General features: G+C 50.0%; 408 protein-coding genes, 8 tRNA genes, 7 pseudogenes and 1 riboswitch (2 of these 424 cut by a window edge). Of the genes and pseudogenes, 144 read left to right on the top strand and 279 right to left on the bottom strand.

Annotated features, from left to right (window positions below; all coding sequences use genetic code 11):
• On the bottom strand, positions 1-54 hold the 5' portion of the coding sequence (locus LC084_RS08000; RefSeq protein ID WP_226571177.1) for a YebG family protein. It extends 234 nt beyond the left edge of the window; the window shows 54 of its 288 coding nt (coding positions 1-54); it begins with the start codon at positions 52-54; the stop codon falls past the left edge of the window.
• 126 nt (positions 55-180) lie between these two features.
• Between LC084_RS08000 and purT the strand changes: the two genes are divergently transcribed.
• Entirely contained in the window at positions 181-1,359 is a 1,179-nt protein-coding gene (gene purT, locus LC084_RS08005; protein ID WP_226570642.1) for a formate-dependent phosphoribosylglycinamide formyltransferase, read from the top strand.
• A gap of 85 nt (positions 1,360-1,444) precedes the next feature.
• On the opposite strand, the gene LC084_RS08010 is transcribed toward purT, so the two are convergent.
• From LC084_RS08010 to zwf, 3 genes are all read right to left on the bottom strand, one after another.
• Positions 1,445-2,086 (bottom strand): bifunctional 4-hydroxy-2-oxoglutarate aldolase/2-dehydro-3-deoxy-phosphogluconate aldolase, encoded by a 642-nt coding sequence (locus tag LC084_RS08010; RefSeq protein ID WP_226570643.1) that lies wholly within the window; start codon positions 2,084-2,086, stop codon positions 1,445-1,447.
• Between the two features lie 56 nt (positions 2,087-2,142).
• Positions 2,143-3,954: a phosphogluconate dehydratase gene (gene edd / locus LC084_RS08015; protein WP_226570644.1), complete on the bottom strand. Its 1,812-nt coding sequence runs from the start codon at positions 3,952-3,954 to the stop codon at positions 2,143-2,145.
• 235 nt (positions 3,955-4,189) lie between these two features.
• Positions 4,190-5,665, bottom strand: a complete 1,476-nt coding sequence (gene zwf / locus LC084_RS08020) for a glucose-6-phosphate dehydrogenase (protein WP_226570645.1) — start codon at positions 5,663-5,665, stop codon at positions 4,190-4,192.
• A gap of 368 nt (positions 5,666-6,033) precedes the next feature.
• Here zwf and LC084_RS08025 point away from each other — a divergent pair, with 368 nt between their 5' ends.
• Together LC084_RS08025 and pyk are read left to right on the top strand one after the other, a co-directional pair.
• Entirely contained in the window at positions 6,034-6,903 is an 870-nt protein-coding gene (locus LC084_RS08025; RefSeq protein WP_226570646.1) for a MurR/RpiR family transcriptional regulator, read from the top strand.
• 124 nt (positions 6,904-7,027) lie between these two features.
• Positions 7,028-8,470 (top strand): pyruvate kinase, encoded by a 1,443-nt coding sequence (gene pyk / locus LC084_RS08030; RefSeq protein ID WP_226570647.1) that lies wholly within the window; start codon positions 7,028-7,030, stop codon positions 8,468-8,470.
• Positions 8,471-8,577: 107 nt separating this feature from the next.
• Here the strand turns inward: pyk and lpxM are convergent, their stop codons facing one another.
• From lpxM to znuA, 3 genes are all read right to left on the bottom strand, one after another.
• Positions 8,578-9,555, bottom strand: a complete 978-nt coding sequence (lpxM, locus tag LC084_RS08035) for a lauroyl-Kdo(2)-lipid IV(A) myristoyltransferase (RefSeq protein WP_226570648.1) — start codon at positions 9,553-9,555, stop codon at positions 8,578-8,580.
• A gap of 109 nt (positions 9,556-9,664) precedes the next feature.
• Entirely contained in the window at positions 9,665-11,008 is a 1,344-nt protein-coding gene (gene mepM, locus LC084_RS08040) for a murein DD-endopeptidase MepM (RefSeq protein ID WP_226570649.1), read from the bottom strand.
• Positions 11,009-11,023: 15 nt separating this feature from the next.
• A complete protein-coding gene (gene znuA / locus LC084_RS08045; RefSeq protein ID WP_226571178.1) occupies positions 11,024-11,980 on the bottom strand; it encodes a zinc ABC transporter substrate-binding protein ZnuA in 957 nt (318 codons plus the stop codon).
• 76 nt (positions 11,981-12,056) lie between these two features.
• On the opposite strand from znuA, the gene znuC reads away from it, so the two are divergent.
• Together znuC and znuB are read left to right on the top strand one after the other, a co-directional pair.
• Positions 12,057-12,809, top strand: a complete 753-nt coding sequence (gene znuC, locus LC084_RS08050; protein ID WP_226570650.1) for a zinc ABC transporter ATP-binding protein ZnuC — start codon at positions 12,057-12,059, stop codon at positions 12,807-12,809.
• On the top strand, positions 12,809-13,594 hold the full coding sequence (gene znuB / locus LC084_RS08055; RefSeq protein WP_226570651.1) for a zinc ABC transporter permease subunit ZnuB: 786 nt from the start codon (positions 12,809-12,811) through the stop codon (positions 13,592-13,594). The genes znuC and znuB overlap by 1 nt, the downstream gene beginning before the upstream one ends.
• 101 nt (positions 13,595-13,695) lie before the next feature.
• Here the strand turns inward: znuB and ruvB are convergent, their stop codons facing one another.
• The 6 genes from ruvB to aspS all read right to left on the bottom strand — a co-directional run bounded on the left by ruvB (position 13,696) and on the right by aspS (position 18,950).
• Positions 13,696-14,706 carry a Holliday junction branch migration DNA helicase RuvB gene (gene ruvB, locus LC084_RS08060; RefSeq protein ID WP_226570652.1) on the bottom strand — a complete coding sequence of 337 codons (1,011 nt, stop codon included), beginning with the start codon at positions 14,704-14,706 and terminating at the stop codon, positions 13,696-13,698.
• 8 nt (positions 14,707-14,714) lie between these two features.
• Positions 14,715-15,326: a Holliday junction branch migration protein RuvA gene (ruvA, locus tag LC084_RS08065; protein WP_226570653.1), complete on the bottom strand. Its 612-nt coding sequence runs from the start codon at positions 15,324-15,326 to the stop codon at positions 14,715-14,717.
• A gap of 78 nt (positions 15,327-15,404) precedes the next feature.
• Entirely contained in the window at positions 15,405-15,926 is a 522-nt protein-coding gene (gene ruvC, locus LC084_RS08070) for a crossover junction endodeoxyribonuclease RuvC (protein ID WP_226570654.1), read from the bottom strand.
• A gap of 36 nt (positions 15,927-15,962) precedes the next feature.
• Entirely contained in the window at positions 15,963-16,703 is a 741-nt protein-coding gene (locus LC084_RS08075; RefSeq protein ID WP_226570655.1) for a YebC/PmpR family DNA-binding transcriptional regulator, read from the bottom strand.
• A gap of 23 nt (positions 16,704-16,726) precedes the next feature.
• Positions 16,727-17,170 (bottom strand): dihydroneopterin triphosphate diphosphatase, encoded by a 444-nt coding sequence (gene nudB, locus LC084_RS08080; RefSeq protein ID WP_226570656.1) that lies wholly within the window; start codon positions 17,168-17,170, stop codon positions 16,727-16,729.
• 1 nt (position 17,171) lies between these two features.
• On the bottom strand, positions 17,172-18,950 hold the full coding sequence (gene aspS / locus LC084_RS08085) for an aspartate--tRNA ligase (protein ID WP_226570657.1): 1,779 nt from the start codon (positions 18,948-18,950) through the stop codon (positions 17,172-17,174).
• Between the two features lie 318 nt (positions 18,951-19,268).
• Here aspS and LC084_RS08090 point away from each other — a divergent pair.
• Positions 19,269-19,763 (top strand): annotated as a pseudogene (locus LC084_RS08090) (DUF72 domain-containing protein); the annotation flags it as partial.
• Positions 19,764-20,094: 331 nt separating this feature from the next.
• Here LC084_RS08090 and LC084_RS08095 read toward each other — a convergent pair.
• The 12 genes from LC084_RS08095 to LC084_RS08150 form a co-directional block, all read right to left on the bottom strand.
• Positions 20,095-20,856, bottom strand: coding sequence for a phage baseplate protein (locus tag LC084_RS08095; protein ID WP_226570658.1), 762 nt, complete (start codon positions 20,854-20,856; stop codon positions 20,095-20,097).
• 2 nt (positions 20,857-20,858) lie between these two features.
• Positions 20,859-22,982: a hypothetical protein gene (locus LC084_RS08100; RefSeq protein WP_226570659.1), complete on the bottom strand. Its 2,124-nt coding sequence runs from the start codon at positions 22,980-22,982 to the stop codon at positions 20,859-20,861.
• Positions 22,983-23,067: 85 nt separating this feature from the next.
• The gene (locus LC084_RS08105; RefSeq protein WP_226570660.1) at positions 23,068-23,622 is read right to left on the bottom strand and encodes a hypothetical protein; all 555 of its coding nucleotides are present in this window, start codon (positions 23,620-23,622) and stop codon (positions 23,068-23,070) included.
• Positions 23,623-23,654: 32 nt separating this feature from the next.
• Complete coding sequence (locus tag LC084_RS08110; protein WP_226570661.1) at positions 23,655-23,951, bottom strand: hypothetical protein; 297 nt, start codon at positions 23,949-23,951, stop codon at positions 23,655-23,657.
• Entirely contained in the window at positions 23,951-24,298 is a 348-nt protein-coding gene (locus LC084_RS08115) for a hypothetical protein (RefSeq protein ID WP_226570662.1), read from the bottom strand. Before LC084_RS08115 ends, LC084_RS08110 begins: the two co-directional genes overlap by 1 nt.
• A gap of 34 nt (positions 24,299-24,332) precedes the next feature.
• Positions 24,333-24,671 carry a hypothetical protein gene (locus LC084_RS08120; protein WP_226570663.1) on the bottom strand — a complete coding sequence of 113 codons (339 nt, stop codon included), beginning with the start codon at positions 24,669-24,671 and terminating at the stop codon, positions 24,333-24,335.
• Positions 24,661-24,963 (bottom strand): hypothetical protein, encoded by a 303-nt coding sequence (locus LC084_RS08125; protein WP_226570664.1) that lies wholly within the window; start codon positions 24,961-24,963, stop codon positions 24,661-24,663. The genes LC084_RS08120 and LC084_RS08125 overlap by 11 nt, the downstream gene beginning before the upstream one ends.
• A 712-nt stretch (positions 24,964-25,675) precedes the next feature.
• Positions 25,676-26,224: a recombinase family protein gene (locus LC084_RS08130; RefSeq protein WP_226570665.1), complete on the bottom strand. Its 549-nt coding sequence runs from the start codon at positions 26,222-26,224 to the stop codon at positions 25,676-25,678.
• Positions 26,225-26,692: 468 nt separating this feature from the next.
• Positions 26,693-26,968, bottom strand: coding sequence for a hypothetical protein (locus LC084_RS08135; protein WP_226570666.1), 276 nt, complete (start codon positions 26,966-26,968; stop codon positions 26,693-26,695).
• A gap of 222 nt (positions 26,969-27,190) precedes the next feature.
• Positions 27,191-27,484 carry a hypothetical protein gene (locus LC084_RS08140; protein ID WP_226570667.1) on the bottom strand — a complete coding sequence of 98 codons (294 nt, stop codon included), beginning with the start codon at positions 27,482-27,484 and terminating at the stop codon, positions 27,191-27,193.
• Between the two features lie 28 nt (positions 27,485-27,512).
• Positions 27,513-28,520 (bottom strand): DUF2116 family Zn-ribbon domain-containing protein, encoded by a 1,008-nt coding sequence (locus tag LC084_RS08145; protein WP_226570668.1) that lies wholly within the window; start codon positions 28,518-28,520, stop codon positions 27,513-27,515.
• Positions 28,521-29,487: 967 nt separating this feature from the next.
• Complete coding sequence (locus tag LC084_RS08150) at positions 29,488-31,131, bottom strand: recombinase family protein (protein WP_226570669.1); 1,644 nt, start codon at positions 31,129-31,131, stop codon at positions 29,488-29,490.
• Between the two features lie 71 nt (positions 31,132-31,202).
• Here LC084_RS08150 and LC084_RS08155 point away from each other — a divergent pair, with 71 nt between their 5' ends.
• The 4 genes from LC084_RS08155 to cmoB all read left to right on the top strand — a co-directional run bounded on the left by LC084_RS08155 (position 31,203) and on the right by cmoB (position 33,753).
• Positions 31,203-31,529, top strand: coding sequence for a DUF72 domain-containing protein (locus LC084_RS08155; protein ID WP_226570670.1), 327 nt, complete (start codon positions 31,203-31,205; stop codon positions 31,527-31,529).
• Between the two features lie 77 nt (positions 31,530-31,606).
• A complete protein-coding gene (locus tag LC084_RS08160; RefSeq protein ID WP_226570671.1) occupies positions 31,607-32,002 on the top strand; it encodes an MAPEG family protein in 396 nt (131 codons plus the stop codon).
• A gap of 39 nt (positions 32,003-32,041) precedes the next feature.
• On the top strand, positions 32,042-32,785 hold the full coding sequence (cmoA, locus tag LC084_RS08165) for a carboxy-S-adenosyl-L-methionine synthase CmoA (RefSeq protein ID WP_226570672.1): 744 nt from the start codon (positions 32,042-32,044) through the stop codon (positions 32,783-32,785).
• Entirely contained in the window at positions 32,782-33,753 is a 972-nt protein-coding gene (cmoB, locus tag LC084_RS08170; protein ID WP_226570673.1) for a tRNA 5-methoxyuridine(34)/uridine 5-oxyacetic acid(34) synthase CmoB, read from the top strand. Before cmoA ends, cmoB begins: the two co-directional genes overlap by 4 nt.
• A gap of 79 nt (positions 33,754-33,832) precedes the next feature.
• Here the strand turns inward: cmoB and mqo are convergent, their stop codons facing one another.
• Positions 33,833-35,470, bottom strand: coding sequence for a malate dehydrogenase (quinone) (gene mqo, locus LC084_RS08175; RefSeq protein ID WP_226570674.1), 1,638 nt, complete (start codon positions 35,468-35,470; stop codon positions 33,833-33,835).
• A 631-nt stretch (positions 35,471-36,101) separates the two neighbouring features.
• Positions 36,102-36,842 carry a copper homeostasis protein CutC gene (gene cutC, locus LC084_RS08180; protein WP_226570675.1) on the bottom strand — a complete coding sequence of 247 codons (741 nt, stop codon included), beginning with the start codon at positions 36,840-36,842 and terminating at the stop codon, positions 36,102-36,104.
• An 80-nt stretch (positions 36,843-36,922) separates the two neighbouring features.
• Here cutC and LC084_RS08185 point away from each other — a divergent pair, with 80 nt between their 5' ends.
• Positions 36,923-38,062, top strand: coding sequence for a MalY/PatB family protein (locus tag LC084_RS08185; RefSeq protein ID WP_226570676.1), 1,140 nt, complete (start codon positions 36,923-36,925; stop codon positions 38,060-38,062).
• Here LC084_RS08185 and LC084_RS08190 read toward each other — a convergent pair.
• On the bottom strand, positions 38,049-38,624 hold the full coding sequence (locus LC084_RS08190; protein ID WP_226570677.1) for a VOC family protein: 576 nt from the start codon (positions 38,622-38,624) through the stop codon (positions 38,049-38,051). The genes LC084_RS08185 and LC084_RS08190 overlap by 14 nt on opposite strands.
• A gap of 220 nt (positions 38,625-38,844) precedes the next feature.
• On the opposite strand from LC084_RS08190, the gene argS reads away from it, so the two are divergent.
• The gene (gene argS / locus LC084_RS08195; RefSeq protein WP_226570678.1) at positions 38,845-40,575 is read left to right on the top strand and encodes an arginine--tRNA ligase; all 1,731 of its coding nucleotides are present in this window, start codon (positions 38,845-38,847) and stop codon (positions 40,573-40,575) included.
• A 112-nt stretch (positions 40,576-40,687) separates the two neighbouring features.
• Here the strand turns inward: argS and bglB are convergent, their stop codons facing one another.
• The 10 genes from bglB to LC084_RS08245 all read right to left on the bottom strand — a co-directional run bounded on the left by bglB (position 40,688) and on the right by LC084_RS08245 (position 52,234).
• Entirely contained in the window at positions 40,688-41,827 is a 1,140-nt protein-coding gene (gene bglB, locus LC084_RS08200; protein WP_226570679.1) for a beta-galactosidase BglB, read from the bottom strand.
• A 252-nt stretch (positions 41,828-42,079) separates the two neighbouring features.
• Positions 42,080-42,481: a flagellar protein FlhE gene (gene flhE / locus LC084_RS08205; RefSeq protein ID WP_226570680.1), complete on the bottom strand. Its 402-nt coding sequence runs from the start codon at positions 42,479-42,481 to the stop codon at positions 42,080-42,082.
• Positions 42,481-44,559, bottom strand: coding sequence for a flagellar biosynthesis protein FlhA (flhA, locus tag LC084_RS08210; RefSeq protein ID WP_226570681.1), 2,079 nt, complete (start codon positions 44,557-44,559; stop codon positions 42,481-42,483). Before flhA ends, flhE begins: the two co-directional genes overlap by 1 nt.
• A complete protein-coding gene (flhB, locus tag LC084_RS08215) occupies positions 44,552-45,703 on the bottom strand; it encodes a flagellar biosynthesis protein FlhB (protein ID WP_226570682.1) in 1,152 nt (383 codons plus the stop codon). The genes flhA and flhB overlap by 8 nt, the downstream gene beginning before the upstream one ends.
• A 219-nt stretch (positions 45,704-45,922) precedes the next feature.
• Positions 45,923-46,555 carry a protein phosphatase CheZ gene (gene cheZ, locus LC084_RS08220; RefSeq protein WP_226570683.1) on the bottom strand — a complete coding sequence of 211 codons (633 nt, stop codon included), beginning with the start codon at positions 46,553-46,555 and terminating at the stop codon, positions 45,923-45,925.
• A 7-nt stretch (positions 46,556-46,562) separates the two neighbouring features.
• Positions 46,563-46,952, bottom strand: a complete 390-nt coding sequence (gene cheY, locus LC084_RS08225) for a chemotaxis response regulator CheY (protein ID WP_064594221.1) — start codon at positions 46,950-46,952, stop codon at positions 46,563-46,565.
• Between the two features lie 18 nt (positions 46,953-46,970).
• A complete protein-coding gene (locus LC084_RS08230; protein WP_226570684.1) occupies positions 46,971-48,023 on the bottom strand; it encodes a protein-glutamate methylesterase/protein-glutamine glutaminase in 1,053 nt (350 codons plus the stop codon).
• Positions 48,020-48,886 (bottom strand): protein-glutamate O-methyltransferase CheR, encoded by an 867-nt coding sequence (gene cheR, locus LC084_RS08235; RefSeq protein ID WP_226570685.1) that lies wholly within the window; start codon positions 48,884-48,886, stop codon positions 48,020-48,022. Before cheR ends, LC084_RS08230 begins: the two co-directional genes overlap by 4 nt.
• A gap of 20 nt (positions 48,887-48,906) precedes the next feature.
• Positions 48,907-50,508, bottom strand: coding sequence for a methyl-accepting chemotaxis protein (locus LC084_RS08240; protein WP_226570686.1), 1,602 nt, complete (start codon positions 50,506-50,508; stop codon positions 48,907-48,909).
• Between the two features lie 52 nt (positions 50,509-50,560).
• Entirely contained in the window at positions 50,561-52,234 is a 1,674-nt protein-coding gene (locus LC084_RS08245) for a methyl-accepting chemotaxis protein (RefSeq protein ID WP_226570687.1), read from the bottom strand.
• Between the two features lie 325 nt (positions 52,235-52,559).
• Between LC084_RS08245 and LC084_RS08250 the strand changes: the two genes are divergently transcribed.
• Positions 52,560-53,837, top strand: coding sequence for a dicarboxylate/amino acid:cation symporter (locus LC084_RS08250; protein WP_226570688.1), 1,278 nt, complete (start codon positions 52,560-52,562; stop codon positions 53,835-53,837).
• A 193-nt stretch (positions 53,838-54,030) separates the two neighbouring features.
• Here the strand turns inward: LC084_RS08250 and cheW are convergent, their stop codons facing one another.
• The 12 genes from cheW to LC084_RS08310 all read right to left on the bottom strand — a co-directional run bounded on the left by cheW (position 54,031) and on the right by LC084_RS08310 (position 68,223).
• Positions 54,031-54,534 (bottom strand): chemotaxis protein CheW, encoded by a 504-nt coding sequence (gene cheW, locus LC084_RS08255; RefSeq protein ID WP_226570689.1) that lies wholly within the window; start codon positions 54,532-54,534, stop codon positions 54,031-54,033.
• Positions 54,535-54,563: 29 nt separating this feature from the next.
• The gene (cheA, locus tag LC084_RS08260) at positions 54,564-56,591 is read right to left on the bottom strand and encodes a chemotaxis protein CheA (RefSeq protein WP_226571179.1); all 2,028 of its coding nucleotides are present in this window, start codon (positions 56,589-56,591) and stop codon (positions 54,564-54,566) included.
• Positions 56,592-56,601: 10 nt separating this feature from the next.
• A complete protein-coding gene (motB, locus tag LC084_RS08265) occupies positions 56,602-57,726 on the bottom strand; it encodes a flagellar motor protein MotB (RefSeq protein ID WP_404808340.1) in 1,125 nt (374 codons plus the stop codon).
• Positions 57,723-58,610, bottom strand: coding sequence for a flagellar motor stator protein MotA (motA, locus tag LC084_RS08270; protein ID WP_226570690.1), 888 nt, complete (start codon positions 58,608-58,610; stop codon positions 57,723-57,725). Before motA ends, motB begins: the two co-directional genes overlap by 4 nt.
• Before the next feature lie 116 nt (positions 58,611-58,726).
• On the bottom strand, positions 58,727-59,311 hold the full coding sequence (gene flhC, locus LC084_RS08275; protein ID WP_226571180.1) for a flagellar transcriptional regulator FlhC: 585 nt from the start codon (positions 59,309-59,311) through the stop codon (positions 58,727-58,729).
• Positions 59,308-59,655, bottom strand: coding sequence for a flagellar transcriptional regulator FlhD (flhD, locus tag LC084_RS08280; RefSeq protein ID WP_226570691.1), 348 nt, complete (start codon positions 59,653-59,655; stop codon positions 59,308-59,310). The genes flhC and flhD overlap by 4 nt, the downstream gene beginning before the upstream one ends.
• Positions 59,656-60,658: 1,003 nt before the next feature.
• Positions 60,659-62,083: an alpha,alpha-trehalose-phosphate synthase gene (gene otsA / locus LC084_RS08285; protein WP_226570692.1), complete on the bottom strand. Its 1,425-nt coding sequence runs from the start codon at positions 62,081-62,083 to the stop codon at positions 60,659-60,661.
• On the bottom strand, positions 62,058-62,861 hold the full coding sequence (otsB, locus tag LC084_RS08290; RefSeq protein ID WP_226570693.1) for a trehalose-phosphatase: 804 nt from the start codon (positions 62,859-62,861) through the stop codon (positions 62,058-62,060). Before otsB ends, otsA begins: the two co-directional genes overlap by 26 nt.
• A gap of 210 nt (positions 62,862-63,071) precedes the next feature.
• Positions 63,072-64,337: an SLC5/6 family protein gene (locus tag LC084_RS08295; protein WP_226570694.1), complete on the bottom strand. Its 1,266-nt coding sequence runs from the start codon at positions 64,335-64,337 to the stop codon at positions 63,072-63,074.
• Positions 64,338-64,660: 323 nt separating this feature from the next.
• On the bottom strand, positions 64,661-65,641 hold the full coding sequence (gene araH / locus LC084_RS08300; RefSeq protein WP_226570695.1) for an L-arabinose ABC transporter permease AraH: 981 nt from the start codon (positions 65,639-65,641) through the stop codon (positions 64,661-64,663).
• 15 nt (positions 65,642-65,656) lie between these two features.
• Positions 65,657-67,171: an L-arabinose ABC transporter ATP-binding protein AraG gene (gene araG, locus LC084_RS08305; RefSeq protein WP_226570696.1), complete on the bottom strand. Its 1,515-nt coding sequence runs from the start codon at positions 67,169-67,171 to the stop codon at positions 65,657-65,659.
• 62 nt (positions 67,172-67,233) lie between these two features.
• Complete coding sequence (locus tag LC084_RS08310; RefSeq protein WP_226570697.1) at positions 67,234-68,223, bottom strand: arabinose ABC transporter substrate-binding protein; 990 nt, start codon at positions 68,221-68,223, stop codon at positions 67,234-67,236.
• Positions 68,224-69,259: 1,036 nt separating this feature from the next.
• Between LC084_RS08310 and LC084_RS08315 the strand changes: the two genes are divergently transcribed.
• Entirely contained in the window at positions 69,260-69,757 is a 498-nt protein-coding gene (locus tag LC084_RS08315; protein ID WP_226570698.1) for a non-heme ferritin-like protein, read from the top strand.
• A 109-nt stretch (positions 69,758-69,866) separates the two neighbouring features.
• On the opposite strand, the gene LC084_RS08320 is transcribed toward LC084_RS08315, so the two are convergent.
• Positions 69,867-70,115, bottom strand: coding sequence for a DUF2766 family protein (locus LC084_RS08320; protein ID WP_226570699.1), 249 nt, complete (start codon positions 70,113-70,115; stop codon positions 69,867-69,869).
• Between the two features lie 329 nt (positions 70,116-70,444).
• Here LC084_RS08320 and LC084_RS08325 point away from each other — a divergent pair, with 329 nt between their 5' ends.
• Positions 70,445-72,034, top strand: a complete 1,590-nt coding sequence (locus LC084_RS08325; protein ID WP_226570700.1) for an MFS transporter — start codon at positions 70,445-70,447, stop codon at positions 72,032-72,034.
• A 61-nt stretch (positions 72,035-72,095) separates the two neighbouring features.
• Here the strand turns inward: LC084_RS08325 and azuC are convergent, their stop codons facing one another.
• Together azuC and LC084_RS08335 are read right to left on the bottom strand one after the other, a co-directional pair.
• Positions 72,096-72,179 (bottom strand): stress response protein AzuC, encoded by an 84-nt coding sequence (gene azuC, locus LC084_RS08330; RefSeq protein WP_226571181.1) that lies wholly within the window; start codon positions 72,177-72,179, stop codon positions 72,096-72,098.
• Positions 72,180-72,705: 526 nt separating this feature from the next.
• The gene (locus LC084_RS08335) at positions 72,706-73,341 is read right to left on the bottom strand and encodes an RpiB/LacA/LacB family sugar-phosphate isomerase (RefSeq protein ID WP_226570701.1); all 636 of its coding nucleotides are present in this window, start codon (positions 73,339-73,341) and stop codon (positions 72,706-72,708) included.
• 380 nt (positions 73,342-73,721) lie between these two features.
• Here LC084_RS08335 and yecR point away from each other — a divergent pair, with 380 nt between their 5' ends.
• The 3 genes from yecR to LC084_RS08350 all read left to right on the top strand — a co-directional run bounded on the left by yecR (position 73,722) and on the right by LC084_RS08350 (position 77,857).
• Complete coding sequence (gene yecR / locus LC084_RS08340) at positions 73,722-74,054, top strand: YecR family lipoprotein (RefSeq protein ID WP_226570702.1); 333 nt, start codon at positions 73,722-73,724, stop codon at positions 74,052-74,054.
• Between the two features lie 267 nt (positions 74,055-74,321).
• Positions 74,322-76,256: a putative bifunctional diguanylate cyclase/phosphodiesterase gene (locus LC084_RS08345; protein WP_226570703.1), complete on the top strand. Its 1,935-nt coding sequence runs from the start codon at positions 74,322-74,324 to the stop codon at positions 76,254-76,256.
• Between the two features lie 140 nt (positions 76,257-76,396).
• Positions 76,397-77,857, top strand: coding sequence for a TrkH family potassium uptake protein (locus LC084_RS08350; protein ID WP_226570704.1), 1,461 nt, complete (start codon positions 76,397-76,399; stop codon positions 77,855-77,857).
• A gap of 14 nt (positions 77,858-77,871) precedes the next feature.
• Here the strand turns inward: LC084_RS08350 and LC084_RS08355 are convergent, their stop codons facing one another.
• Both LC084_RS08355 and LC084_RS08360 read right to left on the bottom strand, forming a co-directional pair.
• Complete coding sequence (locus LC084_RS08355) at positions 77,872-79,335, bottom strand: sensor histidine kinase (protein WP_226570705.1); 1,464 nt, start codon at positions 79,333-79,335, stop codon at positions 77,872-77,874.
• A complete protein-coding gene (locus LC084_RS08360) occupies positions 79,332-80,054 on the bottom strand; it encodes a response regulator transcription factor (protein ID WP_226570706.1) in 723 nt (240 codons plus the stop codon). The genes LC084_RS08355 and LC084_RS08360 overlap by 4 nt, the downstream gene beginning before the upstream one ends.
• 290 nt (positions 80,055-80,344) lie before the next feature.
• Here LC084_RS08360 and ftnA point away from each other — a divergent pair, with 290 nt between their 5' ends.
• Positions 80,345-80,842, top strand: coding sequence for a non-heme ferritin (ftnA, locus tag LC084_RS08365; RefSeq protein ID WP_226570707.1), 498 nt, complete (start codon positions 80,345-80,347; stop codon positions 80,840-80,842).
• Positions 80,843-80,927: 85 nt separating this feature from the next.
• Here ftnA and LC084_RS08370 read toward each other — a convergent pair whose 3' ends face one another.
• The 3 genes from LC084_RS08370 to yqfB form a co-directional block, all read right to left on the bottom strand.
• Positions 80,928-81,167: a YecH family metal-binding protein gene (locus tag LC084_RS08370; protein ID WP_226570708.1), complete on the bottom strand. Its 240-nt coding sequence runs from the start codon at positions 81,165-81,167 to the stop codon at positions 80,928-80,930.
• Between the two features lie 580 nt (positions 81,168-81,747).
• Positions 81,748-82,623: a dihydrodipicolinate synthase family protein gene (locus LC084_RS08375; protein ID WP_226570709.1), complete on the bottom strand. Its 876-nt coding sequence runs from the start codon at positions 82,621-82,623 to the stop codon at positions 81,748-81,750.
• Positions 82,624-82,641: 18 nt separating this feature from the next.
• Positions 82,642-82,959: a N(4)-acetylcytidine aminohydrolase gene (gene yqfB / locus LC084_RS08380; protein ID WP_226570710.1), complete on the bottom strand. Its 318-nt coding sequence runs from the start codon at positions 82,957-82,959 to the stop codon at positions 82,642-82,644.
• Positions 82,960-83,353: 394 nt separating this feature from the next.
• On the opposite strand from yqfB, the gene LC084_RS08385 reads away from it, so the two are divergent.
• Positions 83,354-84,511, top strand: coding sequence for an iron-containing alcohol dehydrogenase (locus LC084_RS08385; RefSeq protein WP_226570711.1), 1,158 nt, complete (start codon positions 83,354-83,356; stop codon positions 84,509-84,511).
• Between the two features lie 257 nt (positions 84,512-84,768).
• On the opposite strand, the gene LC084_RS08390 is transcribed toward LC084_RS08385, so the two are convergent.
• From LC084_RS08390 to uvrY, 6 genes are all read right to left on the bottom strand, one after another.
• Positions 84,769-84,855, bottom strand: a tRNA-Leu gene (locus LC084_RS08390).
• An 8-nt stretch (positions 84,856-84,863) separates the two neighbouring features.
• Positions 84,864-84,937: transfer RNA gene (locus tag LC084_RS08395), tRNA-Cys, on the bottom strand.
• 48 nt (positions 84,938-84,985) lie between these two features.
• A tRNA-Gly gene (locus LC084_RS08400) sits at positions 84,986-85,061 on the bottom strand.
• Positions 85,062-85,208: 147 nt separating this feature from the next.
• The gene (gene pgsA, locus LC084_RS08405; protein WP_036111882.1) at positions 85,209-85,757 is read right to left on the bottom strand and encodes a CDP-diacylglycerol--glycerol-3-phosphate 3-phosphatidyltransferase; all 549 of its coding nucleotides are present in this window, start codon (positions 85,755-85,757) and stop codon (positions 85,209-85,211) included.
• A 56-nt stretch (positions 85,758-85,813) separates the two neighbouring features.
• Positions 85,814-87,646, bottom strand: a complete 1,833-nt coding sequence (uvrC, locus tag LC084_RS08410) for an excinuclease ABC subunit UvrC (protein WP_226570712.1) — start codon at positions 87,644-87,646, stop codon at positions 85,814-85,816.
• Entirely contained in the window at positions 87,643-88,299 is a 657-nt protein-coding gene (uvrY, locus tag LC084_RS08415; protein ID WP_226570713.1) for a UvrY/SirA/GacA family response regulator transcription factor, read from the bottom strand. The genes uvrC and uvrY overlap by 4 nt, the downstream gene beginning before the upstream one ends.
• 549 nt (positions 88,300-88,848) lie before the next feature.
• Between uvrY and LC084_RS08420 the strand changes: the two genes are divergently transcribed.
• A complete protein-coding gene (locus LC084_RS08420) occupies positions 88,849-89,073 on the top strand; it encodes a DUF2594 family protein (protein WP_226570714.1) in 225 nt (74 codons plus the stop codon).
• Positions 89,074-89,161: 88 nt separating this feature from the next.
• On the opposite strand, the gene sdiA is transcribed toward LC084_RS08420, so the two are convergent.
• The 9 genes from sdiA to LC084_RS08465 all read right to left on the bottom strand — a co-directional run bounded on the left by sdiA (position 89,162) and on the right by LC084_RS08465 (position 100,164).
• Complete coding sequence (gene sdiA / locus LC084_RS08425) at positions 89,162-89,884, bottom strand: transcriptional regulator SdiA (protein WP_226570715.1); 723 nt, start codon at positions 89,882-89,884, stop codon at positions 89,162-89,164.
• A gap of 554 nt (positions 89,885-90,438) precedes the next feature.
• Positions 90,439-91,191, bottom strand: a complete 753-nt coding sequence (gene tcyN / locus LC084_RS08430; protein WP_226570716.1) for an L-cystine ABC transporter ATP-binding protein TcyN — start codon at positions 91,189-91,191, stop codon at positions 90,439-90,441.
• Positions 91,188-91,856, bottom strand: coding sequence for a cystine ABC transporter permease (gene tcyL, locus LC084_RS08435; RefSeq protein ID WP_226570717.1), 669 nt, complete (start codon positions 91,854-91,856; stop codon positions 91,188-91,190). Before tcyL ends, tcyN begins: the two co-directional genes overlap by 4 nt.
• A gap of 24 nt (positions 91,857-91,880) precedes the next feature.
• Positions 91,881-92,867: a D-cysteine desulfhydrase gene (gene dcyD / locus LC084_RS08440; RefSeq protein ID WP_226571182.1), complete on the bottom strand. Its 987-nt coding sequence runs from the start codon at positions 92,865-92,867 to the stop codon at positions 91,881-91,883.
• Between the two features lie 155 nt (positions 92,868-93,022).
• The gene (gene tcyJ / locus LC084_RS08445) at positions 93,023-93,823 is read right to left on the bottom strand and encodes a cystine ABC transporter substrate-binding protein (protein ID WP_226570718.1); all 801 of its coding nucleotides are present in this window, start codon (positions 93,821-93,823) and stop codon (positions 93,023-93,025) included.
• Between the two features lie 89 nt (positions 93,824-93,912).
• A complete protein-coding gene (gene fliZ / locus LC084_RS08450) occupies positions 93,913-94,464 on the bottom strand; it encodes a flagella biosynthesis regulatory protein FliZ (protein WP_226570719.1) in 552 nt (183 codons plus the stop codon).
• Between the two features lie 64 nt (positions 94,465-94,528).
• Positions 94,529-95,248: an RNA polymerase sigma factor FliA gene (locus tag LC084_RS08455; protein ID WP_226570720.1), complete on the bottom strand. Its 720-nt coding sequence runs from the start codon at positions 95,246-95,248 to the stop codon at positions 94,529-94,531.
• 503 nt (positions 95,249-95,751) lie between these two features.
• Entirely contained in the window at positions 95,752-99,120 is a 3,369-nt protein-coding gene (locus tag LC084_RS08460; RefSeq protein WP_226570721.1) for an O-linked N-acetylglucosamine transferase family protein, read from the bottom strand.
• Between the two features lie 153 nt (positions 99,121-99,273).
• Entirely contained in the window at positions 99,274-100,164 is an 891-nt protein-coding gene (locus LC084_RS08465) for a flagellin N-terminal helical domain-containing protein (RefSeq protein ID WP_264193419.1), read from the bottom strand.
• 407 nt (positions 100,165-100,571) lie between these two features.
• Between LC084_RS08465 and fliD the strand changes: the two genes are divergently transcribed.
• From fliD to fliT, 3 genes are read left to right on the top strand one after another with little or no spacing between them, the layout of a single operon-like run.
• Positions 100,572-102,008 carry a flagellar filament capping protein FliD gene (gene fliD, locus LC084_RS08470; RefSeq protein ID WP_226570722.1) on the top strand — a complete coding sequence of 479 codons (1,437 nt, stop codon included), beginning with the start codon at positions 100,572-100,574 and terminating at the stop codon, positions 102,006-102,008.
• Between the two features lie 31 nt (positions 102,009-102,039).
• On the top strand, positions 102,040-102,450 hold the full coding sequence (fliS, locus tag LC084_RS08475; RefSeq protein WP_226570723.1) for a flagellar export chaperone FliS: 411 nt from the start codon (positions 102,040-102,042) through the stop codon (positions 102,448-102,450).
• The gene (gene fliT, locus LC084_RS08480; RefSeq protein ID WP_226570724.1) at positions 102,450-102,812 is read left to right on the top strand and encodes a flagella biosynthesis regulatory protein FliT; all 363 of its coding nucleotides are present in this window, start codon (positions 102,450-102,452) and stop codon (positions 102,810-102,812) included. The genes fliS and fliT overlap by 1 nt, the downstream gene beginning before the upstream one ends.
• A gap of 70 nt (positions 102,813-102,882) precedes the next feature.
• Here fliT and yedD read toward each other — a convergent pair whose 3' ends face one another.
• The 13 genes from yedD to fliE form a co-directional block, all read right to left on the bottom strand.
• Positions 102,883-103,311, bottom strand: coding sequence for a lipoprotein YedD (gene yedD, locus LC084_RS08485; protein WP_404808341.1), 429 nt, complete (start codon positions 103,309-103,311; stop codon positions 102,883-102,885).
• A gap of 88 nt (positions 103,312-103,399) precedes the next feature.
• Complete coding sequence (locus tag LC084_RS08490) at positions 103,400-103,972, bottom strand: cytochrome b/b6 domain-containing protein (RefSeq protein ID WP_226570725.1); 573 nt, start codon at positions 103,970-103,972, stop codon at positions 103,400-103,402.
• A 96-nt stretch (positions 103,973-104,068) separates the two neighbouring features.
• Positions 104,069-105,079, bottom strand: a complete 1,011-nt coding sequence (locus LC084_RS08495) for an HAD family hydrolase (protein WP_226570726.1) — start codon at positions 105,077-105,079, stop codon at positions 104,069-104,071.
• Positions 105,076-106,098 (bottom strand): oxygen tolerance domain protein, encoded by a 1,023-nt coding sequence (locus LC084_RS08500; RefSeq protein ID WP_226570727.1) that lies wholly within the window; start codon positions 106,096-106,098, stop codon positions 105,076-105,078. The genes LC084_RS08495 and LC084_RS08500 overlap by 4 nt, the downstream gene beginning before the upstream one ends.
• Positions 106,095-107,633 (bottom strand): vWA domain-containing protein, encoded by a 1,539-nt coding sequence (locus LC084_RS08505; protein WP_226570728.1) that lies wholly within the window; start codon positions 107,631-107,633, stop codon positions 106,095-106,097. Before LC084_RS08505 ends, LC084_RS08500 begins: the two co-directional genes overlap by 4 nt.
• Positions 107,630-108,610 carry a VWA domain-containing protein gene (locus LC084_RS08510; protein ID WP_226570729.1) on the bottom strand — a complete coding sequence of 327 codons (981 nt, stop codon included), beginning with the start codon at positions 108,608-108,610 and terminating at the stop codon, positions 107,630-107,632. Before LC084_RS08510 ends, LC084_RS08505 begins: the two co-directional genes overlap by 4 nt.
• Entirely contained in the window at positions 108,603-109,043 is a 441-nt protein-coding gene (locus LC084_RS08515; RefSeq protein ID WP_226570730.1) for a DUF4381 family protein, read from the bottom strand. Before LC084_RS08515 ends, LC084_RS08510 begins: the two co-directional genes overlap by 8 nt.
• The gene (locus LC084_RS08520) at positions 109,044-109,949 is read right to left on the bottom strand and encodes a DUF58 domain-containing protein (protein ID WP_226570731.1); all 906 of its coding nucleotides are present in this window, start codon (positions 109,947-109,949) and stop codon (positions 109,044-109,046) included.
• Positions 109,949-110,941 (bottom strand): AAA family ATPase, encoded by a 993-nt coding sequence (locus LC084_RS08525; protein ID WP_226570732.1) that lies wholly within the window; start codon positions 110,939-110,941, stop codon positions 109,949-109,951. Before LC084_RS08525 ends, LC084_RS08520 begins: the two co-directional genes overlap by 1 nt.
• Complete coding sequence (locus tag LC084_RS08530; RefSeq protein ID WP_226570733.1) at positions 110,938-112,233, bottom strand: anaerobic sulfatase maturase; 1,296 nt, start codon at positions 112,231-112,233, stop codon at positions 110,938-110,940. The genes LC084_RS08525 and LC084_RS08530 overlap by 4 nt, the downstream gene beginning before the upstream one ends.
• Before the next feature lie 50 nt (positions 112,234-112,283).
• Complete coding sequence (locus tag LC084_RS08535; RefSeq protein WP_226570734.1) at positions 112,284-113,864, bottom strand: arylsulfatase; 1,581 nt, start codon at positions 113,862-113,864, stop codon at positions 112,284-112,286.
• An 86-nt stretch (positions 113,865-113,950) separates the two neighbouring features.
• Positions 113,951-115,168, bottom strand: a complete 1,218-nt coding sequence (locus tag LC084_RS08540) for an OmpP1/FadL family transporter (RefSeq protein WP_226570735.1) — start codon at positions 115,166-115,168, stop codon at positions 113,951-113,953.
• A gap of 368 nt (positions 115,169-115,536) precedes the next feature.
• Positions 115,537-115,857: a flagellar hook-basal body complex protein FliE gene (fliE, locus tag LC084_RS08545; RefSeq protein ID WP_226570736.1), complete on the bottom strand. Its 321-nt coding sequence runs from the start codon at positions 115,855-115,857 to the stop codon at positions 115,537-115,539.
• A gap of 228 nt (positions 115,858-116,085) precedes the next feature.
• Between fliE and fliF the strand changes: the two genes are divergently transcribed.
• The 14 genes from fliF (at position 116,086) to rcsA (ending at position 128,089) form a co-directional block, all read left to right on the top strand.
• Complete coding sequence (gene fliF / locus LC084_RS08550) at positions 116,086-117,810, top strand: flagellar basal-body MS-ring/collar protein FliF (protein ID WP_226570737.1); 1,725 nt, start codon at positions 116,086-116,088, stop codon at positions 117,808-117,810.
• Positions 117,807-118,802: a flagellar motor switch protein FliG gene (fliG, locus tag LC084_RS08555; protein ID WP_226570738.1), complete on the top strand. Its 996-nt coding sequence runs from the start codon at positions 117,807-117,809 to the stop codon at positions 118,800-118,802. The genes fliF and fliG overlap by 4 nt, the downstream gene beginning before the upstream one ends.
• Complete coding sequence (gene fliH / locus LC084_RS08560; protein WP_226570739.1) at positions 118,795-119,523, top strand: flagellar assembly protein FliH; 729 nt, start codon at positions 118,795-118,797, stop codon at positions 119,521-119,523. Before fliG ends, fliH begins: the two co-directional genes overlap by 8 nt.
• Complete coding sequence (gene fliI / locus LC084_RS08565) at positions 119,523-120,893, top strand: flagellar protein export ATPase FliI (protein ID WP_226570740.1); 1,371 nt, start codon at positions 119,523-119,525, stop codon at positions 120,891-120,893. The genes fliH and fliI overlap by 1 nt, the downstream gene beginning before the upstream one ends.
• Positions 120,894-120,913: 20 nt before the next feature.
• Positions 120,914-121,357 (top strand): flagellar export protein FliJ, encoded by a 444-nt coding sequence (gene fliJ / locus LC084_RS08570; RefSeq protein ID WP_226570741.1) that lies wholly within the window; start codon positions 120,914-120,916, stop codon positions 121,355-121,357.
• Complete coding sequence (locus LC084_RS08575; RefSeq protein WP_226570742.1) at positions 121,354-122,652, top strand: flagellar hook-length control protein FliK; 1,299 nt, start codon at positions 121,354-121,356, stop codon at positions 122,650-122,652. The genes fliJ and LC084_RS08575 overlap by 4 nt, the downstream gene beginning before the upstream one ends.
• Before the next feature lie 102 nt (positions 122,653-122,754).
• Positions 122,755-123,231: a flagellar basal body-associated protein FliL gene (gene fliL / locus LC084_RS08580; protein ID WP_226570743.1), complete on the top strand. Its 477-nt coding sequence runs from the start codon at positions 122,755-122,757 to the stop codon at positions 123,229-123,231.
• 4 nt (positions 123,232-123,235) lie between these two features.
• Positions 123,236-124,237 carry a flagellar motor switch protein FliM gene (gene fliM, locus LC084_RS08585; protein WP_226570744.1) on the top strand — a complete coding sequence of 334 codons (1,002 nt, stop codon included), beginning with the start codon at positions 123,236-123,238 and terminating at the stop codon, positions 124,235-124,237.
• Positions 124,234-124,704, top strand: a complete 471-nt coding sequence (gene fliN / locus LC084_RS08590; RefSeq protein WP_036102240.1) for a flagellar motor switch protein FliN — start codon at positions 124,234-124,236, stop codon at positions 124,702-124,704. Before fliM ends, fliN begins: the two co-directional genes overlap by 4 nt.
• A complete protein-coding gene (gene fliO / locus LC084_RS08595) occupies positions 124,704-125,105 on the top strand; it encodes a flagellar biosynthetic protein FliO (protein ID WP_226570745.1) in 402 nt (133 codons plus the stop codon). The genes fliN and fliO overlap by 1 nt, the downstream gene beginning before the upstream one ends.
• Positions 125,105-125,842: a flagellar type III secretion system pore protein FliP gene (fliP, locus tag LC084_RS08600; protein WP_036102236.1), complete on the top strand. Its 738-nt coding sequence runs from the start codon at positions 125,105-125,107 to the stop codon at positions 125,840-125,842. Before fliO ends, fliP begins: the two co-directional genes overlap by 1 nt.
• A gap of 14 nt (positions 125,843-125,856) precedes the next feature.
• Positions 125,857-126,126 carry a flagellar biosynthesis protein FliQ gene (fliQ, locus tag LC084_RS08605; RefSeq protein ID WP_226570746.1) on the top strand — a complete coding sequence of 90 codons (270 nt, stop codon included), beginning with the start codon at positions 125,857-125,859 and terminating at the stop codon, positions 126,124-126,126.
• A gap of 9 nt (positions 126,127-126,135) precedes the next feature.
• Positions 126,136-126,933 carry a flagellar biosynthetic protein FliR gene (gene fliR / locus LC084_RS08610; protein ID WP_226570747.1) on the top strand — a complete coding sequence of 266 codons (798 nt, stop codon included), beginning with the start codon at positions 126,136-126,138 and terminating at the stop codon, positions 126,931-126,933.
• A gap of 529 nt (positions 126,934-127,462) precedes the next feature.
• Complete coding sequence (gene rcsA, locus LC084_RS08615) at positions 127,463-128,089, top strand: transcriptional regulator RcsA (RefSeq protein WP_226570748.1); 627 nt, start codon at positions 127,463-127,465, stop codon at positions 128,087-128,089.
• A 244-nt stretch (positions 128,090-128,333) separates the two neighbouring features.
• Here the strand turns inward: rcsA and dsrB are convergent, their stop codons facing one another.
• Positions 128,334-128,522 (bottom strand): protein DsrB, encoded by a 189-nt coding sequence (gene dsrB, locus LC084_RS08620; protein ID WP_226570749.1) that lies wholly within the window; start codon positions 128,520-128,522, stop codon positions 128,334-128,336.
• 114 nt (positions 128,523-128,636) lie between these two features.
• Between dsrB and LC084_RS08625 the strand changes: the two genes are divergently transcribed.
• The 3 genes from LC084_RS08625 to LC084_RS08635 all read left to right on the top strand — a co-directional run bounded on the left by LC084_RS08625 (position 128,637) and on the right by LC084_RS08635 (position 131,243).
• Positions 128,637-128,852 carry a DUF2525 domain-containing protein gene (locus LC084_RS08625; RefSeq protein ID WP_226570750.1) on the top strand — a complete coding sequence of 72 codons (216 nt, stop codon included), beginning with the start codon at positions 128,637-128,639 and terminating at the stop codon, positions 128,850-128,852.
• Between the two features lie 347 nt (positions 128,853-129,199).
• Positions 129,200-130,012, top strand: a complete 813-nt coding sequence (locus LC084_RS08630) for a mannosyl-3-phosphoglycerate phosphatase-related protein (RefSeq protein WP_226570751.1) — start codon at positions 129,200-129,202, stop codon at positions 130,010-130,012.
• A gap of 10 nt (positions 130,013-130,022) precedes the next feature.
• Positions 130,023-131,243 carry a glycosyltransferase family protein gene (locus LC084_RS08635; RefSeq protein WP_226570752.1) on the top strand — a complete coding sequence of 407 codons (1,221 nt, stop codon included), beginning with the start codon at positions 130,023-130,025 and terminating at the stop codon, positions 131,241-131,243.
• Here LC084_RS08635 and dgcQ read toward each other — a convergent pair.
• The 3 genes from dgcQ to LC084_RS08650 form a co-directional block, all read right to left on the bottom strand.
• Positions 131,240-132,901, bottom strand: coding sequence for a cellulose biosynthesis regulator diguanylate cyclase DgcQ (dgcQ, locus tag LC084_RS08640; protein WP_226570753.1), 1,662 nt, complete (start codon positions 132,899-132,901; stop codon positions 131,240-131,242). The genes LC084_RS08635 and dgcQ overlap by 4 nt on opposite strands.
• Positions 132,902-133,309: 408 nt before the next feature.
• Positions 133,310-133,474, bottom strand: a complete 165-nt coding sequence (locus LC084_RS08645; protein ID WP_064594376.1) for a YodC family protein — start codon at positions 133,472-133,474, stop codon at positions 133,310-133,312.
• 92 nt (positions 133,475-133,566) lie between these two features.
• Complete coding sequence (locus LC084_RS08650; RefSeq protein ID WP_226570754.1) at positions 133,567-134,472, bottom strand: DUF808 family protein; 906 nt, start codon at positions 134,470-134,472, stop codon at positions 133,567-133,569.
• A 238-nt stretch (positions 134,473-134,710) separates the two neighbouring features.
• Here LC084_RS08650 and yedA point away from each other — a divergent pair, with 238 nt between their 5' ends.
• The gene (yedA, locus tag LC084_RS08655) at positions 134,711-135,622 is read left to right on the top strand and encodes a drug/metabolite exporter YedA (RefSeq protein WP_226570755.1); all 912 of its coding nucleotides are present in this window, start codon (positions 134,711-134,713) and stop codon (positions 135,620-135,622) included.
• 10 nt (positions 135,623-135,632) lie between these two features.
• Here the strand turns inward: yedA and LC084_RS08660 are convergent, their stop codons facing one another.
• Positions 135,633-136,118 (bottom strand): very short patch repair endonuclease, encoded by a 486-nt coding sequence (locus LC084_RS08660; protein ID WP_226570756.1) that lies wholly within the window; start codon positions 136,116-136,118, stop codon positions 135,633-135,635.
• Positions 136,119-136,219: 101 nt separating this feature from the next.
• Between LC084_RS08660 and dcm the strand changes: the two genes are divergently transcribed.
• Positions 136,220-137,602: a DNA (cytosine-5-)-methyltransferase gene (gene dcm, locus LC084_RS08665; protein ID WP_226570757.1), complete on the top strand. Its 1,383-nt coding sequence runs from the start codon at positions 136,220-136,222 to the stop codon at positions 137,600-137,602.
• A 227-nt stretch (positions 137,603-137,829) separates the two neighbouring features.
• On the opposite strand, the gene fdoI is transcribed toward dcm, so the two are convergent.
• The 5 genes from fdoI to drpB all read right to left on the bottom strand — a co-directional run bounded on the left by fdoI (position 137,830) and on the right by drpB (position 143,733).
• On the bottom strand, positions 137,830-138,462 hold the full coding sequence (gene fdoI / locus LC084_RS08670) for a formate dehydrogenase cytochrome b556 subunit (protein ID WP_226570758.1): 633 nt from the start codon (positions 138,460-138,462) through the stop codon (positions 137,830-137,832).
• Positions 138,462-139,385 (bottom strand): formate dehydrogenase subunit beta, encoded by a 924-nt coding sequence (gene fdxH, locus LC084_RS08675; RefSeq protein WP_226570759.1) that lies wholly within the window; start codon positions 139,383-139,385, stop codon positions 138,462-138,464. The genes fdoI and fdxH overlap by 1 nt, the downstream gene beginning before the upstream one ends.
• A gap of 15 nt (positions 139,386-139,400) precedes the next feature.
• Entirely contained in the window at positions 139,401-142,451 is a 3,051-nt protein-coding gene (gene fdnG, locus LC084_RS08680) for a formate dehydrogenase-N subunit alpha (RefSeq protein ID WP_226570760.1), read from the bottom strand.
• A gap of 273 nt (positions 142,452-142,724) precedes the next feature.
• On the bottom strand, positions 142,725-143,414 hold the full coding sequence (locus LC084_RS08685; RefSeq protein WP_226570761.1) for a phosphohydrolase: 690 nt from the start codon (positions 143,412-143,414) through the stop codon (positions 142,725-142,727).
• A 64-nt stretch (positions 143,415-143,478) separates the two neighbouring features.
• Positions 143,479-143,733, bottom strand: coding sequence for a cell division protein DrpB (drpB, locus tag LC084_RS08690; RefSeq protein WP_226570762.1), 255 nt, complete (start codon positions 143,731-143,733; stop codon positions 143,479-143,481).
• 677 nt (positions 143,734-144,410) lie between these two features.
• Between drpB and LC084_RS08695 the strand changes: the two genes are divergently transcribed.
• Entirely contained in the window at positions 144,411-144,869 is a 459-nt protein-coding gene (locus LC084_RS08695; RefSeq protein WP_226570763.1) for an SgcJ/EcaC family oxidoreductase, read from the top strand.
• Between the two features lie 832 nt (positions 144,870-145,701).
• Here the strand turns inward: LC084_RS08695 and LC084_RS08700 are convergent.
• Positions 145,702-145,791, bottom strand: a tRNA-Ser gene (locus LC084_RS08700).
• A 94-nt stretch (positions 145,792-145,885) separates the two neighbouring features.
• Here LC084_RS08700 and mtfA point away from each other — a divergent pair.
• The 4 genes from mtfA (at position 145,886) to LC084_RS08720 (ending at position 149,146) form a co-directional block, all read left to right on the top strand.
• The gene (mtfA, locus tag LC084_RS08705; RefSeq protein WP_226570764.1) at positions 145,886-146,671 is read left to right on the top strand and encodes a DgsA anti-repressor MtfA; all 786 of its coding nucleotides are present in this window, start codon (positions 145,886-145,888) and stop codon (positions 146,669-146,671) included.
• Between the two features lie 100 nt (positions 146,672-146,771).
• Positions 146,772-146,847 (top strand) — tRNA-Asn (locus tag LC084_RS08710).
• Between the two features lie 247 nt (positions 146,848-147,094).
• Entirely contained in the window at positions 147,095-148,087 is a 993-nt protein-coding gene (locus LC084_RS08715; protein WP_226570765.1) for a DUF1852 domain-containing protein, read from the top strand.
• Between the two features lie 27 nt (positions 148,088-148,114).
• Positions 148,115-149,146, top strand: a complete 1,032-nt coding sequence (locus tag LC084_RS08720; RefSeq protein WP_226570766.1) for a methionine synthase — start codon at positions 148,115-148,117, stop codon at positions 149,144-149,146.
• 238 nt (positions 149,147-149,384) lie between these two features.
• On the opposite strand, the gene gss is transcribed toward LC084_RS08720, so the two are convergent.
• Positions 149,385-151,262 (bottom strand): bifunctional glutathionylspermidine amidase/synthase, encoded by a 1,878-nt coding sequence (gene gss, locus LC084_RS08725; RefSeq protein WP_226570767.1) that lies wholly within the window; start codon positions 151,260-151,262, stop codon positions 149,385-149,387.
• 377 nt (positions 151,263-151,639) lie between these two features.
• Between gss and LC084_RS08730 the strand changes: the two genes are divergently transcribed.
• On the top strand, positions 151,640-152,425 hold the full coding sequence (locus LC084_RS08730) for an acetoin reductase (RefSeq protein ID WP_226570768.1): 786 nt from the start codon (positions 151,640-151,642) through the stop codon (positions 152,423-152,425).
• Positions 152,426-152,623: 198 nt separating this feature from the next.
• On the opposite strand, the gene LC084_RS08735 is transcribed toward LC084_RS08730, so the two are convergent.
• Entirely contained in the window at positions 152,624-153,601 is a 978-nt protein-coding gene (locus tag LC084_RS08735) for a chemotaxis protein (RefSeq protein ID WP_226570769.1), read from the bottom strand.
• Between the two features lie 347 nt (positions 153,602-153,948).
• Positions 153,949-154,866 carry a nitrogen assimilation transcriptional regulator NAC gene (gene nac / locus LC084_RS08740; protein WP_226570770.1) on the bottom strand — a complete coding sequence of 306 codons (918 nt, stop codon included), beginning with the start codon at positions 154,864-154,866 and terminating at the stop codon, positions 153,949-153,951.
• A 332-nt stretch (positions 154,867-155,198) separates the two neighbouring features.
• Here nac and LC084_RS08745 point away from each other — a divergent pair.
• Positions 155,199-155,274 (top strand) — tRNA-Asn (locus LC084_RS08745).
• Between the two features lie 61 nt (positions 155,275-155,335).
• Here the strand turns inward: LC084_RS08745 and LC084_RS08750 are convergent.
• From LC084_RS08750 to LC084_RS08770, 5 genes are all read right to left on the bottom strand, one after another.
• On the bottom strand, positions 155,336-155,668 hold the full coding sequence (locus LC084_RS08750; RefSeq protein WP_226570771.1) for a type II toxin-antitoxin system PemK/MazF family toxin: 333 nt from the start codon (positions 155,666-155,668) through the stop codon (positions 155,336-155,338).
• On the bottom strand, positions 155,669-155,926 hold the full coding sequence (locus LC084_RS08755) for an AbrB/MazE/SpoVT family DNA-binding domain-containing protein (RefSeq protein WP_226570772.1): 258 nt from the start codon (positions 155,924-155,926) through the stop codon (positions 155,669-155,671).
• A 213-nt stretch (positions 155,927-156,139) separates the two neighbouring features.
• On the bottom strand, positions 156,140-156,442 hold the full coding sequence (locus tag LC084_RS08760; protein ID WP_226570773.1) for a helix-turn-helix domain-containing protein: 303 nt from the start codon (positions 156,440-156,442) through the stop codon (positions 156,140-156,142).
• A gap of 4 nt (positions 156,443-156,446) precedes the next feature.
• Positions 156,447-156,800, bottom strand: a complete 354-nt coding sequence (locus tag LC084_RS08765; RefSeq protein ID WP_226570774.1) for a type II toxin-antitoxin system RelE/ParE family toxin — start codon at positions 156,798-156,800, stop codon at positions 156,447-156,449.
• A gap of 215 nt (positions 156,801-157,015) precedes the next feature.
• On the bottom strand, positions 157,016-158,617 hold the full coding sequence (locus LC084_RS08770; RefSeq protein ID WP_226570775.1) for an MFS transporter: 1,602 nt from the start codon (positions 158,615-158,617) through the stop codon (positions 157,016-157,018).
• A gap of 395 nt (positions 158,618-159,012) precedes the next feature.
• Between LC084_RS08770 and LC084_RS08775 the strand changes: the two genes are divergently transcribed.
• Genes LC084_RS08775 through LC084_RS08785 form a run of 3 tightly spaced genes read left to right on the top strand, consistent with a single transcriptional unit; the run spans position 159,013 to position 161,288 of the window.
• Positions 159,013-159,948, top strand: coding sequence for a nucleoside recognition domain-containing protein (locus LC084_RS08775; protein ID WP_226570776.1), 936 nt, complete (start codon positions 159,013-159,015; stop codon positions 159,946-159,948).
• 58 nt (positions 159,949-160,006) lie between these two features.
• Positions 160,007-160,771: a 4'-phosphopantetheinyl transferase family protein gene (locus tag LC084_RS08780; protein WP_226570777.1), complete on the top strand. Its 765-nt coding sequence runs from the start codon at positions 160,007-160,009 to the stop codon at positions 160,769-160,771.
• Between the two features lie 28 nt (positions 160,772-160,799).
• On the top strand, positions 160,800-161,288 hold the full coding sequence (locus LC084_RS08785) for a methylated-DNA--[protein]-cysteine S-methyltransferase (protein WP_226570778.1): 489 nt from the start codon (positions 160,800-160,802) through the stop codon (positions 161,286-161,288).
• Between the two features lie 7 nt (positions 161,289-161,295).
• Here the strand turns inward: LC084_RS08785 and LC084_RS08790 are convergent, their stop codons facing one another.
• Positions 161,296-162,150, bottom strand: a complete 855-nt coding sequence (locus LC084_RS08790) for a D-amino-acid transaminase (protein WP_226570779.1) — start codon at positions 162,148-162,150, stop codon at positions 161,296-161,298.
• Between the two features lie 228 nt (positions 162,151-162,378).
• On the opposite strand from LC084_RS08790, the gene LC084_RS08795 reads away from it, so the two are divergent.
• The 3 genes from LC084_RS08795 to LC084_RS08805 all read left to right on the top strand — a co-directional run bounded on the left by LC084_RS08795 (position 162,379) and on the right by LC084_RS08805 (position 165,852).
• Positions 162,379-163,839: an AMP nucleosidase gene (locus LC084_RS08795; protein ID WP_226570780.1), complete on the top strand. Its 1,461-nt coding sequence runs from the start codon at positions 162,379-162,381 to the stop codon at positions 163,837-163,839.
• Between the two features lie 34 nt (positions 163,840-163,873).
• Positions 163,874-165,652, top strand: a complete 1,779-nt coding sequence (locus LC084_RS08800; protein ID WP_226570781.1) for an aminopeptidase P family protein — start codon at positions 163,874-163,876, stop codon at positions 165,650-165,652.
• A gap of 124 nt (positions 165,653-165,776) precedes the next feature.
• Positions 165,777-165,852 (top strand) — tRNA-Asn (locus LC084_RS08805).
• Positions 165,853-165,895: 43 nt separating this feature from the next.
• On the opposite strand, the gene LC084_RS08810 is transcribed toward LC084_RS08805, so the two are convergent.
• Positions 165,896-166,114, bottom strand: coding sequence for a flavin reductase family protein (locus tag LC084_RS08810; protein ID WP_404808342.1), 219 nt, complete (start codon positions 166,112-166,114; stop codon positions 165,896-165,898).
• Positions 166,095-166,211 (bottom strand): annotated as a pseudogene (locus LC084_RS23345) (flavin reductase family protein); the annotation flags it as partial. The pseudogene LC084_RS23345 and the gene LC084_RS08810, both read right to left, overlap by 20 nt.
• A 106-nt stretch (positions 166,212-166,317) precedes the next feature.
• Between LC084_RS23345 and LC084_RS23350 the strand changes: the two are divergent.
• From LC084_RS23350 to LC084_RS08825, 3 genes are all read left to right on the top strand, one after another.
• Complete coding sequence (locus LC084_RS23350) at positions 166,318-166,407, top strand: hypothetical protein (RefSeq protein ID WP_226571185.1); 90 nt, start codon at positions 166,318-166,320, stop codon at positions 166,405-166,407.
• A 332-nt stretch (positions 166,408-166,739) separates the two neighbouring features.
• Positions 166,740-167,996: an ATP-grasp domain-containing protein gene (locus LC084_RS08820; RefSeq protein WP_226570782.1), complete on the top strand. Its 1,257-nt coding sequence runs from the start codon at positions 166,740-166,742 to the stop codon at positions 167,994-167,996.
• 14 nt (positions 167,997-168,010) lie between these two features.
• Positions 168,011-169,111, top strand: a complete 1,101-nt coding sequence (locus LC084_RS08825; RefSeq protein WP_226570783.1) for a phosphoserine transaminase — start codon at positions 168,011-168,013, stop codon at positions 169,109-169,111.
• A gap of 343 nt (positions 169,112-169,454) precedes the next feature.
• On the opposite strand, the gene LC084_RS08830 is transcribed toward LC084_RS08825, so the two are convergent.
• From LC084_RS08830 to LC084_RS08845, 4 genes are all read right to left on the bottom strand, one after another.
• A complete protein-coding gene (locus LC084_RS08830; protein WP_226570784.1) occupies positions 169,455-170,738 on the bottom strand; it encodes an esterase family protein in 1,284 nt (427 codons plus the stop codon).
• Between the two features lie 69 nt (positions 170,739-170,807).
• Positions 170,808-174,488 carry a salmochelin/enterobactin export ABC transporter IroC gene (gene iroC / locus LC084_RS08835; protein ID WP_226570785.1) on the bottom strand — a complete coding sequence of 1,227 codons (3,681 nt, stop codon included), beginning with the start codon at positions 174,486-174,488 and terminating at the stop codon, positions 170,808-170,810.
• Positions 174,489-174,600: 112 nt separating this feature from the next.
• A complete protein-coding gene (locus LC084_RS08840) occupies positions 174,601-175,716 on the bottom strand; it encodes a glycosyltransferase (RefSeq protein ID WP_226570786.1) in 1,116 nt (371 codons plus the stop codon).
• Between the two features lie 617 nt (positions 175,717-176,333).
• Positions 176,334-178,571, bottom strand: a complete 2,238-nt coding sequence (locus LC084_RS08845; protein ID WP_404808343.1) for a TonB-dependent siderophore receptor — start codon at positions 178,569-178,571, stop codon at positions 176,334-176,336.
• An 806-nt stretch (positions 178,572-179,377) separates the two neighbouring features.
• Here LC084_RS08845 and LC084_RS08850 point away from each other — a divergent pair.
• The gene (locus LC084_RS08850) at positions 179,378-179,893 is read left to right on the top strand and encodes an Ail/Lom family outer membrane beta-barrel protein (RefSeq protein WP_226570788.1); all 516 of its coding nucleotides are present in this window, start codon (positions 179,378-179,380) and stop codon (positions 179,891-179,893) included.
• Positions 179,894-180,172: 279 nt separating this feature from the next.
• Here LC084_RS08850 and LC084_RS08855 read toward each other — a convergent pair whose 3' ends face one another.
• A complete protein-coding gene (locus LC084_RS08855) occupies positions 180,173-180,643 on the bottom strand; it encodes a GNAT family N-acetyltransferase (protein ID WP_226570789.1) in 471 nt (156 codons plus the stop codon).
• Positions 180,644-181,183: 540 nt separating this feature from the next.
• Between LC084_RS08855 and fabV the strand changes: the two genes are divergently transcribed.
• Complete coding sequence (fabV, locus tag LC084_RS08860) at positions 181,184-182,377, top strand: enoyl-ACP reductase FabV (RefSeq protein ID WP_226570790.1); 1,194 nt, start codon at positions 181,184-181,186, stop codon at positions 182,375-182,377.
• A gap of 92 nt (positions 182,378-182,469) precedes the next feature.
• On the opposite strand, the gene LC084_RS08865 is transcribed toward fabV, so the two are convergent.
• Positions 182,470-183,345: a hypothetical protein gene (locus LC084_RS08865; RefSeq protein ID WP_226570791.1), complete on the bottom strand. Its 876-nt coding sequence runs from the start codon at positions 183,343-183,345 to the stop codon at positions 182,470-182,472.
• Positions 183,346-183,758: 413 nt separating this feature from the next.
• On the opposite strand from LC084_RS08865, the gene LC084_RS08870 reads away from it, so the two are divergent.
• A complete protein-coding gene (locus tag LC084_RS08870) occupies positions 183,759-184,895 on the top strand; it encodes an alpha-hydroxy acid oxidase (RefSeq protein WP_226570792.1) in 1,137 nt (378 codons plus the stop codon).
• On the opposite strand, the gene LC084_RS08875 is transcribed toward LC084_RS08870, so the two are convergent.
• From LC084_RS08875 to LC084_RS08905, 7 genes are all read right to left on the bottom strand, one after another.
• Positions 184,888-185,652, bottom strand: a complete 765-nt coding sequence (locus LC084_RS08875) for an SDR family NAD(P)-dependent oxidoreductase (RefSeq protein WP_226570793.1) — start codon at positions 185,650-185,652, stop codon at positions 184,888-184,890. The genes LC084_RS08870 and LC084_RS08875 overlap by 8 nt on opposite strands.
• Positions 185,649-186,614 carry a zinc-dependent alcohol dehydrogenase gene (locus LC084_RS08880; RefSeq protein WP_226570794.1) on the bottom strand — a complete coding sequence of 322 codons (966 nt, stop codon included), beginning with the start codon at positions 186,612-186,614 and terminating at the stop codon, positions 185,649-185,651. Before LC084_RS08880 ends, LC084_RS08875 begins: the two co-directional genes overlap by 4 nt.
• Before the next feature lies 1 nt (position 186,615).
• Positions 186,616-187,911: a hypothetical protein gene (locus LC084_RS08885; RefSeq protein WP_226570795.1), complete on the bottom strand. Its 1,296-nt coding sequence runs from the start codon at positions 187,909-187,911 to the stop codon at positions 186,616-186,618.
• Complete coding sequence (gene hisD / locus LC084_RS08890) at positions 187,904-189,232, bottom strand: histidinol dehydrogenase (protein WP_226570796.1); 1,329 nt, start codon at positions 189,230-189,232, stop codon at positions 187,904-187,906. Before hisD ends, LC084_RS08885 begins: the two co-directional genes overlap by 8 nt.
• A gap of 20 nt (positions 189,233-189,252) precedes the next feature.
• Positions 189,253-190,014, bottom strand: coding sequence for an ABC transporter ATP-binding protein (locus LC084_RS08895; protein WP_226570797.1), 762 nt, complete (start codon positions 190,012-190,014; stop codon positions 189,253-189,255).
• Positions 190,014-190,859 carry an ABC transporter permease gene (locus tag LC084_RS08900; protein WP_226570798.1) on the bottom strand — a complete coding sequence of 282 codons (846 nt, stop codon included), beginning with the start codon at positions 190,857-190,859 and terminating at the stop codon, positions 190,014-190,016. Before LC084_RS08900 ends, LC084_RS08895 begins: the two co-directional genes overlap by 1 nt.
• 74 nt (positions 190,860-190,933) lie before the next feature.
• Positions 190,934-191,920 carry an ABC transporter substrate-binding protein gene (locus LC084_RS08905; protein ID WP_226570799.1) on the bottom strand — a complete coding sequence of 329 codons (987 nt, stop codon included), beginning with the start codon at positions 191,918-191,920 and terminating at the stop codon, positions 190,934-190,936.
• A gap of 628 nt (positions 191,921-192,548) precedes the next feature.
• Here LC084_RS08905 and LC084_RS08910 point away from each other — a divergent pair.
• Both LC084_RS08910 and LC084_RS08915 read left to right on the top strand, forming a co-directional pair.
• Positions 192,549-193,595 (top strand): NAD(P)-dependent alcohol dehydrogenase, encoded by a 1,047-nt coding sequence (locus LC084_RS08910; RefSeq protein ID WP_226570800.1) that lies wholly within the window; start codon positions 192,549-192,551, stop codon positions 193,593-193,595.
• Positions 193,596-193,796: 201 nt separating this feature from the next.
• Positions 193,797-193,934: pseudogene (locus tag LC084_RS08915) on the top strand (hypothetical protein).
• 333 nt (positions 193,935-194,267) lie between these two features.
• Here the strand turns inward: LC084_RS08915 and LC084_RS08920 are convergent.
• From LC084_RS08920 to LC084_RS08930, 3 genes and pseudogenes are all read right to left on the bottom strand, one after another.
• The gene (locus tag LC084_RS08920) at positions 194,268-194,537 is read right to left on the bottom strand and encodes a hypothetical protein (protein ID WP_226570801.1); all 270 of its coding nucleotides are present in this window, start codon (positions 194,535-194,537) and stop codon (positions 194,268-194,270) included.
• Between the two features lie 14 nt (positions 194,538-194,551).
• Positions 194,552-195,094 (bottom strand): hypothetical protein, encoded by a 543-nt coding sequence (locus LC084_RS08925; RefSeq protein WP_226570802.1) that lies wholly within the window; start codon positions 195,092-195,094, stop codon positions 194,552-194,554.
• A 192-nt stretch (positions 195,095-195,286) separates the two neighbouring features.
• Positions 195,287-195,359: pseudogene (locus LC084_RS08930) on the bottom strand (hypothetical protein); the annotation flags it as partial.
• 51 nt (positions 195,360-195,410) lie between these two features.
• Between LC084_RS08930 and relB the strand changes: the two are divergent.
• Positions 195,411-195,650 carry a type II toxin-antitoxin system antitoxin RelB gene (gene relB / locus LC084_RS08935; RefSeq protein WP_000534857.1) on the top strand — a complete coding sequence of 80 codons (240 nt, stop codon included), beginning with the start codon at positions 195,411-195,413 and terminating at the stop codon, positions 195,648-195,650.
• The gene (locus LC084_RS08940; protein ID WP_226570803.1) at positions 195,650-195,937 is read left to right on the top strand and encodes a type II toxin-antitoxin system RelE family toxin; all 288 of its coding nucleotides are present in this window, start codon (positions 195,650-195,652) and stop codon (positions 195,935-195,937) included. The genes relB and LC084_RS08940 overlap by 1 nt, the downstream gene beginning before the upstream one ends.
• 171 nt (positions 195,938-196,108) lie before the next feature.
• Here LC084_RS08940 and LC084_RS08945 read toward each other — a convergent pair whose 3' ends face one another.
• The 3 genes from LC084_RS08945 to uxuA form a co-directional block, all read right to left on the bottom strand.
• Positions 196,109-196,819: a GntR family transcriptional regulator gene (locus LC084_RS08945; protein WP_226570804.1), complete on the bottom strand. Its 711-nt coding sequence runs from the start codon at positions 196,817-196,819 to the stop codon at positions 196,109-196,111.
• 203 nt (positions 196,820-197,022) lie between these two features.
• Positions 197,023-197,283 carry an ATP-binding cassette domain-containing protein gene (locus tag LC084_RS08950; protein WP_226571186.1) on the bottom strand — a complete coding sequence of 87 codons (261 nt, stop codon included), beginning with the start codon at positions 197,281-197,283 and terminating at the stop codon, positions 197,023-197,025.
• Positions 197,284-197,466: 183 nt separating this feature from the next.
• Entirely contained in the window at positions 197,467-198,534 is a 1,068-nt protein-coding gene (gene uxuA, locus LC084_RS08955) for a mannonate dehydratase (protein ID WP_226570805.1), read from the bottom strand.
• Between the two features lie 334 nt (positions 198,535-198,868).
• On the opposite strand from uxuA, the gene LC084_RS08960 reads away from it, so the two are divergent.
• Positions 198,869-199,888, top strand: a complete 1,020-nt coding sequence (locus LC084_RS08960) for a Zn-dependent oxidoreductase (protein WP_226570806.1) — start codon at positions 198,869-198,871, stop codon at positions 199,886-199,888.
• A 74-nt stretch (positions 199,889-199,962) separates the two neighbouring features.
• The gene (locus LC084_RS08965) at positions 199,963-201,249 is read left to right on the top strand and encodes an MFS transporter (RefSeq protein ID WP_226570807.1); all 1,287 of its coding nucleotides are present in this window, start codon (positions 199,963-199,965) and stop codon (positions 201,247-201,249) included.
• 158 nt (positions 201,250-201,407) lie between these two features.
• On the opposite strand, the gene LC084_RS08970 is transcribed toward LC084_RS08965, so the two are convergent.
• Entirely contained in the window at positions 201,408-201,665 is a 258-nt protein-coding gene (locus LC084_RS08970) for a helix-turn-helix domain-containing protein (protein ID WP_226570808.1), read from the bottom strand.
• A gap of 341 nt (positions 201,666-202,006) precedes the next feature.
• Between LC084_RS08970 and LC084_RS08975 the strand changes: the two genes are divergently transcribed.
• Complete coding sequence (locus tag LC084_RS08975; RefSeq protein WP_226570809.1) at positions 202,007-202,477, top strand: DUF6597 domain-containing transcriptional factor; 471 nt, start codon at positions 202,007-202,009, stop codon at positions 202,475-202,477.
• Between the two features lie 169 nt (positions 202,478-202,646).
• Here LC084_RS08975 and LC084_RS08980 read toward each other — a convergent pair whose 3' ends face one another.
• Positions 202,647-203,006 carry a hypothetical protein gene (locus tag LC084_RS08980; RefSeq protein ID WP_226570810.1) on the bottom strand — a complete coding sequence of 120 codons (360 nt, stop codon included), beginning with the start codon at positions 203,004-203,006 and terminating at the stop codon, positions 202,647-202,649.
• Positions 203,007-203,252: 246 nt separating this feature from the next.
• Positions 203,253-203,555 carry an NAD(P)/FAD-dependent oxidoreductase gene (locus LC084_RS08985; protein ID WP_226570811.1) on the bottom strand — a complete coding sequence of 101 codons (303 nt, stop codon included), beginning with the start codon at positions 203,553-203,555 and terminating at the stop codon, positions 203,253-203,255.
• 509 nt (positions 203,556-204,064) lie between these two features.
• On the opposite strand from LC084_RS08985, the gene LC084_RS08990 reads away from it, so the two are divergent.
• The 3 genes from LC084_RS08990 to LC084_RS09000 all read left to right on the top strand — a co-directional run bounded on the left by LC084_RS08990 (position 204,065) and on the right by LC084_RS09000 (position 206,934).
• The gene (locus LC084_RS08990; protein ID WP_226570812.1) at positions 204,065-205,702 is read left to right on the top strand and encodes a mechanosensitive ion channel family protein; all 1,638 of its coding nucleotides are present in this window, start codon (positions 204,065-204,067) and stop codon (positions 205,700-205,702) included.
• 238 nt (positions 205,703-205,940) lie between these two features.
• Entirely contained in the window at positions 205,941-206,216 is a 276-nt protein-coding gene (gene yahO / locus LC084_RS08995; RefSeq protein ID WP_226571187.1) for a DUF1471 family periplasmic protein YahO, read from the top strand.
• Positions 206,217-206,538: 322 nt separating this feature from the next.
• Positions 206,539-206,934 carry a DUF6515 family protein gene (locus tag LC084_RS09000; RefSeq protein WP_226570813.1) on the top strand — a complete coding sequence of 132 codons (396 nt, stop codon included), beginning with the start codon at positions 206,539-206,541 and terminating at the stop codon, positions 206,932-206,934.
• A gap of 21 nt (positions 206,935-206,955) precedes the next feature.
• On the opposite strand, the gene LC084_RS09005 is transcribed toward LC084_RS09000, so the two are convergent.
• On the bottom strand, positions 206,956-207,606 hold the full coding sequence (locus tag LC084_RS09005) for a GntR family transcriptional regulator (protein ID WP_226570814.1): 651 nt from the start codon (positions 207,604-207,606) through the stop codon (positions 206,956-206,958).
• A gap of 340 nt (positions 207,607-207,946) precedes the next feature.
• On the opposite strand from LC084_RS09005, the gene LC084_RS09010 reads away from it, so the two are divergent.
• The 6 genes from LC084_RS09010 to ompC all read left to right on the top strand — a co-directional run bounded on the left by LC084_RS09010 (position 207,947) and on the right by ompC (position 215,926).
• Positions 207,947-209,191, top strand: a complete 1,245-nt coding sequence (locus LC084_RS09010; RefSeq protein ID WP_226570815.1) for an NRAMP family divalent metal transporter — start codon at positions 207,947-207,949, stop codon at positions 209,189-209,191.
• An 8-nt stretch (positions 209,192-209,199) separates the two neighbouring features.
• Positions 209,200-209,973 (top strand): LamB/YcsF family protein, encoded by a 774-nt coding sequence (locus tag LC084_RS09015; protein ID WP_226570816.1) that lies wholly within the window; start codon positions 209,200-209,202, stop codon positions 209,971-209,973.
• Positions 209,970-210,776, top strand: a complete 807-nt coding sequence (locus LC084_RS09020) for a putative hydro-lyase (protein ID WP_226570817.1) — start codon at positions 209,970-209,972, stop codon at positions 210,774-210,776. The genes LC084_RS09015 and LC084_RS09020 overlap by 4 nt, the downstream gene beginning before the upstream one ends.
• A 12-nt stretch (positions 210,777-210,788) precedes the next feature.
• A complete protein-coding gene (gene pxpB / locus LC084_RS09025) occupies positions 210,789-212,375 on the top strand; it encodes a 5-oxoprolinase subunit PxpB (RefSeq protein WP_226570818.1) in 1,587 nt (528 codons plus the stop codon).
• On the top strand, positions 212,372-214,117 hold the full coding sequence (locus LC084_RS09030) for an acetyl/propionyl/methylcrotonyl-CoA carboxylase subunit alpha (RefSeq protein WP_226570819.1): 1,746 nt from the start codon (positions 212,372-212,374) through the stop codon (positions 214,115-214,117). Before pxpB ends, LC084_RS09030 begins: the two co-directional genes overlap by 4 nt.
• A gap of 687 nt (positions 214,118-214,804) precedes the next feature.
• Positions 214,805-215,926, top strand: a complete 1,122-nt coding sequence (ompC, locus tag LC084_RS09035; protein WP_226570820.1) for a porin OmpC — start codon at positions 214,805-214,807, stop codon at positions 215,924-215,926.
• Positions 215,927-216,526: 600 nt separating this feature from the next.
• Here ompC and LC084_RS09040 read toward each other — a convergent pair.
• The 3 genes from LC084_RS09040 to LC084_RS09050 all read right to left on the bottom strand — a co-directional run bounded on the left by LC084_RS09040 (position 216,527) and on the right by LC084_RS09050 (position 224,391).
• Complete coding sequence (locus tag LC084_RS09040) at positions 216,527-221,512, bottom strand: autotransporter outer membrane beta-barrel domain-containing protein (protein WP_226570821.1); 4,986 nt, start codon at positions 221,510-221,512, stop codon at positions 216,527-216,529.
• 455 nt (positions 221,513-221,967) lie between these two features.
• Positions 221,968-222,312, bottom strand: coding sequence for a helix-turn-helix domain-containing protein (locus tag LC084_RS09045; protein ID WP_226570822.1), 345 nt, complete (start codon positions 222,310-222,312; stop codon positions 221,968-221,970).
• A gap of 810 nt (positions 222,313-223,122) precedes the next feature.
• A complete protein-coding gene (locus LC084_RS09050) occupies positions 223,123-224,391 on the bottom strand; it encodes an MFS transporter (protein WP_226570823.1) in 1,269 nt (422 codons plus the stop codon).
• A 435-nt stretch (positions 224,392-224,826) separates the two neighbouring features.
• Here LC084_RS09050 and panE point away from each other — a divergent pair, with 435 nt between their 5' ends.
• From panE to LC084_RS09065, 3 genes are all read left to right on the top strand, one after another.
• A complete protein-coding gene (panE, locus tag LC084_RS09055; protein WP_226570824.1) occupies positions 224,827-225,744 on the top strand; it encodes a 2-dehydropantoate 2-reductase in 918 nt (305 codons plus the stop codon).
• Positions 225,745-225,854: 110 nt separating this feature from the next.
• Complete coding sequence (locus LC084_RS09060) at positions 225,855-226,547, top strand: heavy metal response regulator transcription factor (RefSeq protein ID WP_226570825.1); 693 nt, start codon at positions 225,855-225,857, stop codon at positions 226,545-226,547.
• On the top strand, positions 226,544-228,001 hold the full coding sequence (locus LC084_RS09065; RefSeq protein WP_226570826.1) for a heavy metal sensor histidine kinase: 1,458 nt from the start codon (positions 226,544-226,546) through the stop codon (positions 227,999-228,001). The genes LC084_RS09060 and LC084_RS09065 overlap by 4 nt, the downstream gene beginning before the upstream one ends.
• Before the next feature lie 294 nt (positions 228,002-228,295).
• Here the strand turns inward: LC084_RS09065 and LC084_RS09070 are convergent, their stop codons facing one another.
• From LC084_RS09070 to LC084_RS09080, 3 genes are all read right to left on the bottom strand, one after another.
• Positions 228,296-228,550 (bottom strand): YdgH/BhsA/McbA-like domain containing protein, encoded by a 255-nt coding sequence (locus LC084_RS09070; protein ID WP_036112283.1) that lies wholly within the window; start codon positions 228,548-228,550, stop codon positions 228,296-228,298.
• Between the two features lie 135 nt (positions 228,551-228,685).
• On the bottom strand, positions 228,686-229,033 hold the full coding sequence (locus LC084_RS09075) for a helix-turn-helix domain-containing protein (protein WP_226570827.1): 348 nt from the start codon (positions 229,031-229,033) through the stop codon (positions 228,686-228,688).
• Positions 229,034-229,266: 233 nt separating this feature from the next.
• Positions 229,267-230,004, bottom strand: coding sequence for a class I SAM-dependent methyltransferase (locus LC084_RS09080; RefSeq protein WP_226570828.1), 738 nt, complete (start codon positions 230,002-230,004; stop codon positions 229,267-229,269).
• A 154-nt stretch (positions 230,005-230,158) separates the two neighbouring features.
• Here LC084_RS09080 and LC084_RS09085 point away from each other — a divergent pair, with 154 nt between their 5' ends.
• A complete protein-coding gene (locus LC084_RS09085) occupies positions 230,159-230,332 on the top strand; it encodes a hypothetical protein (RefSeq protein ID WP_226570829.1) in 174 nt (57 codons plus the stop codon).
• A 53-nt stretch (positions 230,333-230,385) separates the two neighbouring features.
• On the opposite strand, the gene LC084_RS09090 is transcribed toward LC084_RS09085, so the two are convergent.
• Entirely contained in the window at positions 230,386-231,537 is a 1,152-nt protein-coding gene (locus tag LC084_RS09090) for a Gfo/Idh/MocA family protein (RefSeq protein WP_226570830.1), read from the bottom strand.
• Positions 231,538-231,887: 350 nt separating this feature from the next.
• On the opposite strand from LC084_RS09090, the gene LC084_RS09095 reads away from it, so the two are divergent.
• Positions 231,888-232,754, top strand: coding sequence for a BadF/BadG/BcrA/BcrD ATPase family protein (locus LC084_RS09095; protein WP_226570831.1), 867 nt, complete (start codon positions 231,888-231,890; stop codon positions 232,752-232,754).
• A gap of 81 nt (positions 232,755-232,835) precedes the next feature.
• Positions 232,836-233,948 carry an ROK family transcriptional regulator gene (locus LC084_RS09100; RefSeq protein WP_226571188.1) on the top strand — a complete coding sequence of 371 codons (1,113 nt, stop codon included), beginning with the start codon at positions 232,836-232,838 and terminating at the stop codon, positions 233,946-233,948.
• Positions 233,949-234,098: 150 nt separating this feature from the next.
• Here the strand turns inward: LC084_RS09100 and LC084_RS09105 are convergent, their stop codons facing one another.
• The gene (locus LC084_RS09105) at positions 234,099-235,184 is read right to left on the bottom strand and encodes an ABC transporter ATP-binding protein (RefSeq protein WP_226570832.1); all 1,086 of its coding nucleotides are present in this window, start codon (positions 235,182-235,184) and stop codon (positions 234,099-234,101) included.
• An 11-nt stretch (positions 235,185-235,195) separates the two neighbouring features.
• Complete coding sequence (locus LC084_RS09110) at positions 235,196-235,801, bottom strand: GNAT family N-acetyltransferase (protein ID WP_226570833.1); 606 nt, start codon at positions 235,799-235,801, stop codon at positions 235,196-235,198.
• A 559-nt stretch (positions 235,802-236,360) separates the two neighbouring features.
• Here LC084_RS09110 and LC084_RS09115 point away from each other — a divergent pair.
• The 6 genes from LC084_RS09115 (at position 236,361) to LC084_RS09140 (ending at position 244,077) form a co-directional block, all read left to right on the top strand.
• Complete coding sequence (locus LC084_RS09115) at positions 236,361-237,692, top strand: extracellular solute-binding protein (RefSeq protein ID WP_226570834.1); 1,332 nt, start codon at positions 236,361-236,363, stop codon at positions 237,690-237,692.
• 25 nt (positions 237,693-237,717) lie between these two features.
• A complete protein-coding gene (locus LC084_RS09120) occupies positions 237,718-238,593 on the top strand; it encodes a carbohydrate ABC transporter permease (RefSeq protein ID WP_226570835.1) in 876 nt (291 codons plus the stop codon).
• Positions 238,590-239,408 (top strand): carbohydrate ABC transporter permease, encoded by an 819-nt coding sequence (locus LC084_RS09125; protein ID WP_226570836.1) that lies wholly within the window; start codon positions 238,590-238,592, stop codon positions 239,406-239,408. Before LC084_RS09120 ends, LC084_RS09125 begins: the two co-directional genes overlap by 4 nt.
• Positions 239,409-239,414: 6 nt before the next feature.
• A complete protein-coding gene (locus LC084_RS09130) occupies positions 239,415-240,734 on the top strand; it encodes a glycoside hydrolase family 28 protein (RefSeq protein WP_404808359.1) in 1,320 nt (439 codons plus the stop codon).
• 116 nt (positions 240,735-240,850) lie between these two features.
• A complete protein-coding gene (locus tag LC084_RS09135) occupies positions 240,851-241,813 on the top strand; it encodes a helix-turn-helix transcriptional regulator (protein ID WP_226570838.1) in 963 nt (320 codons plus the stop codon).
• A gap of 116 nt (positions 241,814-241,929) precedes the next feature.
• Positions 241,930-244,077, top strand: a complete 2,148-nt coding sequence (locus LC084_RS09140; protein ID WP_226570839.1) for a TonB-dependent siderophore receptor — start codon at positions 241,930-241,932, stop codon at positions 244,075-244,077.
• An 82-nt stretch (positions 244,078-244,159) separates the two neighbouring features.
• On the opposite strand, the gene LC084_RS09145 is transcribed toward LC084_RS09140, so the two are convergent.
• The 3 genes from LC084_RS09145 to LC084_RS09155 all read right to left on the bottom strand — a co-directional run bounded on the left by LC084_RS09145 (position 244,160) and on the right by LC084_RS09155 (position 247,133).
• On the bottom strand, positions 244,160-245,011 hold the full coding sequence (locus LC084_RS09145; protein ID WP_226570840.1) for a 5'-nucleotidase, lipoprotein e(P4) family: 852 nt from the start codon (positions 245,009-245,011) through the stop codon (positions 244,160-244,162).
• A gap of 227 nt (positions 245,012-245,238) precedes the next feature.
• Positions 245,239-245,643 (bottom strand): DUF1090 domain-containing protein, encoded by a 405-nt coding sequence (locus LC084_RS09150; protein ID WP_226570841.1) that lies wholly within the window; start codon positions 245,641-245,643, stop codon positions 245,239-245,241.
• A gap of 50 nt (positions 245,644-245,693) precedes the next feature.
• Complete coding sequence (locus tag LC084_RS09155; RefSeq protein ID WP_226571189.1) at positions 245,694-247,133, bottom strand: EmmdR/YeeO family multidrug/toxin efflux MATE transporter; 1,440 nt, start codon at positions 247,131-247,133, stop codon at positions 245,694-245,696.
• Between the two features lie 208 nt (positions 247,134-247,341).
• On the opposite strand from LC084_RS09155, the gene LC084_RS09160 reads away from it, so the two are divergent.
• Positions 247,342-247,417: transfer RNA gene (locus tag LC084_RS09160), tRNA-Asn, on the top strand.
• Positions 247,418-247,657: 240 nt separating this feature from the next.
• The gene (locus LC084_RS09165; protein ID WP_226570842.1) at positions 247,658-248,068 is read left to right on the top strand and encodes an ASCH domain-containing protein; all 411 of its coding nucleotides are present in this window, start codon (positions 247,658-247,660) and stop codon (positions 248,066-248,068) included.
• Positions 248,069-248,121: 53 nt separating this feature from the next.
• Here the strand turns inward: LC084_RS09165 and LC084_RS09170 are convergent, their stop codons facing one another.
• Together LC084_RS09170 and LC084_RS09175 are read right to left on the bottom strand one after the other, a co-directional pair.
• The gene (locus LC084_RS09170) at positions 248,122-248,436 is read right to left on the bottom strand and encodes an ArsR/SmtB family transcription factor (protein WP_226570843.1); all 315 of its coding nucleotides are present in this window, start codon (positions 248,434-248,436) and stop codon (positions 248,122-248,124) included.
• 15 nt (positions 248,437-248,451) lie between these two features.
• Complete coding sequence (locus tag LC084_RS09175) at positions 248,452-249,570, bottom strand: alkene reductase (RefSeq protein ID WP_226570844.1); 1,119 nt, start codon at positions 249,568-249,570, stop codon at positions 248,452-248,454.
• Between the two features lie 492 nt (positions 249,571-250,062).
• On the opposite strand from LC084_RS09175, the gene LC084_RS09180 reads away from it, so the two are divergent.
• Positions 250,063-251,238, top strand: coding sequence for a YbfB/YjiJ family MFS transporter (locus LC084_RS09180; protein WP_226571190.1), 1,176 nt, complete (start codon positions 250,063-250,065; stop codon positions 251,236-251,238).
• A gap of 178 nt (positions 251,239-251,416) precedes the next feature.
• Here the strand turns inward: LC084_RS09180 and LC084_RS09185 are convergent, their stop codons facing one another.
• The 5 genes from LC084_RS09185 to galB form a co-directional block, all read right to left on the bottom strand.
• Complete coding sequence (locus LC084_RS09185; protein WP_226570845.1) at positions 251,417-252,304, bottom strand: LysR family transcriptional regulator; 888 nt, start codon at positions 252,302-252,304, stop codon at positions 251,417-251,419.
• A gap of 305 nt (positions 252,305-252,609) precedes the next feature.
• Positions 252,610-253,479 carry an NAD(P)-dependent oxidoreductase gene (locus LC084_RS09190; protein WP_226570846.1) on the bottom strand — a complete coding sequence of 290 codons (870 nt, stop codon included), beginning with the start codon at positions 253,477-253,479 and terminating at the stop codon, positions 252,610-252,612.
• Between the two features lie 13 nt (positions 253,480-253,492).
• Positions 253,493-254,575 (bottom strand): 4-oxalomesaconate tautomerase, encoded by a 1,083-nt coding sequence (locus tag LC084_RS09195; RefSeq protein WP_226570847.1) that lies wholly within the window; start codon positions 254,573-254,575, stop codon positions 253,493-253,495.
• A gap of 2 nt (positions 254,576-254,577) precedes the next feature.
• A complete protein-coding gene (locus LC084_RS09200) occupies positions 254,578-255,294 on the bottom strand; it encodes a 4-carboxy-4-hydroxy-2-oxoadipate aldolase/oxaloacetate decarboxylase (protein WP_226570848.1) in 717 nt (238 codons plus the stop codon).
• Positions 255,294-256,028 (bottom strand): 4-oxalmesaconate hydratase, encoded by a 735-nt coding sequence (galB, locus tag LC084_RS09205; RefSeq protein ID WP_226570849.1) that lies wholly within the window; start codon positions 256,026-256,028, stop codon positions 255,294-255,296. The genes LC084_RS09200 and galB overlap by 1 nt, the downstream gene beginning before the upstream one ends.
• Before the next feature lie 129 nt (positions 256,029-256,157).
• On the opposite strand from galB, the gene LC084_RS09210 reads away from it, so the two are divergent.
• The 3 genes from LC084_RS09210 (at position 256,158) to LC084_RS09220 (ending at position 260,288) form a co-directional block, all read left to right on the top strand.
• Positions 256,158-257,381 (top strand): LysR substrate-binding domain-containing protein, encoded by a 1,224-nt coding sequence (locus LC084_RS09210; protein WP_226570850.1) that lies wholly within the window; start codon positions 256,158-256,160, stop codon positions 257,379-257,381.
• 247 nt (positions 257,382-257,628) lie between these two features.
• Positions 257,629-259,008, top strand: a complete 1,380-nt coding sequence (locus LC084_RS09215; RefSeq protein ID WP_226570851.1) for an MFS transporter — start codon at positions 257,629-257,631, stop codon at positions 259,006-259,008.
• 14 nt (positions 259,009-259,022) lie between these two features.
• The gene (locus LC084_RS09220) at positions 259,023-260,288 is read left to right on the top strand and encodes a gallate dioxygenase (RefSeq protein WP_226570852.1); all 1,266 of its coding nucleotides are present in this window, start codon (positions 259,023-259,025) and stop codon (positions 260,286-260,288) included.
• A gap of 254 nt (positions 260,289-260,542) precedes the next feature.
• On the opposite strand, the gene LC084_RS09225 is transcribed toward LC084_RS09220, so the two are convergent.
• From LC084_RS09225 to LC084_RS09250, 6 genes are all read right to left on the bottom strand, one after another.
• On the bottom strand, positions 260,543-261,130 hold the full coding sequence (locus LC084_RS09225) for a hypothetical protein (RefSeq protein ID WP_226570853.1): 588 nt from the start codon (positions 261,128-261,130) through the stop codon (positions 260,543-260,545).
• A gap of 72 nt (positions 261,131-261,202) precedes the next feature.
• Positions 261,203-262,222 carry a 4-hydroxy-2-oxovalerate aldolase gene (dmpG, locus tag LC084_RS09230; RefSeq protein WP_226571191.1) on the bottom strand — a complete coding sequence of 340 codons (1,020 nt, stop codon included), beginning with the start codon at positions 262,220-262,222 and terminating at the stop codon, positions 261,203-261,205.
• A gap of 8 nt (positions 262,223-262,230) precedes the next feature.
• Positions 262,231-263,193: an acetaldehyde dehydrogenase (acetylating) gene (locus LC084_RS09235; RefSeq protein WP_226570854.1), complete on the bottom strand. Its 963-nt coding sequence runs from the start codon at positions 263,191-263,193 to the stop codon at positions 262,231-262,233.
• Positions 263,194-263,206: 13 nt separating this feature from the next.
• Entirely contained in the window at positions 263,207-263,980 is a 774-nt protein-coding gene (locus LC084_RS09240) for a 2-keto-4-pentenoate hydratase (protein ID WP_226570855.1), read from the bottom strand.
• Complete coding sequence (locus LC084_RS09245; protein WP_226570856.1) at positions 263,977-264,786, bottom strand: 2-keto-4-pentenoate hydratase; 810 nt, start codon at positions 264,784-264,786, stop codon at positions 263,977-263,979. Before LC084_RS09245 ends, LC084_RS09240 begins: the two co-directional genes overlap by 4 nt.
• A complete protein-coding gene (locus tag LC084_RS09250) occupies positions 264,783-264,995 on the bottom strand; it encodes a tautomerase family protein (RefSeq protein WP_226570857.1) in 213 nt (70 codons plus the stop codon). Before LC084_RS09250 ends, LC084_RS09245 begins: the two co-directional genes overlap by 4 nt.
• Before the next feature lie 272 nt (positions 264,996-265,267).
• Between LC084_RS09250 and LC084_RS09255 the strand changes: the two genes are divergently transcribed.
• Positions 265,268-266,164, top strand: coding sequence for a LysR family transcriptional regulator (locus LC084_RS09255; protein WP_226570858.1), 897 nt, complete (start codon positions 265,268-265,270; stop codon positions 266,162-266,164).
• A gap of 456 nt (positions 266,165-266,620) precedes the next feature.
• Here the strand turns inward: LC084_RS09255 and ompL are convergent, their stop codons facing one another.
• The 8 genes from ompL to yihU all read right to left on the bottom strand — a co-directional run bounded on the left by ompL (position 266,621) and on the right by yihU (position 276,273).
• Positions 266,621-267,313, bottom strand: coding sequence for a porin OmpL (ompL, locus tag LC084_RS09260; RefSeq protein WP_226571192.1), 693 nt, complete (start codon positions 267,311-267,313; stop codon positions 266,621-266,623).
• 66 nt (positions 267,314-267,379) lie between these two features.
• Complete coding sequence (locus LC084_RS09265) at positions 267,380-268,801, bottom strand: MFS transporter (protein ID WP_226570859.1); 1,422 nt, start codon at positions 268,799-268,801, stop codon at positions 267,380-267,382.
• A gap of 41 nt (positions 268,802-268,842) precedes the next feature.
• Positions 268,843-270,225, bottom strand: coding sequence for an MFS transporter (locus LC084_RS09270; protein WP_226570860.1), 1,383 nt, complete (start codon positions 270,223-270,225; stop codon positions 268,843-268,845).
• 45 nt (positions 270,226-270,270) lie between these two features.
• On the bottom strand, positions 270,271-272,307 hold the full coding sequence (locus LC084_RS09275) for an alpha-glucosidase (protein ID WP_226570861.1): 2,037 nt from the start codon (positions 272,305-272,307) through the stop codon (positions 270,271-270,273).
• Between the two features lie 46 nt (positions 272,308-272,353).
• Positions 272,354-273,196, bottom strand: coding sequence for an aldose-1-epimerase (locus LC084_RS09280; RefSeq protein WP_226570862.1), 843 nt, complete (start codon positions 273,194-273,196; stop codon positions 272,354-272,356).
• Positions 273,197-273,213: 17 nt separating this feature from the next.
• Complete coding sequence (gene yihS, locus LC084_RS09285; protein WP_226570863.1) at positions 273,214-274,455, bottom strand: sulfoquinovose isomerase; 1,242 nt, start codon at positions 274,453-274,455, stop codon at positions 273,214-273,216.
• Between the two features lie 14 nt (positions 274,456-274,469).
• Positions 274,470-275,348, bottom strand: coding sequence for a sulfofructosephosphate aldolase (gene yihT, locus LC084_RS09290; RefSeq protein ID WP_226570864.1), 879 nt, complete (start codon positions 275,346-275,348; stop codon positions 274,470-274,472).
• A 28-nt stretch (positions 275,349-275,376) separates the two neighbouring features.
• Complete coding sequence (gene yihU / locus LC084_RS09295) at positions 275,377-276,273, bottom strand: sulfolactaldehyde 3-reductase (RefSeq protein ID WP_226571193.1); 897 nt, start codon at positions 276,271-276,273, stop codon at positions 275,377-275,379.
• A gap of 166 nt (positions 276,274-276,439) precedes the next feature.
• Here yihU and LC084_RS09300 point away from each other — a divergent pair, with 166 nt between their 5' ends.
• Entirely contained in the window at positions 276,440-277,336 is an 897-nt protein-coding gene (locus LC084_RS09300; protein WP_226570865.1) for a sugar kinase, read from the top strand.
• A 33-nt stretch (positions 277,337-277,369) separates the two neighbouring features.
• The gene (locus LC084_RS09305; protein ID WP_226570866.1) at positions 277,370-278,173 is read left to right on the top strand and encodes a DeoR/GlpR family DNA-binding transcription regulator; all 804 of its coding nucleotides are present in this window, start codon (positions 277,370-277,372) and stop codon (positions 278,171-278,173) included.
• Between the two features lie 53 nt (positions 278,174-278,226).
• Here LC084_RS09305 and LC084_RS09310 read toward each other — a convergent pair whose 3' ends face one another.
• The 14 genes and pseudogenes from LC084_RS09310 to LC084_RS09375 all read right to left on the bottom strand — a co-directional run bounded on the left by LC084_RS09310 (position 278,227) and on the right by LC084_RS09375 (position 297,062).
• On the bottom strand, positions 278,227-279,264 hold the full coding sequence (locus tag LC084_RS09310; protein ID WP_226570867.1) for a hypothetical protein: 1,038 nt from the start codon (positions 279,262-279,264) through the stop codon (positions 278,227-278,229).
• Between the two features lie 177 nt (positions 279,265-279,441).
• Positions 279,442-280,557: a zinc-dependent alcohol dehydrogenase gene (locus tag LC084_RS09315; RefSeq protein WP_226570868.1), complete on the bottom strand. Its 1,116-nt coding sequence runs from the start codon at positions 280,555-280,557 to the stop codon at positions 279,442-279,444.
• A gap of 106 nt (positions 280,558-280,663) precedes the next feature.
• Positions 280,664-282,013, bottom strand: a complete 1,350-nt coding sequence (locus LC084_RS09320) for a GntP family permease (protein ID WP_226570869.1) — start codon at positions 282,011-282,013, stop codon at positions 280,664-280,666.
• 46 nt (positions 282,014-282,059) lie between these two features.
• Positions 282,060-284,021 carry a YjhG/YagF family D-xylonate dehydratase gene (locus tag LC084_RS09325; protein WP_226570870.1) on the bottom strand — a complete coding sequence of 654 codons (1,962 nt, stop codon included), beginning with the start codon at positions 284,019-284,021 and terminating at the stop codon, positions 282,060-282,062.
• 9 nt (positions 284,022-284,030) lie between these two features.
• Entirely contained in the window at positions 284,031-284,939 is a 909-nt protein-coding gene (locus LC084_RS09330) for a dihydrodipicolinate synthase family protein (RefSeq protein ID WP_226570871.1), read from the bottom strand.
• The gene (locus LC084_RS09335; RefSeq protein WP_226570872.1) at positions 284,923-285,729 is read right to left on the bottom strand and encodes an IclR family transcriptional regulator; all 807 of its coding nucleotides are present in this window, start codon (positions 285,727-285,729) and stop codon (positions 284,923-284,925) included. Before LC084_RS09335 ends, LC084_RS09330 begins: the two co-directional genes overlap by 17 nt.
• A 234-nt stretch (positions 285,730-285,963) precedes the next feature.
• Positions 285,964-286,956 carry an alpha/beta hydrolase gene (locus LC084_RS09340; protein ID WP_319004401.1) on the bottom strand — a complete coding sequence of 331 codons (993 nt, stop codon included), beginning with the start codon at positions 286,954-286,956 and terminating at the stop codon, positions 285,964-285,966.
• A 511-nt stretch (positions 286,957-287,467) separates the two neighbouring features.
• A complete protein-coding gene (locus LC084_RS09345) occupies positions 287,468-287,992 on the bottom strand; it encodes a DUF4303 domain-containing protein (RefSeq protein ID WP_226570873.1) in 525 nt (174 codons plus the stop codon).
• Between the two features lie 15 nt (positions 287,993-288,007).
• A complete protein-coding gene (locus tag LC084_RS09350; protein ID WP_226570874.1) occupies positions 288,008-292,573 on the bottom strand; it encodes an RHS repeat-associated core domain-containing protein in 4,566 nt (1,521 codons plus the stop codon).
• 2 nt (positions 292,574-292,575) lie between these two features.
• Positions 292,576-292,995: a DcrB-related protein gene (locus tag LC084_RS09355; protein WP_226570875.1), complete on the bottom strand. Its 420-nt coding sequence runs from the start codon at positions 292,993-292,995 to the stop codon at positions 292,576-292,578.
• Entirely contained in the window at positions 292,992-294,917 is a 1,926-nt protein-coding gene (locus LC084_RS09360) for a type VI secretion system Vgr family protein (RefSeq protein ID WP_226570876.1), read from the bottom strand. The genes LC084_RS09355 and LC084_RS09360 overlap by 4 nt, the downstream gene beginning before the upstream one ends.
• A gap of 382 nt (positions 294,918-295,299) precedes the next feature.
• Complete coding sequence (locus tag LC084_RS09365; RefSeq protein WP_226570877.1) at positions 295,300-296,595, bottom strand: DUF1254 domain-containing protein; 1,296 nt, start codon at positions 296,593-296,595, stop codon at positions 295,300-295,302.
• 130 nt (positions 296,596-296,725) lie between these two features.
• Positions 296,726-296,800, bottom strand: a pseudogene (locus LC084_RS09370) (glutathione peroxidase); the annotation flags it as partial.
• A gap of 10 nt (positions 296,801-296,810) precedes the next feature.
• The gene (locus LC084_RS09375) at positions 296,811-297,062 is read right to left on the bottom strand and encodes a LysR substrate-binding domain-containing protein (protein WP_226570878.1); all 252 of its coding nucleotides are present in this window, start codon (positions 297,060-297,062) and stop codon (positions 296,811-296,813) included.
• A 309-nt stretch (positions 297,063-297,371) separates the two neighbouring features.
• Here LC084_RS09375 and LC084_RS09380 point away from each other — a divergent pair, with 309 nt between their 5' ends.
• Together LC084_RS09380 and LC084_RS09385 are read left to right on the top strand one after the other, a co-directional pair.
• Positions 297,372-298,712, top strand: coding sequence for an MFS transporter (locus LC084_RS09380; protein ID WP_404808360.1), 1,341 nt, complete (start codon positions 297,372-297,374; stop codon positions 298,710-298,712).
• Positions 298,709-299,752, top strand: coding sequence for a cyclase family protein (locus LC084_RS09385; protein WP_226570880.1), 1,044 nt, complete (start codon positions 298,709-298,711; stop codon positions 299,750-299,752). Before LC084_RS09380 ends, LC084_RS09385 begins: the two co-directional genes overlap by 4 nt.
• 351 nt (positions 299,753-300,103) lie before the next feature.
• Here the strand turns inward: LC084_RS09385 and LC084_RS09390 are convergent.
• Positions 300,104-300,307: pseudogene (locus LC084_RS09390) on the bottom strand (transcriptional regulator); the annotation flags it as partial.
• Positions 300,308-300,386: 79 nt separating this feature from the next.
• Positions 300,387-301,286, bottom strand: a complete 900-nt coding sequence (locus tag LC084_RS09395; RefSeq protein WP_226570881.1) for a LysR substrate-binding domain-containing protein — start codon at positions 301,284-301,286, stop codon at positions 300,387-300,389.
• Between the two features lie 165 nt (positions 301,287-301,451).
• On the opposite strand from LC084_RS09395, the gene LC084_RS09400 reads away from it, so the two are divergent.
• The 4 genes from LC084_RS09400 (at position 301,452) to LC084_RS09415 (ending at position 304,658) form a co-directional block, all read left to right on the top strand.
• Positions 301,452-301,985, top strand: coding sequence for a sugar ABC transporter (locus LC084_RS09400; RefSeq protein WP_226570882.1), 534 nt, complete (start codon positions 301,452-301,454; stop codon positions 301,983-301,985).
• 4 nt (positions 301,986-301,989) lie between these two features.
• Positions 301,990-302,316: a hypothetical protein gene (locus LC084_RS09405; protein ID WP_226571195.1), complete on the top strand. Its 327-nt coding sequence runs from the start codon at positions 301,990-301,992 to the stop codon at positions 302,314-302,316.
• Between the two features lie 13 nt (positions 302,317-302,329).
• On the top strand, positions 302,330-303,169 hold the full coding sequence (locus tag LC084_RS09410) for an MBL fold metallo-hydrolase (RefSeq protein WP_226570883.1): 840 nt from the start codon (positions 302,330-302,332) through the stop codon (positions 303,167-303,169).
• A gap of 241 nt (positions 303,170-303,410) precedes the next feature.
• The gene (locus LC084_RS09415; protein ID WP_226570884.1) at positions 303,411-304,658 is read left to right on the top strand and encodes an MFS transporter; all 1,248 of its coding nucleotides are present in this window, start codon (positions 303,411-303,413) and stop codon (positions 304,656-304,658) included.
• A gap of 148 nt (positions 304,659-304,806) precedes the next feature.
• On the opposite strand, the gene LC084_RS09420 is transcribed toward LC084_RS09415, so the two are convergent.
• Complete coding sequence (locus tag LC084_RS09420; protein ID WP_226570885.1) at positions 304,807-305,247, bottom strand: GNAT family N-acetyltransferase; 441 nt, start codon at positions 305,245-305,247, stop codon at positions 304,807-304,809.
• Between the two features lie 325 nt (positions 305,248-305,572).
• Between LC084_RS09420 and LC084_RS09425 the strand changes: the two genes are divergently transcribed.
• Positions 305,573-306,364 (top strand): MBL fold metallo-hydrolase, encoded by a 792-nt coding sequence (locus tag LC084_RS09425; RefSeq protein ID WP_226571196.1) that lies wholly within the window; start codon positions 305,573-305,575, stop codon positions 306,362-306,364.
• Positions 306,365-306,392: 28 nt separating this feature from the next.
• Here the strand turns inward: LC084_RS09425 and LC084_RS09430 are convergent, their stop codons facing one another.
• Positions 306,393-306,905 (bottom strand): DUF523 domain-containing protein, encoded by a 513-nt coding sequence (locus tag LC084_RS09430; protein WP_226571197.1) that lies wholly within the window; start codon positions 306,903-306,905, stop codon positions 306,393-306,395.
• A 254-nt stretch (positions 306,906-307,159) separates the two neighbouring features.
• Here LC084_RS09430 and LC084_RS09435 point away from each other — a divergent pair, with 254 nt between their 5' ends.
• Positions 307,160-307,564, top strand: coding sequence for a tautomerase family protein (locus tag LC084_RS09435; RefSeq protein ID WP_226570886.1), 405 nt, complete (start codon positions 307,160-307,162; stop codon positions 307,562-307,564).
• Between the two features lie 68 nt (positions 307,565-307,632).
• Here LC084_RS09435 and LC084_RS09440 read toward each other — a convergent pair whose 3' ends face one another.
• The gene (locus tag LC084_RS09440) at positions 307,633-308,526 is read right to left on the bottom strand and encodes an NAD(P)-dependent oxidoreductase (protein ID WP_226570887.1); all 894 of its coding nucleotides are present in this window, start codon (positions 308,524-308,526) and stop codon (positions 307,633-307,635) included.
• A 64-nt stretch (positions 308,527-308,590) separates the two neighbouring features.
• Entirely contained in the window at positions 308,591-309,142 is a 552-nt protein-coding gene (locus LC084_RS09445; RefSeq protein WP_226570888.1) for a Crp/Fnr family transcriptional regulator, read from the bottom strand.
• Between the two features lie 189 nt (positions 309,143-309,331).
• On the opposite strand from LC084_RS09445, the gene LC084_RS09450 reads away from it, so the two are divergent.
• Together LC084_RS09450 and LC084_RS09455 are read left to right on the top strand one after the other, a co-directional pair.
• Entirely contained in the window at positions 309,332-309,934 is a 603-nt protein-coding gene (locus LC084_RS09450) for a TetR/AcrR family transcriptional regulator (protein WP_226570889.1), read from the top strand.
• A gap of 52 nt (positions 309,935-309,986) precedes the next feature.
• Positions 309,987-310,904: an alpha/beta fold hydrolase gene (locus LC084_RS09455; RefSeq protein WP_226570890.1), complete on the top strand. Its 918-nt coding sequence runs from the start codon at positions 309,987-309,989 to the stop codon at positions 310,902-310,904.
• Positions 310,905-311,063: 159 nt separating this feature from the next.
• Here LC084_RS09455 and LC084_RS09460 read toward each other — a convergent pair whose 3' ends face one another.
• Positions 311,064-312,092, bottom strand: a complete 1,029-nt coding sequence (locus LC084_RS09460) for a GGDEF domain-containing protein (RefSeq protein ID WP_226570891.1) — start codon at positions 312,090-312,092, stop codon at positions 311,064-311,066.
• Between the two features lie 258 nt (positions 312,093-312,350).
• Between LC084_RS09460 and LC084_RS09465 the strand changes: the two genes are divergently transcribed.
• Positions 312,351-313,280, top strand: a complete 930-nt coding sequence (locus LC084_RS09465) for a LysR family transcriptional regulator (RefSeq protein ID WP_226570892.1) — start codon at positions 312,351-312,353, stop codon at positions 313,278-313,280.
• A 24-nt stretch (positions 313,281-313,304) separates the two neighbouring features.
• On the opposite strand, the gene LC084_RS09470 is transcribed toward LC084_RS09465, so the two are convergent.
• Both LC084_RS09470 and LC084_RS09475 read right to left on the bottom strand, forming a co-directional pair.
• The gene (locus LC084_RS09470) at positions 313,305-313,820 is read right to left on the bottom strand and encodes an SRPBCC family protein (RefSeq protein ID WP_226570893.1); all 516 of its coding nucleotides are present in this window, start codon (positions 313,818-313,820) and stop codon (positions 313,305-313,307) included.
• A 240-nt stretch (positions 313,821-314,060) separates the two neighbouring features.
• Entirely contained in the window at positions 314,061-314,498 is a 438-nt protein-coding gene (locus LC084_RS09475) for a hypothetical protein (protein WP_226570894.1), read from the bottom strand.
• A gap of 637 nt (positions 314,499-315,135) precedes the next feature.
• On the opposite strand from LC084_RS09475, the gene LC084_RS09480 reads away from it, so the two are divergent.
• On the top strand, positions 315,136-315,591 hold the full coding sequence (locus tag LC084_RS09480; protein WP_226570895.1) for a GNAT family N-acetyltransferase: 456 nt from the start codon (positions 315,136-315,138) through the stop codon (positions 315,589-315,591).
• A gap of 113 nt (positions 315,592-315,704) precedes the next feature.
• Here the strand turns inward: LC084_RS09480 and LC084_RS09485 are convergent, their stop codons facing one another.
• The 6 genes from LC084_RS09485 to LC084_RS09510 all read right to left on the bottom strand — a co-directional run bounded on the left by LC084_RS09485 (position 315,705) and on the right by LC084_RS09510 (position 321,379).
• Positions 315,705-317,015 carry a purine-cytosine permease family protein gene (locus LC084_RS09485; RefSeq protein ID WP_226570896.1) on the bottom strand — a complete coding sequence of 437 codons (1,311 nt, stop codon included), beginning with the start codon at positions 317,013-317,015 and terminating at the stop codon, positions 315,705-315,707.
• A 64-nt stretch (positions 317,016-317,079) separates the two neighbouring features.
• Positions 317,080-318,060, bottom strand: coding sequence for a 5-oxoprolinase subunit C family protein (locus LC084_RS09490; RefSeq protein ID WP_226570897.1), 981 nt, complete (start codon positions 318,058-318,060; stop codon positions 317,080-317,082).
• A complete protein-coding gene (locus tag LC084_RS09495) occupies positions 318,050-318,931 on the bottom strand; it encodes a 5-oxoprolinase subunit B family protein (protein ID WP_226570898.1) in 882 nt (293 codons plus the stop codon). Before LC084_RS09495 ends, LC084_RS09490 begins: the two co-directional genes overlap by 11 nt.
• Complete coding sequence (locus LC084_RS09500; RefSeq protein ID WP_226570899.1) at positions 318,921-320,321, bottom strand: acetyl-CoA carboxylase biotin carboxylase subunit; 1,401 nt, start codon at positions 320,319-320,321, stop codon at positions 318,921-318,923. Before LC084_RS09500 ends, LC084_RS09495 begins: the two co-directional genes overlap by 11 nt.
• A 16-nt stretch (positions 320,322-320,337) precedes the next feature.
• Complete coding sequence (locus tag LC084_RS09505) at positions 320,338-320,589, bottom strand: acetyl-CoA carboxylase (RefSeq protein ID WP_226570900.1); 252 nt, start codon at positions 320,587-320,589, stop codon at positions 320,338-320,340.
• A 19-nt stretch (positions 320,590-320,608) separates the two neighbouring features.
• A complete protein-coding gene (locus LC084_RS09510; protein WP_226570901.1) occupies positions 320,609-321,379 on the bottom strand; it encodes a 5-oxoprolinase subunit PxpA in 771 nt (256 codons plus the stop codon).
• A 161-nt stretch (positions 321,380-321,540) separates the two neighbouring features.
• Between LC084_RS09510 and LC084_RS09515 the strand changes: the two genes are divergently transcribed.
• A complete protein-coding gene (locus LC084_RS09515; RefSeq protein WP_226571198.1) occupies positions 321,541-322,458 on the top strand; it encodes a LysR family transcriptional regulator in 918 nt (305 codons plus the stop codon).
• Between the two features lie 26 nt (positions 322,459-322,484).
• On the opposite strand, the gene LC084_RS09520 is transcribed toward LC084_RS09515, so the two are convergent.
• Positions 322,485-322,889, bottom strand: a complete 405-nt coding sequence (locus LC084_RS09520) for an ACT domain-containing protein (protein WP_226570902.1) — start codon at positions 322,887-322,889, stop codon at positions 322,485-322,487.
• 260 nt (positions 322,890-323,149) lie between these two features.
• On the opposite strand from LC084_RS09520, the gene LC084_RS09525 reads away from it, so the two are divergent.
• Positions 323,150-324,508 carry an 8-oxoguanine deaminase gene (locus LC084_RS09525; protein ID WP_226570903.1) on the top strand — a complete coding sequence of 453 codons (1,359 nt, stop codon included), beginning with the start codon at positions 323,150-323,152 and terminating at the stop codon, positions 324,506-324,508.
• Positions 324,509-324,564: 56 nt separating this feature from the next.
• Here LC084_RS09525 and LC084_RS09530 read toward each other — a convergent pair whose 3' ends face one another.
• Positions 324,565-326,115 (bottom strand): EAL domain-containing protein, encoded by a 1,551-nt coding sequence (locus LC084_RS09530; RefSeq protein WP_226570904.1) that lies wholly within the window; start codon positions 326,113-326,115, stop codon positions 324,565-324,567.
• Between the two features lie 578 nt (positions 326,116-326,693).
• Here LC084_RS09530 and shiA point away from each other — a divergent pair.
• Positions 326,694-328,016, top strand: coding sequence for a shikimate transporter (shiA, locus tag LC084_RS09535; RefSeq protein WP_226570905.1), 1,323 nt, complete (start codon positions 326,694-326,696; stop codon positions 328,014-328,016).
• 8 nt (positions 328,017-328,024) lie between these two features.
• Positions 328,025-328,468, top strand: a complete 444-nt coding sequence (locus tag LC084_RS09540; RefSeq protein WP_226570906.1) for a hypothetical protein — start codon at positions 328,025-328,027, stop codon at positions 328,466-328,468.
• Between the two features lie 283 nt (positions 328,469-328,751).
• On the opposite strand, the gene LC084_RS09545 is transcribed toward LC084_RS09540, so the two are convergent.
• The 3 genes from LC084_RS09545 to fusA form a co-directional block, all read right to left on the bottom strand.
• Positions 328,752-329,051, bottom strand: coding sequence for a helix-turn-helix domain-containing protein (locus tag LC084_RS09545; RefSeq protein WP_226570907.1), 300 nt, complete (start codon positions 329,049-329,051; stop codon positions 328,752-328,754).
• 2 nt (positions 329,052-329,053) lie between these two features.
• Entirely contained in the window at positions 329,054-329,404 is a 351-nt protein-coding gene (locus LC084_RS09550; RefSeq protein WP_226570908.1) for a type II toxin-antitoxin system RelE/ParE family toxin, read from the bottom strand.
• Between the two features lie 502 nt (positions 329,405-329,906).
• Positions 329,907-332,009: an elongation factor G gene (gene fusA / locus LC084_RS09555; RefSeq protein ID WP_226570909.1), complete on the bottom strand. Its 2,103-nt coding sequence runs from the start codon at positions 332,007-332,009 to the stop codon at positions 329,907-329,909.
• Between the two features lie 221 nt (positions 332,010-332,230).
• On the opposite strand from fusA, the gene LC084_RS09560 reads away from it, so the two are divergent.
• Complete coding sequence (locus tag LC084_RS09560; protein WP_036113737.1) at positions 332,231-332,524, top strand: ArsR/SmtB family transcription factor; 294 nt, start codon at positions 332,231-332,233, stop codon at positions 332,522-332,524.
• Here LC084_RS09560 and fetB read toward each other — a convergent pair.
• The 11 genes from fetB to hutI form a co-directional block, all read right to left on the bottom strand.
• Positions 332,517-333,308, bottom strand: coding sequence for an iron efflux ABC transporter permease subunit FetB (gene fetB / locus LC084_RS09565; protein WP_226570910.1), 792 nt, complete (start codon positions 333,306-333,308; stop codon positions 332,517-332,519). The genes LC084_RS09560 and fetB overlap by 8 nt on opposite strands.
• Entirely contained in the window at positions 333,295-333,981 is a 687-nt protein-coding gene (fetA, locus tag LC084_RS09570) for an iron efflux ABC transporter ATP-binding subunit FetA (RefSeq protein ID WP_226570911.1), read from the bottom strand. The genes fetB and fetA overlap by 14 nt, the downstream gene beginning before the upstream one ends.
• Before the next feature lie 87 nt (positions 333,982-334,068).
• Entirely contained in the window at positions 334,069-335,052 is a 984-nt protein-coding gene (locus tag LC084_RS09575) for a Bug family tripartite tricarboxylate transporter substrate binding protein (RefSeq protein ID WP_226570912.1), read from the bottom strand.
• Positions 335,053-335,075: 23 nt separating this feature from the next.
• Complete coding sequence (locus tag LC084_RS09580; protein WP_226570913.1) at positions 335,076-336,056, bottom strand: Bug family tripartite tricarboxylate transporter substrate binding protein; 981 nt, start codon at positions 336,054-336,056, stop codon at positions 335,076-335,078.
• 19 nt (positions 336,057-336,075) lie between these two features.
• Positions 336,076-338,145: an HlyD family efflux transporter periplasmic adaptor subunit gene (locus LC084_RS09585; protein ID WP_226570914.1), complete on the bottom strand. Its 2,070-nt coding sequence runs from the start codon at positions 338,143-338,145 to the stop codon at positions 336,076-336,078.
• A 2-nt stretch (positions 338,146-338,147) separates the two neighbouring features.
• A complete protein-coding gene (locus tag LC084_RS09590; RefSeq protein ID WP_226570915.1) occupies positions 338,148-339,578 on the bottom strand; it encodes an efflux RND transporter periplasmic adaptor subunit in 1,431 nt (476 codons plus the stop codon).
• Positions 339,571-340,338, bottom strand: a complete 768-nt coding sequence (locus LC084_RS09595) for an efflux RND transporter periplasmic adaptor subunit (protein WP_226570916.1) — start codon at positions 340,336-340,338, stop codon at positions 339,571-339,573. The genes LC084_RS09590 and LC084_RS09595 overlap by 8 nt, the downstream gene beginning before the upstream one ends.
• Positions 340,335-341,861, bottom strand: coding sequence for a TolC family protein (locus tag LC084_RS09600; protein WP_226570917.1), 1,527 nt, complete (start codon positions 341,859-341,861; stop codon positions 340,335-340,337). The genes LC084_RS09595 and LC084_RS09600 overlap by 4 nt, the downstream gene beginning before the upstream one ends.
• Before the next feature lie 9 nt (positions 341,862-341,870).
• Positions 341,871-353,174, bottom strand: a complete 11,304-nt coding sequence (locus LC084_RS09605; protein WP_226570918.1) for a cadherin-like domain-containing protein — start codon at positions 353,172-353,174, stop codon at positions 341,871-341,873.
• Between the two features lie 527 nt (positions 353,175-353,701).
• Positions 353,702-354,511 (bottom strand): N-formylglutamate deformylase, encoded by an 810-nt coding sequence (gene hutG / locus LC084_RS09610; RefSeq protein ID WP_226570919.1) that lies wholly within the window; start codon positions 354,509-354,511, stop codon positions 353,702-353,704.
• On the bottom strand, positions 354,508-355,716 hold the full coding sequence (gene hutI / locus LC084_RS09615; RefSeq protein ID WP_226570920.1) for an imidazolonepropionase: 1,209 nt from the start codon (positions 355,714-355,716) through the stop codon (positions 354,508-354,510). The genes hutG and hutI overlap by 4 nt, the downstream gene beginning before the upstream one ends.
• 260 nt (positions 355,717-355,976) lie before the next feature.
• Here hutI and LC084_RS09620 point away from each other — a divergent pair, with 260 nt between their 5' ends.
• Positions 355,977-357,329, top strand: coding sequence for a formimidoylglutamate deiminase (locus LC084_RS09620; RefSeq protein ID WP_226570921.1), 1,353 nt, complete (start codon positions 355,977-355,979; stop codon positions 357,327-357,329).
• Entirely contained in the window at positions 357,326-357,862 is a 537-nt protein-coding gene (locus tag LC084_RS09625) for a HutD/Ves family protein (RefSeq protein WP_226570922.1), read from the top strand. Before LC084_RS09620 ends, LC084_RS09625 begins: the two co-directional genes overlap by 4 nt.
• Here the strand turns inward: LC084_RS09625 and hutC are convergent.
• Complete coding sequence (gene hutC / locus LC084_RS09630; protein ID WP_226570923.1) at positions 357,859-358,614, bottom strand: histidine utilization repressor; 756 nt, start codon at positions 358,612-358,614, stop codon at positions 357,859-357,861. The genes LC084_RS09625 and hutC overlap by 4 nt on opposite strands.
• 313 nt (positions 358,615-358,927) lie before the next feature.
• Here hutC and hutU point away from each other — a divergent pair, with 313 nt between their 5' ends.
• Positions 358,928-360,622, top strand: coding sequence for a urocanate hydratase (gene hutU / locus LC084_RS09635; protein ID WP_226570924.1), 1,695 nt, complete (start codon positions 358,928-358,930; stop codon positions 360,620-360,622).
• Between the two features lie 47 nt (positions 360,623-360,669).
• On the opposite strand, the gene cobT is transcribed toward hutU, so the two are convergent.
• The 24 genes from cobT to LC084_RS09755 all read right to left on the bottom strand — a co-directional run bounded on the left by cobT (position 360,670) and on the right by LC084_RS09755 (position 380,884).
• Entirely contained in the window at positions 360,670-361,728 is a 1,059-nt protein-coding gene (gene cobT / locus LC084_RS09640) for a nicotinate-nucleotide--dimethylbenzimidazole phosphoribosyltransferase (RefSeq protein WP_226570925.1), read from the bottom strand.
• A gap of 34 nt (positions 361,729-361,762) precedes the next feature.
• Entirely contained in the window at positions 361,763-362,503 is a 741-nt protein-coding gene (cobS, locus tag LC084_RS09645) for an adenosylcobinamide-GDP ribazoletransferase (RefSeq protein ID WP_226570926.1), read from the bottom strand.
• On the bottom strand, positions 362,500-363,048 hold the full coding sequence (gene cobU, locus LC084_RS09650) for a bifunctional adenosylcobinamide kinase/adenosylcobinamide-phosphate guanylyltransferase (RefSeq protein WP_226571199.1): 549 nt from the start codon (positions 363,046-363,048) through the stop codon (positions 362,500-362,502). Before cobU ends, cobS begins: the two co-directional genes overlap by 4 nt.
• Positions 363,042-364,568 carry a cobyric acid synthase gene (locus LC084_RS09655; RefSeq protein WP_226570927.1) on the bottom strand — a complete coding sequence of 509 codons (1,527 nt, stop codon included), beginning with the start codon at positions 364,566-364,568 and terminating at the stop codon, positions 363,042-363,044. Before LC084_RS09655 ends, cobU begins: the two co-directional genes overlap by 7 nt.
• Entirely contained in the window at positions 364,565-365,410 is an 846-nt protein-coding gene (locus LC084_RS09660) for an ATP-binding cassette domain-containing protein (protein WP_226570928.1), read from the bottom strand. The genes LC084_RS09655 and LC084_RS09660 overlap by 4 nt, the downstream gene beginning before the upstream one ends.
• An 8-nt stretch (positions 365,411-365,418) precedes the next feature.
• Positions 365,419-366,096 carry an energy-coupling factor ABC transporter transmembrane protein gene (locus LC084_RS09665; protein ID WP_226571200.1) on the bottom strand — a complete coding sequence of 226 codons (678 nt, stop codon included), beginning with the start codon at positions 366,094-366,096 and terminating at the stop codon, positions 365,419-365,421.
• Complete coding sequence (locus LC084_RS09670; protein ID WP_226570929.1) at positions 366,083-366,364, bottom strand: energy-coupling factor ABC transporter substrate-binding protein; 282 nt, start codon at positions 366,362-366,364, stop codon at positions 366,083-366,085. The genes LC084_RS09665 and LC084_RS09670 overlap by 14 nt, the downstream gene beginning before the upstream one ends.
• The gene (gene cbiM, locus LC084_RS09675; RefSeq protein ID WP_226570930.1) at positions 366,361-367,098 is read right to left on the bottom strand and encodes a cobalt ECF transporter S component CbiM; all 738 of its coding nucleotides are present in this window, start codon (positions 367,096-367,098) and stop codon (positions 366,361-366,363) included. The genes LC084_RS09670 and cbiM overlap by 4 nt, the downstream gene beginning before the upstream one ends.
• Positions 367,083-367,814, bottom strand: coding sequence for a cobalt-factor II C(20)-methyltransferase (locus LC084_RS09680; RefSeq protein ID WP_226570931.1), 732 nt, complete (start codon positions 367,812-367,814; stop codon positions 367,083-367,085). Before LC084_RS09680 ends, cbiM begins: the two co-directional genes overlap by 16 nt.
• The gene (gene cbiK, locus LC084_RS09685; protein ID WP_226570932.1) at positions 367,811-368,608 is read right to left on the bottom strand and encodes a sirohydrochlorin cobaltochelatase; all 798 of its coding nucleotides are present in this window, start codon (positions 368,606-368,608) and stop codon (positions 367,811-367,813) included. Before cbiK ends, LC084_RS09680 begins: the two co-directional genes overlap by 4 nt.
• Positions 368,605-369,426: a cobalt-precorrin-6A reductase gene (locus tag LC084_RS09690; RefSeq protein WP_226570933.1), complete on the bottom strand. Its 822-nt coding sequence runs from the start codon at positions 369,424-369,426 to the stop codon at positions 368,605-368,607. The genes cbiK and LC084_RS09690 overlap by 4 nt, the downstream gene beginning before the upstream one ends.
• Positions 369,423-370,148, bottom strand: a complete 726-nt coding sequence (locus LC084_RS09695) for a precorrin-3B C(17)-methyltransferase (protein WP_226570934.1) — start codon at positions 370,146-370,148, stop codon at positions 369,423-369,425. Before LC084_RS09695 ends, LC084_RS09690 begins: the two co-directional genes overlap by 4 nt.
• The gene (gene cbiG / locus LC084_RS09700; protein WP_226570935.1) at positions 370,148-371,203 is read right to left on the bottom strand and encodes a cobalt-precorrin 5A hydrolase; all 1,056 of its coding nucleotides are present in this window, start codon (positions 371,201-371,203) and stop codon (positions 370,148-370,150) included. The genes LC084_RS09695 and cbiG overlap by 1 nt, the downstream gene beginning before the upstream one ends.
• The gene (locus LC084_RS09705; protein ID WP_226570936.1) at positions 371,184-371,951 is read right to left on the bottom strand and encodes a cobalt-precorrin-4 methyltransferase; all 768 of its coding nucleotides are present in this window, start codon (positions 371,949-371,951) and stop codon (positions 371,184-371,186) included. Before LC084_RS09705 ends, cbiG begins: the two co-directional genes overlap by 20 nt.
• Positions 371,944-372,513 (bottom strand): decarboxylating cobalt-precorrin-6B (C(15))-methyltransferase, encoded by a 570-nt coding sequence (locus tag LC084_RS09710; protein ID WP_226570937.1) that lies wholly within the window; start codon positions 372,511-372,513, stop codon positions 371,944-371,946. Before LC084_RS09710 ends, LC084_RS09705 begins: the two co-directional genes overlap by 8 nt.
• Positions 372,506-373,108 (bottom strand): cobalt-precorrin-7 (C(5))-methyltransferase, encoded by a 603-nt coding sequence (locus LC084_RS09715; RefSeq protein ID WP_226570938.1) that lies wholly within the window; start codon positions 373,106-373,108, stop codon positions 372,506-372,508. Before LC084_RS09715 ends, LC084_RS09710 begins: the two co-directional genes overlap by 8 nt.
• A complete protein-coding gene (gene cbiD / locus LC084_RS09720; RefSeq protein ID WP_226570939.1) occupies positions 373,105-374,241 on the bottom strand; it encodes a cobalt-precorrin-5B (C(1))-methyltransferase CbiD in 1,137 nt (378 codons plus the stop codon). The genes LC084_RS09715 and cbiD overlap by 4 nt, the downstream gene beginning before the upstream one ends.
• The gene (locus tag LC084_RS09725; protein WP_226570940.1) at positions 374,234-374,869 is read right to left on the bottom strand and encodes a cobalt-precorrin-8 methylmutase; all 636 of its coding nucleotides are present in this window, start codon (positions 374,867-374,869) and stop codon (positions 374,234-374,236) included. The genes cbiD and LC084_RS09725 overlap by 8 nt, the downstream gene beginning before the upstream one ends.
• A 31-nt stretch (positions 374,870-374,900) precedes the next feature.
• On the bottom strand, positions 374,901-375,872 hold the full coding sequence (cbiB, locus tag LC084_RS09730) for an adenosylcobinamide-phosphate synthase CbiB (RefSeq protein WP_226571201.1): 972 nt from the start codon (positions 375,870-375,872) through the stop codon (positions 374,901-374,903).
• On the bottom strand, positions 375,872-377,254 hold the full coding sequence (locus tag LC084_RS09735; RefSeq protein ID WP_226570941.1) for a cobyrinate a,c-diamide synthase: 1,383 nt from the start codon (positions 377,252-377,254) through the stop codon (positions 375,872-375,874). The genes cbiB and LC084_RS09735 overlap by 1 nt, the downstream gene beginning before the upstream one ends.
• Before the next feature lie 92 nt (positions 377,255-377,346).
• A riboswitch (cobalamin riboswitch) is annotated at positions 377,347-377,518 on the bottom strand.
• A gap of 48 nt (positions 377,519-377,566) precedes the next feature.
• Positions 377,567-377,818 (bottom strand): hypothetical protein, encoded by a 252-nt coding sequence (locus LC084_RS09740; RefSeq protein ID WP_226570942.1) that lies wholly within the window; start codon positions 377,816-377,818, stop codon positions 377,567-377,569.
• A 263-nt stretch (positions 377,819-378,081) separates the two neighbouring features.
• Entirely contained in the window at positions 378,082-378,984 is a 903-nt protein-coding gene (gene pocR, locus LC084_RS09745; protein ID WP_226570943.1) for a transcriptional regulator PocR, read from the bottom strand.
• 263 nt (positions 378,985-379,247) lie between these two features.
• A complete protein-coding gene (locus LC084_RS09750) occupies positions 379,248-379,460 on the bottom strand; it encodes a hypothetical protein (protein WP_226570944.1) in 213 nt (70 codons plus the stop codon).
• 611 nt (positions 379,461-380,071) lie between these two features.
• A complete protein-coding gene (locus tag LC084_RS09755) occupies positions 380,072-380,884 on the bottom strand; it encodes an MIP/aquaporin family protein (protein WP_226570945.1) in 813 nt (270 codons plus the stop codon).
• A gap of 613 nt (positions 380,885-381,497) precedes the next feature.
• Here LC084_RS09755 and pduA point away from each other — a divergent pair.
• The 23 genes and pseudogenes from pduA to yjjJ all read left to right on the top strand — a co-directional run bounded on the left by pduA (position 381,498) and on the right by yjjJ (position 400,710).
• On the top strand, positions 381,498-381,785 hold the full coding sequence (gene pduA / locus LC084_RS09760; protein ID WP_036115207.1) for a propanediol utilization microcompartment protein PduA: 288 nt from the start codon (positions 381,498-381,500) through the stop codon (positions 381,783-381,785).
• Positions 381,782-382,594: a propanediol utilization microcompartment protein PduB gene (gene pduB / locus LC084_RS09765; RefSeq protein ID WP_226570946.1), complete on the top strand. Its 813-nt coding sequence runs from the start codon at positions 381,782-381,784 to the stop codon at positions 382,592-382,594. The genes pduA and pduB overlap by 4 nt, the downstream gene beginning before the upstream one ends.
• Before the next feature lie 17 nt (positions 382,595-382,611).
• Positions 382,612-384,276 (top strand): propanediol dehydratase large subunit PduC, encoded by a 1,665-nt coding sequence (gene pduC, locus LC084_RS09770; protein WP_226570947.1) that lies wholly within the window; start codon positions 382,612-382,614, stop codon positions 384,274-384,276.
• A gap of 10 nt (positions 384,277-384,286) precedes the next feature.
• Positions 384,287-384,967 (top strand): propanediol/glycerol family dehydratase medium subunit, encoded by a 681-nt coding sequence (locus LC084_RS09775; protein ID WP_226570948.1) that lies wholly within the window; start codon positions 384,287-384,289, stop codon positions 384,965-384,967.
• An 11-nt stretch (positions 384,968-384,978) separates the two neighbouring features.
• Positions 384,979-385,509, top strand: coding sequence for a propanediol dehydratase small subunit PduE (gene pduE / locus LC084_RS09780; protein WP_226570949.1), 531 nt, complete (start codon positions 384,979-384,981; stop codon positions 385,507-385,509).
• A 17-nt stretch (positions 385,510-385,526) separates the two neighbouring features.
• Positions 385,527-387,353, top strand: a complete 1,827-nt coding sequence (locus LC084_RS09785) for a diol dehydratase reactivase subunit alpha (RefSeq protein WP_226570950.1) — start codon at positions 385,527-385,529, stop codon at positions 387,351-387,353.
• A complete protein-coding gene (locus LC084_RS09790; protein ID WP_226570951.1) occupies positions 387,350-387,691 on the top strand; it encodes a glycerol dehydratase reactivase beta/small subunit family protein in 342 nt (113 codons plus the stop codon). The genes LC084_RS09785 and LC084_RS09790 overlap by 4 nt, the downstream gene beginning before the upstream one ends.
• 30 nt (positions 387,692-387,721) lie before the next feature.
• Positions 387,722-387,997 (top strand): propanediol utilization microcompartment protein PduJ, encoded by a 276-nt coding sequence (pduJ, locus tag LC084_RS09795; protein ID WP_036115188.1) that lies wholly within the window; start codon positions 387,722-387,724, stop codon positions 387,995-387,997.
• Between the two features lie 23 nt (positions 387,998-388,020).
• Positions 388,021-388,317: pseudogene (locus tag LC084_RS23415) on the top strand (BMC domain-containing protein); the annotation flags it as partial.
• Positions 388,318-388,619: 302 nt separating this feature from the next.
• Positions 388,620-389,249: a phosphate propanoyltransferase gene (locus LC084_RS09805; RefSeq protein WP_226570953.1), complete on the top strand. Its 630-nt coding sequence runs from the start codon at positions 388,620-388,622 to the stop codon at positions 389,247-389,249.
• Positions 389,246-389,806, top strand: a complete 561-nt coding sequence (gene pduM / locus LC084_RS09810) for a PduM family microcompartment protein (protein ID WP_226570954.1) — start codon at positions 389,246-389,248, stop codon at positions 389,804-389,806. The genes LC084_RS09805 and pduM overlap by 4 nt, the downstream gene beginning before the upstream one ends.
• Positions 389,807-389,809: 3 nt before the next feature.
• Complete coding sequence (locus tag LC084_RS09815) at positions 389,810-390,085, top strand: EutN/CcmL family microcompartment protein (protein WP_226570955.1); 276 nt, start codon at positions 389,810-389,812, stop codon at positions 390,083-390,085.
• Between the two features lie 20 nt (positions 390,086-390,105).
• Positions 390,106-391,155, top strand: a complete 1,050-nt coding sequence (locus LC084_RS09820) for a cob(I)yrinic acid a,c-diamide adenosyltransferase (RefSeq protein ID WP_226570956.1) — start codon at positions 390,106-390,108, stop codon at positions 391,153-391,155.
• A 20-nt stretch (positions 391,156-391,175) separates the two neighbouring features.
• The gene (locus LC084_RS09825) at positions 391,176-392,567 is read left to right on the top strand and encodes an aldehyde dehydrogenase family protein (RefSeq protein WP_226570957.1); all 1,392 of its coding nucleotides are present in this window, start codon (positions 391,176-391,178) and stop codon (positions 392,565-392,567) included.
• A 14-nt stretch (positions 392,568-392,581) separates the two neighbouring features.
• Entirely contained in the window at positions 392,582-393,694 is a 1,113-nt protein-coding gene (locus LC084_RS09830) for a 1-propanol dehydrogenase PduQ (protein WP_226570958.1), read from the top strand.
• Entirely contained in the window at positions 393,691-395,064 is a 1,374-nt protein-coding gene (locus LC084_RS09835) for a 4Fe-4S dicluster domain-containing protein (RefSeq protein WP_226570959.1), read from the top strand. Before LC084_RS09830 ends, LC084_RS09835 begins: the two co-directional genes overlap by 4 nt.
• A gap of 3 nt (positions 395,065-395,067) precedes the next feature.
• Complete coding sequence (locus tag LC084_RS09840) at positions 395,068-395,625, top strand: BMC domain-containing protein (RefSeq protein WP_226570960.1); 558 nt, start codon at positions 395,068-395,070, stop codon at positions 395,623-395,625.
• A complete protein-coding gene (gene pduU / locus LC084_RS09845; RefSeq protein ID WP_226570961.1) occupies positions 395,625-395,981 on the top strand; it encodes a propanediol utilization microcompartment protein PduU in 357 nt (118 codons plus the stop codon). The genes LC084_RS09840 and pduU overlap by 1 nt, the downstream gene beginning before the upstream one ends.
• 2 nt (positions 395,982-395,983) lie before the next feature.
• Entirely contained in the window at positions 395,984-396,418 is a 435-nt protein-coding gene (locus LC084_RS09850) for a EutP/PduV family microcompartment system protein (RefSeq protein WP_226570962.1), read from the top strand.
• A 3-nt stretch (positions 396,419-396,421) separates the two neighbouring features.
• Complete coding sequence (locus LC084_RS09855; protein ID WP_226570963.1) at positions 396,422-397,642, top strand: acetate/propionate family kinase; 1,221 nt, start codon at positions 396,422-396,424, stop codon at positions 397,640-397,642.
• Positions 397,639-398,391 (top strand): uroporphyrinogen-III C-methyltransferase, encoded by a 753-nt coding sequence (cobA, locus tag LC084_RS09860; protein ID WP_226570964.1) that lies wholly within the window; start codon positions 397,639-397,641, stop codon positions 398,389-398,391. The genes LC084_RS09855 and cobA overlap by 4 nt, the downstream gene beginning before the upstream one ends.
• A gap of 41 nt (positions 398,392-398,432) precedes the next feature.
• Entirely contained in the window at positions 398,433-399,296 is an 864-nt protein-coding gene (locus LC084_RS09865; protein ID WP_226571202.1) for a GHMP family kinase ATP-binding protein, read from the top strand.
• Between the two features lie 109 nt (positions 399,297-399,405).
• Positions 399,406-400,710: a type II toxin-antitoxin system HipA family toxin YjjJ gene (gene yjjJ, locus LC084_RS09870; RefSeq protein ID WP_226570965.1), complete on the top strand. Its 1,305-nt coding sequence runs from the start codon at positions 399,406-399,408 to the stop codon at positions 400,708-400,710.
• A gap of 175 nt (positions 400,711-400,885) precedes the next feature.
• Here yjjJ and LC084_RS09875 read toward each other — a convergent pair whose 3' ends face one another.
• The 41 genes from LC084_RS09875 to LC084_RS10075 all read right to left on the bottom strand — a co-directional run bounded on the left by LC084_RS09875 (position 400,886) and on the right by LC084_RS10075 (position 451,324).
• Positions 400,886-401,758 (bottom strand): NAD(P)-dependent oxidoreductase, encoded by an 873-nt coding sequence (locus LC084_RS09875; protein WP_226570966.1) that lies wholly within the window; start codon positions 401,756-401,758, stop codon positions 400,886-400,888.
• 536 nt (positions 401,759-402,294) lie between these two features.
• Complete coding sequence (locus LC084_RS09880; protein ID WP_226570967.1) at positions 402,295-403,041, bottom strand: alpha/beta fold hydrolase; 747 nt, start codon at positions 403,039-403,041, stop codon at positions 402,295-402,297.
• 7 nt (positions 403,042-403,048) lie between these two features.
• Complete coding sequence (locus tag LC084_RS09885; RefSeq protein WP_226570968.1) at positions 403,049-404,215, bottom strand: acyltransferase family protein; 1,167 nt, start codon at positions 404,213-404,215, stop codon at positions 403,049-403,051.
• A gap of 178 nt (positions 404,216-404,393) precedes the next feature.
• Positions 404,394-405,956: a glycosyltransferase family protein gene (locus LC084_RS09890; RefSeq protein ID WP_226570969.1), complete on the bottom strand. Its 1,563-nt coding sequence runs from the start codon at positions 405,954-405,956 to the stop codon at positions 404,394-404,396.
• Between the two features lie 65 nt (positions 405,957-406,021).
• Positions 406,022-407,497, bottom strand: a complete 1,476-nt coding sequence (locus tag LC084_RS09895; RefSeq protein ID WP_226570970.1) for a glucosyltransferase domain-containing protein — start codon at positions 407,495-407,497, stop codon at positions 406,022-406,024.
• A 1-nt stretch (position 407,498) separates the two neighbouring features.
• Positions 407,499-408,413: a glycosyltransferase family 2 protein gene (locus LC084_RS09900; RefSeq protein WP_226570971.1), complete on the bottom strand. Its 915-nt coding sequence runs from the start codon at positions 408,411-408,413 to the stop codon at positions 407,499-407,501.
• A gap of 2 nt (positions 408,414-408,415) precedes the next feature.
• The gene (locus LC084_RS09905) at positions 408,416-408,772 is read right to left on the bottom strand and encodes a GtrA family protein (RefSeq protein WP_226570972.1); all 357 of its coding nucleotides are present in this window, start codon (positions 408,770-408,772) and stop codon (positions 408,416-408,418) included.
• 511 nt (positions 408,773-409,283) lie between these two features.
• The gene (locus LC084_RS09910; protein WP_226570973.1) at positions 409,284-411,125 is read right to left on the bottom strand and encodes an acyltransferase family protein; all 1,842 of its coding nucleotides are present in this window, start codon (positions 411,123-411,125) and stop codon (positions 409,284-409,286) included.
• Positions 411,126-411,346: 221 nt separating this feature from the next.
• Positions 411,347-412,330, bottom strand: coding sequence for an LPS O-antigen chain length determinant protein WzzB (gene wzzB / locus LC084_RS09915; RefSeq protein ID WP_226570974.1), 984 nt, complete (start codon positions 412,328-412,330; stop codon positions 411,347-411,349).
• 207 nt (positions 412,331-412,537) lie between these two features.
• Positions 412,538-413,947 carry an NADP-dependent phosphogluconate dehydrogenase gene (gndA, locus tag LC084_RS09920; RefSeq protein ID WP_036115118.1) on the bottom strand — a complete coding sequence of 470 codons (1,410 nt, stop codon included), beginning with the start codon at positions 413,945-413,947 and terminating at the stop codon, positions 412,538-412,540.
• A gap of 122 nt (positions 413,948-414,069) precedes the next feature.
• Positions 414,070-415,236, bottom strand: a complete 1,167-nt coding sequence (locus tag LC084_RS09925) for a nucleotide sugar dehydrogenase (protein ID WP_226570975.1) — start codon at positions 415,234-415,236, stop codon at positions 414,070-414,072.
• A gap of 16 nt (positions 415,237-415,252) precedes the next feature.
• Complete coding sequence (gene wbaP, locus LC084_RS09930; protein WP_226570976.1) at positions 415,253-416,689, bottom strand: undecaprenyl-phosphate galactose phosphotransferase WbaP; 1,437 nt, start codon at positions 416,687-416,689, stop codon at positions 415,253-415,255.
• 44 nt (positions 416,690-416,733) lie between these two features.
• A complete protein-coding gene (locus tag LC084_RS09935) occupies positions 416,734-417,915 on the bottom strand; it encodes a glycosyltransferase family 4 protein (protein ID WP_226570977.1) in 1,182 nt (393 codons plus the stop codon).
• A complete protein-coding gene (locus LC084_RS09940) occupies positions 417,893-419,092 on the bottom strand; it encodes a glycosyltransferase (RefSeq protein ID WP_226570978.1) in 1,200 nt (399 codons plus the stop codon). Before LC084_RS09940 ends, LC084_RS09935 begins: the two co-directional genes overlap by 23 nt.
• An 11-nt stretch (positions 419,093-419,103) precedes the next feature.
• A complete protein-coding gene (gene murJ / locus LC084_RS09945) occupies positions 419,104-420,597 on the bottom strand; it encodes a murein biosynthesis integral membrane protein MurJ (RefSeq protein WP_226570979.1) in 1,494 nt (497 codons plus the stop codon).
• Positions 420,594-421,763 carry a glycosyltransferase gene (locus LC084_RS09950; RefSeq protein WP_226570980.1) on the bottom strand — a complete coding sequence of 390 codons (1,170 nt, stop codon included), beginning with the start codon at positions 421,761-421,763 and terminating at the stop codon, positions 420,594-420,596. The genes murJ and LC084_RS09950 overlap by 4 nt, the downstream gene beginning before the upstream one ends.
• Positions 421,764-421,776: 13 nt before the next feature.
• Positions 421,777-422,910, bottom strand: coding sequence for a glycosyltransferase (locus tag LC084_RS09955; protein ID WP_226570981.1), 1,134 nt, complete (start codon positions 422,908-422,910; stop codon positions 421,777-421,779).
• Entirely contained in the window at positions 422,907-424,226 is a 1,320-nt protein-coding gene (locus LC084_RS09960) for an O-antigen ligase family protein (RefSeq protein ID WP_226570982.1), read from the bottom strand. Before LC084_RS09960 ends, LC084_RS09955 begins: the two co-directional genes overlap by 4 nt.
• Positions 424,227-424,262: 36 nt before the next feature.
• Complete coding sequence (locus tag LC084_RS09965) at positions 424,263-425,654, bottom strand: phosphohexomutase domain-containing protein (protein WP_226570983.1); 1,392 nt, start codon at positions 425,652-425,654, stop codon at positions 424,263-424,265.
• On the bottom strand, positions 425,655-427,052 hold the full coding sequence (locus LC084_RS09970; RefSeq protein WP_226570984.1) for a mannose-1-phosphate guanylyltransferase/mannose-6-phosphate isomerase: 1,398 nt from the start codon (positions 427,050-427,052) through the stop codon (positions 425,655-425,657). It abuts the gene before it with no gap.
• A 274-nt stretch (positions 427,053-427,326) separates the two neighbouring features.
• Complete coding sequence (gene galF / locus LC084_RS09975) at positions 427,327-428,226, bottom strand: UTP--glucose-1-phosphate uridylyltransferase GalF (RefSeq protein ID WP_036115325.1); 900 nt, start codon at positions 428,224-428,226, stop codon at positions 427,327-427,329.
• Positions 428,227-428,420: 194 nt separating this feature from the next.
• A complete protein-coding gene (wcaM, locus tag LC084_RS09980) occupies positions 428,421-429,824 on the bottom strand; it encodes a colanic acid biosynthesis protein WcaM (protein WP_226570985.1) in 1,404 nt (467 codons plus the stop codon).
• Between the two features lie 17 nt (positions 429,825-429,841).
• A complete protein-coding gene (wcaL, locus tag LC084_RS09985; protein ID WP_226570986.1) occupies positions 429,842-431,062 on the bottom strand; it encodes a colanic acid biosynthesis glycosyltransferase WcaL in 1,221 nt (406 codons plus the stop codon).
• A gap of 3 nt (positions 431,063-431,065) precedes the next feature.
• Positions 431,066-432,346, bottom strand: a complete 1,281-nt coding sequence (gene wcaK / locus LC084_RS09990; RefSeq protein WP_226570987.1) for a colanic acid biosynthesis pyruvyl transferase WcaK — start codon at positions 432,344-432,346, stop codon at positions 431,066-431,068.
• Positions 432,347-432,469: 123 nt separating this feature from the next.
• Positions 432,470-433,948, bottom strand: a complete 1,479-nt coding sequence (locus LC084_RS09995) for an MOP flippase family protein (protein ID WP_226570988.1) — start codon at positions 433,946-433,948, stop codon at positions 432,470-432,472.
• Positions 433,948-435,342 (bottom strand): undecaprenyl-phosphate glucose phosphotransferase, encoded by a 1,395-nt coding sequence (gene wcaJ, locus LC084_RS10000; RefSeq protein WP_226570989.1) that lies wholly within the window; start codon positions 435,340-435,342, stop codon positions 433,948-433,950. Before wcaJ ends, LC084_RS09995 begins: the two co-directional genes overlap by 1 nt.
• Positions 435,343-435,503: 161 nt before the next feature.
• Entirely contained in the window at positions 435,504-436,874 is a 1,371-nt protein-coding gene (gene cpsG, locus LC084_RS10005) for a colanic acid biosynthesis phosphomannomutase CpsG (RefSeq protein WP_226570990.1), read from the bottom strand.
• A gap of 74 nt (positions 436,875-436,948) precedes the next feature.
• A complete protein-coding gene (cpsB, locus tag LC084_RS10010) occupies positions 436,949-438,394 on the bottom strand; it encodes a mannose-1-phosphate guanyltransferase (protein WP_226570991.1) in 1,446 nt (481 codons plus the stop codon).
• Between the two features lie 3 nt (positions 438,395-438,397).
• Positions 438,398-439,624, bottom strand: a complete 1,227-nt coding sequence (gene wcaI / locus LC084_RS10015) for a colanic acid biosynthesis fucosyltransferase WcaI (RefSeq protein WP_226570992.1) — start codon at positions 439,622-439,624, stop codon at positions 438,398-438,400.
• Positions 439,621-440,100, bottom strand: a complete 480-nt coding sequence (locus LC084_RS10020; protein WP_226570993.1) for a GDP-mannose mannosyl hydrolase — start codon at positions 440,098-440,100, stop codon at positions 439,621-439,623. The genes wcaI and LC084_RS10020 overlap by 4 nt, the downstream gene beginning before the upstream one ends.
• Positions 440,101-440,102: 2 nt before the next feature.
• Complete coding sequence (gene fcl, locus LC084_RS10025) at positions 440,103-441,068, bottom strand: GDP-L-fucose synthase (RefSeq protein ID WP_226570994.1); 966 nt, start codon at positions 441,066-441,068, stop codon at positions 440,103-440,105.
• Between the two features lie 2 nt (positions 441,069-441,070).
• Entirely contained in the window at positions 441,071-442,192 is a 1,122-nt protein-coding gene (gene gmd / locus LC084_RS10030; protein WP_036115066.1) for a GDP-mannose 4,6-dehydratase, read from the bottom strand.
• Positions 442,193-442,236: 44 nt separating this feature from the next.
• Positions 442,237-442,812 carry a colanic acid biosynthesis acetyltransferase WcaF gene (gene wcaF, locus LC084_RS10035; RefSeq protein ID WP_226570995.1) on the bottom strand — a complete coding sequence of 192 codons (576 nt, stop codon included), beginning with the start codon at positions 442,810-442,812 and terminating at the stop codon, positions 442,237-442,239.
• A 128-nt stretch (positions 442,813-442,940) separates the two neighbouring features.
• Positions 442,941-443,693, bottom strand: coding sequence for a colanic acid biosynthesis glycosyltransferase WcaE (gene wcaE / locus LC084_RS10040; protein ID WP_226570996.1), 753 nt, complete (start codon positions 443,691-443,693; stop codon positions 442,941-442,943).
• Between the two features lie 11 nt (positions 443,694-443,704).
• On the bottom strand, positions 443,705-444,925 hold the full coding sequence (gene wcaD / locus LC084_RS10045; RefSeq protein WP_226570997.1) for a colanic acid polymerase WcaD: 1,221 nt from the start codon (positions 444,923-444,925) through the stop codon (positions 443,705-443,707).
• Positions 444,900-446,114, bottom strand: a complete 1,215-nt coding sequence (locus LC084_RS10050; protein WP_226570998.1) for a glycosyltransferase — start codon at positions 446,112-446,114, stop codon at positions 444,900-444,902. The genes wcaD and LC084_RS10050 overlap by 26 nt, the downstream gene beginning before the upstream one ends.
• Positions 446,111-446,599, bottom strand: coding sequence for a colanic acid biosynthesis acetyltransferase WcaB (gene wcaB, locus LC084_RS10055; RefSeq protein WP_226571203.1), 489 nt, complete (start codon positions 446,597-446,599; stop codon positions 446,111-446,113). Before wcaB ends, LC084_RS10050 begins: the two co-directional genes overlap by 4 nt.
• A gap of 3 nt (positions 446,600-446,602) precedes the next feature.
• Positions 446,603-447,448: a colanic acid biosynthesis glycosyltransferase WcaA gene (wcaA, locus tag LC084_RS10060; RefSeq protein WP_226570999.1), complete on the bottom strand. Its 846-nt coding sequence runs from the start codon at positions 447,446-447,448 to the stop codon at positions 446,603-446,605.
• 97 nt (positions 447,449-447,545) lie between these two features.
• Positions 447,546-449,738: a tyrosine-protein kinase Wzc gene (gene wzc, locus LC084_RS10065; protein ID WP_226571000.1), complete on the bottom strand. Its 2,193-nt coding sequence runs from the start codon at positions 449,736-449,738 to the stop codon at positions 447,546-447,548.
• Between the two features lie 2 nt (positions 449,739-449,740).
• Positions 449,741-450,184, bottom strand: a complete 444-nt coding sequence (gene wzb, locus LC084_RS10070) for a low molecular weight protein-tyrosine-phosphatase Wzb (protein WP_226571001.1) — start codon at positions 450,182-450,184, stop codon at positions 449,741-449,743.
• A 6-nt stretch (positions 450,185-450,190) separates the two neighbouring features.
• Positions 450,191-451,324 (bottom strand): polysaccharide export protein, encoded by a 1,134-nt coding sequence (locus LC084_RS10075; protein ID WP_226571002.1) that lies wholly within the window; start codon positions 451,322-451,324, stop codon positions 450,191-450,193.
• 706 nt (positions 451,325-452,030) lie between these two features.
• Here LC084_RS10075 and LC084_RS10080 point away from each other — a divergent pair.
• Positions 452,031-453,608 carry a TerC family protein gene (locus tag LC084_RS10080; RefSeq protein WP_226571003.1) on the top strand — a complete coding sequence of 526 codons (1,578 nt, stop codon included), beginning with the start codon at positions 452,031-452,033 and terminating at the stop codon, positions 453,606-453,608.
• 118 nt (positions 453,609-453,726) lie between these two features.
• On the opposite strand, the gene asmA is transcribed toward LC084_RS10080, so the two are convergent.
• The 3 genes from asmA to udk all read right to left on the bottom strand — a co-directional run bounded on the left by asmA (position 453,727) and on the right by udk (position 457,088).
• Complete coding sequence (asmA, locus tag LC084_RS10085; protein WP_226571004.1) at positions 453,727-455,592, bottom strand: outer membrane assembly protein AsmA; 1,866 nt, start codon at positions 455,590-455,592, stop codon at positions 453,727-453,729.
• A gap of 43 nt (positions 455,593-455,635) precedes the next feature.
• Positions 455,636-456,217 carry a dCTP deaminase gene (gene dcd / locus LC084_RS10090; protein ID WP_226571005.1) on the bottom strand — a complete coding sequence of 194 codons (582 nt, stop codon included), beginning with the start codon at positions 456,215-456,217 and terminating at the stop codon, positions 455,636-455,638.
• 229 nt (positions 456,218-456,446) lie between these two features.
• A complete protein-coding gene (gene udk / locus LC084_RS10095; protein WP_036115019.1) occupies positions 456,447-457,088 on the bottom strand; it encodes a uridine kinase in 642 nt (213 codons plus the stop codon).
• 324 nt (positions 457,089-457,412) lie between these two features.
• Here udk and LC084_RS10100 point away from each other — a divergent pair, with 324 nt between their 5' ends.
• Entirely contained in the window at positions 457,413-460,745 is a 3,333-nt protein-coding gene (locus tag LC084_RS10100) for a diguanylate cyclase (RefSeq protein WP_226571006.1), read from the top strand.
• Between the two features lie 18 nt (positions 460,746-460,763).
• Here the strand turns inward: LC084_RS10100 and alkA are convergent, their stop codons facing one another.
• Positions 460,764-461,373, bottom strand: the 3' portion of a protein-coding gene (gene alkA / locus LC084_RS10105) for a DNA-3-methyladenine glycosylase 2 (RefSeq protein WP_319004402.1). Its footprint extends 275 nt past the window's final position; 610 of the gene's 885 nt are visible here — the last part of the coding sequence; its start codon lies off the right edge, out of view; the stop codon is at positions 460,764-460,766.

Here is a 461,373-nt window from a genome sequence, read left to right on the forward strand (position 1 = left end):
AGACATTTTTTCCTCACCGTCTCTCACGACAACATATTTAACTACGACTGCCATCATGCTGCTCCAATTACTGTGTTTATATCCAGCATACGTGAAAGCGGGGTAAAAATGCAAACCCGCTGCCAACGCAAACGTTTTCGTATATACTGCCGCTGTTTTTTTCACATCAGGTACTGCGATATGGCTATTTTAGGAACTGCGCTGCGTCCGGCAGCAACACGCGTAATGCTTCTTGGCGCTGGCGAACTGGGTAAAGAAGTGGCGATTGAATGCCAACGGTTAGGGTTGGAAGTAATAGCAGTCGATCGTTATGCTGATGCGCCTGCCATGCACGTTGCTCATCGTAGCCATGTAATTAATATGCTTGACCCAGTGGCTCTGAAAAAACTGGTCGTAGAAGAAAAGCCCGATTACATCGTACCGGAAATTGAAGCAATCGCTACGGAAATGCTGGTTGAACTGGAAAACCAGGGGCAAAAGGTTGTTCCCTGTGCCAAAGCCACTCGTCTGACAATGAACCGTGAAGGTATCCGCAGGCTCGCAGCAGAAGAGCTTGGCTTGCCCACCTCCACATATCGTTTTGCCGATACTCAAGCCGATTTTGTCGCCGCCTCGAGCGAAATTGGCTTCCCTTGCATCATTAAACCGGTAATGAGTTCTTCTGGCAAAGGGCAGAGTTTTGTCCGTGATGCCAGCCAATTAGACAATGCCTGGCATTATGCTCAGGAAGGTGGCCGCGCAGGGGCTGGCAAAGTGATCATTGAAGGTGTGGTCAAATTTAATTTCGAAATTACCCTACTGACGGTAAGCGCGTCTGATGGTGTTCACTTCTGCGCGCCTGTTGGCCACCGCCAGGAAGATGGCGATTACCGCGAATCATGGCAACCACAGGCTATGAGCGAACTGGCTTTAACCCGCGCACAGGCAATTGCAGAGAAAGTTGTTCTGGCTCTGGGTGGTTATGGTTTGTTTGGCGTAGAACTGTTCGTTTGTGGCGATGATGTCGTATTTAGTGAGGTGTCTCCTCGCCCACATGATACGGGTATGGTCACAATGATCTCTCAGGATTTATCAGAATTTGCACTACATGTCCGTGCTTTCCTGGGGCTGCCTGTTGGGAATATTCGCCAGTACGGCCCTTGTGCTTCAGCCGTTATTCTGCCGAATCTGACCAGCCAAAATGTACGTTTTAGTGGTGTTGAGAACGCGCTCAGTGCGGGTGTTCAAATCCGTTTGTTTGGTAAACCTGAAATTAATGGCTCTCGCCGTATGGGGGTTGCACTGGCTGCGGGGGAAACCATTGAAGATGCCGTTACCCGAGCAAAATCCGCAGCAGGCAAAGTAACGGTTAACGGCTAATGTTTTATAGCTGACACGATAACGACTAAAACGGCGCCCGAAGGCGCCGTTTTTATATAAATAAGGAATTCAGAGTAACCTGGCCTTATGATTTTGCACCTTCAACAGCTTCACGCGCCAGGCGAGTAATACGGTCGTAATCACCAGCTTCCAGAGCATCAGCCGGAACCAACCAGGAACCACCAATGCACAGTACACTTTTCAGTGCCAGGTAATCACGGTAGTTCGCTGGAGAGATACCACCAGTTGGGCAGAAACGCACCTGAGAGAACGGGCCTGCAATGGCGGATAAAGCTTTGGTGCCACCGTTAGCTTCTGCCGGGAAAAATTTGAATTCACGTAAACCGTAATCCATACCCAGCATCAGTTCAGAAACAGAGCTGATCCCAGGGATAAGTGGAATGGTGCCTTCGGTTGCTGCTTTCAGCAGGGAGTCGGTCAGGCCCGGGCTGATAGCAAACTGTGCGCCAGCTTCGGTAACTTCTGCCAGTTGTTGTGGATTCAGAACGGTACCAGCCCCAACGATAGCATCCGGCACTTCTTTTGCAATCAGACGGATAGCATCAATAGCACAAGCAGTACGCAAGGTAACTTCCAATACACGCACACCACCAGCTACCAGTGCTTTTGCCATCGGTACTGCATGCTCAAGTTTATTGACAACAATAACCGGCACTACAGGACCTGTTTTCAGGATCTGTTCCGCACTTGTTTTCCAGTTTTTCATCAGAAAATGTCTCCCGACAACGTTTAGTCAGCGTTACGGCGCAAATGCGCCTAGTGTTAGAATGAAATACAGGTTGCGCCCTGTTCCGCACCGGATAAGTTTTCACGCAATGCGCCAAATAACTCACGGCCTGTCCCCACACGCTGAGCGCTGAGGTCCGGGTGGAACGGTTCACGTTCTTGTAGTTCCGCGTCACTAACCAGTAAGGTCAACTCACCAGTTTTTCCGTTTACGCGGATCATGTCGCCATTTCGGACTTTAGCCAAAAGGCCACCATCATAAGCCTCTGGAGTCACGTGAATTGCAGAAGGTACTTTACCTGAGGCTCCGGACAAACGGCCATCCGTTACCAGTGCAATTTTGAAACGACGGTCCAATAATACACCAAGTGGCGGCATGAGTTTATGTAATTCTGGCATCCCATTCGCTTTTGGTCCTTGATGACGGACAACGACAACGCAATCTTTATCCAGTAACCCCGCTTCAAACGCAGGAACAACATCGTGCTGGCTTTCAAATACTACGGCAGGAGCTTCAATAATTTGAAGCTCCTCGGGCACCGCTGAGGTTTTCATTACTGCGCGTCCAAGGTTACCGCTCAGTACTTTGGTACCACCATGGTGGGAGAATGGCTTGTCGATGGAAGCGATAATATCCTCATCCAGTGATGTGGTTGCCCCATCACGCCAGTCAAGCTTGCCTGCATTCAACCAGGGTTCCATGGTGTAATGTTGCAGACCAAATCCCGCAACGGTATTCACGTCTTCATGCAACAAGCCGCCTTTGAGTAATTCACGCATCAGAACAGGAACACCACCAGCAGCCTGAAAGTGGTTGATATCTGCCGGGCCATTTGGGTAAAGGCGCGCCAGCAGCGGCACAACAGAAGAAATTTCTGAGAAGTCATCCCAGTTAATGATAATGCCTGCGGCACGAGCCATAGCAACAAGGTGCATAGTGTGGTTCGTAGAGCCACCAGTGGCCAATAACGCAACAATGCCATTAACAACAACTTTTTCATCAATCATTTTGCCAAGTGGCATCCATTCACTGCCGTTACCGGTCAGCCGTGTTACCTGGCGTGCGGCAGCACTGGTAAGCTCTTTACGCAGAGGCGCATCAGGATGAACAAAAGAAGACCCGGGTAATTGCATGCCCATAAACTCAATCACCATTTGGTTGGTGTTCGCGGTACCATAAAATGTGCAAGTACCTGGTGCATGGTAGGATGCGGCTTCTGACTCCAGTAATGCCGCCCGGTCAACTTTCCCTTCTGCATATAATTGGCGAATGCGCACTTTCTCTTTATTGGCCAGTCCACTCGCCATTGGGCCCGACGGTACAAATACAGATGGCAGATGTCCGAAAGAAAGCGCAGCCATAGCCAATCCGGGGACAATTTTGTCGCACACGCCAAGGAACAGCGCGCCATCAAACATATTATGAGATAAACCAACCGCTGCAGACATGGCAATAACTTCGCGGCTTAGCAAAGAGAGTTCCATTCCATCCTGGCCTTGTGTCACGCCATCACACATTGCCGGAACACCACCTGCGACCTGGCCAACAGCACCTACGGAGTGTAATGCTTCACGAAGTATCTGTGGGTAAGTTTCATAAGGTTGATGCGCAGACAACATGTCGTTATAGGCGGTAATAATGCCAATGTTGTTACGCAGCATATTCTTCAAAGAGGTTTTATCTTCTGCCTGGCAGGCTGCAAACCCATGGGCCAGGTTACCGCACGCCAACTCTGCGCGGTGTACCGTTTTACTTTTTGCTTGTTCAATCCGGGCAAGATAAGCCTCGCGAGTTTCACGAGAGCGTTCAATAATTCGATTTGTTACGCGTAACAATACAGAGTTCATAAAAGGTCCTCATAGTTCTGTCTGCCAACGGCAGTTTTTTCGGGCATATCAGTGTGCCTTGAAATGGCCTTTATTGCTGATATGCCGTACTCCAGGGGCAAAATCGCTTCAGCTAGTGTAAATAAAAAAGCCCCGCTGGTGAATCCAGTCGGGGCTTTAATTTTAAAAAATTACCAGCTTTCTGTGTTAGATCATGTTACCGGTAAAGTTACAACCAGCTATTCCCTGTCAGAACTTACTCAAACTCATTCCAGGAACGCCCATCACGGGTGATCATGGCAACGGAGGCCACTGGCCCCCAAGTTCCGGCCTGGTAGGGTTTTGGCGCTTCATTATCTGCAGCCCAAGCTTCTGTAATGGAATCCACCCATTTCCATGCTTCTTCAACTTCATCACGGCGCACAAACAGCGCCTGAATCCCACGCATAGTTTCCAGCAACAAACGCTCATAAGCATCTGCCAGGTGGGTTTCATTAAAGGTTTCTGAGTAGCTCAGATCCAGTTTAGTGGTCTGCAGGTTGTGCTTATGATCAAGGCCTGGCACTTTGTTCAGAATCTGAATATCAACACCTTCATCTGGTTGCAGGCGAATTGTCAGCTTGTTCTGAGGTAACTCCTGCCAGGATTCTTTGAACAGGTTGAGTTCCGGATTCTTGAAATAAACGACAACTTCTGAGCATTTTGTCGGTAAGCGTTTCCCTGTGCGCAGGTAGAATGGAACCCCAGCCCAGCGCCAGTTATCGATATCAACACGGATAGAGACAAACGTTTCGGTATCACTGCTTTTGTTCGCCCCTTCTTCTTCCAGGTAACCCGGTACTTTTTTGCCTTGCGCAAACCCAGAGGTATATTGCCCACGCACTGTTTTTTCGCGCACGTTTGAGCGGTCTATCCGACGCAGAGATTTTAGTACCTGGACTTTGGCATCACGTATGCTGTCCGCCGTCAGGTCAGACGGGGGAGACATGGCAATCATGCACAAAATTTGTAATAGATGGTTTTGAATCATATCGCGCATCTGGCCAGCTTTATCAAAGTAGCCCCAGCGCCCTTCAATTCCTACTTCTTCTGCAACCGTGATTTCAACGTGGTCAATAGTCCGGTTATCCCAGTTATTGACAAACAGTGAGTTGGCAAAACGCAATGCCAGCAGATTCAGTACCGTTTCTTTCCCAAGATAGTGGTCAATACGGTAGACCTGGCATTCTTCAAAATATTTTCCAACCTGGTTGTTAATCTCTTGAGAGGTTTCCAGAGACGTACCCAGTGGTTTTTCCATCACAACACGTGCTGGTTTGGCATTCAGTTTAGCTTCACCCAAACCTTTGCAAATGGCTCCGAAGGTGCTGGGTGGCATAGCGAAGTAGTTAATAGTTGTGCGGTTTTTCTGATCAAGAACTTTACCCAACCGGGAAAACGCTTTGGTTTCATTGACATCAAGGTTGCAGAATTCAAGCCGGGCGCTGAGTTTATCCCACAACGCTTCGTTGATTTTCTCTTTCATGAAGGTTTCAAGCGCTTCACGAATGACCTTGGTGTATTCTGCTTTGTCCCAATCAGCACGCCCTACACCAATAATGCGCGTGTCGTCATGTAACTGGCCCGCTTTCTCCAGTTGATACAGGGAAGGCAACAGTTTCCGGCGCGCCAGGTCCCCTTTCGCACCGAAAATAACCAGGTCGCACGCCTGAGCTGTTTGCGTTACCGCCATCTTTGTCTCCTCATAATGTCTGGCCTGATACTCAGCCAGGCCCTTATCTGTAATTTTCTTTCACACTAATGTACTGTGTTTACATCTTTAACAACACTGTACGAATGCCAAAAGGCATTTTATTGGCTAAGTTTTAAAGAATTGCCAGTTTTAGTCCTCATCTGACATTTTTCCCGTGGCAAACAAGACGCGATAAAGCAGATTTTGATGTTATGAAAACAAGACTCTGATCATGTTATGAAAAAAAACAACAACATCCTGCCACAGGTTGTATCCAATATCTGCCGCAAAAGCGTATATTCATCACAAAATTGACACGGTATCACCAGATGGCGAAATCATCCTTATCAATGAGTGTGCTGTAATCTATGAACATGCTGGACAAAATTCAGTCTCAACTGGAACATCTTAGCAAGTCGGAACGCAAAGTTGCCGACGTGATCCTCGCTTCGCCTTCTGGAGCCATGCACTCTAGCATTGCCACACTCGCCAATGAGGCGGGAGTAAGCGAACCGACTGTAAATCGCTTCTGTCGCCGCCTGGAAACCCGTGGTTTTCCCGACTTCAAACTGCACCTTGCACAGAGTCTTGCCAGTGGCACACCTTATGTAAACCGTAATGTCGATGAGGACGATACGGTTGAAGGGTACACAGCAAAAATATTTGAGTCTGCCATGGCAAACCTGGACCATGTACGCCAGCAACTCGATATGCAGGCACTCAACCGCGCCGTTGACCTTCTCACTCAGGCAAAACGTATTGCTTTTTTTGGCCTGGGTTCATCTGCGGCTGTTGCGCACGATGCAATGAATAAGTTTTTCCGTTTTAATGTGCCAGTCATCTATTCCGACGATATTGTCGTACAGCGCATGAGTTGCATGAATTGTAGCGAAAATGATGTTGTCGTGCTGATTTCTCACACTGGCCGTACTAAAAATTTGGTTGAGCTTGCGCAACTCGCTCGTGAAAACGATGCCATTGTATTATCGATAACAACCAGCGGATCCCCTTTATCATGGGAATCAACACTTGCAATTCTATTAGATGTTCCCGAGGATACCGATATTTACATGCCAATGGTGTCACGGCTTGCGCAACTTACTGTGATTGATGTACTGGCAACCGGTTTCATTTTACGTCGTGGTGCAAAATTCAGGGATAACTTGAAGAGAGTCAAAGAAGCCTTGAAAGAATCGAGGTTTGATAAAGGTTTGATGGTACCCGGTGATCAGCATTGAAATTTATAACTAAAGCTTCTTCAGTCAGTTCGTTTGGTTAATGTTATCTTTTCATTTCCAGGCGTACAGAAATACCGGGTTTTATTCACGCAACACCAAGTTGTTTCAGTCAACGGAGTAATAAATGTCCAGACGGCTACGTAGAACCAAAATTGTCACCACGTTAGGCCCAGCAACTGATCGCGATAATAACCTTGAGAAAGTTATCGCTGCAGGTGCTAACGTTGTGCGCATGAACTTCTCCCATGGCTCCGCAGAAGATCACCAGATGCGTGCAGATAAAGTGCGCGAAATTGCTGCCAAGCTGGGGCGTCATGTGGCTATTCTCGGCGACCTTCAGGGCCCCAAAATTCGTGTATCCACCTTCAAAGAAGGCAAAGTATTTCTAAACATCGGCGAAAAGTTCCTGCTTGATGCTAACCTGGGTAAAGGTGAAGGCGACAAAGAACAAGTTGGTATTGACTACAAAGGGTTACCGGCTGACGTTGTTCCCGGCGATATCCTGTTACTTGACGATGGCCGTGTTCAGTTAAAAGTGCTGGAAGTTCAGGGGATGAAAGTGTTTACCGAAGTGACTGTCGGTGGCCCCCTATCTAACAACAAAGGTATTAACAAACTCGGTGGTGGGTTATCTGCCGAGGCACTGACTGAGAAAGACAAAGCTGACATTATTACTGCCGCTAAAATTGGCGTTGATTATCTGGCGGTGTCATTTCCTCGTTGTGGTGAAGACCTCAATTATGCTCGTCGCCTGGCACGTGACGCAGGCTGTGAAGCGAAGATTTGCGCTAAAGTTGAACGTGCAGAAGCGGTAGCAACAGAAGAAGCAATGGATGACATCATTATGGCGTCCGACGTGGTGATGGTTGCGCGTGGTGATCTGGGTGTTGAAATTGGTGATCCGGAGCTGGTAGGTATTCAGAAAACCCTGATTCGCCGTGCCCGCAAGCTCAACCGCGCAGTGATAACTGCCACACAGATGATGGAATCGATGATAACTAACCCGATGCCAACTCGTGCGGAAGTCATGGACGTGGCTAACGCAGTGCTTGATGGTACCGATGCCGTTATGCTGTCAGCGGAAACTGCTGCTGGTCAGTACCCAGCAGAAACTGTTGCGGCTATGGCTCGCGTGTGTGTCGGCGCAGAAAAAATCCCCAGCATTAATGTTTCCAAACACCGCCTTGATGTTCAGTTTGAAAATGTTGAAGAAGCCATTGCAATGTCTGCCATGTATGCAGCAAACCATCTTAGAGGTGTGACCGCTATCATTACGATGACAGAATCAGGCCGGACTGCACTGATGACCTCACGTATCAGCTCTGGTTTGCCCATTTTCGCCATGTCTCGCCATGAGCGTACTTTAAACCTTACCGCACTTTACCGTGGTGTCACCCCGGTGCATTTTGACAGCGAGCTTGATGGTGTATCTGCTGCAAACGATGCAGTAAACCTGTTGCGGGATAAAGGCTACCTGATGTCAGGTGACCTGGTTATCGTCACTCAGGGTGATGTAATGAGTACCGTCGGCACAACGAATACTACGCGGATTCTGACTGTCGAATAATTTCTTGATTACTCGTTAACAAACACAAGGGGCCTGTTGGCCCCTTTAATTTTTCTGGCAAAGAATTGCTTGTGGCTTCCCCTAATGCTAAAAACCGATATGCATGATCACTTGCCCCGCGGGAACAACTCTTTACGCCGGTAGGGTTCTGTTTCACCGGGTTTGCGTGTTTTCAGCAGTTTTAATATCCATGTGTATTGCTCAGGGTTTGGTCCAACTAATTTTTCCACCTCGTTATTCATGCGCCGCGCAATTGTGATGTCATCGGCCTCACGCAAGTCATCCATTGGTGGACGCAGGTAAATATCCAGCTTGTGGGTTTGTGCGTTATAAACTGGGAACATAGGGACTACTCGCGCACGGCATACCTTCATCAAACGCCCGATTGCGGGTAATGTTGCTTTATAGGTACCAAAGAAGTCCACAAATTCACTTTGTTCAGGCCCGTGATCTTCATCAGGTAGGTAATACCCCCAATAGCCCTGGCGCACTGAACTGATAAAAGGTTTTATGCCGTCATTACGCGCATGCAAGCGCCCACCGAAATGGCGCCTGACAGTGTTCCAGGCATAATCAAATACCGGGTTACCCTGATTATGAAACATTGCAGCCATGTCATTGCCTTGTGCGGCAAGCACCATCGCAGGAATATCTACAGCCCACCCATGAGGCACCAGAAAAATAACATTTTCCTTGTTAGCGCGTAATTCATCCAGAATTTCTGCATGGTGCCACTTGACACGTTTTTTCACATGTTCCGGGCCACGCAGTGCTAATTCAGCCATTAGGACCATCGACTGTGGTGCAGTAGCAAACATTCGGTCAATAATCGTTTCACGCTCTGTTTCTGGCATATCTGGAAAGCAGTAGAACAAATTGATGCGTGCGCGGCGGCGCGCACCACCCGCGAGTTTTCCGGCTTTGGTTCCTATGAGCCCCAAGAAAGGGTCACGCAGCCTGGGCGGTATCAGCGCCAAAACAGCAAATGCCCCCACCCCCAACCATGCTCCCCAATAGCGCGGGTGCAGAAATGTACGGTTAAATTCAGGGATATACTCACTATTCGTTTTTTTGCTCATTTCCATGCCGTTATCAGCCAGTCCTCAATATTACTTATATTTTAGCGGGCTAAATCTACCAGATAAAAGAAAAGCCGGCACTTTTTAAGTGCCGGCTTACTGATGGGTAAACAACTTAATCGAGGATTAATTGCGGTTTTACTTCACGAACCTGCGCCAAATAAGCCCTGCGTTCTGAACCTGTAAGCCCTTCGGTACGTGGTAGTTTTGCAGTCAGCGGGTTAACAGCCTGCTGGTTAATCCAAACTTCGAAATGTAAGTGAGGCCCGGTGGAACGCCCTGTATTACCAGAAAGTGCAATACGCTCACCGCGCTTCACTTTGTCGCCGGGTTTCACCAGCAGTTTTTTCAGGTGCATATAACGCGTTGTATATGTGCGGCCATGGCGAATAGCAATGTAGTTGCCTGCTGCACCATCATGTTTAGCAACAATCACTTCGCCATCCCCCACAGATAACACTGGTGTTCCCTGCGGCATTGCGAAATCCACACCACGGTGTGGAGCTATTCGCCCGGTTACTGGATTCAAACGACGGGGGTTAAAGTTTGATGATACCCGGAACTGGCGGCTGGTTGGAAACCTTAAGAACCCTTTGGCCAGACCATTACCATTCTGGTCATAGAATTTCCCATCATCTGCACGGATAGCGAAGTAATCTTTACCACCGGTTTTCAAACGCACACCTAATAAATGGCTTTGGGCGCGTTTCCCATCCAACTGTTCACGTGAGATTAAAGCTGAGAATTCATCTCCTGCTTTCAATTTACGGAAGTCCATTTGCCACTGAAGCGCTTTCACCACATCGTTAACTTCATTACCGCTAAGGCCTGCAGCCCTTGCGCTGGCAACAAAACTCCCGGTAACTTTTCCTTTGATAACCCGGTTAACCCATTCGCCTTGCTGTACTTCAACATTGCGCTTGAAACCGTTATCCGTGCGGTCATAGACACGTGTTTCGCGCCGCGAAACGTCCCATGACAATTGCTGTAGGTTGCCATCGGGGGTAAGTGTCCAGGAAAGTTGCTGACCAATTTTGAGGTTGCCGAGGTCCTTATCGGTACGGGTTAGCTGGCTGATTTCTCCCATATCAATACCATATTGATTAAGGATACTACTCAGCGTATCACCCGTAGAAACGACATAGTCCTGAACACCATTAGTTGATGCTGTATCATCACTACCATCCTGTGTGGATGTATCTTCAGGTGGTAAGGCAACATCCATATCATCTTGCGATGTTTGATCAATCGGCTCGCTGGCCTCAGGCATCAGGGTATGAGCGGGCTTATCAGTGTGGAGATCCAATGCCTTAACAACAGGCGTTGCATCAGGATGGTAAACATAGGGCCGCCACACGGCGACCGACAAAGTGAGTACTGTCAAGGACCCCAGCAAAACTCGATGGGGTCTGGGCAAGCTGTTAAACGCCATAGCGACAGAGCGGGCTATCTGTTGCACGTACAAAAATCCTCGTTAATCTCCTTTCAGGCAGCTCGTGTACTGATGAGACAAATGGGTTAAAAACTGCATATAGCTGTCTTTACCCAATGCGATACCACTTCCTAACGGGTCCAGGGTCCCAATGCGCACCCCCGTACCACGGGCAACGGCCTCGACAACGGCTGGTCTGAATTGTGGCTCAGCAAAAACACATGTCGCTTTTTGCTCAACCAACGTTGTTCTAATGTTATGTAAACGCTGTGCACCCGGTTGAATTTCAGGGTTTACGGTAAAGTGCCCGAGAGATGTCAGACCGTATTGTTTTTCAAAATAGCCATAGGCATCGTGAAAAACAAAATACCCTTTAGTTTTCAACGGTGACAGCTCGTCTGCAATCTGCTTATCCGTGCGGGCTAATTCTGCCTCAAATTGCTGCAGGTTTGCGTCTAGTTTGGCTTTATTATTCGGCATAAGTTCCACTAATTTATCGTGAATTGCAACCGCTGCCAGTTTTGATATCTCAGGTGAAAGCCAGATGTGCATGTTATATTCACCATGATGGTGATCATCATCACTATTTTTGTCATGATGCGCCCCTTCTTCATGCCCATGCTCATGGTCATGATCGTCGTCGTCATCACCTTTCATGAGTAACGGTTTCACTGCTGCCAGAGTGGATAATGCAATGTTTTTATCACCCGCCTGTTGGGCGACAGGCTTCTGCATAAAAGCCTCCATATCGGGGCCAACCCATATTACTAAATCGCTGTTTTTTAATTTAATTATATCACCGGGTTTCAATGCGTAGTCGTGCGCAGATGCCCCGTCAGGGAGTAAGACATCAGTTTTTGTTACGCCATCAGCAATGGCTGACGCGATAAAGCCCAATGGTTTAATTGAGGTGACAATGTCAGCCTTAGCCATTACAGTAGAGCCTGCCCAAAGCGCCACTGTAAAGCTTGCGCAAAGAAGTGTCTTTTTATGTAACATAATGCGATTATCCATCATAAATTCAGCGAAGTTTGTGATATTATAACATTCGTTAACTTCTGCAACGTTTAAATCCATGAACAATCTTGTCTCACTGGAAAATGTGTCGGTGTCTTTTGGCCAACGGCGTGTTTTATCAGATATTTCATTTTCTCTTCAGCCTGGTAGAATCCTCACATTATTGGGGCCAAACGGTGCCGGCAAATCAACACTGGTGCGTGTTGTATTAGGCCTGGTAGCCCCAGATGAAGGGAAAATCAACCGCGACCGCGGATTACGCATTGGCTATGTGCCACAAAAACTCCAGCTTGATGCCACGCTTCCTCTCACAGTAAGCCGTTTCTTGCGTTTACGCCCCGGTGTAAAAAAAGCAGACTTGCTCCCTGCCCTTAAGCGGGTTAATGCAGCTCACCTGCTTGAAGCGCCAATGCAAAAATTGTCCGGCGGGGAAAACCAGCGTGTTCTGCTGGCAAGAGCGCTGATGAATTCTCCCCAGTTGTTGGTACTTGATGAACCCACCCAGGGCGTAGATGTCAATGGGCAACTGGCGCTCTATAATCTGATTGATCAGTTACGTAAAGAGCTGGATTGTGCTGTTTTGATGGTCTCCCATGACCTCCATTTGGTTATGGCAAAAACAGACGATGTACTGTGTCTGAACCATCATATCTGTTGCTCCGGTACGCCAGAAAGTGTGTCAACGCACCCTGAATTTAAAGCTATGTTTGGCCCGACAGGTGCTGAACAACTTGCTGTATATCGCCACCATCATAATCACCGACATGATTTACGCGGTCGCATTGTTTTACGCAAAGGGAATGGCGCTTAATGATAGATATTCTTTTACCCGGTTGGATTGCGGGCATATTGCTGGCATGTGCTGCCGGGCCACTTGGTTCCTTTGTTGTCTGGCGCAGGATGTCTTATTTCGGCGACACACTGGCCCACGCATCTTTACTTGGGGTGGCGTTTGGGTTATTGCTCAATGTCAGCCCATTCTACGCAGTCATTGCCGTTACACTGGTTCTTGCAGCTGGTTTGGTCTGGCTGGAAAAACGCCAGCATCTGGCAGTTGATACACTACTGGGTATCCTCGCTCACAGTGCGCTGTCGTTAGGCCTGGTGGTGGTCAGCCTGATGGCAAATGTCCGGGTCGATTTAATGGCCTACCTGTTTGGTGATTTATTGGCGGTTACCCCAACAGATTTAGTGACAATTGCCCTTGGCGTGTGTGTCGTTATTGGGCTACTCTGCTGGCAGTGGCGCAACTTACTGGCAATGACCATAAGCCCCGATTTGGCATTTGTCGACGGTGTGCGAATACAGCGGGTAAAACTGATGCTAATGCTGGTTACCGCACTGACAATTGGTGTATCCATGAAATTCGTCGGTGCCTTAATCATCACATCTCTGTTAATAATTCCAGCAGCGACTGGCCGCCGTTTTGCACGTACACCAGAGCAAATGGCTGGGTATGCCGTACTGGTGGGCATTCTGGCTGTTACAGGCGGGCTGGCGTTCTCAGCTTTTTATGACACACCGGCAGGGCCTTCTGTTGTGTTATGTGCAGCCACGCTGTTCATGCTAAGTATGATGAAAAAAACGGTTGTCTGAACCCGTAATCAGTTAACAATGAGCCCCTGCCATGTATTACCCTGGCAGGGGCTCATTTTTTCTAACCATTACACATGGAACTTGCACACACTCACGAACAATCAGGCATTATCTGGCGGCGTAATACCAAAATGCTGCCAGGCGCGATTTGTTGCCATACGCCCACGCGGTGTACGCTGAATAAACCCTTGCTGAATCAAATAAGGTTCAAGCACGTCCTCAATCGTTTCGCGCTCTTCACCAATCGCTGCGGCCAGGTTATCCAGCCCGACCGGGCCACCCATAAATTTGTCGATAATCGCCAGCAGTAATTTACGGTCCATATAGTCAAAACCCTGGACATCGACATTCAACATATCCAAAGCCTGGCTGGCAACATCAGCGCTAATCACCCCATTATGACGCACTTCCGCGTAATCTCTGACCCGGCGCAATAACCGGTTGGCGATGCGGGGTGTTCCACGCGCCCGGCGAGCCAGTTCCAGTGCTGCATCCGCTGCCATATCCAGCCCCATAAACCCGGCACTGCGAGCGACAATATGTTGCAGATCATTTACCTGATAAAACTCCAGGCGCTGCACTATCCCAAAACGGTCACGTAATGGCGAAGTCAGGGAACCGGCCCGCGTGGTTGCCCCCACCAGCGTAAAGGGTGGTAAATCAATCTTGATTGAACGCGCGGCTGGCCCCTCACCTATCATGATATCGAGCTGGTAGTCTTCCATAGCAGGATACAGAACTTCTTCCACCACCGGAGAAAGGCGGTGAATTTCATCAATAAACAATACATCATTAGGTTCAAGATTGGTGAGCATTGCCGCCAGGTCACCCGCTTTTTCAAGTACAGGCCCGGAAGTGGTACGTAAATTCACGCCCATCTCATTTGCCACAATATTTGCAAGTGTGGTTTTCCCAAGACCTGGCGGGCCGAAAATGAGCAGATGGTCGAGCGCATCACCACGTAAACGAGCCGCTTCAATAAATATTTCCATCTGCTTACGGACTTCAGGCTGCCCAACATATTCCTGTAACATTTTAGGGCGAATAGCCCTGTCGATGTTATCTTCCGGGCCCTGGTTGTCTGGGGAAACCAGACGGTCGGCTTCAATCATTGTTTACCTCACAGCACTGCGCGCAATGCTTCACGAATCAGTGTTTCACTGTTTGCACCTGATGCTGCCACTTTCGATACCATACGGCTAGCTTCTTGAGGCTTATAACCCAGTGCGACCAGTGCAGCGACTGCTTCTGCTTCCGCGTCATCCACTGCGGCACTCGCAGGCGCACTCAGAACCAAATCAGCCGCGGGTGTAAACAGATCACCGTGCATTCCTTTAAAGCGGTCTTTCATTTCAACGACCAGGCGTTCTGCTGTTTTTTTACCAATACCCGGAAGCTTCACTAGTGAAGCAGGCTCTTCCCGTTCAACAGCATTCACAAACTGCTGTGCCGACATCCCCGATAAAATAGCCAGCGCCAGTTTGGGCCCCACACCATTTACTTTGATTAACTCACGAAACAGTGTGCGCTCCTGCTTATTATTGAACCCGAACAACAGTTGCGCATCTTCTCTTACCACAAAGTGCGTAAACACCACCGCTTCTTTACCTACTTCGGGCAGCTCATAGAAACAAGTCATCGGCATGTGGATTTCGTAACCCACACCACCTGTCTCAAGCAATACCTGAGGTGGTTGCTTTTCCAGCACAATCCCTCTGAGTCGGCCTATCACACTTTGCTCCTGATATTTATTGGACGGAAAAAACTGTACCTATAATATAAAAAAGGCTGGATAAATATCCAGCCAAATTTATCGTAACCTGCCTCTGGCCAGGTTAAGGCGTGCGGACCCGGCCTGAACAGCATTTTGGCTGATGTGGCAATGCGTGATGGCGATAGCCAGAGCATCGGCCGCATCCGCCTGCGGGTTAGAAGGAAGGTTGAGCAACCTGCGCACCATGTGTTGGACCTGCGCTTTCTCAGCACTACCAATCCCTGTTACCGTTTGTTTGACTTGCCTTGCGGCATATTCAAACACAGGTAAATCATGGTTAACAGCAGCAACAATAGCCACACCACGAGCCTGCCCCAGTTTTAAAGCTGAATCGGCGTTTTTAGCCATGAAAACTTGCTCAATGGCGAAATAATCCGGTGCAAACTGAGTAATGATTTCGCTGACCCCGGCATAAATCAACTTCAACCGTGACGGGAGGTCAGTTACCTGGGTACGAATACATCCACTGCCCAGGTAGCTTAGTTTCCGCCCCGTCTGCCGTATTACACCGTAGCCGGTAATTCGAGAGCCTGGATCAATACCCAGAATAATGGACATCTCCCGCCTCCGGCATATGGCGCGTTGGTGCAATAATCAAAGGGTCGCCGCGACTTCGTCGGAGATCTCACCGTTATGGTAGACTTCCTGTACATCATCGCAGTCTTCCAGCATATCGATAAGGCGCAGCAATTTCGGTGCTGTATCTGCATCCATATCTGCTTTGGTTGACGGGATCATGGATACTTCCGCTGCATCTGCTTTCAGGCCCGCCGCTTCCAGCGCGTCACGTACAGCGCCCATTTCCTCCCAGGCGGTGTAAACATCGACAGCACCGTCATCGTACGCCACAACATCTTCAGCACCCGCTTCTAACGCGGCTTCCATAATGGTGTCTTCATCACCCGCGTCAAAAGAGATAACCCCTTTTTTACTGAACAGGTAGGCAACAGAACCATCAGTACCCAGATTACCACCGGTTTTAGTGAAAGCATGACGCACCTCGGCAACCGTACGGTTACGGTTATCACTCAGGCATTCAACCATCACAGCCGTACCACCAGGGCCGTAACCTTCATAAATGATGGTTTCCATGTTTGCGTCATCATCGCCACCCACACCACGCTGAATCGCACGGTTCAGTGTGTCGCGCGTCATGTTGTTTGCCAATGCTTTATCAATAGCAGCACGCAAACGCGGGTTAGACCCCGGATCGCCGCCACCCAAACGGGCAGCCGTAACCAGCTCGCGAATAATTTTGGTAAAAATTTTACCGCGTTTGGCATCCTGTGCCGCTTTGCGGTGCTTCGTGTTGGCCCATTTACTATGACCTGCCATAACTTTCTCCAAAAACGCCTTATTCAGGCGGCATCGATTACAAACTCTTCAATCGCTTGCCGGTTACTCCACGACTTAGTGAGTACCGCTGCATCTGCCGCACTTACCCATTTCCAGTCCAGATGTTCTGAAATCACAACAGACCGTTCATGAGGAAGCGCGAGGCAGAACCAGGACTCTACATTGCGCACAATACCCGGGGCATAGCGATGACGTAAATGTGTAAATATTTCAAACTCCACACGCCGCTGGCAGTCGATCAAGGCCAGATGCTCACTAACAACATCAATGGCGACCTCTTCCTTTACTTCGCGAAGTGCGGCATCCACGGCGCTTTCCCCCTCTTCCAGGCTGCCAGTCACAGACTGCCAGAATGTGGGGTCATCACGCCGTTGTAACATTAACACCCGGCCAGTGTCCTGGGCATAGATCACCACCAGGATAGAGACAGGCCGTTTAAATGCCATGTTACTTATTCTCCTGCACGTTTTTTTTCACCACTTGCAAGCTTAACTCTTCCAGTGCGGTCGGGTTAGCGAAGCTTGGCGCCTCAGTCATCAGGCAAGCTGCAGCTGTGGTTTTCGGGAACGCGATAACATCACGAATATTTTCTGTACCCGTCAGCAACATGGTCAGGCGATCCAGGCCAAATGCCAGGCCGGCATGCGGAGGCGTACCAAATTTCAGGGCATCCAACAGGAAGCCAAATTTTTCGCGCTGTTCATGCTCATTAATGCCCAAAATGCCGAATACAGTCTGTTGCATTTCCCCATTATGAATACGCACAGAACCGCCACCCACTTCGTAGCCGTTAATAACCATATCGTAGGCATTAGCAATCGCAGTTTCCGGAGCGGCTTTCAGCTCAGTCGGAGACATATCACGCGGTGAAGTAAACGGGTGATGCATAGCAGCCAGACCACCTTCGCCGTCTTCTTCAAACATGGGGAAGTCGATAACCCATAGCGGGGCCCAGGCTTTGTCATCGGTAATTTGCAGGTCTTTACCTACTTTAAGACGCAGTGCGCCCATGGCATCAGATACTGTCCGGGCTTTATCTGCGCCGAAGAAAATCATATCGCCATCCTGTGCACCGGTACGGGCCAGAATTGATTCAATAATTTCTGCCGTTAAGAATTTGGCAACCGGGCTGTTGATACCCTCAAGGCCAGCATCACGCTGGTTAACTTTAATATAGGCCAGGCCTTTAGCACCGTAGATCTCAACAAATTTGCCGTATTCATCAATTTGTTTACGAGTGAGGTGTGCGCCACCAGGAACACGCAATGCTGCAACGCGGCCTTTGGCATCATTTGCTGGGCCTGCGAACACTTTGAATTCAACAGATTTTACCAGGTCCGCAACATCAACCAGTTCCATTGGGTTACGTAAATCTGGCTTATCAGAGCCATAGCGCTTGTCGGCTTCAGCAAAAGTCATCACCGGGAAGTCACCCAGGTCAACCCCTTTGATGTCCAGCCATAACTGACGGATCATCGCTTCCATTATTTCCCGCACTTGCTCTGCAGACAGGAAGGATGTTTCGACATCGATTTGGGTAAATTCGGGCTGGCGATCGGCACGCAAGTCTTCGTCGCGGAAACATTTTACGATTTGATAGTAGCGATCGAAACCAGACATCATCAGAAGCTGTTTGAACAACTGAGGTGACTGCGGCAATGCGTAAAACTTGCCTTTATGAACACGGCTGGGTACCAGGTAATCTCGCGCCCCTTCTGGGGTGGCTTTGGTCAGCATGGGGGTTTCGATATCCAAAAACCCATGCTCATCCATAAACCGGCGCACAAAACTGGTGATTTTAGCGCGGGTTTTCAAGCGCTGAGCCATTTCCGGGCGACGTAAATCCAGATAGCGGTATTTCAGACGTGCTTCTTCAGTATTGACCTGATTGGAGTCCAGCGGAAGCGGTTCTGAGCGGTTGATGATATTCAGGTCCGTGGCGAACACTTCTACTTCGCCAGTTGCCATATCACGGTTTACGTTCTTTTCATCACGCGCACGAACAACACCCGTTACCTGAATGCAGAACTCATTACGCAGTTCAGCCGCGGCACTAAAAGCCTGCTGGCGATCCGGGTCGAAGAAAACCTGCACGATGCCTTCACGGTCGCGCATATCAATAAAAATAAGACTACCGAGATCACGACGGCGATTAACCCAACCACACAGTGTTACCTGCTGCCCAACATGGGACAGATTGAGCTGCCCACAATAATGTGTACGCATGAGATATCCCTTAACTTCGCTGCGCCGATACCGCTTTTCAATTAGAGAAAAACGCCCCGCAGCGTTGGCTGAAAGCCACAACTGGATGAAAAAAGGCGGCTATTATACTGGAAATTCCGCCTGCCGATAAGCCCATCGCACCCTGGCTGATTGTTTGCTGTGCACGAGCTTACGTATACAGGCAATATTTAACAAAAATAACGTGCCGGGTAACAGCATTAACACTCAAGATGTCATTCTTTGTAACTTTTGCCACAACCCGGTACCCTGTATAAATATGCATGTCCGTTTGCCAGATTAAGCAGGTGTTAAACAGTTATGCTGTATATTGGTTTGCCCCAGTGGTCACATCCTAAGTGGCGGCAATGGGGTATTACATCACTGGAAGAGTATGCGCGCTATTTCAACTGTGTTGAAGGCAACACCACGCTGTATGCTGTTCCTTCTGCAGAAACAGTCATGCGCTGGCGGGCAATGAGCCACGATGATTTTCGTTTCTGTTTTAAGTTCCCTGCAACCATTAGCCACCAGGCAGCATTGCGCGATTGTGCAAGTTTGACACAAGCGTTTTTACAGCGGATGGACCCACTTGCAGAGCGGGTCGCGCAATACTGGCTGCAACTCCCTGCCGCGTTTTCTCCCCAGGATTTACCCGCACTATGGGCGTTTCTTGGCACCTTACCGCAAGGCTTCAACTGGGGTGTTGAAGTTCGCCACCCGGCATTTTTCGAAAAAGGTGAGGCCGAACGGCTGCTAAACCAGGGGCTGCATGCACGCGGCATAAACCGGGTAATTCTGAAGAGACCTTTCTATTGATACACTCATAGGAGGGATTTTGGAGGTAGGAGTTTCGCTTCAGAGAAGCTCAAGGTATTACTTATTTCTATCCTTCCATACACGGTAAATAGCTGCACATATGCCACTAATAAGGCACATGAGCTGTTCTCTCACACCAGGCATGTAGTAATCATTAATCTTCATTGGTTGCCCTATTGCTGGTGGCTTTAGAGATGCTTCTCAGGAGGTCACTGGTCACCATTCCAAGATAGTATCCACCGCAAAATGTGGACAAACAAAGGAACACTGGGGAGTGTGATAAAAGGAATAAATGAATATGTTCGAACATTATATTTTACCTGTTGAGTTACTTAATTTTATTGGCGTTACCGCCCATTGATGTGTAGACACTTTTTGCTAAACGTTCAGAGGCTTGGCTATAGATAATTTTCCCACCTGATACGTTAGCTGACAGATTACATCTAGCCATTGCTGTCTTAGCCTGTGTGAGCTTGTCACCTGTGAAACCTTCGTAATCGTTAGCGGCTATTGCAGCAAAATATGAGCATGCACTATTACTTACTGTTGCAGAGGTTGTGGCTGTACCCACACTTTTCTGTTGAGTAACTGCACCATCCTTGGTTGTTGATACAGAGCCTGAAGAGTTAACACTTGCAGTTGTCTGTCCAATCTGAACAACAAAATCAGCATTCTGGAAGGTGAGAGACACTTTTAGGCCATTCGAAATACTGGCGTCTTTGTTAGCTTCAAACGTTGTGCAGACTGTATTCTGAAGGCTTATTCCATCGTCACATAGGACAGTAAGAATCTGTCTCTGTTTACGCCAAGTCTGGAGAGTATTTATAAAGTCCTCTACAACAGTAGTGTCAAGTGTTGTTATCAGAGTACCTAAATAGTCAACAACGACAACACCATTTATAGTAATCTGGTCAGGGACTTCCTGAACATTATCAGTTATTGTCTGTCCAGACTGTACTGGTTGAGTTGTTACCTGCATGGTGCTGGTATATTTCATATCAGTTGTTGCTGAGAGTGAGAGAATCACCGACATATCATCCTTGATATGAAAGAATATTTTGTCTGCTGATGATGCTTGTAGTAGTGACATTGTTATTTACCTTGCTGGCTAGGATGCCATCCTGCGTTATCACCTTGAGATTCCCATGATGAACGTCCGAAGTTACTGTTATTCATAATTATGTTTTCAAACTGATTCTGAGCTTCAAACTGTAATGGGATAGTGAATTTTTGAATCTGACCATCAATATCCAGGTTCAGTGGTATGGTCACCTCACCAGAAATTTTAGGGATAATGTTTACCTGTTTATTTTCAGGTGGAATGGTGATTGTTCTTGTTAACCAATCAGGTAGCTTTCCAGCATCTTTAAGTGATTCGAAAAGGTTTGGTCTGTTCTGATTCTCCTGAACATGCTTCATGAAACCGGGCATATCACTTTGAATATCATTGAGTCTGCTGTGGAGCATCCATCCCAGAATTGCTGTAGGGAGTAGGTTTATTTTGCTGAGTAGGCCTCCTGCTGCACCTTCGGCAACCTCTGCACCTGCTGTAGCTGCACCTTTAGGGATTGGTTTTCTTATCAGTTTGCCACCTGCACCTATTGCTAAGTCCTTGGCAATCTGTAGACCTTTCATTGCTGCTACTGCTTCTGCAAATCCCAGAACTGCATCACCTATCTCTTTGAATGCTTTCTGGACGGGGTCAGGTAATGTGGAGAAGAACTGTTCCCATTTGATTTCAAGGAGTGAAATTGCGCCATTTGCATTCAGCACCAAAGTGCTAATACCATCAATCGTCTGGGAGATACGGTTCATGGCGTCACCCAGAACCATACCGAACACCTGAGCATCATCACCGGAGATGTTAAGGAATGTTGAGAGGCTGTTCAGTAGTGACTGGAACCCTTTATCAAACCCTCTGAAGAATTTTTCTTGGTTATCCTGTACGGCATTGTGGAATCTACCCTGTGCTGCTAATACGTTCTGTTGAGCTTTGATTGCTGCGCCAGATTCACTGTTCAGCTTTTCCATGGCCTGAACCATAAGCTGGGTAAATTGTGCCCCAGACATTGATAAGGCTTTTTGTTTCAGAGCCCTGACATCGTCAACATGCATCACCTGTTCGAGTTGCTTGATTAGAGCTGGGCTGGCATTCACTACTTGGAGCCAGTCTTGCCCCATAAGGTGGGCTGAACCTGCAATCTGTTGCATAGCATAATTCAAGCGGCCTAGTGCATCATTTGTCATACCTGTCTGGTGGGCAAATACACTTTCAGTTTCTAATAGCTTTGGAATATCACTGTTTGAGAATATTTTCTCTGGCATGGTCATTCTAAGCTGTGCTGCTTGCTGCTGTGCCTGAGTTTTATCCACACCATATTTGTTAGCATAGGTGTTCACTTGCTGAGTTATTTCAGGTGCTTGCTTAGCGTAGGCAGTTTCTAGCATTACTTTTGCCTGTTGACGTTCTGCACCCACCTTTACAGCGTCTGAAAAGTATTGGATAGCCTGACTTGCAGCATATAATCCAGTGACGAGTTTACCAAACCCTGAGATGGGACTGTTTACACTATCACCAAGTTGCTGGGCTTTTTGTCTGGCGAATGCTTCAGCTCTACCCATCTGACTGAATTCATAAGAAAGTTTTTGGACATTTCTTCTGAACTGAGCAACATCTGTACCAGCATTATTGAACAATGATGTTAAACGTTTTGTATATTCCTGTGCTCGTTCAGGTGTACGAATCTGCATGTTACCGAAGAAGGCTGATTGCTGTGCTCTGGTGTAGATATCATTAATTCTTGTAGCTGGTGGAATGGAGGGGCGTCCAACTTTAGGTGGAGTGCTGGTCACTGGAAGAGCAGAGAAGCCTTTAAACTTAAGAGCATTTTGCAGATTGCGTTGAATAATCTGTCCAGCTCTTGCACTTTGCTGTTCGAGTTCTGAGAATGTACTTGCACCGTTGGCTTTCATATTGAATGCTCGAGCCATTTCCTTTTGGATATGGTTAGCCGCAGTGGTGGCCTGTCTTTCAATACGTGCAAACATATTGCCTGTTTTCTCTGCGCCAGAGAGTCTGTTAAATGCTTGGTTGAATCTCTTTTCAATTCTTTCAGCGGCATTATTTACTTTCTTTTCAACGTTTGTGAGACCGCTGAGAATCTTTTCTGAGAAACCAAGTTCTACGACAAACTCATCAACCTTATACTTTGCCATTATTTATAATTCCTAATACTAAAAAGCCCCCATCTGTGTATATGTCACAGTGGAGGCCTTATTAATTGTTTATTTACTATTGTGATTAACTCATCAGAGCATCAATCTGGGCTTTGAAGCCACCCTTGAGGGAATTATAAGATTTCATCACATGAGTCTTTAATTCTTTAATCTGTTCGAGACGTGCTGTGTAGTGATTAGCGTCACGTTGATATTCACGATTGAGTTCACGTTCGGCAATTTCTGATGCTTTTTCCATTAGCTCGACATGTGTCAGTTTAGTATGGATGATTAAAACTTTAATTCCAAGTGTTCCTTGGTCAATTAGTTTGATATCAAGGATTCTGTCACCTGAGGCTGAGAGATTATTAATATGTTCTGTTTGAGTAAGCTTACTGCATTCTAGTAGGTGTACACCGGGAATACGTGTTGCATTATTCGCCAGAATGTCTCTTGCTTTCTCTGTGATAGTGATTTCAGAAACTGGGAGAGGCTCTTTTAGCTTATCCAGCTTAAGCATCGCTTCACTAATCACACGGTAGCCTACTTCTTCAATACGTTGCTGTTGAATTGTTGGGCTGGTGGTTTGAGGGTAATTATTTAGGGCTGCTTCAAATAATTGGATATATTCGTTGTTCATTCAATGTTCTTCTTCTCTGTGTAGGGTATTTACTAATTCAGTGTGATAGCTGCTTGTACATTTTGGGTATTCATCATGAAGGTATCATTTGCCATCATCATTAATGTTTCGCTGTAACGTTGCTTTGCTTGGTTGAAAATTATTGCTGTGCATTCGAAGATATCTTCAACAGGACAGAGATTATTGTCACACAAGACCTGTCCGATGCGGTCGATAAGGATGCTGGGGTTGTCGTACATCTCACGATAGACAGCTTCTAAACTTGCATGAGCGATATCAACGGTTAAGTCACCATCACTGTTTACGAATACTTGGATTTCATCACGCATTAGAAAGCCCTCTGTGAGTTCAGTGCTACGTGTCTTGCTGCTTCCTGTTCAAGGGCACGTTTCAGCGCTTCAGACTGCTGAGTGCTCATCACGGTAGATTGTTGCTGGTGGGAGTAGCTCACTGTGTTATCAACCTTACGTGATTCTTTCTTCTTCTGGGACTTGTTCTGTTGAGCATTGAACCAACCATCATTGAAGCCCACGGTATAATCATTTTTAGATTTCTGGTCAGTGGCTTGTTTATATAATGATGCAGGGTCTTTAGGTTTCTTATCACCAGATTCAAATGCTTTAACTCCAGCTTTAAATCCGCGTAGCTCGTGTATTGATTGGGTTTGGTTTGACATTATTTATTCTCTTCTCTGTGCTTGTATTAATTGATTAATATTCAGGGTAATTCACTACTGTGATTTTAAGAGTTGCCAGTTTGTTTACTTCAGATTCTATAAAGCCTAAATTCTTGATTTGAGCATTACGGTAGATGATTGTGTTTTCTTGCTGACCTAAGAATGTTAATCCGGTCACGCTATCCACACCATCAAGGGCAATACCTACAATATCTTCTACAGTGGTTGTTTTCGTTCCTGTTGAGTCAACAAGGTCGCCGGGTAATGTTCCAGCAACGCAAGGGACGGATTTACGAGACCAGCGGTCAGGTGTTGACTCTTCATATAAGATGAAGTCACATAATTGATGGCGTGTGCCAAGGTTATAATTCATTCAATTTCTCTTTAATATTTTTAAGCTGAGACATTAACTGTGGCTGCTGGTGGGATAAAATACTGGTCACAATGTCATCAATGATTTGTTTGACATCTGAACCATATATTTCAGGCTGGGATGTTAATTTGCCACGGATAATTTCAGAGTAGTAGCTAATCTGTTGAGCAACCTGCTGCAGTTGATGCTGTAGCTGTAATTTTTGCTGGTATTTGTTAACCTCTTCGTCACGTTGCTCTTGTGATTTCTCAAGATTGGTGAGTGACTGGTTAACCATTTCGGAGATGTTCATTTGGGACACCTGCTTAGAATAGGAAAGGGCATATTGCAGCCCTTTATTTAATTGCTCTCGACAGGAGAGACTGACACTGACAAGGAGTAAGTATGATGAGTTACCGAGAATCCCCCTTGAGCTTCTTAGCGAAACTCTTTGACAGTGAGTTGACTCTCTCATGGTGATATCTGAGAAGAAGTGGACAGATAATCACACAATCAATCACTGTGGAAATTCTCACCTACGGAGATATGTAGGATTTGTGCTACAGAGAAGAACAGTAACAAGGAGATTTTCGGTAAACCATATTTGATAAAAAGGGGAAGCTATACAGGACAGGAAAATCATAAAGAACTCTGTATAGCCCCAAAGCTTTTGGAGGTAACTATGTGATTTATTATTCTTAGAGACTGAAGGGAAAGAAGTAACCTTTATTTCTCTTCATGTATTAATATTAACAACTTTTGTGTTATTTGTCAAGATATTTGTTACACTATTTTAACATTTCATTAACTTTATTTTTACAATTTTTCTCATAAAAACATAGCGCTGCGCTGGTCACAAGTTGCTGGTGGTGTGGAAAAATATCTGTAGGTGAGACTGTGAAAAGTTGGTCAGACTGTATATGTGCTTAACGTGCCAGAAAGCTTAGGTACATTGCACTGTCAAAATCCTAAAATATGATTATAAATCAATACATTGTGTGATAAGAGGGCTTTGCAGCCCCCTGTCACTGGAGTGTTTTCTTGATTCTGAATACTGTAGCCCTGCCACAGTCACACAGTTTAGCTATTTCATCAGGAGAGTATTTGTTCATCTCAAGGTATTTTGTGACCTTACTGTGGAGTTCTTTGTTAGGTTGTTTACCTTTATATCTGCCCTGCTCTTTCGCAATAGCTATACCTTCATCACGACGAGAAGCGATGATACCGCGTTCAAACTCTGCTACTGCGCCCATCATTGTGAGGATAAGTCTTGAGGCTGGTGTGTTATCAAAGCTCATAGAGTTATCCAGAAACTTAACAGTAACACCCTTAGCTATGAGTGAATCCACCACTTCAAGTAAGTCCTTAGTATTCCTCGCAAGCCTGTCAATGCTTTTACAGATAAGCTGGTCACCTGGTTGAAGGAATTCTATAAGCTTCTGTAGCTCTGGTCTGTTTAAGTCTTTACCGGAGACCTTCTCTAATTTGACCACATCACAGACAGGTGTGAGTTCTGCTAGCTGTCTGTCCAGATTCTGGTCTTTACTGGAAACCCTTGCATAACCGTAAATCATATTGATTCCCTCATGTCTCATTTAGATGATGCTAAGGATACAATATCATTTAGATGGTTTCAACGAGTAAATGATACTTAAAGAGAGGGTAAGTGGTCTGTATCGGTGGGGTAGACTCAAAAGATACTGTTAAGGGTTATGTTTAACTCTCGCCTCTTCGTGCCATGAAAGAGGCTTGGTCCAATGTTAAAAAGGTCTGTTAGTTACACTGTTAATGACATGGTCAAAGAGTTTCGCTTCAGGGAAGCTCAAAGGAGAATCCGCAGATTCTATAAAGAGGATTTACAGAGGTATTTTGCAGAAAATGGTTACACTTTGAAAGTGACGAACCCAGTAATGACAAGGGTTGTAGAGGGATTTTATAGATAATCTGCGGAGATAGATATAGGGGGTTGTTGAGGTAATCACATAGAGTTTCGCTAAGAAGCTCAAGGTAAAGGAAAACCCACACATGGTGGGTTAATGGTTCTATACAGATTTCAGTTTAGCAGTATTGGTAAATGATGCTGTGACAGCGGGTTGTGAAGGTTTGGTCACGGTAGCTTTTGGTGATTTCTCAACCTTGGGCTGTTTGACACCCATCACTAATCTCTGGGCAGCCCATTTTGAGTTACTGAGGCTATAGAGTTGTTCAATCTCTTTCTCGTCTAGCTTAAAGACTGTTTTGAGTCTATGAGTTTGTCTCAACAGAACAGCCATCATGAAATTCTGAGCCTGTTGCTCAGGGGTTAATTTGACTCTCATTTGTAAACCTTTGAAATGTAGGGTATATAAATATTTGTTATTAAAATGTGGATGTGAGTAATCTTAGCGTTATAACAAGGGTCTATACAGATTCTTGGGACACTCTGCAAACCCTTGGGAGAGTAGGCTTGAGCATGTTTTTACAGGGTCATTTTAGGGGTATTTTAAGGGTGATTTTGACAAATAGCTAAAAATCACTGGTAAACAGGCTGCAAACCCGCGTCACGCCTGAGTTTTATGCTTCACATAGTAGTTGTTGATATGGACAACTTGACGATAAGAGATGTCTAGCTTCTTCGCTATATAAGTCATTTTACAACCACTTTTGAGTAGGCTTATTACCTCATTAATCACAGTCTGAGGGTGTCTTTGGATAGGTAAGCCTAAGCATTTACGAATAGCAATCTGTTCAGTTGCTGTTAAATGACAGGCTTTTGCAGCCTGTGCAGGTGTCATTGTTCCATTGGTCACATGGTTAATGAATGTAGTGATATTAGCTGGGATGGTGATGTTCATTATTGTGTGTTTCTCTTTTAGTTATAATTTAAAGTGGAAGGTCAAACTGGTTGTAGTCGATGCTCAGGTATTCATCTCTGTGTTGAATCCAGTAAACGGCTTCAGGGTCATATTTATTTTCGAGAATCATCCAGTAAATGTTATATGCTTTTTTGATATCATGAGTGACCAGAGCGCTCAGAAGCTCTTCAGTGTCGCCTTCATAGCTGCGTAAAGCATCTGGGAGTTCACCATATACTGTGGATACAAACTCTGATTCATAATCCAGGAGCTGGTGAATCTCAAGAGGCTCATGCCCAAGGCTAATCTGGCGCTGTATCTCGTGTTCTAAGACCTGTTCAATAGTCAGTGTATGGAAACTGCCAGTGAAGGGCTTAAGAGCCGCTATACCGTGCTTGGTGAGTATCTCATTGAAGCCTTCTAGCTTCATACGGTCACATGAGCTGTAAGCTGATTTGTAACCTTTCTTCTTTAGCATGAGCCATTTGTTATAGCGTACTGGTAATGCAAGGTCACCTGAGCGAATAAGTTTTTTAATCTGTGTTTTGAACAGGGCTGTAAATACGTCATCAAATTTTCTGTCACTCAGGTCATAGCGTGAACTGTTCCAAGTTCTGTCTGATACTTTTACACCTAGCCCTGAGAGTGTTTTATCACTGAATTGCTGGTTGAGGTGTTTAGGCCATATACCGAGGTTATGAGGGTGGAGTGAACCGTGTTTTGATGCGGGAATGTAATGAGAGATTTCCAGAGGCTCACTACAGGAGTAATTCATTTTACGCCATGTGTTGTAGAAACTGTTCAGCTCAAGTAAATCAACATCATGGATAATAGCCAGTGTACCAGCACGTTTAACATTATCACGGATGAAACGGTAGAAGCCTGTGCACTTGAATGTGGAGATATCTACTGTCTTGGCTTTATTGAGTTTTGAGAGTTTGTTTCTGCATACCTGGGAGCAAGTCTTAGCTCTTCCCGTAATGACTTTGCCACATACAGGGCAAACATGTGCGTGTTTATCATTAGTATTTTTCATTCATAAAATTAGCTCGTTCAGAATCTAACAGATATTGGGGATATATGCTGTTAGGTATGGATTAAGGAGTTTGAGTGATGTTGCTAAGAGATGGATTAAAGGAGAGTGACAGTTATCTGAGAAGCCTACTAATGAAGTAGGTTTGCTCACCTTATCCCCATAAGGATTTTTGAAGGCTCTTGAGCTAGGCATGAATGAAACCATTAGAGAGACTTCTCAAATAACTGTCAGGTTTAACCCTATAAGAACAGTATTACATGTTTTTAGAAAGTTGTCAACAATTTGTTAATGTAATGTTAAAATAATGTATACCTCTCGCCTCTTTCATGGCACGAAGAGGCTTGTCCAATGTTGAGGGTGACACTGTTAATTGCACTGTCTAGAGATATCCGCATAAGGCTATACAGAATCTAAATAGATAACTGGGAATATTGGATTTTAAGGGTAATTACCCAAAAATGGTTACACTTTGAAGAGGAAAAGTGAGGGTAAGTTATTGATGTGTAGAGGAATGTTTAGAGGAAGGTATAGATATCTGCGGAGATAGATATAGGGAGTTGTTGAGAGGGTTTGCTTAGTGTAGTTGGAGAGGGATTTACAGAGAGATACTAAGAGTGCTGAAAAACACCCACTTTTGAAGATATGAGGAATTTGTAAGTATATGAATGTGAAAAGGAATTCAGAGTTAGCGTAACATAATTTTAAGAATAGCTCAGGGTCTGTACAGATATCTGTTAAGAATACTCTGAGTGAGAGAAGATAATGTTTAGAGTCTGTTAAGATTTAGGGTCTCATAATGTCAAGAATTGTCAAGCATAGTGATAAGACTGTTTAGTTATAAAAGAATCACTGTTTATGTGATAAATGACATATAGGCCTAGGAGATTCGCTAAGAAGCTCATGGAGCTCATGTAATGCATTCTAAGCCATTTTGAGTGTGAGTAAGGTGATTGTGTAGGTGATATGTTTATAAGGGCTCTGGGGGCTTCCTGTTGGCTTCATGAGCTATAGCCTCTTGTACCCATTCAGGTGCTGTGTGAATAGGTGCAGGTATACTTGTTTCATTATCACTAAAGGTGAATTCTTTGTCTTCCAGTAGAGAAACAATATCAGAGAAGCGAGCACCGTCTATCACATGTGACAGTGGGTAATTGTTTAGTTTGATACCATTGTGAAGAGTTATGTCACAAGTGGCTTTTGCAGTGTTCAGCATGATGCTTTTTATCACACGCTTGATGATGATTTGTGCCTCTACCCTGTCCTTTTTAACAGTCATATCAAGATGTTGTATTGTTTCAAGATGAGTAGATGATTCACGCTGGTGGTGATTAGCAATTTCACCTTGTACTGAGGCTATCTGTTTATTCAGTTCTTTGAGTCTTACTGCTGAGGATTCTATATCACCTGAGAGTTCAGCTAATTTGAGCAGGTTCTCTTTACGTTTGGTGAGTTCTGTGAGTTCTGTTTGTAGATGACCTGTCACTGTGTCTGTGGGGGACTGGAGGTTAAGCCTGTTGGTATTGTACAGAAGCCCCTGTATCAGTGCTGTGTCTGTTTTGAGTCTGCTCAGACCTTTTGTGTGACATCTGCCTGCTTTAACCATTGAGCATCTGTAGTTACCGTGACGCTTTGCTGATGCACCGCTAAGAATCATCACATGGTGGCATTCTGAACAGCGTATGATTCCCTTGAAGAGATTTGTTAAGAGTGGTTTATCAGATGATGGTTTACGTCCTGTGCCACCCTGCTTCAGTTGCTGTACAGCGTAGAATTCCTGCTCTGTGATGATAGCTGGGTAATAATTTGGGATTTCCTGTACGCCCTTTACAGCCATTGATTTAGACGGGATTTTGTAGCCTATCACTGAGCGATTACTGAGAAGCTCTGTCACTGATGTCTGTGAGAAGCCACCTTTTACAGATTTGTACTGGTTTACTGTAGAAAAACCTTCAATGTTCATCTGTTTAGCTATTCTTGCATGTGCCATACCTTCAAGACGGAGTTGAAATATTCTTCTTACAGCTCTGACATGTTCAGGGATGAGTTCAAAGTGTGACCTGTCCTCTGAGACTCTCAGCCACGCTACACAGCGTTTTGACATTATCTTACCTGTCTGTTCAGCTTTGAGACGTTTCTCTGCCCAGACTGAGCGTAGGCGCTTAGATTTGATTTCTGATTCTTCGTGTGCACGTTCCATCACAAGTAAAGCTTTTATCATGCTCAGTGAGTCTTTGAGAGAGGCTTTTGTGTACCATGAGTTATCCGTGAGTGTGACAACCTCTACACCTGCTCTAAGAATCTTTCTGAGCTGTTCACCAGCAATGTCTATATCCTGTCTTGAGACACGGTCTAGTGATTCTACAAGTAATACTGAGCCTTCTTGTATATAGCCCTTTTCAACTGCTGAGAGGAATTCTGAGAAAGCACCTTTAGTAGCATTTGCCCCAGAGTAACCAGATATACCTAAATCCTGGAAGCATAGTTGCTCGTCAAGATGGTATTCAGGGTTATTCTTTAACCATTGAGCTATAAGCTTTGACTGTCTTTTGGTGCTGTCACCTGATGATTGTTGCTGTGATGAGAAGCGAATGTATGAGATTGCGGTAGGCATATCTGAAACCCTGATGAGTAGTGTTTCAGTGAGTGTATCATAAGAGAGGTGTAATCCTGGATAGCCGGCCAGTGCATTCAGCCACAGCCTCAACACCCGCAATGGTGGAAGCGCAGCGCAAAAAACCACGGCTTCCGGTTCATGCGGTGCTAACCGGAACAATGCCTGTCGTGCGGTTTATCGCAAGCGACAATATGCACCAAAGCGCCGGGTTATTTGATAACTGGCTGAACCGCCTTTCTGGCTGGTCTATGGATAATAACCCGTTCTTGTTCCTGCATACTCCGGACATTGGCGAGGTACATAAAATTGTCACCACGTTATTACCGGTGCTGCAACGCCTGGCCCCCGATTTCACACCGCCACCAAACCAGCCGGAACAGTCCACCTTGTTTTGATACCCTGGCGACAGACCCGGCTGTTCAGGCTATTATTGTTTCAGCTCACGTAAGGTTCTGCAAAAAATGGAGTTTATATGGTCAGTGCACTGTATGCAGTTCTTGGCGCGATATTGTTACTTAAACTGTCTGTTGATGTAGTCAGAATTCGCGTGCAGTACCATGTCGCCTATGGCGATGGTGGTTTTTCAGAGCTCCAAAGCGCCATTCGCGTACACGGTAATGCCGTGGAGTACATTCCTGTCGGGCTTATCTTGTTACTGTTTTTCGAAATGAACGGTGCCGCTTACTGGATGGTGCATGTGTGCGGCAGTATTTTGCTTGTTGGGCGTATAATGCATTACTACGGCTACCGGCACCGGCTTTTTCCCTGGCGCCGGGCAGGTATGGCCTGTACCTGGCTATCATTAGTGTTGATGGTTCTGGGTAATTTGTGGTTTATGCCATGGGAGTTGGTTTTCTCGCTCCGTTAACGCACAATACGGCACTTTGTAATTCTCGGACTCCTTGTTATGTCTAACCGCGACATGCTGTTCTCTGCGCCTATCGCCAGCCTGGGTGACTGGACCTTTGATGAACGGGTTGCTGAAGTTTTCCCGGATATGATCCAACGCTCGGTACCGGGCTACTCCAACATCATCTCTATGATAGGCATGCTGGCCGGGCGTTTCGTCACGCCCGCAAGCCATGTTTACGATTTAGGTTGCTCTTTGGGTGCGGCCACACTTTCAGCCCGGCGCAATATTAATCATGAAGGATGCCGGATTATTGCAGTCGATAACTCAGCGCCAATGGTTGAACGTTGCCGCCGTCATCTGGACGCGTTCCGTGCAGCCACGCCTGTTGATGTATTAGAAGCCGACATTCGTGATGTACCGATTGAGAATGCTTCACTGGTGATCCTTAATTTCACCTTGCAGTTTCTCGCACCGGATGACCGACTGGCACTGCTCAGCAAAATTTACCAGGGCCTGAACCCAGGTGGCGCGCTGGTGTTATCGGAAAAGTTCAGCTTTCCGGATCAGCAAATGGGTGAACTGCTGTTCGATATGCATCTGGATTTTAAACGCGCCAATGGTTACAGCGAACTGGAAATAAGCCAAAAGCGCAGCATGCTGGAAAATGTCATGCTGACTGATACCATCGACACCCACAAAGCGCGCTTACAAGCTGCCGGGTTCACACATTGTGAACTCTGGTTCCAGTGCTTTAATTTTGGTTCACTGGTTGCCATTAAATCAGGAGAATCAGCGTGACAAATTTTGGGCAGTTCTATAGCCAGATTGCCACTGGTCCGCTGGCGCATTGGTTGGAAACATTACCCGCACAAATTGCCGAATGGCAGCGCGAAGGGCAACATGGCCAGCTTAAACACTGGCAAAATGCCGTCTCTTTCCTGCCTGAATACCAGCCTGACCATGTTGACTTAGTTCACAGCGTGAGTACCCGCAGCACAACACCACTTAGCGAGGGGCAAATAACCGGATTAACCCACCTGCTCCAGCAGCTCATGCCCTGGCGCAAGGGCCCGTATGATTTTTATGGCGTTCATATTGACACTGAGTGGCGTTCTGACTGGAAGTGGGACCGTGTTGCTCCGCATATTTCGCCACTGGCAGACCGCCTGGTGCTCGATGTAGGTTGTGGCAGCGGTTACCATATGTGGCGCATGGTGGGCGCAGGAGCAAAACTTGCTGTGGGTATTGACCCTACTCAGCTATTCCTGTGCCAATTTGAAGCCGTGCGCAAATTGCTGGGTAATGACCAACGAGCACATCTACTCCCTTTAGGAATTGAGCAATTACCGGCACTTGAAGCTTTCGACACCGTGTTCTCAATGGGAGTGCTGTATCACCGCCGTTCACCGCTTGACCACCTGTGGCAACTAAAAAACCAACTGGTAAGTGGTGGAGAACTGGTTCTGGAAACACTGGTCATTGAAGGTAATGAACACGATGTTCTGGTTCCGGGCGCGCGTTATGCGCAAATGCGCAATGTCTACTTTATCCCTTCTGCCCTGGCACTGAAAAACTGGCTCGAAAAATGCGGTTTTGTCGATGTGCGTATTGTTGACCATAACTATACATCTGTGGAAGAACAGCGGCGTACAGACTGGATGAAAACAGAGTCTTTAGCTGATTTCCTCGACCCGCAAAATCCTCACCTGACCTGCGAAGGTTATCCAGCACCATTGCGCGCAGTGTTAATTGCACGCAAGCCCTGAAGACGTTTTCGAAACAATAAAAAACGCGCCCGGTTGATATCCGTAGCGCGTTTTTTTTCAACGCCAGTCAAATGGCCTTTTAGATAGCGATATCGGCCACCAGCTCATCTTCAACCAGTTCACCTTCCGGTGAAGGCACAGTCTGGTTAACCGGCGTGGTATTGTGCACCAATTCAAGCACATCACTGGTGTAATCCAGAATGTGCTCTGCCATTGCGCTGTCTTCGTCCAGTTGGTGGCCCAAAGAAGGCAACATAGCTTTCAATTTTACCTGCCAGTCTGCACTCAGCATTTTGTCGGCAAACAGGCTGCGCATAACATCAAGCATGATAGGCGCAGAAGTTGAAGCCCCCGGAGAAGCACCCAGCAAAGCAGCGACAGTACCTTGTTTGTCACTAACCACTTCTGTCCCAAGGCGCAACACACCGCCTTTTTGCGGATCCCGTTCAATAACCTGAACGCGCTGCCCGGCTTGCCATAACCGCCAGTCTTCTTTCTGCGCCTGCGGGTAGTATTCACGCAGCGCGGCCAGGCGGTCTTTGTCAGACTGAACCACCTGCCCGACCAGGTATTTCACTAGGTTGAAGTTATCCAAACCCACATGCACCATTGGCATCAAGTTGGATGGCCTGGTTGATGAAGGTAAATCCCAGAGTGAGCCATTTTTCAAAAAACGCGTGGAGAAAGTGGCAAACGGGCCAAACAACAAGACTCTTTTGCCATCCAGCACACGCGTATCTATATGCGGAACAGACATGGGCGGTGCGCCTACAGAGGCTTTCCCATATACCTTCGCCAAGTGTTTATTTACCACTTCAGGTTTGTCGCACACTAAAAATTGCCCACCTACCGGGAAACCTGCATAGGCTTTTGCTTCCGGAATACCTGATTTTTGCAGCAATTTAAGCGCAGCACCACCGGCACCAATGAATACCGATTTTGTTTTTACCTTATGCTGGGTTTTGGTGGCTTTATCGAACAAAGTAACCGACCAGGTATTATCCGGGTTACGGTATAAATCCCGTACTTCGGTGCCCAGGCGCAAATGGAAGTTGGCTTTTTTCTTCAGTGCAGCCACCAGTTGGCGGGTGATTTCACCAAAGTTGACATCAGTGCCACCTTCAGTCCAGGTCGCAGCGACAGGTTGAGCCACATCGCGCCCTTCCATTACTAAAGGAGCCCAGGCCTTAATTTGGTCGTGATTTTCTGAATAGGACATACCGCGGAACAGGACACGGTCCTTCAGTGCCGCATAGCGGGCACGGAGGAAATTAACGTTATCCTGCCCCCAAACAAAACTGACGTGAGGAACGCTACGGATAAATGAACGTGGATTTTGCAACACACCTTGCCGAACCTGCCAGGCCCAGAACTGGCGTGAAATCTGAAATGCTTCGTTGATATCAATAGCTTTTTTAGTGCTAACTGCACCATTTTTATCAACAGGAGTGTAGTTCAGCTCCATCAGCGCGGAATGCCCGGTACCCGCATTATTCCAGCCATTGGAGCTTTCCTGAGCCACATTATCCAGGCGCTCAACCATTGTGATCGACCAGTCAGGCTCCAGTTCCTGTAAATAGGTGCCCAGAGTAGCGCTCATAATGCCGCCACCAATAAGCAAAACATCTATTTCCTGCATTTTAGTTGCAGTGGCAGAGGAAGCCATTCCGTTGTTCCCTGTCCCCAGCACATACTGCCCGGCAGCGATTTTTTTCATAACTTCATAGCCTTATAACTTTATTATCGCACGTGAAAGCGTTTTCAGAGATTCGGTATGCCATCGAGAGTGATGATGCGCAGGGTTTTATAGAGGTTAAACGTTTCACGTATCATCACCAATGCTGATACGTTAACACCAGGAAATGAAAATTTAAATAATTTTTAAATTATAAAGTTTTTTGTTTTATTAATGTTTCTTAATTGTAAAGTTGAGCATTTCTGTAAAAACAGACTACTGCATAGTTTTAAATCAATCATTTCCGAGCAATCGACAATAGCATTACCTTATCATTCCGCGCAAGACTCCTTACCTGCTTAGGTTTTCATTACTATTTCGGTCGATTAACAACCATCACTTTTTATCACGAGAGAAATCTGTGAGTGGAACCGCATTCATTATTGCCGCATGATTATGCAGCAATAAAAATAGTTACATAACAATGAGCTGTGTGAACCAAAGGCTACAGGTATGTTTGGACACAAACCTGAAAAAATCATTCGCATCTATAAATTTTGGTTATTTATAAGCCAGGAAGAAATTTTTGCATAAAAAAAGCCCCGACAAGATATCGGGGCCTGGTACATGCAAACATCATATTGGGCGACATGATGTGCGGCAAAAATCAGTTTTACGCGTAGCCGGACAGAATTTCTTTCATTGACGCCACCGCGGAAGCACTTACGCGGTAACGACGAAACTCATCTGCATCAGGGTCTGCTGACATGGATACTCCCTGATGCTGGTAACGCATAACCGATGGCACATATTCTCCAGCTGAGCTGTGTACCTCCTGGATACCGTGTTCAACAAACAGCCGGACATTGGACGGGCGCACTCCCGCCCCAGCCATAATAATTGGAGTTCCGGGTATACCAATAAGTTCCCCGAGTAATGCAATTCCTTTCTCTGCGCTGGCAGCCTGCCCGGATGTCAGCACTCGGGCAACACCAAGCTCACCCAACTGACTCAAGGTTTGCCGAGGGAACTGGCACACATCAAAGGCACGGTGAAAAGTAACAGCCATATTCCCTGCGGCTGCCATAATACGATGCATTCTCGGCATATCCACTTGCCCGTCCTGCGTCAATACGCCGGTTACAACGCCTGGGAACCCAGCGTCACGAATCTGGCAAATATCATCGAGCATGATGTCAAAGGAGTGTGCGTCATAGCAAAAATCGCCACCACGCGGGCGAACAATAGGGTGAACAGGCAATGTCACCAGCCTGCGAGCAGCACGCAGCAGGCCAGCGGAGGGAGTTAAACCACCTTCGGCCGGCGCGGAACATAACTCAATTCGGTCAGCGCCAGACTGCTGCGCAACCATCGCACAATCCAGGCTATAACAACAGATCTCCAGTAACGCCATTGACATTCTCCTTTTTACTCTTAACCTGGTAGGTGTCCGTTTCGACATTAGTCTGATTTATCTTTCCAAGCAGGGCAATCATGACATTCAATTTCGATGAACATACCAACCGCTATCACAGCGACAGCGTTAAATGGAACCACTGGCCGCCATCTGTACTGCCAATGTGGGTAGCGGATACCGATTTTCGCTCCCCTCCTTGTGTAATTGAGGCACTTCAGGCTCGTGTTGCACAAGGTGTGTTTGGGTACGGAAAACATCCAGATGGTCTTGCAGAGGCCGTTGTCAACTGGCTGGCTAACCGTTACGACTGGCATATTGAACCCGAGTGGCTGGTATTTATACCCGGTGTCGCTACTGGGCTGAATCTTGCCGTGCGCGCTTATTGTGGCCCGGACCAAGGGACTATTGCGCCAGATCCAATCTACCCACCGTTTCGCAAAGCGGCACGTTTAGCGGGCCATACTCAGCTAAATGCACCGTTATACCTGCAAAATAACCGTTGGGTGATGAACCTTTCAGAAATTGAGCCACAACTACTGGGTAATGAGCGTTTACTGATGCTATGCAACCCACAGAACCCCGGAGGAACAGTCTATCGCCGTGACGAATTGCTTGAACAACTCGCCTTTGCACAACGCAATAACTTAATTGTTTGCTCTGACGAGATTCATTGCGATTTGTTGTTGGACGAGCAAGTACGCCATATCCCATTCGCCAGCCTGAGCGATGATGCTGCACAGCGCACAATCACATTGATGGCACCGTCCAAAACCTGGAACATCGCCGGGCTGGGCGCTTCTTTCGCTATTATCGCCAACCCGGTATTACGCCAACGATTTGTTGCCACTCGGGCAGGTATTGTACCGGATGTGGATATTTTGGCCGTTACCGCTGCGGAAGCAGCACTGCGTGATGGGGGACCGTGGCTGGAGGCGCAGTTGCAAGTTCTGCGTGAGAACCGGGACAAACTTTGCTCTGCCATAAACGCCCTTCCCGGCTTATCAGTTATTCCACCTGAAGGCACCTACCTCGCCTGGGTAGACTGTTCCGGGTTACCTGTTGATAACCCAGCAAAATTTTTCCTGGACGCAGGGTTAGGTTTTTCACCGGGGCGTGATTTTGGTGACAGCCGATTTGTGCGCATTAATTTTGGCTGCACCAGGCAAACCCTGAGCGAAGCCATTCTGCGCCTGCAACATGCGATTAGCGCGTTGTAGTACCCTGTTCACTATTAATGATGGCATCCAGTGGCCAGGGGTGAAACTTAATGGTCACTGTGCCATCGGTGACAGCGAGCGTGGGGTTAGGCAAGCGCTCGCCATCACCTTTGGGGGAGCTGGTTTTAATGCTGATACCCGGCATTGCCAGCCCTGAGTCCGACAGCAGCGCCACCGCCCGGGCATTTAATGTTGCCGGGTCGCCGGGAAGCACAATTTCAATATGTTCCCAGCCTTCGTGGGGGTAACGTTTCTCACCAGGCCACGGCAATTCAATTAATGTGAAAGACCAGCCTCCCGCTTCTACGGGTTGCTTCAAGCGAAACAGGCAGACTGGCCGCCCATTAATCAGCTTTTCCGAAATCAATTCCCCGCAACACAAAAACCCCGTTTTCCAGCGCTCAGCTGTTGTATTCTGATGGCAGCGCAGAGAGATATGGTCTGCCTCCAGGTTACCAAGAGACAGGCCTAACGTACCCGCCAGCTGAGCCAGCCGCTGTTCAAAACGCGGTAAATCGTCTTTAATATCTGCAAGTTCTTTAATGCTCTGCCAGTCGCTCATCGCCCACTCCTGTAAAAAAACGCTACTCTACCGATTTCCTCTGCATGCGCCAACGCCACAGAGGCGTATTTTTATACGAACAATGCAACCCCCGGCCGTCACACCATGTAATGGCTGCCAGCTTACTGACGCATTCCGACAAATGCAGTATAATCGCGCCCTTATTTCTGTATGTACACGCTTCCTTTCAGGGAATAGCACAGCTTAAAAAGGTATTCAGGTGAATATTCAGGCACTTCTTTCAGATAAAGTCAGTCAGGCACTGATCGCAGCAGGCGCAAGCACAGATTGTGAACCGCAGGTTCGCCAGTCAGCCAAAGTTCAGTTCGGTGATTATCAGGCAAACGGTGTAATGGCTCAGGCCAAAAAACTGGGAATGCCGCCCCGCCAGTTAGCTGAGAAAGTGATCGAAAACCTGGATTTAACCGGAATTGCCAGCAAAGTTGAAATTGCCGGGCCGGGCTTTATTAATATATTTCTGGACCCAGCATTTCTGGCGTCGCAGGTTGAGCAGGCTGTCATCTCTGAACGTGCGGGTGTCAGTGCCATTGAAACGCCGGAAACCATCGTCATCGACTATTCTGCGCCTAACGTGGCTAAAGAAATGCACGTGGGTCACCTGCGTTCAACCATTATCGGTGATGCAGCCGCTCGCACTCTGAGCTTCCTTGGGCACAAAGTTATTCGTGCCAACCACGTTGGCGATTGGGGTACCCAGTTCGGGATGCTGATTGCATTTCTGGAAAAACAGCAGCAAGAAAACGCGGGTGATATGGCGCTGGCAGATCTGGAAGGGTTCTACCGCGAAGCCAAAAAACATTATGACGAAGATGAAGCCTTCGCTGAACGTGCGCGTGGCTATGTTGTTAAATTACAAGGCGGAGATGAATACTGCCGGGCGATGTGGCGCAAGCTGGTCGATATCACAATGACCCAGAACCAAATCACCTATGACCGCCTGAATGTAACATTAACCCGTGACGACGTGATGGGTGAAAGCCTGTACAACGCCATGCTGCCGGGTATTGTCGCTGATCTGAAAGCCAAAGGCCTTGCTGTTGAAAGTGAAGGCGCCACTGTTGTGTTCCTTGATGAGTTCAAGAACAAGGAAGGCGAACCGATGGGCGTTATCATTCAGAAGAAAGATGGCGGCTATCTGTACACCACCACAGACATTGCTTGTGCCAAATACCGCTATGAAACACTGCATGCTGACCGCGTGCTCTACTACATCGATTCCCGCCAACACCAGCATCTGATGCAAGCATGGACTATTGTACGCAAAGCCGGTTATGTACCGGAATCGGTGCCTCTGGAACACCATATGTTCGGGATGATGCTGGGCAAAGATGGTAAACCATTTAAAACCCGTGCCGGTGGTACGGTAAAACTGGCGGACCTGCTGGATGAAGCACTGGAGCGCGCCCGTAAACTGGTCAGCGAGAAAAACCCGGACATGTCAGCCGATGAGCTGAACGCCCTGGCAAATGCTGTGGGGATTGGCGCGGTAAAATATGCTGACCTGTCAAAAAACCGCACTACAGATTACGTTTTTGACTGGGACAACATGCTCGCGTTTGAAGGCAATACCGCACCTTATATGCAGTATGCTTACACTCGTGTGCTTTCGGTCTTCCGTAAAGCCGGTATCGATGAGCAGTCTATTGCCTCACCGGTTGTTATTGGTAACGAACGTGAATCCGCGCTGGCAGCACGCCTGTTACAGCTTGAAGAAACGCTTTCCGTTGTCGTGCGCGACGGTACACCACATGTTATGTGCGCCTACTTGTATGATGTCGCCGGGTTGTTCTCAGCATTTTATGAGCACTGCCCGATTCTTAGCGCAGAGCAACCAGTACGTGACAGCCGGTTGAAACTGGCACATCTGACAGCCAAAGTTCTCAAAATTGGCCTGGATACTCTGGGCATTGAGACAGTTGAACGTATGTAACACCTGCACGTTCTCGCAGGCTAAAACAATGAGCGGGGCTTTTTTGCCCCGCTCATTGTTTATAAAACCGCTGGCTATATTGCTACCTGTTTACGCCGTTATCTTCCCGATATTAAAAATAACGCCGAAGATACTCAGTCAGGCACAAAATTGCCATGGCCTGGCCATAAGGCATCGAAGTAAGGGGAATTTCACGGTAAAAATCCAGGTTACTGCCCATCCCGGTACCAAATGAAACCTGTAACAATTCACCTTCTGGCGAAATATTTTCGACAATTGCTTTAACCGCACGCTCGGCAACTGGCAAGTATTCTGTGCTCAAATAACGTTTACGCACACCTTTTAAAATGCCATATGCAAATCCTGCCGATGCTGAGGCCTCCAGATACGAGTCAGGGTCATCCAATAATGTGTGCCATAAACCGGATTCATGCTGGCAACAAGCCAGTGCACTTACCTGGCTTTCCAGCACCTGAATAAGCCAGCGGCGAACCGGGTCATGCTCTGGTAAATCGAGCAATTCAAGGAAATCTGGAATGACAATCGTCAGCCAGCTATTGCCACGTGCCCACCTGGCCTGGGCAAAATTATGATTACCTTCAAAACTCCAGCCATGAAACCACAAGCCGGTAGTTTTATCCTGTAAATACTGGGTATGGACCATAAACTGGTAAACCGCCTCATTCACCCATTCAGGCTTGCCGAGCAACTGGCCAATCTTCGCTAATGGCAGTACCGTCATCATCAGTGTGTCGTCCCACATTTGCTGATGATTTTCTTCTGCCAAAGTAATATGTTGCATGCCGCCTTGCTGAGTTCTGGGCATTTCATGCATCGCCCATTCTCCCCATGTTTCCAACCAGGGTAATAACCGGCTGTCACCAGTTTCTTCGTAGCGTAATGCAAGTGTGAGAAACGGTGACATCGTATTGACGTTCTTGGTTGTCGCGCCTTCACGGAAACGGTCAGCAAACCAGGTATCGATAATATCGCGCATCCGGGTATCACCCGTCTGTTGGTAATACTGCCATATGCCATACAAGCCTACGCCGTGGGTCCATTCCCACCCTGCCCACCCTTTCGTATCAATCACACGCCCATCATCAAGCCGCAATAAAAACTCACCACTCTCATCGCGGATATTGACCAGGTTATCTGTCACTTTGTTGATAATCTTGCACAATTCAGCACGGTCAATAAACCGCTCCGGCTGGCGTAATAAGGGGCTGTGTTTTACAGGGTAGACTTTCATAAACGACCTCAGATGTGTGAATTCCATATCAACCTGTGCCGGGAAAACCGGCACCCGGTTACTGAAGGTAACGCTACCGAATAAACCCCGTCCCTACCTTGCGTTTTTTGCCAGCAAAGTTAATCCCATGACAATGAGGGAAAGAGTGGCGTCACCTCCATCACTGTTTTTATAAAATTGCGTTTCTTTTTATTCAAACCGAAATGTTATAAATGAGATGTAGCCACAATAAACAGCGAAGATAATGGAGAATCAGCGGTAGTTGACTATCACCTGGTTAGCACGAACACGCATAACCGGGTAAAGAACACCCCGGCCATAAACACCCCAAACAAAATGAAAAGGTTGATTTGCGGGCTGACCCGCGAAAGCGCGCGTAACACCTTGCTGGCCGTCAACAATAACGCATTGGGTCTGTGTACACAGCTTAACTTCCAGCCGGTCCGGTGGGATTGAAAACAGACTATAGCGCCAATAAACCTGCGTGATAATACCGCTGACTTTTTGCGGTGGCAGTAAGGGTTTTGACGAAGCGACAACACCCCGGTGGCTTAATGCCGCCCCCGTCGCCTCCGCCTGCCAACTGCCTTCTCCCGCCGCCTGAACCAGCAGCGGGAAACACACCAGTGCGATAACAGCATGACGCACAGACATTATTTGCCACCAATAGTTGCAGTCATACGAATCTGGCGGTTATCTGACAGCTCCAGGTTGGACAGCACAACCAGGTCTGGTAAGCTGCGGCGCAGAAAACGCGCCAGCAATGGCCGTAAAGCATGGTTCACCAGCAATACCGGGGGTGCGCCAAGCATTTCCTGGCGTTGCAGAGCTTCACTGGATTGCTCGAGTAATCTGTCAGCCAGCCCCGGCTCCAGGCCCCCGCCACCTTGCAGTGCCTGGAGTAACAACCGTTCAAGCCCGGCATCAAGGCCAATTACATTCACTTCACCGGTACCTGGGAACCACTGTTGAGTAATCGCCCGGCCTAATGCGACACGCAATACTGTTGTCAGCTCTGCAGGGTCAGTTTGGATAGGTGCATGCTCGGCCAGCGTTTCCAGGATAGTGCGCATATCGCGAATGGGGACTTTTTCCGCCAGCAGGTTTTGCAATACTTTGTGCAACGTTGTCAGCGTGACAACCCCCGGCACCAGGTCTTCTGTCAGCTTCGGCATCTCCTGGTTAACCCGGTCCAGCAGTTGTTGGGCTTCCTGGCGACCAAACAGCTCTGTTGCGTAGAGGTTTATCAAGTGATTCAGGTGCGTAGCAACGACAGTGCTGGCTTCGACTACAGTGAAGCCCTGAATTTGCGCCTGCTCTTTGAGTGCGCTTTCAATCCAGACAGCTTCCAGGCCAAAAGCCGGGTCAATCGTTTTCTCTCCAGGTAAATTCCCCGCGGCGGTACCAGGGTTAATCGCCAGCCAGCGCCCCGGATAAGCATCGCCATTGCCAATTTCGACACCTTTCAACAAAATACGATAACGGGCCGGAGGGAGATCCATGTTATCCCGGATATGTACTACCGGTGGTAAAAAGCCGATTTCTTGGGCGAATTTCTTACGGATACTACGAATACGCCCCAGCAATTCACCATCCTGCTGCGAATCTACCATGGGAATCAGGCGGTATCCCACTTCCATCCCCAGAGTATCTTCCAGTTGCACATCACGCCAGGAGGCTTCCACCGCCTGGGGGTTTTCTGGGATAACAACAGGCTGTGGTGCCTGGGGTTCAGCCATTTGGCGTCCGCGCATCCACCAGGCCAGCGTGAGTAATGCTACGGTAAATAACAGGAATACAAAGTTAGGCATCCCAGGAACCATCCCCAGCAACCCAAGGACCCCGGCACACAACAACATCACACGCGGGTTGGCGAACAGTTGAGTTACCATCTGTTCGCCAACATCTTGTTCGGTACTTACACGGGTAACAATAACACCCGCGGCAGTAGAAATAACCAGTGAAGGGATCTGTGCGACCAGGCCATCACCAATGGTCAGCAACGTATAACTTTCAGCTGCATTGCCAACCGGCATGCCGTGCTGAACAACCCCAACTAACAACCCACCAATAATGTTGATAGCCATGATAAGCAGGCCAGCAACCGCATCACCGCGCACAAATTTACTGGCACCATCCATTGAACCGTAAAAATCAGCTTCCTGAGTGACTTCAGAACGGCGGCGTTTAGCTTCATCCTCACCAATTAACCCGGCATTAAGGTCAGCATCAATCGCCATTTGTTTACCCGGCATACCGTCCAGAACAAAGCGTGCACCCACTTCCGCAATACGTCCCGCACCTTTGGTTATAACCATGAAGTTGATGATAACCAGGATGATGAACACAACGATGCCAATCGCGAAGTTACCGCCAACCAGGAAGTGCCCGAATGCTTCAACGACTTTACCTGCCGCCGCCGCGCCGGTGTGCCCTTCCATCAAAATGATACGGGTTGATGCCACGTTCAGCGCCAGGCGCAACAATGTGGTGAAGAGCAAAATGGTGGGAAATGCGGCGAATTCCAGTGTCCGCTGGGTAAACATGGCTACCAGCAACACCATCACAGACAGCGCAATATTAAAAGTAAACAGTAAATCCAGTACAAACGCAGGTAACGGCAGTACCATCATGGACAAAATCAGCATGATAAGGACTGGTCCGGCGAGGACTTGCCATTGCCCGGCTTTCATATTTGCTGGCAGACGCAGCATTGCGACCAAATTAGCCATCAGTGTCGTTCTCGTTCAAAAAGTCCAGTGACGCTGGCACAGGGAGGTTATCAGGTTTTTTCGGCGCGACACCACCAGCCAAACGCCAGCGGCGAAGCTGCCATACCCAGGCCAGCACTTCTGCCACTGCGGCATAGAGTTGGCCTGGAATTTGTTGCCCTATTTCGGCATGGCGATACAACGCACGTGCCAGTGGTGGTGCTTCCAGCACCGGAATACGGTTTTCTGCGCCAATTTCACGAATACGCAATGCAACCAGCCCCGCACCTTTAGCCAGCACCCTGGGCGCACTCATCGTTGCTTCGTTATATTGTAGAGCGACAGAGTAGTGAGTCGGGTTAGTGACGATAACGTCGGCTTTTGGTACATCCGCCATCATGCGACGCCGGGCCATCGCCCGCTGTTGCTGGCGAATGCGGTTTTTAACATGCGGGTCGCCTTCCTGCTGTTTAAATTCATCCCGGATATCCTGGCGGGTCATTCGTAACTTTTTGAAGTAGCTGTACAGTTGGAAGAAAATATCGAATCCAACCATAGGGATCAGCCCGAGAATAACCAACAAGCAACAGGTTGCGACCATATTCAAGGCGGTCGCCATTGCATTAACGGGTGATTCGCTGATTAAGTGGAGCATATCCGGCCAGTTGTGCCACAGGTAAGCCCCAGTGACGATGGCAACACAACTCACTTTTAGCATCGCTTTCGTCAGTTCTGACAGCGCCTGCATCGAAAACATTCGCCCAAAACCGCTTATCGGGTTGAGCTTGTTCAATTTAAACTCGAGAGATTTGCCACTAAAGACCAGCCCACCGAGGAACATGGGTGCAGCAATTGCCACCACAATCAGGCCACCAATCAACGGCAGAATTGCCCACATTGCCGTTTCCAAAAGCCGCCCAACCTGGCGCACCAATGCTGCCGGGTCATTAATCATACGGTGGTCAAAGCGCAGCCCGTCAGAAAGCATTCCAGCCAACTGATGCGCCAAAGGCACACCGCCAAGCCAGATGATACTTATACCGGCAAGCACCATCAGCACCGAGGTCAGTTCACGGGAACGGGGAATTTGCCCCTCTTCGCGCGCTTTCTGGAGTCGGTGGGGTGTGGGGGCCTCTGTTTTTTCCTGGTCGCTATCTTCAGCCACAGGGAAACCTCTATGAACATAATGACCATTGCATCATGACAGAGGCACGCGCAGCTAATCCTGTAAGTAGCGCGTTAAAATAGGGTTTGTTTTGACGATTCAGGCATGTGGATTCACTGTTGCAAGCTTATACTCAGCAGGTGGGCAGGGAAATAATGCCCGGCGCAGGCCGGGCTAGTGTGGCCAGAAAGTCTCCCTGTTACCAGAGAGACCGGTCTGTTAAAAACCAAGGCTGTCCAGCAAATCGTCCACCTGGTCCTGGCTGGCGACCACACCGGCTGCTGTTGCATCCATTTGTGGCCCATTGAGCAAACCCTCATTTTCACGCTTCTGACGGGCAGCAGGTTCTGGCATGTTTTCCAGCAATACCATCAGTAACTGGCGTTCAATCTCCTGCACCACATCCATCATGCGCTTAATCACCTGCCCCGTTAGGTCCTGGAAGTCCTGGGCCATCATGATTTCAAGTAATTGCGCATTGGTGAACCCGGTATGCTCAGGCACATCAGCCAAAAACTTACGGGTATCGGTAACCAGCTCTTTCGCATCACCCAGTTCAATAGGATTTTCGAACCACTCATCCCAGCGTTTGGTCAAATCTTTGGCGTCAGACTCCATCTGCATTTGATGGGGCTGCGACGCTTCAACACAGTTTAATGCGCGTTCTGCTGCCTGAGCCGTCATGGTGACAACATAGTCGAGGCGGTCACGTGCATCAGGAATAGCTTCTGCAGCCTCTGCAATGGCTTGATCCAGCCCCAGTTCTCGCAGGCTGTCACGCAACATACGTGTCAGGCTGCCTATCCGGGAGATGATGTCCGATGCTTGTTGGTCATTTGAAGATGTCATCATCTCCTCCTTACATACCCAGTTTTTCGAAGATCTTGCTCAGTTTTTCTTCCAGTGTGGCCGCTGTAAATGGCTTCACAACGTAACCACTTGCCCCTGCCTGGGCCGCAGCAATAATATTTTCCTTTTTCGCTTCTGCCGTTACCATCAATACGGGCATGTTTGCCATCCCCGCATCAGCACGGATAGTTTTCAGCAACTCCAGTCCATCCATATTTGGCATATTCCAGTCGGAGATAACAAAGCCAAAGCCCCCCGTCTGCAGTTTATTCAGTGCATCTACGCCGTCTTCAGCTTCTTCAACGTTGTTAAAGCCAAGCTCTTTCAGCAAGTTGCGCACAATTCGACGCATGGTGGAAAAGTCATCCACGACAAGAAATTTAAGATCTTTATCGGCCATAAACTCTGAACTCCTCAATTAAATGCGTATTGCCTGTCCGGCACTGATTTTTGCCAGCATCTGCTGGCTGATTTGGCTTAAATCGACCACTTCGCTGACACCACCCATATTGATGGCCTCACGCGGCATGCCGAACACCACACAACTTGCTTCATTTTGTGCAATGGTCCAGGCTCCGGCCTGGTTCATTGCCAGCATCCCTGCCGCACCATCATTTCCCATGCCTGTCAGGATAACTCCCACAGCATTACGTCCAGCAAATTTCGCTACGGAGTGGAACAAGACATCCACTGCCGGGCGATGACGGTTCACAGGCGGGCCGTCATGAAGTCGAATTTGGTAGTTAGCACCACTTCGGGCAAGTTCCATATGTTTATCACCCGGAGCAATATAAGCATGTCCCGGTAGCACACGTTCACCGTCTTCAGCCTCTTTAACACTAATCTGGCAAATTTTATTAAGGCGTTCAGCAAATGAACGGGTAAATCCCGGTGGCATATGCTGCGTAATTAATATTGCCGGGCTGGTTAATGGCAATGGTTGCAACACATGACGAATAGCCTCTGTACCACCTGTTGATGCACCAATCACCAGCAATTTTTCTGAACTGAGTAACGGCCCAGATTTCAGAGCGGCCGGCGGTGTTGCAGCAGACGAACGTGCAGTCAGTTTTGCCCGCGCCGCAGTGCGAATTTTGTCGGCAATCATTTCGCTGTATGCCAACATACCTTCACGAATCCCCAACTGAGGCTTCGTGACAAAATCCACGGCACCCAGTTCTAGCGCACGCAGGGTTACTTCAGATCCACGGCTGGTCAGAGATGAAACCATCACCACTGGCATTGGCCGTAACCGCATTAACTTTTCCAGAAAATCAAGGCCGTCCATTCGCGGCATTTCCACGTCCAGCGTCAACACATCCGGGTCGAATTTCTTTATCAGGTCCCGGGCAACCAGAGGATCGGGGGCTGTGGCAACCATTTCCATATCGCTATGACGGTTGATTATCTCTGTCATGATTTGGCGCATCAGCGCAGAATCATCTACTGACAGTACTTTGATTTTCGTCATATTTTATCCTTACTTAGCCCATATACAGTCTGACCACGCAGCCAGAACTCACGGCTGATGTTACTAAAGTTCTCAGAATGTCCGGCAAACAACAGTCCCTGTGGTTTTAACAGTGGTACAAAACGCCCCAGGATCTCCTGCTGTGTATTTTTATCAAAATAAATCATCACATTACGGCAGAATATGGCATCAAATGGACCCGGAACCTGGTATTGCTTATCCAGCAGGTTCACAACATTAAACTCAATGTAATTCGCCAGTTCCTGGCGCACCCGGACCAGCCCCTGGTGTGGCCCGGTACCACGCATGAAATAGCGCTGTAACTGCTGTGGCGATAATGTCTTAAGCTCATCCAGCCGGTAGATTCCTTTACGCGCTTTTTGCAGCACTTCGGTATCTATATCACTGGCAAACACTTTCCAGCGGCCAGGGGTCTGGCCCAGTGCGTCCGCCAGCGTAATGGCAATGGAATAAGGTTCTTCACCTGTTGATGCGGCAGCACACCAAATCCGGTATTCACCAGTACGCTTCTTGGCATGGTCCGTCAGTATCGGGAAGTGGTGCCCTTCACGGAAAAAGGCCGTCAGGTTCGTGGTGAGCGAGTTAATAAACGCCTGCCATTCGGAGGTATTCTGATCCGCCTCAAGCATCCCCAGATACCGACCGAAGTCGTCAAGCCCCAGATCACGCAGACGCCGCACAAGGCGGTTATAAACCATGTCACGTTTGTGCTCTGCCAGCACGATACCTGCCCGCTGATAAATAAGCTGGCATATACGACGAAAATGCGCATCTGACAACGTCAAGCGTTGAGCCATCTGTATCAAGGGCGATGGTTGCCCCTTCGGCACAGGTGAGGTCATAGGGCCTTCTTCTATTATTATCAGGGTGAAACCGGCACCACAGTAAGTGCTAAGGTTCCTGACGGTTGCTCCGGTTCTGCATCCGCCAGTTGGAACACAGCCATCAGCGTATCCAGATTTTCCGCCTGCTGGCCAAGACTGCGGGTCAACATTGCGGAACTCTGCACTAACGCGGCGTTTTGCTGTGTCACGTTATCCATTTCGGTGACTGCCTGCGCCACCTGTTCAATACCACGCCGTTGTTCATCGGATGCAGAAGCGATTTCCCCCATGATGTCGTTCACCTGTTGAACCGAGTGAACAATATCAGTCATAGTGCCTGCTGCTGTATCCACCAAAGTGGAGCCGTACTGTACTCGCGCCACTGATTCTTCTATTAAAAGCTTAATCTCTTTTGCAGCCTGAGCACTGCGTTGTGCCAGGTTACGAACTTCACCCGCCACAACCGCGAAGCCTCGACCTTGCTCACCCGCTCTTGCTGCTTCAACTGCGGCATTTAATGCCAAAATGTTGGTCTGAAATGCAATGCCGTCAATCACACTGGTGATATCACCTATCTTCTGAGAGCTTTCGGCAATATCCTGCATCGTTTGGGCAACATGCGTTGCCTGGCCACCACCAAGGCGAGCGGTTTCTGCTGCCTTATTCGCCAACCCGGAAGCCTGCCGGGCATTGTCAGCGTTTTGCCCAACCGTCGCTGTCAGTTGTTCCATGCTCGCGGCCGTTTGAGCCAGCGCAGAAGCTTGTTGCTCGGTACGGGACGACAAATCATTATTCCCTGCCGCCATATTCTCAATAGCACCGCGCATGTCCCGGCTACCGGAAACCACCTGGTTCATGGTTATGCGCAACGCTTTCCTCATTGCATCCAGGCTATAAAAAATCTGCCCAATCTCGTTTCGGCTCGAAGTCGAAATGTCCTCACACAACTTGCCGTTGGCGATGGCATCGAAATGCCCTCGTAACACAATCAGCGGTGACACTAACTGGCTGCGTAACCAGTACAAAGCACCGACAACCAACAACACCGCTAACAAAGTCACCACACCAAACACCAATGCAGACAAGTGATAACTCTTTAATCCTGCGGCCTGAGTAGCTGAAAGATTTTTGTTAATCTCCTGCTGCCAGGCCATAAATTGTTTATCAAATGCCCCCTGGGCATCTGTGACCGGTGCAGTCAAAAAATCCGACAACTGGTTGTTCTCAAGCCAGGTAGCCTGGTGCGCCAGCGCATCACGCCATGTGATATAGCTCGTTTTAGTCTGCTTTGTCAGACTGGCTATATCGCCTGTGGACTTAACAGCCAGAAATCTGGCAAATACGGTGTCAGCTTTTTTTAATTGCTCCCGAGCTGACACCATCAAGCCTTTTATATCTTCCGGCGGGTAACTCAACGCCGTCAGCGTGCCTGCTTTACCTAACTCTGAACTGGCCTGCAGTAATGCTGACCGGGTTTGCGCAAGGGAGTCGCGCTGCCGGTTGTTATTTTCAACCGTAGTAAAATTCTGGTAATCCCCACGAAACGCCCAAAATGACAAACCATTACTACCAATCTGCAACACGCCACAGAGAATCAAAATCAAAAAAAACGTGGTCGATATACGAATATTACTTAACATTCACTCTCCCTTATCCGGCGAAAAGCGCCGGTATTAAACGCTAATTAATCAATCAAAAAGTTTCCCAGTTTTCATTGCTGACGTTATGTTCTTGCTTTTGTGGTAATAATGCCGCTGCCGTGCTGGCGACTGCTGCCGACGTGCTGGCCACACTTTTATTCGTGAGTGTTGTGGCTGCAAGGCGAAATGCCGCAACCGCCTGGGCCAACACACTCGCTTGTTCTTCAAGCGCACCTGCAGCCGCAGCCGATTCCTGCACCAGTGACGCATTCTGTTGCGTCACCCGGTCCATCTCAGATACAGCGAGAGCAACCTGATCGATACCACGGCTTTGCTCATCCGATGCCGAGGCTATTTCACCCATAATGTCGGTTACACGGGTTACTGCGCTGACAATTTCGCCCATAGTTTCACCTGCGCTTTCAACCAATACCGAGCCGGTATCAACACGGGAAACGGAATCATCAATCAGGGACTTAATTTCTTTAGCCGCCTGAGCACTACGTTGCGCCAGGTTACGAACCTCACCGGCAACCACTGCAAAACCACGGCCCTGCTCACCTGCCCGCGCGGCTTCAACTGCCGCATTCAACGCCAGAATATTTGTCTGGAACGCAATACCATCAATCACGCCGGTAATATCAGCAATCTTGCGTGAGCTGGTTGAAATGTCCTGCATGGTAGAAACCACGCTTGCCACTACCTTGCCGCCCTTTTGCGCAGTTTCTGACGCATTGAGGGCCAGATGAGATGCCTGGCGCGCATTTTCGGCGTTCTGTTTTACTGTTGCAGTCAGCTCTTCCATACTTGCAGCTGTCTGTTCAAGTGCTGAAGCCTGCTGTTCTGTGCGGGAAGACAAATCAGTGTTTCCGGCAGCAATTTCAGAGGTGCCAGCATGAATAGCATCAGACCCCTGGCGTACTGTGGTTACCGTACCAATCAGTTCCGTTTGCATATGCCGTACAGTATCGGCCAGCTGCGTTATCTCATTACGCCCATCCACAATGATTTGTGTAGTCAGATTCCCCTGAGCAATTTCGCGAATATGTTCAATTACCCGGCTCAGCGGCTGTAACAAAATTCTGCGCATGCCTAACCACACCATTACAGTGACTGCAACCAACAACACTGCCAGAGCGACCATTTGCCATTTTGCGAAGAAGTAGTTCGACTGCCCCTGCTCCCATGCGCTCTGATACAAGCGGTCATTCTCATCAATATAGTGGCGAAATGCTTTTTCCATCGCATTCTGGAATCCCTGGGTGGGTTGGGCAAAATAGGCTTCCATATGTCCATTTTGTAAATCATCCACCAATTCGGCCAGCGCCTGATGGTACTGGTGATATGTCTTATCCACGCCCGCAACCGCGTCATCCACATCGGGTGCGATACTGCCCACATTTTTAAATGCTGCGTAGTGCGCCTCCACTTGGGTTAGCGACTGCCTGGCACTTTCCAGCAACGCGTTTTTCGCACCGCTTTGTTGGTTATTGGGGTCCATCATCATGCGCGCAGACGAACGGCTCAGGTTGATGCGCGTTTGTAGCATCAACACCCATGCCTGGTTGAGTTCAGATTGCTGCTGGCGTAATGCCCGATAAGTTGCAAAATCATCCTGGTTATTTTTTAAAGCAGAAAAGAAAAAGCCACCGGAGATGAACTGCAAACAGGCAAATACGCCCAGAACAGCCATCAGCAAAGTGACAATACGCATCCGGTTAAACATAAAACACATACCCTTTTACATTCTTGTTAAGGGAGTTATCGGCAATGGCGACGGGAACTTTACGTTAGGGAACAGGGAAAAATGCGCTATCCATTTGTGCGAAAAAGGGCTTTGTGAACTTTTCTTAGCCTGGAGAACGCCCGGCCCAAAGCCAGCCATATCGAGAATTTTCTCCCTCACGCTTACAAAAAGAACAAAACGTAAAAATTTGTTGTATAAGTAAGCCTTATACTTCAAGTTATATCACTGAAGCAGCATGATTGATTATAAAAACACCAAGATATCAGCATGTTGTATTATTGTTAATTATGATGGGGTTAATTTCGTGGCAAGTAGTAACAAACTGACAATGTATATTGTCCTGTTTATGATTGCGGGCATTCTGTGTGGTGCGGCAGTTCATGAATACGCTTCAAAAGACAGCATCACCGCCTGGGCAACTAATATCACTCTGTTCACCGATATTTTTCTGCGCTTGATAAAAATGGTGATCGCACCACTGGTGTTCAGCACACTGACCGTTGGCATTATGCGTATGGGGGAAACCTCAACCATCAGCCGGGTGGGCAGCAAAGCAATGGTGTGGTTTATCTCCTCTTCCGTGTTATCCATTCTTGTCGGGTTGCTCGTAGTCACACTGGAACATCCTGGCCGTGGCCTTAACCTGACGGTACCTGCCGGCTCAGTAGAAACAGGCCTTGCAGTCAGTGGCATGAGCCTGAAAAACTTTATAGCTCACTCCATTCCTACCAGTATTGCCGATGCCATGTCCCATAACGAGATCCTACAAATTGTTGTGTTCTCGATGTTTTTTGGTATTGCCGGGGCATCATTGGGAGAGAAATTTAATGCACCTCTGGTTGCCGCGCTGGATGTGGTTTCGCACATCATGCTGAAAGTCACCGGCTATGTAATGCTGGTTGCCCCTCTGGCTATTTTTGCTGCTATTTCCAGTGTGGTAGCCACTCAGGGCCTTGGCATCCTGCTGAACTATGCATCTTTTATTGGCGGGTATTATGTTGCTATTTTGCTGACTTGCCTGGTGTTACTAAGCGTCGGTTATATGGTGCTGAAAAAATCCACCTTTACACTTCTGAGTATGCTGAAAGACCCGGTTCTGGTCGCTTTCACCACCAGCAGTTCCGAAGCAGCCTATCCCAAAACCCTTGATGTACTGACTCGCTTTGGTTGCTCACGCAGCATCGCTTCATTTGTTCTGCCTATTGGTTATTCATTTAACCTCGTCGGTTCTATGGTGTACTGCTCGTTCGCATCTATGTTTATTGCTCAGGCCTATAATATTCACCTCTCTTTTTCAGAAATTGTGGTTCTGATGCTAACCCTGATGCTGGCCTCAAAAGGGATTGCCGGTGTACCCCGTTCTGCGCTGGTTGTACTGGCGGCAACTATCCCCAGCTTTAATATTCCGGTCGCCGGTATTTTGCTGTTAATGGGGATTGATCATTTCCTTGATATGGGGCGCTCCGCCATCAACGTATTAGGGAATGGGATTGCGACTGCAATGCTTTCTAAAAACGAAGGTGAGCTGGATGCAGTGCCTGCCAGTACACCCGTCGAACAGGAAACACAGGTTGAAGCCTGATAACAAAACCTTATGACACAGGGCCGCATTGCGGCCCTTAACGGTTAGTGTTACACAGAATCTTGCTTTACCTGCACCACACATCAGCGCCCTGAAATCTGCAACCAGAACGTTGAACCTATGCAGTTATAAATAAAAACCCCCCGGGCTTTAAGCGCGGAGGGCTTTATGGACAACCTTACTCAGGGCGTTATCAGGCAACCCGCGCGGCAGCGTTATCCAGCAGCGCCATTTCTTCGCTGTTAAGCAGTTTTTCGATATTCACCAGAATCAGCATACGCTCGCCTACTGCGCCCAGCCCGGTGAGATATTCGGTTGATAAAGTCACCGCGAATTCAGGTGCCGGGCGAATTTGGTCTGATGTCAGTGACAGCACATCAGAAACACCATCCACCACAATACCTACCACGCGTTGCCCCAGTGTCAGAACAATAACAACGGTGTTTTCGTTGTAAACAACGTCGGATTTGGCAAATTTAATCCTCAGGTCAACGATAGGGACAATCACACCGCGCAGGTTGGTTACCCCTTTAATGAACGGTGGTGTATTCGCGATACGGGTCACCTGGTCATAACCACGGATTTCCTGCACCTTCAGAATATCAATGCCGTACTCTTCATCACCTAAAGTGAAGACCAGGAATTCCTGCCCCGAAGGTTCGCCATCCAGGTTTGTGACATTATTAATTTCGGCCATGTTGGTACCTTTCTCTAAGCCAGTGGAAATCAGGCGGCAGTTTGCGCCACACGTTGTTCACGGTTTAAACCTTGCAGCGCTGATACATCGACAATCAACGCTACGCTGCCATCGCCAAGAATTGTGGCTGCGGAAATTCCAGGAACCTTACGGTAATTACTTTCAAGGTTTTTCACCACAACCTGGTGCTGACCAATCAGTTGATCTACCAACAAGGCATAACGGCGACCACCACTTTGCAGGATGACAACAATGCCTTCTGTTGCTTCCATTTTTGCGCCATTAACTTCAAAAATTTTCCACAATTCAACCAGCGGTAAATATTCACCACGTACTTCCAGTACCCGCTCACCACCGGCAAGTGGGTAAAGGTCTTCTTCTCTCGGCTGGAGGGACTCCATCACCGCATTCAGCGGCAGAATAAAGACCTCACCACTCACCTTAACGGACATACCATCGAGAATAGCCAGTGTCAGTGGCAGCAAAATGCGAATTGTTGTGCCTGAACCCTGTTTTGACGCAATCTCAACATGACCACCCATTTCCTGGATATTCCGTTTCACTACGTCCATCCCCACACCACGCCCAGACACATCAGTGACCTGCTCAGCAGTGGAGAATCCGGGGGCAAAGATAAGCATGCCCACTTCTTCATCACTCATATTATCGTTAACAGGTAATCCGGAAGAAGCGGCCTTAGCCAGGATACGTTCACGGTTAAGACCCGCGCCATCATCAGTGACTTCAATGCAGATATTGCCTCCCTGATGTTCAGCAGATAACAGCAAGTTACCCATTACTGGTTTCCCGGCAGCCACGCGTTTGTCCGGTGACTCAATACCGTGGTCAAGACTGTTACGCACCAGGTGCGTTAATGGGTCGATAATACGTTCAATCAGGCTCTTATCGAGCTCAGTAGAGCTACCAGAAAGTGTCAGCTCCACTTGCTTACCAAGCTTGCCCGCCAAGTCACGAACCAGACGTGGGAAGCGGCTAAACACATATTCCATCGGCATCATACGGATGGACATGACTGATTCCTGCAAGTCGCGCGCATTACGTTGTAACTGGCTCATGCTGGTTATCAAATCACCATGAATAACGGGATCAAGTTCGTTCGAGCGCTGCGCCAACATTGATTGTGTGATAACCAGTTCACCCACAAGGTTGATGAGCTGGTCCACTTTTTCTACCGCCACACGAATACTGCTGTTCTCACCGCGTGCGGCAGGTTTTGCACCAGAATCCGCTTTTGCCGGTGCGCGAGCTGCCGGGGCTTTCGGCGCTTCTACCGGTTTAGCAACTGGCGCAGCAGGTGCTGGTGCTGGTGCCGGCTCCGACACAGCAGTGTCTTGTACATCGGCTGTATCTGAGCCAGAAGAAGCTTCCACTTTAATCTGGTCTGTATCAATGACAAAACAGAGCACGGCGACGATGTCATCTTCACTGGCCGTAGTATCAAGAACCACATTCAGGACATCACCTTGCTGTTCACTGTGAACTACCGTTCCCAGATTGCCCAGCTCTTCAAGCAACAACTCATGTTCTTTTTCTTTCAGTTTACTCAGAACAATGTGAAGGCCTGCAGGTTTAGTGTGTGCGGCTGGCGCACTCTCACTCTGCGGCTCAGAAGCGGGTTCGGCCTGGCTCACGGCTGGAGCTGACTGACCTTTGGCTTCCAGCGCTAACTGGCGTAATGCCTGGCAGATATATTCGAACGCAGCGGCATCAGGCTCCTGAGAACTTTTATAAGCGTCAAGCTGTTCCTGCATAATATCTTTGGTTTCCAAAAACAGGTTGATGATATCGGTGGAGAGTTGCATCTCTCCACGTCTCGCGTCGTCCAGCAGGTTTTCCATTAAGTGGGTCGTTTCCTGCAGGATTTTGAAGCCAAATGTTCCCGCCCCCCCTTTAATAGAATGCGCTGCCCTGAATATGGCATTGAGTTGTTCGGAATCTGGTTCCTCCGGCGACAACCCCAATAAATGCTGCTCCATATCCGCCAGTAACTCATCGGCTTCATCGAAGAATGTTTGATAAAAATCGCTGATATCCATACTCACGCTATCACCTCGTACCTGATTGTGGTGGTATTGAGTTCGCTGCAGGAACCGCTGTTGTTGGGCCAGTTGGCGCCGGAGCCTCTGCCGGTATCGGGGCTTGCCCCGAAGCCACAGGTTGCGTTGCCGCTCCTTGTGGCGAAGTGTTCCCCTGCATGCCTGGTGGCGTTACAGGTGTTGCTTCACCCGGTGTTGTTGGCGCAGCATTTTGCGATGCCGGGCCAGCCTCTGGCGTTGCCTGTTCCTGTGGCGGCGTTTCCTGCTCTTTCAGAACACTTACTGGCGCACTCTGGCTCTCAGCGTTCTCATGAAGAATCGACTGTTCAGTCTGCTTATTAAGAACTAACAGGCTGATTCGACGATTCATTGCATCCCCCGCGGTACTGCCAGGCAAACGCATTGTTGCGGCCATCCCCACCACACGTAAAACCTTACCTTCGTCCAGACCCCCTACAACCAATTCACGCCGTGATGCATTGGCGCGGTCGGCAGAAAGCTCCCAGTTACTGTATCCCCGTTCACCCTGAGCATACGGAATATCATCGGTGTGCCCGGAAATACTGATTTTGTTCGGGATTGAATTCAGAATTGGAGCAATGCCACGTAGAATGTCACGCATGTAAGGCTCCACTTCTGCACTACCCCGTTTAAACATCGGCCGGTTCTGGCTGTCGATAATCTGAATTCGTAATCCTTCCTGCACGAGGTCAATCTTCAGATGTGGGCGCATCGCCTTCAGTTTTGGGTCAGCATCAATCAGCTGGTCCAAATCGCCTTTCAGTTTCAAAAGACGGCTGCGTTCCATCTTCTTTTTCAGTTCGTCGATGTTTGGTTCTTTTTTTACTTCACCCTGTTTTTGGGTGATGTCATCACCACCGCCCGGAATTGGGCTGGAGCTGTCAGCAATACGTTGACCGCCCGTAATTGCCTGTGCCAGTGGTGTTCTAAAATATTCGGCAATTTGTGTTAGTTCTTTAGGGCTGGATATTGATATCAGCCACATAACCAGAAAAAATGCCATCATGGCGGTCATGAAGTCGGCGTAAGCAATCTTCCAGGAGCCGTGAGAACCTTCATGACCTTTATGTTTTCGTTTTTTAACGATAACAATGGGATGCTTATCATGCTTCATGCGTCTTCAGTCGCTTTTTGTTGGTTAGGTGAACGCACTGCACGCATATGTTCATCCAGTTCAACAAAGGATGGCCGCTCAGTGGAATAGAGTGTTTTACGCCCAAATTCCACCGCAATAGGCGGCGCGTAGCCATTGAGGCTGGATAACAATGTCACTTTTACGCATTGCAGCATTTTTGTTGTTTCCGCACTGCGCTGGCGCAACACACTCGCTAGTGGCGAGATAAATCCATATGCCAGCAAAATCCCAAGAAACGTACCTACCATTGCGTGAGCTATCAAAGCCCCAAGTTCCGCTGCAGGCCGGTCAGCTGAGGCCAGAGCATGCACCACCCCCATGACCGCTGCGACGATACCAAACGCTGGGAAAGAGTCGCCCATTGCAGCAATACTGCCTGCCGGAACTTCGCTTTCTTGCTCATGCGTTTCGATTTCCTCATCCATCAATGCTTCAATTTCAAAGGTATTCATGTTGCCGCTGATAATCAGCCGGAGGTAATCGACAATGAAATCTAACATGACGTGATCGGCGAGAATCCGCGGATAACTGGCAAAAATTTCGCTCTCTTTAGGGCTTTCAATATCGCGCTCCAGCGAAAACATGCCTTGCTGGCGCGATTTCGCCATCAGCCGGTACAACAGTGCCAGCAAATCCATATACATGCTTTTGGTGTATTTAGAACGACTGAACAGGAGCGGCAGTGCCTTTAGAGTGCCTTTAATTGCTTTGCCGTTGTTGCCGACAATGAATGCGCCGACCCCCGCCCCACCGATGATGATAAACTCAGAGGGCTGGTACAGTGCGCCGAGGTGCCCACCCGTCATGGCGTATCCCCCAAAGACGGTTGCAAGCACAACAATATAACCGAGTATAATTAGCACGACATCACCTTTCCGCTGTGTTAAAAGTCAAGGATAACAGTAGGTTGCTCTGTATTCAGGGTAAAAAAAAGCAGCGGCACTTTCGTGTCCGCTGCTGGATTTATGAGCCTGTTCCGCTACACAGCCTGTCCGATCTGTTCATCCAGCAGTTGTGGAATAATATCGGCAGCATTTTCAGAAAGTTTACGCCTTTTTACTGCTCTGGAAGGCGGTTGGCAAAGGCTGCACACAAAGCTGCCCACTGGCTGATGCGCATGGGTAATAAACTTACCTTTGCAGCAATTACAATGGGATAGCTCCAGCATACCGCTTTCAACAAACCGAACTAAAGTCCACGCTCGGGTTAATGCAAGTAATGGGCCATTGTCATCCTGAGGACATTGCTCCAGGTACAAACGATAAGCCTTAATCACTGCATCCACACCGTTGCATAATCCCGTTTTCAGCAAATACTGCCATGCGTTACAAAACATAGACGCATGAATGTTTTGCTCCCAGGTCATAAACCAGTCGGTGGAGAAAGGAAGCATCCCTTTGGGAGGGGGGCTACCACGCAACTCTTTGTACAACTTGATAAGGCGGCCCCGGCTCAGGCTCGTTTCACTTTCCAGCATTTGAAGGCGCGCGCCGAGCGTAATAAGCTCCATAGCCAACTGAATTTCACGCGCTTCCTGGACAATACTTTTATCACCCATAATCAGGCCCTTTTTTTACGGGCTCCGTCTTCACCGGAGGCCTCACTCAGTAAACGGCTCGAAAGCAAAATCCCCGTATGGACTTGTTGTAAGTCATCCACACGTGAGTCCTGGGTAAGACGCGTAATTGTGTTGTGATCGCTGAAGCGGAACTGGCACACAACCTGGTTGGTTTCAGCCAGTTTGACCATTTGCGGTAATGTCAGCTCTCCCAGTGTCTGGGCCATTTCCTCGGTTACACCGAGACGGAACATTGCAGAGGCTTTGTCCTGGGCTATCAAACGCTGAGCAAGCAGCAGATAGGATAAGTTGATATCGTAGATATGTTTCAGCAACTCGGATGTATGCATTTTTCCCATCCCGAATAACCAATTATTATGTTATGCGGTAAATCCGCACCCCGTGATGTCGCCGGGTAAACCCCGGAAAAATAAAAAAAATATAAAAGGCTAAAATGCATTTATTGAATCAGGTTCTGACACCGCATTCCCAGGTTTGAAACACCTGCCTTGCAGATTGCGGTTCAGCCATCTCAGTTCGCTCCGAAAAGAACTAAGAATTTTCCTAATCCAAGGAAACTGTACTCGCCAGAGTCCAATCGCACAATCTGGCTTGAGGCTACTTTTGAAAAAAATGTGACGCACATCACATTTTTTATCTTAATCTTTACAATAAATCAATCAGCATCACTTTTATATTGCTTAATAAATGAGCAAATATTTTTTTCACCTCACGCAGTTCTACAAATACCCATTCACAGTTTTGTGTCATGCTTCATAAAAAATTAATTAAACAAACACCTACAATTAATGCTTAGCATGCATATTTTTTCGCATAAAATCAAAGTCAAATAAAATAAATAATCAATATAATCAATTCATTGCAAAGAAAATCATAAAACTATTCGCAAAAGAAATGCATTCTCATTTATCTATTACGAGAAGGAATGTAACCGTTTAATACCGTTTTTTTGTAAATCTTTTTATGCAGAGAAACAAAAGTAATCCCATAAGAAACGTTAATGTTTACACAATAAATTCACTTTTTGCGTTGCTTGCGCAACTGAAAATTCGAATTGAAAAATGTTATCAGCCAGGCTTTCAGACGTAACCGTTTGCGTACAACACCCAATAAAACAACCTGCAGCCGGGCAGAACCACAGAGAAATGCGCCAGCAGTAGCCGCAGGAGCATTAACATATCGTTTTTCTATAACCCATAAGCTCTGACGCCCAAAAGGGGAAAACCAGTGAAATGTGGTAAGAAGAATTCACTCAGGAAAAATATTTAATGCGGGGAATATGTACCCAATAGTGTAGCAACGTGAAACAGCCATCCCTGGCTGCGTGGTAAATTAGCTAAGACGTTGAATCGCCATGGATGCAGGGGTTACATCCATTTGAGCGCTACGCGTCTTTACTTGCTTTAAATCTCGAATAAAGGCCTCCTGCCAGGCGTTAATATCCTGATGACGTAATACCGCCATCATTTCACTGTGCCGGGCAATTCGCTCCTCTTTGGGCATAATTAGTGCCCGGTGTAACGCGTTGGCAACATCATCGCGGTCATAAGGGTTAACCAAAACAGCGGCGGAGAGTTCATTAGCCGCACCAGCAAATTGTGACAAAACTAATACACCAGGGTCGCGTGGGTCCTGAGCAGCCACATACTCCTTGGCAACAAGGTTCATGCCGTCACGCAACGGTGTGACCAGGCCAACATTGGTGTGACGAAATACTTTGAGTAGCACTTTGCGGTCGAAATGTTGGTTAAGATAATAGAGCGGCGTCCAGCCAAGTTGACCAAATTTCCCATTGATTCGGCCCGCTTCTGTTTCCAGTTGATGGCGAATATCCTGGTAAGCCTGTACATCGCCACGAGATGTTGGCGCTATTTGCGTATAGCGAATTTTGCCAATATGTTCCGGGTATTTTTCTAATAAGGTTTCAAACGCAAGGAAGCGTTCTGGCAGCCCTTTAGAATAATCCAGACGCTCCACAGAAAAGATATTCTGTACCCTACCCAATTCAGCTTTAAGCTGTGCCAGCTTCGCGGGTAACGCTCCTTTGGCCTGTTCAACCACATCTTCTGTTTCTATGCCTATCGGGTAGACATGGGTCTGGAATGATTTGCCATCTGCCATGTGGTGTCCATCCATATAGGTTGTCACCTGGGTTTGTAAACCAAGGCTGTCAATAAATGCCTGTCGGTCTCCTTCTGTCTGGAACCCCAGCAAGTCATAATCTGTCATTTGTTCCAGCAATGTTTTACATGGCGGCAGCGCCGTAAATATTTCAGGCGTTGGGAAAGGGATATGCAAGAAGAAACCAATACGGTTATTGACCCCTAACCGACGCAGTTCGCTTGCCAGGGGAAGCAGATGGTAATCATGGATCCAGATAATATCACCACGTTGAATAAGTGGTGCCAGTTGCTTTGCCATAGCAGCATTCACACGCAGGTAACCTTCCCAGGCTTCACGGGTAAAATCAACTAAATCCAGCCGGTAGTGAAAAGCAGGCCAGAGTACCCCGTTAGAAAACTGGCAGTAATATTGTTCATAATCTTCTTCGCTAAGATTGAAGGTTGCCCATTGAATGTTGCCCTGGCTAATCTTCTTTAGCGGGTCATCAATCTCCCCTGTTTCACCGCTCCAGCCAAACCATACCCCACCTGAATTTTTCAATGCCCCAAGGATACCGACAGCAAGACCACCTGCGCCATTTTTCGTCCCGTTGGGCAAAGCGACCCTGTTAGAGACTACGACCAAACGACTCATAATCAGCCCTCCTCGAAGTTATTGCTCGTTGTTGTTCAAAATAAGCGACCTGGCCTGATAACCACGCCCAAACAGCGGGAACATCTTCTAACCGCCAGCGTGCACAGGTTGCTTCCTGACCAACTTTAATGCTGACACCATGATACTGATTGACTGCATCAAACCCGGCTTCATCCGTTAAATCGTCACCCAAAAAAACCGGGATCCGCCCTGAAAAAGGTGGTTCAGCCATAAACTGGTGAATGGCCTCTCCTTTGTTAACACCACCTGGTTTAATTTCAACCACACATTTCCCTTGTTGCAATGTCAAATCAGGATACTGCCCGGCGATTTTTCGTGCGCAATCCTCTACCAGGGTTGCACTGCCTGGTGCATGCCGGTAGTGCAGCGCGAAAGCCATTGGTTTTTCCTCAATTTGCACACCTTCAATATTCCCCAACACGGCCTGCAGCTGCTGGCGTATCGTGTCCATCTGTTTTTTGGGAAGAGAAAGTGTGAATTGTTGGCCATTGATATCACGACGTTCCGCACCGTGAACCCCTGCGAGCGGGTATTGTTCGGGTTGAATAAACTTGTCCAGCTCGTTGATTGAGCGCCCTGAAATCAATGCCAGTGCACCATGGCTTAGCTCAGCCAGTTTGCATATATGGTGCTGCACGTTATCCGGAAGAGAAACTTGATTGGGATGAGGTTTCAGTTTAGCCAGCGTGCCATCGAAATCGAAGAAAAATGCATACTGGCCGGTCAGTAATGGCGGTTTATTTAATGCAGCTTCCACCCTCTGCCCTCCTTTTAGCTGTTAGTACCTTTTATATTCCTGGCTGCGATTCATGCTTTTGAAACACACCCGCAGACTGGATTATTATTGGTATGAAATTTATGCGTATTTATCACCTTTATAAATGATTAACCATGTAAGTATAGCCAGCATTATGAGAAATGCCACCGAGTAAGCTGCCGCACCCCTCGATGGCAGTGATAACCTAAGTCAGATAAAACCCGCAACCAGAGCGGAAATTGCAATACATCCCATCAGCAGAACAAACAGGTGGCTTTTCCCCTGGCGCCAGCGAGACATGGCAGGAACGGTGTAGAGAGCATAGACAGGCATAATAAATAAGATTGCGGCTATAACAGGCCCACCCAGTGACTCAATAATACCTAAAATCCCTGGATTCAGCGTTGCCACCAACCATACAGAGCCAAAGAAAAATAGCACAATCCCACGCCTGGCCGCTGTTTGATTTATCCTCACACCTCGCAGTTGAGCCAGTTTAACAATAACCCCATGCAACCCTTCGCGCGCACCCAAATAATGCCCAAAAAACGAGCTGGAAATGGCCAGAATAGCAACCAAAGGACCAAAGAATGAAATCAATGGATTATCAAACTTATTGGCCAGGTAACTCAGCATAGATATGTTTTGCGCTTTAGCTGCTGCCAGGTCATCGGGCGTTACGCTCAGTACGCAACTGAAGACAAATAACATGACAAATAACAGCAAAATACCTGATGTATTACGCAATATACGGCTGGCCTGTTCATCTGAGGTGTCTGGATATACCTTCCCCACAGCCTGCGAAAAAGATGAAATAGCAGGTGAATGATTAAATGCGAACACCAGCACCGGGATTGTCAGCCACAACGTCACTGAGAAATCCTGTAGTGCGGGCACCTCTTTAATAGCAGCCAGGTTCCAGTGCGGGATCAGATACAGCGAAAGGAATATAAGAATGGCAACCAACGGGTAAACAAGCCATGTGGTAATGCGCAGCATACGCTGCTCATCAAGTAGCATCACCGACATCAGCAGCCCGACTAACACAAATGACAGCAATGCTCTGGGTAATGAAGCCATACCTAGCTGGTTCACAATGAGCGAATCAACGGTGTTAGTGATACCTACTCCATAAATAAGCAAAATCGGATAAATAGCAAAGAAATAGAGCACTGTAATTAAAATACCGGCGCGTTGACCAAAGTGAGCTTCGACTACTTGCGTAATATCAAGGCCTTTCGTCTCAGAAGATAAGACAAACCGGGCGAGCCCACGGTGGGCAAGCCAGGTCATGGGCCCCACCAGCAATGCAATCACAACTAACGGCCAGAAACCTCCCATACCGGCATTGATAGGGAGAAACAGTACGCCAGCCCCAACAGCGGTACCAAAAAGACTTAACGTCCAGGTGCGGGAAAACTGGTGTTGAGGGGGTTCTACTGAGGGGGGTGACTGATATTCCAGTTCCTGTGTCATTGAAATATATCTCCATATAAAAAATTACATGTGGGAATTTATTTCAATAATTAGAATTTAAACGTGATAATTAACCAAATTTAGAGCAATAGGGCGTCATATCACCTATAAAAAATGCCAGCTGTTGAGCTGGCGTTGAGTCTGATGACAAACCTCATGCCCGCACAGAACCAAAGGGTGCCACCCAATAAAAAACCCGGAAAATCAATTCATTGATTTTCGCCCGCTGACTAAAAAGAAGGAAAAACCACGCTTTTTCCTTCTTTTTCATCAACCTGAACGCCAACTGTTGAGCTGGCGTTCATCCTCGCAATGAGTGCTACTCAGGCTGTGCGTTGAGCTTTCTGTTTGTAACGGTCAAAAATAACCGCAGCAAGCAGGATCAAACCTCGTACCACATACTGTGCAAATGGGGAGATATTCAACAGGTTCATGGCATTTTCCACTGTACCCAGGATCAACACCCCCGCCACCACAAATGAAATTTTACCAATCCCACCTTTTAGTGAAACCCCACCAAGGACACAGGCCGAAATAACAATTAATTCATAACCAATTGAGGTCATTGGCTGCCCGCTGGTCATGCGTGATGCCAGAATGATACCTGCCGCCGCCGAAACCAGGCCGGACAATACAAAGATAATAATCTTGGTACGCACCACAGGGACACCAGCAAGACGAGCGGCATCTTCGTTGCCACCAATAGCCAGCGTGTTGCGCCCGAAAGTGGTTTTGTTTAATAAAAAACCGAACAACACAAAACAGGCAATCGTTATCCAGATAGGTGCCGGGATCCCCAGCCAGTTCGCGTAACCCAGTTCGAAGAACCGCTCATCTTCAATCCCAACGGCTTTACCATCAGAAATAATATAGGCAAGTCCACGAACAATTTGCATGGTGGCAAGCGTGGTGATCAAGGCATTGATCTTCAGCCTGGCAATAACAAAACCATTCACGAAGCCACTGGCAGCGCCCAGTAACAACCCGGCAAAAACCCCTATCCACAGGCTTTCTGTCAGGTTAATCACCACAGCGGTGGTTACCCCGGCACAGGCAATAACCGAAGCAACGGATAAGTCAAAATCACCTGAAGCCAGGCAAAACAGCATACCGCAGGCCACCATACCGGACATCGATACAGCGAGCCCAAGGCCTTTCATATTGATAAAAGAGGCAAAATTAGGCACAAAGATAGCACATGCCAGAAACAGCACGGCAAACACCACCAGCATTCCATACTGGTCCCAAATACGGGAAACTGAAAACCCGGTGCGACCGGATCCTGATGTAGTTAATGAAGACATAAACAAACTCCTCAATTAGGCAACGGCCTGGCTGGCTTTCGGCATAGCAAGGCTCAGCGCCTGCTTTTCCGTCGCCTCATCATGTGTTAACTCACCCGCAATCTCGCCTTCACACATCACGATAATGCGGTCTGCAACGCCCAGAACTTCAGGCAGGTCACTCGATGCAAACAATACCGCCACTCCCTGAGAAGCCAGGGTATAGATAACGTTGTAGATTTCATGTTTTGCGCCAACATCAATCCCGCGGGTGGGTTCATCAAGCAGGATCACTTTCATCTCTTCAGACAACCAGCGGCCGAGGATGGCCTTTTGCTGATTCCCGCCAGAAAGATTCATGATCAGTTGATCAGCACCAGGGGTTTTAATATTGAGCGCGCGAATATGGTGACCTGCGTTTTCACTTTCCCAGAGTTTATTGATAAGGCAGCCAATACTGATATGCTTGCGCCGTGCACTGATATTGATGTTCTCCTGCACCGAATGCACAGCGATAATGCCGTCTGCTTTGCGGTCTTCAGGGCACAACATCATGCCTGCTTTTATAGCATCTGAAGGCTCACGAATCGTGACCGGGTTGCCGTCAATCAACACTTCCCCGCCAGTAATTCGTGTACCACCAAACAGCCCTTTCATCAGTTCGCTGCGCCCCGCGCCTACCAGGCCAAACAAACCAACGATTTCGCCACTTTTCACCGTTAAATCGACCGGTTTGCGTACCCCCGGCGCTTTAACATTATTCAGAGCCAGGCGAACCTCACCATAAGGCCTTGGTTTCCAGCCATAGATATCGCCAATATCACGGCCAACCATCGCCTGTACCAGTGCGTCATGGTCGACCTTCTCCATATCATCGAAGGTGCAGACATACCGCCCATCTTTAAACACAGTGATGGCGTCACTCAGGGCAAAAATCTCTTCCATGCGGTGGGAAACATACAAAATGACCCGGCCTTCTTCACGCAGCTCACGAATGACCCGAAACAGGTTTTCGATTTCGCGTGCAGACAATGAACTGGTAGGTTCATCAAAAGCAATAACCCGGGCATTGCGAGCCAGCGCTTTAGCGATTTCCACCATTTGCCACTGGCCTATCGATAAATATTTCAACGGCGTTTCAGGGTCGATATCCAGACCGAGATGTTCCAGTTGTAAACGTGCTTCGTAGTTAAGCAGCGACCGGTTTACAAAGCCGCCTTTGTGCGGAATCTGGCCAAGGTAAATATTCTCAGCCACACTCATTTCCGGCACTAAATGGAGTTCCTGGTATATGATGGCGACACCGGCATCTAGTGCGGCGACCGTATTGGCAAAGGAAACTTCCTGGCCTTTTAAGGTAATAGAGCCCGTTGTTGGCGCATAATTACCACTCAAGATTTTTAATAATGTGGATTTACCTGCGCCGTTCTCCCCCATCAGCGCGTGCACCTGGCCGCTGTAGCAGTCAAAGCTGATATCCTGCAGCGCTTTCACGCCCGGAAATGTTTTTCCAATACCACGGAACGAGAGATACGGTGTTTGTTGTTGCATATAGCCTCCAAACCTTCCCCGGTAAACGGGCGTGCAGCACGCCCGTTATCTACCTGGAACAATTACTTGCCACCCAGGCCTTTTTTAGCCAGTTCTTCTTTGAAGTTGTCACGCGTAATCAACACAACATCGGTGACTTCGGTAAATTTCGGTGGTTCAACACCTTTGGTAACCCAGTTGTAAAGCATTTCGCTGGATTTATAACCGTGCACATCCGGGCTCGGTAACAGGGAGCCATAGAAGCCCGTTGCTTCCGCTTTCGACAGTTCGTTAACTGCGTCAACCCCGTTAATACCGATGCCAATGACATCATTTGCTTTGAAACCCTGGCCTTCAGTTGCACGCACACCACCCAATACGGTGTTGTCGTTCATCCCAACAATCAGCCAGTGTTTCACTTCCGGGTGTTGTACTAACAATGAGTTACCAGCATCAAAGGCACCAGGAATATCGTTAGATTTGGTTGGTACCTGGTAAATTTGTTTGGCCGGGAAACCGGCTGCTTTCAGCGCATCCATTGAACCACTGGTTCTGCGGCGAGCGGTATCCAGCTCATTTGCGGTGATAGCCATCACCCCAGTTTTACTGACATCCCAGCCACGTTTTTGCATCTCCTTGTACAACTCCTGGCCCTGGCGCTCACCAATTTTTGTCGCTGCCATCATAACCAGTGGAACTGTATCCATTGGTTTACCTTTGGCATTAACAAATTGGTCATCCACGGCGATAACTTTCATCCCGTAGCCACGGGCTTTTGCAACGATGGCAGAGCCCAGTTTGGGATCAGGGGTGCAAATAACAAAACCTTTCGCGCCATTTGCCGCCAGGCTGTCAATCGCATTCAATGTTTTTTCACCATCAGGTACGGCAATTTTAATAACATCAAAACCAAGGTCCTTGCCCGCCTTGTCGGCAAAACGCCACTCAGTCTGGAACCAGGGTTCTTCGGGCTGTTTCACCAAAAAACCGAGTTTCAGATTTTCCGCCATAGCGGATTGTGACATAACCGCAGCAAGGCCAATTGCCGCCAGCGCTTTAGTAAATTTGTGCATGGTAAACTCCAGCATTTATTTTCTTGTGTGCAGGGTAGTGAACAGAAAATGTTCTTTTTTTCAAACGTTAACAGCGTGCCGGGTTTTTTATGCCCAAAAGGCCGAGAACGCAAAATAGTTTTAGCGGGAAATTAAAAATCCATAGGAGAGCAAAATCACACGGCTGAATTTTAGTAATTCTGTACATAGATTCAGCAATTAAAGGCATAAAAAAGTGCTAATATGTATGATGAATCAGACGTTACTAAGCAGAAAAATCCATATGACCAGCAACGAAATCCTTGTAACACTAACGCTAATCCCAGGAAGAATCTTTCATCAGCATCAGATGAACCTGAACCACAATTGATGACAAAAAAACCATCACAGGAGAAAGAACGCTCTCACAGTGGCGTTAATATAAACCCGGCATTAAGATAGCAATGATGCATTTCAAACCATTTTTAATTCGCGATATCCATAGCCAGATTCAGGATTGTATTTCATATAGTGAAAAACTATCTCTTAGTTGTACATTCATAGCGAATAAAAATGTTAGCCGTAGTAAATTATTTTTAAATAAAATGAAACATGCCCCACATCAAATAAAAAATTTAATTACCAACACAACAAAATTGAGTTATTCATAAGCATAAATACTCGTTAAATCAACGCACTAAGAAATATATACATAGCACACTAACCGTGCTCATTTATTAGCCAGCAAATAGTCTACTTAATGAATTAAGTAAGTAAGCGTAAAAATCCCCGTTAAGAGTATCCTTATTTTTATAGTAGTTGTATGCTAAAAAGAGTTATACAAGGAATAGCAACTGGTATTGATTGCACAATGGTGCGGCGAACGGTGTCGTTCATAGCAATGTTGTTCATAACGATGCTGATCAAAACAGTGTTGTTAAAACAATGTTGTTAAAACAATGGCGTTCAAAAAAAATCCAGTAAGAAATAGATTCTGGCTGATTATTAATCTGCTGCGTTTATTCAGTTTCTTCGTGAATTAAAAAATCACAGGTATCAGGAAAATAAGGATATTGTTATGGTCGTAATAGATATTGTTTCGAAGCTAAATGTACAAATGAACCGTGAGTTTTACTCGTCTAATCTGTATCTGCAATTGAGTGCATGGTGCGTTGAGCACAACCTGCACGACACGGCACATTTTCTGCGTACTCAGGCTCAAGGTACAGTAACACTGATGATGCGTTTTTTTGATCACTTGAAAAAAATGGGGGAGAACCCGGTAGTGCAACCCATAGAAGGTGGGTTAACAACAGGATGCAGTTCACTGCCTCTGTTGTTTGAAAAAATGTTGAGTGACTACCATTTTCGAGCCGAAAGCCTAAACCAACTTCAAGATGAAGCAACCAGTATCAATGATTTATCTACCCTTTTATTCTTGCAGCAAATTGAAGAAGTGCAACGCAAGGATGAAGCCTTGTTAATGAAAATGTTAGAGATGGTTCGCGAAGCAGATGCATCAGGAATGTGCCTCAGGCAAACCGACCATATTCTGGCAAAGGCGGTAATGGCCTGAACTACCTGCAGCAACGTATTTAGCCACCCGCCACAAACAACCTGTGTTATCTAACAGCCCTCAACCCCGGCAACTGCGCCGGGGTGGTTATTCTCCCGACCACAGCCTGTTAGTGGGCATCGTTTTGGTGGGAAAACTTCAGTTCAATCAACGCCACCGCTTTTTGTACCGCACGCAACGTCACCGGGTCAGCAGATGGGTGGCCAGCAAAATCAATTGAACGCAATTGTGTGGCCATTTTCTCGCGTACTTCAACTGGTGCGATAACATCAATCACATCCAGTATTTGTTTGATGACTAACTGGCACGCGACCACATCAGAAACCAGTTCATCTTCCTGGCTAAACGATCCGGACATTGTTTTTTCCTCTTAAAAAACCTCATGGTACCTGGATACGCAGCAAAACGGTAGTTCAGAGCAGGAAAACCTTGTAAAGACGCGGCTCCGGTATGCATTTTCATGAAACAGATCTCTGAAAAGCGGGAGCAATATCCATATTGTTTATTCCCTAAATAGCTAAAGACAACCTCGCACAAATATATTGGAAATAAAAAAATTCTGCGTGCATCTCAAAATCATCATTTCTTTACGTAAAAAATGACCTTTAGTGACCACCTTCACGTTTCAATACAAATATTCAAATTATAAGAACCGCAATACCTAAAAATATGAAACAGAGGTTCAAAATGATTTCTGGTAATACTTCTCCCCTCAATACTGCGGGGCAGCGGCAGATCAGTTTACGGCACCAACTGGCTTACGGTGGGGGAAACTTACTCGGTAGTGGCGCACTGGCAATAAGCGGTGCATGGTTACTTTATTTCTACACAACATTTTGTGGGCTAACCCTTATTCAGGCTGCATTTATCTTTTCTGTTGCCAGCATTATTGATGCTATCAGTAACCCGTTAATGGGGTATTTAACCGATAATTTTTCACAGACAAAATTAGGTAAACGCTTTGGTCGCCGCCGTTTCTTCTTAATGCTCGGGGCACCATTAATGATGTTTTACCCACTTCTCTGGGTAGATGGATTCGGCTTTTGGTATTACCTTGTCACTTATGTCACCTTTGAGCTTATCTACACCTCTGTCATGGTGCCTTATGAAACGCTGGCAACCGAAATGACGGACAGTTTCACATTGCGTTCAAAATTGACCGGGTACAAAGCCATTTTCGGTAAACTGGCGAACTTTCTGGCCGCATTCATTCCTGGCCAATACATACTCATTTTTGGCAAAGACTCTGCCCAACCCTTTTTCCTGACTGGCCTGACTTACGGGGTTATTTTGTTTGTTGCCATTGGTTGCCTGTATACCAGCACCTGGGAAAAAAGTAGCCACACACAACAAGACAACACAAACACCAAACCGCGTACAGTAACCGGTACACTGTTGTCACTGGCAAAGGATATGTCTTCAACGTTTCATTTGCGTGTTTTCCGTAAACACCTTGGCATGTATCTGTGTGGGTTTGGTGCTGAGTGGCTGTTCGCATCAATATTCACCTACTTCGTGATTTTTGTATTGCAACATGATCCTGCAATGGTCGCCGGGCTCAATAGCCTGAACTCCATTCTGCAGCTCTTCTCAACCGCCATTTTTATTGGTGTGTGCGTTAAATTTGGTTTCAGCCGCCCATACATGATGGCACTGAGCGTAGTTATGGTTGCCGTGCTGTTTTATACCGCATTGTGGTTCTTCCACTTACCGGTGCATAGTGCAACTATCCTGATGTTCGCCATTACGGTGCTGTTTGGGCTGGGTACCGGCGGCGTTTATTACATTCCATGGACGGTTTACACCTTTCTGGCCGATGTCGATGAGGTTTTCACAGGCCGCCGCCGCGAAGGAATTTATGCAGGTGCAATGACATTTGCAGGTAAGATTCTGCGTTCCGTAATTGTGTTCGTGATGGGCGCTATCCTGAGCTTCTACGGATTCCAGTCCAAAGCCCATACTCAGCCAGAAAGCGCAGTGACCGCCATCGCTGTCGTGTTTTGCGTAGGTGTAATTATTCTGGCCCTTGCTGCGATTGTATTCAGCAGCCAGATGAAACTTAACCGGCGGACACATCTGGTAGTATTAGAAGAAGTTAGCCGTGTTAAAGCTGGCGGGAAACTAGAGGATATTAGCCCTGAAGCGCGGAAAACCATTGAAGAGCTTGTTGGTCACCCTTATGAAACCTGCTGGGGCAACAGCAAACTTTTCAGTAAAGCCAGACCTGATTCAGAAGGTGCTACAGCCGTAACGGCGGTTGCCTCGCAACGCCAATAACGTTGCCTGTTGAACACTGGATATAAAAAAACCTGCTTCATGGTGGAGCAGGTTTTTTTTATCAAAACATTGAGCCCGGCGGGACGTCTTTAAATGTTTTGCAGTAGTTTTCAAACATGCTTTTCAAAATGCGACGCAGTTTCATGGTCAAACCTCATGTATGTTATGCAGGTGTTGCTCAACTGAGGTATATAATATGACCTTCATCACAAAAATCAACCAATTTGTGAGCTGTATCGCAAAAAAAATTTGGTATCTTTAAAATTTTGTTAATAAGAAAGGCCTTGTAACACTCCCCCTCATCTCTCATACATTTTACCCGGCTCTGCATAATGACGTACTGTAAGGCATGACAAATACCCCAATAAAACCAGCAGTTACGGTGGATTTTGGTATCCGTTTGTACATAAGAACTCACTGTTTTTCCCCCTGATAAGTTTTCCCGGGATCCCGTACAAGGAGGAGAATTTAATGAAAGGGATGATTAGCCATCACAATACGCGCTAAGGAAGTGAGCCGGGCCCGTTCAACTAACAACAGTCTGGTGAGGGTAAACCAGCAACATGCTGAGGTGTATCGAACCCTGAACCATAGAGCAATCTTACCAGCAGGCCAGCATGATGAAAAAAAGGCCAGCATGCGCTGGCCTGTGGAAATGATTGTTTTGTTGATTAGCCAAGAACTTCGCGAACAAACGCTTCAATTTCTTTATCCTGGCAGTGTTCGAAGAAACACTTCTGGAAACGTTCACCAGACACAGCCGTTTTAACCAGTTCACGGTCAACCGCACGCAAACCTTCCAGGTAATCTTTAACCAAAGCCCCTTTCACCTGGTTCAGAATGCCAGCATTACGTACTTGCGGCTCTTTACGCTCTGGCGGGTAACCTTCCCCGTTACGGCCAGTGAACGCCTTTTCAAAGATAAAGCGCACATTCAGCTCGGCACCCCAACCAAAACCTTTAGCAAAAGGTAAAGAGAGCGCATTACCATTGTTGATCTGAGCAAACAGGAAGGCATCTGCCGGGTCAATACAGTAACCGCAAACAACACCCGGGTGGATATTAAGTGACATCAACGCGCCCTGGCCTGTGCCACAACCCGTTACAACGAAATCCACAGCTTTAGAATTCAGCAGCAGGCTTGCCATAATACCTAAGTGAATGTAGGTCAGGTGGTGGTCCTGCTCATCGCTCATACCCACGTTGAAAACTGACAGGCCTTTTTCATCTGCAACCGCGTTCAGCTCTTTAAGGACAACGGCATTCTTGCTTGCCTGACTGTTTTCCATCATCAGTGCAACTTTCATTCTATTCTCTCCTGAATCGTAGCGTGGTTTACCCACCAGATTTGCGACTTGATGTACTAACAATACTACCACGCGAACATACTTTCAAATTTAATGAAAACTTGTTTTAAAAATTACAGTCTGGTTCACAGTTTACTTTTGAACTCTCGCATGCGCTGTTGTTTGCTCAACGTTCAATGCCCGTTATTTGGCATAAAAATGTATTGTCTGCTGTAACACTGTTATGGGGAAACAAACGAAACAACCAGGAATCTGTGCACTGTTTCAGCCCCCCAAACTTCACTAATTATGTAACAGCAACCGCCTTTCTCCCTTTATTCTGCCGATTGCTCTTGCTGTATATCTCCTACAATCACATTTATTTGTCGCAGGCATTCAGTATGAGAAGAATAGTTATTGCGGTTTTATGCGCTTTAGTAGCGAGTTGCACAATTACTAAAACACCAGAATTTGTTGGTGGTGACCGCACCAGTGGTGTAGTGCGCCTTGCCTATGACTTGCCACCATTACAAAACGCCAGGGTAGACCAGTACATGGCACAGAATAATGCCAACCGTGCCTGCCAGGCCTGGGGGTACGCCACGGCTCAGTCATTTGGCGACCCCATTACCACTTGTACCACAACCAGTGCATCAGAGTGCCTGAACGAGCAAGTGACCACTTCCTGGTTGTGCCAGGGGCAATTGATTCATAGTAGTACAGCGGGCTATTAATTAAGGCTTTCGATACGGGCAATACGGTGTGGCTAAGGCAACACAATTTTGTTGTTTTAGCCATACTTTAAGCAGCATACCTCCATGCTTCACCTGTGGGGATAGTACTGCTTCAAGTCTCTTTTTTTTGTTCATTATTGTGCACCCTGCAGGCAGGTTTTTCGCACGAACTTCTATACTTGAACCTGTCCAGGGATGTCGTTTTCAGGTCAACTGACATTACAAATATCATTATGTTACAAGCCAAGTTATGGCCCGGATAACGACATGAATGAAGATAATGAACGCCAGAAACTCTACTTACGTGAAGGGAATATACTACTTTATGGCAATGCTTTTAACGGCCTTGCTATCAGTGGGTTAGCAGCAATCACGCTGTCACTAAGCTTTCTCACACCGGAAAACCGTGCAGGTAAAATCACCTGGCTTGCCATAATGCTGGTTATTCTGGTTTTGCGCTGTACAGATATTTTTATCTGGCGGCGCCTTTCCAGTGTGGAGCAGGGTAAAGGCCGCTACCACCGGCGATTCAGTATTGGGGCATTAATCACTGCAGCCGTTTGGTCTGCTTACAGCTTGTTTTTCTACCCTTCTTTTAGCCCGGAAGAGTTCACTTGCGTGGTGGTTATTTTATCCGCCATGGCTGCTGGAGCCACCTGTATCTTGTCCGGACACCCATTACTGGCGTCCCTGTATTCCTGCATAATGTTACTCCCCTGCTCTTTTATTCTTTTACTACTTTCAGAAAGTTACAAAGTCCATTTGGGTATCCTTGGTATTTTCTTCACGCTGGCGATGGTGTTTTCATCACTCACTGTATCCCGCTATATTCGCAACGCTATTTTCCTGAAGTACAAAAACCTCACCATGCTGGAGCATATGGAAGATCTGGTACGGCAGCGCACTCAGGATTTATACAAACTCTCAAGGATGGACCCACTGACTGGCTTGTATAACCGCTCCACTTTTTTGGAACAGGCAAACCAGTTAACCGACCAGTTCCACCAGCAGCATATCAATGGCTACAGTGTTTTTTTTATCGAACTGGATAGTTTTAAACACATTAACGATACACTTGGGCACACTTATGGCGACGCGCTCCTGCGTAAATTCAGTGCAAGATTGCGCGAATTTTCTGATGACAACACCTGGTTTTGCCGTTGGGGCGGAAATGAATTTATCTTTGCCACCGCACTCACAGACCCGGGTGAATTATATTGGGTAGCAGATGCCATGCTGGTGCGTTTTGGTATGCCTTATCGCATCGATGAACAACAAGTGTCCCCCCGTTCAACCATTGGCATCGCAATCTGCCCTGAACATGGCGATAACTTGAATAAACTGATTCAACTGGCGGACATTGCGATGTATGCGCAAAAAGACCAGGTTCATGAACGTATCGCTTTTTATAACAAGGAACTGGAGCACAGCCTGCTGCGCCGTACTATGCTACTTGAAGCGTTACGTTCAGCTCTGGCAGCCAGGGCATTTAGCCTGGTTCTTCAACCTATTGTCAGTGCAAGCAGCCAGCGGATTGCTGGTTTTGAGGTTCTGTTACGCTGGCAACACAATGGCGAAAATATTTCACCGGTAGAATTCATTCCACTCGCAGAACAAAGTGGTCTGATTGTCCCTATCGGCTATTGGGTACTGGAAAATGCCTGCAAAATACTGACCGAAATGCCACACACAACAGCGACTCTCTCGGTCAATGTTTCCGTTATCCAAATGCAGGACACACAATTTGTCGATACCGTGGCCCAGGTGTTGCGTGAACATAAAATCCCTCCCGGACGCCTTCACCTGGAGGTAACTGAGACCTTCTTTCACCAGGAACAGTACGGTGTAAAAGAAACGATCAGCCGGTTGCGATTGTTGGGCGTAAAAATTTCTATTGATGATTTTGGGACGGGTTACTCAAGCCTTTCCGTCATTCAAAATCTGAATATTGATTATGTAAAAATTGACCGCGCCTTTGTTGCCAATATCTTCGATAAGGGGCAGTCGATTATTTCGGCAGTGATGACCATTGCCCAGGGGCTTCATTTTCAGGTGGTGGCTGAAGGAGTGGAAACACCGGAACAGGCAGCTCAACTGGCCAAATTCGGTATTCATTTTATGCAAGGCTATTACTTCAGCAAACCACTTCCTCCGGAACAAGCACTGGCATTATTACCCCAAAAAAGACTGGATAGTGCCTGACAGATATTGTTGATTTGGTGAGCAGACGCGCTGCAAGGGCATGTTGAGGAGCAGATTTGTGTTATATTTCACATTCTTTATTGTCAGCGTTATTGGCTTTACTTCCCGAATGACGCGCTGTTTTATGGCATGACGCAGCTATGCAAATCTCATCACGCACTAAAATTGTCATTCATTTATGTGGGTTTCTGGTCCTTCTTTATAGTCTTTCAATGATCCCTCCCATGCTACTGGCCCTGATTGATAAAGACCGTAGCCTGTTTGCTTTTTTGACTACCTTTGCCTGTTTTTCAGTGCTTGGCGGTTTTTGTTGGGTGACCACTCGCCAGGAAAATGTGCAACTCAAAACACAAGATGGGTTCATTATTATCGTTCTGTTTTGGTTGCTTTTTTCGCTTATCAGCGCCATGCCCTTATGGCTTAACGACAGTCTGCATATCAGCCTTGCTGATGCACTATTCGAAGGCGTTTCAGGCATTACAACCACCGGGGCATCGATATTCAATAATGTCAGCCTGCTCCCCCGCTCAATTCTCTATTATCGCGCTCAACTGAATTTTATTGGTGGTTTAGGCGTTATCGTACTTGCCGTAGCTGTACTGCCTTTACTGGGTATTGGGGGTATGAAACTGTACCAATCGGAAATGCCGGGGCCATTTAAAGAAGAGCGGCTGACACCAAGGCTTGCAGATACATCACGTAACTTATGGTTTACCTATTTACTGCTTGGGCTTGCATGTACCGTGGCATTTATGCTGGCAGGGATGCCCTGGTTTGACGCGCTGTGTCATGGGTTATCGACTGTCTCGCTGGGCGGGTTCTCCACCCGGACAGAAAGCATTGGCTTCTTTGACAGCCAGGCTATCGAAATGGTGGCAGGCGTGTTCTCGCTGTTGTCAGGGGTTAATTTCACTCTCTATTTTGTTGCTATTATTCGCCGCAGTATAAAGCCTTTTCGCCGCAACCCGGAGTTGCGATTTTACTTTATTGTCGCAGGCATTCTGGTGGCTATCGTTGCACTTGAAGTTTGGCGCGCGGGAATGTATTCACCAACAGAATCACTGGTACATGCGTTTTTCCTCACCAGCTCAATGCTAACCGATAACGGCCTGGCGACCGGCGATTATGCGCACTGGCCTACACATACCATTGTGTTGCTTCTCAGTGCCAGCTTTTTTGGCGGGTGTGTGGGGTCTACTTGTGGTGGGCTAAAAATGATGCGCCTGCTGATTTTATTGCGCCAGAGCCGCCACGAAGTGCATCAATTAGCACATCCGCGCGCCCTTATCAGCATTAAAGTGGGCAAAACGGTGATGAGTGACAGAGTCGTCCGTTCTGTCGGGAGTTTCTTTTTCCTGTATGCGGCTTGCACCGGGTTATTTATTTGGCTGTTGAATTTAATGGGGTATGACCTGCTCACTTCATTTGCGACCGTCGCCGCCTGTATCAATAACATGGGGTTGGGCTTTGGTGCCACAGCCTCCGGGTTTGGCGGCCTTTCTGAAAGCGCAAAATACTTAATGTGCGCTGCAATGCTGCTTGGCCGCCTTGAAATTTACCCGGTACTGATTTTGTTTTCACGTACCTTCTGGCGCAGTTAATGCGCCACTGAACCTCACGCCACCAGAGGGAGCGTAAAACGGAAACAGGCTCCCTGCTGGGAAACCAGTTCAATCCGGCTGCCATGTAACTGCAAAATTTGGTGCACCACCATTAACCCCAGCCCGCCCCGGGACAGGCTTTCTCCTTTTAGCAGTGCCGGGCGGGTGAACAAGTGGTTGCGTTTTTCTTGCGGTATGCCAGGCCCATTATCAGCAACCTCAAGAATCATTTCCCCCGCTTCCTGCCAGGCTCTGACAGAAATGGTTGTCCCCTCTGGTGTATGGCGGATCGCGTTATCCAACAAGTTCGTCAGCACACGTTCAATCATACCCATGTCCGCACTGACTGCGGGCAAACCTGTCAGCGGTTCAACCTGCAAACGCTGGTTACGTGTTTGCGCGGCCAGCGCCATTTTTTGCATTACATCCTGTACCAGGTCCTCAAGAGAGAACGGTGTTTTATCTGGCGTAATCACACCATACTCAAGGCGCGCCAACTCAAACAGCGATTGTGCCATCTGGCTCACTTTACGGCTTTCTGCCAGCGCTATTTCCAGATACTGGCGTTTGTCTTCATCAGACAGGTTTTCACTCAGCAACAGAATGGATTCAATATAGCCATGTATAGCCGTTAGCGGTGTGCGTAAATCATGAGAGACAGTAGCCAAAAATGCCCGGCGCTCCTGGGTTTCCTGAGCAAGTTCAGCCCACTGGCTGGCAATTTTCGCCTCCATCAAGGTAACCCCTTGCGACAGGCTAACCAACTCCTGGGCCATGCAGCAGGTATCAGGCTCTGGCTCAGTTGAAGCCTGTGGTTGCGCAAGGCTGATTTGCTTCACCCTGCGTTCCAGAAGCTTCACCGGCCTGGCGATCCAATGGAATGTTGCCCCACCAAGAATCAGCAACATGATGAGCAGTAATACCAGAGAAGCCACAACCATAACGCCAATATTATGCTGCCAGGCCATGGCATGCAGCGCGCTATACTGCTCACCTTGCAAAATGACGTACACATAGCCACGCACCTTACCCTGGGTAATAAAGGGAGCGGCGCTGAAGACTTTCTGCCCATGCAATTGGCGCGGATCGTCACCATACACCGGGAATGAGTCACCATGTAAAAACGCCATTACCGGTTCAACTGACACTTTCTGCCGTTTAAGGTGGCCGGGCGGAGCCGCATCATTAATAATCATGCCCTGAGGATCAATCAGATATAGTTCAACATTTGGGTTAACAGCCATCAGGTTATTAAATAGCGCTCTGGTTTGTTCCCCCGCCATCCCTTCATCTGCCAGACGAGGGTACTGGCGAACCAGGTGTTGAGCCAGGCCCGCGGAAAGCTGTTGGACAACAGCGTTTCCATAGTTGCGTGTCAGAGAAACCTGAATACCTGCCAGCAATGCGCCGCCAGACAACAATAACAAAAGAAATAACGCACCCAGTCTGCGCGATAACGTGCCAAATACCCGAGTCACTCACGCCCCTCACTGCCTGGTGGCAAAAACTTATATCCCTGCCCCCACACGGTCACAATAAACTGCGGCCGGGATGAGTCAGTCTCTAATTTAATACGCAGGCGGTTAATATGCGTGTTCACTGTATGTTCATAGCCTTCATGTTGGTAACCCCATACCTGTATTAATAAATCCAGCCTGGAAAAAATTTCCCCTGGGTGGCGGGCGAAAAAATAGAGTAGATCAAATTCACGTGGAGTCAGTTCAAGCTCTTGCTGGTTCAGAGTGGCATGCCGGCTAAGTGGATCAATAGAAAGTCCTGCAAAATGCAGCACGCCAGCGTCACGTTTAAGCGTATCACTCATGGCTTGCTGGCGGCGGAACAGTGCATTGAGGCGGGCCAATAACTCTGGGGCAGAAAATGGCTTAGTAACATAATCGTCTGCCCCAAGGTTCAACCCCTGGATGCGCTCACTTTCGCCGGTACGGGCGCTGACAATAATAATGGGCATATAGCGGGCCTGAGTACGTGCATGGCGGCAAATTTCCAGGCCATTCACTTCAGGGAGCATCAAATCAAGAATCAGCGCATCCCAACCACCACGACTAAGCAGTTGCATACCACGAGCGCCCTCAGTGGCGAGTGTTGTTTCATGGCCTGCATTGCGTAAATGCAACTGTAATAAACGAGCAATGTGTGGGTCATCTTCGATCACTAATATGCGCCGGGTCTCGCCCATGAGGCCTCCTGTTTATTGGTACTCCCCCGAGTTTACACAAATCAGCAGCACAGATTTATCACATTTTATTTAACTTTATACCTGCCAGACCGCGCCATTCGTAACCCGAGGCTAAATAATATTTGCGTCATTATTAAATAATAAATGCATCTTATTCTCTTTTCGTTTTATGAGTAATTATCAATACCAAGAAATAAGATTAAATACTGTAATTACAATTGCATACAACTATTTAACTATTTATATTAGTTTGCTGAAAACATATTACCAGGTACGCAGGAGATCAAAAAATGTTAAAAGAAGAGATGGTTAGCCACCTGAATGACCAGATGAATCTGGAACTTTATTCTTCCTTGCTTTACCAGCAAATGAGCGCCTGGTGCAGCTACCACAGCTTTGAAGGTGCAGCCGCTTTTCTGCGCCGGCATGCTCAGGAAGAAATGAGTCATATGCAACGCCTGTTTGACTATTTGACTGATACTGGAAATTTACCGACACTTGCGGCTATCCCGGCTCTGTCGGCAGATTATGCCTCGTTAGATACGCTGTTTACAGCCACCTATGAGCACGAACAATTAATTAGCAGCAAAATTAACGAGCTGGTGCATGTAGCAATGACCATGCAGGATTATCCAACATTCAATTTTCTGCAATGGTATGTTGCCGAGCAACACGAAGAAGAGAAATTATTTAAATCTGTTATTGATAAACTGCGCCTTGTTGGCAATAGCGGTGAAGGGCTGTACTTCGTAGATAAAGAACTGGCAACTTTAGATACCCAGGCTTGATTAATAACCATAGTACGATGCCCGCGCGCTTATGGCTGCGGGCATCGTACTCATCATGGGCAGGCAACTGGCTTGTGGTAAATAGTTAATGGTTGCAAATTTTGTCCTGGCTCGTAGTGAACCCCTGCCCATCATCAATAAACTTTCCTTTCTGTGCCAGAAAAGCGACCAGGGCTTCAGCATCAAGGCCTTGTTCTGAGCAGGTATGGTATTGGGTATTCTCACCGAACCTGGCTTTAACTGCGGACACCAGTGCCGCTGTAGTCCAGGGCGTTTTCGCCTCCAGCATCATCTTCAGCACTTCATGACCATGAACAGATTCCATCCAAGACTCCTCGCTAAAAAGGGAAACCTTACGCAATAACGTTGTTATTTATGTTGCGCCAGGACAAAGATTGTACAGTTTAGGGAGATTCTCAACGTTGAATAGCAATTTCAGGCGGTATTAGCGTACGTGGTAAGAATAGTATTGGTTAAAATTTTTAATCAAAAAAAAACTGGTAGCTCGACATCGAAACTACCAGCCAATTATAAGCAGACATCTTGAATAGGTTCTTCCTTAAGTCGAACTCTTTATACAGCTTTGCCACAGTACGGTTCAACAAAATATTTCCATCTTTATACCAAAATAATTACATTAAAGTTTTTTATCAATAAAAAACAATAGATTACATATTAAAAATAATATAGGTAGTAGTAAGTAATCAATAAGGAGTATTTTAAGCCTCACTAATATATTATTTATCACCACAAGCAGAACTTTATTTAGCAGGAAATCAGTACCTGTAAAATATTTAATCTGCAAGTAATCACACCCGATATCATTTTGAGTGTTATTTGATTAATTCACGTAAATTATTCAGGTCACCGAGATGCCCTGGCAACCTGAGTAGCGGGAAGAAGTTCTACAACTGAAGCCTTACCATCACATCATGGATTTCAGTGAACACACTCTCTGCTACTGGCAAGAGTGGGCGCGGCAGACCATCACAAGGCGTAATTCCAGCCAGTTGCGCCATCGCTGCCACCACACGCAGGCTGCCATGCTGTTGGAACAACTGCCAGACAGGTGCAAGTTGCTCATTTATTTCCCCTGTTCCCCGCTCAGCACTACGTAGCAATGCCTGGCAAATCTCAGGATACAAACCAGCAAGTACGGAATACCAAATATCAAAACCACCGGATATTGCAGCCCAGGCAAAAGCATCACCACTCACTCCCAAAGAAACCGTTTCAGGTAACTTATCCCGCCAATGCTGTGCCAAACCAGCGGCTTCACGCGGCTCTGTTGCTGCTCCCGGAAATTTCACAGAAGCAATATTGGGCAGTCTGCAAATCTGGGTAATCAAGGCCTCACTAAAATCAAAATGAGTGGTGCGTGGGTTAATGTATACACAAACGGGGATGGATGACGCCTGGCTAATCGCTTCATACAATTTAAATACTTCACCATCGGACAAAGGTTGGTATGACAACGGCGCAAGTAAAACAGACGCAGCCCCTGCTTTCTGGGCATCATCAAGATGGCGTAACACATCGCGCTGGCGGTTAGATCCTACCCCAACCATAACCGGGATCCCAGGAGCCCCCTCAACAGCCAGTTTTACCAATAGAGCACGCTCCTCATGATTAAGGTATGCATAACTTCCGGTCGAACCCGCCACACAAATACCATCAATTTTCGCTTCGGCAAGCCGGCCAATAATCTGTGTAAAAGCCTCTAAATGAAGCTGGTGTTCATCAAGCGGTGTTAAAGGAAATGCGTACAGACCCGACAGCATAGTCACCTCCATAGAAGGTTAGTATTTATCAAGACGGCGAAAAGTAATCACATACAGTTGCTGCTCACCAGGATATATCTGACTGATAACAGACTGCAGTTCTGCCAAAGACATATTTTCCTGCCGGGCATGGGTGGTTGTTAAGTCGCAAGGAGCAACAGGCACAACAGAAATAACCTCAATGGCACAAAAAATATCATTATTATCTTCATAACCCACTCGCAAATGCTCACCGGGGCAAAAATGTGATTCCATTTTATTGCGAATAGTAATTGTTTTCTTATCGCTCAATATATCGGCGGCGAAGCGACGATAAAAAGTTATATCTGGTTTCATACTTTTCTTATCCATCAAATGGGCACTCACAATTCTGTATATCCCTGCGAATTTATCCGTAATTACACTATGTTACGCCTTTTTTTCCGTTAACGACGTGCAAATTATGTAAATAACAATGCCTCACATTGTTAAAATAACCATTATTTTTGTGAGGGTGTTCACGGTTATCCGCGCTAAATCCTTTTACATTGCGTGGGCATGTTCAGCCAGCGTTGCTGCTATAACGCAAATATCCTCATTTAAAACAATGAGCTGTATAGCTATTGCTACATGTAGCAATAGACTCTCCTCTTTTTTGCAGCAGCATCCAGTTTGTGATTTTTGTTAACAATGGAAGGTACGCTGTCTGTGCACCTCGTTATTACTCTCATTAATGAACAGGGGAAGTCTAATGTCGACATATTATTTTCTGCCCACTCGTAATGTATTTGGTGAAGACAGTGTCCAGGAAGCCGGGGTTTTGGCAAAAACACTAAATGTTAAAAAAATTCTTATTGTTACCGATGCTTTTTTAGCAAAAAGCGGGATGGCAGATAAAGTAGCAAGCATCTACCAGGAAGCCGGAATAGATGTGCATATTTTTGGCGGAGCAGAGCCTAACCCCACGGATAAAAATGTAGAAGCAGGCATCAGTTGCTACCGTGAACATGGATGTAATGGCATTGTCTCTCTTGGCGGTGGTTCTTCTCACGATTGCGCAAAAGGTATTGGGTTACTTGCCGCGAATGGTGGCAATATTCACGACTACGAAGGGGTTGATAAGTCCAAAAACGAGATGATCCCGCTGATGGCAATTAATACCACCGCAGGTACCGCTTCTGAAATTACACGTTTTTGTATTATCACTGATACAACACGCAAAGTGAAAATGGCCATCGTTGACTGGCGTGTGACCCCTCAAATTTCCATTAATGATCCGGTACTGATGGTTGGTATGCCACCCTCACTCACTGCTGCAACCGGGATGGATGCACTTACCCATGCCATTGAAGCTTATGTTTCAACCATGGCCAATCCATTGACAGATGCCGCTGCATTAAAAGCCATCACCATGATCACGCAGTACCTGCCGAAAGCCGTAGCCAATGGTGAATATATGAAAGCCAGAGATAATATGGCCTACGCACAATACCTGGCAGGTATCGCATTCAATAACGCATCGCTTGGGTACGTGCATGCCATGGCCCACCAACTTGGCGGTTTTTATAACCTGCCCCACGGTGTATGCAATGCCATCCTGCTGCCTTATGTTGAGTCGTTCAATTTGATCAGTAACCTGAACCGGTTCCGTGATATCGCTGAAGCGATGGGGGAATGCGTGGAAGGCCTTTCTACAGATGAAGCGGCAGACAAAGCCATTAGAGCCATTCGCCGCCTGAGTAAACAAGTTGGTATCCCCGAATCGCTTAAGAGCCTGGGTGTTAAACCTGAAGATTTCGCTATTATGGCCGAGAACGCGAAGAAAGATGTATGCCAGTTAACCAACCCGCGTAAGGCAACTAAAGAACAAGTGATTGAACTTTACCGCCAAGCTTATGAAGGTGAATAACGGATATTTACCGCAAGCCAATTAATTACCCATAACGACCGCAAAGACCTGGTGCCTGGCATCAGGTCTTTTTTATTGCTTTAACCCCTTACCTGCACAAAATTAAGCAATAAGCACAGGCGCATGCAGAGCAAATGGGAACGATACTCGCCGCCACCAGCGTTACCTGCCAGGGCACAATTTTCAGATACAAAAAAACCACCCGTAGGTGGTTTTAACGACACTGCTTTTCATTGATTTTATTCTAGATTTCCCCATGGTACCCGGAGCGGGACTTGAACCCGCACAGCGCGAACGCCGAGGGATTTTAAATCCCTTGTGTCTACCGATTCCACCATCCGGGCAGGGAAATTGGAGGCGCGTTCCGGAGTCGAACCGGACTAGACGGATTTGCAATCCGCTACATAACCGCTTTGTTAACGCGCCAAATTTTTGCCTTTATAGCTGATAACCGCTTTCGCCATTATCGATAACTGGAGCGGGAAACGAGACTCGAACTCGCGACCCCGACCTTGGCAAGGTCGTGCTCTACCAACTGAGCTATTCCCGCATATCGAAATAAGTTAATCTTTTGATTTTCTTACTAACCGGCTAACCGTGCCGCCGTTCGATGCGTTGCATTCTACTTACCTCACGCACTGAGTCAACGAAATTTTCTCATCTCCCTGATCGTTTGCTGAATTTTGCGCCGAATAGATCACGGTTCGAGCAAATCACCACGTGCAGCGTCCAAATACTGGAACATTGACCAAAAAGTCAGGATGGTTGCAATGAACAACAGCCCAATACCGGTGTATTCAATCCAAACATTTGGCCGCCAGAGCATACCGATCAGAGCCAACATTTGTGCCGTGGTTTTGACTTTACCCACCCAGGACACGGCGACACTACTGCGCTTACCAATCTCCGCCATCCATTCACGTAAAGCAGAAATAATAATTTCTCTGGCTATCATTGTTGCCGCTGGCAGAGTCACCCACCAACAGTGGTAATACTCCGCCACCAACACCAAAGCCGTCGCCACCATGACTTTATCGGCAACCGGGTCAAGGAATGCGCCAAAACGTGTACTTTGGTTCCAACGGCGGGCAAGGAAGCCGTCGAACCAGTCAGTCACTGCTGCCAGGCAAAAAATGAAAGCACACAAAAATGGCGCCCACTGAAACGGCAGGTAGAACGCCAAAACAAAAAACGGAATCAGGATGACACGAAACAGCGTCAATAATGTTGGTATATTAAATCGCATAGCGTCGCTAACTATTTGTCGTGAGTGAGAATTTGCTCTATGTTGCTACAGAGACCCTAATGTTTCAATGCATAGAAAATCTTTTCTGCCAGTGCGTCTGAAATTCCTGGCACTTTCGCAATCTCCTCGGCGGACGCATTACGCAAAGGCTGTAACCCACCCATAAATTTCAGCAACATCTGCCGCCGTTTTGGGCCGATTCCTTCGATGGACTCAAGGCTACTGGTACTTTTCACTTTTGCCCGCTTTTTCCTGTGCCCACTAATAGCGTGGTCATGTGATTCATCGCGAATATGCTGAATCACATGCAGTGCAGGTGAATCAGGTGGTAATGAAAAACCTTCACCTTCTGGTTCAAAAAACAGCGTTTCTAAACCTGCTTTTCGATCACTGCCTTTGGCCACCCCTAACAACAAAGGATGCGTTTTATCCCAGGTGACATCAAGTTCAGCAAAAACCGTTTTTGCCTGGCGCAACTGCCCTTTCCCACCATCAATAAAAATCACATCCGGAATTTTGCTGTCATCAATTGCTTTACCGTAGCGGCGGCGCAATACCTGATTCATGGCGGCATAATCATCGCCTGGCGTAATACCGGTAATATTGTAACGCCGATAATCAGCACGTAATGGCCCATTTGTATCAAAAACCACGCAAGATGCGACCGTTTGTTCGCCCATTGTGTGGCTGATATCAAAACACTCCATGCGTTTAATTTTCGGTAACTTCAATACCTCAGCCAGCGCGCTCAAGCGTTGATGAATGGTAGACTGCTGTGACAATTTAGTCACTAACGCTGTTGCTGCATTGGTCCGGGCCAATTTCAGGTAACGAGCACGGTCACCACGCGGGCGTGTTTGCACATGTATTTTCCGCCCAGCCAGTTCCGATAACGAATCACTTAGTAACCCCGGTTCGGCCAAATTGAAATCCAGCAGTATTTCCCCCGGTAAGGTACGTGACTGGCTTCCTTGCAAATAAAACTGACCAACAAACGTTTCAACAACTTCACTTAGTTCGGTACCACCCGGCACTTTTGGAAAATAACTACGGCTACCTAACACTTTCCCCTGGCGAATAAACAACACGTGGACACATGCCATACCAGCATCAAATGCCACGCCTATCACATCCAAATCATCACCAGTGTTGGAAACAAATTGCTTTTCAGTGACTCGCCTTACAGCCTGAATTTGGTCTCTTAACCGTGCCGCTTCTTCAAATTCCAGCGACTGGCTGGCAGCTTCCATACGCGCAACCAGCATACGAATAACCTGGTCATCTTTGCCAGACAAAAATAACCGCACATACTCAACCTGCTGGGCGTAATCTTCATCGCTGACAATACCTTTTACACAAGGCCCAAGGCAGCGGCCAATCTGGTATTGCAGGCAAGGACGCGAACGGTTGCGATAGACATTATTTTCACACTGGCGAACAGGAAACACTTTTTGCAATAACGCCAGTGTCTCACGCACAGCATAGCCATTCGGGAAAGGTCCGAAATATTCCCCTTTAGCATGCTTCGCACCACGATGCATCGCAAGCCTTGGGTGGCTATCACCGCTCAGAAAGATAAAAGGATAGGATTTATCATCACGCAGCAGCACATTGTAACGTGGCTGATAAAGCTTAATGTAGTTGTGTTCAAGAAGAAGGGCTTCTGTTTCCGTATGTGTAACGGTGACATCAATTTGGGCAATTTGCGCCACCAGCGCTTCAGTTTTACGGCTGGAAACCTTAGTACGAAAATAGCTTGATAACCGCTTTTTCAGGTCCTTGGCTTTCCCGACATAAATGACAGTGGCCTGGTCATCATACATCCTGTAGACACCAGGTTTGCTGGTCACGGTCTTTAAAAAGGCTTTTGCGTCGAAATTTTCACTCACTGACTTGCCAAAGGCTCCGTATTACAAAGGCCATGACGAATCGCCAGATGGGTTAACTCGACATCGCCGCTAATATTAAGCTTGCTGAACATCCTGTAGCGGTAGCTGTTCACTGTTTTTGGGCTGAGGTTGAGTTGCTCTGATATCTCGTTCACCTTTTGCCCGCGCGTTATCATTAACATGATTTGTAATTCCCGCTCAGACAACGAAGCAAAAGGCGATTCTGTTTTCTCCGGCTCTATTTGGCTCAAAGCCATCTGTTGTGCAATGTCAGAAGCTATATAGCGCTGGCCCGAATGCACAAGGCGAATGGCGTTCACAACTTCTTGTGGGGCAGCACCTTTGCTCAAATAGCCCGAAGCGCCCGCTTGCATAACTTTTGCAGGAAGCGGATTCTCAGTGTGGATCGTTAACATGATGACTTTAACTTCAGGTGTGGCGCGCACAATTTTGCGAGTGGCTTCAAGTCCACCAATGCCAGGCATGTTCATGTCCATCAGGACAACATCCACAGGGTTAGCCCGGCAGAACTTGACAGCATCCTCACCACAGGCTGCTTCACCTGCGATACGAATGCCTTTAACATCTTCCAGAATGCGTCGTATCCCTGCGCGCACCAGTTCATGGTCATCAACAAGAAACACGTTGATCAAGGGAGTATCTCCAGAAAAGGGATAACGCTTCATGCCCTTCACAATTCGAGTTGTACGTCCTGACAGCTCACAGGCTATCGCCCTCTGCAACTCGATTTATTCCGGGTATATACATCATTTACTGCTTCATAGTACCGGGTTTTACATCAACTTTAAATTGTTAAAAGAGACAACATCAGATTTTTATGACGATTGTGAAATTTTATCATGAGATAAAAGATAAAAATGCAACATACAGGTGAAAACCAACACAATTATGTAAGCCCGTGTACCTGACAACAGATTTAGCCCAACAAAGCCAGACTTACCTGTTCATTATTTGACAACGCCAATTATTTCGCCGCACTGAGTTAACCTGCATCATGAGCACTGCCTCTAACGTTCAATTATTCAGCGTAACGAAAGAAACTTTCGCCGTTTATTGTATTAAACACTTTGTATTACAGTTTTCTATACAGAAGGAATATAACTCGCTTAAGCTATGCTATAATGCGCGCCTTTCGTCACATATTGTGATTGATACATTGTATCATTTTAATGAGGTATCCAATGAGCCAACCTGATTTGTCCACCAATGAAAATCTCCAGGAAATTGCACTGGAAATCACTTGCCTTAAAGCGATGGTTACCCAAATGCTGAAAGCTCTGGGGCAGGCCGATGCTGGCCGTGTGATTATTAAAATGGAAAAACAGATTGCAGAAATGGAAGATCAAGCTCAGGCAGCGGTGTTCACCAATACCGTTAAGCAGATTAAACAGGCTTACCGCCAGTAGTCATCTGCAATAACAGAAAAGGCCGGTGGATATTGAAATATCTAACCGGCTTTTTTGATTCTGTCTGCACGCAGAACAACGTTATCTTTCAGATAAGCCCTGTAGCGGCTGCATAGCAAGCTATTTGGGTTTTATTCGGAGCATTAAACTTCTTTTGCATATTCTTTTGGTGAAAGTTCACCGTATTCTCAGAAATAGATAAAATCATGGCAATTTCTGCCGAGGTTTTACCTTCTGCTGTCCAAAGTAAAATTTCCCGTTCACGCTTACTTAACTTGTATTCAACAGACTGCATTGCCTGTTCATCAAGACGATTAAGGGTAACCATGCTCAATTCAGTAAGGAACTGAAGGTGTAGCGATATTTCATCATCGCTCAAAGCCTGTTTACGCTTACACTCCGCAGATACAGACAAAAAGCCAATGGCCCGGCTCGGTGCTATAAGGCACTGTGTTACACCGAATTTAAGACCATGAGCTTGTGCGGAAGCCCAAAAATCGGGGACATCTTTAAACAACGACTCATTCCACGGCAGGTAGCCAAGATTATAGTTTTCTGGCCTTAACACCGGGTCTATATCAAAGTAATTATTCGAAATATATTCATTCTGCCATTCCTGACTATAAGTTGAATAAACTGTTAACTTAGGTCTGGTAAAAGGAACCGGATAGCGTATACACAAAGCGAAACAATCATAGCCTATCAATTGTGTCTCTTCAGTTAACAAATCCCAAAGTTCCTGAATTTGTTGCACTGAATTAAACCGAGACTTCACTTCGCATCGCCAAGTAAAGAAGTTGGTATTTACCATTATTTTTCTGTATCTCCCAATCTGGCACCTGAACCGACATGGATAAAATACCATACAAATAGGAAAACCCTAGTGTAAAAGGCAATTTTCTCAGGAAAAATCTTATTGATTATTGGTTGATTGTGCTAGCAGCTTGTATTGACAGCATTTATGATAATCACGCTAATAATTACTATAATCGACAATATAAAATCACTTAAGAATTACCTTACTAATACTTAATCATTATTCCTGCGATCACAGACTATTTGCCTTAGGGAAAGTGCAGCCCAAAAGGCGCAGCAAAAATAACGCCACTACAGTGGATTATGGGCTTTGCTGTGGGGCTGGTACGGATTAAAGAGAAGAGGTAAGAAGGCAGAACAGGCCCCCCACAGGGTGCCTCAGATTGATGAAAAAGAAGGAAAAAGCGTGGTTTTTCCTTCTTTTTAGTTAGCAGCCGAAAATCAATAAATTGATTTTCCTGGTTTTTTATTGGGTGACATCCTCTCGTTCTGTGCGGACATGAGGTTTGTCATCAGGCTCAGGCACCCCTCAGGGTGCCTGAAAAAGGATTAATTAACTAAAAATTTCTCCAAAAACTGACGCGTTCTGGGGTGTTCTGGATTGGAAAACAGTTGATGAGCAGGCCCCTGCTCCACAATATTTCCCTGGTCCATGAAAATCGCTCTGTCGGCAACATCACGGGCAAACGACATCTCATGGGTAACGATCACCATAGTGCGTTTTTCTTCCGCCAGTGCCCGAATCGTGGTGAGCACTTCGCCCACTAACTCAGGGTCCAGTGCCGAAGTGGGTTCGTCAAACAAAATTACCTCAGGTTGCATGGCGAGTGCACGGGCAATGGCAACACGTTGCTGTTGCCCACCACTGAGCCGCTTAGGGTATTGGTTCTCTTTGCCAGTCAACCCCACTTTAGCCAACAACTCACGAGCAACTGCAATTGACGATTCCCGTGACTCACCCTTAACAATGACAGGGCCTTCAATAATATTCTCAAGCACAGTGCGGTGAGGAAACAAATTAAAGTTCTGGAATACAAAACCAACATGCTGGCGCAACTGGCGGATTTTTCCCCGCTGACGGCTAATGCCAACCTGAGCATCAATCAAAATATCACCCACTTTGATTGTGCCACTGTCCGGTGTTTCCAATAAGTTGATACTGCGCAGTAAGGTTGTCTTCCCGGAACCACTTGGTCCGATAATCGCCACAACCTCACCTGGCCGAACATCAAAATCGATGCCATGCAGTACAGTTTGCCCATGAAAGGTTTTAACCAGCTGTTTAACTTCAATGGCACTCATTTGGGATCTCGCTCCTGGCGGTTTAACTGGTTTTCAAAATAGTTCTGCAATGCAGACAATACCGTGGCCATAACCCAATAGATAACAGACGCCGCAAGGTACATTGTAAACACTTCCAGGGTGCGAGACGTAATCAACTGCGCCTGGCGAAACAGCTCCGGTACCTGAATGGTGGCAGCAAGAGAGGTGTCCTTCACCAGGCTGATAAAACTGTTGCTCAAAGGTGGCAGAGCAACTCGTGCAGCCTGGGGCAAAATAGCGCGGCGCATTGTTTGCCAGCGCGACATCCCAATACTGGCTGCTGCTTCCCACTGCCCTTTATCAATAGAGCCAATAGCGGCACGCAGCGTTTCTGCTGCATAGGCTGCTGTATTGAGCGACAGACCAATCATGGCAGAAGGCACCGGGTCAAGCTCGATACCAAACTGCGGCAGGCCGTAATAAATCATAAATAGCTGGGCAATCAACGGTGTTCCACGGAAAATGGAAATATAAGCACGGGCCAGCCAGGACACAGGCCAAACTGGTGACATTCTCATTAGTGCCAGCAAAAACCCCAACACCAGGCCAAAAAACATGCCCCCGATACTGAGCTGAAGTGTGAATACCGCGCCTTTTAGTAAATAAGGCAGGGATTCAAGTATTAACTGCATACTTTCTTGCATTATTATCGTTTACCCTGAAAAACGTTATACATGAGGATGATAGGCAAATAGTGCCGGAGCACCACCCGTATGAATAAACAACACCGGGCCTTCATCTTTAAAGCGTTTCTGGCTGATACCATCTATTAACCCGGCCATTGCTTTGCCGGTGTATACCGGGTCGAGCAAAATGCCTTCCAGTTCAGCAACCAATTTTACTGCATCATTGCCCGCCTGGTTTGGCATACCATATTCTGGAGCAAAATAGTCATCCCACAACAAAATGTCATCGCTGACATCGGCATCCAGTAACGCAGCCACTTCTTTTTGTAGTTTAACGACTTTAGGCTTTTGCTGCTCAACTGTGCGCGAAACCGTAACGCCTATCAATTCTGTACCGGGCATCGCCAGTTCCAGCCCAACAGCAAGCCCGGCATGGGTGCCCGCGCTACCAGAGGCAACAACAACGGAAGAAATACGTGCGGCTTCATCGCACTGCCCTGCTATTTCCAGCGCACTTTCTACATAACCCAAAGCACCCAGCGCATTCGAACCGCCAACCGGCACCACATAAGGCCTAAACCCTTGTGCTTCCAGGCGTTCAGCAATCTCCGCCAGTTGCGCATCAGGCGCATCCAGCGCGGCACACATTTCTACCTGCACATTAAAGAGATCCAGCAACAGCCGGTTACCGTTTGTCAGGTAGTTTTCAGCCTGAGTACCAATCGGGTTTTCCAGCAACGCGACACAATGTAACCCAAGTTTTGCGGCAACAGCGGCGGTCTGGCGTACATGGTTGGACTGAATGGCACCGGCAGTCACTAAAGTGTCTGCGCCTTCACGCAAGGCTTCAGCCGCCAGAAACTCCAGTTTACGCAGTTTATTACCACCCATTGCTAATGGCGTGGTGTCATCGCGTTTGATAAAAATTTCCCGTCCCAGGTGGTCAGATAAACGAGGTAAATATTCCAGCGCTGTTGGCGCTCCAATCAGTTCAAGGCGGGGAAAGCGGGTAAGATTTTGCAGGGACAAATTTTGCAGGGACATAGAGCCTCCGGGTTACCGGTAAAAGAGTCAGGCTATTGATTATGCTACAGGGCAACGCTGACAGACAGTTTCACAGCCAGAAACAATAAAAAAAGGTGCCACAGGCACCTTCCAGTGTTAATTCGCGCAGAACGCCAGGTTTACTTCGTTACGTCTGCACCAAACCATTTTTCTGACAGCGCTGGCAGGCTGCCATCTTTTTCCATATCAGCAATGGCGCTGTTAATGGCCTTGAGCAAATCATCATTGCCTTTGCGCAGAGCCACACCCGCTTCCTGACGTGAGAACGGCTGACCGGTAACGGCCAGGGTATCGTGAGTTTTCTTCACCAAATCCAGTGCTGCCAGACGGTCAACCAGAATGGCATCAATACGCCCAACACGCAGATCCTGGTATTTAGTCGGGTCATCATCATAAGTACGGATATCAACACCAGGCACATTTTCACGCAACCACTGTTCGTAGTTAGTGCCCAGGCCTACACCCACCCTTTTACCTTTAAGATCTGCCGCAGTTTTAATTTCACCGGCATTCGCTTTTTTCACCAGTGCCTGAATACCTGAAATGGTATAAGGCGTGGAAAAATCATATTTTTTCTCACGCTCTGGTGAAATCGTAACCTGATTAATCACGACATCAATACGTTTGGCATCCAGCGATGCCAGCATACCATCCCACTTAGTTGGTTTCAGATCTGCTTTTACGCCAAGGTGTTGTGCCAGCGCTTTAGCAAAATCAACTTCGAAACCAGCAAGCTTGCCATCTGCATCCTGGAAACTAAATGGAGGGTAAGTGCCTTCCAGCCCGACACGCAGTGTGCCGCGCTCTTTAATGGTATTGAGCAGGTTTTCAGCGGCAAAAGTTTTTACACTCATACCGGCCACCAGCGCAACCGCCATCATTCCCATTAAAGCCTGTCGGCCAAAGGTTGCTAATTTCATTATTAATCTCTTCCCAATGTGTAAATTGTGGTGCAGTTTAATGTCTGATTCAGATAAATCAAACACGGTCTGCTACAACTTATGCTTTTTTAGTATATAGCGGAAGTCGATTTATTTTCTGGCGGGTTATCCGGCAGTTGGTTTTTCTGTCGCAAATATTGCGCGTACTTACGTAAGGCAATTCGGTAGTTGTTGGGGCTGGTCGCAGGTAGCCACTGCTCAAGTGCTTCATCTGGCGTAAGATCACCAGCGAGCTCTTTAGGTACTTCTTTCTCTGCCAGGTAAGTTGCCAGGCGGCGCAAACGCACAACATATTCGCGAATAGTGCCATGGCTCATATCGGTTTGTTCGAACAGGTATTGTTTGAAGCCAATAATATCGAACCAGTCATTATGTTCGTTACAATGCAGGTCACTGCAAAAACGGCATAATGCAATCCAGTCTTGTTTGATGCTTTGCCATGTGGCTTCATCAATCAACGTATCCAGTTGAGCGATGGCGGTTTTATTGACAATTTCATCACGCCTGACCAGTGTAATCCTGTCCAACAACTTGCCACAGTGAGCACAGTGGGTCTGCGAGTGTTTGAAATCTTTAAGATAGCGGCTTAGCGGCCGTCTTTTGGGCTGGTGCACCGTCATGATAACTCCCTGGTATTAAGGTCTATGGGGCGGCTCTACCAGGATCATGACGGTGTGTCAGAATCTATAACTTACCCAGCTTAGTGCGTAATCGCTTAATCGCCTGACTGTGCAACTGACTAACCCGTGATTCACCAACTTCCAGTACAGCACCAATCTCTTTGAGGTTGAGCTCTTCCTGGTAGTACAGCGTCAACACCAGTTGTTCACGTTCCGGGAGTGATTCAATGGCCTCAGCCACACGCTCCCGCAAATCGCTGTTCAACAGTTGTTGCAGCGGGTTCTCTTGCTGGTGATCGTCGGTCACCAACTCGATGCTATCGCCATGCTCTTCACGCCACTCATCATATGAAAAGAGTTGGCTGTTATTTGTGTCGAGCAGCATCTGACGATACTCTTCGAGCGAAATACTCAGGCGTTCTGCAACTTCAATTTCCGTTGCATTGCGCCCCAGTTCCTGCTCCAGTTGCCCAATCGCCTGCGCGACTTCTCGTGCATTGCGCCGAACACTACGTGGGACCCAGTCCCGGCTGCGTAGTTCATCCAGCATAGCGCCACGAATACGTTGCACTGCGTAAGTGGTAAAAGCCGTTCCTTGCAGGGCGTCATAGCGTTCAACCGCACTCAACAACCCGATGCCGCCCGCCTGCAGCAAATCATCCAGTTCAACGCTCGCTGGCAATCGCACCTGGAGGCGCAATGCTTCGTGGCGCACCAGAGGTACATATCGCTGCCACAGCGAGTGTTTATCCATTACACCATCAGCGGTATAGAGTGAATTCACGATAAACAGCCCTGCGTTAATGAGTTATCGGCACCATTATCTGATTCTGGAGGGCATTTAATCCGATGAATAGTGGGATAAATGGGGGTTTATTTGCAGCTATATGATGTAAAAAACGAAAATAGAGAAAATTTTCAGTGAGTTACTGCGCCACTAAAGGCAATTTTGTTTAAAAAATGTTACGCAGGCCCCAAAATTGGCGTGTTTCCATCCAGTTATTCGGCATGATTACTCTCTGTACCCAATACGCGCCAAAAACGCAGACAGCACTGACTGGCCGCCAGATCACTGTTCCTTTTTTATAGCCCCGGTCACCGAATATCGGCGTTATTCGCATATCTCGCTGCATAAAGCACAACGCACAACGCAGCACTTATGTAAGCGGTACCCGAATTAGACGAACACAGCGCCATACTGCTTGCCAGACACTCGGTTACCAACAACGAACAAAGCCCTGCATTGCAGGGCCTTTGACTAAGCGACTGACTCATCACCCATAACTGTTATGAGGGAATGTATTTATACTTATCAATAAGCTGATTCAGTGAATCCATGTCCAGCCCTTTCTTGATTGTGAACACACCAGCGCTATCAATCTGTTTGACTACATCAAGGTAATTCAACACGATGTGATAATCAGGGCGGTTCCAGAAATCATGAATGAAAATATATGTCGTGTCTGCCGCATGCTTATGCTTCAGAGTGTGCTTAATCGTATTCAGAGTACAGGCAACACGGAAACGGCCATCAACCAGAATCAAATCAAACGGCTGGTCATGATGTAAAATTGCCTCGCTATAATCTGGGAATTTCGCACGATTTTTGTTATCTACCGGGTAGCCCCACTCTTTGGTTGGGCCGATATCGACAAAATCGACTTTGCACAACTCCCCTGTTTCCGATTTCAGCGTATCCACCCAGCGTTTATCGCTTTCAACACCAAAAACCTCGATGTTGTTGCGGACAGCCAGTTTCGTTGAGCCACCACTGCCAAATTCAAAGTAACGCGTAGATTGCTTGATAAAGTCTTCAAACAACCGGGCCTCATCTTCGGACATGCGTGGCATCTCAGGAATGATACTTGCTGGTTTTATCGGTTTAACCGGCTGAGGAATATGTACCGGGCTTGCTGCATCCATAGCAGATACCTGTGCCGCAGTTGTCTGCAATACTATGGATTGGTACTCATTAGCCCTTTCTTCTGAGCTCATCCTGATAAGTTGGCAAGAAACATCTTTCATTTCGTATGCTATATGCATCACAAAAGCCAGTTTCTCTCGACGAGAATTATCCAGTTGTACGCGTTTATCATACGTAGGTAAAAAGATAGCGTTGCATGCCGACAAACGGGATGACGGAAGCGCATTTTTTACATCACCCTGGTTGGTGCTGCCATAGGTGAAATTTTTAAATGCGTGAAAGACAAACCCGCAATCTGCTAATTGTTGCGCTATTTCGCCAAAGGATAATTGCCCTTCGTGAGTTGGAGAGAAGGAAACTTTGACATCAATCACCAGGCAGCCAGAAAGAATTTCACGGCCATGTTCAAAGACAGGTTGCAAATTAAAGGTATTATCTAAAATCAACCAGTCCAAAGAGTCCAGCCCATGAATAGCATCCAGCCTGGAGCTGGGAACGGTTATCTCGGTAACCACCCCACCCTGGTCATGGCTATTTTCCAGTGGTTTTAAATCACTGCTTAACATAGGGTCAAGGCATAAGTAGAACGGTACATTTGAGCCATCCCCCAACGCATGTAACTTAATATGCTGAATATTTCTACGGCGCAGTGGAAGGTGTTTTTCTTCAACAAGTCCAACCGGGTCCATAATAATGTTATACGTTGCATCAATCGCAGAGAGCGATTTGACACTCCCGGTAACAGTCAACCTGCCACCATAATCCAGCATGGAGACTTTCCCTGCTAAATTAAACTGGAATTCCGCTTTAACCTCAGCTTTGCTTCTCGTCACTTTAGTGGCAGGATGCTCCAGCTGTATACCCGAAGATTCTCCTGCAAATTGTGGTAAAGCAGAATCGCTTAATGTCAGGGCCGCTGGGCTAAGGCCATCACAATGACGTTGCCAAATAGCACGCATTGCATCTGAAAAATGTTGAGCAAAGTATTTACCATCGCATACAGGCGACGACATCAGGATATTGCGTAAGTTTTCCCGAATAACGGAGAGACTGTCTAAATCTGATGCCAGTTCCACACAAATACGCACATAGTTTTGCCAGTCTTCCGCAACCAACTCAGGCATGCCCGCATGCACCAAATGCGTAGCCGAATGGCGGCCAGCAAACGTAGGTCCAGGCATCGTCACGGCCGGTACGCCCATTGCCATGGCTTCACAGGTAGTCAAACCACCAGAATAGGGCCAGGGGTCCAGCGCGATATCCACATCGTGATAGGAGCGTAATAACTCTTCGTGGGGGGAAGAGCCTTCAATACGTAAACGTTCACGGGCAATACCCCAGGCTTCCATCTTGCTGTAAACATTTTCTTTAAGTGATGGGTACTTAAAGTTAAAACTTTTCAAAAACAGATGGGAATCCGGGATTAGCGTCAGGATTACCGCCCATTTTTCGAGAATCTCATCATTAATTTTTGAAGCATTATTAAAGCAGCCGAATGTAATAAAGCCATTTGTTTTGGCTGGGAGTGAGTTTAATTCGGGCAAATAAAACGGGGGGTCGTAACAAATATAGTCCCCGGGAAGCCGGATAAGTTTTTCTGTATACAGCTCATCAATCCCAGGAGGAGTCTGTACGGCATCACTCAACAAGTAATCGATTGTATCTAAACCGGTACTACTGATTAACCCCCCCACCCATTTTACTTGTACAGGCGCGGGAGCCAGCTGCATCGTTTGCATACGGCTATTTGAATTATAACCGCACAGGTCAAATAAGATGTCTATCTCATCTTCGCGAATAATCTCTGCAAGTGCGACCGGGCTTATGTGTTCAATTACCTGCCACTTGCCACACAGTTGCTGAATACGATGCGTTACATGGTCTTCTTTGTTGTTTGTACTGTAGGCATAAAATTCCATATGCGCTTCTGGTACATGTGATAAACCCACAGTAATCATGTTCCCCACTGGGTGAGAACGAAAACCATCAGAAATCATACCAATCCGCAGGCGCTTGCTTTTGGTTTTATCTGCAGCACTTATGCGCACCACCGGATTATCAGGCTTAAACTTTTCCTGCCACTCTTTGCACATGGCCAGTATATCTTGCGCACTCCGTGCAGGATTGTAGTGTGAACCTACAATCATATTGAAAAAGGCTGTAGGGTTTTCAACCACATGCTGGCAGGATTCCCGGTAATACGTGTCCATTTCATCAAAACGGCTCAGGTCCTGCATAATCATGCCCAGGTTATTCCAATACAACCAATAATCAGGGAGTTCCTTAACCAGGGCTTTAAATATAACTTCGGCTTCTTCGAATTTCTTTTGTTTCTGGAGGATAGTGCCATACAAAGCACGAAGTGGTCTGGATTCTGTATTACCAATACCATTAATTGCTCGGGTAATAAAACTCTCAGCTTCATCAAATCTGTCATTGCGATACAGCAGGTCGCTCTTCGCATACAGTGCTTCAACATATCCCGGCATCAATGTTAGTGCAGTATCAATACTTTTTTCAGCCTGATAAATATTCCCAAGCCGTTGATTCGCACGGCAAGAAATCACCCAAAGCAGCGGGTTTTCCGGATCTTTTGACAATAGAGCATCAACGATTTCATTACTTTCTGCGGGGCTCGTTTTTAATAAATCCACGGCCAACCGTATGCGATCATTAATGTTGCCTGACTTTTTTGTATCACCCTGAGAAATTGCAGCATTTGATTTTTTCATAGAGCCCGCTTAATACAAAGTAATAGATAACATAACTGAATGGTTTGCTGACCCTTTTCAGATCCCTGCCGCAAGTATAAAATTGACAAAAAAAAATAACGGGTAAAATACCCGTTATTTTTTATGCTATTTTGCCAGATTAAGTCAGGCTGATTACTGCAGTAAGGACAGTACCGTCTGCGGAACCTGGTTAGCTTTAGTCAGCACTGAGGTACCAGCCTGTTGCAGAATCTGCGCACGGCTCATGTTAGATACCTCGGTCGCGTAATCAGCATCTTCGATACGGCTACGCGCTGCAGTGATGTTGGTCACGGTGCTGGTCAGGTTGTTAACTGTTGATTCGAAGCGGTTCTGAGAAGCACCCAGGCTACTACGCAGGGAGTCAACATCAGAGATTGCTTTATCAATTTCAGCCAGCAAGCTGGTGGTTACAGTTGCAACAGTCGCGGTGCTACCTGTCGCTGCAGTGTAAGTTGCCAGGATACCGATTGAAGATGCACCAGTTGAACCTTCAGTGATACCAGACAGGCCTGCTGTAGTAAACAGAGTCGTGGAATCCATTTTCTTCAGGGAGATGCCGATAACTTCGTCGTCATTCGCGCCAACCTGAATGTTCAGAGTTTGGTCAGTAGACAGTACTTTCACGCCGTTGAAGCTGGTCTGTGCTGCTACACGGTTGATTTCTTTAACACGGTCCACGATTTCGTTGTTGATTGAAACCAGGTCATCACCAGAGTTAGTACCGTTGTTCGCCTGAACGGTCAGTTCACGGATACGTTGTAAGTTGGTGTTGATTTCGTTCAGCGCGCCTTCAGTCGTCTGAGCAACAGAAATACCGTCGTTAGCATTTCGTGCAGCCTGGGTCAGACCTTTAACCTGAGAGGTCATGCGGTTTGCAATTGCCTGACCAGCAGCATCGTCTTTTGCGCTGTTGATACGCAGGCCAGAAGACAGACGCTCGATTGCGGTGCTCAGCGAAGCCTGAGATTTGTTCAGGTTATTCTGAGTAGTCAGGGACAACAAGTTTGTATTGATGACTGCCATAATTTGTTTTCCTTCATGAAATTGGGTCTAGGTTCGGTGCCTAACACTCGCGGCGTCTCTCACCGTCATCAAGGGTATCGGCGAGCTTTTTGGCAACTTTAGAAAATTCAATAAAAAAAATGCAAATTGCTGTTTTTTAAGTAATTATTTAAACAAAATTGAATAAACCATCTTTTCCCTATCACAAATTGATATTTGCCAGTTACCGAACACTTATTACGTAAGTTAAATTTATTTCTTCTTTAATTTATATACGGTCACAATGTTGCTGTGCAAAAAGCACAATCAGAATATTAGCCACCATCCTTAGCGTCTTTTCATGTGATCATTTTTACTCAGCCACTGTAAACTTTTATTGTTTGTTGCCGATATGAGTCAGGACGACCACTGTTTAAAGGAAGATACATATGGCTACTATCAGTAATTTGGGGGTTGGTTCTGGCCTGGACCTGTCAACCCTGTATGACAATCTGCAAACAGCAGAAGAAACCAAGCTGACCACAATTACCGATCAGCAGACAAAGTATCAGTCACAGTTAAGTGCTTATGGCAAAATCCAGAGCGCGTTAACGACGTTACAAACGGCAACGACTGCACTGGCGACATCCACTACCTGGAACTCAACGTCAGTAAGTAGTACGAATACAGCGTTCAGTGCGACAACCACCAGTGAAGCAACTGTGGGGAGTTACACGCTTAACGTACAGCAGTTGGCAAAAGCACAAGTTCTAATGAGTGGGGCTTTTACCAGCAACAGTACGCAGTTGGGTGAAACAACAGGCACAACACGTACTCTGACAATTAGCCAGGCAGATACTGATACGCCGCTAACAGTAACATTGTCAGATTCAGATACATCGTTGCAGGGCATTGCAAACGCAATCAATAACGCGAATGGCAACGTTACAGCAACGATAGTAAAAGCAAGCGATTCTGATTACCGGTTAATGTTGACGTCGAAATCCACCGGTGCAGACTCGGCCATGACCGTTACAGTAACCGGTGATGATACGCTCCAGGCTGCTATTGGCTATGACTCATCAACCAGTACAGGTGCGTTAACCCAACAGACTGCAGCGCAGGATGCGATTGTGTCAGTCAACGGAATCAGCGTACAGCGCGATACAAATACAATTGATGATGCATTACCTGGCGTGACTTTAACATTAAGCGCTGTCAGTACATCCGATGAAACACTGACTATTTCACGAGCGACGGATGATAACAAAACAGCAATTACAACCTGGGTTAATGCCTACAACAGTTTGCAGACAACTCTGGCAAGCGTAACCAAGTATGTTGCTGTCGATGCTAACTCAGACAGCCAGTCCACTGATAATGGTGCGCTGGTTGGTGATTCAAATGTACGTTTTATTAAGTCGCAGTTAAGCGGCCTGCTCAGCACATCGCAGGATGGAACCTATGCCATCATGGCGCAGTTAGGTATAACTCAGGACCCGACCAGCGGAAAACTGGTTATCGATGACGATAAACTGACAGAAGCGCTTAGCGACAACCCTGATGCAGTCTCCAGCTATTTTATTGGCGATGGTGAAACTACAGGGTTTGCAACACAGCTCGATACTAAGTTGACTAACATGCTCAGTACGTCAACCGGTAGTGAAGGTATGATTCAGACGGCTCAGGACGGTATTAATGCCATCCTTGACTCCCTGAGCGATCGCTACGACGCCATGCAGGCCAGTATTGATGCAACAATGGAACGTTACAAAACCCAGTTTACAGCACTGGATACATTAATGAGCCAGTTGTCAGCGACATCAAGTTACCTGACTTCATTGTTCTCAAGCAGCTCATCAACGTCATCCAGTTCAAGTTCATGATGAAGCACCTGTAAGGCTATAAAGGTGAAATATGTACAATCGCAGTGGTGTTAAAGCCTATCAGCAAGTCGGGCTTGAAAGTGCCGTTATGAGTGCAAGCCCGCACCAACTGATTGTCTTGCTTTTCGATGGCGCACTGAGTGCCCTAATTAAGGCTAAGTTTTTTATTAGCCAGGGTGAAATCGAGAAGAAAGGAGCCGCACTCTCTCACTGTATCAATATCATTGATAGTGGCCTTAAAGCGGGCCTTGATTTAGAGGATGCCGACGAGCTTACCCTGAACCTGGCTTCACTTTATGACTATATGACGCGCCGTCTGTTGCATGCCAATTTGCATAACGATGTAGCTGCTATTGAAGAGGTTGAGCGTTTGCTGACCAATATTGCCGATGCATGGAAGCAAGTAAAACCATCCTATCAACCACTTCAGGGTGCCAGCTAATGAACACCACCAACTCATCTCTTTCTCTCTGGCATGCATTGCATGCCCTGAGCAAATCCATGCTCGACCTCGCCCATGAAGGAAAATGGGATGAGTTGATTGAACATGAAATTAAATATGTTCAATTGGTTGAAAGTATTGCTAAAAACCCGGTTCCGCCAGAGCAGATTCGCCTGGTGGAAGAAGCGAGGGATTTACTACGTGAAATTCTTTCAAACGAAGCCATGTTAAAGCAATTACTGCAAAGCCGAATGGGTGAACTGCGCAAATTAATTAGCCAGACAGGTAAACAAAAATCACTGGCCACAACGTACGGAAAGTTGTCACACAACATATTGATTCCAACAAACTTTAATCAGTGAGCGTGGAACCTGCATCCGGAACCTGACCAGAAAGTCTCCGCGCCTTCTGGTCAGACTAAGACCACATTATTCAGTTCGGTTGCACCACACTAAACTGTTCATATTTCGCCATTGCGGCCTGGCACTCCACTGTCGGTTGCGCAACACGTTTAAGCGTCATGCCCGCGTAGTCCAGCGTTTCGCCATCCAGTTCAACAGAATAAACATCCCGTTTCTGTGTCACATTATACAAAGAGTCACCACGCTGCATCAGCTTACCCGGCACAGCGATTACTCGCTGCCACTGGCGGCAATCCAGTGTATCGCCATCTTTGGTGACCACCAGGCTCGCTATCGCTTCCGGGCTGACCATTTTAGATTGCGGCCCTGCAGACTGCCAGTAACCCGCCAACCACTGGGGAGCAGGTGCTTTAACCACCTTTGCGTAATCATCAACCTGAACGCAACCGGCCAGCAAAAGTGCAGCGATAGCGGGTAACAGTGTGATTTTTTTCATCATATTTCCCACAAAAAAGAGAGTGTGTGTATTCTGGCACTAACCCGCTACAGATGCCAGCCTCCTGCTATACAGCGCTGTTGCCACCACGCTATTCACGCTTTACTGGCAAAAACTGGCGCAGGGCAAAATGCAGTAACCCCATAGCGCCGTGAGCAAAAATATAGACTTCAATCAGGCCGGTCAGAAATTTATGCCAGTGAATAACATTGAAGCCAACAACATACCCCATCAAATATAAAGCGACGCCAATAGCACCAGACAAAGCCACTAACAATAGTGCTCCCACACCTAAACCCTGAACGGTAGCGGCGATCCCTCCCGCAGAAGCCTCAGGCAGGCGAAAGTGTGCCAGAGTGCGTAAATCCTTCACTATTCCTGAAAAATCCCCCAGCAGCCAGGCATAGTAATAACGAAAACCGCGCAGAACCAGGACATAGAACAGTAATGCGAAACCCAGTATCACCAGTAGCGAACCGGCAATAATATGCAACCAGGTACATAAGAACACCAATAACCCGGCACTGACATCGCTGATAGCTTCCACTTCTGTCGCATTGCTATTAATAATTTGCCCAATGACCAGCACCGCTATCAGAATATGCACCACCCGTAAAAGCCGGGGCTGGGTTTCACCAAGGTAATGCCAGAATGTCCGTAACATTGTCGTGCCTCATAACGCTTCGATTGTGCGTTAAGAGTGGCGCAATAAACTTAAAAAAAACTTAGCACTCAATAAAAATAGCCTGCTACAACGGGTTTAGTTCGCCGGGTGGTAACTGCACTGCGCCGGGTCGAATACCTGATTCCAGTCACTCTTCATATTCACCACCACCCAGCCATAATGAGGTGCCAGGCTCAGCCCGTTAATTAATTTGCCGCTGGCGCTCGGGTGCGCGTCATAAGCGTATTCCCGTTGTGCGTCTGTATGGTGAATCAGCACACCCAGTGGTTTTACCTGTTTATTCGCCGAAGTGTACTGCAGCATGGGCACATCACCATCGCTGTTACCAAAGGCGGCCACCGGGCGGTGCCCCATAAACAGGTGAATGGAGACCGGTTTTTGGGCTTCGTCGTTATAAAACGCGCCTTTCATGGTTTTCTCTAATTGTGTGCCGTCATCGGTCAGGCGAAACTCGGTTAACGAGAATGACCCCACCACCTGCTCAGGGGGAATACCGTACATCTCCCCCGCTACCCGGCGCATAAAATCAATCCCGCCACCGGATATAATCCAGGTTTTAAAGCCCTTCTCACGCAGGTAATCCAGCAACTGGCGCATCGGTAAATACCCCAGCTTGTTGTACGGGCAGCCAAACCGCGGGTGGCGGTGGGAAGCCAGCCAGGCATCAACCCGCCGGTCAAACTCTTCCACCGGCATATTGCTGTGAGTGAGGGTAAGCAGTGTCATCAGCCCCTGCTGCCCGGCTTTTGCCAGGGCTGCCATATCGTGTTTCTGCGCGGCAATCACCACCGGGTTATCCTGCCATTCGGGGTGAGAGGGTGCCAGGCGGTTAACTTCATCCACTGCAAACTGTAACTGGAATGTCAGGGGGGCTTCCGGCCACAACGTGCCGTCATTGTCGAACACCACATAACGCTGGTTGACTGGGATAAAATCCGGGCCATCCTGCTGTGTACTTTGCGCCACCCAGCTAAGGATTTGCGCTTTGGCGGGCGATGCGTTCCAGGCGGATAGCGGCTCGTTTTCAGCACTCCATGCCATGAACGGGAGCAACACAACAGCCAGCGGTAATAAACGTATTTTCATTTTATTCTCCTGTGAGAAGGAATTTTATCCGGCAGAGGCACTTCGCCCCAGAAACCATGCCAGCGGTAACCCAATGTTTTACCCAAACGAATAAGTCGCAACCGCCCTTTCCAGGCGGCCAACACCCCGGCCATAATCACCGCCAGCCAAATGACCAGCGTTCCCCAGGGGAGTGGCGTACCCGCCCGAAGAGCCGTTTCAGCCCCGGCGGCCCGTGCGGGGGCAAAATCCCATGTTTTCCCCGGCAAACGGGCTTCCTGCCAGCGCTGCGTGGCGGTGTCCCACCAGCGCAGTACCACATCTGGCGCTGAAAGGCTCCCCGCCTGTTGCGGCTGGTAGCGCAGCCTCTCAACATATTCAATACCGGTTACGTCACCACGCCCCTGGGTAAGTACCCGGCTTTGTGGGGCCAGCCGTTGCGTGTCTGTACCGGCTAGCGCAAATAACAGCGGCGGTACCTGTGCCGGAATAATCCCCTGTGCGCGCAGTGTGACCTGGCGTTCAACCACATCACCCACATGCAGTTCACCGTCTTCAGTTGCCCGGTAAAGTTGCCAGTGTTGCTGCAAAGCCAGGTGTGATGCGGGCAGGAAGCGGTCCGGTTGCTCCACACCAGCGGGCCAGTGAACGGGTTGTGTCAGTGCAGGCAGGGTGGCTGTCGTCGGACCTTCCTGTACTGAAGGCTGAGTAATACTGATGGCAGGCAGCACCAGGTTGCCACCGTCAAAGGCCACCACCTGGCGGGACATGCGCACACCGCTCCAGGTGGTGTTCCCGCGTCGTCGGCTCAACAACTGGTTAGGCGGAGCATCTGTCAGCAACATGCCATTTTCTATTGGCATGGCCGATGGCCATTGTGGCGGTGGGTTAAACCAGCCGTCTGTCCACCAGGTCACCACCACCCGGGCCGGTTGCCCGGGCACCAGTTGGTCTGGAGCCACCAGTTCACGGGTAATTTCAGTGGCTGCCTGAGCACAACCGGCCAGGCACAACAGTAACCAGAAAAGTGCTTTTTTCATTGCGCCTCCTCTGGTGCCGCGTGATAGAGGTTTTCCAGCAGGCCTGCCGGGGAAATATCCAGCCTGTCATACCACTGGCTGAGCTGTGGGGCCGCAACAGTTGTGGGTTGACTCAGTTGCTGCTCCACGCCCTGCTCTTTGTCCAGATCATGTTTTATCGCATCCGGGTCAAAGTTTTGGTCACCGTCCTGCTCCGCCTGGCGGTCGCGTTCCTGTTTACGTAACTGCAGCACAATCGCGGCAATTTTCGCCCGGTTTGCCAGCGCCAGGTGCCAGCCGGGCCGCAGGCTCAATGCTTCGTCATAGCGGTTAAGTGCCTGCTGCCACTGTTTCAGTTGTGCGCAGGTGTTGCCCTGCCACACCAGCATATCCGGGCCGGGAGGCGCTTCACGAAATGCAGACAGCGCCGCGTTGTAGTCCTGCGCCATATAGAGTGCAATGCCCCGGCGCAGCGGGTCCTGGTAGTGCTGAGCGGCACTGGCATAATCACCGTGGTTAAACGCCATCTGGCCCTGCATGTCCGGGCTTACCCAGGCATCCAGCCAGCCACTGGCCGATGCCTGAGGGCTGAACCCACTAAAAGAAACTGACACCAGCACGGCGAGAAACCACTGTCGCCTGCCGGCAAGCAACACCAGTAAAAACGGGATAACCAGCCAGTAACCGCTGTTCAGCCAGTGCATATCGCTGCGGCTGTTCTGCTGCTGTGTCACGCTGTGTTGTACCTGGCGCACCACCGCATTCACATCGTCATTGTCGTGGCTGACAAGCGTTACGGGTATTCCGGCAGATTTCAGTTGGGTGAAACGCGCCACATTAAGGCGGGTTGTGCCCGTATCAGCCGCGAATGCTTCCGGTAACCGGCCACCGGCTGCCGTGCCAGGTACCCAGACCTGCAACGGTAACTCCCCTTCATGTTCACTCAACCACCGGGCATCCTGTGCAGTGAGGTTGTCCGCCACCAGTATCAGGCTGTGTGGCACTGTACTGTTGCGCGGAAAGCTGTTGTTTGCCAGTTGAACAGCGGCCTGTAACCCGCTGCCGTCGCCCTCCGGTAATTGTTCTGGGGTTTGGGCATTCAGAAATAAATTAAAAAAGGCCGGGTCATCGGTAAGCGGCACGGTGAGAAAGGCGCGGGAGCGGTACACCACCAGCCCGGTGCGGCTGCCGGGCAGTGCCTCAACCAGTTGTTGCAGTTTGCGCTGCATCTGCTGGTGGCGGCTGGGGGGAATATCCTGTGCCAGCATAGCGCTGTCCTGTTGCAGGATAACCATTACATTTGACTGCAGGCTCAGGCCGGACGGCTGCGCTTTCTGCCATGATGGCCCGGCCAGTGCCAGCATACCCAGCGCCCAGGCTACTGCAAGCCAGCCGTTTCGCCGCGACCGCTCACCGGTGACCAGCACACGGGCAAACGCGGGCGACATAATGCGGTACCAGGCACTGCTGCCAGCCCGCCCTGCCCACAGCAACAGCGGGCATAGCAGTAACCCGGCCAGCCACCAGGGCGACAGAAAGTGGAACGTGCCGGTCATAACCGCCTCCCCGCCATGGCGAATCCGGCCAGGCTGAACAGCAGCAACACAACCAGCGCACTACCCAGTGGCCAGGGGAACAGCGCCTGGCGCCAGGCATAGCCCTGGGTTTCCACCCGCGCCGGGGTCATGGCATCAATGGTCTGCCACACCTGAGCCAGGCGTGAAGCCGAGCTGCCTGCCTGCCAGAACTGGCCCCCGGTTTGCTGCGCAATGGTCTGTAACAGCGCCGTATCCACTTTATCCGGGCCGGTTGCCTGCGTATCGCCAAAGGCAATGGTGTGTACTTCCACATGGTGAGATACCGCCAGTTGTACCGCCATATCCGGCGCCAGCCGGGAAGCCGTGTCGTTACCGTCGGTTAATAAAATCGCCATCCGGCTGGCTCTGGCATCCACTCCGGTGTCCAGTAATTTCACGGCTACCGCCAGGGCATCGCCCACGGCGGTCTGTTGCCCGGCCATTCCTGCAGACAACTGGGTCACCCTTGCCAGCAACGCCTGCTTATCTTCACTGAGTGGCGCAAAGGGCCAGGCCTGCCCGGCGAAGATAACCAGCCCCATGCGGTCGGTTTTACGCCGGGTAATAAATTCCTGCACGGTGTGCTGTACTGCCTGCAAACGGGTTTGCCCACCAGCCCCGTCACGGGTGTCCATTGAGCCTGAAACATCCAGCACCAGAACAATGTTGCGCAGCGGTTTAATGATTTGTTGGGGAGGCAACAGGTATTCCGGGCGGGCCAGCGCACAAACAGCCAACAACCAGGCAAGCCAGAACCCGGCAACCTTCCAGCGCCGGGGGGCTCGTGGCGCGTCAGACAGTTGCAGTTCTGCCACCAGTTGCGGCAAAAAAGGAACACGCACCTGTGCTCCGGCATTGGGTGTTTTTCTGGCAAGCAGCCCGGTGAGAAATGGCAGAGGTAACAATAACCACGCCCAGGGCCAGGCAAAACTCAGACGGGAAAGGAGTTCAGACATCCGGTGTCTCCTTCAGCCATTGCGCTATCTGCCCCCGGATACGCGCATTGACAGGCTCTGGTAACCGGTTGTCTGGCTGGCAGTATCTTTCTGCCAGCGCTGTTACCAGGTCCGCATCAAGGGGCACCTGTGCCAGCACCTCCTCCACGCTCTGCAGGCGGCTGACTTCCGCGCGCGGATGGTGTACCAACAAAATACGCCGGACCACCTCCAGCCAGTCATCTGCATTATTCAGGTTGCGCGCCAGGGCTGATGCTTCACGGCGCCAGCGGTTGCGCCGCCAGCGGGCAACGCGGAACAGCCCCCAGACACCGGCTACCAGCGCCAGGCAAACAGCCAGCCAGTACCAGCCATCCGGCAACGGTAACCAGGAAACAGGTTGTGGCAACGCAGGCAACGCCAGCTCTGGTACGGTAAAGCCTTTATCCAGCATTTACACCCCCGGCCTGAGTTGGGGCAATAACGGCTCGCTCACCACCAACTGGTTAACCCGGCACCCCGTGCGCGCCAGCCGATTTTCCAGGGTCGCCAGGCGCCTGCTGGTCTGTTCGCGAATGCGTTGCTGCAAGGCAGGCGTTAGCGAAACCGTGGCACGCACCTGTTGGTAATACGCACCCAGTTCCCCACTGGCGGGCAAACGCAGGTGCAAATCATCCAGCAAAATAAAGGCGCTGACACTGCCACGGCGGCATAACCTTGCCAGCAGGGTTTCACAGGCAGGGTCCAGGTCATGAAAATCACTGATAAACGCCAGCCAGGTACCGGGCGGCATCATTTTATCCAGCCGGATCAGTACAGATAACAGCGTGACTGGCCCGGTGGTTCCGGACTGGTAACGCGCCGGCAGTGCAGCATTAAAGCTTTCCAGTGAAGCCAGCAGTGGGGGCAGACTGGCTGCCGGGCTGCGGCACGGAACCGGATGTAGATGGTCATCGCCAAAAACCAGGCTGCCCAGCCTGTCGCCATCGTGCCAGGCCCGCCAGGCCAGCAGCGCCGCGATTTGCGCAGCCGCAACAGATTTCATTTGCCCGCGGGTGGCGAAAAACATATCCAGCCGCTGGTCAGTACACACCAGCACCGGGCGTTCGCGCTCTTCGTTGTACAGCCGCACCCAGGGGGTCCGCAGCCGGGCAGTCGCCTGCCAGTCTATCAGGCGTACATCATCACCGGGCTGGTAACGGCGCAGGCTGTCGAAGTTAAGCCCACGCCCGGTCTGCCGGGCCACCCGCTCCCCGGCCTGCGCACCGGGAGGCAGCTGAGCCGGGGGGTTACGCAATTGCCGTGCCGCGGTTGCCAGCGACATTAACTGTTCACGGGTGACTGTGATTTCACCAGGCATCAGGCCACCACCGCATCCAGCAGCATCTGTACCGCATCATCGGCCGTAATGTTGTCGGCACTGGCCTGGTAACTGAGCAGCAGCCGGTGGCGCAGTACCGCCGGTGCCACGGTATGAATATCTTCCGGTAACACGGCATCGCGGCCAGACAACCAGGCCTGAGCACGGGCACAACGGTCCAGCGCCAGGGTGCCACGCGGGCTGACGCCCAGGGCCAGGTAGCTGGCGAATGCCTCACTGACCGCCGATGGCGTGCGGGTCATTGCTACCAGGTTGACTATGTATTCCTCCATGGCCGGTGCCACATACAGGCTGGCGATATCCCGCCAGCATGTGTTGATATCCGCCTGGCTCAGCACCACGTCAGGTTCGTTACTGGTCTGTGGCTTTTCACCCTGGTAGCGGGCCTGCTGTTCCTGGCGCACCAGTTGCATCACGCGCTGTTCATGCTCTTTACTGGGGTAACCCACCTGCACTTTCATCAAAAAGCGGTCGAGTTGGGCTTCCGGCAATGGCCAGGTCCCTTCCTGGTCGATGGGGTTTTGAGTTGCCATGACCATAAACACGCCGGGCAGCGGCCAGGTTTTCCCGGCCACCGTCACATGGCGCTCTTCCATGGCTTCCAGCAGGGCCGACTGCACCCTGGCGGAAGCCCGGTTGATTTCATCTGCCAGAATGATGTTGCCAAACACGGGGCCAGGCCGGAAGCGGAACTGGTCTTCCTCTCTGGTGGCCTGCTGCTGGTAAATTTCACTGCCGGTAATGTCTGAAGGCAGTAAATCCGGGGTGAACTGAATGCGGCGAAACTCCCCTTCAACATGTTCTGCCAGCGCCCGCACTGCGCGGGTTTTTGCCAGCCCCGGCAGCCCTTCGAGCAACACATGCCCATCGCACAGCAGGGCAATAACCAGCATCCGTACCAGATTCTCCTGCCCCAGAACCTGCCGGTTCATGGCAGCTTCCAGTGCCAGCATTTTTTCACGCAGCGTCATAACACCTTCTCCTGATCCGGGTGTTTCAGCAGCACGGCAATCCCGGCCAGAATGGGGGCCGAATAGTCAAAAAAGGCTTTGATGCCCGGGCAGAGGTAATTCAACCCGGCTTCACCATCTTTGGTGCGTACCAGGCGGTTTTTGGGGCACTCTCCCCAGCACAGTTTCAGGTGTGGGCAGCGTTTACAGTCGCCTGGCAGGGTATCGCGCTTGCCAAACCCGAAGGCTTTCTGGCGCTCTGAAATCGCCATATGAGCAAGGCGTGCATCCGCCAGGTTACCCAGCCGGTATTCCGGGTAAACGTAGTGGTCACAGGAAAAAATATCGCCATTTTTTTCAATAGCCAGCCCCTTCCCGCAGAACTCTGCAGTCACGCAGATTTGTGCTGGCATGCCCATGGTCTGGGCCACGGCCGTTTCAAACAGGTTAACCTGCACCCGCCCAAGGTCGTTATTCACCCACTCTTCGAAAACAGCAATCAGAAAGCGCCCCCACTCTTCTGGGTCTACTGACCAGTCGGTGACAATGGAATCCAGATCGCCAGGTTTTGCCCGCCGGGTACCGGTCACCGGAATGGAACCGTCTGGCCAAAACTGCGGTGCCGTTTGCTGAAATTCACGGGCTTCCACACAGGGGTTGAACTGGATATAAGTGACACCCAGTTCACGGGTCAGGAAGCGGTATACCTCCAGCGGGAAACGGGCATTGGTGTTATTGACGGTGACCAGGGCGTTAAAGGGCACCTGGTGGCGTTTCAGGGCTGCCACACCTTCCATCACGCGGGCAAAGGTGGGCTTACCGCTACGGGTGACCCGGTGGCGGTCATGGAGTTGTTCCGGGCCGTCTATCGATAACCCCACCAGAAAATGGTGCGCTTTCAGCCAGGCTGCCCACTCATCATTAAGCAACAGGCCGTTGGTTTGCAGGTCATTCTCAATACGCTGGCCGGGTTTCTGGTATTTTTTCTGGAAAGCCACCACTTTGTCGAACCAGGCAAGCCCCATCAGGGTGGGTTCGCCCCCCTGCCAGGAAAACACCACCTGGTCGCCATCCTGGCTGTCGATATACTGGCGGATAAAATTTTCCAGAACCTCGTCGGACATATCTTCGCGCCGGTTCTGGTGCAGCAGGTGCTCTTTGTGCAGGTAGAAACAGTAGGTGCAGTCGATATTGCAGCGTGAGCCGGTGGGTTTGGCCATCACATGGAAGCGCCGCTGGTACGCCGGGCCTTTGCCCTGATATTTTTCAGCTGAGGGTAAAGCGGTAACGGGCAGCGTGGTGCTGTGCTTCATAAAACCTCCGTTAACCGGGCAGTTCCCCTGCCCGGTTGTGGGTAACCCAATCAGTTCCTGACTGACATCCCTTCATCCAGCAATGTCTGGACATCGCCCACGGTGAAAGAGCCCGGTTTCTGGCGGGGTGGGAACTCTTTGAAGCTTGCCAGCATACTGGCGACATATTTCTGTGCGCCGCCCAGCAGGAAGGCACGGTTGTAGAACCAGGCGTTGTAATCCATGCCAGAATCGCCGCGTTCCAGCGGGTCCACTTCCAGGTCGAACAGCATCGGGGTGCGCAGGCGGGTGAACGGGTAACGCCACACATCAATGCCGGAGTGTTCCTGAATCATGAAGTGCGCTTTCCAGCGGCCATAACGCATGGCCAGCAGGTCGCCGTCATCACTCCAATAGAAGAACTCTTTACGCTGGTCTGGCCCTTTCCCGGTCAGGAAGTCGAGCTGGTTATAGCCGTCCAGGTGCACCTTGTAGGTGATAGTCGGCGTTTTATAGCCTTTGAGCAGTTGCTGTTTGATATCCGGGTCACCCGCCGCCGCTATCAGCGTAGGGAACCAGTCGTTGCTGGCGAAAATATCGTTGATGACGGTGCCCGGTTTAATATGCCCCGGCCATTTGATCATGGCAGGCACCCGGAAACCGCCTTCCCAGCCGGTATTTTTTTCACCACGGAACGGGGTCATCCCGGCATCAGGCCAGGTGGCAATCATGGGCCCGTTATCGGTGGTGTAGATAACAATGGTGTTATCTTCAATGCCGAGATCTTTAATCTTCTGCAGCACTTCACCGATCATTTTGTCATGCTCGACCATCCCGTCGGCATAGGTGCCCAGGCCGGTGACACCCTGGCTGTCCGGTTTCAGGTGGGTGTGGTTATGCATCCTGGTGGTGTTGAACCAGGCAAAGAATGGTTTCCCGGCTTTCACCTGGCGCGACATAAAGTCGTTGTTGGCGGCAAGGAACTCCTGGTCCACAGTTTCCATACGTTTCACGGTCAGCGGGCCGGTGTCTTCCACCTTGCCGTCGGCCGTGCTTTTCAGTACACCACGCGGGCCGAACTGTTTACGGAACTCAGGGTCTTTCGGGTAGTCCGGGTTTTCCGGCTCTTCTTCTGCATTCAGGTGATACAGGTTGCCGACAAACTCATCAAACCCGTGAGCGGTGGGCAGGAACTCATCCCGGTCGCCCAGGTGGTTTTTACCGAACTGGCCGGTGGCGTAGCCCAGTTGTTTCAAGACATTGGCAATGGTCGGGTCTTCTTTCTGGATCCCCTGTGGCGCGCCCGGCATCCCGACTTTACTCAGCCCGGTACGAAACGGCATCTGGCCGGTAATAAAAGCCGAGCGCCCGGCTGTGGAACTTTGTTCTGCATAGTAAGAGGTAAATTTCGCCCCCTCGGCAGCGATGCTGTCAATGTTCGGGGTTTGGTAGCCCATCATCCCCTGGTTATAGGTACTGAGGTTCCAGTAGCCAATGTCATCACCAAAAATAACGACAATGTTTGGCTTAGCCGGATTTTGCTCAGGCGCGGTTGGTGAAGTGCTTGCCGGGGCGGCATACACCGTGCTGGCACAACATACGACAGATAACGTGGCAGCTAACAGCGATTTACAAAACGGAATTTTTGTCATTTCTGTGCTCCGATTATCGTGATCACATCAGGTCCTTGAACTATTTTGGGGTTACGACCAGTTACACCATCTGCTGTTCCTCTTGATTAGAATGTTTGGGTAAAGTTCATACTGAAAAAATAGAGTGCCGGGTTGTGATAACCCCCTTTAACTAATGGCGAAGATACGCTGGATGACTGAACATCTGCATACTCGAAAGCGGCACCGATTTGCTGGGTATTCGATAATTGATATTGCGCGCCAACACCAAAACGCCAGGTATTGCCAGAAGGCATAGTGAGGGAGGTATCGCTCTGGGAACGGTAGAAGCTGCTGTCATAAGCAACCCCGGTGTTCAGGTGCCAGTCGGGAGTTGGGCGGAACTGGAGCCCGAGCGCGGTATGCCAGGTATCCCGTAAGCGCGAATTGCCTTCAACCGCATTGCTGGCAACATAGATTTGGCTGTTGCTGTAAGCACTCCAGTCCTGCCAGCCCAAATCGCCCATCACTGACCAGCGTGGGTTGATGTCGTAAACAGCACTCAGCATCAGTTGTGCGGGTGTGCTCACATCTGCCGAAATGGGCAGGACATAAGTGGTATTACTGAGTTGTGCGATACGCACCTGGTTGTTGATATTAAAGTGGTAGTCAGTTTTGCTGGTGTAAGTGAGCCCCACGCGGGTTTGTGGGGTCAGGTCGAACAAGATCCCGAGCCGGTAATTCAGCGCCCAGTCATGGTCAGTTTGTTTACGGTCTTCACCTGAAGCATCCCGTGTCAGGGAGAGAAAACCATAATTGATTCCGACGCCAGCCCCCACAGAGACCCGGTCGCTCAATTTCCAGCCCACCGCCGGGCTTAAGGTCATCGCCAGTAAGGTGCTTTTCTTGAGGAGTGCATCCCCCGCCCAGTTACCAAAATCCAGACCCAGGCCATAATTGCCGTACAGGCCTAAACCTGCAGAAACCCGGTCATTAATTTGCTGGCGCCAGAACACGCTGGAAGCGGGAAACCAGCCGATGGTATTCCCTGGGCTTTTCCCCTGTAACAACGCATCATTATCGAGCTGGTAGTTGGTATCACCATATAAAGCCTGAATACCGCCTGTCAGCATATTGCCAGATAAGCGTGTCAGCCCGGCAGGGTTGGTAACCAGCGTGGAAGCATCACCAGCCCGGGCTGCCTGCCCGGCACCAGCTAATCCTAAATCTTCCGTTGCCATCTCATACAGATAAAGGCCACTGGCATAAGACGCGCCAGTAAACATCAGGCCAAGAAGCACAGCACCTTGTCTGACCATATATTGCCCGTTTATCACATTTTTCATTTAATTACAGACCATTGCGGCCTGCATGACTGAATCCAATTCCCGGCCAAAACCCGCCCTCGCCCTGATTTCCGGGCGTAAAAAATCGGTGTTGCAAGTATTGCCACACAGTTACGTTGCCTTACGGCAAAACAGATTTATTAAATAAAATTAAGATTTAGTAATAAGTAATAAATGTAGATAAGCACGTAGTTTTAGCAAGTGTATTTCACAGGAATTGTACAGTTGGAAGGGAAATTTCGTTGTTAGCAGAAGGAGTTAGATATGCAGAAAGAGCACTAAGATAAATCTCATAAAAATAGCAGGCAGGTAACCACTGAATGGGTAAGCTCACCTGCCCCGATAGGCTATGCCAGTATTTCTGAATACTACACCTGCATGGACATAATATCCTGGTAGGCCGCCACCAGTTTATTACGCACCTGAATCCCCATTTGCAGAGAAACGCTGGATTTTTGTAAATCCACCATCACGTCATTCAGCGCAACGCCAGGTTCGCCCATCTCAAATTTTTGCGCCTGAGTGCGAGCAGCATTTTGCGTGTCACTGATACGGTCCAGCGCCGATTTTAACTCGCCAGCGAAACTGACGCCGCCGTTTTGCGCTGTGGTATCTACTTCTTTATTTCCCGCTGCGATAGCAGTGGCCTGAAGCTGCTGCAGTACGCTTTCGATGCCCTGAATTGCCATGACAGACTCCCCATTACTTTACGATTGTTGGCAAGACTAGCATGAGGTCGTGAAGATAAAAGCGCTAAATAACGTCAAAAAGCTCAGCTTATTGGCGCATCGAATTTCCCACAAACGCAAATAATAACATAGCCATTATTGTGGAACTTTTGTCGTGTTGCCGACCCGGGAGTCTGCCTTGTTTTATTACTCGAATAACTTTGACACCGCTGAGAAGAGAGGCGAGCAATGAATGCCACAACCTCCACTCAATCGCCGCAAGCCAAACCTCTCGAATGGCTTAACCGCCTGCGCGCCAATCCAAGGATCCCCTTGATTGTCGCGGCGAGTACCGCTATCGCGATTGTGGTTGCACTGATTTTATGGGCCAAAACCCCAAACTACAGCGTCTTATTCAGCAACGTCTCCAGTCAGGACGGCGGTGCCATTGTTACCCAGTTAACCCAGATGAACGTGCCTTATCGTTTTGCCGATAACGGTAGCGCGATTCTGGTGCCAGACGACAAAGTCTACGACTTGCGGTTACGTCTGGCGCAACAAGGGCTACCTAAAGGCGGCGCTGTCGGGTTTGAGTTGTTGGACAACGAGAAATTCGGCATCAGCCAGTTTAGCGAACAGATTAACTACCAGCGTGCGCTGGAAGGCGAACTGTCGCGCACTATCGAAACACTGGGTCCGGTAAAAAGTGCGCGTATTCACCTTGCGATGCCAAAACCTTCTTTATTTGTCCGTGAGCAAAAATCCCCTTCAGCATCCGTCACATTAAACTTAGAACCCGGCCGGGCGTTGGATGATGGGCAAATTGACGCCATTGTTCATATGGTTTCCAGTGCCGTTGCCGGTATGCCTCCGGGTAATGTAACTATTGTTGACCAGGCAGGGCACCTGCTTACTCGCTCAGATACTTCTGGCCGCGGCCTGAATGATGCCCAGCTCAAATACGCCAGCGAAGTTGAAAGCCGTATTCAGCAGCGTATTGAAGCCATTCTTGGCCCAATTGTGGGCACAGGTAATGTGCATGCACAGGTCTCTGCGCAAATCGATTTCAATGCCAAAGAACAAACTCAGGAACAATATGGTCCGAACACTGACCCAGCACAGCAGGCCATTCGTTCACGCCAGTTAAATAATAGCGAACAGTTGGGCAATTCCTCTGTGGGCGGTGTTCCTGGTGCTTTGTCTAACCAGCCAGCTCCGGCCAACAGTGCGCCAATAACCACACAAAACAACGCACAGAATGCCCAACAAAACGCGCAACAGAATGGGCAGCAAGGCGCGAATCAGCAAGGGGCTAACCAGCAGAATGGTCAAACGGCATCAACCAATAAAGTAGTGCCAAGCAATACATCTCATGATGAAACCACTAACTACGAAGTGGACCGCACCATTCTGCACACCAAGATGAATGTTGGTGACATCGAACGGTTGTCTGTCGCGGTTGTCGTCAATTACAAAACAGCAGCTGATGGTAAAACACTGCCACTCACTACCGAACAACTGAAGCAAATTGAAGACCTGACCCGGGAAGCAATGGGCTTCTCAGATAAACGTGGTGACACCGTTAACGTCGTTAACTCGCCATTTACCGCACCAGACAACAGCGCAGAAAACATTCCGTTCTGGAAAACACCGGCATTTATCAACCAATGTCTGGAAGCTGGCCGCTGGTTGCTGATTGCACTGGTTGCATGGATTCTGTGGCGCAAAATGGTACGTCCACATCTCGTGCGCCGCCAGGAAGCAGTTAAAGCGGCTGAAGAGCGTGCCCGTCAGCTGGAAGAAGAGGATAAATCTGTTGAAGTTACCCTCAGCAAAGACGAGCAACAATCGCAGCGTCGCAATAATCAGCGCCTGAGTGCTGAGGTAATGAGTCAACGTATTCGCGAAATGTCCGATAACGATCCACGTGTAGTGGCCCTTGTTATCCGTCAGTGGATGGGGAATGAACTATGAGTGATATGACCGGTACTGAAAAAAGCGCCATCCTGCTGATGACTATTGGTGAAGACCGTGCGGCGGAGGTGTTCAAACACCTTTCCGCACGGGAAGTGCAACACTTGAGTGCTGCGATGGCGAACATGCGCCAGGTATCAAACTCACAGTTAACTGAGGTATTAAAAGAGTTTGAAGCCAATGCAGAACAATTTGCTGCATTGAGTATTAACACCAACGACTACCTGCGTTCAGTGCTGGTTAAAGCGTTGGGCGAAGAGCGGGCAAGCAGCCTGCTGGAAGATATTCTGGAAACCCGCGATACCGCATCTGGCATTGAGACGCTGAACTTTATGGAACCACAAAGTGCAGCCGACCTGATTCGCGACGAGCATCCACAGATTATCGCTACCATTTTGGTCCACCTCAAACGTGGCCAGGCTGCCGATATTCTTGCCTTGTTCGATGAACGTATGCGCCATGATGTGATGCTGCGTATTGCCACCTTCGGTGGTGTGCAGCCTGCGGCACTGGCGGAATTGACCGAGGTACTTAATAGCCTGCTCGATGGCCAAAACCTCAAACGCAGCAAAATGGGCGGCGTGAGAACAGCGGCAGAAATCATCAACCTGATGAAAACCCAGCACGAGGAAGCCGTCATTGGGGCTGTTCGCGAATTCGATGGCGAACTGGCACAAAAAATTATCGACGAAATGTTCCTGTTCGAAAACCTGGTGGAAGTGGACGACCGCAGTATCCAGCGCCTGCTGCAGGAAGTGGAATCCGAATCGCTGCTTGTTGCACTGAAAGGCTCCGAGCAGCCGCTGCGGGAAAAATTCCTGCGCAACATGTCGCAGCGTGCTGCCGATATTCTGCGCGACGACCTGGCAAACCGTGGCCCGGTCCGCCTTTCTCAGGTGGAAAACGAACAGAAAGCAATTCTGCTTATCGTTCGCCGCCTTGCCGAATCTGGCGAGATGGTGATCGGCAGCGGAGACGATGCCTATGTCTAAGCCCCAGCCAAGCTGGCAGCGTTGGATGCCGGATGACCTTAACCCACCAGCAGCCGTGTTTGAAAACCTGCTGGCGGAAAAAAAGCGTAAACCAAAACCGGTTACTGAAAGTGAACCGGTAAGTGAACCCGAGCACCCCAAGGAACCCTCCCCAGAAGAGTTGATGGCGATGATGCGCGATGCTGCACGGGAACAAGGTTTTAATGCCGGTTATGCAGAAGGCAAACAGCAAGGTTTCGAGCAAGGTCACCAGGAAGGGCTTGCCCACGGGCAACAGGCCGGGCTGGAGCAGGCACTACAACAGCAGGCACCAATTAATACCCACATGCAGCAGTTGGTCAGTGAGTTCCAGAATACGCTGGATGCCCTTGATAGCGTGATTGCCTCGCGCCTGATGCAGTTGGCTCTGGAGGCTGCTCGCCAGGTTATCGGGCAAATGCCAGTCGTTGATAACAGCGCACTGATTAAGCAGATTCAAACGTTATTGCAACAAGAACCGATGTTCAGCGGCAAGCCGATTTTACGTGTACACCCGGATGACCTGGCGCATGTTGAAGAGATGGTGGGTGCTACACTTAATTTACATGGCTGGCGTTTGCGTGCAGACCCAGGACTCCACCCTGGAGGCTTTAAAGTCTCTGCGGACGAAGGCGATTTAGACGCAAGTGTCGCCACACGCTGGCAAGAATTGTGTCGCCTTGCGGCACCCGGAGTATTGTAATGACTGCCCGACTGACACGCTGGCTAAACACCCTGGATAACGTGGAAGCACGGATTACGCAATTGCCCAAAATCCGCCGCTACGGCAGGCTGACTCGTGCCACTGGGCTGGTGCTGGAAGCGACCGGGCTGCAACTTCCTCTCGGGGCGACCTGCATTATTGAACGCCAGGATAATCTGGGTACAACAGAAGTTGAAAGCGAAGTCGTCGGTTTTAATGGCCATAAACTATTTCTGATGCCACTGGAGGAAGTTGAAGGTGTTTTGCCCGGTGCACGTGTCTACGCCCGTACACTTACAGGTGATGGATTACATAGCGGTAAACAACTCCCCCTTGGCCCCGCCCTGCTTGGGCGAGTGCTGGATGGCAGTGGGCGGCCACTTGACGGCCTGCCGTCACCAGAAACCGGCTTTACTGGCGCACTCATAACCCAACCTTTCAACCCACTACAGCGTACCGCTATTGACCACGTGCTTGATGTGGGCGTCCGGTCTATAAACGCGTTATTAACCGTTGGCCGCGGGCAACGTATGGGCCTGTTTGCCGGTTCCGGTGTGGGGAAAAGCGTCCTGCTTGGCATGATGGCCCGTTACACCCAGGCGGATGTCATTGTGGTGGGCCTGATTGGCGAGCGTGGCCGCGAAGTTAAAGACTTTATTGAAAATATTTTAGGTGCTGAAGGCCGGGCCCGTTCAGTAGTCATAGCGGCCCCTGCAGATGTTTCTCCACTACTGCGTATGCAAGGTGCGGCCTATGCCACGCGAATTGCAGAGGATTTCCGTGATCGCGGGCAGCATGTATTGCTCATCATGGATTCACTCACCCGCTACGCCATGGCACAGCGTGAAATTGCGCTGGCGATTGGCGAGCCGCCAGCAACCAAAGGCTACCCACCTTCTGTTTTTGCCAAATTACCCGCGCTGGTTGAACGTGCCGGTAATGGTATTGATGGCGGCGGGTCCATTACCGCTTTTTACACCGTACTGACCGAAGGCGATGACCAGCAGGACCCGATTGCGGACTCAGCCCGAGCCATTCTTGACGGGCATATTGTGTTATCCCGGCGGCTTGCTGAATCCGGGCACTACCCGGCGATTGATATAGAAGCATCAATCAGCCGTGCTATGACATCACTGATTACAGAGACTCACTACGCGCAAGTGCGTCATTTCAAACAATTGCTCTCCAGCTTCCAGCGTAACCGTGATCTGGTGAGCGTCGGGGCCTACGCTAAAGGTAGTGACCCGTTGCTGGATAAAGCCATCACACTTTGGCCTCATCTGGAAGCGTTTTTACAGCAAGGTATTTACGAACGCGCAGGGTGGGAAGAGTCATGTCAGTCTCTTGACCTGATTTTCCCAACAGTTTGAGTTAATAGGGGGGAGTGAAAATGAGTCAACACAGTGCGTTAGACACATTACACGACCTGGCTGCAAAAGAAGTTGACGACGCCGCCATTCGTCTTGGTGATATGCGCCGTGGCTGTCAACAGGCCAAAGAACAGCTAGAAATGCTGCTTAATTACCAGAATGAATATCGCAATAATCTGAATAATGATATGTGCCAGGGTATCGCAAGCGAGCGTTGGCGCAATTACCAGCAATTTATTGCCACACTGGAAATTGCCATAGAACAGCATCGCCAGCAGTTGGAGCAGTGGAACAACAAAGTGGACCAGGCTCTGAACTTCTGGAAAGAAAAAAAACAGCGGCTCCAGGCTTGGGAAACCCTGCAGGAACGAAAAGCAACTGCAGCCTTGCAAGCAGAAAACCGCCAGGATCAGAAAAAAATGGATGAGTTTGCCCAACGGGCCTCACTGAGGAAAAGCGAATGATGACGTTACCCAAAATTGCCGTAACAGCAACAACGGATTCCGGCCAGGCGACCTCTGCTTTCAGCAAAGGTAAAGGTCTCAGCACGGATTTTCTTGCCTTGCTGGGTGAAACGCTGGGCCAACAACTCACGCTCGCCAGTGGCAAAACTGTCTCTCTGGCGCAACTTACTCAAAGTGCCAGCGCGAAAACCACGGATGCCGAAGGTGCCAACACCCCGGCATCGCTCAGCGCGTTGCTGGAACAACTGGGCAGTGAAACAGATGGCGATGCACAAAGCCTGTTGGCGCTGCTCGGTGCCAAAACCGCCGCACTGGCCACCCGTGGCGAAGGCGCTACCGCAACAGATACGGCAACAACTACCACAGAAGAAAGCTCAGCCCTTTCAGACCAGCAGGTTTCAGCATTGAGCGCACTGTTTGCGATGTTGCCACAGCAAACTCAGGTAGCCACGCCACAGGCCAAATCTGCCGACGAGGTGACTGCCGAGGCAACGGATAGTGATGCTAAGCTCACCACCTCATTGGCCAGCATACTGTCGACCAAAAGTGCAGGAACCGCAGCCAAAACCCATGCCACAGACAGCGGCAGTGACAAACAGTCAGATAAAGCCACGGCTGTCAGCAGCCAGCAAACTACCGCACAAAACGCTTTTAACCCAATGGCCGCACAAGCAGATGTAAATACATCCGCACAAGCTGCCCTGGAAAACGCCGATATTAAAACCGATAAACTGGCCTCGGCAGTAAGCCAGGCAACCAGCCAACACAGCGCCACTGCGTCTGTATTCAGTAGCACTAACGTACTCCAGCCACAATCAACTGCTCAGGTAGTGGCGCCGGCGACAGCGCAAATCAATTCGCAGTTAGGCACATCTGAGTGGCAACAAAACATTGGCCAGCAAATAACGTTGTTCACCCGTAACGGGCAACAGAATGCAGAATTACGCCTGCACCCTGAAGAACTGGGTGCTGTACAAATCAGTCTGAAACTGGAAGATAGCCAGGCTCAGATACATATGGTCTCAGCCCACAGTCATGTGCGTGCCGCACTGGAAGCAGCGTTGCCAACCCTGCGCACCCAACTGGCAGAAAGTGGCATACAACTGGGCCAAAGTAGCATTAGCAGCGATAGTTTTGCCGGGCAACAACAGCAACAGTTCAGTCAACAAAGTAACGGTAGCAGCAGTAATCAAAATGGGTTTATGGCCGATAACAGTGACGACCAGGCAATCATCGCTCCGGTCAGCCTCACGGCAACAGGCTCAGGCAACAATGCCATTGATATCTTTGCTTAAACGTAAAAGTAGCGCGAATAATCGCGTCTTTTCCCCCTATTGTTCGCCGGTGAAAACGCGATAATAAAATGACGCAGTACTGACACAGGAATAATTCGCCAAATGACTGATACAGTTACTAAAGGTAAAGGAAGCAAACGTAAAATCTGGATACCTTTATTGGTCCTGATTACTCTGGCTGCCTGCGCAGTGGCCGGTTACAGCTACTGGCGTATGCAACAGGCACCCGCGGGTGAAGCTGCACATGCTGAACCGCCTCCGCCGCCTCCAGCACCTGTTTTTTTCCCATTGGATACATTTACAGTTAACCTGGGTGATGCAGATCGTGTGTTGTATATCGGCATTACACTGCGCCTCAAAGATGAAGAAACGCGTCAACGTATGAATGATTTTCTGCCGGAAGTACGCAGCCGTTTGTTACTGCTGCTTTCACGCCAGGATGCAACTGTGCTCGCAACCGATGAAGGTAAGCAAAAGTTGATGGAAGCTATAAAACAAACGCTTGCTCCACCTTTGGTGCCGGGACAACCCCAACAGGTTGTTACTGACGTGTTGTACACTGCCTTTATTTTGCGGTGATGTGATGGGTGACAGTATTCTTTCTCAGGCAGAAATCGATGCATTGCTCAATGGTGGCAATGACAGCAGCGATGAGCCAAAAAAATCCGGGGCAGAGGGCGATGTTCGCCCCTATGACCCCAATACACAGCGCAGAATGGTGCGTGAACGTCTCCAGGCTCTGGAGATAATCAACGAACGTTTTGCGCGCCAGTTCCGCATGGGGTTATTTAACCTGTTGCGTCGTAGCCCGGATATTACAGTTGGTGCGATTCGTATCCAACCTTATCTGGAATTTGCTCGTAACTTACCGGTTCCGACTAACCTCAACCTGATTCATTTAAAACCATTACGCGGCACCGGGTTGTTTGTGTTTTCGCCAAGCCTGGTGTTTATTGCGGTGGACAACCTGTTTGGTGGCGATGGCCGCTTTCCTACTAAAGTAGAAGGCCGTGAGTTTACTCATACCGAGCAGCGCGTTATCAACCGTATGCTTAAACTGGCACTGGAAGCCTACAGTGACGCGTGGAAAGCGATTTATCCATTAGATATCGAATATGTTCGTTCGGAAATGCAGGTGAAATTCACCAACATCACGACATCGCCGAACGATATTGTGGTGAACACGCCCTTCCATGTGGAAATTGGTACGCTGACCGGGGAGTTCAATATTTGCCTGCCCTTCAGCATGATTGAGCCATTACGTGAAATGCTGGTTAACCCACCACTGGAGAACTCACGTCAGGAAGACCAGTCGTGGCGCGAAACACTGGTTCGCCAGGTTCAGCATTCTGAGCTGGAGCTAATAGCCAACTTCGCCGATGTTTCACTACGCTTATCAGAAGTACTGAAATTAAAACCAGGTGATGTGCTGCCAATAGATAAACCGGACCGCATTATCGCTCATGTGGATGGTGTTCCGGTACTGACCAGCCAGTACGGCACCCTCAATGGCCAGTACGCGCTGCGCGTTGAACATTTGATTAACCCGATTTTGAATTCGATGAATGAGGAACAGCCCAAATGAGTGATACCAACCAACCGTCCGATGGAAAAGAAGGCTCAGTGGACGATCTGTGGGCTGACGCGCTGAACGAACAAAAAAGTACAGAATCGGCCGATGATCCCTGGGCGGAAGCACTGAACGAACAAAAAGAAGCGGAAAGCAAACCTGCTGCCAGCAGCGATGGTATTTTCCGCTCTCTTGAAGATAAAGACGTTACTGGCTCTTTACAGGATATCGATTTAATTATGGATATCCCGGTCAAACTGACCGTTGAACTGGGCCGTACACGTATGACTATCAAAGAGCTGTTAAAGCTGACACAAGGCTCAATTGTGTCGCTGGAAGGTCTGGCCGGGGAACCGCTGGATATTCTCATCAACGGCTACCTGATTGCTCAGGGTGAAGTGGTCGTTGTGGCAGATAAATACGGGGTACGTATTACCGATATTATCACGCCGTCTGAACGTATGCGTCGTTTGAGCCGCTAATGGCAAACCAGACCAGCGCAGTCGTGGCGCAAGATGTCAGTTCACCCGCAACATCATTGGTACAGGTGAGCGCAGCGCTATGTGTGATTATTGTTCTGATTCTGGGCATTGCCTGGTTTGCTAAACGCTTCGGCTTTACCCCCAGGCATGGTAGTGCCCGGGGGCTGAAAGTCACTGCCAGCGTCACTGTAGGGCAGCGTGAAAAAGTGGTCATTGTGGATGTAGAAAATGCCCGGCTGGTCTTGGGTGTGACCCCTACGCAAATCACCCATTTGCACACCCTGCCCCCGTCCGTGCCAGATGAAGAAGAAACTCATGGGGATGGCTCACCAGAATCACGCCAGCCGCACAGTTTCCAGGACGCCCTAAAAACAATTCTTAAACGTCAGGGGAAGCAGTAATGCGCCGTTTGCTGCCTTTCGCTTTAGCGGGTTTGTGGTTTGTCATGCCCGCCGCTTTTGCTCAGTTACCCGGTATTATCAGCCAGCCGCTGTCCGGCGGCGGGCAAAGCTGGTCACTACCCATTCAAACGCTGGTATTCATCACTTCGCTGACCTTCCTGCCAGCGGTATTACTGATGATGACCAGTTTTACCCGTATCATTATTGTCTTTGGCTTGCTCAGAAACGCGCTGGGTACAGCTTCATCTCCACCAAACCAGGTATTACTGGGTTTGGCTCTGTTTCTGACCTTTTTTATTATGGCACCGGTGTTCGATAAAATTTATACCGATGCTTACCAGCCTTTCAGCCAGAACCAAATATCAATGGAACAGGCAATTGAAAAAGGCGCGCAACCTTTGCGGCAGTTTATGTTGCGCCAGACGCGTGAGGCGGACCTGGCACTGTTTGCCCGCTTGTCAAAATCACCGCCTATTGAAGGCCCGGAAGCCGTCCCCATGCGGATTCTGTTGCCTGCTTATGTCACCAGTGAGCTAAAGACAGCGTTTCAAATCGGCTTCACCATTTTTATTCCGTTCCTCATTATTGACCTGGTGGTAGCCAGCGTATTGATGGCTCTGGGGATGATGATGGTCCCGCCAGCAACTATCTCACTGCCCTTTAAACTTATGCTGTTTGTTCTGGTGGATGGCTGGCAATTGCTGGTCAGTTCGCTGGCCCAAAGCTTCTACAGCTAACCAGGAGACTTGCTATGACACCTGAATCGGTCATGATGATGGGCACGGAAGCCATGCGTATAGCCATTATGCTGGCCGCACCGTTGCTGTTAGTGGCACTGATTAGCGGTTTATTGATAAGTATGCTCCAGGCAGCCACCCAGATAAACGAAATGACGCTGGCCTTTATTCCAAAAATCCTTGCGGTATTCGTGGCGATTATTCTCGCGGGCCCCTGGATGCTGAACCTGCTGCTTGATTATATGCGCACGCTGTTCACTAATTTACCTTATATTATTGGTTAAGAATAACTTATGGTTGAGGTCACCAGTTTACAGTGGGCCGAGTGGCTTAACCTCTATTTTTGGCCATTACTGCGCATTATGGCACTGATTGCGACCGCCCCTGTATTGAGCGAGCGGGCTATTCCTCGCCAGGTTAAACTGGGTCTGGGGTTGATTATTACAGTAGTCGTCGCCCCGTTGTTACCCCCTTTTCCGATGATCCCCATCTTCTCGCCAGAAGGCCTCTGGACAGCGCTTCAGCAAACCATGATTGGCATTGCTATGGGCTTTACCATGCAGATTGCGTTTGCTGCTATTCGTGCTGCCGGGGAAATAGTGGGCTTGCAGATGGGGCTGTCGTTCGCCACGTTTCTTGACCCATCGAGTAACCTGAGCATGCCTGTGCTGGCAAGGTTTATGGAGATGCTGGCACTGTTATTGTTCCTGACATGGAACGGTCATTTGTGGATGATTTCCCTGCTGGTTGATTCATTTCATACTTTGCCCATTGGCCCATCGCTTATCAATGCCGATGTGTTTATGTCACTCGCCCGTGCCGGAAGCCTTATCTTCATCAATGGCGTCATGCTGGCACTGCCTCTGATTACGCTGTTACTTACTGTGAACCTTGCACTGGGTCTGCTGAACCGTATGACACCACAACTGTCAATTTTTGTGATCGGTTTTCCAATTACACTCACTACAGGGATGGTTATCATCGCGGTATTGATGCCGCTCATTGCACCTTTTGCCGAGCGACTGTTTGCAGATTTGTTTAATTTGCTCTCTGAAATCATTAGCAATATTGGAGTAACAACGCCCTCCTGACAGAAGCAAGGCCTGAGGAAAATCTTAAAATCAGGATATAGAAACAGCTGTAAGCATAAAGCGGGCCTGCTTTAAAAGATTTTAGTGCCTTCACATAACAAAACATTCTCTTTACTTTGAGAAGATTCCTGGCAAATTATACAGAACTTTACGGGATAGTGACTTTACCTGAAATACAGAGATACTTCTGGTTAATGGCCTGTCTGTTGAGTGTTTTTTTGTGTTGCACGACACACCTGTCAGGAAACAGATTTGAATGTGCTGCCTCCCAGTGGCTTTCTGGGTATGGCTGCCCGTTCACAAAATAATGTGTTGAGTAATGAGATGTATCTTGTTTCCAGTTTTATGGTGTGCACGAGGCAAGAACCGCGCTTCTACGGGTATTTTTGTAGCCACAATGAGCACAAGCAGGCAGTCATATTTGTCTTTCAGGTACGCTAATCCAGTATGGATTTTTGTTTAGCGTCACGACGCGAATGTTTAACATACGTTGTGCTTTAACGGATAACACGTTTAGTGAGGGTTTGCTATGTCGACGATTATCATGGACTTATGTAGCTATACCCGGCTAGGACTCACCGGTTACCTGGCCAGTCGGGGGGTAAAGAAGCGACATATTTTGAATGTTGAAAATGTCGGTGAACTTGCCGCCGCTTGTCAGTCCGCCCAGCCTAATGTGGTATTTATAAATGAAGATTGTTTTATTCACGATGCTGACAGTAGTCAACGGATAAAACAAATAATCAATCAATATCCATCCACACTGTTTATTGTGTTTATGGCTATTGCGAATATTCATTTCGACGAATATTTGCGCGTTCGAAAAAATTTACTGATTAGTTCTAAATCAATTAAGCCTGAAGCACTTGACAGCATTGTCGGCGGTTATTTAGCAACCGAAAATCAATGTATTACACAGATATCCGTTCCCACCTTATCGCTTAGCCGCACCGAATCCCACATGCTTAAAATGTGGATGTCCGGTCAGGATACTATCCAGATATCAGATCAGATGAATATCAAGGCTAAAACGGTTTCATCCCACAAAGGGAATATTAAGAAGAAGATAAAAACACACAATAAACAAGTGATTTATCACGTGGTGCGCCTGGCCGATAATGTCACTAATGGGATTTTTGTTAATATGCGTTCGTAGTTATCACTACTCTCTACCCTACAAAAAGAATAAGTTAACCCACATCGTAACGGCATGTGTTTGACCTGTTAATCACATTGCCGTCGGCACCTGTAACAAACGGCTGCGTCACAGTAACACTTGATGGGCAAGGCACGAATCAGTTTTCAGGGTTGCACCTGCACACTGAAACAAGTCAGGCAGACAGGAAGGCGATAATGACCGGGTCGTGTTAAATAACCCGGCAATAGCGCTTAGAAACGTATCAGGCTACTTTCTCAACGAATATTCCATCCGGATGGCCTTTTTCATTAAAGAACCAGATACCTAAGGGATAATCTTCCAGCGAAACCAAATACATTGTGCCTTCATTAAATTGCTCTACCGCCAGCACAACCCCCGAACGGCGTGGACCGCCATCGGTTTTCACTGTCACATGATCGTTAATATTCATACAACCCTCCGAATCACTGTTGGGTTTAGTTTAGATGAATTTATCAGGCCAGGTAACCACAAAAAATACGTCTATACTTTAAACGGCTAATTGGCGTTCAGAGGGGTAACAGAAATGACTTCCCATAATACTGGCAGTAACGCTGTCGATGTGGATGCCTTACTGGCAGCCATTAATGAGATTAGCGAAAGTGAAGTTCGTCGTACTGACAACGCGGAACACCCGCAGCGTGTGAGTGTTGACGGGCGCAACTTTCATACCTGGCCTGAGCTTGCTGATGCATTTGAACTGGATATTCGTGATTTCAGCGTAGCCGAAATCAACCGTTAAAATAAAGCGCCCCGGTTACCGATATTACTCTGTGGCCGGGGCGAACACTTGCCTGCGCAAGTAGCATCAAAAATTCGTTACACCAGAAAGATCCGGCGCCGAAAGAAAACATAACTACAGATTTATCTTAAAACAAGCATATATTCTGACTATCTCACCAAACAAAGTGAAATCATCACAATCCAGTAACAAACTCACTGCATCCATAAGAAAAACGACTGTCTGAGATTATAAAATTCAGCGTATTCTTGGGAATTACCTGGCGACATACGCTGTCCCAATTCTGTAACCGTAATACAGCATGCTTTTAACGACGCTGTAGTTGGCGATAAGGAAAGGAGGGCAACATGCCGCATATTCATCAGCCATTGCTGATTTTTAGTGATCTCGATGGCACTCTCCTCGATCACCATACTTATGACTGGCAACCTGCGGCAGACTGGCTGGCACGGCTAAAGCAACATGATGTACCGGTTATATTGTGCAGCAGTAAAACCCCGGTAGAAATTACCCAGTGGCAAACAACGCTTGGGTTAACAGGGCTCCCATTTATAGCGGAAAATGGCGCGGCAATTCAGTATGCCGGGCCAGATAGCGCACCACAACCACTTACCCAAAGCGGGATTACTCGGGCACAAATTGGCGATGTGCTTCACACGTTGCGCCGCGATTTCCGCTTTACCGGTTTTCTCAACGTAGATGCCCGGCAGGTATGTTCATGGACAGGGTTAAGCCTTGAGCAGGCAGAGCTTGCCATGCAGCGTACTGCATCTGAACCGTTGATATGGGAAGACTCACCAGAACGCCTTGACACATTCCGCGCAGCACTTAACCAGGCAGGCCTGGGGCTGACTCAAGGGGGGCGCTTCTGGCACGTTGCCGATATTCAGGCAGGAAAAGGACGAGGAGCAAGAGCCATTATTACGTTTTACCAGCAACAGGACGGTTTCCGCCGCCAGGTTTTAGGGCTGGGTGACGCACCGAATGACGTCAGCCTGCTCAATGAAATGGACTACGCCGTGGTCATTAACAGCCATGGCACGGGCAACCTTCGCCCAAGACAAGAACAACAACAACCTGACCGCATTTTGCGTACCACGCACTACGGCCCACAGGGCTGGCGAGAAGGCCTGGATCACTTTATTTCAATTTCCGATTGAGGAGGAAATAATGACCGACTTTCATCAAAATGGTGTCATCACGAATTTTCATAATCTGGTTAACAGACCTACTGAATCTCTGGAAACCGCACTGCGCGGTTTTTCCCGTAAACATAAAATGGGGTTGATACTCCCGTCCCTTTTCTCCGAACTGGAAGGGCCCGCGTTAAAAAACATTATTACCCAACTGGCAAGCGTAGACTGGCTGGAGGAAATCGTTATTGGCCTTGATAATGCCAACCGGGAACAGTTTCTGTATGCCCGCGAATTTTTCTCTCAGTTGCCCCAGCATCACCGAATTTTATGGAATGACGGACCACGCCTGAAAGCACTGGATGCAGAGCTGGAAAAAGAGGGTTTGGCTCCGGGCGCAATGGGGAAAGGACGCAATGTCTGGTTCTGCACCGGCTATACGCTGGCTTCAGATAAAACCCAGTGTGTTGCACTGCACGACTGCGACATTCTCACCTGGGATAAAGGCATGCTGGCCCGGTTATTTTACCCGGTAGCCAACCCTTCTTTTGATTATGTTTTCAGCAAAGGGTTTTATGCCCGGGTTGCCAATAACAAACTTAATGGCCGGGTGGGACGCCTGCTGGTAGGCCCATTACTGCGCTCATTACGGATGGTGTATGGTAACAGCGATTACCTGGAATACCTGAACAGCTTCCGGTATCCGCTGTCTGGTGAATTTGCCATGCGCACCCATGTTCTCAAGGGGATAAAAATCCCCGGCGACTGGGGGCTTGAAATTGGTGTGCTGTCTGAGATTTACCGCAATTACGCGACCCGCCAAACCTGCCAGGTCGAAATTGCCGATAACTATGACCATAAACACCAAAACCTGACCGGTGAAGATGGTAATGGCGGTTTACGGCGCATGTGTAATGACATCGTGCAGTCATTACTGCGCAAACTGGCAACTCAGGGCGCACAAGTTACCGCGGATTCATTTCGGGTGCTTAAAGCAACCTATTACCGCAATGCTCTGGATGTCATTGAGATGTACCGCCATGATGCCGTAATGAACGGATTGTCATTTGACCTGCACAACGAAGAAGCCGCAGTTGAAATGTTTACCCAGGTCATTCTGGAAGCAGGACAGGCATTTGTTGAACGGCCCAACGATAAACCATTTATTCCCAGTTGGAGCCGTATTCAGTCCGCCTTCCCTGACTTACTGCCGCGCTTATACGATGCCGTTGAACTGGACAACAAAGGCGAGGTTTAATCCGCACAACAAATCCGGTTACGCCCGCCTTCTTTGGCGGTGTATAACCGGTGGTCTGCAACGGACTGCAGATGCTCAAAATCATAATCACCTTTTTCAGTTGAGCTGCTTACCCCCAAAGATGCACTTATATTAATCACCACCTCAGCACTATAAACCACCGGCTTGCTGGCGAGTTTCTGGCGGATACGCTCTGCCACCTGGGCGGCATCTGCAAGGCTGGCCCCTGGCATAACAATACAAAACTCTTCGCCCCCCACTCGCCCGGCAATATCCTGGCCACGCACGGTATTACTGATAACACCAGCCGCATGTTTCAGCACTTTATCCCCGGCCTGATGCCCCCAGGTATCATTGATGTTTTTGAAGTGGTCGAGATCTAACTGAATCACTGAATAAGGTTCGGAGTGAGCCCGGCAACTGGCTGACAACTGTTGTGCCTGTTCGATAAATGCACCACGGTTAAACAGGCGCGTCATGGTGTCATAGTTGGCACGCCAGGAAAGTGTGTTTTGCATTACTGACATATTGGTCACTAACCGGCGAATAAAATACCAGGTGCCAATCAGTAATGCGGTGAACATAACCCAAACAAAAACCAGTAACAGGGTAATATGGCCAAAATCACCACGCAGCCCCTGATAAAGGTTATGCTCGCGAATTAATACGCCATCAAAACTGTCCAGCTTAGCCCAGGTAATAAAACGGCTTTGCATACGCAATGAACCAACACTATTGTTGCTCATATTCTGAGCCAGGCGAGCCTGGTCAATCGGGCTCATCACCAAATGTTCACCGTGGCGGCCCATGCTTGATGTCAGTGCTGTGAGCTTATTGTCCAGCAGGTAAACTGCACCATCATCCGTTGAATGTTGTTCAGCAATGCCTTTAAGGTAGCCATGCAACACATCCAGCGTGAAGTCCATCCCAATCACCCCGTACCAGTGGCCTTCGTAATCCAGTGGGACACTGGCCGTTACCACCTGATTTTCCGGGTTTATCTTATCCTGATAATAGCTCCAGCACACTGTACGATCGGGGTTGTTTGTGAACGCGTGTTGAGCAAAAAACGGCCGGGACAACATGCGCTGGTAAGTGGTCTGCACCGACTTATCCAGCTTGTGCCCCTCACTGGACACAAACATTCCCGCGCGGGAAATATACCAGGTACGGAACTGCAGTGTGCTGGCATAACGTGATAACGGCAGCAAATAACTGAGTTCCAGCGCAGCACTCAGTTCCCGCTCCAGTTCACTGTTATTGCGTATTAATAAATCATCATGTTGTTCAACAAATTCTTCTGATACACCAAACACGGGTATTGTCCGCCGCTGGTCGTAGCTAATAGACCACCATGGCTTATGGCGTTCACGATTAAACGCCTTAAGGCTTGGGTGCGTATCATTAGTAATAAATGGTGTATCCAGCGCAAATTCCATGGCCTGCTGGTAAAAGAACAAAATATCTACACTATGCTGCAGCTGTTTATCCAGCGAAGTAGCAATGCTGTCCAGGGTATTTCGCTGATCACTAATATATGCCTGTTCCAGCATTGCGCCTTCACGCCAGACCAGAAGTGACGCGCCCAAAAACACCAGAGCAAAACATAGCGTAACGAGTTTTTTGGGATTTTTTGTATTGGTTAGCTTAAACAACATGCGGCCTCACTGGCTCCATCCGCTCTCGTACCGACGAGAAAACAATGCAACTGGCGAACACAGCTGCATGGATGTCCCTTCATGCGTCAACTTGCGGCAACAACTGCGGCTATCGTGGTGATACCGATTTCCGGCAATAGCTGTTTTGCGCCAAAGCGGCAAACAGCAACTGCATAGCGCGCTGATATGCATAACAATTGAAAATGTTGGGTATGGAAAGAATCACCGGATTCACGGCGCACAGAAAAAATAATGGCGTAAAACCGGAGAAGAATTGAGCGTATAATAGAACCCGCTCTCTTTTCGGTAAATACGCCATAGACTAATCCTGGATAATCAGCACACGTCAAAGGTGTGCTGATTATCCGGATTTCGTTGCACTGAATAAAACGGGGGGCTTACTACCCGCTAATCCATTCCACCGGCAATAAGTTCATCCTCATGGAAGGCTTCACGTTGTACGCAAAAACCATCGTACCAACGGCACTCAACCATGCCACTGGCATAACCCGTCACAATCATCCGGGGTCCGCCTGATTTACGCCGCACTTCATCACTGACGAAAAAGACCATCTTTGCCTCCATTATCAGGGTGAATACCAACAGATAATGTATAGCAAGAGTCTTGTCAGTTTGCGCACAAAAAATGCGCAATTTTTTCTATGCTATTTGCGTGTTTTAAACCGTTTGACCAGATTAACCACCCCGACAACCATTGTGCCAAGCAGCATTCCTACGACCAGAGTCGCCAGCGGTGTTATCAACCAGGCGGGTAACTTTTCAGACAATGCTGAAATCGCTTCAATGTGATGGTGTAACCAGGGCACACCATGTACCAGAATCCCGCCGCCTACTAAAAACATGGCAAGCGTACCCACCACGGACAATACCTTCATTAACCAGGGGGCCAGTACCAACAACCCTTTTCCCAGAACCTGAGCCAGCACTGAAGGCCGTTTTTCCAGCCACCAGCCCATATCGTCAAGTTTTACGATGACACCAACTATGCCGTATACCCCGACTGTAACTAAGAGTGCTATACCGGCCAGAATCATTATTTGGTTAAGCAAGGGAGCACTGGACACAATCCCCAGTGTCAATGCAACAATTTCTGCCGAAAGGATAAAGTCGGTACGGATAGCCCCTTTCACTTTCGTGCGTTCATATTGCATTGGGTCCTGATTAGCCAGTTGCGAAAGCCTTGCTTCGCGCTGTTCATCTGAATTTTCATGGCGTGATGCCAGGCTATGCAGCACTTTTTCCATGCCTTCGAAACACAAAAATGCCCCGCCCAGCATTAATAACGGTGTAATAGCCCAGGGAATAAAAGCACTGATAAGCAATGCCAGGGGAACCAATATCACCTTATTAACCAGAGACCCTTTTGCGACCTGCCACACAACAGGCAATTCTCTATTGGCCCTCACACCGGTGACTTGTTGTGCATTCAGCGATAAATCATCACCCAATACCCCTGCCGTTTTCTTCGCGGCAAGTTTTCCCATAACAGAAATATCGTCCAGTAATGTTGCAATATCATCCAGTAAAGTTAATAAACTACTTCCTGCCACAGGTACCTGCCCTCATCATTAATTATGGTTATATCTTCTCTGGCGGCTCAATAACGCCTGGCGTCAGCCCCAGATGCGAATAATTTAACTTATTGCCATTTCAGCCCAGTTACTGGCTGAAGCTGGGTATATGTCAACACAAAAATAACACCAATGACACAAGTAAATCACTCGCCAGACAGATACTTTTCCGGTTAACTATCAGGGTCCTTATTATTTGTCAGTTTTGCGAGGGAATATGCGTCTTGGCAATCTGTTGCCGTTAATCGGTGCGCTGTTTGCGCTGTATATCATCTGGGGTTCAACGTATTTTGTTATCCGCATTGGGGTGGAAAGCTGGCCGCCGCTCATGATGGCAGGCACCCGCTTTTTGAGTGCCGGAGTTCTGCTGTTAGTTTTTTTATTAATCCGCGGGCAACGTCTGCCACCTGTGCGCCAAATTTTAAATGCCGTGTTACTGGGCTTTCTGCTATTAGCTGTAGGTAATGGCCTGGTTACCGTTGCCGAACACCAAAATGTGCCTTCTGGTATTGCTGCGGTAATGGTCGCTACAGTGCCATTATTCACACTTTGCTTTAGCCGCCTGTTCGGTATCAAAACGCGGAAAATAGAGTGGATGGGTATTGCATTCGGCCTGGCAGGAATAGTGCTACTCAACAGTGGCGGTAACCTGAATGGCAACCCTTGGGGTGCGCTAATGATCCTGGTTGGCTCCTTAAGCTGGGCATTTGGTTCGGTATATGGTTCGCGCATTACACTGCCACAAGGAATGATGGCGGGAGCGATTGAAATGCTGGCAGCCGGTATCATTTTGCTGTTTGCCTCAGCACTCAGTGGTGAACACCTTACGGCAGTACCCTCTGCTTCTGGTTTTTTCGCGGTCGCTTATCTGGCGCTTTTCGGCTCTATTATTGCCATTAACGCCTATATGTACCTGATTCGCAGTGTCAGCCCCGCCATCGCAACCAGTTATGCGTACGTTAACCCCGTGGTAGCTGTATTGCTGGGTACAGGATTTGCCGGGGAAACGCTCTCTGGCAAAGAGTGGCTTGCCCTGGGGATTATCATTTTCGCTGTGGTGTTAGTGACGTTGGGCAAAACATTGTTTCCAGTGAAACCCACCGTCGCTCCCTGCCCCGCACAAAAGTAGATTCTGCTGGTCAGGCAGTCACCCTGTCTGACCGATCATGAATGCCTTGTGAATCAATTTCTGCGAGTTTTCCACCACTGAAAATCCACTCTTCCAGACGTGTAGACAACTGTTCGTCATTGAGCTTTTCTTTTCCACGCAGTGCGCATTCCCACACCCACAATACTCGCCAACCATCGGCAATTAATTGTTGGCTGTCACGCACATCCCGCTGTGCATTTTTACCCAGCTTGTCGAGCCAGAATTGAGTACGCGTTGCCGGGACTTTAAACAAATGGCAATGATGGCGATGCCAGAAGCAACCATGGGTAAACACCACGCACTGTTGTGCATCAACAACAAAATCCGGGCAGCCTGGCAATGTTTTATCCTGCACCCGGTAATCAAAACCCAGGCTTTCAAGTAGCCCGGCAAGGCGCTGCTCTATTGCGGTATCACGGGTGTGAATTGCCTGCATATTTTTGCGCCGTACCGCTTTGCTGTGAACATCTGCCATAGGTTTTCCCTTTGCGTCAAAAGATGTGCAACACGCTGCCAATAGGCGAACAGCACCATGTGTGGTAATCTGCGCGCACTTTCTGCGGATAAGATTGCACCATGGACGCGACAGATTCACTGATTACGCCAACAGCATTAACTGGCACAGATGCAGACTGCCTGCAGCACGTGCTGGCTGTTTATGATACCAAAACCGTTCTTGCGGCGCTGAATGAAGTCAGCCCAAACCGCTGGAACCGCCCCAAGCTACAGCAGGCTCGCCAGCAAAATGGCCAGGCATTAACCGAAGCTGAAATAATCAGGTTAGCCACCATGCTCCCTTCTCCCCCGCAAGCACCGAAAGATCGTTTTCGCTTTATTGACTTGTTTGCCGGTATTGGCGGTATTCGTAGTGGGTTTGAAGCCATTGGTGGGGAGTGTGTTTTTACCAGCGAATGGAACAAACATGCGGTAAAAACCTATAAAGCAAACTGGTACTGTAGCCCTGAACACAAATTTAACCACGATATTCGCGATATCACGCTGAGTAACCAGCCAGAAGTCAGCCAACAGGCTGCCTGGAAGAATATCGATGACAACATTCCCGACCACCATGTCTTGTTGGCCGGTTTCCCTTGCCAGCCTTTCAGCCTGGCTGGTGTCAGCAAGAAAAATGCGCTTGGGCGCGCCCACGGGTTTGAATGTGAAACCCAGGGTACATTGTTTTTCGATGTTGCCCGTATTATTGCGGTGAAGCGCCCGGCCATTTTTGTGCTGGAGAATGTTAAAAACCTGAAGAGCCATGATAAAGGCAAGACATTCCGGGTTATCCAGAACACGCTTGATGAGCTGGGTTACGATGTAGCAGACAGCAGCGACAACGGCGCCGCAGACCCAAAGATAATCGACGGAAAGCATTTCTTACCGCAGCACCGTGAGCGTATTGTTCTGGTGGGTTTTCGCCGTGACCTTGCTCTCTCTGATAATTTTACCTTGCGCGACATCGCCCAGTTCTACCCTGACAAGCGCCCGGCGTTTAGTGAACTACTGGACAACGACGTTAACCCGAAATATATCCTCAGCGAAATTCTGTGGAAGTACCTTTACAACTACGCGCGTAAACACCGGGAAAAAGGCAATGGATTTGGGTATGGTCTGGTTAACCCGCATAATCCTCATGCCGTGGCCCGAACACTCTCAGCACGTTATTACAAAGATGGTTCCGAAATTCTGGTAGACCGTGGCTGGAACAGCGAGTTAGGTGAGCAGGATTTTGGGGATAAAAACAACCAGGCAAATCGCCCCCGTAAACTGACACCTCGTGAATGTGCCCGGCTGATGGGTTTTGAACAGCCCGGTGAAGCCCGCTTCCGTATTCCGGTTTCCGATACGCAGTCCTGGCGCCAGTTTGGCAATTCTGTTGTGGTCCCGGTATTTGCGGCAGTTGCCAAATTACTGGCCCCCCGCATTGATAAAGCCGTTGAACTCACACGCAAACCATAAAAAAAGCCCGGGTAAACCGGGCTTTTTGAGCCTGATGACAAACCTCATGTCCGCACAGAACGAGAGAATGTCACCCTATAAAAAACCAGGAAAATCAATTCATTGATTTTCGGCTGCTAACTAAAAAGAAGGAAAAACCACGTTTTTTCCTTCTTTTTCATCAATCTGAAAGCCCGGGTAAACCGGGCATTTTTATTAAGGGGTTTTCCCCAAATAATCGCGTTTAGTTATGGGTTCTGTGAACGTTTTTCCTGCAGTTCACGGTACCAGCGCGGGTGATGTTTCTTAGCCCAGGTCTTTGTCACCCAGCCTTCCACCATTGCCGTAATCGTCCCTTTGACCCACAACGCTGCGTAGATATGCACCATGATAACCACAATCAGGGCAACCGCTGCAAATGAGTGTGCCAGCAACGCCAGGCGAATCACTGGAATCGGGAAATACGGCGCAAACCACGGCCGCCAGATAATCACACCACTGACCAACAGCAGAAGCAGCAGTAAGATTGCTCCCCAAAACACGCATTTCTGCCCGAAGTTATAACGCCCTGTATCGCCCACTTCCTGGTTCTGAGCAATCTTATGGATGTTTTTGGCCCATAAAATATCATCCCGTGTCACCAGGTTGTGGTGCCAGTAACGGAAAAACATCAGGATAAATGAACAGAACATCAACACCCCGGCAAAGGGGTGAAGAATGCGTGCCAGTTGCGGTGTGCCAAAAATATTCATCAGCCAGTTAAACGACGGGAAAAAGAACCCCAGGCCACTGATGGCGACAAACAAAAAGCAGAACGCTGTAATCCAGTGGTTAATACGTTCCGGTGCCGTATAGCGAATAATCTTGTCTTCTTTCTTCATTATTCAGCCCCTTCCTTTTCTTTTTGTCCTTTGTGTTCTTTCCCGTGGGTTTCGCCTTCATCTTCCGGTTCAGCTCGGTTTGGCCCAACCCCCACATAATGGAACACGCTGGCGGCGAAAGTGGCGGCAAAGCCGATAGCTGCCAGTGGTTTCCAAATGCCTTTCCAGAATTTCACCGTCTCACTAATTGCGGGGTTTTCTGGCAAACCATGGTAAAGCCCTGGGCGGTCGGCATGATGCAGCACGTACATAACATGGGTACCGCCAACGCCCTGCGGGTCATACAGCCCGGCATTTTTGAAACCACGGGTATTCAGCTCTTCTACACGTTCCTGCGCCAGCACCTGCATCTCTTCTTTACTGCCAAAGTGAATCGCCCCAGTTGGGCAGGTTTTTACACATGCTGGCTCCTGGCCCACCGTGACGCGATCCACACAGAGTGTGCATTTATACGCACGGTTATCTTCTTTGTTGATGCGCGGCACATTGAACGGGCACCCGGCAATGCAGTAACCACAACCGATGCAGTGTTCAGACTGAAAATCCACAATACCGTTCACATACTGAATAATGGCCCCTTCAGACGGGCAGGCTTTCAGACAACCAGGGTCACTACAGTGCATGCAGCCATCTTTGCGAATCAGCCATTGCAAGCGGCCATCTTCCACCACTTCGGAAAAACGCATCACGGTCCATGATTTGGCGCTGAGATCCATCGGGTTGTCGTACACCCCATGGTTGTGCCCCACTTCGTCGCGAATGTCGTTCCATTCGGAACATGCCACCTGGCAGGCCTTACAGCCAATACAGCTGGTGACATCAATTAACTTCGCCACTTCCTGTTTGTGGTCCCGGGCCTGTGGCGCGGGCGTCAAACCATTGGTTGCCGAGCGGCGTAAAATATCCTGAGATTGATATGACATTGTTTATTATCCCCCTTACACCTTTTCCACATTCACGAGAAACGCCTTATATTCCGGCGTTTGTGAATTGGCATCCCCAATGCTGGGTGTCAGGGTGTTTGCCAGAAAACCTTTACGGGTGGTGCCTTCGAAACCCCAGTGGCAAGGCACGCCAATGGTATCAACTGTTTTGCCATCAATTTTCAGGCGCGGAATACGTTGAGTGACCACCGCTTTGGCTTTGATATAGCCACGTTTCGAACTCACTTTCACTTCATCGCCCGCAACAATGCCTTTCTCTTTTGCCAGTTCACTGCCAATTTCCACAAACTGCTCCGGCTGAACAATCGCGTTAAGCAATGCATGCTTGGTCCAGTGACGGAACAGCTCGGTAATGGAGTAACTGGTGGCGACATACGGAAAATCATGGGCCGTACCCATCATGGCTTTATCGCTGGCATAAAGGCGCGCCACCGGGTTCCAGGTTACTGCCGGATGAAGCGGGTTAGTGCCTATAGGTGATTCAGTGGGCTCGTAATGTTCCGGGAATGGCCCATCGGCGAGTTTATCCAGCCCGAATAAATGCCCCATGCCATCCTGCATCATGATAAATGGCCCGACATTTTTCTCCGGCGCAGCCGTCACCGGGTAATCCGGCACATCCAAACCTGCCCACTTCGTGCCATTCCACTCAATGAGCGCGCGTTTCGGGTCCCAGGCTTTACCCTGTGCATCAGCCGATGCGCGGTTATACAGAATGCGGCGGTTAACCGGCCAGGCCCAGGCCCACCCCGATATGGCGCCAAGACCCGATGGGTCGGCATTATCACGCCGTGCCATTTGGTTGCCTGCCTGAGTCCAGCTACCACAGTAGATCCAGCAGAAACTGGCTGTTGAACCATCGTCTCGCAGTTGAGCAAAACTGGCTAGTTGTTCACCCTTTTTCAGGCTGGTTTGGGTAGCGACATCCTGAACATCCTGCACGGCATAACCACTGGCTTCACGCGCGACTTCTTCAGGCATCGGGTCGTGTGGGTCGTTGTATACCCAACGCGTGTTCAGGAGTGGTTCTGGTGCAACGCCGCCTTCGTGCTGGTACAACTCACGCAGGCGCATAAACAAGTGCCCGAGAATTTTACCATCGTTCCAGGCCTCGCCCGGTGGCTGTGCTGCGGCCCAGTGCCACTGTAGCCAGCGTGATGAGTTGGCGATAGAACCATTTTCTTCCGCAAAGCAGGAAGAAGGCAGGCGGAAGACTTCTGTCTGAATAGCAGCAGAATCAACCGCATTCATTTCGCCCTGGTTTTGCCAGAAGCTGGCGGTTTCAGTGCTTAATGGGTCAATCACCACCATATATTTCAGTTTTGAAAATGCCCGTTGCGCTTTATTTTTATCCGGGAATGCTGCCAGCGGGTTAAAGCCCTGCACCAGGCAGCCAGTGAATTTCCCTTCTGTCATCATTTCTGCCTGGGTAAGGCAGTCGTAGCTTTTATCCCACTTCGGCAGCCAGTCGTATCCCCATTGGTTCCCTACCTGAGCGGCATCACCAAACATGGCTTTCATAAAGCTGACGAAAAATTTCGGTGTATTGCCCCAGTAATTGACCTGGCCTGGCAAGAGTGCGTGCGGTGTGTTTTCCCCAAGGTACTGTTCCAGCGTGCGCTGTTTTTCTGATGGCAATTTCAGATAACCGGGCAGGCTTTGGGAGAGCAGGCCGAGGTCTGTAAAACCCTGTACATTAGAATGGCCACGCAATGCATTAATACCACCACCAGGCATACCGATATTCCCCAGCAATAACTGAATCATTGCCGAAGCACGGATAATCTGTGCGCCATTGGTATGGTGAGTCCAACCCAGTGCATAAAGAATGGTTGCCGTTCTGTTTGGTACAGCGGTGGTAGCCAGTTGTTCGCAAACATGCAGGAAATCCGCCTGTGAAGTACCACACAGGTTTTCAACCATTTCAGGCGTGTAACGCGCAACATGCTGCTTGAGCAGGTTAATGACACAACGCGGATTTTGCAGCGAGTCATCACGTTGCGCCATCCCGTCGGCATCCAGCGCGTAAGCCCAACTGGTTTTATCGTATTTGTGGTGTTTTTCGTCGAAACCACTGAACAGGCCATCGTTAAATGCGTAATCGTCGCGCACCAGCAATGCCGCATTGGTAAAGGCTTTTACATACTCATGCTGGATTGCATTATGGCTGAGCAAATAATTAATCACCCCCAGCAAGAATGCGGCATCCGAACCTGCGCGAATAGGTGCGTAACGGTCGGCAACCGATGCAGTGCGGTTAAAGCGCGGGTCTACCACCAGCACAGTAGCCTTATTATGGTTTTTCGCCTCCACCACCCATTTAAAACCTACCGGGTGCGCTTCAGCCGGGTTGCCACCCATTACCAACACTACATTGGCGTTTTTAATGTCGTTCCAGTTATTGGTCATAGCACCGCGGCCAAAGCTGGGTGCCAGTGCTGCCACTGTAGGCCCGTGGCACAAACGCGCCTGGTTTTCCACAGCCAACATGCCCAATGCCCGCGAGAATTTCTGGTCCAGAACCCCGGTTTCATTACTGGCGGCAGAAGAACAAAACATTGCGGTAGTCAGCCAGCGGTTGACTGTTACTCCTGCACTATTCGTGACCTGGAAGTTCGCATCGCGGTCTGCTTTCATCAGGCGGGCAATACGCTCAATGGCGTCTTCCCAGCTAATACGTTGCCAGGTATCACTGCCAGGTGCACGGTATTCCGGGTATTTAAGCCGTTGTTCGCTATGAATATAATCCACCACCCCGGCACCTTTCGGGCATAAAGACCCACGGCTGACTGGATGGTCCGGGTCTCCCTCTACATGGAATATTGAAGAAGTGGCATTTTTCGCGCCATCACCCAGACTGTAAATCAGCATACCGCAGCCTACTGAGCAGTAAGTGCAGTTATTGCGGGTTTCTTTGGCGCGAATAAGTTTATATTCACGAGTGCTGGCATGTGCTGTTACGGGTGTGAATCCTAGTGCAGCAAGGGTGGTGCCAGCCATTCCCCCTGCACAGACTTTAAAAAATCCTCTGCGATTGACCTGCATCCTTATGCCCACATTATTTTTATTGATTAAAGTGGGTATACGGTATCAGGCAGCAAAAATTGTAAATTGATTGTAATCAATTTCCGCAAAATAAATTGCTACTGTTACCAGTATTGGTGGGAAATTAACCAATCATTTATAGCCGTAACAAAAGATTGAAAGCACGGCCAGCAGTTATGCCGGTATTGGTCTGGCCGTTGTTAATGGAAGAAAAGTTAATGCAAGAAAAGTTAATGGGAGAAAATTGATGGGAGAAAAACCGATAGGAGAATGTTAACAGGCATAAAGCTTGCGAATATGCTCATCAGCCACGAGCAGTTCACCCTTTAATTCGGCATACAACTTTGCCATATAATCAACCAGGAAGTTAGCATTATGGCGCGCAAGGTCACGGCCTGTTTCTGTTTGCATTTTTGCGGGGAGTGCAAGCAGCTTTTTGCGAAAATGGTCTAATGCATAGCGCGAATCATCCAGCTCGCGTGACTCTGCCATTGGGTCCTGTGCATCGAATAATGGCCGCCCCAACGCACCGGAAACATAGAATACACGGGCAAGACCAATGGCACCAAGGGATTCCAGGCGGTCAGCATCCTGTACTATTTTGGCTTCTATTGTTTCAGGCATAATCCCCGCGCTGAAACTGTGTGCGGCTATCGCGTGGGCGACTGCATCATAGCTCTGCACCGGGAAATCCGGAAAATAGCTGGCAAGAATTTGCCGCGTTTTTTCGGCGGCCATCCTGGAGGCAAGGTGGCGTTCAGGGTGGTTTTTAGGCAAATTAACCACATCATGAAAATAACATGCCGTTAACACAACCAACTCATCGCCTGTATGTTGCCGCAAAATCTTCTGCGCTGTACCCCAAACTCTGCGAAAGTGAGATAAATCATGGGCTGCATCGTCCTGTGGGCCGTGCTGCAACAACCACTGTTCAAATTGTAACTGCCAGTTCTGTAATAACATTTATACTCCTGCCCGGTACATGTGCTGATACATTGTCAGTAAAAAATGACATCACAGTGACAGTCTAGCGATGATCCACCGGCCGGGTATACCAAACAACAGCCCCAAGCACTAAAGCAATTCCTCCCAATACTATCCCCCCTGCCAGCGCATCGAGCAGTTTTCCCGAAAATGTGCCATGGACATCTCCGGGTATCGGTTGTACCGCACTCACCACCCAGAAATAGCGCAGGATAGCCCACAGTGCATAAAGACAAAAAAGCCAGAAAGCGAGCAACGCCAGTTTGCCGCCCAGATCGCGGCGCGGTTTCTTATCCATAACAGTCAGATTCTCACAACAAATCATTGGTTAGCAGCCCATCGGGGCGAATGTGATTTATATCACACTTTATGCTTAGTGAGACTTGTTTCGTTCTGCGTGGCGCAGGAAACCAGATTTTTCTGCATTTTGAGTCGCTTTTGTTGTGCTTGTTAAACCATAAAATACTGCAACCCGTGATTAATGATTGTTTTTGCTTTACTGGTAACAAGCTGTGCGTGATTTCATGCCGCAAAATTAACATCTTGCGGGATAAAGATTATTTTTGCATTTTGTGCTATCCAACTACTATTCACATAAGCATTTTCATGAAATAATCAATCTGTTATTGCCTTTTTATTCCACTGTATATTCCTGACTATTTAAATTGAGTGCAGGTATATTAGCTCAACAGGTAGCCCCATTGCTGCCAGGGTTAATATTGCCACAACAATTTGAATGAGTAAGGTGACTGTTATTACGCCACCTGGCGGGCCTGTGCATATACTGGCAGGCTGATTGTTTATTTTTACGTTCTTTTAACTAATACCTTACCACTCGCCCCAGTAAACAGCCCCTAAAAAAACTGACAATACAAAACACAGCGGTGAATATTCAAATATTCGTAAACTCAGTATGTATAATAATCATTAAGCTTTAATCTCCTGCCTGATTATTAATGGAGAAAGGAATAAGAAATGAAATTACGCACTGGAATTGCCCTGTTCGGTTTAATCGCCTCAATGAGTACAGTTGCCGCAGAAAAAATGGATTGTGTAGCCACTGACACCACAGAGATAGAAGCTCGCTTTACCGCATGGAATGCGGCATTACAAACGGGAGATGCCCAGCAAGTAGCAGCCCTGTATGCTGAAGACGCCGTATTGCTGCCAACCGTTTCAAATCAAGTACGCCTCACCAATGATCAGCGGGTTGATTATTTCGAACACTTTTTAGAAAGTAAGCCGGTAGGCGAAATTAACCAACGTACTATTCGTTTAGGTTGCAACACAGCAATTGATAGCGGTATTTATACATTTACCTTTAGCGATAATACAAAAATTCAGGCACGGTATACATTTACCTACGACAGAGTGGGTAACCAGTGGCTGATCTCCTCACACCACTCTTCCGCTATGCCGGAAAAACAGTCCTGAAAAATAGTGTTATAGCCGCTATAACTCACATGTTGGACTAAAGAGAACTTGTGCGGGCACACGGTAATCGTGTGCCCGATACCACCCACCGACTGTTAGTGGCGAGGCGGTGGGTTATGGTCACCCTATGCTAACGGTGCAAAAACAAACGCCAAAAGTGCTGGAGATATTACTATTTTTTCACATTTTCATCCTAAATAACCAAATATTACTCAGGAAGAATTCTGGCATAAATAGGGTTTTAGCATAACAGGAAAAAATAAAATGAGAGTTTTCGACCCATTCAAAATTAAACATTAAAATTATTCTATGATATTTAAAATACATTGTTTACATGGCACCTTAATTTATATTAAAAATTGCACTTAGCATTATAAGCAACTTGACATAGGCTTCTGTGCAATCCCCCTGGCAATCATCATTCTTTATTTTTTTCATTTGTATTTCATACCACAGCCCTGTTTCATAAGCCATATACCCCCCACAAATAGCCATATTGGCAGATGGTGTTCTTTTTTATTCTGTTTGCACAGCACAAAATCTATTGAGTTCAACTTAACGCCAGGTGTGAAGTAGATCAAAGCCCAAGGAATCCCTGCTACGCAACGATTGATATTTGCCACAAATCAGGGGATAACGAGCCCTTGTAAAAGCGCTCCAGTGGGTACAGCATTTACCCTCAGCACCGGCACGTAACGGGCTACAATAAAATCTTGAGCATAAATATTACAGCCAAAGATGCAGCACAGTGTATACAGTGGATTGTTTTCTTAATGGATTGTCTCAGCGGGACGTTTGTCACTGAAAAGAGATAGGGTAAGTGCTTGAATACTGGCGGAGAGAGAGGGATTTGAACCCTCGGAGGGGTTACCCCCTCAACGGTTTTCGAGACCGTCCCGTTCAGCCGCTCCGGCACCTCTCCGCATCAACGGTTGCCATGATGCACCCGTTTTTGGCATTTTAACAGTCCCGGTCTCCGCTTTACGTTTAACTGACGAGATTGCGAGCAAATAACGATGATTAAATGGCCATGGCAAGACAGCGACACACAGCAGGCACTTTCCCCCATGTGGAAAAGTGCACTGGCAATCCCTGTTCTTGCGCCGCTGAACCCTGAAGAACAACAAAAGCTGGTACGCCTTGCCAGCCGTTTTTTGCAACATAAACGCCTGGTTCCATTGCAAGGCCTGGAATTAAGCGAAGAAAACTCTGCCCGAATCGCCTTGCTGTTTTGCCTGCCGGTACTCGAGCTTGGTTTTGAATGGCTTGATGGTTTCCATGAAGTGCTTATTTACCCTGACCCTTTTGTTGTCGATGATGAATGGATTGATGATTTTGGCCTGGTTCACCACCAGCGTATTGTTCAATCCGGGCAAAGTTGGCAGCAAGGGCCCGTAGTGCTTAACTGGCTGGATGTGCAGGATTCTTTTGATGCGTCAGGCTTCAATCTTATTTTTCATGAAGTGGCCCACAAACTGGATGGCCGGAATAATGGTGTAACCAACGGTGTGCCAATGATAGCGCTACGTGACGTCGCCGGCTGGGAGCATGATCTGAATGCAGCAATGGAAATAATTCAGGAAGAAATAGACTTAGTTGGAGAAAATGCCGCCAGTATTGATGCCTGGGCAGCGTCTGACCCAGCTGAATGTTTTGCTGTTTTAACTGAGTATTTTTTCAGTGCGCCAGACTTGTTTGCTACCCGTTTTCCATCACTTTGGCAACGTTTTTGCCATTTTTACCGCCAGGACCCACAAATACGGCTTAAAACGAGTGATGGATCCCATTATTCCGTGCAATAAACACCCGAAACGCCCGTTAATTCACCAAATGAATCAGTCAGTTAACCAGGGTATTGACACATAAGTTCAGGCTCAGTATTATGCGCCCCGTTCACACGATTCCTCTGTAGTTCAGTCGGTAGAACGGCGGACTGTTAATCCGTATGTCACTGGTTCGAGTCCAGTCAGAGGAGCCAAATTTAAGAAGCCCGCTTAAGGAAACTTAAGCGGGCTTTTTGCTGTTGTATATGTTACGCATCAGTTAAAAATAGCTTGCAGACTGGCCAACACTTCATCTACAACTGCGCCAAGTATGCCTTCACGCCCCTTGCCCTGCCTCACCATGAAGATAGTTCATGTTGGAGTGAAATTAACTCTCTTTCGCTCATCCAACCGCTCTGGCATAACTGTGGTTATTAACCTCTTGATAACATGATGACCGCAATGAATAATGAATTTACCTATACGGTTAAGCGCAGCAACTTCGACGAAAATTATAACCCGTCAGAAAATACGCGTATTACCACCAATTTTGCAAATTTAGCTCGTGGGAGCAACCGCCAGCAGAACTTGCGTAACACGCTGGTGATGATTAACAACCGTTTCAATAACCTGGCCCATTGGGATAACCCCAAAAGCGACTGTTATGCAGTTGAGCTGGAAATCATTTCCGTTGAGATGAACATTCCGGGCACCACCACCACTTTCCCGGCAATTGAAATTTTACAAACAACGATTGTCGATAACAAAACCGGGCAGCGCATCGCGGGTATTGTTGGTAATAATTTCTCTTCTTACGTGCGGGATTATGACTTTAGTGTGTTGCTGCCAAATCATAATAACAACCAGGCAAAATTCACTATTCCGGAACACTTTGGTGATTTACACGGGAATATATTTAAGCACTTTATTAACTCACATGAATACAAAGAAAATTTCAACAAAGCACCTGTAATTTGCCTCAGTGTGTCCAGCCAGGTCAGCTACCAGCGCACCGGAAATCAGCACCCGGTACTGGGTATTGAATACCAGCCGAGCGCCAGCTCATTAACCGAAAAATACTTCGCAAAGATGGGGCTGCAAGTGCGTTACTTTATGCCGAACAACAGCGTTGCCCCGCTGGCATTTTACTTTTCTGGTGACTTACTACGTGATTACACTGACCTGGAGCTTATCAGCACCATCAGCACTATGGAGACCTTCCAGAAAATTTACCGGCCAGAGATCTATAACGCCAATTCGGCCGCCGGGCAATGCTACCAGCCAAACCTCAGTAACCAGGATCATTCACTCACTACCATTGTTTATGACCGCGAAGAGCGCACACAACTGGCGATTGAGCAGGGTAAGTTTACTGAAACGTATTTCATTAAACCCTACGAAAACATTCTTGCGCAATGGTCTGCTAACTATGCAATTGCTAACAGCGCAAATTGATTAACGAAAAATAAAAGGTTTTCTATTATGAAAAAATTGCTACCCACTTCCACGGCTGGCAGTTTGCCTAAACCCTCATGGCTTGCACAACCAGAGACATTGTGGTCCCCGTGGAAATTACAAAACGGTGAACTCATTGAGGGTAAACAGGATGCGTTGAGTTTGGCATTGTATGATCAACTTCGTGCGGGTATTGATATTGTCAGCGACGGCGAGCAAACCCGCCAACACTTCGTCACCACGTTTATTGAGCACCTGAGTGGTGTTGATTTTGAAAAACGTGAAACGGTGCGTATTCGTAATCGCTATGATGCCAGCGTACCCACTGTTGTGAGTGCCGTAGAGCGCCAAAAACCGGTATTTGTTGAAGATGCCAAATTCTTACGCCAGCTCACCAAACAGCCGATCAAATGGGCCCTGCCCGGCCCAATGACCATGATCGATACGCTCTATGATAACCACTATAAAAGCCGTGAAAAACTGGCCTGGGAATTTGCCAAAATTCTTAATCAGGAAGCTAAAGAATTAGAAGCAGCCGGTGTCGATATTATCCAGTTTGATGAACCGGCATTTAATGTCTTCTTTGATGAGGTGAATGACTGGGGAATTGCCGCGCTGGAAAGAGCCATTGAAGGGCTTAAATGCGAAACGGCAGTGCATATTTGCTACGGCTATGGCATCAAAGCCAATACCGACTGGAAAAAAACGCTGGGTTCAGAGTGGCGCCAGTACGAAGAGACTTTCCCGAAACTGCAGGCATCAAATATCGATATTATTTCGCTGGAATGCCATAACTCCCACGTTCCGCTGGAACTGCTTGAACTTATCCGTGGGAAAAAGGTAATGGTGGGCGCTATAGACGTGGCAACCAACACCATAGAGACGCCAGAGGAAGTCGCCAGTACATTACGCAACGCACTTCAGTTTGTTGATGCCGACAAGCTCTATCCTTCGACCAACTGCGGTATGGCCCCCCTTTCCCGCCGAGTTGCCAATGGTAAGCTCAATGCACTCAGTGCCGGGGCTGACATTATCCGCCGCGAACTGGCCACAAAATAATTTTGCCCACAAAAAAGCCTGCGCTAAGCAGGCTTGAACCTGATGACAAACCTCATGTACGCACAGGCGAGAGGATGTCACCCAATAAAAAAACAGGAAAATCAATTCATTGGTTTTCGGCTGCTAACTAAAAAGAAGGAAAAACCACGCTTTTTCCTTCTTTTTCATCAATCTGAAGCCTGCGCTAAGCAGGCTTTTTAATTACTCACGCTTTCAGGAACCGGGAGCCCATTAACGCTTAATGGCTGTCATCTTCACGGTTGCGGGTCACAATCAGTGGCTCGATGTCACTCTCCTTCTGAATCACCAGCGTTTCATCCCCGCGCAGACACGCACCACCATAGCTGCCACCAACGGTGAAAGTGCACACCTGCAAATAACGCCCGGAGACTTTTGGCAGGCACCATAATTGCTGGTAGATATTTTTGCGGTCAACGAATTTCCCCTGTGTTTTATCCAGCACTTCATCTTGTCCGCTGATAAGGTCGATATTGCTGCCGCAACGGCCAGATATTGGCTTCACGGCATAACCGGTTTTTGCCAGTTCATCGTTGACATGGAAATCCGTATCCAGCAAATAGCGGTGGTGAGGAAACAGCGACCACAGCACCGGCAGAATCGCCTTGTTACCAGGAATCACCGTCCATAACGGCTCAAATACCATCACTTCCGGGCGCAACAACACATCAATTAACCGGACTTCATTTTGTGGGTGCCCTGTGCGAATAGGAACTGCGGCATATTCGGTTTCACTGACTTCACGGACCTGTTCCAGCGCCGTTTCCCACGCCCAGGTTTTCCAGACACAGTTAACCAGCCTGCCTTCATCATCAATCAATTCCCCGGCGCTGTTCCAGCTCAGTGAAGAGAGCCCGCAAACCACCTTGCATTCAAACCCGGCATTTTCCAACGAGCGTTGCATAAACATCGCGTGGTATTTCTCTTCCACGTCGTCATCCAACATGATGTGAACAAAAGGACGCGCATCACTGTGTTTCCAGGCACCGGCAAGCTCTTCAAGCAACCCTTCTGATGGGTTATACCCCATACCTGGGTAACCTTTTTTCGCCCATTCACTAAGAATCAACCCACCTTCTGTGTGGCAGGAGGCAGAATCCGCGTTGTATTCATAAACTTTGATACCCCGCTCATCCATGCAAAAATCCAACCGACCAGTGACCATATGATGGCGGCGTTGTTGCCATGACAGGCGCAAACGTGGCCAAAGAATTTTTGGAATATCAAAAAGTTCCAGCAGGCTGTCATCCTTCAGCACTTTATCTGTCGCGTGCAAATACATTAAATGCAGCTCATTGGTTGCTTTGATTAACTCCTGCTCTGCATCTTCGCTAATGGTGAAATAACGGTAGGGATCCTGATTAATACTGTAGCCATTAGCAGCAATATACGCTTCTTGTACTGGGTCTTTATCATTAAGCCAGCGGCCATTAAATTGCCCCTGTTCGGAGAGCCTTGCGCCAGTAATAGCCAGCTTTTGTGCAGGGATTTCAGGTTGCGGTAACGTGCCCTGGGTATCGTCGCTTTGAATCATCCACCCCAGAATAGTTGTGTCGTCAAAGGTATCTTTCAGGGTGTAATGGCCGCCATGAATTTCAAGCTCCAGTTCTCTGGTCCATTGCTGCCCTGCTGGTAATGGGGAGTGAATAACATTTTGTTCAGCGATACGCACTTTGTTACCCAGCAACTGCGTAATTACTGCAACATGGCCGGTGTGCTTGAATTCCCCGCCCTTTTGCCAAATAAGCAATGCACCTGCGACAGGAGGCCGGGTAGCGCCATTTGCCACAGCCTGTAAAGGCAGCAAATTATCGTTTACTACCTGGCGCAAAAACCGCAACGAGAAAATCTCATACGCCATGCCGACATCAGTAAATACCACACCGTAGTTCAGGAACATAAAACGCCGTGCGAACTCCACACATTGCCATTTATGCCCCATGTATTCGTTCCCAATATAACTGCGAAATGCCGCGTCATCAGGAAAACTCTGTGGATCCAAACTGCTGTAATTAGAGGAATAGATAGCAACCCCGCCAGGTGCGTACCCTAACAATGTGCCAAATGGCGCATCACACCCGGTTGTTCCTTTACTCATGTGCTGACCTTACATAATACGGCCTGAGTCACTCCCTTTACCCTTCCGTCATGCTCTTCGGCTCAGGCGCTGTCCAGACGGAGAAGCCATTATCATAGCACTGCGCATCTTTTTGCCAAGCTACTGCCGGGGGTTACAGCACTGCGGTTCCAGTACACTGATTTGTATCAATTTGTCTCAAAAGACCCAGAAATTCCCATCTGAGATGATAAGCAAAATATGATTAAATTCAGTTCATTGGACATATCACACCAAGGAAAATTATTTCATTCATCGAGAAACCATTCGAAAAAAACGCACAATTAGGGAAACTCTCGTTGAGCAATCACCTATGGTTATTGGCATTGCAGGTTCCATAACCCAAAAGGAGCAGACATATGTCTAAAGGTCTCAATGGTAAAGTGGCACTGGTAACAGGTGCAGCACAAGGTATTGGCCGTGGAATTGCATTGCGATTGGCAGAAGAAGGCGTGAATCTCGCACTGGTTGATCTTCAAAAAGAAAAACTGGCACATGTGCTTGAAGAAGTCACTGCCAAAGGTGTTCGTGCCACAACATTTGGCGCAGATATCAGTAAGCGTGAAGATGTTTACGCCGCCGTTGACCATGCAGTACAAGAGTTGGGCACACTGGATGTAATGATTAACAATGCAGGTATTGCACAGGTAAAACCCATTGCCGATATCATGCCTGGCGACCTGGAGAAAATCCTCAATATTAATATTGGCGGTGTAACATGGGGTATTCAGGCTGCTGCAGCAAAATTTAAGGCGTTAGGGAAGAAAGGGAAAATTATCAGTGCTTCTTCCATTGCCGGGCACGATGGTTTTGCGATGCTGGGCATGTACTCAGCGACCAAATTTGCAGTGCGTGCCCTCACCCAGGCCGCAGCAAAAGAGTATGCCAGCGCGGGTATCACCGTGAATGCTTATTGCCCCGGCATCGTGGGTACTGACATGTGGGTTGAAATTGATAAACGCTTTGCAGAAATTACCGGTGCCCCGGTAGGTGAGACTTATAAGAAATATGTTGAGGGTATCGCGCTGGGCCGTGCACAGACCCCGGATGACGTTGCTGCGCTGGTTGCTTTCCTCTCCAGTGATGACTCAGACTATATCACCGGCCAGGCCATTCTTACTGATGGTGGCATCGTTTACCGCTAGTCCGTTATAAACTGACTAAACAGGCTGCCGAAGCAGCCTGTGTGTCTGATGACAAACCTCATGTCCGCACAGAGCAAGAGGGTGTTACCCAATAAAAGCCAGGAAAATCAATTTATTGATTTTCGGCTGCTAACTAAAAAGAAGGGAAAACCACGCTTTTTCCTTCTTTTTCATCAATCTGACACGTTGCGTATTGAATTAGCGCAAGTTGGCAGACTTAGAGCCATTCAGTACATCTTCAATAGCCGAGCTAAGCTCATTGATTTCAAACTTCGCCACATAACCATCTGCACCCACTTTACGCACATGGTCTTCGTTTGCCGAACCCGACAATGACGAGTGGATAATCACCGGAATACGCTTCAGAGACTCTTCCCGCTTGATATTACGGGTCAGAGTAAAGCCATCCATTTCAGGCATTTCAAGGTCAGTCAGCACCAGGCCAATTTTGTCACTAACCGGCACGCCTTCACGCTGAGCATCATCCATTATTTTCTTAATACAGTTCCAGGCCTCAAGACCGGTTACATTAGAAACAAACGGGATGCTCATAGCATTCAGTGCCTGTTCCAGCATCGAGCGCGCAACTTTTGAATCTTCGGCAACAATCGCCACGGCACCGGGTTTGATGTTGAAACGCTTGGCTTCCATCGTGTCTTCATGCACTTCACGCGCCGTTGGAATGATGTCGCACAGGATCTGTTCTACATCCAACACCAGAGAAAGACGGTTGCTTGCCGGGTCGGTATCGAGACGTGCAATACTGGTAATGTAGCTATTGCTCACACCTGCTTCAGCAGCATGTACCTGGCTCCAGTCAAGACGCACAATGTCATCTACTGTTTCAACCGCAAACGCCTGGGTACTACGGGCATATTCTGTTATTAACAAAATATTCAGCCCTGTTTCAGGCTTACACCCAACAACTGCCGGTAAATCAATAACCGGTATCACCTGACCACGAAGATTCACCATGCCCATCATTGGCGACTGCATACCGGCCGCTTTGGTTAACACAGGCATGGGCACAATTTCTCGCAACTTAAACACGTTTATGCCAAACAGTTCCGGTGGTTCTCCCGGGCCGGGCACACCCAGACGAAACAGCAACAACTCGAACTTATTGGATAATGTGAGGTTTGTTCTTTCCTCAATCTCTTTTTGAAAGTTATCCATGTTTTCCTCAGTGTGGTCGGTGTTGGGGTGAGATAACAAAACAACACGAGTGATTGAGACAAAGACGTAACAGACTTCCTCGCCTTCACTTTACGTGCTAACGGCAATTTTTGACCAGCTATCACTCTTTATCGGCAGCGCACGGCAAAATTACAGTTGTTAATACACCTTTTTCAATTTTCGTTAAGCTGCGCAGCAATTTTGTTGTTATGCCTGAATTATTCGGGGGAAAACATACCTCTGGCGAGGTAGCTGGCGGGAGGTGGCACACAGAATTGATGTAATCAGAAATGCAAAACACCGCACAGAGCGGTGTTTCAACTTAAAGCGCTGCTTATCCCAAAAAATTAGCCTACCAACATCAGTTCGCGATTTTCCAGTGACGGGCGGGAGACCAGGGATAACAAAATATCTTTTACTGCCTGGGCCTGAGGAGACAACTGAGTGCGCGCCGACAGGTTCAATGACAGAGGCAGGTTCATTGATGGCGTAGTTATACGAGCCATCCAGCCATTTGATGCGCTGACTAAAGAGCGGGCAGCCGATTCCGGCAACACTGTTACGCCCATACCACTGGCAATAGCGGCTGTCAGGGTAGAAATAGACTCGATTTCGCCAATGATTTTGGCGGTTAAGCGGCGCAATGAAAATGCTTCATCAACACGTTTACGTACAGCGCTGTAATCCCGTGGCAAGAACAGATTCATTTCTGCAACAGCTGCGAGGTCAACGGTTTGCCCTGGGCATTCACTGGTACCAACCAGATATAACTCTTCTTTTAACAGTGGCTGGCTGGTGATACCCGCAGTCGGCGCGCGGTCATACAATACAGCCATATCCAGTTGCCCACTGAGCAATTTATCATTCAGTACTGATCCACTGTTTTCGTGCAGGTAAACCAGCACATCAGGCAGTTCGTTACGTACAGCCTGCAACAACGGCATAATGATAGAAGATGCTGCAGTACCTGGTGCCAGGCCAATGGACACTTGCCCACTAAGGGTTTGCCCAACGTTGTTAACGGCAAGCTGCGCCTGTTCACACTGGCGCAAAATAGTACGAGCATGGGCGTAGAGAATTTTCCCGGCTTCTGTCGGTGTCACTCCACGTTTTGTGCGGATTAACAGTTGCTGATCCAACTCCCCTTCCAGGGTAGCCACTTGCTGGCTAAGCGCGGGTTGCGCTATGTGCAAGACTTCGGCGGCCTGAGTCAGGCTACCAATATCGACGATTTTCACGAAGTACTTCAGTCGTCTTAAGTTCATTTTGCCTCCTGTACGGAATGCCCTTGCCATGTCGGCAGCTATCATGTCCCTGTATGTATAGCAATATGCTTGCCAGTTTTCCGAAAGTGCTAAATTGTGGGCTAACAGGCTGGATAATAAGAGAAACTAATCAACCTCTACGCAGTTATTACTAAAACACAGGACTACACCTGCCCCATAAGAGACACTTATGCACCATAGCAGTGCGCACTGAGCCTGCTTTGAGTAAAAAAAAACCAACTGCTGAAATAGCCAGCAATCAGTATTAAAAACGCTTTCCAGGCTTTGACAACCTGTTACACCCTCGTTATTATGCGCCCCGTTCACACGATTCCTCTGTAGTTCAGTCGGTAGAACGGCGGACTGTTAATCCGTATGTCACTGGTTCGAGTCCAGTCAGAGGAGCCAAATTTAAGAAGCCCGCTTAAGGAAACTTAAGCGGGCTTCTTGCTTTTGTGTATGGTGCACATCAGTTCAAAATGGCTTCCAGCCTGGCCAGCACTTCATTTATCACTGCATCAGGTATACGTTCCAGCCGCTTACCGTTCCGGGCACCTATATCGATAGTTCTTGGCTGGTCGCAGCGAATAACTCCCGCTGTTTTTGTACCCGCGCCTTCCAGTGAGACGGTAAAACCGGCTGTGCGCGCGAAGTTTCCACCACTGGTAACGGGAACAACAACCGGTAACCGAGTCAGCTTGTTGAACGATGCCTTCGATACGATAAGCACTGGGCGTTTTCCGCTTTGTTCATGACCAGCAATCGGGTCCAGTGAAACAAGCCAGATTTCCCCTCTGTCCATTTACAGAATCTCCTTGCCTACCGCAGGTGCATCAACCCATTCCCGGGCCTCTTCGCTTATTTCAGCGTGCGGGTCGCACTCCGCCAACAGTTCTTCGAGCGAATAGCGGGGACGTTTTTGAGGTTCAATAACCAGGCAGCCATTATCAATGGTCATGCCCACTTCGCTGTCTATCGACAACCCCAGCGTTTTCAGAACAGCGGGAGGGACCGCCAGCATGACAGATCCGCCAACCTTTTTCAGACGAGTGGTATACATAGAACACCTCCAAATATTATATTTAAATATAACATCAGAGGAAGGCGGTGCACAATTTTCAATCAGTTCCATTGTGGTTAGTCTCCTTAGCACAGCAAAAGTAAAGCTCGATTCCTCACTGTGAACTTCTGTCTCAGCAACATGGTCGGGTTGCGGGATTACAACCTTTATATCCACCCACCACCCACGCGGCAGAAATCAAAAGCCTGCGGTTTACACCACAAAATCGTAGTGCGTGCCGTCAGGCAGTTCTATATCCAGGCGTAGTTTGCCGCCAGTGGCTTCCACATAACGTTTCAGTGTGGAAAGTTTGAGATCGCGCCCTGGTTTCTCCATACCTGCAACCGTAGGCTGGCGAATACCTAAAGCCTGAGCCATTTCCACCTGGGTTTTCTGCACTTTTTCACGCAGTTCTGCCAGGTGGATATTCAGCATGATGTCTGCAGCTTGTGCCTGTGCCTGTGCTACAACGCCCTTTTTCTCTGCAGCAATAATTTGTTCCAGTGTTCTGCCCATCGCATTACTCCTGTGGCTCTGGTTTTCTCAACCAGTCGTTAAATTCACGGTCAGCAAGCGGAACCATCACATCATAAAACCGCTTACCAAATGTTGCCTTATGCCCGGCGCACAACACAACAGCATTGCGAAATGGGTCAAAGGCAAAAAAGGCGCGAATGGGTTGCCCACGGCTTTGGATGCGTAACTCCTTCATATTGGAGTAGCGAGAGCCTTTAACGGTATCTACCCAGGGGCGGGGAAGTACCGGCCCTCTCTCCCTCAGTACCATTAATCCCGCCAATACACTGGCGCGGTCAGTATCATCCAGTGCCGTGAACCAGGCATCAAACCTGTCTGTTGTCTTAATCTTCCACACAACGCTGCCTCCGCAGAATATAGCCCTCAGGCAATATAGATGCAAAGCTATATTTGTAAATAATGCTTTGCCACCAATCCACGAAAGTGTGCCGGAAATAACGGTGTCCGGGGTTCTGTAAAAGAGAAAAGTACAGGCCCGCTTCCATAAAAGAACAGCGGGCCTGAAAACGTCATATTTTATTGCGAGGCAGCCCTCGCGAGCTGGCGAAAAGATTACTTACGCGCCACTTTTGCATTGTCGATGGGGGAAAAGACAGTGTGCGTTGCACTCTGCATTACTGGTGCAGGTGGCTTATTACGGTTCTGGTAGCCCACATTATTGTTCCCCCATAAATTTTCATAAGGCATACCAGCCAGGGTTTCCACCGCCGCTCGTGTTGCCTGGGGCACATTTGCCACCAGCGCCACGCCATCTTTATGCATTTGCGCTGTTGCTTCGCGCAGCAGAGTGTGAGTTTGCAAATTGAGCTTAAAGCGCAGCGAAATAGCAAAACCGCAGGCAAGGACAATGACTGTTCCAATACTCAGAATAAACAAAATAGTATTACTTACCGTGGTACTTTGGGTTGCCTGGCCGGAAACAAAGCCAGAGAGTTGCAGAATAATGCCCACCAACATGACCGCTCCGGCCTGCGAAGCTTTGCGGGTCAGTGTCATGATGCCCGCAAAAATCCCTTCACGCCGTTGGCCAGTAATAACCTCATCCACATCGGCAATATAGGTGTAGATATTCCACGGAACATAATTGATTCCTCCCCGCCCTAACCCGGCAATGGCAGAAACCAATAACAACAATGCCATGACATCATTCAATCCGGCATACCACAGCACCGCCCAGGCAAGACAGCTGGCACCAAACAAGCATACAACCATGCGGTATGTTGGTGCTGGCCCGAATCGAATACACAGCGGGATCATCCCCACCACAGCAATAAATTGCAAAACAGCCATGGTCCCCAGCAAACTGGAGGCAACAGTGGCACTTTGCATCAACACAAACACGACGTAATAAGTGAATACCGCATTAAAAACATCCTGTGCGATATACCCACCTAAGTACATTCCCAAGTGCTGGCGAAAAATGCGAATGCGTAACGTTGAACCCAGTTCGACAAACAAGCGGTGCAAGCTTTGGCGCAGTGTTAAACCCTGGCGCATTTGCTCTGCTTTCAGGTGGCTTTCTGACCAGGCTTCCCGTGGGCGTTCCCAAGTAAAAAACCACACCAGTGTCAGCACAATGGCGCATATAGCCGCAAAAACCAGGCTGGCATAAAAAAAGGAGATAGCATTCTCTTTCCCGAAATGGCTAATCAGTATTCCGGGCAAAAACGCCGCAAGAATAGCGGATAACTGCGCCATGGAAATACGCGCCCCAGAAAAGCGGGTTTTTTGTTTAAAATCATCGGTCATTTCCGGTACCAGCGTTTCATAAGGCACCAGAATCATGGTGTACACCACATCAAACAATAAGTAAGTGACCAGGTAATACCAGAATGGCATACCGCTCAGCCACATCAGGCAGTAGCTGAATACACAAGGGATACCCAATAAGATGAAAAATTTACGGCGACCGAAGCGTTTGCCCGCCCAGGTATTGCCAAAATTATCGGTCAGAAACCCCATCAGCGGGCTAACAACAGCATCCAGCACACGTGCCAGAGCAAATATCAGCGTCGCTTCAATAGGTGATAAACCGCAGAAAGAGGTATAGAACCAGAGCAACCAGGCGGCCGTCAGTGCCGTTGTGCCTGCGCCGAGGAAATCCCCCGAGCCATAGGCAAGATAATGAATTAACCGGGGAGTACGTGTCTTCATAATTTTACCCTGTCGTAGTTAGTCATACAGGCAATAAATCCCTTACTCACCACACGTCGGAAGAAGGTCACGTTCAAAATAAGGCGATCCCTGGAGCGATACCTTTGCGTTTTTGCCACCCCCGTGTTCATGGTGGCAATAAGATGAAGATCTTCCCTCCCTCGCTCACCATTCTGAAATACCGTTTTCTTTATTCAGAAAAAACGTTCTTTAAAATTACATCAGGTTAAATTTAGCGACAGCCTGGCTAATGTCAGGCGGTCGTAATACAAATTTTCTTAACGAATGAATAAATGTGAGGAAGATCACTTTACTGCGGCGTATGCTAGTGCGGCCTTAGACCGTGCATAAGATAACGGCGGGGCAATTCACATCAGACAGGTTAAGGCTTGGTAATGAATATTATTGAAATAATAATGAATGCGGGCAAATCCGCAGTGAATGTCTCTCTTTATACCTTACTGCCGATTATGGTTGTTATGCTGGCAATCATGCGTTTTCTTGAATCAAAAGGCGTACTGGAAAAAATCGTTAAAGTGTTTGGCCCTTTGCTTAAACCTTTTGGCCTTGGTGGAATGAGCCTGTTTGCCATCATCCAGATGAACTTTGTCAGCTTTGCCGCCCCCATCGCCACACTCACCATGATGGATCGTCAGGGCGAATCGGATCGGCGTATGGCCGCAACACTCGCCATGTCTTTTGCTATGGGCCAGGCCAATGTGTTTTACCCGTTAATTCCCCAGGGCCTGCACTGGCTGCCAGCCATTGGTATTTCTATTCTGGGTGGGTTGGTTGCTGGCGCTGCTACCTGGCACCTGTTTGGCCGCCGTCTCTCATCGGAAAATTTTCGCACTGCCAGCACCAAAAACCGAGTAACACATAAAAAACAAGGTTTGCTTGCCATCATCAACCTTGCTGGTGCAGATGCCATCCGGTTGTCTGCCGGCGCCATTCCCATGTTGATCATTTCTCTGGCGGCAGTCAACATGCTGGAAGCCGTTGGTTTTGTGCATTTACTGGAAACGTTGTTGTCGCCACTGCTTAGCCTGGCCGGTATCTCGCCTGTGTTTATTCTTGCCACACTGGTAAAAACCATGGCGGGTGGGACAGCCTATTTTGGCGTAGCATCGGACTTGATCGCCCAGGGTAAATTTACGGTAACCGAATTAAACGCTTCTGCAGGGTTGCTGGTACAAACCCTGGATTTACCGGGTATTGGCATTTTCCTGGCGGTCAGTTCGCGCTTTGTGCGCCTGTTTCGTTACGTGCTGCCCGGTGCGCTGGTTGGGATAGCCGTACGGACCATTCTTCATATACTTATCTATAGCTGACACCCGATTCCACAAGGGTTATGGTAAATTGGCACCGCCATAACCCACAAGGAAGACGATGTTCAACTTATTATCTCCCCAGCCTGGTCCTGGTTTTATTCACCAGTATCGCTGTGGAACAACCGACCAATATCCGAAGATAACCGTCTGCCAGGCGTTTTTTGACACAAGCTTATGGCAAGATGAGTTGTTTCTCACTTCGGGTATTGTCTTCCCTGACGCACTGCTAAAAGCTGCCAGAAAACGTAAAGCCGAGTATTTTGCCGGGCGCTTTTGTTGCCAGCAACTTCTGGCCGCTCACGGGGTACACACCCCAGTGCTCTCACACCCGGACCGCTCACCGGCCTGGCCTGGCGGGTTTTGTGGTTCAATATCTCATACTCAGAACCAGGCGGTGGTTGTCCTGGCTCCGGTAAACCTTGGTATTTCCCCTGGGGTGGATACCGAAACACTGGCCCCACGCATCATGCGGGAAACTGCCGCTATGTTTACTTCCCCACCAGAACGCATAACGCTGCAACAATGCGCACTGGAATGGGAGCAGGCACTACTGGTTACTTTTTCGGCAAAAGAAGCCTTGTTTAAATCGTTATACCCGCAAGTCAAACGTTACCTGGATTTTGACTGTGCGGAAATAAGTGAGCTGAACACTGACCGGTGCACACTGACATTACGTTTAACCCAGCCGTTGTCTGCCACACTCCCTGCTGGTTACCGTTTTTATGGGAAGTGGCAATTTGCGGGCGATGTCGTAACAACGTGCTTTTTACCGCAAATACACCTGCCAGATACTGACAATTTATACAGTATTATGCCAGAATAATGGCTCCTGCCATTCCCCGGAGCCCAACATGCCAGATTATTGCCTGATGTCCGATACCCCAGCCGGGCCACTACTGTTACAGGCCAGTTCACAAGCGCTGGAATCTGTTCGTTTTCTGCGCACTTTTCCACTCAGTGAAGGCGAGAGTATTACCCAGGCCGCTCATCACCCCGTGTTGAGCCAGGCTTGCAAAGAGCTGAACGCCTACTTTGCCGGGGAGCTTACCTGCTTCAGTACCCCACTGGAGCCAGGCGGCACCGTATTTCAGCGCCAGGTGTGGGAAGCCCTGCGGCAAATCCCCTGGGGTGAAACCCGCACTTATGGCGAAATTGCCCACCAAATTGGCAACCCAGCGGCCAGCCGGGCGGTTGGCCTGGCGAATAACCGTAACCGCCTGCCCTTTTTTATTCCCTGCCACCGTGTGATTGGTGCCAGCGGGAAATTGGTGGGTTATGCAGGCGGCCTGGACGTAAAACAAGCACTACTGTCACTTGAAGGGATTCGTATCGCGCTGTAACCCAAGATTACGCGGCACCAAAGCGGGCCAGGTAAGCTTTACGCAAACGGGTAGCAACAGAACCCGGCCTGCCGCCCCCAATAAGGTTACCGTCCAGCCTGGTCACTGGCATCACAAACGTGGTAGCCGAAGTGATAAAGACTTCCCGTGCGCCATAGGCTTCATCAGGGCTGAACGCACGTGTTTCAATGCCCAGTTGGTGCTGCTGGCAAATATCCAACAATGCAGCGCGTGTAATGCCGGGTAAAATCGCCTGGCTTAATGCCCGGGTAACCAGTTTCCCGCAGGGGGTCACCATAAAGCAATTTGCTGAACTGGCTTCAGTTATCAGGCCATCCCGTACCAGTATTGCATCATCTGCGCCTTGAGACTGAGCCGCCATTTTTGCCATGCTGGCAGCCAGTAAACTCACCGTTTTAATATCGCACCGCTGCCAGCGAATATCCGGGCATGTCACCATAGACAACCCACGTTCTGCGCGCGGGTCCTGCAAAATATTGTGAGCCTGAGTGAACACGACAAGCGTGGGTGGAACAGAGGTATCCGGGTAGTGAAAATCACGCTTTCCCGGGTTGCCACGGGTTATTTGCAGGTACACACTCCCCTCCTGCACATGGTTACGGGCAACCAGTGTTTCATGTATTTTCTCCAGTTTGCCCACCGGCCAGGGGAGCGACAGTTCGAGCGCCTGGCAGGAGCGCTGCAACCGTTGCATATGTGCATGGAAATCGAGCAACTGCCCGTTAACCACCGCCGTCACTTCATACACCCCATCAGCAAATAAAAAACCCCGGTCAAAGACCGATACCCGCGCATGCTCTGCGGGGCAATAATCTTCATTCAACCATACCCATGATGACATGTTTCCTCCTTGTTTACCGTTCAGTGTGGCAGTTGTCACGCTAGCACGCTTCGCGCGCGTTTTTTCCGAAATGTTCGCGCTACAAACCACAAACTGAATAGAAACAACAGGCGAGCCAAATTTCCCCATGGCCATTTAATCGCATTCTGCTTTCGTTTATTTACTGCCGTGACATACTGAACCTCAGGGGAATAGTGGTTTACAACAGGAAAAATAAGGAGAGAGAGGATGCAAACTCATCGCACAGAACAAAACCTGACACCTGCGCAAGCTATCGAACAACTGGATGCTATGTTTGACGCATCAGTTAAAGCGCTGCGCAAAGCCATTGCGCTGTATATCGACACCGGCGCACTGCCTGATGCCACAGCAAGGCAACAAGGGTTATTTACTTACCCGGCGCTCCAGGTCACCTGGGATGGAGTGGCACGCAACCCGAAAAAGACCCGAGCTTACGGGCGCTTTACTCACCCCGGCTGTTACCGTACCACTATCACACGTCCGGCTCTTTTCAGCGCCTATTTAACTGAGCAACTTACCCTGTTGCAGGAAGATTACGGCGCGCAAATTAGTGTGGTCCCTTCCGACCAGGAAATCCCCTATCCTTATGTCATTGACGGCTCTTCATTGTCGCTGGATCGGAGTATGAGCGCCGGGCTGGCACGCCATTTTCCCACCACCGAGTTATCACAAATTGGTGATGAAACGGCAGACGGCCTGCTGGACTCCATTGATTTTTCGCCGTTGTCGCATTTTGATGCACGCCGGGCTGATTTTTCTCTCGCCCGCCTGCGCCATTACACAGGAACCCCGGTTGAACATTTCCAGCCTTTCGTACTCTTTACCAACTACACCCGTTATGTAGATGAATTTGTGCGTTGGGGTTGCAACCAAATCCTTGACCCGGACTCACCTTATGTTGCGCTCTCTTGTGCTGGTGGCGCATGGATAACCGCCGACACGCAAGCCCCGGAAGATGCCATTTCTGATTTAGCCTGGAAAAAACACCAAATGCCGGCCTGGCACTTAATCACAGCTGACGGCCAGGGTATTACCCTTATCAATATTGGTGTTGGGCCTTCCAATGCAAAAACAATTTGCGACCACCTTGCGGTACTGCGCCCGGATGTCTGGCTGATGATAGGCCACTGCGGCGGGCTGCGTGAGAGCCAAACTATTGGCGATTATGTACTGGCCCACGCCTATCTGCGTGATGACCATGTGCTGGACGCGGTATTACCGCCCGATATTCCGGTACCCAGTATCGCTGAGGTGCAGCGCGCATTATATGATGCCACCAAAGAAGTCAGTGGGATGCCGGGAGAAGAAGTCAAACAACGCTTACGCACCGGTACAGTGGTAACAACCGATGACCGTAATTGGGAGTTACGTTATTCCGCCTCGGCTTTACGTTTTAACCAAAGCCGTGCCGTTGCCATTGATATGGAAAGCGCAACCATTGCCGCGCAAGGTTACCGATTCCGTGTTCCCTATGGCACATTGCTGTGTGTGTCAGACAAACCTTTACACGGAGAAATTAAACTTCCAGGCCAGGCAAACCGATTCTATGAAGGCGCAATCTCTGAACATTTACAGATAGGTATTCGCGCCATTGACTTATTACGTGCGGAAGGTGAGAAACTCCACTCACGTAAATTGCGCACATTCAACGAACCGCCTTTCCGTTAACCGGAAAGCCTGACAAACTGATACAGGTACTACTATGGCCGCCTCTACCCCGTTATCTGATTTGCGACATGCGCTGTTGTCGCGCGGACTGGAAGGTATGTTAGTTCCGCGCGCAGATGCCCACCAGAGCGAGGACTGCGCCCCCCACGATAATAAACTGGCCTTTTTAACCGGTTTTACCGGTTCGGCTGGCCTGGCGCTGGTATTACAGGACCGTGCATTGTTGTTTGTGGATGGGCGCTACCAGGTTCAGGCGCGCCATGAAACAGACCCAGCATTGTTTGAAATCCACCATTTGCATGATGAACCTGTTGCTGAATGGATTGCACAGAATTTACCTGGCGGGCAGCGTATTGGTTTTGAGCCCATGTTAATGGTTAACAGCCAGTATCAGGCGTTACAAACCAGCGGCTGCGAACTGGTGGCACTGTCTTATGACCCTTTCGATGCCATCTGGCATGACCGCCCGGCACCACCGCAAGGGCCAGTCAGCCTGATGCCACCAGATATTAGCGGTGAACTGACCACCACCAAACGCGCCCGTCTGGGGGCGAAATTACAGGAACTGGGTGTTGACTACCTGGTAGTAACCCAGCCAGATAACATTGCCTGGCTGCTGAATATGCGTGGTTCAGATGTTCCCATGAACCCGGTTCCCCACTCTTTCGCCCTGGTGAAAAATAATGGTGCGGTTGAGTGGTTTGTTGACCCGGTGAAACTGACGCTGGTGCCGCCAGTGTGGTTAATGGACATCAGCCTGAAAGCACCTTCAGCATTGCTGGCCCGCTGCCAGGAAATTGCGGCAGGTAAACGTATTTTGCTGGATGCAGATAACGCGCCTGTTGCAGTGAGCTTTGCCGTGGAAGCCGGTGGTGGAGAGGTATTCTGGCAGCCCGATCCACTCACTTTCATGAAAGCGCAGAAAAACCTGACCGAGCTGGAAGGTTACCGTCACTGCCACCTGCAAGATGGTGTTGCCTGGGTGAATTTCCTGGCCTGGCTGGAGCGGGAAGCTCACATCAGGGCACAGTCAGGTACACCGTTAACGGAGCTGGAAGTTCAGGCCCAGCAACTGGCTTACCGCCAGCAGCGTGAAGGTTTCCTGGAACAGAGCTTTGCCACGATTTCCGCCGCCGGCAGTAACGCGGCCATGTGCCATTACCACGCCACCCCGGCGACCAATACGGCAATTACGCCGGGCAGCTTTTATCTTAATGATTCCGGCGGGCAGTATGTTAATGGCACCACGGATGCAACACGTACCCTACCATTCGGTGACGTTTCTCCTGAAATGCGCCGCCACTACACCGCCGTGCTGAAAGGTTTTCTTGGGCTGATAACCATACAGTTTCCCAAAGGTACACAAGGCCACCAGTTAGATGCTTTTGCCCGCCGGGGGCTGTGGGAATTAGGGCTGGATTATGACCATGGCACCGGTCACGGTGTTGGCCACCGCTTACAGATCCACGAGCAACCCTACAGAATGGCAAAAAAAGTTAACCCGTGGCCGATGCTGCCAGGCCAGGTTATCACCATTGAACCCGGTTATTACCTGGCAGATAACTACGGCATTCGCATTGAAAACCAGGTTGAGATTATTTTCGGTATGCCCGGTTTTTGCCGCTTCAGTTCACTGACGCTGATCCCCATCGACCTGCGTGCGGCAGAACTGCACTTACTTACTGAACAGGAAATTGCCTGGCTCGACAGCTACCACCTGCATGTGCGTGACGTACTTTCTCCATTAGTGGAAGCTGAAGCGCGCCCCTGGCTGTTTGAGGCCACGGCTCCGGTACATGCCCGCGCAGGCTAGCATGGTGGCTATTGCTGAGATAACAACCTGAGAATGTGGAATTTATCAGCAAACGCACAATTTTGTGAAATCAAGCTTTGACACACCAGCACGGGGCCAGTAATATGCGCCCCGTTCACACGATTCCTCTGTAGTTCAGTCGGTAGAACGGCGGACTGTTAATCCGTATGTCACTGGTTCGAGTCCAGTCAGAGGAGCCAAATTTGAAAAGCCTGCTTTTAAAGCAGGCTTTTTGCTTTTCTGTTAGCTGTTACTTTCAACAGCCGCTGTCAACTGACGCCACATTTTGCATTCAAGATGCGCGAGTGCACCGTCAATCAAAGGCAGTTTATAGCCGCTGCCCGCGCTGGCAAAAATATCGCTAACCTGATGCTGATGGCCCGACAGGACATTTATCGCAAAGGCGTCCGCCTCCAGAAAATGCTGAGCATACCAGGATTGCTTACGCAGGCTCCAGAGCACTAACGGGGGGTTCCAGGGAAACGGTGTTAAAGCTGCTGATGGTTAGCCCATGAAAATTGTTATCTTTATCCATCATGGTAACAACACACACGCCTGTTGCGAATTGACCACGGTCGTGTCAAAAATTTGAATGGCGGAATGACTGAAAATCAACTTAACACCAAACCCGCAAAACTCGTGGAACTGCATTAAGCAATCATGCACTGCCACCACCGGCTTACAGCGATGCCGAACTGGTGGAAATACGGGACCGTATCACACGCTCTTTCCGTATCAGAAACAATGCGTTCTGAGCAAAATATCTTCGCAGACAGAGAGACTCTTCCTGGCTACTTGCTCGCCCAGGTTTTAGCCCGGCTTTATTATTTGCAAGTGAGTGCCCCCACAGAAAAAGCACCTCCAGTGCCCAAGCCCAAAACCAAACTTAACTACATTGGTTACTTCCGGAGCGGGTAGTTGGCAGGTGCTTTTGGCCGTTATACCGCCCCCACCACACCCTTATCCCTGGTAGCCATACGCCTAATCAAAATTGGTCGCACGCGAATGTAGCGATTTTCCGCCGATTGGCACCTTGTACCCGCCGCTATCATAAACAGTGAAATCAATGCACTGAGAGGACAAGTCATTGCACACACTTTCTGGCCTCCACCCCGACCAGGCAATAGCGGCGACACTGGACCCAACCGAGTTCCTTGGCATGGCGCCTTTTTTGCGTATGAGCATTGCGGGTGAGGAGTTTACACAGTTCGCACAAGACCTGATTGTGCAGGTACAGCAACACCCCGACAACGCGATACTGTGGATGAACCTCGCAACCGTCATGCAGTGCCTGGAAGACACGGAAACCGCGCTGGAGATTCAACGCCAGGCACTGTCAATGCAACGGGTGTATACCTACCCTGCGAAGCAACAACCGGCAAAACTGCGCTTGCTAATGCTGATGGTTCCTGGTGAATTATCGGTAAATGTGCCGCTCGATTGCCTGCTGGAAAACAGCGACATCGAGTTGATTTATTACTTTATCACCTCACAAACGCCGTTTGAGGCGCCAATACCCGAGCATGATTTACTGATGACTGGTATCAGTGCCACCACAGAAAATCAGGCTCTGTTGCACGAACTGGAGAAAATCACCAGCCAGTGGCCTGTGCCAGTCATCAATAGCCCAGAACATGTACAAAAATCAGAACGGCTGGCAGCCAGTGCTTTATTGCAAAATAAGCCAGGGCTGACGATTGCCCAGGCCCACCCGGTTACCCGTGAAGCGCTGTCTTTGGTCGTCAGCGAACAGGCAAACTTACCGGGTTGTGATTTTCCGGTTATTCTGCGCCCGGCGGGTTCCCATGGTGGCCATGGGCTGGAGAAAATCACTCACCGGGATGAACTGGCCAGTTACCTGGAACGTGTACAAGTTAATAGCTATTTCCTGTCGCGGTTTATTGATTACAGCAACGAAGACGGGCAGTTCCGCAAATACCGCCTTTCACTTATTGATGGCGTGGCTTATGGCTGCCATATGGCTATTTCAAGTAACTGGATGGTCCATTACGTAAATGCATCCATGTATCAGGATCCCCAAAAGCGCGCAGAAGAAGCCAGGTTTTTCAATGAATTTGCACAATTTTCAGCCCGCCACCAACAGGCACTGCAAGCCATTTATGAAACCACTCAGCTCGATTATTTAGGCATTGACTGCGGTGAAACACCTGAGGGCGACTTGCTGGTGTTTGAAATAGACCCGGCAATGGTGGTTCACGCGATGGATTCAGAAGAGATGTTCCCGCACAAACAAATCCACATGAACAAAGTTAAAAACGCCTGCCGCGACTTGCTGTTGTCCCGTGCTTTCACACACCAAAACCAGGCTGATGATGGGTTATAAGGATAAGAAAAAAGATGATTTCACGTAACGCGTTAAATTTCTCAGGCGGGCCGGGCGCATTGCCGGAAACCGTTCTTACGCAGGTTGAAGCCGCAATTAAAGAAGTCCCCGGTGTTGGCCTGTCTATTCTGGGTATCAGCCACCGTTCAGACTGGTTTGCCGGTATTGTTGAAGAAACAGAAAACAATATCCGCACCCTGCTTGGTTTATCGAAAGACTTTCATATTTTGTTCTTGCAAGGTGGAGCAACACAGCAGTTCTCGATGGTTCCGATGACCTTGCTGCGCGGGCAAAAAAATGCGGCGGAATACCTTGATACCGGTTACTGGAGCAGCAAAGTCGTCACAGAAGCTCGCCGTGAAGGCCCGGTAAAAGTGTTATGGAGTGGCGCATCCTGTGGTTTTAACCGCCTGCCAGAAGATGGTGAGCTTGATTTTTCGCCAGATGCACCGTACCTGCACTATGTTTCCAATGAAACAGTAGAAGGTTTGCAATTCCAGCGCGTTATCGGGCGCGATGACGTACCACGGGTGTGTGATATGTCGTCTGATTTCTTGTCCAAACCTTGTGATGCCAATAAATTCTCCGTCATTTATGCGCACGCGCAGAAAAACATTGGCCCGGCAGGGGTAACCATTGTGTTGGTACACGACAGCGTGGTTAAGGCATCGTCGGATGAACTGCCATCATTTCTCAATTACCGCCGCCAGGTAGAGTCACACTCTAACCTCAATACGCCACCGGTATTCGCTATTTATGTGGTATTGCTGGTTACCCGCTGGTTGCTTAATGATGTGGGTGGTCTGGAAAACATGGCGCAAATTAACCGCCATAAAGCAGAACTGCTTTATGCCATGCTGGATAACAGTGATGGTTTCTACAATGGCTGGAGCCGGGTGGAAGACCGTTCACAAATGAACGTAGCATTTAAACTGCCAAATGCAGATCTGGATAAAAAATTCCTTGCTGAAAGCCAGCAGGCCGGTTTGTCGGGCCTTAATGGGCACCGGACGATTGGTGGGATTCGGGCATCAATTTATAACGCGCTGTCTGTTCCCGCTGCGGAAAAACTGGTGAACTTTATGGATGATTTCTTGCGTAATAACCGCAAATAATTGCCGCTATTGTTCTCTGGCATACCCTGCTGGCTGGCAGGGTATGTTGTCAGGCGACACAAAACAGAGACTTGTTTTCCCGAAAAGAACACGCGGCCAAACAGAGCGCGCCGGTTGCTACAGTTATCAGAGTCAGAACATCAGTAATGTGTATTCTAAAAGTGTGGCAGCCATCAGCAATGCTGCCATTTCTGCATTTGCGCTCCCAGGGGCGCTTCCACCCTGCTTAATCTGAACACGTGAAAATTGCATAGCCATCCTCCATTTTGGCCGAAGGCACCACATTGCTGGCGATATTGAAAACGCTATTAACCAGAAAGCGAGTGGCTGCGCCCCGGCAGTTTTACCTAGCATGCTGCGTTGATAGCGCAGCCAGCCCGTCAATTAACGCCCCACGCCACCAGGCAAAATCATGCCCGCCGGTATACATTACCAACGAGCTGTCTGCGCCAGCACTGAGCAACCGTTGATGCAATTGCTCTACATGGGGAACCGTGGCACCTTCCAGGCTGCCAACACACAAACGCAGTTGCACCCCCACAGGCGGGGCTTCCATTACGTATTCACTAACCCAGGAGGTATCATGCTCACTGAACATAAATGGCCGACGGCTGCTATCGGGCATCCACCACATCGAGGGCGAGTGGCTGAATACCGCCCCAAACGTATCGGGTGCTCTCAACGCTGCTATTAAAGCCGTAACCCCTCCCAGACTTTGCCCTGATAAAACCGTGCGCTCCCGCCCAGACCAGGCCCGGTCTGCATGCCCGGCCAGCACTTCGGGAATGATCCGGTGAGCAAGTTCATCGATAAGAACGGTGTTCCCCCCCAAAATAGCTGCCCGGTCATTTTGGTCTCGGTTGTCCACGCCTAATACAGCAAAAGGGTTAATGCGGCCGCTGCGTACCGCGGCATCCATGGCCTGCAACACCCCCAGGTTATCGAACCAGGCTTCGGCATCAGGCAACACCAACAAACCGAGCGGCGTTGTAGGTGGCACATCCGGCAAATAGAGGCGCAAACGGCGTTCATGCCCGGCCAAAACTGAATAACGGGTGTGAATAGCCCCGGCGGGCAAGGCCTGGCTATTGCACCATTCCGGTTGTTCAGGCGCTTTATCCAGCCTGAGCACAGATTCATAGCTACCGCCATGCACCCGAATAGCCGCTGCGGTATTAAAGGTGTCTGGCTGGCTGGCAAACGGGGTGTTACGCCCCCCAATCAGTGCCAGTTGTTGCTCAGACACACCAAGTGGAATTTCTGTGAAAGTATAAGAACCGCAATAGGTTGCCGGTACTCGCAGAGTTAAAAACCAAACATCCGTGCCAGGGAGGTGCTCCAGCATGCCGCGGGCTACGTTATCTTTGTCTGTCACCCGGTTCAGCCGCAGGTAAACACCCTGCAACGATTCAGATGAGCGCCACAAAAAGGTCACCTCGCGTGTGGCTTCATTCCCGGAGCCAGGCAAAACAGCAGGGAATGCCAGAGTAGAAACATCCTGCCAGAACTGTGCACTACTAGCGACGCGCCTGCGGGCCAGTTGCGCCAACACCTGCTGCACATTATTACCTGCACTATTGCCTGCACCATTTTTCTCTGCATACGCGCCAGCCTGAACCGGGTTCATCCTTTCTCTCCTTGTCGTTTAGCCAGAACAGGCTAACCCATTAAATAATCACTTTTACCTGCCAAGGGCCTATACAGCATCCCTTACGGGTTCATCTGTGTGGGCCTGGGTTGCTGTGCTGTTACGCCACAAGCGAGAATAAACACCCTGGACCGCAACCAGCTCTTCATGGGTCCCAAACTGTACCACCCGCCCTTGTTCCACCACTGCAATGGCATCGCACCGGCAAGCCGTAGTAAGGCGATGTGCTACCACCAGAGCAATTCCTCCCTGGTTGCGTGCCCCCTTCGCCAGGGAATCCATCAGCTTCTCTTCCGCAATCCGGTCCAACCGGGATGTAGCTTCATCAAGCAAGACCACTTTAGCGTTGGCAAGGTGGGCTCGCGCCAGAGCGATCAACTGACGTTGCCCGGCAGATAAGTCTGCACCACCATTATTCACTGGGGTATTAAAGCCTTGCGGTAAGCGGCTTATTGTTTCGAGTAACCCAACATCCTGCGCAACGCGTTCAACCTCTGCATCTGTGCGCTGTGGGCTGGCATAGCGGATATTCTGCGCGATATCCCCACTAAACAGGGCAACATCCTGATCCACCAGACCAACCTGTGCACGGTAATCGGCCAGCGCAAGTGAATCAATACTCCGCCCATCAAGGCGAATCTGCCCACCAGAAGGCGGGTACAACCCGGCCAGCAATTTAATCAGGGTGGATTTCCCGGCACCACTTTGCCCCACAATCGCCACTACCGAACCTGCCGGTATGGAAAGCGAAAACTGGTCAAGGGCGGGTTGCGAACTCCCCGGATACATAAATGACACATTTTCCAACGCCAGTTCACCATAGCGCGAAAAAGCAACAGGTTCGGCAGATGGCTGGATATCCTCAGCCCCAGGTTGCGCCAGTAAAGTATTAATATGCTGGCTACTGGCCGAGGCCTGTTGCCAGGCATCAACAATACCGGAGAGTTGTTGCACTGGCCCATAGAACTGCCCAAGCAATAAAAAGAATGCCGCCAGTACACCCGCTGTCATCTCACCTTCAGCTACCCGTGATGCGCCTACCAGCAACACTGCGGCATAGGCAGCCTCGGTGCAGAAAGTCAAAAATGGGAAGTAGACAGCAAGGTATTTTTGCGCCCGCACCCTGGTTGCCCGAAAGCGGTCTGACAGCGTGCGTAATTTGGCCGCTTCGGCATGTTGTTGCCCATGAGACTGCACCACACGTAACCCAGAGACTTTCTCCTGCAATGTGCTGTTGACCTTGCCTATTTCAAGGCGAGCCTGCGCGTAAGCCGGTGAGCTAAGGCGGCGATATACCCAGGTTGCCAGCAGCACAACAGGAATTCCCCCTAATGCCACCAACGCCAGAACCGGGTCAAGCCAGAACATCGCCCCGGCAATAGTCGCCATGGTTATCAGGCTGGTCGCAGTGCTGGCAAGGCCGTTTTGTAAAAACCGCGCCAGGGAATCCACATCCACGGTCATACGTGTCAGGCGTGCATCCGCATTGGCTTCGTGGTAAGGCAACCCCAGGCGTAATAACTGCCCAAAACTACGCAACCGAACAGTGTGCTGGACAGACTCCGCAGCACGGGTTGAGATAATGGTTTGCAGGGAGTAACAACACCAACTAATGGCGACAAGCAGCAACGCCAGTGCCGCACACTCGCCGATAATCGCCATATTCCCCGCGACAACGCCCTGGTCTATGCCACGTTGCAACAGCACTAACACACCAACGCCCGCGGCAGAATCAAGCGCTATCAATAGCGCAGCAGTAATGAACATCCAGGCAACCGGTGGCAACAGCGCCCCAACCCGGTTGCCACGCCCGGCCATTGCCAGTTGTACTGCACGCTCTGGCACACGGCACATCTGTTCACGAAAACCACCCGTTTTAGCACTGTGACTCCCTTTGTGCGGCAAGGTGTCGTTGCCACTGGCAGCCCCTGTGCTCTGGGGCCAAAGCTCACCTGTATAAGGCTGGGTATCTTCCAGAAAATCACCGCTTCCGGACATCAATTTACCAAATGCCGGGCAACGCGCTTCCAGTTCTTTCTGGGTACCCACATCCACAACCTTCCCACCATCCAACACCACGATTTTACTGGCAAGATTCAGGGTTGAACGCCGCCTCGCAATAACCAACAGCATATGCTCCTGGTCAGCATAACGGCTAAGGGCGGTATTAATTTCCGCTTCGGTACTGGCATCCACTGCCGAGGTTGTGTCGTCAAGAATAAGTAGCTCTGGTGCCGTTAATAAAGCTCGAGCCAGCGCAATACGCTGCCGCTGCCCACCGGACAAATTACTCGCCCGCTCATTAAGGCGCGTAGCAAACCCTTGGGGTAGCGCGTTAATAAACGCTATCGCGCCCGCAGCACGGGCAGCCCGCTGAATGTCCTCTTCCGTCGCTTTTGGGTGGCCGTAGGCAATATTCTCCGCCACGGTTCCTGCAAATAAGAAAGTCTCTTCAAATACTACGCCCACCTGGCGGCGCAGCGATTCAAGCCGTATATCTGCAATGTTTTGCCGCCCCTGGTCGGTGGTTAACCATAACGCCCCCGTGGTGGGGTCGTAGAATCGGGCCAGCAGCATAAGCAGGGTGGATTTACCTGAACCAGACGCCCCCACTACAGCAACTGTTTCTCCGGCGTGGATAGAAAAAGAAACATCCTGCAAAACGCGTGAACCTGGCTTATAGCCAAACCCAACATTGCCGAGTTCCATCCCTACCAGCTTGCCCGCCACAGGCTCCGTGCCATCTTGCATTTGCGGCTGGGTATCTATCAATGCGAACACACGTTCTGCCGAGGCCTGGGTGCGTTGGGCAATCACCAAAAAGGAAGCCAGCACACGGGTTGGGCCGGTCAGCATTGCCAGGAAACTGGCAAAGGCCACAAAAGTGCCCAGGTCGGTTCTGCCTGTCGTTACAGCCCAGCCACCATAAGCCAGCAGTACCAGTTGCCCCAGAACGGGTAATGCCAGCATGGTGGCTCCCGGCATAGCCTGGCTTAGCGCCGCACCAATACGCGCCCGGACAATCTGGCGGGACTGGCTATCCAGCCAGCGCATTTCACGTAATTCAGCAACGGATGATTTGACAATGGCTATCTGGGCCAACACTTCGCGGATATGTTCTGTCATGCTGGCCAACTGGTCTGATGCCAGGCCGGTTTGGGCAAAGACTCTGCGCCGCGCCCGCAATGCTGTCACCGCCAAACAAGCCAGAACGGCGACGACAATCAATGTCATCGCCGGAGACATCCACAGCATGACAACCATGCCCGCAAGGTAATAAGTCATGACCGCCAGTGGAACCGGGCACATTTGCAGCAACATGTGAACCTGCTGTAAATCACTGTTGGTCCGCGAAATCACCTGCCCGGTACGCAACGCATCAAGCCCTGCCCCATCGAGGTTCTGGATACTGTCGAATGCCCTTCCCCGTAACGTATGCTGAACCCACAGAGAGAGTTCACCGGCATAACCACGGCGTACATAGTTGCCAATAAAATCAAACAGGGCGATAAGCAGTAACCCACAGGCAAGCATGGGCAGACGCGCAGTGTTACCCGCCAATGCGTCGTTTACCGCCTGACGGGTTAATAAGGGAGTTAATGCAGCAAAAATGATTGTGGTGACAGAAGCCAGCACAACAATCACACTTAACGTCTTACGCTCCCAGCACACACTGGCAAGACGAGCCAGCCACGAACCAGCGGGTTTTGGGGTTTGAGCGGTGGGCATCAAGCCTCCTTCATCGTTCATAATAATGGCTACGCGCAGTTAACCGACTGCACGTAGTCGCAGTCATTTTTGGTGCCAAACCGCGCACCCGGTTTTATCTGTCACACCAGAGTCAGGCGCGTTGTAGTTGTGAAATCAGGCGGTTTGCCACCTCTGTTGGCGTTGGCTGTGCTGCCATTTCGCGGGCAACCTGGTCTGACGCTTGCTGTAAAGCCGTATCAGCCAAAAAACTATTGATAAGGTCGCTGGAGAGCCCTCGGTCATCAGGAATAATGCCGCACCCACGGTCAACCACTACTTTGGCGTTTACCGGGCGGTCTGCGCCCTGGCCAAAAACAATTTGTGGGATACCTGCATGCAGAGCAGTCAGCGTGTTTCCGGCCCCGCCATGGTGAATAAACCCATCAGCACCATTGAGAAACACCCCCATAGGGATCCAGTCGACAAGGCGAACATTAGGCGGTAACTGGCGCAATTCAGCCCGTGCATTGGCAGACAGGTGCAGGATGATTTCTGCATCCACTTCTTGGGCGGAATCCATCACCCAGGAGATCAAATCCAGGCCATCCACCATAGGTTTCACGGTTCCAAGGCTTACCAGCAACCGTTTACGGCCTGGTGTGCGCGCCCACCACTTTTCCCAAACTGCACCGCCGTTATAGGGAACATATTGCATGGGAATAACGGGTTCACCGTCGTTTTCCAGAATGCTCATACTGGGCGGGGTGACATCAATCCAGGCTAAATCCTTGGGTGGAGCTGCTACCCCATGGCGTGCGTAGGCATCCGACAGTGAACGAGTCACGCCTTTGATATGCCAGGGCTTATGCGCAAATCCCACAGTTTGCATTACCACCGGGATATTAAATTTCGCAGCAAGCATCGGCCCAATAACACCTAATGGTGGGTAAACAATTAGGTCGGGCTTCCAGTGGCGGGTAAATTCCACCAGGCTGTCGGCCATCTCTTCACTGAAGAAAGAGAAATTACCCATTTTGGTGCCAACGTTATTTTTTTTACGCAAATCTTCCCGTCGCCGGTAATCGGCCTCTGAATCAAAACCCGGTGCGGCATCAAATGCCACCAGCCCTGCTTCTGCGGCTTTTTGCGCAAATTTGCCATTACTGGCAATCAGCACTTCATGGCCATTAACGCGAAATGCCTGAGCAAGTGAAAACACCGGGTACAACAAGCCATACAGTGGTGGCCCAACAAAAAGAATACGCATGAGAAAATCCCTCTCCGCTTGACGAACTGAATCTGAAAATTGGGCGCAAAACTGCCTCCGGCCAGTATATTTACCGCTTCCGGGCCAGTGTTGACGCCACGTTTTTTTCATTCCGGTGCAGGCAGTCACTCCCGGCATTATTTCTGTGAATCAATAATTCCGTTGTTGTGCGGCTGCCTGCCAGGGCTGTCCGTTGCCCACTTCTGCCAACGCTCAGTAAGCGTTATTTTCCTCGCTAAACGGCACAAGCATGAACCCAGCTTTATGCCGAAAACTGCCATCCCAAACTAAAACAAACGGGTAAACAGGTTATTTTTTGCAGGGATTGTCCATTTAAGAAAATCCACTTAGCGCCTGGCTTTTGCTAACAACACCTTTTTTATTAGCCAGTTATTGATTTTCACCTGTACCTACAATCATTGCTAAATACTAATGATAATTATTATCAATATAATTAGTATTTAACAATTGAATTCTAACTGATCTGCCGAATTAAGATTTTCCGTAGGGTAAATGGTTAGTTCTCTGTCTTGCTGGTAATGTGATACAACCTGCCGCCCGGTATCCGTAGAGAACACCAGGGCAGGCAGGTTGGTTACAAGTGGGCTATTTGTCCGTTAGAAGTGCATTCCAACTTCCATATAGTAGGTACGGCCAGACTCATTATAAGTCCGTGCACCAGCACCATAGGCATAAGTGGTGCCACTGCCTGAGGTGGTTGAGTTCCCTTCACGGAAGTGGCGTTTATCAAACAAGTTATCAATCCCGCCAGTGACATCGATATATTTGTTAATGTTGTAAGTTGCACTCATCCCAAACAGTGCATAAGGCGAAACGGCCCAGGTTTCACTCCCTGAGGTTGCTTCCCCTTTGGAGTTGTATTTCTTCGGTTTTTGCTTGCCATACCAGGTCATCGTTCCCTGTACTGACAAATCATTCGTCGCCTGCCAGTCAACAATGGAGTTGATGGTGTATTTCGGAATAATAGTCAGGTAGTCATTGGTGGTTTTATTCTTATTATCAATGATGTAAGTGAAGTTATTTTTCATCTTCACAGAATCACTGATTGGGAAGTTAAGCGTGCCTTCCAGCCCCTGGACAACCGATTTGGGTACGTTCTCCCATTTATAAACATCCGACGTACCGTTGGAGTATTCCGCCGAATAACCTGCTTCAATTTTGTTGTGGTAATCATTGCGATACCAGGTTAAACCGGCCTGCACATCATCATGGTGATATTCAATGCCAATCTCTTTGTTAACACTGGTTTCCGCCTTAAGGTCTTTATTCCCTTGCAGGTAGCAACTGCCTGAACTGGCATAACACCCGTTGCCACTGCTGTAGAGCAGGTAGTTGGGGTTAGTTTGGTACAGGTTAGGTGCTTTCCAGGCACGGGCAATCCCCATTTTCAGCGTGAAATCACTACCCAGTTCCTGAGACAAGTTCAGTGCCGGGCTAAGGTTGCTCCCCGTGATGGTCTGGTAGTTAAAGCGCAAACCTGGTGTTAAGCGGGTGGAGTCTGTCAGGTCGATATTGTCTTCAGTATAAACGCCATAGATGTCAGCAGAACTGTACTGGCTACGGTTTGAATCTGAAACCCCACTCACTGTTGAGCTAGTAGTCAGCGAGTTGGATGTTGGGTCTTTCATCGACTGATGGTTCATTTCCGCGCCCAGGGTAACGGTTTGATTCACCCACAAATCGAACGGGATATTAATATCAGAATGCAGATTGGTGTCATTCAGCGTGATAGTGGAAAAACCGGTATCCGTGGTGGCAAACATCCCTTCCACACCGCCAGACAGGCCTTCTCTTAACCGGGTATTACGTGTTTTTTCGAGCTGTATGTAGTTATTGGTGGTAACACCGTTATCCCAGGCGCCTGTATATTTTAGCGCTACGGTCTGTCGGTAAAGTATATTGGTCTCTTTACCATACCAGGCTTTGGTCAATGTACTACTGTTAGTGTTTTGAGTATCGCCCGCATACAAGTTCCCCTGGCGACTGTACCCGGCATCAAGCTCCAGTGCCTGCATCGGCATAAATTGCCAGCGCAATGCCGCATTGATATTTTTATTGATAACCCCTTCGCGCCCTGCCGGATACTGCCCGGCATATTTGCCGGTACGCTCGGCCTGATGGCCTTCGTTAATATCCTGTGCATCCGCCTGGGTTTTGCTCCAGTTACCATACAAACGCATCGTCAGGTTATCTGTCAGCCCGCCACTCAGATTCATATTGTAACGCTTCGTCGCCCCTTCTGATTTATGCTCCGGGACGTTGAAATAGGTGTTAAAGCTACCATGCCAGGCATTGGCTGCAGGTTTGGTGATAATGTTCACCACACCGCCCATCGCGCCATTGCCATAAATCGCGGCAGCCGGGCCACGGATAACTTCAATGTGGTCGATCATTTCCGGTGGTACCCAGTTGCTGTCACCACGGGTATCACGTTCACCACGCCAGCCATAACGCACGGAGTTGCGGCTGGTTACGGGCATGCCATCTACCAGAATAAGCGTGTTTTCGGGCCCCATTCCGCGAATATCTATCTGCCGGTTATTACCGCGCTGGCCACTGCTGGAGTTACCGGTTAAGTTCACCCCAGGCATGGTACGAATAATTTCAGAGACATCACGCTGGATGGGGTGTTTCTTGATAGCTTCACTATCGATAATTGATACCCCCGGCGCCTGGAGCGTTTGCTCCCTTGCAGTAACCACTATGGTGTCGTCACTGTTCTTCTTATTCTCGTTCTTCTTGGTAACCGGCTTTATATTCGAGTTATCTGCCGTAGACTGGGTTTGTTGCTGGCTGGTTTGTGTATCAACCTCGTCAGCATAGGCAGAATGCATCGCGAGGCTGCCTGCAATGATTGAACTGAGCAGCGATATTTTATACGTATGCTTGTTCATAGTTCTGAAGGTATCCCTGTGTGTAAAAAGAGACATGCAAGTTAATGCGAATGATTACTAATTTCAATATCATTGTTATTAACTCAAATTCCGCACGTTCTGCCAAAAACACACATGGCATAAGATTCATCTTAATGACACATTTGTTACTACCCATTTCAGTATCTCATCATCCAAAAATGAAATTTCTTAGAATAAAAAGATGAAATGCTGTTCCCCTTACACCGGGTGCCTGGCGTAATGTTTGCTAATACTTTAGGCCCAGATTTTAAAGGGGTATTTCTGCGCCATCATGGCTTGTGGCCTGAAGGCGCTGCGTACACCGGGAGGGGGGAAGATTCAGTGTGTTACCTTGAGATTACGGTGGGTAAGGCTATACCTGCTGGCTTTTCTCTCTATGTCGCGCTATATAGCAGCTAACTTTGCGAGCAAATAATAATCACTTTCATAATATTCAATTACGTAATTAGCTTTTCTCTTCCGTGAATATTTCACCAGCAATACACATGTAAATAATTACATTATCAAACCATCTACAATCAGTATCAGTGCAATTTTACTATACAACATTAAATAAAATACCACCGCCAATTACACCGTTACTTTTCGACACAAAACAAAATCATATAAAACAACAAGGTTATTATTTTGCAAACCTCACAAAATGAGAAAAAACACCAAAACTCTGGTGCTAGCATATTACCCGTGAAGCAAATGCGCTCATGTCTTAAATAAGGATATCTACTATGAAAAAAATTATTCTTTACTCTGCGTTATCACTTGCTGGTTTAACTTCCACCATTGGTGTAGCAAATGCAGCAGCCGGTGACAGCAGCGCGACTATCAGCTATGCGCAAAGCCACTTCAACCATACTCATGGTAGTGATGCAAAAGGGGTTCAGTTGCAGTACCGCTATGAACTCAATGACGACTGGGGCGTAATGGGCGGCATGACCTATACCGGCAATAACTACAGTGATGCCGGCGATGGCGACCACCACTATTTCTCCGTTAAAGCCGGCCCGACTTACCGCATTACCGACTGGGCCAGCGTGTATACAGATATTGGCTACGGCTATGCCAAAGACAAATTCAGCCGTAGTGGTGTAAACCAGGATCACGATACTTCTATGCTGGTTTATGGCGCAGGTTTGCAGTTCAACCCGTACCAAAATATTGTGCTGGATGCCGGGTATGAATATGGTTCAGCGGGCCATGTACAGGTGGGCACCTGGAACCTGGGCGTCGGTTATAAGTTCTGACCCTCCCCTGTAATATAAACAGAAGCTAAACAAAACCTAAATAATGGCGAAAGCTGTAGTTATGGCTTTCGCTATTTTTCGCACACCCATAATTATATTTACACTATCCGGAAACTATTTACCTATTGGTATATTTCACCCCAGAAACACTTGCCTCCAGCACATAAAAAAATTCAGCAGCCGCGATAAAATCGCTGCCGCCACATTCACACAAAATAATAAAATCCGCCAGCCCCCGCTAAGAGCGACCCCGTACCTCACCTGAATTAATACCGTTCGTTATAATGCCAAAACCATTTCAATACAGCGTAAATCTTGTTGTGCGAGTGATGAGTGGTAAACACGCACACCCTGGCTTACAAACCCGTGTTTTTCATAGAATAGCTGCGCATTAGGGGTTGATGACAGACGGAGTTCCGCCATCCCCCGCGTCCGCCCCTCTGCTTTAATAGCGTCAAGAATCAGGCTGGCGGCCCCCTGGCCCGTGTATTCGGGTAAAGTAAACACCGCTTCAACACGCTGTGCGCCAACGTCTAAAAAGCCGGTTGCAATCAACTGGCCACATTCATTTTCCACCACAAAGAAGGGAAATGCCGCAATGGCCTCACTCTGCCCTGCCGGGGTCGTATCCGGTGTCCATGCCACAATCACCTCGGTTGTATAGCTGTGCCTGCACCCATGGCGAATCGCCTGGTTACGAATATTCCAGCATTCCTGCGCATCTGGCACTTGCGCCCGCTTTAGCTTCATTCTTGTGCTCCTGTTTAGTGCCGGTACTTGTGGGAAAATTCGTGCCCTCTGTTCCTGTTAACACTGCCAATCCATAGAGCAAACGACCAGACTTGATAGCACAGGCTTACAGTCCGTAAACAGAATGATTGTATTGTACCGATCGGTAATATAGGATCTTTTTCCGCTCAGCCTCCTGTAATACAGGAAACGAAACTGACATGGCGCCAGCCACACCAGGTAAAACGGCTAAAGTTATACCAGCCAGCCCATGTCCAAAGCGCAGGTGATTTTACGCTGGCAGCGAAAAGCCCACAGGGCGCTGCCAGCCTGGTCATTAACTTTTTTTACAGTGAGCCACATATGTATTCTCTGACGTCCCCGGAAAAAAACGGGTCACCGTTAATGCGTGACCCCCTAATTTCCGCAGCCGTTATGCTGTTTTTTGCCCCGGTGGTTAGCATGCCGTCGGCTGCGAAATCAGTGTGAGAAGTGGCCTACTCCACCCTTGATTGACCGGGTAACTACCGGGTTATACATCTACATCAGAGGAAAGCGACCATGATCGTCCAACCACGTATCAGAGGTTTTATCTGTATTACTGCCCACCCAACCGGTTGCGATGCCAACGTTAAACAGCAAATTGATTACGTTACCGAACGCGGCAAAGTTGAAAACGGGCCTAAAAAAGTTCTGGTCATTGGTGCTTCTACGGGTTACGGGCTGGCAGCTCGTATTTCAACAGCATTTGGCAGCGATGCCGCCACATTAGGGGTCGTTTTTGAACGCCCTGGCAGCGCAAAGAAAACCGGTACTGCTGGCTGGTACAACACGGCTGCGTTTGAAAAATATGCGCATCAGCAAGGGTTGTACGCCCGTACGATTAACGGCGATGCGTTCTCCGACGAAATCAAAGCGCAAACTATTGAAACCATTAAAAACGATCTCGGTCAGGTTGATTTAGTTATTTACAGCCTGGCGGCACCGCGCCGTACCCACCCCAAAACCGGTCAAGTTTTCACCTCCGTACTGAAACCCCAGGGCGCTGATATCACCCTGCCGGGTGTTGATACCGATAAAAAAGAAGTTACCCAGTTCAGCCTGACTGCTGCCACAGATGAAGAAATCGACAACACAATTGCTGTTATGGGTGGTGAAGACTGGCAAATGTGGATTGACGCGCTCAGTGAAGCAGGCGTGCTGGCAGATAATGCCAAAACAACTGCCTTTACTTACCTTGGCCCGGAAGTCACCCACCAGATTTACTGGAATGGCTCGATTGGTGCTGCGAAAAAAGACCTGGATAAAAAAGTGCTGGCTATCCGTGAATCAATGAAAGCGATCGGTGGCGAGGCTTATGTTTCCGTACTGAAAGCCGTGGTCACCCAATCCAGCTCCGCCATTCCGGTTATGCCTCTGTATTTGTCCCTGCTGTTCAAGGTAATGAAAGAGCAAGGTACGCACGAAGGCTGTATCGAACAGATAGCGGGTTTACTGCACGACTCACTGTACAGCGCAACCCCGATTACTGATGGTGAAGGCCGTTTACGTGCCGACTACCCAGAACTCGCCGCTGATGTGCAGAGCTATGTTTCAGAACACTGGAATACAGTGACTACCGAAAGCCTGAATGACGTGGCTGATTTCACCGGTTACCAGCAAGAGTTTCTGCGCCTGTTTGGTTTTGGTATTGAAGGTGTGGACTACGACCAGGACGTTAACCCGGAAGTTGAGATTCCAGGCCTGATTGCGTAAAGCGTAAAGCGCAAAACACTGTACACGGAAGTGGCATCACGCCACTTTCGCCATACAGTTACTCTGGCGGCAACACACTTGCCGCCAGCAGTTTAACTCCCCAAATACACCATTCGCGTGACCGGCGCTACCGGATGCCCCTTTTTTTGGGCATCAAAAAGGCGCTCTGATGAATCGACTTTCCAGTGAAATTCACCATTCCAGCCAGTGTGGGCTACCAGTAAATCCGCACTGTCACTTTTCACCAGGTTGGCGTAATGCAGTGGCTGGTAACCTGTGGCGTTATCCTGCTGCCAGATTTTAAAGTGGGATTGCAGAGTGCTTACCTGTTCTGTGGTCATCCCCTTATCCTGTTTTTCGGCATCGCTCATGCCTTCAATCAACGTGATTTGCGTACCCAGATCCACGGCTGGCAGCATATCGGGCACTTCATTAACCTGCATTTCAGTCGCATAAAATACGGCAGTTTCATAACGCTGGTCGCACTGGTTCATTTCAAGATACGCCGCAATGCGTTCTGCAGAAGTCAGCGCACCTGACGTATTCCAGGCAATAATTGAAAGCGCCTTACGGCTAAGCCCGGCGAACGGATTCAAGCCTTGTTTGCCACGTAACAACGCCTTGATATACACCACACAACCACCAGACAGCGCGAGGCGTGCTTCATCTTCGGTGTCGGGAATATCATTAAGAAACTCAGGCCGAACATTGCGGGTATTTTCAAAAGCCTTTACCAGTACCGCGATATTCTGCTGGTTCTCACCCTTCTCGCTAATAACCCGGTTATCCTGAATCATCGCCAGAAAGCTCTGGTAACGCCCGGAATCAGATAATGATACCGAAGCACTTCCCGTCTCATTTTGATTGTCAGCATAAGCCGATAACCAGCGGTCTGCGCGGCTGTGTGGGTCGGCCAGCAACGAGCGCCCGTATTGTAGAATATCTGAAATGGGTTTTACGTTACTCATACCTGCTCCTTGTGAGCCACTCTCGCCGGTTACTGGGTTACTACTATTATCGGCCCCCTGGCGGTACGTTTTACGCATATCAATCCTAAATGGCCGATGTTTCTTTCGCAGTAAGGCAATTTATTAATGATTTAATTCACAAGGATTAATATTTCATGTGTTAACTATTTCACAAGGTACCACACACCAACTGTGCATACGTTGCTCAGTGCTGGTGCAACCGCTAAGCCGCCAGGCTATCCCGCCCCAGCCACCACGGCTTCAGCCAGCCCTGTTTTCTGGCACAACCCTTGCTTCCCATTGCCAGGCAGTATTGACTTAACTTGTATATACAGGAATAAGCATGAACACCCAGGAGCAGGCAGCGATACCAATGCCGTGTGGATTAACCGGTGCGGTTTAGGGGCAATAAGATGATTTTGAATGCGCATGATTTACGCAAGAAAGCCCGGCAGACTCTGCCCGGTTTTGCTTTTGACTACATTGATGGCGGAGCCGATGACGAAAGCACGCTGCAACATAATAAAGCGATTTTTGACCGCTGGATGTTCACACCTCCCGTATTAAAAAATGCCAGCCAGAGAGACTTGTCAGTCAACCTTCAGGGTACGCGCCTGGCGGCCCCCCTGTTAGTGGCGCCAACGGGCTACAATGGCATGTTGCGGCGGCATGCGGACCAAATGCTCGCCAGCGCAGCCAGCCGTGCCCAAATAGGCTATATGCAGAGCACCGTATCAACTGCGTCTCTGGAAGATGTTCACCCAGCAGCCCCCGATAACCACTGGTTCCAGTTATATGTTCTTAAAGACCGCGAGATAACGCTGGATTTACTCAAACGCGCACGCCAGGCAGGCTGCAAAGGGTTAGTGGTTTCTGTTGATGCCGTACACTTTGGTAACCGGGAACGGGATAAACGCCATTACCGCAAGCCGATGAAACTCTCCTTGCGGGCGATGGCGGGCGTGGCAATGAAACCAGGCTGGGTATTGCGTACATTACTGCCAGACGGCATTCCGGGGTTTGGCAACCTGCAACCCTATTTACCGCCGGAGAACCAAAAAGGCGCAGGTGGTGCCAGTTACTTTGCCAGCCAAATGGATAAAACCCTCGACTGGGCAGCACTGGAATGGCTAAGGTCCCAGTGGCAAGGGCCTCTGTTTATTAAGGGGATAATGGCACCAGAAGATGCCCTGCAGGCACAAAGGATGGGTGCAGAGGGGGTTATTCTTTCCAACCACGGTGGCCGCCAGTTAGACAGTTCTCTAAGCCCGATGGATGTTCTGGCGGAAGTACGCGGCCTGGTTGGGCCAGATTATACCTTGTTGATCGATAGTGGATTTCGCCGGGGTACAGATGTCGTCAAAGCGCTGGCCCTGGGTGCCGATGCCATATTGATTGGCCGCCCCTTATTGTATGCCGTAGCGGTAGGTGGCGAAGCGCTGGTTCAGCAAACCCTCACCACCCTGATTCAGGAAATAGACCTTACGCTTGCACAACTGGGCTGTACCCGGCTGGATGAACTGCACCCAGGTATGTTACGGCTCAGATAGCCGCGAGGTAACCGCCATCGATATACAGGACCTGCCCGGTGATATAACGGGCAGCCGGTGAAGCCAGGAAGACGACGGCTCCCGCCAGATCTTCCAGCTCACCAAAACGGCCAAGAGGGATTTTGGCCTGCATAGAGGCACACCACGCCGTATCCTGGTAAAAGACGCCGGTAAGGTCTGTTTCAAAATAACCGGGGCCGATACCATTCACCCGAATACCGTGGCTTGCCCATTCAGCACTCAGTGCATGGGTTAACCCCACCAGCCCAGATTTTGAACTACCGTATGCAGCCGCACCGGGCACCCCCACACAGCTTGTCAGGGAACATAAGTTGATAATCGCCCCGCCGGTTCCTGCTGAAACCATATTTTTTGCCACCGCCTGCGCGCAAAAAAATGCGCCTTTCAGGTTAGTGCCAACAATGGTGTCCCACAACTGTTCATCCACCTCGAGCGAAGCGCAAACCTGCTCTGTTCCTGCATTATTAACCAGAATATCCACCGGCCCAATTGCTGAAACCGCCCCGGCGATACTCCCGGTATCGGTCACATCAAGCACATACCCCTCAACGCTGCTGCTGTCTTCTTCGCGAAGAGCAGATACCGCAGCGTTTAAACGCGCCGTGTCACGGCCAGTAATCACTACACTGGCTCCTGCCTGCGCTAACGCTTTTGCCAGCGCAAACCCTATTCCGCGCGTACCGCCGGTTACCAGCGCACGCTGGCCGTTTAACGAAAATGTCTGCATTACATTCATGGCATTATCACCGCTTTTAGCCAGGCACTGTTGCCAGCAACCAGTTGCGCATAAGTATCAGGCACAGCTTCCAGGGGAACGGGCGGGGCCATAATCGCCCGTAGTTCACTGGCAAGCGATGCCATCAAATCCAGAGCCTGGCGCTGTTCATCCTGGAAGACACTGCATCCAACAAGAGTTATTTCTCTTTCCACCAGAGCATTAACATCCAGTTGAGCGGTCTGGTGAAAAATCCCCACCATGGCAATTCGCCCACCAGAAGCAATGTTTTCTATCAGTGTACTGAGCACGGCTTCTTTCCCGGTGGCTTCAACGGCAAAGGCGTAAGGCTGAGCCGGTTCAAAAGGCACAAGGGAAGACAATAATTGATAACGCTCAGCATTGGGTTCCTGCAAATGAACCTGGCAGTGTTTTAAACGGTGCAGCAACAGCGCCGCCAGGCCACCAATAGTGCCACCACCAGCAACACGTACATGGGCCCCTTCGGTTACGCCAAGTTGGTTCACCACCCGCAGTGCCACACCCAGAGGTTCACTGAGTACGGCTATATCGTCGGGCACATCATCAGGAACGGGCAGTACATTTTTGAGCGGCAGTACAACATATTGCGCAAAGCCGCCATCGAACACTTCGCCAACAAACCCCAGATGCTCACACAGGTTGTACGCCTCTCGCTGGCAGGCCGGGCATTCACCGCACCATACACGGGAATCGGCCACCACACGCTGCCCCGGCGCTAACCCAGAACCGGGGTTCGGGTTGTCTTCAATTACGCCAAAAAATTCATGCCCAGGCGTAACGGGTAACCAGGCAAACCAGCGCCCTTGCTGGAAGTTGTGAAGATCAGAACCGCAAATACCAGCAGAGACAACACGAATACGCACCCAGCCGTCAGGTGTTACAGGCTCATCCGGCTGTTCAACACGCAATGTACCTATGCCATGTAACCGCACCGCTTTCATCTTATGCCTCCTGTAATAAGCTGTTCAGCCACTGGCTGAAGGTATCATCCCCTTCACTCCCCAACATCACAGCGACTGACAGCCCCAGCGCACTACTCACCGGGTTATGCTGGCTGGTTTCGCCAACGCACAGGTTCAAAACCAATGTTGGGCAGCAAAATAACCCCAGGCGCACAATCCGTTGCCAGTTGTCCGGCAAGCTGCCCCTGGCACGAAGTGCCGCCAGCAGTGGCCGCCAGTAGTTGTCGCCTTTGCTGGCGAGGAAAGCCGCCCGCAACGGCGTCAGCGACCAGGTATGGTCAACCACCAGCGTATCGCCTTCTACCTGTACAGAAACCTGGTAACGGCGTGCGGCTTCTTCGGGCTCATACAGCCAGCAAGGGTGAGCAAAAATGTTATGAAATGTCGCTTTGACCTCAGCCAGTAACGCAGGAATATTGGCACCCGCAAATGCCGGGTCGAAACTAACCAGGCGGGGAGACTCCCCGCGGGTTTCATACCAGACATTGGCATTGTGGGCATCACCGTGAGCGACCACCACACCGTGGTGCGCCAATGCTGCTGGTGCCAGTACCTGCCCTGATTCAAGGAATAAGTCGCGCAGGCTGTGTGCATAGGTCACACCATTAATCCGCCAGTGCATATGACAGAGCTGGTTCCAGGTTAAATTCACATCGCCTAACTGAAAGGTCTGGTCAACGTAAAACTGTGCCACTCGCCCGCCCAGGCCGGTAGGTTTTCCAGGTGAAACCAGGCGGTGCCAGAACAGTTGATGGATAGCCTCGGCTTCTAAATCTGCTGTTTTCCCATCCTGCAACGTCGGTAAGGTATGGGCCAGAATGGATTTGTCCGCTTCCTGCTGCGCTGTTATCACCTCCGCCATGGTATTGCTGCTATGCCCCGCCTCGATGTCGTAGCACACATCAGCCAGCCTGCGGTCATCACGCAGTGTGTAGAGCAAGATTTGCCGCCCAGGTTCACCGCAGGCATACAGTGGCACATCCACAGTAAAACCGTGGTTACGTAATAATGTTGCCCGGTAATACTCAGTGATAGTTTGGTCTTCACCTTCTTCATGGTGGTATTTAAAAAAGAGTGAACGGCCATCGGCCAGTGTGACCCGCCCGTTCAGGGAATTCAGGCTGTACTGGTCCTGGTTAATTACAATATCCAGTGCCTGAACACCGGTTACTTCACTGATCAACTGGCGCAGTTTTTCACAGGCGGCTTGCCACTCGCCCGCAAGAGTCAGCCGCCTTGCCTCTGCGGCAAGCGGGGGCAGCATGGCCTCAGCCATTGTTGCCTCCCTTGAGGAGTGGATTACGCAACTCAGAGACAGCCAGGGCATGCCCAGGGAAACCTTCATACTCAGCAAAACGTTTGGCTTTTGGTGCCAGTTCCTGGTAACCCTCGCTGGTGACATAAGCCACAGAAACCCGCTTCATGTAATCGGATACAGACAGTGGCCCGGCAGTTTTGGCAGCACTGTTGGTCGGTAGCACCGCATTGGGGCCAAGAACAAAGTTACCCAGCGTGATAGGGGAATATTCTCCCAGTAAAATTTCACCGGCATTGCGAATTTTCATCATCACCGACATCGGTTCAGTCGCCAGTATCTCAAGGTGTTCAGGCGCATACTGGTTGACAAAATCAATCGCTGTCGCAAAGTCACGGGTCAGCACCACGCCGCCATGTTCGCCACACAATACGGATTGCGAGAACCCTGCCCGTTTCTCACCAATCTTTTCCCAGTAACCCGGCAGCGCAGCGATAGCTTCTTCTGCCACGCGGCGGCTGGATGTGACCAGGTATGCAGAAGAATCTGGCCCATGTTCAGACTCAATCAACAGATCCAGTGCGGCCAGCGCACCATTAACTGAGTCATCTGCCAAGATCAGGCTTTCGCTAGGGCCCGCCGGTACACCAGGGTCAAGCAGGTGAGTCAACTGGCGTTTTGCCGCCACCACCCACGGGCTACCAGGCCCGACAATTTTCAGGCACTTCGGCACACTTTGTGTACCAAATGCCACCGCTGCCACCCCTTGAGCACCGCCACATTTGTAGACATTTTTGATACCAACCAGGCGGGCTGCCACCAGAGTAGCATCATCGACAGTTCCGTCCGGCCCTGGAGGCGTAATCACGACGGGCATGGGAACACCAGCCACTACCGCCGGGACAGCGGTCATAATCAATACACTGGGAAATGAACCTTTACCACGGGGAACATAGCAAGCGACGGCATCAATGGGGACATGGCGATCACCAGCGAATGCGCCAGGACGCATCTCTTTCCACCACATTTCTTCCGGTTTTTGCGCTTCATGAAAGGCTCGCACGTTTTCCACAGAGAAACGGATAGATTCAATCACTTCCGGGTCTACTCGTTCAAAAGCCGCGTCAAATTCTGCTTCCTGAACCTGGATTGAGAAAGTTTCTGGCTGCACGCCATCAAACTCACGGGCAAAGCGGATTAAGGCCTGGTCGCCTTCTGTGCGTACCGCTTCAATAATCGGTTTTACTTTATCGACGAAAAAAGAGAGGTCTGATTCAGTACGCTTAAACAGTGTTTCAGGCAGGAGATCAGCCCCGGTCAGATCATGGAATGATACAGGCATGAGTTGTGTTTCCCTCAATTTCAATACGTTAAGGCATGTTGCTGAATGCAGTTCAGCACTTCATGCTGAAGATCAATAAAGCGGGCACTACGGTTAACACCGTCAGTACGTGGCCGCGGCAGGTCAACCTGGAATGTGGTGTCGATAATGCCCTGGCCCATCACAACAATACGGTCGGAAAGCCAAACCGCCTCTTCGATGTCATGGGTGACAAACATCACCGTCAGCCGGTGTTTTTCCCAAATTTCTACCAGTAATTCCTGCATCTGGTGGCGGGTCATCGCATCCAGTGCGCCAAAAGGTTCATCCATCAGCAGGATTTTGGGCCGGTAAGAGAGCGCACGGGCTATTGCCACACGCTGTTTCATACCGCCGGACAGCTCCCCAGGCCAGCGGTCGCCGGCATGCCCCAGCTTCACCAGTTCCAGATGCTGCTGGGCAATGGCCGGGCAATCGCGCGCGGGCACACCCGCGGCTTTCAGGGCAAACTCGATATTTCCCCGCGCAGTTAACCAGGGCAGTAATGTGTAAGACTGGAACACCACGCCGCGGTCAAGCCCCGGCCCTTCAATAGGCTGGTCATCTACCAGCACATCACCGCTGTCGAAAGGTTCCAGGCCTGCGGCAATAGACAGCAAGGTGCTTTTGCCGCACCCAGAAGTGCCAACCACAGAGACAAACTCATTTTCATGAAGTGTCAAATCAATGCCTTTCAACACCCGGTGCTGTGTCTTGCCCGCCGGAAAGCTCTTTTCCAGGTTATTCAGCTTAAGTGTCGCCATCAGGAACGTCTCCGGTTGTAGCGGAACAGCACCCGTTCTGCCGAGCGCATAATTTGGTCGGTAATCAGGCCAAGAAAACCTAACAGCAGGATGTAGCCAATGATGGTGTCAGTCTGGAAATACCGTTGTGAAACCACAATGCGGTAACCCAGACCGGAGGTTGACGCGACCAGTTCAGCTAGTACCAGCCAGGTCCACGCCCAACCAAGACTGATGCGCAGCGCATCCCAAATAGCCGGAAAAGCTGAAGGAATAACAATACGCAGAAGAATTTTTCTGTCGGGTAAGCCCAGTGTGCGCCCAAGGCCGACAAAATCCGTTGGTACACGTTTCACGGCATCAATCATCATCAACACTTGCTGGAAGAACGTCCCAATCCAGATAACCAAAAATTTTTGGAAGTCATCAGTGCCGGTCCACAAAATGGTCAAAGGGACAAATGCCACCACCGGCATGTAACGAATAAAATCAACCAGCGGCTCAACGATCGCTTTGAACAGCCCGTAACACCCGGCCAGCACACCAATCACAATGGACATCACAGACGAAATCGCAAACGCAATCGCCATGCGATACAAACTGCTGCCAATATCGCTTTGCAGTGTGCCGTTTTGCGCAAGGGTGACTAAGCGATGCCAGACGCTGGGGATCCCTGGTAAAAAGATGGGTTTAATGGCTCCGGAAGCGGTTGCCAGCCACCAGGCCAGCAACAGCAGGATAAACACCAGTGCGGCGATCCCCAGGAACTGCCCGCGGGAAGGTTCTTTACCAATAGTGAGTAACTTGCCGGGTTGGCGCTTTTTTTTCCCCCGTTGGCGGGAACGCTGCAGCTCTATCGCACTCATTTTTCCTCCGGTCAGTGCAATTTGTGCCAACCCGTGAACAATAAACACGGGCCAGCACAACCTTCTTAATCGCACTATTGTGCGTTAACAAAACTGGCATCAATGGTTTGAGCCGGGGTTACAGGCTGCGTCACAATACCGGCGGCTGTAGCAGCTTTTAAAATATGCGGGAAAGTTTTGGTGGTGAAATCATGAGACAAGAGCTTTTTGTTATCAGCCAGGGAGTAATACTTAATGCCATCAAACGCTGTAGATAAGTCTTCTGGCGAAGCACCCACTGCTTTAGAAATAATCGCCCGCCCTTCTGTAGTGTGTGCATTGTAATAATCCAGTGCAGCACCCCAGGTTTTGATAAGCGAACTCAGCTCTTTCGGGTGTTGTTTAATAAAATCATCACGAACCACCAATACATCACTAATCAGACCGGGGTCAGAAGCGCCACTGAATAACACTTTCAGGGTTGGGTCGCCTTTTTTAGCCACGGTCAGGTAGGGTTCGTAAGTGACGGCAACCGGTACACGGCCAGCAATAATGGCGCTCCCAGCGGAGGCAGCAGGCATCGGCACAGGTTTAATATCGGAATAAGCAAGCCCTACTGATGCCAGCGCACTGCGCAGCAGAATATCGCTGGTTGTCCCTTCTTCGTAAGCCACTTGCTTACCTTTGAGGTCCTTAAGGCTGGTAACGTCTTTGGTTGCCAGCATGGCATCAGCGGTATTACTTTGGTCCAGCAACAGTACGATTTTCACCGGTAACCCTGCGGAAATCATGCCCATAGCGGTGTGGGTGGCAATATTGGCGACATCAATCTGCCCACTGGCTAGCGCGGCATTAATATCTTTATCTTCGGCAAAGTTAATCACGTCTACTTTGCTGAGGCCTTCTTGTTTGAACAGGCCTTTATTGGAAGCAATATGCCATTGTCCATAACCCAGCCAGGGTTCAATGCCCATTTTGACACTGGTGGTATCGGCAGCATAAGCACCTTGTAAAGAGGCAGACATGCCACCGACAACACACAGCGTGATTACTGTTTTTTTAACTGCATGGAGAAAAGGCATAGCGATTTCCTTGGGTTAAATGAACAAACCGACACCGGAAGTCTTCCGGCCATGTATATACAACTATTGGTATAGATAGATTTATTTAAATACAACCACATGCAATGCCAGTGCCAGAATCGGTTCACTGGGAAAGTCAAAGGAAAATTTTGGGCGATTCACTTTTGCATAGCACGTCTGTAGAGGAAAATGGGGGAACAGGCAGATGTTTATTCTGTAACAATAAGAGATGATACAAGCAGAACGCCCGCCCCTTTCTCCCGGAATAAAAGCCGCACTCATTGGGCGCATCGTAATAGTGCAACGCACCACTGCCCGGCATTCTCCTGTTACTCACCGAATAGAGTGAAACCAACGGGCGGGAAAACAGGGTCTTCCAGATAAATCCGGGGGCTGAAACCCCATATTGCTAAAACAAACCTGGTGGCTGGCAGCTATGCTTACATGCTGTGGGGCAGTATTGCTCTCTGCCCCGTGTGTTAGTAGTCATAGTATTCGTAGTCATAGTATTCGTAGTCATAGGGGGGTTCCCCTATCAATCCACTGAGCCGCTACTTGCTTGTACCCGTCTCAGTAACCAAACAACTATCCCCCTCTATTTACACCACAACATGGGATCAATAACGTTATGAAAACAGTCGGATATGCAGCCCATTCTGCGGATTCAGCGCTCACGCCTTACCACTTTGAACGCCGTGATTTGCGCCAGAACGATGTCGCAATTGAAATTTTGTATTGCGGTGTGTGCCACTCCGATTTACATACCGTCAATGGCGACTGGGGCCCGCAACCTTACCCTCTGGTGCCTGGCCATGAGATTGTTGGCGTTGTGCGTTCTGTTGGCCCGGATGTGACCAAATATAAAGCCGGGGACCGCGTTGCTGTTGGTTGTATGGTAGACAGTTGCCAGCATTGCGACCAGTGTGAACACGGTGAAGAACAATATTGCCGCCACGGCATGACGCCCACCTACGGCTCCCCCGACCGCATCACAGGTGAAATTACCCAGGGCGGTTACTCAAAACATATTGTGGTGCGTGAAGAATTTGTACTGCGTATTCCTGAAAATATGGATATCGCCAAAGCTGCACCGATTCTGTGCGCTGGTATAACGACTTTCTCACCGCTGCGTACCTGGAATGTCACCAAAGGTAGCCGCGTGGGGGTTATCGGGCTGGGTGGTTTAGGCCATATGGCTGTAAAACTGGCTCATGCCATGGGTGCAGAAGTTACTGCCATCAGCCGTTCCAAAGCTAAAGAAAAAGAAGCGATGGAACTCGGTGCCAAAGGCATTCTCGCCTCTTCTGATTCCGCGGCAATGGAAGCCGCCACCGCATCATTTGACTTGATAATTGATACCGCGCCAGTAAAACATGATGTCAGCATTTATGCCCCATTACTGGACATCGACGGAACATTAGTGGTTGTCGGCCAGGTTGGCCCGCTGGAAGAAGTAATGACAGTGCCGCTGGTATTCGGCCGCCGCCGTATTGCCGGCTCACTTATTGGTGGGATTGCAGAAACCCAGGAAGTGCTGGATTTCTGTGCTGAACATGATGTTTATCCAGAATGCGAAATGATCAATATTGACCAAATCAATGACGCCTTTTCCCGTTTAGCCAAAGGCGACCTGGCTCACCGTTTTGTGATTGATATGGCGTCATTAAGCGCCTGATAATCGGCTTTCAACAGTCGGTTTAACTGTTAACACCAAGCTGCAATGTCACCTTTGCCCCATTCTAAAAATCCCCCAGACAATTCTCTGGGGGATTTTTCATGATCAAAGAGACTGTTACGATGAGCCATAAGGAACTCGACCGACTTCAGATTATTCAGGAGTCACTTAATCGCCCTATTACTCAGGAACAAGCTGCGGGTGGATAATGCCCGTATTGGTTTACGCTCAAAATACTATGTCACCATCCCTGGCTTACGCGCCGAACGCAAAGCCATCAGCAAGTTAATCCCCCGAAATTACCTAAAAAAGAAGCCTGATCCCAATAAAATAGATTGAAACCAGGAGCTATTCGGTTGAGTGCATATCCATTCACAGGGGAGATTCTTAAGTTGCGTTTCTGGCGTTCATTTTCGCGTAGTTTGTTACTTCTTTTACCGGGGATATGCCAGAAATGCTCCCAGACCGACTGAACGGTGCGCGTAATGAGTCCTTATGGTAAATAGCCTGTGCTGATGTCCGCTATGGGCGAGAAGCGGACGTCGATTAAAGCATTCTGAATGAGTTAAAAAGGAGCAGCTTAATGCTAAATAAAAGAAAATTTGAGGTATAAAAAGGAAAGCTCAGTTTAAAAATATAATTAACCAACTGTTTGCAGCATTTTTACACAATTTATTTAATTTTTATGTACTTGTTTCCTTTAAATGCTTTCTTTAAATCCTTTTGAAATTTATCAATGAGCTTGTCTGCATAGTCTTCTGCGATATCCATCGCTTTAGCCTTAACAACAAAGATGAGAGAAGTCACATCATTTTCTCGTCCGCAATTTGCGCACACAATCAGCGAGCCATGAAGAGGGGCGTAGTTTTCGTGTGGCAATGCAAACAGCTCGGAGTGGCAGAAAGTACATTTCAGGCTGATGGATTTCTTCAGTTCTTCCATGTGGCTTACCTTTTTTATAAAAGTCCGGTAAGAGAACCAGCAACACCGCCTACTACAGAAGAAGTTAGTGGATGCTCTAAGAACTTTGTTAAAAGCGATTTAGCTTCTGCCTTTTCTTCTGGAGTCGCTTCAGCACGGTCAATTTTGTCTATAACCTCCTGAAAGACATTGTAAATATTTTGCGTATTACCATCTCCTACCTGAGCTGACCCGGCAACATGGATAGCGCCAATGGTATAACTGCTCCTTGCAAGTTCATAAGAACGGTTCTTACCGTGCTTAACCGACAGCGCGCGGCTCTGTCCCTCTTCTGTCAGTCTGACACGATCGTATATGCCTGACATTTTTTTCAACAAGCCGCGGGAATTACATCTATTTATAATTCCAAATAAAATTTCTTCAGACCAACCATATAACTTTTCAATTTCATTACGATCACCTTGCCCCTGAGCAAAACTCCAATACGTATCCGTTATAGTTCCCCCAATTCGTTCCATATCCTCATTCATAAAAGTCAATAAAGCATCAATATCATTTTGAATTTTATCCGGATCCATATTTATTCCTTTTTAACAGAGTGATGTAGTTGAGACTGATGAAAAGATAGCCATTATAGTTTACGTCTGAGCTTGACGTTCACACAATTTATCACATCTAGAGAATCATTCATGGACACAAGCAGCAGTTTAAGCATCCCTGCAAAAAGAACCATCAACTTTTAGAGTCTCTGGTACTCCAACTTCCACTGTTGGCACAAAGCGGACTGTGATCACCGTTCTTACGACTACTTTTCTGGCTTCCTTCGTGACTTGCCCGAAGCATGTTGTAGTGCGATACTTGTAATGACGTTTGTAATTACAAGGGGTGTAAAACATGGGTAGCATTAACCTGCGTATTGACGATGAACTTAAAGCGCGTTCTTATGCCGCGCTTGAAAAAATGGGTGTAACTCCCTCTGAAGCGCTTCGTCTCATGCTTGAGTATATCGCCGACAATGAACGCTTGCCGTTCAAACAGACACTCCTGAGTGATGAAGATGCTGAGCTAGTGGAGATAGTGAAAGAACGGCTTCGTAAGCCTAAGCCAGTACGAGTGACACTGGATGAGCTCTGATGGCGTATTTTCTGGATTTTGACGAGCGGGCACTAAAGGAATGGCGAAAGCTGGGCTCGACGGTACGTGAACAGTTGAAAAAGAAGCTGGCTGAAGTACTTGAGTCACCCCGGATTGAAGCGAACAAGCTCCGTGGTTTGCCTGACTGCTACAAGATTAAGCTCCGGTCTTCAGGCTATCGTCTTGTATATCAGGTCATAGACGAGAAGGTTGTCGTCTTCGTGATTTCTGTTGGGAAAAGAGAACGCGCGGAAGTATATAGCGAGGCGGTAAACCGCATTCTCTAAAATAAAGCAGGACATCTCTGTTTCGCACTGAAGGTGCCACTTCTGCTTTGCGTTGACACAATCAATTTTCAACAGTCGGTTTTCAACAATCGGCTTGCAACAATCGAAAAAATAACGGCGAACCCACAAGGTTCGCCGTTGTTGTTCTTACCCAAAACAGGCCTGTCGCCGTTAAATTTCGTGCTCAAACCAGTCCGGGTTTTGTTTGTCTACCGGAACCATGGTGTTTCTCAATAATAACAAATGAGAACGGGTTGCTGCTTCCGCTTCATCGGGGTTGCCACTCGCCAGTGCATCAAAGATACGGTAATGCTGAATAATCAACCCCGGCGGCGGTGATACTTCCCGCAGCGTTAGAAAACGCACCCGGTCCATCGCGGCTTTAATGTTTTCTATGGTTTCCCAGGCCATTGGGCAACCGGCGATTTCGGCAATTTTTTGGTGGAACTGGTCATCCAGCGCCAAAAACTCCACTGCATTCTGGTTTTTCGCCGCCAGCTTTTGCTGGTTAAGCAGTAGCTCCAGTGCGGCCAGGTCTTCTGGCGTCACATTTTCTGCCGCTCGCCGGGCAACAGCACATTCAATAGCACTGCGAATAAAACGCCCGTCATTTACCTGGCGCACAGAAATACGCCTGACCAGGGTACCGCGCTGGGGGCGAATTTCGACCAAACCACTTTCAGCCAGTTTAATAAACGCCTCTCGCACCGGCTGGCGCGACACACCAAACCGGCTGGCAGTCTCTTTTTCCGATAGCAAAGAACCCGGCGGGATTACGCACTCAACAATTTCCTTGCGCAAGTGGCGGTAAACCTGCTGATTTACAGGCAGATTATTCAGCAGAACGGGTTGGGGTAATGACATGGTGTTCACAATGGACATGGGCATCCAGGCATCAAGGGTGAAGCATGTAGAGTAACATACTTTTTAACAGGCTTTCAGTGAGTAAGCTCAGCGTGTTCACGCTATTCTGGTCTTATCCGCCAGGATGTGTTGGTACTGCACAAGCTGAGCCTGTGCAGTGAGTGAAAAGCGGTTTTCACCGCTTCAGATTGATAAAAAAAGCAAAAGCGTAATTTCACCGCTTAGTTTTTGACATCCAGCACCAATCGGCTTTGTGCAAGAACCAGTGGCTGAATTTGATGAGTAACCAACAGCGTTGTTTTGCCCTTAATCAGGGTTTTCAGGCTGTTAAGCACCATGTCCGTTTTGGCGGCATCCAATCCTTCAGTCGGCTCATCTAACAATACCACCGAGGCATGAGACAGAAATGCTCTGGCAATCGCAATCCGGCGAGCCTGGCCACCTGACAGCCGGGTGCCGAGTTCGCCGACCAGCGCATCCAGCCCATGGGGAAATTATGGTTATGAGTATTGTATTTTAACGATGTAATTATCGGGAAAAGCTGCAGAGATAAAAAGGCGTGTGCTATGCGGCGGAATAGAGCAAAAAAAGTGCAAAGTAAAAGTACAAGGTAAAAGTGCAAGTATTGTGCAACCTGCTCTGGCAAGCAGGCTGCATTAAATCTGTCAGTGTTGTTTCTCTAATGACTCCCACAACCCCAGCAGATAAGTGACCCCCAGAGCCCGGTCATATAACCCATAACCAGGACGGCCGGTTTCACCCCAAATAAAACGACCATGATCAGGGCGAATATAGCCATCGAACCCGTTATCATGCAGGGCTTTCACTACCTCGTACATATCCAGAGAACCGTATTGCGACGGGTGGGCCGATTCATAGAAATCTTTCCCTTCGGTTATCTTGATATTACGCACATGAGCAAAATGAATACGTTTGCGGCGAGTGAATTCGGCCAGAATCTGGCACACATCATTTTCCGGGTCTTCCGCAATAGAGCCAGTACACAGCGTAATCCCATTGGCTGGGGAATCCACCGCATTGCATAACCAGTCCAGATCATCACGGTTTTTGATAATGCGCGGCAGGCCAAAAATGGAGTACGGCGGGTCATCCGGGTGAATAGCCATCTTCACGCCCACTTCTTCGCACACAGGAACAACCGCTTCCAGGAAGTAAACCAGGTTTTCACGCAGTTTGTTATCGTCAACATCCTGATAACGGGCAAACAGTGTCTGCACCTGCGCCAGGCGTTCAGGCTCCCAGCCAGGCAAGGCAAAGCCATTGGCGTTATCCAGCACTTCACGAACCATTTCTTCCAGCGATTTATCGATACCTTTTTTCTCAAACGCCATGGTCAGTGAGCCATCTGGCAACACGTATTGCATGTCTGTTTTCATCCAGTCGAACACTGGCATAAAGTTATAGCAAATCACTTTAACGCCATACTTCGCCAGGTTGCGGATAGTTTGTTGATAATTGGCAATCCACTGGTCACGAGAAGGTGAGCCTATTTTAATATCATCATGAATATTCACACTTTCAATAACTTCCATTGAAAGCCCGGCCGCCTGAGCCTGCCCAACCAGAGCTTGAATCTTCTCTTCCGGCCAGACTTCTCCAACCGGTACGTCATACAACGCACCGACCACACCCTGCACCCCTGGCACCTGGCGGAAATACTCCAGCGGGATTTTGTCCTGGTCTGGTCCAAACCAGCGCATCGTCATTTGCATAGTTAGTGTCACCTGTTGTCTGTGTCAATATCATCTACCATACTAGTTAATCATACAATGTAATGACCAAATAAACAAAATATTGATAGACATCACAAAATTAAATTTAACCGCCATCTTTTCACCTTAGATTAACAATACGAATATCAATATTAAGACACTGAATAATATTAATTAATTTTACATTTAATCATCAATAACCCGCGTTGAACTCACATCCATGTCACATAAGTTCACTCAAAATGTGAAGTTGGTCAGAAAACGATCGTGACTAGACTTGTATGGTAGTAAGCACAAAGCAATGAAACTAACCTGTATCAAAGGAAGCCGTACCATGAGAAGTGTTGTGATAGAAAGCCCTGACCGCCTGGTTATCGAACAACGCCCGCTGCCGGAGCCTGCAGAAGGTGAAGTACGGGTAAAAGTATCGCTGGCTGGCATTTGTGGTTCTGATGTTCACATCTGGCATGGACATAACCCGTTTGCCAAATACCCACGTGTAATTGGACATGAGTTTTTCGGCACAATTGACGCGACCGGCCCCGGTGTTGACCCGGCACGCCTTGGCGAACGTGTTTCTGTTGACCCGGTAGTCAGTTGCGGGCATTGCTACCCTTGTTCTGTTGGGCGGCCAAATGTTTGCACTTCGTTGCAGGTGATTGGCGTGCATTGTGATGGCGGGTTCAGTGATTATGCCTGTGTCCCTGCCACCAACGCCTGGCACATCCCCGATACGATCAGCGACCGCCACGCTACCATGGTTGAACCCTTTACGATTGCCGCCAATATTACAGCGCAACTTAAACCTATGCCTGAAGATATTGCACTGATTTATGGTGCCGGGCCTATGGGTTTAACGGTTATTCAAGCGCTGAAAGGGGTGTATGGCGTAAAACAGGTCATTGTGGCTGACCGCATTGCAGAACGTCTGGTAATGGCAACCAACAATGGCGCAGATAAAGTGGTCGATAACAGCCACCAGTCGCTGGAAGATATCCTGAAGAAAGCAGGCATTCGCCCTACCCTGATTGTTGATGCAGCCTGCCACCCTTCTATTCTGCAACAGGCCATCGACCTCGCCTCCCCTGCCGCGCGTATCGGCATTATGGGTTTTTCTGGCGAACCTTGCACCATCACTCAACAAAGCATCACCAGTAAAGAAATCTCTTTGTTCTCATCGCGGTTGAACAGCAACCGCTTCCCCGACGTTATCTCCTGGATGTCACAAGGCAAAGTCGACCCGGAGAAACTCATCACCCACTGCCTGCCCCTGGAGGACGTTCAGGCCGCATTAACGCTTTTCGCCACCGACCAGCGCACCTGCTGCAAGGTGTTGTTGCAAATGAATAACTAATTATGGCTGACTGGTAGTGCAGCCGCGCTACCAGTGCTTATTCCAAAAACCAGGCTTACAGATGTGAGATTATCATGATTAAAAACCTCCGCTGGGTCATCGTATTGCTGCTTTTTCTGGTCTACATGATTAACTATCTTGACCGGGTTGCCTTATCGATTACTGTTCCCATGATTGAAAAAGACCTGATGCTTAACGCTGAGCAGTTCGGTCTGATATTCGGTAGTTTCTTTTTTGGCTACGCCTTGTTTAACTTCGTAGGCGGGCTGGCAGTGGATAAGTTCGGGCCAACCCTTGTTATGGGTGGCGCGGTTGTGATGTGGTCTTTCTTCTGTGGGCTTACCGCGCTGGCAACTGGCTTCTATTCCCTGCTTATCCTGCGCGTACTGTTCGGTATGGCAGAAGGGCCAATCTGCGCCTCGGCCAATAAAATGATCAATGGCTGGTTCCCGCAAAAACAGGCCGCCACCGCTGTGGGGTTATTAAGTGCCGGGTCACCGTTAGGTGGCGCTGTTGCCGGGCCTATCATCGGCTACCTGGCATTAGGGTTTGGTTGGCGTCCGGCGTTTGTGATTATTTTCACTATTGGGATTATCTGGGCACTGGCCTGGTTCCTGATTGCGGCAGACTCACCACTGCGCAGCAAACGTGCTACGCACGAAGAAAAACAAGAAATCGCTTTGTTAAAAAGCCAGGAAACACACCTGACTCCGGTGGATGACAGCACTGCACCGCCGTTAAGCCATTACCTGAAACAACCTATTATTCTGGTCACGGCGTTTGCTTTCTTCTGCTATAACTACATTCTGTTTTTCTTCTTGAGCTGGTTCCCGGCCTATCTGGTACAAGCCCATAACCTGGATATTAAATCCATGAGCCTGACCACGATGATCCCATGGATTGTCGGTTTTATTGGCCTTGCTTTGGGTGGATATATTTCGGATAAAATCTTCAACATCACGGGCCGGCTGTTACTGTCACGCAAAATTGTGTTAGTAGTTTGCCTGCTGATGGCCGCAATCTGCGTGGCGCTGGCCGGTACAGTGAGCAGTGTAGCGCCTGCTGTGGCCCTGATGTCGGTATCAATATTCTTCCTGTATATCACCGGTGCAATTTACTGGGCGATTATCCAGGATGTTGTGCACCAGTCCCGCGTGGGTGGTGCCAGTGGTTTTATTCACCTGGTCGGTAGCGTATCCGGCATTGTGGGGCCAATTGTAACGGGCTATATCGTGCAAACCAGTGGCAAATTTACCAGTGCATTTATTCTGGCTGGCACAGTTGCCGCACTGGGTGCCTTACTGGTGTTGCTGGTTATCCGCCCACCGCGCCATGAATCTGCCTCACCTGCCAGAGCATAATAACCCGGGGGATACTCTTCCCCCGGGTGTATTTACCCGGCAGCATCACTCGCTGTTGGCGGCCAACAAGCCGCCAACATCATGCAACCCCACCGATAAATGCAATGACCTGGGCGTTAATCATTACGCCCTAAGCCAATGCATTGCACCAGGCCAGTTCACTTACTCTGAGCAGCCGTGCTGCGATTAGCCCGGTTATTTTCTTCCTCCACAGGGTAGCGCGATGGCCAAATATCCTGTGGCCTTACACCCAGCGCATCCGCTATCAGGCGCTCACCTTTCGGCCAGCGCCGAATGACTGCATTTGCCAGCGTAGAAGATGATAACCCGGCTGCACGCGAGACCGCCGCCATTGAGGTGCCTTTTTTACGCAAGCCCGCGATAATATCTGCCGGGTGCCAGTCTTGTTTGTCCATATCTGGAATTCCTTTTTATAACCTAACCTGTGTTTATTAAGCGCTTCGCAAGCGGTACCCCGGGCATGTCACTTCCGTTCACTGACGCATCCAGTAACCGGAACAGACCAAGACCACCGGATGCCCGGAGAGGCACCGAACCAAGCCGTACCAGAGCGCACCCCGCCAGGCGGTTTCGCTCCCTATCTGCGCCATCACGCTACTGCGCAATGGCCTTATCCAAACTTAAAGCCACTTACCTGTGTTCACCCACATGGGTGCTGCGCCCTCCTTTTGTTTGTACTCACCAAGGCATGTTTTTTGCATTTATTCACCATGAATTAACATTGGAGTTACATACCATGGCAAACCCTGAACAGTTTCTGCCGTTCCAACCTGCTCTGCAAAATTCGTGTCAATTAAAAAACTACCAGCAACAGATGCAGAACTGCCGGGGAATTTCCCATTTTTATTCATTTACCACCGGTGATGACCTGAATAATGCACTGGTCATTCCGGATAATTGTATTGATATTTTATTTGACTGCAATACACATAAACCAACAGTTCGAGTATATGGTACAGTATCTCGTTACAAGCCCGTCGAACTTATTTCCGGCCACCGTTATTTCGGCATTCGGTTTATGCCGGGCATAATGCCAGATTATATTGACCTAATACCAGAAGATATGCCAGACCATGAATATAATTTTTTAGATATTAATCCTGGTGCCGCATCTATAATTGATGAGATCGCGTTACGTGAAAGTTTTACGCAACAATTTAAAACCTTCAATGAAAACAGGGGAAATAAATCACTACGCCAACCTTAAAAAGTAACGCAATATTTAATGGCCGACAGCTAAAATGGGGTACAGCCCGATGGCATCGATGCCAATTATCAGTAACAACATAATCACGCTGTGTGTATGGCAGGCGTTGTGATACTGGGAATATAACGTAACATATTGTTATGGGAGGCCAGCACCTCTGCATGCAGGCTCAGAAAGAAACCGGGCATAGCCACATAGCAAGCTGCGCGCCAATATAGGCAAACAAGGCAATAAATGAAGCCAACGAACCAATATTTTCGCCCATCCCCGTAGCAATACAGGCATAAAATGCACCGGTGTTATTCACGTAACGGCTCATCGTAATATACCCAACCGCAAACAACCCTAAAATCACGTTTGCAGCAATATAAGCCGTCGCCATCCCTGCACCATTGCCGGATAAAATAGCAATGAGCACCCCGTCCACAATCCCTGTTAAAGGTGAAGCTGCCGCTACCAAAAAGAACACCAAAGCCAATACACCCAGCATATCTTTCCTTAACCCCTGAATTTCAGTTTCGTTATTCATAATTCACCTTACGCGATGACTTAATAATGCAGGTATCCACTCAGCCCGGGCTCAGAAAGCAACATTCGGATATCTTGTTACCGGTTGCCTTATATGGAGCGATAATTTTAATTTTTCATACGCGTGAAAAAGAAAATAGAAAAAATCAGACAATAACACTGTGCAACGCCAGCTCAATAGCTGGTGCGTATCTTTAAAAAAATGCTGTAAAAATGTTAAATTGGCCTGCTTATGCCAGTAAGTGCATCAGGCGGCGAACCGGCTGAACAAATACGGATCAGGGTTCACCAGTGGTGTGGTATTGCAAATTAACTCTGCCGCCAGTTGCCCTGCGGCCGGAGAAGTACCAAAACCATGCCCGGAAAACCCCGTTACCACAGTAAGGCCCGCAAGTTGTGCCACAGGGCCAATGACTGGGTTGGAATTGGGTGTAACATCTATCATTCCCGCCCAGGACCAGGCTACCTGAACATCGCGAAACACAGGCCATGCCGCACTCAGGTTATCCAGCGCATTCTGGTTTAGCTTGTGGCCTACTGGCGGGCCCATAATACGTATGTGCTCACCTGGCGAACGCTGGTTACTACGCCAGCGCCGCTTCAACGCCAGGTAACAGAAAAATAGAAAAAATCGGACAACGGGCAGAAACCGGAACGTACACGGAGTACGTGAGGATTTCGAGCACTGCCCAGGTTCAAAATGGCAAGCAAAATAACCCTAATGGGATAGGCTCTAAGACGGCTAAAAATTATTATTAGTGACACCAATAAGCCGATGTAATAAGGAATATCTAACAAAAACAAAATACAAAACAGGCCAACCACATTATTTACTCGCTACCTTGTCACCTTTCTTGTTCGGCATAACTTGAAGACGTATTAACGCGAACTATGCTAGAAAACAGTTGGTTATTTTCCACTTACTGAATGTGGCAATGAAATAACAACAGTTCCCTTAACACATAAGTGAACAAGCAGCTTGCCAGCACTCACCGGTATTTTTTGATTAGTAAACTCTGCACTTCAAATACGCAGCGCCAGAGATAAAAGGATCTTTCTATGCCACGTATCTGTTGTTGGTTGTTTTTCACACTGATATTCAGTGTCTTGCATCCGGCCTACAGCGCAGAGCCGCGCCAGTCTCCTTTACCAGAAGAAAGAGCCCGCACGCTAATGGTGTTACACCAACCGGTGGTCATGCTGCAGGCCAAAATTGGCTATTCCACGCCGGAAGAGCGGGTACGCCGGATTCAGTCGGCATTACGCAATTTAAGTGATGAAGATGTACGCCACCCCGTAGAGGTAAAGGCAATTCGCCGTTATAACCAGGATTGCCGACTGTTTATGGTGAACGGTAAGCCATTTATGTTGCTGGCAGACCAGGACCTGGATGAAGGGGATGACCTGACGCTCGACCAGGCCGCTTCGCTGGTACAAAAACGCCTGAACAGCCTGCGCCTGGCGCTGATTCAGCAATATTCTCCTCACTATTTATTGGTATCCACCTTAAAAGGCATTGGTGGGTTGGCAATACTCATCTTATTGAACAGGCTTAGTTTTTCAGCATGGCGCTGGACAAAGCGCTATTTCGACAGCCGCATTTTGCAACAAAAAGGCATTATTCCCCATGCCTGGCGTGGGCTGTTGGGCAACATAGAAGCACGGGTAGTCGGAACCCTGCTGACATTGCTGGGCCTGGCACTATTTTATATTTGGTTGAGCTGGCTGTTCAGGTTGTTTCCCTATACCCGCTTGTGGGGCGAATCACTGGGAACTTATTCTGTCAATGTGCTCGAACAAATAGGCCTGGCGATTATTACCGCGATGCCAGGGCTGGTGATTGTTGCCATAATCGTGTTAATCACCCTTTTTATTCTCAAACTACTGCGTATTTTGCTCCACCAGGTTGAGACGGAAAAACTGCATATACCCGGTATTCACCCAGAAACGGTTAGTGCGACAAGAAAATTAATTTCGGTGGCTATCTGGTTATTTGCCCTTTCTGCCGCCTACCCATTTTTACCTGGTGCAAACTCTCTGGCATTCAAAGGGGTAAGTGTCTTTTTTGGGTTGCTACTGACACTGGGTTCAGCAGGTGTTATGAACCATGCCATGAGTGGGCTGGTACTGATTTACTCCCGAGCATTACGGCGCGGAGATATGATTCGCATTGGCGAAAATGAAGGCACAGTCAGTGAGATTGGTATGCTGGCAACCAAAATTCTTACCCGTGAAAACCACATTGTTACCGTACCAAACGCCGTTGCAGTAAGCGGTAAAATTACCAATTTAAGTGCTTACCGCCGTGATGCGGGAATAACCATCACCACTTCGGTCACCATCGGTTACGACACCCCCTGGCGGCAAGTCCATGCATTGTTGGAGCTGGCCGCAAGCCAAACATCAGGCATCAATCAGTCAGTTGCTCCCATCGTGCGCCAGCTAAATTTGAAAGACTGGTATGTCGAATATGAGCTGCAAGTTTCACTGGAGAAAAACGCGGCGATGCCTTCTGTAAAAAGCACGCTGCACGCCAACATTCAGGATGTATTCAACACCTTTGGTGTACAGATTATGTCGCCCAATTTTATTGCCCAGCCTGAAACACCAGTAGTGGTATTACCAGAAAACTGGCATAACGCACCGGCTCGCCCTGCAGAGGATAACAACGGCCCCAGGAACTCAGAAATAACCTGAAACAGGAATAGTTATTAAAAATGAATTAATTATTAAGCCATGGTAATAAATTAAACAGCCTGAATAAACATGCTGTTAAATCACGAATTGTTAAAACCAGGAATAAAACAAAATAATCAAACATTATCCCCCGATTTTCTTGAAATTTTTACCGCCTGAACTAACTTTACAATGCTTGGTTCAGTAAAAACATCAAGTGGCTATTTTATAAATTCAACAAGTAAGGGAGTTTATGATGATGGGCATTACACAAAAAGTTGTTATCGCTGCGCTCGCTGCCTTTACGTTTAGCGCTTATTCTGCGGAAATGATGAAAAAAACGGACTTTGATAAAGTCGCTGACCAATATACCAAAGTAGGGACGATTTCCAGTGCAGGTGAAACCTCCCCTATGGATGCCAAAGAAGAATTGTCGAAAAAAGCCGATGATATGGGCGGCTCCGTTTATGTTCTGACCTCTGGCCAGACAGAAAACAAAATTCACGTAACAGCCGATGTGTTTAAGAAAAAATAAACACCAAGACGGCTTAATGTAAAAGTATGAATACCATTAAGAAAGAAGGAAAGCCGCTGTTTTCCTTCTTTCTGTTTCTGACACGACCCCGCAGCCGTTTCCCCCACCGTCAATATAGCGTAACGCTCAGTAACAACTGTGGATTAATCATGAAATTCGCTGTTGTCTGATTGAGTCGGCTGGTGTACGCCCATACTATGCCATTAAGGACATACCCCTGTGCCTGCATTTTACCGGGTTCTGCCACGGTGAATGGCCAGGGTATAGCACACGGTTACTTTTGCGCAGCAAAGGTATGCCGTACTGACAAAGGCAGGTGTATATGAAAAAGATTTCTTTGATAATGCTGTTTACTGCAGCGCTAACCAGCATGGCTCCGCTGGCTCAGGCACATCCAGGCCCAGGTCCGGACTTTGGGCACGGCCCGGCACCCTTTTTCCACCCAGGCCACCGGGTGGATATTCTGCCGGATATTGCCACGGCTCTGTTGATTGGTGGGCTGACTTACTATGTAGCAAATGGCATTTACTACCAGCGCCAGAATGATCATTACGTTGTAGTTGAGCCACCGACAACAACCGTTGTTGAAGCGCCGTCATCAGGCTCTCTGCACCCGCTCGATTTTAATGGCCGCCGTTATTATGTGAGTGACGGCCACTATTACGAACGCGACGTAGATGGCCGCTATATCGAAGTACCTCGCCCGGCGGGCCTGTAACGGCCAGAGCGGTGAGCAAAACTACCGGCTGCGTGCCAGCGCAGCCAGAATAGTCCGCTCAGAAATATTCAGGTAGGTTTCAAGGGTGGCAGCCGCTTTATCGTTGTCACCCGCTTTCAGTAATAAAATGATCCCCGCATTTTTTTCCACATAAGGCGAATGCAACATCTCTTTATCTGCCAGTTGGCCGAATGCCAGGCGTAACTCTGCTGAAATATGCTGGTACAGCCGCATCAGGCGCTCACTGTCAGACAGGGCAACAATGGCAGCATGAAATTGCATATTCGCGGTGCCCACTTCACCCCAGTCTTCGGCCCGTAAAGCACGGCGCGCGTCATCAACTGCACGCTCCATCAGGGTTATTGCCGGGTGATAGGGGTAGGCATTACGCAGAGCATCACACTCAATCAACCGCCGGATACGGTAAATATCGATAATATCGGCATCTGCGGGCACGGCCACACAAACCCCACGGTTTGGCTGGTAACGCAACAGCCCTTCCTGGGTGAGCAAACGAAATACTTCGCGTAACGTGTTACGAGAAATATCCAGTTGGCTGGTTAATTCCCTTTCCGAGAGGCGGGCACCAGGCAGTAACTCTCCGGCAATAATTTTCTGACGTAATGCCTGAGCAATTATTTCACTCAGTACAGGCTCTGCAGGTTCTCTCATCTGCCTCTCACCAACGGGGAACAAGCGGCAATATTCCCATAATCCAGCAGGAGCAGCAACTTGCCCTCACCCCTTCTGGGCATTATTGCTGGCATAACAACACGTAGCGCACCAGCCAGGTGCATACTGTGCATCATTGCTGTGCACTGCTGTTTCTGTGTGTCAGCTCACTCTTTTAAAACCACGCATTAACAAATATTTCACATCTATAGTTTTTCCGCTATGTTCAATATTGTTCAACAATTTATTTTTCATTGATGAACAATAAAATCAATTTAACCCAACAATGGAATGATTTTTGCTTAACAACATGACATCCCCCCCGACTGGAGTTCATGCAATGGCAGTTGATAACATCAATAAGCAAAAGAGCTTTGTTCAAAACCGGCGTTCATCGCTTCTCGCCGCGATATTCCTGATGGCCACTTCCGCCATTGGCCCCGGTTTTATTACCCAAACCGCCACCTTCACCGCCACTCTGGGCGCGGCTTTCGCCTTTGGCATTCTGGCTTCTATCGTGATTGACTTTGTCGTACAGCAAAATATCTGGCGGGTAGTGACTCTGACCCGGATGAACGCAGCCCAGGTAGCAAACAAGGCCATTCCCGGTAGTGGTTACTTGCTGGCTGTGCTGGTTATCTTTGGTGGGCTGGTTTTTAATATTGGCAATATTGCTGGTGCCGGGTTAGGGCTGAATGCCTTGTTTGGCCTTAGCCCTAAAGTGGGTGGGCTGATAAGCGCGGGTATCGCTATCTATATTTTTGCTTCACGCCGTGCCGGGGTGGCACTGGACCGCATGCTTATTGTGCTGGGGATTGTCATGATAGCCCTGACATTATATGTCGCGCTGGTTTCACACCCACCATTAGGAATGGCACTGCGTGAAACCGTGTTCCCCAGCAATATTAACTTTGCGGCAATTACCACCATCGTGGGTGGTACAGTTGGGGGATATATCAGCTATGCAGGTGCCCACCGCCTGCTGGATAAAGGCATCAGCGGTAAAGAACACATCAAAGAAGTTTCTTCGGCGGCCAACCGAGGAATTGTTGTGGTTGGTATCATGCGCTATGTGCTGTTTCTGGCTATTTTTGGCGTGGTTGCCAGCGGTGTCACGATTGATCTTTCCAGCCACAATGCCAACCCGGCATCCCAGGCATTTTTGGCAGCAGCAGGGAATGTTGGCCTGCGTATTTTCGGTATTGTGCTGTGGGCTGCCGCACTCTCCAGTGTGGTAGGCGCTGCATGGACATCTATTTCTTTTATTTCCGTTTTCCGCCCAGGTATTACAGAGCGCCAACGCAATATTGCCACACTGGTATTTATTGCGTTCACCCTGGTGGTTTACTTGTCTCTGGGCACCGCCCCCGCAGCACTGCTGGTATTTGCTGGCGGGTTTAATGGCCTGGTGCTTCCGCTGGGCTTAACCTTGTTTCTGTGGGTTGGCTGGCGGCGGGCAGACCTGATGGAAGGTTACCGCTACCCGCGCTGGTTGCTCTGGCTGGGGTTGGTTACCTGCATCATGACCTGGTATATGGCCATCATGTCGGTTTCCACTATTTTTAATTTCCTGAAAATTGCATAAGGCTACCTATGAACACCATTGATATTAACAGCGATCTTGGCGAAAGCTTTGGTCAGTGGCATATGGGTGATGACGCACGCATGCTGACTGTGGTGAGTAGCGCGAACATTGCCTGCGGTTTCCATGCCGGAGACCCGGCTGGCATGTTGGCCACGCTGCGAGCCGCCGCCGCCAACCAGGTGTGTTGCGGTGCACATGTCGGGTACCCCGATTTACAGGGTTTTGGCCGCCGGGAAATGAACATTGCAGATGACGACCTGACTGCCAGCGTGATTTACCAGATTGGCGCACTGGCGGGCCTGGCCCGTGCCGCTGGCACCCGTGTGCGCTATGTCAAACCCCACGGCGCGTTGTACAACACCATTGCCCATGATAAGCGCCAGGGCATGGCGGTCATTAACGCCATTAAGCAGTATGACGCCAGTTTACCGTTGGTGGTTCTTGCGGGTTCTTCTCTGGCTCAACTTGCCAGCGAGCAGGGATTACAGGTTGTGGCAGAAGCCTTTGCAGACCGGGCTTACCATAAGGATGGCACGCTGGTATCTCGCCGTGAAGCCGGTGCGGTACTGCACGATACACAAGCCATCGCCCGGCGTATGGTGCAACTGGTGCGTGAAGGTGGTGTGGTGTCCGTTGAAGGGGTTTTCACGCCCATTTCTGCCCAGAGTATCTGCGTGCATGGTGATTCACCCGGTGCTGTGGAAATGGCAATAAAAGTGCGCGCAGCCCTTGAACAGGAAGGCATCAGAATTGCGCCTTTTTGCCAGGGGGAGCAACAATGAACCTGAATTACCCGGCAACGCCGCAAGCCCTGGCTGGCGCAGCGCAAGCACGGTTGCGTATCCGCCAGGGTTATGACCAGCCCACGGCCGGGATGGCACCGGGAATGACCCAGGCAAATATGATAGCGCTGCCGCGGGACTGGGCATTTGATTTTCTGCTCTATGCACAACGCAACCCGCAAAGTTGCCCGGTGCTTGATGTCCTCGATGCCGGGCAATGCCACACCCCTTTAGCAGCAGACAGCCGGGTTGATACCGATATTCCACGCTACCGGGTATGGCGGGATGGCACATTGGCAGATGAAATCACCGATGCCAGGGAAATCTACCAAAGCCACCCAGACCTGGTCACTTTTCTGATTGGTTGCAGTTTTACATTTGAAACCCCACTGATACAGGCAGGTATTGATGTCCGCCATATCAGTGAAGGTTGCAATGTACCGATGTTTCGTACCAACCGCCCTTGCCGCGAAGCAGGCAGGCTCAAAGGTGAACTGGTGGTTTCGATGCGCCCAGTGCCAGCCCATCGGGTTGCGGATGCCGTCACTATTACCGCCCGCTACCCGGCAGTACATGGCGCACCCGTGCATATTGGCGCGCCTGAAGCCCTGGGTATCAAAGATATCAGCAGACCCGATTTTGGCGACCCTGTTCCTGTTCGCCCAGGCGAAATCCCCGTGTTCTGGGCCTGTGGAGTCACTCCGCAAGCGGCGGTCATGGCCTCGAAAGTGCCCTTTGCCCTGAGCCATGCCCCCGGCCACATGTTTATCACTGATATTCCGGACGCCGCCTGGCAACAATAATAAGGATGTAATGTGCGATTTTTACCTTGCAGCCTGTCCAGTTTCCTGGTGGAACTGAGCACTCTGGATGACACGCTGGCTTTATTTTCTACCTTGCAGGCAACACCTTTAATGGGCGTGGAAGAAATTATCCCCGCAGCGCGTACCCTGCTCGTTCATTTTGACCCGGCGCTAACCCAGGCCACAACGTTATTTACAGCGATTCGCCAGTGCGAAGGCCAGCCCCAGGCAGCGCGTGAAAGCCGGGTTATCAGCATACCTGTTCACTACACAGGCGAAGACCTGAATGAGATGGCAGAATACCTGGGATTATCTGTCGAGTCTTTAATTCAGCGCCACACCGGCGCTTTGTGGCAAGTCGCTTTTTGTGGCTTTGCCCCCGGTTTCGCCTACCTGGTCTCTCGCGAAGCAGGGCTTCATGTTCCCCGTCGCGCCAGCCCCCGTACCCGTATTCCGGCAGGCTCCGTTGGGCTTGCGGGTGAATTTAGTGGTATTTACCCGCACGCCAGCCCTGGCGGCTGGCAGCTAATTGGCCGCACAGAAGAAACACTGTTTTCTCTGGACCGCCAGCCACCTGCGTTATTGCAGCCGGGGATGCAAGTGCAGTTTATTGATGCCGCCCGGTCTTGCGTATCCGTTCCGGTGGTAAAACCGCAACCCATGCAACAACCGGCCTCCGGCAGTGCCGTAATGGCCGTGTTATCTCCTGGTTTACAAACCCTGTATCAGGATGCCGGGCGAGCAGGCCAGGCCAGCATGGGTATTTCCCCTTCGGGCGCACTTGACCAGGCGGCCTGGCGGCGTGCTAACTGGCTTGTGGGCAACCCAGGCCACCTGCCCGCTCTGGAAATCACAGCAGGTGGCTTCAGTGCAAATATTCTCGCACCAATGGTGGTAGCACTGGCTGGTGCGCCCTGCCCGGTTATGGTCACCCGCGCAGATGGGCAACGTTATACAGCCAGCCCGGAAACGCCGTTAGCACTTGAAACCGGCGACCAGTTACGCCTTGGCTCACCGGCCACTGGCGTGCGCAGTTATCTGGTTCGCCGCGGCGGCTGGGGCATTGCGCCACAGTTAGGCAGCGCCTCCCGCGATACCCTCGCACAAGTTGGCCCTGAACCGTTACAGGCTGGCGATACCATTTATGCCGGTAATACTGTGCCGCAAAGTGCCGTTCAGCCCGCAACCATTGGCCTGCAACCGTTACCCGCCCCCGGCGAAACCATTACGTTAGATATTGTCCCTGGCCCACGTTGTGACTGGTTCAGCACAGAAGCATTTACCCAACTCACCAGCCAGTGCTGGCAAGTAACCCCACAATCCAATCGTATTGGGCTGCGTTTACAGGGTGATTTACCCCTGGCTCGCACCGACAACCGTGAGTTGCCCAGTGAAGGCACCTGCACTGGCGCCATTCAGGTTCCGGCGAATGGGCAACCTGTGCTGTTTCTGGCTGACCACCCACTGACTGGCGGCTACCCGGTTATTGGTGCTGTTGCGCACTACCACCTTGATATTGCCGGGCAGCTCCCTCCGGGTTGCCAGATTCGTTTTCGGGCCATCCGCCCTTTTACTGTTGTTGAGGAGTATGAAGTATGAGCGCTGTTTCCACTGTTCCCCCACACAAAGTGCTCGTCGCTAACCGGGGAGAAATTGCCGTACGTATTATTCGGGCATGTAATGAATATGGCTTTACCAGTGTTGCCGTTTACGCCGACCCGGATGCCAACAGCCTGCACTGCCGTCTGGCCGATGAAGCCTGGGCGTTACCCGGAAGCAGCCCGGCGGAAACCTACCTGAATATTGAGCAATTAATTGCTGTTGCCCGCCGTAGCGAAGCCACCATGGTGCACCCAGGTTATGGCTTCTTATCTGAGCGTGCGGAATTTGCCCGTGCGGTAGAAGCCGCCGGGCTTATTTGGATTGGCCCGCGCCCGGAAACGATTGAACAACTGGGCGACAAAGTTCAGGCGCGTAAAATAGCGATGGCCGTTGGCGCGCCGTTAGTAAAGGGCACGCCAGACCCTGTTTCCAGTGCCCAAGAAGTTATTCGTTTTGCCGATGAAAACGGCCTGCCTGTTGCTATTAAAGCGGCCTTCGGTGGCGGTGGGCGCGGGCTGAAAGTGGCCTGGCAGCGCGAGGAAATCGCCACACTTTACCAGTCAGCGGTCAGTGAAGCACAGACAGCATTTGGGCGTGGCGAATGTTATGTAGAGCAGTATCTTAACCGCCCACGCCATATTGAAGCGCAAGTCATCGCAGACGAACAAGGCCATGTGGTGGTGGTAGGTACCCGCGATTGTTCCCTGCAACGCCGTAACCAAAAACTGGTTGAAGAAGCCCCGGCACCTTTTCTTAGCAAAGAAATCGAAGCGCAAATTGTGAGTGCTGCCCAAGCTATTTGCCAACGAGCAGGTTACCGCAGCGCAGGCACAGTGGAGTTTTTGCTGGGCGAGAATGGCGTGCTGTCGTTCCTTGAGGTCAACACCCGCCTGCAAGTTGAACACCCGGTAACTGAAGAAACCAGCGGCATTGATCTGGTTAAAGAACAATTACGCGTGGCACAAGGGTTACCCCTGAGTATTACAACGCCACCGGCCACTCGCGGCCATGCCATTGAACTGCGAATTAATGCCGAAGACCCGGCAAAAGGATTTCTCCCGGTTCCCGGTACCATTACACGCTTTGATCTACCCGGCGGGCCGGGTGTGCGCATAGACAGCGGCGTAACCCAGGGAGACAGTATTTCGGGCTTTTATGATTCACTCATGGCAAAACTGGTTATCTGGGCACCAGACCGTGACCAGGCGCTGGCTCGTGCCCGTCAGGCAGTGAAAGCTTTCCAGATTGACGGTGTGGCATCTGTCCTGCCATTTCATGAAGCTGTTCTGAATGCCCCGGATTTCACGCAGACATTTACCGTCCACACCCGCTGGATTGAAACCGATTTCTCTGCTGACCTTGCTGAACAGGTTCGTCCTTTGCCGCCGGGCAACCCCCCGCTACAGCGTTGCTGGATTGAAATTGATGGGCGACGCCATCAACTGGCGCTACCTGCTGGTTTTCAGGCAGCGCCAGGTAGTGCTCCTGTGGCCCGTGAAAATACAGATAACCATCAAGCCGCCCCCCAGGGTGCGGTAACAGCGCCCATTTCTGGCATTGTTCAACGCTGGCTCAAAAACGCGGGTGAAACTGTCAATGAAGGTGAAACGCTGGCCGTGATGGAAGCAATGAAGATGGAAGTCCCCGTGCTGGCAAGCGCCAGCGGCGTACTGGCCATACAGATTGCTGCCGGAGAGAACTGCCCGCAGGATGGCGTGTTAGGTACCGTTACCCCCTGATTCTGGGTTTACCGGGTTACCGTTATACCCACGCATCTGCGGCCTTTGCGGCCAAAGATGCGTGGGCTCACTTTTCAGCCGGGGCAGTATTCTTGTGTAATCATTTTTCTGCCAGTATCCCCTGCCAGGCTATTTTTAAATTAATCACCTCAATTAACCACCGCAAGAATTGTATATTTTATTACACGCACAATTAATTCCTTCGGGCATTTAAATAAACCCAAAGCAGCACAAATAAATAAAAACTGCCGGATATTACACCGGCAGATAATCTGCGGACACAGAAAGAAAACCATGATTAGCCAACAATAAAAAAAGGCTAACAAAGGGTAATAATAACGAAACCAATAATACGCCAGAGCCATACGTAAATATTATCAATCCGTGCGTCATCTCTCAGTTTGAAATAGTTCAACATTATTTTTATCAATGTGTGCGAACATTCTAAATGATTGTTTACTTAACCTGACACAGAATGATAAATCTGTCTTCGCGAAATAATCGCAAAGCACAATTCGTGTTATTTTCTGGTTCTTTTGTAATCAGCGGATATGTGCACCCCGGATATTTATTAAATAGGCCAATAAGGGTTTGAATAGTGGTACATACCGCTATCTTCTCACCTGTTTATTGCGGTTCGGGAAAAATACATCAAATAAAACAGTGGCAATAATCAGAGGATTGAATATGAAACGTAAGGTTCTGGGCGTACTGCTCACCAGCCTGATTGCAGCGCAAGCAGCACATGCAGCTGAAATTTATAATAAAGACGGCAATAAACTGGACCTGGATGGCTTCGTTGAAGGTATGCGTTATATCTCTAATGACAATTCGCAAGATGGCGACCAAAGCTATATGCGTCTTGGCATTAAAGGTGAAACTCAAATCAATGACCAACTGACGGGTTATGGCCGTTGGCAGATGCAGGCAAATGCCAATACTTCTGAAGACCAGCACGACCAAATGTTTACGCGTTTCGCGTTCGCGGGTTTGAAATTTGGCGATTACGGCTCTCTGGATTACGGCCGTAATGAAGGTGTGCTGTACGATACGCTGTCTTACACCGATATGCAGCCAGAGTTCGATGGCATGACCTATAACTCTGACCAGTTCATGTTCCACCGTGGTAATGGCCTGCTGACCTACCGCAATAATGACTTCTTCGGTCTGGTTGACGGCCTGAACTTTGCCATGCAGTACCAGGGTAAAAATGGCGGCGCTGGCGAACCGGGTGCCCGTGACGTACTGCGCCAGAACGGTGACGGCTATGGTATGTCCCTGAGCTATGATATTGGCGCGGGTGTTAGCGTAGCAGGTTCATTCTTCTCCTCTGACCGCACTAACGACCAGAACAACGCCGCTGTAATGGGTAATGGCGACCGTGCAGAAGCCTATGCAGCCGCCCTGCGTTATGAAGCTAATGGCGCTTACCTGGCTGTGATGTACACCCAGGCATACAATGCATCCCGCTTCGGTTCTTCCGATGACGATGTCTACGGTTATGCTAACAAATCCCAGATCTTTGAAGCCTATGCCGGTTACACCTTCGACTTCGGTTTAACGCCGTTCGTTGCTTATAACCAGACTCGTGCCTCTAAACTGGGCTCATCTACTGGCACCAATGGCGTTTCTTATGGCAAACAGGATTTGATCAAGTTTGTTGACCTGGGCGCAAGCTATGCATTCAACAAAAACATGAATGCCTTTGTTGATTATAAAATCAACATGATTGACGACAGCGATTTCTCCCGCGCTGCAGGTGTCAGCACCAGCGATGTGGTTGCAATGGGCCTGGTTTACCAGTTCTAAGCAACATACTGCGTAACGTTATCTCCTGATTCAGGAGAAATAATGCCTCCGGCACCGGAGGCATTATTTATATCTGCACAATTTATATCTGCACTATTTACATCTGCACAATTTATATCCGCACATTACACTTCGGTTAATTACCCCATACCTGCACTACTACCGGCTTAACCACGGCTCGTTATTTCTACGCAAATTAGTTCCACGCAACTTATTTCCGCGCAAGCATTATTACCCATAGTTACGTTTTTGTGGTTGTATTTCAGTAAATATTGCCCGGCCTAAAGCACCATAAGAAATGCGGTTTACCCTGGCCGCAACCCTGTTGATTTCAAGCACAACTATAAGCGCAACTAATGTACAAAAACGACTGAACACCCAAGAGCTGCTGGAATTAACGGCCCGGTGTGGTTCAGTAAAACCTGCCATTGGGGTATTTATACATACCTTTTATTACTCAAATGCTGTACAGCGGTTTCCCGAATAACTTTGCTTAATGCGCTAAAAAAACAGGCAGCACCAGAACGGCGCTGCCTGTTAGTTTTATAACTTTCACTTTATAACGTTAACTTTATAACGTTAGTTTTATAACAACAGTTATCAGAAATAGCGGGTCAGGTTTAACAGGAAGCCTTTGTCCTGTGCGCCGTCTTCACGCCAGTGGAACGCATTTGCACCGATGTCCAGGTTGCCCTGCCGGTAGTTCGTGCCCGCCGTGGCCTGGCTGTTCACCCCGCCACCGCGTTTGCCGTCTTCCACCCGGAACTGCTGCCCCGACGCACCTGCCAGGCTTGCCGTGCGGCCCTGGCGGCTGAACGCCAGGTTCGGCCCCGCTTCCAGGTGGGCATGGGCACCCCAGCCACTCTCGCCCGCCCAGTTCAGGCGCAGGCCCGTTACCGCATCCACCGCCGTTTCGGTGTAACGGCTCATGCTCAGGTTGAAATCACCCGCGCCGCGCTCCTGCATCCCGCCTGTCATCTGGTGGCGTACGGCCACCCCGGCGAACGGTTTCACACTCAGGCTGTCGCCCAGGTTCAGGGTTTTCGCCCCTTCACTGCGCAGCGCCAGTTGCTGAATGTGTACGTCACTGCGCGCACTGTTGCGCACCCCTTCAAAGCGGATGTCGCGGCGGCTGTCCAGCTGGTGGCGGTCGTAACGCAGGCTGTTGTGCCAGCCCAGGCCGTCGCCCAGGCTCAGGTGGTGGCCCAGCCCGAAGAACTGGCTGTAACCGCCGGTCAGCCCGTTATCCCCGGCGCGGCTCATGGCGTTACCGCCACTGCCGGAAAGCCGTGCCATGCCGTAGTGCGCTTCCAGTTCACCAAAGCCGCTGTCAAAGCGCTGGCCCACCGCCACCATGTCGTAGGTCACTTTGTTGGCCATTTCGGCCCGTTTGTCGCCTTTTGCCACCACGTTAAACGACAGGCCGCTGTCGGTGGCCACCGGGGATTCGGCCGCCAGCCGGGTGAAGCGCTGGCCCAGAATACGCGCTTCTTTGTTCAGGCCCGTGGCCTGGACACCGGACACCTGTTTCAGCGCCCGGTCCAGCTCCGCAGAGGTGGACACGTTCAGGCTGCTGTACAGGCTGTTGCTGGTGTAGCCGTTATCCAGCGCCGCTGCCACGCCCGCCACGCGCTGGTCACTGATGACCGCCACGTAGTCGTTTTTGGTCATGGTCACGTCCACGTTGCCGTCGGCGTTGTTATACCCCTGTGCGTTCCACACCACGGTCTGTGAACCGATGTTCTCTGCCCCGCTGATGCTGTTGCCGGTGAAGACATTGCTGAAGGTGACTTCCTTCGCCGCCGTGCCCGCCGTAAACCCGGCGCTGATGGTCACCGTGCTGTCGATATGCAGGTTGTTGCCCCCCAGTTTCCCCGCCGTGCCGTCAGCATTAGTACCGATAACATAGTTGTTGACCAGGCTGGCACCGTTTTCAGTGGGTGCGGTGGGCACAGTCGGTTCCGAAATGGAGGGTGGGTTGGTCGGGTTGGGAACAGAAAGGTCATTGCCATTCCCCCGGCCGTCATCCTCACTGTCTTTGATAATGCCACCACCGGTTCCGTGGAGCACCACGCTGCCGTTATTGAAGAGGATTGAGTCACTGCTGGTCTTTTCAAATGCCCAGGAGTTGTCTGCCCAGACATTAATCACCCCGTTTGCGGTGTTGTTGACAATGTTGACGGCACCCGGAGCCTGAATACCCACCAGGCCTTCACCGTTGGTGCCGTCTTCCCGGCCTGCCTGAGTCCCCACGTTTATCACCCCGTCGTTCACCACGCGGGTGGTGTACCCACCGGTGCCGGTACGGATAGCCACCGCACCGTCGCCCTTCACGGTCACTTCACCGGCATTGTGGAAGTTGTAGGGGCGGCTCAGGTTAACCAGCGCGGCCAGCGGGCTTTCACCGTAAATCCGCCCGCCTTCCAGGTTATAAATCCAGCCACCATTACTGGTGGCGTTTCCACCGGAAGTGCTGATGGCGCTGTACCCGCCGGTGGCAATCATTTCACCGCTGTTATACAGGTACACATCCGCCGCGGAGCGGGTGCTGTTCCACAGGGCGTTGACTTCCCCACTGACTGCCGGGCCGATGTTGGTTATCAGCCCTTCGTTCCAGGTGGTCAGGTTTTTTATCACCGCACTGCCCGGCTCTGTGCCAGTGACCGTGCCGCGGTTCACAAACTGACTTAAGTTGGTCATGCCTGACAGACGGGCGTTTATTGTGGCACCCTCATGGTTGACCAGTACACTGTTGATGTGTAATTCCTGCGCACTGTCAAAAGTGGCATCGCCATAATTCGCGGTATCCTGCTGAAGAAGCCAGGGCCGGGTCTCACCGCTCCAGCTACCGGTTTCACCCTCTGCGGTCAGTACCGGGGTGGTGAGAATCACATAATCAGATTCACTGGTAGAGGCGCCCCAGTTCGGGTCGCCGTTATTTATCGGGCTGCCGTAAAAGTTCACCGTGCCAAAGTTAAACACCTGACCGTTGCCAGAGGTGTAAAATGCCTGGCCGATATCGGTGTTAATGTTAATCACCCCGGTGGTGTCGTTAATGGCAACACCACTGCCGATGGCCGCCATGGCATACAGGCCATCTGTGCTATCGTTATCCACCGTCAGGGTGATGGTCCCCTGGTTCAGGGCCGTACCGTTATTCGCCACCATCCCCATTCCGGCGTTATGCACCCGGATTTCACCACCGGCCGCATTCACGGCCTGTGCATTATTCCCGTTCGCCAGCATCGCCGTGCCACGGCGGAAGTTCTGCGCGGTCAGCTGCAGGCCGGTTTCGGTTAACAGGTTGCCGTCTTCATCCAGGCCGTTCGACATGCTGTTCAGGGTTATCAGGCCATTATTGACAGCCAGGCTGTTATCCCCCACCGCCACACCGTGGGCGCCCTGGCCGCTGACCTGCACGGTACCGTCATTGATAAATGAGGAATTATTCAACACCGCCACGCCATACAGGCCTGTCCGGCCACCAATATATCCCCCATCCTCAGAATAAATATTGGTACTTCGTGAATCCAACACCGAGACAATATCCAGCAGACTGTCGGCCATGTTATGCATCAATGATGATTGGAGGTGTACAAACGAACTGATATAATACTCTTCGTTGTCCTTATCTGGCCGGAAACGCAGTGTGCCATAATTATACAGGCTGGAGCCCCCGGCAAGCGCCAGTCCCCTGATTCGTCCCATCTCGAAAGCCAGCTCACCGTGGTTATCCATCTGCGCACCATTACTCAGAGAGAACACAGATAAATAAGTATCAAATGTATTCGCAACTGTTTTGTTGGCAGAGGTGAAATTGAAGGTAAAATCCTTATCCAGGATTAACCGGTTGCCTGCCCCATTTATATACACATAATGCATGGTACGGTTATAGGGCGCAGCGCCATCATGCAGATAACTGGACTCCCCGCTCAGTGTCACCGTGTTGCCGGTGCCGGTTACCTGCAGGCCGTACTGATTATGCTGCCTTGAGGTCAACGAGGAGTCGGTACTTTCCGCCCGGTAGTCCACATTCAGGCCGCCGTTTATCAGAATATGGTTACCACTCCCCGACACCTGCACCCCGGTCTGGGTGGTACTGCCATGGGGCTGGGTGCTGGCCAGGCCCTGGTAGCTAAGATTCACCGCACCGCTGATGGTCACCTGGTTGTTATCCCCCTGCACCGCCAGCCCTGTCTGGTCCGGCCGGGTGCCGGCCAGGGTCATGGCCACATCCGTCAGGTTCAGGTTACCGCTGACCACCAGCGTGCCGTTATGCCCGGTGATTTTCACCCCGTCTGCCGCCTCACGCTTCTCACCGGCATCCACCGTAATGCTGCCGCCCAGGTTCACGTTAAAGCCGTCACCTTCCAGCGCCATCCCCAGGCCGTTGCCGGAAATATGCATGTCACCCTGGTTGCTGAAATGCGCGCCGGAGCCGGTCACCACCAGCCCGGTGCTGCCATCACCCTGCACGGTGATGTTGCCCTGGTTTTCCAGGGCGGCGTTGTTGCCATCCACCTGTACCCCGGTGGCCCCGCCGGTTACCCACAGGTCACCGCCCAGTTGCACATCGCTGTTGTCCCCGGTAATGGCAATCCCGGTAGAGCCTTCGCCGCTGACACTGGTTTCCCCGGTGTTGGTCACACTGGCGTTATCGCCGCTAATCTGAGTGCCGGTGCCGCCGCCGGTTACGTTGTTGTTACCGTTGTTACTGACAGTGGCACCGTTGCCGTTCACTTCCAGCCCCACCGAGCCTTCACCGCTGACACTGGTTTCCCCGGTGTTGGTAACGCTGGCGTTATCGCCGCTAATCTGGGTACCGGTGCCGCCACCGGCTACCGTGCTGTTGCCTTCGTTGCTCACGGTGGCGTTGTCGCCGTTCACGCTCACCCCGGTGCTGCCACCGCTCACATTATTGTTGCCGTTGTTGGTAACAGTGGCATCGTTGCCGTTCACTTCCAGCCCCACCGAGCCTTCACCACTGGCATTGATGTCGCCCTCATTGGTGGTGCTGGTGTTGTTGCCGTCCACCACTGTGCCTTTACCGCCTTCGGTGACGTCCGTGTTGCCTTCCAGGGTGTTGTCGGTGTTGTTGCCGGTGACCAGGTTGCCGATTTCCCCTTCCCCGGCGCTGGTGTTACCTTCCAGGGTATTTTCCTGGTTATCCCCGTCCAGCTGGTTGCCAATTTCCCATTTATCGTAGTCGCCTCCATCACCACCGTCACCGCCATCGTTACGGTCTCTGCCACCGCCACCATTGCCACTGCTGCCGCCCGCCGCAATGGCAATGGTCGCGGCCAGGGCGGCGGCACCGCCCCCGGCTAACAGGGTGGTCTGGTCGGTCATCCAGCCGGGCAGTTCACTCCCGGAAGCCTGTGCGGGGGTGTCTTCTTCGGGCAACTGGCACTGCTCCGGCAGGGCGGCCAGCTCTTCGCGGGTGAGCAGGCTCAGGTCTGCCGGGCATTCCACGGCATCCGCCGGAACTGTGCCTGTAAGGGGTGGGGTTTGTGCCATCGCCTGGCCGTTCAGCGCCAGGGAAATGCACACTGAAAGTGCACTCAGTGTTGCGGTTTTGTTTTTCATCAAACTGTCCTTAATTTGTGGGCCGCGGGCCAAAAACCACAGCCGGGAATACCCCGGCGTCCAGGTTCTTGAATACGGCCGAAAAACACAAAAATTAAGGGGGCAGGAAAATGAGGCGGGAAAGCAACGATCAATACTCAAAAATTGATCGCCATAAACAATCAATTGATATTAAGAAATTGATCGTCACAAACGATCAAGCCCTTAATAATAAAAAATAATCCCCTTTTATTTCATGGTGATATTAAAAAATACATTAACTCTTTACAAGAACAGATATAAGAAGTGCAGAGAGTGGCGAGACAAACAATAATAATAATTAAAAAATGCCAGAGAGCAGCCTGCCGGGTACCAGAGAAGATTAAAGCGGGTACAACCCTACCACCAACAGCCCAGTCGTTCCGCCAGCGGTAAGACATCTTCATAGCCACCCCTAATATCACTCTGTAGGAAAATTATTCTTGTGAGTGATACTGGTGTTTTTTCCGCCATGAACCCGGTGGCATATGGTATTTACGGGAAAACGTGCGGGTAAAAGACTGCTGGGAATCAAACCCATAACGGAATGAAACCTCCAGAATAGATTGCTCCGGGTCTTTTAAATCTTTTGCAGCGTACTCAAGTTTTTTGTCGCGAATATAGCTGGCAAGCGTCTGGCTTGTTTCCTGGTGAAACAGGCGCTGCAAATGCCAGCGAGAATACCCTGCCCGCCGGGCTACATCATCAATCTTTAATGGTTTTTCTATATTCTCATCAATCCAAGACATAATCAGATGAATAACATCATGTTGAAGCGCCATTATACCCGCCATCATTATTCAGGAAGTTAAAATGAAGCGCAGCCTGAGACCTTTCACCTGAATAACAGCAAAATGTACCCTTTAGGCTCACTCCCTAATCAAAAAAACAATAAAGCACAAAAAGTAAAAAATAGTACCAATTGGAATATCTTAGCATAACGGTAAAAGTGGATTACCCCTTGCTAAAGCAATAATGTTATGCATAAAACTCATCAATACGGTTATTAATCATTTACCTTACACGCCACAATTCGTTAAAGCCTGGTGACTTAACCCTGCCCCTTGCGGCAGGCAGCCAACAGAATATTTCTGTGTACCACAATGGAGAAATACAGGTTGTCAATCAGTGCGATTAAACGTTAATTACCACTTCTTTTATCTTTTTATGCTTTATGGTCAAAAAGCTGAACACAGGCATAGATTAAACAGGTGAAGAATAGAATGTAATTGGCAATATGTGGTGTGAAAAACCATTGTTCTCATTTACCTGGATTGCAGGTAACAACTCAGCAGTAATTTACCGTTAAAAAGTATAAACAGGCTATTCGCAGTTGAACAACGCCCAATTCTGCGAAAACTTTGCCTGATTCTGCAAAAGTGCCAAAATCCACAAACCCAATAAGGCTGAAAGAGGCTACCGGGAATATGTGTGGTGAAGCGTTATGCGGTGAAGAGTTGTGTTGCGAAGAGTTGTGTTGTGAAGCTTTATGTTATGAATAATGGGGCGTAAAACGCGCCGGGCTATTTACACCCGGCACGCCCAAATACACGCAGGCTAAAACGCAACCACCTGCCTGTTTTGCTTAACGGTCAGAATGCTTCGTTGGCTTCCATTGCCGTTTTATTTTCACGCAACAGTGACCAAAGAATCACCGCACCAATAACGTCGAAAATAGACAGTACAGCAAACAATGGGCTGAAACCGAGCGTATCGGCCAGCGCGCCGACAACCAGGGCAAACAGCGTGCTGGCAGTCCATGCCGCCATCCCGGTGAAGCCATTTGCAGTTGCTACTTCGTTAGGGTCAAACATATCTGATGACAGTGTAATCAGCGCACCAGATAAAGACTGGTGAGCAAAACCCCCAACGCACAGCAACCCAATCGCTACCATCGGGCTACCAAACAACCCCACCATACCCGGCAGAATCATCAATGCCGCGCCCAGGGTAACCACCAGTTTGCGGGACACAATCAGGTTAACACCGAACATCCGCTGGAAAATACCCGGCATATAGCCACCGAGAATACAGCCCATATCGGCAAATAGCATGGGGATCCAGGCAAACATCGCAATGTCTTTTAAATCGAACCCATAGTTACGCACCATGAAGAGCGGGATCCACGCATTGAAAGTCCCCCAGGCTGGCTCAGCCAGGAAACGGGGTAACGCAATTGCCCAGAATTTACGCTGGCGCAGCAATACACCTACACGCACTTTCTGTTTCGGGCGTGGAGCAGGTTGCCCGGCAGTAATATAGTCCAGTTCCGTTTTGCTTAGCCGTTTTGTTTTTCCTGGGCGGTTATAGACCAGGAACCAGCCTATCGCCCAAACCACGCTCATACAGCCCACCAGAATAAACGCCAGCCGCCAGCTATGAATAAAAATAGCCCAGGCCACCAGGGGTGGTGCAATTAATGCCCCCATGGAAGAACCAACATTAAAGTAGCCCACTGCCACAGAGCGCTCTTTTTCCGGGAACCATTCGGTCACCGCTTTCAAGCCTGCCGGGATCATAGCGCTTTCAGCAAAGCCCCCCATCCCACGGGCAAACGCCAGACCTTTCCAGCCACCCGCAAAAGATGCCCCAATACAAAAAAGCCCCCATAACAGGCCGAAAACTGCATAACCTGCCTTGGTGCCAAGGGTATCGAGTATAAAGCCGGAAATGGGTTGAGCTATGGTGTAACAAGCTGAAAAGAAAGCAACAATATAGGAATACTGCTGGGTTGTGATATGCAACTGGCTTTGTAACGTGGGTGCTGCTGAAGCAATGGTGTTACGAGTGAGATAACAGAGGATAGTGCCTAACGTCACTAACCCTACCATGAACCAGCGCATACGGCCTGGATTGCGCATAATGAATCCCCTGGATTAAAAGAATAAAACCTGCCTGCGGGTAAAACAGCGCCAGACAGACTGATAACGCCAGAGGAGAAAAATTGTAGCCAAACCGAAGTGAGTAAAGAGAGGCTTTTTTATCGTTATTTGTAATTATAAAGTGAGATTTGTCTCACAAATTGAATGTAATAATGCGACAACATGAAACGTTGTTTTTGATTTATATCAACAGCGGTTCTGTATCGCTGCATGGCAACTTCTTTAATGTGATCACCATCACAAATAAAGCCAAGTTAAGTGAAAGTTTGTTTCAGCAAGAAAACCAATCAATGAACTGGCATCCCCGCAACCAGAAAAGAACACACATGAAAAAAAGCCCGTTTTGTTATAGCGCCAGGCCAGAGCTGGCTTTATGGTAAGAAAGGTCCGACAACCAATAAAACAGGTAAAGCGATGCGAATTCTTGTGGTAGGAGCCGGAGCAACTGGCGGGTATTTTGGCGCACGTATGGCACTGGCAGGCCGGGATGTTACTTTTTTAGTCCGTGAAAAACGCCAGGCACAATTACAGAAAACGGGGCTAATGCTGAAAAGCCCGTTTGGCGATGTCACACTGGAACCCAAGCTGGTTACAGCCCAACAACTGACCGGGAGCTGGGATGTTATTTTGCTGACCGTCAAAAGTTTTGCTCTGGAACAGGCAATGTCAGATATTGCGCCAGCCGTGGGCAAAGACACGTTGATTATCCCCATTCTTAATGGCATGCGGCACATTGAAACGTTGCAAGCGCGTTTTGGCAAACATGCGGTAATTGGCGGCTTGTGTAAAATCCATGCCACGTTGGGCGAACAAGGTGAAATTATCCAGCTATCGCGCTTGCATACCCTGTTTTATGGTGACTTGCAGGGCGACAACAGCGAACGCCTGCAGCAACTGGATAGCCAACTGAAAGATTGCGGGTTCGATACCGTGTTTTCTGAAGCGATTCAGAGTGATTTATGGGAAAAATGGCTGTTACTCAGCACACTGGGTGCCGTTACCTGCCTCGCCCGTGGCAATACTCAACAAATTGTTCATGCGCCTGGCGGGCGTGAATTTATTGAATCTGTGTTTAGCGAAGTGCTGTCTGTGCTTGATGCCTGTGGCTACCAACACCGGGAAAAAGTGATTACGGGAACCCGGGAATTTCTGACTAACCCAGATACCGCGCTGACATCTTCAATGTACCGTGATTTAACCCATGGCTTTTCTATTGAAGCAGAACAGATCATTGGTGACCTTGTGCGCCGCGCCGCACAACATGGTGTGGTTACGCCGTTGCTTAATGCCGTGAATGTAAATCTGAACGTTTACCTGCAAAACCGCGCATAATCCCCCCATGACTCTACCGTTACCTCCTGACAAAATTGTCAGGTTCACGTCAGCGAGGTGACGGTAAAACCAGGTTACAATAGCCTGTTTTAATTCCCCAGGTGAATGGCATGCGTCTGCTTCTCGTTGAAGATGAGGAAAAAACCTCGTCGTATATTAGCCGGGCTCTGAGTGAGCTGAGTTTTTCTGTTGATATCGCTCGCGACGGCGTGGAAGGGCTGTACCTGGCATTGCAGTATGAATACGATGCCATCGTGCTCGATGTCATGCTGCCAGGCCAGGACGGTTACTCTGTGCTGGAAGGGTTGCGTGCCAGTAAACAAACCCCGGTACTGATGTTATCGGCCCGGAGTTCAGTAGACGAGCGGGTGCGCGGTTTGCGTTGCGGTGCTGACGATTACCTGCCAAAACCCTTTTCACTGATAGAACTGGTTGCCCGTATACAGGCGTTAATCCGCCGCCGTGGCAGTGATAACACCGATCCCACCCATATCAGCATTGATGATCTGCATATTGATCTTATCTCGCGCAAAGTGTCCCGCAGTAATGAGCGTATCGATCTCACGGCAAAAGAATTTGCGCTGCTGAGCCTGCTGGCCCGCCACCAGGGCGAGATTCTGTCCAAACTGATGATTGCAGAACAGGTCTGGGATATGAATTTCGACAGCGATGCCAATGTAGTGGAAGTCGCTATTAAGCGCCTGCGTAATAAAATTGATACCCCTTACACAGTAAAACTGCTGCACACCGTGCGTGGTATGGGTTATGTACTGGAAAACCGAACTGCGGCAACCCCATCATGATACCGAACCTGAAACAAAGCTCTATTTCCGGGCGGCTTACGCTGTTGTTTGTGGTACTGATGGTGATAATTTTGCTCGCCACAGCTCTGTTTTTGCGTACTACCTTGTTCGCCTCACTCAAAAACCAAATGCACAATGAGCTGGCGTTTCGTAATTCGCTGGTCTCGCCGTTTATGGAGCGGGAAGGCACGGCACACTTGTGGGATCATATTGAGCACAAACTCACCACATTGATGGAAAACGAAGGCGGGAAAGTTCAATACCTGGTGCTCAGTGATGATCCGCTCTATGCATTTGGCGGTGAAATGGAAAAAGCTGTTGCCGCACAAAATCCCCCTGATGGTTATTCCAGTATCTACCTGCATAACAAGAGTTGCCCGTATTACATGCTGGTAAAAACCATACCTGCACTGGGTGAACGCCCACCGCTGAAATTTGTTGTCTCAATAGATTCAACTGCGTATTACAACACTTATACCGAGTTCACCGAAGCCCTTATCTTCATTTCCCTGGCCGGGCTGGTACTGGTTGCGGGCCTGAGTTATGCGGTGTCTCGTTATGGGTTAAAACCGGCAAGGCAGATGAGTGAACAGGCGAACCAACTGGCTCCGGGTAATGTCGGGCAGCGTCTTAACACCGCCTGCCTGCCCGATGAGCTACGCACACTGGCTCAGGCATTCAACGGGGTACTTGAGCGCCAGGAGAAAGCCTGGCAGCAATTGGACAGCTTTAATGCCGATGTTGCCCATGAATTGCGCACCCCGCTGACCAACCTGATTGGCCAAACCCAACTGGGGTTGTCCCGTCAGCGTGATATTCACGAACTGGAAGATTTGCTGGAATCCAACCTGGAAGAGCTGGCGCGAATGACATCCATTATTAATGACATGTTATTCCTTTCTCATGCAGAAGCCGGGCAGCGGGCAATTGAGTTAACAGATATCTCACTCCAGGAAGAAGCCGTAAAAACGGCGGAGTATGTGGAACCTTCGTTGCTGGAGCGTGAACTGGTCGTCACTATTGGTGGTGATGTGCGTGCCTGTGTAGACCGCCGCCTGTTCCACCGCGCGCTGGCTAATTTGCTGGAAAATGGTGCGCGCCATGCAAGCCCTGGCAGCGCCATTGGTGTCAGCTTGTCTCAGAAAGGTGAATTCGCCAAAGTTGCCGTGTCAAACCAGGGCGACCCCATTACTCCCGAGCATTTGTCCAGGTTGTTTGAACGCTTCTACCGCGTGGACGCGGCGCGTAATGGCAGTAATATGCACCATGGGCTGGGCCTGGCGATTGTTAAAGCTGTCGCGCTGATGCATGAGGGCACAGCCTTTGCCTACAGCTACCAGGGCGTCAACACGTTTGGGTTTACCTTGCGCCTGAATAACCCTCAACCACAACCTCACGGAGAACCAGTGCAAACAACGGTTGCTCCGCTGGATGATGGTACCGCCACCATCTGATTCACCAGTAATATTCACTAGTAATAGTGTGCAATTACGTCAGCTAAACACCATCCAGGGCAAATGTTGCAGAGTAAAATCGGCATGTGCCCTTGCTAAATCAATGCGCAGGTATTGGCGCACTTTCTGCAACCCGTTCAAGGTAATGAAACCCAGAAAAATAAATTCCGGGCAATAAAAAGCTGGCCAGTAATAACTTACTTTGGCCAGCCAAATAACAACACAACACAATCACCAATAAGAGTATTAGTGACAGAGTCTCAGAGCGAGCATTAAAACAACACAAGAAAAGTCTTATTTATATAATTCAGCCACACCGAAATACTGGTTATCGCCACCTGCGGAGATAATTTTAAAGCTGGACGCACCTGCTGCCTGCGCCTTTTCCTGCAGAGTTTGGGTAACATCGGCCAGTGTCTGCTGGCCGCTGGTACTGACTACGCCATCAGCCGTGCGCCCCTGGCCAGAAGCTACTTCCTGAGCGGCAATTGAACTAAAACTGACAGCAGCCAGTGCCAAAATACCAGGTACCAGAATATGTTTTTTCATTGTTCCACCTTTTCAACTGAAAGATAAAAAATAAGCTTAACGAAAAGAATTTACGCCTTTCGATAAGCTTATTTTACGTTTAATTTGCTGACTATTGAGTGACAGGAAAATAACAATTTAGTCAGCTACAATGATTTACATTCTTGCATTTGATTTACGAAATGCCCTGGGAGACTGATTAAATACACGCGAGAACACGCGAGTAAATGTTTGCTGGGAATCGAACCCATAACGGTCTGAAATAAAGCATACTGAATAACGGGTATTCTTTAATTCTTCCGCGGCCAACGCCAGCTTGCGGTTACGGATATAACTGCCTAAGGTTTCTGCCGTGACATCCTGAAATACCCGTTGCAAATGCCACTTCGAATAGCCTGCTTTATGGGCAACATCTTCTATCTTGATCGGTTCGTGGACATGCACTTCAATCCACTCTTTCAGTGCCTCTACAAGGGCAACATGTTTTTCTACAATTTTTTGCATAGTGAATGTTCCCGTCTTGTCCGAAGGCAAAGCCTCCGTATCCATTATTTCTGGTACCGCACAGGCGCGGCACACCCGCAGCTCAATAAAATCGACAGGGTTCACTATAAGAGGTGCTCGCTGACCTCAACATGACACCAAAATAACATTTTTGTCAGGAAACAGTTCTTTACACAGGAAATGCCGAGCAATCCCCTGTCATCAGACACGGAATTGCCGGGAAATTGGCAAAATCAGGCAGGCTTGCAGGCAGAAACAATCAACATCATGGGGCGACGCAGTTCATCCTGCATCCCCGGTACATCAGCCAATAATTGTGCAGAAGGTTGCGGTTCTCGCAGGCCGTTCACTTGCAGTTGTAACGCTAATAATGGTGCCAGCCAGTCTGTTAACGTACGGTGGTATTTAATAACACGCTCACCCAGAAAACAGGTTTCCCGACGGCCGGAGGAAAAATAGTGGTCAACAGGCCAGTGAAGCGGCTTTCCTTCGCCATCACAATACCAGGCTTGTGGGCCTTGAGCGGTAAAAATGGGGTGTTCCACGCTAAATAGAAAAGTACCACCGGGCTTCAGTGCCTGAGCCACTTTACGGCACAGCGATGGCCAGTCAGCCACATAGTGAAACGCCAGTGAACTTAGCACCACATCATACCCTTCAGGCTCAGGGTGATAATCTTCCATCGCTACTTGTTGCCAGCCAATACGGTCAGCACCGGGTACTTGCTGCGCCCGCGCCAGCATTTTTGCCGAAATATCCACGCCTGTTACCGCCGCCGCCCCCTGAGACTGGGCGTAAAAGCAGTGCCAGCCATAGCCACAGCCTAAATCCAGCACTCGCTTACCCGCTAATGGGGGCAACATGGCCTGAAATGCTGGCCACTCTCCTGCCGCATTTAACCCTTCAACAGAGCGCGCCATCTGCGCGTATTTGCCAAAAAAAGCGGGGTCATCGTACTTATTCTGTTTCATCTGCTTAACCTTCCCTGATGTTTGTCGCTTACTATGCAATGCGCAGTTTAACGATATCCTTCGTTAGCGTCCTGGCGTTTTTAGCGCAACTGCGCCCCGGTGCCAGCAAATGGCAAACCAGGGCGCAATGCTATAGATAACAGAAACCCAATTATTGAGTGAAACCAGGAATAAAACGGTTTACGTCCACTTCCATAAACTGGCTGCGCTGGAAATTGGCTTTCAGCGCCCAGGGCACCCTGAAGCATTTTGTGCAATCGGCATGTTTGCAGGTACAGAAGGAAAATCAGGCGAAAAAAGCTGCCCAACCGGGCAGCAAGGGGAATAAGTGAGCCTGAGTCAGTCGCGGCTCACTACAAATTACAACACATCATTCTGTCATCAGCCCTTGCCAAGGGCTTTATCAAATTCAGCCCAGCAAGAGGTTAAATCCACCACACGGTGGGTTTTACGGGCTTCATCAATTTTGATTGCAGTCAGCCCTGCTTCAAGGGCATCTACCACAGATACCTTAAGCGGCGTGCCTTGTTTCAGGTGGCGCACCACTTCTTCGGCCATTAGCGCATCGGCACCGTAGTGGCCGTCGTATGCGCTACCATCATAGGTTTTGTCAGTCAGTGCTGCGCGGGTACGGGCGTTGTGGACCCGAAAGTAGTTACGCACAAAATCCCCTTCCGCCTGGCCATCGGTGCCCATTACACAAAAACGGCGAAACTCATCTGGCACATTAAGGTTGGCGTGAAAGGCCATTGTGGCACCACCGGCATACTCCACAATTGCCGTCTGGTAATCGACAATATCTGCATCGCTGTCAAACACATGCTCCGTGCTGGACCAGCCACTGGGTTTTTCATGGTACACCGCGGAATCCGCCGTCACCTCGCCCACCGGGGTATGCTGCGGAGTAAAAGATTTACGCCCGCCGAAACTGGCGACCCGCACCGGGCGTTCGCCCACCAGCCCCTGGTAGAGGTCAATATCATGGCAGCACTTTTCAAGAATATAGGGCCCGGCATAGCGCTCAAAGCGCCGCCAGTCGCGCATAAAGAATGCCCCGTGGAAAGGCGGAATGTGCTCGGTGGCTTCAATGGAGGTAATTTCCCCCAACTCACCAGCCTCTTTGGCTGCCACCAGATCCTGGTATAACGGTGAGTAACGCAGCACCAGGCCAACAATCACTTTGTCTTTACCGTAACGGGCAATCAGCTTCGCCAGCGCCATACTCTGGGCCTCACTGGTCACTACCGGTTTTTCAGTAAACACGGTGTAACCCGCGGCAAGCCCCGCTTCAATATGCTCAAGGTGCATAAAGTTCGGCGAACCGACCATCAACAGATCAAACCCGCCAGCCGCCAGCATCTCATCCAGTGATGCAAACGCCTTACCAGGAGAAATACCGAAGGTTTCCAGGTTCGGTAAACCGGCCGGAGCCGGGTCGACATACCCTGTTATGGTGAATTCCGGGTCGGCTTTCTTAAACTCTTTTGCCACATGCGACAGACGAAAACCTAACCCGACAATGCCTACTTTCATGTTCAACCCTGCCTGCTCAAGAAATATGTCTGATACTCAGAATCTGGTCATCTGGCGGTTTCTTGCTACCAAAATGAGCCAGAACCAGCTCACGGGATGGCGCACTGTTTTCTGCTGCGCCGTTGTTTAATTTTACACCGCCAACTTATTACGCCAGAAAAACTAAAGTCAACAACCAAAAAACAACCAAATTTTCGATAATTTTTATCTTATTGTTTTTAAATGGAAAAATAAAAATCACTGTTACATATTTATTTGTTATTGCGATTTAAGTTTTTTTCTCCTATCTTTTCGCTCAGAATCAGGTCTGTTGTGGCGACAAGCCAGCACTGATCAACAGGAGAATGGCATTGCAAACAAGGTATTTCATTGGTGTTGATGGTGGCGGTACACAGTGCCGAACCCGGTTAACCAACCAGAATGGTGATGTTCTGGCAGCCTGTACCGGTGGCCCGGCCAATATCTGGAGCCAGTTCGATAACGCCATGAAGCAAGTCTGCCAGTTGCTGGATGAAACCCTTCACGCCGCCGGGCTGAGCACTTGTGACGCTGGGCAAACCCACGTTGTGTTGGGCCTTGCCGGGGGGAATATTTCTCGTGTACGCGCGCAGGCGCAAGCCTGGCCCCACGCGTATGCTTCATGGCAGGTATTTTCTGATGTCGAAATTGCCTGCCCTGGCGCGCACAATGGGCAACCGGGCGCGGTATTAATAACCGGCACCGGGAGCCAGGGTGCTGTCTGGAGCGGGCAGGCGTTCCGCTGCGTGGGTGGCTGGGGAATGGCGCTTTCGGACCAGGGCTCTGGCGCATGGCTGGGGCAGCGGGCATTACGCCTGGCGCTGAAAGCCCATGAAAACTTAGTGGAGCACACTCCGTTAACCCGCGCATTAATGGCGCACTTTGGGCACGAACCCGAAACCTTACTGGCCTGGTCAGTACAGGCGACACCCGCACAATGGGGGCAATTTGCACCACAGATCTTCCAGGCTGCCAGCGAACAAGACAGCAACGGAGTTATTCTGGTGGCTGCTTGCGCACAAGAAATTAGCGAACTGATTAACAACCTCAGCCAAAATGGGCGCTACCCGGTAGCCATGCTTGGCGGCCTTGCTCTGCCCATTTACCCCTGGCTAAGTGCTGATGTACAAGCCATGCTGGTTACGGCTGAAGGAGATGCACTAAGTGGTGCACTACGCCTTGCCCGCCTTTGTGCCTGAGTATGGTTTTAAGGCAGGCTTTTTTCAGGTGCCGTGTAATATGGCCGCCAGCTTACTGACTTCCTGGTTAATGTAACGATGATGACTGCACCTTCCATCACTACCCGCATTTTACGGCTGATTGTGGAGCTTTCCCCCGTCAGCCAGTCTGATTTGAAAGTACGCAGTGGGCTGAGTATGTCCACCGTGTCCCAGGCAACCAACCGCCTGCTTGACCGGGGTATTATTCAGGAACTGGGGCTGCGCCGTGTTTCCATGGGGCGGCCGAAAACATTGTTAGGGCTTAACCCGGATTACGCCAATGTGGTTGGTATCCAGCTCAATGCTGAGCGCAACCTGATTGTTATGACAGACCTTGCCGGTAACCTGGTGGGCGAACAGCAGATGCCATCAGGTGAACTTACACCACGCCAGTTAGGCGATGCGCTGGCTAAATTTCTTAAAACCACAGGCGAAAGGCATGTTGGTGCCATTGGCCTGGCGCTTTCTGGCCTGGTAGATGCACAAAGTGGCTACTGTGTGCGCTCCACCGTTCTGAACTGGGATAATGAACCGGTTGTGGAACAACTGCAGGCCCGCTTTCAACTGCCGGTGTTTATTGAAAACGATGCTAACGCCATGGCACTGGCGGCACAGGTTTTCGGCCAGTTAGGCCAGTCGCGCACTGCGATTGTCGCCACTTATGGCAAAGGCATTGGGGCGGGAATAATCCTTGACCGCCAGTTATACCGTGGCCGCCATGGTACTGCCGGGGAAATTGGCAATGCTTTCTTAACCGATGGCAGCGGGCGCACGCTGGAAGATGCGGCTTCGTCAAAAGCGATTCTGCGGGCGCTGGCTGAAACCGGGGCAACGCACCTGGCCGCCCTTGATGAACGCCCTTCCCCACAAACTCTGGAAGTCTTGCGTGAAGCAGGCGAGCACCTGGGTAGCGCGCTGGCAAACCTGGCAGTAGCGTTAGACCCGGATGTGGTTTACCTGGCAATGGAGCCGCAAATGGCCTCGCGGATTTTGCTCGACCAGGTGACCCAAAGCTTCCACACTTACCGGTTGAAACTCACCCCACAACTCACCCCGTTGCAATTCTTAACTGAATCCAACCGGATGTGGGCACTGGGTGCGGCGGGGCTCGCCGTTGACCGGCTGATAGATGTGCTTTCTGTAGAAGCTGAAACCGAGCGTAATGACAACTAACCCGCCTGCTGGCGGGTTCAGATTGATGAAAAAGAAGGGTAAAACCTGGGTTTGCCCTTTTATTTCGTTAGCAGCCGAAAATCAATAACCTGATTTCCCTGTTTTTTGTTTATTGACCCGGCCCGTTACTACGCAACCTACTACGCAACCTTAGCGTAACCGCAACCCGTTTTCACGGAACAGCAGCAGGTTGGGCTGTGACAGTGCCAGGCGCATTTCCTGGCGCGTTTCAACGTTGTCGCCGTCACGCAGCTCAACCACCAGCATCTCTTCCCGGCCAATATCCAGGTAAACATAATTGGTGTGCCCCAGCTTCTCTACCCAGGAAACTGGCGCGGTGAATTGCGTGGTGCCTTCACCATTACAGACGATGTGTTCCGGGCGCACGCCCAGCCACAGTGTTTCCCCTTCTTCCACCGCTTCTGCCACCGGGCACACCAGGTTTTCCAGCGACAAATCCGCCACCCGCAATTGCACTTCGCCCGGTTTTGTCGCGGTAACCGTGGCGGGCAACACATTGATTTTAGGCGAGCCAATAAACCCGGCAACAAACAGATTATCGGGGTTGTGGTAAATCTCAAGGGGCGCACCGGTCTGCTCAATTTGCCCTTGGCGCAGCACCACAATGCGGTCTGCCAGGGTCATTGCTTCCAGTTGGTCGTGGGTGACATAAATCATGGTGTTACCCAGTGCTTCATGCAGCCGGGCAATCTCAATGCGCATTTTCAGGCGCAATTCTGCATCCAGGTTGGATAGCGGCTCATCAAACAAGAAGATGGAAGGTTCACGGATAATGGCCCGGCCAATCGCCACACGCTGGCGCTGGCCGCCAGAAAGCGCACGCGGCAGCCGCCCCAGGTAATCTGTCAGGTGCAGTTTTGCCGCCACCTCATCCACTTTACGGTTGATTTCCGCTTTCGGCCGTTTCGCCATCTCCAGCGGATAAGCCAGGTTATCCCGCACCGACATATTGGGGTAGAGTGCATAAGACTGGAAGACCATAGCAATGCCCCGTTCAGAGGCAGACTGACGCGTCATATCCGCACCTGATATCAGCAATTGCCCTTCTGTTATCTCTTCCAGCCCGGCTATCATGCGCAGCAATGTGGACTTCCCGCACCCCGATGGGCCAACAAATACCACAAACTCACCACTGTTGATGGTGAGATCCAGACCAGGGATAACAGTGACCTGATCCCAGCGTTTTTTCACACTTTTCAGTTCCAGACTGGCCATTTCCGCTCCCCTTACAACACCTGACCCATATAAATGGCATTGCGGCGGAAAATATGCCGGAAGCCCATTTTTTCATAGAACGCGCATACACCTTCGTTTTGCAGGCTGACGCCAAGATGTACCCCCGGCACGCCCGCATCGCGCAGTGCCGCCAGTTGGCGGGTTATCATCCGCCGCCCCCAACCGCCCTGCTGTGCAACCGGCAACAGGTTAATATGCAGGTGCGCGGGCCAGCGGCCTGTCAGCTCTTCACTGGCATTACCCGGTGCCCGAATCTGCCCCAGCACTTTCATATCCAGTGGTGCTTCACTGGCGCGTTGTGCATAGCGCGCTTGCAATACCGGCCACCAGCTTTCAGCCAGGCGGGCTTCAAACGCTGCGGTATCTGGCGTGGCGACTACATAACCCACCACCTCACCGGACATTTCCAGAACAAATGCGAAATCGGGTTCAAACTCGGCATAAGGCAGGACATACAGCAAACCGGGGTAATCGCCATCACTATATAAATCAGTGGCATCTTTCCCGGCATTCGCTGTTTCAAGGCAAATACGGCTTAACGCGGCGCGGTCTTCGGGGCGCGCCGGACGAATAATATCGGTGGATTCAGACATCATGAAGCGCTCGCTGGTTATTGGCGGATTATGCCAGGGTAATTAAATCGCACTTTTTTTTCAAGATAGAATAATTACCACCATGGTTATTTTAAGCCGTAGAACATATCACCAAAATTGCCAGTAAGAGCTTCCCCTTATATTTCGCATGCTATAGCTATGCTGGGGATATTGATTTTACTCATATTATTCACAGGCTCTTTACCACGGCGCTTAAAACAGACATAAAACATAGGAAATAATTATGTTATCTCATTGACTGTAAAGGATATTATTTTTAACAACAGAATCACCTCAAAACACAAATGTTACCCAGCCATATTACGGGTATTACTTACAGACAGTAGTTTTATATGCTGAACACCCTCTCCAAAATTGGTTTTTCTGTGACAGAGATAACGTAATACCTGTGTTAAAAATGCCGTTTGACTTTATTTTTTATATAAAGTAAGTGTAGTACATGATGCAATTTTCAGCATCGTGTCACGCTGCGCACGGGAAGTGCCAAAAGCAATAATGCACGGAGGCGGGCCTTGTTTGGTGTCCAGAAGAGGTTTGATTCATGCGTCATTCACATCAGGTTCGTTTTACCCGCAAGACACGTATCGCTTTACTCGCGGCACTCACCTGTAGCGTGCTTTCCACGCAATTACATGCACAAACACTGACTATCAGTGCCTGGGATATATATAACTACCCAGAACAGAGCGCGGTAATTAATAAAGCCATTAAAGATTTCACCGCCGCCAACCCAGGTATTCACATCAACCGCTCCATTCACGCCTTTGAAGACACCCGTATTCCACTGAAACTGGCGCTCTCTTCGGGCGATGGCCCACAAGTGGCCCAGGTAAACCAGGGCGGCGGAGATATGGGCGCACTGGTCAAAGAAAAATTACTGGTGCCAATGGACAGTTACGCCACCACATACCAATGGACCACACGTTTTCCAGATTCTATTCTCAAACGCAACCGCTGGTCTGAAAAGCAGGATTTCGGTAGTGGGCATTTGTATGGCGTAGCAAGCCTTGGGGAAATGGTCGGCCTGTATTACAACAAAGCGCTGCTGGATAAAGCCGGTATTCCAGTACCAAAAACTATGGAAGAGTTCGAACAGGCGCTGGCAAAACTCAAGCAACAGGGTACTGCCGGGTTAATGCTGGGTTTGCTGGATGGTAATGCCGGGCAGCAAATGCTGAGTACATTATGGGAAGACCAGATTGACAGCAGCGAGCGCAAAACCCTCGATAACCTGATTTATGATGAGGGCGGCAGCTTTAAAGACGCGAAACTGGAAAAAGCCGCGCAGTTAATGCAGAAGTGGAACCATGACGGCTATTTCTTCCCAGGCTTCCAGGGCATTGGGCACGATGATGCCGCAACCTTGTTCCAGAACGGCCAGGCCGCATTTTTTATCAGCGGAACCTGGTACATGGGCCAGTTTAAAGCCAATAAAGACATTCATTTTGCCGCACTGCCTGCATTCCCTGGGGTGAAAAAACCGTTGATGGTGGGCGGTACCGACTTACCCTTCTCCATTACCAGCACCGCAAAAACCAAAGCCCAGCAGGATGCCGCCGCAAAATACATTAACTACATAGTTTCCGACAAAGTGGCGAATGACTGGCTGCAAGCCGGGTTCCTGCCCGCCTCTTCTTCTGCTTCCGCCACGCTGCCCAAAGACAACCCGTTGCTGAGCGATGTTTATAAAGTGTGGGTGACCGTGAACCAGAATGACGCGCTGGGCCACTACCTGGACTGGGCAACGCCCACCATGCTTACCACTCTCAACCAGAATGTGCAGTTACTGATGGCTGATAAAATCACGCCGCAACAACTGGCTGAAAATGCAGATAAGGATTACCAAAAATACCTGAGTTCCTTAAAACACTAACAGCACGAGGTGTGGAAACAGCATCATGCTCAATCGTTCACGTTTACGTAATGCACTGTATCTTTTGCCTGCGCTGTTGGTGTACAGCATTTTTCTGCTGTTCCCGTTGATGGCTTCTTTGGGGATTGCTTTCACCGAATGGGATGGCAGCACCCGCCCGTTATTCATTGGGCTTGGCAATTTTGTGCAGATCTTCCGCGACCATGAGTTCTGGACTGCGGTAGGTAACAATGTGGTGTTGATGCTGTTCTACACGTTATTGCCGGTGAGCCTTGGGCTGGCCTTGTGCAGTTTTTTGAACGAACTACGCCGCCCGCGTGAACTAACGGTACTGCGTTTTCTGTTTTTCCTGCCATACATTATGCCCATGGCAGTTCTGGGTGTGGTTTGGCGCTGGTTGTATAACCCGGCTTTCGGGCCGATTAACCAGTTTTTACGCGCCATTGGCCTGCCGAACCTGGCGTTGGCCTGGCTGGGTGATTTCACCTGGGCGCTGCCAGCAACAGGAATGGTCGCCGTATGGTACTTCTTCGGTTTTTGCCTGATTTTGTTTATGTCCGGTATTCAGCGCATGGACCCATCGATTCATGAAGCCGCCGCGCTGGATGGTTCGTCCCGCTGGCAAAAATTCCGCCGGATTACCCTGCCGGGGTTGCGCCCGGAAATTAAAATAGCGTTGATCCTCACCGTTATCGCCAGCCTGAAAGCCTTTGACCTGGTGTATGTGATGACCCAGGGTGGGCCTGGGACATCAACCCTGGTGACCAATATGTATATGTACCAGCAGGGTTTCGACCTGCGCCACTTTGGCTATGCCTCGGCTGTCGCCATCGTCAGCCTGTTTATTGTCTTTGCCATTAATGGCGCACTGCACTTTGCTATACGGGAGCCGAAATCATGATAAACCGCACGCCTCTGCTCTCCCGCGCATTGTTGTGGTGCCTGGCGCTAATTACCATTGCCCCATTTTTAATGGCGTTTCTCACTTCATTTAAAACCCAAATGGAACTCTTCCAGGGCGTATTTGCCCTGCCCCACACCTTCAGCCTGGCCAATTACCTGTCGGCCTGGGAAGACGGGCACTTCCGGGTCTATTTTATGAACTCGGTACTGGTGGTGTTCCCGGTGGTGATACTGAGCATCTTCTTGGGGATTTTATCGGGCTTTGGCTTTGCTTTTTTGCGGGTACCGGGCAAAACCCTGTTCGCCCTGTTGATGGCGCTGGGGATGGTGCTGCCCTCAGAATCTTTTATTATTCCGCTATACCATGAATTACGCTGGATGGGGCTGACCAACACCTATCTGGCGCTGATCCTGCCACAGGTAGCGTTATCCATTCCGTTTACCACGCTGATGGTCGCCACTGCATTACAACAGGTACCGAAAGAGTTAATTGAAGCCGCGGTGATGGACAACACCCCGCGCTGGCGTTTGCTGTGGAAAATTCTGGTACCGGCCATTTGGCCCACACTTTCTACGCTGGCGCTGCTATTGTTTATTTGGACCTGGAACGAATTTTTAATTCCGCTCATTTTGGTTAATCAGGAAGATTTACGGACCCTGCCGATTGGGATGATGTTTTTCCAGAACAAGAACACCATTAACATTCCAGTACTGATGGCAGGCGCGATGATTGTCATTCTGCCGTTAGTGGCTGTGTTTCTGGTGTTCCAGCGCAAATTCATTAGCGGCGTAACACAAGGCGCGGTGAAATAAATGCAACTGACTCTGACGCTCCCCAAAGGCCACCCAGCCAATGCTCCGGTAACCCAAATTATTCAGCAGGCAATTGATGAGGTAAATAATGCAGGTGGTGGAACACTGGTGCTTCCCCCAGGCCAGTATTTAACTGGCGCACTGGTTCTGCCATCAAATTTTTGCCTGCATTTTGAACCCGGTGCTGCACTGCTGGCCAGCAGCCAGTATGAAGATTACCTGCCGGGTGAAACCCTGAGCGTGGCCGAGCAATCCAACCGGGCGCTTATCTACGCCCGTAACCAGCACAACATCAGCCTGACCGGCCAGGGCAGCATTGATGGTAACGCCGATGCCTGGTTCTCAGCCACCAAAGACGCCATGGGCTACCGTATGCCCGCCCAGGAGCGGCCGCGTATTATTGTGTTTGAAGGCTGTAACAATGTGCGCCTGCAAAACGTGCGGGTACACAATGCCCCGATGTGGACGGTACACCTGGTCGCCTGTGAGCAGGTGTTTATCAACCAGGTGATTGTCGATAACGATATGACCATGGCAAACACCGATGCGCTGGATATTGACAGTTGCCGCTATGTGCATATCAGCGACAGCCATTTCAGTGCCGCCGACGACGGTATTTGCCTGAAAACGACCCGCAAACCCGCCCCACTGGCAGGCCCCACCCAACATGTCACGATTAGCGGCTGCACACTGCGCTCCGCAAGCAGTGCATTCAAAATTGGCACTGAAACCTTTGATGACATTGAAGATGTAGTTATGACCGCGTGCACCATCTACGGCAGTAACCGCGGTATTGGCATTATCAGCCGCGATGGTGGTGCCCTGCGCCGCCTGCGGTTCAGCAATATTACTTTTCACTGCCGGCACGCTAACCCTTGCCATTGGGGGCGAGCTGACCCGGTGTTTATCTCCTGCCGAACCCGAGCCCCTGGCATTGCACCTGGCAACATCAGCCAGGTGAGCTTCACTGGCTTGAGTGGCATTGCTGAAGGGGCGATTAACCTGCACAGCGAACACACCGGAGGTATTGCCTGGGTGCAACTCAGCCAACTCCAACTTTGCCAGGTGGCCTGTGATGACCCACAGCAAGGCAGCTATGATATTCGCCCACCCTGCAACCCCGAACGCCCTACGGGCACTGGGCTGGATAACGCATTTTTGATTAACCCGGCAAGCGGTGAGCCGTGGGGCGTGGAACGTTACCCCGGCGGTATGCCTGCAATTTATGCCACTGGCGTGCTGCATCTGGCGCTGGATAACCTTGCCATAGAACGGCCACACCCGCTTCCCGCAGGCTGGCACCCGCAGGCGGTTATACAATCATAGTCATTCAGATAAATGCGAATAAGTATCATTTATTTTACTAAGCTAAAACACGAATGATACACTTGCTCCCCTATGCGGCAGGCCATTGCCTGCCGCCAGGCAACTGACAGGTGAGCATGAAAACGCAGCAACCGCTACCCCCGCCACAGCTATTCTCCGTGGCGAATTTTCTCGACTTTGGCGCACGCTACAGCATTGATTACCACTTTCCAGGCCTTGGCATAACGCCTGTGGCACACGCTGCCCGCTCTGTGGTGCGCGGCTATGTTGATGAACTTGCTTTGCCATCGGGGATTTTTGCCACCTGCTCTGATTTGCAGGTGATTGAACCCTGGCACTCCACTTCCCAGGGGTGTGCGCCCTTATATTTATTGGTCGTGCTGGAAGGGACGGTACAGCTCAACCTGAATGGCAAAGCCTGGCGTATTCAGGCTGGTATGGCGCTGGCGACCCAACTGGGTGAACAGCAAATCTTGCGCGCCTGCCACCAAAGCGATGAGCGCCTGGTGACGGTTTCACTGGCACTGCCTGCGGCCAGCCCCAGCGTACACCCGGCGGTTGCGGCGCATATCTGCGCCTGGCAGCAACAGGGGCCAATCACCACAGCCTGGCCGGTAGCCAGTTATGTTTTAGGCGGGCTTCGCCAGGCACTGCTGCGCACCACCACGCCACTGGCCCGCCAGCTCACACTGGAAGGCGCACTGCTGCAGTTACTGGGCCAACAAATGCATGAAAGCGCCACCAGCAATACAGCTCTGCGTGGCGAACGCCTGCGGCTGGAGCAAGTGCGCCAACTGCTGGAAACCGCCCCGGAACAGCCCCATACCCTGGAAGCACTGGCGCGCACGGCGGCCATGAGCACAGCCAGCCTGCGCAGTAAATTCCGCCAGGCTTATGGCGACTCAGTGTTTAATTACCTGCGCGACTGCCGCCTGGCTCTTGCCCGGCGCTATCTTCTGGAAGGTGACAGTGTTCAGGAAGCGGCCTGGAAAGCTGGCTATGCTCACGCCACCAACTTCGCCACCGCCTTCCGGCGGCGTTACGGTATTGCCCCCAGTGATGTTCACCCGGTTCAGTAAAGCCAGGTTTTAGCATTGCGCATACACAGTCTGTCACCGAGCATAGCCTGTCCAGGCCATATAACCGTAATAATAATCACTTTCATTAAATAATAATTCAAGACAGGTTTATACACATGACTCGGTCAGGGGCATTCTCCTTTTCTTTACTGGCAGGCAGTATTGCCGCCAGTTTTCTCCCCGGCGCACAGGCTGCCACCACAGCGGCAGGTTCCCAGGAAAGCACGATTGTTGTGAGCGCCACAACGGGTGAGAGTAGTAACAGCGTAGCGCCTTATACTAACAGCGCCACCAAATCCGCCTTACCGGAAAGCCGCACACCGCAAACCATTGACACCATCAGCGGCAGTGAGATTGAAAAACGCCATCCACAGTCGCTTAATGAAGTGTTGCGTTATGCCGCCGGGGTTTCTACCGAGATGCGCGGTGCCACCACGTATATGAGTGAATATAAAATCCGTGGTTTTAATGCAGAGCATGAATACCTGGACGGGCTGCAACTGCCCTACAACGTGAGCGGCAATACCAAAGCGAGTATCGACCCCATTCTTATTGAACAGGTTGATATTCTTAAAGGGCCATCTTCGGTGTTGTACGGTAATGCGTCCCCTGGCGGGCTGGTAAATATTCAGAGCAAAATGCCAGAGAAAGCCGCTCACAACGAAATCGGCTTTAATACTGGCAACCGCAATTTAAAAGAAGGCTACCTGGATTCCACCGGGCAAATCGCCAACAGCGACTGGGCGTACCGATTCATTGGCAAGGCCAGTGAAGGCGATGACCAGGCCCGCACCACCAAACATGAAAGCTACCTGATTGCGCCTTCTGCCACCTGGCAGCCTTCCGACCAAACCCGGCTGACGATTCAGGCGTTATACCAAAACCAGCCCAGCCTGACGCCATCTAACCCGTTACCACTGGCTTACCTGCGCAGTGGCTATGCCTCGCGCCGGGATTTCGCGGGCGACCACTGGAATGGGTTTAAACAACGTGAAGGTATGCTGGGTTATACCTTCGAACACCAGTTTGATAACGGCTGGGGCATAGTGCAAAAAGCGCGTTATTTCAATGTAGACACCCACCAGCGCAGTATTTACTCCACCGGTGTCGGGGCCAGTAATACCCAGCTTTCCCGCTTCGGGTACACCACCGATGAGGACCTGGACAGCATCAATATGGACAACCAGTTGACCAAAACCATCGACTGGGGCGACTGGCAGCACCACCTGTTAGCCGGGTTCGATTACCAGCACCTGAATTCCCATATGCGATACCGCTATGGCACGGTTTACCCAGGCATAGACATGCAAAACCCGGATTACAGCCAGGTGACCAGCGACAACCTGGGGCTGTACACCGCCACCAAACAACGCCTGAGTTTTTACCAACAGGGCTGGTATTTACAAGACCAGGTGGTATTTGGCGGGCTGAACCTGGTCGCCAGCCTGCGTTACGATAATTACCATTCCACTACCACCAATAACCTGGATAACGACAGCAAAAGCTGGGTGAGCCAGCAGCGCGTAACTAAACGCCTGGGTGCGCTGTACCAGTTTGCCAATGGCATTGCGCCTTATGTTAGTTACTCCGAAGGGTTTTTGCCGGTTTCACCACAGGGAACACTTACCGCGCAGCAAGTTAAACCCACCACCAGCGAACAACTGGAAGGCGGTGTGAAGTACCAGATAGCAGACTATGCCACCACACTTACCGCGTCTGTTTTCCGTATCCGGCAAAAAAACGTGGTGACCACCGACAACACCTACACCGCAGACTACCAGCTTAATTACTGGCAAACCGGGGAGATAACGTCGAAAGGGGTTGAATTAAGCGCTATCAGCCGTCTAACGGATAACCTCAACCTGATCGCCAATTATGCATGGACTGATGCGAAGAACACCAAAGATGCGCTCTACCAGGGGAAACGCCCGACGCAAGTGCCTGAGCATGCTGCCAACCTGTGGGCGGATTACCACTTCAGTTCCGGTAGCCTGAATGGGCTGATGATTGGTGCCGGTGCACGTTATACCGGTAAAACGGAAACTACCCCGGATAACAGCCTGCCGGCACTGGGTGGCAACACACAATACGATATGGCGGTAAGTTACGATATGGGCGTTCTCAGCCCGTCTCTGACGGGGCTGACACTGAAAGCCAGCGGACAGAACCTGACCAATAAATTTACCTGGACCTGTTATGACGCCAACTACTGTTGGATTGGGCGGGACCGCACCTGGCAGGTGGGCGCCAGCTACCAGTTCTGATAACAAAAGACAGGGTTAATCAACATCTAACGGGCCTGAGGCAGGGTGAGTGCCACAGGCCCGTTAGTCATTATGTAAAGAATTACTGCCCGGACCAGGCGCGCAGGTTATTTTCGCGCACCTGCAATTTTTGCTCTGGTGTCAGTTTAAAATAGCCCGGTGCCATGCCACTTTCCCAGTCGCCATACAACGGGTTTGGCAGCACAATCAGCTCGGTGCCAAAACGTGCATGATTGTCGCTGACAAACTGGCGGCGAGCCGCGTTGTCTTTATGGTATGTCGCCGCCCCAAAGTCATTGAGGTTATCGCCAATATATAACACGACATGGTAGCCACTGGCTTTCACGCTGTCGAAACGCGCTTGTTTGTTCGAGCTGTCTGTTTTCAGCAACAGGGTTTTGTCGTTAACACCAGGGAAGCCCAGTGCTTCCATATTGGCTTTGGTAGCCGCGCTGTCTTTGGCATCTCGGTTGGAAATATAGAACATTGTGCCGCCATGGCTGTTCACGTAACGGGCAAACTGCACAGCACCGGGTACAGCTACCGCCTGTTTGGACTGTGTCCACTCAGACCAGGTTTTATCGCTAAAAGGCTGCCCGTGTTTAGCCTGCCACGCGCTGTATGCGCTGTTATCCAGCATGGTTTCATCCAGGTCGACAATGACCGCCCGGCGGCCTTTCACTTTATGGGCCGAGGCATCAAACGCCAGGCGCGCACTGTTAAAAGCCTGCCACGCCAGTGCCTGGTATTCACCAGACTGCTGGAACCAGTTCACCGCCAACACAGACTGCCCGGCCAGTTGCTGCTGAGCGGTTTGTTGAATGGTTTGTTGTGACTGGGTTGATGGCTGTTGAGCACCTTGCTGTGGTGCGGCACACCCGGCCAAAGCCAGAATGACGGCCGCGCCGATACCCTGCAAAATCGGTTTTTTCATGGGGCTACCTTTATCCTTATTTTCGCCACGAGAAAGCACGTTTAAATTATGGGAACACAGTTTAAAACTGTGCGCAGTTAACGTTAGCAATCTGAGCCAGGAAAACCAGCGTGTTATGCAGAAAATCCTGAAAAATCAGTAAGCATTTGTGCCAGAGCGGCGTTAAACCCCCAACACCCATGGCAGTTACCTGACACGGGTGTTGGGGGTTTACCAGAAAAGAGAGGTTACTTCGCGAGTTCTGCCTGGGCTTCAGCCAGTTCTGCCTGTGCCTCGGCCAGTTTTCGCTGGCGCTTGTTTATTTTATCTTGCCGTCCGGAAGCCTGTGCTTCCTGTAGCTCATGGGTTCGCACTTGTACTTCGCGTTCTTTTTGCTGTACTTTCGCCTGGCGTTTTTTCAGCAAGCCCTCGTCTGTACAGTGATCTTTAACACTCTGCAGCGCATTTTCAAGGCCCTTAACCGGCCCGTTATTCCCCTGCGCCCTGGCATGAATTAATTGCTGCTCGATTTCGTGTTGCTTCGCGGCACAACCGGTAAGCTGGCTGGTGGCTGCCTGTGCAAGCCCAGGGGCTGCCAGAACAGGGACAACCAGCATCAATGCGGTTACCCAGCGGGTGGTTTTGTTACTCATCACAAGCTCCTTATAGGTACTGCTGTTACCGGCCACTCATTGGCAACGGTTTACTGATTCTGTTCAACTGGCTGTTGTTCAACGGCCTGTTTTGCGGGCCTTGGGTATTTCCACAGCCATTTGCCGCTCGCCATACGCCAGTAGAAACAAACCGCCCGCACCGCCCAGTCGAAGAACATCCCCAACCAGACACCGACCACGCCAAACCCCAGCACAACGCCCAGCACATAGCCAACCACAACCCTGGCACCCCACATGCTGAACATAGAAATCCACATCGCATAACGGGCATCACGCGCACCTTTCAGGCCCGCAGGCAGCACCCAGGATGCCGCCCAAACCGGCATAAATAAGGCATTCAGCCAGAGCAGTATTTTCACCACATCTTTTACATCCTGCTCATGGGTGTAGAACGAGGCCAATAGCCCGGCAAATGGCGCACTACCCCAGGCAATAATGGTTAGCCCGAGCGTTGCCAGCCAGAACACATGGCGTAACTGGCGTTCTGCCTGCCCTATCTGGCCTTTCCCCAGGCGTTTACCCACAATAATGGTAGAAGCAGAGCCCAGGGCGTTACCGGGCAGGTTAATAATCCCGGCAATTGAAAACGCAATAAAGTTACCGGCGATAACATCTGTGCCCATCCCAGCGACAAACACCTGGGTGAGCAACTTGCCGCCATTAAACAGCACGGATTCAATACTGGCCGGGATACCAATCCCCAGCACTTCCACCAGAATGCCGAAATTAAGCGGCTTGAAGTAGCTTTTCAGGCGAATACGAATAGCCGGGGTGAACCCCACCATCAGCACCCAAATAATGGCGAAGGCACCAATATAACGGGAAATACTCAGCCCCAGCCCGGCACCAATAAAGCCCAGGCCATGCCAGGAGAAACAACCGTAAATCAGTAAACTACTGATAATAATATTGAGGATATTCATACCGCCATTGATCAACAGCGGTATTTTGGTATTGCCTGCCCCACGCAATGCGCCACTGCCTATTAAGGCGATTGCCGCAGCCGGGTAGCTCCAGGCGGTGAGTTGCAAATAGGTAAGTGCGAGTGCTTTCACCGAGGGCGCCGCTTCACCGGCAATCACATTAATAATGTGCTCGCCCATAAAGTGAATCACCACTGCCATCAACACCGCAATAAGGGTCATTAACACCAGTGACTGGCGTGCCGCCGCCCGTGCGCGTTTTCGGTCGCGCTTGCCGAGGCTGAAGGCCACCACCACCGTAGTACCGAGATCAACCGCAGCAAAAAACGCCAGAATAACCATGTTAAAGCTGTCTGCCAGGCCCACGCCTGCCATGGCTTCTTTACCCAGCCAACTGACCAGGAATGTGCTCAGCACACCCATCATCAGTACACAGGTGTTTTCAATCAAAATGGGGATAGCAAGCGGCGTAACTTCCCGCCAAAACAAAACGCGATAACTCTTACGATTACGGTACCAGTGTGTCGCCACCACGCGCTGGTGCATTGCGGAAAGTACTTTCAAATTGGACTCACAAACAGAATGTTGAAACCCAGTTTTAAATGATGAGGGAGTATTCGTATTCCTGCAAAGGATTTTCGGCGTTATTTGTCTGATAATCCAGCGAGCTGCTGAGATAATCGCCACTTGGCGTGGATTTGGCGATTTAGGTTTGACAATTGTTTTTTCGCCGCTATGATTGCCTCCACACGATTCCTCTGTAGTTCAGTCGGTAGAACGGCGGACTGTTAATCCGTATGTCACTGGTTCGAGTCCAGTCAGAGGAGCCAAATTTAAGAAGCCTGCTTACGAGCAGGCTTTTTGCTTTTGTGGGGTTTGGTGAGGACGGCTGTACGTTGCGTTTCACCCCACAATTTATCTTCTGACAAGTGCCCGGCAGTAGCTCCTGCGTGCCAGCCCACAGATTTCCTTCAGGAAAATGGATTCACTTCAGTTCCCAGTGGCCCGTCAACTTCATCTTAAATAAGTCTATAATTCGCCTTTTAACATATTGCATGGAAGGAATTGCGATGAGTACGGTTGAAGAATTAAAGGTAAAGTACCCGGATGCGAATGCGTGGCAAATTGGTGACAGCCCAGAGCTGGCTAATGAACTTGCTAACCTGGTGCTAAGAGGGATTAAAACTGCCTCTTGCGGCTCATTGTCGGCTTTTCAGCAAGAAGAGCCTGCGCCCAGAATAGGAAGTTATAACATTATTCTCAATGGCGAAGACGTTCCAGTATGCGTTATCCGGCTGCTTTCATTGAGACTGGTGCGTTTTTGTGATGTTACTGAAGAGTTTGCCAGGAAAGAAGGCGAAGGTGATTTAAGCCTTGAATACTGGCGGAAAGAACATCAGCGTTTTTTTATCCGCGAAGGTTCTTACTCCGATGATATGGAGCTGGTTGCAGAAGAATTCGAGGTGGTTGAAGTTCTTTGATTTAAGAAATAATGGGCCGCACATTAGCCTTGCATGTATTTATCACGCCAATATTACAATTCCTGCAAAGACAAAATAACTGCACCGGTAATCTCGCGTATACGCGGTTCATTACGGCGGTAATAAGTCCATTTACCCACTTTGCTGGCCTCAAGCAGACCCGCATCAAAAAGGCTTTTCAGACACAATGAAGTTGCGGGCTGTGATAAGCCCGCCTTGTCCTGGATGAGACTGGCACAGACGCCATACTGTTCGAAGGGGAAAAGCTGGGAATAATCAGCAAATGCTTCTTCAGGGTTTTTTAGCCACTTTAGCACAGCAACCCGTGTGGGGTTGGCCAGTAACTTAATGGCATTTTCCGGTGACATGCCGCCTCACAAACATCAGGAAGAATAAACAGGGTAATCAGTATACCCTTTCTCAGTACCGCCATACAGAGTGGATTGATCTGCACTATTTAATGGGTAACCTTCATTAATCCGTGCAGGTAAGTCCGGGTTAGCGATAAAGGTGCGCCCAAACCCAAACAAATCTCCCCAGCCTTTTTCCAGAATGAGTTCGGCTTTTTGCTGCGTATAACGACCAGAATACATAATCGGAGAATGAAAAGTTTCACGTAGTGCAGCACGGAAACTTTCCGGCATATCCGGACTATTATCCCAGTCCGCTTCGGCTATCGACAGATAACCCACTTCAAGCTCATTCAGAACTTCTGCGGCACGGATGTAAGTGGCATGAGGATCACTTTCAACCAACCCCAAATAAACCCTCTCTTCATCTGTACTCGAAAATAAGGGGGCAAAACGCACGCCAACACGATGGCTACCGAACACCGAACTGACTGCTTCAGTCACTTCACGCAGGAAACGCAATCGGTTATCAAGTGAGCCGCCGTATTCATCAGTACGGAAATTAGTATGTTCAGAGATAAACTGGTTAATGAGATACCCGTTGGCAGAGTGAAGTTCTACACCGTCAAAACCAGCTTTTTTGGCATTTTCCGCTGCGATGCGGTAAAGCTCTACAATCTCTTTCACTTCCCGGATAGTCAGTTCGCGTGGCTCGCTGGGAGCAGTAAGCATACCGGTGCCTGGTCCGGTTTGAATAAAGACTCTTACACCTGTAGCAGTAACAGCAGAAGGGGCAACAGGTGGCTGCATATTAGGCTGAAGCGCATTGTGCGATACGCGCCCAACATGCCAAAGCTGGCAAAAAATGGTACCGCCTTCCTGATGAACGGCATCAACCACTTTTTTCCAGCCAGCAATCTGCGCTTCGCTGTGGATACCCGGAGTCCAGGCGTACCCCTGTCCCCGCGGTTCAATCTGCGTACCTTCGGTAATCATGAAACCAGCACTGGCCCGCTGACGATAGTATTCCACCATCATATCGCCAGGGATGTTTCCCGGCTGTTCGCTACGACAACGGGTTAACGGTGGCAGGGCAATGCGGTTGCGTAACTGAAAGCCACCAAGGGCTAAAGGGCTAAAAAGTGATGACATAATTAACATCCTTTGATGCGATAAAGTGGCGTCATTATATTTAAAGATTTAAATATGTAAATGCATTTTTGTAATTTTGCCTGCACTGTATCCCCTTCGTCTGGTTCAAAAAATATTTCATACAGAGGCCAAAATGCCGTGAATATCGGCAAATGTGTGTACATCTCCCGCATAACCAGTACATGTACTGCTCTTTACAGACTCATAGCAGTTAGCGATCCACCAGCGAGCGATACATTTCCACCTATCGGGTTAAAAACAGGTAACCCACGTTATCTACAACCTTACGTAACAGTCCACAGTGTCTGGATATACACCTCATTCATGTACTGCAAGCCAGTCACGCAATTCGTCATACCTTCTTTATCTCTCGCACCAGATTGTTGCTTTACCCAGACTCGCATGTAATCATTTATTGAGAATTTATTTAATAAAACATTCTCAATATGAGAATACAGATGTGATATGCCAGAGCTATAAGGAGATAAAATGATTTCTGTGTTGCGTTACCGACCGGAAACGAAAGCATTTTTGCTTTCTGTAGCCGCGTGTGTGGTTCTTATTATAGGGATGGGGTATGGGCGGTTTGCCTTCACCGGCATTCTTCCTGTCATGTTGCATGAGCATCTGCTCAGCCTGACGGAGGCAAATCTGGCCGCTTCTGCCAATTATGCTGGTTATCTCGCCGGAGCATTGATGCTGGCTAAAGCACGCCCGGCTGATGCCAGAAATCTGTGTGCAGGGTCTGTACTGGCCTCACTTGCCTGCCTTGTCGCCCTTGCCTGGTTGCAATTTCCCCCTGGCATTATTTTGGTCAGAGGCCTGGCTGGCATATTCAGTGCCATAAGCCTGGTATCTGCCTCTCTGTGGTTATTGCAGCATATGAAGCACGCCCACGGTGCTCCACTTATGTATGCTGGTGTTGGGTTGGGGATCTTTATTTCTGCAGAATGCATAGCGTTGGGTAAATCAATGGCTTTATCAAGCCAGGCAATATGGAGCGTCTGTGCGGTGAGTGCCGGGCTTCTTTACGCAATAATTTTCCGGCTTCTTAATAGCCCCCCTGATACGCTGATTGACTACCATAAACCTGATCATTCAACAGTGAGCACGGAAGGGCGAACGCGTTCAGCAGCCATGAAATTACTGGCAGTCTATGGCCTGGCCGGTTTTGGCTATATTATAACCGCTACTTATCTTCCGTTATTCCTCACAGGCTCACTTGCGGGTATCGATCCTGTTCATGTATGGGCTATCTTTGGCCTTGCTGCCGTCCCGTCATGTTTTGTCTGGCACCGAATAGTGCTGAGTTATGGCTATCGCCGGAGTCTGATGCTGAATTTGTTTATTCAATCGGCTGGCGTACTGTTGCCGGTCTTCAGTCATGGACTGATATTCTGCCTGGCCAGTGCATTGCTGGTTGGGTTTACTTTTATGGGCACCGTAACTATAGCCATGCCCAGGGCTAAGTATCTGGCTGATGTGGTGAACTTTAACATGATTGCCGCCATGACTGCTTTGTATGGTATCGGGCAGATAGCTGGACCATTGATTGCTGGAGAACTCTATGCTGTTACCCGTTCGTTTAACCCATCACTGATTACGGCAGCCATCTCCCTGCTTGTTGCCGGTTTTATTGTGGCGTTTGACGTGGGCCAAAGTCGTTAAGCTGCAGACCAGAAATTATGATGAATACACAGAGAAGCATGAATATCAGTCAATTAGAGAATTTAACCTGCAGGCATGTCACCCAATATATGACGAACCTTATTCTCTGCCAGGCTACGGCAAACCTTAAGTAATAAAGAAAGAATACATGAGTGAGTCCCGCCTGCCGGGATTCATATTATGCTGTTAAATTGGTGGTGTTCTTTAATACAGAAAGCAGCTTGTCCATAGCTGGTGAACTGAAGTCTCTGCGCCAGATAAACTGAGTTGTTGCTGTACCAGCATCCAGAACAGTAAGCCCATCAGGCAACTGTAACAGGCTCAGAACACTCTCAGGAAGCAAACACATGGAGGCTCCTGATGCAACGCAGGCAAGCATGGCATGATAAGAGTTAACCTCCTGGATCAGAATGTTTTCTCCCTTTCCTGGTATCTGGCTCAATAAACCGACCGTCATCTCACGGTAGGTACAGCCTTTGGCAAACGTGGCCAAATGCCCCTCTGTTATGTCCTCAATCTTTTTTACCTTGCCCATTGTTGCTGGCAGGACAAGCAACAGTTTTTCCAGATAAAGCGGATGGAAATCGAGACTCTCAGGGCAGACCACCGCTGAGCTTTCGCCTTTTGGCAACGCGACAAGCGCACAATCCAGTTCTGAACAGATAACCTTCTCCATCAGTTGCCTGGTAGGGTTTGTGCTGAGCGTAAGCTTTACTCCGGGGCAAGACTGGCTGAAGGCGGCAAGAGGAGCGGCAAGCCGGCTCGCAACGGTGGATTCCATAGCCCCCAGCGCCAGAATCCCATTAGGGGTCACTGGGTGAAGGCTCTGACGCGCCTCTTCTGCAAGGCTGAGAATTCTTTTTGAATAGGCCAGGAATGTTTTGCCCTGAGGGGAAAGTCTTAATTTTTTGCTTTCCCGTATAAACAACTGCACATCCAGTTCTTCCTCAAGCTGCTGGATCCTGGTTGTCACATTGGATTGCACCCGGCCAAGGCGTCTGGCTGCTTTGACCACACTCAGCTCTTCTGCAACAATTTGGAAAATCTCCAGAGAGGTATGATTCATTCTGTATTCTCATTTTAGAAACGATACAGACCAATTGGTCTCTGACGAAGATTTTATGCTCTCCCTGTCTATGACTTCAAGCAGGTAATAAAATGAATAACATTCAGTGCGACGGCAACATCTTCCACTCTATTATTCAGGTAATCATCACGGTATTTTCATTCCTGACGTGGCTTCAGCAGCCAGAAAAGTCGGATTCAAACTGCCCCGGTAGATATGCCATATTCAACAATAACCAAATGGCAGTTTACGGCATAAGAGGAAATTGATGGCGCGGTACGCCACCGCGCCTGAAAAGGTGTATGTTATTCGAGCCTGCCCAACGCAGCCTGCCAGTTAAAAGGTTCTAATTCGCTGTAACTGATACTATGTTCGGCCATTCTGGCCGGTAGTGCAGACTGCGCCTGCTGTGTTGCGTGGCTCATTACCGCGCTCACACCTGCATCTTGTAACGTTTTCACTACTTCGCCCATTTCTTCAGCACGCCTGACACCATGCTCAGCAACACGGCTTATGAGATAGTGCGGTAACGCATCATCCCAGCCAAGGGATGGAAAACTAGCGTGCAGTGAGGCCAAAACAGCGTCTTCTACGCCATATTTCCGTGCAGCACTCAGGCATTCAGTAGTTAGCGCTTCAAGGCCTTTGATCATTACGCTACGGCACATCTTGATAGCCGAGACATCACCAATATTTTCGCTGGCTGCACGGGCATTGCAGCCCAATGAACACAGCGTTTGCACCACAGCCTGCGCTACTGTGCCGCCAACCAGCAGCGGCGTATGCAGGCGTTTGGGGGGAACCGGTGCCATGACCGCAACATCCAGGTATTCACCCTCACCTGCGGATATCGCTTTTGCGGCCGCTCGCTTTGTTTCGGGGGACACCGAGTTAAAATCAAGGAACACCTGGCGTTGGTGCAGTAACAGAGCCGCCTGCCCGGCCACCTCCAGCGCATTCGAGGCGGTTACCAGAGAAAGTACAAGATGCGCGCCTTCCAGTGCCTCTGCCAGCGAACCCGCTGGGCGCACGCCAGACTGTATGGCCCGCTCGCGCAAAGCATCCCCTTGCGGGCCTGTGAATTTTTTGTCCCAAACAGTAATATCAGCCTTGCCCGCCAGATCAGTGGCATAAATTTGCCCGGCCTCGCCAAAGCCGACAATCGCAATCTGCATTTTTATCTCCTATTTAGTTACCGGACCACAATGAACCCGGGATCGCCACTCGCCCGTCAAACAACAAACGTGCAGTGCGAATCAGCCCACTGTTAGTAACGTTACCTGCTTCATCTCGCGTTAACATAACGCTGAACTCACCGCCGGGGTGCTCTATTGCCAGGCGTTGCTGGCGCGCCGGGGTGACCTGGGCCAGCCCTTGCGTTACCGAACCGGGAATCAGGCAGGCAGTGGCAACGCTCACCGCGCCCAACACCCCAATTGACGCATGGCAGCGGTGAGGAATAAAAGTACGTGTGGTAACAGCGCCATTGCGTGTCGGCGCGGCAATCAGTGTCATTTTCGGCACTGTACGTTGCTCAACATCACCAAGATTCATATGCACTCCCGCCTGCAAACGTATTGATTCCAGGCGCGCTTTCAGCTCTTCGTCGTTGTCCAGTTGTTCTCGGGATTCCAGCCCGGTGCGTTGCAGGTCAGCCGCCCGGATCAGTACCACGGGCATACCATTATCAATACAGGTGACATCTATGCCATCAAAGCTGTCCCGTGCGTTGCCTGTTGGCAGTAACGCCCCACAGCTTGAACCTGCGATATCCTGAAAATTCAGCACTTGTTCCGCGGCAGAGCCGGGTACACCATCAATGCACACATCACCTTCATACTCCACAGCACCATCTGGTGTCGCGATGCGCGCTTCGGCAATTTGACCAGTATTCACCATGAAAATACGCACCAGAGTTACATCGCCCTGCACGGCCACCAGCCCCTTTTCAATAGCGAATGGTCCCACTGCGGCAAGAATATTGCCGCAGTTTTGCCCGTAATCGACCACAGCACTGGTCACATTCACCTGGGCAAACAGATAATCCACATCCGCATCAGGGTGTGTTGATGCTGAAACAATCGCAACTTTACTGGTTAGCGGGTCTGCCCCGCCGATACCATCAATTTGGCGCTTGTCGGGTGAACCCATTACCGCCAGCAACACACTGTCGCGGGCCGCGTGATCTGCCGGCAGGTCTGACGCCAGAAAACAGGCGGCTTTTGACGTGCCGCCACGCATTAATACGCAGGGAATTAAGGTCTGTTTCATAGTCAGAGATTCTGCAAATCTTCGAGGGAATCTATGTAGCGTAGTCCCTTTTCTGCCAACTTCGGCCGCATCTGGTAAATATCCAGCCCCAGTTCTCCTGCGGCGAGCCGCTTGCGCTTAGTTTCTTCAAGGGCAACGCGCTGTTGTGCAGCGGCATCCGCCTTTGCAGCCTGTGCGAGTGGAACAACAACCACACCATCATCATCGGCAACAATGATATCGCCGGGGTTCACCAGTTGCCCGGCACAAATCACAGGCACATTAACTGAACCAAGCGTCTCTTTAATGGTGCCCTGGGCATAAACAGCGCGAGACCAGACGGGAAAGTTCATATCGCGCAGGGTCTGGCTGTCGCGAATACCGATATCGCCCACCAGCGCTACCACACCACGCGCTTGTAGCGACGTCGCCAGCAAGTCACCAAAAAAACCGTCATGGCAATCGGAAGTGGGTGCAACAAGCAACACGTCTCCCGGCTGGCACTGTTCCACCGCCACATGAAACATCCAGTTGTCTCCGGGCGTAACCAGCACGGTCACGGCACTACCTGCAACTGAACAGTTTTGCTGAACAGGCCGCACCCGGGCATCAAGCAAACCGCAACGCCCCTGAGCCTCGTGAACCGTTGCCACGCCATAGGAGGCGAAACGGGAAAGTTGCTGGCGTTCAGCACGCGCAATGTTCCGCACCACAATGCCTTTTTTATTGACCAGATTCATTACAAGACCTCCGTTACTCGTGGAAACAGGCTCTGATAGCCTTCACCGTGGGTAATAACTTTTGGCGATGCGATACCCACATTACGCTTAGCCTGAACACCGCGCTGTAAGGCAACCCGCGTGTAGTACTCCCACAAATGCTCCTGCCCGGCCATGCACTGAATTGCAGCGTATTTTTTATCCCACACAGCGGTGATATCGAGCAACACATCCGGTTTCCAGTTGCACTGCTCCGGCTGATGCGGCTCAAAACAATATACCGGGGGTGCACCAATAATCGGCTCTCCTGGGCGGTAGCCTTCGGCCTGGGCGATGATGCGCGCTTCCTGAGCCAGGTTGGCTGCCAGCGGATGGTCGTAGTTATAAGGGTCGTTTACGGAATGGGTCAGAACAAAGTGTGGCTGTACTTTGCGGTAAACATCAGCCAGGCGGAACAGTGTCTCTTTATCTGCACGCAACGGGTAATCACCCAGGTCAAAGAACTCAATGCTGGCACCGAGAATTTCCGCAGCGGCTTCAGCTTCTTGCTGCCGGTTCTGCTTGACGATGGCTTCGGTCATGTTCCCTTTGCGCCATAATTTTGCCGATTCGCCACGTTCGCCATACGAAAGGCATACCACATGCACGTCGTACCCCTGAGAGGCATGTAAAGCAATTGCACCGCCTGCACGCCAGACAAAATCAGCGGAATGTGCACTGACAACTAAAGCACTCTTTTTTGTATTCTCTTGCATCATTTCACCCTGCGTTTGCTGTTTTTTTTATCCTGACATGGGGAGCAAAACACGAATAATGCCTTTCATTGCGTGAGCTATGAATTTTATTTATGTTGTGATTCATACCTCATACAGCCAGAGGCAAAAATGAAAACAAAGAATGAAGAAAACACAATTAAAATCATGCAAATAAGAGCATTTTGCATGATTGCAGAACGGGGAACGGTCTCTGAAGCAGCGAATAAATTATTTCGTACCCAGTCTGCCATCACGCGTTCTATACGTGATCTTGAGCACACTTTAGCCACGCCATTATTCGAACGTCAGTCGAGCGGGATGTTGTTAACTGAGATGGGAAAATGCGTTCTGCCACGTGCGCAGCAAGCAATACGGGAACTGCAGCAGATTGCCCTGTTGCCCGGTAAATTTAAGCCACAACACCGGCACGATGAAGTAGAGCCTGTCTGGCTGTTTAACCTCAGACGCCTGCAAATCTTCCTTGCGTTGTACCGGCTTCATCACACGCAAAGTGTGGCGAATTCGCTTGGTATCAGCCAACCTGCCGTCAGTGCTGCGCTGAAAGTTCTTGAAAAAGGTGCCGGTGTCACACTGTTTCAGCGCACACCCAAAGGCATGATGCCAACCGCCGCGGGGCGTGAGATGGCGCCGTTTATTAGCCGCTCGCTCAATGAACTGCGCCACATACCGGAAGACCTTGCAGCATACCAAGGTGTGTTAACCGGCACAGTGCATGTGGGCGCACTCCCGCTGTGCCGGAGTAGTTTATTGCCGCAGGCGATTGCGCTGCTGGTCGCCCGTCACCCTGGCGTAAAAGTGATAACCAATGAAAGCGCCTTCAATTCACTGGTCACGGAACTGCGTTCAGGCGATATCGATTTTATCCTTGGTGCGTTGAGGCAAAACGATACCGTACCGGATATTGACAACCAGACATTGTTTGATGAAGAACTTATTTTGCTGGCACGCCCCCAGCATCCTCTGGCCGGGCGGCAACTCACGCCAGATGATCTGGCGCTGACGAAATGGATCCTGCCACGGGATAACACCCCGGCACGCCACCTGCTGGACCGGGCATTTCAGGCTTCAGGAATGCAGCCACCGCAACCGGTGGTGGAAAGCGGCGATTTGGCAATAGTGCGCGGGCTTTTGCTGAATTCAGATATGGTGGCTGCCGTTTCTTCACATCAACTCGATTACGAATTGCGCGCCGGGATAATTACCCCACTGATGTTTAACTTGCCGGATACACGCCGTGAAATCGGTTTAACGTTTCGCCAGGGGGCACTGCATTCCCCCGCCGCAAAAGCTTTGCTGCATTGTATTAACGAGGTAATGAGTGCAGAAGCCTAAAGAAAATTCATATAACGGCTTAATTTTCTTAGCGCCAGAAAGCTAAATTAGTGGGCTCTAGCGCTGTTTTCACCATATTTTAACTTTGTTAAACCCATCACAATATAAAGCTAACTCATACCTCTAAAAGCCTTTTTTGACAGACACTGCTGTTCGCCCCGCTTAACTTGTTACTGGATTGTTACTTTCCTCTCACCACAACGATAGCTGCCACTAATGGCATAAAAGACAGCAGAGAGCGTACCCGATGACAGTAAATAATATGGTTAACATAAAAGAGTGGATCGATGCCCGGCCCATCTCGCCCTTTCAGTGGCGGGTTCTGGCGCTATGCCTGATTATCATTATGTTTGATGGCTACGACGCAGCCGTGATGGGGTTTATCGCGCCAGCCTTGATTGAACAGTGGGGTATCAGCCGCGCCGCAATGGGGTCAATTCTGGGTGCAGCCATGTTTGGTGTAGCACTTGGTGCTCTTATTGCCGGGCCCATATCAGACCGCTATGGCCGCAAGCGAGTTATTCTGCTGTCAGTGTTGATATTTTCAACTTTCAGCCTCGCCTGCGCATTTGCCAACACGCCTGCCCACATGGCGCTGCTGCGTTTTATTGCTGGTCTCGGTTTAGGTGCGGTAATGCCTAACTGCGTAACGCTGCTGGCAGAATATATGCCTGAACGCCGCAAAGGTGTGATGATCACGCTGATGTTCAGTGGCTTTAACATCGGTGCAGGGCTGGGGGGATTTATTGCCGCCGGGTTACTGGCGCATTACCACTGGTCTTCTGCGCTGATTTTTGGCGGGGCTCTCCCCCTGTTATTGTTGCCGGTACTGGGGTGGTTACTGCCTGAATCCACACTCAACCTGGTGGTTCGCAAGGCCCCGCGCGCGCAAATCGCCGCCCTGCTCAATCGCATGGGGGGCGCTTTCACCGCCGACAACGCGTTTATCCTTAATTCCCCTGCGGTAAAACGCCACAGCACAATTACCGAACTGTTTCGCAATGGCTTTGCGCCCGGCACCATCATTCTCTGGCTAACCTATTTTATGGGGCTGTTTGTTATATACCTGCTGAACGGCTGGCTGCCCACCATTATGCGTTCAGGCGGTATATCACTGGAGCAGGCTGCAATCATCGCCGGGCTGTTCCAGCTTGGCGGCCCGCTTGGTGGCATTATTGTTGGCGCGCTGATGGATAAATTCCGCGCTAAATGGGTAATTGGAGTGGTCTATTTTATTGGCTGCCTGTGCCTGATTTCTCAAGGCCTTCTCGGTATGAGCGGCGTGGAACTGGGCATTATTATCTTTATCACGGGTATGTGCATTAATGGTGCGCAAAACGGGCTACAGGTCTATTCCCCTGCATATTACCCGACGGAGATCCGCGCCACCGGTGTGAGCTGGATGCACGGAATTGGCCGCATTGGCGCCATTCTGAGTTCAACCCTGGGCGGTTTTTTAATGGGTATATTCCCCGGGCAATCGGCAATTTTCTTTATTCTCGCCCTTCCAGCCCTGTTTGCCGCTATCAGTATTGTTTTACATCGCAACATTCATCTCACTATGAAAATAAAAGGCGCAGGACTCGGCGAAATTCCGGCACTGTCGCAAACCTTAAATAACCGATAAGTGGAGTTACCGTTATGGCGAAGATCATTGGCGGCCTGGCCGTTTCTCATACCCCAACCATCGGCTTTGCCGTCGATCATAACAAACAGAAGGACAGTGCCTGGGAGCCTATTTTTGACAGTTTTGCCCCCATGCAGCGTTGGCTTGCTGAGAAAAAACCAGATGCGCTTATTTATATTTTCAACGACCACGTGACCTCTTTTTTCTTCGATCACTACTCGGCGTTCTCGCTCGGTATTGACCACCAGTATCATGTGGCAGATGAAGGCGGTGGCCCACGCGATTTACCGCCAATTAAAGGCGATGCCGCGCTGTCACGTCATATTGGCAACAGCCTGATGAGCGATGAGTTCGACATGTCGTTCTTTATGGATAAGCCGCTCGACCATGGTATGTTTTCCCCACTTTCCGCTTTGATGCCATTCAGGCCAGAGTGGCCAACCCGGGTTATCCCGCTGCAAGTGGGCGTTTTACAGTTTCCAGTTCCAACTGCACGCCGTTGTTACAAGTTAGGCCAGGCGCTACGGCGCGCCGTCGAAAGCTACCCGGAAGATATTAATGTGGCAATTGTCGCGACGGGTGGCTTGTCTCATCAGGTTCATGGAGAACGCTGTGGTTTTAATAACGTCGAATGGGATCAACAGTTTATGTCACTGCTGGTCAACGACCCGGAAAAACTCACTGAAATGACCATCGCTGAATATGCCGAACACAGTGGTATGGAAGGCGCGGAGGAAATAATGTGGCTGGTAATGCGCGGCGCGTTGTCGGCCAATGTGGAGAAGAAACACCAGGCGTACTATTTACCTTCAATGACCGGTATCGCAACACTTATTCTGGAAAATCAGGCCGGAACGTTGCCGGTTGACAGCATGAAGCGCCACCAACAAAAAATGGCAAGCCAGTTGGCAGGCATTGAAAAGTTAAGCGGTACTTATCCTTTTACTCAGGCCAGAAGTCTTGAGGCTCTGCGCCTGAATCGTTTTTTACACCAGTTGATTAAGCCCGAACCGCGTGAGCGTTTTCGCAAGACCCCGGATGCCATGTTTGCTGAAGCAAGCCTGACCCCAGAAGAATGCGCCATGGTACGGAACCGGGAATGGCGCAAACTGATTCAGTATGGCGCCAGCTTTTTCCTGCTGGAGAAATTGGGTGCGGTAACAGGCTGTTCCAATCTGGATATTTACGCAGCAATGCGCGGCGTTTCACTGGAAGAATTTATGAAAACGCGTAATCAGCAAGTCACATATTCAGTAGCGGGTAAAGAAGAAGTCAGGTAATGGTCACGTAATGATAAATGGGGCGGGTTATCCCCCCGCCCCATAATTAGGTAGCAATAATATTGACCAGCTAAATAACAACACCAGGGATACAGTAAATGAATTTACTGATTACTTTGAGCAATCGCCAATAAAACCACACCCATTACGGATGATGTTCATAGCAATAAAAAACTTCCTTGTTTCCCACCCTGCGCCCCCATCAGGGCAGGCATCCTTAACTGAAAAAACATAACTACAGTGGGGCCATGCAGTCAGGCTTCAGAGCGGCCATTACTAACCTGACGGTTGTGATGATGGCGCCCCATAATAAATGCCCCCACAAAAATGATAAGAGTGGCCATTAACAGAATGAAGAGGAGATACATTACACCCCACAAGGCATAGCCAAGTGAGGTGTGAACTTCCCCTGTGGGCAACAACATGCCGACGACAGCCATTCCCAATAAAACCACGGTTGAACTGAATAACGTAATATTGACTTCAAAAGCGAACCAACGCCCCAACAAGGGTGGGTGCCATGGTAATACACCGTTAACATCATAGGTGCCACCGCCGTAACGTTTGCGGGCAAAAACTGCGATAAAAAAGCCCCCGTAAATGGCCCCTGACATCGCCGCGACCACCCACAAATGGCCGGAAAAATCCACGCCCCAAATCATCCACAGCGCTATCAAAGCAATACCGATATAACTACAAACTTGCCACACCACATGAAACCGTGCATGGGGAACCCATAATGGATTAGTCATATGGGTATCATTACTGTCAAAAATGGCCGGGATCAGGCTGTAGCCCAGAGTAGTAATAGTTAATAATATTTGTAGGGTAAGTGTGTTCATGAAGTTATTCTCCAGTCTTATCAGACACGTTTTATTCTAAGTACCTGCACGCTGGCGGGCATTGTTCAACGTTTACGCCTGACGACATAAATCCAGGGCGACATCGACAATCATATCTTCCTGGCCCCCAACCATATGGCGCCGCCCCAATTCAACCAAGATGTCCACTGTGTTGACGTTATATTTTCGGGCCGCTATTTCTGCATGGCGTAAGAAACTCGAATAAACACCAGCATAACCAATCGCCAGCGTTTCCCGGTCTACCCGCACAGGGCGGTCCTGCAATGGGCGAACCAGGTCATCTGCCGCATCCATCAGTGCATACACATCAGTGCCATGATAAATACCAGCTTTATCAATCGCCGCAATCAGGACTTCAAGTGGTGCATTCCCCGCACCCGCCCCCATTCCGGCCAGGCTGGCATCCACGCGATCGCACCCTTCTTCAATCGCTACCATCGAGTTCGCCACACCCAAGCCAAGATTGTGATGTGCATGCATACCAGTTTGTGTTTCTGGTTTCAGCACTGCTTTTAGTGCCCGAAAGCGCGCCCGAATATCATTCATATTCATCGCCCCCGCTGAGTCCACGACATATACGCACGCCGCACCATAGCTTTCCATCAACTTCGCCTGTGCTGCGAGATTCTCTGGCGTGGTCATATGGCTCATCATCAAAAAACCGACGGCATCCATACCAGCATCACGGGCAAACTCAAGGTGCTGGCGAGATACATCAGCTTCAGTACAATGTGTTGCCACACGCACTATCCGGGCACCGGCCGCATACGCGTTGCGCAAATCTTTCACCGTCCCGATTCCCGGAATGAGCAACGTGGCAATTTTCGCCTGTTCAACACTCTGTGCCGCAGCCTCTATCCAGTCGATATCGGTATGAGCCCCGAAACCATAATTAAAGCTGGAACCTTGCAGGCCATCGCCGTGGGCCACTTCGATGCTATCGACTCCGGCTTTATCCAGAGCGCGAGCAATCTCACGCACATTTTCCAGGCTGTATTGATGACGTACAGCATGGTTACCATCGCGTAACGTGACATCGGAGATATAGATTTTCTTCTGCGTATCAGTCATGGCTTTCATTACAGTGCCTCCTCTGTACCCAACGCTATTCCCATGGCAATACGTTGCTCCGCCAGGTGGTCTGCACTTGCACAGGCCGCAGAAGTCATAATATCCAGGTTGCCTGCCCAGGCAGGTAAGTAATGGGCGGCGCCTTCAACTTCAATGAGCACCGTGATTTTAGTTCCACTGATAAAGGGTGTACCGCCCTGAGACAACCGTACCGGGTTGTCAGCAGAAACGGTTTCAAACTGCACATCCTGCTTAAGCCGGTACCCCGGCACATAACGTTGCACGCTCTCCACCATCGCGTGGATACTGTCACGTATCGCATCAAAATGAGTGCTGTCGGTCAGCATAAAAATGGTGTCGCGCATTTTTACTGGAGGCTCAGCTGGATTGAGAATAATGATGGCTTTTGCATGTTCTGCACCGCCAACCTGTTCGAGCGCTTCCCGAGTTGTTTCGGTAAATTCATCTATGTTGGCACGCGTTCCTGGCCCTGCCGATTTACTGGCAATCGTGGCGACAATTTCGGCGTAATGTACACGCGCTATTTGAGATACAGCGGCAACAATGGGGATCGTGGCCTGGCCTCCACATGTCACCATATTGATGTTGCCGTGTTGTTCGGTATCAAGATTAATAGCCGGAATCACATAAGGGCCTAACGCGGCAGGAGTCAGATCAATAACCTGGCGGCCTAAAGGCTGGAGAATGGCGTTGTGTTGTGCATGTGCGCTGGCAGACGTGGCATCAAACACAATATCGATTTCCGGGAATTCGGGCATTCCCAGTAACCCTTCAATGCCATCGGATGTAGTGGGTATACCCAATCTGGCTGCCCGTGCCAAACCATCTGAGGCAGGGTCCACACCAACCATTGCTCCCATTTCGATGTGTTTGCCATTACGCATCACTTTTATCATTAAATCGGTGCCAATATTCCCAGGCCCAATAATGGCGACTTTCACTTTACGCATGTTGTTTTCTCCATCACTTTGTTTCCTGAACATGAAATCCGGCACTGCCCAAATGAGCCATATCGAGCGAAACATACTGGCCTGGGTGGATCCATTCGGCCGCCGTTACGCCACCCGCCATCACAATCCAGCCAGGCTGTAAGGGCTCACCAGCCTCTGCCGCTAACCGAGCCGCCGCCACCAATGAACGCAACGGGTGCCCCAACAAGGCAGCAGTTGAACCTACTTGCATGACATTGCCATTGATATTCAGAGTCAGCCCCAGGTTATCGAAAGGCTGATGAGGTGAGCACCACGGTCCGATGACCACACCACTGGATGAAGCGTTATCCGCGATAACTTCGGGCAAGGTAAATTTAAAATCCTGATAGCGTGAGTCGATAATTTCCAGGGCGGGCGCAATGGCTTCCACTGCGGCTAGCGCCTGGGGTGCAGTTACATTGCCCGCCAGTGGTTTTTTTAAAATAAATGCCAGTTCTGGTTCACAACGCGGATGAACATAACGGCTGAAATCCATTACGCCACCTTCCTCGATAAACATCGCATCTGTCAGCCGCCCCCAAATAACATCCGATAACCCCATTTGCGCCATTTTGGCCCGGCTGGTGAAACCCATTTTCACGCCAGTACGTTGCTCACCACGAGCAAGACGACGGGCAATAGAAGCTGCCTGAATGGCATACCCATCTGCCAGAGACGTTTTGCCTTGCGGATCAAACTGAGCAACGGCGTGCCCTTCGCGCGCCGCATCGTCCAGTAATGCAGCGACTTCTTGTTGCGTTTTCATGCCAGGGCCTCCCCGGAATCAGACGGTTCAAAACAGGCGCGAACATCGCCGACGCCATCGATACGCACATCCAGCACATCACCCGGTGTCACTGCGGCCATGGGACCCAGCGCCCCCGACAACACAACGTCTCCGGCTTTTAATGGCGTGTTGCTAGCCACCATAGTGCGGGCCAGCCAAACAACAGCATTCAGCGGGTTCCCCAGGCAAGCCACTCCTGCACCAGTAGAAACCGGGTTACCACAACGGCTCATGACCATGCCGCACAAGCGCAGGTCTATATCTGTCAGTTTGCGAGGTGTTGTGCCTAACACATAACAACCCGATGAGGCGTTATCGGCGATTGTGTCCGTAATGCGAATATCCCAATTTTCGATGCGGCTCCCAACGACTTCGATAGCTGGAAGGGCATACTCAATAGCGCTCAGCACATCCTTCAGTACGATATGTCCCAGATTGAGATCTTTCCCAAGTACAAAAGCAATTTCAGCTTCTGCTTTTGGCTGAAGTAGCGCACTGGCCGGAATAACTTCGTTATCACCAAATTCCATGTGATTGAATAAGATGCCGAAATCAGGCTGGTCCACACCCAGTTGCTGTTGTACCGCCCGCGATGTCAGCCCCACTTTGCACCCAGTACGGCGGGCACCCGCAGCGATGTAACGAGCGGTATTTATCTGTGCGATGGCATATGCCTGTTCCTGGGTCATATCGGGCCAGCGGTGGCGTAATGGCGTAACCGGCTGGTGATTCAATGCTGCGTAGTGAAGCAATTCGGCAGCTTCTTCCATTTCCAACGGTGTCATTGCGCACCTCCCTCAGCAGGCGCAGACATTTCATCTTTTGTTTTACCGCCTACCGCCCAGTGTTCTGCCGGAACTTGTGTGGCATAAACACGCACGGTTTCCAAAGGTGCACCCAGCATTTCCGACACCGTATGCGCCACCGCTTTTACACACGCTTTCACTTTTGCGCTGTCACGACCTTCGACAATAGAAATATGAACCACAGGCATAGCAGTACCTCATTGATTAACAGGAATAACGAAACAATCCGGGGGCTCCCGGCTTCACTGTGTTGTCTGGAAGAATGCCTGCCTTTTTTTGATACCGTCCAATACCTTTTTTTTCACTACGCAATACGTATTTGGTATTGCATGGTTTGAGCGGAATTTTGTTTAAGGATGTGTGAAGTCACACACTTTTTAGGCCTGAAATGACGCAGACTGATACGCAAAATAGGCCAAATTAATAGTTGTGATACTGAATCAGTATCAATTGCGTGGAGGTGATTATCGAACTCAAACAATTACGTTTTTTTGTTGCTTTAGCGGAAGAGCGCAACTTTGGCAGAGCAGCTGAACGCCTGCATATCACTCAACCACCACTGACAAGGACTATTCAGGCACTGGAGTCTGAGGTAGGCACGCCACTGTTTATACGCACCCCAAAGGGTGCCATGCTGACACCAGCCGGAGATTTGTTGCTGGAGAAAGCCCGGCAGTTATTAATCCTGTCTACTGAAGCCGCAGAGCAGGCCCGCCAGGCAGCGCAAGGATATACGGGAAAACTGAACGTCGGTATTTTTAGTTCTGGCGTACTCAATGTTATCCCCCAATTGTTGGCTGCTTTCCATTCAGCGCGGCCAGAAGTAAAAATTGGTATTTATTCAATGAGTAAAACACAACAGCTCATCGCTCTGCGTGATAAAAGCATTACCATTGGTTTTAACCGGCTGGTGCCAACGGAAGCCGACATTGCAGTCGACTGGGTGAGACGGGAACCTTTTATTGTCGCGCTCTACGATGGTCACCCTCTCAGTGCCAAACACACAATTACCCTGGAAGACCTGGATGGCGAACCCATGATTATGTACCCCAATGCCCCGGTGTACGGATTGATGCAGGTTATTACTTCAGCATTCCTGCGTGAAGGGGTGAATCTGAATGTCACACAACAAGTTGATGACGTGCTCACCTGTATTGCACTGGTTGCCAACCGCTTTGGGGTAAGCATTACCACTGAATCTGCGGAACAACTCCGTTTGCCCGGCGTGGTGTGGCGGCCACTCTCCTGCCGTTATTTAAAGCATATTGAACTGAATTGTCTGTACCGGCGCGATGATACATCTCCGGTACTGGCAGCATTTCTCAGCCTGATCCGTGCTACACGGCACGCGTTCTAATGCCCGGGTTGATACACATAAACCGGGGCTGCTGTTTCCAACGGGTGTGTCCACTGGCAAGCAGCCCTGTTTTAATGGCCCGCTGGTTAACAAATGGCCGTCCTGTTCTGTATCAACCTGGACGCGCGTAACAGATTGCTGTATGTGTACCACCTGCTCCTGTAAAGAACTGGCGGCATTTGGCTGTTATCAATCACCATGAACTACTTGCCGGTATGCCCTCCATGTACCTGTATACCATTTGCCTGGTGCCATTTTTTGGCTTCCTGAACAGCAATCAAACATCGAAAATCATTTGGTTATACAAACACCGAGCAATTATTAATTGAAAAAACAGAACTGTTAATAGCCTGTTTTTAGCAGCACCTCTTATGTACGAATACCAGCAATACAGCCACAGGCAACACCAGCATTGTGGCTGTATTGTTATTAAGGCAATAAAAGAGGATTCTGCAATCAGAAGAAATACTTCACCCCAAGGCGAATCTGGTTCTGTTCTCTGTGGTAAGGCTCTGCGTATCTGTCCAGCCAGCGCAGTTCAAAATAGGGTAACCAGTGCTGGTTAACCCGGTATTTAAAGGTATTGGTGATTTCCCAATGGTGGTCTTTACCATTACTGCTATGAAAATCATTTAACCGAATGAAATAGTGGGGTTCAAAAGTATAAGAAAATTTATCGGTAATAATAAAATTCCAGTAGCTACCAATTTCATAGGTATCGTTATTATCAAGCTTATTGTTTAAGTCAACCGAGCTATAGTTATTATGGTTATACCTGTTACGCACTGTCAGGTTAAACCAGGGAGTAAATTTATAGTTCACATCCAGATACACTGCACCACTGGAACCCACGTTTTTATCGGTAATCAGCCCGCCGGGTTGAACCGTTAACCGGGGCGTGGGCTTAAAGAGTGGGTACCACCCTTCTATTTCATTATAGCCATGCTTTAACTCATCTTTACGCCGCAAATTATACGTGTTGGTTAACATAATTCCGGCCCCCATATCGAAGTTATAACCCACTCGCAGCATAATTTCTTGCTGGTCATTTGCCAGGTTATACGCTTCTCTATTTTCTACATAAGCGCCCGCATAAACAGAGGTTGATATTGCAGAGGATAATATCATCATTAATTTTATTTTCTTCATCATATTCTCATTATTTCAGGTACAGAAAGCCGCCACCCATCAGGATGGTAATGGCGGCGGTTATTATCAGATGTTTACGGTAGAGACTTTTTCTTTACTGCTCAGGTTTTCCTGTTCCTTGGTAAATTTCTTTCTCTGACTTAATTCCTCAATAATTCTGGCAAAACGCTGCTCATTAAGTTTATAAAACAGGCTCATGGTGACTGCGGCAATCACCGCCAGACCACCAGGCCAAATAAACATGAGCTGCCGCAAGCCCAGTAAGGTGCCGCTGCTTTGGGCAATATTGGGAATATAACCAATCTGGGTGAGCATTATCCCAGGCAGGAAACCGGCCAGTGCCGCGGAAATTTTGCGCGAAAAGGTATACCCGGTGTAGACAGATCCTTCAGCACGGATACCTGTTTTCCATTCACCGTAATCCACTGTATCTGGCACCAATGCCCAGTTCAGGCTGTTCACAAATGCAGTGCCAAAAAATGCCACACATGAGAACGCCACAAACAACACCGATGTGCTGCCCCAAAAGAAATTCAGCAAATCCCCGGTAGCCCATAAAAACAGCCCACCAAGGTATACCTGTTTTTTACCAAAACGCCGCACACTGGCGGGCACTAATAACACCCCAACCAGAATGCATCCCATGCTGAAAAAGCCCATCCACGATAGCAGATGAATATCATTCAGCACATATTGTGTGTAATACACCTGAATCGCCAGTTTGATATTAAATGCCGCCAGGGTACATAAATTAGCAATGCACAGCACCAGCAGTGGAGGATTATTAAAAATAGCGCAGAAGGACTTCAGAATTCCCGGTTTATGGCCTTCAGGTAATACCTGAATATAGCGCTCTTTCACCCCGCGAAAGCACCACCACATGCTTAACAACCCGCACAATGAGAATAACAGCGCTGTCAGCAAATACCCCCCAGAGGGGGACCAGGTGACCAGCGATTTGATGGGGATAAAGGCAACAGTGCACAGCAACAGCCCCAGCGTGGCACCGCCCTGGCGCCAGGCGGCCAGTTGCGCACGCTCATGGGGGTTTTTAGTTATTGCCGGAACCATCGCCCCATAAGAGCAGTTCATCAGGCTGTAAAACAGGCCAAATAGCATAAACAAAGCTGTCGCCAGCACAGTTTTAACTACCAGCGGGAATTCTGTGGCTAAAAACTGTGCAGTGGCAACCAGCGCAACCGGGAATGAGGCATATAAAATAAATGGCCTGAATTTTCCTTTTGCCCCGATATTGCGCCGGGAGTCCAGTAATACGCCAGTTAACATATCGGTGGCTGCGGTAAAAAACTTGGCAACCAGAAAAATAATTCCTCCATAGTAAGCAGGCATTCCAAGCTCATCTGTGTAAAACTTTAATAAATAAAGTGTGCCAATACACAGCATCAAATTTGAACCAAAGTCCCCCATTCCATAGGCAAATTTTTCCCGCAAACTCAATTTTAATGTGAGTGCATCGTGGTTGGACATAATCGCCTCGCATAACGCCCCGCAGGGCGTTATCTGTATGGTTAAACCGTTTGTTTTCTGGCTTCAATTTCTTCCACAATTCGCACATACATTTTTTCATTCAAATTGTAGAAACAGCCCATGGCAATAATGGTGATAACCGCCAGTGCGCAAGGGTAAATAAAGATCAGCTGGCGTAACCCTTCGATGGTATGCGCGGATTGCGCAACGTTGGGAACATACTCTATCTGGGTAAGCATCCAGCCTGGGAAAAACCCGGCCAGCGCCTGAGACACTTTACGAAAGAAGGTAAAACCGGTGTAAACCGTGCCTTCAGACCGCACACCAGTACGCCATTCACCATATTCCACGGTGTCGGAAACCAGTGCCCAGTTAAGGCTGTTTACAAATGCCGAGCCAAAGAAAGCCAGGCAGGAATAGGCCACAAAACTGACTGAACCGCCACCAAAGAAGTAGTTCAGTAAATCACCTGCCACCCAGATAAGCAGGCCGCCGATATAAACCTTTTTCTTACCAAAGCGCCGGACCATTCCCGGCATCATAAAGACCCCAATAAAGATACAGCCCATGCTGAAAAAACCCATCCAGGACAGGAGTATTGGGTCGTTCAGTACATACTGGGTGTAATACACCTGGATTGCCAGTTTCACATTGAAAGCACCCAGGGTGCACAGGTTGGCAATACACAGAATAAACAACGGGCGGTTACCAGCAATGGCTCTGAATGATTGCAGCAAACCAGGCTTGTGATGTGCGCTGGCAGGTTTAGCTTCGGAATAGCGCTCTTTTACCCCGGCATAACACCACCACATAAAGAACAGGCCGAACAGGGAAAACAGCGTGGCGGCAAAGATATAGCCCAGTTGAGAATTGCCTTCTATCAGGTTCATCACCGGTACAAAACCAACGGTACACAACAATAGACCTAACGTCGCCCCCCCCTGGCGCCAGGCAGCGAGCGAAGCGCGTTCATCCGGGTTTTTGGTAATCGACGGCACCATGGCACCATATGAACAGTTCATCATGCTGAAAAACAGGCCATACATCATGAACAGCACCGTTGCCATCACTGTTTTACCGGTAATCTCAAAAGGTGTACCAACGAAGTTGGCAATAGCCAGCAAAGTCACCGGGAAGGCGGCATAAAGCACAAAGGGACGAAACTTGCCTTTCGGGCCAATGTTACGCCGTGAATCGAGCAAAATACCGGTTCCCATATCGGTAAATGCGGTAAAAAACTTGGCAATCAGGAAAATAATCCCGCCATATGTGCCAGGTAATTCCAGCACATCGGTATAAAACTTAAGTAAATAGAGCGTACCAATATCCAACAGGATATTAGAGCCTAAATCCCCCATTCCGTAGGCGAGTTTTTCTTTAAAGGGCAAGCGCAGGGTTGCCGGATTGGCATCAGGTTGACTCATTATCGTTCTCCATGTGCCCGCAACTTACGCTGCGGGCAAACCAACTCAGATAGTGCCTAAAGAAGCAAACAATGGCGCCCACTCACTTTGTGCCCGCCAGAATACAGGGGGTTTACCGAGTGGTGCAGTCACCGTCACTTCACCGCCCTGGCAGGGTTCCCCTGTCCACATGTTTACCCAGTTGTCTTCTGGTAAGTACAGTGACCACTCATCACGCCCTTGCTCATAAACCGGTGCCACCAGCAAATCTCGCCCCAACAGGTACTGGTATTTCAGGGTGTAGGTATGGGCATCATCTTCGTAATGCAGGAACAGCGGGCGCATTACCGGTAAACCGGTGGCCGCGTTTTGTGCCACTGCCTGGCGTAAGTAAGGTTTGAGTGTGGTGAAAATGGTGGTCATGCGCGCAAAATGCGCAATGGTTTCGGCGTCACTGTCAAACTGCCAGTTATCGCCTGGGCGGTTGCCTTCATGGGTACGCATCATCGGCGTGAACGCGCTGAAATCACACCAGCGCAACAGCAACTCTTTGCTGCGCTTCATGTCAAACAGTGTGGTGTAACCCCCAATATCGCTGTGGTGCAGGCCGTGGCCGGTCATCCCCAAAGAGAGTGCTGCTGGCACTACAGAAGCCAGGCCATCATCCAGGCTCCAGTCCACATTCTGGTCACCGGCCCACATCATAGTGGAATAGCGCTGGCTACCGGTATACCCGGCACGCATGAAATACATCAGCTCACCGAGTTTGCCGGTTTCCTGCAGTGCTTCGTAATTACATTTGGCCCACAGTGCAGGCCAGGCATTGTGCATAATTTCAGCGCTGACGCCGTTGTGCAGGAAGGTGTCTGTCGGCAGGTATTCGCCAAAATCCGCCATCCAGCCACTGCAACCCAGTTCAATCATGTTGGTTTTGATAACCTCTTTAAACCAGGCGTAAGCCTCCGGGTTGGTCAGGTCGACAACACCACCATAAAACTCGCCGAACTCTACCAGGTAATCGCCACCCGTTGCGTCTTTTGCCAGGTAGCCCTTTTGCGCCGCTTCAGCACACAGGTCTTTATCGCTGGCTACATAAGGGTTGATATAAGAAAGGAATTGCACGCCCTCTTCTTTCCACTGCTTAATGCGGCTGTCCAGTTGCGGGTAATTGTCGCTGTCCCATTTCCAGTTCCACATGACCCGTTTACCAAAGGAGGTCATGCGGATACCGGACCAGTCCTGCGCCCAAATACCATTCACCTTCACGCCTGCCTGGCGCAGGGTATCCAGCTTCTGTTGGCACACATCAGTACCACCCTGAATACCCAGCGTAACACCGTCATACACCCAGTCGGGCAGTTCTGGCTGGCGGCCCAGTAACGCAGTCAGTTTTTCCAGCAACGAGATATAAGAGTCGGCACATTCAAAACGCAGTGTCGCCTGGTTTTCCCACAATGCTAATTCGTGGTAATCCGGTGCACTGAAATCGAAATTCATGTAGCAGCTATTATCCACATGGCAGTAATACTTCTGGGTGCTGACGAATGTTGGCTGTGGGAAAAAGGTCCAGTAATAATCGCCACCGGCGTTTTCTTTGCAATCTGCCTGCCAGGTGACATAGCTGTTTTTATTACGCCCAACTCCCTGTTCACTGGTCCACAACGGGAAAGGTTTGCCACGTAAGTCAAAATAAGAGAACTGTTCGCCGCAACCATAAATATGGTCTTCCGGGTTTGCTGCCAGCCGCAGCCAAATACGGTTATGTTGTTGGTCTTCGTTATGCAGGTTCAGTAATAACCTGCCTGATTCATCAAGGGAAATAGATAAAATAGCGCTGATGGTATCGCCGCGGCTGAAAGCAACCTGCCAGCCTGTCGCGGTGGCTTCTGTCTTCACGTCGGTAAGGGCTATTTTTTCCGTCAGCTTATCTTTAATACTGAAATTACCGCGGAACATATCAATATCCGCGACACCTGCGCCAACCCACAGGCAGGGATTATCAGCGCTGTGAGATAAAATCAGGCGACGTTGCCAGGTAAGTGAAAATCCATGTTCTGAGGCCGTGATCTCCGGCAGTATTTTTTGTTGTTGAGGCAAGTTCATTCTAATCTCCGAAAAGTAGGGTAATTCCGTCATACCAGCCCGTGTTTTAGTCGCAACCGATAGAAAAATGCAGGCGGTGCTCTTCTCCTGGCGCAAGGTGAACCAGGCTGTTACCGGTGTTAAATGCATTCGGTGGGCAACTCATTGGTTCAACTGCAAGCCCCCGCCGTTGCAGTTTTTCGCCGGTATAAAGCTGTAACCAGGGCTGGTCACTACGTAAAAAAGTGGACATCTTTTGCGATGGGCAGCACATGCTAACTTCCCATTGTTCTTTGGTGGCAGGCACACTGAACGTGTCATCAATCGTGGTATCACTAAGCCTTCCGGGTGAACGAAATCCAGGCCGGCTCAGGGACACAACCCCCGCAGGCAGCGTGAGTTCACAGCCATTAATGCTCTGCAGATTGCAGGTGATGTAGGGATGAGCCCCAGCACCATAAGGTGCAGATGTATCCCCTGCATTCTGCGAGCAAAGGGTCACCTGCAACCCACGGTTTGCATCCAGTTGGTACCTGGTTTCAGAAACCAGGGCAAAGGGGAAGCCATAACAAGGCGGCAGAAAGATAGTCAGCACCACTTCAGATGAAGATTGATGGCTAACCTGCCAGTTCCGCCATGCCAATAACCCATGAATAGCGCTATTGGAAACCACATCATTTACTGGCAAGTGCAGTTCATTTCCTTGCCAGATATAGCGCCCTTGCGCCACCCGGTTTGGCCAGGGAATCAAGACCTTCCCTAAATGCGCGAGTGGCATTTCCTCTGGTTTATGTGGGATAACCACATGACGCCCGCCATGCGTCAGTTCAGCCAGCCCCGCACCAACCGTTACGATTTTTGCCTGATAGTGCCCCGCCTGAAGCACAATGGTTTCACCACCGCTATGCATTGCCCTGCCCTCATCGCTTATTTTGCGTTAACGTCCAGCAATCCTGCGGCTACCGCTGGTGCCAGTCCTGGAGCCAAAGGCAGACGAGGGATCACCAGGCAATGCAGCAGGTGGTAGATATCCTGCTTGCCGTCCCATACCCTTGTGGTGACTTTGTTGTCGGTATCCAGTTCCTGCCACCATGAACCATTCTCGTAGTCCATCAGGTAGGTAATGCAGTAATCCCACCATTTCTGGTACCAGGTTTCATACTGGCTGTCGCCAGTAAGGGTATACAGCGCATAGGCCGTGCCCATTGCTTCAACAATGGGCCAGCGCACTCTCTCGCGAACAATGGGCTTACCATCCCAGTCAACTGAATAAACAAAACCTTCTGCGCCATCGGGTGCCCATGCATCACGGATGGTGGCATGGAACAACCCTTTGGCATCTTCCAGTAACCAGGCGGGAGGGGTTTCAAAACGCGCTTCAAGGGCTGCATGAATGTGCAGCATCAGACGCCCCCACTCAATCCAGTGGCCGGGCGTGCCGCCATAGGCGCGGAAGCGGTGGGCGGGGTTATCTTTGTTGTAGTCGCGCAGGGGTTTCCAGTTAACATCGAAGTGTTCGTTAACACGGTATTCATTATTTCTGGCGACATCATGAATAATGACTGAGGCGACCCGAATAGCGCGGTCCAGCCATTTTTTATCGTGAGTGACATCGTAAACAATCAGGAAGGCTTCCACCGCGTGCATATTGGCATTACCGCCGCGGTAATCTTCAGTTTTACTGAAGGCTTCGTCCCAGGATTCCAGGCACATTTGCTCTTCTTCACTCCAGAAGTATTTTTCAATCACTTCGATGGTGTAGTTGAGCAATTCACGGGCTTCTGGGTGGCCAGTGGTTACCGCGCTGGCTGCGCCAAGTAGGGCAAAAAAGTGTTGATACCCCTGTTTTGAGGCATCAATAACACCTTCGTCATTAACGCAGGCATACCAGCCACCGTATTTTTTATCACGCAACGCACCGTTCATGGCTTTGATACCATGGTCTACCAGGGCATAAGCTCCCGGCCGACCCATTGATGCAGCCACTGAATAAACATGAAGCATACGGGCGGTGATCCACAGGTGTGTGCCTTTATCTTCCTTGATTTGCCCCTGGTTACCGAGCCAGCCAAACCCGGTCGGCACTGCGGATTTTTTGCCAAAATCGAAGATACGGTCTGTTTCTTGTTCCAGCCAGCGGTTGTGGCTCAGGGTATTAAACCATTTCATTCCGGTATCCTCGTTTAGCGGCGTTTCGCCATCATTTCATCGACGATTTCACCCAAGCGTTGCAATTTGGGCACAGAGATATCCCGCAACATCAGTTCGGTATCCGGCAGACCAATTACGGACGACCACACAGCGCGACCAGCCAGGAAGCCAGAGGCCCCCGCCGTCATCGCCACACGCACCGCGCGTGGGAACAATTTTTCGTCCACACCCGAAGAGAGGATCACCCACGGCATATTGATGTGTTCATTCAGGCGGAGTGATGCATCAAGCAGTGCCTGCTGTGGCCCTTTGCCATACAGCGGCATTTCAACTTTGTAGAGGTCTGCACCGCTGTCACCAAGCTCTTTGGCGGCATCAATAATGGCCTGCTCACGGTTGAAGTTATCGCCACAACGCGGCGGGCGTACCACCGGTTCAATAATGCTCACCAGCCCGTTGCTGTGGCACAGTTCATTGAATGCTTTAACCATGTCCAGGCGCTGTTGCGCGTCTTCATCGCTGCGCCAGAGCACCAGCAGCTTTAACGCTTTGGCACCATCGCGTTTCACAGCCTGAGGGTTTACGGATTTGTCGATTTCCACGCTGTCGACCGGAATGCCGTTACCAGGAATAAAGGCATCTGCCGCCACAATCGTGGCGCAGCTTTTGGCAACCGCCTGCTGTTCAACCACCTGGCGGTAGCAAAATTGCTGGTCAACCAAAATGGCCGAGGCATAAGGTGAGAGGATCTTCGCCGCATTCACTTTGAAATCGGTCAGTACGCTGTCTTCCACAGGTGAAGGCACGCCTGCCGCCGCGAACATTAAGCGCATTGCCTCGCGCTGGTCTACTGCCAGCATGGCAAAACCGCCTGAAGGGCGAGTAATATCTTTGAGGGTAAAACTCTTCATTCCATTTTCCTTTACTGTATTTAAACCATTAGATTTTCTGTTTCATCGCCAGCCCAGCGCTGTTACGTACCTGTTCCAGCAGGGCTGTCCAGTCCTCACGGCCGCGCCCGGCAGCGCGTGCCTGGTTATAAACTTCGCGGGAAGCGGCACCGAGCGGCATGGGAACATGCAACTGGTTGGCGACATCCAGGGCGATACCTAAATCTTTGTGGGCCAGATCAATCATAAAAGCGGGGGAAATATCGCCTTTGAGCACTTTGTTCGGCCAGGTGGTGGTGAAATGGCCTTTGCCCGCTGGTGTGCCGTTCATCACTTTCAGCGCGACATCGAACGAAAGGCCCAGCGCTTCACACAACACTGCGGCTTCGGCCGACAGCGCATTCAGGGCTATGCTCATGTAATTGTTGATAAGTTTTACGCGGATCCCCATTCCTGGGCCGCCTGCGGGAATTAACTCGTTGCCCATGGCCATTAATACCGGCCTGGCGCGTTCAATTTGTGCTGATGTACCACCAGCCAGTAGCAGTAAAGTCCCGGCCACGGCGTGGTCTGAAGTGCGCCCCACCGGCACATCCATCATGCTGAAACCCTGTTTACTCATGGCAGCAATCAGCTGGTCGGTTTGCAATGGGTGAATGGTGGACATATCAATCACCAGGGCTTGTGGAGACAGGCTCTGGCACACGCCCTGTTCACCAAACAACACGCTGCGCACCAGGTCACCGTTTGGCAGCATGGTAATAACGAATTCAGCCCCTTCAGATGCTGCCGCCGGGCTGGTAGCTGCCTGTGCACCCTTTTCCACCAGGCGCGCAGTGGCATCTGGGCTGACGTCAAACACATGGAGCTTATGCCCTTGCTTTAACAAGTTGCTCGCCATGGGCGACCCCATTTGACCGAGGCCAATAAATCCGATAACCGCCATAACACTCTCCCAAGACATTTCTGTCATTTTCTGTCATTCGTAATTGGTCATTTCTGTCTGCTTGTGATCTTATTTGTAACCTTTAGTCAAAAAATTGACAGACGTCACTTTTTAAACATTTCGTGAAATTAAAATGTCCGTATCTGAAAACAGCTAAGGAATGACCATGATTCGCATTGCTTGTGTAGGTATTACCGTGATGGACCGGATTTATTACGTGGCAGGTTTACCAACTGAAGGCGGTAAATATGTAGCGCGGCACTACACCGAAGTGGGCGGTGGCCCGGCAGCGACAGCCGCAGTAGCGGCGGCAAAGCTCGGTGCTCAAGTCGATTTTATTGGCCGAACGGGTGATGACGACACCGGGAAAAGCTTGCTCACTGAGCTTGAGTCTTTTGGTATCAATACCCGCTATACCCGGCGTTACAGCGCAGCAAAGTCCTCGCAATCCGCAGTATTAGTGGATGCACAGGGTGAGCGAATTATTGTTAATTACCCAAGCCCGGACCTGCTGGCTGATGCTCGCTGGCTTAGTGAAATTGATTTTTCTCAGTGGGATCTTGTGCTGGCAGATGTTCGCTGGCATGAAGGCGCTAAACACGCTTTCACTCTGGCACGCCAGGCCGGTGTTATGACACTTCTGGATGGCGATACCACGCCGCAAAATATCAGTGAACTCGTCACGCTGAGTGACCATGCGGTATTTTCTGAACCGGGCCTGGCGAAACTTACAGGCATAACGGACACCCACCAGGCACTCAAAGAATCACAAATGATCACAAACGGACATGTTTATGTCACCCGCGGAGCGCAGGGCTGCGAATGGCTTGCTGATAATCAGTTACAGAAGCAGTCTGGTTTTTCGGTAGATGTGGTTGATACTACAGGTGCTGGCGATGTGTTTCATGGCGCTCTGGCATTCAGCCTGGCATCCGGGCTGGCTCAACAAGAGGCGGTGCGCTTTGCCAGTGGCGTGGCCGCACTGAAATGTACCCGGTCTGGAGGACGCGCGGGTATTCCGGATTATGATCAAACATGTTCTTTTTTGTCACTTGCTGTATAAAATGACAGAACTATGGTTTTTCGAGGACATTTCATGAGTCTTACTGAACTGACCGGTAACCCGCGACACGATCAGCTGCTGATGCTGATTGATGAACGGGGTTATATGAATATTGACGAACTGGCGGGCTTGCTGGATGTTTCCACGCAAACTGTGCGTCGCGATATTCGTAAACTCAGTGAGCAAGGGCTGCTAACCCGTCACCACGGCGGTGCGGGCAGAGCATCCAGTGTGGTGAATACCGCGTTCGAGCAACGTGAAGTCTCCTGGACGGAAGAAAAAAAAGCCATCGCGCAAGCGGTGGCTGATTATATTCCTGACGGCTCGACAATATTTATCACCATTGGTACTACGGTGGAGCAGGTTGCCCGCGCACTGTTAAACCACAACCACCTGCGTATTATCACCAACAGTTTGCGTGTCGCGCATATTCTGTATAACAACCCACGCTTTGAAGTCATGGTGCCTGGCGGCACATTACGCGCCCACAACAGCGGTATTATCGGCCCTTCCGCCAGCGCTTTTGTGGCTGATTTCCGGGCAGATTACCTGGTGACCAGCGTGGGTGCGATTGAAAGCGATGGGGCATTGCTGGAATTCGATGTGAATGAGGCCAGCGTGGTAAAAAGTATGATGGCGCACGCCAGGCAAATTCTGTTGGCCGCTGACCACACCAAATACCATGCCTCTGCCGCTGTAGAAATAGGCAATGTCACCCAGGTGACAGCCCTGTTTACTGATGAATTACCCGGCCCGGCCTTGCACAATTTATTGCAGGCGCAGCAGATAGAAATTATTCAGGCTACGCCAGATCAGGATGACAACCCGGACGCATAAGTAATACTTCACACGTAATCTGGCCTGACATTGTGCCGCCCCAGGGTGGCACATTACTCTTCACGAGCAAGAATATCTGCCAGATGTTGCTCAAGGTGATGCCGCTGCAAATAGGCCGTTAACTCACGTTCCCAATTCTTACCATCGCCCAGAATGGCGCGACTGTGGGTTGATGCATAAAGGTAACGGGTATCGTACAGGTTGAGCAGTGACTGGTTCATGGCATCAATATTGGCACCGGTTTTCTTACATTTTTCTTGCTGAATAGCCAGTGAGCGCAGCACCCGCTCGCGGGCCTGTTCATCCGGCTCCCAACTCTGTTCGCTCAATTCACTGAGCACCAAAAATTGTGGCTGAATACCTTCCGTAATCGCCGCCTGCAAACGGTCGTGACCATCGAGAATAACAAATGAAGCCAGGCCAGCAATAAACCACACCAGCACTGGCGGCAACGCCCCTTCCTGGCATTTTTTACGCCACCATTTCACGCGGCCACTGTGCAAATCCACCGGGTAGCGCGCCAGCAACAAATGCCCGCCCCACCACCAGTCAACCAACCGGACATCTTCCGGGGTTTGCAGGTTGGGAAAATCTTCGCTGTACAGCGCCCAGGGCACTGAAATATTGGCGCTGCTGGCAGGTGTTGTGAACCGCCATTGCTCAAAGGGCACCGTTTGGTTGAGCGCATAAGGTGCTTCTGGCTTCACCGCCTCCATTGGGCGCAACAACCAGCGGCCAGGCGGCAACAACGGTGTGGGAGCATCCATAAGCTGCCGGGCAAAATAACGGCACCAGCCGCTCAGCCACTGGCTTGCGCCTTCGAGTTTAGCGCGTTCTACATCGGCTGAAGTAATGGCTGGCAACAACAATTTCTGCGCGGGGTGTTCGGCGTTAAATACCAGCCAGACACCGCTGTGGTCTTTCAGCATGGTCGCCCAGAACAGGGTTTCGCTATTAACTTGTAACGCCATGCGGCCATTATGCCCGCTGAGCATTTCCATCGCAGGGCCGCCTCCTTCACGAACCTTTAATTCCAGGCCCTGCCAGCGCTCTTTCTGGTCAAGAAGATCCTTCCACCAGTAATCTGTCATCACCCTCTCCTTTTGCTTGCGGGAATTTCAGGCCGGGTGAAAATACCATAAAGCGGAACTTCGGTTCTCCCCTATAAATTGGCAGGCGGGGAATCAGACGCAGTTATTACCCGGTGTTGTTGCACAACAAAAAGCCTGCACTCAGGCAGGCTTTCGTGGGTAAATACAGTTACTGAATTATAAGGCGATGGCGATTTTTATCCCTTCCTGGCGAATATTCACCTCCATTGCTTCTGCCAGTTGCTCCAGTTTAAAACAGTGGGTAACCAGTTTTTCAATTGGCAGGCCAATACCCGTTGCCCGGCGAATAAAATCCATGGTTTCCGGGTAGTCCTGCAGGCTGTAAGCCCATGACCCAACGGCAACCACCTCTTTATTACACATATCGAAATGGGGGTTGATGGCGCACTCGCCATTATTCACAAAAAAGCCCACTTCACACAGCCCACCACCACGGCGGATAAACTTCCACAAATTCGCTGCGGCCTGGGGGACGCCAGTGCACTGAAAACCAAAATCAGCGCCCACACCCTGGGTTAATTCATGAATTTTAGCGGTTAACTGGGCCAGTTCCGGGTAATCAGCAATATTCACCAGGTGTTCAGCGCCGAGTGATTTAGCATATTCCAGCCGCGCTGGGTTGGCGTCCATGGCAATAATGTGTTCGATACCAAAAGTGCGCAATACAGCAATTTGCAGTAACCCAATCGGGCCACATCCCTGCACAATAACATGGCTGTTAAACTTCAATAACTGGGTTGATTTAGCGCGCTCCAGTGAATGCACCACCACGGCAGCAGGCTCAATCAATAAACGCTGAGCAAAACTCATATCATTAACCACAAAAAAGGTACTGCGCGGGCGTAATACCAGGTACTCGGCAAACCAGCCATTCAGTCGGTAATGGTCGTCATCTGGCAATAAACCATACAGGCCAAGCTGTTCACACAAATTGCCGCGCCCTGGCAACTGAGTGCAGGGGGCGCATTCACCACAAGTCAGCACGCTGGTGACAATCCGGTCACCACAGGCAACGTTGCGCCCGGCTGAATCCTTACTGATATTTTTGCCCAGTTTTACAATTTCCCCGGTGCCTTCATGGCCAAGCACTGCAGGAGCAAGACTAAAAGGGTCATTTTTATATTCATGGACATCGGTTCCGCAAATACCACACCCTTCCACTTTCACCAAAATTTCATCGTCGGTAATTTCAGGAACCGGGAATGACTGCATTTGAATATCACGCGGGCCGGTTAATACGGCTGCCCGTGCATATTCTGGGATTGTATGCATAAGATGTTCTCCAGATAATGGCTATTTACCCCTTGCCAGAAAGCAAGAAATATACAAATTCTGTTTTGCTAATAAACCACGCTACTTTACTGACAGGTGGATATTCTTACAGCACCATATTCAGCATTAAAATAAATACCAGGCCGGATATCGACATTAATGTAGACATCAGTGTCCAGGATAATAATGTTTCTTTGGTTGTCAGGCCGAAAAAGTCTTTAATCATCCAGAAGCTGGCATCATTTACATGTGAACAAATACATGAACCTGCACCGGTAGCCAGAGTAATTAGCGCTAAGTTAGTGTGGCTGTAGCTTGCCAGTAACGGAATGACCAGGCCGGATGTTGAAATAGCCGCAACGGTTGCAGAGCCCAGGCAGATACGCAGAAATGCCGCCACACACCAGGCCATAATAATAGGGTTAATATTCACCCCTGAAACCAGAGTAGAAATATAAGTGCCCACGCCGGAATCAATCAATACTTGTTTAAATGCCCCGCCGCCGCCAATAATCAGCAACAACCCGGCAATACCCGCAACCGCCTGGCCACAAGAGCCCATCAGTTGGGTGACATTTTTCCCCCTGCTCAGCCCCATGGTGTAAATGGCAACCAGTAAAGAAACCAGCATGGCGATAGTCGAGTTACCGAAAAACAGCACAATATTGTAGACAATACCGGCATCGCCTGAAGCCTTGAGGTGCATCATTTCAATTACTGTCACCACCGCCATTAAAATAACCGGCAGCATGGCGGTGAAGAAGCTAATGCCAAAGCCCGGCATCTCTTCTTCTGTGAAGTGGTGTGTGGCACCCAGTGAAGCCAGGTTGCCTTCTTTCTGGAACGCATCCGGGATCAGTTGCCTGCACACTTTGTTCATTAACGGGCCGCACAATATAAGCGTAGGGACACCCACTGCAATGCCATAAATCAGCACCTTGCCCACATCTGCCCCGTATTCACGGGCAATCACTGTCGGGCCCGGGTGTGGCGGCAGAAAACCATGGGCAATTAATAACCCTGCCAACATGGGTACGCACATGGTCATTGGTGAAATTTTGGCTTCCCTGGCAATGGCAAACAGAATTGGCACCAGCAAAATCAAGCCGACTTCAAAAAATAACGCAATACCCACAATAAATGCCGAGCACACCACTGCCCAGTCGAGCTTTTTGGCACCAAAATAGTTTAATAAGGTTAATGCAATACGCTGCGCACCACCGGCATCGGCTAATAACCGCCCCAGCATTACACCAAAGCCAAAAATAAGGCCAATATGCCCCAGGGTGCCTCCAAGCCCGGATTCAATAGTGGACACAACTTTATTTAACCCCATACCGCTGGCTATTGCGACACCAATAGAAACCAGTATTAATGAGATAAACGTATTTAATTTAACTTTAATTGTCAGCAATAGTAGTACAGCAATACCTACTGCTATGATTAACAGTGGCATAATATCCTCACATTTTAGGTAAGATGTTTGTGGCCAGAGGCCACTATTATTTAGTCATATATTCTTTTAATGCTGTGGTGATTTTATCAACGTCGTAAACACACCCACGCCATGTTCCGCCACTGACCGCCTGTAATGCAGCCCATAAGCGCGTGTCATCGGGCAATTCCGGGTCTGGCCCTAACCCAGGGTGAGCCGGGCGCGCATTCAGCACTCTGGCCGCTTCTTCAGGCGTAGCACACAATTTCTGTGCGCTTTCCCCAAGGAAATTCACTTCACCCAGTAAATTGCGGCAATCAATCTTGATTTCTACAATATCACCGGTGCGCAGTTTGCCTACAGGCCCACCAGCCAGTGCTTCGGGGCCAACATGCCCAATACAGGCACCTGTCGAAACCCCAGAGAAGCGGGCATCTGTTATCAGTGACACTTGTTTTCCATAAGAAAGGTGCTTCAGGGCACTGGTTACCTGGTAGGTTTCTTCCATGCCCGTGCCGGATGGCCCGGTACCAATAATAACCAGAATATCGCCCGCCTTAACCTGCTCATGTTTGATGTCATAAACTGCGGCTTTTTCACTCAAATACACTTTTACCGCGCCTTTATGGTAATACAGGCCGTTTTCATCAATCACGCTGGCATCAATGGCGGTTGATTTGATCACGGAACCTTCTGGCGCAATATTCCCTACCGGGAATGTGATGGTGGATGTTAACCCACGCAGGCGTGCCTGCTCTGGCGACATAATAACGTCGTCCGGCTCAACCTGTTCCTGCTCACGCAGAAGCGCTTTGAATTTACTGCGCCGCTCTGAGTGTTCCCACCAGTCAAGGTTCTCTTTCAGGGTATGGCCGGTTACCGTCATGACATCTTCATGGAGTAACCCCAGCTCGCGCAAATAGAGCATCACTTCTGGCGCGCCGCCTGCCATAAATGCACGCACCGTGGGGTGATAAACCGGCCCGTTGGGTAGCACGCTCACCAGCCGCGGCACCTGGCGGTTAATACGGATCCAGTCATCCACATCCGGAATTCGGCAACCCGCCTGGTGGGCAATCGCGGGAATGTGCAACAGCAAGTTCGTGGAGCCGCCAAAGGCCGCATGAACCATCATGGCATTTTCAATTGCTTTATCCGTCAGGATATCTTTGGTGGTGATACCCAGGCGGATTAAATTCAGCGCTGCCGCGGCAGAAGCACGGGCAATCTCTGACCACACCGGTTCACCAGAAGGTGCCAGCGCCGAATGCGGTAAGGCCAGCCCCAACCCTTCAGCCACCACCTGCGAAGTGCCTGCGGTACCTAAAAACTGGCAGCCCCCACCGGAAGACGCACAGGCAGAGCACCCCAGGCGGCGGGCACTTTGCAGAGTCAGTTCACCATTGGCAAACCGGGTGCCGATTGTTTGCACCTTGCCGTTATCTTCGCCATTCACTGCGGGCAGCGTTGCACCACCCGGCACCAGCACAGTGGCTTTATTATGCTGTGATGCCAGCGCCATCATGGTTGCCGGTAAGCCCTTGTCACAGGAAGCAACCCCAACAATAGCTTTTGCATTAGGCAGGGAGCGAATTAACCGGCGCATTACCATTGAGGCGTCATTGCGGTACGGCAGTGAATCAAACATACCGGTTGTGCCCTGAGTCCGCCCATCGCACGGGTCAGAAACATAAACCGCATAAGGCAAGGCATGCTGGCTTTTAAGTTCTTGTGCTGCGGCCCGGAGTTGGATGTCCAGCTCGTAGTGCCCCTGGTGCAATGCCAGCGCTACCGGTTTGCCCTGAGGCTCACGCAGCCCACCCAACGTGCTGATTAACAACACGCTGTCCTGGTCCAGTTCTTCAGGTGCCCAACCCATACCGGCATTCATGGTCATGCCAAAAATGTCGCCGCTTGGGCGGTTAATAAGCATATCGGCAGTGAGTGGTAATTCCCCCTCCGGGCCTTTTGCATGGGTTCTTACCTGGTAAATCGCATTATTTTTAGGATACAACTCGGTAAATAACATACAGCCACCTTATTGTTTTAACAGACCCTGAGCCGCCAGTAATTCGCGCACTTGTTGTTTTGCTGTTTCTGTCGCTTCCATTACCGGTGGCCGGCACCAGGTATTAACGGGCAAGCCAACACATTGCATGGCATACTTAATTAATGAAATAAACGGTGTTTCCAGTGAATACAGGCCAGGCAATTGCATGAGTTTTTTATTCAATGCTACAGCTTCAGCATATTCGCCTTTGCAAAAGGCATCGTAAATTCCCACAGATAATTCGGGCGCGAAATTTGCGCTGGCAGAAATTGCGCCATCGCCACCTAACAGCAAGGTATTAAACAAGTGGTCGTCATAACCACAGAAGACAGAAAAATCAGGCCGAACGTCTTTTACGGTATTAATCATGCTGCGTAAGTGGCCCACACTGTCGATGGTGTCTTTAATGCCCACAATATTGCTGTTTTGCAGCACCAGCTTTTTGACAATTTGCGGCGACATATCCTGCCCGGTTAAATCCGGGAAGTTATAGATAATAACCGGTAAAGAAACACTGCGGGCAATTGCGCTGTAATACAACTCCACATTGCGTTGTGCTACTTTCCAGTAAAACGGGTTAATAGCAACCACGCCGTCAGCACCGATTTTTTCTGCATGCTGCGCCAGGGCAACAGCTTCTTCCATCGAAGTTGAACCCACGCCAATCAACACCGGTACCCGCCGGTCTACGGCACTGACTGCGGCCTGGGCAAATGCCATCCGCTGCCCGCCGCTCATTTGGCTGAACTCACCCCCGGTACCAAGGTAAAACAGGCCATCAACCCCTTTAGTTATCAGAAAATCCGCCACCTGCTTAATTGCCGTATGGTCAATATTCCCTTCGGCATCAAAGGTGCTGGAAACAGGAGGAATAATGCCTTTAAACTTTGTAATCATATACACTTCCTTTATTACTAAAACGCGGTTGTTTTTTAAAACCAAGCCCTTCAGATATCTGTTCTGAACATTGTTTCAACAGTGATAAGTAATGTTCTTTTTTCTTTCCAGAGAAAATAAATGGATTACCGGATAACGAAATCACGTAATTTACCCGGTGGTACAAATCGAATATCGGCATACTCAAACAAACTGCGCCAAAGGCAGATTCTTCATTATCAATTGCCCAGCCACGGGAGCGTGTTTTCTGCAGTTCGCTAATAAATGCTTTCTTATCAGTAATCGTGTTTTCGGTATATTTAGCCAGCGCCAGCGTTCCCATGAAGTAGTCAATTTCTTCTTTAGATTTCCATGCCAGTAATGCTTTACCCAGCGCAGTAACATGTAACTCCAGTTTTTTGCCAATCCAGCTTTTACGGGTGGGTGCCGTGCCTGGGGTTTCCACTTTATCTAAATAGATTGCGTACCCATTCTCAATAGTGCCCAGATGGCAAATCAGCCCGCTTTGTGCCGACAACGCCTGCATGGGCCGTTTGGTCACTTCGAAGATATTTTTTCTGTGCAGCGCCTGGCAACCCAGCTCATAGTTTTTAATCCCCAGGGTGTATTGCCCCTGGCTGTTTTTGACCAGGAACCCGCACTCCACCATGGTATTCAGTAAATTCAGCAGGCTGCTTTTTGGGTACTGAAACTCCCGCAGCAATTCCATAAACCCCACCGCACCAATATAGGCAATGTAAGTCAGAATTTTTTCTGCGCGGATTAATGATGTACACCCTGTTCTGCTCATTGGTGGCCCCTTGTGGTTAAAAGTGAGTCTATCGGCATCAATTGCCGCAAAACACTACCGGTTCAGCATGCTGAACCAACCACCAGGCATAATGTGAGCAAGCCCAAAAAAAAGAGTTTCAGGGGAAGAAAATACCGGGAAAAAGCAAAAAAACCGCCATCAGAGCGAGTGCGGCCAGAGGTGGGATATTAGAAGATCTGCTGCTGGCTGGTGCCGGACACCAGCCTTGATTGCTTAACCAGCCAGAGCGGTACTGTTGGTGCAGGTTGTGGTGGGCGCGCTGGCTGGTTGTTCTGCCATTTGCAACAACGCACTGTGGAAAGAGGTATTAAATACCTGGCCGTGGGTAAGCCCTGGGTAGAGCCTGGCGCTGGCATTCACCCCGCGCGTGCGTAATGTGTTTATCGCCTGCTCTGCCTTGTTCAACACCAGTGCTGTGTTAACGGGGGCATTTTTGTCGGCCGCTGAAGCCTTGCTTCCGGTCCCTTCCATATATTCCAGTTGCTTGTGGCAAAACTGGGCCGGAGTGAGGTTTACCAGGCGTTTCAGTACTGCGAAGTTATCCCGCTCCAGTGAGGGGCTGGCAGAGTAATAATGGGTAAAGAATGGGGAAGACAGATAAGTGTCGATAACAAACAACCCACCAAAGGAGTGCCCCCACAGCCCGCGCTCCGCCGGGTTGATGTGAACCCCTTTTTCCATTGCTGGTGCAATCACGCTTTCCAGCAAGCGCCGAAACTCTGCGCTGCCGCCACCTTTGCGGCCAAAGCGTGTTGCGCTGGCTTTTACCGGTTCAGGCGTGCTTTCTGGTGGGGTGTAATCCCAGGCGCGAGCGGCTAAATCAAACGGTAGCCGGGTTTGGTAGCCAACGGCCACAATCACAGGCGGGTTTTTAGCGGAAAGTTGCTTGAGGAATGCTTCCGACAGGCGGTCCATCACCGCATTGCCATCCAGCATATACAGTACCGGGTAACCTGCTGGCGGAGGCGACTGGTTGGGAATGGCGGCCCACACTTTATAGTGGCGCTGCCCGTCTGCCGAATCGAACTGCTTCACGTTGAAGTGATACCAGTTGGAGCCTTTATCGGCAATGTTCTCCCCCAGCGGTTGCATATCTGGCCTGGCGTAACCACTGACTGCGGGAAGAAGAATGAGCAACAGAGCCACCCACAGAGCCGAAAAGAGTTGTGTTCCTGGGTACGGTGTTACCGTTTTCCAGCCAGCCATACAGTATGCCCCACGCTTTTATTGGCGACGACAGCAGTTCTTGCTCGTCAAAGGAGAGACAATTTAATGCGAATGATTGCTAATTTCAATACGGTATTTATTGTGGATAGCCAGCCAGGAGCGCACGGTATAGAGATACGAGTTGGCAAATAACAGAGGGAGCGCGTTGGGGGTGATACCGCCAGGCTCGTTCAGAGGGAGGGGTTGTTCCGGGGCTGAAGTAGCATTACTAATGTGTTCCAACTAGCGCTTTATGCTGCGCCAGTCCAGCGCTCTGCATAAGGGGCTTACAACTTGCCGCCTGTGTTGCTTCATTTTTATGTACGATGTATTGGTCTGTGGCCGACACCTGCGTACCGGCAGATGGCTGAAAATCAGGAAATCTCAAAAAAGTGTTGAACTAATATGGGTGTACTTACAGTCCACGGAGCGGACGATAAAATAAAGCCGGAAGGATCGTTGGGATCGCTTCCGGATTTTTTATTGACATTTTACACATGCCTAAGTCTAATTATTCACCCCCATATCTTTTTGAGAAAAGACAATGTGCAGTTCCACTATTTATAATTTTAGATGATATATTTTCTATATATTCAGCATCATCGTCGTCTGTAATAGATACAAACATAATAGCTGCAACATTCTCACCTTTTAATATCTCTTCATGAGTTTTTTTTAGTACAGTCGTCAGAGAGTTAATAAGGTTTTTCTTAAAATCAGACAAATGCTCTCTTTCTGGTGATAACCTCAACTCCTTACTGATTTCAGAAAATAAATCGGCACCATACCCTTCATAAGCCCATTCAGAAGTTGCCCACCTATAATAGCGCTGATTTTCTTCACTTTTATCACTATCCACATCGAGTATAGCTTTTAATTTTTCCTCAGAGTTTGCACTCAAAGATACAGTCATAGCACTGCTATCTGTGTATAAAGAAAAAGCATAGAAGTTTTCATTAGGTTTCTCAGATAAGATTCTCTTTATCAACTTAACTGTGAGCTGAAAACAATCATCTTCAAATTTATTCCAATCCATACATACCTCACAAGATTAATTACCAAAAACCTCAAGTCCAATTTTTTGGAGCGCCAATTTCATTTCACTTGTAGCGTTTAAGGCTGATAACCCTTTATTACTTATAAATTCATGAGCCGTTTCAAGTTTTTCAGCAACTAATTTAGCATTAGCGATTGTATGTCCTCTATTTTCTGCCCACATTAAAGCCGAAACATCCTCTACTGAGTTAATGTTATACTTATCCAAAACACTCCGGCTTCGGTTTAAAGCTGCTTGCATTTGTGGTGAACGCGCAAATTCCCCTTTAAAAACTATATGATGAGCATGAGGATTAATCATTGTTGACGGCGGTGTTGTATCCGACAATTTCGAGTAGTATGCCCCCCAGTCTCTATCACTACATCCAGCCAACCCCAACGGATCCACCCACGCCAGCGGATTCGGCACATAACTGTATAAGTTTATCCCACCCGCCAACCCTATCGGGTCTTTCTGTGTATAACACGCGCCCGCCGGGTCGTAATACCGGAATGTATTATAGTGCAGCCCCGTCTCACGATCCAGGTACTGGCCCTGGAACCGCAGGTTCTGCGCCACATGCCAGTGCGCGCCTCCGCTTTCCTGCTCTGTTCTGCCCCAGGCACTGAACACGCCCCGCCAGACCCGGCGACCTTCTTCATCCGTCACCTGCTCCGGCAGGCCGTTCAGCCCTCCGTGGTACCAGTACAGCCCCGCCACCGCATTCCCCTGGCTTTCCACCCGGGCCAGTGGCTGGTAACTCCCTTCTTCATACACATACTGTACTGCGGCGTCCGGGCGGGTATTGTCATATTCACCCACCAGTTGCAGCCCGCTCCACGCATAACGAATTTGCGTGAATGTGTCTTTGTCTTTGTCCTGGTGCCGTTTCCACAGCCGTTTTTCTGTCCGCCGCCCCAGTGCATCGTAGCGGTATTCCGCACGGCTCCACTCCGGGTCACCTTCCAGCTCCACCGCACTGATGCGCTGCTCTTCATCATACGTAAAGCGCTGTTTCACGCCACGACGCGTGTCGTGCCGCGCCACCATCCGCCCGAAACCGTCGTATTCCCTTGCCACACCCTCCAGGCGCTTCAGCAGGTTATTCCACACCGGATGCAGTGTCGCGTCCGTACGGTTATCCGCACCGTCGTACCAGAAATGCTCTTCACGGCCCGGCTGATGGCTCTGCGTCAGGCGGCCTGCCGCGTCGTAACCCCACAGGCTCTGGCGGTACTTCTCGCCCGGCCCTGCCGGGGCGCCGTCGGTCAGCATCTCGCGGATTATCTGGTCTGCACGGTCCCACTGGTAACGCCGCTCATACACCAGCTGCGACCGGGTAGTATCTGCACAGTGCTGCCGGGTCACCCGGCCCACCACATCATATTCCGTTTCCAGCTGTAACGGCCCCGCCGTGCGCGATGTCTCACGGTGCAGCCTGTCACGCTGGTAACCTGCCAGGCTGTGGGTCTGCCCACCCAGCGACAACTGCATCTCCAGCAGGTGCCCGGTGCCGTAACGCAGGTACTGTAACTGGCGGCCATCCGGGTATGTGGTGGCACGCAGATTTCCCAGCGCATCCCGGTCGTGAAGATACGTGCCGTCTGCATTTTCTTCACTCACCAGGTCACCCAGTAAATTGCGCCGGAAAACCAGCAGCTCTGTCTCCTGCGGCTCGCGCCCGGTCACAACCGACTGCCGCCAGGCCGCATAAGGCATACGCCGGATTTCTGTCGCCAGTGCGCTGTAATGGTATTCCGTGCGGTGTTGCGCCGTTTCGCGCGCCACCAGTCGCCCCACGCCATCGTACTCAAAATTCAGCACCTGCGGGGCCAGCGTACTGCCCGCTTCCGGATAGCGGGTCTGGGTCACCACCTGTTGGGCGGCATTGTAACGGTACTCTGTCCTGCGCCCTGCGTAGTCAGACTCACTGCGCAGCAACCCTTGCGGGCTGTAATCAAAACGCCACTGTTGACGGTTGCCGTTGGTCAGCGCCAGCAAACGCCCTTCCGGGCTGAAATCAAAACGGGTCACCTGGCCTGCCGGGTTCACCGCTTCCGTCACCTGGCCGCGGGCATTCAGCACCACATGGCTTTCCAGCATGCCATCCACACTCTGTCCGCACAGCAGGCCTGCGTGATTGTAGTCAAACCGGGTTTCACGGCCGTCGGCTCGCCGCCAGGCTGCCAGGCGCGATGCCGGGCTCCAGGTGTATTGCTCCGCATTGCCCTGTGCATCGGTGGTCTGAACCAGCCGCCCGGCGGCATCATAGACCCAGTGGCTCTGGTGACCCGAGCAGTCTTCTTCCCGCACGCGCTGGCCGCGCCAGTTCCACCAGAAGCGGTGGCTGTTTTCCAGCGCATCAGTGCGCCGGATTAAGTCGCCCTGCTCGTTCCATTCAAACCGGGTCACGCCCTCCAGCGGGTCAGTCACGCGGATAACATCCCCGGCCACATTGTATTCGTATTGCCAGACTGCACCGTCCGGCAGTACTTCTTTCACCGGGAAGCTGTACCAGGGGTGCCAGGTGGTTAACGTCGCTCTGTCCAGCGGGTCTCGCACCAGCGTTTGGTTGCCGCGTTCATCCCAGGCAAACTCCCACACGCCACCTTCCGGCTCCGTCAGGGTCAGCAATTGTTCCGTAGCGCCAGACCAGGTAAAACGCCAGTCGCCACCGTGGGTATCGGTATAGCGGGTAATTCGGGATAAGGTATCCCAGTGGTGGTGGCTGGTGACCCCGTTATCATTGTAGAGCCGGGTGTGACGGGCAGCTTCGTCGGTGTCGAAGTGCCAGCTTTCCAGTTGGTTGCCCTGGTCATCACACACCTGCCAGGCACAGACTCGCCAGAAATGCGCACCGGGCAGCGTACTCGCCTGCCACTGGTAGTGCAGCGTCAGGCCCGTCGCATAGGCGTGCCAGGCCAGCATACCGCTGGCATCATCCCAGCCAAAACGGCGGGTCACAATACTGTCGGCATCGGCAACATGGGTTAATTGCCCACGGGCGTTGTACTGGTAGGACACCAGCAAATGCCGGGTTCCGTCATAAACCTGGTACACCGCGCCCAGACGGCCTTCCGGGATCCCATCCGGGAAATCGGTATAATCCAGCTCAACATTCAGCTCTTCGTTGTCACTGGAAATCCGGGCCAGCCGCCCCTGGTTATCCCAGTCAAAATAATGGACGTTTTCGTGGCGATCATAAACAGACTGGATACGCCACTGATTAGGCCGGGTCGGGTCCGGCTCATAGAGCTGGAACTCGCCCTGGTCCGTTTGCAGGATCATCGCGCCGTTCGGGCTGCAAAATAGCTTCAGGCCATCTTGCTGGAAGAAGATAACATCGCCAGGGTTAACCTCCCCCATGTCCATCTCACGCCCGGACATATCCTTATAAATCAATTGATTGCTTGCCAGGCGATGCAACCGCGTTTCAAAGGGCAGCATCCAGCCCTGGCCCAGCATGCCGGTGGCGGTATTGCGGCTGTGGTAAATACGTTGCCAGTACAACGGGATCCGGTCCTGGAGGACAAAATCCCGTTCTTCGTCCCCGGCCAGCACTTTTGCCCCGGTGGCAATATTGACCGGGTGCGCGGTTTGCGCACTGCCGACAACCGCGGTCGCCACCGCCGCACTCATAACTGTTCCACCAATATTTTCAAGCATCGCGCCCATCAGCGGGCAGGCAAAGTCTCTTCCCATTTGGCGCAGGATCAGGCAGCTAATCCCTTCTTTTAATAACTGCCGCAATAGCCCTATGCCAAGCGAGCCAGTAATCACCCCGGCATAATAGGCCAGCATATTTTTACCGCTGTGAATATCACGCACGGTGACCGTCTCCCCGCCAATACGAACACGCGGGTTTGCGGCCAGTTCGATAACGGCTTCACAAGTGCTTTTATCACCATTGCGCGCAGCAGGCTGGTTGTTGATAAGAACCTTTTTGGAGCCCTGGGCAATAAAATTACTGGTGGTGATGGCGTGGCCTTTGGTGCAGTGCACAGTGTCTTCTGGCATTGCTGTCGCATAAGGGCTGGCACTTTCCACCACTGGTTGCGCCAGGCTTTCCCAAACGTTGTAACTGAATGATTTGGCATCCTCAAGCAGGCCATCAACGCCTTCTTTACGCACTGTGTCTACCAGGGCACCCATCGGATTCATTACGATACGTGCGGTGTTTGCCACACCCACCAGCAGGCCCAGCCCAAGCCCCAGCCAGTCTGTGCCTTCCTCGGCGGCACCAGACTCTAACCAGGCCCGGTTAACTGTCCCGGCGGCACGGGCTGCCTTTTGCTTCATGATCTGTACATTATGGGAACCAGAGGCAATAGAAGCATCAGGCGACCCGCGGGGGAAAAGGCCGCCAACGAAGTCACCGGCCGCATTGCTTATCTCGGTTAATTTACCGCTGACCATCAACGCGCCAACGGCAACGGCGACAAGAATGCCGCCAATGCCCGTTGCTGCAAGAGCAATTGCCCCGGCAACAACAGCGCCTTCCACAAGACCACTGACAAAGTCCGCGATAGCGGAGCTGTGCCTTAGTGGGTCATTCATGCGAGCCGCAAGGTAATCCGTCACCGTTATGCTCCAGGTTGAAATCCATCTTTAATCGCGGCCCAGAATGCATCTGCGCTGGCATCAAATGGCGTGATTCGGGTGAGTGTCATCACCATCAGGTGATCCTGGTGGCGCAACACAGCAATGCGCTCATTTACCCTCGTGGCCTGGTTATCGAAGCTGAGAGCAACTTCCCGGGCATCCAGGCCCGCCACCAGGGTTGGCTGGATCTCCCCCAGCACGACACGTTTCATGGTGCGCTTAATTTTTGCCAGTTGCTGGTTAAGGTAGTTTTCCTCGTCGCCGGGTTTTACATCCCAGGCGCGGGTAATCACCAGTGAAGCACCTGCATCGTCAAATTTAAGGATGGTGATGCTGTTGTCCTGGCCGGCTTGCGGCAGGGTTAGCGTCCCTTCAGAAAGCGTAAATACAGGCTGACTCATGCGTTACCCGTTCCCTTTTTAAACACAGCAGCAACCGCTTGCTGGATATCATTAATCGTTGGGTTTATCGCCGTATTTTCTGACGGCGTTGTCAGGTTAAGATCCAACATGCCGCGCGTATTAATTTGCCCGCCGCCTGAGGCGTTGATGGCAAAATCTGAGCACAGCAGTGTGACCTGCCCTCCTGCCCCCAGTACCAGCGCAGAATTGCCGGAAACCAGCCTTATTTCTGTATCGGAGGCCATCACCATTGCGCCCTTCACCAACTGGGTATACCCGCCACCCACCACTTCGTTCTGAGCAAGCTGTGTCGCCTGGGTATGTGCGCCTTCCACAGTGCCGGTGTAATCCTGTGTCACACTCACTGTCCGTGAGCCACCCACGCTGTGGGTTTCATCATTCTTGACCAGGGTATCCATATTGCGCTGCGCCTGAACCCAGACCTGCTCTTCGCCGGGTTTATCTTCGAAACGCAATGCGTTAGCGGTGCTGGCAGTGCCGTCTTTCGACCGGCTGAGAAAACCCATTTGGGTTGCGGCGGCAGGTAATGCCCAGGGGGGCATACTGGCTTCGTTGTAAACACGCCCGGTAATAATCGGCCGGTCCGGGTCGCCGTTAATAAAATCGACCACCACTTCATCGCCGACGCGGGGAATTTGTACCCCGCCATACCCCTGGCCTGCCCAGGCACTGGAAACGCGAACCCAACAGGAACTGGTATCATCCCCTTTCGCCAGGCGATCCCAGTGGAATTTCACTTTTACCCGGCCATATTTATCGGTCCAGATGCTCTCCCCTTTGGGGCCAACAACCCTGGCTGTTTGCGGCCCAAAGGTACGCGGCCAGGGTGTTTTTTGGAGCGGGCGGAAAACCACCGTAGAGGGGATAACACTGAAATCAATACGGTGAACAGTGTTGCTGTCTTCACCACTGGCATAGCGGTTTTCTTCGAAGGTGTACTCTGCCGCCGTGACCAGGTATTCGCCGTTATCATCAAAAAAAGCTGCGTTAGTCAGTTGGAAGGTATTCCCCGGCACAATACCAATGGCGGTTGCCGTTCCGGCGATTTGCTGGTGTTCAACTTGCCAGCGCTCCTGGCGAATACGTGCGTAAAACTCACCATGCCCATGTTCGACAAAGCGACCAGGCCAGTCGTACACGTCGATGGCTCCCGGTGCAGGCGAGGCCGGGTTTTGTCGGCTCTGGAACAGCCAGGCATTGGGTTTGCGGAAGTCATAGTCATCCAGGCTGTACAACCCTGGGGTGACGCAATCTTCGATAGCCCACTGCCCGATCCCTTCTTCGTCGGTACTCCCGCCTGATTGTGTCTGGTGGTAAGGGATAATTTCGTAGCCCGTGAACGGTGTGTTTTGGGTCGCGGAATCGGTCAGGATCAGGGTGTGTTTATCGGCTTCGTGGCGGAAATGCCAGGCTATCCCTTCCAGCTCCATCAGGCGGCAAATAAAGTCAAAGCTGCTTTCCTGGTACTGAACGCAATAATCCCAGATTCGGTAGCTGCCAATCAGCTTGTCTTCGAGATTGACGTTGTACTCACCCAGCAGGGTTTTCACAATTTGTGGGACGGTTTGCCCCTGGAAAATACGCAGGTTGCGGTCGCGTTTCATGGGCCAGAGGTCTGGCTCCACCGTCAACTGGTAGACTGCGTAGCGTGTGCCAGATAGCTCTACTGCGCTCACGGCCACACGGGTAATTTTGCCATTGATATAACGGTCTGTGGTCAGGGTTTGAGTCGGAATGGTCACTGTGACGGGCTGGCCCAACAGTTTGCTGCGATCCAGACGGGCATCCGTCCCCAACAGTTGCAGATTTAATGCGAAAGATTCAGAGATAGCTTCCCGGCCAGAAAGTTTCCAAAAGACAAGTCCATCCGCCGGTAATTGAACAGTGATGCGATTGAGCATAAATCGGTTCCTGGCATCCAGATGGGCGCCATTCCCGGCCCCCTGATGAAAATAATGATGCAGATTTATGGGGGAGCTACCGCACGGCCCCAACGATGAAAGATAGGCATTATCTGATTCAACACAAATCGACACACTAGGAATCATCTGAATACAGACGTATGTATTTGAAAGGATTTTGAATGTTATGAGTTGAATGCCCCGGCAAATCAGGTTTCCCCATCAGGGCAGGCCTGTGCTTTCCTGGTTTTTTCCTTTTATTGCCAATATTGCGATTATTGTGCAGTTATAGAGTCTTTCTCTTTATCACCCATATTTTGGGCACTTATTTAACTGCTGAGGTTTACTGCAGGGCCTGTTATTGCAGGCCCTGCCCGCCTGCTTATTTCACCACTTCCACTACCGGGAACTTATATTCTCCTTCCTGAATGGCTTTGCTCGGCCCGTACATACGCATAATGATATAGGCGTCTTTTTCAGGGATCGGTAACCAGTTGGCGTCTTTAGCGTCGCCTTTGGCGCTAAGCTCTATGGTATACATGCCATCCGGCCCCGGTTTAAGGGTGCGGTCCCCACGGCTGTGGCGGTTAATGGCATTGTGCGCCATCAATTTGGTATCTGTGGCATACACCGTGAATGACCAGAACTGGCTGACATCCGGTGCCTTAAAGTGCATACGGTATTTTTTCCCGTTGGCTCCATTAATATTTTGCCCGTCAGAACCTTTCACTTCCTGTAAGTAAACAGATTCATCTGGCGGAAGCCCCCATTGCCCCAGATAAGTTCCTTCGGCAAACAGGTCGCGCTGGCCATTTTGTAACTGTTCACGGGTGCCGAGTAGTTTCCCGGCGTTTTTCATTTTTGGTGCCAGTTCCGCCAAATACGCCATCCCCAGTTTTTCTCCCCGTTTGGCGGCATCCAGTTGTTCTGGGGTGAAGTCTTCCTTGCAGGGTGCCAGGCCAATATCCTTATATTTATCCAGCCATTTTTTGTCCGTCGTGCCCATGTCGCCTTCACACAGCACAAAGTTCACCCGCTGTAACCAGTTGGTTTTGGCCGGGTCCGGGAATGTGCGCTCTTTCGGTTTGGGCCCAGGTACACCGAGATAAGCTGAGAGTGTGCGGATATTCCAGTCATCCATGTAATTGAGTGCCGTTTTTTCATCCTCTTTTCCTGTCGCCATGATACGGCCCATCAGCTTGAGGAAATCGGAATCCACCCGAATAACTTCGGTCACACTGGCGGGTACTTCACCTTTCCATGAACGGGCGGCAAACATAAAGTGGCCGCCTTTGGTGCCACGCAGGCGGGAACCAATCATTGACGTGGTGTAATGCCCCATATCCATGGTGTGCAAAATCCAGTAACGCCCTTTATCCATATCCGGAATACTGACAATAACCGGTTCCGCAGCCACATCCAGCCAGCCCATTAAATGCAGGGTGTCGTTGTTAATGGTTGGGTGGTCGGTGTAGGTATCATCAGCAATGTGGCGAATGTTCTGGAAACGGTTCAAAGGTGTACCGGTCTTGATAGCCGTTTCATAAAAGAACTTGTACGCTTCATCCATCGAATACGCATAGATAAAGGCATCTTCAGCGTATTTATCACTTATTTGTTGCGCACATGCAGCGCCACTTGCCATAAGCAAGGCCAGAGACAACAGAGTTTTTTTCACGCTAAATCCCCTTATATGAGAGAACGAATTAAGCGTAGCTAAATATCTTACTTTTTGTGTGGGATTAAGGATTGTTTAAGCTGCAGTAATATTTGCAATTTAAGAGCGGCTGATGGTGCAGGGTGCAATGTCTGCCTGCATAGTCGGCCATAGAGATGGGCTGGCCCCGTAGGTTGGTAGCTGTGAGTTGATAAAAGGTAGTCATGGCAGGTGAATCAATTTTGTACGCGCAATGTTGCTTTGATTGTATCGATAAACAGCCGCAGTGCGACGGGCATATGCCGGTTTTGTGGGAAGTAAAGCGCAATGCCTTGTGACGAAACTTCCCAGTCGCCCAGCAATCTAGTCAACTGCCCACTGGCAAGCCACTGCCGGGCGTAGCACTCCGGTACATATGCCAGGCCCATCCCACTTACGGCGGCTTCAACCTTTAACGCACGGCTTTTCCCACTACATGCGATCCACATTCACACATCACATTCACAAAGCGCATTGCAAAATGGTGTATCTCAATCACTTATTGATTATTAATACTCATATTTGAGTATTTGTGATCAAATTCATAGTTGGAAAAATACCGATAACATACTATAAACACCGATATGACAAGCGCGGTTCGCAATGATTACTTTCAATCACAACAAAAAGCAGTCTTTCTGTCTTCCAACATTTGCTAATACAGGACCTTCACTAAGAAAAGCACCTGAACATCACTTTATGACCAATATCGCGCCCAATGCGATTTAATCACCTGAACAGAGCTACAGGAGTCAATGATGTCGTCAAGTACCACTGGATCACCCGAATACACACGGGGCAATAAAAAAAAGGGGCGGTTCCGTTTCGCCATCCTGACCGTTCTTTCAATCGGTGTGGCGATTAACTACATCGACCGTGCCGCCATGAGTGTTGGCATCCCTTTTATGACCGATGACCTGCATCTCTCCCCGACTGACAGCGGCCTGTTACTGTCTGCTTTTTTCTGGAGCTATGTGTTATTCCAGCTGCCTGGGGGGTGGCTGGTTGACCGCCTGGGGCCACGCATAACCTTCGCACTCAGCAGCCTGGGCTGGGGGCTGGCAACCGCTGCCTGCGGTTTAGCAAACGGCATCACGGCACTACTGGGGTTCCGGTTTGTGCTCGGTGCAGTAGAAGCGCCCGCCTACCCGGCCAGTTCCTCCACCGTGACACGCTGGTTTCCCCGCCAGGAAAGGAGCTTTGCCGCCGCGACTTTTAACAATGGCAGTAAAATCGGCGGCACACTTGCCATCCCCCTGATTTCGTTTTTGATTGCGCTGGTCGGGTGGCGTATGACGTTCGTACTGTCCGGCGTCATCGCGATTATATGGGCAATCATCTGGTATGTCTGGTACCGGGAACCGCAAGAGCACCGCGCGATTTCCGCTGAAGAACTCGCCTTTATTGAAGCCAATCAGGATGACCAAACCGGCCACCCCATGAGTGTTCGCCAGCTTATCTCTCAGCGCACCGTGCAAGCCATGATGGCGGGTTTTTTTTGCATTAACTTTGTGTCTTATTTCTTTTTTACCTGGTTCCCGTCCTACCTGGTCGATACGTTCCATCTGTCCTTGATGAAGCTGGGGTTACTGGGCATGTTGCCTGGTATCGCGGCCATTGTCGGCGGATGGTGTGGTGGTTTATTGTCCGACTCACTGGTCCGCAAAGGCTACTCACTCAGCATCGCACGCAAAATTCCTCTGGTGGGTGGCATGCTCGGCAGCGCTTCCATTGGGCTCGCCGCCTTTTCCCCCACCGTAGGCCTGGCGCTGGCGGCACTGTGCTTTGCCAACTTTGCCGCGACATTCGCTTCCGCTGCGTTATGGGCGTTGCCTTCAGATGTCGCCCCTAATAAAGCCAATGTCGCCACCATTGGCGGTATTCAAAATATGGCGGCGAATCTGGCCGGGATTATTTCCCCCGTCCTGATTGGCGTCATCATGCAATACACCCATTCGTTTTCGATTCCTTTAATTCTCGCGGGTGTCGTCGGCATCGCAGGTGCAGTGATTTACGGGGTGTGGTTACCCACCGTTAAACCTATGACACTGACCGCAGAAGGCACCACGATTGAAACTTCAACCCGGAGTGAAATATGACGAAGAGATGGAAAAAACGCCCTCCCCTGTCCACCTGGGGTGACTTTGGCCCGGATGACCAACTTGGCCGCCTCAACCTGTTAACCGCGGGCAAAGTACTGGAAGGGATTGCAGAGGTAAAAGAAGGGCGCACGTTTTGTCTGAGTTTGCCGCTTAATCTGCCCGGCGGCACAGCCATGAATCCCCGGCGTCCGCCTCCGCAACTTACTGCGACACGGCGCGGGGAATGCGCCAACATGACGTACCCCTTATCACGGGACGATGCGCACCTCACCGATATTATCTGTGATGATACCGTCACGCTGGCGCTGCAATACTCCACCCAATGGGACAGCCTGGCGCATATGGGGCAATGGTTTGATGTCAACGATAATAATGAACCTGAAATGGTTTTCTATAACGGGTTCAAGGCTGGCGAGGACATTATTGGCGAAACCGATTACCGTACCGGGCACCACTGCCAGCACGGCACACATCAAGGGGCGAATGCCTTAGGTATCGAGAATATGGCAGAACAGGGTATTCAGGGGCGGGCTGTTATGATTGATATCAAACGGCACCTGGGTATTGCGCGACGCGCCATTCGCTATGATGACATTGAAACGATAATCAAGGCCGACAACATTGAGATCCGCCCCGGCGATATGGTTTGTTTCCGCACCGGCATGGATGAAGCCATTATGGCCATGAACGGCGAGCCGGATATGGCGTATCTTTCACAGCATTTTGCCGGGCTGGATGGCCGGGACAATGCCTTGCGCCAGTGGGTGCATGACAGTGGTATTGTCGCGTTACTGGCTGATAACCCGGCCGTCGAAATACTGCCAGCGACCCCGACGTTGGACGAAACGTACCCCTCACATCCACTCCATGATTTGTGCCTGTTTCAGTTAGGTGTTTATCTGGGAGAGCTCTGGTTAATGAGCCCATTGGCCGACTGGCTTGCCAAGCACCAACGCACGGCATTCCTGCTTACCGCCCCGCCGTTACGCTTACCCGGTGCAGTCGGATCGCCGACAACGCCGGTCGCCACGGTCTGACCCCCAGTAGCCCATGGGGCTTTGCAGCGAAGGGGACGCATCGCGTTCCACGGGCGCACGGGTGCACAACCCGATGCGTCCGCCTGTTTCTCTGGTGCCGGATGACTTCCGCCCTGGCTTCAGGTGTTACTTCAGGCCTTTCCTGCCGGGTCTACCAGTTGCTCGACATGTATATCAACGTGATGAAAAAGAAGGGAAAGTGTGGTTTTTCCTTCTTTTTAGTTAGCAGGCGAAAATCAATACATTGATTTTCCTGGTTTTTTACTGGGTGACACCCTCTGGTTCTGTGCGGATATGAAGTTTGTCATCAGACTCATATATCTGTTTTTTCAAATATGAAAACAACAACGCTTAACACACCGACGAGCAACAGCCTTCACCCTTTTTCGCCCGTGGCGCACAAGCTAAAGCCCGAACAGTCTCCTGTTCACTTAACCGGGTCTGCTCAATAACCTGAGCAACCCAGCCGAGGAATTGTGGCGACAAACAGTAATGTACCCATTCCCCCTGCTTACGCCCCAGGAATAATCCGCGTTCATTTAACATACCAAGGTGGTACGTCCGCATCTGGCACGCAGGGACGAGCTAACAGTCCGCTTTGAGGGAGGAACAGACGTCACCTCATCGTTTGGTATTAAGCTGTACTTGCAAGCGTATTCATTTCAGCAAGCAACCAGCGTTCAAAACACTCCAGAGCTGCCTCATTTAGTCCCGTTTCCGTCGGTTTTACTAAACAGAATTTTTTGCTAAGGCTGTCTGAAGCTGGCCAGGGCGAAACAAGCATACCGCAGCTCAACTCATTCTCGATATACATACGCGGAACCAATGCAATCCCTTGTCCCGCCATAACAGCAGCGATTACCATTTCATGAAGATCGTACCACACACCCTGAGCCGGGTTATCAAGGTGTATTCCATTTTCCCGGGCATAGTGATGCCATGCATCAGGATTCTGTCGACGGTGAATTCGCGGAAGTTCGTTTAACTGTTGATTGACGTCACTGTCTGTCAACAATGCAGGGTGGCAAACAGGCAGCAGATTTTCCTGAAACAGGAATCGCATACGCATACCTGCCCATGCGGAATGTTCAAAATGAATGACAGCGTCAAAGCCACTGCCTGGCAAAATAAAAGGATCTATTCTGGCCGAAATATTTAACGTTATGTCCGGGAACAAAGCGTTAAAGCTGTTCAGACGAGGAATAAGCCAACGGCAGGAAAAGGTCGGCAGGACCGCGATATCCAGATTCTTACTGCCTTCAGGCATTCCCATTATGTACTGTGTGTCTCTTTCGAGCCGATCGAGAGTTTCATGCACATGATGTGCGTAGCGCGCGCCGACAGGGTTAAGCTTCACCCTGCTTCCCATACGGTCAAATAATTTACAGTTCAGCAAAGCTTCAAGACGCGCAATCTGGCGGCTAATGGCCCCTTCCGTCAACGACAACTCCTCTGCTGCCCGGGCAAAATTACCATGTCTTGCGGCAGCATCAAAAGCCTGCAGGGACGCACTACTGGGTATTTTTCTGCGCATAAAACCTGCCCCTTTCTCAGAGCCTGCAAAGTGCTTATGTTGACTTAATGTCACTATTGAGTGACATATTATCGATTTTAAGTTGTTAAATCAGCTTGTAGCATGATTAAAAGTCATTAAGAGAATGTATTTTCTTACGTCTATGTTTCATGTGGAGATGAGCTGATGTTCTATACCGTGGAATGCTCGTATAACGACTCTGAAAGCGAGGCAGAATGGAATGCCTTTTACAGCAAGAAAAAACTACCCGCTTTAATATCTGTTACTGGCTTTGCTACATCCCAACGCTTTCGTGCAACCAAATCCGGCTGCCCTGTATACCTTGCCATTCATACCATTAGCGATGCGGATGTTCTCAGCAGTGATGATTACCGTTTAAAAGGAGGCGGTAATTTCTCTCGTTGGCAGGCCTGCATTACTGACTGGCACCGTAATCTGTATGCAGGTGAAGACCTGGCTCCAGCCATATCTTCCGATGAAATTCTGCTATTGAGTTCAAAGCCAATAGCGTTTTTAGATACAGAGCTGGGATACAGGGGGCTGGAAATGCATGCGGTGGGGCTGGATAAATTCCCTGTATATCGTGTTGCATATGTTTTGCCTGTTGAAATTGGCCCACTATTTACAGAAGCCCCCAATGTGTACCTCTACGAGCCTCTGATAGAGCAGTTGCAGAATGCTGAAGAAGGGAAGCCATAACATCATGCCTAATCTGACTTTTTATATTTCTGATAATCACTGTGACAAGTTTAAAAGCCTTGGTGATTTTACCCATAAATGCAGTGTCCTGTGCTGTGAAATCCTTGGTGCAGAACCCAAAAATGTTCATATCATTTTTGTCGATGTAAAGGCAGGATGCGGGCAACTGGTCTATGCCGAGCTTTTTTATCGTTTGACAACATTACGTACCCATGAAGTGATGGAGAACTTTATGCGCCAACTCGATTTTGCCACTAAGCAGGCCTCTGGTCTGACCACCCGTATTCGCTGTTTTGGTTCCCCAACAGAACACATATTTGCCCGTAACTAATCCCGAGGTATCAATGAGCCATTCCTTTCCGTTCCGTCAAATTGGAGATTTTCAAATAACTGCGCTGAGTGACGGCAATATGTCCGCCAGTCTGGATTTGTTGTCAGGCATCGAAAAAGCTGATGCGAACATCATTCAATGCAGTGCCGGAATCAATAAGCCCGATGAGATCCATATAAACTGCTATCTTATTCGCGGTCGGGGCCGAATAATTTTGGTTGATGCTGGCACAGGATCGCTGAACAACATGGCAGGACAACTCAAAGAAAATCTTGCAACAGCGGGTGTCAGCCCTGACGACGTCGATACAGTTTTATTGACGCACTGCCATCCGGATCATATTGGAGGCTTGCTGGATTCTGAAAAACAGCCAGTTTTTAAACGCGCTGAAATTATTCTTCATCCTCTCGAGGTGCAATACTGGCAGGATGATGAAAAACTCAAAATAGCCAATGAACGTGGGCAACGTAATTTTTGGCTGGCCCGCCAAATGTTAGACGCATATGCCCAGAACGTGCGTTTTTTTAACGGCGACAAGATAGCAGAAGGTATTCTCCCGGTATGGCTACCGGGGCATACCCCCGGGCATACAGGATTTCGTATCGATGGGGATGAAAAATGCTTATTAATATGGGGAGACATCGTCCATTATCCTCATATTCAGTCAGCTCAACCGGCTGTTACTATTTTATTCGACACCGACCCCGCTCAGGCCGAGGAAACAAGGAAGAACATTATGGAAAAAGCTGTCAGGGAAAAACTGCTGATTGCAGGTATGCACTTAAGTCAGGCCGGGTTTGCCAGCGTTCTCAGAGAAGGTAGTGGATACCGCATTTCCTACTCTGAGAAATAAATGGGTATGCCAGCTAAGTGTTGATTAGCCGTGTTTAAGGTTATCTTTGTCCGCGCCTGGCACGGGGCAAACTGTAGTGGCAAAATTTATGAGCGCACTACGCGCTCATATTGTCACTACTGAAATACAGAATAACCGTAAAGCAACTATTTAATTTCACAAGGTGATTAACATCTGGATACTTTAGAGACAAAGGTATACTCGAACGCATTTATCAGCCAAAGGCACTGTCAGAGTTTATATGCATAATAAAAAAGTTTTTGCTTTTCATTTCTCACCTTTTCGTTTTTTATTTTTCGCACGCATGCTGACGGTTATTGGCAATGGTGTTGCCCCTATTGCACTGGCATTTGCGGTACTTGATATTGGCGGTTCAGCATCTGACTTAGGCATTGTTGTTGCGTCCCGCTCTGTCTTTAACGTCGTATTTTTGTTGTTTGGTGGTGTGCTGGCAGATCGTTACTCGCGTAGTCAGGTATTGGTCTCATCTTCAATCGTTGCAGCAGTATCACAAGCTCTCGTTGCTGGGGCCGTGCTGGCGGGGTCAGCGACAGTAACAAATCTTGCATTACTCGGCATTTTAAATGGTGCGGCGGCAGGCATCGCATTACCCGCTTCTTCAGCATTAGTCCCCCAAACTGTTCCGGCACAAAGCCTGCGTGGAGCCAATGCTTTAATTCAGCTCGGCATCTATGGTGGAACAATGTTCGGTGCCTCGCTGGGGGGGATTCTGGTCAGCGCTGTTGGCCCCGGATGGGGACTCGGAGCCGATGCCATCGGCTTTGCTGCCTCTGCGCCACTTTATTTTCTCATTCGAGTTAGCTCAATCGAAACATGCCAACCGACAGGTAATTTCTTTCAAGACTTACGAGAAGGATGGATAGAATTCTCACGCCGAACCTGGGTATGGTCGATTGTATTGCAATTTACCATTATCAATGCCGCTTTTAGTGGCGTGATGATGATTCTTGGTCCGGTGATCGCTGATGTCTCTTTTGGACGAACCTATTGGGGGATGATTGTTGCAGCACAAAGTGTTGGTCTGATGGCTGGCTCATCTTTGGCCCTGCGATGGCGTCCAAGGCGAGATCTTTTTATCGGCGTTATGCTAGTTGCGTTTTGCGCTGTGCCCATTTTTTTGCTGAGTCAGTTTGCTTCGGCATGGTGGCTCATTGCTACTTTTTTTATTACTGGCGTCACCTTTGGTCTGTTCGGTGTATCCTGGGCTCATTCACTACAAACGCATATCCCACCGGAAAAGTTGGCTCGTGTATATGCTTATGATGCTGTGGGGTCGTTTGTGGCTATCCCATTTGGTGAATTAGTTGCCGGGCCATTGGCATTCCATTTTGGTAGCAGTAATGTACTTTTCATTTCCGCAATAGCTGTACTGCTCGCTACCTTCTGTGCATGCTTGACCCCTTCTATTAGAAAGTTAGATACCACTTCATATGGTCAGGTACAGAAAACAGCAGGCTCAGCACGATAACAAACAGTAACCATATTTATTTACAGAGTCTGATTCAGTCAGGCTCTGTTCCCGCGAGTGATATCCAGAATCTTTAAAGAGCATTTAATCTCTGCCACCAGCGTGAAATAGCTGATGGACTGTCATGTCATGACCTGCTCCCATTGAACTAACATAGCACGATTGTTCCTGGCACGGAGCGGACCAGCTGACTGAGATGAAGGGCTGCTTTGGGGTTGGTGGTTTCGGCCGTCCAGTCGAATTTTATGCAACCATGTTCTATGGCAAAAGCAGCTATAAATCGCATAAGTGACTTACCTACTCCCTGGCCTCTCACTGCTGCCGAGGTAAAAAGATCTTTCATATACGCTTGCCCAGAGCACTTCGGTGCCGGGAACATCAGAGTGAATGTAGCAAATCCGACGAGTGTCCCGTTTTGCCATGCGCCCAGTACAGTCACACCCGAATAAGCAGAGAAAACTCGGTGAGTCAGATAAGAGAGCATTTCGTCATAGCTGGCAGCCTCATTCCCGAAGTAATACGATTCCATTTCGACAAAAACCCTTGCCAGTTGCGGAATATCAGGCGCATCACAGATCTTAATTTTCATACACTTCCTTTATTTTCACTTGGTCAATAACCCACTCTAACTTAGCGTTTCAGCGCTTGAGACAAAGTAGACAATTGTTATCTAAAAAAGTCCCTGCCTACCTCGTCAGTTACAAAGAGCGGTTACTTAACCTGAGTATTTTCTCTCAATATATTACGGAATATATAAGCACAAAACGGCACATGCCTGATTGGCAATCTGCCATGCTAACCACGGTTACCAAAATGTGAGTATTAGGCAGGCAAGTAACAGATGAAGTCAGTGGAAAATATTCAGGTCGGGCAGCTTATTTGAAGCCGGGTTCAATATGGGAGCATTCAGCACAATGATTACTTTATGCAAGGTTTGCGGTACTTCTTATGCGTTTCTCGACGCCCCGTCGGAATGTTGTGAAATCTGTGCTGATGAGCGCCAGTATGTGCCTGTAGCTGGCCAACAATGGGTTGAATGGCCAACCCTGATTGCCACACATACAAATAAGTGGAAGCAGTTTAAAGACAATATATTTAGCATTACAACAGTTCCTGAATTTGCAATTAATCAGCGTGCATTCATCCTAAAAACGGCTAATGGTAATATTCTTTGGGATTGTATAGCCGTACTTGATGATGCCACAAAAACACTTATTTCTTCACTGGGTGGACTGAAAGCTATCGCTATATCACATCCGCATTTCTACACCACAATGCAGGAGTGGGCTGCAGAGTTTAACGCGCCAGTTTATCTTCACTCGAGTGACCGGCAGTGGGTAATGCGCGGCAGCCCGTACATTACTTTCTGGGATGGGGACTCACTACAATTAGCTCCTGATGTTCGTTTGATTCATCTTGGTGGGCATTTCTCTGGCGGTAGTGTTCTCCACTGGGAGCAGGGAGATGGGATCCTGTTTTCAGGGGATATTGTTCAGGTAACACCGGGGGGAAAGAACGTATCATTCATGTGGAGTTACCCTAACCTCTTACCATTATCTGCAGAAACGGTCAGAAGCATAATGAACCGCCTGAGCATTGTTAAATACTCACAGATATATGGTGCATTTGAAGGGCGAGAAATAACCGAACATGCAGATAATATTGTCCAATTTTCTGGGCAGAAATATATTGATTGCCTGAAGTAACTCATGCTGAAAGCGATCTGATTTTCCTTCACAAAGGAAATTCAGGATTTTCTTTTTCCGCAATCCAGCTAACCAGTTCTGCAAACTGGGTGTCGGAAAAAACAGCAATACCCTGCTCAATGAGCAATGCTGCCGCAACACCCATACCTGGCTGGCGTTGCCCGCTAAAAGAGCCGTCGTAGATAAACTGGCTGCCGCATGTTGGGCTGCCGTCTGTTAATAACGCAGCGGTGCAACCAGACTCCTGTGCCGCCCGCAGGGCCAACCAGGCTGCAAGTTGATAATGCGCAGTCACATCCTGCCCGGTTTTTTCAATTATTCTGCCCTGCCCGTGCATTACACCTGTGCCACCGTTAGCAGAACGAATCTCTGCCGGTGAGCGAGGTACAGGTAACCCCGCAGACAATTCAGGGCAGTGAATAACCAGGCGTTGCTCCTGTTGCCAAAGAGCAAGTTGCTCTGCCATCTGTGCTTTCTCACTTGCGTTATAACGAACTTTAAAACCCATCAGGCAGGCACTTACCAGAATTTTATTTTTCATCATTTCCCTGCATTGCGGTGGCAGAACAGAGTAAGTGTAACGCTTCGGTGGGCTACATTTCCCCTATATTATAGAATACCGTACAGGGCGAAGCAGAACCCGACCCCGCCAGTAAACAGCAAAATAAAGCGCTGCTACGCCCGCTCCACAATCACAGTTAACGTTGTACTTATTTTTCGATTATGCACAGTACCCTGTTATTAAATAACTACTGTGGCAATATCTTCTGGTAATCATTGAATTAAGGATACGTGATGCCTGGAATTACCCTTACATTATCTGGTGAAAAGAACCCACAATTAACCAAAGCCTGTGTTGCTTTAGCCACTCAAATCACATGCGACATATTAAAGAAAAACAGCTTTGAAACCATGGTGATAATCAGGCATGTTGCTGATGACGACTGGTTTATCGATGGCAAAAGCCTGGCTGAATGGGGGAAAAACTCGTTCAGACTTGAAGTCACAGTGGTAGATGAAACCTGTAGCAAAGATCAGAAAGCCGCATACCAAAAAGCAATCTACAACGCAATGGAACAGGCGATAGGTAACTTGCACCCACAATCCAACGTACATGTTATTGATTGCAAAGCAGCATCCTATGGGTACACCGGAATCACACAAGAATACAGGTACCAGCATAAAGACGAGTTTTACTGAAAACCGGTATAACCCGACGCCTGCCGCTATTACAGTGCCAGTATCCACGACTGGCACCCGTACCAGGCTTATAAACCGGCCATCATTCTGGATATCTCAGTTAATGCACTCCAGTCTTTTTTACCCAGCCCAATATGTTGTGCGGTAACCAGGTTGTGCTTTGCGCCAAGAATTGCTGACGGGATTACATCGCAGGAATTAAACGCTTTTTCAAAAATACAGGCATCCTTTAAGCCAGCAGACAGCTCGAAACCTGCAGTATCAAAATCTCTTTTGGCAATTTTCCCGGCATACTCTTTAATTGCTTCATTCCCTGAAAAGAACAATTCCACTATATTCAGCACTAAAGAATTTTCGAGCTGCATTTTCTCTGCAAAAGTAAAAATCTCCCCCAGCATGGCGAGTTGAGCCATCGTCATATAGTTGACACAGATTTTCATGGCACTTGCCGCACTGGCGGCTTCTCCCACATGCACCTGCCTGATTGAGTATGTTTCAATTACCGGTAAAGCTTGCTGAATGGCTAAGCTGTCCCCGGCCAGAAACGTGATTAACCGCCCCAGTTCAGCGGCATCTGGCCGTCCAACAACCGGTGCAGATATATAATGGCAATGATGTTTCTCGTGCTCTGCCTTGAGCTGGTCTGCTGTTGATGGCTGAATAGTGGTTAACCCAATATGGATTTTCTCAGGTGCAATAGCATTGAATATCCCGTCCTGACCATGGCAAATATCAATCACCGACTGGTCATCAAACAGGCTGGTAAAAATAATATCTGAACAGGCAACCAGTTCTGGTATTGTTTTGGCAACCCGTGCGCCATTTTCTTCAAACGGCCTTGTTTTAGACAATGTCCGGTTATATACAATTAAATCATAACCTGCCTGCTGAATATTTTGGCACATACCACTGCCCATCTTACCCAGCCCAATAAAACCGATTTTTAATTTTTGCGCTGCCATTTTGCATCCCCTTACGGTGAACTGTGATTTGTCAGCAAGATTACCGCAGGCGATTTATAGCGCATTAACAATTGTTAACTGAATCCTTGTTTTTTGACCTGATTCGGCTCAATGAGACAGGCGTAATACCAAGGTAGGTAGCAATATAATGATGCGGAACCCGGGAAAATATATTGGGTTGCAGCTTGAGTAATTCATCGTATCGTTGCTGTGGAGTATTCCGGATTCTGGATATAAATAGCATTTGGTAGTGGTATAAACGTGTCATGATATAATCATCAACGATGCTTTTTATCGCTGGCTTTTCATTAATCAACTGAAAAAGCTCTGTACGCGTAATGGCTCTTAATCTTGAGTCAGAAATTGTCTCTATATTATATAAAGCAGGAACCTCATGTTTCAGGCTTTCAAAAGAAGTGACTACATCGCCCTCAAAAAAAAACTGAAAAGTGACATCATCGCCATTGCTATTAAACCATGATCTTACGCACCCCTGTTCAATAATAAATATTTTTTGGCATATATCGCCTTCATTGAGCAAAGTCGTTTTCTTTTTAGCAGTGATAAGATGCCCGGTTTTCATCAACTCAGGCATATTAAAAGTATTATGATTCATCTTGTTACAGTGCTTTTAACAGGAGGCGGTGCCCTGATAATAGCACAGTAGTGTAAAACTGCCTGTGGTACTGCATCATGGTGTGCCCCAACCACCTGCCCCGAATATCACGATCTGCGAAATCACTTTAACTATGCAAAGTATTATGTAATTATTTAGGAATCGATCATTTCCTAAATGGTATAAATCATGCCACAGCAATCACGAGGGGTACGCGGGCGCCCCCGCCAGTTTGATACCGACAACGCACTTGATCTCGCAATGCAGGTATTTCGTTCCAAAGGCTATCACAGCGCGTCAATCAGTGACCTGAGTGAAGGTATGCAACTCACTGCTGGCAGCATTTACAAGGCCTTCCATGACAAACGCAATTTGTTTTTACAAGTGTTTGCACGTTATACCTCGCTGCGTAACACCGCGCTGAGCCTGCGGCTGGCAGCATTACCAACAGGCCGGGAAAAAATAGCAGCGCTGCTGCACTTCTACCTGGAATCAGCCAGCAGCGTTGAAGGACGCCGTGGGTGCCTGGTCGTTGGCAGTGCCATTGAATTACAGCAGTTCGACCCGGAGCTTTCCGGTTTGGTTACAACGGCACTACAGCGAAATCAGCAAGGTATTCTGCAACTGATTCAACAAGGGCAACAGGACGGTTCTGTAAATCCGCAATGCAATGCAGAAGCACTGGCGAGCGTACTGTTATGCCTGGTACTGGGCATGCGTGTCGCCGGGAAACTGAATGACCTTCCCGCCCAGGAACAGATAGTGTCAACGGCACTGGTACTACTCGACTAAAAATTTTTAACCATATTGGAAATGATCATTCCCTAAATAACCGGAGGATGTTATGCCTGATAACACAATGAACTGCACCTGGTCACAGCCCGTTAGCGGCCTGCCCGGCTTTTCCCACCATTTCGTTACTGTAGACGGCATGCGCCTGCACTATGTGAGCGGTGGCAACCCACAAGGTGAACCTCTGCTGCTATTGGCTGGCTTCCCGCAAAGCTGGTATGCGTGGCATAAGGTGATGGCGCAATTAGCTGACCGCTACCGAATTATCGCGCCAGATCTTCCCGGCCAGGGCGATTCCGACAAACCTCAGTTTGGCTACGATACACAATCTTTGGCTGAGAAAATTCATGGGCTGATGCAACAACTGGCCATGGAGCACTATTACCTGGCAGCTCATGATGTAGGGGCCTGGGTTGCCTGGCCATATGCCATGCGCTACAGCCAGCAGGTGACCAGGCTGGCATTGCTGGATGCCGGCATACCCGGTATCACGTTACCAGATTCCCTGCCAGCCACACCGGATAAAGCCTGGAAAACCTGGCATTTTGCCTTTCATTTGTTGCCCGACCTGCCGGAAGCATTAATCACCGGGCGTGAAGAGGTCTACCTGACATGGTTCCTACGGCGCAAAACGGCCAGCCCGATGGTATTCAGCGATACTGATATTGCCGAATATACCCGGTTATTGCAGCAAAATGGCGCCCTGCGGGCCGGGCTAGCTCCATACCGGGAAATCACCGCTTCAGCCAGGCAGAACCGAACGCTACGGGAACAGGGGAAACTCCAGGTACCACTGCTGGCAATCAGTGCAGACCAGGGTTCCATTACCGATATGGCCACACCACTGCGCGAATTTGCAGATGACGTTACCGGAATTACCATTGCCAACAGCGGCCATTTTATTCCGGATGAACAACCAGACGCGTTATCGGAAGCACTGGCAGCTTTTTTCCAGCCACGGGCAGAATAACCGGGCACCATTCCAGCAAGCCCCGGTACCATCCCCCAGGAGGTGTGCCGGGTCACTTTGCGGTGGTGTGTGAATAAGATGGGGCAAATAAGTAGTGCCAGGCAGGTAAGAGATGTTCAGAAGCCACGCAGGCTGTTTTGTCGCTCACCCCCGAGCCCATTACGTTAACCGTTCTTTTTGGTTAGCAGCCGCCCGCCTGCGCTCTTTTTTCTCTTTATACATCGCGGTGTCAGCCAGTTTAAGGGCATGTTCCACGGAACATTTATCCGGGGAGACACTGACCACCCCCACACTTGCGCCTTCATACCATAAACACAAATTGCCAAAGGTATATTGCCCACGCAGCGCGGTATGAATGCGGTTTTTAATCGTGGCAATTGCCAATTTCTGGGCGGCCTTTTTTTCCGGGCCCAGGCAGGCCAGCAGAAACTCATCGCCGCCTATTCGGCCAACAATATCTTCTTCGCGCACAATATGTTGCAACCGTTGCCCAATGTCCTTTAGCAGTTCATCTCCGGTATCATGCCCCAGGTCATCATTTATTTTTTTGAATTCATCCAGGTCAATATAACTGATTAATACTGTGCGATTAATTCGTTTGGCCAGTGAAAACAGAGCAGGTAGCCGGTCGAATATTGCCCGCCGGTTCGGCAATTGGGTCAATGCATCGGTATAGGAGTGTAATGCCAGGTGGTAATTATCTTGTTTGAGCTGTTCGATAACCAACAGCTCTTCGGCATAACGGGCGATGATTTTTGCCAGCGAGACAAGGCGCGTTACCGTTACCTGGCAATCTTCTTTTTCTTGCTTACTGACTGAGTTAACCGAGCCGTACAATGTGCCATCGCGCAATATGATCGGCACACTCAGGTGGGTGCGCATTACTGCGGCTTCCAGTTCAGGAAACTGGCCGTAGAACTCAGCCAGGTCTTTCAGGCAGTAAATACCCTCTCTTAGAGTCTGCCCGGATAAAATCTGCTGCCAGGCGGCGTGTCTTTCGCTTGAAATAATATGGTAACGGGACAATTGCGCTGAGCCAGGCACAATAACAGATGAGTATTCACGCTCCAGCACCATTACCCAGGGAGAATACAGACCAGAATCCGTTCCACAAAACTGCATCAGTTCTTTGATAAAACTGTTATCAGTATGAAGTAAGGACACATTCCCACCCGTGTATTCGTTCATTCGCACTCCTAAGGAACCGTTATTTTTATTATTTAAATCAGCACCTTTAATCAACTGCGGTAGAGACTCACTTAAAGTGATTAGCTCAGAATACCATTACAATTAATAAACGTAATCTATCAAATACATTTTTGGACCCGGCTCACATTATCTTGTTTATCGGCACAAACCCTGCTTTCTATTAGCCTGCACATTGCTATCTATACCTAGCACACTAAGATATCAACAGAGTTGATTAATTTTACAAAATTGATAGATATGAAAGATATTAAAGCACTGGATTTCAATCTGCTTAAAGCGCTTGATGCATTGTTAGATGAGCGCCACGTTACGCGGGCAGCCAGCAAATTAGGGGTTACCCAGCCAGCAATGAGCGCCATGCTGACCCGCTTACGGGCTACATTTGATGACCCACTGTTTGTCCGTTCCCAGCGTGGTATTGTGCCAACCCAGCGGGCACTGGATCTTGCTATGCCGCTCAAGCAAATCATGAGTGAACTTGGCGCATTATTACAGCCTCCTGTTTTCGACCCGGCCACCGCACACCAAACGTTTTCTATTGCCGCAACAGATTACGCACTCCGCGCCATTGCTGTGCCTTTTCTTCAGGCATTAAAGCGCCAGGCCCCTTTTATTCAGGTGTCGCTGGTGCCCGTTGATGATGCCCAATTAGCTGTACAGCTGGAGCAAGGAGAAATTGACCTGGCGTTGGTAACACCCGAAGCAGCCTTGCCTAACCTGCACGCACGGAACTTGTTTCAGGAACACTATGTTTGTGTGGTGCGGGAAGGCCACCCGGTGCTGGCTAAAGGAAATACACTGGCACTGGAAGACTTCTGTACCCTGGATCATGCACTGGTCTCTTATGCCGGGGGCCAGTTTAGTGGAGTAACAGACGACGCACTGAAAGCGCTGGGGAAACAACGTAATGTCACATTATCCGTTAAAAGCTTTTTGATTCTGCCAGAGATCCTGCGCGCCAGCGATATGGTGGCAATTCTCCCCCACCGCCTGGTTAACGGTGTGCCAGGCCTGGTGGTGATGGAACCGCCGCTTAGCGTTCCGGGCTTTACCAAAACCGCTGTCTGGCATGAGCGCACCCACCGCGACAACGCACAACGGTGGATGCGGGAACTGCTATTCACTGCTTGCAGTGAAAGTAAGCCGCTGGCGATAACGGGAGAATAACGGGTTATTCCCCTGAGCCTGCCATTACTGTTTGGCTTTACGGGCAGCAGCAACCAGGCCATCAAGCCAGTCCTGGTGCCCGTTAATCATCGGGTTCGGTTTGGTGGCAGCCAGTTCTTTAGCCGGGTTACCGTTCTGGGTCTCCTGGGTAAGAATGCGTACACGGTTTTCCGATAAAGCTTCAATCAGCCATGCGTGGTGCACATCCAGGCGGCTATCACTGTTCTCCTCCCCGGCCCAGCCATGCCATGCCAACCGGGCAGGCTGGCCTTTAACGGGAGCCACATGTTCCACACATTGCGACTCCACCGGGAAACCAAAGGTTTCGAAATAAAACCGGGCTCCCAGGCTCAGCTCTGGGCCTTTATTATCGTAAAAACGGGCATTAGCAGAGTTAGCGTAATAACCCGGCCATTGTGCTGGCACATTCAGCAGAGGCCAGATGTCTTCCACACCTAATCCTTCCACAATCACTTCATTGGAACAGAAATTATCGGTAAATCCAGGAACATAACCCGCGGGCCAAATGATATCGCTCATGTGCGGCTCCTTATTTATTTGTTGAAAAGCGTTTATTTGTTGAAAAGAGATGCATAACTGATGGGCAAATCATCGGCAAAAATAAGTTATAAATCTAATCCTGAAAATTAATATACATCATCATTATTTTGTATATCTAAATACAACCCGTGCTAATGCAGCAACACAAAAAAGCCAGGTGCTGAACACACCTGGCTTAACCCATTACTTCACATTCAGTGCAACGGCACTATTACCCGCTTAAAGCCCGCAAGCCGGAAGCGTTTCCCAGCGCGGCGCTTTCAGGTTGCCCGCAAAATGCCACACTAACTCGGCTAACAACCCGGCCAGGGATTGACCGGTTTCAGGTGGTAACCCCTGTAGAGTGAGCACCTGAGTCAGTGCCAGGCAGTAATCACACAACAACTCGGGGCTGGGTTCGAAAACCGGGGCTTCGGGCAGGACATCTGCCACAAACTGCTCAAGCAGATGCGGGGGGATTGGGTCATCCAGGGTTGGGCGCAATAGTGCAAGTGCTGCATTCAGCCGGGCAAGCAACGCCATTTTCAATGCAGGATCATCGCTTTCCAGCATGGTCTGAGCAAAATGCTCGCAGTAAGTGGCCAGTTCGGTGAAATCAGTTGCAGCACTAAAAGGAACAGACAGCAAATGGCTGCCAAGGGTGAGGATTGTTGCCATAGGGCACCTCCAACAAGGAATTGATTTTTCCCGCCACCGGAAATGCCAATTTCACGGGTGGCGGAACCGAACAGGGTTGGCATAACCGGCCTTGTTGGACCCCGGCGCACCTTACGGTGCCCCCGCCCGGCCCGCCATTGAGGTGTAACCGTGCGCGCAACATAGTAATTTAGAACCATGTTACCAACAAGGGTGATGCAGGATGCCAATCCTGGCACCTGAATTTGCAGGTGCGGAAAAAGCGTACCGGGAATGGAGAACCGCAGCAAGCTCAGGACTGGAACCGGGCCCGCAAATTTACGAAAAACCAACCAATAAGAGGGCAAAACACCCGTAGCGCAACAACCCCCTTTTCCACCAGACTGAAAACCACCCCCTCCGTTCCCCCCGCTAAGTGACACAAGCCCTGCTTTTATTGTACTCAGGGAAGATAAGCCAATAAAATCAGGAAAGTTCACCAAGCGCTATGACAACGCAATATCCCCTTTACAGATTTTACCGGCACTATGATTGTTGGCGCTTCAGCAGAACAATGACAGGCAACAGTGTAAAATTCAGCTTGCTTAAGTAATTTCACGTACCAAAGTGTGCCAGGCTCCGGAGCTGGCAGCATCTTTGTTGAGTGCAGGTGGCTCCTTTGAAAATTGAACACGCGCAAGAGCAAGATTTCAGGCAAGTGCTGTCGGTTATTAATACAACCATCAGCACCATTTACCCCAAATATTATCCGGCGGGCGTTGTACGTTTTTTTCTCGAACACCACGCGCCAGAAAAAGTACAACAATCAATTAAAAACAGAGAGATATATATTCTTTCCAGCAATGGCATTGTCGTTGGAACGGGAAGTATCTCTGGAAATGAAATCGGGCGGTTGTTTGTTCTGCCGCAATACCAACGGCAAGGGTACGGGAAACTGCTGATGGATTTTCTGGAAAGAACTGTGCTGGAGCGATATGGTTCAGTAACACTGGATGCCTCCTTACCGGCAATACGCTTCTATATGCAGCGAGGCTACAGGCTCATCTCTTTTGAATCGGTTACAACCGCCAGTCAGGATGTTCTCTGTTATCCAGTCATGTCACTGCACCGATGAATACACCAGGTATCAACGTCTGGTACAGCCAGGTTAGCAAACCACGCATTCCCTGGCCTGTTGCGGGTTAGCCGCATGCCCACACTCAGGTGGGCACACTGTGAAACCGCTAATCAGTCATTAATCACTTTGGTTGCCGGTAACCGGGCACCCGCCCACAGGCTGAACAGTAGATACAAACCACAGGCACTAACAAAGGTGACCGGGGCTGAAAATACTGCCACAGCGGAGGTGGCATGCATTAATGCAATACCTATCGCAACGCTGATAAACCAGGCACCAAGGCCCGTCAGGTTGATGGCACTATTTTCACGGTCTGCCTGTACATTGCGGGCAATACCGGCAAGGGCAACGCCCACCCAGGCCACCACAAACACGCCCTGGTAAGCCAGTGCCTGCAACAGCCAGGCGAACACATCTGCCAGCATCAGAATATAGACTGCTACACCCACCACACAGGCCCACACCACTTTGGGGAGCTTCACCTTAAACAGGCTGTGGAAAAATACCTGCATATTCACCGTTGCCAGGTAGTAGTTCGCGGTATTAATCCGGGTTTGGGTTACCCAGACAAACCCCAGCCCGGCCAGCCCCAGCAGGTTGAGTATTGCCACCACAACAGATGTTTCATTTAAGGCTGTACCGGCCGCAAAGGTGCTGGTGAGGTAGATCCCCGCCATGCCATTGAGCAAGAAAGTCACCAGATAAAACGGCATCCCAAAATTGAAACGCGCGTGGTACTGGCTGTCTTCCTCTTTACCAAAGCGTGCGTAGTCAAAGGTGTACATCATCAGAACCCAAACACCCATATAAGATGTAAAACAGTTCCACCAACCCCAGGGCGACGGTGTGGCAGGCCCCAGTTGCAGCCAGTTAGCCTGGTAACCATGAATGGTTACCGACATCACGATGGTCGCCAGTAACCCCAGCAGATAAAACGGCAGCAGCACGCCATTAAATTTGTCCAGCCAGTGCTGCACACTGCCAAAAATCAGCGGCACACTGTAAACCACCACCAGCGCAGCGGCAGCCCAGTACACCAGCCCCGGAAACAGGTGGTTAAGCGCAAACGCAATCACCGAGCCTTCAAATACCGCATAGTAAATCGCGGTAGAGAAAAAAATCAGGGTTGCCAGCGAAGCCCCTAACTGGCCAAACAGGCGGCGCGAAAACTGAGCGACAGATAACCCACTGCGAATGGCAAAACGGCTAATAACACCATTAATCAGGCCATAAGTGATAACCGATAACACCATGCCAATAATGGCGTTAACCGCGCCGTAGGCCATCGCCAGCGATGCACCCACCACAATGTAAAACACCGCACTACACACTGCCCACCATGCCATGGTGAGTGACAATTTGCCCATCTGTGCCGGCTCTGGCGAATTTTGCACAGCCCGGGATTGTGGAGCTGAAGCCATAGCAACCTCCTGAAACGAGTAGAGACCAGTGATCTATGCCGCGGGGCTTACGCCCCGGGCGACGTTAACGCAACACGCGAGTGAGTTCAGCCAGCCTGTATTGTGATTCGCGACGGGCAACCAACGCCTCTTCCAGCGTGACGGGAATAAACTGCACACGCTGGTTAGGCTGTAATTGCCCAAGAATGGGCAGGTCACAGCTAATCACCGTACCCAGCGTCATATACCCGCCGCCAGACACGGCATCACGCAACAGAACAATAGGTTCCAGCCCACCGGGCACCTGAACCGAACCAATGGGATAACAGGCATCAACAATATTTGAAGGGTCCGAGCCCGCACCAAAAGGCGGCTCTTCTGGTTTAAAGGCTAAAGGTGTGCCACCTTTCAGCCGGTAACCGGTGCGGTCTGCTTCGGTACTAACATGCCAGGTATCAGCAAAAAAGGTGTCTACAGCTGCATCGGTCAGGCGATGGATATACAGCCCCGGCAGCATCCGTAATGTGACAGATTTTGGGAATTGCGGAAGCATGGGTCCGGGAACCGTTTTGCCCGCGCGTCGAAAGCGCTCAGCGGTTACAGGCAACACAGGCAGCGCATCGCCCGCGGCCAGTCGCCTTCCCTGGTAACCCCCCAGCGAGCCAAGCGTATAGGTTGAACGGCTACCTAACACTCGGGGCACATCAATACCGCCCGCAATGGCAAGATAAGCCCGGCAACCCTGGCGCGCCGGGGCAAAGCGCAGGCTCTGCCCGGCGGTGATAAGCAAAGCCGTGTGGCTGCTTGCTGGCTGGTTATCCACCAAGGGCACCATGCCCGCGCCACAAATGGCAACCAGCGCATTTTCAGTAAACTGCAATTCCGGGCCCAGTAGCGTCATTTCCAGCACGGCGTCATCCGGGTTGTTACCCACCAGCAAATTTGCCATCTGCATGGAATAGGGGTCCAGCGCACCAGAAGGTGGGATCCCCAGGTGGTAATACCCTTCTCTGCCGGTATCCTGCACTGTGGTGGCAAGGCCGGGCTTAATAACATTAATGGTCATACAGCCCCCGTTTCAGTTGCTGAGGATACCCTTGCGGGTCATTGAGGAAATCAGCCAGTGCAAAAGTGACTTTGCGGATACGTGGTGCAAAGTCACCGTTTTGTACCTGGCTGCACAGAGTGTCGTACTCAGCACGATCCACCGGGCGAAATTGCACGATGTCCCCCGCTTTGAAAAACACCATGTCTGGTTTGAGGTAGGCCAACCGTTGCGCCGGGTCATATATCGGCATAGGCGTAATGCCAAACAGTTGGTAACCCCCGGCTCCACGCACTGAGTATATGCAGCCAAAACACCCGCCATGGCCTAAAGACAACCCTGGCGTATCGGTGCGCGGGCGCAGGTATTTCGGTACCTGTAGCTGTTTTTCCCGTTCAACCATTTGGTACATAAATGGCAGGCCAGAAACAAACCCCACCATCGAAACAAACCAGGGCGTGTTGCTGTGAGCGGCAATAAACGCTTCGCTGTCTGTATAGCCGTTAATGTGGGCCGCGTAATCCAGGTCACTGCCACCCGGCTCCTGGTGGCGGTCACGAAAGCGCATCAGGGTTTCGTGTGTCCAGGGGTCGTTGTAAAACACAGGCACCTCAATGATGCGGGTTTCCAGGGTATCTTCCCCGTCATTCCCCGCTTCCAATACCTGAAGCTGTGCCAACAGCACATGGGGCGCTAACACATCCGGGTTAAAACGCACCTGAAAAGACGCATTCGCCAGGCAAATATCCAGCACGCCAGGCAACTGGCAGGCTTCCAGCGCCCGTGTCAGTTTCAGCCCACGGAAAAATGCCTTTAATGACATTTCACGGTCAATTTCGGCGAACAGGTGTTCATCGCCGCCGAAAGAGTAACGAATTGGGTTATTGGCCATAACGTCGTACCTCTCCGGCAGGCATCGCCACATTTTGCGTGCGCTCAGCCAGCCACTGTTCCAGCGTGGTTGTGGTAAATTCGCCAGCCTCCACCTGGGGAAGGCTCAGCAGCCATTTATGCAGCGAAGCGGTGTTTTTCACGCCGCGCAATTCCAATGAGGCCAGTGCCTGGCGGGCCCGCGCCAGTGCCTGTGGGCGGTTTTCTCCCCAGGTAATCACTTTCGCCAGCAAGGAATCATACCAGGGTGGAATGCAGTAACCGCTGAACACATGGCTGTCTACCCGCACACCTTCGCCACCAGGCCAGACCACGCCGTCAATCACGCCTGGGCTTGGGAAGAAATTTTTATCCGGGTCTTCGGCGTTGATGCGCATTTCACAGGCACTGCCACGCAAGGTAATATCCGACTGCGCAAGCGTCAGGGGTTCACCGTTGGCAATGCGTAACATCCACTGCACCAAATCCACACCAGTAACCATTTCCGTTACCGGGTGTTCCACCTGAATACGGGTGTTCATTTCAATAAAACAAAATTCGCCGCGCACTTCGTCAAACAAGTATTCCAGAGTACCGGCCCCCCGGTAACGCAAATGGCGGGCTAACTGCAGCGCGCTGTCGCACAAGGTTTTTCGTTGTTCGTCATTCAGTGCTGGCGAAGGCGCTTCCTCAAACATTTTTTGCCGCCGCCGTTGCAGTGAACACTCCCGGTCAAACAGGTGAACCACGTGCTCGCCATCGCCGAGGATCTGTACTTCTACATGGCGGGCCCGGGCAATAAACCGCTCCAGGTATACCGCGCTGGAACCAAATGCAGCTTTGGATTCACTCTGTGCAACGGGGAATTCTCTGGCCAGGGCTTCGTCGTTATCGACTACACGAATACCTCTGCCACCGCCACCAGCCGCTGCTTTAATCATGCAGGGGTAACCAATTTGTGCGGCATGGGCCTGGGCTGCCTGGACTGTTTCCAGTACCCGTGAACCCGGAACTACGGGTACACCGGCTTCAGCAGCCGTGCGCCGGGCTGCGGCTTTATCGCCCATCACGCGAATCGTTTGTGCATCCGGCCCCACAAAAATCAGCCCGGCCTGCTCCACGCGCTCGGCAAATTGCGCATTCTCAGACAAAAAACCGTAACCGGGGTGAATGGCGTTAGCGCCACTTTGGGTGGCTGCGTTCAGTAACGCGTTAATATTCAGATAACTTTGTGCAGCCTGCGCCGGGCCAATAATCACTGTTTCATCTGCCAGCCGGGCCGCAAGGCTGTCTTTATCTGCTTCACTGCAGGCCGCAACCACAGGAATACCCAACGCCTGCGCAGCACGAATAATGCGCACGGCAATTTCCCCACGGTTAGCAACCAGCAGTTTTGTTATTTTTCCTGCCATATCTCCTCCTGGGTGGTTATACATTATCAGTTTTTATTATGGCTATTGTTTGCCCCGGCTCGATGGCATCACCATTTTGCATGGCTATTTCTGTTATTGTCCCATCCACTTCAGCAAAGACTTCACTGAATTGTTTCATCACTTCAATTAACCCAATAACCGTATTTGCAGTGACTGTTTGGCCTGGTTCAACAAAAGGCTTAGCATCCGGTGATGGCTGGCGATAAAACACACCAGGCAGAGGTGATATAACTTCAAAATCAGACATATTTTTCTCCAGATAGTATTTATTTCGCCGCACTCGGGGAGGTAATTTTCACACCTTCATGAATAAGTGCCATTTTAACTGCGCTAATAATTTCCAGCGCACCGGGCGTATCACTATGAATACAAATAGAATCAAAATGAATTGGGATAATATTACCGGTTACGGTCTTCACTTTTCCTTCAAGGCAAGCCAGAAGAACTTTATCGACGATATCCTGCACTTTCAGGTGCCCGGTATTGCGGGTGAATACAATAACGCCTTGATCGTTATAGGCTCTGTCTGCATAAAACTCGGTAATGACAGGGTGCTCGAGCCGCTGTGCTGCCCGCCAGACAGCAGTGTTTGCCATACAGTATAAGTAGAGTTTGCTGTCCAGCCGGTGTAATGTTTCCACAAACTGTTGGGCTGCTTCTTCATCTTGTGCCAGGTGCATATACAATGCGCCATGGGGTTTTATATGTTGCAGTGGCAAACCAGATAAACTGGCAAATTCCCGCAGCGCCCCTAACTGGTAAATAATATCGTTAACAAGCTCATCAACGGGAATAGATAAATGGCGACGTCCAAATCCCTGTAAATCACGAAAACCCGGATGCGCGCCAATTGCCACACCATTTACTTTTGCCTGCTCAATGGTTTTACGCATAATATTTGGGTCACCAGCATGAAAGCCAGCAGCAATATTCGCAGAACTAATAACCGACATTAATGCGTCATCTACACCATCGCCAATGACCCATAACCCAAAGCTTTCACCTATATCTGAGTTAATATCTACCATTTTCATCATATATATTTCTTATTTATCGCAGGAGTTGTTGATTTAATATATGAGTATTTATTTTCATTCGGAAAGTAGTATTTTTAGATGGCGTAATATCAGAAAATCAGAAGGCTTAACATACGCAGCCTTTTTAGCTATGCAAACCCGAAAGACAGAGGAAGATGTTGATGCTTACCTTGCGCCAGGTTCGTTATTTTGTTGCCACGGCAGAGATGGGGCAAATCTCGCTTGCGGCTGTTCACCTGAATATTTCACAATCGGCAGTAACTGGGGCCATTAAGGAACTGGAGCAGTTGCTGGGGAAAAAACTGTTTTCCCGCTCCGTGCATGGCATGGTGCTGACCGATCACGGTAATCACTTTCTCAACCATGCCTACACCATTTTGCAAACTGTGGATAATGCGGTGCGCAGCGTGCCGGTTAACGATAACGGTGCGCGAGGAACTTTGCGCCTGGCCGCCAGTTACACGGTTATTGGCTATTTTCTGCCTTTCCATTTACAACGCCTGGCGCAAGACTACCCGCATATTGATATTCAGCTGTTTGAATATGAGCGCCAGGATATTGAGCAAGGTTTGCTGGACCACTCACTGGATATGGCGCTGGTGCTGACAGGCAACTTACGCCACCAGGATATCTACGCAGAAACGCTGTTTAATTCCACCCGCCGTTTATGGCTGCCTGCGCACCACCCGCTGTGCGCGAAATCGCAGGTAACACTTGAAGACGTGGCAGGCGAGCCTTTTATCATGCTGACAGTGGATGAAGCCGCAGACAGCGCCATGCGCTACTGGGAAGAAGCCGGGTTTCGCCCGGATATTATATTGCGTACCAGTTCCGTTGAAGCCGTGCGCAGTATGGTCGGCAACGGTTCAGGCATCGCGATATTGTCTGACCTGGTGTACCGCCCGTGGTCTTTGGAAGGGCGGCGTATTGAAACCCGCTCACTGGTGAATAATGTGCACCCTATGGGCGTTGGCCTTGCCTGGCGTAACGATGCTGAATTCACACCTGCCATGCTGGCACTGCGCGAATATTTCCGCAGCGCGTTTATTACCCAGCAAATTAATATGGTGCGGCGTTAATAAGGAAAAGGAATTTATCCACATCATTAACGGGTTGTGTTTTCCCCTAAGTTTTGCAGAACGCTTAACGCACGCTCAGCATCTTCAGCGGCCACAAACAGGTGGTCGTGATAGAAACCGGCTACCACATTGCAGCTTATTTTCTGGGTGGCCAGTGCCTGTGAAAACGCCGCCGTCAGCCCAACAGCTTCCAGTGATGAGTGCACTTCCAGGGTTATCCAGGCTGCCACATAATTGCACGGAAAGCCGGACTCGCGGGCAATATCCTCCGGCAATACCAGCGTAATACCTTCTTGCTCTCGCACCACAACCACTGCGTGAGTCGCTAACTGTTCAGGCAGCGTATTAGTCGTGCAAAAAACATAACGCCCAGGGTTATGGCGCGGTGACGCAGAAGCCAGCAGGCGTTCCAGGTTGGTTTCTCCAGACATCAAATCTCCTGTTTAATTACTCTTTATTTTTGGACAGTAACCATAAACCGCACAGCATGCCACCGGCCAACACAAAAATAGCCCATCGTGGTAACGGGTGCCGTTTCATTACTGACTTCCTCTCTTGCCTTTTCTGGCAAACCCTTTAGTATCGCCTTGTTCACCTGAACCCCTGGATCAGCAGACAGGGCATAACTGAGCTGGCTCACCCTTTGTTTAACAACGCGTATTTTGCGCGTGAATACAGACAGGAGCCACTCATGGCCGCTCAACGTATCTGGTTAAAAAACCCGCTGGCAATTGCCCTTCCCGCTCACAACGATGGCCGCGGTGGCATCGTGGTGGAAGGTAACCTGATTGATGAAGTCATCCCGGCTGGCGGGCAGCCATCACGCCCCTGTAATACCGTGTTCGATGCTCGCGAACACGTCGTGCTCCCCGGCTTAATCAATGCCCACCACCACTTTTACCAAACCCTGACCCGCGCCTGGGGCCCCGTCGTTAACCAGCCTCTGTTTCCCTGGCTGAAAACCCTGTACCCAGTATGGGCACGGCTGACACCAGAAGCACTGGCGCTGGCAAGCCAGGTGGCGATGGCGGAGTTGTTACTTTCCGGTTGTACCACAGTCAGCGACCACCACTATTTGTTCCCCGGCGGGCTGGAATCTGCCATTGATATTCAAATCGAAGCGGTGAACCAGTTAGGTATGCGTGCGTTACTGACCCGTGGCTCAATGAATCTGGGCGAGGACCAGGGTGGACTGCCGCCACGCCATACCATTCAGGACAGCGACACAATTCTGGAAGACAGCCTGCGGTTGGTGAAGCGCTACCATCAGCGTGGGCCAGGTGCGCGCATTCAGATTGGCCTTGCGCCCTGCTCCCCATTTTCCGTTACCCGCGAATTAATGCAGGAAATTGCCCGCCAGGCCGAAATGCTGGATGTACGCCTGCATACTCACCTGGGGGAAACCGACGACGAAACGCAATATTGCCTGGCACATTTTGGGCAGCGTTGTGTGGATTACCTTGAGGATGTTGGCTGGCTGAACTCACGGGTCTGGTTGGCGCACGGGATTCATTTCAATCAACAAGAGATTGCCAGGCTGGGTGCCGCTCAAGTGGGAATTTGCCACTGCCCGGTGTCCAACATGCGCCTGGCTTCCGGGATTTGCCCCACAGTGGAACTGGAGCAGGCTGGTAGTCCGGTGGGCCTGGGGGTGGATGGCTCAGCCTCCAACGATGCATCCAACCTGATGTATGAAGCGCGCCAGGCCCTTTATTTACAGCGCCTGCGCTATGGTGCGGAGGTTATCACTCCCGAACGAGTGATTGGCTGGGCAACGGCGGGCTCGGCACGGTTACTGGGCCGCACAGATATTGGTGAAATTGCCCCAGGGAAACAGGCTGATTTGGCGCTATTCCGCCCACAAGGGCTGGCATTCAGCGGCAGCCATTCGCCACTGGATGCGCTGATATTGTGTGGTGCGCAACAAGCCGACCGCGTGATGGTTGCCGGAGAATGGCGGGTCATTAATGGGGAGATTGCCGGGCTGGATATTCCTGAACTCATTAGCAAGCACCAGGCCGCCGCGAAGCAGATAATCCGCGAGGCCTGAGTTTATCAGCCCCGGTAGTGGGTTACCGGGGCTGAACGTAAGTAACAAACAGCCCGTTAGCGGCTGGCAACAACGCTCGCAGCCATGGTTTTATCCAGTGGGCGATAAAAATACCACCCTTGAGAAAATGCTTTGGGGATCTCGCGGGAGATAAAATGCACCTGATAGCGGTGTTCCACACCTTCAAACACAATGTCTTTATCTATTTCCCGTAACAACACTATCAGGTTCATCAATGTTTTGTTATTGATGGAATCCGTGCCGATGGCATTGGTAATAAATTTATCGATTTTAATTTTGTCGTAATTATTACTGGTGAGCCAGGATATATTTGAATATCCAGTACCAAAATCATCAATGGCAATATTGAACCCGCGGTTACGTAATACACGCATCCCTTTATCCACATCTTCCGTAGAAGCATTGGCCCGCTCGGTAATTTCCAGTACGACCTGATGTGGTGATAAGCCCACTGCACTCACTGATTCGCTAAGATAGTCGATAAAGGCAATGTCGCGAATATCATCCGGAATCACATTAATACTGACAAACAAATTATGTCTTTTCAGCGTGTCGCTAACTTCACGTAAAGCCATTTTAGTAACCAGCCGCGTAATAGTCTGGGCTTGCCCGGTTTGCTCTGCAAGCGGAATAAAAATATCCGGTGAGACATCCCCCAACAGTGAGTCGCGCCAGCGAATAAGCGCTTCAAAACCCACTATTTCCCCGGTTACTGTTCGCACAATAGGCTGGTACACCAGGGAGAAACTTTCATTGCGAATTGCATTTTTCAGCCGAACATCCATAGCCACCCTGCGGCGGCGATAAAAGAACAGCAGATAACTTGCCGCCAGGCCCAGGCCCAGCCCAACACATATTAATGCAACCTGGCCAACTATCGGTAAATCCGTAACATCTTTAAGGCCTGCACTAATTCGCACGCAAATACTGCCTTTTGGCCCGCAGCGCTCTATGCTATAGACAGAGTGCTTAATCCCCAGCTTGTCATAGATGTTACCCGCCGATAACGCATCAGACTGGCGGATAACTTTACCCGTTTCTTTCTGGATCAATGATAACGCCAGGCCATGTTCACGGACATTCCGGTCCATGGTTTCCATCATCATTGGCGAGACAAACAACACAATATCCCCGCTGGTAATTACGTCAGCGGCAATCCCTTTACCCAGCAAAGTTGCGTTATTAAACATCAACCCCGAGCCAATTTGTGTGACTACCTGCGGTACTGGCACCTGTACGGGGGGGTTAACCGGGCCAGAAGAGGTGCAAGTCATCAGGCCATTATGGGCAACGCCAATTTCACGAATAAATTCATATTTCCATAAGTCATTTTTTAGTTGCCCGACCACTTTTGGGGTACATTCGGCATTGCGATATTTGCCATTGAGCAGGCTTAACGCATTACGAAATTCTTCGGCAACCTCCGAAACACGGTTCAGAATAATAGCCGCTCTGTCATCAACAACTTTTTGTTGAACTGCACGGTATACCAGTGAAAACACACACAAAAAAATAACAAATACGCATAATAGGAAAACTGAAAACAGAAACCGTTTTTTTGCCCGCCATTTTCGCGCTTCGGACATATCTGAATCCCCTTTAAACAGAGAACTTATTAGTGCGCATCTGAATAATGATGCTTTAACACCCAATAACCGGCCTGAAGCTGGCAAAACACGAACCTGTGATTTAACCATACTCAGCAACTTTTTCGAGATTTTTCCAGCAAATCAGACAAACACCACTTAACTCTTGGTCTCCAGAGCAAAAGACCAACAAGAAAGCGACTACCCCGCCGCAAAGGGCGACATCATACAAGCCCGGTCATGCATTGAGTAGACACAATTAATTTAAGGTTTTTTTGCTAGCCAAATTCATTTTGGCGATTTTCGCCACAACTGAATGCTTTTACATTAAAACACGCTAAAATTCTTGCCTCACACGTTATTTTTATTTGCCATTTCCCCTGTTTTAAAAATGCGTCAAATCTCACCAGAGCCAGAAAACCGGCATATAGCAGCATTAATTCACTAAAACAGTTTTCTCTCACATTGAGTCAGGGTAGTCTCATAAGCCAGCCTTATTTTTGGCAATGAACTTTGTGAGTATTTTCTGCACCATTCAAAACCTATAATTACAAATGACGTAAAGAGACAGGATAACTATGGATACAACACTCGCCTCTTCAGCCTACGAAGAGCGCAACGTTGCTTTGTCACGCGCAAAGCGTGCAGCCTGGGGAAGTTTCGCAGGGGCAGTGGTAGATTGGTATGACTTCTTACTCTATGGCATTACTGCGGCGCTGGTTTTCAACCACGAATTTTTCCCGCAGATAAGTCCGGCGATGGGCACCCTGGCAGCTTTTGCTACTTTTGGTGTGGGCTTTCTGTTTCGCCCGCTGGGCGGCATTATTTTTGGGCACTTTGGCGACTTACTTGGCCGTAAACGTATGCTCATGCTTACCGTTTGGCTAATGGGCCTGTCAACTGCCTGCATTGGTCTGTTACCCTCTTTCGGCTCTATTGGTTGGTGGGCACCGGCAATGTTAGTGCTGCTGCGCGCCATTCAGGGTTTTGCTGTTGGTGGCGAGTGGGGCGGCGCGGCACTGCTGTCTGTAGAAAACGCCCCGGCTGGCAAAAAAGCTTTTTATAGCAGTGGTGTCCAGGTGGGTTATGGCGTGGGGTTATTGCTCTCTACGGGCCTGGTTTCTCTTATTAGCCATTTCACCAATGACAGCCAGTTCCTCGAATGGGGATGGCGCATTCCGTTCCTGTTCAGTGTGGTTCTGGTACTGGTAGCCTGGCGTATCCGTAACGATATGGAAGAGTCTGTCGAATTTGAAAAACAGGCGGTAGCGAAACCTGCCTGTGCTCGCCGTACTCTGCCCGTAATGGAAGCGATTCGCCGCCATCCTGGCAGTTTTTTGCTGATTATTGCGCTGCGCCTGTGTGAATTGCTGACGATGTATATCGTTACCACATTCGCTCTGAATTACTCCACAACCAACCTGGGCATGCCCAGGGAACTGTTTTTGAGTATTGGGTTATGTGTGGGGGCACTGAGTTGCTTCACCATTCCGCTGTTCGCTTTACTGGCCGATAAATATGGCCGTAAACGGATTTATATAACCGGCGCTCTGATTGGCGCTGCAAGTGCGTTTCCTTTCTTTATGGCTCTGGAAGCGCACTCCGTTGCCGGTATTATCATTTGCTCTTTGCTGCTGGCAAACCTGGCGCATGATATGGTGGTGTGTGTTCAGCAGCCTATCTTCACCGAACTGTTTGGTGCCAGCTACCGCTACAGTGGTGCCGGTGTTGGCTACCAGGTTGCCAGTGTGGTTGGCGGGGGCTTTACGCCGTTTATTGCTGCCGCTCTGGTCACCTTCTCTCAGGGCGCATGGCACAGTGTGGCGATTTACCTGATGGCCGGTTGCCTGCTGTCTGCCGTGGTCGCGTTTTTCATGAAAACAGCGCCCTGCGAAGAGTAATATCGGTAATGGCCTGGGCGATATCTCAGGCCTTCTGTTCTTTAGCGCCCTACTTCACGTTCAATGCGCCTAACTGTATTTCAGGCTGGCTGGCCAGCACAGCGCCTGTTGCGCGCCGTGTCAGCCACACAGGTTTCTCTCATCAACCGCGCCAGGCCCCCCTGCACCCCCGTCGGTGGCTGGCAAAATCGCCGCTTCGCGGACATTCGGCTTACCCCGGCAGGCTTTTCGGGTACCGCGCCGAGTCGGCTTCCTGCCTCAACGATTTCGATGCCACTAACCCCACCGCCTGTATGTTCTCAGCAAAAAACAAAGAAAATATACCGAATGCTTTATTCACAGCCACACCAGACAATACAAGCAATCCCGCACCTGCAGCGCTGGCTGGGTCGCGTAAAACCGGTGAACCGCAGAAAGGAAGACAAGGTTATTCCGCCTGGACGGCGGAATAAGGCGAAACGAGGCAGGACGCCGAGTCGAGCCGGCCGCAGGCTGACTGCCCGGAGGTGAACGCAGTGCGCAGCACCGGTTGCCCGCGAAAAACCGGATTGTTAAGGGGCGGGCCCCTTAACACGTTCACCGTCTGTGAAGCCACATTGACCACATCACTTCAGGTGAACGGAATTTTCACCTTACTGACATCAAGTGCAAAGTGAACGGAACTTTCACCAAACCAGCATCAGTGCAAAGTAAACGAAACTTTCACCACACTGACATCCGGTTCACAACAACCAATCAAAGATGAAAAGCAACACTCTTACCTGTTGGCAGCGTCACACTCAGGCTTAACTCCCCACCTAACGCCTGCACATAGCGCTTCAGTGTAGAAAGCCGCGGATCATTACCAGCCTGCTCCATTCGCGCCACAGAAGGCTGTTTTACCCCCATAGCTGCAGCCAACTCAGTTTGTGAAATATTCAGTTCATCACGCAACATGCTAAGCGCAATCTGGATACTGGCAGCCTCAACCCGCTCAGCTACACGCGCCTGCATTTCAGGGCTTTCTTTAGCCAGAAGCTCTCTGTAAGTTGCCATAATTATGTCTCCAGTTTTATAAGATGTTTGCGGTATTCCGAATCGGCCAGTCTGATCATGTCTTTATAAAAGCGTTGCTTGTTTAACCCAGTTTTATCACCAGCACACAAGACAATCGCCTGCCGGGTGGGGTCAAAAGCAAAAAACGCTCTGACAGGATTACCGGCATGCTGTATACGCAGTTCCTTCATGTTTGCAAAAGAAGAACCTTTTAATGTATCAACATACGGCCTGCCTAATTTAGGACCAAATTTCTCCAATACACCCATAGCAGCATAAACCGACTCCCTGAGAGCATCTTCCTGCTCCAAAAACCACTCATCAAAACACTCCGTTGTTATGATTTCCCACATAATAAGCCTATAGTGAATTCGCTATAATTGAGGTTATAACGAATTCACTATAATCTCAATAAAACAGCCGTCACAAATCCGCGCCCCATGACAAAGAAAATATACCGAATGCCTTACCCACAGCCACACCAGACAATACAAGCAATCCCGCACCTGCAGCGCTGGCTGAGTCGCGTAAAACCGGTGAACCGCAGAAAGGAAGACAAGGTTATTCCGCCCGGACGGCGGAATAAGGCGAAACGAGGCAGGACGCCGAGTCGAGCCGGCCGCAGGCTGACTGCCCGGAGGTGAACGCAGTGCGCAGCACCGGTTGCCCGCGAAAACGGGGATTGCAAAGGGGGCGGGCCCCCTTTAGCCCGTTCACCGGCTGTGAAGCCACATTGAGCAAATCACTTCAGGTGAACGGAAATAACCACACTGCAAAAAGTGAACAGAACAGTCACACCAGCCCTGGTGACCAGAACCAGCCACACCAGACCTGGCTAAACTGAAACACCCCCTCTTACTTTTTACCCCGCGCCGCCACAACCTCCTGCGCCACATTATCCGGCGCCTCAGCATAATGATGAAACTCCATACTGAACGTGGCACGCCCCTGGGTCATCGAACGCAGAATAGTCGAATAACCAAACATCTCCGATAACGGCACATCCGCCCGGACAATGCGGCTCCCTACCAACTCTTCCATACCCTGAACCATGCCGCGGCGTGATGACAAATCCCCCATCACGTTACCGGCATACTCTTCCGGCGTCTCTACTTCCACATGCATCACTGGCTCCAGTAACACCGGAGAAGCACGGCGGGCGGCTTCACGAAACGCCATACTCCCCGCCATACGGAATGCCATTTCTGAGGAGTCCACTTCATGGTAAGAGCCAAAGGTCAGCGTGGCTTTGACATCCACCACCGGGTAACCGGCCACCACCCCCGTAGACAGGGCATCGCGAATACCTTTTTCCACAGAAGGAATGTACTCTTTCGGCACCACGCCGCCTTTAGTGGCATCGGTGAAGGTAAAACCCGCACCAGGCTCCTGCGGCTCAACGCTGATAACCACATGGCCGTACTGCCCTTTACCACCAGACTGGCGAATAAATTTGCCTTCCACATCGCTTACCGCTTTACGCAATGTTTCACGGTAAGTTACTTGCGGGCGGCCAATTCTGGCTTCCACGCCAAACTCACGTTTCATGCGGTCGACAATAATATCCAGGTGCAACTCGCCCATCCCGGAGATAATCGTCTGGCCAGATTCTTCGTCTGTCCGCAACCGGAATGACGGGTCTTCTGCCGCCAGCCGCTGTAACGCCAGGCTCATTTTTTCCTGGTCGTCACGGGTTTTCGGCTCAATCGCCAGCGAAATAACCGGTTCCGGGAACACCATGCGTTCCAGGGTAAGCACCGCCGCCGGGTCACACAGCGTTTCCCCGGTGGTGACATCTTTCAGGCCCACACAGGCAGCAATATCACCGGCGTGCAGCACATCCACTTCGTGGCGGTTATTGGCATGCATTTGCACAATACGGCCAATACGCTCTTTCTTGCCAGTACCCGGAATGTACACCTGGTCACCTTTATGCAACGTACCGGAATACACCCGGATAAAGGTTAACTGGCCCACATACGGGTCGGTCATCAGTTTAAAGGCCAGTGCGGAAAACGGCGCTTTTTCATCGGCAGCACGAGTCACTGGTTTTTCATGTTCATCCAGACCACTGACGGGTGGAATGTCCAGTGGCGATGGCATCAGTGTCACCACAGCATCAAGCAACAGTTGCACACCTTTATTTTTAAATGCACTACCACACAGCACTGGCTGAATTTCACCGGCAATCGTGCGTGCGCGCAGGCCATCAAACACGGCCTGTTCAGGCAACTCACCACTTTCCAGATAACGGTCCATCAGGGCTTCACTGGATTCAGCCGCCGCTGCCAGCAGGTTTTCCCGCCATTCGCTGGCTAATGCCTGTAGTTCCGCCGGGATGGGCTCATAACGGAATGTCATCCCCTGGTTTGCTTCATCCCAGTACACCGCGTGCATTTTGATCAAATCCACCACGCCAGTGAAGTGCTCTTCACTGCCAATCGGCAACGTAACCGGCACCGGGTTGGCATGCAGGCGGTCTTTCATCATTTGCACCACCCGCAGGAAATCGGCCCCCTGGCGGTCCATTTTGTTAACAAACGCAATGCGCGGAACATGGTATTTATTTGCCTGGCGCCACACAGTTTCAGATTGCGGCTGCACGCCGCCTACTGCGTCATACACCATAACGGCACCATCCAGCACACGCATGGAACGTTCTACTTCTATTGTGAAGTCCACATGCCCTGGGGTGTCGATAATCGTAATATGGTGTGGCTCGAAATTATGATCCATACCCGGCCAAAAGCAGGTAACAGCAGCCGATGTTATCGTTATTCCACGTTCCTGCTCCTGGGCCATCCAGTCGGTTGTTGCCGCGCCATCATGAACTTCGCCCAGTTTATGGCTCAGGCCAGTGTAAAACAGGATACGTTCCGTGGTAGTGGTTTTACCGGCATCAATATGAGCCGAGATACCAATATTGCGATAACGTTCGAGGGGGATGGGTCGGGGCATAATGCGTCCTTAGTCTGTAAGACCAGTTTTTGCACAGAAACCATTTTCTGCGCTTCATCAATGAGACACATCATAGTACAACTGTACGAGTATAATCGAACTATTATTATCATCGTTGTTATTTGTCAAAACTGACCACCCGGCATACATAGCAAGAGGCAGGGTGTTCAGGTATATTACGCCCTCGCCGCCTGCGGCGGAAAACGAACCACAGGAAGCCTATGAAGCACCATCCCGAACGAGAACAAATTCGCCTTGAAAATGTCCTGCTGGCACTGGGCAACCCTATCCGTCTTGATGTAGTGAAAAGCCTGGCCGAACAAGGGGAGCAAGCCTGCGGCACACTGCGCCGTGACGTAGCGAAATCCACCATGACTCACCACTGGCGCGTGCTGCGCGACAGCGGCATTATCTGGCAGCGCCCACAAGGGCGGGAAAATTTGATTTCATTGCGCCGGGAAGACCTGGATGCGTTGTTTCCCGGCTTACTGGAAACGTTGCTGAAAATTATTTAACCCCAGGTTTTGCGCCCTGGATGCGCACCTGCAACTGGTGGCGTTCGTTATAGAAACGGCGGTATGCCAGGTACCCGGCAAGAATGGTTGACAGACTCGCTGTTGATAACAGCATAAACGTTACCATTATCTGGTACTTAATCGCTTTTACTGGGTCGATACCGGCAAAAATCAGCCCAGACATCATACCCGGTAAACTTACCAGCCCTACCGTTTTCGCTGAGTCCACCGTCGGAATCAGCGCCGCACGAATGCTGTCGCGAATCAATTGCGCCGAGGCCTGCTTCGGGGTTGCTCCCAGGCTGAGCATTTCCTGAATCCGCTGTTGTTCTGAAGAAAACCGCTGGCCAAGGTTGTTGTAACACAACCCCACGGCGACCATCGCATTACCGGCTATCATCCCGGAAATCGGGATAACCTGCATGGGGACAAAGGAAATTGACCCGGTAAATACCAGCACACTGAGTGTCAACACTGCGCCACAGGTAATCGCCACAAACGAAATCACAAAGGCCTTATCAATATATTTACTGCGCTTTTTGGCATTCCACGCCGCATTCAGGCAGATAAACAACACCATCAACACCGTTAGCAGTGCGTGGTTGACATCAAAGATGTATTTCAGCACATAGCCAACTGCCACCAGTTGTACAATGGCGCGGGCAATGCTCCACACCATATCCCGCTCCAGCCCCAGTTTTTCTCTGTTGCTGATGACAATCGCCACCACCACCAGTACCAGGGAGAGCGCCAGCGATTCATTGGTGATGTTATGCTGATTCATGGGTTATCTCCTGCTCCTGCTCCTGTTCTTCCTGTTGGCGAGCGGGCAACGTTATGACATCACCCAATTCATGTAGCTCGCGGGTGTCGTGTGTCACCCACAGCACGCCAAGATGCTGTTCTTTCACCAGCCCGGCAATCAGTTTATGTACCGTCTGTTTATTTTCTTCATCCAGCGCGCTGGTGATTTCGTCCAGCAGTAAAACCTGGGGCAAAAATTGCAGGTTGCGAATCAGGGAAACACGTTGTTTTTCGCCACCAGATAACGACTGGATTGATTTTTCCAGGGTATCTTCCGCGAGGTTTACCGTTGCCAGGTCGGCGCGTAAACGGGCTTTATCCGGTTTTTTCTGGCGCAAAACCCAGGGAAACGCCAGATTGTCGTACACCGTGTCGCCAAACAGAGCCGGGGTTTGGGTGCAATACCCCACGGCCTGACGCCAGGCTTCTGGCGTGAACGCCGCACTTTCACGCCCGCTCAGCAACAGCGTGCCGTTATCTGGGGTAAGTAATCCACCAATGATTTTTAATAAGGTGCTTTTGCCGCACCCGGAAGGGCCGGTAATCAGGCGGCATTCACCCGCATTCACCTCAAGGGAAATGTCGGTAAGAATAGACTGACCACCGGACTGATAATTGACATGCTGCACAGCCAATAAAGGAGAAGACGCCATTTTTCACCCGTTTTACTGATGTTTTTCATCAGTATACCCGTGGTTTCAGGCAAAATCCCCAGGTTATCTGCGTGTAAAACCACCCGGTTATATCCGCTGAACCCGATATTCTTCCATCAGCGCGGCATAACGAGCCTGTTCTATTTTAATACGGGCAGAAATCGCACCGGGCGAGTCATAAATAGGCTTTAACGAGTTAACCCGTAATATTTCAAGAAAGTCGTAACTGACTATCATATTTTGCATAGCCGCCTGCAGGGGCTTCACAATATTGTCTGGTGTACCGGCTGGCAAAAACCAACCATACCAGCCGGTCAGGTTGATTTGCGGGACGCCCTGTTCCCGGCAGGTAGGCACATCCCAGCCCGGCACCCGAAAAGGGCTGGTAACCGCAATGGGCCGCAAAATACCATTGCGCAGTAACCGGGCACCATTGCCGCCAATCAGAAAAGCGGCGGCCAGGTAACCTTCCAGTAAATCGTCAATGATCATGGACGTTCCCCGGTATACCTGGGGCTGTAACGCCACGCCTTTTTCCCGGCTAAGAATTAACTGTGCCATATTGCCCGGCGAGCCAAACTGGGCAAAGCCGATATTATTGAAGGAGGGGTTTTTCTCCACCCAGCGTAAGTAATCATCCAGGGTTTTTACTGCCGGGTCGACAACCGGGCCAAGCGCCATAAACAACGCATATTCCCCGGTAATAGCGAGGGGAATAAAATCGCGCTCAGGAGAGTATGGTAACTGGCGGTATAGTGAGGAAAATGCCGTCATTTGCGGTGACTGCGCCAATAATATGGTGCTGCCATCCCGTGGAGCCTGGCGCATATAACGCATAGCATGAATACTGTTTTCACCCGGCATATGTTCCAGTTTCCAGGTACGCTGGGGGTAAAAATCAGGCAGCAGGCCCAGTATTTCCTCACCCAGTTGGGTTCCCAAACCGGTACGCCCGTAACCAAATATCGCTCGGTTTGCTGCACCTTTTGGGTCAGTATGCGCGCCGCTGGCCATCCGGGGTAACAGCATTGACGCGCCAAGTCCTAATAATGCCCTGCGAGATACTGCCATAGCATTTCCTTGTTAGTCGGTATTCAAACACGGCGAATTTGGTAGCTGTCCACCATGCTGGCGTAATAATCCTGCTCTTCCTTAATCCGCTCCCGAATCGCTTTCGGCGTTAAATCAACAGGTTTTAGCGAATAGCGTGCCAGAACCTGTTGGTAATCCCTGCTTTCCAGCCCTGAATGAATGGCATCGTGCAGGGGCTCATATACCCGGTCGGGGATATGAGCCGGGGCAAACCAGCCATACCAGCCATTAATATCCATATCTGCGACCCCCTGTTCACGGCAGGTAGCCACATTTTCCCAGCCAGGGTGGCGTTGTTTACTGGTCACTGCCACTGCCCGTAATTCACCAGAGGCATACCTCTCTGGCGAATTGCCAGCAATCACCAGACCTGCTGATAAATAGCCACGGCGCAAGTCATCAATCATCATGGATGAACCGTAATAGGCAACTGGCTGCAGCGCGACTTCTTTGCTGTGGGCAATAATCGCCTGAGCTACCTGGCCACTTGAACCATACTGGGTGAATCCAAGGTTGCGGTATTCAGGGTTTCTCAGCACCCATTCCAGAAAACCATCAAGGGTTTTCACTTCCGGGTCGACTAGTTTTCCCAGTGTCAGTAACAGTGTGTATTCCCCCATAATTGCCAGTGGGCGGAAATCGGCCAGTGGGTCATAAGGCAGGGAGCGATAAACACTGGGCAGCAGCGTCATTTGCGGTGACTGGACCTGTAACAATATGGAACCATCGGCATGGCCGGCTTTCACGGTTTCCACTGCTTTCAGGCTGTTATCCCCTGGCAAGTTAACCAGGTGGTAACGGTTTTTGTCATAAGTTTGGGCAATCAGCGAGATCATATCTTCGGCCAGCACACTGCCAATCCCGGTACGGCCGTACCCAAAGACTAACTCGCCTCTGGTTGTGGGGTGGGCCCCATAACTCAGGAAAGGAGCCGCCAGGCAGGCAGTGGCCCCTGCTACAAATGCTCGTCGGGTTAAACTCATCGTTCACTCCTTGGCTAACCTACTGGTTAAGCTCAGCAATAACGATTTGCCATACTCTTAGCCCAATCCGTGAGATCAGGCTTTCCGGTGCCAGGGGCAGAACCACATCACCTTGTAAAATCTGTTGCCCGGCGTAGCGCTGGTTATCCAACGTAAATGCTATACGGTGCATCGCCACCAGCGGAATGGCTTCACCTTGCTCCCCTTTTAGCGAATCAATTTTGCCGCCCCACAGCGAACTTAGCGCAGGGGGCGCAATAAACTCGGCGCTACCTGGATCCAGGCGCGCAATACGTACCTGAACCGCTGGCAATGTAGGCGCATCGGGAATAAACGTACCCGTAATACCCGGCTTTAACCCATTGATATAGCGCTCATCTACATAACCGCTCACATCCCAATGTTCAGGCTGTACCACCCGTGCAAGGACTTGTGACGGGTCTACCCATTGGCCCACCGCCAGCCCGGGTTTGAGGTCGACCACACGCCCGGAAACCGCTGCTCGCCAGGTAAGCTGCTCGCGTTGTTTCTCAAGGCCTGCCAGGTTGTCAGTGGCTTCTTCCAGTTGCTGGCGCAGTACCAGTGTCTCCACTTTCTCACGCTCTGAACCGCCTATTCGGTTAAGACGAAATTGCAATAAATCGCGGTTAAGTTCAGTTTGTTGGTAACGAAAAGTGAGTTCAGGGGAGCGAAACTGCATTAATAGCTGCCCGGCAGAAACCTGCTCACCATCACGCACCTCAAGGCGCACCAGTTGCGCATTTTCTGGCACAGTAATGGGTTGCTGAATTTGATAACTGGCAATTGCTGGCACATTCACTGAGGCAGGCAGTGGCACAATAAATACGCCAATACCGGCCAGTAACAGCAGCAGTAGTGCCACACGCCGCAGTGGGTGTAACCGCTGGCGATAACCAAGGCTGGTTTTCGCCATTTGTACCAGAGGCACCAACACATAATGCACAATAAACCAGGCAAAAACGGCAAGCCCCAGCGCCGGGAAAAGAAAGTGCCAGGCAAAGTACCCAATCCCCAACACCAGTGAGCGCTGGTAAATAAACACCAGCACACCATAGCAGGCCATCAGTTTCGGGCGTGTGTCCTGCAAGGGTTCCGGTGGATCGACAATCTGGCCAAATAACAACCGGTAGCCGTAATAACGCATTAGCGCAAAGGCGCGTGGTTGCAGGTTTTCAACCCGTAACAAATCGCTGAGAAAGTAATAGCCGTCAAACCGCGCGAGTGGGTTCAGGTTCAGTGCCAGTGTGGTGACCCAACTGGTGGTTGCCACCACAAAACACACACCTCGCAGTGTGCCTGGCGGGAGTACCGCCCAGGCTGCGGTAGCCAGCCCGGCGACCAGGCTTTCTGCAATAATACCGCCCAAGGCAATCCACATCCGTTTGTGGGGGTTGGTTATCATCTGCGCCCGGGTTAAATCGGTATACAGCAAAGGGAACACCAGGTAGAGTGCCACGCCCATTTTGCCAGGTATCGCCCCCAAACGTAGTGACACAGCGGCATGGCCCAGCTCATGGCAAATTTTCAGAACAACCAGTGCCACCCCAAAACTCAACATGGCAGATAACGTTGTAAACTGGTGGAAGGTTGCCAGATAACTGTCCCACTGGCGCGCCACCAGCCACACACCACTGAGTGTGATAGCCCCCCACAGGCACCACAACATAGCCCACACACCGGGGATTCGCATGCTGGCAAGAAACCGCAACAAGGGCACTGGGTCCCACAATGGGACATGAACCATGCGCGGCGCTGCAAGCAGGCGGGATGCCGATGAAGCCACCAGGCTTTGCCAGGGCTGGCCGCTCACTAACTTGTGTTGTTGCAAAAACTGAACGAACGCCCGGAACTGGCCGGTATCAAGGCTTTCCCCTTGCGCCGCCAGGCTTTGCTTCAAATCGCCCAGGGTACGGCAATCAGGCCGGGACAAAAACAGTAAATCCGCTTCGCCTATACGGAAGAACAGATGTTGCCAGGGGTCGTAGAGTTGCCAGTCCCCTGGGTGCTCACCGGGTTGCAGGCGAATATCCTGGCGCAGGCTGGGCAGTGTTTGGGTGTCATCGTTCATGGCTACACTCCCGTATGCTGGCGCACCCAGGCGATGGGGCGGCGTAAAAGCTGGAACCAGAGTGGTACGGTTTCGCTGTAAACACGAGCGGTTCCCCTGGCACCTATACGCGGGTAGCCTTCACCGGGCTGCAGGTCTGCCAGCAGAACATAGCTGCTGATACCTTCTGCTGTGGTTTGCGGGGTATAACTGTAACTGCTCAGTGAGGCGTGCCAGGCTTTCATTGGTGAACTGTCGAGAAACAGCGTGACATCACCACCTTGTTTCAGCGGGATATTATCTTTCAGAGGCAGGTCGATACGGAACTGGATGCGCTGAGGATCCGCGATTTGCATAATTTCCTCCCCTACCCGCACTGGTTTGCCTTCCCACTCCCGTTTATTAGTGAAAATCGCCACGCCGTTCACTGGCGAAGTCACCTGAGTGCGCTGGTACACATCAGACATATACTGGTAGTTCACCTTCGCCAGTTGATATTCAGTACCGGCTATCGCCATTTCTGCCCGAGCATCCGGGTCATCAAAGGCGGCGCTGTTCACCTGTTCACTACGTGCCTCGGCCACCGCCAGTTTGCGCCCGGCAACCACCATTTCGTTATAGGGTTTTAAGTCTTCAAACTGGAGCAGCGCATCGCCTTGTTTTACCGGGCTGTTAGGTTCTACGCGAATTTGGCGCACCACCCCTTCTATTGGGGCTGTCAGTCGCCATGGGTCGCTGGCAACCACTTCTACTGGTGCTACCACACTGAGCGGTACAGGAATAAACCCGCAGGCAATCAGTACCAACGGTACTACCCAGAGCAACGGTTTGAATCGATGCGACCCGGTTGCCAGGCTGCGTTTGCCTTCCAGTGCCAGCCAGGCGTGGGTATAAGTCCCGGCCAGGCGTTGCGCCAGTGAGAGTTCCGCAGGTAAAAATGGCTGCTGGCTGCGCAGGCAAATCAATCCGGCCTCCACCTGGCCGTTCTGGCCAAGCGGCATCCACATTCCGTAAGGCAGCGCGTGGTTTTTTAATAAGGGCTGGTCGCTTTCCGCCAGAGTGAAAACATGCTCTTGCTGCAACGCCTTACCACGCAGGTGCAAGTATTGCTCCATTGCCAGTAGTAAAGGGGATTTGCGGTCTGCATGGGAGATATCGGAAACCTGGATAATTTTCAACCGGCCACTAAAACGATGGCGCTGGCAAACCATAGCCTGTTCAAAGGGCAGCAATTGCCGGGAAGCGTTCACCAGGTGCACCAGCAAAGAAGGCGTGTCGGGCAACTTGCGAATAGCCTCTTCAAACTGCAGGAGTTTGAGTGCCTGTAACGCCAGCCCCTGGTTGGCTGGAGTGTGTTGTTGTGACGGGCTGGCCGGGTTGTCTTTTGCGGTTTGCCTGCCATTATCAGGTTTGTTTGGATGTAGTTGTTCCACCTTCTGGCGCATATTAATCATGAGCCGCCTCCTTCTCAGTGAATACAACCTGGCCACTCATCCCCGGCGCAAACTGCACGCTGGCACCGTATTCGGTATCCAGCACACCAATTACTTTGACGGTTTTACTCACGGCATCAATTTGCGGCAGAACGCGCGTAATATGCCCGGCGCTGGAACTATGGCTTTCCTGCGCTTCAAAGGTAAACTCACTCCCTGGATGCAGCCAGGTGAGCCAGCCTGAAGGCACAATGATATTAAGTTCGAGTTCACCTGGGTCAACAATGGTCAACAAAGCCTGCCCGGCGGAAACGGCTTCCCAGGGCGCTACTTTCAGTGCCTGTACCTGGCCGTCAAAGGGCGCACGGATTTCACAATAACTCACCTGGATTTCCAGGCTTTTTGACCGGGCCAGCGCTTTGCGATATTCCCCTTCAGAGGCAATCAGGTCGTAACGGCCCACGGACTGGAATTTATCCAGTTCGATATTGGTGTCCCAGGCACTTTTTTTCACCCTGACCTCCTGGCGTGCAGCTTCGGCTTCAGCACGCGGTAGAGCACAGTTAAAACTGACCAGTAAGTCGCCCTGGCGGAATGCCATCCCTTCCCGGTAAGGAATCTGTTCGATTTGCGCAGCCAGTTCAGAAGACAGCGTGGCATCGTGCACCGCCCGCAAAATACCCTGCGCCTGGTGGGTTTCCGCCCAGGCAAAACCCGATGTCGCCATACCCGCCAGGCCAGCGATTCCCAGAAATGCGCAATACCCAATCATCTTTTTCATTGTTTTTCGCCCTCCTCCCTGACCAGTTGCGGAAGGGTCGTGATTTCTTCTGTCCAGTACTCCTGCAATTTGCCAGCAATCATTGCTACAGATTCTTTATCGGTATTACCCAAATCAAAGCTGTCGATACCCATTGATGCGTATAAATTCGCATAGGCATTTTGTAAATCGGCGTAGGCGGTGTCATAACGCACTTCATCCAGAATGGATTTCATTTCCACCTGTACCAGGTCTTTCTGGCTAATCATGCGGCCTTTAAACCCGGCTTCAGTGAGCGTTAAAATACGCTCCTGTACTTCATGGCCCTGGCGAACGGTATTCAGTTCCTGAGACAGGCGGATAAAACGCGCCCGTGCGACATAAATCTGGGTCAGAATCGCCATGACCAGCGCATCCTCCCGCGCCTGAATTAACCCTGCTTCTGCATGAACCGCATCACGTTCCATTGGGTAGCGGAACAGGCTCATTAAATTCCAGCTCACTGAACTGGAAAAATTGGTCCAGGTGTTGTTATACAAATAACTGTTACTGTCGTAGCTTAGGCCCAACAGCGCCTTAAACGACGGCAGGTTTTTCAGCAACACTTTATCTAGTTCACGTTCGTTAATGCGCTTGCGGTAACTTGACTCACGCAGTTCCGAGCGGTATTTCAGGCCAATCAGAATCATTTGTTCCGCCGAACCGGGTAGCTCTGGCACCACGGCGGTTCGGTCCGGTAACACCAGTTTGAACGGGGTTTCCGGTTTCAGGTTGATCAGTGCGGCAAGTTGTTTTTTGGCAAAAAACAGCTCGCGTTGCATGCGCTGCACATTGGCCTGAATTTCCAGTAAATCATGCTGGTAATTCAGCACGCTCAGTGGCGCGACATTGCGCCGTTTTTCCAGTTGCGCGGCCTGCCACAGTGCTTTTTGCGCCATAGCCTCAAGTTTGATGAGCTTTTCATGGGTACGGTCGGCACTCACCGCTCGCCAGTATGCTGTTCGCACATCCTCCAGAATCCGGCTGATCACTTTGCGCCGCCGTTCCTGGGCAATATATTGCTCATCAATGTTTTGCTTGCTCTGCACCCAGGAAAGCCCAAAATCCAGGATATCCCAACTGGCCGACAGCTCGCCGTTCCAGGTCTGGCGGTCGGACGAGGTTGAAGACTGGAGCGATTCGGTACCATCCAGCAACGAACGGCTACTGGAGCCTGAATAGTTGTTACGCCAGTTTCGTCCACCACCGACATCAAAAGCAGGCATCATGCCCAACTCACTGACATCACTCAGTTTCTTTTTCCATGCTTCATCCATCAGTTCGATACGCTGGTCGAGGTTATATTTCAGTGCCCTGGCCATGGCTTCATACAACGAAATTGGGCCACGAACCGGTTCATTGCTCCCCACCAATTCATTGATCCGGTCATAAGCACGCCAGGCCTGTGCATCGGAATCAATGGGTTTTTCAGTTACCGTACATCCAGAAAGCATGAGCGTTATCCCTGCCAAAACCAGACTTACACGTTGTGTTATTGTCACCATTTGCCACCATTAACTTAATGCGCGAATCAGTGCCCTCAATGCCAGTTCTTCACGGGAAACAATGGCCTGTATCTGGTCGGTGGCCGTTGGCTCCGGTAATGCCGATGCAAACAGATTGTCAGCTTCAGGGTTACCAAACCCGGCCAGCGCGTCATTACCGCCCAGCGGCTGCGGTGAAAAAATCTCTGGCACATCAAAACGGCTAACCATTTGGCGAATAACTTCATTTGAATTGGTATCCAGGCCGCTGAATAACCCTAAGGACTGCACTCCAGCTACGGCCTGGCTACCTGGTGCGCTACCGAACAGTTGTGCATTTCCGCCAAGGCCTTTAATGGCATTGACCGCATCCAGTAACACCGGGTCATATTGCCTAACCGTAAGGGAGAAATCGGGTGGGCTGATGCCCGGCCCTTGTTCCGGTGGGCGAAAACCATCGTCACCAGGCACAAAAAATGTTGTGGTACTGGCGTTGCCAGTATTGTTATTACCGGTATCGCTGTTATTACCGGTATCCGTGTTATTACCGCCAGGAGGCGTGGTGCCCGGCCCTATGGGGCTGACAGGCAACGGCGCCACCTGAACCGTCAATACACCCGTCGCCAGCCCGCCATTGCCATCACTGACCTGGTAAGACACGGTATCCGTTCCGCTGAAACCTGTGTTCGGGGTATAGGTGAGCGAGCCATTGGCATTCAAAGAAACCGTGCCATTACCGGCTGAGGCACTGGTCACCGCCACCCGGTCACCATCCGGGTCCTGGTCATTTGCCAGTACATTCACGGTCACCGGGGTATTTTGCTGGGTGGATGCGCTATCCGGTTGAGTTTGCGGCTGGTCATTAACCGGGGTGACGACCATCACCATAGAACCTGCTGCAAACCCCCCTTTGCCATCACTGACCATCCAGCTCAGGGTGTCGGTGCCATTAAAGTTGGGGGCTGGCCGGTAGGTTAACGTGCCATCGGGGTTAATCGTCACTGTACCGTTGCCTGCATTAGCTGTAGTGACACTCAGCACGTCGCCATCTACATCACTGGCTGCACCCAGCACATTCACAGTGACAGGCGTGTCTTCCGCCGTGGTACCGCTGAGGTTGCCTGTCACGGGGTTATCGTTGACTGGCGTTACCGTAATAGCCAGGTTCCCGGTAGCACTTCCCCCCTGGCCGTCTCCGAGTATCCAGGTCACGGTATCGTTGCCGTTATAGTTGGCATTCGGGGTGTAAGTGATGGTGCCATCGGGGTTGATGGTTACCACACCATGGGCAGCCGAAGCGGCGACCACCACCAGTGCATCCCCATCCGGGTCGCTGCTGCCTGCCAGTACATCCACGGTTAATGGCGTATCTTCCTGGGTGACTGCCGCGCCATTGCCGGGCACTGGAGGGTGGTTAATTGGGGTGACAACCAGCGCCAGTGTGCCGGTACTGGTGCCGCCCTGCCCGTCGCTTACTGTCCAGGTCACCGTGTCGGTACCGTTAAACCCGGCGTCAGGGGTGTAAGTGATAGTGCCATCCGGGTTGAGAACAACAGAACCGTGGGAAACCGCCACACTGGCAAGTGCCAGGGTATCGCCATCCACATCGCTGCCATAACTCAAAAGATCCAGAATGACAGGCTGGCCTTCACTGGTAGTTGCCTGGCCGCTACCGGCGACCGGTGCATCATTGACTGCTGTCACCACAATTGCGGCTGTGCCGGTAGCCAGCCCACCATGCCCGTCGTTCACTATCCAGGTCAGTGTATCGTTACCGTTGTAATTCGCGTTCGGGGTATAGGTCAGTGTTCCGTCCGGGTTAATCACCACACTACCATGAGCCGCGGTTGCAGCAGTGACTGACAGCGTATCGCCATCCTGGTCGCTGGCTGCAGCCAGTACATTGATGGTCAGCGGTGTATCTTCTGGTGTTGTTTGTGGGGCAACAGTGCCTGCCTGTGGGGCATCGTTTACTGCCGTCACGGTGATAGCAATGGTACTGGTTACCGTGCCGCCGTTACCGTCACTGAGCGTATACGTAATGGTGTCGCTGCCGTTGTAGTTGGCGGCAGGCGTGTAGGTGACGGTGCCGTCGCCGTTAATGGTAACTGTGCCGTGGTTCGCGCTGGCGGTGCTGACGGTTAAGCTGTCGCCGTCCGGATCGCTCGCGCCTGCCAGAACATTGACGGTCACAGGCGTGTCTTCGGCGGTGGTCTGCGGTGCTATGGTGCCCGCCAGCGGTGCGTCGTTCACAGCGGTGACAGTTATCGTGACCGTGCTGGTGACGGTACCACCCTGCCCGTCACTGATCGTGTAAGTGATAGTATCGCTGCCGTTGTAATTGGCGGCCGGGGTATAGGTGACGGTGCCGTCGCCGTTAATCACTACTGTTCCGTGGTCTGCACTGATGCTGCTGACGGTTAAGCTGTCGCCGTCCGGATCCGTCGCGCCTGACAGCACATTCACCGTTACCGGGGTGTCTTCCGCGGTGGTCTGCGCCGTGACAGTACCTGCCAGCGGTGCATCGTTTACGGCGGTGACAGTTATCGCGACCGTACTGGTGACCGTGCCGCCGTTGCCGTCGCTGAGCGTATACGTAATGGTGTCGCTGCCGTTGTAATTGGCCGCTGGCGTATAGGTGACCGTGCCGTCGCCGTTAATCACCACCGTGCCATGATCCGCACTGGCAGTGCTGACAGCCAGGCTGTCGCCGTCCGGGTCCGTCGCGCCTGACAGCACATTCACTGTAACGGGCGTATCTTCGGCGGTGGTCTGCGGTGTGACTGAACCTGCCAGTGGGGCATCGTTTACGGCGGTGACAGTTATCGCGACCGTACTGGTGACCGTGCCACCCTTGCCGTCGCTGATTGTGTAAGTGATGGTATCGCTGCCGTTGTAGTTGGCCGCGGGCGTATAAGTCACCGTGCCGTCGCCGTTAATCACCACCGTGCCGTGCCCGGCGCTGGCGGCAGTGACTGCCAGAGTGTCGCCGTCCGGGTCGCTCGCGCCTGCCAGCACATTCACCGCCACCGGGGTGTCTTCGGCGGTGGTTTGTGGTGTGACAGTGCCTGCCAGTGGGGCGTCATTCACAGCGGTAACCGTCACTGCCACGGTGCTGGTGACGGTGCCGCCATTGCCGTCACTGAGCGTATAGGTAATGGTGTCGCTGCCGTTGTAATTGGCGGCCGGGGTATAGGTGACGGTACCGTCGCCATTAATCACCACCGTGCCATGATCTGCACTGGCGGTGCTGACAGCCAGGCTGTCGCCGTCCGGATCAGTCGCCCCCACCAGCACATTCACCGTTACCGGGGTGTCTTCGGCAGTGGTCTGCGGTGTGACGCTCCCGGCCAGCGGCGCATCGTTTACGGCAGTCACCGTGATGGCAACCGTACCAGTCACCGTACCACCCTTGCCGTCGCTGAGCGTATACGTAATGGTGTCGCTGCCGTTGTAGTTGGCCGCGGGCGTATAAGTCACCGTGCCGTCGCCGTTAATCACCACCGTGCCGTGCCCGGCGCTGGCGGCAGTGACTGCCAGAGTGTCGCCGTCCGGGTCGCTCGCGCCTGCCAGCACATTCACCGTCACCGGGGTGTCTTCCGCGGTGGTCTGCGCCGCAACCGCCCCGGCCAGCGGGGCGTCATTCACAGCGGTAACCGTCACTGCCACGGTGCTGGTGACGGTGCCGCCATTGCCGTCACTGAGCGTATAGGTAATGGTGTCGCTGCCGTTGTAATTGGCCGCTGGCGTATAGGTGACGGTACCGTCGCCATTAATCACCACCGTGCCATGATCCGCACTGGCGGTGCTGACGGCCAGGCTGTCGCCGTCCGGGTCTGTCGCGTCTGCCAGTACATTGACGGTCACCGGGGTGTCTTCGGCGGTGGTCTGTGGTGTTACGGTTCCGGCCAGCGGTGCGTCGTTGACTGCGGTAATGGTCACCGCAACGGTGCTGGTCACCGTACCGCCCTTGCCGTCACTGATTGTGTAAGTGATGGTGTCGCTGCCGTTGTAATTGGCTGCCGGGGTATAGGTCACCGTGCCGTCGCCGTTAATGGTGACTGTTCCGTGCCCGGCAGTCGCGGCAGTCACGGCCAGTGTGTCGCCATCCGGGTCCGTCGCCCCGGCCAGTACATTCACCGTCACCGGGGTGTCTTCATCGGTGGTTTGAGGTGAGACAGTACCCGCCAGCGGGGCATCGTTAACTGCGGTAACCGTTATCGCGATCGTGCTGGTGACGGTGCCGCCGTTACCGTCACTGATTGTGTAGGTAATGGTGTCGCTGCCGTTGTAGTTGGCTGCCGGGGTATAGGTCACCGTGCCGTCGCCGTTAATCACCACCGTGCCATGATCCGCACTGGCAGTGCTGACAGCCAGGCTGTCGCCGTCCGCGTCGCTCGCCCCGGACAGCACATTCACCGTCACCGGCGTGTCTTCGGCGGTGGTTTGAGGTGAGACAGTGCCTGCCAGTGGGGCATCGTTTACGGCGGTGACAGTTATCGCGACCGTACTGGTGACCGTGCCACCCTTGCCGTCGCTGATTGTGTAAGTGATGGTATCGCTGCCGTTGTAGTTGGCCGCGGGCGTATAAGTCACCGTGCCGTCGCCGTTAATCACCACCGTGCCGTGCCCGGCGCTGGCGGCAGTGACGGCCAGTGTGTCGCCATCCGGGTCCGTCGCGCCTGCCAGCACATTCACCGTCACCGGGGTGTCTTCCGCGGTAGTTTGTGGTGTGACGGTTCCGGCCAGCGGTGCGTCGTTTACGGCAGTAACTGTGATGGCAACCGTACTGGTCACCGTGCCGCCGTTGCCGTCGCTGAGCGTATACGTGATGGTGTCGCTGCCGTTGTAATTGGCAGCCGGGGTATAAGTGACCGTGCCGTCGCCGTTGATCACCACCGTGCCATGATCCGCACTGGCAGTGCTGACGGCCAGGCTGTCGCCGTCCGGGTCTGTCGCCCCTGCCAGCACATTCACCGTTACCGGGGTGTCTTCTGCGGTGGTCTGCGGTGTGACGGTTCCGGCCTGCGGCGCATCGTTTACGGCGGTAACCGTGATGGCGACCGTACCAGTCACCGTACCGCCGTTGCCGTCACTGATTGTGTAAGTGATGGTGTCGCTGCCGTTGTAGTTGGCCGCTGGCGTATAAGTGACAGTACCGTCACCGTTGATCACCACCGTGCCATGCCCGGCACTGGCGGCGGTGACGGCCAGTGTGTCGCCGTCCACGTCGCTCGCGCTGGCCAGCACATTGACGGTGACCGGCGTGTCTTCATCGGTGGTTTGCGCCGGAACACTGCTTGCCAGCGGCGCGTCGTTGACTGCTGTCACAGTCATAGCAACCGTACCGGTCACTGTTCCACCGTTGCCGTCGCTGATTGTATAGGTAATGGTGTCGCTGCCGTTGTAGTTGGCGGCAGGCGTATAAGTGAGAGAACCATCGGCATTGATTATGACAGTACCATTTGCCGCACTGGCGCTGGTGACGGTTAAGCTGTCACCTTCCACATCGCTTGCCGTACTGAGTACATCCAACGTCACCGGGGTATCTTCGGCTGTCACCTGGCTAACACTGCCAGCTACTGGCGCGTCATTCACTGGTGTAATCACCACAGACACTTCGCCCGTTGCCATCGCCCCCTGGCTGTTGCTGACCAGGTAAGTGATGGTATCTGTGCCGTTGTAGTTGGCATTTGGGGTATACGTGAGTGTGCCATCGGCATTGATTGTGACTGAACCATGCAAAGCCTGCGCACTTTCCACCACCAGGCTGCCTGGGTCAGTGTCTGTGTCGTTACTGAGCACATCCACCGTAACCGGGGTGTCTTCGTTGGTAATGGCGCTGTCTGGTACCGGAACCGGAGGTGTCGCGGTCTGGCTGTTCACATAAACAGTCACTAAACCGGTTGCAGTCGAGGTACCGCCATGCCCGTCACTCAGCGTATAGGTTATGGTATCGGCGCCGGTAAAGTTAAGTCCTGGTTGATAAGTCAGCGTGCCATCGGGATTAATCACCACTACCCCGTGGTCTGCACTGGCAGCGGTTACGGTCAGTGTATCGCCATCAGCGTCACTGTCGTTCTCCAGAACATTTACAATAACGGGCACATTTTCGACTGTTGTGGCTTCATCGTTACCGGCAAGAGGCGTGTCGTTAACTGCATTTACGGTGATAGCAACGGTTGCACTGACAGTGCCGCCTTTACCATCGCTGATAATGTAATTGATAGTGTCGCTGCCGTTGTAATTGGCCACCGGGGTATAGGTGACGGTGCCGTCGCCGTTGATCACCACCGTACCGTGCCCGGCGCTGGCGGCGGTTACTGCCAGGGTGTCACCGTCCGCATCGGTGGCTGTTGCCAGTACATTGACGGTGACCGGGGTGTCTTCATCGGTGGTGGCCGTCACATTCCCCGCCAGCGGCGCATCGTTCACTGCCGTCACCGTCACGGAAACGGTGCTGGTGACGGTGCCGCCGTTACCGTCGCTGAGCGTATAAGTAATGGTGTCGCTGCCGTTGTAATTGGCAGCGGGCGTATAAGTCACCGTGCCATCGCCGTTAATCAACACCGTGCCGTTGGCGGCACTGGCACTGCTGACGGTGACGGTATCGCCGTCCGGGTCACTGGCGCTGTTCAGGAGATTGACCGTCACCGGCGTGTCTTCGGCGGTGGTCTGCGCCGCAACCGTACCGGCCAGCGGGGCGTCATTCACGGCGGTAACCGTCACTGCGACGGTGCTGGTCACCGTGCCACCGTTACCATCGCTGAGCGTATAGGTAATGGTGTCGCTGCCGTTGTAATTGGCCGCCGGGGTATAGGTGAGCGTCCCGTCGCCGTTGATCACCACTGTGCCATGCCCGGCGCTGGCGGCGGTGACCGCCAGGGTGTCACCGTCCGCATCGCTGGCTGTTGCCAGTACATTGACGGTGACCGGGGTGTCTTCATCGGTTGTTGCCGTCACACTCCCCGCCAGCGGGGCATCATTCACTGCCGTCACCGTCACGGAAACGGTGCTGGTCACCGTGCCGCCGTTGCCGTCGCTCAGCGTGTAGGTAATGGTGTCGCTGCCATTGTAGTTGGCGGCTGGCGTATAAGTGACGGTGCCGTCGCCGTTAATCACCACGGTGCCATGATCCGCACTGGCACTACTGACGGTGACGGTGTCGCCGTCCGGGTCACTGGCGCTGTTCAGGAGATTGACCGTCACCGGCGTGTCTTCTGCGGTGGTCTGCGCCGCAACCGCCCCGGCCAGCGGGGCGTCATTCACGGCGGTAACCGTCACGGATACGGTGCTGGTGGCTGTGCCACCGTTGCCGTCGCTCAGCGTATAAGTAATGGTGTCGCTGCCGTTGTAATTGGCCGCCGGGGTATAGGTGAGCGTACCGTCGCCGTTGATCACCACTGTGCCGTGCCCGGCGCTGGCGGCAGTCACTGTCAGTGTATCGCCGTCCGGGTCTGAGGCAGCACCCAGCACATTCACTGTCACCGGGGTGTCTTCATTAGTAGTCGCGGTAACACTCCCCGCCAGCGGGGCATCGTTCACTGCCGTAACCGTCACGGATACGGTGCTGGTGACGGTGCCGCCGTTGCCGTCGCTCAGCGTATAAGTAATGGTGTCGCTGCCGTTGTAATTGGCGGCTGGCGTATAAGTGACGGTGCCGTCGCCGTTAATCACCACCGTGCCGTTGGTGGCACTGGCACTGCTGACGGTGACGGTATCGCCGTCCGGGTCACTGGCGCTGTTCAGCAGATTGACCGTCACCGGCGTGTCTTCGGCGGTGGTCTGCGCCGCAACTGCTCCGGCCTGCGGGGCGTCGTTTACGGCGGTGACAGTTATCGCGACCGTGCTGGTGACGGTGCCGCCGTTGCCGTCGCTCAGCGTATAAGTAATGGTGTCGCTGCCGTTGTAATTGGCCGCCGGGGTATAGGTGAGCGTACCGTCGCCGTTGATCACCACCGTACCGTGTCCGGCGCTGGCGGCAGTTACCGCCAGGGTGTCGCCGTCCGCATCGGTCGCTGTTGACAGTACATTGACGGTGACCGGGGTATCTTCTGCCGTTGTGGCACTCACCGTTCCGGCGACCGGAGCGTCATTTACCGGCGTAACGGTAACGGAAAGCGTTGCGGTTGCCGTACCGCCATTGCCATCGCTAACCGTATAAGTGATCGTGTCTGTGCCATTATAATTCGTGGCCGGGGTATAAGTGATTGTGCCGTTGGCGTTGATCACCACGGTACCATTTGCTGCACTAGCACTGCTCACGGTCAGGCTGTCGCCATCCACATCGCTGTCGTTCGCCAGCACATTCACGGTCACCGGGGTGTCTTCGGCGGTGGTCGCGCTGTCGTTGGCGGCCACCGGGTTGTCATTTACCGCTGTTACGCTCACCGTCAGGTTGCCGGTTGCCGTACCGCCGTTGCCATCGCTGATGGTGTAAGTGACGGTATCGGTACCGTTGTAATTGGCATTCGGAGTATAAGTAAGCGTGCCATTGGCATTGATCACCACCGTGCCATGCCCGGCACTGGCGGCAGTCACCGCCAGGGTGTCTCCGTCCACATCGCTGTCGTTAGCCAGCACATTCACGGTAATGGGGGTGTCTTCGGCGGTGGTCGCGCTGTCGTTGGCTGCCACCGGATTGTCATTCACCGCGGTTACGGTCAGCGCCAGGGTGCCGGTTGCCGTACCGCCATGCCCGTCGCTGATGGTGTAGGTGACGGTATCAGTACCGTTATAATTCGCCGCCGGGGTATAAGTGAGCGTACCGTCGCCGTTGATCACCACTGTGCCGTGACTGGCACTGGCGGCAGTCACCGTTAAGCTGTCGCCATCCACATCGCTGTCGTTCGCCAGCACATTCACGGTAATTGGGGTGTCTTCGGCGGTGGTCGCGCTGTCGTTCACTGTCACCGGGTTATCATTCACCGCGGTTACGGTCAGCGCCAGGGTGCCGGTTGCCGTACCGCCGTTACCGTCGCTGATGGTGTAAGTGACGGTATCAGTACCGTTGTAATTGGCCGCCGGGGTATAAGTAAGCGTGCCATTGGCGTTGATCACCACCGTGCCGTGCCCGGCACTGGCGGCAGTCACCGTTAAGCTGTCGCCATCCACATCGCTGTCATTCGCCAGCACATTCACGGTAATTGGGGTGTCTTCGGTGGTAGTGGCGCTGTCGTTGGCTGCCACCGGGTTATCATTTACCGCGGTTACGGTCAGCGCCAGGGTACCGGTTGCCGTACCACCATGCCCGTCGCTTATCGTATAAGTGACAGTATCAGTACCGTTATAATTCGCCGCCGGGGTATAAGTGAGCGTGCCATTGGCATTGATCACCACTGTGCCGTGCCCGGCACTGGCGGCAGTCACCGTTAAGCTGTCGCCATCCACATCGCTGTCGTTCGCCAGCACATTCACGGTAATTGGGGTGTCTTCGGCGGTGGTCGCGCTGTCGTTCACTGCCACCGGGTTATCATTCACCGCGGTTACGGTCAGCGCCAGGGTGCCGGTTGCCGTACCGCCATGCCCGTCGCTGATGGTGTAGGTGACGGTATCAGTACCGTTATAATTCGCCGCCGGGGTATAAGTGAGCGTGCCATTGGCGTTAATCACCACCGTGCCGTGACTGGCACTGGCGGCAGTAATAGTCAGTGTGTCACCATCTGCATCGGTATCATTTGCCAGTACATTAACGGTAATCGCTGTGTCTTCTGCCGTTGTCGCACTGTCATTCCCGGCAACAGGCGCATGGTTCAGGTCAACCACATTAATAGTGACAGTTGCGGTTTCTGTGGTGCCATTGCTGGTTACGGTGTATGTGAAAGAGTCATTGCCCAGGTAGCCGCTGTTGGGGGTGTAAATCGCATTGCCTGCGGCATCAATAGTTACTGTACCGTGTGCCGGGCTGGAGTATGACGTTACCTTTGCATTGATATTTTCGAAGGTATCATTCGCCATCACGTTAAAGCTGACAGGCGCGCCGGTTCCGGCGGTAACGGTGTCATTCACAATGTCCGCCACCGGTGCGATACCAATGGGCAGAGAAAAACTTAAGGGGATAGACAGCAGTGTGTCTGTTAACCCAATGGTAATAGTTACCGGGCCGTTATAGTCTGCGTCCGGGGTATAGATCAGGCCGTTTAGTGCCGCATTAATGTCTTCAATATTGCCTTTAATGGTTATCTGGCTGTCGTTTACCCCGTCCCCCTGGCTAAAGCTCAGGTTAGCGGTTTGCGATAGTGTTAAGGTGCCAACGGGCACAGACAGCGAAACCTGGGCGATACTGCCATCGATATCGCCAATACTGATTTGTGTCCCCAGCGCACTGGCAAATATCAGCGGCGTGTCTTCCTGCAATAGGTTAATAACAGGTAAGGATATAGTGGGTAAGTCATTGACCGGGTTTACCGTAACGGCCACGGTGCCAGGAGCCAGTGCATACAAACCGCCACTGTCCCGAATCATGTAGGTGATGGTATCTACCCCAAAGAAATTGGCGTTTGGCGTGTAATTCAGCGTGCCATTGGCATTAATAGTCACCTGCCCGAACAACGCCGATGCACTGGTCACCGTAAGCGCATTGCCTTCCAGGTCTGTGTCATTCGCCAACACATTAATAACCGTTGTAGCGTCTTCATCCACCACCGCGACATCGGCAACCGCCACCGGCGGCGTATTCAGGCCGATAAGCAGGTTTCCCAACCAGTGAGTGGGAGCCAGTGATGCAGTATCTATGGTTCCGTTACCCACCTGAGTTTCCAGCACCCAGTCTCCATCTACCCCTGTTGTGTCATCAGATGCCGCAACATCGGCATCCAGTGAGGCCGATAATGCCTGTAATAAATTCAGGCCGTTATCATCGCCAACATTACAACCGTATAATAATATATCAGCCGAACTATTAAGCGCTACATTAATTATATTTAGCGCTGCTGAATAATCAGCAAGGTTATCGGCTGTAATTACCGAGTTACCTAACTCAATTTCGCCACTGGCACCGTGGGAAATAATGTGAACCGCATCAATATTTTCTTTTCCGGCAAGAATATCAGCTATTTGATTCAGGCCATCTTTATTTGCATCAAGAATATAGACTTCAGCATCAGCAGGAATTTGATTAATCAGTGTTTCTTTGTCGGGCACAGAAGCATCAATAAAGTAGACCTGGTGTTTTTCTGCACTGGTGTCAATATTCGCCACCACCTGAGCAAGGTCGTCGCTGTCACCAGTGGCCTGGTGGGTGGAGTCCTGCGTAGTATCCTGGTTGGTCGTGGCATCGCTGTTTTCAGGCGTGAGTGTATTCTCCGCCGTTGCAACAGCAGCCGCATCAAACATCAAACGCCTCTCATACGCCATGTGACGTATGCCATTACGCAAATAATGCAGAGCCATATTGTTCACTCACACAGAATAGAAAAGAGCCGCTGCAAGAACACCCTATGCGGTGTTCTCCCTTGAGCATGCAAACTCTAAAAAGAAGCAATAAAAACCGATTTACTCCATTTAAATAAAACACAAGAAATTCAAATAATCAATTTGTGTTAGGGCGGGAATAAGCCAAAGGAAGTAACCCAATTCGTGCTATTGGATAATAGAAAAATAACACTATAAAGAGTGGAAAAATATCAGGCTTGTTTTAATTGGAAAACTACTCAGGCAAGCTGAGTAGTTTTTTTAATATTAACGAGCAATATTTTCGGCGGGAGTATTACGCATTATTTGTACGGTTTTTTTCATTTCCGGTGCCAGCCTGCACTCACTACGCGCACCATAACAAAGCACAAAAGCGATTACATAACGAAGCAACATAAGATGCGCCCCACCACCGGTACCGGAAGTGAGGCGATAAAATACTGGCGGGGTTAGATGGTGTGTGGCTCTTCCACTGCACGGGCACTGGCAACAAAGGCTTCCAGCAAGGGTTTCAGCACCTGCTGAAGCGCCGTCGCCCGGTTCTCCTGCCAGGCGAACGGTGGCGTTTCATCCATATAATTACATTGCGCCAACTCCAGTTGCACAGCGTGAATATGGTTAGCAGGGTCACCGAAAGCACGGGTGATATGCCCACCTTTGAAGCGGCCATTGATTACCCAGGTATAATCCGACTGGCCTTCACAGCACTCCCGCAACGCCTGGCTAATAGCTGGCGCACAACTCGCCCCCTGGTTAGTGCCTATATTCAGATCTGGCAGACGCCCATCGAACAGGCGGGGAATAACCGAGGCAATAGAATGCGCATCAAACAACAGCGCATAACCAAAACGGGCTTTGATAGCGGCCAGTGTATCCGCCAGTTGCTGGTGATAACTTTGCCAGACCTGTTCCAGGCACCAGGCACGGTGCGCTTCATCGGGTTCCTGCCCTTCGCGGAATACGGGTTCTCCATCAAACAAGGTGTTGGGAAACAGACCGGTGGTTGCCGTTTGGTACAGTGGTTTGTCATCTGCCGGGCGGTTCAAATCCACGACAAAACGCGAATAATTAGCCTGAAGAATGCTGGCGCCCATTGTGCTGGCAAAAGCATAAAGTGCCGGAATATGCCAGTCGGTGTCAGGTAATAACCGGGCACGGTCTGTCAGCCCGGCTTCAACTTCCGGCGTCAGCGACGTACCGGCATGAGGCATGCTAATCAGCAGCGGAGTGGAACCTTCATGAAATAACCAGGGTGTCATACACTTTCTCCACGGTAAACCACCTGGCAAGGTAATTGCCCGCCAAGCCAGTAAGCCAGTTCAGCCGGTTGTTTAACCGGCCAGTGAACAAAATTCGCCAGTTTCCCGGCTTCCAGAGAACCACATTCATCATCTTTGCCCAACGCTTTTGCCCCCCAAAGCGTAACCCCCGCCAGGGCTTCTTCCGGTGTCATACGGAATAACGTGCAGGCCATATTAAGCATCAGGCGCAGCGACAGTACCGGTGATGTGCCAGGGTTTAAATCACTTGCCAGCGCCATTGGTACGCCATGTTTACGGAATAATTCAACTGGCGGCATTTGGGTTTCACGCAGCATGTAATAAGCACCAGGCAACAATACCGCCACGGTACCACTTTGTGCCATGGCAATAACGTCGTCTTCGGTCGCATATTCAAGGTGGTCGGCAGAAATAGCCTGGTAACGTGCCGCCAGGCTGCTTCCCCCCAAAGCGGAGAGTTGCTCAGCGTGCAGTTTAACCGGCAAATTAAGGCCGCGGGCAGTATCAAATACGCGGGTGATTTGTTCTGGCGAAAATGCCAGGTGTTCACAAAACCCATCCACGGCATCCACCAGCCCTTCCTGATGGGCCGCAGGCAATAATGTCTGGCAAATATAATCTATCCAGCCATCTGCATTATTTTGGTATTCCGGAGGTACAGCATGAGCCGCTAAAAAAGTGGCCTGAATATCAACAGGCTCCAGTTTAGACAGTTGGCGAATCACCCTTAACATGCGCAATTCACTGTTACTTTCCAACCCATAGCCCGATTTTATTTCCAGCGTGGTAACCCCTTCCTGGCGCAGGCAACGCAGGCGCTCACGGGCTGAGGCGAATAACTCCGCTTCGCTGGCCTGGCGCGTGGCATTCACCGTGGAAATAATCCCCCCGCCGCTGGCGGCAATTTCAGCATAGCTGGCACCATTAAGGCGCATCTCAAATTCACCACTGCGGTCGCCGCCAAACACCAGGTGAGTATGGCAGTCAACCAGGCCTGGCGTAATTATCCCACCGTTCAGTTGCTCCACGCGTTGTGGCTGGCAGTGGCCTGCGTCACTTTCCGCACCCACCCAGACAATACGCTGGTTTGCCACCGCAATCGCCCCTTGCCTGATAAGGTGGTACTTCCCCTCTTTGAGGGTGACCAGGTCTGCACCGGTCCACAGGGTTTCGCATTGCAACATCGTCTTGCCGCCTCCTGATGAGTTTGAGTAATAGTGGCCCAACATAATTGAAGTTGCCGGTGGGAGGTAAAACCGTACTCAATTCATCTGTAACGAATTAAGACAGCGGCCAGTTTGCCATAGAGCAATTTCCTTCTTCCCCCACCCCGCGACTGGCGATGCCCGCTCAAGCAACATACCTGCAATTGAACTATGAAGGGTATACAGCACAAATCAAAGTATGTATATGTATATACAACCACAGAGACAGGGGATCAAGCATGGCGAGTTTTTATGCTTCTCGGGCGTTATTGCCCGAAGGCTGGCGCACAGCAGTACGCATTGAGACAGAATCCGGGCGGATAACAGCCGTCACGCCGGGCAGCCACAGCGATGGCGCAACCGTGTTACAGGGGTTGGTGGTGCCGGGGATGGCCAACCTGCACTCTCATGCTTTTCAAGCTGCCATGGCCGGGCATGCCGAAGTAGCGGGCAACCCGCAAGACAGCTTCTGGACCTGGCGAGATGCAATGTATCACCTGGTTGGCCGCCTGACTCCGGAACTGATGGCTGATGTCGCCACCTGGTTGTATATCGACATGCTGAAAGGGGGTTATACCCAGGTTGGTGAATTTCACTACCTGCACCATCAGCCTGATGGCACCCCTTACCCGCAAGATGACATGTTGCGGGCATTAATTCAGGCGGCCACCACCGCGGGAATTGGGCAGACCATGCTGCCGGTGCTTTACCGGTATGCCGGTTTCGGCGCACAGCCCCCCGTTGAAGGGCAACGCCGTTTTATTCAGAGCACTGAAAACTGGCTGGAACAATACCAGCGCCTGTCATCCCTGACTGCTGGAAACCCCTTGATCAACCAGGGTGTGTGTTTCCATTCACTGCGAGCCGTGACACAACAAGATATGGCTCAGGTTTTGGCAAATACCCCCACCGATGCACCCGTGCATATTCATATTGCCGAGCAACAAAAAGAAGTGAATGACTGCCTGGCAAGCTATGGTGCGCGCCCGGTTGCCTGGTTACTGGAGAATATGCCGGTAGATAAACGCTGGTGTTTGGTCCATGCCACCCACCTGGATAACCAGGAAATTACCCAGCTTGCGGCAACCGGAGCCGTGGCCGGGTTATGCCCCACCACTGAAGCCAACCTGGGCGATGGTATTTTCCCGGCGACGGACTGGCTGGCAGAACAAGGCATGTGGGGAATTGGTTCCGACAGCCAGGTTTCGCGCAGCGTGCTGGAGGAATTACGCTTGCTGGAATACAGCCAGCGCCTGCGGGACCAGCACCGCAACCGGCTGGCGGAGCCTGGTGCACCCAGCGTGGGAGATGTACTGTATACCCAGGCCGCTATCGGTGGTGCACAGGCCTGTGGCGTTCAAATGGGCCAACTGGCACCGGGTATGCGTGCCGACTGGCTGTGCCTGAATGCCGACTACTGGCCGCAAAACCGCCCGGATGACCAACTGATAAACCGCTGGTTATTCGCCGGGCAACGTAGCGAGATTCGTGATGTCTGGGTAGCCGGGCAGGCCGTGATTCGTAACGGGCAACACCCACAGGAAGCTACTTATGCAGCAAGGTTCCGTAACGCACTGGAGGCACTACAATGATTCAAACGTGGTCAGTTGGCAGTTTGCCCGTAACGCGCTGGCGCAATGGTGGTGGGGAAACCCGCGAGATTATTGCCATTGCCGGGCCAGAAGGGAGCGACTTTTTGTGGCGGGCCAGTATTGCCACACTGGATAAAGACGGCCCATTTTCCCGCTTCAGTGGCATTGACCGGGTTATCACCCTGCTTGAAGGTGCGGGTGTGATACTGACTGTGGACGGTGAAAATATTCCCCTGGCGTTACATACCCCACTGGCTTTTTCCGGTGACAGCACCTGTGCTGCACGTATCACAGGCCAGAGCCAGGATTTTAATATTATGACCCTGCGGGGTGCCTGCAGCGCAAGCGTTGAGGTAGCGCAAAACGCACAATGCAGCCGTAATGGTGTTTGTCTGGTGCTCAGCGGTGAGTGGCAACTCAATGACAGCAAACTGGTTGCCGGAATGGGTGCATGGTGGCACAACGAACACAGCACTATCCGCCCGGTTTCTACAGGCGGAAAGTTACTGTTTTGCAGTATTGAGGAAGGTTAACCGTGGCCCTTAAAACGGCCTAACAGTTTGTAGCGTGTGCCCGGATACAACAACCGGGCATAGGTGACCACGCGGTTATCACTCCAGGTTTGGCGGCGAATCAGCAGGCAGGGCTCCGCCGCATTCATTTCCAGTAACTCACGCTGCGGAGTATCGGGCATTATCGCTTCAACAATATGCTCCCCCGCCGTTAAGGGTGCCACCTGCATCAGGTAGGTATAGGGCGTGAGTGTCATAAAATCTTGTGACAGGTAATCGGGTGCCACCAGCGGGTTGACCAGGCGGTCTTCCATTTGCACCGGAACATCGTTCTCGTAATGCACGATTACCGAATGGAAAATCGCCTGACCGGTCGACAGGCCAAGTACCGCCGCCTGAGCCGGGTCAGCCTGTATTTCGTTCATGGCAAGTACCCGGCAACTGTGGCGGTGCCCACGCTGTGTGATTTCTTCGGCAATGTTGTGCACTTCCAGCATGGCAGTGTAGCCTTTCATTTCGGCCACAAAAGTTCCCACTCCCTGCATGCGCACCAAATAGCCTTCACTGGTCAGTTCACGCAGCGCACGGTTGATGGTCATGCGGCTGACACCCAGCCGGGCGACCAGTTCACTTTCAGAAGGCACACGCTGACGCGGCTTCCACGCCCCTTCGTTAATCTGGCTGATAATCGCCTGCTTCACTCGCTGATAAATCGGCGCGGGTTGGTCACCCATGGCATTGACCAGTTGTGATACAGCGGTTTGCTCTGTCATAGCGGTTCCCTGCAATGTCCGGTTGATTAGAGTGTAATCCCCTTTATTAAAGATGTATATACATCCACATAATGTGGGCGCATAACACCCCTGCCCCTTAACTGTGCAACCACGCATCATTGTGGCGCAAAATTATTCACTACCAGGCAGGCGATAAAGCTGCGGCCCTTGTCACAAGCTGAACACAGAGAAATAAAAAAACTGGCGTGGCTTTTGCTAAATACTTTATCAAGATGTATATACAAGACTATACATGGCTAATACAGAATTTCATCCGCGGTTATTGCGCGATACAAAGACAGAGGAAATGATTATGAGCAAACCAACCAATCAGTCCGTTGCCCGCCCGGTTCACGCCCCACAAGGCACACAATTGAATTGCGCTAACTGGCTGATTGAAGCGCCATACCGCATGATTCAGAACAACCTCGACCCGGATGTTGCTGAGCGTCCGGATGACCTGGTAGTTTATGGCGGTATTGGTAAAGCAGCCCGTAACTGGGAATGCTTTGATGAAATTCTTGCCAGCCTGCGCCGCCTGAAAGAAGACGAAACGCTGCTGGTGCAGTCTGGCAAACCGGTAGGGATTTTCCGCACCCATGCCGATGCCCCCCGCGTGCTGATTGCCAACAGTAACCTGGTTCCCCACTGGGCAAATTGGGAACACTTCCAGGAGCTGGATAAAGCCGGGCTGATGATGTACGGCCAAATGACTGCAGGCTCCTGGATTTACATTGGTGCGCAAGGCATTGTTCAGGGCACCTATGAAACTTTTGCTGAAGCTGCCCGCCAGCACTATGACGGCAGCCTGCGCGGTAAATGGATCCTCACCGCGGGCCTTGGCGGTATGGGCGGTGCACAACCGCTGGCAGGCGTGATGGCCGGAGCCTGTGTACTGGCTATCGAGTGCCAGGAGTCACGTATTGATTTCCGCCTGCGCACCCGCTATGTCGACCACAAAGCCTACACCCTGGATGAAGCGCTGAAACTGATTGAAGATGCCACCGCTAAAGGGGATGCCATCTCTGTTGCTCTGCTGGGTAATGCGGCTGAAGTTGTACCGGAGTTGGTAAAGCGCGCCAAAGCTGGCGGCCCGAAACCGCACATTGTCACCGACCAGACTTCAGCACACGACCCGCTGAATGGTTATTTACCCATTGGCTGGTCAGTAGAAGAGTGGGAAGAATTACGCACAACTGACCCCAAAAAAGTCATGCAGGCCGCGCGTGCTTCCATGGCAGAGCATGTTAAAGCGATGCTCGATTTCTGGCATATGGGCGTTCCTACTGTGGATTACGGTAATAACATCCGCCAGGTTGCCAAAGATGAAGGGGTGGCAAACGCCTTTGATTTCCCGGGGTTTGTACCGGCATATATTCGCCCGCTGTTCTGCGAAGGCAAAGGCCCATTCCGCTGGGTGGCACTGTCTGGCGACCCGGAAGATATCTATAAAACCGATGCCAAACTGAAAGAACTGTTCCCGGACAACCACGCACTGCACAACTGGCTGGACATGGCGCGTGAACGTATTGCTTTCCAGGGGCTGCCATCACGTATTTGCTGGCTGGGCCTGGGTGAGCGCCATATTGCTGGCCTGGCGTTTAACGAGATGGTGCGTAATGGCGAACTGAAAGCGCCAATCGTGATTGGCCGTGACCATCTGGATTGCGGTTCTGTTGCTTCCCCTAACCGCGAAACAGAGTCAATGAAAGATGGTTCAGATGCGGTTTCCGACTGGCCGTTACTCAATGCATTGCTCAATACTGCCGGTGGCGCGACCTGGGTCAGCCTGCATCACGGTGGTGGTGTGGGCATGGGCTTCTCCCAGCATGCCGGGGTGGTGATTGTGTGTGATGGTAGCGAGGCCGCCGATGTGCGCCTGGGCCGTGTCTTGTGGAATGACCCGGCAACCGGCGTTATGCGCCATGCCGATGCAGGTTATGAAACAGCTATTGCCTGCGCACAAGAAAAAGGGCTGGACTTGCCGGGTATTCTGCCAAAAGGCTGAACCTGACCACTACTCTGCCCGCTATACGCGGGCAGTTTTCCCCACAGTTAATGGCTTTCCGGCAACACTATCTCGCTACCAGCCAGCGTGCCCATTTCGTTGTACATCGCACAGGCGGCATCCACTAATTGCATTGCCAATGCACCACCACTGCCTTCTCCCAGGCGCATATCCATGACCAGGTACGGGTCCAGCCCCAAGTGGCTTAAGGCAATACGCGCACCACGTTCAGCGGATAAATGCGACGGGATCAGGTACGGTTTCACTTCCGGCGCAATACGGCATGCCGCTAACGCGGATGCATAAGAGAGAAAACCATCCAGCACGACGGGCAACCCACAACTTGCCGCACCGAGCATTACCCCTGTCATGCCCAGCAAGTCGAACCCGCCCACTTTGGCAAGCACATCCAGGCCATCTGTCACATCGGGTTGGTTTACATAAACCGCTTTACGCACCACATCCACTTTATGTTGTAACTTCGCCAGCGGGTAGTTCGCCCCAACCCCCACCGTTTCCATTGGGTCTGCGCCTGTTAACACACTAACCACTGCAGCGGCAGGAGTGGTATTGGCAATCCCCAATTCACCTACGCCAAACAGCGTCACCCCTTCGGCTGCCAGGTTGCGGGTAAAGGCGATACTTTTTTCCAGCAAGGTTTGCGCCTGTTCACGGGTCATTGCCGGTTCTTTGGCAATGTTGCCACTCCCCCGCGCCACCCGCATATCTACCAGGCCAGGAATAGGATCGTAGTCGATACCGGTATCGACTACATGTACCTGAGCGCCAGCCTGACGTGCCAATACACAAACGCCAGTGCTGTTGCGAGTCATGTTAATAGCCTGAATCCAGGTCACTGCTTTGGGCGATACCGCAATACCTTCTTCATAGACACCATGGTCGGCACACATTACAACCATGGCTTTTTTACGGGTATTAAGCTCGCCTTTTAACCCCGGACACCCTGCCAACTGCACCGCCAGTGATTCCAAACGACCCAAGCTGCCAACCGGTTTTAGCAAGCCATCAATATAGGCCTGAGCTTCAAGTTGGCGTGCGGTATCCAGTGCCGGAATGGCCTGACGTATTTCAGTGAGTGTTTGCATATTCTTTTTCTCAATTTACTAAAAGGACGCTGACTTACAGCAACGCCAGCAGAAAAATCACTTCACCGGTTTCAATTGCCGCCCCCAGGGTATCGCCGGTTTGCCCGCCGAGGGTACGTTTTAGCGCCTGGCCCAGAACAAACACCACGGCAGCCGTGATGAGGTAGGCCACTAACCCGCGCCAGGAGAGCAGGACGGAGGCTAACAACAGACCCGCCCCTAATGTGACCAACGTCTGCAACCCATTAACCTTGCCAATAAACAAGTTCCCCAGGCCATTTTCCCGCGCATACTGCTGGCGGTACATCAGCAACACCGCCACACTGCGCCCGGCAAGACAGGCGCTGGCAAGCACTGGCAGTGCCTGTTGCCCACGCAGAGCCAGTTCGTTAATCACCAGCACTTTCGCCAGTAGAATAAATACCAGCCCCAACGCACCATGCGTGCCCAGGCGGCTGTCCTTCATGATTTCCAGCATACGCTCACGGCTGCGGGCAGAAAAAACGGCATCACAGGTATCTGCCAGGCCGTCGAGGTGAAAGCCCCCGGTGAGTACCGCCAGTGCCAGTACGGCAAAAAATGCCGCCAGCGGTGTACCACTGCCGGGCTGCAAGACCAAAAACACCACACCCGCCAATGAGCCCAACAACAGGCCCACTAATGGGAAAGTCACTATTCCATTAACATACTGTTTCACATCCAGCCGCTGATACCAGCGAGCGCGAACCGGCAGGCGGCTCATAAATGCGAGCATCGCCAAATACAACTGAATCATTTAATTTTGACTCCAATCCCTGACACAACCAGCCAGACGCCATCTGCCGCCTGGGCCAGCCGTTGATTTACCCTACCTGCAATATCCCGAAAATGCCGGGCCAGGCGGTTTTCCGGCACAATGCCCATACCCACTTCATTCGTCACCAGGAATATCGGGGCGGGGCAAGCTGCACAGGCTGCGATAAGCTGGTCGATTTGTTGATTTACCGCAGCTTCAATAGCGGCATAATTCCATGTTTGCGGATCCTGCTCTCCCCCTTCATCAAACATCAGATTGGTGACAAGCGTTGTCACGCACTCCAGCAATATGGCTTCATCTGGCGAGTTGTCTGGGGTAATAAAGCGCCCCATGTCACGCCAGGCTTCCACTGTGCGCCAGTGAGCCGGGCGGGATGCTTTGTGGTGCGCTACCCGCTGAGCCATCTCCCCATCAAAAATCTGCGAGGTGGCAATGTACAACACCTGTGAAGCGGCCTGGGCTGCCAGTTCTTCTGCCTGGCGGCTTTTGCCGCTACGGGCACCACCGGTTATCAGCATCATGATGCTGGCTCCTGGTGTTGGTTCATAATTTGGTAAATTTTTTCGATATCGATGTGTTGGCGCATGGCAGCAGCCAGTTGGTCGAACTGCACCTGCTTGTGGTGCGCATAATCAGGTGTTTCACCTGGTAAAGGTGCCAGGCCTTTACGCTGGCGCAGGTTATCCAACAGGCGGCGGGTGAAAGCGGCGTTATCAAACACACCGTGTAAGTAAGTCCCGGCCACTCGCCCACTGGGGCTGATAGCGCCATCAAGCGCCAGGTGGTTATTCTGCCCCATGCGGAAAATTGCCTGTGCCTGGCTACCGCGCTGGCTGGTACCCATATGGATTTCATACCCGCTCACTGGCAACTCACCACAACCAGCCAGAATACCCGGTAACGCCACCAGGCAATGGCCGCTTGCCTGCACGGTTACTTTGTCATGGGCAAACTGGGTGCCGATATCCAGCAACCCTAGCCCTGGCTGGCTCCCCAGCCCGGATTCCACTTCGTCGTCTATGGTGTTACCCAACATCTGGTAACCACCACAGACACCAATGATTGCGCCACCAGCCTGGTGCCAGGCAAGAATGCGTTTCGCCATGCCGCTTTTGTGCAGCCATGCCAAATCACCCAGGGTATTTTTGCTCCCAGGCAGAATAACTAAATCTGGCCCGCCCAGGTCTTCCGGGTCCCGCACGTAGCGCACTTGCACGTCTGGCTGGAATGCCAGCGGGTTAAAATCGGTAAAGTTAGAAATATGCGGCAGGTGCACCACAGCAATATCCAGCGCTTTATTCTGGTAACCCTGGTATTTACCGCGTTCCAGTACAACGCCATCTTCATCTTCCAGGTCAATATCCAGCCAGGGCATTACGCCAATTACCGGTACGCCGGTCAACGCTTCTATCTGCTCAAGACCTGGTTGCAATAGTGCAACATCGCCACGGAATTTATTAATGATGACGCCTTTTACCCGCGCACGCTCTTCCGGTTGCAGCAAGGCAAGGGTGCCATAGATTGCGGCAAAAACACCGCCACGATCGATATCCGCCACCAGCACCACCGGGCAGTGGGCGATTTCCGCCATCCCCATATTGACGATATCCCGGTCACGCAGGTTGATTTCTGCCGGGCTGCCAGCGCCTTCCAACACAATGGCATCGTATTCCGCAGACAGGCTGTTCCAGACATCGCTAATTTGCTGGCGCAGGCGTGGTTTATAATCGTGGTAACTCACGGCATCCATGTCTTGCGCCACCTTGCCCATCAGTACCACCTGCGCTTTTCGGTCACTGGTCGGTTTGAGCAATATAGGGTTCATGCGCACATCCGGCGTAATACCCGCGGCTTCTGCCTGAAAAATCTGGGCCCGCCCCATCTCTTTGCCGTCAGGCGTGACCCCGGAATTTAGCGCCATATTCTGTGATTTAAATGGCGCACATGCCAGACCATCCTGCACCAGGATGCGGCACAGGCCAGCAACCAACACACTTTTCCCAACATCGGAAGCTGTGCCCTGCAACATTATTGATTTGCTCATGCCACCCCCTTAACCGCCACAGTTTCAGGCCGGGCAAAAGCACTGCCCGCGCCCGGATGAGCGGCAAATAAATCGTCCTCGTTACGGTACAGCGGAAAACCCAGTTGTTGGTGCAATTTTACCAGCCAGGGCTGCGCCAGCCCGGCTTGCGCCAGTTTTTCGCCCTGGCAGAACACCACTTCAGGTGTGCCATTGGCAATGATTTCACCGGCGGCCATAACATAAATGCCATCACACATTTCATACACCAGGTCGATATCATGGCTGGAGATAACAACATGCTTTCCTTCAGCGGCAATACGCCGAATAATCGCTTTCATGTGCTCGCGCCCGGCAGGATCCAGCCCTGCTGTGGGTTCATCCAGCAACAGGTAATCTGCATTCATCACTAATGCACCCGCAATGGCGACACGTTTTTTCTGGCCGTGGCTCAGTGCCTGAATAGGTTGGTGGCGAAAGCCTTGCGCATCCACCCGGTCAAGGGCATCGTCTATCCGTGCACGAATCAGGGTTTCATCCATACCCAGGTTACGCAGGCTGAAAGCCAGATCACTGTCGATATCGGTATAAAAGATTTGCTGGTCTGGGTCCTGGAACACGGTTGCCACCTGCTGGCGCAACGCCATTAGCGCACGTTTGCTGTAACCCAGCGGCTCCCCTTGCCAGTAAACAGCCCCTTGTTGCGGGCGCAAGACACCACACAGGTTCATAAATAATGTGGATTTCCCGCTGCCATTAGCGCCCACCAGGCCCGAAACCGAAAAGCGGTCGGCATCAAAATTAATCCCCCGCAATACCGGTTCATCCTGGTAGCGAAAATGTAAGTTTTGGGTACACAGCATAGGGCCCCTTAGAGGTGAAAATCCCCTTGGTATAATTTCATATCCAGTGCGGTCGTCATCTGTTGGTAGCGCCACATTACTCTGCTGAATAACAACGAAATCAACATCGCTAAAGAGCGGTAGCCGCAAGGGACGTTACGATACCCAAACCGTAATGTCTGCGCACGGTAAATTGCCGCGGCTTCATCCAGCAGAATAAAAATAAAACGCCAGGTAAGCAGAACTTGCTCCGTTAACAATGCTGGCACCCGGCAACGCTTAAGCAACTGAATAAGCTGAGGGAAAGGCAGGTTCAGTACAAACCAAAATGTGGCTGCCAACGCCGCCAGGCTACGGCACCCACTATTCCAGGCAAGCACTAAACCTGGCTGGCTCACACCAAAAGTCACACCGCCCAAATGCATTCCCCACAGCACACCTGCTGGCTCACGGGTAACCGTTAATGCCAGTGCCAGTGAGGCCACCAATAAAAATGACAGTGGCAGGCTCATCCAGCACAACCAGCGCCAGAGTGAAACTTTTAACAACCAGCAGGTGAGTGACGCCAGTAAAGCCAGTTCGATTAACTGCCCCACAGGTGGCAACGCCATTGCCAGCACAATAAACACCAGCCAGCCCAGAAACTTGGCAACCGGGTCTTTATCGCGCCAGCGGCTCTGGTAACTTAACCGGTCAATCCCGCTCAGCACGGCTCGCCTTCCCTTTCCAGTAACCGAGAATGTAAAAAATCACCGCCGTTCCCAACGCCCCCTGCAAGGTAAATAACAGGCTTTCTATTTCACTGCTGGCGGGCTCATACAATGGCTGAAACCAGGGGTGATACGCGGGGTCTATTACTTTTATCTGGTTTTCCGCCTGGTTATCTGAACCGCCGTACTCCCCACCGTGGTTAATAAAAAACGGCATCACCATGAGTGCCACCACCAGCACAATCAATGTCACTGTTTTTTTCATTGCAGTGTCCCCTTCGCCGTTATGAGGTGGCGTTTGGTTAGCTGATCATAGATAAGCACCGTCAGGAACCCTTCGGCTATGGCAATCGGAATTTGAGTGAGGCAAAAAATTCCCATAAATTTCAGTGTGGAACCTGCCGCACCATTCACTGGGTCCGGGAAGGCCACGCCAAGTTGTACTGAGGTAACAAAATAGGTCACTAAGTCTGCCACTACGGCACACAGAAAAACCCCCACATCGTTACGCAGCCCGGTTTTACAGGCAAGCCGCCACACCAGCCAGCCTGCGAACGGCCCGACTACGGCCATGGAAATGCCGTTTGCCCCAAGCGTTGTCAGCCCGCCGTGAGCCAAAAGCAGCGCCTGAAAGAGCAGCACAATGGCCCCCAGCAAGGACACCACGCCCGGCCCAAACAGAATGACCGCCAGCCCAACACCGGTTGGGTGTGAACAACTGCCCGTTACTGAAGGGATTTTGAGTGCCGAAAGCACAAAAATAAACGCGCCGCACAGCGCCAGTAGCACTTTCTGGTGGCTGTCCTGGCTGACAATCTGGCGCAAGCGCACCAGCCCATACCACAGGCAAGGCAAAAACAGCACCCACCAGGCCAGCGCCCAAAAAGGCGGTAGAAAACCCTCCATGATGTGCATGGCAAAAGCCTGTTCTGGGGCAAGCAGCATCAGGATGCCCAACGCAAGGCCGCTCAAAGAGAGACGTTTTAACTGTTGTTCCATGATTCACTCCTGATATCCCATTGCTTATTGACCAGAATGGTCGAAAAGTAGGGAAGCGATTCATCGTCCGGCACGGCAGAAAGGTCGCGCCAACAACGTTCACCTGGCAGAGTGGCTTCGGCCATCATTACGGCGTGGTCAATAACCCCGCATTCCTGCAATAGTGCTTTAATTGCCGGGAAACGCCCGTAGACTTTCATCATCACTACGCAATCGTGGCGTTGCAGGGTGTCACGCAGGTGTTGTTCACTGGCGTTACAGGCAACAATCGCCAGGGATTGCTGGTCCATCGCCAGCGGCAACGCGGCAGCAGATGCAATAGCTAAAACAGAGGTAACACCTGGGACGATTTCCAGCCAGTCCGGGCGGCCAAGGCGTGCCAGTAACCACACCCAGGTACTGAACAGCATGGCATCGCCCAGAGTAATAAACCCAACTTGTTTGCCTGCCTGCGCTTCACGCGCCAGCGTTCCCGCCACTTCATCCCATACTGCGGCTTTGGCATCGTTATCTGCGCTCATGGGGAAATGGCAGGTGTGTATTTCGGTTTTTTCACTCAGCCAGGGGCGCACAATACTGAGCGCCAGGCTGTCGGCCCCTTTACGCCCGGCAGGGGCATACAGGCAATCCAGCTTGCCAAGAATGCGTGCTGCGCGCACGGTAATCAGGTCGCTGGCACCAGGACCGGTGCTGATAGCATATAACCGCCCGCTCATGCCGCTACCTCCTGTGTTCCAGCCGCCAGCGCCTGCTGCAAATGCGCCACAAACTGGCTACGAATAGCCGGGTTCTCCCCCAGCCCTTGTAAGCACACTTGCGCCGGAATACCCGCGGCGGCAAAACAACTTTTCCATGAATCTGGTGCATCGGAGGCCATATCGTTAATGGCGTGGTCGCCCGCCACCAGCATAAGTGGCATGAGAACCACCCGGCGCACCCCTTGCTGCTGCATGCTGTGAACCAGTTGCCCCACTTCGGGGTAACTTTCTACTGCGCCAACCCGAGCCGGAAAGTGGCTGGCCTGCATCATATGATCAAGGCAGGCATAGGCCGCAAAAGCGTGGTGGCTGGCACCATGCCCCATAAATACCACCTGTTCGTCGTCAGCTAATGGCGGCATCTGGCTGCGCAATGACAGCATCAGTTGCTGGTAATCACTAAAGGTACTGAGCAGTGGCGTACCAAGCGCCAAACGTGCGAAATGCCCCTGCCACGGTGCAGCATCCCGCACCACTTTTTCATATTCATCGCCATTAATAATGTGGAGTGACTGAATGGCAACATCCTGGTAGCCTTGCTCCGCCAGTTGCTGCAAGGCCTGGCCGGGTGACGGTATCACCAGCCCATCACGCCGGGCCAGTTTGCGGATAATCATGCCGGAGGTAAATGCGCGCATTAGCGTGCGGTCCGGGCAACTGGCCGCCAGCGCCTGTTCACAGGCAACAATATTTTTCTCCAGCGTATCGTGGTAGCTGGTGCCAAAACTCACCACCAGTAATGCTTTTTTCATACTGTTCTCCTGCTGATTAGCGCACTGTATTGCGGGTTAACCGGTAATGACAGCCAGGCCTGTAACTTGCGGGTAAAGGCTTCCGGCCCGTCCAGTACCAGGGCTTCCGGCACGTTTTCCCGGGGGCGGGTAACCACAATGCAAGGTATGGAGGCCTGAAGGGCCGGAACAATTTTGTCGAGGTAACCGCCCTGAATGCCGGACTCTTTAGTAATCACCACATCCGGGGAGCAAAACTGGTAAAACGCCTGGTTAAACGCCGCATCAAACGGCCCTTTCAGGGCAAAAATATTTCCCGGGCCAAGGCCCAGTTGCTCACACTGGGCAATAACAGAGGCCACCGGTAGCACACGCACCAGCCAGGTTTTGCCCGGTAGCCCTGCCTGCCAGCGGGCCAGGTCTTTACTGCCTGTGGTTAACAAAACTCGCGGGCCAAGTTCACGTGCTACAGCACAAGCGTCTTCAATACTCTCCACCTTGTGCAATAACGGGTGGGTAACACAATCTAACTGGCTGGGGCGGCGATAACGGCTGTACGCCACACCGGTTTGCTGGCAGGCCTGCCAGGCATTACGGCTGACTTCCTGAGCATAAGGATGCGTGGCATCGACCAACCAGTTAACCTGGCGGCTTGCCAGCAATTCAGCCAGTTGCCCGGCATCCAGCCGCCCACAGGCCACCTTACCGTTTCGTACCTGAGCAAGCCGGGCCCCTGCCTCTGTGGCAACAGACAAGGTATATGGCACTGCCGCCATTTCCAGTTGGTCACAAATTGGGGTGGCATCGCTTGTACCGCCCAGTACCAGGACATGGTTCATAGCCGGTAACCACGTGGTGTTATCATCAGCCCGTCTTTCACATAGGTAGTGGCATTTCCCACCACCACCAGGCTTGTCATATCAACGGGCGTGTAATCCATCTCCTCAAGCGTTGTCAGCCATTTTTCTTCTTTCTTGCGGCCAGCCGCTTTCACCATCCCCACCGGAGTGGAAGGTTTTTTGACCGTCATCAGCAAGTCAAAGGCACGCGCCAGATGGCCTTCACGCCCGCGGCTGCGCGGGTTATAAAAACAAATCACAAAATCAGCCTGCCCGGCGGCAATAATCCGTTTTTCAATCACAGGCCAGGGGGTGAGCAAATCGCTCAGGCTGATATGGCAAAAGTCGTGCATCAGGGGGGCACCGAGTAAGGCGGCTGCGGCAATGCTGGCAGTCATCCCCGGCACCACCCGCACTTCAATACCCGCCTGTTGCTGGCTAACCAGCTCCAGAATCAGGCCCGCCATCCCATAAATACCGGCGTCGCCGCTACTGACCAGAGCCACATTTTTGCCTTCTTTGGCAAGGTCAATTGCGGCCTGGCAGCGCTCAATCTCTTTGCACATACCCGTTTTGATGACCTGTTTATCGCCAGTAAACGCTTTCACCAGGTGAGTGTAGGTTTTGTAGCCAACAATAATATCTGCCGCCGCCAGCGCTTCAGTGGCTTCGACGGTCATCATGGCCTGGGAGCCCGGCCCTATTCCGATTACGGTTAACATCAGTGCACTACTCCTAAAGTCAGGGTAACACCTTGTTCACGCAAGGTTTCCCCCAGTAAATGACCACCGCTCATCAGCCAGGCTACCGGGCCAGATACACTGCCGACCCCGGCAACCTCGCGCACAAACGCAGAGACAGGGAAATGCGTTGCACTGGGTTGCAGTTCATTAGCGGTAAAAATTTCAAACGGAACCTGGTAACATTGCGCAAGTGCCTGCAGGCCAGGTTCGTCCTGCTTCAAATCGATACTGCCAATGGCGCGTAATGCACGCGAATCAAGGCGGCGGGCCTGCAACTGTCCAGCCACCAGTTTGTGCAACACTGTGAAAGGCGTATTTCGGCGGCAACCGATACCGGCGACAATGCGGCGGGGAACCAGTTTAAAGACCGGGCAGTTAAGCTCTGGCAGCGTATCGCGCAGCGTGACACACACCAGTGCATCAAGCTGGGGCAATTCAGCGAGTCTGGAAACAGGGATAAAGCCTTCTGTTACCACTTGAGATTGGTGATGGGCAAAATCGTCATCCCACCAGATACCCACTGACTTCCCGCTTACCAGCATTTGGTTGATGGTTTTTACCCCTTCGCGCAGGTTTTCCATGCCGGCATCCAACTGGCTTGCCAGTGTGTCCAGTGCTGCCAGGCCATTGACGTCTGTTGCGGTGGTAATCACCGGGTCGGCCCCTAATACGCCAGCAAGGTAGCAGGCCAGTGCATTCGCCCCACCCATATGCCCAGAAACCAGGCTAATCACATGCTGGCCACGTTCATCAATGACCACGACCGCCGGGTCAGACATTTTGTCTTGCAGAAGTGGCGCTATCATGCGCACTGCAATGCCCGTCGCACCGATAAAAATCAATGCGGAATGCACATAAAAGGCATCTTTTACGGTTTGAGCAAAACTGGTTACAAACGGGCGAAATCCTTTTCTCAGTAACCGTTCACTGGTAAAGCAGGTTACTGGTAATGCAACCCGCAGGCGTTCTGCCAGTGCAACGCCACCTGGCGTAAGGCAGAATAGCGCCAGCGATTCAGGCTTGACGGTATTCATGGCTAAACCCGGCATCATAAAGTTTGGAGTAGTGGTATTCCTCGCCCAGAAACGCACCCACCAGAATCAGTGCGGTTTTGCGTATTCCGGCGGCCCGGACTTTCTCGCTAATATCTGCCAGCGTCCCCCGCACCACCTTGCGTTCTGGCCAGGTGGCCTTATACACCACAGCAACTGGTGTTTCTGGTGGGTATCCGCCCTCCGTAAGGCGCTCAGCCACCCGGTTAATTCGCTGCACGGACAAGAAAATCGCCATGGATGTTTGGTGGGCGGCAAAGCTCTCCAGTTGCTCTTTTTCCGGCACCGGTGTTCGCCCTTCCAGGCGAGTGATTATCAGGCTCTGGGAGACTTCCGGTACGGTGTATTCCACACCAAGGTCGGCGGCGGCACCCAAAAAGGCACTGACGCCCGGAACTACCTGCCAGGTGATTCCCCGCGCTGTGAGCATTTCACCCTGCTCACGTACAGAGCCATAGAGTGATAAATCCCCTGTTTGCAGGCGCACCACACACTTACCGTTGCGCACGCCGTCTTCCATCAGACCAATAATGGCTTCCAGCGCCAGGCTCGCGCTGTCGTGGCATTGTGCCTGTGGGCACCACTCAAGTAGCTCAGTATTAATTAATGACCCGGCATAAATGACAATATCGGCCTGCTGTAACAGCCGGTAGCCTTTCAGCGTAATCAGTTCTTTGTCACCAGGACCTGCGCCAACAAACCAGACGCCCGGAGATACCAGTTCAGTCATGGTTGCCCTCCTTCAGGCAGGAAATCACAAAAGTTGGATTGTTCGGTTTGAAATAGTGCCCGTCACCCAGAGCAACCATGGATGAAGCCTGGAGCTGAACACACTCCAGCGCACTGACAGGCAGACCGCCCAGTGCTGTGAGCGCCTGCATCAAGTTTTCATGCAGAATAAAAGTCATCACCAGGCGGCCACCGGGCAGTAAATGTTCCAGTGCCCAGCGCAGTAATGGCGTCAACTGCCCACCACTGCCGCCAATAAAAATGGCATCGACCTGTAAATCGCAACTCACTGGGGCTTGTGCCGCAATCACCTGAACATTTTCACAGGCGAAATGGCTGCGGTTGGTGTGTAACAGCGCCAGTGCCGCTGCATCCCGCTCAATGGCAATAACCTGTAACTCAGGCCAGGTCATCGCGGCTTCCAGTGACACGCTGCCGGTTCCCGCCCCCACATCAATAAATGTTTCGGCGCTGTGTAATTGCAGGCGGGAGAGAACCAAAGCCCGAACAGGCTCTTTGGTCATGGGGACACGTTCGCCGCGCAGAAAATGGGCATCATTCATTGAGGATCACCACTACATTCATATCAAAGTCACCGGTCACCACGGATGCGGGCAACCGCCGGATACGCTCATTCTCCAGCGAGAGGTTCTCACCAATAATCATGATGCGGTGGCCTGCACCCCAGGCCACCAGGTGCCGGGCAATTTGCTCTGGCCCGTTGTTGCGGTCTGTCACCATGGCCACTTTGTTGTGGCGTAATAGGCTTTCGTAATCCACTTCCCGGCCGTGACTGCTGGTTAGCCAGATGTCATTCATGTCCACCCCCGCTTTGGCACACAGGTATTGCATGGCGCTAATACCGGGGATCACATCTATATTTTCCCGCCCAAAGTGAGAACACAGGCGCTTACCAATGCCAAATAACATCGGGTCGCCAGACGCCAGTAGCACAATATCTTTATGCTGCACGCCTTCCAGCCACTTCACTAAAGCGGCAATATCTGCCGTCAACAGATGCGTTTCGCCTTCAAATGCTTCAAACAATTCGAGATGCCGTTTACCACCGACCAGCGTATCGGCACAGGCAATTGCCTGGCGTGCCTGCTGTGTCAGCAACGCAAGGTTACCCGGCCCAATGCCCACGACCGTAATCATTGGAATGCCTCCTGAATCACTGCCAATGGGCGGCTGCTGCCTAGCAGTTGTTGTTCAAATGAGAAAAGAATGGCGTCGCACTGCGGTGGGGATTGTGTGAAACGCAACATCTCCTGGACCCGTGCACAGATGCGCTGTGCCAGTTCAGGGTAAATCCGCGCATAACCCGCGCTGTCAATCAAGGGAAGCGCGGCTTCTGTGGTGTCGCACTCACTCACTGCGCGCAACAATGCTAAAGGCGCGCCCATCAGCGCCAGGTGGGCGACCAGTACCTCCATCCGGGCATCAGCGATATGGCTGTGGGTATGAAAAATCCCGGCCGCGACTTTTATCAGCTTGCCTGGGTGCCCAACCAATAAAATGTGTTTGAACCCCAGCCTCACGGTTTCCTGCACCATGTAGCCAACAAAATTGCTCATGGTAACCACCATGCCGGGGTCCAGATGCAGGCTGTCACGTACAAAACGTTCACCATGGTTACCGGGCACCAAAATGACATTCTCCCGGCCTTCCGCACGTTTCTGCTCCAGTTCAATTACCAGCGCCCGTTTCCAGCTCTCTTCAGACATCGGCGTTACTATGCCCGTAGTGCCAATAATGGAAATACCGCCCTGAATACCAAGCCGTGCATTCATGGTTTTCTTTGCACGGGCTTCCCCTTCCGGGGCAAAAATTTCCACATAGGCCCCACGTTGCGGCCCAATCACTTCACGCACAGCGGCTTCTATGGTTTGGCGTGGCGTTCGGTTAATGGCGGGCTCACCCGGTGCCAGGCCAATTCCTGGTCGGGTGACTACGCCAATGCCTTCACCACCTTTCAGCGTGATAGCTCCCGAGTTATTCAGGCGAACCCTGGCAAAAATCAGCATGCCGTGGGTGGCATCAACATCATCGCCACCGTCTTTGCGAATGGCGGCTGTTGCCTGCTGGCCTTCAATAACTGGTAACTCCACATTCAAATGCAGGGTGATACCGGACGGCGTGGTAATAGAAACCTGGTGAATAACCTGCTGGCGCAGCACCATTAATGCAGCAACCCGTGCGGCGGCGGTCGCACAGGAGCCAGTGGTATAGCCTTTACGCAAGGCTTTCCCGTTGTGCCAGACGGTATCGGCCAGGCTGAAGTCAGTCATCTCTGGCCTCCATGGTGTACAGCACAGCATTGATGATGGCCGCTGCTACATTGCTCCCGCCTTTACGCCCACGGGCGGCAATGCCGGGCAAGCCGCTGTCTATCAAAGCCTGTTTGGATTCAGCCGCACCGACAAACCCCACCGGTACACCAATGACGGCGGCAGGTTGTTCACCACTTTCCAGCAGGCGAAATAGCGCAGTAGGCGCATTGCCAAAAACAAAGATTTTCTCGCCCGGCATGGCCAGAGCCACATCAACTGCCGCCATTGAACGGGTAATACCTTTTTCTTTCGCCACTGCCGCCACTTGCGGGTTGCTGATAAAACAGTGGCTGGCAACATGGTGGTGAGCAAGGCGGGTTTTGTTGATACCAGAGAGCGCCATCGTGGTGTCGGTAAACAGCGTACAACCACGGCGTAGCGCGGCATCCAGTACGGTAATGATGTGGGGAGAAAACCATAAGGTTTCCAGCCAGTCGAAATCTGCCGTGGTATGAATAACCCGCTTGATAACGGCTTCCTGACGTGGGTCACTGCACTGCCAGCCGGGGTGTTCAGCGGCAATTATTTCGCTGATTATCTCGAAGCTGCGGCTTTCAATGAGCAAAGGTTGTTGAAGGTAATCCATCAGTTTCTCCTGCCATCACACTCTGCTGCCATCACACCATGAGCGTGAAAGCGATACGGATAAAGGCAAACAGCACCAGTGCCAGCCCAGAAGCCAGCATCAGTATGCGTACGGACGCCGGGATGTCATCCGGGGTGATATCGCGCAGGTTTTCACCAATCCAGGGTTTTTCTACCCGTTCGCCAAAATAGTTATTTGGCCCGCCAAGACGCACGCCCAGGGCCCCGGCCACAGCCCCTTCGGACCATGCGCAATTCGGGCTGCTGTGCTGTTTTCTGTCGCGCCAACCAATAGACAGCGCTTTCCCGCCATCAAAACGGCTTAACCAGGCCGCAGCACTCAGCAGTAACCAGCCAATGCGGGCGGGCAGATAGTTCGCCAAATCATCCATACGCGCAGAGACCAGGCCGATATCCTTGTAGCGCGCATTTTTGTAACCCACCATCGAATCCAGGGTATTAATGGCCTTGTACGCCATCGCCAATGGCGCGCCGCCCAGCATCAGGAAAAATAAGGGGGCAATAACGCCATCGACACTGTTTTCTGCCACTGTTTCGACCACTGCACGGGTAATTTGTGGTGGCTGAAGTTGCGAGGTATCTCGCCCAACAATCCAGCTGAGTTTTTCCCGGCTTAGGGGCAAATCCCCTTTACGCAATGCCTGTTCAACTTCCCCGGCACTTTGAGCAAGGCATCGCCCGGCAAGCAAGGTGAAAATCATCCAGGTATTAACCAACCAACCCAGCAGTGGGTGAATGTGTTCTGCCAGTGCCAAAACGGCCCAACTCACACCGCCTGTAACAACCACTACCACCAACCACATCACCCCGCCGCCAAAACGTAATGACTTTGGCGAATGGCAGACACGGCGAACACCACGTTGCAGCACGTTTATCAGGTTGCCCATCCAGCGCACCGGGTGAGGCCAGTGGTGAGGGTCACCCAGCCAGTAATCCAGTAATGCAGCAACACACCAGGCAGAGATCCACGAGATCAAGGGCATCATTGCAGGCTCCTTGCGGTTCTGAACCAGCGGTTAAGCATGGCCGGGCGCTGGGCAAAATGGAGGTGAAGATAACTGGCAAAGGTATTGCCTTGCTGCCAACCACCTTGCCACTGGCGCACAAGCTGGCCATCGCGCACTTTACGGCACTGTTGCCGGGCTGGCAGCGAGGTAGTGAACTCTGAATAGTGGAATTCGTGGCCACGAAGTGTTTCGCCCGCGGCGGCAAGCAGGGTGTCGTGGTTCGCCGTTGCTTCACAATACCCAAACCTTTTCAGCCGGTTACCCATTGTGCTGTGCCCTGCCAGCACGCCGCACATTGTGTGCGTTTGCCCGCTGGCATCCGCCAATGAGCCGCCAAGGTACATTAACCCGCCACACTCGGCGTACACAGGCACACCCCGGCCTGCCAGTTGCTTAACGGCGGAGCGCATAGCGTGATTCGCCGCCAACTGGCTGGCAAACATTTCCGGGTAGCCGCCCCCCAGCCAAAGCATGTCGCAGGCTGGCACCTGTGAATCTTCCAACGGGCTAAATGGCACAAGCCGCACACCAGACTGTTCGATAATGTCCAGGTTATCCTGGTAGTAAAAGTGAAAGGCATCATCCTGCGCCACGGCCATGGTCAGCCCATCAGCCAGTGCCGGATCAGGGAGTAACAAAGGGGGCACAGGAAGGGATGGCAACGCCTGACAACGACTAAGCAATAGGGGAAGGTTAATTGTCTGTTCCAGCACGGCGGCCAGTTTCTGCCAGGGTTCCAGGTTAACGCTTTTGCCAGTGGCCCCCACTAACCCGAGATGGCGGGATGGCAGGTGGAGTTCGGGTTGCTCAGGGACATAGCCCAGCACCGGAACCCGGCAGTAACGGCCAAGAGCTGCAGAGAGTTGCTGGAAATGGTTGGGGGTATTCACCCGGTTGATGATGACCCCGGCAATATTCACTCCCGGAGCAAAATCGCAAAAACCGTTGAGCGTTGCCGCCAGAGAAGTGGAGACACCTTTGCCATCCATCAGGAGGATAACCGGAAGGTTCAGTAAACGCGCAATACCTGCAGTAGAGGCACAAAAAGGGTCAATCCCCAGGCCGTCAAACAGGCCCATCACGCCTTCAACAACCCCCAGAGCACTGGTTTCCATGGCCCGGCTGAATAGTGCCCGAACAGTATCATCCTGCAGCATCCAGTTATCCAGATTACGGGATTTACGGCCTGAAATGGCCGTATGCCAGGTGGTATCAAGATAATCAGGGCCAACTTTGAACGGCTGGGGAGCAAGGCCTTTTTGCCGCAAAAGGGCGAGTAAACCAAGCGTTATTGTGGTTTTACCACAACCGCTAGCGGTGCCTGCCAGAATAAATGCCTGTTTTGCGCCTGTCGCCATTTTCACTTCCTTTTAGCGGAAAATGGGCGCAACAAGCCAGGCGTATTGCCCATGAGGCAATACGGGGCTGAAGACGCCCTTCCCTCCGAAGGTGTCATTTGCATCATCAGGCCGGTCTTCTGGCTTAGCGTCTTTCTTACCCGCCCTTCCCGATCGCTTGATCAGTGGTATTGCGGGGTCGTCAGCATCACAGCAGCGGGGGCTGCGAGGGATTTACACCCTCTTCCCTACCTGTCAGGTAAAACCTGATGATGTCGGTTAAACTTTTTCGTGCTGCACTACTTTTACGTACTGCGTTTTACGTACTGCGTTTTAGGTACTGCGCTTCTTTCGTTTACGCACTGCACTAGTTTTATGTACGCCGTTATGGCTTTTATGTACTTCGTTATGGCGCACAAACTCAGAGCCATAACGCAATAACACTTCATTCAGGTAAATATCTGCCGGAAAAAGTGCTTTTTTACTGTCACTGACTATACGCCACTGAAAAAATAAAAACTGGTGCAGTTTACGGCCGTAATAACAAACAATTGTTGAGCTATAACAAATTATTGTCAGTTCCATCAGACATATCTTAACTACAATAAGCACTTAACCAGAAAAGCTCGCCCATGCAGACAACAAATTATTGCAACCGTTAAACGTTGTTGGCTCACAGAATTTATACCTGGCTGGTGAAATAAACCCTGCGTGAATCATTCAGATATTCGCCAACCATTTATGGATAAAAAACAGGCAAAACACCAGGAAACCCACATAAAACTATTGTGGAAAATATTGGCACCACACATTTACTGAATGCGGGTTAACCAGTTACTGAATACCGGTTAATCTGCCTCTTCTATTGCAAGTGAACGAAACATTTGTGGTGTTACCTGGTAAGTCTGGCGGAATACTTTGCAAAAATAACTGGTTTGAGAAAAACCGACATTTCTGGCGATACTGGCAATACTCCAGTCACTGTGGCGCAGCATTTCTTTGGCATGTTCCATACGCTGGCGGTTAACCCAGGCGTTAAAACCAATTCCCTGATACTTCTTGAACAGTTTGCTGAAATAATAAGGACTAAGGTATACATGTGCCGCCACATCTTCCAGGCGCAGTTCCTGTGATAAATTTGCTTCAATGTAGCGCAATGCTTTTTTCATTTTGCTTTCATGGGGGTTTTGCGCCCTGCTTCTGCTTGCTGAAGGCTGCACATCTTCGTTATCGGTAATCACCAACAAACTCAGTTGTTTTTTCAGGCAGTTTTCTACAATCAGGCGCAGTAATTCAGCGGATGCCGTTAACCGGGCATAATCCATTTCAGGTACTTTTTTGTATTCATTCACCAGTACTGGGTCTGTGCGCCAGTGGTCATCCACCGGGTGCAGGATATCAACCATTTCAATATCATCCGGAACGCGCACTTGCCCGCACAGAACAAAGCCTACCAGGTGACCAGCAATAACCAAAGGTATGGAAAAATCCGTCAGCCCGGCATGGCAACGATAAATACAGGGGTTACTGGTTTTAGATGCCTCGAGGCCGCCGCAGCGGTCACTCATACGGCAGCGGCTGTGCCGTTCAGGGTCCTGGCGCATTAACTGGCAAAATGGCGTGAAGTTGAAAAGTTCAGAGATCTCTTCACCATGGATATTAACCACCACTACCGCTAAATTTGTTGCCTGTGCAAAATCCTGGGCAATTTTATTGATGAGCTCTGAGCTAAGCACACTGGCAGAAATCATGATAAAACCCTCAGTCAATTCAGTCTGTTATCTTCCGTGATTAAGCGCCTGCCCTGACAGGCGAGTGTTTTCCTTTCATGGCCTGTTATGTACGCACCTTACATACTTCTACTTCTTATGATTTTTTCATACTTCACAACTCACACTTCATAACTCACAGTGCTAATGTGCCAGTTTTCTCATTTTCTGCACTTTACTTATTCCTCAGAGCCTGGCCATGCAGAGGTGTAACGTACCAATTCTCAAGGATAAACAGCATTGGTTTACCCGCCTGCAACCTGGAAACACAACTGGCTGCATGAATCACTGAGTTGCACCAGCAGCCCTTTGTTAAGTGACATATCGGGAAGGACCACAGGCTTTGCGGTTGAACTAAGCGACGACACCTGCCAGTAAATCTTTGCCAGCCCGCTTCCCGCGGTACAACACCAGCAGGATGATGCAAGCCAGCAACGAGGGTATGAAACATATGCCATGAGGCAATAGCCAGAAAACCGCAGACTGCAACCAGCCCACAACAGTTGGTAATGTGCACTTCAACCGCTCGATATATGACTGGTTATAAAGGCGTATTTTCCCGCCTGCACATTCAACCAATGCCCAATTTAAAGTTACATTAAAGTTAAATAAAATTAACCGTAATGTTTCATTGACCACGCGGTTTTATCCATTCTGCTCATTGCATACAAAAAATGCTCTGCAAGAGTAGTACCATTCTCAAAAGACATACTCCCTTCCAGCCATTGCCACCGTTGATAATACCAGTAACACCCAGGCTCAGAGTGACCTGTATGTCACAAAATAACGGTGACCTGGTTTCATACTAAAAATTAATCTTTTCAAAGTTAATACCATACGATTAAACCTTATCGGGCCCACCAATCAGTTCAATCACGTGATTAACAAAATACAAGGGTATTAAAAAAGAATATTAATACTTTTGTTTTAGGCACTAAAGTTCTCCCAGGTTGGGGCTTATTTAAACATAACAGGCCACCAGGTTCCCTGGGAGAAAAAAACTCAATTACATGAAAACGGATCACAAAATATTTTATAATTTTCACCTGTTTCGTTTTTTGCGAGCCGGTTAGACAGTTTTCTTTTCATCAGTTTTACAGGTATTGCAGGGTAGGTTCTTTCCTATAAGGTAGCTATAGCAAGCGGCGCCAAGGCAGGCACCAATCACTGGCGCAATAATAGGAACAATGAAGTAAGGAATATCACGGCCGCCCGTCATGGCCATTTTTCCCCATCCGGCGAAGAAGGTGAAAATTTTGGGGCCAAAATCACGGGCTGGGTTCATCGCAAAACCGGTCAGGGGGCCCATTGCAGCACCAATTACGGCAACCAGAATACCAATGAGCAGCGGCCCAAGAGCCCCACGCGGCACACCGTTACCGTCATCGGTCAGCGCCATAATCAAGCACATCAAAATAGAAGTGATAACAATTTCTACCAACGCAGCCTGCCAAACACTAATATCCGCGGCCGGATAGGTACTAAAGATACTGGCAAGTTGCAGGCTTTCCTTGCTACCACGCACCATTTGGTGGCCCGCTTCATAATCTAAGAACATATTGTGGTAAAGAAAATACGCCAGTGCCGCCCCACAAAATGCCCCGGCAATCTGGGCAATGCTGTACGGCAACACTTTTCTGCCGGGGAAACAGGCGAACAACCAAAGGGCGACGGTAATCGCGGGGTTCAGGTGAGCCCCTGAAATCCCGGCAGTGAGGTAAACCGCCAGGGAGATGCCAAGCCCCCACACCACACAAATTTCCCACAAGCCAAAGCTTGCGCCAGCAACCTTTGCCGCACAAAGACAACCTGCGCCAAAGAATAAGAACAACCCCGTTCCCAGAAATTCAGCAATACACTGTACCTTTAGTGAATCATTCATAATGTCACCTATTTTTTACCGGATGTTTCACCAGCGCATAAGTACGCCAGGCAGGGTAACTCGCTATACAGCTTTTCACTGCGACACCAGGTGCCATGCAAAATAGCAAGAGACAACGCGTTGAACTATAGAAATCCCAGGCTGGAAAGTGTTGGCTATCTGCGATACAGGTAAATACAAAAATTAGCCCACTCATAACAATTTTTTGCTCATACTTTTTTAGTTAAACCAGTTCTGGCCTGATGTATACCGTTAGTTTGCAAGTTGAACTCACAACATTATATTGCGAATAAAATATAATTTATTTGCAGCCTTCATCCCATTTATCACCCATATCAAAAAGCAGCCATTTTTTGCAGAAAAACATTTTTGCGAGAAGAATCGCAAATATAAAAAAAACAGAAAACAAATTGTAAATCTGCAACATTGAAAACGAATAAATACCATTAGCGAACAACACAAATAAACATAAAAATCATGTAGATAAGATATTTTATAGCAATTTTTTATTATTGCCATGTTAATAATTTTCATAATTAACAGCTAACACAACCATTATTTTCAGTCGCTTATTTGTATAGTCAAAAAATTAAAAAGGTTTGCCGAGGTTTATATGCAACAAGAAGCGCTAGGAATGGTTGAAACAAAAGGATTAACCGCCGCCATAGAAGCTGCTGACGCCATGGTTAAATCCGCAAACGTTGAATTAATTGGCTACGAGAAAATTGGTTCCGGTTTGGTCACCGTCATGGTACGTGGCGATGTTGGTGCCGTAACCGCAGCAACCGATGCCGGTGCAGCAGCTGCCGCAGCGGTGGGCGAAGTGAAATCTGTTCATGTCATTCCCCGCCCTCATTCGGAAGTCGAGAAATTCCTACCCAGCAAGGGAGTTAGCCAATGAGTACCAATGAACTGGTGGAACAAATCATGGCGCAGGTGATTGCCAAAGTTAACCACGCTACATCGCCGGCATCTCCCCCTGAATCACAAGAACCGAGAGGAAAGGCTATGGCCGAAAAGACCTGTAGTTTAACCGAATTCGTCGGTACGGCCCCCGGTGACACCGTTGGCCTGGTTATCGCAAATGTTGACAGCGCATTGCTGGAAGCAATGAAGCTTGAAAAGCGTTATCGCTCAATCGGCATTCTGGGTGCTCGTACCGGTGCCGGGCCACATATTATGGCTGCAGACGAAGCAGTAAAAGCGACTAACACCGAGATTGTCAGCATTGAACTGCCGCGTGATACCAAAGGCGGTGCGGGTCATGGCTCACTGATTATTCTTGGGGCGAATGATGTCTCTGACGTGAAACGCGCCATCGAAGTTGCCCTGAAAGAGCTGGAACGGACATTTGGCGATGTGTATGCCAATGAAGCCGGTCATATCGAATTGCAGTACACCGCCCGTGCCAGCTACGCGCTGGAAAAAGCATTTGGCGCACCGGTTGGCAAATCTTGCGGTGTCATTGTAGGTGCCCCTGCCTCCATTGGTGTCCTGATGGCTGATACCGCGTTGAAATCTGCCAACGTTGATGTGGTTGCCTACAGCTCCCCGGCCCATGGAACAAGTTTCAGTAACGAAGCCATTCTGGTGATATCCGGTGATTCCGGCGCAGTACGCCAGGCCGTTATCTCTGCCCGGGAAATCGGCAAAACTGTTCTGGGTACGATGGGTGATACGCCCAAAAATGACTTCCCCTCATATATTTGATATCAGGTGAGGCACTCATGAAATCAAAACGCTTTGAAGCGCTGGCGAAACGCCCTGTAAACCAGGACGGCTTTGTAAAAGAATGGATCGAGGAAGGCTTTATTGCTATGGAAAGCCCGAATGATCCCAAACCCTCTATTACCATTCAAAACGGCGTTGTCACCGAACTGGATGGCAAACCGCAGGCTGAGTTTGATCTGATTGATCACTTTATTGCCCGTTACGGTATTAACCTTGACCGTGCAAAAGAAGTCATGGCAATGGATTCCGTCAAGCTGGCCAACATGCTGTGTGACCCGAACATTAAACGCAGCGAGATTGTTCCCCTCACCACCGCCATGACTCCGGCAAAAATTGTTGATGTGATGTCGCAAATGAATGTGGTGGAAATGATGATGGCGATGCAGAAAATGCGCGCCAGACGCACCCCTTCTCAACAAGCGCATGTCACTAACGTAAAAGACAACCCGGTACAAATTGCTGCCGATGCCGCTGAAGGTGCCTACCGCGGGTTTGATGAACAAGAAACCACTGTCGCTGTCGCCCGCTATGCGCCTTTTAACGCGATTGCGTTACTGGTGGGTTCACAGGTTGGGCGGCCTGGGGTGCTAACCCAGTGTTCACTGGAAGAAGCCACCGAACTGAAATTGGGTATGCTGGGCCACACCTGCTATGCCGAAACTATTTCAGTTTACGGCACCGAACCTGTCTTCACCGATGGCGATGACACCCCCTGGTCGAAAGGCTTTCTGGCCTCTTCCTATGCTTCCCGTGGGTTGAAAATGCGTTTTACATCGGGCTCTGGCTCGGAAGTGCAAATGGGTTATGCGCAGGGTAAATCCATGCTGTATCTCGAAGCACGCTGTATTTACATCACCAAGGCGGCAGGGGTTCAAGGGCTGCAAAACGGCTCAGTTAGCTGCATTGGTGTACCTTCTGCAGTGCCGTCAGGTATTCGTGCTGTGCTGGCCGAAAACTTAATTTGTTCAGCACTGGATCTTGAATGCGCCTCCAGTAACGACCAGACCTTTACTCACTCAGACATGCGCAGAACCGCACGCCTCCTGATGCAGTTCCTGCCGGGTACCGACTTTATCTCTTCCGGTTATTCCGCTGTGCCGAACTACGACAACATGTTTGCCGGTTCCAATGAAGATGCCGAGGATTTCGACGATTACAACGTCATTCAAAGGGACTTGAAAGTTGATGGCGGGTTACGCCCGGTACGTGAAGAAGATGTGGTTGCGGTACGAAATAAAGCAGCTCGTGCATTACAGGCTGTATTTGCTGGTATGGGCCTGCCCCCCATTACTGATGATGAAGTGGAGGCAGCCACTTACGCTCACGGCTCCAAAGATATGCCTGAGCGCAACATTGTCGAAGATATCAAATTCGCCCAGGAAATCATTAATAAAAACCGCAATGGTCTGGAAGTGGTTAAGGCGCTGGCACAAGGGGGCTTCCCCGATGTCGCCCAGGACATGCTGAATATGCAGAAAGCCAAGCTCACCGGCGATTACCTGCATACCTCCGCCATTATTGTTGGCGACGGCCAGGTGTTGTCTGCGGTTAACGATGTTAATGATTACGCTGGCCCGGCAACAGGCTACCGGTTGGAAGGCGCTCGTTGGGATGAAATCAAAAATATCCCGAATGCGCTTGATCCCAATACGCTGGGTTAAGGGGAAAAACATGGAAATCAATGAGCAACTACTGCGGCAAATAATTGAAGATGTGTTGAAAGAAATGGGGGCCACAGATACCCAGGCATCTTTTACTCAACCTGCGGCTTCTTCCCCCAGCGTGTCAACCGCCCCTTCACAACCTCAGGGTTCATTCCTGACAGAAACCGGTGAGGCACGGCCTGGCACAGCAAAAGATGAAGTGGTAATTGCAGTTGGCCCGGCGTTTGGGTTGTCGCAAACCGTGAACATAGTGGGGCTCCCGCACAAAAGTATTCTGCGCGAAGTCATTGCTGGTATTGAAGAAGAAGGCATCAAAGCCCGTGTTATCCGCTGCTTTAAATCTTCTGATGTGGCATTTGTGGCAGTCGAAGGTAACCGGCTTAGTGGTTCTGGTATCTCTGTGGGTATTCAGTCTAAAGGTACAACGGTAATTCACCAGCGTGGTTTACCGCCTTTGTCTAACCTGGAATTGTTCCCCCAGGCACCACTGTTAACGCTGGAAACTTATCGGCAAATAGGCAAAAACGCAGCGCGCTATGCGCGTAATGAATCACCGCAACCAGTGCCAACCCTCAATGACCAGATGGCGCGGCCCAAATACCAGGCGAAATCCGCCATTCTGCACATTAAAGAAACCAAATACGTAGTGAATGGCAAAAATGCCCAGGAACTGCGTGTGAGTTTATGAGGGAGAACAGGATGAACGCTGAAGCAATTGAAACCATGGTTCGGGATGTGCTTAGCCGTATGAATAACCTGGCTGAACATGCTCCGGGCACGTCTGCGCCGCCTGCAGCCAGCACTGGCGCCCAAAACCAGGCACGCGTTAGTGATTACCCGCTGGCAAATAAACACCCGGAATGGGTGAAGACATCCACCAATAAAACCCTGGATGACATTACGTTACAAAGTGTGCAAGCCGGGCAAATTACCGCCCAGGATATGCGTATTACACCGGAAACGCTGCGTATTCAGGCAGCCATTGCACGTGATGCCGGGCGAGACCGGCTGGCAATGAACTTTGAGCGTGCCGCTGAACTCACGGCCGTACCGGATGACCGTATCCTGGAGATTTACAACGCTCTGCGCCCTTACCGGTCTACCAAAGAAGAGCTGATAGCCATTGCCGACGACCTGGACAACAGCTACCACGCAAAAACCTGTGCTGCATTTGTGCGGGAAGCGGCAGAGCTTTATGTGCAACGCCGCAAACTCAAAGGTGATGACTGAACAGTCAGAGGATATTTATGCGCTATATCGCAGGTATTGATATTGGCAACGCCTCTACGGAAGTGGCACTGGCATGCCAGCACAGCAGCGGTGAACTGCGTGTTGTAGCCAGTGCTCTGGCGGAAACTACAGGAATAAAGGGCACATTGCGCAATGTGTTTGGTGTGCGTGAAGCCCTGGAGCAGGCAAGCCAAAAAGCCAATATTCCCCTGAGTGATATAGCGTTAATTCGTATTAATGAAGCAACGCCCGTGATTGGCGATGTAGCGATGGAAACGATAACAGAAACCATCATTACTGAATCCACCATGATTGGGCACAACCCTAAAACCCCAGGGGGGGCTGGGTTGGGAGTGGGGCTGACTATTACACCTGATGAACTGATGTCACGCCCGGCAGACCAGGATTACATTCTGGTGGTTTCCGCCGGTTTTGATTTTGCCGATGTAGCGCAAATAGTGAACTCTGCACGGCGGGCAGGCTTCGCCATTACCGGCGTTATTCTACAACGCGACGACGGTGTTCTGGTGAGTAACCGGTTAGAACACCCACTGCCTATTGTGGACGAAGTGCAATTTATTGAACGCATTCCATTAGGGATGCCTGCTGCTGTTGAGGTCGCCCTGCCCGGCCGGGTGATTGAAACATTGTCTAACCCCTACGGTATCGCCACCGTTTTCAGCCTGGATGCCAAAGAGACACAGAACGTGGTGCCCATGGCGCGAGCATTAATTGGCAACCGCTCCGCGGTCGTGATTAAAACCCCTGAAGGCGACGTAAAAGCACGCACGATCCCTGCGGGCCACCTTGAATTACAGGCTGGCGGGCGTACAGCCCGGGTTGATGTTGCTGCTGGCGCAGAAGCCATTATGCAGGCAGTTAATTCACTTCCGGCGCTGGATAACGTTACCGGGGAAGCGGGCTCAAATATTGGTGGCATGCTGGAGCATGTGCGCCAAACCATGGCGGAACTCACCAATAAGCCTGCCAGTGAGATTGCTATTCAGGATGTGTTGGCTGTTGATACAGCTGTTCCGGTCAGTGTTACAGGTGGGCTGGCTGGCGAATTTGCCCTGGAGCAGGCTGTGGGTATTGCCTCGATGGTGAAATCGGACCGGTTGCAAATGGCGCGTATTGCCCGGGAAATTGAGCAGACGCTACACGTAGAAGTACAGATTGGCGGTGCGGAAGCCGAGGCGGCAATTTTAGGTGCGCTGACTACCCCCGGCACAACCCGTCCACTGGCCATTCTTGACCTGGGAGCGGGTTCCACCGATGCCTCAATTATCAATAGTGACGGCGATATCATCGCCACCCATTTAGCAGGTGCCGGGGATATGGTCACCATGATAATCAACCGCGAACTGGGGCTGGATGACCGTAACCTGGCGGAAGAAATCAAGAAATACCCGTTGGCGAAAGTTGAAAGCTTATTTCACCTGCGCCATGAAGATGGCAGCGTGCAGTTTTTTCCCTCCGCACTCTCGCCAGAGGTCTTTGCCCGCTTATGTGTGGTGAAACCTGACGAACTGCTTCCACTTCCCGGTGACCACTCACTGGAAAAAGTGCGCCAGATACGGCGCAGTGCCAAGCAGCGCGTGTTTGTCACCAATGCATTGCGAGCGCTCGAGCGTGTCAGCCCTGGAGGCAACATTCGTAATATTCCGTTTGTAGTTCTGGTAGGCGGCTCTGCTCTGGATTTTGAAATTCCGCAACTGATTACCGATGCCCTGGCCCATTTCCGGTTGGTTGCCGGGCGAGGGAATATCCGTGCCTGTGAAGGCCCGCGTAACGCTGTCGCCACTGGGTTGATTTTATCGGGTAACCCTGGGGGGCATTTATGACTCTGGCAGAAGAGAAACCAGCCATTGTGGTTTTGGGTTCCCATACCACCGAAACCCACTGGCAGGAAGTGTTGTGGGGGATAGAAGAAGAAGGCATTCCCTGGGTTTGGTACCCCGCACCGGACGAAAACTTACTGGCGGAATTCGCCTGGCAAGCAGCCAGCCAGTCGCCATTACGGGTTGGTATTGGCTGCGATCCACAGCAACTGCTAGTGCATTACCAGCATCTGGACGCGGCTACCCCGCTGTTCCGGCTGTTAACCACAGATTCACCAGCCGAGGCCAGGCGTACCGGCCACAATGCTGCCCGGCTGGTTAAAGGGTTGCCGTTTAAGTAACCCATTGATTATCAACAGGAGAACTGCAGCATGAATAACGCACTGGGTCTGGTAGAAACAAAAGGTCTCGTTGGGGCCATTGAGGCGGCAGATGCCATGGTCAAATCGGCCAATGTGCAACTTGTCGGCTATGAAAAAATCGGGTCGGGGCTGGTCACTGTGATGGTTCGCGGTGATGTTGGTGCCGTAAAAGCCGCCGTGGATGCAGGCTCTGCCGCTGCCAGCGCAGTGGGCGAAGTGAAATCAAGCCATGTTATCCCGCGCCCACATAGTGATGTAGAAGCAATTTTACCCACATCAGCCTGATCTGGCAGGTAAGGGAGAACAACGTGAAAGCATCTTTGGGGTTACTGGAAGTGAGTGGTCTGGCACTGGCAATTAACTGTGCAGATGCCATGGCTAAAGCGGCCAGTGTTTCACTAGCGGGGCTGGAGAAAGCCCGTGGCGGTGGCTGGACCGTGATTAAATTGCTGGGTGATGTTGCCTCTGTTCAGGCGGCAATTGCTACAGGCGCGGCACTGGCTCGCCAGCACCAGGGTCTGGTATCCAGCAAAGTAATTGCTCGCCCGGCTGAAGGGTTGGCTGTTTTTCTCCCCACCCCCGGTACCCCTAAAGCACCTTCACCAACAGGAACGCCACAACCTGGCTTAGCCCCTGTCGCTCCTCTGGCACCCGTTGATGCCGGGAGCGACACAGCCGAACCGGAATCTCCGGTCGCAGGCAGCGCCCTCACCTTACCAGCTGAACAACCACAACCCGGCACATTCAGCCAGGACGAGCCCCCAGCCGTGAGCGATGGCTCACCTGAACAGGGAGACTCGCCCCCGGTAACAGCGACCTGCAATTTATGTGCAGACCCGGCTTGCCCGCGGCGCAAAGGTGAACCACATGCACAGTGTATTCATTACTCAAAATAAGGCATAGCAGGATGGATAAAGCGAACCTGGAAAAAGTGGTCACTCAGGTACTGGATGAAATGCGGGTACGCCCGCTTCCGGTGGGTGTATCCAGCCGTCATCTTCACCTGTGCCAGGCCGACTACGCGTGTTTATTCCCCAATGAACCGTTGTCGGTCAAAAAAAACTTGCTACAGCCAGGGCAGTTTGCAGCCACACAAACTGTCACGTTAACCGGCCCGAAAGGGAGCCTGGAACGGGTACGGTTACTGGGGCCGCTTCGCAGTAAAAGCCAGGTTGAAATTTCACGCAGTGACGCACGCATATTGGGGATTGATGCACCGTTGCGCCTTTCCGGTGATATTGCCGGTACGCCGGGCATTCGCCTCACCAGCCCTTACGGTGAAGTCATGCTGGCACAAGGCGTAATTGTGGCGAAACGCCATATTCATATGTCACCGCTGGATGCACTGGTGCTGGGCGTAGTTCATGGGCAGTCCGTCAATGTTGCTGTGCAAAGTGACGGGCGGGCTCTGGTATTTGGCGACGTGATGATACGGGTTTCGGAGGCCATGCGGCTTGAGTTCCATATCGATACCGATGAAGCCAATGCTGCAGGCGCAGACCTGCCCGGCTGTGAGGCAAGGCTGGTGCGGCCATGACTCAACCACAGCCTTGTGCCACTTTGCCAGAAAGCATTTCAGGCGGTGAACACCTACCGTCGCCGCTTTCTGCCAGCTGGGTTACCCGTGTGGTTGCCGAGGTCATTGCCCGCCTGACGGCCAGGGAGAACAAGGTTTTCACCACCTCCCCGCAGCAACTGGTGCAATGCCTGGCACCGGCAGATTTCACTCGTTATGCCGAAGTGCATATCCGCCAGGCGGATAACCATTTTCTGGCGCAACTGGCTGGGCAAAGTGGTGGTTCTCCTGCCATACAGAGCGTACTGGGTGCGCTGGCCTGGGGGCTGCGAGTGCATATTTCTTTGCACCCACAATTGCTGCCCAGCCTGCCTGTTAAGGCACTTGCAAGAATGCCCGTCACATTCAGTGACCTGGAGGGGCACGCTATATGGCTACTCCCGCAAGCGCTGGTCAGTTACCGGGATATCGCCACGAAAAAACAGGGGTGGGTTGTTGTTTCCCGGCAGACCCACATTACCCCACTGGCAAAAGAAACACTGGCTCCTCATCAACTTCAACTGATCAGGCAGGAGTGAAATATGCAACTGGCAAGGGTTACAGGTTCTGTGGTGGCGACACAAAAATCGCCTTCCCTGACAGGGAAAAAACTGTTGCTGATTCGCAGAGTATCCCCCGAATCACCGTGGCAAGCAGACCCAACACAGCGCGAAGAAGTTGCAGTGGACTCCGTTGGGGCGGGTGAAGGCGAACTGGTTTTGGTTACCGGGGGTTCCAGCGCCCGGCATGTTTTTAGCGGCGCGAACGAAGCTATCGACCTGGCGATTGTCGCCATTGTCGATACGGTTTCGCGCTAATAAAGGTACGGGAAACAGATATGGCTATTTACACACGCACAGGTGACCACGGCGATACCGCGTTGTACACCGGCCAGCGGGTGAGCAAAAGCCACCCACGTGTTGAAGCCTATGGCACGCTGGATGAACTGAATGCCGCACTGAGCCTCTGTTGGTGTGCCGCTGTGCGGGAAGAAAACAAAGCGCAGCTTACCCGGTTCCAGCAACAACTGTTCTGGTTAAGTGCCGAGCTTGCCAGTGAGGCCAGCGAACCTGTACCTGGGCGGCGTTATATCAGCAGTGAAGATATTAGCGATATGGAACACACCATTGACCGGTGTATGGCCGCTGTGCCGGTCGTGAAAAATTTTGTTCTGCCGGGGCGCTGCGAGGCTGCCAGCCACCTGCATGTTGCCCGCACACTGGCCCGCAGGGCAGAGCGCCGCATGGTGGTGCTGGCTGGCAGCGTGCCTGTGCGCCAGGTCGCTATGCAGTATATAAACCGGCTTTCGGATTGCCTGTATGCCCTGGCAAGAGATGAAGACAACCTGGCCGTTATTAACCAGTTAACACAGACTATTTTGCAGCGTTACCAGGCAGCCCTGGCAACCCATTCAACCGGCGCGAACACTACTGCCACACAACAGCCCACGGCTCCTGGCACGCTGCCATTTGGCGTAATCCACCAAATGGCCTGCGCCGCAATGGGTGCGGCAAAAAACGCCGGAATTCCCGTGGTACTCAGCCTGGTAGATGCCCATGGCAACTTGCTGCTGACCTTGCGCATGCCTGGCGCTTTACTCGCCAGTTGCGAACTCGCCCCCAAAAAAGCCTGGACTGCGGTGGCACTGAAAGCACCTACCCACACGCTTGGTGAGGCTACCCAACCCGGTGGCTCACTGTATGAACTGGTAAGCAGTATGGCAGGGAAAGTGGTGACTTTCGGTGGCGGCTTCCCGTTATGGCAGTCGGGTACCCTGCTTGGCGGCCTGGGGATCAGCGGCGGCACAGTTGAACAGGATATGGCTATTGCACGTGCAGCTCTGGCTGGTACGCATTTCAGTGATGAAACAGCCCACAGCCAGCAATAAATGGCGATGAGGAAAAACGAATGAACAATACAGAACTGGAAACCCTGATTCGGGAGATTGTCACCCAGAAGTTATCGGGCAGTGAAACGCCCTCGCCCGCCTGCAATGGTGTTTTCCCCGATGTGGACAGCGCCGTTCAGGCCGCACACCAGGCATTTCTGCGCTACCAGCAATCGCCCCTGAAAACCCGCAGTGCCATTATCCGTGCACTACGCGAAGAACTTGGCCCACAGCTACAACATTTCTCAGATGCGGGTGCCACAGAAACCGGAATGGGAAATGCCGCAGATAAGTATCTGAAAAATAAGGCTGCTCTGGAAAACACGCCGGGAGTGGAAGACCTGGCCACCACGGCACTCACTGGGGATGGGGGCATGGTGCTATTCGAATACTCCCCCTTTGGCGTGATTGGCGCGATCACTCCCAGCACCAACCCGACCGAAACCATTATCAATAACAGCATCAGCATGCTGGCGGCTGGCAACAGTATCTATTTCAGCCCTCACCCTGGCGCCAAAGAAGTCTCGCTTGAACTGATAAGCCTGATTGAGTCTGTGGCGTTTAAATGCAGTGGTATTCGTAATCTGGTGGTGACGGTGGCAGAACCCACTTTTGAAGCTACCCAACAAATGATGCGCCATGAAAACGTTGCATTGCTGGCGATTACCGGTGGCCCGGCCATTGTCAGTATGGGGATGAAAAGCGGCAAAAAAGTGATTGGTGCCGGTGCGGGCAACCCACCTTGCCTGGTGGATGAAACCGCAGATATCGTAAAAGCTGCCCAGGATATTGTGAGTGGTGCCGCATTTGACTACAACCTGCCCTGTATTGCTGAGAAAAGCGTGATTGTGGTGGACTGCGTAGCCGACCGCCTGATTCAGCAAATGCAAGCCTTCGATGCCTTGCTGGTTACCCCCGAACAGGCAGAAAAACTCAAACAAGTTTGCCTGGTGCCAGATGGTGGTGCCAACAAACAACTCGTGGGCAAAAGTGCCGCTGCTCTGCTAACGGCCGCCGGTATTCCGGTGCCCGGCAAAGCCCCGCGCCTGCTGCTGGCTGAAGTTGCCGCAAATGACCCACTGGTGACCACCGAACAACTGATGCCGCTGTTACCGGTTGTGCGTGTTCCCGATTTTGATGCCGGGCTGCAACTGGCACTGAAAGTGGAACATGGCCTGCACCACACCGCCATTATGCACTCCGAAAATGTCTCGCGGCTCAACCTGGCGGCCCGGCTGCTGCAAACCTCTATCTTTGTTAAAAACGGCCCGTCTTATGCCGGTATTGGCGTGGGAGGTGAAGGCTTTACCACATTCACCATCGCCACCCCCACTGGCGAAGGCACAACATCAGCCCGCACCTTCGCACGCTCACGGCGCTGTGTATTAACCAATGGTTTTTCAATCCGGTGAGTGAGGCCGTTTTCATGAACAGTTTTTTTCTGCAAACACGAATTATTACTGGAGAAGGTAGCCTGAAAGCGCTGGCTCGTTTTCACAACAAGCGTATTTGGGTTATCTGTGACCATTTTCTGGCTACATCACCGTTACTGGATTTACTCCGTGATGCGTTACCCAAGGACAACCAGTTAAGTGTTTTCAGCGATATTACACCGGACCCAACCATACAAACGGTAACCACCGGAATTGGGCAGATGCTTGAGCTGAAACCTGAAGTTGTTATTGGTTTTGGTGGTGGCTCGGCCATGGATGCGGCGAAAGCTATCGTCTGGTTTTGCCGCCAGAAAGACACGGAAATTGAAACCTGTGTAGCCATTCCCACCACCAGCGGAACCGGCTCGGAAGTGACCAGTGCATGCGTAATAAGCGACCCGGCCCGTGGTGTTAAATACCCGTTATTTGATGATGCCATCTACCCGGACATAGCCATTCTGGACCCACGCCTGGTAGTCAGCGTGCCCCCGGCGATTACCGCCAACACAGGCATGGATGTACTGACTCACGCCCTGGAAGCCTGGGTTTCACCCCACGCCAGTGATTTTACTGATGCCCTGGCAGAAAAAGCTGTTCGCCTGGTGTTCCGTTACCTGCCAACCGCCTGCCACAAAGGTGAATGCGTTATCACTCGCGGGAAAATGCACAATGCCTCAACACTGGCTGGGATGGCTTTCAGCCAGGCGGGGCTTGGCCTGAACCATGCTATTGCGCACCAGTTAGGCGGGCAATTTCATATTGCCCACGGGCTGGCAAATGCGCTGCTGATGATCCCGGTGATCCGCTATAACTGTGGTGATCCACGTGCTGCGAAACGCTATGCCCAGCTGGCTCGCGAATGCCAGTTGTGTTCGGAAGGCCAGTCTGACACCGCTGCCATTCATGCTCTGCAACACGCTATTGGGCAGCTTCAAAAACAGTGTGCCATTCCCGGTATCCGCGATGTTCTGGGTAAGCAGGCCGCGCAATGGGAAGCAAAAATTCCAGAAATGGTGCAGGCGGCGCTGGCGGATGTCACGCTGCGCACCACACCCCGCCCGGCCAGCGGCGAGGCGATTCAGGCTTTACTGGAGGAACTGCTATGAATGCAATTGCCACAGCAGATACCTGCACAGAGACCCGGTTGCAATGCACTGACCCGGTTGAAATCCGCGCCAGAGTGCAACGCGCTGGTGTGGTGGGTGCTGGCGGAGCCGGTTTCCCCACTGCGGTAAAATTACAGGCGCAGGTAGATACTTTTTTAGTCAACGCTGCGGAATGCGAGCCACTGCTGAAAGTGGACCAGCAACTGATTCCCCAGCAGGCAAACCGCCTGGTGCGCGGGCTGGGTTACGCTATGGCCGCAACCGGTGCCCACCAGGGCATTATCGCTCTGAAAGCCAAATACCACGCGGCCATTGAGGCCCTGGAACCTCTGTTACCTGCCCATATCCGTTTGCATATTCTGCCTGATGTCTACCCGGCGGGAGATGAAGTGATCACTATCTGGCAGGCAACGGGCCGCCGGGTTCCCGCCGGTGAACTCCCCATGAAAGTGGGCGTGGTGGTGAACAATGTGCAGACACTGCTGAATGTTGCCCGTGCGGTAGAACAGCAATGGCCAGTCACCCGCCGCACGCTGACCGTTAATGGCGCGGTTCACCATCCAGTGACGTTAACCGTTCCGCTGGGTATGCCGCTGCGTGAAGTGCTGGCCTGTGCAGGTGGTGCAACCGTTAACGACCCAGGTTTTATTAACGGTGGCCCCATGATGGGCAGCTTGCTGACCGACCTTGACAGCCCGGTAACCAAAACCACCGGCGGGTTGCTGGTGTTGCCTAAAAGCCACCCACTGATTCAGCGGCGCATGCGCAGTGACCGGGATATTCTTGCCATTGCACGCACTGTGTGCGAACAGTGCCGTTTGTGCACAGAGCTTTGCCCGCGCCATATTATTGGGCATGAGCTTTCCCCCCACTTGCTGGTAAGGGCGGTGAATTACCCGCAAGTTGCCACACCGCAAGCACTGGCAAGCGCCCTGACCTGTTCCGAATGCAATGTCTGTGAAAGCGTTGCCTGCCCGGTAGATATTTCCCCTATGCGCATTAATAAGCTGCTCAAGCAACAACTCCGCGCTGCCGGGGTACGTTACCAGGGGGAATTGCATGATGAAGACCCCTTAGCGAACTACCGCCTAGTTCCTATTCCAAGGTTGATACAAAAACTGCAACTGACTGAGTGGTACCACGAAGCCCCTTTGAGCCACGAGGAACCAGAGCCACAGCAAGTTATTTTGCTATTACGCCAGCATATTGGCAGCCCGGCCAGCGCCTGTGTGCAGGAAGGGGAAGCGGTTGAACGCGGGCAGTGTATTGCCCAGGTTCCAGAAGGCGCGCTTGGCGCACCGGTTCATGCCAGCATTAGTGGCACGGTGCAACACGTCACCGCCCAGGCCATTACGCTTTTACGAGGTTAAAACATGTCTCAATCCATTGGTATTCTGGAACTGACCAGCATTGCAAAAGGCATTGAGCTGGCCGATTTAATGTTAAAAAGCGCAGGCGTAACGTTACTTGCCAGCAAAACCCTGTGCCCTGGGAAATACCTGGTGATTCTGGGTGGCGATGTTGGTGCAGTTCAGCAAAGTATTGCCAGCGGGACACAACAATCTGGCGATACATTAGTGGACAGCATGGTGATTCCCCGCCTGCATCCGTCGATTTTACCGGCAATAAGCGGGCTGACACCTGTAGACCAACGCCAGTCTGTCGGTGTAGTTGAAACATGGAGTGTCGCGGCCTGTGTTGAAGCGGCCGATGCCGCAGTTAAAGCCGCCAATGTTACGCTGATGCGGATTCATATGGCATTTGGTATTGGTGGCAAATGCTACATGGTGCTGGCAGGCGAAGTTTCTGATGTGCGTAATGCCGTACAGGTTGCCAGCGACACCGCGGGCGCGAAAGGCTTGCTGGTTAACCGCTGCGTGATCCCTCGCCCCCATGATGCCCTGTGGCGCCAACTGGTACAGGAGGCATAATGGCAGACCTCCATGAACACACTCCAGAGCGGATGATTCAGGAATATGTGCCGGGTAAACAGATAACCCTTGCGCACCTGATAGCCAACCCAAACCATAGTTTATATAAAAAACTGGGGCTGGATGAGCATGCCAGCGCCATTGGTATTCTCACCATAACCCCCAGTGAAGCCGCCATTATTGCCTGTGATGTTGCCACCAAATCCGGCGCAGTCGAGATTGGTTTTATTGACCGTTTTACCGGTGCGGTAGTGCTGACCGGTGATGTCTCTGCTGTGGAATACGCCCTGCGCCAGGTGACCCGGGCGCTAGGGGAAACTCTCCATTTCACCACCTGCCAACTTACCCGGAGCTGACTATGCGACGCCGCCTGATGCTGATTGGCCCAAGCCGCTGTGGAAAAACCTCACTGCTACAGGCACTGGAAGGTATTTCCCTGCATGACCAGAAAACACAGGCCATTGAATGGCGCAGTTCTGCAATTGATACTCCTGGTGAATACCTGGAAAACCGATGCCTGTACAGTGCCCTGATGACTACCGCCTGTGAGGCCGATGTTGTGGGGCTGATGCTGAATGCCGATGCCAGCCAGACGCCCTATGCCCCGCGCTTTGCTCAGGTACTGAACCGCCCCGTAATTGGGATTGTCAGCAAAGCGGACCTGGGTAACCCCAGCGATATAGCCCGAGCCAGCGAGTGGTTGCGTGAAGCGGGTGCAGGCCGGGTCTTCGTGACTTCAGCACGTTGCCATGAAATTCCGGATGGTTTTATCCCTTTTTTAGCGGAGGCGTAACCCATGTCTGTGCATGTAATGGCGATTAACGCCGGTAGTTCTTCTTTAAAATTCCAGTTACTGGCGATGCCCGAAGGCCAGGTTATTGCCCGTGGTATTGTGGAGCGCATCGGCCTGGCAGATGCTATTTTCCAGTTAACCAGCGGTAACCAGAATATGAGTGAGACACAACCCGTGGCAGATCACCGTGAAGCGGTGACGTTATTACTCGACAAGCTTCTGGCTCTGGCAATTATTCCTGATTTGCAGGCCATTCAGGGTGTGGGGCACCGGGTTGCCCATGGCGGTGAATACTTCAGTGATTCAGTACTGATAACTGATGAAATCATGGATAAAATTGAGCAACTCAGCCCGCTGGCACCGTTACACAACCCCCATAACGCCATGGTTATTCGCCTGTTTCGCCAACTTCTGCCGGGTGTACCCATGGTGGCCGTGTTCGATACCGCATTTCATCACGGGCTTGAAGAGAGCGCCTACATCTACCCTATTCCCTGGCATTACTACAGCGAAATGGGCATTCGCCGCTACGGGTTCCATGGCACCAGCCATAACTATGTGAGCCACACGCTGGCGCAGTCACTTGGTGTACCCTTGTCAGCATTGCGTGTTATCTCCTGCCACCTGGGTAATGGTTGCAGCCTGTGCGCCATCAAACATGGCCACTCAATTAATACTTCTATGGGTTTTACGCCCCAGGCTGGAGTGATGATGGGAACCCGCAGCGGTGATATCGACCCGTCGATTTTGCCCTGGCTTGCCGTGAATGCAGGGAAAACCCCCGAAGAGCTAAATACCATGCTGAACAATGAATCTGGCTTGCTGGGGGTTTCCGGGGTTTCTCACGATTACCGGGATGTAGAACAAGCGGCACAGGCTGGGAATGCCCGTGCCGCGCTGGCATTGCAATTGTTTGCCGAACGGGTACGCGCCACGCTCGGCAGCTACCTGGTGCAAATGGGTGGGCTGGATGCACTGATTTTCACTGGGGGCATTGGTGAACATGCGGTTGCCGCACGCAGTGCGATTTGTGCCGGGTTGCAGTTTATTGGGCTGGAGATAGACGAAGAGAAGAACCGCCATGGCGCACCGTTTATTCAAACTGAACATTCGCTGGTAAAAGTTGCCATCGTCAATACCAATGAAGAGCTGATGATTGCCCGGGACGTTATGCGCCTGACCCACCCGGAATACCAGGCAAGCCAGGTGGAGGCAACTTCATGAACACAGGAAAAGTTTGGCTGGTAGGTGCAGGCCCTGGGGATGCCGGGTTAATTACCGTAAAAGGCCTGGAATGCTTGCGCTATGCGGAAGTGCTGGTTTTCGACAGGCTGGTCAACCCGGCGTTGCTGGATGAAGCCCCGGTAAACTGCCAGCGTATTGATGTGGGAAAACAGGCAAACCACCACCCGGTGCCACAGCCCCTCATAAACCAAAAACTTATCGACTTCGCCCGCCAGGGTTACAACGTTGTACGCCTTAAAGGCGGCGACCCTTTTGTGTTTGGCCGTGGTGGCGAAGAGTGCCAGGCGCTGCATGCTGCTGGTATTGCTTTTGAAGTGATTCCTGGTGTAACCGCCGCTATTGGCGGGCTGTCCTGTGCTGGTATTCCGGTCACCCACCGGGATTATGCTTCTGGTTTCCATGTGGTTACCGGGCACCTGCAGGATGGCAAACAACCCCAGGATTGGGCCGCTCTGGCCCAGGTTCCTGGTACTCTTGTGGTTTTAATGGGCATGACCCAACTGGGCACCATTTGTGATGCCCTGATTTCCGGTGGTAAACCTGCCACTACCCCGGCGGCAATCATCAGCCAGGCAACGACCCCGCACCAGCAGGCTGTTTATGGTACGCTTGGCAACCTACCCGTGCTGTGTAATGCCGCAAGGCTTTCTGCACCGGGGCTGATTGTGGTGGGCGATGTAGTAAAACTGCATCACCTGTTTACACTGAATGTTGTGCCCGCTGGCTGACCTACCCAGGCCCTTGCCCGCATTTCACCAAGGAGACGAAACTGGCCGAAGCACGTTGCCCTGCCTCTTGTGGGGAACTCCTGCAGGGCTGGATCCTGGGAGGCGAAAAACTGGTTTCCTGCCCGGTAGACTGGTTCAGTACGGTCTGTGTGGTGGACGGCACTCCCCTGCCTTCTGAACGCCCGCTAATGCGAGCCGCGCTGGGTGCTGTATTACGTTATGCCGGGATCCCGGCACAGCATTCTGGCACACTGCGAATAACGTTCGACTCGAGTATTCCGCTGGCAAAAGGCATGGCAAGCAGCACGGCAGATATTGCAGCCACAGCCGTAGCAACCGCCCGCCACCTTGGTATTTTCTTACCGGTTGATGCTCTTGCGGCACTGTGTGTGAGCCTGGAGCCTACCGACAGCACGCTATTCCCCGGTTTAACGCTGTTTGATCACCTCACAGGCGCAACAACTGTGCCTTGTGGTGGGTTACCCGGCTGCGAGATCTTACTGCTGGAAAGCCCAAACCAGCTGCGTACAGCAGATTTCCACCAGCGCGACCTGCGCCCCATTTTGCAGGGAAGCGCCCCGGCACTGAACCGCGCCTGGCAACTGTTGCAGCAGGCCTGTAAAACCAATAACCCCTGGCTACTGGGCGAGGCCACCACACTGAGCGCCGTCGCCAGCCAGCAATTTCTGGCAAAACCCGGCTTCGACGCACTACTCAGCATTGTGGAAGGCAATAATATCTACGGGATCAACGTGGCCCACAGCGGCTCGGTTGTGGGTTTATTACTGGACAGCCACCACCATGATGTTGAGAAAATCACCTGGCAGATTACCCACCATGCAGCACTGGCTGCCCACTGGCCACGCTATTATTTGCTCCGCCTGATTGCAGGCGGCGTGGAGTAACATTGGGCCTTGTTGAAGCTGACAATTCGGTTGCCAGATGCCTTAACCACTTATATATTTATCTATTCACCTATCTATTCACTTACCTATTCATTTAGTGGTTAACCCAATGCCAGTTAGCTCTGAAGAATTACGCCGGTTGCTCAGCCAGGGGCCGGTAACAACAAGGCAACTTACTGAAAAATTGGAAGTTAGCCAGCCAACCCTGTCCCGTGCGCTAAAAAAGCTGGGTGACGAAATCGTGCGGACAGGTGCCGGGCCATCTATTCAAAATACCCTGCGCGATAACCACCGGGGGTTCAGTGCCGCCCCTATTTATCGCATTACCGAAGAAGGCCAGGTAAAAAAACTGGGTGAACTGATCCCGGTTTACCCGGACGGTTTTGTTATGGTGCAAACCAATAACGCCAGCATTCATAGCGATGGTTTACCCTGGTGGTTGTTCGATATGCGCCCACAGGGGTACCTCGGGCGGGCATGGGCAACAGTATGGGCTCCCGGGCTCGGCCTGGACACCAACCCGGAACAATGGACCGATGCAGATGTTGTGCGGGCGTTACTGATGCACGGGCACGATGCCACAGGCAACCTGCTCATTGGCGACCGGGCCAGAAACTATTTTCTGGAAATGCCCGCCCCCACGCCGGTTGAACGCGCAGCAATGTTCCCGGCACTGGCGAAGGCGGCTGGTGCAGGTGAAACCCCTGGGTCATCTGCCGGGGGGGAGCAACCGAAATTCTGTACCTTTACAGAGCGAGGGCATGTGTTAGTGAAGTTCACGGCACCGGACGACAACCCGGTGAGCGAACGCTGGCGTGACCTGCTACTGGCTGAACACCTGGCGCTGGGTGTGCTGGGCGTGCAGACAGAGGTGTTTGATTTTGCCGGGCAGCGGTTTCTGGAAATTCCCCGTTTCGACCGTGTTGGGCTGTTGGGCCGGGTTGGCGTTATTTCACTGCGTGCGCTGGATGCAGAGTTTGTCGGCAAAGCCCGTTCCCCCTGGCCTGTGCTGGTCGAAAACCTGGTTCATGCGGGGTATGTCCACCCACAAGCGCTTCCTGCCACCGCCCGGTTATGGGCATTTGGGCGGCTGACTGGCAATACAGATATGCATAACGGCAACCTGTCGTTTATTAGCAGCCACGGGCGACCGTATCAACTGGCTCCGGCATACGACGTTCTGCCGATGGGGTTCGCCCCCAAAGCTGGCGGCGCACTTTCAAACGAACTTCGCCCAGTGGCGCTGGCCGAAGTGGTTAACGCGGATACCTGGCGGGAAGCATTGGCGCTTGCCGAAAAATTTCTGGCCATCGCCCGTTGTTGCGAAGGTTTTTCCGCGAACTTTGATCCCTGCATTGAGGCCCTGGATCACCATATTGGTGAAGCCAGGGAGCGCATTGCCCGGCTGGGGTAAACGGGCCAGGCTTTACTGCATAGGGTGAGGATAGCATGGAGTGAGAGTTGCTGGAGTGAGGATGGCATCCCGCCCCAGACTGCGAATACTGCCAAAGCCCGTAGGGAGAATGCCACAGTAAACCCAACCCGCTACCGGGCAGTTCACCCGGTTAAGCGCAGCGCTGGCAACGTTATCAGGCGCGTGTTTTTTGCAGGAACGCAAACACAGCCGCTAAATCCTGCTCGCCATAGCCAGCATCAACGGCCTGTTGCCACACAGACGCAATGTTTTCCAACCCTGGCATCGCCACACCGTGTGCCGCTTGTAACGCAAGCCTGGCGTCTTTCAGTGCCAGGCTGAGCTGCATTTGCGGTGTGTAATCACCACTGGCAATCATATTCAGCTTCCCTTTGGCATAAGGAGCAGCCAGCGGGCCACCTTCCAACACCTGCCACAGATCGTCTGTGGAGAACCCCAGTTGTTTTGCCAGGCTCATGGTGTCTGCCAGGCTTTGCATCATGCCTATCAGCCAACTGTTTACCACCAGTTTCATGCGTGAACTGGCACCAGCCTCGCCCAGCCATTGCTGCTGTTTACCGATGGCAGCAAATACCTGTTCTGCCGCCTGTGCTTTACTGCGGTCGCCACTTGCCATCACCAAAATTTGGGCGTTTTCCGCCGGGGCTTTGGTTCCGGACACTGGCGCATCCACAAACACCACATCCGGCCTTGCCTGGGCTAACTGGTAAATCAGCTTTTCGGTTGCCGCCACACCAATCGTGCCCATCTGGCAGAGCACCGCACCCGGCTTCATAGCAGCAAATACCGGTGCCAGCACATTGTGTGTTGTGTCGCCATCGGTTAATACACTCAGCACCACATCCGCGCCATCTACTGCCTGCTGTGCCGTGTTGCACAGCGCCAGCCCGGCGCTAACCAAGTCTTCCCCACGGCTGAGCGAACGGTTCCAGCCACGCACGGTGAAGCCATTTTTTAACAGATTTGCGGCAAAAGCATGCCCCATTGCCCCAAGGCCAATAACGGATACAACTGGCAATTGCGCCATGTTTCCTCCTCCCCCGCTTCCGCTCAGAACCGGGATAGCTCAAGATTAATGATTGGGTTAGGTAGCCGGTTACAGGCAAGCGGTAATAAAGCACTAAACCCGCGGGCAGCGCATTCAGGCAAACACAAGCAGACACGGGTGAAAGCACGCTGTTTATTGCTCATTACCGGAAGCCTTCCAGGACGGGTGGCCGGGTAAGTAAGCACAGCCACTTCACCCGCAAGGTGAAGAATAAAGAGTAAAAACTGCCTGCAATCATACGAAATAAATTGAGGGCAAAGGAGAAACAACATGAAATCCAACAAAAAATAATAATCAGAAATGTACGGCGGCCTGGTTACCCCGCAGATAACCACCTGCCGCCAAAACCAAGGGTGGAGCTTAGCCAGCAGCCCCACCTTTAAGCTCAACGCCGGGTATAGCAAAGTAGAAAAGGTTAATACCGGCTATACCGCGCCTGCCGGTAAAGGCTTTATCACCCTACAATTATTGCCGTGTTTGCAGAGCCCAAAAACCCAGACCAATTAGCGAGCCAGTTACTTACAAAAGCCCGCTAATGCACCCGCCAGTGCCGCAGGGTTTTCCCAGGACATACAATGCCCGCAGCCTGGCAATACTACGGTTGAAACCCCGGCATCCTGTAGTGCGGTAAAATCGTTATCTGGCAAAGAGTGCTCGCCAAAGACCAGTTGTTTCGCCATAGGTAAAGCCATAAACCGGGCAAACCAGTTACTGCCACTGACCAGGCTGGACGCACCACGCCACACAGCCCAGGGTGCATCTGCCGCCAGGCTACCTGCCCAAGGGCTGGTTTCCTGTTCCACCATTTGCATCCAGCCTGTGCTTACAAATTCGCTTTCGCTATAACGGCAAATTTGCTGGCTGAAGAAGCCACCACCGGGGTGAAAATTGGGCTCAGACACTACCAGGCCGAGCAGGCGCTCGCCCAATAGTTCTGCCGCTTCAATACTGATGCTGCCGCCCATGCTGTGCCCATACACATAGCACTGGTTTAACCCCAAATGCGCAACCAGTTCTGCAACCACTTTTGCCTGGTCGCTAATGGAGTAGCTGTAGTCCTGAGGTTTTTCGCTGTAACCGCAACCGGGTAAATCAAGCAAAATGGCGCGCTTCCCGGTAAATAACGGGTCTGCCACCACTCGCGGGTATTCATAAGATGATGCACAACCCAGGCCATGCACAAAAACAATTGGCACACCCGTGCCGGGTAGATCCTGAAAGCGCACAGAGCAATGTGCTGTAGATGAAAGGAAACCTTGCATGTTCATTTCACCACGATTTTTTCCCAATACGAATTCCTACTCTTTCAATGTAAAGATATGTAAAGCAACTTAAAGAAATAATTATTGTAATAGTAATCAATAGCGATTGCATATAACCAAAACCATGAACTAATAAAAATTTAAAAAGTATTGTATAACAAAGACCATGAATCAAATAAACACTAAAACTAATTGCACCCAACAATTTAAGAGGTATTGCTGTTAGCACTCCAAAAAAAGAATTATTGTGGCATACAAGTAAAAATAAGAAGCCTAAAATTAACGTCGGGAAGAAAGAGTATGCCTCTGAAAAATACAAGCTACACAAGAACAAAGAAAATAATGACAAAAGAGAAAAAACGTCAGTATTTAAGCAAAAGGAAGAAAACCAATTGACTCTTTTAAAATGAGCACACGAAGCCCCAATAATGAAACATAAAATATGTGAGCGCTGCCATGGTCCAATTGCAACGTTATTATAGTTTAAAAAGGATAATAGAATAAAAGATAAAACAAGGAATATCAATGATGTCTTAAGTCGTCGAGTAAAAACAGATAACAATGGCAATACCGTGTAAAAAGACCATTCATACGAGAGAGTCCAAAAAACACCAGCAACTAAAGTTTTACTCAAAGGGAAGCCATTTATATTAGGCGTTCCAAAAAAATCAAACGTAAACCAGAAGAAAGCATCTCTAAGATAGGGATAAAACTCTATTGAACCTCTTGCATTCAATAGAACATAGCAAAAAGCCAACAATACCACTATAATATATAATGGTATTATTCTAAAAAAGCGTTTGATATAAAATTCAATCCAATTTAGGTCTTTTCCATTTTCAAGGATTTTCCCCCAAAATAGGAAAGCAGTTATCATGAAAAACACCGACACACTAATTCGACCAAGGTAATCAATTATAACATGTATATAATTATGACCAATATAGTCAAGTGACCAGGTTCCATACGTGGCATAACCATAGAAGAAAAAAGAGTGATGAATTGCGACAGCCAGAGCTGAAAGTCCCCGCAAACCATCGATAGAATCATTATCCCCCCGGGGGGATAACTCATCGAGAAACTTATTTTTAAAAATATTCGCAATTACAAATGCCACAAACAAAGACAATAAAACGCTCAACACAATAGAATGAAATATATATTCAACCTGCATTTATTATGATGTCCATGCATAAAAACAAAGTTATATAAACATAACATAAAAAATGAAAAAATCAATACATCCGATAATTAGCAGCATTAACCTCACACAAGAATACATTTACTTCAAATTAATTAGTGGACCATATTTACAGCCCACTAATTACAGTCCACTAAAAATCATTAGTCCACTATGATTTTTTAAAAAGACAAATTCGGTAATAAATCAGATAAACCCAAGATACCAAACTTAACGCAATCCCAAATAAAAATATCAACATAAAATTATGTGAATATTTCACATGAGCAATATTAGGCCCTTTTTTTGCTTCATACAAAAAGTAGCCATCCTTAGGATTATAGATACCATTGATAGTTAATGCAGTATATGACATAACAGGTAGCCGACAAGTCATGTCATTATCAACATTAAAGCTGAAAAAAGGGAGACCGTATTTACCACGATGCATACTATATGGAATAGTCACATTCTTTTTATCATGAGACTGACATAACAAATATTTATTATCAGAAGATAGTTTCAATGCATTTTTAAGCGCATAATCTGAAAAAACAACATTGTTACTACCGCGGAAATTTTCCTTGGTAATATTATAGCTATTATGTGATTTTTCTGATATCCAAGAAGACATCAGACTGATAATAACAATACAAGCCAATAAATGTGGGCTCCTTATTTTATCAAATGACGAAACATTAACTAAAATTAAAAAAATCAAAAAGGGAATTAACCTCCACATATATTGAATCTTATTAAGCGCATAGAAAACATGTGGCAGAAACGAATAATTAGCTGCGCAAATTATTAAAACGACTACAATAGCAATAGGATAAATTATTTTCTTATCAATATGATTAACCATGGAATATACAAAGATAAAAAATATAGGCCATCCGATACCCAAAGACATATTAGCCAATTTTCCGCTTGTTATTTTTTCTCCAGAAATTAAATCATATAAACCAATACTCTTTTCGCTCATATTAGGGAACCAATTTGTATCCATAATAGGAAAATCTTGGTTATGAATAGAAAATAATAGTGGCAAAAAATAAAATGAGGTTAGTAAAATTGAGAAAACCAGCGATTTTAAAAAGGGGAGAATCTTACACTGGTTAAATATTAAACAAATTGCGGAAACTAAAATCCCGCATAAAAAAAGTGGAAGATTAGATAACAAAAGCCCGGAGATAGAATATGACATAAAGAAAAAAGAATTTTTCTTCTCTATATTCCCTACTAAAGCAACAATGAGCAATGGGATGAAGCTTATAGCTAAAGATTCTGGAATTGAACCCCGTATAAATATATTGTTAACCTGATAAATAGAGAAAGAAAATAAGATAGAAAGCAATAGTGAGCGTTCTTTTTTTAACCCTACCACATCAAAAGCAATGTAGGAGTGAAAAAAGGATAAAAATATTATAATTGCAGATAGTATCTTTAGTGAACCATTCAAGTCATTGCTTAGATATAATAATCCTGAAAATATAAAATTCTCTAATGGCGGATAAAATAGGTTCCATGAATAACCTGGGTATTTGGGATTAGAGAAATCGAAAAAAGTCGGAACTTGGCCATGATGAATTTCGGACACAGTTGAAACCGCCCTATCGATATGCGCAATAAGATCAAATGTCAACCATGAACCGTCACTAAATAATGGAAGCCATGATATATACATACAAATAAGGATAACCATATATATAGAGATATTTCTTACCTTATTCATTCCCCACCCTCTTCATTCTGATCACCTTTAATCACAGACTACTTTTGTATTATCCATAATAAATTTTACTTTGTAAGGCAATTAACAGTACCTAAATAAACAATAATATCGAGGTCATTCTCAAAAATGCTGTACTGATTATTTACAATTAGAGGCTCCATTTTACCCTCACATACAGATCGGGCAAGTTCCAAAGTATGAATACGATATTGAGATGAAAATTTCACATTTTTCACACCGTTATCAACCAAAATCTGACTCAATGTCATATCATACAAATTATTACTAATATAGCTAAGTAGCTTGAATGTTTTTTGGGATGTTTTGAAGGATTTAGAATCATTCGTCTTCCCATAAATAAAAATAGGTTTTACGATATTGTGAGCTGAAAGATCCCTGGAAACACTACTTGAAATGTATGTATCATACTTCTCTTGGTGATATAAACCAGAAGTTGAACCATAAATAATCCCAATAGTAATAAAAAGTAAACAATATGATATTGAAACAGTTAAATAACGCAAAATTGGTGTAGATACATAACAAACACACAGCATCCCGAAGATAAAAAAAGCGGCTGGGAATAGGACTCTCGGGGTAAAATACCCATTTTTCAATATTAAATTAATTCCAGCAGAAAATAAAAAGAGTAGCGAAATTGAAATCATAACGATAAAGATTGAGAAAAAATTACTCTTACTATACTTAGTAGACTTAAAAAATGGAGGAACAATTGAACATAAAAATAAAATGAAGATCAATAAAAGTATGAAAGAACCAACATGAGAGTACGAGTCTTTAATGACATCATACACCTCATATAGTCTTTTTCTAAAAATTTCAATATAACTTGTGTTTAACGAGACCAAACTCCCTCTAGCTTCTGATACAGGCATTGTAAACTTTACAATAAACAAAAAATACAGGACATTAGCAACCAGAAATGAAATAATTGATTTCACTATCATGCTGTTATTATTCTCTATATTTATACTCTTTAGATAAAATATAATCACAAGAATTGGATAGATAGAAACAGCGGGTTGATAAAATGAAGCAGAAATAATTAAAAGAATACAACTTAATAAATATTTTGACTTACACGTGAGGGACCAGGCCCATACTGAAAATAATATCGAAAGTGTCATCGAAAGTGAATCATAACGATAAAGGATATTACTGAACACCATCGGATTTATGACAGAAAGTGAGCACAATAAAATATTTTCAATTCTAACTTGATTGAATAGTGTAACAGCAAGAAGATATATAATAAAAGCCATCACCCCAATACTTAATAACTGAGGTAAAGGAGTTATATCAGGCAAATTTGATGACCCCAGACTGAGTACAACCATCAAATATTCAGTTAGTGGTCTTCCTAAGCCTATCCAACCAAAATAACCATTGATTGAACGAGTAATATCATCTACGAAATACAACCTCTGCGAAATCAATGGATAATATGAAAATAAAGATATAATAATCCCTGAAAGGAAAATTTTCGCTTTAGATAACTCTTCATTAAAAATATTTGACATATTACTTCCTTTTAATTATATATCGAGGTCTTTCCTTCACTTCCACATAAATTCTTCCTATATACTCGCCAAGTACACCTATTCCTATTAATTGCACCCCACCTAAGAACAGAATAGATACTAATAATGAAGGATAACCATGAACAGAATTCCCCCATATCAAGGTATCTACTATTATATATATGCCATAACATAATGATAAAAAGGCAATAAGCAATCCCATATATGACCATACACGCAAGGGTACCGTTGAAAAGCTAGTAATTCCTTCCAACGCAAGATTCCATAGCTTCCAGCCGTTAAATTTGGACTTCCCTGCAACTCGCTCAGCCCTAACATATTCGACAACGTCAATATTTCCACCTACCCAAGATAAAATACCCTTCATGAAGAGATTTCTCTCGGGTAACATTTTTATATGGTCTACAATATCTCTACTCATAAGACGAAAATCACCAACATTTTCTTCTATTTTTGGATTACTAATCTTATTATGTATACGATAAAACCACTCAGCTGTTTTCCTTTTCAAACGACCATCTGTAGACCTATCCGCTCTTTTAGCAAGAACCACGTCAGCACCATTAAGCCATTTGTTAATCAATTCAGGAATAACGTTAATTGGATCTTGTAAATCAACATCAATCGGTATAATCGCCTGACCAGTAGCGTTATCTAGACCAGCAAATAATGCAGGCTCCTTGCCAAAGTTACGTGTAAATGATAATGACTTAACTTGAGGATCGGTTAATGCTAAAGTATTTATGATTGATTCTGTAGCATCCTTACTCCCATCATTAATAAAAACAATCTCGACATCATATTCTTTTAATTCTTTTGAGCCTCTAACAGATTGATAAAAAAGAGGTATTGCGTCCTCTTCATTGTAGACCGGTACGACTAACGAAATTTTCATATTCAATTCCTGAAGATAATGAATTTAGAATAGGCAAACCCAGCGATTAAACTAATCGCTGAAAAAACAACCAGAGTAATAACACCAGGAACGTGCAATTTATCTGCAATATGGCCAGTTAATGCAGCCAATCCGCCCATAAAAATAACAAATGCGGCATATCTTGCTAATGATGCTCTACTTTTAAATGTCCAGAGTGCATTCATAAAGAAACTGAAGGTAATAGCAACACAAAATGCTATTAAATTAGCGTACGCCTGCTTAAAACTAAAGAAAAAAAATAGTGTAGAAAAAATAGCCCAGTGGATCATAGTGTTCAATATACCCACCGAAAAATAACGAGCAAATAACTTTATCATTTGATTATCTGAGTTGTTCAAAAAATTTCTGATAGTTTATCACTATAAAATAGCATTATCGACATTAATCCATAAATTACTAAAAAACAAGTAATTACATAGAAAAACGACTTAACTTAGCCTAATCGAGCACCTTTTCGCACAATAACTTGAATAGATAAAAAACATTAAAATCAATAAGTTAAATAAAAACCTTGCATGTCAAGTATTTTAGCTAATGAAAACGATGATCTAACTTTAGCGTACTACAGGAACTTGAGAAATCGCTAAGCAGGCCTATAACTATGACATCCCATTATAGTATATAAATAGTTCTAATATATAGCGGATTGATTTATACATCGCGTTAATAACGTCTCCAAGCAGTTAGCTTGCTTTAAAGAAAATAATTAATGCAGATCAAGGTGAGATTGATTCATCTTATAAAGATGAACTAATCTCTTACTACGCATAAAAACATCAACAATGTAGCAACGTTGAAATCTGTATAATTAATCGCTTTGCTCCGTTGCTAATTATTATTTTCTATTTTTTTCTTGATCATCTGCACAATAGATATTGCCCAGTCCTGTGTCAAATGGTCAGTATCGAATAACATTGGATAATTTTTATCCGAGACAAAATTGCATTCATTATTATCATCACATCCGAAGTCATAAATATTGATATACTTGACATTATATTTTGGCAGTGATTCTTTTAGCATATTATTAACCAGATCCACACTTTTATTTCTATATTGATTAATTCCTGTACCACCCCTAACTCGAATAAGAGACGGCAATTCTTTATCAAAAACCTTCGTTTGCCCAATAATATAAATATCTGCATTTGTTTTTCCTTTTAACTGCTTAACTGCGTTAGCAATATTTTCAGGAAGTGTGCTGGTATCTTTTACGGCTGACCAATATGCAGATATAAAGATCACATCGACGTTGCTGACGCTCTCGATTTTTTTATACACTCTATCTGTCAAATTTTTACATTCTTCTCTTTTTGCTTCACCAGGAATCAATAAGCATGAACTTAATGTCGCCTGCATGATATTGTAGTTTGAGAACAGCTTTTTAAATGACAGGGACATATCTGCCATATGGCTATCCCCCAGCAGCAAGATGTTTTTCTTTTGCATTGAAGGGCGCATGCAATTTTCTATATCATATGACTGGCCGGGTTTACCGGTGTAAAAACATGAATAGGGTTTACTACCGAACTGTTTTCTCCCATCGTCAGTAAGTTCATAAGCACGGCCATACCTGTCCATTGCAAGCTTTGCTGGCGAAATCCATAATTTGGAAATTTGAAATTCGACACAAATAAAACATAAAATAATTACCAATGTAGCTGTGCTAAATATCTTTACATCAAATTTTTTACAATTCTTCTCCACTAAATAATATGATGCAAAACCTAATAGTATTGATAATAATGACAATCCTATTTTTGACGAAATTGTTGGTTCATATGCTAAGTTGTATGCCAGAGCAACTAACGGCCAATGAACTAAGTAAATTGAATATGATGCATTACCTAGATATTGTGCAATATCGAAACGCAGAATTGTTTTTTCATTATTAACCCTTGCATGTAACAGTATTGCTGTAGCAAGAGTTGGAATAAGCATGCTCAGGCCAGTCCACTGGTCATTGTAATTTGACCACACACAAAATAATATAATTACAGAAATAGATAAGAACTGAGTTAAGGAAGGAAAGGGATTTTTATAAATAAGAGAGGATGCAAATGCACCTAAAAATAATTCCCATGCCCTTGTAGGTAAAAAATAAAATGTAGCTGAAGGATCTATTTTTTCATACCAAAGACATAAGAATAAGGATGTTAAAAAGAATGCCCCATATACCAAGCATGATCTCTTTTTGAAGAATTTAGTATGTGCGATCAAAAGAGCCAAAGGAAAAATCAAATAATACTGAAACTCAACACCGAGTGACCATGTATGTAACAACAAGAAACTATCCGCGTTAGGTGAAAAATAACCAGTTGTTGCATTGTAGTAAAATATATTTGACGTAAAAGTGAGAGTGCTTAGTACCTGCCCAAAAAGATCGGACAGTAACGAAGGTGGGAAAATAGCTATTGTTATAAAAGTTGCTATTATTGTTGTTGAGAGTAGTGCTGGATAAACTCGATTTATTCTTTTTTTATAGAAGGCTAAAATCCATCTCTTTTCGCCAACCATCTTTGCGCATATTTCATTCATTAAATATCCTGAAATAACAAAGAAGATATCTACTCCAATATATCCACCATCAAAATAAGGAAATTTAAAATGGAAAAGAACCACTAGTAAAACTGCTATAGCTCGCAATCCATTAATATCGCGCCTAAACATTTTCACTCCAGATAAGTATATATCTATTCATTTTTTATTATTGTATTTTATATCATACGAGAATTGTTTTTTCGAGTAAAAGTTGAGACATTTTCTAACATTTCACTACACTTATACGCATTTCATTATAATATAAATTTAGTTACACCCGTTTAAAATCAAAAAAAACCGCCCCTAATTGGGCGGCATCTTTCAATCAATTTCTTGTAAAAAATCACTTATTAATAACTACCCCGCCGAAATGCACCTTTTAACAGCACATAACCTGCTCCAAGCGCACCACCAATAATAACAGATAAAATAAGAATTATTAAACGCTTTGGACTATCTCTTTTGACAGGTAGGTCAGGCTTCATAATATAACGAAATGTTGATAAAATACGTTTATCTTTTTTAATTGATTTGACAGCAAGTAAGTTTTGTATAGCACTATAATAATCCACACTCAATGGCAATGGTGAATCTTTATAGTTTTTAATCATTGAGTTAAGTGCATCACTTCCCAAAGTAAATAACGTGTCGTCTGTAATTCCTGTGGAATTCTGTAGCTGACTCGTTTTTATATTAGATTGTTCAGCAATTACCAACGCCTGGTTTAATACTTTCAAGCGCTCGTCTTTCTTTTGCTGGGCAGTTTGTTCCAGAGAATTAACATTATTATTTAATTCTTCTATACGCGCATTAATGTTAGCTGTTAAGTCGCCATCAATATCTGTAACTATCGAGCTATCCACTTTGCTAAGGTATAATTTTAGCCGTTCCTGAGCTTCGATTGCATTATCACCCACATAACTAATTAATAATTGATCGGGTCTGTCTTTACTTAAAGCTTCACTGCTCAATTCTTCCTTAACTTCCTGATTTTGTAATTGTAATGATAATGCGGCTAACCCCCCCTGGAATCGGCTAAAAAAACTGGTTTGAATATCATGAACTAGCGGAGCAGCTCCAGGATATAAAACATTCATAGCCTGCGTATATGCGGATACCTGCCCTGAATCTGGAAGAGTAACGATAGCAGTTGATGACCATTTTTCTTGTGCAGTAAAGGCGTAGGTAGCCCCTAAAATCAGGCAGATAACAACAAAAATGGAAATAATTTTTTTCCCTGCCCATAACTGCTGGATAATATCGATTAAATCAATCTGCTCAGATTGTGTTCGCTCATTACTGCTGGGAACTGCATTTGTATCTTTGCTCATCATTGCTTTTCAGCTCGCTTAAAAAAAACCAATTTTTATGGGTGAGATCCTTCAGAACTGCACAGTAAACACCGTTTTATTTAAAGAATCCATCAGGAAAAAACTGAAAACAAACAACAGATAACACAGTGTAGAGATGATTTATAGATTTTGCCTGCAAAAAAGCCCGGCAAACCGGGCTTATCAGTAAAATGTATTACTTGAAACGGATTAATCCAGCCATTCGGTGTGGAAGATGCCGTCTTTATCAATACGTTTGTATGTGTGTGCACCAAAGTAATCACGCTGAGCCTGAATCAGGTTAGCTGGCAGCACTTCTGCACGGTAGCTGTCGTAGTAAGCGATAGCGGCAGAGAAAGTTGGGGTTGGAATACCGTTCTGCACAGCGTAAGCCACTACATCGCGCAGCGCTTGCTGGTAGTCGTCTGCTGCTTTTTTGAAGTAAGGTGCCAAAAGCAGGTTAGCAATAGACGGGTTCTGCTCGTAAGCATCGGTAATTTTCTGCAGGAACTGGGCGCGAATAATACAGCCAGCACGGAAAATTTTCGCGATTTCGCCGTAATTCAGATCCCAGTTGTATTCTTCAGAAGCAGCACGCAACTGAGAGAAGCCCTGAGCATAAGAAACGATTTTACCCAAATACAGAGCACGGCGAACTTTCTCTGCGAATTCTGCTTTATCACCACTAAAGGTTTTCGCCTGCGGGCCACTCAACACTTTGGAAGCGGCGACACGCTGCTCTTTCAGGGAAGAGATGTAACGGGCAAATACAGATTCAGTGATAAGAGACAGCGGTTCACCCAGATCCAGAGAGCTCTGGCTGGTCCATTTGCCGGTACCTTTATTGGCAGCTTCATCCAGAATGACATCGACCAGGTAATTACCGTCTTCATCTTTTTTGGTGAAGATATCTTTGGTGATATCAATCAGGTAGCTGCTCAGCTCGCCTTTGTTCCACTCTGTAAAGGTGGTGGCCAGTTCTTCGTTAGACAGGTTAAGGCCCTGTTTCAGCAGAGAATAAGCTTCAGCAATAAGCTGCATATCGCCGTATTCAATACCGTTGTGAACCATTTTCACATAGTGACCCGCACCATCTGCACCAATATAGGTAACGCAAGGCTCACCATCTTCGGCTACCGCAGCAATTTTAGTCAAGATTGGGGCTACCAGCTCATAGGCTTCTTTTTGGCCACCAGGCATGATGGAAGGGCCTTTCAGCGCGCCTTCTTCACCACCAGACACACCAGTACCAATGAAGTTAAAGCCTTCCGCAGACAGTTCACGGTTACGGCGAATGGTGTCCTGGAAGAAGGTGTTACCGCCATCAATAATGATGTCGCCTTTATCAAGGAACGGTTTCAGGGATTCGATGGCCGCATCTGTGCCAGCGCCAGCTTTAACCATCAACAGGATACGACGCGGAGTTTCCAGAGATTCAACGAACTCTTGCACGGTGTAATAAGGTGCCAGTTTTTTACCCGGGTTCTGGGCAATCACTTCCTCAGTTTTTTCACGTGAGCGGTTGAAAACGGAGACGGTATAACCACGGCTTTCAATGTTGAGCGCCAGGTTGCGCCCCATAACGGCCATACCGACTACGCCGATTTGTTGTTTGGACATTACAAACTCCTGTCTTGGGGATAATCACTGCGGTGCACTGCAGCTAAATGTATCTATGATGTTAACTCAAGCCTGCTGCTTGTGGGTAGCCTTTGGTGCACTTACCCTACGGCAGTAGTAGTTCAATCGTTACCAAATAAATCTCTTGTATAAACTTTATCCATAACATCGCTGAGTTCTGCCGACATACGGTTGCTCACAATGACATCGGATTGTTGCTTGAAAGCTGCAAGGTCGTTCACTACCTGAGAGTTAAAGAACGCAGGTTCATTGAGCTCGGGTTCGTAAACAATCACAGGAATACCTTTTGCCTTAATACGTTTCATGATGCCCTGAATGGACGACGCCCGAAAATTATCAGAACCACTTTTCATGATAAGGCGGTATACACCCACAACCTTTGGGTTACGGGCAATAATAGAATCAGCAATAAAGTCTTTACGGGTACGGTTGGCATCTACAATTGCACTAATCAGGTTGTTCGGCACAGAATCGTAGTTTGCCAGCAACTGCTTGGTATCTTTTGGTAAGCAATAACCACCATAGCCAAAAGACGGGTTGTTGTAGTGGCTGCCAATACGCGGATCCAACCCTACTCCCTCTATGATTTGGCGAGAATTCAGCCCCATAGATTCTGCATAGCTGTCCAGCTCATTAAAATATGCCACCCTCATTGCAAGATAGGTGTTGGCAAACAGCTTAATGGCTTCTGCTTCAGTGGCATCGGTATACAGCACCGGCGCATCTTTTTTAATTGCCCCTTCAACCAACAGCCCGGCAAAAGTCTCTGCTCGCTGTGAGCGTTCGCCAATAACAATGCGCGACGGATAAAGGTTGTCGTACAACGCTTTACCTTCGCGCAAGAATTCTGGTGAGAAGATGAGGTTATTCGTGCCAAAACGTTGTTTGGCCTCTTCAGTAAAACCAACCGGAATTGTGGATTTAATGACCATCACCGCATCCGGATTGAACTGCAGTACATCCTTGATAACAGACTCAACGCTACTGGTGTTGAAGTAGTTGGTTACCGGGTCGTAATCTGTTGGTGTAGCAATGATGACAAAATCCGCACCTTTATAAGCAGTTTCTTTATCAGTTGTCGCGGTAAAATTTAATGCTTTATTACTCAGGTAATCCTGTATTTCTTTATCCGCAATAGGGGACTGCTTTTGATTCAGCAGAGTTACCTTTTGCTCAACAATATCCAGCGCAACAACTTGATGGTGCTGCGAAATTAAAATGCCGTTTGAGAGGCCTACGTAGCCAGTACCTGCAATTGTGATTTTCATAACCATCTCTTAAAACTCAATATGCACCTTTTCTGAATAAGACCACACTGACAGTCTTAAACAAAATGACAATATCATTCCACAGTGACCAGTTTTTTACATACCACGAATCAAAATAAACCCTGGTAGTATAATCGACATCATTACGCCCACTAACTTGCCAAAGTCCAGTCATACCTGGTTTAACCATCAAATAGTAATCGACATCATCTGAATAGCGTTCCAGCTCTTCCTGGATTACGGGCCGGGGGCCAACCAAACTCATTTCGCCTTTAAGTACATTAAATAACTGGGGCAGTTCATCCAAACTAGTCTTGCGGATGAAACGGCCAATAGGTGTTATACGCGGGTCATCTTTTAGCTTAAAATCTTTATCCCATTCTTCGCGTGCTGCGGGGTCATTTTCCAAGAGTTCTTCAAGAACTTCTTTGGAATTCATAACCATAGAACGGAATTTATAGCAGTTAAATGCCCTACCGCGCCGGCCTATACGGCTATGTGCATAAATTGCTGGCCCACCATCACGCGACACTTTGTACCACAAATATAAGAAAAGCGGCGATGCCACAGCCAGAATTCCCAGAGTACAGATAATATCAAAAGTACGCTTAATTACCCTGGAAGAATTCTTCGACAGGTTATTATGTACTTGTAGCAGTAGTACTTCATGGCTAAAAATAAATGACATACTTGTGCCATATAGTGGAAAGCCACGTAGCGAAGGAATAATCGTTACATTTCTGCATTTGTGTTTTGCTAGAAATCGCAACCAATTTTCAAACTTCTCTTTTTCATCAAAATCACAGGCAATAACAAATTGAGTGGAATATGAATTAAACCGAACCAGCAGTTGTTCAGGGTCACGAATAACAGGCCGTTCCTCTAACTCGGTCAATTCAGAATCCGCATCACAAAAGGCATCAATTTTAAACCCTGATGCTTCTTCACTTTGCAGTGCATAATATGCATCACGTGCATTTTTGCCAGCACCCAGTATAACTGTGCGTTTCTTCCAGTACCCCATTTTATCTAAAATACGTTTAGTCACCTCCCTGAAGAGAGGAACTAAAATAATGGCATACACCCAGCAATAAGCCCACACATAGCGGGAAAAATGCCATTTTGAGAATGCAACCAGGGCAAGGTCAAATATTGAAAAAATAACAATGGTTCTTAGAGTTTCTTTTAATTCAGACCAAAATGGCTTTTTCTGCGCATAGTGGCGAAGACGAATCCAAAACCAAAGCACACATAATGTAGTCAGGATAACATGCGAGAAGATCCGCACATCAATTTGTAACATCGGCATAAAGGTGTTGAGGTCGCCGAGGAACAGAACCACGGTTAAAAACGAGAGCCCCAGAGCAACATTTAACCAGATAAAATCTGAAAGCATCAGCGCACTACGGCAAATAAACTCTCTCTTATGGTCGTTAAATTGGCTACTTTTCATTGATTGTTCCCTGGCACGAACAAGTGGTTAGTGCCTGCTGCTGTCTACTTTCCTGAATTGACATACGTATTTTGTGTTTTTTGGGCCTGAGTATTAATTAACCCTTCGGAAAAATCATGCCAGGCCGTTTCCACAAAGTTCTGGATCTCATCACGGAAGCGTTGTTCTGAAAACGTTAGTGCATGTTCACGGCAATCTGCCGGGTTAATTACGTTACTGTATGTTTCAAATACGTTCACAGCTTCACATATTGCATTAGCCGTTTGTTCAAAGAAAAACACACCTGTTGGTTTTTCACTACCCAGCGGCTTCACCGTTTCCAGGCAACCACCTTTACCGTAAGTAATCACTGGGGTTCCACTAGCTTGAGCTTCCACCGGGGAGATCCCGAAATCTTCCTCAGCAGCAAAAACATAGGCCTTCGCACGTTTCATGTAATCGACAAGTGACGCATCATCCAGGTACCCCAAAAGCGTTATATTTGGCGTTGCAAGTTTTTTGATCTTCTCCATTTCAGAACCATCACCAATCACCACCAGTTTTTTATCTGGCATTTTGGCAAAAGCGCTCACAATCAGATCAACGCGTTTATAGGGTACCATGCGGCACGCTGCGAGGTAGAAATCTTCTTTTTGGTCACTATATTCAAACTTATCAGTATTCACTGGCGGGTAGATAACATCGGCTTGTCGCCCATACACCTTGTTGATTCGGCGAGCAATAAACTGCGAGTTACCTATAAAATGGTTAACTCCCGCGGCAGTACGATAATCCCAAATACGAATTTTATGCAGCAAATATTTTGCCACCCATCCTTTCAGCCCCTTGTTCAAACCTGCTTCACGCAAGTATTGGTGTTGAAAATCCCAGGCATAGCGAATTGGAGAGTGAACATACGATATATGAATCTGGTCAGGGCCAGTAATCACCCCTTTAGATACTGCATGGCTGCTGGAAATAACAACATCATAAGCAGACATATCCAGTTGCTCGATAGCAAGTGGCATCAAGGGTAAATAGCTTTGGAATTTTTTAGCAGCCTTAGGAAGGCGCTGAATAAATGTTGTAGTTACTGGCTTGTTTTTCAGAAAACCACGCTCCTCAGGTTTTAAGAAATCACAGACTGCGAAAAGATCGGCATCCGGGTAACAGTTCAAAAATTGTTCAACCACCTTTTCGGAACCCGCATAAGAACTGAACCACTCATGTACGATCGCGACTTTCATTACGTTTCTCATTAATCAAATTAAACATTTTTTCTGTGCGGGACTGATAGGTATATTGCTGTGCCAACTCCTGGCATTGCTCAACAGAGACACGCTTGCCGGAAGTGATATCTTCCAGTGCAGCTATAAATTCTTCTGGTGTATGGCCTATCCGGGCATAGTCTTTGACATCACAAAGAGAAGGCAAGTCTACACTGACAACGGGCTTACCTGCGGCAAGATACTCAAAAAACTTCATAGGAAACATTGATGCTGTGTACTCGTTCAAATTATTCGGCAGCAATGTTGCGGCGAACCCTTTAAGGTACCCCGGCAAATCCTGGTAAGATCTGGCCCCAATCAGGTGGATATTGTTGTGCCGGGTTAGTTGGGAAGCATCCGTATTAGGATCCCCTTCCCCTACATCCCCAATCATTACAATTGACCATTCCGGGTGCGCGACAGCAATCTCTTCGACCAGAGAAAAATTCACTTTATAACCACTAATGGCACCAATAAAACCAATTCGTGGCTCTGCTATTTCCGCAAGGTCTTCGGGAATGACCGTATCTGCCTCAAGTGCCTTAGAGAAATGGTTGTAATCTGCTACATTGGAAAAATAATAGACTTCGTCACTCCATTGCTTACGTGTTTTAAGTAATGTCAATGATGTAACAAAGTTAATATCCGCATTGCGTACTAAATCTTCTTCCGCCTCTTGCAGGATATCCACTGGCATTCCTGGCTGTGCTTTAATTTCATCCACACAGTGGTAAACCGTATAAATAAAATTTTTCAATGCCAGAAAGCGGGTTGTAAGTGGATTGTATGTCCACAGTGTTTTATTACTAAACCCAAGCCGCCAGCACCAAAAATTCAGAGCAGTAGTTAAGATGAATTTATTCAATTTACGCACAAACGCGTAATTGTTAAATGGTATAGAAATAGGTGACCATACCCAGATATTATCTCTAACCTTACGCGGAGCTTTTATTGCTTTAACCAGACGCCGAATAATTCGTGATAGATCCTTTTTATTAACACCAGGCCTGCGCAGACCCAGCGACTCAATATAAAGCACCCGGTGCCCACGTTTAGCCAGTTCCAGAGTAACATGTTGTTTGTTCGTCCAAAAAGGGTTATCCCAGTCTGCGGTTGATAAAACAACGATATCTTTAATTTCTTTTTTTCTATTCATATTCAATATGTTTATCTTAGTCCCTTTCGAGTCATGAGTTTAATTACCCCCTGTCGATAAAATGGGAATAACATAGCCCACAAAAAAGCGAATACAAAAAACACCACACCATTAGCAAGCAACCGAAACATGGCAGAAGCAGATTCATTAAAGTAACCACCAATGAACCTATAAGCACAAAAATAAATAGCAACACCAGAAGCAACCTGTATAACTACTGGATATAAGGACCTTGCTATTTTCAAGTACCAGGCACTAACCATGAACATAACAATGCCATATATTGCATTGCCAACCCCCAAGCCAAATGCGCCCCATACTTTATATGTCAGTATATTAACCACAGCATTACTCAACAATGAAAACACCATAACAACAAGCACCTTTTTATTGTTAAGATGTGCACTTAACGCTTTTATAAATATATATCCAATAACTTGAGCCCAGAGACCAATGCTCATCCCCTGAATAATATGTGTTGTTGCCAGGACTGACTGCTCATTAAACTCTCCACGCATGAATAAAAATATAACAATATCACGCGCAGATAAGAATAAGAAAAACGACATATTAATAACTAGCAGAGCCAACCAGTAGTATATCTTTATAATTTTTTCTCTGACTTGTTCAGGCGTTTGCGATGCCCACTCAGATAAACCAGCAAAAGCAATTGGTACAGACAAAATAAAAACAACAGTATCTGTTATAAACCTGGCATAATCTAACGCTGATACAACATCGATACTAATTAGTGATGCTAGTGCACGTTCAAGAGTAATATTGCCTTGCAAAATCAAAGGTAATATTAATAATGGCCGAAGAGTAATCCAAAAATTACTCATAACAAGTTTAACTTCTTTAGTTTCCAGTTTTATGGGGAAATTTAAAATTTCACCTTTGAAAGCCCTGAACACTACCCAAAAACTGAAGAAAACATAGCTCCCAGTAAACCCCCAGGCTAAATACAAATAATTTCCAGAGTAAAATGCAGCCACTACACCCAGTACCATTCCTACATTCTGTACTGATGCCCTCATTGACATTGGTTTATAATCACCATGTGCCATTGATATGTAATTGACTAATCCAGAACATAAATAAAAAGGACAACAAATAGCCATCACTTTTAATAAACTTACTGACATTTCCCTGGCAGACTCACTAATACCAGGGGCCATGAGTTTGACCCAATATTCTGATTGAAAGTATAAAATTGAAAATATTAGTACGGATACAATAGCGAAGAATAAAAACATGCAAAATTTAAATAAAGCAGCACGTTGTTCATCCTCTGCTAAATACTTTTTATACAAGGGGATAAATGCAGAGTTCAAACTATCGCTGGTCATAAAATTAATAGGAACCAGCGTACCTGTTTGCGCTATTCTGTAGGCACCATTAATATCCCCAGTACCAAAAAATTTTGCCATCAGAATTTCACGGAGTAACCCGAGAGCTTTTGATAACATGTTACCACTAAGTATCTGACCAATTGCTTTTTTCATGATACTTTAACTTTCGTGAGTATAGAAAATAATTCTTTATATTTTCGCCCCATAACAGACAATGAGTAATTAGAATTTAAATAGTTAATTCTCGTTAAATCATTATCTCGAATTTTATTTTTCAAAACGTCAAAAACATCAGAAACAACTATACAATCATTATAATCTACAGAGTTTTTGAAATTAGAGTTAGTTATGATAGATAGACCTGAAGCCATTGCTTCCATCATATTTAAAGTCAAACCAACTTCGACTCGTGAACTGAGAAAAATAAAATAGTCAGATGCTGAAAGATACTCACAAACATCCTCCCTTTCTTTTTTGCCAATTAAAAAAACAGAATCCCTAATTTCCAATTTTTTTATGTATTCCTCAATTACATCCCGATCAGGGCCTTCACCAATGACTAGCAACAATGATTTTTTATTCTTTTCATGGTGTTTTTTAAAAAAATCGATAGCAGTTAAAATCCCCTTTTGCATATGTAGGCGTGAAACCGAAAGGAATACTTCACACTTACTATCAATTGAAAGATTACTACGCACTTTATTTCGCACTTCCACATCAAACTTAAATTTTTCGAAATCAACACCATTATTTATAAGTACACATTTATCTGAATCATAGCAATAAGATAAAATGCCTCGCTTTAGTTGATTCGAAACGAGTTCCCCGACAGCAACAATGCTGTCAAATTTATTATAGATGTATATATCTTTAGGAATCCAAATAATATTTTTAATACATCCCAATATTGATTTTATTTTTAATGAGCGAAGTTTAGAAAGGATTTCACCAAGTGAAGTACCGTGAGCCTGAAAAATAAACTTTATATTTTTATATTTTTTTTTCAGTTTAACAAGCTCGTATCCAGCTGCACTAACACTCAAAACTATATTTATATTTTTATTAGTTATTATTTTCTCTGCATATTTAACACTTTCACTCCACCATTGATGGCTATACTTACCAGCTGGAGTGCCTTTAATATATCTGAAGTCTATACTTTCGTCATAAAGCTTGTTTTCTGTATCAGTTGTCAAAACAGTTATATTGCAAGAGTGATTTCTTGCTAATTCCCTAGCCAAATCTAAAGTTATAATCTCCATACCTCCCAAAGCATGGCACGGCAACGATCTGGCCATTATTAGAATATTATGAGTCATTTTTCATTCCCTTTCACAACAATTTTGAATAAATACTTTCAAGAACTTTTGTTTGTTCTTTCATATTAAATTTTTTAGAAATATACTCTCTTGCATTGACTCCAAATAATAGATTTTTCTTCTTATTATTCATTAAGTATATAATTCGTTCGGATAATTGGTGGGAATTTCCTTCATGTACCAAAAATCCCGTTTTCCCATCGATTATGGCCTCAGGTATACCACCATGATTGGTGCCAATAACAGGCACCCCTGTTACCGCAGCTTCCAATAACACCATTCCCAGCCCTTCTGCATCGCCCGTTTTAGCCGTTAAGCTGGGTAAAACCAGCATACTTGCCTTACGCATCCATTGCATTACTTCTGGATGAGAAATAGCACCAACAAACCGAACATTGGCTTCAAGACTCAAAGCGGTCACTTGTGCTTTCAACTGAGGTAATAAAGGACCATCGCCTACAATGACCAGTTGAGCATCTTTCTCACTCTTTTTTATCTGGTGTAAAGCATTTAACAATACCGAAGTCCCTTTCTTTTCAACCAGACGAGCAACATGCAATATGATACCTGTATCTTCAGACTCATCTCTCTGCTGGTATTTATCAGTATCAATACCGATGTAATGCTGAATCAGTTTATTCTCAGGGAAACCATTTTTTAGCGCCTGCTCAGCAATAAAATTTGATACGCAAATAAACTTGTCGCCTTGCTGCTTTAACGCGTTCTGGCGGAACAGGTAATTTATCCATGCAGGTGAGCGCGAAGCAAGGAGGTCTTTTGCTGTCACAGTAACATCGAAGCCATGCAGCGTTGTAATCAATGGTACTTTTACACGTTTTGCTAAAGCAAGCGCATACACACCATCAATAGCAAAATGCGCATGGATCAGATCTAACGCAGGAGAATTTTTTAGTGGAGTATCATATGGTGCAGCTGATGTCGTTAGCGCATTATACGCTTCTGAAATGCGTTCAGTCACAGAGCCATTACGATTAATAACATAATTCGGCGTCCCGTTAACCGGCGAACCAATGATCTTCCGACCAATATAGCACTTGTTATAAGCCTGAATTGGCTCAGCCTGTTGTTGTATAAAAACTTCAGATCCCTTGAATAACTGATTACGGAATATACCTACTGTTTTCATTTTATTTCCTTATCGTACTTCCGTATTGTTGTATTACCCGCTATGCCCAAACCAAGCATGACAGCTAAAGCGATCATTTGATGTTGTTCGCCAATCAACCCAAAGTTTTCACCGAAACCATGAGCAAACTGCCACAACAGCACCATAAGAAGTGTATAGCCTATATTTTTTTGCTCTTCATTAGTTACGCTTGAAATAGCTCGCAAAGCGACTTTTACGCAAGCCAGCATAAATGCAGCCCCCATAAGTGATGCAAACACACCGGATTTGGACCATAAGTAAATCAGTGTGTTATGAGGGGGGAGAAAATAGTCAGTGTGCTTACTGTAATCAGCTTCCCAGCCACCAAACCCTTGCCCCATAATAGGGTTTTTAATAAATTCCCCCAAGGCATAGCTCCATATCTGATAACGTGTTTCAGCAGTTTCTGTTGATTGGTGTAGAAAACCATGTTGTTCGGTAAAACCAGTAACAACCGCCACCATAATGAGTAATAAAACAAAACTCCCACCAGCCAAAGTAACGACTAATCTACTGTTTTTATTTAGCTTTAAGTAAAAAATAAAAAGTGGTATTAATACAGCAAATAAAACACCTGCTTTTGATCCAGTAAAGAAGACCGTAACCCACAAAAAGAGTGCCATTAACAGTGAAATTTTCGATTTATGGACTTTAAAAATACCCCATGCCATAAATGCACAGACACCGACATAGCAGGCTGCTGCATTAGCATTAACAAATAGTACCCCACCCGCTTTCACGGGATCGTAGAAGTTATTCCTGACACCATTTAACAGACCACTAAGAACATTTGGTCCCATTAGGTAATTACTGATGGGTGAAAGCACTATTGATAATTCCAACTGCTCATCAAGCCTGAATATTATTATTGTCACAGCCTGAAGACATACAGCAAACAACATTATATTGATGACTTTATACAAAGAATTTTTATTATAAATAGCAAGATAATACACAGCACTACTAATAACTATAAACTCAATGTAATATGCAATATCCCTTATTCCCATGGATTTTTCTACGGACCAATACAAGCTAACTATACTAATACCAATTAATAATATTAATGATATGCTCGTTGGTTTCGCCAGGAAGACATTAGCACTTTTAAAAAACTCTGGTAGTATGAGCGCAGGAAGAAGGAATGCAAGTGGAACATCTGACCCACCCACTTGTACCAAATACAACTGGGGAACTGTACAAACCAGCACCAATAGCAACCGATGCTGTAAAGGTAATGCAAGGCACAAGAAAAAAAGAATTGCGCCTAATATCCCTAATAAGACTTCAATCATTTATATTTACCTGTGGGGTTTCACTAGCTAAATTCATTAGCTATTAATTAACAGAAGCAATTCATCCCGCTTGCTCTCCATCAACGCATAATCACCTTTTGTCTCAACATTAAGACGAAGTAAAGGTTCAGTATTGGATGTCCGCAGGTTAAAACGCCATTGCTCAAATGTGAGGCTCAACCCATCGGTGTAATCAACTGAAACGGCATGGGGTAAATACTGCTGTTCAATTTTGGCAATCAACTGTACTGCATTGGTTACCTTACGATTGATTTCACCAGAAACAGGGAATTTCTCAATTCGCGCTTTCACCAAATCGCCCAGCGTTTTCCCGGTTGTCATGAGTAATTCAGCAACCAGCATCCAGGGAATCATGCCACTATCGCAGTAAGCAAAATCACGGAAATAGTGATGGGCGCTCATTTCTCCGCCGTAAATCGCATTTTCTTTGCGCATTCTCTCTTTGATGAAAGCATGCCCCGTTTTCGACATAACGGGAACGCCACCACTCTCTGTAACTATATCAATGGTATTCCACACCAGGCGGGGATCATGAATAACCTTCTCGCCTTTTTGTTTACGCAGAAAGGCTTCAGCTAATAAACCAACAATATAATACCCTTCAACGAAATTGGCGTTTTCATCAAATAAAAAGCAGCGGTCAAAGTCGCCGTCAAAGGCAATCCCCATATCTGCGTTGTTGGCTAATACAGCGTTCGCAGTATCTTGCCGAGATTCTGGCAACAGTGGGTTAGGAATACCATGTGGGAAAGAACCATCTGGGTTATTGTGAATTTTAATCAATTGCACTGGCAGTTTTGCATCAGAAAAACGTTTTTCCAGCTCATCAACTACATGTCCGGCAGCGCCATTACCAGAGTTGATAACAAGTTTTAGGGGTTTATGCCTGAAGTTATCAAGGTTCACATACCCCAGTAGGTGATCCACATAATCATTCAGCAGATCAATTTTTGTATACTGCCCGGGTTTGATACTCGCATCAGTAGGGAAGTTATTCTCTTGTGCAAGGCGTTGAATTTCATGCAGCCCCGTATCACCACTGATCGGTTGGGCACCCTGGCGAACCAATTTCATCCCATTGTAGTTAATAGGATTGTGGCTCGCCGTTACTTCAATACCGCCATCCATTTCCAGGTGAAAGGTTGCAAAATAGATTTCTTCAGTGCCCGATAAACCGATATCGAAGACATCACAACCCGCATCCATCAGGCCCCGGGCAAGTGCCATTTTTAGAGCCTCACTGGTTTCGCGTACATCGCCCCCCAACACGACCTTTTTCGGTTTCAGGCATTGCGCGTAAGCACGGCCGATGCGCCATGCTATATCTTCATTAAGCTCAGTACCTAATTTCCCACGGATATCATAGGCTTTAAAACAGGTTAATTTTTGTTCTTTTTTGTTGTCCATTTACTGAATCCTTTGAACATCATCTTCACCTAAATAACTACCAAACTGGATTTCTAAAACTTCCAGGTCAATTTTCCCGGGATTTGAGAGCTTATGTTTCTTACCTACGGGAATAGTCGTTGATTCATTCTCTGTAAGGAAAAATGCATTGTTATCTACCTGAATAGAAGCAGTGCCTGCCAGCACGACCCAATGCTCAAGCCTGTGGTGATGTAACTGTAGGGAAAGTTCTCCGCCGGGAATAATTGTGATGCGATTGACCTTATAACGTGTATTCATCACCAGGGTTTCAACATGCCCCCATGGTAAATACCGTGTAGGGTGTTCCCGGAATTCGCTGCGCGACTGCGATTTAAGGTATTCAACAACCACTTTTACGTCCTGAACACTGTCTTTATTAGAGACAAGCAATGCGTCTTTCGTGTTCACTATCACCAAATCGCTGACACCCAATGTCGCCGTTAATTTGTCCTCACTGCGGATATAACAATCACGCGTATTGTGGGCAAATACATCCCCGGTAAGTGCGTTCCCATTATTATCGTGATCAGAGGTTTCCCACAGTGCGGACCATGAGCCTACATCATTCCAGCCAGCATCCATGGCAGCAACAATACCTGCCTGAGTATGTTCCATCACTGCATAATCGATAGAATTAGATGGGCATTTTGAAAATACGTCTTTATTGAGTTTGATAAAGTCTAAATCGCTGACAGGTTGCATCATTGCGCTTCGGCAAGCGTCCAGGATTTCCGGACAATATGCACTTACTTCTTTGAGATAGACTGAAGCCCGGAACATGAACATTCCGCTATTCCACAAGTATTCACCACTATCAAGGTATGCCTGTGCAGTAGCTAAATCTGGTTTTTCAACAAAGCGTTTGATTTTCCAGGCTGTTGATTCCCCTACTTGCTGCATATCTCCGCGCTGGATATAGCCATAGCCGGTTTCTGGCTGCCCCGGAACAATACCAAACGTAACCAGTTTTTCTTGCTCAGCAAACGGAATGGAATCACGAATAACAGAATGAAAAGTAGCTTCATCCGCAATCAAATGATCGGCTGCCAGTACCAGAAGAATGGGATCATCACCCGTGCGTATAGCATGTAATGCAGCAAGGGTAATTGCAGGAGCCGTGTTACGACCAACAGGCTCAAGAATAATATTACCAGCCAGCTTATTCAGTTGCCTGAGTTGTTCAGCGACCAGGAACCGGTGATCTTCATTACAGATAACAATAGGATCCTCTACGGCTAACCCCTCAAGGCGGGAAATCGTGTTCTGTAACATCGATCCCCCCTGGTGAAATGACAGAAATTGCTTGGGCTGCAATTCTCGGGACATCGGCCATAACCGACTTCCTGTTCCCCCTGCCATGACAACTGGAAGTAACATCCTTCTTCTCCTGCTTTCTTCAATCAAGACTGGCTTGTGTGTAAAAAAGGCACGCTACCGCCCCTGGCTTACGCTACCAGAAGCAACAGGCGCAAATTGGCAGCGTAACCACAGCTTCCATTCAAGTTGAGGTCACGCCATGTAGATTAGGGCATAAAGCAGAGTCCGTCCTGGAGTCTGAAGATAAATTTTCTTGGTGTTATATAAGAGAAAAAGACCACCCTGAAAGCATCAAGGTAGTCTCTTCAATTTACTGCATCAGTTGAGCTGGCAATCAGCCATTCGCTTCCAGCATCTTCTCAATGCTCTTACGGAACTTCTGCCCTTCTTTCAGGTTACGCAGGCCGTAGTTCACAAACGCCTGCATGTAACCCATTTTCTTGCCGCAGTCGTAGCTTTCGCCTGTCATCAGGGTGGCTTCAACTGGCTGGGTTTGGTTCAGTTCGGCAATAGCGTCGGTAAGCTGGATACGGCCCCAGGCACCGGGTTGAGTGCGGGCCAGAATCGGCCAGATATCTGCAGAGAGCACATAACGGCCAACGGCCATCAGGTCTGATTCCATTACCTGGGGTTCGTCTGGCTTCTCGATAAAGTCCACAATACGGCTAACTTTACCTTCGTTTTCCAGCGGCTCTTCGGTTTTGATAATGGAGTATTGCGATAAATCGCCGTCCATACGTTTCGCCAGCACCTGGCTGCGGCCGTGCTCATTAAAGCGGGCAATCATGGCAGCAAGGTTATAGCGCAATGGGTCCGCACTGGCGTTGTCAATCACAACATCTGGCAGAACCACAACAAACGGGTTGTCCCCAATGGTTGGGTGCGCACACATAATAGAGTGGCCCAAACCAAGCGGTTGAGCCTGGCGTACGTTCATAATTGTTACGCCTGGCGGGCAAATGGACTGAACTTCAGCAAGGAGCTGGCGTTTTACACGCTGTTCCAGCAGGGCTTCAAGCTCATAGGAAGTATCGAAGTGGTTTTCTACGGCATTCTTTGATGAATGGGTAACCAGAACAATCTCTTTGATCCCTGCGGCCACAATTTCATCGACAATGTACTGAATCATGGGTTTGTCGACGATGGGTAGCATTTCTTTAGGAATCGCCTTGGTGGCTGGCAGCATTGCCATTCCCAAACCGGCTACCGGAATAACGGCCTTCAAATTACTCATGTTCACTCCCACCTCATCTGGTTGAGGAATTATAGTCCTTTGGCACTCTCGCGCCAGCACGTTTTGTTAACAGTGCCTGGCTCGCCATCTTAGCGCCCGGCACCATCGAAATAAATTGAAAATTTTGCTTTTCGGCATTATCCGTACAGGGCATAACCAGTTGTCAGGTTATGTCTACAAAACAACCACAACGGTTACACTCCATGACGTGGCAGCGCAAAATTCAGCTGTTTCGTGTTCACATGTATCTGGTCGATACGGTCTATATCCACCGAAGCGGTGCCATGCGTATCCACCGCATGCACGTTCGCCATAGATAACAGCGTGTCTTCCCGCGCCGAAAAGTGCCCGCGCACATCTTTACGTAAATCGAAATGCAATTTTAATGCCGGGCCGTCGGCACGGTCGCGCACCACATTAATATTGCGTAAAAACAGGTGTTGCGGTTTGTTATGCAATTCAATCCCGGCCTGCTGAATATTCAGGTTGGTGATCGCCACAAACGAAGTATCGTTGCCGGAAGAAATTTGTATGCCGCGCAGCGGAATTTTTGCCTGGCGGTTATCCAGCCGCACATCATTCAGTTTGAAATTCTGTGGAATAGATAAATACTTGCCGTGCACAGTACCGTAACCAATCAGCATACCTGCGCTATTCACCATATCTATGTTATCTATCACAAAATCATCACAACCATAAATAGCGACGGTGGCGTTATCAATCCCTGCTTTGCGGCTGAACAACGGGCTGATGTTGCGCGCTTTTACATTGCGAATCACGAAGTGTTTGCCGTTTTCCACATGCACTAACTGGCGGCAGTTGCTGCCGGTAATATTGGCAACCACAAAACGTTTTACTGTCTGGCTTTCCGGGTAGTTGTTGTCGTAGGTACTGCCCGCCAGCCCAATCCCTATCCCCCAGTTAATTTGACCATTGGTGCAATTAATATTGTCGATAACATGGTCGGAAATCAGAATATCGCTGTCGTTTATGGCGACATTCCATTCCACGGCATCGCCCTGCAAATCGTTAAAACGGCAGTTGGTAATGCGCACGCCGGTCAGCTGGTTATGGAACCCCTGGCGCAGAATGGCGTAATTGGCGTGGTGCACGTGCAGGTTATCAATGGTGAGGTCACTCATCTTGCCGGGGTTACGCCCGCCAATATAAATCTGCATTACCGGGCCGAAGCCCGTCATTTCCAGGCCGGTGATTTTGTTACCGGAGCCACGCACATCGAGAATAATATTGTGCAAATGGCCGCCGTTTTGCCCCGTTATATGGCAGCCATCCTGCAACACGAACCGGCCCTTGCCATTACCTTTAATTTCACCGCTCACCCGTAACGTTTTATGCGGGGGAATAAATACTGCGCTGTTAAAGTCGTCGCAGCTAAGCCCGGCAGGCACTTCCACCACGTCAGCCGCCGCGAAAGCCTGCTTAAAGGCCTCTGGCCAGTTGCTTTGGTAGAAAGTTTTGACATTAACAGCAGAAGAGCCCGCGGCGCGGGCATAGCGGGAAAGTAACGGTAAGGAAGCCAGTGCAGCGCCAGTCTGGATTAACCGGCGGCGGGAAAGCGTTGATTTAAATACAGGCATAAATCCTCAGTTTCGGTTTACAGCGTTTGCAGCAGGTCGGCGAGCTGGCGGTAAATACGCTGCTGGTTAAACTCCCCTTCCACTTTGGCACGGGCGCGGGCCAGTACCGGCCCCAATTCGGCTTCACCCACATGGGCAAAGGCCTGTAGCCTGTCGGCCAGGGCTTCGGCGTCGTGCTCCGGCACCAGCCAGCCAGATTCCCCCGATTCAATCAGCTCAGGAATACCGCTGTGCAAAGTAGAAACAACCGGGATCCCCACGGCCATGGCTTCCATTAATGCCACCGGGATCCCTTCCATGTCGCCATCCGCGCCTGTCACGGAAGGCAATAAAAACAAGTCTGCTTCATCCAGCATGGCTTTTACTTCATGGCTGGGTTTAAACCCCGGCATAAAGACCTGGTCGTCCAGCTGGAATTGTTCAATCAGGGTTTTCAGGCGGCGTTCCCAGGGGCCAATACCCAAAATATGGTAGCGAAACGGTACACCGCGCGCTTTCAGAATGCGGCAGGCTTCAATAGCAACGTGCAACCCTTTTTTCTCGGTAAGCCGGGCTACAGAAACAATAGATAATGGCGTGCCAGGCACTTTCAGCGGGCGACGGGAGAATTTCTCCATATCCACGCCCATGCGGGACACCGTGATTTTATCTGGCGGGCAACCCATGTCTTTCAGGCGGCTGGCCCACAGTTCACTAATAGGCAGCATCATGTCGCCACGGTTAAACAATTGCTGGTATTCCGGGGTGTAATGCTGCAGCACCTCACGGTGGGAAATGTCTATACCATGGAAAACGGTGGCGATTTTGCCGCGCAGCACACCCAGTTCACGCAACTTGGCCGCACTCACGCCCGCCGGGCCAAAGTGGGCGATAAACACATCCGCCTTGATGGGTTCAGGCAAGCCACCGCAAATTGCCGACAGAATCAGGTTGCGGGCTTCGTTGCCGTAGCGCTTCATGTTCAGCGCCCGCCAGGTGCTGGCTCGCCCCAGGCCTTTCAGCGTTTGCGACAACCGGTAACGCATTTTGGCACCGCGCCCTTCGGGTTCATCCAACAGGTAGTGGGTTTTCGCCGCCAGGTTGTACTGGGTGTAAGCAGCATGGGTGTTTTTGGTGTCTCCCTTCGCCAGGGAGACAATTTCCACTTCGTAGCCCATTTCAATAAAAGCGACGATTTGGTTAAGTACAAAAGTTTCCGAAGCAAGGGGAAACTTCAGCAGAAAGAAGCAAACTTTCATGGCTTATTTGGCCTCCAACACCCTGTCAATTACACTTTTCACCATTGCCAAACCCTTGGCTCGCTCGGCATCCACCGCGGGTTTTAGCCGGTCATTAAGGCTGTCGAGCTGGCCCAGAGTATCGGCTACTAACCCGGCCAGTGAGCCATCCAGCAACTGGCGAATGTCAATAGCCATTTCCGGCAGGCCTAATTGCTGCATAATGCCGGCGGATTTGTGTTCGTAGTTGATGGCGATAGCTGGTGTGCCAAAGTTCATGGAGATAATGGCAGAGTGCAGGCGCGTGCCCACAGTTAGTGAACAGGCAGCAAGAATTTTGCCCATTTCCAGGTCGTTCAGTTCATCCATTACCACATGGTAGTTTTCTGGCTGGTTGATATAAGCCGCCAGTTTCAGTGCCACCATGCGATCATCTTTGTTATAGCTGTCTATGCCAGTACAGGTGGATAACGCGACGACCTGGTAGCCCTGGTCAATAATGCGGTTCACTACCGTGGCGAATGCCTGCTCATAGGCTTGCTGGGTGGTGCCCAGGCGCTTGTCGAACGGAGCCAGTTCACGCAGGGTAACGGCTACCGTCGGTTTTTTGGCAATGGTGTCCAGCCAGTGCTGCACTGCGTAGCTCGGTACAAAGCTCGCTACCTGGTGGTCTACCAGCCAGGCGGTATCTACACCGGCTTCCACTTTGCGGGTATCGATATTGCTTTTTTTCATCAAGTCCAGGCTCACGGATTCACGCAATATCAGCGCATCGCAGTGGCCGAACACATAGCTTGCCAGTTGGTTAAACTGCGGGTCCTGGAACGGGCCAACACTGTGCCCAATCATATACACCGGTTTTTTCGCCATCAGGCTGCACAGCGCGTGTTCAAACTGAGGTACACCGTAAAGGTCGACAAAGAAAGAGCCACCAACCTGAATAATCGCGTCGTACTCTTTAAGTGCACCCACAAAATCGGTAAACCCGCGGGGCAGCGTGATGTTGCGCATACGCCCGGTATTGGTCACTTTTGCCAGTAACACCTGGTGCTGGTAGCGGCGGCGTAATACTTTTTTCACCCGCCCCACCAGGCCGCTGGCGCTCAGGTGCTGTTTCATCTGTTTATACAGTGGGTCGCCCATTACTGGCCTGTCCAGCAACCATGCAGAACTGACAGGGTAACGGCTCATGACATCCACATCGGTCTGGGGCGCAAGTGTTGCAATTGCATCAATCAGGCCACGTAAAATGGCGCTGTCGCCACGGTTACCGCAGGTGTGGTTGCCAAGAATCAGTAATTTCATACAGACCTCTTAATGGGGTTCTTCCGTTCAGCATCGGGGTGTCCTCACCCCGCCCGAAAGCCGGGAACATGCCTAAAGTAAAAAATCAGGGAAATTCAGCCAGGTGAGCAGTGGTCCTGCTCATCACTGTGCCCGCAATAATGTTTTCAGGCGTTCGGTGCGGCAAAACTGCCGTTTTAGCTCAACCACCAGTGGGTTGCGCGAAATCACCAGTGTGGCGATAAACGCCAGTACACCCGCCGCAACCTGCGTGCTGAACACCAGTCCCAGCGCAGCATGGCCGTGCATTGCCAGCCCCAGTGCGTAGCTCACTACAATGGTGGGCAAAGACAGGTAGAACGGCAGCCAGATACTCAAGGCATACTCTTTGTAGCTGGAGCCCAACACCGGTTTAATCATCACGAAATAGCTAAGAACGGTGTTGATGATTTGCACCAGTAAGAAGCCCAGAGTAACCCCCAATGCGCCACCCAGCAGGCCACCGGCGATAATGGCCGGAATAAACAGAAAAGTTTTGAATACGTTGAATTTAAAGCTGATATCCACGCGGGCTTTCGCCATCAGCAAGGAGCCGATAGGGTTACCAATCGCCCGCAACAGACCCACAATGCACAGCAGTTGCAAAATGGGGGTAATGAACGCCCATTTTTCACCGAACACCAGCGGTACAAAAGTGCCGGATACCACCATCAGCCCCAGCAGTGCCGGGAAGTTAATAATCCCCACGACCGAAAGCAGCTTGTAGAAATTGACCCGCAGTTTTTCCGTGTCGTCCTGGATTTTGGCAAATGCCGGGAACAGCACACGGGTAATAATGGGGTTCAGTTTCATGGGCGGCACAACCGCCACGTTGTACGCCAGGTTGTAGCCCCCGGCCACGCTGGCTCCCAGAATACGCGCCAGCACCAGGGTGGAAAGGTTGGTGTTCAGGTAGTTGATAACACTGTCTGCTGTGAGCCAGGCGCCAAACTTAATATTTGCCGAAACCGATTTCAGGGAAAACATCAGCCCTGGGCGGTAAATTTTGCGCCCCAAAATACCAAACAGTGTGGTGCGCACCGTGGTGTTTACCAGGTAGCCCCAAATGGCGGTCATCGCCACCGGCCAGTAATGGGCACTCACCACGGTGAAGGTAAACCCGGAAAGTACCGAGAAAGATTCCACCGCGCCAATCTTGCTGAACTCCAGTTCTTTTTGCATCAACGCACGGAACTGCTGGCCATGAGGGATTATTACAAAGGCGACTGACAAGGTCTGAATCAAGGGAGCAAGGTCTGGGTTATGCAACACCCCGGCAATCACGTGGCTGAGTGAAAACACGGCCACGCACACCACAATACCAATGCTCACATTCAGCCAGTAGAGTGTGGTTAACTCTAGTTGGCTTATCTCTTTGCGCTGAATAATTGAGTTGGCGATACCAAAATCCGAGAGCGTATCCGCCAGGGCGATAATCACCAGGGAAATGGTCAGCAAACCAAACTGGTGGTTATCAATTATCCGCGCCAGAACGGTCATCTGAATCAGCCCCAGGCTGATGATAGTCAGCGTGGAGATAGCGGACCATTTGGCTCCGCTAATGGTTCTCTCTCTCAGGCTCATTAGTAGGCCGCCTTATTCACAAAGCCCTTGAACACAGTAAGAAAAACAATTTTGATGTCCAGCCAGAGGCTCCACTCGCGGATATACTCCAGGTCGAACTCAATACGTTTTTCCATTTTTTCCAGGGTGTCGGTTTCCCCACGCCAGCCATTAATTTGCGCCCAGCCAGTAATGCCAGGTTTCACTTTATGGCGCAGCATGTAGCCTTCAATCAGGCTGCGGTACTGTTCGTTGTGTGCCACCGCATGGGGGCGCGGGCCAACAATCGACATGCCGCCGGTCAGCACGTTAATAAACTGCGGCAGTTCGTCCAGTGAGGTACGTCGCAGGAAGCTGCCCACACGGGTTACACGCGGGTCGCTGCGGGTAGCCTGGGTCACCACACTGTCGTTTTCCATAACGCGCATGGAGCGGAATTTCCACACTTTGATAGGTTTGCCATCCATGCCGTAACGTGTCTGGCGGAAAATAATCGGCCCCGGTGAACTCAGTTTCACCGCGGCTGCAATGCAGCACAGCACGGGCGAAATCAGCAGCAATATAAAGGCCGACAGGCAGATATCTTCGATACGTTTAATCACACTGTTTACGCCATTGAGCGGGGTATCAAATACCGACACTACCGGCACGCCGTTTACGTCAATGGTGCGTGAATGCAGGATGTTAAACGTGAACACATCCGGGATAACCATAACGGAACAGGTGGTGTCTGCCAGTTGGTGAACCAGCTCTTTGAGTTGCACTTCATCTTTCATTGCCATGGCAATGTAGACGTTGTGAATTTTGCCTGCTTTGGCGTCTTCCACCAGTTGGTCGAGTGTTCCTGCCCAGCGGTCAGGCACCCCGCCCGGCTCCGGGTCGTGGTAAACGCCTACCACATCAAACCCCATCCAGGGTTCGTTGCAGAAGGTTTCCACCAGTGACAACCCGGCAGGCATTGCGCCTGCGACTGCCACTCGGCGGGTGATGTACCCACGGTTACGCAGGAAGCCGGCACCATAGCGAATGGCGGCCCGGCAAATAACCAGCCCCATCCCGCCCAGCACATACCAGCATAAATACAGCCGGAAGGTGCCGCCAAAGTCGTTACTGAATGCCAGTAAACCGGCACTGAAAATAATGCTGAGAGTCCAGTTCTGTAATAGCAGCCCGATTTCGGTGCCAAACCGCACACCGCGCCAGGAGCGGTAAAAGTCGGTAATACCCCCAATCATTTGGAAAACGACCAGGGTAACCAGAGCCATCAGCAAGTGCATATAAAAGAAAGGCAGCGCAAAAAGTTTGCAGATAACCCATAAGCCAACAAACATGATGGTGATATCTGAAAAACGCTGCACCATAGAGATCAACGATGCGTTCGTTTTTATACGGTCGCGTTTTGTGAGACTTGTCATCGTTTTACCTGTCTGCGCCGAAGAGCGCGTTATAGCGGCAGAGTAAGTTGTTTTGTCCATCACCGATCTCCAGTTTGGTTCATCCGTTGCCCCTCAAGCCACACAGCATCCTTGCTGTGACAGGTTGAGGGAGAGGGCCTCAACCCACTCTGCCTGGCGGGTTACTGATTCAGCAGCGCCAGAATTTCCTGTGTTCGTGCTTCCATAAGTGCGGTATCCCCACGGGATTCCACATTCAGGCGGACTACGGGTTCGGTATTGGAGCTACGCAGGTTGAAACGCCAGCCTCCCAGCTCCATGCTGATACCGTCGGTATGGTCTACGGCTTCTGCATGGGGCGCGAAGTGCTGTTCCACGCGGGAAATCGCAGTTACAGGCTCAGCCAGTTTGCTGTTGATTTCCCCGGAAGCCGGGAATGCTGTCATGCGGTCACGCACCATTTCGCCCAGTGATTTGCCTTTCACACTTAACAGTTCCGCCACCAGCAGCCACGGGATCATGCCGCTGTCGCAATAAGCGAAATCACGGAAATAGTGGTGGGCACTCATTTCACCGCCATAAATGGCGTCTTCCTGGCGCATGCGTTCTTTAATAAACGCGTGGCCGGTTTTGGACATCACCGGGGTGCCGCCAGCCTGGGTAACGATATCCACAGTGTTCCAGCTCAGGCGCGGGTCGTGGATGATTTTTGCACCAGGTTGTTTTTCAAGGAACGCTTCGGCCAGCAGGCCAACAATGTAATAGCCTTCAATGAACTGCCCGGTTTCGTCGAACAGGAAGCAGCGGTCGAAATCGCCATCAAAGGCGATACCCATATCCGCTCCGTGTTCAATCACCGCGTTACGGGTGTCGTCACGGCATTCCGGCAATAAGGGGTTGGGGATCCCGTTGGGGAAGTTGCCATCCGGCGTGTTGTGCACTTTGATAAAGGTCACGGGCACATTCAGTGCCTTGCAGCGTGCTTCAATGGCATCCACCACCGGGCCTGCTGCACCATTACCGGAGTTCACCACCAGTTTTAGAGGTTTGATGTTTTTCACATCAATGTAAGAGAACAGGTGGTCGAGGTAGGCATCACGGGTTGCCACCTGCTGGTAGCTGCCGCGTTTGGCCGGGTCAACCGGTGGGAAGTCGTTGGCTTCCGCCAGGCGCTGCACGTCGCGCAGGCCGGTGTCACCACTGATTGGGCGGGCACCTTCGCGCACCAGCTTCATGCCGTTATAGTCCATCGGGTTGTGGCTGGCAGTCACTTCAATGCCGCCATCCACGCCAAGGTGCCAGGTAGCAAAATAGATCTCTTCGGTGCCAGACAGGCCAATATCCAGCACATCCACGCCTGCATCTTGCAGGCCACGTGCCAGAGCCAGTTTCAGGCTTTCACTGGTAAGGCGAACATCGCCACCTACCACAATACTTTTTGGTTTGAGGTATTCGCCATAGGCCCTGCCAATACGCCAGGCAATGTCTTCATTCAGTTCATCACCCAGGCGGCCACGAATATCATAGGCTTTAAAACAGGTTAATTTGCTCATCGTTTTCCCTTCTTCAGGCAACAGTCAGCCTTCCGCAGGCGCGGCGCGCACTGCAGTTGAATAACGCTTTTTATTTAAATTCGCCCGTAACGGTCGGCTAACCGGATTACGTCGTCTTCTTCAAGGTATGCGCCGCTGCGCACTTCAATCAGATCCAGTGGTATCTTGCCGGGGTTTTCCAGGCAGTGGGTTACACCCAGCGGAATGTAAATAGATTCGTTCTCACCCAGCAGTTTTACATCTTCACCCAGTGTCACTTTGGCGGTGCCTGCCACCACAATCCAGTGCTCGGCACGGTGGTGGTGCATTTGCAAAGAGAGCCCTTCCCCAGGTTTTACGGTAATGCGTTTCACCTGGTAACGGTCACCGGCATCGATTGAGTCGTATTTGCCCCACGGGCGGTAAACTTCGCGGTGTACCCGGTGCTCCTGGCGGCCAGTCTGCTTGATTTGCTCAACGATTTTTTTCACGTTCTGCACGTGGTCGCGGTCGGCAATCAGTACCGCGTCTTTGGTTTGCACCACAACCAGGTCTTTCACCCCAACGGTGGTGACCAGGCCAGATTCGGCATACACATAGCTGTCCTGGGTTTCATGGCAGATAACATCGCCGTGGCGCACGTTGCCATCTTCCCCTTTCGGGCTGATTTCCCACAGTGAAGACCAGGAGCCGACATCACTCCAGCCTGCGTCCATTGGCACCACCACTGCATCGGCGGTTTTTTCCATTACCGCGTAGTCAATGGATTCGTCCGGGCAGGCCAGGAAGGCCTCTTCGGCGACACGGATAAAGTCCAGGTCCGGGTCAACGCCATTCATCGCCTGCTGGCAGGCATCGAGAATATCCGGGCGGAATTTGGCCAGTTCTTCCAGGTAACGGTCGGCACGGAACAGGAACATCCCGCTGTTCCAGTAATATTCGCCGGTATTCACGTAGTTTTGCGCGGTTGCCAAATTCGGTTTTTCAACAAACTGCGCTACGTTAAAGGCCACGGCGTCGGTCGCGTCGTTAGTCAGGTTATGCACTTCGCCACGGCGAATGTAGCCGTAACCGGTTTCCGGCTGGTCCGGCACAATGCCGAAAGTCACCAGTTTGCCTGCTTCAGCAAACGGCATGGCGGCGCGCACGGCATCACGGAATGCGTCTTCATTCTGAATAACGTGGTCTGCTGCCAGCACCAGCATCAGCGGGTTGTTATCCGGGCACTGGCGTTTGGCGGCCAGCGCTGCCAGCGCAATGGCGGGTGCGGTGTTGCGCCCGGCGGGTTCCAGAATGATGTTTTCTGTCAGCATATGCAGTTGGCGTAACTGTTCCGCGACGATAAAACGGTGTTGCTCGTTACAGATAACCACCGGGCTCTCACAAGGGATGCCATCTAAGCGGTGCAGCGTGGCCTGTAACATTGTCAGGTCCCCTTTCAGGCAGAGGAACTGTTTAGGATAAAGTACCCGGGACAGTGGCCACAGACGGCTACCGGAGCCCCCAGCCATAATGACCGGATAAAGTAATGACTGACTCATGATTTAACCCCGAATATCAGCGAGAAATTGGCTTAACACGTTCTCTTTTTCGAGCGTGCGTTCGGCATATTCACGTGCCACCGTGTTGTCCTGCGGCATGTTCAGGGCATGAATGATCCCTGCTGCCAGTGCATCGGGTGATTCTGGTTCTACACACACTGCAATCCCCGGCACACTGGAGCACAACTGGCCCAGTTCGGTCTCCGGTTCAGCGGTGATTACCGCGTTGCCGCCAACGGCGAGAATATTTGTCAGCTTGGAAGGCAGTACGGCATCCGCCGCGCCCCGACGCTGGATAACCAGGTGGCAATCTCCCATGCGCAGTAATGCAGGCAGCGCTTCATAGGGTTGCAACGGGAAAAACCGCATATTGTGCAGGCCGCGCTCCTGTGCCAGCGCTTCCAGCCGTGCTTTCCCCCCGCCCTGGCCGACAATAACGAATACCCAGGGCTCATCGGTGTAGCGCGCCGCTACATCAATCACGCTTTCCAGCCCCTGTTTTTCGCCAATATTGCCGGAGTAGAGCACCACTTTGTGCCCGTCTGGTATGCCCAGTTGTTCACGCAAATCCCGGGCAGACTGGTCATCCACCTGGCGAAAACGCGCCACTTCAGACCAGTTGGGGAAAAAGATTATCCGTGCCGGGTCCACGCCTTTTTCCCGCGCTTTATTCATCATGGAGCGAGAAATAGTGGAAACCCGGTCAACATTGAGCAGGCCGCTGCGTTCAAACAGGCTGGCGAATTTTGCCAGTTTCCCGCCTTTGCCCTTCCCTGCCATGCCAAGGCCCAGCATGGCGTCTACTTCATAATCCTGAATATGCAGAACGGTGCGTGCCCCACTGAGCTTTGCCAAAAGGCGCATGCCCGGTACACAAAACAAGGTGGGAACCACGCCAATAATGCGGTCCGGTTTCCAGCGGCGTTGAGCCATCAGCGGGAAAAACGAACTCGCTGCAAAGCTGCCCAGGTGTAACAGGCGTTTTACCGTTGACGGTTTTGCCGGAACATACAGTGGGCAACGCCATACGGTTGCGCCATTACGCTGTTCTTTATGCCAGCGCCAGGCGGAATACTCGCCCTGTACCTTCCATTGTGGGTAGTAAGGAGGTGCGGTAATTACCCGTACCTCGTGGCCCTGGCTCACCATCCAGTCCACCATTTCACCGGTGTATTTGCCAATGCCGGTCAGTTCCGGTGCATAGTTGATGCCATAGACCAGAATTTTCATAGGCCGGGCACCCCGGTATGGCGTGCCTTGTCGAAATAGGCCAGTGTGTTGCTGTGAACGTCTTCACTATTGAGGACGGCGTCTGGTTTCTGCCAGCGCCAGTCGGCATGCTGTTCGTCTGGCAAGCGCAAGTCACTGGTGTTCACTTTCAGGCGGAACCCCAGCACGATGTAATGGGTGGTAAACGCATCCCCGGCGAAGTTGTCGTCGTAAAAATGTTGCCAGACGCCATAAAACTGCCCTTGTTCCATTGGGAGCTTGCAGCCCAGTTCGCCTTCTGTCAGGCGTTCAAAAGCATTGGCCAGCGTCTCGTCTTTTTGCACCCGGCCACCTGGCACAAACCAGTACCCTTGTGCCGGGCGGTTATTACGCCGCCCTAACAGGTATTCGCCGCGCTCGTTCTCCACGACTAAATCAATGGAGATAAGCGGAGTGCTTTCCACCACTGTGGCAAACGCTTCACGACTTAAAAACATGGTTACCCCCGGAAACGGTCCTGGTGTTCAAGGAACCACGCATAGGTGCTGGCAAGGCCCGCTTCAAGGCCAATTTCGTGATACCAGCCCAGGCTATGCAGGCGGGTCACATCCAGTAATTTACGCGGGGTGCCATCCGGTTTGCTGGCATCAAAGACAATGCGGCCTTTGTAGCCCACAACACGGGCAAGGGTTTCTGCCAGTTCACGAATCGTGCAGTCCACACCGGTGCCCACGTTAATGTGCGACAGCATAGGTTCGGTATTTTCCTGCCACACTTCCGCGTCCAGTTCCATCACATGAATACTGGCGGCAGCCATGTCATCCACATGCAGGAATTCACGCATTGGGTTGCCACTGCCCCACACCGCGACTTCCGGCGCTTCCTGAACACGGGCTTCATGGAAGCGGCGCAGCAAAGCCGGAATCACATGGGAATTGCTCGGGTGGAAGTTATCGTGCGGCCCATACAAATTGGTGGGCATCACAGAGCGATAATCGCGCTGGTACTGACGGTTGTAGGATTCGCACAGTTTGATACCGGCAATTTTGGAGATCGCATAGGGCTCGTTGGTTGGTTCCAGTTGGCCCTGCAACAGCTCACTTTCTTTCATGGGCTGTTGTGCCAGTTTCGGGTAAATGCAAGACGAACCAAGAAACAGCAACTTATTTACGTTGTTCACATGTGCCGCGTGAATAATGTTGCTTTCAATCATCATGTTTTCGTAGATGAAATCAGCGGGGTAGGTATTGTTCGCCACAATCCCCCCCACTTTGGCCGCCGCCAGGTAGACCTGGTCGATGCCTTCTTCTGCAAAGAAGGCATGTACTGCAGCGGAATCGAGCAGGTTCAGCTCGTCCCGGCCACGCAGCACCAGCTCCACATCTTCACGCGGCGCGAGCTGGCGGGCGATAGCCGACCCCACCATCCCGCGGTGGCCGGCTATAAAGATACGTTTTTTTGTCATGCTCAGGACTCCAGGGCGATTGCTACTTCATAACCATGGGCTTTAAGCAGTGCATGTTTCTTCGCTGCTTCCAGGTCTTTGGCAACCATTTCTGAAACCATTTGTTGCAGGGTGGTTTCAGGTTTCCAGCCCAGAACTTCGTGTGCTTTGGTTGGGTCGCCCAGCAGGGTTTCCACTTCAGCAGGACGGAAGTAGCGCGGGTCAACAGCTACAATCACATCACCGGGTTTCACTGCCAGTGCATCGTGGCCGGTCACGGATTCAACAATGCCCTTCTCTTCCACGCCTTTGCCTTCAAAGCGCAGTTTGATACCCAGCTGTGCTGCCGCCATTTCCACAAACTGGCGTACGGAATACTGCACACCGGTGGCAATAACGAAGTCTTCTGGTTTGTCCTGCTGCAGCATCATCCACTGCATTCTCACGTAGTCACGTGCATGGCCCCAGTCACGCAGGGAGTCCATGTTCCCCAGATACAGGCATTTTTCCAGGCCCTGGGAAATGTTAGCGATAGCGCGGGTGATTTTGCGGGTTACGAAAGTTTCACCACGGCGCGGAGATTCGTGGTTAAACAGAATGCCGTTACAGGCGTACATGCCATAGGATTCACGGTAGTTTACGGTGATCCAGTATGCGTACAGTTTTGCCACTGCATAAGGGGATCGCGGGTAGAACGGAGTGGTTTCTTTCTGCGGGATTTCCTGCACCAAACCATACAGTTCAGAAGTGGATGCCTGGTAGAAACGGGTTTTCTTTTCCAGGCCCAGGAAGCGAATGGCTTCCAGCAGGCGCAGGGTGCCCATGCCGTCTACGTCAGCGGTATATTCAGGGGATTCAAAAGACACGGCTACGTGGCTCATTGCTCCCAGGTTGTACACTTCGTCCGGGCGAACTTCAGAGAGGATACGCGTCAGGTTGGAGGTATCCGTCAAATCACCGTAATGCAGGTGGAATTTCGGGTTGGTCGTGTGCGGATCCTGGTAGATGTGGTCTACGCGCTCGGTATTAAACGAGGAAGCACGGCGCTTGATACCATGTACTTCATACCCTTTGTCCAACAGGAATTCAGCCAGATAAGAGCCGTCCTGTCCGGTTACGCCGGTAATAAGAGCTACTTTACTCATATTTATTTTCCTCTGTGAATAATTATCGGACTTCGTTGGGAGTCTCAGGCTGCGCCTTCCATTGAAGGCACAGGTTGGGTATCCACGCGTTTGCGTATCACCACTGCCGGGTTGCCACGGCAAATTGCGTTGCCGGGCAATGATGCAAAAACACTGCTGCGCGCACCCACTACGGTGCCATCGCCAATCGTCAGGCCTGGCGCGACAAAGACGTCTGTCGCCAGCCAGCATTTTTCGCCAATTACGATGGGGTGCGCGGAAATATCGAAGTAGTCACTCATGTAGTCATGGCTACCCGTGCACAGGTAGCACTTCTGGGAAACCACGGCGTTTGCGCCAATAGTGATATCCCCCAGGGTATATAGCACTGCGTCGTCACCCACCCAGGCATAATCGCCCAGGGTTAATTTCCACGGGTAAGTGATTTTGACTGAAGGGCGAATTACCACGCCTTTGCCAATGCGTGCGCCAAATAAACGCAGCAGGAAAGCACGCCAGCGGTACATTATTTGTGGCGACCAGGCAAATAAGGTGGCCTGAACAGCCCACCATAATTGCACTTTGATGCCACCGGCACCGCGGAACCCCGCCGGAACGGTGAAATTCTTTAAATCCTGCATATTTAATCCTCAGCGGTAGAGTGCATGGGAACCCCTTCATATCTCAGGTGATTATTGCTAAACCCTTTGCTATATGAATTATTTCCAATATCAACCAGGCACTTCGTCTTAATCAGGCCAATTAATTATCAGGCTTTGTTATATAAGGCCTTAGCTTTACCCGTAGTTCTCAGGCGTAACCGGTAAGACAATTCCGCCCAAAAACCAGGAACATGCAGTATCTTGCGTTGTACAGCTTTAGCATCCTGACATAATTCAATGTTATTAGAGGTTGAGACACCTCCCATTGAAAATTCAGAAACCAAACATTTAATACGTTTGAACTGGTAACCCAATTTATACATACGTGCAGTAAGTGCATAATCTGACGACACGCGATATTTCAGGTCATAAGGGTATTGTTTTAAACCATTTACCGGGAAAAATATTGCCTGATGGCTCGCTGGCAGGCTGTGGTAAATATACCAGCCGTGTTTTGCGGTACGGCGCAATTTATTGCCATCGCCAAAATCAAGCAGAGCATCACCAAGGTACATTACCTTGCCATTATTACTGTCTTGTTGCATTTGGCGAACAAATTGCGCGGCATCTGCATGGAAAATATCACCCGAGTTCAGGAAGACGGCATACTGGCCCTGGGCCATAGCGATGCCTTTATTCATGGCATCGTAAATGCCTTTATCTTTCTCGCTTACGTAACGTAAGTTGTACTGACCATTGCAGTTTTCGAGAAATTCTTCCGTACCGTCTTGTGATAAACCATCCACCACAATCCACTCAAAAGGAATACCCGCCTGTTCTAAATGAGCCAGAGATTGCCAGGTTTTTACAACACCTGCGTAATTTCTGAAAGCAACAGTAATCACACTTAAAAACGCCATAGCGAACCTCTTCAGGATACTGTCTGCGCCAGCGCTTTACGCAAAATAAATGGGCAGACAATTAAAAACGCATATTCCGGGCTAAAAATTGAACCAGTAAAGAACAATGACAAAGGCATAAACAAATATAACTGCACGCGATAGTTACGGTTATTGCCAAATGCGGCAGGTACCATTTTCGCCACTTTAGTCATGTACCAGACTGTTAATGCAACTGCGAACCAGGAAAAATAAATAATCAGTAGATAGAGACCATTGTCTATGGTTTTACCCACATCCGCACCGTTAAAAATTCCGAATGATGCGACATATTCGTAAAGCGAGCCAAATCGGACTATTCCGTCAATATTGGTTAATGAATAACCCACCATTACCAGTGGACCAATAATACGGTAATACGAAGAAGACCCAGCTGTTCCCAGTTCACCAATACGCTCTGCTATATAGGGGAACCCCAGTACCAATCCGACCATAAAAACCGCAAGAGAAATAATTGCCAACGGTAATTTCTTTCTAATCGCGCTTTTATTCAGGTACTGAAATGCCCACTCCAGCAAATAAAACATGATAAACGTCATTACACCGGAAAAGGACCCCGAGAGAACAATCCCTGCAAGAATCATAACATCAGTTTTCGGCGTTTTGATACCAAACTGCTTGATACTGAGCCAAATTGAGATTAGTGCCAGAGCGAAGAATGCTGGCTCAAAATACAGTGCTGTGGTTCGTTTACCACCAAAGCTAATAAAATTGAGTACATAGCTGTTACTGTAAATGAGAAATTTGGATATATTCTCAATCAGGCTACTGCCACCGGTGAGTAATATTTGCGCCATTTCTGCCGCCGCTATCATCACAATGATCCCCACCACCAGGTAAAACGCCCGCAACAGTTTGCGGTGGTTACGCAGTGAAATGGGTTTAAAGCGGCAACTCCATGTCATACCGATTATCACCACGATGTAGACAAACAGCAGTGTTGATGTCACGTATTTACTGGCATCCAGAGATTTGCCGAAAATGTAGTTGTAAATGGTTAGCCCGGCGCCAATCCCTAAAGCGATAAACAGCTTTTTCAGGCTGATACGCTCTAAAAACAGCAGCAAAATAGCGGGCATAAAAGTGACTACCGTTATCGGGAAGCTGGCACCGATTTGCGCCAGCTTCACGTTTACCACCAAATAGGTGAACGGCAGTATCAGGTAGCTACAGACTCTGATAGAACGAGACATATTCCTCCAGCATCTGTTGGCCACTGAACGCCGCACGGCTACGCTGCCTGAAGTCACTCAGGGAAGAACCGAACAGTGTTTGCGCCAGTTCTCCCCGGCGCTGCGCTGCGAGCCCGCTCGCCTGGGCGGTATCCACCGTGATGCCCTGCACTTTACTCAGCACTTCCTGCGCCGCTTCACTGTGAGTGGCAATCACCGGTAAACCGATAGACAGCGCTTCACACAGGATTAATGGGTAGTTATCTACCCGCGAGCTGAACAACAGGGCATCCAACTGGTTAAGTTCACGCATCAGCGCGGCTTTGTCGGTCAAAAAACCGTGGTTCACCACGTTTGAACCTTCAAAAGGCGAGAATTTGCCAAAGGTGTGCACTTCAACATCTCCACGGGCGATGATGTCGCGCACCAGTTGCTGGTTAGTTTTCCCGTCGTAGCGTAAATCATGGGCTACCACGGCAAGTCGCGGCTTGCTGTTTTCCGCCTGTGCATCTGGCAGGTTCGCCAAAATCGTTTCGGTAGCCAGATCGATCCCGTTATTGATTACCTGGCAGCGCCCTGCCCCGTAGAGACTATTAAATGCCTCTGCGACATGCTGGCTGGGGGAGATAAACTGGCAACCCAGTGACAACATCGTATTAATGAGATTGCGTTTTTTATTGATACGCTTCGATGCCAGATCCACTTTTACCGGTGGGTAGTTATTCAGCCCAGGGCAGGCCTTGCAGCCGGTTTTCCAGCCTTCGCAACCATCCAGAAACGCACAACGCCCGGTAATACTCCAGTGGTCGTGCAAGGTCCACACCAAGGTGGCATCGGGTTTAGCCGCTTTCAGGCGGCGGCAAAAATCCACGACCGATGCAAAGTTCAGCCAGTAGCTATGCAGTACATGAAAGTGCAAAACCACCGGGCCTTTCGTTGCCAGCAGGCGGTCATACAGGTTGTTCAGGTTGCCGAACGGGTCGCGGTTCAGAACCTGAAACAGCGCCAGGTTAATCATGGAAACCAGTTGCGGTGTGTGTTTTTCGGCATGGGGAATATTGTCGTGGCTGACGCTTTTTTTGCCGCCCTTGCCATAGCCATAAATAAAACGAGACTGCCAGCCCTGCTTCAGCGCACGCTGGTGCAGATCCAGCGCGACCCCAGCCGCACCGCCTTCTGCCAGGCGTACATTAAATTGCAGAATATTCATTTAATAACCTTCACTCGCGCTTTTTCGCCAGTCACCAGCGCGTTATCCGGAATGCTGTCCAGTACGACGCTTCCCGCGCCAATCGTCACGTTGTTACCAATGCTGATATCGCCTATCAAAATGGCACCAGCGCCCAGTTCGACGCCGTTACCAATCACCGGGCAGGCCAGGCTGTCTGGCCCGCGGTTACCAATGGTGACACCGTGGCGAATAGTGAAATCATCCCCGGCGACGACAAATTTATTGATAACCACTGCATAACCGTGGTGAATAGTGAAACGGCGGCCAATTGTGGCCGCAGCCTGAATTTCATAGCCAAACAGGCATTCAGTGATAAAGCGATACAGCAGTAATAACGGTGCTGCCCAGATATTGTTGATCACACTTTTTTTGCGCCATACGGAGCAAAAGTGAGCAAAACGGTACGCCACCACCATGCAGCACGGGCGCAGGCTCCAGCTATTTGCGCGTAAATCTTCCAGCAGCATTTATTTTCCTCGCAGCCCATACGCCAAACGGCGTGAATTACGCACAGAGAACAGTGCCAGCAGTGTACGCAGTGACATCCGTTTGTTGCGGATTTGGTAGAGCGTGAACAACTGGTATTTCTTACTGGCTTTGTCGAATTTGCTTTTGTGTTTGCGGTAGAAATTGAAATAGCCGGAGAACTGTTTCGGCGATTTGGTTATCTGCATTTCGCCGTGGTTGATGTGCAGAATTTGCGTGGCCTCTTCCACTTTCCAGGGTTCGCCCCAGGAAATGACCATGCGCAGGAAGATGTCATAATCCTGCGCTGCACGCAGTTGGGTATCAAACAGGCTTTCTTTAAAACGGTTTGCCAGGGTGAACACCTGGTTACCAATAATATTGCGTTTAAAAAACAGCTTGCGGGAGTACGGTGATTTTGGGTACAGCGGCAAGCTATTGGGCTGGGTATACACTTCCCCCTGGCAAATATAATCGTTGGCATATAAAAACGCGTGGCTCACCAGTTGGTGTTTTTGGGCCAAAAACGAGGAAAGCCGGTTGGGCATCCACTCATCGTCGTCGTCAATGCCAGTAATGTAGGAGCCCTGTGCGCGTAGTATCGCCTGGTTACGCACAGCACAGGCACCACTGTTAATGTCGTTATGGATATAAGTCAGGCGCGGGTCGTTAAGGGATTCGACAAACGCCTGTAACTGGTCCCAGGATTCGGAGCAGTCATCCACAATAATCATTTCCCAGTTGTCAAAATCCTGGCGCAGCACTGATTTAATTGCGCGAATAGCCAGTTGCTGACGGTTCCATGTCGGCATGTAGATAGATACCAGAGGGCGCGATGGTGTGGTCATCTTTCCATTCCCCATTAGCTGAAAGTGAAAAGTCAGGTTGGTGCCCGGTTGCAGGTGGCGGTACCGCCCGCAGGCGGCACCGGTTTACAACAGACAGTTATTTGGCATCCGATTTGTATTCGTATTCGTAGTAGCCGTAATCCTGGTAGCCCGATGCCCGGCGGAAGATGGAGTTCAGAATCACCCCTTTCACCTGAACGCCGTTTTGTTCAAAACGTCCCAGGCTGGTTTCTACTTCTTTCAGGGTGTTGACCGCATAACGTGCCACCATCAGAGTGGTACCTGCATGGCGGCCAACAACGGCTGCATCCGTTACTGCAAGGATTGGCGGTGTATCAATCAGTACCAGTTCGTAGTTCTTGCTGGCCCAGTTGATAAGCGCTTCGAAGCGTTCACTCATCAGCAACTCTGACGGGTTCGGTGGGATTTGCCCACGCGGGATCAGGTCAAAGTTGGCAATGGTGGTTGGCCGTGCGGCTTTTTCCAGCGGGCTGTTATCTGCCAGCACATCCGACAAGCCATGATGATTGCTACAGCCCAATAATTCGTGGGTGTAGCCTTTACGCATATCACAGTCGATCAGCAGCACTTTTTTGTTGGTCTGGCTGATAACCGCCGCCAGGTTGGCACACACAAAGGTTTTACCAATGGACGGGCTAACCCCAGTCATCATCAGGACATTGTTAGATGCCTGCATCATGGCAAAGTGCAAACTGGTTCGCAGGCTACGCACAGCTTCAATTGCCAGGTCAGTGGGGTTCCCCACCGCCAGCAGTTCACTTTGCTTATAGCGCCGGTTAGTTGAACTGCCCTTGAGGTGCTTAACTTTGCTACCACCTTTTCCGGCGTTATCACGCGCTTTTTGCCACTCGGAAAGCGGGATACTGGCGTAAACGCTGATCCCAGCTTCTTCCAGCACTTGCGGGCTTTCGATTCCGCGGTTAAGCAGTGAGCGCAGCAGAACACCAACAATGGATAACATCAGCCCCAGAATGATGCTGCCGAGGATAACCAGTGCACCACGGGGTTTCACAATACCCGGCTCAGTGACCGCCGGGTCCACGATGCGGACATCGCCAACGGTACTGGCTTTCTGGATTTTCAGTTCCTGCTGGCGGTTCAGCAATTGCATGTACACTTGCTGTCCAGATTCGACGTCACGGGTTAACTGCACCACTTCCTGCTGGGTTTTCGGCATTGCAGCAATGCGTTTTGCCAGCTGCGCTTTTTCGTTTTCCAGCACCTGGCGCTGTTCAAGCAAGGTGCGGTAAGACGGGTGCGCTTTGGTGTAGAGCTTGGAGATCTCTGCTTCTTTGAATGTCAGTTCATTCAATTGGGAATCGATGTTGACCATCGAATCCAGTACAGATTTTGCCTCCAGTGATAAATCCACGGAGTCTTTTTGCTGGCGATAAGTGTTTAACTTGCTTTCAGCGGCATCCAGGTGCTGGCGTACCACAGGCAGTTGTTTTGCCAGGAAGTCGAGGCTTTTCGCCGCTTCTTCAGATTTGCGCTCAACATTCTGTTCAAGGTAATTACGCGTAATGCTGTTGAGAATTTCACGGATTTGGTCGCGGTCTGCCCCGGTATAAGTCAGGCTGAGCACACCGGTATCTTTGCCATTTTCGGTAACAGTCAGGCTGTTGGTCAGCTGGTTTATCATGCCCAGCGTAGAGTATTTGGTGACCGTAAACTCACTGCCTTCGTGGGCATTAATTCCGGAAACCAGCAGAGTCAGCCCATCTTTGGTTAATGGCTGCCCCACCTGCCCTTCTGCGCTGAAACCGTTGTTACTGCTAAAACGGTAATGAGTCGGGTTCAGTACTTCCAGAGTAAACTCTGCTTTGTGCATGGCTTTCGGCACGTTAAAGGTACTGACAACCACGTTTTCATTCTGCCGCCCCATTAACCGTTCCCAACCGGCACCAAAAATGGGGAAGGTTTTCTTCTCAACGTCAATGTCCAGATTCAGGTCATCAACCGTTTTCCCCAGAACCATACGTGAGGTAATCAGTTGCATTTCCGCATCGGACTGTGGCGCTTTGTTTTGCAGCGCAGAGTTAATATCCTGCACCAGAGAACTGCTGCCATTCTGTTCGATTTGCACCAGTGCGTCGGCTTTATAAATCGGCGTCGCGAACATGACATACGTGACCGCAACCATGGCAAACAACGCAGTGATGCCAAGTACCCACCAACGGGCTTCAATCACGGTACCAATCAGACGACCGATATCAATCTCGTCGCTGCCATCAGACGAGGCGGAGGCGTGTTTAATGCGTTCTGTCATTGTTATCCCTGCTGAACTGTCAGTGCGTCCGCCCACTTACGGGCAGAAAGGTCAAGAAGCTCATACACCGCTTCAAATGCCTCCTGGCTTTTGCGCCAGGGGTCCGGAATTTCACGTTCACTATCCCAGTGACCAAACAGCATCACTTTGCCACGCATTTCTGGTGCCATTTCGCACAATGCGGCGATATGGCGGCGCTCCATGGTGAGGATAAGGTCGTAGTTGCGGCACATTTTTCCTGACACCTGGCGGGCGCTGTGCCCGTCCAGAGAGAGGTTGTGCTGACGGGCGACTTTCGCCGCCGTCGCATCAGCATGTTTACCGACCAGGGCACCTAACCCGGCAGAATCCACGTTAAGCTCTGGTTGGTACGCTTTCAGTAAGCGTTCCGCAGTTGGAGAACGGCAAATGTTCCCCACACACACCACTAAAATTTTATTGAACATAAGCGGTTACCAGTTATGAACGTCACTCGCCGCATTAATCATGTAGCGAACGCCTGTTATCGTCGGTACCAGTTGGTTAACCAGTCGACCCCAACGCGCCACTGGCGCTGTGGTGACATACACCACGTCGTAAGGTTGCAGGCGGAATTCTGTCGCCATAACCAGCGAGGTGGCATCGGACATATCCAACTGATAGATATTGGCGATTTTTCCGTCTTTACTGTTACGAATAGGACGAATCACGAAGATACCGCTGGCATTGGCGCTGGTCAGGTCGATACCTTCTGCCTGGCCAAGTGCTTCTGTCAGGGTCATGCCGCTGAAGTCCATTTTGAGCGTGGTCTGTTTTTTCACTTCGCCCATTACGAAGACTTTCAGGTCATCGTTACGTGGCACAAACAGAATGTCGCCTGGGTACAGTAAGTGGTTCTGGCTCAGGTCGCCGTTTTGCATCAACGCCTGGAGTGAAATGCGTTGTTCGCGCCCGTTGTGGGTCAATACCACATTACGCCAGTCGGCCATGTCGGTCAGGCCACCTGCCGCATTCACTGCATCCAGAATAGTCAGTGGCACATTGGTTATTGCCTGCTGGCCGGATTTCAGCACCTGGCCGGAAACATAAACTTTCTGTGAGCGGAACGCAGCGACATTAACGTCCACCTGCGGGTCGGTAATATATTTCGCAAGGCGGCTGGTAATATCACTACGGATTTCACTCAGGGTTTTCCCTGCTACGTGAACTTTACCGATATAGGGATAAAAGACCGTACCATCCGGGGCTACCCAGTTACCGGTGTCGCTAGAGCTACGGTACTGGCCGGCCGGTGTGGTCAGTTCGGGGTGATCCCATACGGTGACGTTAAGTACGTCGCCGGGGCCGACCCGATACTGGTAATTCGACATTTCTTGCTCGAGAGACGCATTGGGTTGTGCCACTTCCGGGCGTGGGCGTAATTCTTCAACCAGGCGAGGCGTCAATGGATAGACGTTTACTAACTTATCCAGATCAAAGTCAGCGTCCTGTTGTTTTATCACATCTTTCCCCGATGTAGACATATTGCTACCTGGAAATACCGTACAGCCACTCATCAGGCCCACTGATACCAGGAGGGGCATCAATTTTAGTCTGGATATCATCATTGAATATTAATCACTATGGTAGAGTAATTATCCTGAACGCTGCTGATAGCAACATTACCGCTAACTTAAAAAGAGAATGCGATGTTTATACATAAAATATAACTGGCATCAGTCCTAAAATTTGCTTATTCACCCTCAGAACATTGACAGAATAATTATTGGACATTAGGGGCTTCGGACACGCTACCGCCCTTGGCTTACAGTTACCAATCTACTGAAAATTCAGTGTCTTGCAATGCACGAAATGGTGCTAAGATGCACAAAAATACTGCAGTGAAATATCCGGCCTTACATCTGTTAAAAATATCAAAGCTGGGTGTTCTTAATGCAAAACTCATTTAACACCTGATGGATTGTTGCAGCTAAATAAATAGCAGGCAAGGTAGGATACCTCGCGCTGGTTGTTTTTAAGAATAATATTAAGCGCTCATATTTAATTTTTTAGGATTTTCTTCATATTGACATTGAATAACAAGCACAAAAATCACGCATAATTTAATAAGTCAAGGTGGTATCTATATGGCATTATTCCTAAAATATATTCATCCGGCATTAATATTATTTAGTGGGTGTAATTTATCTATTTCTAATAAATTCATTCACCTGCATTTTTATTATTAAGATAAATCTCAGCAATTGATTGATTTTTTGGCAGGCTTTCTCCATGATTCCGAAAGAAACAACACATTGGGGTAATTAACTGATTATGGAATGGTTGGCAGACCCTTCAATCTGGGCCGGACTGGTAACATTAATCGTCCTTGAACTCGTGTTGGGCATTGATAACCTGGTGTTCATTGCGATTCTGGCCGAACGGCTCCCTCCAAAGCAACGTAACCGTGCACGTATCACTGGTCTGTTTTTCGCCATGCTGATGCGTCTGGTGTTACTGGCTTCTCTTTCCTGGTTAGTCACGCTGACCAAACCTCTGTTTAGCTGGAGCACATTCAGTTTCAGCGCACGCGACCTGATTATGCTGGCCGGTGGCATCTTTCTACTCTTTAAGGCAACCACGGAACTGAATGCCCGGCTGGAAGGGAAAGAGAGCGACAACGACGCCCAACGGCGTGGCGCTTTTTTCTGGGCAGTGGTCGCGCAAATTGTGGTGCTCGACGCTGTTTTTTCTCTCGACTCAGTAATAACAGCGGTTGGCATGGTCAACGAATTGGGCGTAATGATGGCCGCAGTGGTCATTGCCATTACCCTGATGATGCTTGCCAGCCGTCCACTTACGGCCTTTGTGAACCAGCATCCAACTATTGTTATTCTCTGCCTGAGTTTCCTGCTGATGATTGGCTTTAGCCTGGTAGCTGAAGGATTTGGTTTCTTAATACCCAAAGGCTACCTGTATGCCGCAATTGGTTTCTCGGTACTGATTGAGATTTTTAACCAGATAGCGTTGTTTAACCGGCGGCGTTTTCTGCAAGCAAACCGTTCGTTACGCCAGCGCACTGCAGAAGCGGTAATGCGCCTGCTTCGCGGCCGTAAAACCGATGAAATGCTGGATGAAGAAACAGCCGTCCTGAGCGACGATGCACCAGCGCCAGTGTTTAACCCGCAAGAACAAATGATGATTTCCCGGGTGCTGAATTTAAACCACCGAAGTGTCTCGAGCATCATGACTTCACGCCATGATATTGACCTGTTGGATGTCAATGAAACAGAGCAGGCGGTACGCGACAGGCTGCAAAAGAACCAGCATACCCGCCTGGTGGTCAGTGCCGGAGATGACGAGATAATTGGCGTTGTCCACATTATTGATTTACTTAATCAGAGCATGAGTGAACGCCCACTGGATATTCAGGCGCTGGTACGCCAACCGTTAGTGTTCCCAGAAACGCTGGCGTTACTAAGCGCTCTGGAGCAATTCCGTTCAGCACGTACCCATTTCGCGTTTGTCGTGGATGAATTTGGTTCTGTTGAAGGCGTGGTGACCTTAAGCGATGTAATGGAAACCATCGCTGGTGACCTGCCAAATGAAGCGGAAGATGTTGATGCGCGCCATGATATTGAACGCCACCCAGATGGCAGCCTGACAGTTAACGGCCATATGCCGCTGGATGACCTGGTGCACTACCTGCCAGAGCTGCCACTGGAGGAAAAACGTGATTACCAGACGGTTTCAGGGTTGCTGATGGATGTACTCCAGCATATTCCTGTTGCCGGAGAAGTGGTGCGCATTGGGAATGTGGTGTTCACTACTTTGCAGGTTACTCACCACCGCGTGGAGCGGGTGCATGTTGCTACAGTGCTGCCAGACAACGAGCCGGAATATGAAGTGTAGTGATGAGCAGCATAACGTTGGTATTAGTTGGTAATAGAAGTGCAAGCTGCAAGCCGTAGAAAAAAGCAGCCTGTAAATACGATTAGCCCCGCACCGGTTAGTGCGGGGCTAAATACTGTTATTTATCCAACAGCTTTTTCAGGTCCTGTGCTTTACTGCTCTCTTTGTTGCGCTCAACCCAAGCTTTCAGGCGGTCACGTGCTTCGTTTTGCAACTGGTTACGCAGCACCTGGTTAACATCAAGCGCGTAATTCATGGATTTCCACGGGCCATAAATACGCAGAGGAATGGCGGTCTGGCTCAGGGTTTGTGTCAACTTACTATCTCCTTTCCAGCCACCGGTAATACGAATCATAAAATTGGCGTCAGACTCTTCTTTAACCAAATCCATGCTACTGTTCCCGCTGATACTCATAACAGGAGAAGAGCCCTGAATATTGCTCAGTTCAAGAGTGCCGCTATCCAAGGACAAATCGGCACTGAAATCGGCCAGAAGGGTGTTATCGCTATTCTCATTTCCGTTGTTTTCCTGAATACGGCTGTCTGCCCGGGCAAAAGCCTGGGTAATCAACCGTTGGAAGTTAAGCCCAACCAGGCGGCTATGTTCCATTGATAACGAGCCTTCACCTTGCCAGTTATGGCGAAACGCATCGGCATCCAGTTGGTGGCCGGAAAAACGCCCATGCAGAGAAATGCTCCCTTCAAGCGCAATCGGGTAGTTAAACGCAGAAAGTACCGGGCCAATTTCTACATTATTAATGACCGGGTTGAATGCCAGATTGGCAATATTTTTCCTGGCATCTACCGTACCGGGGAAAGACAAGGTGCCCTGGCCTAATTTGCCTGTAAGCTGATTTACCGCCAGAACACCATGCTGGTTTTCCATATCGGCGGCAACATCGGTGAAATCCAGACCACGCCAGCGCACGTTATCCGCACTCAGTTTGAAATCTGCATCGAAATTCCACAGGCTGCTAAACGGCCCGTCAACGGTATCTCCAGCAATAACCGGGCGCGGCAAAACCACCTGCCCTGCCGGATTGCTGCTTTGTGCAGAATCGGGCGTTTCTTCGGAACCAGGGGAGCCAATCAGTTCATCCAAATTAAGCCGGGCAAAATGCAATTGGGTACGGATATCCGGTTTTTTCCCCATAACCAGTGTCAGCCCGCCATCAACCTGGCTGGTGTTTGCCGTCAGTTTTAGCGCGGATAACGCCAATTGTTGCGGCATATCTTGCCAGTCCAACTGTAACGTACCCTGGCCATTAATGCCTTTCGCTGGCAAATCTGCCCCAGTAAGTTGGTAATCCAGTTGGGTTATTTTAGCGCTGAAACTACGAGGCAAGTTTTGTACATTAACCTGGCTTTCCAACGAAACAGTCAGATCACGTTGATCGCGGTTGACCCGGCTGGAAAGTGATACCGTGGCAGTACGCAGGGCATTATCCACTGACATATCCAGTTGCAGATCCCGCACGGTTACCGGGCTACTGTTTTGGTCCTGTGGCTGGAAAACTAACAGGCTGTCTGCCAGTTTAAGTTTCGACAGGCTGAGCACCCAGTTTTGGCCTGTATCGCCCAATTCTGGTTGGCCTTTTGGTGCCACTGGCGCACCTTGTGGTGCACGGGCAGCGGTATCAGGAGTAACCTGCACCACCGCGCCTTTCAACATAATTTGCCGGACATCAAGCCGGTGAGACAACAATGGCAACAGGCCGACATCCAGCCGCATGTTATCCGCCGTAACTACCGGTGCATTGGCACCAGGCGCCTTCAGCGAAATACGGCCAGATAATATGCTGAGTTGTGGCCAAACATGCCAGCGTAATGGCCCGTTGAGCGAAAGCTGGTAGCCACTGCGTTCTTCAACCTGGCGAACCATATATGCACGAAAGTCATTGGGGTTAACCAACAGCACTAAAGCTGACAGGCCCGCCACAATAACGACCAGCAAAATCATCAACGTTGTTAAAAAACGTCTCATGCTACCCTCATTCGTTCTCCCAGCGACCAGGAGCGCGCACGTATCAGTCTTTGTCTATCCGGCTGGCGACAGCACCCTGCTGGTCGCGATATTTAGCATCCTGGCGACGGTTATAAGGCCGTTCTGCTGGCCCGGAAAGCGGTTCAAAACTTAACGCACCAATTAACATTCCAGGGCGTAATGCCAAAGGCAACTTACCGGAATTATAGAACTCCAGCACAATACACCCTTGCCAGCCCGGATCAATGCGATGTGCCGTAACGTGCACCATCAGCCCAAGACGCGCCAGAGATGAACGGCCATCAAGCCAGCCGACTAAATCTGCGGGCAAAGTGACAGACTCCAGAGTAACCGCCAAAGCCAGTTCACCAGGATGCAGATAAAACGCTTCCTCTTCACCCAGGACAATTTCATCACTCATGACCCGGTCCAGTGCAGCACTGACTTCCTGTTTCGGGCCGCTCAGGTCAATAAACGCCGCCGTATGCCCACGGAACGTGCGGAATTTATTCCCCAGGCGCACATCGACTGTAGCGCCATTAATACGCTCAACGGGTGGGCGTGGCGTAATGGCCAGACGACCTTCGTCGAGCCAAATTTCAATATCACGATCGCAAAGACGCATGGTTATTCTCCTTTCGCGCTTTTTTGCTATGCCCCTGGTCATTCAGGCGGCAAGTGAGTTGCCCTACTGTAACCCGAATTACCCAGAGTAAATACCCTGTGCCTTTTTACATATGCTTGCCAGCTTGTTCTATTTCCCACTCTGGCAAAATGGCGCGCCAAATTTCCGGCCACACCATACAAGGCCATAGCGTTACCTGCCACGGCACAGCCGAAGCAATAGCGGGTGTTTATTCAAAAAACTGGCTGATTTTTGCCTTGAGAATATCAATAGCGATGCGGTTTTTGCCCCCACGCGGCACAATGATGTCGGCATATTGTTTAGAAGGGTCAATAAACTGCAAAAACATCGGACGCACGGTTTTTTGGTATTGCGCCATAACAGAATCCATTGAACGCCCGCGCTCATTTACATCGCGTTTAATACGCCGCATCAGGCAAATATCCAGCGGCGTATCGACAAAAATAGAAAAATTCATTTCCTGGCGTAACCGTGCATCTGTCAACAACAGGATCCCTTCCAGAATGATGACTTTTTTCGGTTCGATATGCACAGTTTCCACCATCCGGGTATGTTCAACATAGCTGTATACCGGAAGCTCAATGGGTTTGCCTTGCTTAAGCATTTGCAAATGCTGAAACAGCAAGCTGTGGTCCATTGCGCTGGGATGGTCATAATTTGTTTTCACCCGATCTTCCATCGAGAGGTGACTTTGATCTTTGTAGTAACAGTCTTCCGGAATGACACCAATGTGTTCATCACCTACCTGATCGCGTAACTCACGGTAAAGAGTACTGGCAATAAGGCTTTTACCTGAAGCCGATGCACCGGCAATCCCGATGATGACGCACTGATGAGACTTGTCAGTCATAAAATTAACGACCTGATTACAGAAAAATGAAGGAAGGGAAACGCGGCACAGCGCCGCAAACGCGCCAATTATATGGATTTCCCCTGGCTGATGCCAGTCGCCCGGTTTATCAGTGAACGAAAAGTACGCAGAATGCGGAACTAATCGAGAATAATTAACAGGCCCCTGCCTATTTTGCCTGTCTGCGTGTATATTTTGTGCTTGAAACATTCTAATGTTTACTGCTTGCATAGGAATCAGTAACAGTTTGTACTAGCATGATTTCTTACTATTTCGGTGTTCTGGCCGGGTCTTTCTGAAGCAATTGGTGCGGATTGCGTGGTAATGACGAAAAATAATAATCATCCCCGGGGATTCCTGACTTCTCAGTTAAACCAGTTTTTTGGGCTGGGCGTTGTCAGCTTTCTATTTACCGCCTTCTCACTGGAGCTTCTCTTTTCACCAACACACCTTGCGCCAGTGTGGTTTCCCAGCGCCATTATGATGTGTGCGTTCTGGCGTTTCCCGGTGCGCAAATGGGCTGTTCCTGCTGTAGCCTGTATTATTGGCAGTGTTTCTGCATCCACCTTGCTGCTGGCTCATGACCAGTTGAACTTTATCTACCCGGTTATCAACCTGGCTGAAGCGGTTACTGGCGCGTTATTACTGAAATATTTACTGCCCAGAAATCCCCCCCTGGATTCCCTGCCAGACTGGCTGAAATTAGTCGTAGCCAGCGCACTGGTGCCACCGGTTCTTGGCGGTTTGCTGGTTTTACTGGCAACCTCACCTCACAACCCGCTAAATGTCTTTTTTGTTTGGGTGGTTTCTGAGGCAATCGGCTGCCTGGCTATTGTGCCAATTGGCCTGCAATTTTCGCTCAAGAATTTGCACCATTTTCTGCGTACCCGCAGTTTCCTGGAAACACTGGCAACTATGGCCGCGACATTGCTGCTGAGCTACCTGGCTCTGCGCTTTTTGCCGTGGCCTTTCACCTTTGTAATCGTGTTTCTGATGTGGAGTGCTATTCGCCTGCCGCAGGTTGCAGCATTTACTGTGGCACTGGTGAGTATAATGGGCATCTCCCTGATGTTTGCGCTCGGGCAAACCCCTTCAGCGTTAATTACCGGCACAGATATCAATACCCACGCCCCATGGTTGCCATTTTTGATTCTGCTGTTACCTGCCCATATTATGACCATGGTGATGCACTCTTTTCGTGAAGAGCGTAAAAACATCACCGCCAGTGAAACCCGTTTCCGTAATGCTATGGAACATTCCGCGATTGGCATGGCGTTGGTCGGTGTCGACGGTCGTTGGTTACAGGTCAACAAAACGTTGTGCAAATTTCTGGGCTATACCCAGGAGCAACTACGTAATCTCACTTTCCAGCAAATTACTTTCCCTGAAGATTTACACACCGATTTGCAATACATGGACAAACTGCTCAGTGGCGAAATAAATAGTTATTCCATGGAAAAGCGCTATTACAACAGTAAAGGCAATATTGTCTGGGCATTGCTGGCGGTTTCCGTCGTGCGTGATACCAGCAACTCACCACTGTATGTGATTGCTCAGGTTGAAGATATTAACGATCTGAAACACTCCGAATGGATGAATAAACGCCTGATGGAGCGGATTACACTCGCGAATGAAGCCGGTGGTATCGGTATTTGGGAGTGGGATATGCTGAACGACCAGATTAGCTGGGACAAACGCATGTTCGAGCTTTACGGCGTACCAGGACATTTGAAACCATCATTCCAGTTATGGATGGATTGCCTGGTAGCAGATGACCAACCAGCAGTCAAAATGGAAGTGACAGACGCATTACGGCGCAAAGAGCCTTTTAAAGTGGAGTACCGCATTCAGGTTCAGGATGACACTCGCCATATTCGTACACTGGCTAACCGGGTATTGAATAAGCAAGGTAACGTAGAACGTTACCTGGGTATCAGCATGGATATGACTGAGGTTAAGCAACTGCATGATGCGCTTTATCAGGAAAAAGAACGCCTGCACATCACACTCGATGCTATCGGTGAAGCCGTCATCTGTACTGATGTTGATATGCGCGTCACGTTTATGAACCCGGTTGCGGAAAAAATGAGTGGCTGGCCGCAAGAGAAGGCATTTGGGCAGTACATTCTTTCCGTGCTGCAGATCACCTTTGGTGATAACGGCCCGGCAATGGAGAATATCTACAGTGGTGATGCCGTCCGCTCTGCTATGGAACAGGATGTGGTTCTGCACTCTCGCACTGGTGACAGTTTCGATATCCACTATTCAATTACTCCACTGAGCACTCTGGATGGCGAAAATATTGGGACAGTGCTGGTTATTCATGATGTGACTGAATCACGCAAAATGCTGCGCCAGTTAACCTACAGTGCTTCACACGATGGCCTGACACACCTTGCCAACCGCGCCAGCTTTGAAAACCACCTCAAGCGCCTGTTAACGGGTGCGGTGGAAAACCGCCAGCAGCACGCACTGGTGTTTATCGACCTGGACCGTTTCAAAGCAGTGAACGATACAGCGGGCCATGCAGCAGGCGACAGTCTGTTGCGGGAACTCGCAACCCTGATGCTGAGCTTACTGCGTAACCACGATTTTCTGGCCCGTCTGGGTGGCGACGAATTTGCATTGTTGTTGCCAGACTGCTCTGTTGAAGGTGCCCGCCACATTGCCGAACGCATTACTGGCATGATTAACGATTATCACTTTATTTGGGAAGGGCAGACTTACCGGGTTGGTGCCAGTGCGGGTATCACCATTGTTGATGAACATAATTACGATGCCAACGAGGTACTGTCTCAAGCAGATATCGCCTGTTATGCATCTAAAAATGGTGGTCGCGGGCGGGTTTCTGTCTTTGAAGCGAAACAGCACACTAATCAGCGCAAGAAAGACCAGCTATCAACCGAAGAGCAACAAGCTATTATTTCCCACAACCCGGTATTGATTACCGCCCGGCCAGTCGCCTCACCGCGAATACCAGAAAGCTGTAGCTTCTACTTATTGGGCGTTCAGCTTTGGAATAATGCCGGAGACATGATAGAAGAAACGCCATTCAGGGCTGGTTTGAACAGTGCCGAGCTGCAGAAAGCGCTGGATCTGCGAATGGTTGAGCTGTTCTTTAAAGAACATGCGCGCCGGGTAATCGTTAAAGGTTTTACTGTCGCACTCTCACTCTCTGTTGCCGGGTTGAGCAGTGGTACGGTTGTTGACACACTGGTGAGCTTATTGCGGGAAACCCAGTACCCACCTGCCCGCCTGATGGTTATTGTCGAAAATCAGGTTATTGGCCGAATGGAAGGTAATATTAAGCAAGGGCTTGAACAACTGGTTGATGCCGGTTGCATGTTGGTGCTCAGCCAGGTTGGCGATGATCTGGATATATTTAACCAAATCCCCCGCCATTTATTTAAAGCCGTGTTACTGGAGCACTCACTGGTACAACATGTTCATGAAAACCTGATGGATGAAATGATGGTGACCATTATCCAGGGCCATGCACAACGCCTGAAATTACAAACCATTGGCGGCCCGGTTTCCCAGGCAATAACAATGGATACACTTTCTGGTATTGGTATGGATTTGATCTTCGGCGACAGTATCGGCCCACAACAGCCACTTGAAGTGCTGCTTAATGGCAGCTACTTCGCCATCAACTAAGGCATACAGCTCAGCACATCAACTGAGTTCTGGCTGCCAACCCGCATTATTCCAGATATGCAGCAACGCCAGTGAACGCCAGGGAGCCCAGCGTTGGGCATACTGGCGTATTTGACCTGGTGTCATACCGGCAAAACGTTGTTTGATCAGGTAATCATCTTCCAAAAACACATCCTGTGCTCCCCAGCCTCTCAAGGCAAAATAACTGGCTGTCCAGCGGCCAATACCCGGCCAGGACATTAGGTGTTTCAGGCCTGCAGAGGTATCTTCCGGTGGGGTCAGCGGAAACTCCCCCGCCACCACCGACTGCGCCAGGGTAATAATGGTTTCTGCGCGTCGTAAAGACATCCCAATACTTTTGACGGCCTGTGGGTCGCAACCTGCAAGTACCTCTGCCTGCGGGAACAATTGCCCGTGAGCGCTGGCGGTACCGAAGGCCTGCACCAATCGCGTAGCAAGCTGTGCCGCCATTTTTACACTTACCAACTGGCCGAGAACGGCGCGTACCATTTGCTCAAAAGGGCAGATACAGCCGGGCATACGGATACCGGGGTTTAGTGCAGCAAGTGGCCCCAGCACCTGATTAACCTCTTCCGGGTTCAGGCCAAGGTTAAGCCAGTGGCGCACA

Origin of the sequence: Mangrovibacter yixingensis (assembly GCF_020523985.1) — a bacterium.
Taxonomy (GTDB): domain Bacteria; phylum Pseudomonadota; class Gammaproteobacteria; order Enterobacterales; family Enterobacteriaceae; genus Mangrovibacter; species Mangrovibacter yixingensis.

What these genes read in the sequence shown, in the direction of transcription:
- purT (WP_226570642.1), top strand. Translation starts at nt 181, where the DNA reads ATGGCTATTTTAGGAACTGCGCTGCGTCCGGCAGCAACACGCGTAATG.
- LC084_RS08010 (WP_226570643.1), bottom strand. Translation starts at nt 2,086, where the DNA reads ATGAAAAACTGGAAAACAAGTGCGGAACAGATCCTGAAAACAGGTCCT.
- edd (WP_226570644.1), bottom strand. Translation starts at nt 3,954, where the DNA reads ATGAACTCTGTATTGTTACGCGTAACAAATCGAATTATTGAACGCTCT.
- zwf (WP_226570645.1), bottom strand. Translation starts at nt 5,665, where the DNA reads ATGGCGGTAACGCAAACAGCTCAGGCGTGCGACCTGGTTATTTTCGGT.
- LC084_RS08025 (WP_226570646.1), top strand. Translation starts at nt 6,034, where the DNA reads ATGAACATGCTGGACAAAATTCAGTCTCAACTGGAACATCTTAGCAAG.
- pyk (WP_226570647.1), top strand. Translation starts at nt 7,028, where the DNA reads ATGTCCAGACGGCTACGTAGAACCAAAATTGTCACCACGTTAGGCCCA.
- lpxM (WP_226570648.1), bottom strand. Translation starts at nt 9,555, where the DNA reads ATGGAAATGAGCAAAAAAACGAATAGTGAGTATATCCCTGAATTTAAC.
- znuA (WP_226571178.1), bottom strand. Translation starts at nt 11,980, where the DNA reads ATGTTACATAAAAAGACACTTCTTTGCGCAAGCTTTACAGTGGCGCTT.
- znuC (WP_226570650.1), top strand. Translation starts at nt 12,057, where the DNA reads ATGAACAATCTTGTCTCACTGGAAAATGTGTCGGTGTCTTTTGGCCAA.
- znuB (WP_226570651.1), top strand. Translation starts at nt 12,809, where the DNA reads ATGATAGATATTCTTTTACCCGGTTGGATTGCGGGCATATTGCTGGCA.
- ruvB (WP_226570652.1), bottom strand. Translation starts at nt 14,706, where the DNA reads ATGATTGAAGCCGACCGTCTGGTTTCCCCAGACAACCAGGGCCCGGAA.
- ruvC (WP_226570654.1), bottom strand. Translation starts at nt 15,926, where the DNA reads ATGTCCATTATTCTGGGTATTGATCCAGGCTCTCGAATTACCGGCTAC.
- LC084_RS08075 (WP_226570655.1), bottom strand. Translation starts at nt 16,703, where the DNA reads ATGGCAGGTCATAGTAAATGGGCCAACACGAAGCACCGCAAAGCGGCA.
- nudB (WP_226570656.1), bottom strand. Translation starts at nt 17,170, where the DNA reads ATGGCATTTAAACGGCCTGTCTCTATCCTGGTGGTGATCTATGCCCAG.
- aspS (WP_226570657.1), bottom strand. Translation starts at nt 18,950, where the DNA reads ATGCGTACACATTATTGTGGGCAGCTCAATCTGTCCCATGTTGGGCAG.
- LC084_RS08095 (WP_226570658.1), bottom strand. Translation starts at nt 20,856, where the DNA reads ATGTCACTACTACAAGCATCATCAGCAGACAAAATATTCTTTCATATC.
- LC084_RS08100 (WP_226570659.1), bottom strand. Translation starts at nt 22,982, where the DNA reads ATGGCAAAGTATAAGGTTGATGAGTTTGTCGTAGAACTTGGTTTCTCA.
- LC084_RS08105 (WP_226570660.1), bottom strand. Translation starts at nt 23,622, where the DNA reads ATGAACAACGAATATATCCAATTATTTGAAGCAGCCCTAAATAATTAC.
- LC084_RS08110 (WP_226570661.1), bottom strand. Translation starts at nt 23,951, where the DNA reads ATGCGTGATGAAATCCAAGTATTCGTAAACAGTGATGGTGACTTAACC.
- LC084_RS08115 (WP_226570662.1), bottom strand. Translation starts at nt 24,298, where the DNA reads ATGTCAAACCAAACCCAATCAATACACGAGCTACGCGGATTTAAAGCT.
- LC084_RS08120 (WP_226570663.1), bottom strand. Translation starts at nt 24,671, where the DNA reads ATGAATTATAACCTTGGCACACGCCATCAATTATGTGACTTCATCTTA.
- LC084_RS08125 (WP_226570664.1), bottom strand. Translation starts at nt 24,963, where the DNA reads ATGAACATCTCCGAAATGGTTAACCAGTCACTCACCAATCTTGAGAAA.
- LC084_RS08130 (WP_226570665.1), bottom strand. Translation starts at nt 26,224, where the DNA reads ATGATTTACGGTTATGCAAGGGTTTCCAGTAAAGACCAGAATCTGGAC.
- LC084_RS08135 (WP_226570666.1), bottom strand. Translation starts at nt 26,968, where the DNA reads ATGAGAGTCAAATTAACCCCTGAGCAACAGGCTCAGAATTTCATGATG.
- LC084_RS08140 (WP_226570667.1), bottom strand. Translation starts at nt 27,484, where the DNA reads ATGAACATCACCATCCCAGCTAATATCACTACATTCATTAACCATGTG.
- LC084_RS08145 (WP_226570668.1), bottom strand. Translation starts at nt 28,520, where the DNA reads ATGAAAAATACTAATGATAAACACGCACATGTTTGCCCTGTATGTGGC.
- LC084_RS08150 (WP_226570669.1), bottom strand. Translation starts at nt 31,131, where the DNA reads ATGCCTACCGCAATCTCATACATTCGCTTCTCATCACAGCAACAATCA.
- LC084_RS08160 (WP_226570671.1), top strand. Translation starts at nt 31,607, where the DNA reads ATGGTCAGTGCACTGTATGCAGTTCTTGGCGCGATATTGTTACTTAAA.
- cmoA (WP_226570672.1), top strand. Translation starts at nt 32,042, where the DNA reads ATGTCTAACCGCGACATGCTGTTCTCTGCGCCTATCGCCAGCCTGGGT.
- mqo (WP_226570674.1), bottom strand. Translation starts at nt 35,470, where the DNA reads ATGAAAAAAATCGCTGCCGGGCAGTATGTGCTGGGGACAGGGAACAAC.
- cutC (WP_226570675.1), bottom strand. Translation starts at nt 36,842, where the DNA reads ATGGCGTTACTGGAGATCTGTTGTTATAGCCTGGATTGTGCGATGGTT.
- LC084_RS08185 (WP_226570676.1), top strand. Translation starts at nt 36,923, where the DNA reads ATGACATTCAATTTCGATGAACATACCAACCGCTATCACAGCGACAGC.
- LC084_RS08190 (WP_226570677.1), bottom strand. Translation starts at nt 38,624, where the DNA reads ATGAGCGACTGGCAGAGCATTAAAGAACTTGCAGATATTAAAGACGAT.
- bglB (WP_226570679.1), bottom strand. Translation starts at nt 41,827, where the DNA reads ATGAAAGTCTACCCTGTAAAACACAGCCCCTTATTACGCCAGCCGGAG.
- flhE (WP_226570680.1), bottom strand. Translation starts at nt 42,481, where the DNA reads ATGTCTGTGCGTCATGCTGTTATCGCACTGGTGTGTTTCCCGCTGCTG.
- flhA (WP_226570681.1), bottom strand. Translation starts at nt 44,559, where the DNA reads ATGGCTAATTTGGTCGCAATGCTGCGTCTGCCAGCAAATATGAAAGCC.
- cheZ (WP_226570683.1), bottom strand. Translation starts at nt 46,555, where the DNA reads ATGATGACATCTTCAAATGACCAACAAGCATCGGACATCATCTCCCGG.
- cheY (WP_064594221.1), bottom strand. Translation starts at nt 46,952, where the DNA reads ATGGCCGATAAAGATCTTAAATTTCTTGTCGTGGATGACTTTTCCACC.
- LC084_RS08230 (WP_226570684.1), bottom strand. Translation starts at nt 48,023, where the DNA reads ATGACGAAAATCAAAGTACTGTCAGTAGATGATTCTGCGCTGATGCGC.
- cheR (WP_226570685.1), bottom strand. Translation starts at nt 48,886, where the DNA reads ATGACCTCACCTGTGCCGAAGGGGCAACCATCGCCCTTGATACAGATG.
- LC084_RS08240 (WP_226570686.1), bottom strand. Translation starts at nt 50,508, where the DNA reads ATGTTAAGTAATATTCGTATATCGACCACGTTTTTTTTGATTTTGATT.
- LC084_RS08245 (WP_226570687.1), bottom strand. Translation starts at nt 52,234, where the DNA reads ATGTTTAACCGGATGCGTATTGTCACTTTGCTGATGGCTGTTCTGGGC.
- cheW (WP_226570689.1), bottom strand. Translation starts at nt 54,534, where the DNA reads ATGGCCGAAATTAATAATGTCACAAACCTGGATGGCGAACCTTCGGGG.
- cheA (WP_226571179.1), bottom strand. Translation starts at nt 56,591, where the DNA reads ATGGATATCAGCGATTTTTATCAAACATTCTTCGATGAAGCCGATGAG.
- motB (WP_404808340.1), bottom strand. Translation starts at nt 57,726, where the DNA reads ATGAAGCATGATAAGCATCCCATTGTTATCGTTAAAAAACGAAAACAT.
- flhD (WP_226570691.1), bottom strand. Translation starts at nt 59,655, where the DNA reads ATGCATACATCCGAGTTGCTGAAACATATCTACGATATCAACTTATCC.
- otsA (WP_226570692.1), bottom strand. Translation starts at nt 62,083, where the DNA reads ATGAGTCGTTTGGTCGTAGTCTCTAACAGGGTCGCTTTGCCCAACGGG.
- LC084_RS08295 (WP_226570694.1), bottom strand. Translation starts at nt 64,337, where the DNA reads ATGACACAGGAACTGGAATATCAGTCACCCCCCTCAGTAGAACCCCCT.
- araH (WP_226570695.1), bottom strand. Translation starts at nt 65,641, where the DNA reads ATGTCTTCATTAACTACATCAGGATCCGGTCGCACCGGGTTTTCAGTT.
- araG (WP_226570696.1), bottom strand. Translation starts at nt 67,171, where the DNA reads ATGCAACAACAAACACCGTATCTCTCGTTCCGTGGTATTGGAAAAACA.
- LC084_RS08310 (WP_226570697.1), bottom strand. Translation starts at nt 68,223, where the DNA reads ATGCACAAATTTACTAAAGCGCTGGCGGCAATTGGCCTTGCTGCGGTT.
- LC084_RS08315 (WP_226570698.1), top strand. Translation starts at nt 69,260, where the DNA reads ATGGTCGTAATAGATATTGTTTCGAAGCTAAATGTACAAATGAACCGT.
- LC084_RS08320 (WP_226570699.1), bottom strand. Translation starts at nt 70,115, where the DNA reads ATGTCCGGATCGTTTAGCCAGGAAGATGAACTGGTTTCTGATGTGGTC.
- LC084_RS08325 (WP_226570700.1), top strand. Translation starts at nt 70,445, where the DNA reads ATGATTTCTGGTAATACTTCTCCCCTCAATACTGCGGGGCAGCGGCAG.
- azuC (WP_226571181.1), bottom strand. Translation starts at nt 72,179, where the DNA reads ATGAAACTGCGTCGCATTTTGAAAAGCATGTTTGAAAACTACTGCAAA.
- LC084_RS08335 (WP_226570701.1), bottom strand. Translation starts at nt 73,341, where the DNA reads ATGAAAGTTGCACTGATGATGGAAAACAGTCAGGCAAGCAAGAATGCC.
- yecR (WP_226570702.1), top strand. Translation starts at nt 73,722, where the DNA reads ATGAGAAGAATAGTTATTGCGGTTTTATGCGCTTTAGTAGCGAGTTGC.
- LC084_RS08345 (WP_226570703.1), top strand. Translation starts at nt 74,322, where the DNA reads ATGAATGAAGATAATGAACGCCAGAAACTCTACTTACGTGAAGGGAAT.
- LC084_RS08350 (WP_226570704.1), top strand. Translation starts at nt 76,397, where the DNA reads ATGCAAATCTCATCACGCACTAAAATTGTCATTCATTTATGTGGGTTT.
- LC084_RS08360 (WP_226570706.1), bottom strand. Translation starts at nt 80,054, where the DNA reads ATGGGCGAGACCCGGCGCATATTAGTGATCGAAGATGACCCACACATT.
- ftnA (WP_226570707.1), top strand. Translation starts at nt 80,345, where the DNA reads ATGTTAAAAGAAGAGATGGTTAGCCACCTGAATGACCAGATGAATCTG.
- LC084_RS08370 (WP_226570708.1), bottom strand. Translation starts at nt 81,167, where the DNA reads ATGGAATCTGTTCATGGTCATGAAGTGCTGAAGATGATGCTGGAGGCG.
- LC084_RS08375 (WP_226570709.1), bottom strand. Translation starts at nt 82,623, where the DNA reads ATGCTGTCGGGTCTGTACGCATTTCCTTTAACACCGCTTGATGAACAC.
- yqfB (WP_226570710.1), bottom strand. Translation starts at nt 82,959, where the DNA reads ATGAAACCAGATATAACTTTTTATCGTCGCTTCGCCGCCGATATATTG.
- LC084_RS08385 (WP_226570711.1), top strand. Translation starts at nt 83,354, where the DNA reads ATGTCGACATATTATTTTCTGCCCACTCGTAATGTATTTGGTGAAGAC.
- pgsA (WP_036111882.1), bottom strand. Translation starts at nt 85,757, where the DNA reads ATGCGATTTAATATACCAACATTATTGACGCTGTTTCGTGTCATCCTG.
- LC084_RS08420 (WP_226570714.1), top strand. Translation starts at nt 88,849, where the DNA reads ATGAGCCAACCTGATTTGTCCACCAATGAAAATCTCCAGGAAATTGCA.
- sdiA (WP_226570715.1), bottom strand. Translation starts at nt 89,884, where the DNA reads ATGGTAAATACCAACTTCTTTACTTGGCGATGCGAAGTGAAGTCTCGG.
- tcyN (WP_226570716.1), bottom strand. Translation starts at nt 91,191, where the DNA reads ATGAGTGCCATTGAAGTTAAACAGCTGGTTAAAACCTTTCATGGGCAA.
- tcyL (WP_226570717.1), bottom strand. Translation starts at nt 91,856, where the DNA reads ATGCAAGAAAGTATGCAGTTAATACTTGAATCCCTGCCTTATTTACTA.
- tcyJ (WP_226570718.1), bottom strand. Translation starts at nt 93,823, where the DNA reads ATGAAATTAGCAACCTTTGGCCGACAGGCTTTAATGGGAATGATGGCG.
- fliZ (WP_226570719.1), bottom strand. Translation starts at nt 94,464, where the DNA reads ATGACGGTGCACCAGCCCAAAAGACGGCCGCTAAGCCGCTATCTTAAA.
- LC084_RS08460 (WP_226570721.1), bottom strand. Translation starts at nt 99,120, where the DNA reads ATGAAAAAATCAAATGCTGCAATTTCTCAGGGTGATACAAAAAAGTCA.
- LC084_RS08465 (WP_264193419.1), bottom strand. Translation starts at nt 100,164, where the DNA reads ATGGCAGTCATCAATACAAACTTGTTGTCCCTGACTACTCAGAATAAC.
- fliD (WP_226570722.1), top strand. Translation starts at nt 100,572, where the DNA reads ATGGCTACTATCAGTAATTTGGGGGTTGGTTCTGGCCTGGACCTGTCA.
- fliS (WP_226570723.1), top strand. Translation starts at nt 102,040, where the DNA reads ATGTACAATCGCAGTGGTGTTAAAGCCTATCAGCAAGTCGGGCTTGAA.
- fliT (WP_226570724.1), top strand. Translation starts at nt 102,450, where the DNA reads ATGAACACCACCAACTCATCTCTTTCTCTCTGGCATGCATTGCATGCC.
- yedD (WP_404808341.1), bottom strand. Translation starts at nt 103,311, where the DNA reads ATGATGAAAAAAATCACACTGTTACCCGCTATCGCTGCACTTTTGCTG.
- LC084_RS08490 (WP_226570725.1), bottom strand. Translation starts at nt 103,972, where the DNA reads ATGTTACGGACATTCTGGCATTACCTTGGTGAAACCCAGCCCCGGCTT.
- LC084_RS08495 (WP_226570726.1), bottom strand. Translation starts at nt 105,079, where the DNA reads ATGAAAATACGTTTATTACCGCTGGCTGTTGTGTTGCTCCCGTTCATG.
- LC084_RS08500 (WP_226570727.1), bottom strand. Translation starts at nt 106,098, where the DNA reads ATGAAAAAAGCACTTTTCTGGTTACTGTTGTGCCTGGCCGGTTGTGCT.
- LC084_RS08505 (WP_226570728.1), bottom strand. Translation starts at nt 107,633, where the DNA reads ATGACCGGCACGTTCCACTTTCTGTCGCCCTGGTGGCTGGCCGGGTTA.
- LC084_RS08510 (WP_226570729.1), bottom strand. Translation starts at nt 108,610, where the DNA reads ATGTCTGAACTCCTTTCCCGTCTGAGTTTTGCCTGGCCCTGGGCGTGG.
- LC084_RS08515 (WP_226570730.1), bottom strand. Translation starts at nt 109,043, where the DNA reads ATGCTGGATAAAGGCTTTACCGTACCAGAGCTGGCGTTGCCTGCGTTG.
- LC084_RS08520 (WP_226570731.1), bottom strand. Translation starts at nt 109,949, where the DNA reads ATGCCTGGTGAAATCACAGTCACCCGTGAACAGTTAATGTCGCTGGCA.
- LC084_RS08525 (WP_226570732.1), bottom strand. Translation starts at nt 110,941, where the DNA reads ATGACGCTGCGTGAAAAAATGCTGGCACTGGAAGCTGCCATGAACCGG.
- LC084_RS08530 (WP_226570733.1), bottom strand. Translation starts at nt 112,233, where the DNA reads ATGAAGCACAGCACCACGCTGCCCGTTACCGCTTTACCCTCAGCTGAA.
- LC084_RS08535 (WP_226570734.1), bottom strand. Translation starts at nt 113,864, where the DNA reads ATGACAAAAATTCCGTTTTGTAAATCGCTGTTAGCTGCCACGTTATCT.
- LC084_RS08540 (WP_226570735.1), bottom strand. Translation starts at nt 115,168, where the DNA reads ATGAAAAATGTGATAAACGGGCAATATATGGTCAGACAAGGTGCTGTG.
- fliE (WP_226570736.1), bottom strand. Translation starts at nt 115,857, where the DNA reads ATGGCAATTCAGGGCATCGAAAGCGTACTGCAGCAGCTTCAGGCCACT.
- fliF (WP_226570737.1), top strand. Translation starts at nt 116,086, where the DNA reads ATGAATGCCACAACCTCCACTCAATCGCCGCAAGCCAAACCTCTCGAA.
- fliG (WP_226570738.1), top strand. Translation starts at nt 117,807, where the DNA reads ATGAGTGATATGACCGGTACTGAAAAAAGCGCCATCCTGCTGATGACT.
- fliH (WP_226570739.1), top strand. Translation starts at nt 118,795, where the DNA reads ATGTCTAAGCCCCAGCCAAGCTGGCAGCGTTGGATGCCGGATGACCTT.
- fliI (WP_226570740.1), top strand. Translation starts at nt 119,523, where the DNA reads ATGACTGCCCGACTGACACGCTGGCTAAACACCCTGGATAACGTGGAA.
- fliJ (WP_226570741.1), top strand. Translation starts at nt 120,914, where the DNA reads ATGAGTCAACACAGTGCGTTAGACACATTACACGACCTGGCTGCAAAA.
- LC084_RS08575 (WP_226570742.1), top strand. Translation starts at nt 121,354, where the DNA reads ATGATGACGTTACCCAAAATTGCCGTAACAGCAACAACGGATTCCGGC.
- fliL (WP_226570743.1), top strand. Translation starts at nt 122,755, where the DNA reads ATGACTGATACAGTTACTAAAGGTAAAGGAAGCAAACGTAAAATCTGG.
- fliM (WP_226570744.1), top strand. Translation starts at nt 123,236, where the DNA reads ATGGGTGACAGTATTCTTTCTCAGGCAGAAATCGATGCATTGCTCAAT.
- fliN (WP_036102240.1), top strand. Translation starts at nt 124,234, where the DNA reads ATGAGTGATACCAACCAACCGTCCGATGGAAAAGAAGGCTCAGTGGAC.
- fliO (WP_226570745.1), top strand. Translation starts at nt 124,704, where the DNA reads ATGGCAAACCAGACCAGCGCAGTCGTGGCGCAAGATGTCAGTTCACCC.
- fliP (WP_036102236.1), top strand. Translation starts at nt 125,105, where the DNA reads ATGCGCCGTTTGCTGCCTTTCGCTTTAGCGGGTTTGTGGTTTGTCATG.
- fliQ (WP_226570746.1), top strand. Translation starts at nt 125,857, where the DNA reads ATGACACCTGAATCGGTCATGATGATGGGCACGGAAGCCATGCGTATA.
- fliR (WP_226570747.1), top strand. Translation starts at nt 126,136, where the DNA reads ATGGTTGAGGTCACCAGTTTACAGTGGGCCGAGTGGCTTAACCTCTAT.
- rcsA (WP_226570748.1), top strand. Translation starts at nt 127,463, where the DNA reads ATGTCGACGATTATCATGGACTTATGTAGCTATACCCGGCTAGGACTC.
- dsrB (WP_226570749.1), bottom strand. Translation starts at nt 128,522, where the DNA reads ATGAATATTAACGATCATGTGACAGTGAAAACCGATGGCGGTCCACGC.
- LC084_RS08625 (WP_226570750.1), top strand. Translation starts at nt 128,637, where the DNA reads ATGACTTCCCATAATACTGGCAGTAACGCTGTCGATGTGGATGCCTTA.
- LC084_RS08630 (WP_226570751.1), top strand. Translation starts at nt 129,200, where the DNA reads ATGCCGCATATTCATCAGCCATTGCTGATTTTTAGTGATCTCGATGGC.
- LC084_RS08635 (WP_226570752.1), top strand. Translation starts at nt 130,023, where the DNA reads ATGACCGACTTTCATCAAAATGGTGTCATCACGAATTTTCATAATCTG.
- dgcQ (WP_226570753.1), bottom strand. Translation starts at nt 132,901, where the DNA reads ATGTTGTTTAAGCTAACCAATACAAAAAATCCCAAAAAACTCGTTACG.
- LC084_RS08645 (WP_064594376.1), bottom strand. Translation starts at nt 133,474, where the DNA reads ATGGTCTTTTTCGTCAGTGATGAAGTGCGGCGTAAATCAGGCGGACCC.
- yedA (WP_226570755.1), top strand. Translation starts at nt 134,711, where the DNA reads ATGCGTCTTGGCAATCTGTTGCCGTTAATCGGTGCGCTGTTTGCGCTG.
- LC084_RS08660 (WP_226570756.1), bottom strand. Translation starts at nt 136,118, where the DNA reads ATGGCAGATGTTCACAGCAAAGCGGTACGGCGCAAAAATATGCAGGCA.
- dcm (WP_226570757.1), top strand. Translation starts at nt 136,220, where the DNA reads ATGGACGCGACAGATTCACTGATTACGCCAACAGCATTAACTGGCACA.
- fdoI (WP_226570758.1), bottom strand. Translation starts at nt 138,462, where the DNA reads ATGAAGAAAGAAGACAAGATTATTCGCTATACGGCACCGGAACGTATT.
- fdxH (WP_226570759.1), bottom strand. Translation starts at nt 139,385, where the DNA reads ATGTCATATCAATCTCAGGATATTTTACGCCGCTCGGCAACCAATGGT.
- fdnG (WP_226570760.1), bottom strand. Translation starts at nt 142,451, where the DNA reads ATGCAGGTCAATCGCAGAGGATTTTTTAAAGTCTGTGCAGGGGGAATG.
- LC084_RS08685 (WP_226570761.1), bottom strand. Translation starts at nt 143,414, where the DNA reads ATGTTATTACAGAACTGGCAGTTACAATTTGAACAGTGGTTGTTGCAG.
- drpB (WP_226570762.1), bottom strand. Translation starts at nt 143,733, where the DNA reads ATGGATAAGAAACCGCGCCGCGATCTGGGCGGCAAACTGGCGTTGCTC.
- LC084_RS08695 (WP_226570763.1), top strand. Translation starts at nt 144,411, where the DNA reads ATGAAATTACGCACTGGAATTGCCCTGTTCGGTTTAATCGCCTCAATG.
- mtfA (WP_226570764.1), top strand. Translation starts at nt 145,886, where the DNA reads ATGATTAAATGGCCATGGCAAGACAGCGACACACAGCAGGCACTTTCC.
- LC084_RS08715 (WP_226570765.1), top strand. Translation starts at nt 147,095, where the DNA reads ATGAATAATGAATTTACCTATACGGTTAAGCGCAGCAACTTCGACGAA.
- LC084_RS08720 (WP_226570766.1), top strand. Translation starts at nt 148,115, where the DNA reads ATGAAAAAATTGCTACCCACTTCCACGGCTGGCAGTTTGCCTAAACCC.
- gss (WP_226570767.1), bottom strand. Translation starts at nt 151,262, where the DNA reads ATGAGTAAAGGAACAACCGGGTGTGATGCGCCATTTGGCACATTGTTA.
- LC084_RS08730 (WP_226570768.1), top strand. Translation starts at nt 151,640, where the DNA reads ATGTCTAAAGGTCTCAATGGTAAAGTGGCACTGGTAACAGGTGCAGCA.
- LC084_RS08735 (WP_226570769.1), bottom strand. Translation starts at nt 153,601, where the DNA reads ATGGATAACTTTCAAAAAGAGATTGAGGAAAGAACAAACCTCACATTA.
- nac (WP_226570770.1), bottom strand. Translation starts at nt 154,866, where the DNA reads ATGAACTTAAGACGACTGAAGTACTTCGTGAAAATCGTCGATATTGGT.
- LC084_RS08750 (WP_226570771.1), bottom strand. Translation starts at nt 155,668, where the DNA reads ATGGACAGAGGGGAAATCTGGCTTGTTTCACTGGACCCGATTGCTGGT.
- LC084_RS08755 (WP_226570772.1), bottom strand. Translation starts at nt 155,926, where the DNA reads ATGTATACCACTCGTCTGAAAAAGGTTGGCGGATCTGTCATGCTGGCG.
- LC084_RS08760 (WP_226570773.1), bottom strand. Translation starts at nt 156,442, where the DNA reads ATGGGCAGAACACTGGAACAAATTATTGCTGCAGAGAAAAAGGGCGTT.
- LC084_RS08770 (WP_226570775.1), bottom strand. Translation starts at nt 158,617, where the DNA reads ATGAAGACACGTACTCCCCGGTTAATTCATTATCTTGCCTATGGCTCG.
- LC084_RS08775 (WP_226570776.1), top strand. Translation starts at nt 159,013, where the DNA reads ATGAATATTATTGAAATAATAATGAATGCGGGCAAATCCGCAGTGAAT.
- LC084_RS08780 (WP_226570777.1), top strand. Translation starts at nt 160,007, where the DNA reads ATGTTCAACTTATTATCTCCCCAGCCTGGTCCTGGTTTTATTCACCAG.
- LC084_RS08785 (WP_226570778.1), top strand. Translation starts at nt 160,800, where the DNA reads ATGCCAGATTATTGCCTGATGTCCGATACCCCAGCCGGGCCACTACTG.
- LC084_RS08790 (WP_226570779.1), bottom strand. Translation starts at nt 162,150, where the DNA reads ATGTCATCATGGGTATGGTTGAATGAAGATTATTGCCCCGCAGAGCAT.
- LC084_RS08795 (WP_226570780.1), top strand. Translation starts at nt 162,379, where the DNA reads ATGCAAACTCATCGCACAGAACAAAACCTGACACCTGCGCAAGCTATC.
- LC084_RS08800 (WP_226570781.1), top strand. Translation starts at nt 163,874, where the DNA reads ATGGCCGCCTCTACCCCGTTATCTGATTTGCGACATGCGCTGTTGTCG.
- LC084_RS08825 (WP_226570783.1), top strand. Translation starts at nt 168,011, where the DNA reads ATGATTTCACGTAACGCGTTAAATTTCTCAGGCGGGCCGGGCGCATTG.
- LC084_RS08830 (WP_226570784.1), bottom strand. Translation starts at nt 170,738, where the DNA reads ATGAACCCGGTTCAGGCTGGCGCGTATGCAGAGAAAAATGGTGCAGGC.
- iroC (WP_226570785.1), bottom strand. Translation starts at nt 174,488, where the DNA reads ATGCCCACCGCTCAAACCCCAAAACCCGCTGGTTCGTGGCTGGCTCGT.
- LC084_RS08840 (WP_226570786.1), bottom strand. Translation starts at nt 175,716, where the DNA reads ATGCGTATTCTTTTTGTTGGGCCACCACTGTATGGCTTGTTGTACCCG.
- LC084_RS08845 (WP_404808343.1), bottom strand. Translation starts at nt 178,571, where the DNA reads ATGCATTCTGCCTATGCTGACGAGGTTGATACACAAACCAGCCAGCAA.
- LC084_RS08850 (WP_226570788.1), top strand. Translation starts at nt 179,378, where the DNA reads ATGAAAAAAATTATTCTTTACTCTGCGTTATCACTTGCTGGTTTAACT.
- LC084_RS08855 (WP_226570789.1), bottom strand. Translation starts at nt 180,643, where the DNA reads ATGAAGCTAAAGCGGGCGCAAGTGCCAGATGCGCAGGAATGCTGGAAT.
- fabV (WP_226570790.1), top strand. Translation starts at nt 181,184, where the DNA reads ATGATCGTCCAACCACGTATCAGAGGTTTTATCTGTATTACTGCCCAC.
- LC084_RS08865 (WP_226570791.1), bottom strand. Translation starts at nt 183,345, where the DNA reads ATGAGTAACGTAAAACCCATTTCAGATATTCTACAATACGGGCGCTCG.
- LC084_RS08870 (WP_226570792.1), top strand. Translation starts at nt 183,759, where the DNA reads ATGATTTTGAATGCGCATGATTTACGCAAGAAAGCCCGGCAGACTCTG.
- LC084_RS08875 (WP_226570793.1), bottom strand. Translation starts at nt 185,652, where the DNA reads ATGAATGTAATGCAGACATTTTCGTTAAACGGCCAGCGTGCGCTGGTA.
- LC084_RS08880 (WP_226570794.1), bottom strand. Translation starts at nt 186,614, where the DNA reads ATGAAAGCGGTGCGGTTACATGGCATAGGTACATTGCGTGTTGAACAG.
- LC084_RS08885 (WP_226570795.1), bottom strand. Translation starts at nt 187,911, where the DNA reads ATGGCTGAGGCCATGCTGCCCCCGCTTGCCGCAGAGGCAAGGCGGCTG.
- hisD (WP_226570796.1), bottom strand. Translation starts at nt 189,232, where the DNA reads ATGCCTGTATCATTCCATGATCTGACCGGGGCTGATCTCCTGCCTGAA.
- LC084_RS08895 (WP_226570797.1), bottom strand. Translation starts at nt 190,014, where the DNA reads ATGGCGACACTTAAGCTGAATAACCTGGAAAAGAGCTTTCCGGCGGGC.
- LC084_RS08900 (WP_226570798.1), bottom strand. Translation starts at nt 190,859, where the DNA reads ATGAGTGCGATAGAGCTGCAGCGTTCCCGCCAACGGGGGAAAAAAAAG.
- LC084_RS08905 (WP_226570799.1), bottom strand. Translation starts at nt 191,920, where the DNA reads ATGCCTTTTCTCCATGCAGTTAAAAAAACAGTAATCACGCTGTGTGTT.
- LC084_RS08910 (WP_226570800.1), top strand. Translation starts at nt 192,549, where the DNA reads ATGAAAACAGTCGGATATGCAGCCCATTCTGCGGATTCAGCGCTCACG.
- LC084_RS08920 (WP_226570801.1), bottom strand. Translation starts at nt 194,537, where the DNA reads ATGGAAGAACTGAAGAAATCCATCAGCCTGAAATGTACTTTCTGCCAC.
- LC084_RS08925 (WP_226570802.1), bottom strand. Translation starts at nt 195,094, where the DNA reads ATGGATCCGGATAAAATTCAAAATGATATTGATGCTTTATTGACTTTT.
- relB (WP_000534857.1), top strand. Translation starts at nt 195,411, where the DNA reads ATGGGTAGCATTAACCTGCGTATTGACGATGAACTTAAAGCGCGTTCT.
- LC084_RS08940 (WP_226570803.1), top strand. Translation starts at nt 195,650, where the DNA reads ATGGCGTATTTTCTGGATTTTGACGAGCGGGCACTAAAGGAATGGCGA.
- LC084_RS08945 (WP_226570804.1), bottom strand. Translation starts at nt 196,819, where the DNA reads ATGTCCATTGTGAACACCATGTCATTACCCCAACCCGTTCTGCTGAAT.
- uxuA (WP_226570805.1), bottom strand. Translation starts at nt 198,534, where the DNA reads ATGCAAATGACGATGCGCTGGTTTGGACCAGACCAGGACAAAATCCCG.
- LC084_RS08960 (WP_226570806.1), top strand. Translation starts at nt 198,869, where the DNA reads ATGAGAAGTGTTGTGATAGAAAGCCCTGACCGCCTGGTTATCGAACAA.
- LC084_RS08965 (WP_226570807.1), top strand. Translation starts at nt 199,963, where the DNA reads ATGATTAAAAACCTCCGCTGGGTCATCGTATTGCTGCTTTTTCTGGTC.
- LC084_RS08970 (WP_226570808.1), bottom strand. Translation starts at nt 201,665, where the DNA reads ATGGACAAACAAGACTGGCACCCGGCAGATATTATCGCGGGCTTGCGT.
- LC084_RS08975 (WP_226570809.1), top strand. Translation starts at nt 202,007, where the DNA reads ATGGCAAACCCTGAACAGTTTCTGCCGTTCCAACCTGCTCTGCAAAAT.
- LC084_RS08980 (WP_226570810.1), bottom strand. Translation starts at nt 203,006, where the DNA reads ATGAATAACGAAACTGAAATTCAGGGGTTAAGGAAAGATATGCTGGGT.
- LC084_RS08985 (WP_226570811.1), bottom strand. Translation starts at nt 203,555, where the DNA reads ATGGGCCCGCCAGTAGGCCACAAGCTAAACCAGAATGCGCTGGATAAC.
- LC084_RS08990 (WP_226570812.1), top strand. Translation starts at nt 204,065, where the DNA reads ATGCCACGTATCTGTTGTTGGTTGTTTTTCACACTGATATTCAGTGTC.
- yahO (WP_226571187.1), top strand. Translation starts at nt 205,941, where the DNA reads ATGGGCATTACACAAAAAGTTGTTATCGCTGCGCTCGCTGCCTTTACG.
- LC084_RS09000 (WP_226570813.1), top strand. Translation starts at nt 206,539, where the DNA reads ATGAAAAAGATTTCTTTGATAATGCTGTTTACTGCAGCGCTAACCAGC.
- LC084_RS09005 (WP_226570814.1), bottom strand. Translation starts at nt 207,606, where the DNA reads ATGAGAGAACCTGCAGAGCCTGTACTGAGTGAAATAATTGCTCAGGCA.
- LC084_RS09010 (WP_226570815.1), top strand. Translation starts at nt 207,947, where the DNA reads ATGGCAGTTGATAACATCAATAAGCAAAAGAGCTTTGTTCAAAACCGG.
- LC084_RS09015 (WP_226570816.1), top strand. Translation starts at nt 209,200, where the DNA reads ATGAACACCATTGATATTAACAGCGATCTTGGCGAAAGCTTTGGTCAG.
- LC084_RS09020 (WP_226570817.1), top strand. Translation starts at nt 209,970, where the DNA reads ATGAACCTGAATTACCCGGCAACGCCGCAAGCCCTGGCTGGCGCAGCG.
- LC084_RS09030 (WP_226570819.1), top strand. Translation starts at nt 212,372, where the DNA reads ATGAGCGCTGTTTCCACTGTTCCCCCACACAAAGTGCTCGTCGCTAAC.
- ompC (WP_226570820.1), top strand. Translation starts at nt 214,805, where the DNA reads ATGAAACGTAAGGTTCTGGGCGTACTGCTCACCAGCCTGATTGCAGCG.
- LC084_RS09040 (WP_226570821.1), bottom strand. Translation starts at nt 221,512, where the DNA reads ATGAAAAACAAAACCGCAACACTGAGTGCACTTTCAGTGTGCATTTCC.
- LC084_RS09045 (WP_226570822.1), bottom strand. Translation starts at nt 222,312, where the DNA reads ATGGCGCTTCAACATGATGTTATTCATCTGATTATGTCTTGGATTGAT.
- LC084_RS09050 (WP_226570823.1), bottom strand. Translation starts at nt 224,391, where the DNA reads ATGCGCAATCCAGGCCGTATGCGCTGGTTCATGGTAGGGTTAGTGACG.
- panE (WP_226570824.1), top strand. Translation starts at nt 224,827, where the DNA reads ATGCGAATTCTTGTGGTAGGAGCCGGAGCAACTGGCGGGTATTTTGGC.
- LC084_RS09060 (WP_226570825.1), top strand. Translation starts at nt 225,855, where the DNA reads ATGCGTCTGCTTCTCGTTGAAGATGAGGAAAAAACCTCGTCGTATATT.
- LC084_RS09065 (WP_226570826.1), top strand. Translation starts at nt 226,544, where the DNA reads ATGATACCGAACCTGAAACAAAGCTCTATTTCCGGGCGGCTTACGCTG.
- LC084_RS09070 (WP_036112283.1), bottom strand. Translation starts at nt 228,550, where the DNA reads ATGAAAAAACATATTCTGGTACCTGGTATTTTGGCACTGGCTGCTGTC.
- LC084_RS09075 (WP_226570827.1), bottom strand. Translation starts at nt 229,033, where the DNA reads ATGCAAAAAATTGTAGAAAAACATGTTGCCCTTGTAGAGGCACTGAAA.
- LC084_RS09080 (WP_226570828.1), bottom strand. Translation starts at nt 230,004, where the DNA reads ATGAAACAGAATAAGTACGATGACCCCGCTTTTTTTGGCAAATACGCG.
- LC084_RS09090 (WP_226570830.1), bottom strand. Translation starts at nt 231,537, where the DNA reads ATGAAAGTAGGCATTGTCGGGTTAGGTTTTCGTCTGTCGCATGTGGCA.
- LC084_RS09100 (WP_226571188.1), top strand. Translation starts at nt 232,836, where the DNA reads ATGACTGCACCTTCCATCACTACCCGCATTTTACGGCTGATTGTGGAG.
- LC084_RS09105 (WP_226570832.1), bottom strand. Translation starts at nt 235,184, where the DNA reads ATGGCCAGTCTGGAACTGAAAAGTGTGAAAAAACGCTGGGATCAGGTC.
- LC084_RS09110 (WP_226570833.1), bottom strand. Translation starts at nt 235,801, where the DNA reads ATGATGTCTGAATCCACCGATATTATTCGTCCGGCGCGCCCCGAAGAC.
- LC084_RS09115 (WP_226570834.1), top strand. Translation starts at nt 236,361, where the DNA reads ATGCGTCATTCACATCAGGTTCGTTTTACCCGCAAGACACGTATCGCT.
- LC084_RS09120 (WP_226570835.1), top strand. Translation starts at nt 237,718, where the DNA reads ATGCTCAATCGTTCACGTTTACGTAATGCACTGTATCTTTTGCCTGCG.
- LC084_RS09125 (WP_226570836.1), top strand. Translation starts at nt 238,590, where the DNA reads ATGATAAACCGCACGCCTCTGCTCTCCCGCGCATTGTTGTGGTGCCTG.
- LC084_RS09135 (WP_226570838.1), top strand. Translation starts at nt 240,851, where the DNA reads ATGAAAACGCAGCAACCGCTACCCCCGCCACAGCTATTCTCCGTGGCG.
- LC084_RS09140 (WP_226570839.1), top strand. Translation starts at nt 241,930, where the DNA reads ATGACTCGGTCAGGGGCATTCTCCTTTTCTTTACTGGCAGGCAGTATT.
- LC084_RS09145 (WP_226570840.1), bottom strand. Translation starts at nt 245,011, where the DNA reads ATGAAAAAACCGATTTTGCAGGGTATCGGCGCGGCCGTCATTCTGGCT.
- LC084_RS09150 (WP_226570841.1), bottom strand. Translation starts at nt 245,643, where the DNA reads ATGAGTAACAAAACCACCCGCTGGGTAACCGCATTGATGCTGGTTGTC.
- LC084_RS09155 (WP_226571189.1), bottom strand. Translation starts at nt 247,133, where the DNA reads ATGCACCAGCGCGTGGTGGCGACACACTGGTACCGTAATCGTAAGAGT.
- LC084_RS09165 (WP_226570842.1), top strand. Translation starts at nt 247,658, where the DNA reads ATGAGTACGGTTGAAGAATTAAAGGTAAAGTACCCGGATGCGAATGCG.
- LC084_RS09170 (WP_226570843.1), bottom strand. Translation starts at nt 248,436, where the DNA reads ATGTCACCGGAAAATGCCATTAAGTTACTGGCCAACCCCACACGGGTT.
- LC084_RS09175 (WP_226570844.1), bottom strand. Translation starts at nt 249,570, where the DNA reads ATGTCATCACTTTTTAGCCCTTTAGCCCTTGGTGGCTTTCAGTTACGC.
- LC084_RS09185 (WP_226570845.1), bottom strand. Translation starts at nt 252,304, where the DNA reads ATGAATCATACCTCTCTGGAGATTTTCCAAATTGTTGCAGAAGAGCTG.
- LC084_RS09190 (WP_226570846.1), bottom strand. Translation starts at nt 253,479, where the DNA reads ATGCAGATTGCGATTGTCGGCTTTGGCGAGGCCGGGCAAATTTATGCC.
- LC084_RS09195 (WP_226570847.1), bottom strand. Translation starts at nt 254,575, where the DNA reads ATGAAACAGACCTTAATTCCCTGCGTATTAATGCGTGGCGGCACGTCA.
- LC084_RS09200 (WP_226570848.1), bottom strand. Translation starts at nt 255,294, where the DNA reads ATGAATCTGGTCAATAAAAAAGGCATTGTGGTGCGGAACATTGCGCGT.
- galB (WP_226570849.1), bottom strand. Translation starts at nt 256,028, where the DNA reads ATGCAAGAGAATACAAAAAAGAGTGCTTTAGTTGTCAGTGCACATTCC.
- LC084_RS09210 (WP_226570850.1), top strand. Translation starts at nt 256,158, where the DNA reads ATGAAAACAAAGAATGAAGAAAACACAATTAAAATCATGCAAATAAGA.
- LC084_RS09215 (WP_226570851.1), top strand. Translation starts at nt 257,629, where the DNA reads ATGACAGTAAATAATATGGTTAACATAAAAGAGTGGATCGATGCCCGG.
- LC084_RS09220 (WP_226570852.1), top strand. Translation starts at nt 259,023, where the DNA reads ATGGCGAAGATCATTGGCGGCCTGGCCGTTTCTCATACCCCAACCATC.
- LC084_RS09225 (WP_226570853.1), bottom strand. Translation starts at nt 261,130, where the DNA reads ATGAACACACTTACCCTACAAATATTATTAACTATTACTACTCTGGGC.
- dmpG (WP_226571191.1), bottom strand. Translation starts at nt 262,222, where the DNA reads ATGACTGATACGCAGAAGAAAATCTATATCTCCGATGTCACGTTACGC.
- LC084_RS09235 (WP_226570854.1), bottom strand. Translation starts at nt 263,193, where the DNA reads ATGCGTAAAGTGAAAGTCGCCATTATTGGGCCTGGGAATATTGGCACC.
- LC084_RS09240 (WP_226570855.1), bottom strand. Translation starts at nt 263,980, where the DNA reads ATGAAAACGCAACAAGAAGTCGCTGCATTACTGGACGATGCGGCGCGC.
- LC084_RS09245 (WP_226570856.1), bottom strand. Translation starts at nt 264,786, where the DNA reads ATGACACCGTTGGAAATGGAAGAAGCTGCCGAATTGCTTCACTACGCA.
- LC084_RS09250 (WP_226570857.1), bottom strand. Translation starts at nt 264,995, where the DNA reads ATGCCTGTGGTTCATATTTCTATTGTCGAAGGTCGTGACAGCGCAAAA.
- ompL (WP_226571192.1), bottom strand. Translation starts at nt 267,313, where the DNA reads ATGAAGAAAATAAAATTAATGATGATATTATCCTCTGCAATATCAACC.
- LC084_RS09265 (WP_226570859.1), bottom strand. Translation starts at nt 268,801, where the DNA reads ATGTCCAACCACGATGCACTCACATTAAAATTGAGTTTGCGGGAAAAA.
- LC084_RS09270 (WP_226570860.1), bottom strand. Translation starts at nt 270,225, where the DNA reads ATGAGTCAACCTGATGCCAATCCGGCAACCCTGCGCTTGCCCTTTAAA.
- LC084_RS09275 (WP_226570861.1), bottom strand. Translation starts at nt 272,307, where the DNA reads ATGAACTTGCCTCAACAACAAAAAATACTGCCGGAGATCACGGCCTCA.
- LC084_RS09280 (WP_226570862.1), bottom strand. Translation starts at nt 273,196, where the DNA reads ATGCATAGCGGTGGTGAAACCATTGTGCTTCAGGCGGGGCACTATCAG.
- yihS (WP_226570863.1), bottom strand. Translation starts at nt 274,455, where the DNA reads ATGAAATGGTTTAATACCCTGAGCCACAACCGCTGGCTGGAACAAGAA.
- yihT (WP_226570864.1), bottom strand. Translation starts at nt 275,348, where the DNA reads ATGAAGAGTTTTACCCTCAAAGATATTACTCGCCCTTCAGGCGGTTTT.
- yihU (WP_226571193.1), bottom strand. Translation starts at nt 276,273, where the DNA reads ATGGCGGTTATCGGATTTATTGGCCTCGGTCAAATGGGGTCGCCCATG.
- LC084_RS09300 (WP_226570865.1), top strand. Translation starts at nt 276,440, where the DNA reads ATGATTCGCATTGCTTGTGTAGGTATTACCGTGATGGACCGGATTTAT.
- LC084_RS09305 (WP_226570866.1), top strand. Translation starts at nt 277,370, where the DNA reads ATGAGTCTTACTGAACTGACCGGTAACCCGCGACACGATCAGCTGCTG.
- LC084_RS09310 (WP_226570867.1), bottom strand. Translation starts at nt 279,264, where the DNA reads ATGACAGATTACTGGTGGAAGGATCTTCTTGACCAGAAAGAGCGCTGG.
- LC084_RS09315 (WP_226570868.1), bottom strand. Translation starts at nt 280,557, where the DNA reads ATGCATACAATCCCAGAATATGCACGGGCAGCCGTATTAACCGGCCCG.
- LC084_RS09320 (WP_226570869.1), bottom strand. Translation starts at nt 282,013, where the DNA reads ATGCCACTGTTAATCATAGCAGTAGGTATTGCTGTACTACTATTGCTG.
- LC084_RS09325 (WP_226570870.1), bottom strand. Translation starts at nt 284,021, where the DNA reads ATGTTATTTACCGAGTTGTATCCTAAAAATAATGCGATTTACCAGGTA.
- LC084_RS09330 (WP_226570871.1), bottom strand. Translation starts at nt 284,939, where the DNA reads ATGATTACAAAGTTTAAAGGCATTATTCCTCCTGTTTCCAGCACCTTT.
- LC084_RS09335 (WP_226570872.1), bottom strand. Translation starts at nt 285,729, where the DNA reads ATGAGCAGAACAGGGTGTACATCATTAATCCGCGCAGAAAAAATTCTG.
- LC084_RS09340 (WP_319004401.1), bottom strand. Translation starts at nt 286,956, where the DNA reads ATGGCTGGCTGGAAAACGGTAACACCGTACCCAGGAACACAACTCTTT.
- LC084_RS09345 (WP_226570873.1), bottom strand. Translation starts at nt 287,992, where the DNA reads ATGGATTGGAATAAATTTGAAGATGATTGTTTTCAGCTCACAGTTAAG.
- LC084_RS09355 (WP_226570875.1), bottom strand. Translation starts at nt 292,995, where the DNA reads ATGAGTCAGCCTGTATTTACGCTTTCTGAAGGGACGCTAACCCTGCCG.
- LC084_RS09360 (WP_226570876.1), bottom strand. Translation starts at nt 294,917, where the DNA reads ATGCTCAATCGCATCACTGTTCAATTACCGGCGGATGGACTTGTCTTT.
- LC084_RS09375 (WP_226570878.1), bottom strand. Translation starts at nt 297,062, where the DNA reads ATGTGGATCGCATGTAGTGGGAAAAGCCGTGCGTTAAAGGTTGAAGCC.
- LC084_RS09380 (WP_404808360.1), top strand. Translation starts at nt 297,372, where the DNA reads ATGTCGTCAAGTACCACTGGATCACCCGAATACACACGGGGCAATAAA.
- LC084_RS09385 (WP_226570880.1), top strand. Translation starts at nt 298,709, where the DNA reads ATGACGAAGAGATGGAAAAAACGCCCTCCCCTGTCCACCTGGGGTGAC.
- LC084_RS09395 (WP_226570881.1), bottom strand. Translation starts at nt 301,286, where the DNA reads ATGCGCAGAAAAATACCCAGTAGTGCGTCCCTGCAGGCTTTTGATGCT.
- LC084_RS09400 (WP_226570882.1), top strand. Translation starts at nt 301,452, where the DNA reads ATGTTCTATACCGTGGAATGCTCGTATAACGACTCTGAAAGCGAGGCA.
- LC084_RS09405 (WP_226571195.1), top strand. Translation starts at nt 301,990, where the DNA reads ATGCCTAATCTGACTTTTTATATTTCTGATAATCACTGTGACAAGTTT.
- LC084_RS09410 (WP_226570883.1), top strand. Translation starts at nt 302,330, where the DNA reads ATGAGCCATTCCTTTCCGTTCCGTCAAATTGGAGATTTTCAAATAACT.
- LC084_RS09415 (WP_226570884.1), top strand. Translation starts at nt 303,411, where the DNA reads ATGCATAATAAAAAAGTTTTTGCTTTTCATTTCTCACCTTTTCGTTTT.
- LC084_RS09420 (WP_226570885.1), bottom strand. Translation starts at nt 305,247, where the DNA reads ATGAAAATTAAGATCTGTGATGCGCCTGATATTCCGCAACTGGCAAGG.
- LC084_RS09425 (WP_226571196.1), top strand. Translation starts at nt 305,573, where the DNA reads ATGATTACTTTATGCAAGGTTTGCGGTACTTCTTATGCGTTTCTCGAC.
- LC084_RS09430 (WP_226571197.1), bottom strand. Translation starts at nt 306,905, where the DNA reads ATGAAAAATAAAATTCTGGTAAGTGCCTGCCTGATGGGTTTTAAAGTT.
- LC084_RS09435 (WP_226570886.1), top strand. Translation starts at nt 307,160, where the DNA reads ATGCCTGGAATTACCCTTACATTATCTGGTGAAAAGAACCCACAATTA.
- LC084_RS09440 (WP_226570887.1), bottom strand. Translation starts at nt 308,526, where the DNA reads ATGGCAGCGCAAAAATTAAAAATCGGTTTTATTGGGCTGGGTAAGATG.
- LC084_RS09445 (WP_226570888.1), bottom strand. Translation starts at nt 309,142, where the DNA reads ATGAATCATAATACTTTTAATATGCCTGAGTTGATGAAAACCGGGCAT.
- LC084_RS09450 (WP_226570889.1), top strand. Translation starts at nt 309,332, where the DNA reads ATGCCACAGCAATCACGAGGGGTACGCGGGCGCCCCCGCCAGTTTGAT.
- LC084_RS09455 (WP_226570890.1), top strand. Translation starts at nt 309,987, where the DNA reads ATGCCTGATAACACAATGAACTGCACCTGGTCACAGCCCGTTAGCGGC.
- LC084_RS09460 (WP_226570891.1), bottom strand. Translation starts at nt 312,092, where the DNA reads ATGAACGAATACACGGGTGGGAATGTGTCCTTACTTCATACTGATAAC.
- LC084_RS09465 (WP_226570892.1), top strand. Translation starts at nt 312,351, where the DNA reads ATGAAAGATATTAAAGCACTGGATTTCAATCTGCTTAAAGCGCTTGAT.
- LC084_RS09470 (WP_226570893.1), bottom strand. Translation starts at nt 313,820, where the DNA reads ATGAGCGATATCATTTGGCCCGCGGGTTATGTTCCTGGATTTACCGAT.
- LC084_RS09475 (WP_226570894.1), bottom strand. Translation starts at nt 314,498, where the DNA reads ATGGCAACAATCCTCACCCTTGGCAGCCATTTGCTGTCTGTTCCTTTT.
- LC084_RS09485 (WP_226570896.1), bottom strand. Translation starts at nt 317,015, where the DNA reads ATGGCTTCAGCTCCACAATCCCGGGCTGTGCAAAATTCGCCAGAGCCG.
- LC084_RS09490 (WP_226570897.1), bottom strand. Translation starts at nt 318,060, where the DNA reads ATGACCATTAATGTTATTAAGCCCGGCCTTGCCACCACAGTGCAGGAT.
- LC084_RS09495 (WP_226570898.1), bottom strand. Translation starts at nt 318,931, where the DNA reads ATGGCCAATAACCCAATTCGTTACTCTTTCGGCGGCGATGAACACCTG.
- LC084_RS09500 (WP_226570899.1), bottom strand. Translation starts at nt 320,321, where the DNA reads ATGGCAGGAAAAATAACAAAACTGCTGGTTGCTAACCGTGGGGAAATT.
- LC084_RS09505 (WP_226570900.1), bottom strand. Translation starts at nt 320,589, where the DNA reads ATGTCTGATTTTGAAGTTATATCACCTCTGCCTGGTGTGTTTTATCGC.
- LC084_RS09510 (WP_226570901.1), bottom strand. Translation starts at nt 321,379, where the DNA reads ATGATGAAAATGGTAGATATTAACTCAGATATAGGTGAAAGCTTTGGG.
- LC084_RS09515 (WP_226571198.1), top strand. Translation starts at nt 321,541, where the DNA reads ATGCTTACCTTGCGCCAGGTTCGTTATTTTGTTGCCACGGCAGAGATG.
- LC084_RS09520 (WP_226570902.1), bottom strand. Translation starts at nt 322,889, where the DNA reads ATGTCTGGAGAAACCAACCTGGAACGCCTGCTGGCTTCTGCGTCACCG.
- LC084_RS09525 (WP_226570903.1), top strand. Translation starts at nt 323,150, where the DNA reads ATGGCCGCTCAACGTATCTGGTTAAAAAACCCGCTGGCAATTGCCCTT.
- LC084_RS09530 (WP_226570904.1), bottom strand. Translation starts at nt 326,115, where the DNA reads ATGTCCGAAGCGCGAAAATGGCGGGCAAAAAAACGGTTTCTGTTTTCA.
- shiA (WP_226570905.1), top strand. Translation starts at nt 326,694, where the DNA reads ATGGATACAACACTCGCCTCTTCAGCCTACGAAGAGCGCAACGTTGCT.
- LC084_RS09540 (WP_226570906.1), top strand. Translation starts at nt 328,025, where the DNA reads ATGGCCTGGGCGATATCTCAGGCCTTCTGTTCTTTAGCGCCCTACTTC.
- LC084_RS09545 (WP_226570907.1), bottom strand. Translation starts at nt 329,051, where the DNA reads ATGGCAACTTACAGAGAGCTTCTGGCTAAAGAAAGCCCTGAAATGCAG.
- LC084_RS09550 (WP_226570908.1), bottom strand. Translation starts at nt 329,404, where the DNA reads ATGTGGGAAATCATAACAACGGAGTGTTTTGATGAGTGGTTTTTGGAG.
- fusA (WP_226570909.1), bottom strand. Translation starts at nt 332,009, where the DNA reads ATGCCCCGACCCATCCCCCTCGAACGTTATCGCAATATTGGTATCTCG.
- LC084_RS09560 (WP_036113737.1), top strand. Translation starts at nt 332,231, where the DNA reads ATGAAGCACCATCCCGAACGAGAACAAATTCGCCTTGAAAATGTCCTG.
- fetB (WP_226570910.1), bottom strand. Translation starts at nt 333,308, where the DNA reads ATGAATCAGCATAACATCACCAATGAATCGCTGGCGCTCTCCCTGGTA.
- fetA (WP_226570911.1), bottom strand. Translation starts at nt 333,981, where the DNA reads ATGGCGTCTTCTCCTTTATTGGCTGTGCAGCATGTCAATTATCAGTCC.
- LC084_RS09575 (WP_226570912.1), bottom strand. Translation starts at nt 335,052, where the DNA reads ATGGCAGTATCTCGCAGGGCATTATTAGGACTTGGCGCGTCAATGCTG.
- LC084_RS09580 (WP_226570913.1), bottom strand. Translation starts at nt 336,056, where the DNA reads ATGAGTTTAACCCGACGAGCATTTGTAGCAGGGGCCACTGCCTGCCTG.
- LC084_RS09585 (WP_226570914.1), bottom strand. Translation starts at nt 338,145, where the DNA reads ATGAACGATGACACCCAAACACTGCCCAGCCTGCGCCAGGATATTCGC.
- LC084_RS09590 (WP_226570915.1), bottom strand. Translation starts at nt 339,578, where the DNA reads ATGATTAATATGCGCCAGAAGGTGGAACAACTACATCCAAACAAACCT.
- LC084_RS09595 (WP_226570916.1), bottom strand. Translation starts at nt 340,338, where the DNA reads ATGAAAAAGATGATTGGGTATTGCGCATTTCTGGGAATCGCTGGCCTG.
- LC084_RS09600 (WP_226570917.1), bottom strand. Translation starts at nt 341,861, where the DNA reads ATGGTGACAATAACACAACGTGTAAGTCTGGTTTTGGCAGGGATAACG.
- LC084_RS09605 (WP_226570918.1), bottom strand. Translation starts at nt 353,174, where the DNA reads ATGTTTGATGCGGCTGCTGTTGCAACGGCGGAGAATACACTCACGCCT.
- hutG (WP_226570919.1), bottom strand. Translation starts at nt 354,511, where the DNA reads ATGACACCCTGGTTATTTCATGAAGGTTCCACTCCGCTGCTGATTAGC.
- hutI (WP_226570920.1), bottom strand. Translation starts at nt 355,716, where the DNA reads ATGTTGCAATGCGAAACCCTGTGGACCGGTGCAGACCTGGTCACCCTC.
- LC084_RS09620 (WP_226570921.1), top strand. Translation starts at nt 355,977, where the DNA reads ATGGCGAGTTTTTATGCTTCTCGGGCGTTATTGCCCGAAGGCTGGCGC.
- LC084_RS09625 (WP_226570922.1), top strand. Translation starts at nt 357,326, where the DNA reads ATGATTCAAACGTGGTCAGTTGGCAGTTTGCCCGTAACGCGCTGGCGC.
- hutC (WP_226570923.1), bottom strand. Translation starts at nt 358,614, where the DNA reads ATGACAGAGCAAACCGCTGTATCACAACTGGTCAATGCCATGGGTGAC.
- hutU (WP_226570924.1), top strand. Translation starts at nt 358,928, where the DNA reads ATGAGCAAACCAACCAATCAGTCCGTTGCCCGCCCGGTTCACGCCCCA.
- cobT (WP_226570925.1), bottom strand. Translation starts at nt 361,728, where the DNA reads ATGCAAACACTCACTGAAATACGTCAGGCCATTCCGGCACTGGATACC.
- cobS (WP_226570926.1), bottom strand. Translation starts at nt 362,503, where the DNA reads ATGATTCAGTTGTATTTGGCGATGCTCGCATTTATGAGCCGCCTGCCG.
- LC084_RS09655 (WP_226570927.1), bottom strand. Translation starts at nt 364,568, where the DNA reads ATGAGCAAATCAATAATGTTGCAGGGCACAGCTTCCGATGTTGGGAAA.
- LC084_RS09660 (WP_226570928.1), bottom strand. Translation starts at nt 365,410, where the DNA reads ATGCTGTGTACCCAAAACTTACATTTTCGCTACCAGGATGAACCGGTA.
- LC084_RS09670 (WP_226570929.1), bottom strand. Translation starts at nt 366,364, where the DNA reads ATGAAAAAAACAGTGACATTGATTGTGCTGGTGGTGGCACTCATGGTG.
- cbiM (WP_226570930.1), bottom strand. Translation starts at nt 367,098, where the DNA reads ATGGAACAACAGTTAAAACGTCTCTCTTTGAGCGGCCTTGCGTTGGGC.
- LC084_RS09680 (WP_226570931.1), bottom strand. Translation starts at nt 367,814, where the DNA reads ATGAGCGGGCGGTTATATGCTATCAGCACCGGTCCTGGTGCCAGCGAC.
- cbiK (WP_226570932.1), bottom strand. Translation starts at nt 368,608, where the DNA reads ATGAAAAAAGCATTACTGGTGGTGAGTTTTGGCACCAGCTACCACGAT.
- LC084_RS09690 (WP_226570933.1), bottom strand. Translation starts at nt 369,426, where the DNA reads ATGAACCATGTCCTGGTACTGGGCGGTACAAGCGATGCCACCCCAATT.
- LC084_RS09695 (WP_226570934.1), bottom strand. Translation starts at nt 370,148, where the DNA reads ATGTTAACCGTAATCGGAATAGGGCCGGGCTCCCAGGCCATGATGACC.
- cbiG (WP_226570935.1), bottom strand. Translation starts at nt 371,203, where the DNA reads ATGAATACCGTCAAGCCTGAATCGCTGGCGCTATTCTGCCTTACGCCA.
- LC084_RS09705 (WP_226570936.1), bottom strand. Translation starts at nt 371,951, where the DNA reads ATGACTGAACTGGTATCTCCGGGCGTCTGGTTTGTTGGCGCAGGTCCT.
- LC084_RS09710 (WP_226570937.1), bottom strand. Translation starts at nt 372,513, where the DNA reads ATGAATGATGCCCATTTTCTGCGCGGCGAACGTGTCCCCATGACCAAA.
- LC084_RS09715 (WP_226570938.1), bottom strand. Translation starts at nt 373,108, where the DNA reads ATGATTACGGTCGTGGGCATTGGGCCGGGTAACCTTGCGTTGCTGACA.
- cbiD (WP_226570939.1), bottom strand. Translation starts at nt 374,241, where the DNA reads ATGACTGACTTCAGCCTGGCCGATACCGTCTGGCACAACGGGAAAGCC.
- LC084_RS09725 (WP_226570940.1), bottom strand. Translation starts at nt 374,869, where the DNA reads ATGGATTACCTTCAACAACCTTTGCTCATTGAAAGCCGCAGCTTCGAG.
- cbiB (WP_226571201.1), bottom strand. Translation starts at nt 375,872, where the DNA reads ATGCCCTTGATCTCGTGGATCTCTGCCTGGTGTGTTGCTGCATTACTG.
- LC084_RS09735 (WP_226570941.1), bottom strand. Translation starts at nt 377,254, where the DNA reads ATGGCGACAGGCGCAAAACAGGCATTTATTCTGGCAGGCACCGCTAGC.
- LC084_RS09740 (WP_226570942.1), bottom strand. Translation starts at nt 377,818, where the DNA reads ATGGAACTGACAATAATTTGTTATAGCTCAACAATTGTTTGTTATTAC.
- pocR (WP_226570943.1), bottom strand. Translation starts at nt 378,984, where the DNA reads ATGATTTCTGCCAGTGTGCTTAGCTCAGAGCTCATCAATAAAATTGCC.
- LC084_RS09750 (WP_226570944.1), bottom strand. Translation starts at nt 379,460, where the DNA reads ATGGCATATGTTTCATACCCTCGTTGCTGGCTTGCATCATCCTGCTGG.
- LC084_RS09755 (WP_226570945.1), bottom strand. Translation starts at nt 380,884, where the DNA reads ATGAATGATTCACTAAAGGTACAGTGTATTGCTGAATTTCTGGGAACG.
- pduA (WP_036115207.1), top strand. Translation starts at nt 381,498, where the DNA reads ATGCAACAAGAAGCGCTAGGAATGGTTGAAACAAAAGGATTAACCGCC.
- pduB (WP_226570946.1), top strand. Translation starts at nt 381,782, where the DNA reads ATGAGTACCAATGAACTGGTGGAACAAATCATGGCGCAGGTGATTGCC.
- pduC (WP_226570947.1), top strand. Translation starts at nt 382,612, where the DNA reads ATGAAATCAAAACGCTTTGAAGCGCTGGCGAAACGCCCTGTAAACCAG.
- LC084_RS09775 (WP_226570948.1), top strand. Translation starts at nt 384,287, where the DNA reads ATGGAAATCAATGAGCAACTACTGCGGCAAATAATTGAAGATGTGTTG.
- pduE (WP_226570949.1), top strand. Translation starts at nt 384,979, where the DNA reads ATGAACGCTGAAGCAATTGAAACCATGGTTCGGGATGTGCTTAGCCGT.
- LC084_RS09785 (WP_226570950.1), top strand. Translation starts at nt 385,527, where the DNA reads ATGCGCTATATCGCAGGTATTGATATTGGCAACGCCTCTACGGAAGTG.
- LC084_RS09790 (WP_226570951.1), top strand. Translation starts at nt 387,350, where the DNA reads ATGACTCTGGCAGAAGAGAAACCAGCCATTGTGGTTTTGGGTTCCCAT.
- pduJ (WP_036115188.1), top strand. Translation starts at nt 387,722, where the DNA reads ATGAATAACGCACTGGGTCTGGTAGAAACAAAAGGTCTCGTTGGGGCC.
- LC084_RS09805 (WP_226570953.1), top strand. Translation starts at nt 388,620, where the DNA reads ATGGATAAAGCGAACCTGGAAAAAGTGGTCACTCAGGTACTGGATGAA.
- pduM (WP_226570954.1), top strand. Translation starts at nt 389,246, where the DNA reads ATGACTCAACCACAGCCTTGTGCCACTTTGCCAGAAAGCATTTCAGGC.
- LC084_RS09815 (WP_226570955.1), top strand. Translation starts at nt 389,810, where the DNA reads ATGCAACTGGCAAGGGTTACAGGTTCTGTGGTGGCGACACAAAAATCG.
- LC084_RS09820 (WP_226570956.1), top strand. Translation starts at nt 390,106, where the DNA reads ATGGCTATTTACACACGCACAGGTGACCACGGCGATACCGCGTTGTAC.
- LC084_RS09825 (WP_226570957.1), top strand. Translation starts at nt 391,176, where the DNA reads ATGAACAATACAGAACTGGAAACCCTGATTCGGGAGATTGTCACCCAG.
- LC084_RS09830 (WP_226570958.1), top strand. Translation starts at nt 392,582, where the DNA reads ATGAACAGTTTTTTTCTGCAAACACGAATTATTACTGGAGAAGGTAGC.
- LC084_RS09835 (WP_226570959.1), top strand. Translation starts at nt 393,691, where the DNA reads ATGAATGCAATTGCCACAGCAGATACCTGCACAGAGACCCGGTTGCAA.
- LC084_RS09840 (WP_226570960.1), top strand. Translation starts at nt 395,068, where the DNA reads ATGTCTCAATCCATTGGTATTCTGGAACTGACCAGCATTGCAAAAGGC.
- pduU (WP_226570961.1), top strand. Translation starts at nt 395,625, where the DNA reads ATGGCAGACCTCCATGAACACACTCCAGAGCGGATGATTCAGGAATAT.
- LC084_RS09850 (WP_226570962.1), top strand. Translation starts at nt 395,984, where the DNA reads ATGCGACGCCGCCTGATGCTGATTGGCCCAAGCCGCTGTGGAAAAACC.
- LC084_RS09855 (WP_226570963.1), top strand. Translation starts at nt 396,422, where the DNA reads ATGTCTGTGCATGTAATGGCGATTAACGCCGGTAGTTCTTCTTTAAAA.
- cobA (WP_226570964.1), top strand. Translation starts at nt 397,639, where the DNA reads ATGAACACAGGAAAAGTTTGGCTGGTAGGTGCAGGCCCTGGGGATGCC.
- yjjJ (WP_226570965.1), top strand. Translation starts at nt 399,406, where the DNA reads ATGCCAGTTAGCTCTGAAGAATTACGCCGGTTGCTCAGCCAGGGGCCG.
- LC084_RS09875 (WP_226570966.1), bottom strand. Translation starts at nt 401,758, where the DNA reads ATGGCGCAATTGCCAGTTGTATCCGTTATTGGCCTTGGGGCAATGGGG.
- LC084_RS09880 (WP_226570967.1), bottom strand. Translation starts at nt 403,041, where the DNA reads ATGCAAGGTTTCCTTTCATCTACAGCACATTGCTCTGTGCGCTTTCAG.
- LC084_RS09885 (WP_226570968.1), bottom strand. Translation starts at nt 404,215, where the DNA reads ATGCAGGTTGAATATATATTTCATTCTATTGTGTTGAGCGTTTTATTG.
- LC084_RS09890 (WP_226570969.1), bottom strand. Translation starts at nt 405,956, where the DNA reads ATGAATAAGGTAAGAAATATCTCTATATATATGGTTATCCTTATTTGT.
- LC084_RS09895 (WP_226570970.1), bottom strand. Translation starts at nt 407,497, where the DNA reads ATGTCAAATATTTTTAATGAAGAGTTATCTAAAGCGAAAATTTTCCTT.
- LC084_RS09900 (WP_226570971.1), bottom strand. Translation starts at nt 408,413, where the DNA reads ATGAAAATTTCGTTAGTCGTACCGGTCTACAATGAAGAGGACGCAATA.
- LC084_RS09905 (WP_226570972.1), bottom strand. Translation starts at nt 408,772, where the DNA reads ATGATAAAGTTATTTGCTCGTTATTTTTCGGTGGGTATATTGAACACT.
- LC084_RS09910 (WP_226570973.1), bottom strand. Translation starts at nt 411,125, where the DNA reads ATGTTTAGGCGCGATATTAATGGATTGCGAGCTATAGCAGTTTTACTA.
- wzzB (WP_226570974.1), bottom strand. Translation starts at nt 412,330, where the DNA reads ATGATGAGCAAAGATACAAATGCAGTTCCCAGCAGTAATGAGCGAACA.
- gndA (WP_036115118.1), bottom strand. Translation starts at nt 413,947, where the DNA reads ATGTCCAAACAACAAATCGGCGTAGTCGGTATGGCCGTTATGGGGCGC.
- LC084_RS09925 (WP_226570975.1), bottom strand. Translation starts at nt 415,236, where the DNA reads ATGAAAATCACAATTGCAGGTACTGGCTACGTAGGCCTCTCAAACGGC.
- wbaP (WP_226570976.1), bottom strand. Translation starts at nt 416,689, where the DNA reads ATGAAAAGTAGCCAATTTAACGACCATAAGAGAGAGTTTATTTGCCGT.
- LC084_RS09935 (WP_226570977.1), bottom strand. Translation starts at nt 417,915, where the DNA reads ATGAAAGTCGCGATCGTACATGAGTGGTTCAGTTCTTATGCGGGTTCC.
- LC084_RS09940 (WP_226570978.1), bottom strand. Translation starts at nt 419,092, where the DNA reads ATGAATAGAAAAAAAGAAATTAAAGATATCGTTGTTTTATCAACCGCA.
- murJ (WP_226570979.1), bottom strand. Translation starts at nt 420,597, where the DNA reads ATGAAAAAAGCAATTGGTCAGATACTTAGTGGTAACATGTTATCAAAA.
- LC084_RS09950 (WP_226570980.1), bottom strand. Translation starts at nt 421,763, where the DNA reads ATGACTCATAATATTCTAATAATGGCCAGATCGTTGCCGTGCCATGCT.
- LC084_RS09955 (WP_226570981.1), bottom strand. Translation starts at nt 422,910, where the DNA reads ATGAAAACAGTAGGTATATTCCGTAATCAGTTATTCAAGGGATCTGAA.
- LC084_RS09960 (WP_226570982.1), bottom strand. Translation starts at nt 424,226, where the DNA reads ATGATTGAAGTCTTATTAGGGATATTAGGCGCAATTCTTTTTTTCTTG.
- LC084_RS09965 (WP_226570983.1), bottom strand. Translation starts at nt 425,654, where the DNA reads ATGGACAACAAAAAAGAACAAAAATTAACCTGTTTTAAAGCCTATGAT.
- LC084_RS09970 (WP_226570984.1), bottom strand. Translation starts at nt 427,052, where the DNA reads ATGTTACTTCCAGTTGTCATGGCAGGGGGAACAGGAAGTCGGTTATGG.
- galF (WP_036115325.1), bottom strand. Translation starts at nt 428,226, where the DNA reads ATGAGTAATTTGAAGGCCGTTATTCCGGTAGCCGGTTTGGGAATGGCA.
- wcaM (WP_226570985.1), bottom strand. Translation starts at nt 429,824, where the DNA reads ATGCCTGTATTTAAATCAACGCTTTCCCGCCGCCGGTTAATCCAGACT.
- wcaL (WP_226570986.1), bottom strand. Translation starts at nt 431,062, where the DNA reads ATGAAAGTTTGCTTCTTTCTGCTGAAGTTTCCCCTTGCTTCGGAAACT.
- wcaK (WP_226570987.1), bottom strand. Translation starts at nt 432,346, where the DNA reads ATGAAATTACTGATTCTTGGCAACCACACCTGCGGTAACCGTGGCGAC.
- LC084_RS09995 (WP_226570988.1), bottom strand. Translation starts at nt 433,948, where the DNA reads ATGAGCCTGAGAGAGAGAACCATTAGCGGAGCCAAATGGTCCGCTATC.
- wcaJ (WP_226570989.1), bottom strand. Translation starts at nt 435,342, where the DNA reads ATGACAAGTCTCACAAAACGCGACCGTATAAAAACGAACGCATCGTTG.
- cpsG (WP_226570990.1), bottom strand. Translation starts at nt 436,874, where the DNA reads ATGAGCAAATTAACCTGTTTTAAAGCCTATGATATTCGTGGCCGCCTG.
- cpsB (WP_226570991.1), bottom strand. Translation starts at nt 438,394, where the DNA reads ATGAGTCAGTCATTACTTTATCCGGTCATTATGGCTGGGGGCTCCGGT.
- wcaI (WP_226570992.1), bottom strand. Translation starts at nt 439,624, where the DNA reads ATGAAAATTCTGGTCTATGGCATCAACTATGCACCGGAACTGACCGGC.
- LC084_RS10020 (WP_226570993.1), bottom strand. Translation starts at nt 440,100, where the DNA reads ATGTTTTTAAGTCGTGAAGCGTTTGCCACAGTGGTGGAAAGCACTCCG.
- fcl (WP_226570994.1), bottom strand. Translation starts at nt 441,068, where the DNA reads ATGACAAAAAAACGTATCTTTATAGCCGGCCACCGCGGGATGGTGGGG.
- gmd (WP_036115066.1), bottom strand. Translation starts at nt 442,192, where the DNA reads ATGAGTAAAGTAGCTCTTATTACCGGCGTAACCGGACAGGACGGCTCT.
- wcaF (WP_226570995.1), bottom strand. Translation starts at nt 442,812, where the DNA reads ATGCAGGATTTAAAGAATTTCACCGTTCCGGCGGGGTTCCGCGGTGCC.
- wcaE (WP_226570996.1), bottom strand. Translation starts at nt 443,693, where the DNA reads ATGGCGTTTTTAAGTGTGATTACTGTTGCTTTCAGAAATTACGCAGGT.
- wcaD (WP_226570997.1), bottom strand. Translation starts at nt 444,925, where the DNA reads ATGTCTCGTTCTATCAGAGTCTGTAGCTACCTGATACTGCCGTTCACC.
- LC084_RS10050 (WP_226570998.1), bottom strand. Translation starts at nt 446,114, where the DNA reads ATGAATATTCTGCAATTTAATGTACGCCTGGCAGAAGGCGGTGCGGCT.
- wcaA (WP_226570999.1), bottom strand. Translation starts at nt 447,448, where the DNA reads ATGACCACACCATCGCGCCCTCTGGTATCTATCTACATGCCGACATGG.
- wzc (WP_226571000.1), bottom strand. Translation starts at nt 449,738, where the DNA reads ATGACAGAACGCATTAAACACGCCTCCGCCTCGTCTGATGGCAGCGAC.
- wzb (WP_226571001.1), bottom strand. Translation starts at nt 450,184, where the DNA reads ATGTTCAATAAAATTTTAGTGGTGTGTGTGGGGAACATTTGCCGTTCT.
- LC084_RS10075 (WP_226571002.1), bottom strand. Translation starts at nt 451,324, where the DNA reads ATGATGATATCCAGACTAAAATTGATGCCCCTCCTGGTATCAGTGGGC.
- LC084_RS10080 (WP_226571003.1), top strand. Translation starts at nt 452,031, where the DNA reads ATGGAATGGTTGGCAGACCCTTCAATCTGGGCCGGACTGGTAACATTA.
- asmA (WP_226571004.1), bottom strand. Translation starts at nt 455,592, where the DNA reads ATGAGACGTTTTTTAACAACGTTGATGATTTTGCTGGTCGTTATTGTG.
- dcd (WP_226571005.1), bottom strand. Translation starts at nt 456,217, where the DNA reads ATGCGTCTTTGCGATCGTGATATTGAAATTTGGCTCGACGAAGGTCGT.
- udk (WP_036115019.1), bottom strand. Translation starts at nt 457,088, where the DNA reads ATGACTGACAAGTCTCATCAGTGCGTCATCATCGGGATTGCCGGTGCA.
- LC084_RS10100 (WP_226571006.1), top strand. Translation starts at nt 457,413, where the DNA reads ATGACGAAAAATAATAATCATCCCCGGGGATTCCTGACTTCTCAGTTA.